The sequence below is a fragment of the Methylotenera sp. E1MeOHC1 genome (genome assembly GCF_058745595.1).
In genome coordinates this window covers 1,842,332-2,303,704 of the sequence record NZ_CP196025.1, presented here as the reverse complement: position 1 = coordinate 2,303,704, position 461,373 = coordinate 1,842,332, and the positions used below count along the sequence as shown (strand labels likewise).

436 protein-coding genes, 2 tRNA genes and 3 riboswitches (2 of these 441 only partly in view) are annotated in these 461,373 nt (G+C 46.0%); of the genes, 177 read left to right on the top strand and 261 right to left on the bottom strand.

Annotated elements, in window-relative coordinates:
• Both ACSSU7_RS10865 and rpsU read right to left on the bottom strand, forming a co-directional pair.
• A protein-coding gene (locus tag ACSSU7_RS10865; RefSeq protein WP_331018684.1) for a GatB/YqeY domain-containing protein crosses the window boundary here: on the bottom strand, positions 1-2 show a 2-nt sliver of it. The gene continues 442 nt to the left of window position 1, outside the view; a 2-nt sliver of its 444-nt coding sequence is all that appears in the window; only part of the start codon is in view: it crosses the left edge, with 2 bases visible at positions 1-2; the stop codon falls past the left edge of the window.
• A 9-nt stretch (positions 3-11) separates the two neighbouring features.
• Complete coding sequence (gene rpsU, locus ACSSU7_RS10860; RefSeq protein ID WP_015833002.1) at positions 12-224, bottom strand: 30S ribosomal protein S21; 213 nt, start codon at positions 222-224, stop codon at positions 12-14.
• 172 nt (positions 225-396) lie between these two features.
• Between rpsU and tsaD the strand changes: the two genes are divergently transcribed.
• Positions 397-1,419, top strand: a complete 1,023-nt coding sequence (tsaD, locus tag ACSSU7_RS10855) for a tRNA (adenosine(37)-N6)-threonylcarbamoyltransferase complex transferase subunit TsaD (RefSeq protein ID WP_492516492.1) — start codon at positions 397-399, stop codon at positions 1,417-1,419.
• A 43-nt stretch (positions 1,420-1,462) separates the two neighbouring features.
• On the opposite strand, the gene plsY is transcribed toward tsaD, so the two are convergent.
• Complete coding sequence (gene plsY / locus ACSSU7_RS10850) at positions 1,463-2,104, bottom strand: glycerol-3-phosphate 1-O-acyltransferase PlsY (RefSeq protein WP_492516491.1); 642 nt, start codon at positions 2,102-2,104, stop codon at positions 1,463-1,465.
• Positions 2,105-2,248: 144 nt separating this feature from the next.
• On the opposite strand from plsY, the gene folB reads away from it, so the two are divergent.
• Both folB and ACSSU7_RS10840 read left to right on the top strand, forming a co-directional pair.
• A complete protein-coding gene (gene folB, locus ACSSU7_RS10845; RefSeq protein ID WP_492516490.1) occupies positions 2,249-2,599 on the top strand; it encodes a dihydroneopterin aldolase in 351 nt (116 codons plus the stop codon).
• On the top strand, positions 2,599-3,339 hold the full coding sequence (locus ACSSU7_RS10840; RefSeq protein WP_492516489.1) for an endonuclease/exonuclease/phosphatase family protein: 741 nt from the start codon (positions 2,599-2,601) through the stop codon (positions 3,337-3,339). Before folB ends, ACSSU7_RS10840 begins: the two co-directional genes overlap by 1 nt.
• Positions 3,340-3,648: 309 nt before the next feature.
• Here ACSSU7_RS10840 and xerD read toward each other — a convergent pair whose 3' ends face one another.
• The 24 genes from xerD to ACSSU7_RS10720 all read right to left on the bottom strand — a co-directional run bounded on the left by xerD (position 3,649) and on the right by ACSSU7_RS10720 (position 21,678).
• Entirely contained in the window at positions 3,649-4,557 is a 909-nt protein-coding gene (gene xerD / locus ACSSU7_RS10835; RefSeq protein WP_492516488.1) for a site-specific tyrosine recombinase XerD, read from the bottom strand.
• The gene (locus ACSSU7_RS10830; RefSeq protein WP_492516487.1) at positions 4,550-5,086 is read right to left on the bottom strand and encodes a methylated-DNA--[protein]-cysteine S-methyltransferase; all 537 of its coding nucleotides are present in this window, start codon (positions 5,084-5,086) and stop codon (positions 4,550-4,552) included. Before ACSSU7_RS10830 ends, xerD begins: the two co-directional genes overlap by 8 nt.
• A 237-nt stretch (positions 5,087-5,323) precedes the next feature.
• Positions 5,324-5,719 (bottom strand): 50S ribosomal protein L19, encoded by a 396-nt coding sequence (rplS, locus tag ACSSU7_RS10825; protein WP_492516486.1) that lies wholly within the window; start codon positions 5,717-5,719, stop codon positions 5,324-5,326.
• Positions 5,720-5,784: 65 nt separating this feature from the next.
• Positions 5,785-6,522, bottom strand: a complete 738-nt coding sequence (gene trmD / locus ACSSU7_RS10820) for a tRNA (guanosine(37)-N1)-methyltransferase TrmD (RefSeq protein ID WP_492516485.1) — start codon at positions 6,520-6,522, stop codon at positions 5,785-5,787.
• Positions 6,523-6,555: 33 nt separating this feature from the next.
• The gene (gene rimM / locus ACSSU7_RS10815; RefSeq protein ID WP_492516484.1) at positions 6,556-7,092 is read right to left on the bottom strand and encodes a ribosome maturation factor RimM; all 537 of its coding nucleotides are present in this window, start codon (positions 7,090-7,092) and stop codon (positions 6,556-6,558) included.
• 36 nt (positions 7,093-7,128) lie between these two features.
• Positions 7,129-7,575: a 30S ribosomal protein S16 gene (rpsP, locus tag ACSSU7_RS10810; protein ID WP_135278710.1), complete on the bottom strand. Its 447-nt coding sequence runs from the start codon at positions 7,573-7,575 to the stop codon at positions 7,129-7,131.
• Between the two features lie 146 nt (positions 7,576-7,721).
• The gene (gene queC / locus ACSSU7_RS10805; protein ID WP_492516483.1) at positions 7,722-8,402 is read right to left on the bottom strand and encodes a 7-cyano-7-deazaguanine synthase QueC; all 681 of its coding nucleotides are present in this window, start codon (positions 8,400-8,402) and stop codon (positions 7,722-7,724) included.
• Positions 8,399-9,037 (bottom strand): 7-carboxy-7-deazaguanine synthase QueE, encoded by a 639-nt coding sequence (queE, locus tag ACSSU7_RS10800; RefSeq protein WP_492516482.1) that lies wholly within the window; start codon positions 9,035-9,037, stop codon positions 8,399-8,401. The genes queC and queE overlap by 4 nt, the downstream gene beginning before the upstream one ends.
• A 140-nt stretch (positions 9,038-9,177) precedes the next feature.
• The gene (locus ACSSU7_RS10795) at positions 9,178-9,978 is read right to left on the bottom strand and encodes a YbgF trimerization domain-containing protein (protein WP_492516481.1); all 801 of its coding nucleotides are present in this window, start codon (positions 9,976-9,978) and stop codon (positions 9,178-9,180) included.
• 24 nt (positions 9,979-10,002) lie between these two features.
• Positions 10,003-10,578 carry a peptidoglycan-associated lipoprotein Pal gene (gene pal / locus ACSSU7_RS10790; protein ID WP_135278714.1) on the bottom strand — a complete coding sequence of 192 codons (576 nt, stop codon included), beginning with the start codon at positions 10,576-10,578 and terminating at the stop codon, positions 10,003-10,005.
• A 43-nt stretch (positions 10,579-10,621) separates the two neighbouring features.
• Entirely contained in the window at positions 10,622-11,923 is a 1,302-nt protein-coding gene (gene tolB, locus ACSSU7_RS10785) for a Tol-Pal system beta propeller repeat protein TolB (RefSeq protein ID WP_492517794.1), read from the bottom strand.
• A 104-nt stretch (positions 11,924-12,027) separates the two neighbouring features.
• Positions 12,028-12,849: an energy transducer TonB gene (locus ACSSU7_RS10780; protein ID WP_492516480.1), complete on the bottom strand. Its 822-nt coding sequence runs from the start codon at positions 12,847-12,849 to the stop codon at positions 12,028-12,030.
• Between the two features lie 25 nt (positions 12,850-12,874).
• The gene (locus tag ACSSU7_RS10775) at positions 12,875-13,270 is read right to left on the bottom strand and encodes an ExbD/TolR family protein (RefSeq protein ID WP_492516479.1); all 396 of its coding nucleotides are present in this window, start codon (positions 13,268-13,270) and stop codon (positions 12,875-12,877) included.
• Positions 13,271-13,323: 53 nt separating this feature from the next.
• Positions 13,324-13,998 (bottom strand): protein TolQ, encoded by a 675-nt coding sequence (gene tolQ / locus ACSSU7_RS10770; RefSeq protein WP_492516478.1) that lies wholly within the window; start codon positions 13,996-13,998, stop codon positions 13,324-13,326.
• A gap of 130 nt (positions 13,999-14,128) precedes the next feature.
• On the bottom strand, positions 14,129-14,536 hold the full coding sequence (gene ybgC, locus ACSSU7_RS10765; protein ID WP_492516477.1) for a tol-pal system-associated acyl-CoA thioesterase: 408 nt from the start codon (positions 14,534-14,536) through the stop codon (positions 14,129-14,131).
• Positions 14,537-14,577: 41 nt separating this feature from the next.
• On the bottom strand, positions 14,578-15,261 hold the full coding sequence (locus tag ACSSU7_RS10760; protein ID WP_492516476.1) for a tetratricopeptide repeat protein: 684 nt from the start codon (positions 15,259-15,261) through the stop codon (positions 14,578-14,580).
• A 128-nt stretch (positions 15,262-15,389) separates the two neighbouring features.
• Complete coding sequence (ruvB, locus tag ACSSU7_RS10755; protein WP_492516475.1) at positions 15,390-16,430, bottom strand: Holliday junction branch migration DNA helicase RuvB; 1,041 nt, start codon at positions 16,428-16,430, stop codon at positions 15,390-15,392.
• Positions 16,427-17,482, bottom strand: coding sequence for an AI-2E family transporter (locus tag ACSSU7_RS10750; RefSeq protein WP_492516474.1), 1,056 nt, complete (start codon positions 17,480-17,482; stop codon positions 16,427-16,429). Before ACSSU7_RS10750 ends, ruvB begins: the two co-directional genes overlap by 4 nt.
• A 65-nt stretch (positions 17,483-17,547) precedes the next feature.
• A complete protein-coding gene (ruvA, locus tag ACSSU7_RS10745; protein ID WP_492516473.1) occupies positions 17,548-18,126 on the bottom strand; it encodes a Holliday junction branch migration protein RuvA in 579 nt (192 codons plus the stop codon).
• Positions 18,127-18,344: 218 nt separating this feature from the next.
• Positions 18,345-18,911, bottom strand: coding sequence for a crossover junction endodeoxyribonuclease RuvC (gene ruvC / locus ACSSU7_RS10740; protein WP_029143950.1), 567 nt, complete (start codon positions 18,909-18,911; stop codon positions 18,345-18,347).
• A gap of 32 nt (positions 18,912-18,943) precedes the next feature.
• Positions 18,944-19,669 (bottom strand): YebC/PmpR family DNA-binding transcriptional regulator, encoded by a 726-nt coding sequence (locus ACSSU7_RS10735; protein WP_492516472.1) that lies wholly within the window; start codon positions 19,667-19,669, stop codon positions 18,944-18,946.
• A 134-nt stretch (positions 19,670-19,803) separates the two neighbouring features.
• Positions 19,804-20,721 (bottom strand): DMT family transporter, encoded by a 918-nt coding sequence (locus ACSSU7_RS10730; protein WP_492516471.1) that lies wholly within the window; start codon positions 20,719-20,721, stop codon positions 19,804-19,806.
• 39 nt (positions 20,722-20,760) lie between these two features.
• Entirely contained in the window at positions 20,761-21,138 is a 378-nt protein-coding gene (locus ACSSU7_RS10725) for a YybH family protein (RefSeq protein WP_492516470.1), read from the bottom strand.
• 33 nt (positions 21,139-21,171) lie between these two features.
• Positions 21,172-21,678, bottom strand: coding sequence for a MarR family winged helix-turn-helix transcriptional regulator (locus ACSSU7_RS10720; RefSeq protein WP_492516469.1), 507 nt, complete (start codon positions 21,676-21,678; stop codon positions 21,172-21,174).
• 350 nt (positions 21,679-22,028) lie between these two features.
• Here ACSSU7_RS10720 and ACSSU7_RS10715 point away from each other — a divergent pair, with 350 nt between their 5' ends.
• The 3 genes from ACSSU7_RS10715 to ACSSU7_RS10705 all read left to right on the top strand — a co-directional run bounded on the left by ACSSU7_RS10715 (position 22,029) and on the right by ACSSU7_RS10705 (position 25,121).
• Complete coding sequence (locus tag ACSSU7_RS10715; RefSeq protein ID WP_492516468.1) at positions 22,029-22,844, top strand: Tim44 domain-containing protein; 816 nt, start codon at positions 22,029-22,031, stop codon at positions 22,842-22,844.
• A 225-nt stretch (positions 22,845-23,069) separates the two neighbouring features.
• Positions 23,070-24,422 carry a chromate efflux transporter gene (gene chrA, locus ACSSU7_RS10710; protein ID WP_492516467.1) on the top strand — a complete coding sequence of 451 codons (1,353 nt, stop codon included), beginning with the start codon at positions 23,070-23,072 and terminating at the stop codon, positions 24,420-24,422.
• A 267-nt stretch (positions 24,423-24,689) separates the two neighbouring features.
• The gene (locus tag ACSSU7_RS10705) at positions 24,690-25,121 is read left to right on the top strand and encodes a CBS domain-containing protein (RefSeq protein WP_492516466.1); all 432 of its coding nucleotides are present in this window, start codon (positions 24,690-24,692) and stop codon (positions 25,119-25,121) included.
• A gap of 53 nt (positions 25,122-25,174) precedes the next feature.
• Here ACSSU7_RS10705 and ACSSU7_RS10700 read toward each other — a convergent pair whose 3' ends face one another.
• The 5 genes from ACSSU7_RS10700 to ACSSU7_RS10680 form a co-directional block, all read right to left on the bottom strand.
• The gene (locus tag ACSSU7_RS10700; RefSeq protein WP_492516465.1) at positions 25,175-25,666 is read right to left on the bottom strand and encodes a cytochrome b/b6 domain-containing protein; all 492 of its coding nucleotides are present in this window, start codon (positions 25,664-25,666) and stop codon (positions 25,175-25,177) included.
• Positions 25,667-25,702: 36 nt separating this feature from the next.
• Positions 25,703-26,773 carry an alpha-hydroxy acid oxidase gene (locus tag ACSSU7_RS10695; protein ID WP_492516464.1) on the bottom strand — a complete coding sequence of 357 codons (1,071 nt, stop codon included), beginning with the start codon at positions 26,771-26,773 and terminating at the stop codon, positions 25,703-25,705.
• Entirely contained in the window at positions 26,773-27,453 is a 681-nt protein-coding gene (locus ACSSU7_RS10690) for a Fe2+-dependent dioxygenase (RefSeq protein WP_492516463.1), read from the bottom strand. Before ACSSU7_RS10690 ends, ACSSU7_RS10695 begins: the two co-directional genes overlap by 1 nt.
• 47 nt (positions 27,454-27,500) lie before the next feature.
• Positions 27,501-27,764, bottom strand: a complete 264-nt coding sequence (locus ACSSU7_RS10685) for a PepSY domain-containing protein (RefSeq protein WP_492516462.1) — start codon at positions 27,762-27,764, stop codon at positions 27,501-27,503.
• Positions 27,765-27,983: 219 nt separating this feature from the next.
• Positions 27,984-30,200 carry a TonB-dependent receptor gene (locus ACSSU7_RS10680; protein ID WP_492516461.1) on the bottom strand — a complete coding sequence of 739 codons (2,217 nt, stop codon included), beginning with the start codon at positions 30,198-30,200 and terminating at the stop codon, positions 27,984-27,986.
• A gap of 206 nt (positions 30,201-30,406) precedes the next feature.
• Between ACSSU7_RS10680 and ACSSU7_RS10675 the strand changes: the two genes are divergently transcribed.
• The 5 genes from ACSSU7_RS10675 to ACSSU7_RS10655 all read left to right on the top strand — a co-directional run bounded on the left by ACSSU7_RS10675 (position 30,407) and on the right by ACSSU7_RS10655 (position 35,943).
• A complete protein-coding gene (locus tag ACSSU7_RS10675; RefSeq protein WP_492516460.1) occupies positions 30,407-31,984 on the top strand; it encodes a TolC family protein in 1,578 nt (525 codons plus the stop codon).
• Between the two features lie 6 nt (positions 31,985-31,990).
• Positions 31,991-33,205, top strand: a complete 1,215-nt coding sequence (locus ACSSU7_RS10670) for an efflux RND transporter periplasmic adaptor subunit (RefSeq protein WP_492516459.1) — start codon at positions 31,991-31,993, stop codon at positions 33,203-33,205.
• Between the two features lie 14 nt (positions 33,206-33,219).
• Positions 33,220-33,951, top strand: coding sequence for an ABC transporter ATP-binding protein (locus ACSSU7_RS10665; RefSeq protein ID WP_492516458.1), 732 nt, complete (start codon positions 33,220-33,222; stop codon positions 33,949-33,951).
• On the top strand, positions 33,951-35,174 hold the full coding sequence (locus ACSSU7_RS10660; RefSeq protein ID WP_492516457.1) for an ABC transporter permease: 1,224 nt from the start codon (positions 33,951-33,953) through the stop codon (positions 35,172-35,174). The genes ACSSU7_RS10665 and ACSSU7_RS10660 overlap by 1 nt, the downstream gene beginning before the upstream one ends.
• A gap of 151 nt (positions 35,175-35,325) precedes the next feature.
• Positions 35,326-35,943: a cation efflux transmembrane domain-containing protein gene (locus ACSSU7_RS10655; RefSeq protein WP_492516456.1), complete on the top strand. Its 618-nt coding sequence runs from the start codon at positions 35,326-35,328 to the stop codon at positions 35,941-35,943.
• Between the two features lie 176 nt (positions 35,944-36,119).
• Here the strand turns inward: ACSSU7_RS10655 and ACSSU7_RS10650 are convergent, their stop codons facing one another.
• The 9 genes from ACSSU7_RS10650 to ACSSU7_RS10610 form a co-directional block, all read right to left on the bottom strand.
• Positions 36,120-36,539: an ExbD/TolR family protein gene (locus tag ACSSU7_RS10650; RefSeq protein WP_492516455.1), complete on the bottom strand. Its 420-nt coding sequence runs from the start codon at positions 36,537-36,539 to the stop codon at positions 36,120-36,122.
• A complete protein-coding gene (locus ACSSU7_RS10645) occupies positions 36,536-37,288 on the bottom strand; it encodes a MotA/TolQ/ExbB proton channel family protein (protein WP_492517793.1) in 753 nt (250 codons plus the stop codon). Before ACSSU7_RS10645 ends, ACSSU7_RS10650 begins: the two co-directional genes overlap by 4 nt.
• Positions 37,289-37,359: 71 nt before the next feature.
• Positions 37,360-38,193 (bottom strand): energy transducer TonB, encoded by an 834-nt coding sequence (locus ACSSU7_RS10640; RefSeq protein WP_492516454.1) that lies wholly within the window; start codon positions 38,191-38,193, stop codon positions 37,360-37,362.
• A 54-nt stretch (positions 38,194-38,247) separates the two neighbouring features.
• Positions 38,248-38,415, bottom strand: a complete 168-nt coding sequence (gene hemP, locus ACSSU7_RS10635; RefSeq protein WP_492516453.1) for a hemin uptake protein HemP — start codon at positions 38,413-38,415, stop codon at positions 38,248-38,250.
• Between the two features lie 150 nt (positions 38,416-38,565).
• Positions 38,566-38,838, bottom strand: a complete 273-nt coding sequence (locus ACSSU7_RS10630) for a hypothetical protein (protein WP_492516452.1) — start codon at positions 38,836-38,838, stop codon at positions 38,566-38,568.
• Between the two features lie 7 nt (positions 38,839-38,845).
• The gene (locus ACSSU7_RS10625; RefSeq protein WP_492516451.1) at positions 38,846-39,031 is read right to left on the bottom strand and encodes a hemin uptake protein HemP; all 186 of its coding nucleotides are present in this window, start codon (positions 39,029-39,031) and stop codon (positions 38,846-38,848) included.
• 203 nt (positions 39,032-39,234) lie between these two features.
• Positions 39,235-39,852, bottom strand: a complete 618-nt coding sequence (rpsD, locus tag ACSSU7_RS10620) for a 30S ribosomal protein S4 (protein WP_135278743.1) — start codon at positions 39,850-39,852, stop codon at positions 39,235-39,237.
• A 37-nt stretch (positions 39,853-39,889) separates the two neighbouring features.
• Entirely contained in the window at positions 39,890-40,189 is a 300-nt protein-coding gene (locus tag ACSSU7_RS10615) for a hypothetical protein (RefSeq protein ID WP_492516450.1), read from the bottom strand.
• A 31-nt stretch (positions 40,190-40,220) separates the two neighbouring features.
• On the bottom strand, positions 40,221-40,427 hold the full coding sequence (locus ACSSU7_RS10610; protein ID WP_135278745.1) for a hypothetical protein: 207 nt from the start codon (positions 40,425-40,427) through the stop codon (positions 40,221-40,223).
• Positions 40,428-40,620: 193 nt separating this feature from the next.
• On the opposite strand from ACSSU7_RS10610, the gene ACSSU7_RS10605 reads away from it, so the two are divergent.
• Positions 40,621-40,764 carry a hypothetical protein gene (locus ACSSU7_RS10605; protein WP_492516449.1) on the top strand — a complete coding sequence of 48 codons (144 nt, stop codon included), beginning with the start codon at positions 40,621-40,623 and terminating at the stop codon, positions 40,762-40,764.
• A complete protein-coding gene (gene pqqA / locus ACSSU7_RS10600) occupies positions 40,739-40,810 on the top strand; it encodes a pyrroloquinoline quinone precursor peptide PqqA (RefSeq protein ID WP_135278826.1) in 72 nt (23 codons plus the stop codon). Before ACSSU7_RS10605 ends, pqqA (ACSSU7_RS10600) begins: the two co-directional genes overlap by 26 nt.
• Positions 40,811-40,870: 60 nt before the next feature.
• Here pqqA (ACSSU7_RS10600) and trhP read toward each other — a convergent pair whose 3' ends face one another.
• The 11 genes from trhP to ACSSU7_RS10545 form a co-directional block, all read right to left on the bottom strand.
• A complete protein-coding gene (trhP, locus tag ACSSU7_RS10595; RefSeq protein WP_492516448.1) occupies positions 40,871-42,217 on the bottom strand; it encodes a prephenate-dependent tRNA uridine(34) hydroxylase TrhP in 1,347 nt (448 codons plus the stop codon).
• Between the two features lie 142 nt (positions 42,218-42,359).
• A complete protein-coding gene (locus tag ACSSU7_RS10590) occupies positions 42,360-42,779 on the bottom strand; it encodes a secondary thiamine-phosphate synthase enzyme YjbQ (RefSeq protein WP_015833053.1) in 420 nt (139 codons plus the stop codon).
• A gap of 149 nt (positions 42,780-42,928) precedes the next feature.
• Entirely contained in the window at positions 42,929-43,738 is an 810-nt protein-coding gene (locus ACSSU7_RS10585; protein ID WP_492516447.1) for a quinoprotein dehydrogenase-associated SoxYZ-like carrier, read from the bottom strand.
• Between the two features lie 101 nt (positions 43,739-43,839).
• The gene (locus tag ACSSU7_RS10580) at positions 43,840-44,238 is read right to left on the bottom strand and encodes a VOC family protein (RefSeq protein ID WP_492516446.1); all 399 of its coding nucleotides are present in this window, start codon (positions 44,236-44,238) and stop codon (positions 43,840-43,842) included.
• A gap of 104 nt (positions 44,239-44,342) precedes the next feature.
• Positions 44,343-44,870 (bottom strand): adenine phosphoribosyltransferase, encoded by a 528-nt coding sequence (locus ACSSU7_RS10575; RefSeq protein WP_492516445.1) that lies wholly within the window; start codon positions 44,868-44,870, stop codon positions 44,343-44,345.
• 200 nt (positions 44,871-45,070) lie between these two features.
• Positions 45,071-46,858 carry an aspartate--tRNA ligase gene (aspS, locus tag ACSSU7_RS10570; protein WP_492516444.1) on the bottom strand — a complete coding sequence of 596 codons (1,788 nt, stop codon included), beginning with the start codon at positions 46,856-46,858 and terminating at the stop codon, positions 45,071-45,073.
• Positions 46,859-46,861: 3 nt separating this feature from the next.
• On the bottom strand, positions 46,862-47,488 hold the full coding sequence (locus ACSSU7_RS10565) for a DUF502 domain-containing protein (RefSeq protein WP_492516443.1): 627 nt from the start codon (positions 47,486-47,488) through the stop codon (positions 46,862-46,864).
• A gap of 23 nt (positions 47,489-47,511) precedes the next feature.
• The gene (locus ACSSU7_RS10560) at positions 47,512-47,796 is read right to left on the bottom strand and encodes an FmdB family zinc ribbon protein (protein WP_492516442.1); all 285 of its coding nucleotides are present in this window, start codon (positions 47,794-47,796) and stop codon (positions 47,512-47,514) included.
• A gap of 111 nt (positions 47,797-47,907) precedes the next feature.
• Positions 47,908-49,002, bottom strand: coding sequence for a 3-deoxy-7-phosphoheptulonate synthase (locus ACSSU7_RS10555; protein ID WP_492516441.1), 1,095 nt, complete (start codon positions 49,000-49,002; stop codon positions 47,908-47,910).
• 309 nt (positions 49,003-49,311) lie between these two features.
• Positions 49,312-53,055, bottom strand: a complete 3,744-nt coding sequence (locus ACSSU7_RS10550; RefSeq protein ID WP_492516440.1) for an EAL domain-containing protein — start codon at positions 53,053-53,055, stop codon at positions 49,312-49,314.
• 541 nt (positions 53,056-53,596) lie between these two features.
• Positions 53,597-53,947, bottom strand: a complete 351-nt coding sequence (locus tag ACSSU7_RS10545; RefSeq protein WP_492516439.1) for a winged helix-turn-helix domain-containing protein — start codon at positions 53,945-53,947, stop codon at positions 53,597-53,599.
• A 269-nt stretch (positions 53,948-54,216) separates the two neighbouring features.
• Between ACSSU7_RS10545 and ACSSU7_RS10540 the strand changes: the two genes are divergently transcribed.
• The 4 genes from ACSSU7_RS10540 to modC are packed head-to-tail and all read left to right on the top strand — an operon-like array spanning position 54,217 to position 57,857.
• On the top strand, positions 54,217-55,692 hold the full coding sequence (locus ACSSU7_RS10540; RefSeq protein ID WP_492516438.1) for an alginate export family protein: 1,476 nt from the start codon (positions 54,217-54,219) through the stop codon (positions 55,690-55,692).
• A gap of 28 nt (positions 55,693-55,720) precedes the next feature.
• On the top strand, positions 55,721-56,503 hold the full coding sequence (gene modA / locus ACSSU7_RS10535; RefSeq protein WP_492516437.1) for a molybdate ABC transporter substrate-binding protein: 783 nt from the start codon (positions 55,721-55,723) through the stop codon (positions 56,501-56,503).
• Positions 56,504-56,515: 12 nt separating this feature from the next.
• Positions 56,516-57,226: a molybdate ABC transporter permease subunit gene (gene modB / locus ACSSU7_RS10530; protein ID WP_492516436.1), complete on the top strand. Its 711-nt coding sequence runs from the start codon at positions 56,516-56,518 to the stop codon at positions 57,224-57,226.
• Positions 57,219-57,857: a molybdenum ABC transporter ATP-binding protein gene (modC, locus tag ACSSU7_RS10525; protein WP_492516435.1), complete on the top strand. Its 639-nt coding sequence runs from the start codon at positions 57,219-57,221 to the stop codon at positions 57,855-57,857. Before modB ends, modC begins: the two co-directional genes overlap by 8 nt.
• A 58-nt stretch (positions 57,858-57,915) precedes the next feature.
• Here the strand turns inward: modC and ACSSU7_RS10520 are convergent, their stop codons facing one another.
• The 7 genes from ACSSU7_RS10520 to ACSSU7_RS10490 form a co-directional block, all read right to left on the bottom strand.
• Positions 57,916-58,794, bottom strand: a complete 879-nt coding sequence (locus ACSSU7_RS10520; protein WP_492516434.1) for a spore coat protein U domain-containing protein — start codon at positions 58,792-58,794, stop codon at positions 57,916-57,918.
• Entirely contained in the window at positions 58,791-61,193 is a 2,403-nt protein-coding gene (locus ACSSU7_RS10515; RefSeq protein ID WP_492516433.1) for a fimbria/pilus outer membrane usher protein, read from the bottom strand. Before ACSSU7_RS10515 ends, ACSSU7_RS10520 begins: the two co-directional genes overlap by 4 nt.
• Before the next feature lie 13 nt (positions 61,194-61,206).
• The gene (locus ACSSU7_RS10510; protein WP_492516432.1) at positions 61,207-61,986 is read right to left on the bottom strand and encodes a fimbrial biogenesis chaperone; all 780 of its coding nucleotides are present in this window, start codon (positions 61,984-61,986) and stop codon (positions 61,207-61,209) included.
• 30 nt (positions 61,987-62,016) lie between these two features.
• Entirely contained in the window at positions 62,017-62,427 is a 411-nt protein-coding gene (locus tag ACSSU7_RS10505) for a hypothetical protein (protein WP_492516431.1), read from the bottom strand.
• Between the two features lie 56 nt (positions 62,428-62,483).
• Positions 62,484-62,984 (bottom strand): spore coat protein U domain-containing protein, encoded by a 501-nt coding sequence (locus tag ACSSU7_RS10500; RefSeq protein WP_492516430.1) that lies wholly within the window; start codon positions 62,982-62,984, stop codon positions 62,484-62,486.
• A 317-nt stretch (positions 62,985-63,301) separates the two neighbouring features.
• Positions 63,302-63,796 carry a single-stranded DNA-binding protein gene (locus ACSSU7_RS10495; RefSeq protein ID WP_492516429.1) on the bottom strand — a complete coding sequence of 165 codons (495 nt, stop codon included), beginning with the start codon at positions 63,794-63,796 and terminating at the stop codon, positions 63,302-63,304.
• Positions 63,797-63,798: 2 nt separating this feature from the next.
• Positions 63,799-65,202, bottom strand: a complete 1,404-nt coding sequence (locus ACSSU7_RS10490) for an MFS transporter (protein WP_492516428.1) — start codon at positions 65,200-65,202, stop codon at positions 63,799-63,801.
• Positions 65,203-65,449: 247 nt separating this feature from the next.
• Between ACSSU7_RS10490 and uvrA the strand changes: the two genes are divergently transcribed.
• The gene (uvrA, locus tag ACSSU7_RS10485; RefSeq protein ID WP_492516427.1) at positions 65,450-68,263 is read left to right on the top strand and encodes an excinuclease ABC subunit UvrA; all 2,814 of its coding nucleotides are present in this window, start codon (positions 65,450-65,452) and stop codon (positions 68,261-68,263) included.
• A 115-nt stretch (positions 68,264-68,378) separates the two neighbouring features.
• Here uvrA and ACSSU7_RS10480 read toward each other — a convergent pair whose 3' ends face one another.
• From ACSSU7_RS10480 to ACSSU7_RS10465, 4 genes are all read right to left on the bottom strand, one after another.
• The gene (locus ACSSU7_RS10480) at positions 68,379-69,206 is read right to left on the bottom strand and encodes an HDOD domain-containing protein (protein WP_492516426.1); all 828 of its coding nucleotides are present in this window, start codon (positions 69,204-69,206) and stop codon (positions 68,379-68,381) included.
• Positions 69,207-69,286: 80 nt separating this feature from the next.
• The gene (gene mtgA / locus ACSSU7_RS10475; RefSeq protein ID WP_492516425.1) at positions 69,287-70,021 is read right to left on the bottom strand and encodes a monofunctional biosynthetic peptidoglycan transglycosylase; all 735 of its coding nucleotides are present in this window, start codon (positions 70,019-70,021) and stop codon (positions 69,287-69,289) included.
• A complete protein-coding gene (gene aroE / locus ACSSU7_RS10470; protein WP_492517792.1) occupies positions 70,018-70,866 on the bottom strand; it encodes a shikimate dehydrogenase in 849 nt (282 codons plus the stop codon). Before aroE ends, mtgA begins: the two co-directional genes overlap by 4 nt.
• A gap of 2 nt (positions 70,867-70,868) precedes the next feature.
• Positions 70,869-71,333, bottom strand: a complete 465-nt coding sequence (locus ACSSU7_RS10465) for a rhodanese-like domain-containing protein (protein WP_492516424.1) — start codon at positions 71,331-71,333, stop codon at positions 70,869-70,871.
• A gap of 331 nt (positions 71,334-71,664) precedes the next feature.
• Between ACSSU7_RS10465 and glnA the strand changes: the two genes are divergently transcribed.
• The 4 genes from glnA (at position 71,665) to ntrC (ending at position 76,657) form a co-directional block, all read left to right on the top strand.
• Positions 71,665-73,074, top strand: a complete 1,410-nt coding sequence (glnA, locus tag ACSSU7_RS10460; protein ID WP_331018625.1) for a type I glutamate--ammonia ligase — start codon at positions 71,665-71,667, stop codon at positions 73,072-73,074.
• 179 nt (positions 73,075-73,253) lie between these two features.
• Positions 73,254-73,754: a DUF4124 domain-containing protein gene (locus ACSSU7_RS10455; protein ID WP_492516423.1), complete on the top strand. Its 501-nt coding sequence runs from the start codon at positions 73,254-73,256 to the stop codon at positions 73,752-73,754.
• 302 nt (positions 73,755-74,056) lie between these two features.
• Positions 74,057-75,151: a nitrogen regulation protein NR(II) gene (glnL, locus tag ACSSU7_RS10450; RefSeq protein ID WP_492516422.1), complete on the top strand. Its 1,095-nt coding sequence runs from the start codon at positions 74,057-74,059 to the stop codon at positions 75,149-75,151.
• 108 nt (positions 75,152-75,259) lie between these two features.
• A complete protein-coding gene (gene ntrC / locus ACSSU7_RS10445; protein ID WP_492516421.1) occupies positions 75,260-76,657 on the top strand; it encodes a nitrogen regulation protein NR(I) in 1,398 nt (465 codons plus the stop codon).
• A gap of 71 nt (positions 76,658-76,728) precedes the next feature.
• Here the strand turns inward: ntrC and ACSSU7_RS10440 are convergent, their stop codons facing one another.
• The 10 genes from ACSSU7_RS10440 to ACSSU7_RS10395 form a co-directional block, all read right to left on the bottom strand.
• Entirely contained in the window at positions 76,729-77,400 is a 672-nt protein-coding gene (locus ACSSU7_RS10440; RefSeq protein ID WP_492516420.1) for a DUF6445 family protein, read from the bottom strand.
• A gap of 112 nt (positions 77,401-77,512) precedes the next feature.
• Positions 77,513-78,736, bottom strand: a complete 1,224-nt coding sequence (locus tag ACSSU7_RS10435; protein ID WP_492516419.1) for a porin — start codon at positions 78,734-78,736, stop codon at positions 77,513-77,515.
• Between the two features lie 406 nt (positions 78,737-79,142).
• Positions 79,143-80,267: a deoxyguanosinetriphosphate triphosphohydrolase gene (locus ACSSU7_RS10430; protein ID WP_492516418.1), complete on the bottom strand. Its 1,125-nt coding sequence runs from the start codon at positions 80,265-80,267 to the stop codon at positions 79,143-79,145.
• A 153-nt stretch (positions 80,268-80,420) separates the two neighbouring features.
• Positions 80,421-81,503 (bottom strand): 3-dehydroquinate synthase, encoded by a 1,083-nt coding sequence (gene aroB / locus ACSSU7_RS10425; RefSeq protein WP_492517791.1) that lies wholly within the window; start codon positions 81,501-81,503, stop codon positions 80,421-80,423.
• 8 nt (positions 81,504-81,511) lie between these two features.
• Entirely contained in the window at positions 81,512-82,054 is a 543-nt protein-coding gene (locus ACSSU7_RS10420; protein ID WP_492516417.1) for a shikimate kinase, read from the bottom strand.
• Between the two features lie 133 nt (positions 82,055-82,187).
• A complete protein-coding gene (locus tag ACSSU7_RS10415) occupies positions 82,188-84,347 on the bottom strand; it encodes a type IV pilus secretin PilQ (RefSeq protein ID WP_492516416.1) in 2,160 nt (719 codons plus the stop codon).
• Positions 84,348-84,517: 170 nt separating this feature from the next.
• Positions 84,518-85,060, bottom strand: coding sequence for a pilus assembly protein PilP (locus ACSSU7_RS10410; RefSeq protein WP_492516415.1), 543 nt, complete (start codon positions 85,058-85,060; stop codon positions 84,518-84,520).
• A gap of 5 nt (positions 85,061-85,065) precedes the next feature.
• The gene (locus tag ACSSU7_RS10405; protein ID WP_492516414.1) at positions 85,066-85,737 is read right to left on the bottom strand and encodes a type IV pilus inner membrane component PilO; all 672 of its coding nucleotides are present in this window, start codon (positions 85,735-85,737) and stop codon (positions 85,066-85,068) included.
• Positions 85,734-86,333, bottom strand: a complete 600-nt coding sequence (locus tag ACSSU7_RS10400) for a PilN domain-containing protein (protein WP_492516413.1) — start codon at positions 86,331-86,333, stop codon at positions 85,734-85,736. Before ACSSU7_RS10400 ends, ACSSU7_RS10405 begins: the two co-directional genes overlap by 4 nt.
• The gene (locus tag ACSSU7_RS10395; RefSeq protein ID WP_492516412.1) at positions 86,330-87,403 is read right to left on the bottom strand and encodes a pilus assembly protein PilM; all 1,074 of its coding nucleotides are present in this window, start codon (positions 87,401-87,403) and stop codon (positions 86,330-86,332) included. Before ACSSU7_RS10395 ends, ACSSU7_RS10400 begins: the two co-directional genes overlap by 4 nt.
• A 199-nt stretch (positions 87,404-87,602) precedes the next feature.
• Between ACSSU7_RS10395 and ACSSU7_RS10390 the strand changes: the two genes are divergently transcribed.
• Positions 87,603-90,134 carry a penicillin-binding protein 1A gene (locus ACSSU7_RS10390; protein WP_492516411.1) on the top strand — a complete coding sequence of 844 codons (2,532 nt, stop codon included), beginning with the start codon at positions 87,603-87,605 and terminating at the stop codon, positions 90,132-90,134.
• On the opposite strand, the gene xth is transcribed toward ACSSU7_RS10390, so the two are convergent.
• A complete protein-coding gene (xth, locus tag ACSSU7_RS10385) occupies positions 90,121-90,891 on the bottom strand; it encodes an exodeoxyribonuclease III (protein ID WP_492516410.1) in 771 nt (256 codons plus the stop codon). The genes ACSSU7_RS10390 and xth overlap by 14 nt on opposite strands.
• 227 nt (positions 90,892-91,118) lie before the next feature.
• Here xth and ACSSU7_RS10380 point away from each other — a divergent pair, with 227 nt between their 5' ends.
• Complete coding sequence (locus ACSSU7_RS10380) at positions 91,119-91,784, top strand: HAD family hydrolase (RefSeq protein WP_492516409.1); 666 nt, start codon at positions 91,119-91,121, stop codon at positions 91,782-91,784.
• Between the two features lie 256 nt (positions 91,785-92,040).
• Here the strand turns inward: ACSSU7_RS10380 and ACSSU7_RS10375 are convergent, their stop codons facing one another.
• From ACSSU7_RS10375 to ACSSU7_RS10305, 15 genes are all read right to left on the bottom strand, one after another.
• Positions 92,041-92,529, bottom strand: a complete 489-nt coding sequence (locus ACSSU7_RS10375; RefSeq protein WP_492516408.1) for a hypothetical protein — start codon at positions 92,527-92,529, stop codon at positions 92,041-92,043.
• A gap of 67 nt (positions 92,530-92,596) precedes the next feature.
• The gene (locus ACSSU7_RS10370; RefSeq protein WP_492516407.1) at positions 92,597-94,621 is read right to left on the bottom strand and encodes a M3 family metallopeptidase; all 2,025 of its coding nucleotides are present in this window, start codon (positions 94,619-94,621) and stop codon (positions 92,597-92,599) included.
• 35 nt (positions 94,622-94,656) lie between these two features.
• Positions 94,657-94,998, bottom strand: coding sequence for a DUF4870 domain-containing protein (locus ACSSU7_RS10365; RefSeq protein ID WP_492516406.1), 342 nt, complete (start codon positions 94,996-94,998; stop codon positions 94,657-94,659).
• Positions 94,999-95,012: 14 nt separating this feature from the next.
• A complete protein-coding gene (gene ptsP / locus ACSSU7_RS10360; RefSeq protein ID WP_492516405.1) occupies positions 95,013-96,779 on the bottom strand; it encodes a phosphoenolpyruvate--protein phosphotransferase in 1,767 nt (588 codons plus the stop codon).
• Positions 96,776-97,045 carry an HPr family phosphocarrier protein gene (locus tag ACSSU7_RS10355; RefSeq protein WP_492516404.1) on the bottom strand — a complete coding sequence of 90 codons (270 nt, stop codon included), beginning with the start codon at positions 97,043-97,045 and terminating at the stop codon, positions 96,776-96,778. Before ACSSU7_RS10355 ends, ptsP begins: the two co-directional genes overlap by 4 nt.
• Before the next feature lie 26 nt (positions 97,046-97,071).
• Positions 97,072-97,497 carry a PTS sugar transporter subunit IIA gene (locus ACSSU7_RS10350; RefSeq protein ID WP_492516403.1) on the bottom strand — a complete coding sequence of 142 codons (426 nt, stop codon included), beginning with the start codon at positions 97,495-97,497 and terminating at the stop codon, positions 97,072-97,074.
• Between the two features lie 55 nt (positions 97,498-97,552).
• Positions 97,553-98,386, bottom strand: a complete 834-nt coding sequence (rapZ, locus tag ACSSU7_RS10345) for an RNase adapter RapZ (RefSeq protein ID WP_492516402.1) — start codon at positions 98,384-98,386, stop codon at positions 97,553-97,555.
• Between the two features lie 27 nt (positions 98,387-98,413).
• Positions 98,414-99,355: an HPr(Ser) kinase/phosphatase gene (hprK, locus tag ACSSU7_RS10340; protein ID WP_492516401.1), complete on the bottom strand. Its 942-nt coding sequence runs from the start codon at positions 99,353-99,355 to the stop codon at positions 98,414-98,416.
• Positions 99,356-99,391: 36 nt separating this feature from the next.
• Complete coding sequence (hpf, locus tag ACSSU7_RS10335; protein WP_015833100.1) at positions 99,392-99,718, bottom strand: ribosome hibernation-promoting factor, HPF/YfiA family; 327 nt, start codon at positions 99,716-99,718, stop codon at positions 99,392-99,394.
• A gap of 145 nt (positions 99,719-99,863) precedes the next feature.
• Positions 99,864-101,441 carry an RNA polymerase factor sigma-54 gene (locus ACSSU7_RS10330; RefSeq protein WP_492516400.1) on the bottom strand — a complete coding sequence of 526 codons (1,578 nt, stop codon included), beginning with the start codon at positions 101,439-101,441 and terminating at the stop codon, positions 99,864-99,866.
• Positions 101,438-102,160: an LPS export ABC transporter ATP-binding protein gene (gene lptB / locus ACSSU7_RS10325; protein ID WP_492517790.1), complete on the bottom strand. Its 723-nt coding sequence runs from the start codon at positions 102,158-102,160 to the stop codon at positions 101,438-101,440. The genes ACSSU7_RS10330 and lptB overlap by 4 nt, the downstream gene beginning before the upstream one ends.
• Before the next feature lie 36 nt (positions 102,161-102,196).
• Entirely contained in the window at positions 102,197-102,883 is a 687-nt protein-coding gene (gene lptA, locus ACSSU7_RS10320) for a lipopolysaccharide transport periplasmic protein LptA (protein ID WP_492516399.1), read from the bottom strand.
• The gene (gene lptC / locus ACSSU7_RS10315; protein WP_492516398.1) at positions 102,876-103,583 is read right to left on the bottom strand and encodes an LPS export ABC transporter periplasmic protein LptC; all 708 of its coding nucleotides are present in this window, start codon (positions 103,581-103,583) and stop codon (positions 102,876-102,878) included. The genes lptA and lptC overlap by 8 nt, the downstream gene beginning before the upstream one ends.
• A 68-nt stretch (positions 103,584-103,651) precedes the next feature.
• The gene (locus ACSSU7_RS10310; protein ID WP_492516397.1) at positions 103,652-104,212 is read right to left on the bottom strand and encodes a KdsC family phosphatase; all 561 of its coding nucleotides are present in this window, start codon (positions 104,210-104,212) and stop codon (positions 103,652-103,654) included.
• A complete protein-coding gene (locus ACSSU7_RS10305; protein ID WP_492516396.1) occupies positions 104,213-105,175 on the bottom strand; it encodes a KpsF/GutQ family sugar-phosphate isomerase in 963 nt (320 codons plus the stop codon). It lies immediately after the preceding gene.
• 358 nt (positions 105,176-105,533) lie between these two features.
• Between ACSSU7_RS10305 and ACSSU7_RS10300 the strand changes: the two genes are divergently transcribed.
• The 7 genes from ACSSU7_RS10300 to hemB all read left to right on the top strand — a co-directional run bounded on the left by ACSSU7_RS10300 (position 105,534) and on the right by hemB (position 112,741).
• The gene (locus ACSSU7_RS10300) at positions 105,534-107,519 is read left to right on the top strand and encodes a cation:proton antiporter (protein ID WP_492516395.1); all 1,986 of its coding nucleotides are present in this window, start codon (positions 105,534-105,536) and stop codon (positions 107,517-107,519) included.
• Between the two features lie 24 nt (positions 107,520-107,543).
• The gene (locus ACSSU7_RS10295) at positions 107,544-108,629 is read left to right on the top strand and encodes an NAD(P)/FAD-dependent oxidoreductase (protein ID WP_492516394.1); all 1,086 of its coding nucleotides are present in this window, start codon (positions 107,544-107,546) and stop codon (positions 108,627-108,629) included.
• 169 nt (positions 108,630-108,798) lie between these two features.
• Complete coding sequence (gene pabA / locus ACSSU7_RS10290; protein ID WP_015833109.1) at positions 108,799-109,362, top strand: aminodeoxychorismate/anthranilate synthase component II; 564 nt, start codon at positions 108,799-108,801, stop codon at positions 109,360-109,362.
• Positions 109,363-109,366: 4 nt separating this feature from the next.
• The gene (gene trpD / locus ACSSU7_RS10285; protein ID WP_492516393.1) at positions 109,367-110,383 is read left to right on the top strand and encodes an anthranilate phosphoribosyltransferase; all 1,017 of its coding nucleotides are present in this window, start codon (positions 109,367-109,369) and stop codon (positions 110,381-110,383) included.
• Entirely contained in the window at positions 110,380-110,832 is a 453-nt protein-coding gene (locus tag ACSSU7_RS10280; protein WP_492516392.1) for a DUF3465 domain-containing protein, read from the top strand. The genes trpD and ACSSU7_RS10280 overlap by 4 nt, the downstream gene beginning before the upstream one ends.
• A 50-nt stretch (positions 110,833-110,882) precedes the next feature.
• The gene (gene trpC, locus ACSSU7_RS10275; protein ID WP_492516391.1) at positions 110,883-111,671 is read left to right on the top strand and encodes an indole-3-glycerol phosphate synthase TrpC; all 789 of its coding nucleotides are present in this window, start codon (positions 110,883-110,885) and stop codon (positions 111,669-111,671) included.
• A gap of 71 nt (positions 111,672-111,742) precedes the next feature.
• Positions 111,743-112,741 (top strand): porphobilinogen synthase, encoded by a 999-nt coding sequence (hemB, locus tag ACSSU7_RS10270; protein ID WP_492516390.1) that lies wholly within the window; start codon positions 111,743-111,745, stop codon positions 112,739-112,741.
• A 37-nt stretch (positions 112,742-112,778) separates the two neighbouring features.
• Here the strand turns inward: hemB and ACSSU7_RS10265 are convergent, their stop codons facing one another.
• From ACSSU7_RS10265 to rsmB, 5 genes are all read right to left on the bottom strand, one after another.
• The gene (locus ACSSU7_RS10265; RefSeq protein WP_492516389.1) at positions 112,779-113,405 is read right to left on the bottom strand and encodes a hypothetical protein; all 627 of its coding nucleotides are present in this window, start codon (positions 113,403-113,405) and stop codon (positions 112,779-112,781) included.
• Between the two features lie 114 nt (positions 113,406-113,519).
• Complete coding sequence (locus tag ACSSU7_RS10260) at positions 113,520-114,836, bottom strand: sigma-54-dependent transcriptional regulator (protein WP_492516388.1); 1,317 nt, start codon at positions 114,834-114,836, stop codon at positions 113,520-113,522.
• Between the two features lie 28 nt (positions 114,837-114,864).
• Complete coding sequence (locus tag ACSSU7_RS10255) at positions 114,865-116,994, bottom strand: sensor histidine kinase (RefSeq protein WP_492516387.1); 2,130 nt, start codon at positions 116,992-116,994, stop codon at positions 114,865-114,867.
• The gene (locus ACSSU7_RS10250; RefSeq protein ID WP_492516386.1) at positions 116,991-117,473 is read right to left on the bottom strand and encodes a DUF4390 domain-containing protein; all 483 of its coding nucleotides are present in this window, start codon (positions 117,471-117,473) and stop codon (positions 116,991-116,993) included. Before ACSSU7_RS10250 ends, ACSSU7_RS10255 begins: the two co-directional genes overlap by 4 nt.
• 64 nt (positions 117,474-117,537) lie before the next feature.
• Positions 117,538-118,836, bottom strand: a complete 1,299-nt coding sequence (gene rsmB / locus ACSSU7_RS10245) for a 16S rRNA (cytosine(967)-C(5))-methyltransferase RsmB (protein ID WP_492516385.1) — start codon at positions 118,834-118,836, stop codon at positions 117,538-117,540.
• A 137-nt stretch (positions 118,837-118,973) separates the two neighbouring features.
• Between rsmB and ACSSU7_RS10240 the strand changes: the two genes are divergently transcribed.
• Positions 118,974-119,507: a hypothetical protein gene (locus ACSSU7_RS10240; protein ID WP_492516384.1), complete on the top strand. Its 534-nt coding sequence runs from the start codon at positions 118,974-118,976 to the stop codon at positions 119,505-119,507.
• Positions 119,508-119,670: 163 nt separating this feature from the next.
• Here the strand turns inward: ACSSU7_RS10240 and htpX (ACSSU7_RS10235) are convergent, their stop codons facing one another.
• The 3 genes from htpX (ACSSU7_RS10235) to def are packed head-to-tail and all read right to left on the bottom strand — an operon-like array spanning position 119,671 to position 122,076.
• Positions 119,671-120,534, bottom strand: coding sequence for a zinc metalloprotease HtpX (htpX, locus tag ACSSU7_RS10235; RefSeq protein WP_492516383.1), 864 nt, complete (start codon positions 120,532-120,534; stop codon positions 119,671-119,673).
• A gap of 58 nt (positions 120,535-120,592) precedes the next feature.
• Positions 120,593-121,555 (bottom strand): methionyl-tRNA formyltransferase, encoded by a 963-nt coding sequence (gene fmt, locus ACSSU7_RS10230; RefSeq protein WP_492516382.1) that lies wholly within the window; start codon positions 121,553-121,555, stop codon positions 120,593-120,595.
• Positions 121,556-121,575: 20 nt separating this feature from the next.
• Positions 121,576-122,076 (bottom strand): peptide deformylase, encoded by a 501-nt coding sequence (def, locus tag ACSSU7_RS10225; RefSeq protein ID WP_492516381.1) that lies wholly within the window; start codon positions 122,074-122,076, stop codon positions 121,576-121,578.
• Between the two features lie 183 nt (positions 122,077-122,259).
• Here def and ACSSU7_RS10220 point away from each other — a divergent pair, with 183 nt between their 5' ends.
• The 3 genes from ACSSU7_RS10220 to ACSSU7_RS10210 all read left to right on the top strand — a co-directional run bounded on the left by ACSSU7_RS10220 (position 122,260) and on the right by ACSSU7_RS10210 (position 125,098).
• Positions 122,260-123,435: a LysM peptidoglycan-binding domain-containing protein gene (locus ACSSU7_RS10220; RefSeq protein ID WP_492516380.1), complete on the top strand. Its 1,176-nt coding sequence runs from the start codon at positions 122,260-122,262 to the stop codon at positions 123,433-123,435.
• 8 nt (positions 123,436-123,443) lie between these two features.
• Positions 123,444-124,559 (top strand): DNA-processing protein DprA, encoded by a 1,116-nt coding sequence (dprA, locus tag ACSSU7_RS10215; protein WP_492516379.1) that lies wholly within the window; start codon positions 123,444-123,446, stop codon positions 124,557-124,559.
• A gap of 65 nt (positions 124,560-124,624) precedes the next feature.
• Complete coding sequence (locus tag ACSSU7_RS10210; RefSeq protein WP_492516378.1) at positions 124,625-125,098, top strand: Smg family protein; 474 nt, start codon at positions 124,625-124,627, stop codon at positions 125,096-125,098.
• A gap of 152 nt (positions 125,099-125,250) precedes the next feature.
• Here ACSSU7_RS10210 and metF read toward each other — a convergent pair whose 3' ends face one another.
• From metF to metK, 5 genes are all read right to left on the bottom strand, one after another.
• On the bottom strand, positions 125,251-126,093 hold the full coding sequence (gene metF, locus ACSSU7_RS10205) for a methylenetetrahydrofolate reductase [NAD(P)H] (RefSeq protein ID WP_492516377.1): 843 nt from the start codon (positions 126,091-126,093) through the stop codon (positions 125,251-125,253).
• A gap of 31 nt (positions 126,094-126,124) precedes the next feature.
• Positions 126,125-126,469 (bottom strand): phage holin family protein, encoded by a 345-nt coding sequence (locus tag ACSSU7_RS10200; RefSeq protein ID WP_492516376.1) that lies wholly within the window; start codon positions 126,467-126,469, stop codon positions 126,125-126,127.
• Positions 126,470-126,512: 43 nt separating this feature from the next.
• Positions 126,513-127,922 carry an adenosylhomocysteinase gene (gene ahcY / locus ACSSU7_RS10195; protein WP_492516375.1) on the bottom strand — a complete coding sequence of 470 codons (1,410 nt, stop codon included), beginning with the start codon at positions 127,920-127,922 and terminating at the stop codon, positions 126,513-126,515.
• 87 nt (positions 127,923-128,009) lie between these two features.
• A riboswitch (S-adenosyl-L-homocysteine riboswitch) is annotated at positions 128,010-128,090 on the bottom strand.
• Positions 128,091-128,185: 95 nt separating this feature from the next.
• Positions 128,186-129,400 carry an HD-GYP domain-containing protein gene (locus tag ACSSU7_RS10190; protein ID WP_492516374.1) on the bottom strand — a complete coding sequence of 405 codons (1,215 nt, stop codon included), beginning with the start codon at positions 129,398-129,400 and terminating at the stop codon, positions 128,186-128,188.
• Positions 129,401-129,573: 173 nt separating this feature from the next.
• Entirely contained in the window at positions 129,574-130,737 is a 1,164-nt protein-coding gene (metK, locus tag ACSSU7_RS10185) for a methionine adenosyltransferase (RefSeq protein WP_492516373.1), read from the bottom strand.
• 337 nt (positions 130,738-131,074) lie between these two features.
• Between metK and dapF the strand changes: the two genes are divergently transcribed.
• The 6 genes from dapF to ACSSU7_RS10155 all read left to right on the top strand — a co-directional run bounded on the left by dapF (position 131,075) and on the right by ACSSU7_RS10155 (position 136,808).
• Positions 131,075-131,914, top strand: coding sequence for a diaminopimelate epimerase (dapF, locus tag ACSSU7_RS10180; RefSeq protein WP_492516372.1), 840 nt, complete (start codon positions 131,075-131,077; stop codon positions 131,912-131,914).
• 29 nt (positions 131,915-131,943) lie between these two features.
• Positions 131,944-132,636, top strand: coding sequence for a DUF484 family protein (locus ACSSU7_RS10175; RefSeq protein WP_492516371.1), 693 nt, complete (start codon positions 131,944-131,946; stop codon positions 132,634-132,636).
• A gap of 15 nt (positions 132,637-132,651) precedes the next feature.
• Positions 132,652-133,533 (top strand): tyrosine recombinase XerC, encoded by an 882-nt coding sequence (xerC, locus tag ACSSU7_RS10170; protein ID WP_492516370.1) that lies wholly within the window; start codon positions 132,652-132,654, stop codon positions 133,531-133,533.
• An 85-nt stretch (positions 133,534-133,618) separates the two neighbouring features.
• Positions 133,619-134,200, top strand: a complete 582-nt coding sequence (locus ACSSU7_RS10165) for a Fe-Mn family superoxide dismutase (protein ID WP_135278817.1) — start codon at positions 133,619-133,621, stop codon at positions 134,198-134,200.
• A 166-nt stretch (positions 134,201-134,366) separates the two neighbouring features.
• The gene (locus ACSSU7_RS10160; RefSeq protein WP_492516369.1) at positions 134,367-134,696 is read left to right on the top strand and encodes a hypothetical protein; all 330 of its coding nucleotides are present in this window, start codon (positions 134,367-134,369) and stop codon (positions 134,694-134,696) included.
• Positions 134,697-134,777: 81 nt separating this feature from the next.
• Positions 134,778-136,808, top strand: coding sequence for a TonB-dependent receptor (locus ACSSU7_RS10155; protein WP_492516368.1), 2,031 nt, complete (start codon positions 134,778-134,780; stop codon positions 136,806-136,808).
• A gap of 66 nt (positions 136,809-136,874) precedes the next feature.
• Here the strand turns inward: ACSSU7_RS10155 and ACSSU7_RS10150 are convergent, their stop codons facing one another.
• Complete coding sequence (locus tag ACSSU7_RS10150) at positions 136,875-137,309, bottom strand: diacylglycerol kinase (RefSeq protein ID WP_492516367.1); 435 nt, start codon at positions 137,307-137,309, stop codon at positions 136,875-136,877.
• A 119-nt stretch (positions 137,310-137,428) separates the two neighbouring features.
• Here ACSSU7_RS10150 and ACSSU7_RS10145 point away from each other — a divergent pair, with 119 nt between their 5' ends.
• Positions 137,429-137,701, top strand: a complete 273-nt coding sequence (locus ACSSU7_RS10145; protein WP_492516366.1) for an oxidative damage protection protein — start codon at positions 137,429-137,431, stop codon at positions 137,699-137,701.
• A 127-nt stretch (positions 137,702-137,828) separates the two neighbouring features.
• On the opposite strand, the gene pbpG is transcribed toward ACSSU7_RS10145, so the two are convergent.
• Positions 137,829-138,833, bottom strand: a complete 1,005-nt coding sequence (gene pbpG, locus ACSSU7_RS10140) for a D-alanyl-D-alanine endopeptidase (protein WP_492516365.1) — start codon at positions 138,831-138,833, stop codon at positions 137,829-137,831.
• A gap of 177 nt (positions 138,834-139,010) precedes the next feature.
• On the opposite strand from pbpG, the gene gcvH reads away from it, so the two are divergent.
• A complete protein-coding gene (gene gcvH, locus ACSSU7_RS10135; protein ID WP_492516364.1) occupies positions 139,011-139,391 on the top strand; it encodes a glycine cleavage system protein GcvH in 381 nt (126 codons plus the stop codon).
• A 66-nt stretch (positions 139,392-139,457) separates the two neighbouring features.
• On the opposite strand, the gene ACSSU7_RS10130 is transcribed toward gcvH, so the two are convergent.
• The 3 genes from ACSSU7_RS10130 to ACSSU7_RS10120 are packed head-to-tail and all read right to left on the bottom strand — an operon-like array spanning position 139,458 to position 142,529.
• Positions 139,458-140,528 carry a hypothetical protein gene (locus ACSSU7_RS10130; protein ID WP_492516363.1) on the bottom strand — a complete coding sequence of 357 codons (1,071 nt, stop codon included), beginning with the start codon at positions 140,526-140,528 and terminating at the stop codon, positions 139,458-139,460.
• 38 nt (positions 140,529-140,566) lie between these two features.
• Complete coding sequence (locus ACSSU7_RS10125; protein ID WP_492516362.1) at positions 140,567-140,989, bottom strand: DNA polymerase III subunit chi; 423 nt, start codon at positions 140,987-140,989, stop codon at positions 140,567-140,569.
• A gap of 28 nt (positions 140,990-141,017) precedes the next feature.
• Entirely contained in the window at positions 141,018-142,529 is a 1,512-nt protein-coding gene (locus tag ACSSU7_RS10120; RefSeq protein WP_492516361.1) for a leucyl aminopeptidase, read from the bottom strand.
• A gap of 218 nt (positions 142,530-142,747) precedes the next feature.
• Between ACSSU7_RS10120 and lptF the strand changes: the two genes are divergently transcribed.
• Positions 142,748-143,872: an LPS export ABC transporter permease LptF gene (gene lptF, locus ACSSU7_RS10115; protein ID WP_492516360.1), complete on the top strand. Its 1,125-nt coding sequence runs from the start codon at positions 142,748-142,750 to the stop codon at positions 143,870-143,872.
• 14 nt (positions 143,873-143,886) lie between these two features.
• Complete coding sequence (gene lptG, locus ACSSU7_RS10110; RefSeq protein ID WP_492516359.1) at positions 143,887-144,957, top strand: LPS export ABC transporter permease LptG; 1,071 nt, start codon at positions 143,887-143,889, stop codon at positions 144,955-144,957.
• A 41-nt stretch (positions 144,958-144,998) separates the two neighbouring features.
• Here the strand turns inward: lptG and ACSSU7_RS10105 are convergent, their stop codons facing one another.
• From ACSSU7_RS10105 to ACSSU7_RS10090, 4 genes are read right to left on the bottom strand one after another with little or no spacing between them, the layout of a single operon-like run.
• Positions 144,999-145,439: an RDD family protein gene (locus ACSSU7_RS10105; protein WP_492516358.1), complete on the bottom strand. Its 441-nt coding sequence runs from the start codon at positions 145,437-145,439 to the stop codon at positions 144,999-145,001.
• A 54-nt stretch (positions 145,440-145,493) separates the two neighbouring features.
• Positions 145,494-145,937, bottom strand: a complete 444-nt coding sequence (locus ACSSU7_RS10100) for a DUF3106 domain-containing protein (protein WP_492516357.1) — start codon at positions 145,935-145,937, stop codon at positions 145,494-145,496.
• The gene (locus ACSSU7_RS10095) at positions 145,919-146,362 is read right to left on the bottom strand and encodes a DUF3619 family protein (protein WP_492516356.1); all 444 of its coding nucleotides are present in this window, start codon (positions 146,360-146,362) and stop codon (positions 145,919-145,921) included. The genes ACSSU7_RS10100 and ACSSU7_RS10095 overlap by 19 nt, the downstream gene beginning before the upstream one ends.
• Positions 146,363-146,387: 25 nt before the next feature.
• Positions 146,388-146,984, bottom strand: a complete 597-nt coding sequence (locus ACSSU7_RS10090; RefSeq protein WP_492516355.1) for an RNA polymerase sigma factor — start codon at positions 146,982-146,984, stop codon at positions 146,388-146,390.
• A gap of 293 nt (positions 146,985-147,277) precedes the next feature.
• On the opposite strand from ACSSU7_RS10090, the gene ACSSU7_RS10085 reads away from it, so the two are divergent.
• From ACSSU7_RS10085 to ACSSU7_RS10075, 3 genes are all read left to right on the top strand, one after another.
• Positions 147,278-147,508 (top strand): PP0621 family protein, encoded by a 231-nt coding sequence (locus ACSSU7_RS10085; protein WP_492516354.1) that lies wholly within the window; start codon positions 147,278-147,280, stop codon positions 147,506-147,508.
• Positions 147,509-147,572: 64 nt separating this feature from the next.
• Positions 147,573-149,165 carry a sensor histidine kinase gene (locus ACSSU7_RS10080; RefSeq protein ID WP_492516353.1) on the top strand — a complete coding sequence of 531 codons (1,593 nt, stop codon included), beginning with the start codon at positions 147,573-147,575 and terminating at the stop codon, positions 149,163-149,165.
• A 15-nt stretch (positions 149,166-149,180) separates the two neighbouring features.
• Positions 149,181-150,578, top strand: a complete 1,398-nt coding sequence (locus ACSSU7_RS10075) for a sigma-54-dependent transcriptional regulator (RefSeq protein ID WP_492516352.1) — start codon at positions 149,181-149,183, stop codon at positions 150,576-150,578.
• 66 nt (positions 150,579-150,644) lie between these two features.
• On the opposite strand, the gene ACSSU7_RS10070 is transcribed toward ACSSU7_RS10075, so the two are convergent.
• Positions 150,645-151,646 carry a sodium:calcium antiporter gene (locus ACSSU7_RS10070; protein WP_492516351.1) on the bottom strand — a complete coding sequence of 334 codons (1,002 nt, stop codon included), beginning with the start codon at positions 151,644-151,646 and terminating at the stop codon, positions 150,645-150,647.
• A gap of 94 nt (positions 151,647-151,740) precedes the next feature.
• Here ACSSU7_RS10070 and ampD point away from each other — a divergent pair, with 94 nt between their 5' ends.
• Genes ampD through ACSSU7_RS10055 form a run of 3 tightly spaced genes read left to right on the top strand, consistent with a single transcriptional unit; the run spans position 151,741 to position 156,565 of the window.
• Positions 151,741-152,283 carry a 1,6-anhydro-N-acetylmuramyl-L-alanine amidase AmpD gene (gene ampD / locus ACSSU7_RS10065; RefSeq protein ID WP_492517789.1) on the top strand — a complete coding sequence of 181 codons (543 nt, stop codon included), beginning with the start codon at positions 151,741-151,743 and terminating at the stop codon, positions 152,281-152,283.
• 31 nt (positions 152,284-152,314) lie between these two features.
• Complete coding sequence (locus ACSSU7_RS10060) at positions 152,315-153,397, top strand: efflux RND transporter periplasmic adaptor subunit (RefSeq protein WP_492516350.1); 1,083 nt, start codon at positions 152,315-152,317, stop codon at positions 153,395-153,397.
• Positions 153,398-153,409: 12 nt separating this feature from the next.
• The gene (locus ACSSU7_RS10055) at positions 153,410-156,565 is read left to right on the top strand and encodes an efflux RND transporter permease subunit (protein ID WP_492516349.1); all 3,156 of its coding nucleotides are present in this window, start codon (positions 153,410-153,412) and stop codon (positions 156,563-156,565) included.
• 86 nt (positions 156,566-156,651) lie between these two features.
• Here the strand turns inward: ACSSU7_RS10055 and ACSSU7_RS10050 are convergent, their stop codons facing one another.
• The 4 genes from ACSSU7_RS10050 to purM form a co-directional block, all read right to left on the bottom strand.
• Entirely contained in the window at positions 156,652-157,890 is a 1,239-nt protein-coding gene (locus tag ACSSU7_RS10050; protein ID WP_492516348.1) for a dicarboxylate/amino acid:cation symporter, read from the bottom strand.
• A 97-nt stretch (positions 157,891-157,987) separates the two neighbouring features.
• Positions 157,988-159,523 (bottom strand): RsmB/NOP family class I SAM-dependent RNA methyltransferase, encoded by a 1,536-nt coding sequence (locus tag ACSSU7_RS10045; protein ID WP_492516347.1) that lies wholly within the window; start codon positions 159,521-159,523, stop codon positions 157,988-157,990.
• 59 nt (positions 159,524-159,582) lie between these two features.
• On the bottom strand, positions 159,583-160,338 hold the full coding sequence (locus ACSSU7_RS10040; RefSeq protein WP_492516346.1) for a DUF3108 domain-containing protein: 756 nt from the start codon (positions 160,336-160,338) through the stop codon (positions 159,583-159,585).
• 98 nt (positions 160,339-160,436) lie between these two features.
• On the bottom strand, positions 160,437-161,486 hold the full coding sequence (gene purM / locus ACSSU7_RS10035) for a phosphoribosylformylglycinamidine cyclo-ligase (protein WP_492516345.1): 1,050 nt from the start codon (positions 161,484-161,486) through the stop codon (positions 160,437-160,439).
• Positions 161,487-161,623: 137 nt separating this feature from the next.
• Between purM and ACSSU7_RS10030 the strand changes: the two genes are divergently transcribed.
• The 4 genes from ACSSU7_RS10030 to ACSSU7_RS10015 all read left to right on the top strand — a co-directional run bounded on the left by ACSSU7_RS10030 (position 161,624) and on the right by ACSSU7_RS10015 (position 165,445).
• Positions 161,624-162,706, top strand: a complete 1,083-nt coding sequence (locus ACSSU7_RS10030; protein WP_492516344.1) for an AI-2E family transporter — start codon at positions 161,624-161,626, stop codon at positions 162,704-162,706.
• Positions 162,707-162,710: 4 nt separating this feature from the next.
• Positions 162,711-163,367, top strand: coding sequence for an HdaA/DnaA family protein (locus tag ACSSU7_RS10025; protein ID WP_492516343.1), 657 nt, complete (start codon positions 162,711-162,713; stop codon positions 163,365-163,367).
• Positions 163,368-163,517: 150 nt separating this feature from the next.
• Positions 163,518-165,155 (top strand): NAD(P)/FAD-dependent oxidoreductase, encoded by a 1,638-nt coding sequence (locus ACSSU7_RS10020; RefSeq protein WP_492516342.1) that lies wholly within the window; start codon positions 163,518-163,520, stop codon positions 165,153-165,155.
• 92 nt (positions 165,156-165,247) lie between these two features.
• On the top strand, positions 165,248-165,445 hold the full coding sequence (locus ACSSU7_RS10015) for a YgaP family membrane protein (protein ID WP_492516341.1): 198 nt from the start codon (positions 165,248-165,250) through the stop codon (positions 165,443-165,445).
• Between the two features lie 34 nt (positions 165,446-165,479).
• Here ACSSU7_RS10015 and ahpF read toward each other — a convergent pair whose 3' ends face one another.
• From ahpF to ACSSU7_RS09990, 5 genes are all read right to left on the bottom strand, one after another.
• A complete protein-coding gene (ahpF, locus tag ACSSU7_RS10010; RefSeq protein WP_492516340.1) occupies positions 165,480-167,063 on the bottom strand; it encodes an alkyl hydroperoxide reductase subunit F in 1,584 nt (527 codons plus the stop codon).
• A 156-nt stretch (positions 167,064-167,219) separates the two neighbouring features.
• Positions 167,220-167,783 (bottom strand): alkyl hydroperoxide reductase subunit C, encoded by a 564-nt coding sequence (gene ahpC, locus ACSSU7_RS10005; protein ID WP_492516339.1) that lies wholly within the window; start codon positions 167,781-167,783, stop codon positions 167,220-167,222.
• Positions 167,784-167,979: 196 nt separating this feature from the next.
• Positions 167,980-168,297 carry a thiosulfate oxidation carrier complex protein SoxZ gene (soxZ, locus tag ACSSU7_RS10000; RefSeq protein ID WP_492516338.1) on the bottom strand — a complete coding sequence of 106 codons (318 nt, stop codon included), beginning with the start codon at positions 168,295-168,297 and terminating at the stop codon, positions 167,980-167,982.
• Between the two features lie 53 nt (positions 168,298-168,350).
• Complete coding sequence (locus ACSSU7_RS09995) at positions 168,351-168,785, bottom strand: thiosulfate oxidation carrier protein SoxY (protein ID WP_492516337.1); 435 nt, start codon at positions 168,783-168,785, stop codon at positions 168,351-168,353.
• A gap of 8 nt (positions 168,786-168,793) precedes the next feature.
• Entirely contained in the window at positions 168,794-170,236 is a 1,443-nt protein-coding gene (locus ACSSU7_RS09990; protein ID WP_492517788.1) for a M48 family metallopeptidase, read from the bottom strand.
• A gap of 110 nt (positions 170,237-170,346) precedes the next feature.
• Between ACSSU7_RS09990 and moaC the strand changes: the two genes are divergently transcribed.
• Complete coding sequence (moaC, locus tag ACSSU7_RS09985) at positions 170,347-170,829, top strand: cyclic pyranopterin monophosphate synthase MoaC (RefSeq protein ID WP_492516336.1); 483 nt, start codon at positions 170,347-170,349, stop codon at positions 170,827-170,829.
• 157 nt (positions 170,830-170,986) lie between these two features.
• On the opposite strand, the gene ACSSU7_RS09980 is transcribed toward moaC, so the two are convergent.
• The 7 genes from ACSSU7_RS09980 to rpe form a co-directional block, all read right to left on the bottom strand.
• Positions 170,987-174,091: an efflux RND transporter permease subunit gene (locus ACSSU7_RS09980; RefSeq protein WP_492516335.1), complete on the bottom strand. Its 3,105-nt coding sequence runs from the start codon at positions 174,089-174,091 to the stop codon at positions 170,987-170,989.
• On the bottom strand, positions 174,091-175,227 hold the full coding sequence (locus tag ACSSU7_RS09975) for an efflux RND transporter periplasmic adaptor subunit (protein ID WP_492516334.1): 1,137 nt from the start codon (positions 175,225-175,227) through the stop codon (positions 174,091-174,093). The genes ACSSU7_RS09980 and ACSSU7_RS09975 overlap by 1 nt, the downstream gene beginning before the upstream one ends.
• 19 nt (positions 175,228-175,246) lie before the next feature.
• A complete protein-coding gene (locus ACSSU7_RS09970) occupies positions 175,247-176,536 on the bottom strand; it encodes a TolC family protein (protein WP_492516333.1) in 1,290 nt (429 codons plus the stop codon).
• Between the two features lie 235 nt (positions 176,537-176,771).
• A complete protein-coding gene (locus ACSSU7_RS09965; RefSeq protein ID WP_492516332.1) occupies positions 176,772-179,369 on the bottom strand; it encodes a bifunctional diguanylate cyclase/phosphodiesterase in 2,598 nt (865 codons plus the stop codon).
• A gap of 9 nt (positions 179,370-179,378) precedes the next feature.
• A complete protein-coding gene (trpE, locus tag ACSSU7_RS09960; RefSeq protein WP_492516331.1) occupies positions 179,379-180,860 on the bottom strand; it encodes an anthranilate synthase component I in 1,482 nt (493 codons plus the stop codon).
• A gap of 182 nt (positions 180,861-181,042) precedes the next feature.
• Positions 181,043-181,708, bottom strand: a complete 666-nt coding sequence (locus ACSSU7_RS09955; RefSeq protein ID WP_492516330.1) for a phosphoglycolate phosphatase — start codon at positions 181,706-181,708, stop codon at positions 181,043-181,045.
• Positions 181,709-181,841: 133 nt separating this feature from the next.
• Positions 181,842-182,552 (bottom strand): ribulose-phosphate 3-epimerase, encoded by a 711-nt coding sequence (gene rpe, locus ACSSU7_RS09950; RefSeq protein WP_015833176.1) that lies wholly within the window; start codon positions 182,550-182,552, stop codon positions 181,842-181,844.
• 117 nt (positions 182,553-182,669) lie between these two features.
• Here rpe and hemA point away from each other — a divergent pair, with 117 nt between their 5' ends.
• From hemA to ACSSU7_RS09915, 7 genes are all read left to right on the top strand, one after another.
• Complete coding sequence (gene hemA, locus ACSSU7_RS09945) at positions 182,670-183,914, top strand: glutamyl-tRNA reductase (protein ID WP_492516329.1); 1,245 nt, start codon at positions 182,670-182,672, stop codon at positions 183,912-183,914.
• Positions 183,915-183,938: 24 nt separating this feature from the next.
• Positions 183,939-185,021, top strand: coding sequence for a peptide chain release factor 1 (gene prfA, locus ACSSU7_RS09940; RefSeq protein WP_492516328.1), 1,083 nt, complete (start codon positions 183,939-183,941; stop codon positions 185,019-185,021).
• Positions 185,022-185,900, top strand: coding sequence for a peptide chain release factor N(5)-glutamine methyltransferase (gene prmC / locus ACSSU7_RS09935; protein WP_492516327.1), 879 nt, complete (start codon positions 185,022-185,024; stop codon positions 185,898-185,900). It begins immediately after the preceding gene.
• A gap of 158 nt (positions 185,901-186,058) precedes the next feature.
• Positions 186,059-186,532, top strand: a complete 474-nt coding sequence (locus tag ACSSU7_RS09930; RefSeq protein ID WP_492516326.1) for a BLUF domain-containing protein — start codon at positions 186,059-186,061, stop codon at positions 186,530-186,532.
• Positions 186,533-186,580: 48 nt separating this feature from the next.
• Complete coding sequence (gene metX / locus ACSSU7_RS09925) at positions 186,581-187,723, top strand: homoserine O-succinyltransferase MetX (RefSeq protein WP_492516325.1); 1,143 nt, start codon at positions 186,581-186,583, stop codon at positions 187,721-187,723.
• Complete coding sequence (gene metW / locus ACSSU7_RS09920) at positions 187,713-188,330, top strand: methionine biosynthesis protein MetW (protein WP_492516324.1); 618 nt, start codon at positions 187,713-187,715, stop codon at positions 188,328-188,330. The genes metX and metW overlap by 11 nt, the downstream gene beginning before the upstream one ends.
• Positions 188,330-189,664, top strand: coding sequence for an AmpG family muropeptide MFS transporter (locus tag ACSSU7_RS09915; RefSeq protein WP_492516323.1), 1,335 nt, complete (start codon positions 188,330-188,332; stop codon positions 189,662-189,664). Before metW ends, ACSSU7_RS09915 begins: the two co-directional genes overlap by 1 nt.
• A gap of 143 nt (positions 189,665-189,807) precedes the next feature.
• Here the strand turns inward: ACSSU7_RS09915 and ACSSU7_RS09910 are convergent, their stop codons facing one another.
• Positions 189,808-190,578 carry an exodeoxyribonuclease III gene (locus ACSSU7_RS09910; RefSeq protein ID WP_492516322.1) on the bottom strand — a complete coding sequence of 257 codons (771 nt, stop codon included), beginning with the start codon at positions 190,576-190,578 and terminating at the stop codon, positions 189,808-189,810.
• 33 nt (positions 190,579-190,611) lie between these two features.
• Between ACSSU7_RS09910 and pyrE the strand changes: the two genes are divergently transcribed.
• Both pyrE and ACSSU7_RS09900 read left to right on the top strand, forming a co-directional pair.
• On the top strand, positions 190,612-191,265 hold the full coding sequence (gene pyrE, locus ACSSU7_RS09905) for an orotate phosphoribosyltransferase (protein WP_492516321.1): 654 nt from the start codon (positions 190,612-190,614) through the stop codon (positions 191,263-191,265).
• Between the two features lie 59 nt (positions 191,266-191,324).
• The gene (locus ACSSU7_RS09900) at positions 191,325-192,008 is read left to right on the top strand and encodes a DUF4124 domain-containing protein (RefSeq protein WP_492516320.1); all 684 of its coding nucleotides are present in this window, start codon (positions 191,325-191,327) and stop codon (positions 192,006-192,008) included.
• 135 nt (positions 192,009-192,143) lie between these two features.
• Here ACSSU7_RS09900 and gatB read toward each other — a convergent pair whose 3' ends face one another.
• Genes gatB through gatC form a run of 3 tightly spaced genes read right to left on the bottom strand, consistent with a single transcriptional unit; the run spans position 192,144 to position 195,413 of the window.
• Positions 192,144-193,592 (bottom strand): Asp-tRNA(Asn)/Glu-tRNA(Gln) amidotransferase subunit GatB, encoded by a 1,449-nt coding sequence (gatB, locus tag ACSSU7_RS09895; RefSeq protein WP_492516319.1) that lies wholly within the window; start codon positions 193,590-193,592, stop codon positions 192,144-192,146.
• Positions 193,592-195,091, bottom strand: a complete 1,500-nt coding sequence (gatA, locus tag ACSSU7_RS09890) for an Asp-tRNA(Asn)/Glu-tRNA(Gln) amidotransferase subunit GatA (RefSeq protein WP_492516318.1) — start codon at positions 195,089-195,091, stop codon at positions 193,592-193,594. The genes gatB and gatA overlap by 1 nt, the downstream gene beginning before the upstream one ends.
• Before the next feature lie 7 nt (positions 195,092-195,098).
• The gene (gene gatC, locus ACSSU7_RS09885) at positions 195,099-195,413 is read right to left on the bottom strand and encodes an Asp-tRNA(Asn)/Glu-tRNA(Gln) amidotransferase subunit GatC (RefSeq protein WP_492516317.1); all 315 of its coding nucleotides are present in this window, start codon (positions 195,411-195,413) and stop codon (positions 195,099-195,101) included.
• Positions 195,414-195,712: 299 nt separating this feature from the next.
• Here gatC and ACSSU7_RS09880 point away from each other — a divergent pair, with 299 nt between their 5' ends.
• The 16 genes from ACSSU7_RS09880 to ACSSU7_RS09805 all read left to right on the top strand — a co-directional run bounded on the left by ACSSU7_RS09880 (position 195,713) and on the right by ACSSU7_RS09805 (position 211,133).
• Positions 195,713-196,756: a rod shape-determining protein gene (locus ACSSU7_RS09880; protein WP_135276658.1), complete on the top strand. Its 1,044-nt coding sequence runs from the start codon at positions 195,713-195,715 to the stop codon at positions 196,754-196,756.
• 170 nt (positions 196,757-196,926) lie between these two features.
• On the top strand, positions 196,927-198,030 hold the full coding sequence (gene mreC, locus ACSSU7_RS09875) for a rod shape-determining protein MreC (RefSeq protein WP_492516316.1): 1,104 nt from the start codon (positions 196,927-196,929) through the stop codon (positions 198,028-198,030).
• The gene (gene mreD, locus ACSSU7_RS09870) at positions 198,017-198,496 is read left to right on the top strand and encodes a rod shape-determining protein MreD (protein WP_492516315.1); all 480 of its coding nucleotides are present in this window, start codon (positions 198,017-198,019) and stop codon (positions 198,494-198,496) included. Before mreC ends, mreD begins: the two co-directional genes overlap by 14 nt.
• Positions 198,497-198,503: 7 nt before the next feature.
• Positions 198,504-200,438 (top strand): penicillin-binding protein 2, encoded by a 1,935-nt coding sequence (gene mrdA, locus ACSSU7_RS09865; RefSeq protein ID WP_492516314.1) that lies wholly within the window; start codon positions 198,504-198,506, stop codon positions 200,436-200,438.
• The gene (gene rodA, locus ACSSU7_RS09860) at positions 200,431-201,525 is read left to right on the top strand and encodes a rod shape-determining protein RodA (protein ID WP_492516313.1); all 1,095 of its coding nucleotides are present in this window, start codon (positions 200,431-200,433) and stop codon (positions 201,523-201,525) included. Before mrdA ends, rodA begins: the two co-directional genes overlap by 8 nt.
• 27 nt (positions 201,526-201,552) lie before the next feature.
• Entirely contained in the window at positions 201,553-202,527 is a 975-nt protein-coding gene (locus ACSSU7_RS09855; protein ID WP_492516312.1) for a septal ring lytic transglycosylase RlpA family protein, read from the top strand.
• A gap of 18 nt (positions 202,528-202,545) precedes the next feature.
• Positions 202,546-203,724: a D-alanyl-D-alanine carboxypeptidase family protein gene (locus ACSSU7_RS09850; protein WP_492516311.1), complete on the top strand. Its 1,179-nt coding sequence runs from the start codon at positions 202,546-202,548 to the stop codon at positions 203,722-203,724.
• A gap of 9 nt (positions 203,725-203,733) precedes the next feature.
• Positions 203,734-204,015 carry an HP0495 family protein gene (locus tag ACSSU7_RS09845; protein ID WP_492516310.1) on the top strand — a complete coding sequence of 94 codons (282 nt, stop codon included), beginning with the start codon at positions 203,734-203,736 and terminating at the stop codon, positions 204,013-204,015.
• Between the two features lie 18 nt (positions 204,016-204,033).
• A complete protein-coding gene (gene lipB / locus ACSSU7_RS09840) occupies positions 204,034-204,684 on the top strand; it encodes a lipoyl(octanoyl) transferase LipB (protein ID WP_492516309.1) in 651 nt (216 codons plus the stop codon).
• The gene (gene lipA / locus ACSSU7_RS09835; protein ID WP_492516308.1) at positions 204,665-205,627 is read left to right on the top strand and encodes a lipoyl synthase; all 963 of its coding nucleotides are present in this window, start codon (positions 204,665-204,667) and stop codon (positions 205,625-205,627) included. The genes lipB and lipA overlap by 20 nt, the downstream gene beginning before the upstream one ends.
• Positions 205,628-205,693: 66 nt before the next feature.
• Positions 205,694-207,004, top strand: a complete 1,311-nt coding sequence (gshA, locus tag ACSSU7_RS09830; RefSeq protein ID WP_492516307.1) for a glutamate--cysteine ligase — start codon at positions 205,694-205,696, stop codon at positions 207,002-207,004.
• Between the two features lie 11 nt (positions 207,005-207,015).
• On the top strand, positions 207,016-207,951 hold the full coding sequence (gene gshB, locus ACSSU7_RS09825) for a glutathione synthase (RefSeq protein WP_492516306.1): 936 nt from the start codon (positions 207,016-207,018) through the stop codon (positions 207,949-207,951).
• Positions 207,952-209,055: an FAD:protein FMN transferase gene (locus ACSSU7_RS09820; RefSeq protein ID WP_492516305.1), complete on the top strand. Its 1,104-nt coding sequence runs from the start codon at positions 207,952-207,954 to the stop codon at positions 209,053-209,055.
• Positions 209,030-209,440: a NusG domain II-containing protein gene (locus ACSSU7_RS09815; protein WP_492516304.1), complete on the top strand. Its 411-nt coding sequence runs from the start codon at positions 209,030-209,032 to the stop codon at positions 209,438-209,440. Before ACSSU7_RS09820 ends, ACSSU7_RS09815 begins: the two co-directional genes overlap by 26 nt.
• A 58-nt stretch (positions 209,441-209,498) precedes the next feature.
• Positions 209,499-210,035 carry a Gx transporter family protein gene (locus ACSSU7_RS09810; RefSeq protein ID WP_492516303.1) on the top strand — a complete coding sequence of 179 codons (537 nt, stop codon included), beginning with the start codon at positions 209,499-209,501 and terminating at the stop codon, positions 210,033-210,035.
• Positions 210,036-210,047: 12 nt separating this feature from the next.
• Positions 210,048-211,133, top strand: a complete 1,086-nt coding sequence (locus tag ACSSU7_RS09805; protein ID WP_492516302.1) for a DUF3108 domain-containing protein — start codon at positions 210,048-210,050, stop codon at positions 211,131-211,133.
• A 54-nt stretch (positions 211,134-211,187) separates the two neighbouring features.
• Here the strand turns inward: ACSSU7_RS09805 and ACSSU7_RS09800 are convergent, their stop codons facing one another.
• From ACSSU7_RS09800 to ACSSU7_RS09775, 6 genes are read right to left on the bottom strand one after another with little or no spacing between them, the layout of a single operon-like run.
• Complete coding sequence (locus ACSSU7_RS09800) at positions 211,188-215,564, bottom strand: pilus assembly protein (protein ID WP_492516301.1); 4,377 nt, start codon at positions 215,562-215,564, stop codon at positions 211,188-211,190.
• A gap of 9 nt (positions 215,565-215,573) precedes the next feature.
• A complete protein-coding gene (locus tag ACSSU7_RS09795; RefSeq protein ID WP_492516300.1) occupies positions 215,574-216,236 on the bottom strand; it encodes a pilus assembly PilX family protein in 663 nt (220 codons plus the stop codon).
• Positions 216,233-217,312 carry a PilW family protein gene (locus tag ACSSU7_RS09790; RefSeq protein WP_492516299.1) on the bottom strand — a complete coding sequence of 360 codons (1,080 nt, stop codon included), beginning with the start codon at positions 217,310-217,312 and terminating at the stop codon, positions 216,233-216,235. The genes ACSSU7_RS09795 and ACSSU7_RS09790 overlap by 4 nt, the downstream gene beginning before the upstream one ends.
• A 37-nt stretch (positions 217,313-217,349) precedes the next feature.
• A complete protein-coding gene (locus tag ACSSU7_RS09785) occupies positions 217,350-217,772 on the bottom strand; it encodes a type IV pilus modification PilV family protein (protein WP_492516298.1) in 423 nt (140 codons plus the stop codon).
• A gap of 19 nt (positions 217,773-217,791) precedes the next feature.
• Positions 217,792-218,346: a GspH/FimT family pseudopilin gene (locus tag ACSSU7_RS09780; RefSeq protein WP_492516297.1), complete on the bottom strand. Its 555-nt coding sequence runs from the start codon at positions 218,344-218,346 to the stop codon at positions 217,792-217,794.
• Positions 218,340-218,792: a type IV pilin protein gene (locus ACSSU7_RS09775; protein ID WP_492516296.1), complete on the bottom strand. Its 453-nt coding sequence runs from the start codon at positions 218,790-218,792 to the stop codon at positions 218,340-218,342. Before ACSSU7_RS09775 ends, ACSSU7_RS09780 begins: the two co-directional genes overlap by 7 nt.
• 253 nt (positions 218,793-219,045) lie before the next feature.
• Here ACSSU7_RS09775 and lptM point away from each other — a divergent pair, with 253 nt between their 5' ends.
• Positions 219,046-219,168: an LPS translocon maturation chaperone LptM gene (gene lptM, locus ACSSU7_RS09770; RefSeq protein ID WP_492516295.1), complete on the top strand. Its 123-nt coding sequence runs from the start codon at positions 219,046-219,048 to the stop codon at positions 219,166-219,168.
• 37 nt (positions 219,169-219,205) lie between these two features.
• Positions 219,206-220,456 carry a diaminopimelate decarboxylase gene (gene lysA / locus ACSSU7_RS09765; protein ID WP_492516294.1) on the top strand — a complete coding sequence of 417 codons (1,251 nt, stop codon included), beginning with the start codon at positions 219,206-219,208 and terminating at the stop codon, positions 220,454-220,456.
• A gap of 90 nt (positions 220,457-220,546) precedes the next feature.
• On the opposite strand, the gene purU is transcribed toward lysA, so the two are convergent.
• Positions 220,547-221,401, bottom strand: coding sequence for a formyltetrahydrofolate deformylase (purU, locus tag ACSSU7_RS09760; RefSeq protein ID WP_492516293.1), 855 nt, complete (start codon positions 221,399-221,401; stop codon positions 220,547-220,549).
• A gap of 139 nt (positions 221,402-221,540) precedes the next feature.
• Here purU and ispH point away from each other — a divergent pair, with 139 nt between their 5' ends.
• From ispH to ACSSU7_RS09740, 4 genes are read left to right on the top strand one after another with little or no spacing between them, the layout of a single operon-like run.
• Complete coding sequence (gene ispH, locus ACSSU7_RS09755) at positions 221,541-222,587, top strand: 4-hydroxy-3-methylbut-2-enyl diphosphate reductase (RefSeq protein ID WP_492516292.1); 1,047 nt, start codon at positions 221,541-221,543, stop codon at positions 222,585-222,587.
• Positions 222,588-222,604: 17 nt separating this feature from the next.
• On the top strand, positions 222,605-223,057 hold the full coding sequence (nudB, locus tag ACSSU7_RS09750; protein WP_492516291.1) for a dihydroneopterin triphosphate diphosphatase: 453 nt from the start codon (positions 222,605-222,607) through the stop codon (positions 223,055-223,057).
• 37 nt (positions 223,058-223,094) lie between these two features.
• A complete protein-coding gene (gene nadA / locus ACSSU7_RS09745) occupies positions 223,095-224,207 on the top strand; it encodes a quinolinate synthase NadA (RefSeq protein WP_492516290.1) in 1,113 nt (370 codons plus the stop codon).
• Between the two features lie 46 nt (positions 224,208-224,253).
• Positions 224,254-224,682 (top strand): HIT family protein, encoded by a 429-nt coding sequence (locus tag ACSSU7_RS09740; RefSeq protein WP_492516289.1) that lies wholly within the window; start codon positions 224,254-224,256, stop codon positions 224,680-224,682.
• 47 nt (positions 224,683-224,729) lie between these two features.
• Here ACSSU7_RS09740 and ACSSU7_RS09735 read toward each other — a convergent pair whose 3' ends face one another.
• The 6 genes from ACSSU7_RS09735 to ACSSU7_RS09710 all read right to left on the bottom strand — a co-directional run bounded on the left by ACSSU7_RS09735 (position 224,730) and on the right by ACSSU7_RS09710 (position 233,191).
• On the bottom strand, positions 224,730-225,041 hold the full coding sequence (locus ACSSU7_RS09735) for a (2Fe-2S) ferredoxin domain-containing protein (RefSeq protein ID WP_492516288.1): 312 nt from the start codon (positions 225,039-225,041) through the stop codon (positions 224,730-224,732).
• Between the two features lie 155 nt (positions 225,042-225,196).
• A complete protein-coding gene (locus tag ACSSU7_RS09730; protein ID WP_492516287.1) occupies positions 225,197-226,186 on the bottom strand; it encodes an energy transducer TonB in 990 nt (329 codons plus the stop codon).
• 4 nt (positions 226,187-226,190) lie between these two features.
• Positions 226,191-227,567 (bottom strand): UDP-N-acetylmuramate:L-alanyl-gamma-D-glutamyl-meso-diaminopimelate ligase, encoded by a 1,377-nt coding sequence (gene mpl / locus ACSSU7_RS09725; protein ID WP_492516286.1) that lies wholly within the window; start codon positions 227,565-227,567, stop codon positions 226,191-226,193.
• Positions 227,568-227,609: 42 nt separating this feature from the next.
• Complete coding sequence (gene metH, locus ACSSU7_RS09720) at positions 227,610-231,401, bottom strand: methionine synthase (RefSeq protein WP_492516285.1); 3,792 nt, start codon at positions 231,399-231,401, stop codon at positions 227,610-227,612.
• A gap of 63 nt (positions 231,402-231,464) precedes the next feature.
• Positions 231,465-232,955: a YifB family Mg chelatase-like AAA ATPase gene (locus tag ACSSU7_RS09715; protein ID WP_492516284.1), complete on the bottom strand. Its 1,491-nt coding sequence runs from the start codon at positions 232,953-232,955 to the stop codon at positions 231,465-231,467.
• A gap of 5 nt (positions 232,956-232,960) precedes the next feature.
• The gene (locus tag ACSSU7_RS09710; protein WP_492516283.1) at positions 232,961-233,191 is read right to left on the bottom strand and encodes an accessory factor UbiK family protein; all 231 of its coding nucleotides are present in this window, start codon (positions 233,189-233,191) and stop codon (positions 232,961-232,963) included.
• Between the two features lie 178 nt (positions 233,192-233,369).
• Here ACSSU7_RS09710 and ACSSU7_RS09705 point away from each other — a divergent pair, with 178 nt between their 5' ends.
• The 3 genes from ACSSU7_RS09705 (at position 233,370) to ACSSU7_RS09695 (ending at position 236,215) form a co-directional block, all read left to right on the top strand.
• On the top strand, positions 233,370-234,305 hold the full coding sequence (locus tag ACSSU7_RS09705) for a TorF family putative porin (protein WP_492516282.1): 936 nt from the start codon (positions 233,370-233,372) through the stop codon (positions 234,303-234,305).
• 63 nt (positions 234,306-234,368) lie between these two features.
• Complete coding sequence (locus tag ACSSU7_RS09700; RefSeq protein WP_015833227.1) at positions 234,369-234,707, top strand: P-II family nitrogen regulator; 339 nt, start codon at positions 234,369-234,371, stop codon at positions 234,705-234,707.
• 11 nt (positions 234,708-234,718) lie between these two features.
• A complete protein-coding gene (locus tag ACSSU7_RS09695; protein WP_492517787.1) occupies positions 234,719-236,215 on the top strand; it encodes an ammonium transporter in 1,497 nt (498 codons plus the stop codon).
• 187 nt (positions 236,216-236,402) lie between these two features.
• Here the strand turns inward: ACSSU7_RS09695 and ACSSU7_RS09690 are convergent, their stop codons facing one another.
• The 4 genes from ACSSU7_RS09690 to ACSSU7_RS09675 all read right to left on the bottom strand — a co-directional run bounded on the left by ACSSU7_RS09690 (position 236,403) and on the right by ACSSU7_RS09675 (position 242,527).
• Complete coding sequence (locus tag ACSSU7_RS09690; RefSeq protein ID WP_492516281.1) at positions 236,403-236,639, bottom strand: hypothetical protein; 237 nt, start codon at positions 236,637-236,639, stop codon at positions 236,403-236,405.
• Between the two features lie 169 nt (positions 236,640-236,808).
• Complete coding sequence (locus ACSSU7_RS09685; RefSeq protein WP_492517786.1) at positions 236,809-238,248, bottom strand: TolC family protein; 1,440 nt, start codon at positions 238,246-238,248, stop codon at positions 236,809-236,811.
• The gene (locus tag ACSSU7_RS09680) at positions 238,238-241,426 is read right to left on the bottom strand and encodes an efflux RND transporter permease subunit (protein WP_492516280.1); all 3,189 of its coding nucleotides are present in this window, start codon (positions 241,424-241,426) and stop codon (positions 238,238-238,240) included. The genes ACSSU7_RS09685 and ACSSU7_RS09680 overlap by 11 nt, the downstream gene beginning before the upstream one ends.
• A gap of 18 nt (positions 241,427-241,444) precedes the next feature.
• Positions 241,445-242,527: an efflux RND transporter periplasmic adaptor subunit gene (locus ACSSU7_RS09675; protein ID WP_492516279.1), complete on the bottom strand. Its 1,083-nt coding sequence runs from the start codon at positions 242,525-242,527 to the stop codon at positions 241,445-241,447.
• A 1,047-nt stretch (positions 242,528-243,574) separates the two neighbouring features.
• Between ACSSU7_RS09675 and ACSSU7_RS09670 the strand changes: the two genes are divergently transcribed.
• From ACSSU7_RS09670 to pqqA (ACSSU7_RS09645), 6 genes are all read left to right on the top strand, one after another.
• Complete coding sequence (locus ACSSU7_RS09670) at positions 243,575-243,880, top strand: ArsR/SmtB family transcription factor (protein ID WP_492516278.1); 306 nt, start codon at positions 243,575-243,577, stop codon at positions 243,878-243,880.
• A gap of 18 nt (positions 243,881-243,898) precedes the next feature.
• On the top strand, positions 243,899-246,019 hold the full coding sequence (aas, locus tag ACSSU7_RS09665) for a bifunctional acyl-ACP--phospholipid O-acyltransferase/long-chain-fatty-acid--ACP ligase (RefSeq protein WP_492516277.1): 2,121 nt from the start codon (positions 243,899-243,901) through the stop codon (positions 246,017-246,019).
• Between the two features lie 109 nt (positions 246,020-246,128).
• Positions 246,129-247,487 (top strand): MFS transporter, encoded by a 1,359-nt coding sequence (locus ACSSU7_RS09660; RefSeq protein WP_492516276.1) that lies wholly within the window; start codon positions 246,129-246,131, stop codon positions 247,485-247,487.
• Positions 247,488-247,550: 63 nt separating this feature from the next.
• Positions 247,551-249,515: an LTA synthase family protein gene (locus ACSSU7_RS09655; protein WP_492516275.1), complete on the top strand. Its 1,965-nt coding sequence runs from the start codon at positions 247,551-247,553 to the stop codon at positions 249,513-249,515.
• Positions 249,516-249,521: 6 nt separating this feature from the next.
• Entirely contained in the window at positions 249,522-251,780 is a 2,259-nt protein-coding gene (locus tag ACSSU7_RS09650) for a lipopolysaccharide kinase InaA family protein (RefSeq protein ID WP_492516274.1), read from the top strand.
• Between the two features lie 159 nt (positions 251,781-251,939).
• Positions 251,940-252,011 (top strand): pyrroloquinoline quinone precursor peptide PqqA, encoded by a 72-nt coding sequence (gene pqqA / locus ACSSU7_RS09645; protein WP_012777389.1) that lies wholly within the window; start codon positions 251,940-251,942, stop codon positions 252,009-252,011.
• Positions 252,012-252,151: 140 nt separating this feature from the next.
• On the opposite strand, the gene mltA is transcribed toward pqqA (ACSSU7_RS09645), so the two are convergent.
• The 4 genes from mltA to thiS all read right to left on the bottom strand — a co-directional run bounded on the left by mltA (position 252,152) and on the right by thiS (position 255,095).
• On the bottom strand, positions 252,152-253,429 hold the full coding sequence (gene mltA / locus ACSSU7_RS09640; protein ID WP_492516273.1) for a murein transglycosylase A: 1,278 nt from the start codon (positions 253,427-253,429) through the stop codon (positions 252,152-252,154).
• A gap of 75 nt (positions 253,430-253,504) precedes the next feature.
• Positions 253,505-253,888, bottom strand: a complete 384-nt coding sequence (gene apaG / locus ACSSU7_RS09635; RefSeq protein WP_492516272.1) for a Co2+/Mg2+ efflux protein ApaG — start codon at positions 253,886-253,888, stop codon at positions 253,505-253,507.
• A gap of 154 nt (positions 253,889-254,042) precedes the next feature.
• Positions 254,043-254,846 carry a thiazole synthase gene (locus ACSSU7_RS09630; protein WP_036301263.1) on the bottom strand — a complete coding sequence of 268 codons (804 nt, stop codon included), beginning with the start codon at positions 254,844-254,846 and terminating at the stop codon, positions 254,043-254,045.
• A 45-nt stretch (positions 254,847-254,891) separates the two neighbouring features.
• Positions 254,892-255,095, bottom strand: coding sequence for a sulfur carrier protein ThiS (gene thiS, locus ACSSU7_RS09625; RefSeq protein WP_492516271.1), 204 nt, complete (start codon positions 255,093-255,095; stop codon positions 254,892-254,894).
• Between the two features lie 311 nt (positions 255,096-255,406).
• Here thiS and ACSSU7_RS09620 point away from each other — a divergent pair, with 311 nt between their 5' ends.
• On the top strand, positions 255,407-256,147 hold the full coding sequence (locus ACSSU7_RS09620) for a dienelactone hydrolase family protein (protein ID WP_331018473.1): 741 nt from the start codon (positions 255,407-255,409) through the stop codon (positions 256,145-256,147).
• Between the two features lie 107 nt (positions 256,148-256,254).
• Here the strand turns inward: ACSSU7_RS09620 and hemE are convergent, their stop codons facing one another.
• The 7 genes from hemE to ACSSU7_RS09585 all read right to left on the bottom strand — a co-directional run bounded on the left by hemE (position 256,255) and on the right by ACSSU7_RS09585 (position 266,605).
• On the bottom strand, positions 256,255-257,319 hold the full coding sequence (gene hemE, locus ACSSU7_RS09615; protein ID WP_492516270.1) for a uroporphyrinogen decarboxylase: 1,065 nt from the start codon (positions 257,317-257,319) through the stop codon (positions 256,255-256,257).
• Positions 257,320-257,400: 81 nt separating this feature from the next.
• Positions 257,401-258,828, bottom strand: a complete 1,428-nt coding sequence (locus ACSSU7_RS09610) for a glutamate synthase subunit beta (protein ID WP_492516269.1) — start codon at positions 258,826-258,828, stop codon at positions 257,401-257,403.
• Between the two features lie 56 nt (positions 258,829-258,884).
• Complete coding sequence (locus ACSSU7_RS09605) at positions 258,885-263,576, bottom strand: glutamate synthase-related protein (protein ID WP_492516268.1); 4,692 nt, start codon at positions 263,574-263,576, stop codon at positions 258,885-258,887.
• A gap of 149 nt (positions 263,577-263,725) precedes the next feature.
• Complete coding sequence (gene hemL, locus ACSSU7_RS09600) at positions 263,726-265,015, bottom strand: glutamate-1-semialdehyde 2,1-aminomutase (protein ID WP_492516267.1); 1,290 nt, start codon at positions 265,013-265,015, stop codon at positions 263,726-263,728.
• Positions 265,012-265,632 carry a thiamine phosphate synthase gene (thiE, locus tag ACSSU7_RS09595; protein ID WP_492516266.1) on the bottom strand — a complete coding sequence of 207 codons (621 nt, stop codon included), beginning with the start codon at positions 265,630-265,632 and terminating at the stop codon, positions 265,012-265,014. Before thiE ends, hemL begins: the two co-directional genes overlap by 4 nt.
• Positions 265,633-265,646: 14 nt before the next feature.
• Complete coding sequence (gene thiD / locus ACSSU7_RS09590; RefSeq protein ID WP_135276609.1) at positions 265,647-266,507, bottom strand: bifunctional hydroxymethylpyrimidine kinase/phosphomethylpyrimidine kinase; 861 nt, start codon at positions 266,505-266,507, stop codon at positions 265,647-265,649.
• Positions 266,508-266,531: 24 nt separating this feature from the next.
• Positions 266,532-266,605 (bottom strand) — tRNA-Gly (locus tag ACSSU7_RS09585).
• Positions 266,606-266,931: 326 nt separating this feature from the next.
• Here ACSSU7_RS09585 and ACSSU7_RS09580 point away from each other — a divergent pair.
• From ACSSU7_RS09580 to ACSSU7_RS09555, 6 genes are all read left to right on the top strand, one after another.
• Positions 266,932-268,359: an ArnT family glycosyltransferase gene (locus ACSSU7_RS09580; protein WP_492516265.1), complete on the top strand. Its 1,428-nt coding sequence runs from the start codon at positions 266,932-266,934 to the stop codon at positions 268,357-268,359.
• A gap of 552 nt (positions 268,360-268,911) precedes the next feature.
• Positions 268,912-269,208, top strand: coding sequence for a hypothetical protein (locus ACSSU7_RS09575; protein ID WP_492516264.1), 297 nt, complete (start codon positions 268,912-268,914; stop codon positions 269,206-269,208).
• Between the two features lie 142 nt (positions 269,209-269,350).
• Positions 269,351-270,631 (top strand): TolC family protein, encoded by a 1,281-nt coding sequence (locus ACSSU7_RS09570; RefSeq protein ID WP_492516263.1) that lies wholly within the window; start codon positions 269,351-269,353, stop codon positions 270,629-270,631.
• A complete protein-coding gene (locus ACSSU7_RS09565; RefSeq protein WP_492516262.1) occupies positions 270,631-271,806 on the top strand; it encodes an efflux RND transporter periplasmic adaptor subunit in 1,176 nt (391 codons plus the stop codon). The genes ACSSU7_RS09570 and ACSSU7_RS09565 overlap by 1 nt, the downstream gene beginning before the upstream one ends.
• 3 nt (positions 271,807-271,809) lie before the next feature.
• Entirely contained in the window at positions 271,810-274,911 is a 3,102-nt protein-coding gene (locus ACSSU7_RS09560) for an efflux RND transporter permease subunit (RefSeq protein WP_492516261.1), read from the top strand.
• Positions 274,912-274,935: 24 nt separating this feature from the next.
• Positions 274,936-275,271: a P-II family nitrogen regulator gene (locus tag ACSSU7_RS09555; protein WP_135276596.1), complete on the top strand. Its 336-nt coding sequence runs from the start codon at positions 274,936-274,938 to the stop codon at positions 275,269-275,271.
• A gap of 125 nt (positions 275,272-275,396) precedes the next feature.
• Here ACSSU7_RS09555 and ACSSU7_RS09550 read toward each other — a convergent pair whose 3' ends face one another.
• Positions 275,397-277,673, bottom strand: coding sequence for a primosomal protein N' (locus ACSSU7_RS09550; protein WP_492516260.1), 2,277 nt, complete (start codon positions 277,671-277,673; stop codon positions 275,397-275,399).
• Between the two features lie 284 nt (positions 277,674-277,957).
• On the opposite strand from ACSSU7_RS09550, the gene argS reads away from it, so the two are divergent.
• The 4 genes from argS (at position 277,958) to ACSSU7_RS09530 (ending at position 282,017) form a co-directional block, all read left to right on the top strand.
• The gene (argS, locus tag ACSSU7_RS09545; RefSeq protein WP_492516259.1) at positions 277,958-279,616 is read left to right on the top strand and encodes an arginine--tRNA ligase; all 1,659 of its coding nucleotides are present in this window, start codon (positions 277,958-277,960) and stop codon (positions 279,614-279,616) included.
• 9 nt (positions 279,617-279,625) lie between these two features.
• Positions 279,626-280,249, top strand: coding sequence for an SPOR domain-containing protein (locus tag ACSSU7_RS09540; protein WP_492516258.1), 624 nt, complete (start codon positions 279,626-279,628; stop codon positions 280,247-280,249).
• 162 nt (positions 280,250-280,411) lie between these two features.
• The gene (locus ACSSU7_RS09535; protein ID WP_492516257.1) at positions 280,412-281,059 is read left to right on the top strand and encodes a thiol:disulfide interchange protein DsbA/DsbL; all 648 of its coding nucleotides are present in this window, start codon (positions 280,412-280,414) and stop codon (positions 281,057-281,059) included.
• Positions 281,060-281,216: 157 nt separating this feature from the next.
• The gene (locus ACSSU7_RS09530) at positions 281,217-282,017 is read left to right on the top strand and encodes an SDR family oxidoreductase (RefSeq protein ID WP_492516256.1); all 801 of its coding nucleotides are present in this window, start codon (positions 281,217-281,219) and stop codon (positions 282,015-282,017) included.
• 12 nt (positions 282,018-282,029) lie between these two features.
• Here ACSSU7_RS09530 and ACSSU7_RS09525 read toward each other — a convergent pair whose 3' ends face one another.
• The 5 genes from ACSSU7_RS09525 to ettA all read right to left on the bottom strand — a co-directional run bounded on the left by ACSSU7_RS09525 (position 282,030) and on the right by ettA (position 286,113).
• Positions 282,030-282,785 (bottom strand): ubiquinone/menaquinone biosynthesis methyltransferase, encoded by a 756-nt coding sequence (locus ACSSU7_RS09525; RefSeq protein WP_492516255.1) that lies wholly within the window; start codon positions 282,783-282,785, stop codon positions 282,030-282,032.
• 72 nt (positions 282,786-282,857) lie between these two features.
• A complete protein-coding gene (locus ACSSU7_RS09520; protein ID WP_492517785.1) occupies positions 282,858-283,697 on the bottom strand; it encodes an IS3 family transposase in 840 nt (279 codons plus the stop codon).
• The gene (locus tag ACSSU7_RS09515; protein ID WP_492516254.1) at positions 283,661-284,029 is read right to left on the bottom strand and encodes a transposase; all 369 of its coding nucleotides are present in this window, start codon (positions 284,027-284,029) and stop codon (positions 283,661-283,663) included. Before ACSSU7_RS09515 ends, ACSSU7_RS09520 begins: the two co-directional genes overlap by 37 nt.
• A 74-nt stretch (positions 284,030-284,103) precedes the next feature.
• Positions 284,104-284,442, bottom strand: a complete 339-nt coding sequence (locus tag ACSSU7_RS09510; protein ID WP_492516253.1) for a hypothetical protein — start codon at positions 284,440-284,442, stop codon at positions 284,104-284,106.
• A gap of 6 nt (positions 284,443-284,448) precedes the next feature.
• Positions 284,449-286,113 carry an energy-dependent translational throttle protein EttA gene (gene ettA, locus ACSSU7_RS09505; protein ID WP_029143915.1) on the bottom strand — a complete coding sequence of 555 codons (1,665 nt, stop codon included), beginning with the start codon at positions 286,111-286,113 and terminating at the stop codon, positions 284,449-284,451.
• A gap of 145 nt (positions 286,114-286,258) precedes the next feature.
• Between ettA and ACSSU7_RS09500 the strand changes: the two genes are divergently transcribed.
• Positions 286,259-286,804 (top strand): YaeQ family protein, encoded by a 546-nt coding sequence (locus ACSSU7_RS09500; RefSeq protein ID WP_492516252.1) that lies wholly within the window; start codon positions 286,259-286,261, stop codon positions 286,802-286,804.
• Positions 286,805-286,829: 25 nt separating this feature from the next.
• Here ACSSU7_RS09500 and ACSSU7_RS09495 read toward each other — a convergent pair whose 3' ends face one another.
• The 16 genes from ACSSU7_RS09495 to mnmG all read right to left on the bottom strand — a co-directional run bounded on the left by ACSSU7_RS09495 (position 286,830) and on the right by mnmG (position 302,613).
• Positions 286,830-287,456 (bottom strand): adenylate/guanylate cyclase domain-containing protein, encoded by a 627-nt coding sequence (locus ACSSU7_RS09495; RefSeq protein ID WP_492516251.1) that lies wholly within the window; start codon positions 287,454-287,456, stop codon positions 286,830-286,832.
• 33 nt (positions 287,457-287,489) lie between these two features.
• A complete protein-coding gene (gene glmS / locus ACSSU7_RS09490) occupies positions 287,490-289,331 on the bottom strand; it encodes a glutamine--fructose-6-phosphate transaminase (isomerizing) (protein WP_492516250.1) in 1,842 nt (613 codons plus the stop codon).
• A gap of 106 nt (positions 289,332-289,437) precedes the next feature.
• The gene (gene glmU, locus ACSSU7_RS09485; RefSeq protein ID WP_492516249.1) at positions 289,438-290,814 is read right to left on the bottom strand and encodes a bifunctional UDP-N-acetylglucosamine diphosphorylase/glucosamine-1-phosphate N-acetyltransferase GlmU; all 1,377 of its coding nucleotides are present in this window, start codon (positions 290,812-290,814) and stop codon (positions 289,438-289,440) included.
• Between the two features lie 88 nt (positions 290,815-290,902).
• Entirely contained in the window at positions 290,903-291,328 is a 426-nt protein-coding gene (locus ACSSU7_RS09480) for a F0F1 ATP synthase subunit epsilon (RefSeq protein ID WP_492516248.1), read from the bottom strand.
• Positions 291,329-291,369: 41 nt separating this feature from the next.
• Positions 291,370-292,797 carry a F0F1 ATP synthase subunit beta gene (atpD, locus tag ACSSU7_RS09475; RefSeq protein WP_135276549.1) on the bottom strand — a complete coding sequence of 476 codons (1,428 nt, stop codon included), beginning with the start codon at positions 292,795-292,797 and terminating at the stop codon, positions 291,370-291,372.
• A 63-nt stretch (positions 292,798-292,860) separates the two neighbouring features.
• The gene (gene atpG / locus ACSSU7_RS09470) at positions 292,861-293,799 is read right to left on the bottom strand and encodes a F0F1 ATP synthase subunit gamma (RefSeq protein ID WP_492516247.1); all 939 of its coding nucleotides are present in this window, start codon (positions 293,797-293,799) and stop codon (positions 292,861-292,863) included.
• 23 nt (positions 293,800-293,822) lie between these two features.
• Positions 293,823-295,364 (bottom strand): F0F1 ATP synthase subunit alpha, encoded by a 1,542-nt coding sequence (atpA, locus tag ACSSU7_RS09465; protein ID WP_036301347.1) that lies wholly within the window; start codon positions 295,362-295,364, stop codon positions 293,823-293,825.
• Between the two features lie 49 nt (positions 295,365-295,413).
• On the bottom strand, positions 295,414-295,950 hold the full coding sequence (locus ACSSU7_RS09460; RefSeq protein WP_019896780.1) for a F0F1 ATP synthase subunit delta: 537 nt from the start codon (positions 295,948-295,950) through the stop codon (positions 295,414-295,416).
• A gap of 23 nt (positions 295,951-295,973) precedes the next feature.
• Positions 295,974-296,444, bottom strand: a complete 471-nt coding sequence (locus ACSSU7_RS09455) for a F0F1 ATP synthase subunit B (RefSeq protein ID WP_492516246.1) — start codon at positions 296,442-296,444, stop codon at positions 295,974-295,976.
• Between the two features lie 77 nt (positions 296,445-296,521).
• Positions 296,522-296,788: a F0F1 ATP synthase subunit C gene (gene atpE / locus ACSSU7_RS09450; RefSeq protein ID WP_015833271.1), complete on the bottom strand. Its 267-nt coding sequence runs from the start codon at positions 296,786-296,788 to the stop codon at positions 296,522-296,524.
• A 76-nt stretch (positions 296,789-296,864) separates the two neighbouring features.
• Positions 296,865-297,698 carry a F0F1 ATP synthase subunit A gene (gene atpB, locus ACSSU7_RS09445; protein WP_492516245.1) on the bottom strand — a complete coding sequence of 278 codons (834 nt, stop codon included), beginning with the start codon at positions 297,696-297,698 and terminating at the stop codon, positions 296,865-296,867.
• Positions 297,699-297,732: 34 nt separating this feature from the next.
• Entirely contained in the window at positions 297,733-298,071 is a 339-nt protein-coding gene (locus tag ACSSU7_RS09440; protein ID WP_492516244.1) for an ATP synthase subunit I, read from the bottom strand.
• Positions 298,072-298,267: 196 nt separating this feature from the next.
• Positions 298,268-299,131, bottom strand: a complete 864-nt coding sequence (locus ACSSU7_RS09435; RefSeq protein WP_492516243.1) for a ParB/RepB/Spo0J family partition protein — start codon at positions 299,129-299,131, stop codon at positions 298,268-298,270.
• A 51-nt stretch (positions 299,132-299,182) separates the two neighbouring features.
• The gene (locus ACSSU7_RS09430) at positions 299,183-299,947 is read right to left on the bottom strand and encodes a ParA family protein (RefSeq protein WP_492516242.1); all 765 of its coding nucleotides are present in this window, start codon (positions 299,945-299,947) and stop codon (positions 299,183-299,185) included.
• 72 nt (positions 299,948-300,019) lie between these two features.
• Entirely contained in the window at positions 300,020-300,697 is a 678-nt protein-coding gene (gene rsmG, locus ACSSU7_RS09425) for a 16S rRNA (guanine(527)-N(7))-methyltransferase RsmG (protein ID WP_492516241.1), read from the bottom strand.
• Positions 300,694-302,613, bottom strand: a complete 1,920-nt coding sequence (gene mnmG, locus ACSSU7_RS09420) for a tRNA uridine-5-carboxymethylaminomethyl(34) synthesis enzyme MnmG (protein WP_492516240.1) — start codon at positions 302,611-302,613, stop codon at positions 300,694-300,696. Before mnmG ends, rsmG begins: the two co-directional genes overlap by 4 nt.
• A gap of 279 nt (positions 302,614-302,892) precedes the next feature.
• Here mnmG and ACSSU7_RS09415 point away from each other — a divergent pair, with 279 nt between their 5' ends.
• Entirely contained in the window at positions 302,893-303,342 is a 450-nt protein-coding gene (locus ACSSU7_RS09415) for a DUF1924 domain-containing protein (RefSeq protein ID WP_492516239.1), read from the top strand.
• A 520-nt stretch (positions 303,343-303,862) separates the two neighbouring features.
• The gene (locus ACSSU7_RS09410) at positions 303,863-304,198 is read left to right on the top strand and encodes a YegP family protein (protein ID WP_492516238.1); all 336 of its coding nucleotides are present in this window, start codon (positions 303,863-303,865) and stop codon (positions 304,196-304,198) included.
• Between the two features lie 116 nt (positions 304,199-304,314).
• On the opposite strand, the gene mnmE is transcribed toward ACSSU7_RS09410, so the two are convergent.
• From mnmE to rpmH, 5 genes are all read right to left on the bottom strand, one after another.
• The gene (mnmE, locus tag ACSSU7_RS09405) at positions 304,315-305,664 is read right to left on the bottom strand and encodes a tRNA uridine-5-carboxymethylaminomethyl(34) synthesis GTPase MnmE (RefSeq protein WP_492516237.1); all 1,350 of its coding nucleotides are present in this window, start codon (positions 305,662-305,664) and stop codon (positions 304,315-304,317) included.
• Positions 305,651-307,297, bottom strand: a complete 1,647-nt coding sequence (gene yidC / locus ACSSU7_RS09400; RefSeq protein WP_492516236.1) for a membrane protein insertase YidC — start codon at positions 307,295-307,297, stop codon at positions 305,651-305,653. The genes mnmE and yidC overlap by 14 nt, the downstream gene beginning before the upstream one ends.
• Before the next feature lie 54 nt (positions 307,298-307,351).
• On the bottom strand, positions 307,352-307,561 hold the full coding sequence (gene yidD / locus ACSSU7_RS09395) for a membrane protein insertion efficiency factor YidD (protein WP_492516235.1): 210 nt from the start codon (positions 307,559-307,561) through the stop codon (positions 307,352-307,354).
• Between the two features lie 49 nt (positions 307,562-307,610).
• Positions 307,611-308,021 carry a ribonuclease P protein component gene (rnpA, locus tag ACSSU7_RS09390; protein WP_492516234.1) on the bottom strand — a complete coding sequence of 137 codons (411 nt, stop codon included), beginning with the start codon at positions 308,019-308,021 and terminating at the stop codon, positions 307,611-307,613.
• A gap of 67 nt (positions 308,022-308,088) precedes the next feature.
• Positions 308,089-308,223: a 50S ribosomal protein L34 gene (gene rpmH, locus ACSSU7_RS09385; protein WP_015833284.1), complete on the bottom strand. Its 135-nt coding sequence runs from the start codon at positions 308,221-308,223 to the stop codon at positions 308,089-308,091.
• 328 nt (positions 308,224-308,551) lie between these two features.
• Here rpmH and dnaA point away from each other — a divergent pair, with 328 nt between their 5' ends.
• From dnaA to gyrB, 3 genes are all read left to right on the top strand, one after another.
• Positions 308,552-309,961 (top strand): chromosomal replication initiator protein DnaA, encoded by a 1,410-nt coding sequence (dnaA, locus tag ACSSU7_RS09380; protein WP_492516233.1) that lies wholly within the window; start codon positions 308,552-308,554, stop codon positions 309,959-309,961.
• Between the two features lie 248 nt (positions 309,962-310,209).
• Complete coding sequence (dnaN, locus tag ACSSU7_RS09375) at positions 310,210-311,310, top strand: DNA polymerase III subunit beta (RefSeq protein ID WP_492516232.1); 1,101 nt, start codon at positions 310,210-310,212, stop codon at positions 311,308-311,310.
• Between the two features lie 89 nt (positions 311,311-311,399).
• Positions 311,400-313,817 carry a DNA topoisomerase (ATP-hydrolyzing) subunit B gene (gene gyrB, locus ACSSU7_RS09370; protein ID WP_492516231.1) on the top strand — a complete coding sequence of 806 codons (2,418 nt, stop codon included), beginning with the start codon at positions 311,400-311,402 and terminating at the stop codon, positions 313,815-313,817.
• Between the two features lie 118 nt (positions 313,818-313,935).
• Here gyrB and ACSSU7_RS09365 read toward each other — a convergent pair whose 3' ends face one another.
• The gene (locus ACSSU7_RS09365; RefSeq protein WP_492516230.1) at positions 313,936-314,784 is read right to left on the bottom strand and encodes an SDR family oxidoreductase; all 849 of its coding nucleotides are present in this window, start codon (positions 314,782-314,784) and stop codon (positions 313,936-313,938) included.
• A gap of 93 nt (positions 314,785-314,877) precedes the next feature.
• Between ACSSU7_RS09365 and ACSSU7_RS09360 the strand changes: the two genes are divergently transcribed.
• Entirely contained in the window at positions 314,878-315,282 is a 405-nt protein-coding gene (locus ACSSU7_RS09360) for a winged helix-turn-helix transcriptional regulator (protein WP_492516229.1), read from the top strand.
• Positions 315,283-315,312: 30 nt separating this feature from the next.
• The gene (locus ACSSU7_RS09355) at positions 315,313-315,744 is read left to right on the top strand and encodes a UPF0158 family protein (protein WP_492516228.1); all 432 of its coding nucleotides are present in this window, start codon (positions 315,313-315,315) and stop codon (positions 315,742-315,744) included.
• A gap of 39 nt (positions 315,745-315,783) precedes the next feature.
• Here ACSSU7_RS09355 and ACSSU7_RS09350 read toward each other — a convergent pair whose 3' ends face one another.
• Together ACSSU7_RS09350 and nhaR are read right to left on the bottom strand one after the other, a co-directional pair.
• Positions 315,784-316,548 (bottom strand): hypothetical protein, encoded by a 765-nt coding sequence (locus ACSSU7_RS09350; RefSeq protein WP_492516227.1) that lies wholly within the window; start codon positions 316,546-316,548, stop codon positions 315,784-315,786.
• A 79-nt stretch (positions 316,549-316,627) separates the two neighbouring features.
• Entirely contained in the window at positions 316,628-317,515 is an 888-nt protein-coding gene (gene nhaR / locus ACSSU7_RS09345; protein ID WP_492516226.1) for a transcriptional activator NhaR, read from the bottom strand.
• A gap of 139 nt (positions 317,516-317,654) precedes the next feature.
• Here nhaR and htpX (ACSSU7_RS09340) point away from each other — a divergent pair, with 139 nt between their 5' ends.
• Together htpX (ACSSU7_RS09340) and ACSSU7_RS09335 are read left to right on the top strand one after the other, a co-directional pair.
• Positions 317,655-318,527: a protease HtpX gene (gene htpX, locus ACSSU7_RS09340; protein WP_492516225.1), complete on the top strand. Its 873-nt coding sequence runs from the start codon at positions 317,655-317,657 to the stop codon at positions 318,525-318,527.
• Between the two features lie 149 nt (positions 318,528-318,676).
• On the top strand, positions 318,677-319,636 hold the full coding sequence (locus ACSSU7_RS09335; RefSeq protein ID WP_492516224.1) for a TerC family protein: 960 nt from the start codon (positions 318,677-318,679) through the stop codon (positions 319,634-319,636).
• A gap of 66 nt (positions 319,637-319,702) precedes the next feature.
• Here ACSSU7_RS09335 and ACSSU7_RS09330 read toward each other — a convergent pair whose 3' ends face one another.
• Positions 319,703-320,299, bottom strand: coding sequence for a cytochrome b (locus ACSSU7_RS09330; RefSeq protein ID WP_492516223.1), 597 nt, complete (start codon positions 320,297-320,299; stop codon positions 319,703-319,705).
• Between the two features lie 111 nt (positions 320,300-320,410).
• Here ACSSU7_RS09330 and ACSSU7_RS09325 point away from each other — a divergent pair, with 111 nt between their 5' ends.
• A complete protein-coding gene (locus tag ACSSU7_RS09325; RefSeq protein ID WP_492516222.1) occupies positions 320,411-321,349 on the top strand; it encodes a quinoprotein relay system zinc metallohydrolase 2 in 939 nt (312 codons plus the stop codon).
• A gap of 53 nt (positions 321,350-321,402) precedes the next feature.
• Here the strand turns inward: ACSSU7_RS09325 and ACSSU7_RS09320 are convergent, their stop codons facing one another.
• Positions 321,403-321,777 (bottom strand): DoxX family protein, encoded by a 375-nt coding sequence (locus ACSSU7_RS09320; protein ID WP_492516221.1) that lies wholly within the window; start codon positions 321,775-321,777, stop codon positions 321,403-321,405.
• A gap of 39 nt (positions 321,778-321,816) precedes the next feature.
• Here ACSSU7_RS09320 and ACSSU7_RS09315 point away from each other — a divergent pair, with 39 nt between their 5' ends.
• A complete protein-coding gene (locus ACSSU7_RS09315) occupies positions 321,817-322,293 on the top strand; it encodes a GNAT family N-acetyltransferase (protein WP_492516220.1) in 477 nt (158 codons plus the stop codon).
• 85 nt (positions 322,294-322,378) lie between these two features.
• Here the strand turns inward: ACSSU7_RS09315 and pqqA (ACSSU7_RS09310) are convergent, their stop codons facing one another.
• Positions 322,379-322,450 carry a pyrroloquinoline quinone precursor peptide PqqA gene (gene pqqA, locus ACSSU7_RS09310; RefSeq protein ID WP_012777389.1) on the bottom strand — a complete coding sequence of 24 codons (72 nt, stop codon included), beginning with the start codon at positions 322,448-322,450 and terminating at the stop codon, positions 322,379-322,381.
• A gap of 205 nt (positions 322,451-322,655) precedes the next feature.
• Between pqqA (ACSSU7_RS09310) and ACSSU7_RS09305 the strand changes: the two genes are divergently transcribed.
• Positions 322,656-323,843 carry a GGDEF domain-containing protein gene (locus ACSSU7_RS09305; protein WP_492516219.1) on the top strand — a complete coding sequence of 396 codons (1,188 nt, stop codon included), beginning with the start codon at positions 322,656-322,658 and terminating at the stop codon, positions 323,841-323,843.
• Between the two features lie 2 nt (positions 323,844-323,845).
• Here the strand turns inward: ACSSU7_RS09305 and ACSSU7_RS09300 are convergent, their stop codons facing one another.
• A complete protein-coding gene (locus ACSSU7_RS09300) occupies positions 323,846-325,030 on the bottom strand; it encodes an HPP family protein (RefSeq protein ID WP_492516218.1) in 1,185 nt (394 codons plus the stop codon).
• A gap of 227 nt (positions 325,031-325,257) precedes the next feature.
• Between ACSSU7_RS09300 and fae the strand changes: the two genes are divergently transcribed.
• Positions 325,258-325,809, top strand: a complete 552-nt coding sequence (gene fae / locus ACSSU7_RS09295) for a formaldehyde-activating enzyme (protein WP_019896743.1) — start codon at positions 325,258-325,260, stop codon at positions 325,807-325,809.
• A gap of 101 nt (positions 325,810-325,910) precedes the next feature.
• Here fae and ACSSU7_RS09290 read toward each other — a convergent pair whose 3' ends face one another.
• The 10 genes from ACSSU7_RS09290 to thiC all read right to left on the bottom strand — a co-directional run bounded on the left by ACSSU7_RS09290 (position 325,911) and on the right by thiC (position 337,540).
• A complete protein-coding gene (locus ACSSU7_RS09290) occupies positions 325,911-326,201 on the bottom strand; it encodes a YqjK-like family protein (protein ID WP_492516217.1) in 291 nt (96 codons plus the stop codon).
• A gap of 9 nt (positions 326,202-326,210) precedes the next feature.
• Positions 326,211-326,594, bottom strand: a complete 384-nt coding sequence (locus tag ACSSU7_RS09285; protein WP_492516216.1) for a phage holin family protein — start codon at positions 326,592-326,594, stop codon at positions 326,211-326,213.
• A 5-nt stretch (positions 326,595-326,599) separates the two neighbouring features.
• A complete protein-coding gene (locus ACSSU7_RS09280; protein ID WP_492516215.1) occupies positions 326,600-326,926 on the bottom strand; it encodes an ElaB/YgaM/YqjD family protein in 327 nt (108 codons plus the stop codon).
• A 130-nt stretch (positions 326,927-327,056) separates the two neighbouring features.
• Entirely contained in the window at positions 327,057-328,109 is a 1,053-nt protein-coding gene (gene mutY, locus ACSSU7_RS09275; protein WP_492516214.1) for an A/G-specific adenine glycosylase, read from the bottom strand.
• A gap of 65 nt (positions 328,110-328,174) precedes the next feature.
• On the bottom strand, positions 328,175-330,862 hold the full coding sequence (locus ACSSU7_RS09270; RefSeq protein ID WP_492516213.1) for an AsmA family protein: 2,688 nt from the start codon (positions 330,860-330,862) through the stop codon (positions 328,175-328,177).
• 65 nt (positions 330,863-330,927) lie between these two features.
• Positions 330,928-331,755 (bottom strand): undecaprenyl-diphosphate phosphatase, encoded by an 828-nt coding sequence (locus ACSSU7_RS09265; protein ID WP_492516212.1) that lies wholly within the window; start codon positions 331,753-331,755, stop codon positions 330,928-330,930.
• A 165-nt stretch (positions 331,756-331,920) separates the two neighbouring features.
• Positions 331,921-332,310 carry a YidB family protein gene (locus ACSSU7_RS09260; RefSeq protein WP_492516211.1) on the bottom strand — a complete coding sequence of 130 codons (390 nt, stop codon included), beginning with the start codon at positions 332,308-332,310 and terminating at the stop codon, positions 331,921-331,923.
• 46 nt (positions 332,311-332,356) lie between these two features.
• Positions 332,357-333,604, bottom strand: coding sequence for a pseudouridine synthase (locus tag ACSSU7_RS09255; protein WP_492516210.1), 1,248 nt, complete (start codon positions 333,602-333,604; stop codon positions 332,357-332,359).
• A gap of 213 nt (positions 333,605-333,817) precedes the next feature.
• Positions 333,818-335,461 (bottom strand): hypothetical protein, encoded by a 1,644-nt coding sequence (locus tag ACSSU7_RS09250; protein WP_492516209.1) that lies wholly within the window; start codon positions 335,459-335,461, stop codon positions 333,818-333,820.
• 195 nt (positions 335,462-335,656) lie between these two features.
• Positions 335,657-337,540, bottom strand: a complete 1,884-nt coding sequence (thiC, locus tag ACSSU7_RS09245; protein WP_492516208.1) for a phosphomethylpyrimidine synthase ThiC — start codon at positions 337,538-337,540, stop codon at positions 335,657-335,659.
• A 65-nt stretch (positions 337,541-337,605) separates the two neighbouring features.
• Positions 337,606-337,706, bottom strand: a riboswitch (TPP riboswitch).
• Positions 337,707-338,000: 294 nt separating this feature from the next.
• Here thiC and ACSSU7_RS09240 point away from each other — a divergent pair.
• The gene (locus ACSSU7_RS09240) at positions 338,001-338,147 is read left to right on the top strand and encodes a hypothetical protein (RefSeq protein ID WP_492516207.1); all 147 of its coding nucleotides are present in this window, start codon (positions 338,001-338,003) and stop codon (positions 338,145-338,147) included.
• A gap of 47 nt (positions 338,148-338,194) precedes the next feature.
• On the opposite strand, the gene ACSSU7_RS09235 is transcribed toward ACSSU7_RS09240, so the two are convergent.
• The 6 genes from ACSSU7_RS09235 to ACSSU7_RS09210 form a co-directional block, all read right to left on the bottom strand.
• Complete coding sequence (locus ACSSU7_RS09235; protein WP_492516206.1) at positions 338,195-338,995, bottom strand: SDR family oxidoreductase; 801 nt, start codon at positions 338,993-338,995, stop codon at positions 338,195-338,197.
• Positions 338,996-339,023: 28 nt separating this feature from the next.
• Positions 339,024-339,701, bottom strand: a complete 678-nt coding sequence (locus ACSSU7_RS09230; RefSeq protein ID WP_492516205.1) for an iron-containing redox enzyme family protein — start codon at positions 339,699-339,701, stop codon at positions 339,024-339,026.
• Positions 339,702-339,706: 5 nt separating this feature from the next.
• The gene (locus tag ACSSU7_RS09225; RefSeq protein ID WP_492516204.1) at positions 339,707-341,200 is read right to left on the bottom strand and encodes an AMP-binding protein; all 1,494 of its coding nucleotides are present in this window, start codon (positions 341,198-341,200) and stop codon (positions 339,707-339,709) included.
• Positions 341,201-341,205: 5 nt separating this feature from the next.
• The gene (locus ACSSU7_RS09220) at positions 341,206-341,850 is read right to left on the bottom strand and encodes a thermostable hemolysin (RefSeq protein ID WP_492516203.1); all 645 of its coding nucleotides are present in this window, start codon (positions 341,848-341,850) and stop codon (positions 341,206-341,208) included.
• A 559-nt stretch (positions 341,851-342,409) separates the two neighbouring features.
• Entirely contained in the window at positions 342,410-342,889 is a 480-nt protein-coding gene (locus ACSSU7_RS09215; RefSeq protein WP_492516202.1) for a hypothetical protein, read from the bottom strand.
• Positions 342,889-343,899 (bottom strand): hypothetical protein, encoded by a 1,011-nt coding sequence (locus ACSSU7_RS09210; protein WP_492516201.1) that lies wholly within the window; start codon positions 343,897-343,899, stop codon positions 342,889-342,891. The genes ACSSU7_RS09215 and ACSSU7_RS09210 overlap by 1 nt, the downstream gene beginning before the upstream one ends.
• 190 nt (positions 343,900-344,089) lie before the next feature.
• On the opposite strand from ACSSU7_RS09210, the gene ACSSU7_RS09205 reads away from it, so the two are divergent.
• The 5 genes from ACSSU7_RS09205 to ACSSU7_RS09185 all read left to right on the top strand — a co-directional run bounded on the left by ACSSU7_RS09205 (position 344,090) and on the right by ACSSU7_RS09185 (position 349,955).
• Positions 344,090-345,808 carry an ATP-binding protein gene (locus tag ACSSU7_RS09205; protein ID WP_492516200.1) on the top strand — a complete coding sequence of 573 codons (1,719 nt, stop codon included), beginning with the start codon at positions 344,090-344,092 and terminating at the stop codon, positions 345,806-345,808.
• 26 nt (positions 345,809-345,834) lie between these two features.
• On the top strand, positions 345,835-347,208 hold the full coding sequence (locus ACSSU7_RS09200; protein ID WP_492516199.1) for a sigma-54-dependent transcriptional regulator: 1,374 nt from the start codon (positions 345,835-345,837) through the stop codon (positions 347,206-347,208).
• A 110-nt stretch (positions 347,209-347,318) separates the two neighbouring features.
• Positions 347,319-348,008 (top strand): protein-L-isoaspartate O-methyltransferase family protein, encoded by a 690-nt coding sequence (locus tag ACSSU7_RS09195; RefSeq protein WP_492516198.1) that lies wholly within the window; start codon positions 347,319-347,321, stop codon positions 348,006-348,008.
• A gap of 32 nt (positions 348,009-348,040) precedes the next feature.
• Positions 348,041-349,396 carry a TolC family outer membrane protein gene (locus ACSSU7_RS09190; protein ID WP_492516197.1) on the top strand — a complete coding sequence of 452 codons (1,356 nt, stop codon included), beginning with the start codon at positions 348,041-348,043 and terminating at the stop codon, positions 349,394-349,396.
• A 1-nt stretch (position 349,397) separates the two neighbouring features.
• A complete protein-coding gene (locus ACSSU7_RS09185) occupies positions 349,398-349,955 on the top strand; it encodes an isochorismatase family protein (RefSeq protein ID WP_492516196.1) in 558 nt (185 codons plus the stop codon).
• Between the two features lie 46 nt (positions 349,956-350,001).
• On the opposite strand, the gene ACSSU7_RS09180 is transcribed toward ACSSU7_RS09185, so the two are convergent.
• Together ACSSU7_RS09180 and waaA are read right to left on the bottom strand one after the other, a co-directional pair.
• Positions 350,002-350,502: a hypothetical protein gene (locus ACSSU7_RS09180; protein WP_492516195.1), complete on the bottom strand. Its 501-nt coding sequence runs from the start codon at positions 350,500-350,502 to the stop codon at positions 350,002-350,004.
• Positions 350,503-350,547: 45 nt separating this feature from the next.
• A complete protein-coding gene (waaA, locus tag ACSSU7_RS09175) occupies positions 350,548-351,810 on the bottom strand; it encodes a lipid IV(A) 3-deoxy-D-manno-octulosonic acid transferase (protein WP_492516194.1) in 1,263 nt (420 codons plus the stop codon).
• Positions 351,811-352,187: 377 nt separating this feature from the next.
• On the opposite strand from waaA, the gene ACSSU7_RS09170 reads away from it, so the two are divergent.
• Both ACSSU7_RS09170 and ACSSU7_RS09165 read left to right on the top strand, forming a co-directional pair.
• Positions 352,188-354,353, top strand: a complete 2,166-nt coding sequence (locus ACSSU7_RS09170; RefSeq protein WP_492516193.1) for an adenosylcobalamin-dependent ribonucleoside-diphosphate reductase — start codon at positions 352,188-352,190, stop codon at positions 354,351-354,353.
• 230 nt (positions 354,354-354,583) lie between these two features.
• Positions 354,584-355,282, top strand: a complete 699-nt coding sequence (locus ACSSU7_RS09165) for a TSCPD domain-containing protein (protein ID WP_492516192.1) — start codon at positions 354,584-354,586, stop codon at positions 355,280-355,282.
• Positions 355,283-355,330: 48 nt separating this feature from the next.
• Here the strand turns inward: ACSSU7_RS09165 and ACSSU7_RS09160 are convergent, their stop codons facing one another.
• On the bottom strand, positions 355,331-356,131 hold the full coding sequence (locus ACSSU7_RS09160) for an SDR family oxidoreductase (protein WP_492516191.1): 801 nt from the start codon (positions 356,129-356,131) through the stop codon (positions 355,331-355,333).
• Between the two features lie 129 nt (positions 356,132-356,260).
• Between ACSSU7_RS09160 and ACSSU7_RS09155 the strand changes: the two genes are divergently transcribed.
• Both ACSSU7_RS09155 and ACSSU7_RS09150 read left to right on the top strand, forming a co-directional pair.
• The gene (locus tag ACSSU7_RS09155) at positions 356,261-357,196 is read left to right on the top strand and encodes a LysR family transcriptional regulator (protein ID WP_492516190.1); all 936 of its coding nucleotides are present in this window, start codon (positions 356,261-356,263) and stop codon (positions 357,194-357,196) included.
• A gap of 407 nt (positions 357,197-357,603) precedes the next feature.
• A complete protein-coding gene (locus ACSSU7_RS09150; RefSeq protein WP_492516189.1) occupies positions 357,604-357,930 on the top strand; it encodes a hypothetical protein in 327 nt (108 codons plus the stop codon).
• Between the two features lie 153 nt (positions 357,931-358,083).
• Here ACSSU7_RS09150 and ACSSU7_RS09145 read toward each other — a convergent pair whose 3' ends face one another.
• The 3 genes from ACSSU7_RS09145 to ycaC all read right to left on the bottom strand — a co-directional run bounded on the left by ACSSU7_RS09145 (position 358,084) and on the right by ycaC (position 361,390).
• Complete coding sequence (locus ACSSU7_RS09145; protein WP_492516188.1) at positions 358,084-358,947, bottom strand: bestrophin family protein; 864 nt, start codon at positions 358,945-358,947, stop codon at positions 358,084-358,086.
• A gap of 203 nt (positions 358,948-359,150) precedes the next feature.
• On the bottom strand, positions 359,151-360,665 hold the full coding sequence (locus tag ACSSU7_RS09140) for an alginate export family protein (protein WP_492516187.1): 1,515 nt from the start codon (positions 360,663-360,665) through the stop codon (positions 359,151-359,153).
• 98 nt (positions 360,666-360,763) lie between these two features.
• A complete protein-coding gene (gene ycaC, locus ACSSU7_RS09135; RefSeq protein ID WP_492516186.1) occupies positions 360,764-361,390 on the bottom strand; it encodes an isochorismate family cysteine hydrolase YcaC in 627 nt (208 codons plus the stop codon).
• Between the two features lie 369 nt (positions 361,391-361,759).
• Here ycaC and ACSSU7_RS09130 point away from each other — a divergent pair, with 369 nt between their 5' ends.
• On the top strand, positions 361,760-363,115 hold the full coding sequence (locus ACSSU7_RS09130) for a diguanylate cyclase domain-containing protein (protein ID WP_492516185.1): 1,356 nt from the start codon (positions 361,760-361,762) through the stop codon (positions 363,113-363,115).
• Positions 363,116-363,266: 151 nt separating this feature from the next.
• Here the strand turns inward: ACSSU7_RS09130 and ACSSU7_RS09125 are convergent, their stop codons facing one another.
• The 6 genes from ACSSU7_RS09125 to ACSSU7_RS09100 form a co-directional block, all read right to left on the bottom strand.
• Positions 363,267-364,457 (bottom strand): EAL domain-containing response regulator, encoded by a 1,191-nt coding sequence (locus ACSSU7_RS09125; RefSeq protein WP_492516184.1) that lies wholly within the window; start codon positions 364,455-364,457, stop codon positions 363,267-363,269.
• A gap of 13 nt (positions 364,458-364,470) precedes the next feature.
• On the bottom strand, positions 364,471-366,795 hold the full coding sequence (locus tag ACSSU7_RS09120; protein ID WP_492516183.1) for an ATP-binding protein: 2,325 nt from the start codon (positions 366,793-366,795) through the stop codon (positions 364,471-364,473).
• Positions 366,796-367,063: 268 nt separating this feature from the next.
• A complete protein-coding gene (locus ACSSU7_RS09115; protein ID WP_492516182.1) occupies positions 367,064-368,083 on the bottom strand; it encodes a catalase family peroxidase in 1,020 nt (339 codons plus the stop codon).
• 52 nt (positions 368,084-368,135) lie between these two features.
• Positions 368,136-368,615: a MarR family winged helix-turn-helix transcriptional regulator gene (locus ACSSU7_RS09110; protein WP_492516181.1), complete on the bottom strand. Its 480-nt coding sequence runs from the start codon at positions 368,613-368,615 to the stop codon at positions 368,136-368,138.
• A gap of 377 nt (positions 368,616-368,992) precedes the next feature.
• Positions 368,993-369,388 carry a surface-adhesin E family protein gene (locus tag ACSSU7_RS09105; protein WP_492516180.1) on the bottom strand — a complete coding sequence of 132 codons (396 nt, stop codon included), beginning with the start codon at positions 369,386-369,388 and terminating at the stop codon, positions 368,993-368,995.
• Between the two features lie 37 nt (positions 369,389-369,425).
• Positions 369,426-369,692, bottom strand: coding sequence for a hypothetical protein (locus ACSSU7_RS09100; RefSeq protein ID WP_492516179.1), 267 nt, complete (start codon positions 369,690-369,692; stop codon positions 369,426-369,428).
• A 231-nt stretch (positions 369,693-369,923) separates the two neighbouring features.
• On the opposite strand from ACSSU7_RS09100, the gene ACSSU7_RS09095 reads away from it, so the two are divergent.
• Both ACSSU7_RS09095 and ACSSU7_RS09090 read left to right on the top strand, forming a co-directional pair.
• Complete coding sequence (locus ACSSU7_RS09095) at positions 369,924-370,133, top strand: dodecin (protein WP_492516178.1); 210 nt, start codon at positions 369,924-369,926, stop codon at positions 370,131-370,133.
• A gap of 6 nt (positions 370,134-370,139) precedes the next feature.
• On the top strand, positions 370,140-372,143 hold the full coding sequence (locus ACSSU7_RS09090; RefSeq protein ID WP_492516177.1) for a RelA/SpoT family protein: 2,004 nt from the start codon (positions 370,140-370,142) through the stop codon (positions 372,141-372,143).
• Positions 372,144-372,171: 28 nt separating this feature from the next.
• Here ACSSU7_RS09090 and ACSSU7_RS09085 read toward each other — a convergent pair whose 3' ends face one another.
• Positions 372,172-373,143, bottom strand: a complete 972-nt coding sequence (locus ACSSU7_RS09085) for a quinone oxidoreductase family protein (protein WP_492516176.1) — start codon at positions 373,141-373,143, stop codon at positions 372,172-372,174.
• Positions 373,144-373,290: 147 nt separating this feature from the next.
• Here ACSSU7_RS09085 and ACSSU7_RS09080 point away from each other — a divergent pair.
• Both ACSSU7_RS09080 and ACSSU7_RS09075 read left to right on the top strand, forming a co-directional pair.
• Positions 373,291-373,367: transfer RNA gene (locus ACSSU7_RS09080), tRNA-Pro, on the top strand.
• Positions 373,368-373,884: 517 nt separating this feature from the next.
• Entirely contained in the window at positions 373,885-376,107 is a 2,223-nt protein-coding gene (locus tag ACSSU7_RS09075; protein ID WP_492516175.1) for a putative bifunctional diguanylate cyclase/phosphodiesterase, read from the top strand.
• Between the two features lie 44 nt (positions 376,108-376,151).
• On the opposite strand, the gene ubiM is transcribed toward ACSSU7_RS09075, so the two are convergent.
• Together ubiM and ACSSU7_RS09065 are read right to left on the bottom strand one after the other, a co-directional pair.
• On the bottom strand, positions 376,152-377,327 hold the full coding sequence (gene ubiM, locus ACSSU7_RS09070; protein ID WP_492516174.1) for a 5-demethoxyubiquinol-8 5-hydroxylase UbiM: 1,176 nt from the start codon (positions 377,325-377,327) through the stop codon (positions 376,152-376,154).
• A 121-nt stretch (positions 377,328-377,448) separates the two neighbouring features.
• On the bottom strand, positions 377,449-379,881 hold the full coding sequence (locus ACSSU7_RS09065) for an HDOD domain-containing protein (RefSeq protein ID WP_492516173.1): 2,433 nt from the start codon (positions 379,879-379,881) through the stop codon (positions 377,449-377,451).
• A gap of 191 nt (positions 379,882-380,072) precedes the next feature.
• A riboswitch (cyclic di-GMP riboswitch) is annotated at positions 380,073-380,160 on the top strand.
• Positions 380,161-380,257: 97 nt separating this feature from the next.
• Between ACSSU7_RS09065 and ACSSU7_RS09060 the strand changes: the two genes are divergently transcribed.
• The 7 genes from ACSSU7_RS09060 (at position 380,258) to ACSSU7_RS09030 (ending at position 390,028) form a co-directional block, all read left to right on the top strand.
• Positions 380,258-381,877, top strand: a complete 1,620-nt coding sequence (locus ACSSU7_RS09060) for a sensor histidine kinase (RefSeq protein WP_492516172.1) — start codon at positions 380,258-380,260, stop codon at positions 381,875-381,877.
• The gene (locus tag ACSSU7_RS09055; protein WP_492516171.1) at positions 381,867-382,319 is read left to right on the top strand and encodes a response regulator; all 453 of its coding nucleotides are present in this window, start codon (positions 381,867-381,869) and stop codon (positions 382,317-382,319) included. Before ACSSU7_RS09060 ends, ACSSU7_RS09055 begins: the two co-directional genes overlap by 11 nt.
• A gap of 18 nt (positions 382,320-382,337) precedes the next feature.
• Positions 382,338-384,062, top strand: coding sequence for a putative bifunctional diguanylate cyclase/phosphodiesterase (locus tag ACSSU7_RS09050; RefSeq protein ID WP_492516170.1), 1,725 nt, complete (start codon positions 382,338-382,340; stop codon positions 384,060-384,062).
• Position 384,063: 1 nt separating this feature from the next.
• A complete protein-coding gene (locus ACSSU7_RS09045; protein WP_492516169.1) occupies positions 384,064-386,112 on the top strand; it encodes a putative bifunctional diguanylate cyclase/phosphodiesterase in 2,049 nt (682 codons plus the stop codon).
• A 93-nt stretch (positions 386,113-386,205) separates the two neighbouring features.
• Positions 386,206-386,457, top strand: coding sequence for a DUF3820 family protein (locus ACSSU7_RS09040; protein ID WP_492516168.1), 252 nt, complete (start codon positions 386,206-386,208; stop codon positions 386,455-386,457).
• 46 nt (positions 386,458-386,503) lie between these two features.
• Positions 386,504-388,714 (top strand): EAL domain-containing protein, encoded by a 2,211-nt coding sequence (locus tag ACSSU7_RS09035; RefSeq protein ID WP_492516167.1) that lies wholly within the window; start codon positions 386,504-386,506, stop codon positions 388,712-388,714.
• A gap of 72 nt (positions 388,715-388,786) precedes the next feature.
• Positions 388,787-390,028: an NnrS family protein gene (locus tag ACSSU7_RS09030; protein WP_492516166.1), complete on the top strand. Its 1,242-nt coding sequence runs from the start codon at positions 388,787-388,789 to the stop codon at positions 390,026-390,028.
• Here the strand turns inward: ACSSU7_RS09030 and ACSSU7_RS09025 are convergent.
• The 4 genes from ACSSU7_RS09025 to ACSSU7_RS09010 all read right to left on the bottom strand — a co-directional run bounded on the left by ACSSU7_RS09025 (position 390,025) and on the right by ACSSU7_RS09010 (position 393,395).
• Entirely contained in the window at positions 390,025-390,375 is a 351-nt protein-coding gene (locus tag ACSSU7_RS09025; RefSeq protein ID WP_492516165.1) for a DUF4186 domain-containing protein, read from the bottom strand. The genes ACSSU7_RS09030 and ACSSU7_RS09025 overlap by 4 nt on opposite strands.
• A gap of 14 nt (positions 390,376-390,389) precedes the next feature.
• Positions 390,390-391,610 carry an MFS transporter gene (locus ACSSU7_RS09020; protein WP_492516164.1) on the bottom strand — a complete coding sequence of 407 codons (1,221 nt, stop codon included), beginning with the start codon at positions 391,608-391,610 and terminating at the stop codon, positions 390,390-390,392.
• 325 nt (positions 391,611-391,935) lie between these two features.
• A complete protein-coding gene (locus ACSSU7_RS09015; protein ID WP_492516163.1) occupies positions 391,936-392,628 on the bottom strand; it encodes a PA4824 family protein in 693 nt (230 codons plus the stop codon).
• A 158-nt stretch (positions 392,629-392,786) separates the two neighbouring features.
• Entirely contained in the window at positions 392,787-393,395 is a 609-nt protein-coding gene (locus ACSSU7_RS09010) for a DNA-3-methyladenine glycosylase family protein (protein ID WP_492516162.1), read from the bottom strand.
• An 84-nt stretch (positions 393,396-393,479) separates the two neighbouring features.
• Here ACSSU7_RS09010 and alkB point away from each other — a divergent pair, with 84 nt between their 5' ends.
• On the top strand, positions 393,480-394,115 hold the full coding sequence (gene alkB / locus ACSSU7_RS09005; protein WP_492516161.1) for a DNA oxidative demethylase AlkB: 636 nt from the start codon (positions 393,480-393,482) through the stop codon (positions 394,113-394,115).
• A gap of 9 nt (positions 394,116-394,124) precedes the next feature.
• Here the strand turns inward: alkB and ACSSU7_RS09000 are convergent, their stop codons facing one another.
• Positions 394,125-394,451 carry a cupin domain-containing protein gene (locus ACSSU7_RS09000; protein WP_135276787.1) on the bottom strand — a complete coding sequence of 109 codons (327 nt, stop codon included), beginning with the start codon at positions 394,449-394,451 and terminating at the stop codon, positions 394,125-394,127.
• A gap of 118 nt (positions 394,452-394,569) precedes the next feature.
• Here ACSSU7_RS09000 and ACSSU7_RS08995 point away from each other — a divergent pair, with 118 nt between their 5' ends.
• The 6 genes from ACSSU7_RS08995 (at position 394,570) to ACSSU7_RS08970 (ending at position 402,005) form a co-directional block, all read left to right on the top strand.
• Positions 394,570-395,544, top strand: a complete 975-nt coding sequence (locus tag ACSSU7_RS08995) for an L-threonylcarbamoyladenylate synthase (protein ID WP_492516160.1) — start codon at positions 394,570-394,572, stop codon at positions 395,542-395,544.
• Positions 395,545-395,611: 67 nt separating this feature from the next.
• Entirely contained in the window at positions 395,612-395,974 is a 363-nt protein-coding gene (locus tag ACSSU7_RS08990) for a hypothetical protein (RefSeq protein WP_492516159.1), read from the top strand.
• Between the two features lie 156 nt (positions 395,975-396,130).
• Positions 396,131-398,935: a bifunctional diguanylate cyclase/phosphodiesterase gene (locus ACSSU7_RS08985; protein ID WP_492516158.1), complete on the top strand. Its 2,805-nt coding sequence runs from the start codon at positions 396,131-396,133 to the stop codon at positions 398,933-398,935.
• A 169-nt stretch (positions 398,936-399,104) separates the two neighbouring features.
• Positions 399,105-399,323 carry a hypothetical protein gene (locus ACSSU7_RS08980; protein WP_492516157.1) on the top strand — a complete coding sequence of 73 codons (219 nt, stop codon included), beginning with the start codon at positions 399,105-399,107 and terminating at the stop codon, positions 399,321-399,323.
• 300 nt (positions 399,324-399,623) lie between these two features.
• The gene (gene gnd / locus ACSSU7_RS08975) at positions 399,624-401,135 is read left to right on the top strand and encodes an NADP-dependent phosphogluconate dehydrogenase (protein WP_492516156.1); all 1,512 of its coding nucleotides are present in this window, start codon (positions 399,624-399,626) and stop codon (positions 401,133-401,135) included.
• Positions 401,136-401,378: 243 nt separating this feature from the next.
• Positions 401,379-402,005 carry a VTT domain-containing protein gene (locus ACSSU7_RS08970; protein ID WP_492516155.1) on the top strand — a complete coding sequence of 209 codons (627 nt, stop codon included), beginning with the start codon at positions 401,379-401,381 and terminating at the stop codon, positions 402,003-402,005.
• Positions 402,006-402,033: 28 nt separating this feature from the next.
• Here the strand turns inward: ACSSU7_RS08970 and ACSSU7_RS08965 are convergent, their stop codons facing one another.
• From ACSSU7_RS08965 to ACSSU7_RS08955, 3 genes are read right to left on the bottom strand one after another with little or no spacing between them, the layout of a single operon-like run.
• Positions 402,034-402,810, bottom strand: coding sequence for a ferredoxin--NADP reductase (locus tag ACSSU7_RS08965; protein WP_492516154.1), 777 nt, complete (start codon positions 402,808-402,810; stop codon positions 402,034-402,036).
• A gap of 27 nt (positions 402,811-402,837) precedes the next feature.
• Positions 402,838-403,770 carry an electron transfer flavoprotein subunit alpha/FixB family protein gene (locus tag ACSSU7_RS08960; protein ID WP_492516153.1) on the bottom strand — a complete coding sequence of 311 codons (933 nt, stop codon included), beginning with the start codon at positions 403,768-403,770 and terminating at the stop codon, positions 402,838-402,840.
• Positions 403,767-404,519, bottom strand: a complete 753-nt coding sequence (locus ACSSU7_RS08955) for an electron transfer flavoprotein subunit beta/FixA family protein (RefSeq protein WP_492516152.1) — start codon at positions 404,517-404,519, stop codon at positions 403,767-403,769. Before ACSSU7_RS08955 ends, ACSSU7_RS08960 begins: the two co-directional genes overlap by 4 nt.
• Before the next feature lie 102 nt (positions 404,520-404,621).
• On the opposite strand from ACSSU7_RS08955, the gene ACSSU7_RS08950 reads away from it, so the two are divergent.
• Both ACSSU7_RS08950 and ACSSU7_RS08945 read left to right on the top strand, forming a co-directional pair.
• Positions 404,622-405,548, top strand: coding sequence for a LysR family transcriptional regulator (locus ACSSU7_RS08950; RefSeq protein WP_492516151.1), 927 nt, complete (start codon positions 404,622-404,624; stop codon positions 405,546-405,548).
• Positions 405,549-405,562: 14 nt separating this feature from the next.
• Positions 405,563-407,227, top strand: a complete 1,665-nt coding sequence (locus ACSSU7_RS08945; RefSeq protein ID WP_492516150.1) for an electron transfer flavoprotein-ubiquinone oxidoreductase — start codon at positions 405,563-405,565, stop codon at positions 407,225-407,227.
• A 150-nt stretch (positions 407,228-407,377) separates the two neighbouring features.
• On the opposite strand, the gene katG is transcribed toward ACSSU7_RS08945, so the two are convergent.
• The gene (katG, locus tag ACSSU7_RS08940) at positions 407,378-409,573 is read right to left on the bottom strand and encodes a catalase/peroxidase HPI (protein ID WP_492516149.1); all 2,196 of its coding nucleotides are present in this window, start codon (positions 409,571-409,573) and stop codon (positions 407,378-407,380) included.
• 365 nt (positions 409,574-409,938) lie between these two features.
• Here katG and ACSSU7_RS08935 point away from each other — a divergent pair, with 365 nt between their 5' ends.
• Positions 409,939-410,862 (top strand): hydrogen peroxide-inducible genes activator, encoded by a 924-nt coding sequence (locus tag ACSSU7_RS08935; RefSeq protein WP_492516148.1) that lies wholly within the window; start codon positions 409,939-409,941, stop codon positions 410,860-410,862.
• Here the strand turns inward: ACSSU7_RS08935 and ACSSU7_RS08930 are convergent.
• From ACSSU7_RS08930 to cutA, 9 genes are all read right to left on the bottom strand, one after another.
• Positions 410,810-412,381: a sensor domain-containing protein gene (locus ACSSU7_RS08930; RefSeq protein WP_492516147.1), complete on the bottom strand. Its 1,572-nt coding sequence runs from the start codon at positions 412,379-412,381 to the stop codon at positions 410,810-410,812. The two genes, ACSSU7_RS08935 and ACSSU7_RS08930, sit on opposite strands and share 53 nt — an antisense overlap.
• Before the next feature lie 86 nt (positions 412,382-412,467).
• Positions 412,468-413,499: a DUF3426 domain-containing protein gene (locus tag ACSSU7_RS08925; RefSeq protein ID WP_492516146.1), complete on the bottom strand. Its 1,032-nt coding sequence runs from the start codon at positions 413,497-413,499 to the stop codon at positions 412,468-412,470.
• Positions 413,487-414,383: a 50S ribosomal protein L11 methyltransferase gene (gene prmA / locus ACSSU7_RS08920; RefSeq protein ID WP_492516145.1), complete on the bottom strand. Its 897-nt coding sequence runs from the start codon at positions 414,381-414,383 to the stop codon at positions 413,487-413,489. The genes ACSSU7_RS08925 and prmA overlap by 13 nt, the downstream gene beginning before the upstream one ends.
• 107 nt (positions 414,384-414,490) lie before the next feature.
• Entirely contained in the window at positions 414,491-415,840 is a 1,350-nt protein-coding gene (accC, locus tag ACSSU7_RS08915; RefSeq protein ID WP_036303986.1) for an acetyl-CoA carboxylase biotin carboxylase subunit, read from the bottom strand.
• 88 nt (positions 415,841-415,928) lie between these two features.
• Positions 415,929-416,381, bottom strand: a complete 453-nt coding sequence (gene accB / locus ACSSU7_RS08910; protein ID WP_492516144.1) for an acetyl-CoA carboxylase biotin carboxyl carrier protein — start codon at positions 416,379-416,381, stop codon at positions 415,929-415,931.
• 35 nt (positions 416,382-416,416) lie between these two features.
• Entirely contained in the window at positions 416,417-416,866 is a 450-nt protein-coding gene (aroQ, locus tag ACSSU7_RS08905) for a type II 3-dehydroquinate dehydratase (protein ID WP_492516143.1), read from the bottom strand.
• 190 nt (positions 416,867-417,056) lie between these two features.
• Positions 417,057-417,599 carry a TlpA family protein disulfide reductase gene (locus ACSSU7_RS08900; RefSeq protein WP_492516142.1) on the bottom strand — a complete coding sequence of 181 codons (543 nt, stop codon included), beginning with the start codon at positions 417,597-417,599 and terminating at the stop codon, positions 417,057-417,059.
• Positions 417,593-419,449 (bottom strand): protein-disulfide reductase DsbD, encoded by a 1,857-nt coding sequence (dsbD, locus tag ACSSU7_RS08895; RefSeq protein ID WP_492516141.1) that lies wholly within the window; start codon positions 419,447-419,449, stop codon positions 417,593-417,595. Before dsbD ends, ACSSU7_RS08900 begins: the two co-directional genes overlap by 7 nt.
• Positions 419,450-419,457: 8 nt before the next feature.
• A complete protein-coding gene (cutA, locus tag ACSSU7_RS08890) occupies positions 419,458-419,787 on the bottom strand; it encodes a divalent-cation tolerance protein CutA (RefSeq protein WP_492516140.1) in 330 nt (109 codons plus the stop codon).
• A 17-nt stretch (positions 419,788-419,804) separates the two neighbouring features.
• Here cutA and ACSSU7_RS08885 point away from each other — a divergent pair, with 17 nt between their 5' ends.
• Positions 419,805-420,209, top strand: coding sequence for an FxsA family protein (locus ACSSU7_RS08885; protein WP_492516139.1), 405 nt, complete (start codon positions 419,805-419,807; stop codon positions 420,207-420,209).
• 38 nt (positions 420,210-420,247) lie between these two features.
• A complete protein-coding gene (locus ACSSU7_RS08880; RefSeq protein ID WP_492516138.1) occupies positions 420,248-421,282 on the top strand; it encodes a CDP-6-deoxy-delta-3,4-glucoseen reductase in 1,035 nt (344 codons plus the stop codon).
• 16 nt (positions 421,283-421,298) lie between these two features.
• On the opposite strand, the gene ACSSU7_RS08875 is transcribed toward ACSSU7_RS08880, so the two are convergent.
• The 4 genes from ACSSU7_RS08875 to hemC are packed head-to-tail and all read right to left on the bottom strand — an operon-like array spanning position 421,299 to position 424,524.
• On the bottom strand, positions 421,299-421,721 hold the full coding sequence (locus ACSSU7_RS08875) for a heme biosynthesis HemY N-terminal domain-containing protein (RefSeq protein ID WP_492516137.1): 423 nt from the start codon (positions 421,719-421,721) through the stop codon (positions 421,299-421,301).
• Positions 421,722-421,727: 6 nt separating this feature from the next.
• Positions 421,728-422,765, bottom strand: a complete 1,038-nt coding sequence (locus ACSSU7_RS08870; protein ID WP_492516136.1) for a uroporphyrinogen-III C-methyltransferase — start codon at positions 422,763-422,765, stop codon at positions 421,728-421,730.
• On the bottom strand, positions 422,758-423,534 hold the full coding sequence (locus ACSSU7_RS08865) for a uroporphyrinogen-III synthase (RefSeq protein ID WP_492516135.1): 777 nt from the start codon (positions 423,532-423,534) through the stop codon (positions 422,758-422,760). Before ACSSU7_RS08865 ends, ACSSU7_RS08870 begins: the two co-directional genes overlap by 8 nt.
• A gap of 48 nt (positions 423,535-423,582) precedes the next feature.
• The gene (gene hemC, locus ACSSU7_RS08860) at positions 423,583-424,524 is read right to left on the bottom strand and encodes a hydroxymethylbilane synthase (protein ID WP_492516134.1); all 942 of its coding nucleotides are present in this window, start codon (positions 424,522-424,524) and stop codon (positions 423,583-423,585) included.
• Positions 424,525-424,679: 155 nt separating this feature from the next.
• On the opposite strand from hemC, the gene ACSSU7_RS08855 reads away from it, so the two are divergent.
• Positions 424,680-425,360, top strand: a complete 681-nt coding sequence (locus ACSSU7_RS08855; protein WP_492516133.1) for a mechanosensitive ion channel family protein — start codon at positions 424,680-424,682, stop codon at positions 425,358-425,360.
• A gap of 109 nt (positions 425,361-425,469) precedes the next feature.
• On the opposite strand, the gene ACSSU7_RS08850 is transcribed toward ACSSU7_RS08855, so the two are convergent.
• Entirely contained in the window at positions 425,470-426,237 is a 768-nt protein-coding gene (locus ACSSU7_RS08850; protein WP_492516132.1) for a LytR/AlgR family response regulator transcription factor, read from the bottom strand.
• Positions 426,230-427,234 (bottom strand): sensor histidine kinase, encoded by a 1,005-nt coding sequence (locus ACSSU7_RS08845; protein WP_492516131.1) that lies wholly within the window; start codon positions 427,232-427,234, stop codon positions 426,230-426,232. The genes ACSSU7_RS08850 and ACSSU7_RS08845 overlap by 8 nt, the downstream gene beginning before the upstream one ends.
• Before the next feature lie 278 nt (positions 427,235-427,512).
• Here ACSSU7_RS08845 and argH point away from each other — a divergent pair, with 278 nt between their 5' ends.
• Positions 427,513-428,958: an argininosuccinate lyase gene (gene argH, locus ACSSU7_RS08840; RefSeq protein ID WP_492516130.1), complete on the top strand. Its 1,446-nt coding sequence runs from the start codon at positions 427,513-427,515 to the stop codon at positions 428,956-428,958.
• Positions 428,959-429,015: 57 nt separating this feature from the next.
• On the opposite strand, the gene ACSSU7_RS08835 is transcribed toward argH, so the two are convergent.
• The 8 genes from ACSSU7_RS08835 to ACSSU7_RS08800 all read right to left on the bottom strand — a co-directional run bounded on the left by ACSSU7_RS08835 (position 429,016) and on the right by ACSSU7_RS08800 (position 436,015).
• Positions 429,016-429,657: a hypothetical protein gene (locus tag ACSSU7_RS08835; protein WP_492516129.1), complete on the bottom strand. Its 642-nt coding sequence runs from the start codon at positions 429,655-429,657 to the stop codon at positions 429,016-429,018.
• Positions 429,658-429,678: 21 nt separating this feature from the next.
• Positions 429,679-431,016: an ammonium transporter gene (locus ACSSU7_RS08830; RefSeq protein WP_492516128.1), complete on the bottom strand. Its 1,338-nt coding sequence runs from the start codon at positions 431,014-431,016 to the stop codon at positions 429,679-429,681.
• A 247-nt stretch (positions 431,017-431,263) separates the two neighbouring features.
• A complete protein-coding gene (hemW, locus tag ACSSU7_RS08825) occupies positions 431,264-432,508 on the bottom strand; it encodes a radical SAM family heme chaperone HemW (protein ID WP_492517784.1) in 1,245 nt (414 codons plus the stop codon).
• Positions 432,509-432,514: 6 nt separating this feature from the next.
• The gene (locus ACSSU7_RS08820; protein WP_012777539.1) at positions 432,515-432,736 is read right to left on the bottom strand and encodes a hypothetical protein; all 222 of its coding nucleotides are present in this window, start codon (positions 432,734-432,736) and stop codon (positions 432,515-432,517) included.
• Positions 432,729-433,352 (bottom strand): RdgB/HAM1 family non-canonical purine NTP pyrophosphatase, encoded by a 624-nt coding sequence (gene rdgB, locus ACSSU7_RS08815; RefSeq protein WP_492516127.1) that lies wholly within the window; start codon positions 433,350-433,352, stop codon positions 432,729-432,731. Before rdgB ends, ACSSU7_RS08820 begins: the two co-directional genes overlap by 8 nt.
• Positions 433,353-433,356: 4 nt before the next feature.
• Positions 433,357-434,082: a ribonuclease PH gene (gene rph, locus ACSSU7_RS08810; protein ID WP_492516126.1), complete on the bottom strand. Its 726-nt coding sequence runs from the start codon at positions 434,080-434,082 to the stop codon at positions 433,357-433,359.
• Positions 434,083-434,132: 50 nt separating this feature from the next.
• On the bottom strand, positions 434,133-435,044 hold the full coding sequence (locus tag ACSSU7_RS08805; protein WP_492516125.1) for a PP2C family protein-serine/threonine phosphatase: 912 nt from the start codon (positions 435,042-435,044) through the stop codon (positions 434,133-434,135).
• Entirely contained in the window at positions 435,041-436,015 is a 975-nt protein-coding gene (locus ACSSU7_RS08800) for a serine/threonine protein kinase (protein ID WP_492516124.1), read from the bottom strand. Before ACSSU7_RS08800 ends, ACSSU7_RS08805 begins: the two co-directional genes overlap by 4 nt.
• A 269-nt stretch (positions 436,016-436,284) precedes the next feature.
• Between ACSSU7_RS08800 and ACSSU7_RS08795 the strand changes: the two genes are divergently transcribed.
• The 13 genes from ACSSU7_RS08795 to ubiA all read left to right on the top strand — a co-directional run bounded on the left by ACSSU7_RS08795 (position 436,285) and on the right by ubiA (position 450,293).
• Complete coding sequence (locus ACSSU7_RS08795; protein WP_492516123.1) at positions 436,285-437,151, top strand: YicC/YloC family endoribonuclease; 867 nt, start codon at positions 436,285-436,287, stop codon at positions 437,149-437,151.
• A 346-nt stretch (positions 437,152-437,497) separates the two neighbouring features.
• Positions 437,498-438,988, top strand: a complete 1,491-nt coding sequence (locus ACSSU7_RS08790) for a circularly permuted type 2 ATP-grasp protein (protein WP_492516122.1) — start codon at positions 437,498-437,500, stop codon at positions 438,986-438,988.
• The gene (locus ACSSU7_RS08785; RefSeq protein WP_492516121.1) at positions 438,982-439,938 is read left to right on the top strand and encodes an alpha-E domain-containing protein; all 957 of its coding nucleotides are present in this window, start codon (positions 438,982-438,984) and stop codon (positions 439,936-439,938) included. Before ACSSU7_RS08790 ends, ACSSU7_RS08785 begins: the two co-directional genes overlap by 7 nt.
• Positions 439,939-439,960: 22 nt before the next feature.
• Positions 439,961-440,866 carry a transglutaminase family protein gene (locus ACSSU7_RS08780; RefSeq protein WP_492516120.1) on the top strand — a complete coding sequence of 302 codons (906 nt, stop codon included), beginning with the start codon at positions 439,961-439,963 and terminating at the stop codon, positions 440,864-440,866.
• Positions 440,867-440,917: 51 nt separating this feature from the next.
• Positions 440,918-442,126 (top strand): hypothetical protein, encoded by a 1,209-nt coding sequence (locus tag ACSSU7_RS08775; RefSeq protein WP_492516119.1) that lies wholly within the window; start codon positions 440,918-440,920, stop codon positions 442,124-442,126.
• Positions 442,127-442,258: 132 nt separating this feature from the next.
• Positions 442,259-442,993: a proteasome-type protease gene (locus ACSSU7_RS08770; RefSeq protein WP_492516118.1), complete on the top strand. Its 735-nt coding sequence runs from the start codon at positions 442,259-442,261 to the stop codon at positions 442,991-442,993.
• 59 nt (positions 442,994-443,052) lie between these two features.
• Positions 443,053-443,664, top strand: a complete 612-nt coding sequence (gene gmk, locus ACSSU7_RS08765) for a guanylate kinase (RefSeq protein ID WP_492516117.1) — start codon at positions 443,053-443,055, stop codon at positions 443,662-443,664.
• A gap of 90 nt (positions 443,665-443,754) precedes the next feature.
• The gene (gene rpoZ / locus ACSSU7_RS08760) at positions 443,755-443,967 is read left to right on the top strand and encodes a DNA-directed RNA polymerase subunit omega (protein WP_492516116.1); all 213 of its coding nucleotides are present in this window, start codon (positions 443,755-443,757) and stop codon (positions 443,965-443,967) included.
• Between the two features lie 52 nt (positions 443,968-444,019).
• A complete protein-coding gene (locus ACSSU7_RS08755; RefSeq protein ID WP_492516115.1) occupies positions 444,020-446,266 on the top strand; it encodes a RelA/SpoT family protein in 2,247 nt (748 codons plus the stop codon).
• A gap of 40 nt (positions 446,267-446,306) precedes the next feature.
• Entirely contained in the window at positions 446,307-446,693 is a 387-nt protein-coding gene (locus ACSSU7_RS08750) for a RidA family protein (protein ID WP_492516114.1), read from the top strand.
• Positions 446,694-446,776: 83 nt separating this feature from the next.
• Complete coding sequence (gene recG / locus ACSSU7_RS08745; protein ID WP_492516113.1) at positions 446,777-448,819, top strand: ATP-dependent DNA helicase RecG; 2,043 nt, start codon at positions 446,777-446,779, stop codon at positions 448,817-448,819.
• A gap of 44 nt (positions 448,820-448,863) precedes the next feature.
• A complete protein-coding gene (locus ACSSU7_RS08740) occupies positions 448,864-449,412 on the top strand; it encodes a chorismate--pyruvate lyase family protein (RefSeq protein ID WP_492516112.1) in 549 nt (182 codons plus the stop codon).
• The gene (gene ubiA, locus ACSSU7_RS08735; RefSeq protein ID WP_492516111.1) at positions 449,409-450,293 is read left to right on the top strand and encodes a 4-hydroxybenzoate octaprenyltransferase; all 885 of its coding nucleotides are present in this window, start codon (positions 449,409-449,411) and stop codon (positions 450,291-450,293) included. The genes ACSSU7_RS08740 and ubiA overlap by 4 nt, the downstream gene beginning before the upstream one ends.
• A 58-nt stretch (positions 450,294-450,351) precedes the next feature.
• On the opposite strand, the gene ACSSU7_RS08730 is transcribed toward ubiA, so the two are convergent.
• On the bottom strand, positions 450,352-452,622 hold the full coding sequence (locus tag ACSSU7_RS08730; RefSeq protein WP_492516110.1) for a type IV pilus assembly protein FimV: 2,271 nt from the start codon (positions 452,620-452,622) through the stop codon (positions 450,352-450,354).
• A gap of 338 nt (positions 452,623-452,960) precedes the next feature.
• Between ACSSU7_RS08730 and rplM the strand changes: the two genes are divergently transcribed.
• The 6 genes from rplM (at position 452,961) to erpA (ending at position 456,207) form a co-directional block, all read left to right on the top strand.
• The gene (rplM, locus tag ACSSU7_RS08725) at positions 452,961-453,389 is read left to right on the top strand and encodes a 50S ribosomal protein L13 (RefSeq protein WP_492516109.1); all 429 of its coding nucleotides are present in this window, start codon (positions 452,961-452,963) and stop codon (positions 453,387-453,389) included.
• A gap of 9 nt (positions 453,390-453,398) precedes the next feature.
• On the top strand, positions 453,399-453,791 hold the full coding sequence (rpsI, locus tag ACSSU7_RS08720) for a 30S ribosomal protein S9 (RefSeq protein ID WP_019896537.1): 393 nt from the start codon (positions 453,399-453,401) through the stop codon (positions 453,789-453,791).
• 104 nt (positions 453,792-453,895) lie between these two features.
• Positions 453,896-454,948, top strand: a complete 1,053-nt coding sequence (gene argC, locus ACSSU7_RS08715; protein WP_492516108.1) for an N-acetyl-gamma-glutamyl-phosphate reductase — start codon at positions 453,896-453,898, stop codon at positions 454,946-454,948.
• Between the two features lie 4 nt (positions 454,949-454,952).
• Positions 454,953-455,303, top strand: coding sequence for a DUF6776 family protein (locus tag ACSSU7_RS08710; RefSeq protein ID WP_492516107.1), 351 nt, complete (start codon positions 454,953-454,955; stop codon positions 455,301-455,303).
• A gap of 77 nt (positions 455,304-455,380) precedes the next feature.
• Positions 455,381-455,752: a bactofilin family protein gene (locus tag ACSSU7_RS08705; RefSeq protein ID WP_492516106.1), complete on the top strand. Its 372-nt coding sequence runs from the start codon at positions 455,381-455,383 to the stop codon at positions 455,750-455,752.
• A gap of 89 nt (positions 455,753-455,841) precedes the next feature.
• Positions 455,842-456,207, top strand: coding sequence for an iron-sulfur cluster insertion protein ErpA (gene erpA, locus ACSSU7_RS08700; protein WP_135276732.1), 366 nt, complete (start codon positions 455,842-455,844; stop codon positions 456,205-456,207).
• Between the two features lie 290 nt (positions 456,208-456,497).
• Here the strand turns inward: erpA and gltA are convergent, their stop codons facing one another.
• From gltA to ACSSU7_RS08685, 3 genes are all read right to left on the bottom strand, one after another.
• Positions 456,498-457,796, bottom strand: coding sequence for a citrate synthase (gltA, locus tag ACSSU7_RS08695; protein WP_492516105.1), 1,299 nt, complete (start codon positions 457,794-457,796; stop codon positions 456,498-456,500).
• Between the two features lie 76 nt (positions 457,797-457,872).
• Entirely contained in the window at positions 457,873-458,973 is a 1,101-nt protein-coding gene (locus tag ACSSU7_RS08690; RefSeq protein WP_492516104.1) for an anhydro-N-acetylmuramic acid kinase, read from the bottom strand.
• A gap of 25 nt (positions 458,974-458,998) precedes the next feature.
• On the bottom strand, positions 458,999-460,381 hold the full coding sequence (locus tag ACSSU7_RS08685) for a M23 family metallopeptidase (protein WP_492516103.1): 1,383 nt from the start codon (positions 460,379-460,381) through the stop codon (positions 458,999-459,001).
• 106 nt (positions 460,382-460,487) lie between these two features.
• On the opposite strand from ACSSU7_RS08685, the gene tyrS reads away from it, so the two are divergent.
• Positions 460,488-461,373, top strand: the 5' portion of a protein-coding gene (gene tyrS, locus ACSSU7_RS08680) for a tyrosine--tRNA ligase (RefSeq protein WP_492516102.1). Its footprint extends 314 nt past the window's final position; 886 of the gene's 1,200 nt are visible here — the first part of the coding sequence; it begins with the start codon at positions 460,488-460,490; the stop codon falls past the right edge of the window.

Below are 461,373 nucleotides of genomic sequence, written 5' to 3'. Positions count from 1 at the left end.
ATGAAAGCTTCTTAGTACAATTTTGCTGGTAAAGTTTGCTTCATCAAGCGACGATATTGACGCTTAACAGCAGCAGCAGCTTTACGTTTACGTTCCCATGTTGGCTTCTCGTAAAATTCGCGAGCGCGAAGATCATTCAACAAACCAGTTTTTTCAATTAGGCGCTTAAAGCGACGTAGAGCAACGTCAAACGGCTCATTTTCTTTTACGCGTACACTAGACATTTATTCTCTCTTATCTGCAACAATTTAATTAGGTGATGCTCAAGCTCGCCAAACAAAGGCTCATAAACTTGAGAAAAGTCCACCATTTTAATCGTATAATTACTTTTATTCAATTACTTTTATAGCTTTGTGTTATAAAAATGCACTTTAAGATAAAAATGGAACAAAATAAATGTTAGTTTTAGGCGTTGAATCATCATGTGACGAAACCGGCATCGCCTTATATGACACCGACCACGGCTTATTATCACACGCCTTACACTCACAGGTGGAAATGCATGCAGAATACGGGGGCGTAGTGCCGGAACTTGCATCACGCGACCATATCCGCCGCGTATTGCCCCTTACCGAGCTTGCACTTAAAGATGCCAATAAATCATTACAAGACATTGACGCTATTGCCTATACACAAGGCCCAGGCCTTTCTGGCGCGCTACTTGTGGGCACCAGCTTTGCCGAGTCATTAGCATTTAGCCTGCAAATCCCCACCATTAATGTCCATCACCTTGAAGGTCATTTATTAGCCCCTTTATTAGAAGACAACCCACCCGCGTTTCCATTTGTTGCTTTGTTGGTTTCTGGCGGCCATAGCCAACTCATGCGCGTGGATGGCATAGGGAAATATGAACTACTGGGCGACACGCTAGACGATGCCGCTGGTGAAGCATTTGATAAAACCGCCAAATTATTAGGTTTAGGCTATCCTGGCGGCCCTGCGCTATCCAACTTGGCAAAAACAGGTAAGCCGCGCTTTAAATTACCGCGCCCGCTACTCAATAGTGGTGACTTGAACTTTAGCTTTAGCGGACTTAAAACCTCGGTATTAACATTGGTGAATCAGCATCAGCCACTGGATGCAGAGACGACAGCCGATATTGCCTATGAGTTTCAAGAAGCGGTGACCGAGGTTCTCACCATCAAGTGCATGAATGCTCTGCGCGAGACGGGACTAGATAACCTGATTGTGTCGGGTGGCGTTGGTGCAAACGCAAAACTACGTGAGAAGCTCAATGCTGCCACTAAACGCAAGCTATGCAAAGTTAGCTACCCTCGTTTGGAGTTTTGCACAGACAATGGCGCAATGATTGCATTTGCGGGCGCGATGCGCCTAAAAGCCATGCAAAATAATGTGGAAGCAAACTACAGTTTTAGCGTAAAACCACGCTGGAACTTAAGTGAATTACAGGCGCCTTAGCCATCACACCCTGCTTGCAAGGCATGATGACGGCAATCCAAGCCTATTTCTTTTTACCGAAACCTGACTCCGTACCAGCCAATAGTTTTTTGATATTACTTCTATGACGCCATATCAGAAATATGGACATCACCAGTACCATTTGCACATAATCTGAAACACCAAGCGCATTATCCGCATTAGCCAGTAAGAACCATGCGTATACCGGTGCCAATGCAGCGGCCACCAAAGCAGCAAGCGAAGAGTAACGTGATATGGCAAACACTACGAGCCAAGTCAACACCGCTGCCAAGGCTAGCATAGGGTCGATTGCTAGCATCACACCCAAGGCTGTTGCGACCCCTTTACCACCTTTAAAACCATAGTAGATTGGGTATAAGTGGCCAAAAAATACTGCCAAGCCGACCGCACTGACTACCCACATAGTCATGCCTGACTGCAAAGCCAGCCATACCGGGAACCAGCCTTTAAACACATCGCCCAACAAGGTGAGAATTGCAGCTGACTTTTTACCACTGCGCGCCACGTTGGTAGCACCGATATTGCCACTGCCCACGGTGCGCGGGTCAGGCAAACCAAACAACTTACTTACTAAAATTCCAAACGCAATAGAACCCAGCAGATAAGCTGCAACTATCCACACAGCAGGCACTAGGGTAACCGGAATAAAACCTAACTCATTCATTTAAACACTCTCTCTAATTGTCACCCCCGTATAGAGGGAAATCCACTTCTTATTAGCGCAACACCACAATAAATTGTGGTTTAATATTCAAGATATTACTGGATTACCGCCTTGGCGGGAACGACGACATACAAATAAGGCATTATGGACACCATTTTTTTAAGTGAAGTTAAAGTACAAACCAAACTCGGCGTACCCGAATGGGAGCGCATGACGCCGCAGACGATTATTCTAGATATAGAAATCGGCTATGACCTCAGCAAAGCATGTCAAAGCGACGATGTAAACGACACCATCGACTACGGCGCAGTGGTTAGCCGTGTACGTGACACGCTACAGGAAAACAGCTTTCAGCTCGTAGAAAAGCTTGCCGAACACCTATGCCAATTGATATTGAAAGAATTTAACGCGTTAAGCGTGAAGATTAAAGTGGCTAAACCGACGATATTACCGGGGTTGAAGGCGCTGGGGGTGATTGTGGAACGTAGCAAATAGTGAAAATAGTTTCATGGAATTGCAATGGTGCGTTTAGAAGGAAATTCGCGTACCTTGCTCAATTTGAAGCAGATGTGCTAATCATTCAAGAATGTGAAGACCCATCTCAGTCAAAAGATGTAAATTATAAGGATTGGGCTATAAATTACATTTGGCTAGGGAACACCAAAAACAGAGGGCTTGGTGTGTTTGCTAAAGATGGCGCAATCCTTGAACACCTAAAGTTCGATCAACCATTCGAAGAGACTCAACTGAAATGGTTTATTCCTTTTCGCTACAACGACAATTTAGAGTTTGTAGCAGTTTGGACCCAAAAAAGCGATAGTGGTTACTTCAGATATATTGGTCAATTCTACAAGTTCATCATGAACAACCTAGATAGAATCTCTAATCAAATTTTGATTGGGGATTTCAACAGCAATAAAATCTGGGATTACAAGCGCTCAGAAGGCGACCATTCATCATGCGTTAACTTTCTAAAAAATAAAGGTATTGTTAGCCTTTATCACGAGTTACTGAAAGAAAATCAAGGTGAAGAACAACAACCTACCTTTTATCTTTATCGCAATCTGTCCAAAGCTTACCACATTGATTATGCGTTCTTGCCAGAGCCATTGTTAGCGGGCGCATCAATATTTATAGGCGATCACAAAGAGTGGTTAGAAATAAGTGACCACATGCCAATAGTATTTGAAATCCCCCCACTCCCCCTTACACCACGCCGAGCAACGCAGACATAAAGGGAGTTTTCAGCAATCGGCTGTTTGAGCCGTTAGGCGAGTTTCCGATTGCTGCCCTTTTTGTCGAGTAGCGCAGAGAAGGCGCAGCCCGTGGTGTGGGGTGCCGTTTTCTTTGGTTACTTTTGGCGCCAAGGTCGCTGTGTAACAGCGGGAACTTGGCGGACATACCAATTACTGGTGCTTTTCAGGCAGTTAAAAGAAAGTAACTAGCTGTCGGGCTACCCCCGACCTATTACCAAAACCGCAAGGGTTGTCCCCGCAGAGCTGTGCATGAAAACCACTAGACTCCTTGTCCAGCACGAAGTTACACTAACCTCTCGGATGATGCACACTATGCAAACGCTTCAACCGCTCCCTAGCCACATAGGTATAGATTTGCGTAGTTGAAATATCTGAATGCCCCAGCAGCATCTGCACCACCCTTAAATCAGCACCATGGTTGAGCAAATGCGTAGCAAAGGCATGACGTAACACGTGTGGTGACATATGCTTGGTGATGCCAGCCAGCAAGGCATAACGCTTAATCATGTACCAAAACGTCTGGCGTGTCATGGCATCGCCACGGTTTGTTACAAATACGGCATCAGACAGACGGTTTTGTAAGATCTGTGGCCGCGCCTCCTTTAAATAGCGCGAAATCCACTCTACCGCATTTTCACCTATCGGCACTAAACGCGTTTTACTACCCTTACCAGTGACACGTACCACGCTATCACTCATACTAATTTCGCTTATTTTAATGGTCACCAACTCTGAAACACGTAGCCCACTGGCATATAGCAACTCAAGCATCGCTTTATCACGCAAGCCCAATGCATCATTCACATCTGGTGCATTAAGCAGCGCTTCCACCTCTTCCTCATTCAAGCTCTTAGGCAAACTACGCGGCAGCTTGGGTGACTCGATCTGCAAAGTAGGATCTATCGCGATTTGGTTCTCACGTAAACTATAGCGATAAAATCGCCTAAGGGTAGCGATTAGACGACCGATGCTACGCGGCTTGCTGAGGGGGAACTTAACCGCCAAGTATTGCTGAACATCGGCTTTATCAATGGTGAGCAACTGCTTACTTTGTGACAGCGCCCAAATAGCAAAGGCGGTTAAATCCAACCGGTAACTATCTAATGTATTTTTAGATAAGCCATCCTCCAGCCATATGGCATCGATGAATGCATCTATACCTGCCGCATCTTCAGGCGCAAGTGTACGCTCACTCATGCAAGCGCCCTTCTGGATCAGTTAGCTCATGCTGCAACAACCATTGCTTAATGAGCAATCCATTGTGGGTGCCTTGCATAAAGCCGCCTAAGCCATTTTTAGCCACCACGCGATGACACGGGATCAACAATGGTAAGCGATTAGCTCCGCAGGCATTGGCAACCGCGCGCGGCCCTGAGCCAATTTGCTGCGCTAGCTCACTATAGGTACGAGTTTGCCCACGTGGAATAGTAGCGATTGCCTGCCACACCTTCTGCTGAAAAGCGGTGCCATTTTGCTCTACGGGTAAGTCGAACGCCGAACTGGCTTGTTGTAAATATTGCAATACCTGTTCAGAGGCAAGGCTGACTAATGAATGGGTGGATGGGGTTTCTAGTGTTACCTCTCCATGTGGCGGTAACACTTGCACAACTACTGGCAGTGCCAACAGCTCAATCAGCAGCTGACTATCCTGAATAGCAATACGCACGCGACCAAAAGGCGCCCTAATTAAGGCATCATTACCTGCGGTTTGGAGGTTAATATTCATCTTGCCATAGTAAACCAAAGCAAGGCTAAACTAAAGCCAGCTAACTCAGAGCAAGCCAAACCAAAGCTGACTTACAGCTAAGCAAGAAAAACAAAAGTCAGTCCACCGCAAAACTCTTGCATTGATAGCGCCCCTTAGCTAACGATGATTGCTAGCTGACTAATGTACATAACAAAAAACCCCAATGATTTTCATCTATTGGGGTTTTGCTGTGTTTTACAACACTAAGACTGAGTCTTACGCTTTTTCTACTGGCGCTAAAACTTCTCTGTCACGTGCTACTAATTTCTCTTTAATACGTGCAGATTTACCTGAACGCTCACGTAGGTAGTACAGTTTCGCACGACGTACATCACCGCGGCGTTTCAATTCGATTGAAGCGATTAATGGTGAGTAAGTTTGGAATGTACGCTCAACGCCTTCACCTGAAGAGATTTTACGCACGATGAATGATGAGTTCAAACCACGGTTACGTTTAGCGATAACAACGCCTTCGTATGACTGCACACGTTTACGTGTACCTTCAACTACGTTTACGCCCACTACTACTGTGTCACCTGGTGCAAAGTCAGGGATTGTTTTGTTTAGGCGGGCAATTTCTTCCTGCTCTAACATTTTAATAATATCTGCCATCTTCTTTATCTCTTCCGGTTGCCCGTCGGAGTTCCTTTTAATTGTGAAGAAACTTGTTCCTGCTACTAATCTTCTTGTAGCAGCCGTGTTTCCTCTTTCGTCAACGGCCTTGCGGCCAATAAATCGGGACGTTGATCCCGAGTTCTGTGCAATGACATTTTCAAACGCCACTGCTTAATCTTGGCATGATTACCAGACATTAACACCGCTGGTACTCGTCTACCGTTATATTCTTCTGGTCTTGTGTAGTGCGGGCAATCTAACAGGCCATCTACGAATGAGTCTTCAATCGCAGAGTCACTATCGCCCAACGCACCCGGTAACTGGCGGATAATCGCATCCATCAGCGCCATTGCAGGCAACTCGCCACCACTTAACACATAATCACCAATTGATATTTCTTCATCCACCTCAGCATCAATTAAACGCTGATCGACACCTTCATATCGACTGGCAAGCAATACCAAACCTTGCTTTTTACTTAACTCCATCACTTTCTGATGGGTCAACGGCTTACCTGCTGGAGATAAATGCACTACCCAGCTATCAGCTTGTTCAGTAGATTGCGCCGCTTTTGCTGCGCCAATCGCCTGCTCTAACGGCTGTACTAGCATTACCATGCCAGGACCACCACCATACGGCCTATCATCTACGGTTTTATGATTATCGCTGGTGAAATCACGCGGATTCCAGAAGCCAACCTCATAAATACCCTGCTGCATCGCCCTGCTTGTAATGCCATGCTTAGTGATAGCATCAAACATCTCAGGAAACAGGGTCACAATGTCAAATTTAAACGCCATGATTCAATTTAAATGGTTTGATTTCAACCAAAACTAAAAGTCTTCGTCCCAATCAACCAACATTGTTTTAGCTTCTAAATCAACTGCCAATACAACGTCTGTAATAAACGGTATCAGGCGCTCTTGCGGTTTGTCTTTACCAGCGTCTGCAGAAACCACATCCGGTTTAACCACAAGCACATCATTTGCACCTGTTTCAAACACTTCAGTAATTAAGCCAAAATCAACACATTGACTATTGGTAACACGCAAACCGACTAAGTCTGACCAGTAATACTCATTCTCGTCAGGCTCAGGCAACTCTGCTCTAGGCACAGCAATCTGCTTGCCTTTGCAAGCGAATGCAGCATCACGGTCATCAATACCCTCTAACTTCACAACAATCACATCGTTATGAATTTTAGCGGTTTCTACGACCATTTCGCGCCAGTCATCACCTTTGCCTAGCCACCACGTGTCATAATCAAACAGACCGTCGATAGCTTCTGTATCCGGCACCACTTTGAGCCAACCATAAACGCCGTAGGGCGCAACAATGCGCCCCATTACCACCATGTTATTCACAGCCATTTTAATGGCTTAGGCATAACACCTAAGCCTTTTAAATTAAGCGTCAGCAGCTGGTGTTTCAGCAGCGGCAGCCTCAGCAGCTTTAGCTGCGGCAGCAGCCTCTGCAGCTTGAGCATCAGCTTCTGCTTTAGCAGCGTCAGCGGCTGCTTTTAATTTTGCAGCTTCTTCAGCAGCAGCTTTAGCTTTAGCAGCTTCAACTTTAGCAGCATCTTTTGCTTTAGCAGCGATAGCAGCTTCTGGACCTTTTGCATGGAATTTAACCAAACGTGCAACTGTCTCTGACAATTGCGCGCCGTTATTTTGCCAGTGAGTCACACGAGCTAAATCAATACGTAAACCTTCAGCATTTGCGCTAGCTGATGGGTTGTAAAAACCAACACGCTCAATAAAGCGACCATCACGACGATTGCGTGAATCAGCTACAACCACGTTGTAGAAAGGAGTTTTTTTCGCGCCACCACGAGCTAAACGAATAATAACCATAATCTTTGTTCTCTTTTGAAAAATTTAAAGCAGAAAGGCGCGGATTTTACGTTATTTATGCACCACTTGGCAAGCTATTTATCGATATTTCTTATCGGCTAATGTTTTATATAAAGATTTATATAAAAATCGCTTACCAGCTAGGTTTATAAATGCAATTTATAACGGGTAGGGTCCGCTAACCCTGCGGCTAAGAAGCCATCGCGCCGCAAGCGGCACGAGTCACACAGACCACACGCTTCACCTTCACTATCAGCCTGATAGCATGAAACCGTCATGGCATAATCTACACCTAACTCGGTGCCTAACGTTACGATTTGCGCCTTGGTCATATCGATCAATGGCGCGTGAATCGTAATGGTTTTTCCTTCCACTGCACTTTTAGTGGCTAGGTTGGCCATATCCTGAAAGGCTTTCACATACTCGCCTCGGCAATCTGGATAGCCAGAATAATCCAAGGCATTGACACCAATAAATATATCTTGTGCTTGCAACACCTCCGCCCAAGCCAGCGCTAGCGATAACATAATCGTATTACGGGCAGGTACATAGGTGATAGGGATACCTTCTGTTGCGCTTTCTGGCACAGCGATGGCATCATCGGTCAGTGCAGAGCCGCCAAACAGGGACAAATCCAGCTGTGCAGTTTTATGCGCAGCCGCACCCATGACTTTTGCCACGTTCTTAGCTGCATGCAACTCTGCAATATGGCGCTGATGATAATCCAAGCTCAGACAATAACACTCAAAACCTTGATTGCGCGCATAGGCAAGCACAGTTGCAGAATCTAGGCCGCCAGAGAGTAATACAACCGCTTTTTTTGTCATTTCCCAGGCACCTCGCCCCATAAAATCTTATGCAATTGCAATTGCATGCGTACAGGCAACTTATCCGCCAACACCCAATCCGCCAAATCAGCTGGCGCCAACTGACTATAAACCGGTGAGAATAGCACTGAGCACTTGGCTGTGAGTTGCTCTTTTACCAAAAGCTCCTTTGCCCACTCATAATCTGCGCGGCTACATAGTACAAACTTTATTTCATCTGATTTTTTAAGATGGGCTAAGTTACCCCATAGATTGTTCTTTAGTTCACCAGAGTCTGGTGTTTTGATATCTAAAATGACCGATACGCGTGTATCCACTGGGCTAATGTCAATAGCGCCACCAGTCTCCAACGAAACGCTATAACCCTGATCACACAAAGCTTTGAGCAAAACATGGCAATCCTTTTGCGCAAGCGGCTCGCCGCCAGTCACAGTGACGTACGGTGTACCGAACTCAGCCACTTTAGTGAGGATGTCATCAACCTCCATATTACTGCCACCGCTAAAAGCATAGGCTGTATCGCAATATACGCAGCGCATTGGGCAGCCAGTCAGGCGCACAAATACTGTAGGCAGCCCTACACGTGATGACTCGCCTTGTAGCGAATAAAAAATTTCATGGATTTTAAGTTTCATCTAAATACTTTGCACACCAACAATGAATAACGCAAAAAAATAGCGCCAATAAGTAATGGGCGCTATTTTAACTTAAAAGCTTTATTTGCCTAAATATAGGCAAATAAACAACTTTTAGGTTACTTACCTATTTTAAATACTTATCTAATCGCCTCTAGTGCTTTTAGGCGCTTCTGTGCAGCTGGCGTCAACTCACTGTTTGGAAACTTGGCGATTAAATCACGCAATGTTTTTTTAGCGCCTGGCACTAAACCTAGCTGAATCTGGCTATTGGCCATATTAAACATCGCATCTGGAACCTTAGGGCTATCCGCATAGGTATCAATCAGTTTTTGCTGCGTAGCAATCGACGACTTATAGTTCTTTAACGCAAATTGCGAGTAACCTAAGCCGTACATCGCCTCATGTGCCTGCGCACTATTTGGGTAGTCTTTTAAAAACTTGTCGTACTCTTTGAAAGCTTCTTTATGTTTAGACTCTTTTGACAGGCCGTTGGCTAACTCCAACAGCTGGTATTCTTGTGTATTTTTCTCAGCCACCGCTGGCACAGGTGCCGCAGTTTCAGCAACTGGTGCAGACTCCAACTTACGCAAGCGCTCATCGATATCTGTATATAAATCTTTTTGGCGTTGAAGTGCGGTTTCAACTTTATGATTAGCGACTTCCAGCTCGCCTTTCAATCTTGCATTCTCTTGCTTCAATGCATCTAGCTGCGATTGCATATCAGCCAAACCATTTCTTGTGACAGCATCTCGCTGCTCATTTGATTGCTTTAAATCACGAATCGCAGATTGCGTAGCCTGATTCTGAGTTTGCAAGCTCTTCTCAACTTCCAGTATTTTCTTTCGTGCCTCATCGTCATCGAACAATGCCGAGTGACCGCTAATAGAAAATAATTGCGTTGCTAAAAACACGCTAGACAGAATCAGGTTCTTCATCATTTTTTAAACGTAATACCTAAAAAATTAATCGTTTTCGTAAACTACATCTACGCGACGGTTTTGTTGGTTGCAAGCTTCATCTGCACAATTTGCTGTTGCTTTTTCTTCACCCAAGCTAACTGTTTCGATTTGTTTATCTTGCACGCCTAACAAGTTCAATGATTTTTTAACTGCTACTGCACGGCGTTGACCCAATGAAACGTTGTACTCACGTGTACCGCGCTCATCCGTATTACCTTGCAATACTACTTTAGCGTTGCTGTTAGCTAGCAAGTATTTAGCGTGCGCTTCCACTAGTGGACGGAACTCAGCTTTTACTGCGTCGCTATCAAAGTCAAAGTAGATGTTTCTTTTTGACAAGATATTGTTTGGATCTTTCAATGGGTTGTTGCCATTGTTAGCGTTGCTATCAATCACTACTTCTTTAACGCCTGAAGTGTCTGCTGAACCATTTGCAGATGATTGTGTTGATGCACCTGCTGGGCTTTTATCTTGCACGCCAGCTGGTTTGTCTGTCATTGGTGTGCTTTTACAAGCTGACAATAATGCTGCTAACACTAATGCACCCAATACTTTTTTATTAAACATTCCCTTATTCATTACACTCTCCTTTAGTAAAAACAAATCTATCTATTACATACTACTAATTCAGTAACGGGCCCCAAGCTGGCTCACGTATATCTCCGCCAGATTCGCTCAGACGCTGCTTGACGCGACCATCTGCAGACACGGCAGCAAGCGCACCACGACCCGCTGTTCTGGTCGCATAAAGCACCACACGGCCATTAGGCGCAAAGCTAGGTGACTCATCCTGATTACCTTCGCTTAGAATCTGCACTTGCCCAGTTGCTAAATTTTGTAATGCGACGCGATACCTTCCACCGTCATTGCGAATCATCGCCAACGACTTACCATCCGGTGAAAAACGCGGGCTTAAATTGTAAGGGCCATCAAACGTAACGCGCTGTGCGTCACCGCCGATAGATGACACTTTGTAAATTTGCGGACTACCGCCTCGGTCAGAACTAAAATAAACCCACTTAGCATCCGGCGACCAAACTGGCTCTGTATCAATGGCATTGCTTTTGGTCAGCTGCCTTAAGCCACTGCCATCAGCATTAATTAAATAAAGCTGTGAGTTTGCTGCATGCGTTAATACGATAGCAAGTTTACTACCATCTGGCGACCATGCAGGTGCACTATTATTGCCTTTAAAGCTAGCTAAGGTAATGCGTTGCCCTGTCATCAATGACTGCACAAAGATAATAGGCTTTTTCTTCTCAAATGAAACGTAAGCGATTTTAGTGCCATCTGGTGACCATGCCGGAGAAATAATCGGCTCATTAGATGACACCACCGTTTGCGGGTTAACGCCGTCCGCATCCGCCACTTGCAATGCATAACGCCCTTTAGATTTATTAATGTAGGCAATGCGGCTAGCAAATATCGCTGACTCACCGGTTAGCTTTTGGTAAATCACGTCTGCAATCTTATGCGCAGTCATGCGCAATTGACTAGGCGTGATGTTGTAGTCCATATCTGCCAACTGGGTTTGCTTAAGCACATCACCCAGCTGGAAACTTACTTTAAGGCGATTACCAGGCAACACTTCAATTTTACCTACGGCTATAGCTTGTGCTTGCAGGTTAGCCCAATCACTGTATTTTACTTGCGATATAGCGCTAGGCTTACTCGCCACGCCAGCCGTCTCCAGCACGCGAAACATGCCGCTACGGCGCAAGTCGGCACTGATGATATTGGCGATATTTTCTTGGTTTTTAACTGCATCTTGGTTAAAAGGCACAATGGCGATAGGCAATTGCTGCGCATTACCGCCGCTAATTTCAATTTCCAAGGCGGCATGGCTTACTGAAGTCATCATTGCAGATACGGCGATTGTGCAAACAAGCAGCACTCTCTGAAATAAACTAGGCATTTTTTTCATATAGCGTATGGTCAGTAAGGTGTTAAAAAGTTCATGAAATTTTACTGCAATCTGCAATAGATGCCAGCGCATTTACACTTGCTTACATTTCACCTACCCCGTATTTAGTCTTTACTGGGGTGGAAAGTCAGCTTTAATGTCCTGAACTGTGAGAATAAAGTTTTATCTTCAGGTAACGGCAAGGGTTCAGAGGCACGAATCGCACGCTCAACCGCATCATCGCAACTGGCGTTACCGCTAGACTTTATCAGTTTTGGTGATGCACTTATTTCGCCAGTAGGTAACAAGGCGATTTCAAACTTCAATTCAGGGTTGCCATCGCCGCATAGGGACTTATTCACATTATTGCGAATTTTCGCCTGTATCTTAGCTTTAAACTCATCTACCACGCCAGCCTTAGCCGCGCTGACTTTAGGCTCGGCCGATGTGCCGGAATCGCTTAGACTTTCTTGCTGCAGCTTTTTCAGCGCATCGTTGACCGGCAGCTTTTTAGGCTTTTCTGCCGGCTCTTGCAATAGCTGTTTCTGCAACTCAGCTAGCTGATCAACTTTCTTGACCGGCTTAACTTGCTCTTTTGGTGGCTCTTTAATTGGCTCTTTCTTCACCGGCTTTTTAGGCGCCTCATGTTTAATCACAATCTCAGGCGTGGGCTTAGGTTCAGGCTTTGGTTCGATTACTGGCTCAGGTTTTGGCTCAGGCTTAGGGACTTCTTTTACCACAGGCACTGGCGGCTCAATGACAGGCTCAGGCGGCTTAGCTACGCTAGCGGCAGGCAGGCTATCCCACAACTCAACCTCGGCAATACTGACAGGGTGCGTCGTTTTCCAGTTAAATGAAATCAACAAGGCACCCAACAGTATGGCGTGCACAGTGATAGAAAGCACACCGGCTTTGAATGAGTCTGGATTTTCGCGCTGACGTAACATGATGTAATTAGAAATAAACTGCACCTTAAACTGGTTTTAGCAGCAGACCAACTTTATCGACACGATTGGTCTTGAGCAGATCCATAATGCCAATCACATCTTCGTATTTAACGTTTTTATCCGCGGCAATAACCACAGAGCGCTCCGGAGATTTTGTGAGCGTAGCCTGTACCGCCACCAACAACTCATCACGCTGCATGGCTTTGCTATCTAGCTCTATGCTGCCATTTTTCTTCACCGTCACCACTACAGGCGGCAATTTAGGTTGATTCAGCGCTTGCCCAGCACCTGGCAACTCAACGATGCCAGGGTTAGTCATAGGTGCGGTCACCATAAAAATAACCAACAGAACCAAGGTCACGTCGATATACGGCACGACGTTGATTTGATTCATCATGCGGCGTTTACGTGTTCTGCTCATCACGCAACTCCTGTTGAAATCAATTTAAAAGTAAACATCAAGCACACCGCCATTTAAGATTTGCGCTGCAAAATATTAGTAAATTCTTCCATAAAGCTTTCGTAGCGTACAGAGAGCCTATCCACAGAACTGGCAAATCGGTTATAGGCAATCACCGCTGGAATCGCCGCAAATAGGCCAATTGCTGTTGCTACCAATGCCTCCGCAATGCCGGGCGCTACTTGGGCGAGGGTTGCTTGCCCAACGCTGGATAAGCCTCTAAACGCATTCATAATGCCCCACACCGTGCCAAACAAACCGATATACGGACTAACAGAACCTACTGATGCAAGGAAAGGCAGGTGTGCATCAAGCTCATCCATCTCACGGTTGTAAGCAGCGCGCATGGCACGGCGTGCACCTTCCATCACATCAGATACATCCATACGTGTCTGTTGCTTATGGCGTGCGTACTCTTTGAAACCCGCTTCAAAAATACTTGCCATGCCTTGTGGTTTACGACGATGACTAGTAATGCTGTCATACAGCTTATTGAGGTCGCCTCCGCTCCAGAACGTATCTTCAAAATCTTCTGCGTCACGCTCTGCACGCTTAACGGTGGCTACTTTAATGAAAATATACCACCAAGAAAATAAAGACGTGATGATCAAAATAAGCATCACCAGTTGCACCGGTAAACTTGCGCCTGCTACCAGGCTGAAAAAAGACATATCACTACTAGCGCTCATAACTTCTCCACTTTTTATCTACCGCTCTTTTGATCTAATACCTTGTTAAGCCGTGTGTTTGTAAACGCGCGACTGAGCCGCATCGGCCATGATTTAATGTATCAACCACACCAAACTGCACGCGGCTATGTTACTCAAGCGTTGCTTGTTTAATTTGTGCTGGAATCCCTACAGGCTTAAAGGTTGCGGCATTCACAAAAGCCGCTTTCACATGCGCGTTAATCAGTAACTCACCATTACGCGTAATGGTTTGTGCTAACTCGATACTACCGTGGCCGATTTTAACGATATCGCAATGAATTTCAAGCATGTCATTAAAATAGGCTGGCTTCTTAAAGGTAATAGACAGGCTATGCACCACGATTATGATACCTTGACTGTCCTTTAATTCAGTTTGCTCAAACCCTAATGCTCGTAGCCACTCGGTTCGGGCACGCTCCATAAAGTTCAAGTAATTGGAATGATAAACGACACCGCCAGCATCAGTGTCCTCATAATAAACGCGCACTGGCCAACTAAAGTTTTTCTGCATACTCATGGGAAAATTTTAACACAGCAGAAAAATTCTTCGGCTTTAATCTATTGCCATCCATCTCGAATTTTTCGGTATGAGTAATCATCCCCAGCCAACTTACCATTTTCGTACCATTGTCGCGCTAAACCGTCGTTTCTATCAACAAACAAACCTAGCTCGTACATATACCCAATATTACCCATTGCAAAACCATGTCCATCATTGGCTGCCAACATTAAATTATCAAAGGCTAATTTGTAATCTTTACTTACACCATAACCATTTAAATACATCCATCCGATACCACCAGTTGCCTCAGCCGAACCCAGGTTAGATGCGGCTTTATACCATTTAATCGCCTCACCATAGTTTTGATTAACACCATATCCATCAATAAAAAGGCGCGCTAAAGCCATTTGGCTTTTAATATGATTATGTTCAGCAGCTAGTAAATAATATTTTGCCGCCTCTTCATTACTTTTGTTTACACCAACACCCCAACGATACTTTTCTGCTTTTGCATAAATTTGGTCTAACTTTTCATTGTCATACGACTCAGAAACCGCTTCACGCTGATCGTCATTTTTTAAAGGCGCTTTTAACGCCTCATTACTCATGAAGGCTAATGGATGTTTAGTCTCGTAATGGGAATAGTAATATTGAGCGGCATAGCCCATGGTAAACATCGCAACAATAAAGCCAATGCCAATGGCAAAACCACTAACAACCCACCTTAAGAACCAAACCATATCAATACATCCTTAAATTAAGCGCTGAATTAAATCACACACCCAAACTGATGGCAGCACCAATGGATTAAGAGAACCAATGGATTAAGAGAACCAATGGATTAAGAGAAAAAGTGCGCTACACACCGCTACTCACTTACAAACTGCTCGCCAGAGTTCAAATGGCTAGGTACAGCCAAACCGAAATGTTGATAGGACTGACTGGTGGCCACCCTGCCGCGCGGTGTGCGCATCAAGAAGCCTTGCTGAATCAAATACGGCTCCAGCACATCTTCAATCGTGTCGCGCTCTTCGCCAATCGCGGCAGCCAAGTTATCCAAGCCTACCGGCCCGCCACCGAATTTCTCCAGTACCGCGAGCAGCAGCTTTCTATCCATTACATCAAAGCCGAGCTTATCCACATCGAGCATTCTCAGTGCGGCATCGGCAATGCTGGCGCTTACTTTGCCATCTGCTTTGACTTGGGCGTAGTCACGCACACGGCGTAATAAGCGGTTAGCAATACGCGGAGTGCCGCGGGAGCGCTTTGCAATCTCCAGTGCGCCGGTGTCCACCATTTCCACGTCCAGCAAACCGGCAGAGCGCTGTACGATACGACCCAACTCTTCAGAGGTATAAAACTCTAATCGGGACACGATGCCAAAACGATCGCGTAATGGATTAGTCAGCATGCCGGCACGGGTGGTGGCGCCCACCAAGGTAAATGGCGGCAAATCCAGGCGCACACTACGCGCAGCCGGCCCTTCACCAATCATAATATCCAGACGGTAATCTTCCATCGCTGGGTATAGAATCTCTTCCACCACCGGCGACAGCCTGTGTATTTCATCAATAAACAGTACATCATTTGGCTCTAAATTCGTCAGCAGCGCTGCCAAATCACCCGCACGCTCAAGTACTGGCCCTGAGGTTTGGCGCATATTGACGCCCATTTCCTTAGCGATAATATGCGCCAAGGTAGTTTTGCCCAAGCCAGGCGGGCCAAACAGCAGAACATGATCTAACGCCTCACTGCGGCCACGGGCAGCATTGATAAATATCTCCAGCTGCGCACGCGCTTTTTCCTGACCGATATACTCATCCAACACTTTGGGCCGGAGTGCACGCTCTAGCGCATCCTCCTGCGGGCTCACGACATCCGGGGCGATTAAACGGTCAGTTTCTATCATACAACTTCATCTGCTCTCTTATTTTGCAAAATTACCCAATGTGAAACGAGTGTTAAACCAACCGCTAACAGCGTTGGTCCTAAAAAAATACCGATAAAGCCAAACATCAGAATGCCACCTAACACGCCCAACACAACTAGCAACAAGGGCAAATGTGATGAGTGACTAATCAAAATGGGTTTAACAACATTATCTACCATGCTAATCACTAACAACCCATAAACCAGCAGAAAGATTGCCCAGCCTTGGTCGCCATGATTAAACAGCCACAATGAGGCTCCGCCCCATACCAATGGCGGGCCGACTGGAATCACCGATAAGAAAAATGTAGCCAGTGCTAATAATAACGGCGCAGGTGCACCCGCCAGCCAAAAACCAAACAGTCCGACACTAGCTTGCGCAAGCGCGGTACCGAACACGCCCAGCATCACGCCTTTCACCGTATTACATGACAACACTAGCATCTCCTGCCCCAGTTCACCACCCAAGCGCTGCACGATGGCCGTTATCGCGGCTGCCAGCTTTGTACCATCCCGATAAAAGAAAAATGCAACGAATACCACGAGCACTAACTGTACAAAGCCACCCATGACCACCTGCACGACCTTCAATAAAAACTCACGAATCGGATCTGCATACTGGTTAAGCAGATGCATTAATTCCTCATGGCTCACAACGACACGCTGCCAAGATTCAGCCAAGGGGGTACCAACAATCGGTAGGTTTTTTAGCCATGATGGTGCAACAGGCTGCATGCTTTGCAGCACAGCCTGTGCTTCATCTAACAATAACGTAGCAGAATCTGCAAGATTCATTGCCAAATAGGCCATGGGCAAAATCATCGCAAATAGTAAGAGCAGCGTCATGGTGGCAGCGGCGAGCATATCGCGCTTACCGAGCAGCTCCCATATGCGCTGGTATAGCGGCCAAGTAAACACACAAATGATGGCAGCAAATAGCATTGCCGCCATAAATGGATACAACACAAAAACACAGCCCACTATCAGTAGCGATATCGTGGTGATACGGGCGATTTGGTTGGTGTTAATCATGCGGAGCCCTCAAATTATCGGCTACCTATCTATTGCAGCCACGTGCCCTTACATCATACTGCATCCTACTTTGAAAGTAATTTTAATGCTTGCTTAATGCCGTCTGTCACACTGATTTCTTTATCTAGCAACTTAACAGCGGCCACCGCCTCGCGTTCGTTATAGCCCAACGCCAGCAAGGCATTAAGCACATCGCTGGTGGCTGACTTAGGCTGGTGCTCGTTCATGGCAGCTACACCATCAATCGTGAATTTGTCTTTTAACTCCAACAGCAAACGTTCTGCTGTTTTTTTACCAACCCCTGGCACGCGTGTCAGCATGCTTGCCTCTTGCAGCGCGACCGCTTGCACCAAATCATCAATGGATAGGCCGCTTAAAATAGATAACGCTGATTTAGCGCCAATGCCGTTCACTTTTAGTAGTTGCCGAAATGTGGCACGCTCTTGACTAGTGCCAAATCCATATAGCAGCTGCGCATCCTCCCGCACCACAAAGTGCGTGAGCATAACGACTTTATCACCGATAGCAGGCAGGTTATAAAACGTGCTCATTGGCACTTCACACTCGTAACCCACCCCATTACAATCAATTAACACCAATGGGGGTGTTTTTTCTAATAAGGTACCGCTTAATCGACCAATCATCGGGCATTCCATTACAAAATAATAACGAACAATAACGCATGGCTGCGCATCACAGCAAGTGTAGATTTAAGCATGCGATACCGCATCTTAAAACCAAGCACGCATATAGCTAGCATCTACTGACAACACAGGGCAAAACAGGGAGAAATAGAACGAAACAAACGAATTAGGTAGGCAAGAAAGCAACAACCTCAACAAATGATTACCCAACCAAATAATCAGCCAACTAGGCGACCGCCACGCACACGGAAACCGGCAGTCGCCATTAAACCCAAGCCCTGACCGCCATGCGCATGGCAAATTGCACAAGCAAGTGCATCAGCAGAGTCTGGCTTTGGTGCAGCAGGTAATTTAAGCAGACGCTTCACCATCTCTTGCACCTGCTCTTTTTGCGCATGCCCATTACCGACAACCGCCTGCTTTACCTGCAGCGCGGTATATTCAGCAACGCTTAAATTGCGGATAACGGCAGCACTGATTGCAGCGCCACGCGCCTGCCCAAGCAACAAAGTCGATTGTGGGTTAACGTTGACGAATACTTTCTCAATCGCCACCTGATTGGGCTGATAAGTATCGATTACTTCAAACAATCCATCTAGAATGATTTTGAGGCGAGCGGGCAACTCTTCACGCTCTGGGTCGCCCTCCACCTTACTTTTTTTGCCACTAGCGGTTTTGATGGTACCGCTGGCGATATAGGTGATTTTCTCACCTACTTTTTCAATCACGCCAAAGCCTGTTAACCGCAGACCCGGGTCTATTCCGAGAATTCTTGTAACACTCACAGCATGCCCTTAGTGGGTTTAATCATGCAGGTTTATTCTTCAATCACTGCAGATGTATAAACATCTTGCACGTCATCCAAGTCTTCCAGCGCATCTAGAATTTTTTGCATTTTTACCGCATCATCACCAGTGAAGATAACTTCAGCGTCAGGTTTCATGGTGACTTCGCCCATCACCGCTTTCAAACCCGCGGCTTCCATAGCTTCTTTAACCGCCACAAAGTCAGCTGGTGGTGTAATCACTTCAATACTGCCATCATCATTAGTCACCACATCTTCAGCGCCTGCTTCAAGTGCAACTTCCATCACTTTATCCTCTGAGGTACCTGGCTCATACACCAAGCTACCGCAGTGCTTAAACATAAAAGCAACGGAGCCATCGGTACCTAAATTACCGCCGTGTTTACTCAAGGCATGACGCACATCCATCACCGCGCGTTGTTTATTATCAGTTAAGCAATCAATAATGATGGCGGCACCATTGATGCCGTAGCCTTCGTAACGGATTTCTTCGTAGCTAACACCTTCTAACTCACCCGTCCCTTTTTTAATGGCACGTGTAATGTTATCTGATGGCATATTTTCTTCTTTTGCCAAAGCAACAGCCGCACGTAAACGTGGGTTCATATTAGCATCACCGCCACCGAGACGAGCTGACACTGTGATTTCTTTGATGATTTTAGTAAAAATCTTACCGCGTTTTGCGTCTTGGCGACCTTTGCGGTGTTGAATATTTGCCCACTTACTGTGACCTGCCATGTTTAGATCCTAATTTCCAACTAAATAAGGCAGATTTTATCACATGCGTTTACCCAAATTACAGGGTTTTAAATGAGGGGGCTTGAGGTTAATCGCTTATAAGCACTAAATGCCTATAAGCGATTCAATCATGTTTACTCTTGCCCAATGGCAGGGTCAACAGGGGCGTGCTTTTTAATGCTAACGAAAGAGATAATCACTAACGATAATGCAATTAGTACCATGCCTATCAATTCCACACGATTAGGCACTTCATTTAACTGTATCCACGCCGCCAACACACCAATCACTGGTGCTAGCATAGAAGCCATACTAGCTACGCCCGCCGGCAAAATCTGCAAGGCATATAGCCATAACAGCCAAGCCAGCGCACCGCTTAAAAACACATTAAACAATACAGAGCCAATAAAGTAACCAGTCCATTGTATCGACGGTGCCGGTACAATAAACGCAATTGCCAGCATAGGCACAGAGCCTAACATCATCGGCCACGCCGTTAGGTTTAATAAATCTAGATGCGGGCTACGTCGATGTAGTTTTTTAGAAATAATGGCTGAAAGCGCCCAAGATACGCCTGAGATAATGGCTAAAAACATGCTAAAGCCATCGGCTTTGATATGTAACGGGTCAAATATCAGCAGCATACCGAACACAGCAGAGATCACGGCCAACCACTGCCAGCCCTGCACTTTTTCACCTAGCATCGGCCAAGCAAGCAGCATTACCCAGAATGGCATGGTATAGGTGAGTACAGCTGTTTTACCTGCGCCACCTTCAACCAAGGCCCAAATTAATAAGCCGGTAAAACCTACCGTTTGCAACAAGCCCAATACCAGCATGGTAGGGAACTCTTTAAGACCCAAAGGCCGTTTGGTGGCATAAATAACGACAAATAGCACAACCGCACCAAAGAACACACGCAAGGCTGCAAACTGAAACGGGCCTGCATATTGCAGCGCGCTCTTCATCACCACCCAGTTGTAGCCCCAAATAATGGTGAGTACGATCAGCGCAGCAAATGCGCTAATGGTTTTTTTTGTACTATTTTCCATCTGTTTTCTATGCCTTAATCATTTGCTTGCGCAAACTGCTTAGTTCCAAATATGCGTGACTGCTTTCCAATTGCCATCCGCTTGTTTGCGGTATACCAAATGTACATTACCGCCAAAAGTCTGTTTTTCACCTTGTGCATTTAACATCGCACCCGCCCAGTTACCACGCTGAAAAGCCAGATTACCATCTTCCACCGCATCCACTAAAGTGAGTTGGTGCTCAATGACACCTGCATCAATCAAGCCAGCAAAAAACGTTTGAATCGCGGCAGCACCTACCACAGGCTCACCTGCTGGTGCAGGCATCACCACGGCATTGTCAGCGTAAAGCGCGCCAATCGCGGCAGAATTTTTAGTGTTGAAGGCATGGTCGAAACTTTGGTTGATTGCGCTAATTTGTTCTTGAATACTGCTCATGTGATCTCCTCATCTCTTGAAAATTATTTACTTCTACTTGGTTAACTCTGGAATGCCTAAGTTGATTAACTCCAACATCTGGTGCAACTGTGCACGCTGCACTTCATCCAGCGCTTTCATACACTGCCTCAATCTTTGGTAGTAATCGGGCATGACTACATCCAGCTTTGCCTGCCCCGCATCGGTAAGGTGTATCAACACACTGCGCCTATCACTTTTGGTGTATACACGCTCCACTAAACCGCCTTGCTCCAAGCCATCAATCAAGCCAGTCATGGTTGCACGTGTAACACCAGCTTTATCTGCTAACACCGAGGGCGTTGAAGAGTAAGACTCCTCACGCATCAGCAAAATAAGTACCCACCAGCGCCCTTGCAACAAACCATGCTTACTCAAGCAAGTATCCAACGCGATGGATAAATCAGTTGCAACCCGCAGCAAATGTAAAAAGCTCGATATTGCCGTGATATCCGCATCAGGATATCGTTCAGCAAATTTATGGAGCACCCCAGTGGTAGGTAAGTCTTTTAGCTCTAGCATAATTAGGCTCATTATAGTTAGCTGGCTAACTATGTCAAGATATCATTTACAGATTAGGCTGATATAAATTTGTAGCAGACCAAAATCAAGCACTAGATACCCAAGAAAAACACGGTGCCATTTGTAAAATCACAGACCTAAACTCACGCAGAAGCTCGCAAATACAAGCATCGACAAACTCACGCAAACCCAGTGCTTATGAATTAGTTACAGACAATTACATTGATAAATAAGTTTTTCATTTAAACTATCGAAATAAAATCTTACGAATTACCCTGCAATATGTAATGCGAGTAAGTTTAGTTTTTAGAAATGGTTTTTCTATTTTACCGGTTTAAATAAGGAACATAATGAAACGCTTTTTGATGTTATTAATGGTTGCAATTACTTGTGTCAGCTTTATGTCTTCATTGGCAGAAGCTAAACGTTTTGGCGGTGGCAGCAGTTTTGGCAAGAGCAGACCAGCACCGACAAAACAATCACAAAGAGCGCCAGAATCTACACCTAAACCTGCACAGTCAGGGGCCAGCAAGTGGTTGGGGCCATTAGCAGGTTTAGCCGTTGGTGCCGCACTCGCCAGCATGTTTGCAGGATCAGGTATCGGCGATGCAATGGGCTCTATATTAATGGTGCTAGCAATTGCAGTTGCAGCCATGTTTTTAATCTCTAGATTTAAAAAGTCACAGCAACCGAACATGCAATACGCAGGCACCGGTGGCGCATACCAAGCACCAAGCCTAAACACTGAGCCCGTATTAAGCAGTGGCAGCCAAACCAGAAGCAGCAATCAAATTCCGCATGACTTTCCAGTAGATAGCTTTTTGAGAAGCGCTAAAGGGTCTTTTATCCGCTTACAGGCAGCCAACGATAGAAAAGACATTAACGATGTACGCGAATATACAACCCCTGAAGTCTTTGCAGAAATATCCATGCAAATGCAAGAGCGAGGCAATGACGTGCAGACCACTGAAATTGTTGCTATTAACGCAGAGTTATTAGAAGTGGCGAATGAAGATACCTACACAATCGCCAGCGTGCGCTTTACTGGCCAGTTGCGTGAAAATAATGGCGCACTGGAAAGCATAGATGAAGTGTGGCATATACAAAAAGACGCGACCAATAGCCAAGAAAAATGGTTACTGGCAGGGATTCAGCAACTAAATTAAGCTTAACGCGAGCTTGATTGAAAATTGAGAAATCAGTCGGTAGTGGCTATGGCAACAAATATTTACATAGTCACTGCTTGCTGTCAGTTAGCTTAATCACCTTGCGACTGCGCTAGAAAGCTATTACCATCAAAACCATGGGGAATTAGCAGCCTCCCCGTTTCAAGACATTCACGTCCAAGGCCTGCTCTAAATCTTATGGCATAATGCCTTAGAGGAGAAGCTATGGACGCTCATAACAACAAAAACCTAAACTCAGCCCCCAACCCGGTACCGTTTGTAGAAGCTGTTTTCTACTGGCTCAAGCTTGGTTTTATCAGTTTCGGCGGCCCGGCTGGGCAAATCGCCATCATGCATCATGATCTAGTTGAAAATAAGCGCTGGATTTCAGAAAAGCGCTTTTTACATGCATTGAACTATTGCATGCTACTGCCTGGCCCTGAAGCACAACAATTGGCTACCTATATTGGTTGGCTCATGCACCGCACTTGGGGTGGCATCATTGCTGGCACCTTATTTTTTCTGCCTTCGTTCTTTATTTTGGTGGGGCTAGCTTATATCTACATGGCCTATGGCTCAGTACCGGCGGTTGCCGGCGCGCTATATGGCATTAAGCCCGCAGTAGTTGCAATTGTGATGTTCGCCGCCTATAGAATCGGCTTGCGCACGCTTAAAAACAACGTTATGTGGGGCATTGCCGCAGCAGCTTTCTTGGCAATTTTCGCCCTTAAATTACCGTTCCCGATCATTGTGCTAACGGCTGGATTAATAGGCTATATCGGTGGCAATCATTACCCCAAGTATTTTAAATTGGGTGGCGGTCACGGATCTGCACAGAAAAGCTATGGTGCAGCTATCATTGACGACGACACACTAACCCCATCACATGCACTCTTTAGCTGGCATAGGCTATGGCAAGTGGCCATCAGCGGTCTAGCGCTATGGCTAATTGCAATGGCAGTATTAATCGCCAATTATGGCTGGCAAGGTGCATTTACGCAGATGGGCTGGTTTTTTACCAAAGCGGCTTTGCTGACCTTTGGTGGCGCTTATGCAGTATTACCTTATGTGTACCAAGGGGCTGTTGAACATTACCACTGGCTTACCCCGACACAAATGATAGATGCACTGGCACTTGGTGAAACTACGCCCGGCCCACTGATTATGGTGGTGACATTTGTAGGGTTTGTTGGCGGCTGGGTGACGCAGACATTTGGCGCTGACGCCTTATTTGCTTCAGCATTTATCGCAGCAACCGTTGTCACCTTTTTCACGTTTTTGCCAAGCTTTGTGTTTATTTTGTTGGGTGGTCCATTCATCGAAACTACGCACGGCAACCTTAAATTCACCGCACCGTTAAGCGCGATTACCGCAGCAGTGGTCGGCGTTATCGTTAATTTAGCGCTGTTCTTTGCGTACCATGTATTTTCGCCGCAAGGGCTTACAGGTCAGATTGACTGGCTTTCAGTTGCATTGACCGCTTTGGCGACTATTGCAATCTTCAAGTACAAAGCCAATGTCATTTTGGTGATTGCTGCGGGCGCCATACTGGGCATGGCTTGGCAGTTGCTTGCATAATGCCTCACAGGAAAAATGCACTACCCCAAACTTAGTGGATAGTGCAAATATCTAATTAAAGCAGCATAAGGATTAGCCAAAGACTAAAACATTTAAACCAATACACACCAATCATAAAACTCATTATTTACCGATGAACGTACCAATCGACTTTAGCCTCTAATAGCATTGGTAAAAGTAATTATTGGTGTATATTTACTCTTTATACAGTATTTTTTGCACAACACTTTTTTGGACGTATTTTTACGCATCACAAGGGAGAGCAGCATGAAAACACTACAACAATTACTCGATGGTAAAAAGTATAAAGAAGTCATTTCAATCGCACCGCACCGCCCTGTATTTGATGCGCTAGTCATCTTGGCTGAATACAAAATTGGTGCTTTAATTGTGCTGGATGGGCAAAACTTAGTCGGTATTTTTTCTGAACGCGATTACGCGCGCGAGGTAATTCTTAAAGGCAGGTCATCCAAAACCACCTGTATCAACGAAGTGATGACCAGCAAGGTGTTAAGTGCCAGCCCCAGTGACTCTGTAGAGCATGCTTTGTCACTGATGACAGAGCACCGCATCCGGCATTTACCTGTAGTGGTAGACGAGAAAGTGGTAGGCGTACTCTCGATAGGTGACTTAGTTAAAGAAACCATTGCATACCAGCAAGAGCTGATTAAGCAGCTACAAAGCTACATTAAGAGCTAGCTTGCCAATAGTTGGACAAAGATAACCTCAGGACAACCTCGGCACCACCGTGATTATTTACCACGAATCATGGCACTAATCAGGTTTTTACCTAGCCATTTGGATAACGCCGTTACTGCCAGCAAATGCAGAACAACCATGCCCTGTAATAAGTAAGATAAAGCTTCGTGCAAATCAACAGGCCAATCTTCACCCCACAACTCATCCGTGCGGCTCAGCCAGCCTGTAAGCGCTAGCAATAAAATCAACGCCCACATCACGTAAACCGCATATTGCCCCAACGGGTTGTGCCCAACGTAATCATGTTTCTCACGTTTCAGGAGCGATTGCACATGTGACTTAATCGCGTTAACCCCAGGCAAGTGCAGCTTTGAGGCTTCTATACGCGCAAAACAAAAGCCATTGGCTAAACGTAACAGCACTAATCCAGCGCAGACATAGCCTATCAAGCGGTGCGCATAGCCAGATTCATTAAAGAAATTAACAATCACCCCTGCTGCCACTAGCCAATGGGTTAACCTTACAATCAATGTCCACTTCATCATTATTTTTCTATCGCATTAGTGCAAAAGTAACTTCACTCAAGATAGGTGACTTAACTTAATATCAGCCAAAGTAGCAACCCCAGAAAGCGCCATAGTCATCTCCAACTCATCGCGCATCAAACGTATCACATGAGCAACGCCTAGCGCACCCGCAACAGAGAGTCCCCAAATGTAAGGGCGGCCAATCATCACGGCATCGGCACCTAACGCTAGCGCTTTAAATGCATCTTGCCCACGGCGAATACCGCTATCAAAAAGCAGGCAAGCTTTGCCAGCAACCATGTTGGCAATTTCAGGCAACACGGTAAGACTGCTAGGCACACCGTCTAACACACGTCCGCCATGATTGGAAACCACTAAGCCATCGCAACCCAGACGCAAGACGTTTGCCACATCTTCAGCATGCAATATACCTTTCACAAGCATTGGCACTTTGATTTGATCTCGCAACCAAGCGACATCATCCCAGTTCGGCGCCTGCGTCATCCAGCCATCAAACACCAAGCTTTGATGGCCTTGCACAGGCGGCTGTGACAATGGAGACTCCAGGTTCACCGCGCGCACGCCGCCAGGTAGCTCCATAACGGCCTGTTTAACAGGCGCATCCACAGTAAACATCACTGCGTTGTAACCTGCGGATAATGCACGATTGAGCAAACGCAAAGTACGTGACCGATCACCCTGCCAGTACAACTGGAACCATAAAGGCTGAGCTGCCGCCTCGATAATTTCTTCTAGCGATTGGCTGGCAAGGCTACTGACGACCATTTGCCCAGCTTGCGCATTGGCGGCCATGGCACTCACTTTTTCACCATGATCATGAAACAAGCGCTGGTATGCGATTGGCGCTAGCAATAAGGGATGCTCAAAATCTTGCCCAAATAAATTGAGGCGTGTGTGACCACCCTTTACATCCACCAACGGCCTAGACATCAATTGCACATGATCAAATGCATCTAAATTGGCTTTTAGGCTGATACCTTTACCCGAGCCGCCTTCAAGGTAATGCAAAACCTCTGGGCTTAATCTTGGCTGGGCATGCGCAAGATAATCTTCTGCGGTTTGGATACCGGGCGGAATCGCTGTCAACTTGCTTAGCAAAGCCATTACTCAGCCCATAAGCGTAAAAGATTATGGTACACCCCCGTTAGATGCACGACAGCCTCAGACTCTCCCACCGTTTGACGCAGCTGCGCCAGCGAGATATCCATGTCGTACAACAGGCGACGTTTTTCAGCGTCACGCACCATGCTCTGAATAAACATAAAACAAGCCACCCGCGCGCCGTTGGTCACCGGCGTCACTTGATGGACAGAAGAGGATGGATACACCACCATGCTGCCTGCTTTTAACTTGAATGCATGGCGACCAAAGGTATCCTCTATCATGAGCTCACCGCCCTCATATTCATCAGGTTCTGATAAAAACAAAGTCGCAGAGACATCGGCACGCACATAGCCGCTTCCATCTGGCATCATGCGCATCGCATTATCGACATGAAAACCATAATGATTGGTTTGACCAATATAACGGTTGAAAAATGGCGGTAAAACTCTAGATGGAAGTGCCGTGGAGAAAAACAGTGGATTACGGCCAAGTGCCATATGCACTAATTGCCTGAGGGCGCGTATTTCTGGTGCACTCTCCGGCAACTGCTGGTTATTTTTCACAATTGCAGCCTGGGTACCCGCGGTGACTCGGCCATCGACCCAGCTTGCGTTGGCTAGTAAACGCCGCGCTTCTACTAGCTCTTCAGCCGTTAATACATCAGGCACATGCTGCAACATACGAATTCCTTAGATGGCGCTAATTGTTAGATTGTACTGACTTTGGGTTAGTCTTTAAGACCTTCGGCCTTGATAATTGCCAAGGTTTTGGTATCAAAGTAGATTTCTACCTTTTTACCATCTTTATTGCGGCCATACATCTCATAGCAATTACCATCTACTTTAAATTTTTTGATGGTATAACCTTCATCGGTTAACGCTTTTTTAAGTGTGTCTTCTGATGCCCACTCTTCTTTTGGGTGCACAGGGCAATCTGCCGATGCGTGTGCGTAAATAGGGAGTAAAGCCAATAGTGCGAACAATACGCGCATATTCATATCCTTATATCAATTAAGTTTCAGCCCACAGGTGAGCGAGGTTGTAATGGTGACAGTGATTTAATCACCGCTATGCTATCGACTACTTATCAACGAAATTAATTCAATTATTAGGCGCGCACAAGTAAGTTGCGCCCTTAACTAGCATTAAAAAATCAAATCATAAACAGAAAAAGCCATGAGGGCTACTCATGGCTTTTTTAGCATAACAACTTAGAACTTGATCTCAGTTGTTAAGATTGCGGTTCTACTGTTGCCTGGAGTCAGGAAGGCGCCGTTATCATAAACATCGCCATAATAGACTTTATCAAACAAGTTCTTCACGTTTAAACGTACCGCCCATTTTTTTGCCTCATAAGCAGCCATTACATCCCAGCGAGTATAGCCTGGCACCACATTAGGCTTGAATGCACCATTCACAAAGTTAGTACCTGCAGCACCACTTGGGTTATAACCAGTACGTTCGCCTTTAGCCTCAAAACCACCACCGATTTTCCAGTTGCCAGCGATGGTATAGGTTGTCCACAAATTGGCAGTCATAGCCGGTGTATTACGTGCGCGTTGGCCTTTGTATCCTGCGTAAGCGCTGTAAACAGTCCCTGCGGGCCCGTTAGCACCACCAGTACTAATATTTTGGGCCACCTCAAGGATTTTAGCATCCATAAATGCAACGCCACCAAACACTTCCCAGTTATCTGTCAGATGACCTGCCAGCTCAAACTCTAGGCCATCGGTACGACGCTTTTTAGTAAGGATACTTGCGGTAGCTTCTAAATCAGTACTACGTTCCCAGTCTTTAGTTGTACGGTATAGCGCTGTACGGAACGATAAATCTCCGTCCAAGAATAGCCATTTTGCACCCAACTCAACGGTTTTACTTCTTTCAGGTGGTAATGGTGCCACTGTCAGCTGATACAAGTCTGCAGTTGGGCTGAATGAGTCGCTAAAACTAACATAGTAATGGCTATCTGGTGTTTGGTGCCAAGACAAACCAGTACGGTAACTATTCTCGCCATAATTTAAATGTGTATTTCTTGTACTTGAATAATCAGCCTTCATTTCATCACGACGTAGACCCACTAACAAATCCCAGTTCTTTACAAACTCAATCGTATCTTGTGCATAAACTGCGTAGTTATCCGCATCAAATTTATTTGCTACCCCTGTTACTTGGCTTTCAGTGTAGCCAGGCACAGATGCAGTTCCTATATTTCTCAGGCTCTGACGATATGAGTCCTCTTTCAAATACTCAACACCTGCCAATACTTGATGTTTCATTCCCGCCAAATTTAATTTGGTGCTGAAGTCTGATTGCAAATTCAATGTATCGTAACTTGCTTTTCGTGCCTGGTTCTGACCCAGCACTAATGAATCATTAGTAGGCACTGCATTGGCAGCTGTTTGATGTGGCGTCTTTGCCCAATACGCACGGTCATAGCTTGCACTTCTCAGCTGGGTGCGGATTTGTGTATCTTCCGAGAACTTATGGGTAAAAATACCTGTAGTGACACGCGTATCGCTATTATCAAAGTTTTGATTGCCGCCATAGAAAGTCTTGTCATCAATTTTACCCGTTGCAACAGTTCGATTAGCTGGGCGCTTATTGAAGAATGAAATACCAAAATCTGGCACATCACGTGTTTGTGTGTACACGTGATTCAAATAAAACTCGTTATCCGTACCGATACCAGTACCAAAGCTAACTGCAATACCTTGACGATCAATCTCAGGCCTATCGCCAGTCGCTGGATTCTGACGATAGTTTTCCTCATGCCTATCCATCACATTGACACGAATCGCTGTGGTATCGCCTAGCTTCTTATTAAAGTCACCAGTAAGCTGGTGGTAAGAGTAACTGCCCAAACTGCCAGTAACCGTGTTTTTATCTTCAAGCTTGGCCATCTTAGTCACTTGGTTAATCACACCACCCGCTTGACCGCGACCGAACAGCATAGCTGCAGAACCACGTAGCACATCCACTTGATCCAAGTTGTATGTTTCACGATAGTATTGCGCGGTATCACGCATATTATCTAAGTAAATATCACCGAAGGTGTAGAAGCCGCGTAGATTGAAGTTGTCGCCGCCACGGCCGCCTTCAGCCGCGTTAAAAGTTAAACCAGAAACGTTGCGCAATGCATCGCGTAGTGAACTAATTTGCTGGTCATGCATTAAGTCATGCGTCACTGAAGTAATTGCCTGCGGAACATCTTGTGGATCTTGCAACACTTTGCCTACGCGGGTTTTTGTTGCTTGGTAGCCACCAATCTCTTTTACTGTGGCAGCTTGTACCTGAACTTCTTCTAGTGTTTGTTGCGGCGCTGCTTCTGGCGCTTTTTCTTCTGCAATTGCGTTTGCAGCTGGTAAAGCCAACATCACTGCTAAATACAGTGATTTTTGTGTCAGTGATTTATGTTGTGTCAACATCATGCTTTAGTATCCTAATGATAAATGTCAATCGCTGGCTAACTAAGTCTATTGCATGTGCAACACTTACTGGCTGGCTAAAAAAGATTAATTAAGCTTTACATATGCCTTACAAATGTAAAACTAAGTAAATTAAGCGCTAATGATAACTGTTCTCATTTAGAATTGCAACTATTATGTATGATTAGCTTCATAATCATTAATCAGTCATGTTCAGCGATGAAGATACTGACTGCTTAGGGATAAAGTTTGCATCATGTACCTCAACCTCAAAAGTGATTCAATATAACATTGTGCCAAAGACCAATATAAACATACGCTTATGTGTGGCTAGCTTAGTGCTAATCACTAATCAGGCTTTTGCTGAAGATAGCATCTGGTACCAAGATCAGCACGCCCAGCAAAACGACCCACTGCAAACCAAGCTATTTGCATTGCCAAAACTCACGGATGGCTATCAGTCAACTGATGCACCGTGCGCTGAGCAGCTATCTGCGTCAGACTTTGCCAAACCCCTCACTTTGGCAGAGGTTGCTAATGCCAGCTTGTGCAATAACCCACAAACCAGTGAAGTTTGGGCCAGCGCCCGCGTACAGGCAGCGCAGCTAGGCATTGCCAAATCAGCTTACCTGCCTACGTTAACCGACAACATTGGCACTAATCTGAGCGTACTGCACCCAGAATCAGCAGCACGCAGCAACCCAAACTTAAATTTAAGCAATAGTCTGGTGGCAAGCTACCTCTTATATGACTTTGGAAACCGCAATGCCAATTTAGAGAGCGCGCGCCAATTATTGCTTTCAGCCAGCGCTAGCCAAAGCAGCACAGTACAAAGTGTGCTGCTCGCAGCCACCGTTGCGTTCTATCAAGTACAAGCCAAGACCGCTGCGGTAGAGGCTGCATTACAAGCGGAACGTGCCGGTAACGAAAGCTTTAAAGCCGCAGAGGCCAGATACAACGCTGGCGTATCAACCCCCGCAGATAAATTGCAGGCGCAAACCGCTTACGCACAACTCACCTTGACACGCATTACCAACGAGGGAAGCCTGCAAACCGCTTATGGCACTTTGGCAAATGTCATGGGCTTACCTGCCAATCAGCAAATACGCTTAGTGAGTAACACCTCCACGCCATCCGCCAACATATTAAGCGATGTTAATTTACTGATAGAGCAAGCCAGTTTGCGCCGCCCCGACCTAATTGCCAGTGAAGCGCAACTTAAAGCAGCGCAAGCCAGCATTGATGCGAGCAAGGCCGCAGCAAAGCCTACCATTTCGGTTTCCATGTCCAACAACCTGCAAGATGGCTCTAGCTTGGCAACCAGCAACAACTCAACCTTGGGTTTGACGGTGGCAATCCCACTGTTTAATGGATACGCCCCAACCTACAGAATCCGTGCTGCCGAAGCGACTGCAGATTTACGTGCGGCACAGCGCGACCGTTTACGGCTGCAAATTTCATTAGATGTATGGACGGCTTACCAGAACCTACGTACCGCACTGGAGTCTGTGAGCGCTACCGAAGTGTTAGTAGCAAGCGCAGAACAGTCTTACCGCGTAGCACTTGGGCGCTATAAGGCAGGCGTAGGTAATATTATTGATACGCTTAATGCACAAAGTGCCTTAGCCAGTGCGCATCAACAGCAAATTCAGGCCGCGCTTAACGCCAATATTACACGCGCTACATTAGCCCAGGCGATGGGCTCATTGGATCATGCCATGATTCAGTCACTGCCAAGCGCATCCGTTAATGCCTTGCCTACCAATAATATTCCATCAATAGATTAGCCCGCTATGAAACTATTTAAAAACATCATCTTGATTATTGCGTTCATCGCATTAAGTTCTGCCGCCTATTTCTATTATGAGCGTACGCACCAAAGCAACCCGGCTGATACCTATCGCTTATCGGAAATTACACAGGGCGATATCGAGCAGACCGTATCGGCAAACGGCACACTCAACCCAGTAACACTGGTGAGTGTGGGTACACAGATTTCCGGTATCGTTAAAAAGTTGTATGTAGACTTTAATGATGCCGTTAAAAAAGATCAGGTACTCTTGGAGCTGGATAACTCGCTATTTATGGCGCAAATTAGCCAATCGCAAGCGAGTGTGCGCAACAATCAAGCATCTGTTGAATTAGCACAGGCCAATGAAAAACGCATACGCCAGCTATATGCCCAAGAGTATGTATCAAAACAGGAGTTAGATACCGCAGTGCAAGTATTGAAGTCGGCCAAAGCACAGTTGGACAGCGCACGCGGCTTGCTGGCACGTGACCAAACCAACCTGAATTTCACCATTATCCGCTCACCGGTTTCAGGGGTGGTGGTAGACCGTGTGGTAGACGTCGGGCAAACCGTTGCCGCCAGCTTCCAAACGCCAACGCTGATTAAAATTGCACAGGATTTATCAAAAATGCAGATTAACTCCAGCTTTGCTGAGGCCGATATTGGCAATATCAAAGTGGGACAAGTTACCAAGTTTAATGTGGACGCATACCCAAACCGTAATTTTGAGGGCGTAGTCAAACAAGTGCGGCTTAATCCAACCAACACCTCAAATGTAGTCACTTACGATGTAGTGATCTCGGTTGATAACAACGAACAACTATTACTGCCAGGTATGACCGCCTACGTGAACATTGGCGTTGCCAAGCGCGAGCAGGCATGGTTGGTACCCAACGCGGCATTACGCTACAAACCAAAATTAGACGACAGCACTGCAGACAGTGCGAAAAACGAACCACGCAAAAATGCGAGTGGTCGTAAAAAAAGGAACAAAGGCTCAGACCTTAACACTGGTAGCATTTATATCTTAAAAGATGGCAAGCCTTTAGCAATTAAAGTGCACACCGGCATTACCGATGGACGCAATACCGAAATTACCGGCCAAGATTTAAAAACACATGGCATCAATGTAGGTACGCAAGTGATTGTGGCTGAGTTGCAAAACAATGGACAAGCACAGTCTGGCGGCAATATGCGCGGGCCTAGAATGTTCTAGATTGGATATCAACCATGCAAAACAGCGTTATTGAAGTCCATCAGCTATACAAAGATTACCAGACGGCAGCAGGGCCGTTCCCCGTGCTAAAGGATGTGAACCTAAGCATTGAAAGTGGTGATTACGTAGCCATTATGGGGCACTCTGGCTCGGGAAAATCCACGTTTATGAACATTCTGGGTTGCCTGGATAAACCGAGCAAAGGTGAGTACATATTAGATGGTCACCCAGTTGCCAATATGGAGCAAAATGCGGTGGCGCAAGTGCGCAACAAAACCATAGGCTTTGTGTTCCAGGGCTTCAATTTATTGGCGCGCTCTAGCCTGCTGGATAACGTTGCGTTGCCGCTGGTATATGCTGGCGTTGATAAAGCTGAGCGTCATGCTCGTGCTAAGTTGTTGTTAGAAAAAGTAGGTCTGGCTAAATATCTGAATTCACGCCCCAACCAAATCTCTGGCGGTCAACAGCAGAGAGTAGCCATTGCACGCGCGCTAGTGAACAAGCCTAGGCTCATTTTAGCGGATGAACCCACAGGCAATCTGGACAGCACAACTAGCGAAGAAATCATGGCACTATTTTCTGAACTCAACCAAGAAGGCATCACCATCGTATTAGTCACCCATGAGGCAGACATTGCAGAACATGCCAGCCGCCAAGTGCGCTTTTTAGACGGCAGAATTGTGCAAGATACCCGCACCAAGGAAATTGGCATGACATCCACGCAAACCATTAGTGAGGCTATTTAATGTTTACTGCAATGCTAGGTGAAGCATGGCATGCCATGGGCGCAAACCGCTTACGCACGTTCTTAACCATGTTAGGCATGGTGATAGGTGTGAGTGCCGTGGTATTGATGATGGCGATTGGCCAAGGTGCAGAGGCTGCGGTTAAACGCTCTATCAGCGCGATGGGCAGCAATCTGTTTGTTGTACTGTCAGGCCCACCAACCGCCGGCGGCGCTAGGTCAGCCACAGGTAACGCACCTTCACTGAATGTAAAAGATGCAAATGCAGCCACTGAGTTGGACGGTGTTATTGGCGTTGCACCAGTGACCATGGGCAAGGCACAAATCGTGTTCGGCAGTAACAACTGGAATACCGACATTATCGGCACCACCCCCAGCTATTTAGAAATACGCGGCTGGAATTTAAGTGACGGCTATGCGTTTTCTGAATCAGACCTACGCTCAGCCACCCGTGTAGCACTGATAGGCAAAACCATAGCCCAAAATATATTTGGCGAAAATATTGACCCTATCGGTAAAACTATCCGCATCAAACAAAGCCCATTTGTGGTTTTAGGCGTTCTGGATAGCAAAGGCCAAACCTTAGACGGTCGCGACCAGGACGATACCATCATCGTGCCTCTCACCACCGCACAGCGTAAACTTTTTGGCAACCAACTGCCGGGAAGCGTCAGGCAAATCATGGTGCAGGCGGAGTCTGACAACACCATGACCATGGTGGAAGAAGGTTTGAATAGCTTGCTGAACCAGCGTCACAACATCCGCGAAGGTGCTGAAAGTGACTTTTCGGTGCGCAACCTAACGGCCATTGCCAACTCCGCCGCGGAAACAACTCGCACAATGTCACTACTGCTAGGAGCAATTGCTTCGGTTTCTTTACTGGTGGGTGGTATTGGTATCATGAACATCATGTTGGTATCAGTCACAGAACGCACCCGTGAAATAGGCATACGCATGGCAATTGGCGCACGTCAGCGCGATATCTTATTGCAGTTCCTGTTAGAAGCCATCGTTATCTCGATTGTCGGCTGCTTAATCGGCATTGCAATAGGGGTAGGCGGAGCCATCATGGTGAACACTATCACTAAAGCCGAGATTATTATTTCGGCAAACTCTGTCGCCATTGCCTTTGGGGTAGCCGCAAGCATTGGTGTGTTCTTTGGTTTCTACCCGGCACGCAAAGCGGCAATGCTTAACCCGATTGAGGCCTTACGTTATCAGTAAACCTATCTAACCACCTGCGCACATGCGGATAGTGCAAACCTTGTGCAACAACCTTAGTCTACTATTCAACAAGCTAACATCAGATTGCTTTAAGAGGCTGCTAACTAGCATGATGGGAACCCATGCTAGTTAGCTACTAAGAGAGACACTCATGGCTAAAGATTGTTTTAGCAGCGAATGCAGCAGTGGCGAACACTTAACACCTCAATATCGGAAGATACTGTGGATTGCGTTAGTCATCAATGCCTCAATGTTTATCGTAGAGGTTTTTAGTGGCATCAATGCTGAGTCGGTCTCTCTCATGGCGGACGCAATCGACTTCTTTGGCGATGCCATGAACTACGGGGTATCTTTAGCTGTGCTCTCCACTAGCCTTGCTTGGCGCGCGCGTACGGCACTGCTTAAAGGGTTAACGATGGGTAGCTTTGGATTATTAATACTAGGCATTAGCGTATGGTCGATGATGCACGGTACAACACCTAAGGCTGAGACAATGGGCTTGATCGCGTTTATCGCCCTACTGGCAAATGTAAGCGTTGCCATGATGCTCTATGCCTATCGCGATGGGGACGCCAATATGCAGTCGGTATGGTTGTGCAGCAGAAATGATGCAATCGGAAATATTGCCGTCATAATAGCCGCATTAGGCGTATGGGGGAGCAACAGTGCATGGCCTGATCTGGTTGTGGCGGCAATCATGGCAAGCCTAGGCGTATCAGCAGCGATGAAAGTGATCAAAAAGGCACGATCAGAATTAAATCATGGGTAACAAAACTGTGAACGTCAGCATTAATCTGACGCCAGATTACCTAATCAGTTGCGGGTAGTGAGTTGAGTGCTAATAGCATGCAGATTACAAATACATCCAGCCCAAGGCGTATATAAATATGCACAAAAAAATGGCGCAGTAACTACTGCGCCATTTCCAACTCATTAAGTAAGCAACTACTTACTCTCGCTCACAAAGCCTAATTTGCTGACGCCTGCATTTTGTGCATCTGCCATCACTTCAGCCAAAATCTGATAACGCGTTTCTTTATCTGCACGTATATTCAGCTCTGGTTGTGGCTTCTGCTGCGCCACTTGCTGTAATTTTGATTTCAACTCACCCTCTACCAACGCGGCATCATTCCAATACATTTTGCCTGCCGCATCAATCGCAATTGAAATCACTTCAGGCTTTTCAGGAATAGGCTGGCTGCTGGTTTGTGGTAAATCAATCTTTACCGCATGCGTGAGCAAGGGAGCAGTAATAATAAATATCACCAACAACACCAACATCACATCGACTAATGGCGTTGTATTAATCTCAGACATAGGTGCTGAATGAGATGAAACACCTGCGTTATTACCTGACCCTATCATGCTGATGCACCCACTACATGCATAGTTTGTTGCGCAGCATCATTATGCTTATGCGCATCACGTTTAGTGCTCATTACCGCACCAGTAATAATCAAAGTATGCAACTCATAACCAAACTTTTCCAACTCAGCAGATAACGCACGATTACTACGCACAATTGCGTTGTACGCCAATACGGCAGGAATCGCTACAGCCAAACCAAACGCCGTCATAATCAGCGCCTCACCTACCGGGCCTGCTACTTTATCCAAAGTTGCCTGACCGCTTAAGCTAATGCTTGCCAATGCGTGGTAAATACCCCAAACCGTACCAAACAAACCTACAAATGGAGACACACTGCCTACAGACGCCAACACGGTAAGGCCACTTTCCATGTGTGCAGCTTCTTCAGCAATACTGCGGTTCATTGCACGTGCGACAAATTCGTCTTGCACAACAATATCCACGGCTTTAGCTGCGTGCAATTTATGATGCTCAGCCGCTAGTACTGCTTTTTCTGCCAATCTTGCCATGCCGGTAGCAGAGGCTTGCTGACCTTGCTTTACCGCAGCCGCTAAACTTGGTGCTTGCCAAAATGCAGCTAGGTAAGCTTTATAGGCACTACGTGTGCGCCATACAGCGATGCTTTTTGTCACAATAAAGTACCAACTGGCAACAGACATTACCAACAGCACCAAAGCCACCAGCATAGAAACTGGTCCGCCAGCCGTGATAAATTCCCAACTATTAAATTCATACCCGTTTTGCATCATTTACCTCGCTTCATATGTAATCTGTTCATTAATCTTATAGTCTAAATCTTGCGGCTTAATCTTATGGCTTAACTATTCAGTGAAAAGTTGATTGGCACTAATACGTATGCACTCATTGGCTTGTTGCTACGTTTGGCCGGTACAAAACTCCATTTTTTAACCGCTTCAACTGCTGCTTCATCTAATTTGCTATGGCCACTACTTCTGTCCACTTGCACAGTAGAGGCTTTACCATCTTCAGACACTAACACTTTGAGCAATACTTTGCCTTGCTCGCCCATACGTCTTGCTGACATAGGGTAAGCCGGCGCAGGGTTATTTAAGTAAGCGGCACCAAAACTTGGTGGCTCTATCGCTGGCTCAGGTGCTGCTTTTGCCTTTGCCACTTCAGCCACAGCTTCGCTAGCTTTTGCCGCCGGCTGTACATCGGTAGGTGTCTTTTCAGCAACAACCGGTGTTTCCACCTTCTCTGTCGTTACTGGCTCTTTTTGTTCGATTTTTCTCGCCGCATCATCGTTGACCACGCGTGGTTGCTCTACCACTTTTTGCGGTTTAACCACTGCCTTCTTAACTACCGGCTTTTGCTCCACCACTGGCAATGGTTTTTCTTCTGGCATATTTTCTACATGACTCACCAGACTCACCATCATCGGCGTCTGTGGCTTTTCTAGCTCTACGGTTTCTGGCTTGGTATAAAGGATGCCAACTAAGCCTGTCATATGCAGCAACACCACCGTGACCAACATCTTGTAAGAAACTTTGTTTTCATCTGAAGATGCGGCATTGGCGAAGCTCTTAAGTGGCGCAGGTTTTACATTTAACTTAGCAGCACCTTCTACACTGCTCGCAGCCGGGTCCAAGAAGAAGTGAGGATTCACCACCAACTCTGAATTTGACACCATACCTTCCTCCTATCCTATTGCGAAAAAACCAATTTTCATCAGTTACCGTCAGCGCTACTTCGTTAAAATCAACTTACCTTGGTTAGTGAGTCTTAAACGGTAATCCTCACCAAAATGCTTAATGACCAACTCACGCGCACCGGCAAATAAAGCCTCACTCGTGGTTTCTCTCACTGGAGAAACCTGCGCAAGTTTAGGTGCATTTTTCTTATCGTTAAGCATCGTTCATCTAACTTTAATATTCGGTTAAGTTTTTAGATGCTTACACACCAACAAACTCGAAGCACAATGATAATTGTTATCATTTAGATTTGTCAATAAATTTATTGACCAACTCTTAGCTATGTTATTGATTTTATTTAGTTGAGCGCACTAGTGAACGTTATAATTAACGGCGGTTTGCTTGGTATATACGGCTTGTTCTTGCTGATATAGCGTCAACCTGGTTGCCGCATCTGCCAGCAGCATTTTTAACGAATTTAGTGCACCGCCTTCTATACGCAGACTGATGGCGCCAATTTCCAACTCAGCCACACTGCATCCTTCACAAAACACTACTCTTCCTATTTCATTTTTTGATAACAAAACACGCGAGCATGACGCCTCATCGTTCATGGCTAGCTCCTGCTTATTATTTTTTTCCATGCCGCACCTATTTAGTGAGTATTAGTTTATTTTGTTTGGTAACACGTAAAATATAAGTCTCGTTCTCGTGATCTATCATTACCTCTTTTACATTGGTAAATAACTTATCACTATGTAATCTCTTAATCCTTGTAATCTTAATGTCTTCATGCGTACGTGCCGTATCTGTCACGATTGCTATATCAAAACTCATGTGCTCTTTAGAGGTTAAATTAGTAATAATTTTCATGATGGCTGCCCAATTGATACGCTCAATTAAAAAAGATGGCCGACTTACATAAGCGATTAACTTAACGCAACCATTAAATGACCAATTAAGATCAAGGAGACGCATGTTGCCATGCATTTACTACATTCAAGCCACTGTTAGGGGTGACTTAAATTCTGCCGCCACCACTACACGCGGTTAGCGTAATATTCAACCACCAGTTGCACATCAACTGGGAAAGGCACATCCGTAATCGCTGGCAAGTGCGCCACTTTTACCAACTGTTTATCCGCCTCCCAAGCTAGCCACTCTGGGCGCTCAAGTGATGGCTGTTTAATCGTTTCAACCACCATAGGAATATTTTTACTTTTTGCTTTAATCGTGATTTCATCCCCCACGTTCAAACGAATCGAAGGGATGTTGGCAGGCTTACCATTCAACATGAGATGCCCGTGGCTTACCAACTGACGCGCAGCAATCACAGTAGGCGCAAACCCAGCACGAAACACCACGTTATCCATACGGCGCTCTAACAATTGCAGCAATCTTTCACCGGTTGGCTCTTTGCCTTTACGCGCATCTAAAATCAATCTGCGCATTTGTGTTTCAGTCAGCCCATAGTTAAAGCGGATTTTTTGCTTTTCATGCAACTTCACCCCAAAGTCAGAACGACGCTTGCGTGAAGCTTTATTACCATGCTGCCCTGGTGGTGTTGGGCGTGCCTCTATCGTTTTACGTGACAACCCCGGCAAATCAATACCTAGTGCGCGCATCACCTTTAATCTAGGGCCAATAAATCGTGACATCTTGTTTCCTTATCTGTTTATTTGATATTTATTAACATTATTGCAATGTGTTATGTGTTTCCAACATCCAGCTATCTTCAGCCCCGTATTCACTCACGATACGCGTCCATTGCTTAACCAAGCGCTCAGCGATATCTTCAATTAACTTGGTATCTGCATACTCTGGCGCCGTTAGCTTCTTTGCCAAATCACTGGCTAGTATGGCCAGCTCTTGCGTTGGCTTAAGTGCATACTGAGTAGCAACGCAGCAAATTGCTGCCATTAACTCTTTTGCAGTTGGCAACTCCGGGTCAAACAACTCGCTTGTCGCCTGTATTGATGAAACTTGTTTTTGCATGCTATTACTCACTTGTTCTTTGATTTAACACTTACGCCTGATGCAACTCAGTTTGCATCACCAATCTCGCCACAGCCTTACGCATCATTTCATTCATCATAAAAAAATTGCGCACTTCAAGCCGTAAAGAAGTATCGCCTATCTCCAACTCAACAATGTCTTTAGCTTTGTTGTACAGCACTTTGCAATCCTCATTACCGGTTAGCTTTGCTTGGCTAATAATTAATTGCTTACTCATGATTTACTCCAATCCAGAAGTTGATTAAATGATAATGATTCTCATTTAATAAGTCAACTGTTAATTTCGACTAAATTACTAGGGTATTATTGATGGCGATTATTCAACCCAACACGCCCTACAAAGTGAATACCATTAGCTATCTAAGTAAAGTGACTGACGGCCTTCTCATGATTAATATTAAGCACCAATCATGAATACCAATAGCGCGCCAATTGACGGTTGCGCGCATAATATTTTTCAAGAACTAGCCCTATGGCACAGCCCAAACGCTGGTTCTAAATTAAAACTAATTATTATGGAGAACGATTATGTGGACATCACCATCAGCAACTGAAATGCGTTTCGGCTTTGAAGTAACAATGTACGTAATGAATAAGTAATTTATTTCGGCAATAAAAAAAGGGAGCAATTGCTCCCCTTTTTTATATCACGCTATTGGTTTATAGGTACTTCACCACCATCGCATTACTTAAGTCGCCTGCAACGATTGGCAGCTTCACGTAGTAGCCACTACCCGATGCTTCTTGTATTGGCTCACCTTTTTTATTAAATAGGTTTTCCACAACAATATCCTGATTACCAGTTGGGTGAATCACCTGCAAGCGGTCACCCACTGCAAATTTATTGCGCGCCTCTACATCAGCCAAGCCTTTTGCTGCGTCATAAGCCACTACATCACCTACATATAAACTGCGGCTAGAGCTAGAGTAACCCTGTTTGTAATTTTGGTGCTCTGCGGTGTGGTGGCGTTGATAAAAACCATCGGTATAACCACGGTTAGCCAAGTTCTCTAAATCACCTAGCAGGCTCCAATCAAATGGACGGCCAGCCAGCGCATCATCAATAGCTTTGCGGTAATTTTGGCTAGTACGCGCCACGTAATAGCGCGATTTAGTGCGCCCTTCAATTTTGAGCGAATCTACACCCATTTTAATCAAACGCTCCACATGCTCAATAGCACGCAGGTCTTTACTGTTCATGATATAAGTGCCATGCTCATCCTCTTCAATCGGTAATAACTCACCAGGACGGCCTTTTTCTTCAATCAAGTAAACTTTATCTGCCAATGGATGGCGCGGCAGGCTGCCACAACCAGACAAGCTGGACTTTTCCATCTCAGCTTTAAAATCAAACTCATCCAAACGAATCACACCAGCGGCATCTTGTGCCGCATCATGCACTTTATAATCCCAGCGACAGCTATTGGTGCAAGTACCTTGATTCGGGTCACGTTGATTAAAATACCCCGAGAGCAAACAACGCCCAGAATATGCAATACATAAGGCGCCATGCACAAAAACTTCCAACTCCATTTCTGGGCAGCGCTGGCGAATATCCTCAATTTCATCCAAAGATAACTCGCGCGATAGAATCACTCGCGTTAAGCCTAGCGCCTGCCAAAATTTCACAGTCGCATAATTCACCGTATTGGCTTGCACAGAAAGATGCACCGGCACTTCTGGCCATTTTTCACGCACCATCATAATCAAACCGGGGTCAGACATAATCAGCGCATCAGGACGCATCGCAATTACCGGCGCCATATCTGCCATATAGGTTTTAATTTTTGCGTTATGCGGTGCGATATTGCTCGCAACAAAAAACTTCTTACCGCGCGCATGCGCCTCTTTAATGCCAATCTCAAGGTTGGCCATCGTAAAATCATTATTACGCGCACGTAAACTATAGCGCGGCTGCCCTGCGTAAACCGCATCTGCGCCATAATCAAACGCGGTACGCATACGGTCTAAATCTCCCGCTGGGGCTAAAAGTTCAGGTATTTTCATCACAATTACTTCACTTAAATTTCTATAAAATCAAAAGTACGATGCCAGACAAACGCCAATCAAGCACAGGCGCCGTGGCATATCATTAATAACTAAGGTGAAATTTATTAACATGCAGCACCCTAGGCAAGCTTGTATTGGATTACTCGCCGATAATTTTCACCAACACACGTTTCTTACGTCTGCCGTCAAATTCACCGTAAAAAATTTGTTCCCAAGGGCCAAAATCGAGGTCTCCATTGGTAACAGCCACCACTACTTCACGCCCCATGATTTGACGCTTCATGTGCGCATCTGCATTATCTTCACCAGTATCATTATGGCGATAGCTACTCACAGGCTCATGCGGCGCAAGTTTCTCTAACCATTGCGTATAGTCATGATGCAAGCCGCGCTCATCATCATTGATAAACACACTGGCTGTAATATGCATCGCATTGACCAACACCAAGCCTTCACGCACGCCACTTTCACGCAAACATTCACGGATTTGCTCAGTAATACGGATAAACGCAACGCGTGTAGGTGGGTTAAACCAAAGTTCTTTACGATAGCTTTTCATCAAATAGTCCTTAATTTTCAATAGCCTAATTTTAACATTGCATTATCCATTTCAGATGAATAATTTCCACATTTTAATCATGGTCAAAAAAATGGCCTCACATTGGAGGCCATTTCATTATTAATCATTAATTAAATTTGAGCTTAGCGCTATATTTTCACATCATATTGCTGGCTAAATGTTTTACCTTCATTATCCGTCGCAACTGCCTCTAACTTGCCGGCTGCAGCTGGAACAAAACTAAATTTGAAATACGGGTCTTCTGCGGTGCCTACACCCACATCCACAGTCATTAATGGCTTACCAGCATAAACAAAATCAACTTTATTGATATAAAAAGCTGGTACATAACCTTGAGATACCAAGTCACGTTGCAAGCCTGTACGCATAATATGCTTAATGTTAAAAGTTGCCGTGGTTGGTGTACCAACCTTGACTGGTGTTTCTACATTCATTTTAATGCGGCCAGCAGCAGCGCGAATCTCCGCTTCATTATTCTCTACCATACCACCACAGCCGCCTGCGGCACGAATCACACGCGACCCCAAATAGAGCTGGCCATCTTCAGTTTCACCCACTAAACGCACGTAAGCATCTGTTTCAAAACGAATACGTGTTGATAACTGAAAGTTACCTAATGCATCAGTTAGATGGTAGGTTGCGGTTAACGGGATAGGATTAGCATCAACAAAAGCATACAGTTTTTTAATCACCACGCCATTGGCAGCCGCATTATCAATACTGTAAGACACCGGCACTTGCGCGCCGCTTTCTGCACGTTTTGGTGCGTCAATCTTGATGAAATCCACTTCTTTCATTTCACGCTTTGCGAAAAAGGCTTCTTTCATTACCGCCCATAACTTAGGGTCAGCCTCTGCATAGGTATTAGCAACAAAAGCTAGCGACAACCCAACCGCAACGGCAAGTTTACCTACCCATCTTTGAATCTGCATAACCATACGATACGCTCCAAAATAATATTTGTTTTAGTATGTCTAGGACAAAGAATCTTAGCAAATAGTTCTATAGGCTAAGCTTAGCCATAATAGTAGCAAATCAATTACTGCACACGCTCGTTTTCCATGTAGAAAAACAACTCTATACCATTACCTACCGGATCTTTAAAGTTAATCTGCTTCACGTTCAACACAGGTAAATCACGCGTTGTGTAATGAATATTGTGGTGCTTCAAATGCGCCTCCATAGCTGGCAGGTCAGTGCAGGTAAATGAAATATGATCTATGGTGGTAAGCACATTGGTTAAGGGCTCGCCCTCACCGCGATACTCTGCCAAGTGCAACACATGCGTATCGCCAATATAAAGCCAAAAACCTCTACTGGTAAAACCCTCTCGTGGCCCAACCTTTAAGCCGAGCACGTCGCAGTAAAAGTCCTTGAGTTTTAGCATCGTCTCGTAAGGCGTGCGTAGATTGTAATGATTAAGTTGGGTGACTGGCATAGTATGATTTCTTGATAGGCCGATAAGCATTCGGCAACATTAATTGATACACTTTAACATCTTTGCTGCATCACGTAACTAGCGCAAACAGATGAAATGCAGGATTAATCGCCTTCAAACTCGCATAGCGAATAAGGCACTAGCCCGGCATCACTTAAGCGCTGTGACCCACCTAAATCAGGCAAGTTGATCACAAACGCACAGCCCACCATCACGCCACCAAGCTTTTGTAGCAAAGCCACTGAGGCTTCAGCGGTGCCACCTGTTGCAATCAGATCATCCACCAACAGCACGCGCTCACCTTGCGCAATTGCATCAGTATGAATCTCTACACGGTCAGCACCGTACTCTAAAGCATAATCATGGCCAATGGTCTCCGCTGGCAGCTTGCCAGATTTACGGATAGGTACAAAACCCACGCCTAGCTTGTATGCCAACGCTGCGCCAATAATAAAACCGCGCGCTTCTATGCCAGCAATTTTATCTATAGGCTGGGTAGCATAATGCTGTGCGAACGCATCAATCACCATCCGAAAGCCTATCGGATCTTTAAGTAACGTGGTGATATCACGGAACTGGATACCCTGTTTTGGGTAATGGGGGATAGTGCGGATAAGGGATTTTAAAGGCATAAACACTTACACCATGTTGGAACACATTGAGCAGCTAACCCTAAAGGGATTAGGGCCAACCCGCTCATGTGCGAATTTAGAAGCAATAGTTTAATCTTCCAGAATGCAATTCACGATACGAGAACTAGGCACATCCGCGTAGACAGTACGATGAGTACGGAAAGCGGATGTAACAACGTTATCGTGAAGTGAATTGCATTTTAAGCAGCTGGATTTTGTGAGCGAACGCGAATGTGCAACTCACGCAATTGCTTCTCATCCACTTCGTTCGGTGCATTGGTCATCAAGCACTGAGCACGTTGTGTTTTAGGGAACGCAATCACGTCACGGATAGACTCTGCACCTGCCATCAATGTCACCAAACGATCTAAACCGAATGCCAGACCACCGTGCGGAGGCGCACCGTATTGCAATGCGTCTAGCAAGAAGCCAAATTTCTCTTGCGCTTCTTCACGGCTGATTTTCAGTGCATCAAACACTTTAGACTGCACTTCTTGCTGATGGATACGCACAGAACCGCCGCCTACTTCCCAGCCATTTAATACCATGTCATAAGCTTTTGAAAGTGCAGCACCAGGATTAGTGGTTAGCAAATCTTCGTGACCATCTTTTGGTGCCGTGAACGGATGGTGCAATGCAACCCAACGGTCAGCATCTTCATCATGCTCAAACATTGGGAAGTCCACAACCCACAATGGCGCCCAAGCACGGCCATCCACATGGCCTTTATCGTGACCAACTTTAAGGCGCAATGCACCTAAAGCTTCGTTCACTACTTTAGTTTTATCTGCACCGAAGAACACGATGTCGCCGTTTTGTGCGCCAGTACGGTCAATAATCGCTTGCAACGCAGTCACATGAATATTTTTAACAATCGGGCTTTGCAAGCCTTCTTCATTCAATTTAGTGATATCGTTAATTTTGATATACGCCAAACCTTTAGCGCCGTAAATCTTAACAAACTCAGTGTAAGCATCAATTTCAGAACGGCTAATTGCCGCACCGTTAGGTACACGCAAAGCAGCCACACGACCACCCGCCATGTTGGCAGCACCGGCAAACACTTTAAAGTCTACATCTTTCATTACATCTGAAAGCTCGGTGATTTCTAACGTTACGCGCATATCTGGCTTATCTGAACCGTAACGGTTCATCGCTTCAGCAAATGGCATACGTGGGAATTTAGCGGGCAAGTCTACGTTTTGAACCGCTTTAAGCATTTGGCGAATCATTTCTTCCACCAAATCCATAATGTCGTTTTCTTCCATAAACGATGTTTCGATATCCACTTGTGTGAATTCTGGCTGACGGTCAGCGCGCAAGTCTTCATCGCGGAAACATTTAGTAATTTGGAAGTAACGGTCAAAACCTGACACCATCAACAATTGTTTAAACAATTGTGGTGATTGCGGCAACGCAAAGAACTGACCATGATGCACACGGCTAGGCACTAGGTAATCACGTGCGCCTTCTGGTGTACTGCGTGTCAGCATTGGTGTTTCAACTTCAATAAAGCCGTTCACATCCAAGTAATCACGCAGTGTTTTAGCCACGCGGTAACGCAACATCATATTTTTTTGCATCGCAGGGCGGCGCAGATCAATGTAACGGTGCTCCAAACGCACGGTTTCAGTTAGGTTTTCGTCATCCAACATAAACGGTGGCGTGAGTGATGGGTTTAATACCTCAATCTCAGTCGCCAGCATTTCCACTTCACCCGTAGGTAAGTTTGGGTTAACTGTGCCTTCTGGACGCGCACGCACTTTACATACAACTTTAAGCACAAACTCACTGCGTACAGTTTCTGCAATGCTAAATGCACCTTTAGTATCTGGGTCGATCACGATTTGCGCTAAACCTTCACGGTCACGCAAATCGATAAAAATAACACCACCGTGGTCACGGCGACGATGTGCCCAACCACATAATGTGACAGTTTGACCAATGTGTTCGCGGTTTAAATGGCCGCAGTAATGTGTACGCATCATAATTTAATTGTTTGAATATTGAGTTAAAAGTTTGGGAATCTTAGGTACGGGCGCAACCACGCCCATAGAAATAATATATTTGAGTGCTTCGTCTACGGTCATTTCCAGCTCTACCACATCAGCCTTCGGCATCATCAAGAAAAATCCGCTCGTCGGGTTTGGTGTGGTTGGCACAAACACACTGACATAATCACCTTGCAAATGATTTGCAACATCGCCGCCCGGCGTACCGGTTAAAAAGGCGATAGTCCACGCCCCCTCTCGCGGGAACTGCACCAGCACTGCTTGACGAAACGCATTGCCTGAATCTGAAAATAAAGTATCAGACACTTGCTTTACACTAGAGTAAATTGACTTCACTACCGGCAGATGATTAAGCAGTTTTTCCCATAAGATAATGAGCTGCATGCCAAAGAAATTGGTAGCAATTAACCCTGTGGTGAACACAATCAGCACCGTTAAAATCGCGCCGATACCCGGGATATCACGCCCCAACAAGGTATGCGGATGCCAAGCTTCTGGTAACAGTAACAGGCTTTGATCCATCACACCGATGAACGACTTTAGCACCCAGATGGTAATCACCAACGGCACTAGCACTAACAAGCCTGTAATAAAGTATTTTTTCATTCGCGTGATTTATTCAGCGGCCACTAGTGACACGCACAACCTGTGGCGCAAGCCGCTGGCGCTGCACTCGACTCACTAGCTGACTCAGATGTTGCGGAATCTGCTGGTTTAGCGGATTGACTGGCACCACCTTTAAAGTCAGTTGCGTACCAACCACTACCAGTTAACTGAAAGCTCGGCGCTGACAATTGCTTGGAAAAAGTCTCCTTAGCACATTGCGGGCAAGCCTCTACGTTGGCAGCACTTACTTTGCGCATGACTTCTGCTTTATGTCCGCAGCTACTACATTGATAATCGTAAATAGGCATAGAAAATCACCGTTCTTAATACGTTAAATAACCCGCGATTATACCTGAATCCACTGCAATTTTATTGCAGCTAAAACCGCCTGCGATTTAACCAGCAAAGACTATCGCGTCTTACTCGTCACTATCATCATCTTGCTGATTTTTAAGGCGGCGCGCCTTCACGCTTTCCGCCAGCATATCCAATATTGGCAATGTCTCTTCCCAGCCTAAACACGCATCGGTAATCGACTGACCATAAGTCAATTCGCACCCTGGCGCATGGTCCTGACGTCCGGCTTTCAGATGTGACTCAATCATCAAGCCCATGATACGGTCGTCACCCGCATGCAACTGCTCCGCCACATGGGCTGCCACTTGCGCTTGCAACTGATATTGGCGCTGACTATTAGCGTGGGAACAATCAATCATTACCTTAGCATTTAAGCCAGACTGTGCCAGCTCAACCGCTGCCGCCTCTACACTTGCTGCATCGTAATTAGGGGTTTTACCGCCGCGTAAAATCACGTGGCAATCTTCATTGCCTGTGGTAGAGATAATCGCTGAACGACCCTCTTTGGTCACAGATAAAAAGTGATGTGGGCTAGCGGCGGCCTTAATTGCATCTACTGCAATACGGATATTGCCATCGGTACCATTTTTAAAACCAACCGGACAAGACAAGCCTGAAGCCAATTCACGGTGGATTTGAGATTCTGTCGTACGTGCACCAATGGCGCCCCAGCTCACTAAGTCTGCCGTATATTGCGGTGTAATCGTATCTAGAAACTCAGTAGCGGCTGGCAAGCCAAGCTCGTTCACTTCCAGCAAGAAGCGTCGTGCCAACTCCAGACCGGCATTGATATTGAAGCTTCCATCCAAATGCGGGTCGTTAATCAAGCCTTTCCAACCCACAGTGGTACGCGGTTTCTCAAAGTAAACACGCATTACAATCAATAGCTCGTTACTGTACTTGTGGTATTGCTCTAGCAAACGTTTTGCATACTCAACACCTGCCGCATAGTCATGAATAGAACACGGACCAATCACGACCAACAGGCGGTCATTTGCGCTATGCAAAATACGGTGTATATCCGCACGGGTTTTAACGATCATATCCGTAGTGGCTGCGCTAGGCTCAAGTTTATCCAACAGCACAGACGGTAAGGTCAGTTCTTTGATTTCGATGATGCGCACATCATCAGTAATATTTTTTTGGGCAGGGCTCATTTAGATAACTCATCGGTTGCAACAACTAAAGCAGCAACAACAAAACTCACAAATAACAAAGCCCGTATAGCGCGGGCTTGTAAACAATAAAACGATGGGGACAATAATTTTCTACGGCTTTACTCAACTAGCATAGGCAAACTTAACCTAGCTAATTTTTCGCACTTTTCTGCTTTTTTGTCTTTAAAACCAATCGTCTTGTACGATTTTAACACTTTACAGCACACTTGATACAATTTAGTCGCGTTTACACTACCATACCTGGATATTGCACCGTCTAAACACCACTAGCACGTTCAAGACATACTTTTAGAGCAAGCCTTCAAACACATCAACGGGCACAGGCTTACTAAACAAGTATCCTTGATAATGCATGCAACCACTATCTAACAACACACCTTGCTGCACTTCCGTTTCAACCCCTTCGGCAATCACGTTCAGGTTTAAAGTATGCGCCATGGCAATAATAGTACGTACAATCGCCTGGTCACCGCTACTGCTTGCAATGTCGCGCACAAATGAGCGGTCTATCTTCAATTGATACAGTGGCAACAACCGTAGATACTGCAAGGAGGAGTAGCCTGTACCAAAGTCATCTAACGAGAATCTGATGCCAATATCCTTCAATGCATTCATGACTTCAATGGCAGACTCTATATGATCTAGCAGCGCACTTTCTGTCAACTCCAACTTCAGCAGCATAGGGTTAATCGCATGGCGCGCAACCGCCATAGTGACTTGCTCGACAAAGTCTGCCTGACGAAACTGCTTAGCGCTCACATTCACTGAGAGTGTCAGGTCGCGCGTGAGCTCTGATTGCTCCCAACGTTTTAATTGTGCGCAGGCAGAATCAATCACCCATGCACCTATCGGCAAAATCATGCCGGAATCTTCAGCAATCGGTATAAACATATTGGGTGGAATGAAGCCGCGCTCGGGATGTACCCAGCGGATTAAAGCCTCCGCCCCCACGGCACGATCAGCAAAATCTACCTGCATTTGATAAAACAGCTGGAACTCATTTTTATCAAGGGCTTTACGTAGCTCATGCTCCATATCCACACGCGCCTGTATCCCTTCCTGCATTTTAGGGTCAAAAAAGCTCAGCGCATTACGCCCTAACTTTTTCGCCTGATACATGGCAATATCAGCCTGCTTTAACAACTCATCAGACTTCAGGTTGTTTTTACCAAACAAGGTAATGCCGATACTAGAGGTAATATGATACTCATAGCCTTTAAGTTGATAAGGCTGAATGAACTTGATGAGGATTTTTTCGCCCACCGTTTCAGCCTGTGTGGCGGCGTCCACCTCGTGCTCGCCCAAACCTTCTAGAATCACCACAAACTCGTCACCGCCCAACCGAGCAACGGTGTCACCTTCTCTCACGCTGGCCGTTAAGCGCCCGGCAACTTGCTGCAGCAGCAAATCACCCACATCATGCCCTAGCGTATCGTTCAATGTTTTAAAGTGATCAAGGTCTAAAAACAACAAGGCACCGCTACGCCCAGTGCGCGTGGCAGAAGCCAGCGCATGGCTTAATCGATCTAACAATAAACGTCTATTGGGCAGATTGGTAAGTGGGTCATACAGTGCTAAATAGTTACTTTTATCCTCAGCGGCTTTACGTTGCGTAATATCGGTACGGATAGAAATGTAGCTTTGCGGCTTACCATCCTCCCCGAGAAAAGGCGCGATCGTGGTATCCACCCAATACAAGCGGCCATCTTTGGCACGATTACATATCTCATCATGCCAAACCTGACCATTGGCCACGGTACGATACATTTCTTTAAAGTAGCCCGTGGGGTGATAACCAGAATTTAAAATTGCATGGTCTTGCCCGATCAATTCTTCAGTCGAGTAGCCACTAATTTCACTGAACTTATCATTAGCGTAAGTAATACGCCCGGTTACATCGGTGACTGCAACAATGGCATGTTTATCCAGAGCATACTTCTGGCATTTCAACTCCTCTAGCGATTGCTTTAGCCGTGCCTCACTCAGTAACAACGCATCCTGCGCCTGCCTTAAATCAGTCACATCATAGAACCAGCCCAATATAGCAGGCGCCCCCTCGTAATGCACAGGGCGGTAAGACGCCATCACCCATACCGGGCCTTTATCTGCCACAACTAGCTGAATCAATCGATCATTGATAGCATGCCCACCATTCACCTGCGCTAAAATCGCCTCGTACTCATCTAGGCGTGCATAATTAAGCTTGGGGTTGCGCCCTATCACGGCGCTTGGCGGACAATTAATCAGTTCGGTGTAACGCTTATTTGCAAACAAAACTTTATCACCAGAGAGCGTAGCAATGCGCACTGCGATTGGGCTGGTTTCCAGCATTTGAATCACGCGCTCTTTACTCTCACGGTCGGCATCTGCCGCCAGCCGCTTATCTGTAACATCATGGATTACACAGACCAGCTCAGCAGATTCACCGTGCTCACCGTACACCACATGGCGGCTATCAGACACCCAGCGTACCGTGCCATCAGCCAATACGATGCGATACTCAAGTGCGACACTGGATTGCTCAAAAACAGCCTCCATCGCCAATTGCACTGGCGCACGTTCATTTGGGTGAATTATATTAATCCACGCATCGTTGTCATCAATAAGCGCTTGCTGCGATAAGCCGCAAAGCTTTTCTATCGCGGCATTGACATGATTCACTTTAAAATCTGGCGCACTCGCAGTCCAAATAACCTCTTCAACCGAGTTAAGAATATTAGTGAGGTAGCTCTCGGTTTTACGAATTAGCGCTTCACTATTTTGGCGCTCGGTAACATCCTGTACGGTGCCACGAGAATAAATCGGATTACCTGCCGCATCATAGCCTGAAGTACCGCGCTCATGTACCCACTTCACAGAACCATCAGCAAGCAGTAAACGGTGCGTAATTTCATAAGGCGTATGACTAGCAACCGATGCCATAAACGCAAGGTCCACGGCTTCACGATCACAAGGGTGTATAACGCTTAAAAACGCTTCATAATTTGCAGAAAATTGGTGCTTATCGACTTCAAATATATGAAAAATCTCATCACTCCAAACCAACTCGCCCGTCAGCCAATCTAACGACCAGCTACCTACCTGCGCTATATGCTGCGCTTCGACCAAGAGCGTCTTGTTTCTATGCAGGTCTTGCTCAGCCAAGGTACGCGCCACGTCATGCGCATATAACAAACCCTGCATTTTCGCCAACCCAGAAAGTACGCTACTGTCTTGCTCAGGAGCGATGCTAATTGGCATAGAAAAATCACCCGCACCAATTCTAGAGATATGCTGATAAACCTCATCAACACCCGCACCTAGGGTTGAGTGCAAAGTCCGATAGGCTCGCCAAATAAAGTAGACTGACCCAAATGCAACAAAGATGAAAATTAAGCGAAACACCGTTGCCACCATTTTGGCGTGCGCCACCGCATTTAATGTGCGGCGATCCATCATCAAAAAGGTTTCGTTAATGGGCCCCATAATTTTGGACTTGGCTTGATGATAATGGCTATCTAACAGCATCTGCGCAGCCTTTAACCGGTTGGCATCAGGGGCAGGCACATTCAACTCAGCCAAGCGCATGGCCTCAAACTCCAAGGCGGTTAAATCATCTGAATACTGCTTAGCTGAGGCTAACTTATCCAGCTCGGCCTGCGTAAACCCAGCGTTACGCATCATATCCAATAGTGCAACCCCTTTACCGTGCTGAGATGGCGGCGGCAACTTACCCACAAGCACCATATCCCAGTAAGAATGAAAGTAACCTTCAGGAAGCGGAATCTTGCCGTTACGAATATCGAGAATATTCTGGAAATAGCGCTTGTATCGGGCATCACCCGTCAACACGTAAGACCGCACCATACGCGTGAGGTCATCTGAAGTCTGCCTGAGTTGACTGGCTAACTGATGAGAAACATAGCGCGACTCACTGGCAGCATCTAGCTGTTTTTCAGTATAAACATAATAGCTGAATACAGCAGCCAAAATGGCTAATACCAATACCGCAAATACTGCCTTCTTGTGGAAATAATACGCAATTGTATTCATGTTAAGTCTCAAAGCATCACCTTAAACAACGCAACGCCACGACCAACCAAACATGTGCCAATACACACTTGGCAGCAAATATCGTACAGAATTTTAATACGTAGATTAACTACATCGTGAAGTGCGTCATACATAAATCTCAGCCCCTTGCTAAGGAATTCTTGTTTATTATCGCCATGCAATAATAAAACCCTTGGAGGCGGCTTCTAGACCCCACTCACATTACATACCAACGTTAGATTAGTTTTGAACGCCATTTTTAATGGCATAAGCAATTTAGCAAACTTAATTACGCTTATCAATCACAGATTGCTTACTCTTTGATCTATAACAATAACCTTGCGCACTGACACTTAAAAAACGATGCCATCAATGCGCGAAATTACCGCTAAAAACAACTGCTGCCAGACCAGATTAGATGGCCATGCGCTCACAAACCTATCACTGTTGAGATTACTGCGGCTTTTACCTGCTTTAACTGCAACGCTATAATTAACAATGCATGGCGTTAAACAATTTCAAGCAAGTAGTCGCTTTGTGTCTATTCCGGCTGCTTGAGATGGGCACTAATAAAGGCAAGCTCCTGTACTGAAGCCGCTTGGGATTTAGCAATTAAGGCATGATAGCTTTCCAGCACTTTAACACCAAACTCAGTTAGCTTAGCCCCACCACCGTGGCTACCACCCACACTGCTCGAAACCAACGGCTGATCAAAGCACTTGTTCACTTCATCCACCAGATCCCAAGCACGGCGGTAAGACATTTTCATTTGCTTAGCCGCGGCTGAGATAGAGCCGCATTCGTCGATTAGGGCTAAGAGCTCAGCTTTTCCTGGCCCCATCGCGGTTGCAGGCCCATTAGATATTCTAATTTTGATCTGATTATTTAGCATATGGATAATTATAGTGCCTAAAAAATTAAAATCATCAACCCATTACTTTAATTGTGGCCTTGTAGCCATATTGAATACGTAAATAATTATGACGAAGCTTTCGCTATATTCATTGAAACATAACGATGTTTGTGATTAAATTGCGTTTTCTTAAAAAATCACAACAATTCACCCAGATGAAAAACTTTTCTAACTTCGCCACACTCAGCCCATTTCGCACCCGGTCATATACTAGTGTTTTTTGCGCGCCCATTTTATTAGCTGCCAGCATGCAATACGCATCCGCAGCGGAGAACAGCAATGGCTCATATTATGTAGAGCGTAAAAGCTATGGCACTTCATTAGAAACAGAACCGCCAAAATACGTAAAACAGCTTAATAAAACATGGTTAAAAGATGTAAACGGCCTTGAGGATGTTAGCTGGCTGGACATAGGGTTAGACCACCGCATTCGATACGAGCACCGTGACAATGACTTTAGACGCGCTAAAGACGTGATTGATGACCCAATCTTACTCAGGACACGCGCCTATGTTGGCATCAAAGATATTTTAGACCCACTACGTTTTGCAGTGGAGCTTGGCGATGCCAGACGCAACCATAGCCAATTCAGCCGTGAGTACGACACGCGTGACGTTAACCAAGGTGAAGTAGTGCAGGCTTACCTTGAGCTATTTTTTAAAGAGACGCCATTAGGTAAAGATGAATTAGGCAACAATCGCCCGATTAGCATTAAAGTTGGTCGCCAAGCACTAGAGCAAGGCGATAAAAGGCTAGTAGCTCGCAATGGCTACCGTAATACCACCAATAACTTTGAAGGCGTGCGTGCCATCATCGGCCAGCAAAGCAACGACTGGCAATTAGAAACCTTTGCATTCAAACCTGTGCAACGCTTTACGGTGCAAGCAGACGAAGATAACGATGCGCAACATTTTTATGGCGCGTTAGGCAACTGGAGAAGATGGTCTCAAGTCATTAACTTGCAGCCTTATTACTATCTGTTAAAACAAGACGGTGACAAAGTTAAATATGACCTTAATGGCCGCGATGAAACAATTGCAACCCGCAGAATTGACCGCACAATTCATACCGCGGGCTTACGTGCATACGGCGTGTTAGGAAAAACCGGCTGGGATTACGATACCAATTACGTTAAACAATGGGGTGAGCAAGACACCAGCCTGACCAATAAAACAAAAATCGACCATGACGCCTATGCTTACAATGCAGAGCTGGGCTATACGTTTGACCAATCGTGGAAACCTAGGTTAAGTGGCTTCTATGGCGTAGCAACTGGCGATAAAAGCTCCACTGACAAAAAAAACCAGCGCTTTGAACGCCTGTTTGGCTTCGCACGTCCATGGTCTAACAGCGACACCATGGAAATGTCCAACATACGTGCAACCAAGCTAAGAGTAGAGTTTGACCCTAAAGTTAGCTTTATCAAAAACCTGAAAATTGACGCTGGCTACAACTGGTACCGCCTAGAAAGCGACACCGACAGCTGGGGCCCAGCAACACTGCGCGACACTAAAGGCCTGAGTGGTAGCGACATTGGCGAAGAGTTCGACATCACGGCGCGCTTCCCGATTAATAGTCAAATCTACACCTCGATTGGTTATGCGCACTTTATGGCAGGTAACTTCACGAAAAATGCCACCCAAATTGCCAGCAATAAAAACGACCCAACACGCAGAGATGATTCAGACTATCTGTACGTGCAATTTGAAATCAGCGCTTTTTAAAACACTCACATAAGACTTGGAGTTTATTATGATGCAATTTAATCGATACTTAAAACTAGCAATTGTCAGCATTTTCTTAGTGTTAGCCCCTAGCCTGAGCGCTGCAGAAAACAAAGATGCTATTGTGGTATTTGCAGCGGCCAGCCTGACCAACGCCATCAATGAAATCTCAGCAAATTACGAGCAAGAGAAAGGCGCGCAAATTAAAACATCGTTTGCAGCATCTTCTGCGCTTGCAAAGCAAATCGAAAATGGCGCACCCGCAGATATATTTATCTCTGCGGACACCAAATGGATGAATTATTTAAAAGATAAGCATGCGCTAAAAGACAGCACGGTATCCAACTTGCTGACTAACCACCTTGTGCTCATTGCCCCCTTGGGCAAGCGCTTTGATGTTACCATGCAAAAATCTTTCGACTTTTTTGGCGCGTTCAATGGCAAGCTTTGTACGGGAGAAATGGCATCAGTACCAGTCGGCATCTATGCGAAGCAAGCGCTAACTTCGCTCGCTTGGCTGGATGCAGGACAATCTAGGATTGTAGGCACGCAAGATGTACGCGCTGCACTGACCTTGGTGGAACGTGCCGAGTGTGCCGTTGGCATTGTGTATGAAACCGATGCAAAAATATCAGGCAAGGTTGAAGTTATCGCGACCTTTCCAGATAATACGCATGAGCCAATTTTGTACCCGCTATCACTCACTAAAGATGCAAGCGCAAAGTCTGCAGACTTTTATGAATATTTAAAATCAGATAAGGCAAAAGTTATTTTTACTAAGTACGGTTTTGCGTTCTTAGGAAAGAAATAGCACACAAATTAAATGTTGGAGTTTTTAAATTTCACGCCTGCCGAAATCACCATACTACTGCTATCGTTAAAGGTAGCAGTATGTTGCGTGATAGTCATCATTACCCCTGCAATTGCGGTGGCATGGCTACTTGCCAGAAAGTCGTTTCTAGGCAAGTCATTGTTAGACAGCCTGATTCATCTCCCGCTGGTATTACCGCCTGTGGTACCGGGCTATCTACTATTACTCCTATTCGGCAACAGCGGCCTAATTGGCAAGTTTCTAAATGAACACTTTGGCTTTAGCCTAGCTTTTACTTGGATGGGTGCTGTCGTTGCATCAGCAGTGATGGCATTCCCCCTCATGGTGCGTTCAATCAGGTTAGCAATTTCCCATGTAGACCGTCGTCTAGAGCTGGCAGCCCAATCACTGGGCGCACGCCCGCTTAGCGTGTTTTTCACGGTTACACTGCCCTTATCCATGCCAGGCATCATTACTGGCCTCATTTTGGCGTTTAGCCGTAGCATGGGCGAGTTCGGCGCAACGATAACCTTTGTGGGCAATATCGAAAATGAGACACGCACCCTACCGCTCGCCATTTACTCGCTCACACAAACACCAGACGGCGATTTCGCCGCATTACGTTTAGTCATCATCAGCATGACACTGGCACTAGGCGCGCTGATGATTAGCGATAGACTAGAGCGTAAAGCGAGTCAGCAGATTGGGCATGGCCATGATTGAAGTCGCCGCAAAGCTTAAACGCCAAGATTTCGAGCTAGATGTATCGCTGCAACTAAATCAACGCGTGACAGCGCTCTTTGGGCCATCAGGCTCTGGCAAGAGCACTTTGCTCAACGTGATTGCTGGTATTAGCAAACCGGATCAAGGCAAAGTAGTCGTGAACGGAGAAACGGTATTTGACCATGAAAGAAAAATCAACAAGCCGATTCATCAACGCAGGATAGGCTTAGTGTTTCAGGATGCACGCTTATTTCCGCATTTAAACGTAGAGCACAATTTGCGCTACCCACTGAAATTCATTCCTGCGCATGAACAGCAGTTTCATTTAAAGGATATCGTCAATTTACTGGAAATTGAAACCTTACTAAAACGCACTACGCACCAACTATCTGGCGGCGAGAAACAGCGCGTGGCACTTGGCCGTGCGCTCCTTAGCTCACCTAGGTTACTCATGCTAGATGAGCCCATGGCGTCTTTGGATGAGTCTTTAAAGAGCCAGATTCTGCCGTTTTTAAAAAAAGTGGCAGACGAAATTAACATCCCGATGATTTACATCAGCCACTCCAAGGATGAAATTATGCAGATCACCAATAACGTGGTTTACATCAACGCAGGAAAAATTGTCACTTAATTCATTACGCCAGCCCGTACAGCCACTTATACATTGTCTAGTAACATTTCTAGCGCCTCTAGTAAGTGATAGTCAATACTCTCGGATCTGAGGCGTTACAACTTGTAGCGCTGCAAGTCCCTGCTTGATTGGCTGGCATGTTGCCAGATATGGTCTGCGTCTGACCTGGGCCAGTGCCAGAACTACTGCTAGCACTCAGCGACAGCGAATAATTCAAACCTGCTACTACCCCTGTATTTGCATCTAGCGACAAGGTGTAACTCAGTTGCGGCGTGCAGTTCAGTACTACATTCGCCGGAGTTGCTGCCAGTGCAGTATTTCTAAATGCCACATAAGTACCAAAAGCAACATTACCGATGCTAGTGACTAGGCATACGGCAGGATTAGTAACGGTAACGAGAAAAGTGTTGCTGATGGTTTTGGTGGTATTCAGCACGACAATAGGATCGGTGTAAGTCACCGTCATGGTCACGGTATCATTGTAAGTACCAACCGGCACCTGCTGATTGATAGGAATACACGCCCAGTAATTGATGGTGACAGAGTAGTTAGTGTTGGAGTTAGTCATGGTTAACCGGCCGGTGATAGGACTAGATAAAGACCACGCGGTACTCGGGCAGGCGCTGCCCTGGTAGGTTTCATACTGAATAACATTGGCACCGGCCTGTGCCCGGTTCTGCGCCCCAGATGCATGGACACCATCGTCAGCGGCTATCGAATAATCTGTATAGTTAACTATCTCCAACGTACCACGGCTACAAGTCAGCGTAAGGCTAGATTGCGTGACATTAGGTGTGGCCGCGTTCGGTGTATGCGTAGTAGAAAGTCCGCTTGAAGTGATGCTGCAAGACACTGCGAATGCGGACGATGCATACAGGCAAAGTGCGCATATCAATAATAAACCTAACCAATAGTGCTTGAACTGTGATGTGATCATCTGGCAACTCCATTACACGTTAACGGACCTAAACGCGGAATTTCATCAGGCTTTTCAGGTGGCAAACTCACCTCAAATTTACATTGTTGTTCATTCCAATTAAGTATGACGCTATTGCTGCTTTGCAAGCCGGTTACAAAAGCCTCCCCACGGCGAGCAACATAGAACTCCTGCGCATCACCCTCAATCTTAACGATAGCGCCTGATGGCGCCACATCACTATCGTTCAGTACAATTTTCAGCATAGCCCCGCGACCGCTACGTACTGGGAACTTAGCTTTCACGCCACTACGCCATGCTGGTACTACCTCTTTTTCCAGATTATCTACTTCAGCACTAATCGGCAGGTTTTGTGGATTCACACGTATATAGTTATTTTGATAAGCGGCCAGATGCGGTAAGAACGCCACCCCACTTTTGTCGGTCTTACTCTGCGATGCATTACCTAAGCCTACACCTACATCGGCATAATCTTTCACTTCAACCAGCGCAAAGCTATCTGTTAAACGCTGTGCGGCAAAAGCGTGACCATCGGTAATAATCAGTGCGCCATTGGCACCCAGACGCGTTGCATTCTGATTAGGTGTGGCGCTAAAGTCTGCAGTTAATATGCCATGTTGACCATAGTAATAAGCGCCAACTTCATTACGTGCATGATTCTGCTGCTGCCCAGTCAATACACGCCAACCCAGATTTTGGTCGACGCTTGGGTTTTGCGAGTAAGTAGCGTAAAAATCGGTTTGCGAACTGTGTCTATTGGCATATAAGTTAGCCAGACGATGGTTATCCAATGGAACGATGAAGGTGGCCCCAACCGAATAGCTATTGAGGCTTGAGGTACGCGCTTCGCTGGCATTCAATACCAGCGTACTGGCTTTACCCACACGTATGGAGTAGTTGCCGGATAATGTCGTCACACTGGGGCGGTCATATTGCGCTATTTTGGCGTAACCGAAACCAAAACTGCCGAAACGATTGGTGGCATAGCTGACATTGCCAGCCAGTTGCAACTTGGTCGGTTTGAAGCGTTCATTCTGCCCTAGCTCCCTAAAGTCTTGTGTAGCGCCTTGGGCTTCAAATGATGCACCAAAGCGCAATGCCTGGCGTTGTATGCCAAGCAACCATTGAGCACCAGCGCCATGAAATTTATCATGGCTAGCAGTGAGTGCAGTCTTACCTAATAACTGGAACGGCAATGCTTCAACAGCACCTATTTGCAATAATGCAGAATCCTTGGTAATTGCGGTTCTGTTTTCCAAAGTAAGCTGATTGCTAATGCCACGACGCCACAAACCGCTTACAAAGCCAGGTCCATAATTGGCATTCTCGGCGCCCAGTTCACGCCGGACACTACCAATTGCAACACTCCAGTCATGTAGGCCAGGGGCTAATAACTGGCTATCTGTGAAGAATGATTGCTGGATTACCGTTTCACGTCCCAACAAATCACGCACCACCACGCGGGCATCGCCGCTACCGGTCAATATCGGAAAATTGTTGATACTGAATGGCCCAGTAGGCACATTTGAAACTTGGCGCAACACATCATTAACATACAATTCTACGGTAGAGGGTGCTGCAGACAAGCCGGACAGTGCCGGCAATGGCTGGCTCACATAGCCCGGTGTCAGGCTGAAATTGGTACCGTATTTAATACCACCGAAATAGACATTCCGCCCCAACAATCCCATACGGGTACTGGTGTCGCCTAGTTGTAATGTCTCGTTACGGTCAGGGAAGTCTTTGGTGAATGTGGTTTCCAGCCGTATTAATTGACTTTTGTGCCCCTGCCATTCGTCACGGGTTAGATTACGTGCGCTTAAACTATTAGTTAATACGCCCCAGTTATTGGAGAGGCCTATCTCTGCTAGTGCGCTCAAGTTTTCAGTGGAAGGAGCTGCGCGTAAATCAATCCGGTTGTAACTGACATCGTAATTAAGGAATGCACTAGGTAATACCGGGCTAACCACCGGGCTTTTAGGTACACCATTATCTAAACGGGTCGTAGCAAAAGACTGCGGTGCAAATAACAGCTCTATAGACTGGTTGGCAAAGTCAATTTTTGCTTTATAACCAGACACGGCATCCAACGGCCAAAATGACTGACCTTTGAACTCGATAGGTTGTGCGGTTTTATTGACGATGATCCTCCAGTCATCCAGCGCTTCACGCTGCACATACAAAACTCCGGCTTGCTCTACGAATAACCATGTGCCGACTTCGCTACCATTTACCATTACCTCCATAGACAAGAGGTTCTGGCTAAGTGTTTTGGCCAACATCAATGACGGATATTGTGTGCTCTCGGCTGCCATACTAACTGGAGTTGCACCAGCAGGCCTGCTTGCGCCAATTAGCAATGCAAAGAAACAGATAAAGCTATGTGCAGGATAGCTCAAACCGCGGCCTGATTTAGTTGGCTATGCTTACGTCATACTCATGCTTGCTGGCATCATCTAATACCACCGCGATTCTGGCTTTACCAGTAGGTAATTGGCCCGCGCTGGCCTTGGTCTTTTCGGAAGGCTTCAATTGGAAACTACGTTTGCTGCCAGGGAGCAGATAAGCACCAGAATCCTCTATTGCGATCAAGGTGCCATCTTTTGTCTCTAAGTTGATTTGCGTAGGATGAACATGAGCTTTGCCGGTGTTCTCACATACTACAATTAGGCTGCCGGCGCCCAGCTCGCAAACCAATTGGGGTTTGACGTTTGGCGGAGTGATAAATACAGGCATGGAAAAGGCTAAAGCAATCTGCAGTTGCAAATCTTGCTTGGCAGATTTTGCTTCTGGAATCTCCCGCACGATCATGCGGTAAGTTAATTGCTCACCCGATTTAGCTGGAGTAAGTCTAGCTAAACGTACAACTTGTCGGGAGTTTGGAGCCAGTTTGATGATAGGGGGCGACAGAAATATATCTTCCGTTAAGGTCAGCTCATCTTCGCCGTTCGGTTTCTGTTTCCATGTATACAGGTCGGCCTGCATCACTAGCGGCTCGTCGCCATCATTGGTAATGGTCACGGCAACCGCACGATCTTTAGGCTCCATGTAAATGCGTACCGGGGTGACAGAAAATACCCCAGCATATGCGTTTAGACTAATCAGAAATAAACCTAATATGGTGCCTAAAATAAACCTTGTGAGAATAAACCTATTAAAATGGTCGATAATTTCTGTAGAGGAGATTTTCATTATTGTTTCCCTCGATCAGTTAATAATTGATTACCAGTTGATAAGAATTTCCAGATAATCGCGGTCGGTTAAATTAATAAGACGCCAGCTAGTGGCAGTACCTGTGCCAGCATGGCTATTCATCACACCCAATTGATTGCTACCGCGGTTCGCTTGAAACACATAGCGATAAGCACCACCATGTATAGGGCTGAATGACTGCTCTGTGCCTCCTGATTCTATATTCACGACTGCGCCAGTTGCACATACCACAGTAAAGGTTGCGCCAAATGCTTCAGGACGATTGCTAGTCTGGCAAAAAGCTGAGTTAGACTGATTCGCGATCGCCGGTGGTGTATTACTACCCCCTTGCAAGTTAACCGTTACATTAACCCCTCTGCTGGCCTGCGCTGCACAGGCCAGAGTCGGCCATGTGCTACACGTAGCACATAAGGCTAGCATCGTTACTGAGCTACACAACTTGCAGCAAGCACAAAGCATGCTCTGACCTGAAAGCACTAGTAATTTACGGTTAAGGTTCTAACCTGCGTTTGCGTTCCAGAGGAAGTTATCCCGGCTTGGCTGGCTGGCATGCTACCCGTAATAGAATATGGGCGAGAGTCTGCGGTACCAATACTGGATGCAGTAGCTGCATTTCCTGAAGTGATTGAGCCTGGGGTGGCAGTAATATCATACTGCAGCCCGGAAATGATGCCCGCACCTACAGCATTAGTTGCTGCAGCTGCGGCAGTAGATCCAGGAGCGGCGGTATCAAAGTTTGCTGTCACACCTGTTAAGCCACGTGTGCAAGTCAATGTTGCTGTAGTAGAAGTAGCCGTTTGCGTACCAGCCTGAAAAGCAGTGTAGGTGCCAAATGCCAAGTCACCGACAACGCCCATGGTGCACACAGAGGTCAAGGTAACGGTGACATTAAAATTGCCGGCCACACTGGCGGAGAGAGCAGGTTTTGTTGCGAAGATTAACGAGGTAGAAGCTAACGCTATTAATATCTTTTTCATATGCACCTTTCCAGAATGCAGTATGCGCAATAGAGTTAAAACTACCTAAGAGCCATCTCCTGTTGCGTATACATATTAATAAAACTGTTGTAAAAATTAACAAAGTTAAAAAATGAAAACACAATAGTAATGACTTCTTTAATACACAAACCCTTGATAAGAACTTGATAAAAGCAGAAAAGGTTTGTAATTCCCTATTTTTGGATTGGGGAAATTGCCACCATACTAGCTCATTAAAAATAAGATGTAAACAAGAAAAAACCCCATTAAATTATTAGGTTAATGGGGTTTGTTTACACTTTCATCTCAGGTAGACCTCAGAACGGAATATCATCCTCAAAATCATCAAAACCAGAACCACTGGTTGCAGGTTTAGCTGCCGGCGCTTGCCTTGCCTGACCTTGGCTAGGCGCTTGGTTATAATCACTGTCGCTGCCTTGGTCCATGCCGCCATCATAACTAGCATTTGAACCACCGCCATCACGACCACCCAGCATTTGCATTTGGTCTGCAATAATTTCAGTCGTGTAACGGTCTTGGCCTTCTTTAGTTTGCCATTTACGTGTTTGCAAACGACCCTCTACATACACCGGACGACCTTTTTTCAGGTACTCGCCTGCGATTTCTGCCAGTTTGCGATACATCACAATATTGTGCCACTCAGTACGCTCTTGCTTGGCACCTGATTTATCTTTCCAGCTATCGGTTGTTGCAATACTGAAGTTACATACGGCCTCGCCATTTGGCATATAGCGCACTTCTGGGTCGCGACCAAGATTACCAACCAATATCACTTTATTTACTGATGCCATGTTTATCCTCTCAACAATTGATACACTTGGGCGTCATCCCAATCATACGATTTATCTATCTTCAATATCACAGTGCGCTCTTGCGGCAACACTGCGGCTTCTATTACGCCAGCCAGCTTAGTGAGACTGCTTCGCACGCTCGCCGCTACTTCTGCTGTCATTTGGTCAGCAGACGCTTCCATGGTGTACATTTTGGTTCTAACCGCTAACGGCGCTTGCATTGAAAACGCTAATAATAGCCATAAAAACATCATCATGCCACAAAATATAAATACACTTGCAAAGCCGTAAACATGCGAAAGGTAGCCTCCCAATGCACCGCCCACAAAAATCCCTAAAGACTGCGCAGTATTATAAACACCCATCGCGGTACCCTTGGCGGCAGCCGGTGCAATTTTGCTGATTAACGATGGCAGTGAAGCCTCTAACACGTTAAAAGCCACAAAATAAACGGTGAGTGAGGCAACAATTCCCCAGAAGTAATGTATCGACACTGAAAACATCAATTGCGCCACCAACATCATGGCAATCGCAATCACAAACACAAGCTTCATTTGGGATTGCTTTTCAGCATAAATAATCGCTGGCACCATGAGCACGAAGGATGCTAACACGATAGGTAAATAGATTTGCCAATGCTGGTTTTCATGCATCCCACTGGCGCTTACAATCGCAAACGGTACCACAACAAACATCGCCATTTGCGCTGCATGCAAGGCAAAAATGCCATAATTCAAACGCAACAGTTGTTTATTCTTGAGCACGTCTTTTAGTCTGGCCGGTGTGGCACTGGCATCAGAGTGGTAATGGCTATGCACTGGATCTGGCACCACAAAACGTACCACGGCAATGGCCGCCAAGGTCAACACGCCAGTCAGCGCAAAAATACCCGGCACGCCAATCCATTGATTCAAAATTGGGCCACCAACCAATGACACAGAGAACGCAACACCTATCGTTACACCTATCGTGGCCATAGCCTTGGTGCGATGTTCGTCGCGCGTTAAATCCGCGACCAAAGCCGTAACTACGGCAGAAACGGCACCAGCCCCCTGTAAAGCACGGCCAATAATAATGCCTTCAATACTGCCAGCTAAGGCCGCAACCAAACTGCCGATAGCAAAAATAGCCAGGCCCAGATAAATCATCGGCTTGCGGCCGTATTTATCAGAGGCCATGCCAAATGGTAATTGTAGTAAAGCTTGGGTTAGCCCATAGGCGCCTAACGCCAGCCCCACCATAAAGCTACTAGGCTTACCAGGCAAGGTTGATGCGTAAATAGCAAAAATCGGTAAAATCAAAAACATACCAAACATGCGCAAGCCATAGATAGAGGCTAAACTCAAAGTCGCACGGGTTTCTGCCGGGGTCATTTTTTCTGATGAGAGATGATGCGGTGATGACATGAAAAATAATTAAGCTAATTGCGTAAAAGTAGGTATATTAGCAGGTTGCCTTAATGTTAACCTGAATGTTTCATAAAATTGCATACGGTCAATTGCCCATTTTATAGCATGCAGCGTTTGCTGGCATGGCTCATGGGCCAAAACACCACCTCTTTCACAAACTTTACCTACATCATAAAATACTGCGTGAGCACACGGCTATTTTATCAGACACGCAGGTGAGTAAAAGTACAATGGATTTAGCTATATGGATTTAATTCGCATTCGCGGTGCGCGCACGCATAATTTAAAGAATATTTCTCTGGATATTCCACGTAATCAACTGGTTGTGATTACTGGCTTATCTGGTTCCGGTAAATCTTCACTTGCTTTTGACACCTTATATGCAGAAGGTCAGCGGCGTTATGTAGAATCGCTTTCCGCCTACGCACGCCAGTTTCTGGCACGTATGGACAAGCCCGATGTTGATTTGATTGAGGGCTTGTCGCCAGCGATTTCGATTGAGCAAAAATCCACCTCGCACAACCCACGCTCTACCGTAGGCACCGTGACCGAGATCCATGATTACCTGCGTTTGTTATATGCACGTGCTGGCGATCCAGAATGCCCTGAGCATGGCATCAAACTAGAGGCGCAAACGGTCAGCCAAATGGTTGATAGCGTATTGGCATTACCTGAAGATACAAAACTCATGATATTGGCGCCTGTGGTTTCCAACCGCAAAGGTGAGCAAATTGATCTGTTTGAAGAACTGAAGGCACAAGGCTTTGTCAGACTGCGTGTGGACGGCAAAATCTATGAAGTGGATGCCTTGCCGCAACTAGCCAAAACCACCAAGCATAATGTCGATGTTGTGATTGACCGCATCAAAGTCAAGCCAGACATGAAACAGCGTATCGCAGAGTCATTTGAAACTGCATTACGCTTAGCTGATGGCAAGGCGATTGCGGTAGAAATGGATACCGACAAAGAACTGCTGTTCTCAGCCAAGTTCTCATGCCCTGTATGTGACTACTCACTTGCAGAATTAGAGCCGCGCCTATTCTCTTTCAATAACCCAATGGGCGCATGCCCCACTTGTGATGGTTTAGGCAACATCAATTTCTTTGACCCGAAACGCGTGGTTGCCTTTCCGCATTTATCACTAGCTTCAGGCGCGATTAAAGGCTGGGACAAGCGTAACCAGTTTTATTTCCAGATGCTGGCTAGCCTAGCAGCGCATTACCAATTTGACTTAGACACAACCTTTGAACAACTGCCCGAGCCGATTCAAAAAATACTGCTCAACGGCAGCGGTAAAGAGGAAATCCCGTTTAAATACCTAAACGAACGTGGTGTGTTTTACCAAAAAATCCACACGTTTGAAGGTATTTTAAATAACCTGCAGCGCCGCTATCACGAAACAGACTCACAAACTGTACGTGAAGAATTGGCAAAATATCTTAACTCACAAAGCTGCCCGGACTGTGCAGGCACACGCTTACGCAAAGAAGCGCGCCACGTAAAAGTGGGTAACAAAAATATCCACGAAGTGTGCCAAGTGCCGCTAAAGTTAGCACTTACTTTCTTTGATTCGCTTGAATTGACAGGCGCAAAACTAGCAATTGCAGATAAGATCGTTAAAGAGATTAGCAATCGTCTAAAGTTTTTAACCAATGTTGGGCTAGAGTATTTATCACTGTCACGCTCGGCGGAAACGCTCTCTGGCGGTGAAGCACAACGCATCAGGCTCGCATCACAAATCGGCAGCGGCTTAACTGGCGTGATGTATGTATTAGATGAGCCATCAATTGGCTTACATCAACGCGACAACGACCGCTTACTCGACACACTCAAACGCTTACGCGATATTGGCAACAGCGTTATTGTGGTTGAGCACGACCAAGATGCGATTATGGCTGCAGATTATGTGGTCGACATTGGCCCTGGTGCAGGCGAGCATGGCGGACGCATTGTGGCAGAAGGTACCCCTGCCGAAATTAAAGAAAATATCAACTCTGTTACCGGTGAATATTTAAGCGGTAAACGCCAAATCACTTATAACAAAAAACGCACAGCACCAGACCCAGAGCGCTGGCTCACCATGAGCCATGCTACCGGCAACAATCTGAAGGACGTAACCTTAAAGCTACCGGTTGGCTTACTCAGTTGCATCACTGGGGTATCTGGCAGCGGCAAGTCTACCTTGATTAACGATACGTTATATCGCATCGTTGCACAGCATCTGTACGGCAGCAGCACCGAACCTGCACCTTACGGCGAAATCGACGGTTTAGCATTCTTTGATAAAGTGGTCGACGTGGACCAAAGCCCGATTGGCCGCACCCCACGCTCCAACCCGGCCACCTACACTGGCTTATTTACACCGATTCGCGATTTATTCGCTGGCGTACCGGAAAGCCGTGCGCGCGGTTACGGCCCAGGCCGCTACTCATTTAACGTAAAAGGCGGGCGTTGCGAAGCATGCCAAGGCGATGGCGTATTACGCGTAGAAATGCATTTCTTGCCCGATGTTTACGTGCCATGTGATGTTTGTAAAGGCCAACGTTACAACCGTGAAACGCTAGAAATTCAGTTCAAAGGTAAGAACATCCATGAAATTCTAGGGATGACCGTAGAGCAAGCCCACGCCTTTTTCAGTGCACAGCCTGTGATTTCCAGAAAACTGCAAACCTTGCTTGATGTAGGTTTAGGCTACATTACACTAGGACAAAGCGCGACTACGCTATCTGGCGGCGAGGCACAGCGCGTGAAGCTTGCGCTGGAGCTAAGCAAGCGCGATACGGGACGCACGCTTTATATTCTAGATGAGCCAACCACCGGCTTACACTTTGCCGACATTCAATTATTGCTAGATGTGATTCACCGCCTACGCGACGCAGGCAATACCATTGTGATTATTGAACATAACCTGGATGTGATTAAAACCGCGGACTGGATTGTAGACATGGGTCCAGAAGGCGGCGATGGCGGCGGCATGGTGATTGCTGAAGGCACCCCTGAAGAAGTCGCCAAAAGCGATGTTAGCTACACGGCTAAATATCTAAAACTGATGCTTTAAACAGGCTGCACACTAAAAAGCGCTGATTAAAATACGTCACTACATTTTAATCAGCGCTTCAAAATGAATACTAGCTTTAGCCCCTCAAACCGGCGGCAATGCCGAAACTGCAGAACTAAATCATCGCATTGGCTTCTTGCAACAACTCACGATAACGCTCAACCGACGCCAGCCAAGTCTCCTCGCTGAACTTCAAGCGCTGAGTCACTTCCGCATTTAAAGCAAATACTGTGGTATTGACATCATCGCCACGCACCAACCCTTGCGCAATCTGCACCGCGATATAAACCACAGGCGCAATTCCGCAAGCATTTTTATCCAGTGGCGTCGCGTAGTAATGCAATGCGCGTGAAATTTCGGACGGAAATCCCCAGCGTAGCGCAAGCTCCTCGCCAATCTGGCAATGATCAAAACCGATCACATCACGCTCCACCAAGCATCGCTTTTCTGTGCCGGCATCCACACATAAAGCACTCACCTCACTAGACATTGCGGGAGACACCAAATGCAGCAATAAATCACCAATGTTATGCAATAGCCCAGCGATATACGCCACCTCAGCATCTAGCCCCAACTGCTTGGCAATGTCACGGCTGATACTAGCGGCAACCAGACTATGGCGCCAGAATCTTTTTAAATCCAAACCTGGCACATTAACAATAGCGCCAGTCACACCACTGGCAATCACTAAAGAGCTAAGCTTAGCCAAGCCTAAAATGGCGACCGCATCGTCGATATTTTTAACAGCACGCGTCACACCATAAAATGATGAGTTGGCCATTTTCAGCACCTTGGCGGCAATAACTGCATCTTGCTTAATTACGCTCGCCAGCTGATTAATATCAACATCATCATTACTGAGTAGCTGCATCACCTCTTGCACCACCTTAGGCAGGCTAGGTAAGTTAACAATCGAATTAAAAAAATCCTCTAGTGACTGCATACGCCCTTCCTTTTATCACGGATGATAATGCCTCAGATGCACATCACAACCATTTAGCCCACCAACACACTCACCTACGCTTAGGGCACAGGCACCATATGCATTCTGGCCTGTATCGTGCCAGTGCGCCTATTGAGATAACGTGTGTACTGATGCTTATCGTAAAAGCGCGGGTTAGGGATCATCGCCGCCAACCTTGCCGCCTGCCCTTTGCTTAATCCCGCTGCACTCGTTTTATAGTAATGCCGTGCAGCAGCCTCAGCGCCAAACACTCCATTCCCCCACTCAATCACATTGAGGTAAATCTCTAGAATGCGCCGTTTAGACATGACGTTTTCCAGCATGATGGTAATGATGGCCTCTTGTCCTTTACGCCAAGGTGTTCTTTTGGTGGATAAAAACAGATTTTTTGCCAACTGCTGACTAATGGTCGAACCACCAGCCACGATCTTGCCTTTTCTCAGGTTTTTTTCATAAGCCTTCTGTATGCCATCCCAATCAAAGCCTTCATGATCAAGAAACTTTGCATCCTCTGAGGCAATCACCGCACGCTTTAAATGATTAGATATTTTTTCATAATCCACCCATTTATACTTGAGCTCTGCATCCGGGCGATCCTCTTGAATAACCTCCAAACGGTCTTCCATAAAAGCACTGGAAGAAGGGTTAAATTTAATCCACCAGCAAATATGCAAAAATATCCACACCTGATACAACAGCACAAAAGCCACAAAAAGCACCGCAGCACGCTCTAAATAAGCGCCAACACTGAGCGGCGCTGCATTAGGCTTACTATTCATCAACCAAGTAATCATATTGCTAACGCCCTTATCTTATCCATCACCGGTTTAGTATCAGGATGCACGCCGCGCCACAAATAAAACGCCTCAGCTGCCTGCTCTACCAACATACCCAGACCATCTGCCACTTGCGCACCATTACGGCGTGCTTGCGCCATAAACGGCGTTTCGCGACCGTACATCATGTCGTAAGCAAGGCAACCTTCAGCAAAAATCGTATCGGAAATAGGCAGAGCGGTATCGGTCAAACCGGCGGATGTGCTATTGATGATTAAGTCAAATTGCAAACCATCCAACTCCTCAAAACGCTTAGGAAAACTTAAGACGTCACTGTTGCTTACTTTAACAATCTCAGCAAGAAGATTGACTGCCTCTTCTGCTTTAGGAAATGTGCGATTAGCAATCACAATAGAGTCCGGAGCCGCCTCAACCAAAGGCTGAAGAATCCCAAAAGCAGCGCCGCCACTACCTAACACCAGCACCCTTTTATGACGGATATCAAACTTAATATTATGAGTGATATCGTTCACCAGCCCCACACCGTCTGTGTTGTCTGCAATAACACCTGTGCTCGTATTAAATATCAGGGTATTTGATGCACCGGCTCTATCCGCAAAAGAGTTAACCTTGCCGCGCGTAGACGCAAACTTTAATGCCTCAAACTTAAACGGCACAGTGACATTCAACCCCTTATAACCACTCGCCATCAGCGCTTCAACCGTAGCCTCAAACCCATCCAGCGGCGCTAGAATAGCCTCGTAACTCATGGCTTGCTCCGTTTGCTGGGCAAAAGCAGCATGAATCAAGGGCGACTTACTATGTGCGATTGGATTACCAATCACCGCATACTTATCCACCATCATCAATTCGTCCAAGGTAAGCCCGCATGCTTCCAACCATTAATCAGCGTGCGTTGCTTATATTCATTGGCATCGCCCTCAAATCCTTCAAGCACGTTATACGCATGCAAATAGCCTAAAGACTCAGCAACCACGGCTGCATTGTGTGAGCGTCCGCCAGTTCGGCAGAGAAACATTATCACCGTATTTTTATCCGCGCCTTTTTGATTAAGCTGTGCCTGTAAGTGCGCTGCAAAATCTGGGTTAGCCACCATTCCTGGGTAAAAAGCCCACTCTACATGCAACGCCGATGGCACACGCCCCACCAGCTCCAGCTCAGCCTTGGTGCGTACGTCCACCAACTGCGCACTCGCATCAGCACGCAAAATCGCATCAGCTTCTTGCGGCGTCAGCGCACCCGCGTATGGCAAACGCTTTTCAATCGCACGCTTCTCTGCAAATGCTAAAATTTCCTGTATATCACTCATGATGCATTTATCCTTAAATTACATGTCCAAAAACAACCTGTTAACACCTTTTTCTTAACACCATTACTGCCGTTCGAATTATAATAAACCATCTTTAAGATTATGCTTAAACCTGTTGAGACTAACCACGTCACCAACACTCATTTGCACCTATTTTGTGCGTAAAATCACAAAATGCATCATACTGGTGCACCAATGCAAGGCTATCTTAATTTACCCTCTAAAATTCAAGCGTTTACCGCTATCCAGATTGGCACGTTTCCTGCTAATCTTATGAGTTGAATTTTTACTTGTTTTATTTTAACCCACACCACACCAATAGGAGATTCTAATGTCAGTGGAAAATGTAATGAAATTGGTAATCGATAACGACATTAAATTTGTTGATTTTCGTTTTACCGATACACGCGGCAAAGAGCAACACGTAACAGTGCCAGTGTCACACTTTAATGAAGACAAATTTACAGAAGGTCACGCTTTTGACGGTTCTTCTATCGCTGGCTGGAAAGGTATTCAAGCATCTGACATGCAATTGATGCCAGACGCAAGCACTGCATTTATCGATCCATTCTTCGACGAGCCAACACTAGTATTAACTTGTGACGTTGTAGACCCTACTGATGGTAAAGGTTATGACCGCGACCCACGTAGCTTGGCAAAACGTGCTGAAGCATACTTAAAATCAAGCGGCTTAGGCGACACAGCTTACTTTGGTCCAGAGCCAGAGTTCTTCATTTTTGACAGCATCCAATGGGATGTTTCAATGAACGGCAGCTCAGTACGCATCAACTCTGAAGAAGGCGCATGGTCATCAAACGAGAAATTTGAAGGCGGCAACACAGGTCACCGCCCCGGCGTTAAAGGCGGCTACTTCCCAGTGCCACCAGTCGATTCACTACACGACATCCGTTCAGCAATGTGTACAACATTGGAACAACTAGGCGTGCCAGTTGAAGTACACCACCACGAAGTTGCAACTGCTGGCCAATGTGAAATTGGTACAAAATTCAGCACATTGACACAACGTGCTGACTGGACTCAAATCCAAAAATACGTGATTTTGAATACAGCACACGCTTACGGCAAAACTGCTACATTCATGCCAAAACCATTCGCTGGCGATAACGGTTCAGGTATGCACGTTCACCAATCAGTTTGGAAAGATGGCAAAAACCTGTTCGCTGGTAACGGCTACGCTGGTTTGAGCGAGTTCGCACTTTACTACATCGGCGGCATCATCAAACACGCTCGTGCATTAAACGCGATCACAAACCCAGGCACTAACTCATACAAACGTTTAGTACCACACTTCGAAGCACCAGTTAAATTAGCTTACTCAGCTAAAAACCGTTCAGCTTCTATCCGCATTCCATTTGTGCATTCTGACAAAGGTCGCCGTGTTGAAGCGCGCTTCCCAGATCCAATCGCTAACCCATACTTAGCATTCTCTGCATTGCTAATGGCTGGTTTAGATGGCGTGCAAAACAAGATTCACCCAGGTGAAGCGGCAACTAAAGACTTGTACCATCTTCCACCAGAAGAAGATGCAAAAATCCCAACAGTTTGCGCATCACTAGAGCAAGCTTTGGAAGCACTTGATGCTGACCGTGAGTTCTTAACTAAAGGTGGCGTATTTACTAATGACTGGATCGATGCTTACATTGCATTGAAAATGGAAGAAGTAAACAAAGTACGCATGACACCACACCCTGCTGAGTTTGGCTTGTACTACTCTTGCTAATGTGTTGTTAGTTTGATTCAATCAAAAAGGGCGATTTATCGCCCTTTTTGATTTTTAGCGTCTAAGAATCCATGCCAACAACAACGTCAACGCAATACAGTAAGCAATCGTTAAGCGGTGAACGGCCCCTCAACTTAATCCATGTTGCCTTATTTGATTAACTCTAATAAACTCACCTCATGAAAAAACACTTATTTTTATCACTGATTGCTATTACGCTCTCAAGCCATGCATTTGCTGAAATTTATAAGCGTGTAGATGCTGATGGCCGAGTAACTTACTCCAACATTAAAAGCAAAGGTGCAACTCGTCTTGAGCTAGACCCCGATGCTAACGCCATCACCAATGACAACAAACCCAAAGCAAGCCCTGCCACGTCTAAGCGAACAGCAACGCCGGATAGCTTTCCGCGCGTAGATGCCAACACGCAAAATCAACGCGATGGCAAACGTAGAGAAATCCTGCGCAACGAGCTTGAGGCTGAAAAACTCGCACTTGAAGAGGCGAACAAAGCTTATGCGGAAGGCGAATCAAACCCAGAGGTTTACAGAACAGCCACAGGGCAAACATTTAGAAACGTCCCAAAATTTGAAGAGAAAATGAAAAACTTGCAGGCTAATGTGGACAATCACAAGAAAAATATCGAGCTATTACAAAAAGAAATCGATTCACTACGCTAAATTACCCGGCCTGAACAACGAGCAAAGCCGCTACCGCACCATTTAGGTGCAGTAGCGGCTTTTTTGTTTTCTATTCCTGCTATACTTAATCATATAAATATCAGGGTCAAATAGATTCTATTGATTAAAAAAATCCAGACGGACAGTATCGCCAAGTTTTTTTAACATTGATATTCAATAGGTTAATCATCATCATGCACGACTACGGTGTATGTAAAAAACTTATTCATACAACACGTGAAAACTGGTCTAGCTTTTGCTTATGATAAGTCAATCAATGAAATGACGAGTGAAGCACTATTATGGTTCAACCAACGCCAGACCACTTTGCTGGCCTAGAGCACTTAGCAACCGCAATCATCCTTTTGGATGATCACTGCCGCGTTGCTTACGTTAACCCTGGTGCTGAAATTATATTTGCCTTTAGTGCCACCCAAATCATTGGCCAACATATCAATGAGGTATTTCCGGACTGCGAAATCTTAATGCTTGCAGTAAACAATGCCATTAAAGAACAGAGCCCATTCCGTGAGCATGAGTTCACTATCAGCACCCATCGGCATAACTCTTTTGCCGTCACCTGCACAGTGACTCCTATAGAGTCAGTGGTAGCGAGCTTGATTTTAGAATTCCAACCAATGGATGCGCAATTAAGAATCGCCCGTGAAGAACGCATGCTCATCCAACAACAAGCCAATGCAGAGCTATTACGTAATTTAGCACACGAAATCCGCAACCCGCTTGGCGGCCTGCGCGGCGCAGCGCAACTGCTAGAACACGAGTTACCATCTCCTAGCCTACGCGAATACACACAAGTGATTATTAAGGAAGCTGATAGACTGCAGGCCTTAATGGATAGACTTTTAATTCCACATCGCGTACCAAAGTATCAGCCAACTAACATTCATGAGGTATTGGAGCGTGTACGTAGCTTACTGCTGGCTGAATCTCCACGCAGTATTCTAATAAAACGTGATTATGATTTAAGCCTGCCAGAGATTATTGGCGACCGTGAGAAACTAATACAGGCGGTATTAAATATTGCACGCAACGCTGTACAAGCGATGCAAGCCAATAAAACACCTAACAGCCAAATTACTTTTAAAACACGTGCAGAAAGACAAGTGACCCTTGCTAGAAAACGTTACCGAGTCGCCATTAAACTGGAGATTATTGATAACGGACCTGGCATTCCCGCTGATATACGTGACCGTATTTTTTACCCACTAGTATCAGGTAGCGAAGGCGGAACCGGACTTGGCTTAACACTCGCTCAAACCTTTGTAACCCAGCATCACGGCATGATCGACTGCGAAAGCACACCGGGTAATACACGTTTCACGATACTGCTACCAATAGAAACTACAGCAATTAAACCGACTGCGAAAATGCAATAATCGTGCGCTGTACCCTACAGACCACGATATTAAATGAAGTAGATACAAAGAGAATAATAAGCAAAATTTTGTGCAACTTACATGGCACCGCTGATAAATGAGAAACCTATGAAACCAATTTGGATTATTGACGACGACAAATCTATACGCTGGGTCTTTGAAAAAGCACTCGCACGTACAGACCTTGAGTTCAAAACATTCCCCTCAGTGGTAGAGGCACTCAATGCGCTAGATCATGAACAACCGCAAGTTGTCGTCAGCGATATCCGCATGCCGAATGGTTCTGGGTTAGACCTCCTCAGCGAGATAAAACGCAGACACCCAGACATCCCGGTCATCATCATGACGGCTTACTCTGACCTTGAAAGCGCAGTAGCGGCATTTCAAGGTGGTGCGTTTGAATACCTAGCCAAACCCTTTGATGTTGATCAGGCAATAGACATCATTAAACGTGCTGTAGAAGAAAGCACTAGGCAAGCTTCTGAAAATGGCTTCAGCGCAGTAGCTGAAGACACGCCTGAAATCATTGGCCAAGCACCCTCCATGCAAGAGGTTTTTAGGGCGATTGGCCGCTTAAGCCGCTCACATGCCACGGTACTAATCAACGGTGAATCAGGCAGCGGTAAAGAGCTTGTTGCGCGCGCACTACACCGCCACAGCCCACGTGCAGATAAACCTTTTATCGCCATCAATACCGCAGCAATTCCGAAAGACTTATTAGAGTCAGAGCTATTTGGGCATGAACGTGGCGCATTTACTGGCGCGGCCGCAGGTAGACGCGGGCGCTTTGAGCAAGCCGACACTGGCACCCTGTTTTTAGATGAAATTGGTGACATGCCAGCTGACCTGCAAACGCGCCTATTACGCGTACTGAGTGACGGTCAATTCTATCGTGTTGGCGGCCACCAACCGATTAAAGTAAACGTGCGCATTATTGCAGCAACCCACCAAGACTTGGAAGAACGCGTTAAAAATGGCTTATTCCGTGAAGACCTATTTCACCGCCTTAACGTAATTCGCCTGCGCCTGCCAGCGCTACGTGAGCGCCGTGAAGATATCCCACTACTGATTAAGCATTTCCTACAACACAGTGCGACTGAACTTGGTGTTGAGGCTAAACAACCTTCTGTTGCAGCACTCAAGTTCTTAAGTGCCGTCAACTGGAGCGGCAACGTACGCCAACTGGAAAACGTATGCCACTGGCTTACCGTGATGGCACCTGGCCAAAATATTGATATTGCAGACCTGCCGCCAGAGTTAAAACAAGACGGCAACAAAGTAGACTCAAACGGCTCATGGCAAGAGGCACTGGCAGCAGAAGTGACCGACGCACTCAATCGTGGCGAACAAAATGTACTGGAATCACGTACGCAAATCTTTGAGCGCATTCTGATTGAAAAAGCACTAGAGCACACACATGGCCGCCGGATTGAAGCTGCTAACCAATTAGGTATGGGGCGCAACACGCTCACGAGGAAGATTCAGGAACTAGGGATAGAAGAGTAAGCTGGTAAATCTCATATAGTTAACGCCTATTAACTATATGAGCACTAATCGTTAGGTCAGCTAGCCAACCACTATATCGACTGATTTTTAACTCGCAACACTGGAAATGAACTTTGCTTATTAGCATCAATTTTAGTAATAAAAAATACCTGCGCTAGTCGCGCATTATTATTGGTATCGCCAAAGAACTGGTTAGCACAGTGGTGGATATCCCCCTCAAACAAAATTAAGGTGTTATATACGTTATTAACTCTGATTACCTCGTCAAACATGCTGTGGTAACTAAAGTCTATTGGTGACTTACTCTTAAAATTATCATCATTCCCTTTAATTGTCTTCCAGTACAACTCATCGTTATATGAGGAATTTTTTCTAAATAAGGATGTTCCTGCATCTAAAGGAGCATTGGGTGTTAAATACAACACGCCTGCAAACACGGTATTTTGATCTTGATGAATCAAACCTGCCCCATATTCAGCACCAACAATTTGAAAGCTAGTGCTAATCTGCCAGCGCATCACATCGTGCTCAGGAATATGAAATATACTGATTAACTTCTTACATACCTTATCATAAAGTGATGCACTGATATCGCGCAAATCTTTCGTGCGACACCCGGGGAAAACGTAGCTAGCATCTTTCATTTCATGACGATAGGTGTACTTCTGAGAAAGTGCATATTTCCTTATTTCATCGGGATTATCATAAAAATCGCTAATGACTGTCACTGGATATAAGTTCATTACAAGATCTCTTTAAATTTTATTACTAGACAACATCTATAAAAAAACGGCAACCTAAGTTGCCGTTTTCTAATCTATTACTTAAACACTGCAGGGTAACCCCTGCCTTATCCTAGAAGAATAAGATCGCGCCTAAAGAAACAGTTTTTGCTTTAGCTTTAACGTCAGCTGTTGCACGGTTGTCTAAATCACGCTCAGATTCTGAGTACTCAGCAACTAAGTTCAAGTGTTTTGTGATTGGGTGGTAAGCACCAACTGTCCACATTCTGTCTTGAACATCTTTGAATGTTTCACCTGAGTTACCGTCAAGTGTAGATTCACCGTATGAAACGCCCAATTTAGTAGCTACACCTGGAATTGTGTATGTACCTTGTACGTACCATTGGTCTGAATCACGTGAACGACCTTGAGCATCAAAGCCATCGCGCAATTGGAATGTTTGACCAATACCATCACCTTTACCGTAGTAACCAGTTAAACCGAAACCAGCTACGTTAACTGTAGTACCGATATCGAATGCTTGAGCACGGTCAGCACCACCTGCAGCACCAGCTAAACCAGATACTTTTTGGTAGATACCTGAAGCCCAAACTTTACCAGCTACGTCGCCAGCCCACTCGTAAGAAGCTTTACCTTCGTAAGCAGAACCTGCACCGCTACGACCTGTGCTTGTAGCACTGTTGAAAACAGTTACAGTATCTGTATCAGATTTAGTAGCATTCCAACCTTGTGTCAAACCAACTGTAAAGCTGAAGCCATTCCAGTTTGGTGATGAGTAAGCAACTTGTGATTTCCAGTCAGCATACATGAAACCAGTACCGATACGGCCCAATGTTGTTGTGTTGCCAGCTAGTGCACCAGCACCGCCACCAACGCCCAACAATGTCATGTCGTTCAAGATAGCGTCAGATGCGTAGATACCTAGATCTTTACCTAACTTGATAGAACCCCATGATTTGTCGCCAAATGTCAAGAATGCTTGACGGTTTTCTTGTTGTGCAGCTTGGTTACCTGCAGATGCTGTAGAAGCACCTGGGTTGAGGCTGATTGTGAAACCAACGTCTAAATCGTTTTGACGTGTTTTACCAGAAACTGATAGGTAGTTTGGTAACAAGCCAGTAGTGATGTTGTTTGATGAAGCTGCATCGCCATTGCCTAAACCTAAAGCAGTTGTACCACCGTTGTCACCGCTGTATTTAGTAGTTGTGTAGTAAGCGTTTACAACACCACCGATGTCCAATGTCCAATCGCCAGCTGGGATTGTGATACCAGCTTGTGCGCTTGAAGCTGCAGCTACTAAAGCTGAAGCAACTGCTAATTTAATTGTTGTTTTCATATAAATCTCCTAAAAAATATTACTATTTTTATTACTCGATTACCTCATCAGTTTGTTACCGTTACGGCAACCAAACCAAAGAGAAAGTTTGCAAACTCTCTCAACGTTTACTACTCAAGTAGCATTCACTAAGAAGGTAGAGCGTAGTATGCACAAAGATTTTTAGGCTTACAACTAAAAGTTGGGCTTTTTGTCACAATTACTTACAATTGTTGTAATTTTGCAACACGACAACTTTCTACAGATAGATTTATAACAGAAGGCTCGCTGATGGACTTGTCTCCGCTAGCCACCCTAGCGAGTCATGCGCAGACTCTTGTGGCCAACAAGTCGCCAACTCTACTTGCAGTGCACCAGTAATAGGTCAGTCTTAGCTGTGCTAGCGGCAGACCTTTATTAGCGTAATCTACAAATATTCTTCTACTGTAAATAACTTACGGTGCTCTCTTATTGCAAATCGGTCGGTCATGCCCGCAATATAATCCGCAACCGCACGCGCTTTATCTACTTCGGCATATAGTTGAAACTCGTTTGGTAATAGCCCTGTATTTTCATAAAAGCACGCGAATAGCTCTTGCACAATTCTGACCGCCTTAGCGCTCATGCGATTCACTTTATAGTGCTGGTATAAGTTTTTGCGTAAGAATTGCTTTAGCTTTAAGTTTTGTTTAGCTATGTCTTCACTAAAACTGATTAATTGCGGTAGCTTCCGAATATCATCAATGCTAGCAGGCTGATGCTGTGCAATATTTTTTGCGCTTTGTGTACACAAATCTACAACCAACGTGTTAATCATGCGGCGTATTGTTTCATGCACCAACCGTTTTTGTTCTAATACAGGGTATTTCGCCTTCACCTCAGCTAGATTTTGCGCAAACAGCCCTACTGTCGATAACTGCTCAATACTGATTAACCCTGAGCGCAGGCCATCATCAATATCATGGTTGTTATAAGCAATTTCATCTGCATAATTTGTCAATTGCGCCTCTAGGCTAGGGCTGGTTTTTTCGATAAACCGCACGCCTACATCACCAAGCTGCTTTGCATTTCTAATTGAGCAGTGCTTAAGTATGCCTTCTCTTACTTCAAACGTGAGGTTTAAGCCATCAAACTCTGCATAACGCTGCTCTAATTGATCGACTACGCGTAACGACTGCAAGTTGTGCTCAAACCCACCGTAATCACGCATACACTCATTAAGTGCATCTTGCCCGGCATGGCCAAATGGGGTGTGCCCAAGATCATGCGCCAGCGCAATGGCCTCGGTAAGGTCTTCATGCAGATTCAAAGTTCTTGCGATGCCACGCGCCATTTGGGCAACCTCTAGGCTATGCGTCAATCGCGTGCGGAACAGATCACCCTCATGGTTTACAAACACCTGTGTTTTATATTCTAGGCGCCTAAAGGCAGTGGAATGAATAATACGGTCACGGTCACGCTGAAATGCATTGCGCGTTGACGAAGCGGGTTCAGCATGATGCCGCCCTATAGATTGATCTGGATTAGCAGCATAAGGAGCAAGAGTATTCATGCTTCTATCTTATATAGGTAAACCAGTTCTAGCAAGCTAGCGCAATAGCCTAGCCGGCCACTGCCTGAAATAACTCAATAAGATTTTGCTTAGGTCAGCAACTCACCAGCCTAGCATTATCAGGATGCGCCAGGCTGGTGTTAAGAGAAACAATTACGTAGACGATAAAGATAGAGTTTCTTTTAGTTTTTCAGCGTCGTAATCACTGGTAATTACTGACTTACCTATTGCCTGCTGTAGTACCAGTCTAATTTTTCCATCAGCCACTTTTTTATCTAGCTGCATTAAATTCAGGTACTTATCCACACCTAGCTTTGGCGCATCTAACGGTAGTTTTGCAGCAGTTAATAGCTGATGAATTCGCGTCACCTCATCAGCGGTCAACCACCCCATGCGTCGAGACAAATCTGCAGCCATCATGGTGCCAGCACCCACAGCCTCACCGTGGAGCCAAACGCCATAGCCCATCGCATTTTCTATTGCGTGTCCAAATGTATGACCTAAATTCAACAAGGCTCTCTCACCTGTTTCGTGCTCATCACGCGCAACCACGTCTGCTTTATTTTTGCATGAGCGGTAAATGGCCTCTGTGATAGCCTGCTCATCTAATGCCATTAATTGCTCAATGTGCATTTCTAACCAATCAAAAAACTCTGCATCCCTGATTAAACCATACTTAATCACCTCAGCCATACCAGCAGAAAACTCGCGCGCAGGTAAGGTTTGCAGCGTATCGATATCAGCCAGCACCAGTTGCGGCTGGTAAAAAGCACCTATCATATTTTTACCAAGCGGATGATTGATACCAGTTTTACCGCCAACAGATGAGTCCACCTGCGATAGTAGCGTAGTAGGTATCTGTATAAACGGAACTCCGCGTAGATAAGTCGCAGCAGCGTAGCCTGTTAGGTCTCCAATTACGCCGCCACCAAGTGCGATTAATGTGGTGCTACGCTCACAGCGACTTTGTAGTAATGCGTCATAAATTAAATTAAGCGTCTCACTATTTTTATACGCCTCACCATCAGGCAATATAATTGGAATCACCGTCACGCCTGCAGCTTGTAGCGTATTGCTTAAAGTCTCAAGATACAGAGGTGCTACCGTTGTGTTGGTCACAATGGCCACATGTTTGCGCTTCAAATGCGGCAGTATCAAGTCTGCATTTGAAATAAGTGATCGCCCTATATATATCGGATAACTTCTATTCGCTAATTCTACTTTTAGTGTTTGCATAACCATGTTTACTTTTTTAATAAATCTTCAATATAACTAGTAATTTCAAGTGCAGATTGGGCTCCGGTATCCACAATGTAATCGGCCAAACTAGTGTAAATTGGATCGCGTTCTAAATACAAACGCTCCAGTTTTTGCTTCATGTTCCCGCCTTGCAGTAAGGGTCTGGTTTTATCATGTCGAGTACGCTGGTATAAATCATTAACTTTGCCTCGCAGGTAGATGATTTTTCCACTATTTTTCAATAAGACACGATTCTCAGGCATGAGCACCGCGCCACCGCCTGTTGCCATAATAATATCGTCAAGCTGACACAACTCTTCAAGCGCAAGTGTCTCGCGCTTACGGAATCCATCCTCACCTTCCAACTCAAAAATAAGTGGGATTTTTACGCCAGTTCTACGCTCAATTTCAATATCTGAATCATAAAATTCTTTATCTAGCTGTTTAGAGAGCATTCGCCCTATGGTGGTTTTACCTGCACCCATCAGACCTATAAAATAGATATTATTCAAATTAAAACCATCCTTATTGCCTGCAAACATTTTCATAGCTTTAGCGCATTAAACTAGCACCATTATGTAATGACACAAAGACCTGCAAAATAAAATGCCCATCATATTCTAGATGGGCATTTTATCAAAACTATGAACTGTAATGTCGCTACATAATCAACATCACCTGTTACTGTAACGTCAATCGTTCATCAACTATTCTCGGGGTGATAAATATCAACAGCTCTGTTTTATCATTTTGACGAGTTTTCTTCTTAAATAAGTTACCAAAAAGTGGCAGATCTCCAAAGAATGGTACTTTACTCACATCATCACGTTCAATCTGTTCAAAAATCCCCCCTAGCACTGCAGTTTCACCATTACCTACCAATACTTGGGTATTAATATTTTGCGTATCTATCGAGGGTACGCCATTGAATATTTGGCCGACTTTGTCTTTCTTAATATCAAGCTCCATGATGATTTTTTCGTCCGGTGTAATTTGCGGCGTCACTTCTAAACTCAATACAGCAGGCTTAAACGCAACGTTAGTAGCACCACTACTTGAAGCTTGCAGATAAGGTATCTCCGTACCTGCCGCTATTTTGGCTTTGTGCTGATTAGCGGTAATAACACGTGGACTGGACACAATCTTACCGCGTTGATCAGTCTCCATCGCGGTTAACTCTAAATTGAGTAACAAACCAGCTGCGACATTATAAATACTGTAGGCAATTGACCCAGTCGCGTTTGCAACAGCGAGATTCGATAGTAAATCCGGCTGCCCATCGGAGCTGGTAAATAGGTTGCCATTAGTTAATGTAGTTTGCACAGCACCATTGTGAGTGCCTTGAGTAATCACACCTGTGGTTGACACTGCTGTTGGGCGATTACCCAAACTACCGCTTAAGGTACCAACACTATTACCAGGAGTACCTGTTTGAGTAACACCTAGTCTAGCACCTAGCGCTTTGCTATATTTGTCATCAGCAATCACCAAGCGCGACTCAATCATCACCTGTTTGACAGGTATGTCTGTCTTATTAATGATAGCTTGCACTTGCTCTAAATACTTAGGCGTATCTTGCACAAATACGGTATTGGTACGTGGATCCAATACGGCATTGCCGCGTTTAGACAAGATCTTTTGCTTAGGGTCACTTAAAATATTTTTTAAAGCTTCAGCTTTCATATACTTCAAAGTGAATACCTCAGTACGAAGTGGCTCAACATCATCAATTTGCTGCTGGCTTTCAAAGGCTTGTTTTTCTTTAGCAGCAATTTCATCTGCAGGTGCTACTAAAATCACATTGCCATTTTTTCGCTTATCCAAGCCCTTGCTTTGCATAATAATCTCAAGCGCTTGATCCCAAGGCACATCTTTAAGGCGCAGTGTAAGATTACCAGTTACTGTGTCACTGGTAATGATGTTCAAGCCTGTGAAGTCTGCAATCACCTGCAGCACAGCACGTACTTCAATATTTTGGAAATTTAAAGACAGCTTCTCCCCAGCATAGCCAGGCTTTGAACCACGCACTAATTTATTCGGGTCTTCTACCACCTGACGCACGTCGATGATGAATTTTTTATCTGCCTGATATGCAGACTGCTCCCAGTTACCTTTAGGCTCAATAGTCATACGCCCGTTTTTGCCTTGTTTTATCGTATCAACATAAAGCACAGGTGTATTAAAATTGATCACATTCAAACGACGTTGCAAATTAGCGGGTACATCAGTATTGATAAAATCAACTTCGATAGTTTTACCTTTTTGCTTGATATTTATACCAGCTGATGCGTCAGACAAATCAACAATAATACGTCCCTCACCATTTTTGCCGCGCACGAAGTCTATGTTATTAATGGCAGCCGCTTTATTACCCAAAATTGGCTCTGAGAATTTAGTCTCTAGGCCAGTCCCTGCTGACGCCTCATTTGCCTGCAAAAGAATCGTTATTTCATTCCCTTTTGCTGTTGTGCTATAACCTACGTTTTTTGATAGATTAAGTACCATACGGGTACGATCTTTACCCTGTGCTAACGTAACACTCTTTAATGAACCCGCTTCTGCCGGAATATTGTTTTTAGCTAAACCATTACCAACCTTTGGAAAGTCTAATGCGATACGAGAGGGATTATTAAGTGTGAATCCAGCCGGCGGATTTGCCAGAGGCTCTGTTGTTTTCACACGAATACTGACACGACCACCAGGTAGCGTTGAATAGTCGACACTCTCAATTTTATTGGTTAGCCCAGCCTGATCTTCAGCAACAGCTAAAGCCGAACCTAAGGTTAAACCAAGCAACATGGTTGCCTGCAAAAGTTTTGATATCCAAATATTCGTTTTCATTATTTCACCTTAAATCCCACATCCTAAAAATATAAAAATTTCTAGGGCCTAATGCGCTATCACAATAATAACTACTTTTAAACGAACCACAGCTTCGCTAAAGCCACAACAGAAATCGATAAAACCACTACAAATTTGCTTCTAGCTGACAACATCCATGCGACTAATTACTATTCTTGTAAAACCAAACTTGTAGTACGCTCCACCCAGTCGCCGGTAAGGTCGTCTTGCACAAGTTCCACTAATACTATTTCACCATCTTTAATTTGTGTCACTCTACCGAAATTCTGTCCGACATAGTTACCCAATTTAACTTGCTGCACCGACTCATCCGGTGTTTTAAGCAATGCATAGGTCAGCTTACTTTTAGATAGCAACCCAACATACTTAAGACTCTCAAGTGGATATGCCTCCATCGGCTCTTTAGGACGACTCAAGTTAGGCTGTAACACGCTAGACTTATTCACAGCCTTACGAGCACGGAACGGATCGACCAGCGTGCCATCAGCGTTATACTGCAAAGCCATATACGGCTGCACCTCTGGCAACGGCTTAACCTTGGGCTGCACATTTTTAGTTGCATCGCGCATATATTGGTCAAGGTCATCACCGCCCTCAAAGCTACATCCAGCAAGCCCAACGCTAAACACTCCACAAACCAAAAGGCGCATGATGATTGGCAAGATAAATATTCGTTTGGTATTGTCAGCCACGGTTACTATTTACCTTTCTTAGCTGCTTTAGCTTTTTCGCTCTCAGCTTTACGTTTTTCTGCGAGTTCACTTGCATCCAAATATCGATAAGTCTTTGCAACAGCCTCCATTACTAAGCCGCCGTCATTAGGGCCCTTAGCATCGGGCTTAGCGTCTTTATTTTTACCCGCGATAAAAACGTCACCTAACGTCACTATGCGTGACAGTTTTGATATGTCAGTCGCAAACGCCCCCAAATCATGATAAGTACCGGTGACTTTAATGGATATTGGCATTTCCGCATAAAACTCTGCCTGAGTTTCCTGCCCTGGTTTAAATAGCTCAAACTCCAAACCACGACTTAACCCGGCTTGGTTAATATCCGTTAATAAACCGTCAATTTGAGAGCGATCAGGCAATTGCTTCAATAGCGCGCCAAAGGTCTTTTCAATTTCAACCATCTGCGCCTGATATGCAGCTAAATTAATCGCCTGACTTTTTTTGTCGAAGTAAACCTTACGAAGCTCCTCTTCTTTTGCTTTTTCTGTATCCAAAGATTCCATTGCAGGGCTTAACAACAAGTAATACCCTAACGCGAGCAATACTACAAAGACAACACCTAAAAGCACCGCTTTCATAGGTGCTGGCAAACTGCCAGCGTTGTTGATATCTATATTATTAAAGTCTTCTAACTTCATGATTTTCTCGCACTTCCAGCTTTCGCTTTAGCACCTGCATCATCTGTTTCTGTTATCGGCGTCTTTAAACTCACCTTAAGCGTAAATAGATTTTGTTTTTGAGCGCCTACAGTGATCGCCTTAATTTCTATCAATATAGGCGACTCCATCCAGTTCGACTGATTAAAGTTACGCACCAATGTTGCCACTCGGGCATTGGTGTCTGCGACACCCTCGATGGTGATGACTTTACCCTCTTGTTTAATACTTTTGAGATACATGCCTTCTGGCAATTGACGACTAAGCTCATCAAAAACAATCACAGCTTGGCTACGATTGGTCTGTAAATTCTCGACCACTTGCTTACGTTCGAGCATTGCGCTAATTTGCTCTCGCAGATCTTTAATGTCAGCAATTTCTTTATCTAACTTAGTAATGGCATTATTTAGCCGCTGATTGCGTTCTAATTGAGACTCCACTCTACTATTGATGACAGTGTAAGCCACAAACAAAATTGCACAAGCCGCAACGGCGCTAAACAACGCCATCAAACCAAATTCACGTTGTTTTGCTTCACGTCTTATTTGACGATGTGGCAGTAGATTGACGCGTATCATATTGCGAACCCCCGCATAGCAAGCCCGCAAGCAATTAATAATGCAGGGGCATCTGTCGCGGCCTGTTGTGCCCGCACTTTCGCACTCATTGCCATACTATGAAATGGATTAGCAACTATGGTATTGACTTGCGTACGGTCTTGCACCGTTAGTGTAATCTCCGCAATGGAGGCACAGCCGCCCGCCAGCACGATATGGTCAACACGGTTATATTGCGTAGAACTCGTAAAGAACTGCAGTGCTCTCGCGACTTCCATCGCCAACAGCTGGACAAAAGGCTGCAAAACTTCACTTTCATAACTGTCAGGCAACCCGCCTTTACGTTTAGCTATTTCAGCTTCTTCTTGTGACAAACCAAAGCGACGCTGTATTTCTTGTGTTAGTTGCGCACCGCCAAAGCTTTGCTCACGTGCATAGATAGGCACGTTATTATGCAGCACATTAATGTGCATCATCGTCGCCCCCACATCCACAATCATCACAGTTTGCTCTCGCCCTGCATTAGGCAGCTGACTAGATACTAGCGTATAAGCGGCCTCTGTTGCGTAAGACTCGACATCCATCACAATTACTTTCAAACCTGCGCCTTCTGCCGCAGCAACGCGATCTTCGATTTTCTCTTTACGCGCAGCAGCGATTAGCACTTCAACTTCATCTGGATTATTGGGGGCGGGACCAAGCACCTGAAAATCGAGATTCACCTCATCGAGTGAAAAGGGAATGTATTGATTGGCCTCAGCTTCTACTTGTACTTCCATGTCTTCTTCGCGCAGATCTGCGGACATAATGACTTTTTTGGCAATGACTGCTGAAGAAGGCAAGGCTAATGCGGCACGCTTCTCACGAGAGCCCAGTAGCTTCCATCCCAGCTTGATAGCATCGGCGACCTTTTCCAGATCCCCAACGTTACCATCGGCAATGGCGTCTTTGGCAAGAGGCGAGATTGAATAATTCTCAAGTTTGTAACCTCCACGCCCATCACTAATAAGCTCAACCATTTTTACCGAGGTTGAGCTTATATCTATGCCGACTAGCGGGGGTACCGATTCTGTAAAAAAGCTGAATTTCAAATTGAAATTCCTTTTCTGATTTCGTTAGTTACGAACATTTCTAATAATTTACATTAAATCCTAGCAACAACTTTAAACCCTGTAAAGCAATTTTTAATTTATTCATTTTTTTAAGCTTTATCACTCAGTTTATTCGCACCAGCATCCATAGCAATTTATAATAGCTTTATATTTTTAGTTCATAGAAATCAAATCGCCCATGACTCCAAACAAATGGTGGCACTATCTCTTGTTAACGATCATTGTTAGCGGCCTATCTGCCATTGCCTTTGTAGGGATTGCCGTTGCAATCATTTACCCCAGCTTACCATCGCTTGAAACGCTGACAGACTATCGCCCCAAACTGCCGTTAAGAGTTTACTCCGAAGATGGCTACTTAATTGAGGAGTTTGGTGAAGAACGGCGCGCTTACGTCAAAATCTCAGATGTGCCAAAAAACATGAAAGATGCGGTACTTGCCATTGAAGACCGTCGCTTCTATCAACACGGCGGCATTGATACTAAAGGCATCCTACGTGCGATTAAGAACAACATTACGGGCGTCAGCCATGAGGGCGCCAGCACCATTACTATGCAGGTTGCCAAGAATTTCTTTACTAAACCCAATGGCAAACGCACACTTGGCACCAAAATCAACGAAGCTTTACTCGCCATCAAAATCGAGAACAATTTAAGTAAAGATAAGATTCTTGAGCTATATATCAATCAAATCTACTTAGGCCAACGCTCCTACGGCTTTGCCGCGGCGGCACAGGTCTATTTTGGCAAGCCATTAGAGAAACTAAACCTCGCTGAAACTGCCATGCTTGCCGGCTTACCTAAGGCACCATCTGGCTATAATCCTTACCTGCACCCCAAGCGCGCAATTGCGCGCCAAATGGAAGTGTTACGCGACATGCAGCGCTATGGATTCATTGAGGAGTCCGTATACAAAAAAGCGCTTAATCAACCACTTAGATTTAAAGCATCCAGACAGTCTCGTGATTTATCTGCCGACTATGTCGCAGAAATGGTGAGAGAAAGTTTATATGCAACCTATCAAGATGAAATCTACAGTAGCGGGTTAAAGGTTTACACTACCGTGCGTAAAACCAACCAAGAAGCAGCAAACAGTGCGCTGAGGGATGGCATTTTGGATTACGATGCACGCCAAGGCTACCGCGGGCCGGAAAAGGTACTTAACTTCAACTCAGTAGTCACTGATGCCGACAAAGAGGAAATTACAGAAGCGCTTGGCGACATTGATGTCTCAAACGGGCTAATTCCTGCCGCTATTACCAAAATTTCAGAAAAATCCATTACTGTGCATACCAAATACGGGGATGACGTTGAAATCAATGGCAAAGGCCTAGCATTGATTCAAAACACGCTGAATGAAAAGAAACCTGAGAAACGCTTACTAAAAGTTGGTGCGGTAATTCGGATTCTAAATAGCTCGCCTTCTACCCAATCGGGTCAATGGCGCGTAACCCAACTACCGCAAGTTGAATCGGCACTGATTTCAATAGACCCTGAAACCGGGGCAATTCGTGCGCTGGTTGGCGGTTTTGATTTTAACCGCAACAAATTTAACCATGTCACTCAAGCGTGGCGCCAACCCGGCTCTAGCTTTAAACCTTTTATTTACTCTGCTGCTTTAGAAAAAGGCTACACACCGGCAACGATTGTTGAAGATGCACCGCTTAGCTTCTCTTCTGAAGAGACGGGCAACAAGGAATGGACACCTCAGAACTATGATGCCACATTTGATGGCCCTATTCGCCTCAGACAGGCGCTAGCAAAATCAAAAAACATGGTGGCAATACGCGTGTTAGATAGCATTGGGCCAGCTTATGCGCAAGATTACATTACGCGCTTTGGCTTTGCGGCAAAAAACCATCCAGCTTACATGACAATGGCACTGGGTGCCGGCTCGGCAACACCAATGCAAATGGCCAGTGCTTATGCAGTTTTTGCTAATGGCGGTTACCGTGTTAACCCTTACTTAATTTCTAAGATTGTTGACCAAAACGGCAAAATAATCAGCCAAAGCAAATTTGTGACCGCTAGAAACGATGCGCCGCGCGTGATTGACGCACGCAACGCATTTATCATGAACTCAATGATGCAAGACGTGGTGAGGTACGGCACGGCAGCCAAGGCGTCACAACTTGGCCGCGGTGACCTCGCCGGCAAAACCGGCACCACTAACGATCACTATGACGCATGGTTTACTGGCTACAGCCCTAAATTAGTCGCGGTAACATGGGTGGGCTTCGACAAGCCTAGGCGCTTAGGTCGCAACGAAACCGGCGGCTCAACCGCGCTACCCATTTGGATTAAATACATGGCAACTGCTTTAAGGAACGTACCTGAAACCGACATGCCGGTACCCGATGGAGTGATGGCACTGCGCATAGACCCAACCACGGGCATTAGAGCCGACAATGACGAGAATGGTATTTACGAGTACTTCTATCATGAAAACCCGCCCCCAGAGGTAGAGACCGAGTCACCTGGTATGCAAGAAGGTGGCGGTGAAGCCCTACCGTTAAGTCAGCCGCAGCAAATGCTGCAGCCTGACATTACTTTACTGCCTAGGAGTGGGGCAGCCAGGACGCCTGAACAAGCTTCAAAACTAAAAGAGCCTGGTATCAACAGAACCACCAAACCTGCTGATGCGGCTAACAACAAAGACTCGAGCACAAACAAAACTGCAGACCAAGTGCAGCAACTACTTAACCCGCATTAAGCTCCAACACAACTGGGGTATGGTCTGACGGGCGCTCTAGCTTGCGCGGAGCCTTGTCTATATACGCTGCGGCGCATAGCGCCTTTAGTGCGTCACTGACCAATATATGGTCGATGCGCATACCGAGATTTCGCCGGAAGCCCATCATGCGATAATCCCACCAACTAAAGCTTTTCTCCGGCTGCTCAAACAATCTAAAACTATCGCTAAGCCCCAAATTTACCAAGCGACTAAATGCCTCCCGCTCCAAAGGTGAAACTAATATCTGCCCCTCCCAAGCTGCAGGATCATGACAGTCACGGTCTTCAGGTGCAATATTGTAATCGCCTAATAAGGCCAATTTAGCATGTTGTGCCAACTCGTTCTTCAGCCATGCATTTAAGGCAGTCAGCCAGCGCAATTTATATTGATATTTGTCAGAATCTACCGCCTGACCGTTAGGGATGTAAGCACACACTACCCTCACTCCATTAATATCGGCTGCTATCACGCGCTGCTGATTATCATCAAAGTTGGGGATGTTGTGTTGCACATTCAAAATAGGGTGGCGACTTATAATAGCGACGCCATTGTAGGTTTTTTGGCCGATATGCACGGCATGATAGCCTAACTCAGAAAACGTAGCATAAGGAAACTTGCTGTCTTCTTGCTTGGTTTCTTGCAAACACAGCACATCCGGCTGGTTCGCAGTTAACCAATCAAGTACATGCGGCAATCTCACATTAAGCGAGTTAACGTTCCAGGTGGCAAGTTTCATAGGCTTAATTTAGAGTAGTAATGAATGAAGGGTCTCAAGTGCGCAACTCTAGCATGCGCCTATACGCGAGTCAAAAATCTGGAGCCACAAGTTTTGCACTTGGCAAAAAGCGATGAAGCACTTTTCAGCGTCATCATAGAGCCTCTACGCAAATACCTTGGCTAGCAATCGACAGCATATGATAAAGTCCACCTTTTTTAGAAAACCAACTTTAGAAAACTAAGCCCGTGATAAAAGCCGCAATATTTGACATGGACGGTTTGCTGATTGATTCAGAGCGCATCATCATGCAGGCCTGTATCAGCGCAGCCCAGCAAGTAGGCATTACCTACACCCAAGCGGAATACGTGGAGCTAATTGGGCGTGCGGGGCCAGATTCCACACGCATCATGACGGCACAACTAGGCGGCACGGAACGATTTAATTTAGTAATGCAGGGCTTAGATGCCCAATTAGCAAGCTTGAACAATTCGTTTCCACTAAAGCCTGGTGTACGCGCTCTGCTGCAACACTACCAAGCCTGCAATATTATTTGTAGTGTTGCATCTTCGTCCGCTACACATCACATCACTCAGCGCTTAAACCAAGTAGGTGTAAGTGATTACTTCTACCAGATCACTAGTGGACAAGAGGTGGAGCGAGGTAAACCTAATCCAGACATTTATTTACTTGCAGTTAAAAAATTAGGCATACCTGCTGATGCATGCATTGCCTTTGAAGATAGTGAAATGGGTGCGCGTGCGGCGATTGCCGCTGGGTTAAAAGTTGTGGTGGTGCCAGACTTAATACAGCCAAGTGACTTTGTCACGAAGCATAGTTATCAAGTAGTTGACAGTTTGGTAAGTTATTTAGATCTAGCTCAAGCGCAACTCAAAAGGCACAATAGGCTTTAAAGTTTTTTGCAATGAATTTAATGCCTCTTTAGATTGGATTCCGCCCTCACCAAAGTCATATCAAAAGGCAATATATTGGGATATGGCACTTCCTCATGCATACAAAAGGGTGGTCTAGATACTTACAAAGCATTTAAACAGTGGGCGCGATTAAGTAATTTATTTCCCGGTGCTTATTAGTGCAACATAATACAAAAAATAAAAGCTGTATAAGCTACTATGCAAAATTCATTACAATTAAGATGCCCTAGGCAGGCTAAATTTTAGTGAGGATTATTGGGAATATCTTCCACATAAAAAGTGCTATCCAGATAGCAACATAGGACAAAGGTACGCAAACATCAAATTTGAACCGTGTTGCGCGTAGCATCCTATTGCCTTTTCCATTGAAGAACTGCTCATTAGCAACTTTTCTCTTGGACTTATTATTAACATATTCACGTTCAGTGCAAACTTTAGCTAGAGCAACAATCTTGGCATCCCCGAACCCCAATTCACTTTGAAACTTATGATAATCAACTATATAGTTTCTTGCAAATACAACAGGAATCCAGATTACAAACACATGAAGAATTCCGATACCTACTATCATAAAGAGTAAATAAAGCGGAGTGTCATTTGCTGTGAACAGAACAGAACCGATTGTCAAAAAGAATGATTGAACAGTCGATGAGTATGCACGGTAATTTTGAACATTTGATTCATATATAGCCCAACTTTGTAATCGAATTTCAGATTGCTTCAAGCTACACCCTCCATTATTAGCTTAAGCTATATTTTTATATCTTTGAATAATAAAACAGTTTTTACTATCAGGCCATACCATTATGCCGCAACAGTGCATCCATACTCGGATCTCTGCCCCTAAACGCAACAAAGGACTCCATTGCTGGGCGACTACCACCTTTAGCAAGTACTTCATTTTTAAAACGGGCACCCGCTTCACCAGACAGCACACCCATCTCTTCAAACAGGCTGTAGGCATCAGCAGACAGCACTTCAGCCCATTTGTAGCTATAGTAGCCCGCAGCGTAACCACCGGCAAAGATATGTGAGAAACTATTAGGAAAACGGTTCCAATGCGGCGGACGCATCACAGCCACCTCGTCACGTACCTGTTCAATTAAATCTAAGGCGGTGAGTTTGCCATTAGGGTCAAAGTCACCATGTAAGCGCATATCGAACAGTGAAAATTCGATTTGGCGCACCATTTGCATACCGGCCTGGAAGTTTTTCGCTGCCACCATTTTGTCAAATAGCTCACGCGGCAATTGTGCATCCGTATCCACATGCGCCGTCATCTGGCGCAGAACTTCCCATTCCCAGCAGAAGTTCTCCATAAACTGGCTAGGTAACTCTACAGCATCCCACTCTACACCTTTAATGCCAGACACACCGTACTCATCCACTTGGGTGAGCATATGGTGCAAACCATGACCAAACTCGTGGAACATAGTAATGACTTCATCATGGGTAAACAGTGCAGGCTTACCGCCCACTGGCGCTGAGAAATTGCACGTCAGATAGGCCACTGGTAGCTCTATACCGTTAGCATGTTGACGGCGGCTAATGCACTCATCCATCCAAGCGCCACCACGTTTGTGGTTACGCGCATAAAGATCCAGATAAAAATAAGCAATCGGCTGGTTATCGCTGTTACTGATTTCATATAAACTGGCATCAGGATGCCATACCGGCGCATCCACTTTACGCACATGCACGCCAAAAATGGTTTCCGTTACCTTAAACAGGCCAGCCAGCACTTTGTGCTCAGGAAAATATTGTTTTACCTCTTGGTCAGAGAATGCATATTTCTCTTGGCGTAGCTTTTCACTGACATACGCAACATCCCAAGCTTGCATATCGGCAATACCTAGCTTATCGGCATAGGCAGTGAGCGCTTGCATGTCTTGCTGCGCATAAGGTTTGGCACGTTTGGCTAGGGTATCTAGAAAATCCGTTACTTGCTTGGGTGTATCCGCCATTTTTGTTGCGAGGGAAAGCTCTGCAAAATTATTAAACCCCAGCATTTGCGCTTCTTCTTGCTTAAGTTTAAGAATATCTCGAATCAAATCCGTGTTATCCCACTCCGGCTTACTTAACTCAGAAGCACGGGTAGCGTAGGCTCGGTATAACACTTCACGCAGTGCTCGATTATCCGCATATTGCAGCACCGGCATATAGGATGGAAAGTGCAGGCTAAACTGATAACCCTGCTTACCATCAGCTTTAGCTGCCTCTTGTGCTGCTTCAATCGCATCTTCCGGCAATCCAGCTAAGTCTGCTAGATGCTCAACCGTATGTTTAAAATCGTTAGTGTTATCGAGTATATTTTCTTCAAACTTAGCACCCAACTTAGAAAGCGCCTCACTCACGGCTTTGAATCTTACCTTTTGCTCAGCAGGCAACTCTGCACCGCCCAATTTAAAGTCGCGCACTTCTTTATTGATAATGGTTTGCTGTGTATCGCTCAACGTGGCAAAAGCCGCACTGGATTGAATTGCTTTGAATTTCGCGTACAAACGCTCATCCTGCGATACATCACTGTAGAAATCTGTCAGTTTAGCCAAGTTATCGTTATATGCTTCGCGCAACTCCGGGCTATTCACTACCGCATTCATATGCCCAACTTGGCTCCAGCTACGGCCTAGCTTTTCACTATGGTCTTCTAGCCTCACTGCAAAATTTTGCCATGTTGGCGCTTCAGTACTGGTTGCTAATTGCTCAACCAGAGCACGCCCTTCCGCAATTAAACTATCTACCGCTGGGCCAACATGCTCAGGTTTGATTTCGTTAAATTTTGGTAAGCCAGCAAAGTGTAATAATGGGTTTGACACGAGTAATCCTTAAAACTGCAAATTGATAAGACGCATTAGTTGATTAGACGTAAGCACAAGGGGTAGCGATAAGTTTCGCCATGACTGGTAGAGATAGCGGCAACTATGCATAAAACAACATTGAACAGCCAAATAATTCCTAGCAACAAAAAGCCTACCAAAATAGCTATCAGCACACCCGCAGCAAACTGTGCAATGAGGATGGTGATTTGAAAGTTCAACGCTTCTTTGGCCTGGGCTGATAGATATTCGTTATCGTCTTTCTTTAATAACCAAACAATTAAAGAGGGAATAAACGAAAACAACACGCCACTCAAATGGGTAATGGTGGCGATGTTTTTATCATCATTACTTGGTACCAATATCGCGTTGCTCATAACTAGCCCTCTTCTTATTGAATCTGATTAAACTTAGCAAGGTTGAGTTCAATTTTTTCTATATCAGTTAAGTTTAAAACTTTACGCGCATGCACCTTGAGCTCGGCCAATTGGCTATGCAGCACTTGCTGCTTAACACTCAGGATATGTGAAGGATGCATAGACAATTGCTGCAACCCCATGCCTAACAGTAGCTTGGTAAACCTTGCGTCACCCGCCATTTCCCCACATACAGAGACGGACTTGCCCAGTTTAAGGCCCGCTTTGATTGTCATCGAAATCAATTTGAGGATAGAGGGATGTAACGGGTTGTATAAATGTGCCACAGCATCATCGGTACGATCAATCGCTAAAGTATATTGAATTAAATCGTTAGTGCCGATTGATAGAAAATCCAGCTCATTGGCAAAGGCCTCTGCATTAATCGCAGCAGCAGGAATCTCAATCATGCCGCCCAGAGTAATGTTTTCATCAAACGGGATATCATCTTTGCGTAAACTTTGCTTGGCTCGTTCCAGTAGCAACTTGGTTTGCCTTAACTCAGAAAGCGTGCACAGCATAGGAATTAAAATTTTGATATGCCCATAGTGCGAAGCACGCAACAATGCACGCAACTGGGTATGAAAGAGCTGCGGCTCAGCCAAACATAAACGAATCGCACGCAAGCCCAATGCCGGATTAGCACAACTCACGACCGTATCAGAATTGACCTGCTTGTCAGCACCTATATCTAAAGTACGGATGGTGACTGGTGCACCCTTCATCGCTTCAGCTACTGTTTTATACGCCAAGAACTGTTCTTCTTCATCTGGCGTATCGTGGCGATTCATAAAAAGAAACTCGGTACGATACAAGCCAATGCCAGTGGCACCAGCAAGCTTTACTGCGGCCACATCTTCTGGCACTTCAATATTTGCCAGCAAATCGATACTAACACCGTCAATGGTCACCGCTTTGGTGCTCTTGATTCGCTTCAGCTTCTGCTGCTCTAGCTCCCACTGATCCTGACGCAGCTTGTACTCGGCCAAAATCTCTTTAGAAGGGCTAACAATCACGATGCCTAGGTTGCCATCGACAATAATCAATTCACCGTCATTGATTAAGTCGCGTGCACGTTGCAAAGCAACAATTGATGGAATATTAAGACTACGTGCCAAAATAGCGGTATGGGAAGTAACACCACCCACATCGGTAATAAATGCGGCAAACTGATGCTGTTTAAACTGGATTGCATCCGCAGGTGAAATATCATGCGCCACCAAAATCAGCTTGCGCTCCTGATGCATGGCGCTAATTTGCTGCTCGCTACTCAACTGGCTCGGATGCCCCAATAAGGCTTTGATGATACGCTCAACAACTTGTACCACATCCTGCTTGCGCTCACGGAAATAGACATCTTCAATCTGCTCAAACTGCTCGACGATATCATCCATTTGCAGTTTGATCGCCCACTCCGCATTACACTGCTCGCGTCTGATAATATCTTGAGGCACTTCGGTTAAAGACTTATCCTCCAACATCATCAAATGCGTACCCACAAATGCACTTAACTCTGCGGGCGCATTTTTACGCAAACTATGATTAATTTGTTCCAGCTCAAATTTAACACTGGCAATTGCCTCGTTAAAGCGATCAATTTCGGTTTCAATCAAATGTTTAGGTAATTGATAATGCACAACCTCCAGCAAAGCATTAGACACAAGATGTGCCTGCCCAATGGCAATGCCGCTAGAAACAGCTACGCCATGAATACTAAAACTTGGATTGGTTAAATTACTCATTCATCCTCACCGAAACGGCTATTAATCAAGTCAACCAATGTGTCGATGGCAGAAGCCTCGTCAGCACCATTAGCTTCTAAGGTCACCATAGAGCCCTTAGCTGCCGCCAGCATCATCACACCCATAATACTTTTAGCGTTCACGCGGCGACCATTGCGCGTAATCCACACCTCACTCGCAAACTTACCAGCGGCCTGCGTAAGCTTGGTGGATGCACGTGCATGCAACCCTAGTTTGTTAATAATTTCCAGTTCTTTACTAATCATGCTTTGGACCTAGTTATTTGTAAAATCTATTGATTGGAGGATTCCTGCTCATAACGTTCGCATTGCTGGCTGGTAAACTGCACCACCCCCTCACGACCGCCACTGATGGCTTTTTCTACAACTACAGCAAGCGGCTCATGCCGATAAGTCATGGCGCGCACGAGCATGGGCAAACTAATACCGGCCACCCCGGCCACCATGCCGGGCTGTATCAACTTGGTGACAATATTGCATGGCGTTGCGCCATACATGTCAGATAACACCAGCACACCATCCCCGCTATTTAACTGCGCAACCAAAGCCTGTGCCTTAGGCAGCATAATATTGGGGTCATCCTGACTATTCACTGCTAATGCCGCTGTTTGTGCTGGCGCACCGCCTAGCACATGGTGTGCACATGCAATCAGGCTTTCACCCAACGCACCATGCGTCACAATCAAAATACCTATCATTGTTTAATACCAATCCTATTTATTTTAATGCTCGGTTTTATTTTAACGCTTAGCTTTACTTTAATTCGCGGTGTCGTGTTAATACTTTTTGTTTATCTTTAAAGTATTGACTCAACATTTCCACCAAATACACAGAGCGATGCTGGCCGCCTGTGCAGCCAATCGCCACCGTGAGATAACTGCGGTTATCCAGTACAAAACATGGCAACCATTTCTCAACATAACTTCTAATATCATGCATCATATCGCTCACGGTTGCATGGTCTTTTAAAAAGTCCTGCACTTTTTCATCACGCCCAGTCAGGTCACGTAGCACAGGGTCGTAATGCGGGTTAGGCAAGCAGCGCACATCAAACACAAAATCCGCATCCAAGGGGATGCCATGTTTAAAGCCAAATGATGTAAACAACAAAGTTAAGCCGGTGTGCTCGATAGAAACCACCTCTTTCACCCAGCCGCGCAATGTATTGGCACTAAGGTAACTCGTGTCTATCACATGGCCTAAGCTGCCGAGCCCACCTAGTAAATCACGCTCCAGCGCTATGCTTTCAGCCAGCGTAGTAGATGCTTCACTCAACGGATGCTTACGCCTCGTTTCACTAAAGCGTTTGACCAAAGTTTCAACATTAGACTCTAAAAACAACACCTGTACATCAATGTTTTGCGCTTTGAGCTGGTCGATATGCACCGGCAAGGTTTCAATCGCAGCACTACGGCTATCAATACTAATCGCAATGCGCTCATGGTTCGCATCCAAATGCTCAGCAATCGTGTCCAGCATGGTGGCAGGCAAGTTATCAATGCAGTAATAGCCGCTATCTTCCAGCGCACGTAGCGCAATACTCTTACCAGAGCCAGAAAGGCCGGTGACAATAATCAGTTGTTTCATTGGTATGGATGAATCCTAGAACGGAATTTACTTATGTTGCTTCATTGCGCGCTGTTGGCGTTGCATGAGTTGCTTCGTTGCGTTTATCCCGCGTAGTAGCAGCATATGGTTACGCACTGCCACCTCAACTAGCACCGCAATATTACGCCCAGCGGCAATCGGGATATGTACCTTGGTCACTTTTAAGCCAAGCACTTCTTCATGCTGGGTTTTAATGCTTAGTCGGTCTAACATCTGCAAAGTTTGCAAATCAGCTTTTTCTAGCTGAATAATTAAATCCAAAGGCTTGGTAGGTTTAACCGCGTTGTCACCAAACAATGCGCGTATATTTAAAATACCCAGACCGCGGACTTCTAAAAAGTCCTCTAACAGGGGCGGACAACGCCCCTCAATGCGTTCAGGCGATATTCTGAAAAAATCCACAATATCATCGGCAATCAATCGGTGCCCGCGTGAAATGAGCTCTAATGCAAGCTCACTCTTACCGATAGCGGCTTCGCCTTTAAGTAGCACGCCAAAACCCTGCACCTCCATAAACACGCCATGCACGCTGATAGTCTCAGCCATTGCCTGCGCCAAGAAGTGGCTCAAAATATCCATGAGCTCAGGACTACGTAAGGTAGAGGTAAATAATGGAACGTTGTGCAGATTGGCCGCGGCCAACAATATATCAAGTACTTTTTCACCGTTAGCAACAATCACAGCTGCCAAATCGGTAGAAAATAAATTATTAATTGCACGCTCTGCATCGGCAGTGGGCAAATTGGTAAGGTAGTCCATCTCAGCACAGCCTAACACTTGCACTCGGTTAGGATGCACAAAGTTAAGATGGCCGATGAGCGCCAAGGATGGTTTGGTAACTGTTTCGCTGGTGAGAGTATTTGACCCGCCGTTGAGTCCTGCAACCCAACTTAACTTGAGTTTACGGCGGGTTTGTTTGAATAGCTCAGCGACGTTGAATTGAGCCATATTTAAGGTAACAAAAAGAATTAAATACTAAAAAACTCAGTCAATGTTTTGATGCTTAACTGCACCATTCGCTTTGTGATGATTCGTATTTTTCTCTTTATGTTTCACCACTTGACGATCCAGCTTGTCGGTCAACATATCGATTGCACTATACATATTTTCATCTTGGCATTCTGCGTGTAAATCATTACCAGGCACATGCAGTGTAGCTTCAACCTTTTGAGCCAGCTTTTCGACACTCATGGTCACCTTGACATCGATCACATGATCAAAGTGATTGCTGATTTTAGTTAATTTACTGGTGACATAGTCACGTAAAGCGGGCGTTATTTCTAAATGATGACCTGTTAATTGTAAATTCATGACTTGCTCCTTTTGAAAATATTCCGCAAATATTAATTGCCAGAGATTCGTGATTAAGACTTACAGAACAATTTCAGTTTACAACTTTTCATTGGGTCTGTGGCAAGGAAAACAACAATTTTTTACGTAGTCTTCAACAATCAACTTATAACGATTTTCTGAGGCTTGCCGGCGCAATGCTCATAGACTCACGATACTTTGCAATCGTGCGCCGCGCGACCACAATTCCCTGCTTTGCCAGTAAGTCTGTAATCTGATTATCTGAGTACGGCTTCCTTGGATTTTCTTGATCGACCAACTGTTTAATCAACGCGCGAATTGCGGTTGCAGAACAGGTACCACCAGCCTCTGTCGCCACCGAACTGCCAAAAAAGTATTTGAGCTCAAAAATACCGCGCGGCGTCAGCATGTATTTATTGGTAGTCACCCGCGAAATAGTCGATTCATGCAAATCAAGCTCATCCGCAATCTCCCGCAACACTAATGGACGCATAGCGACTTCACCATATTCCAAAAAGTTGCGCTGCCTATCTACAATCGCTTGCGATACGCGCAAAATAGTAGAAAAGCGTTGCTGGATATTTTTAATCATCCACTTGGCTTCCTGCATCTGGCTTTGCAAGTATTGACTGGAACTATCACGGTTGCGCTTCAAGATGCCGGCATACAGCTGGTTGATTTTCAGTTTAGGAATCACACTATCATTCAAGCTTGCGATCCAGATACCCTTTACTTTTTTAACGATCACTTCATGCTGTATGTAGTGTTCTGAGCCTATATGGCTAAAAGCACTGCCAGGACGTGGGTTTAAACTAGTAATCAACTGCTGCACCTGCTTTAAGGTTGCCTCGTCACAACCTAGCTCTTTACGCAGCTTCACAAAGTCACGCGAGGCCAATACAGGCAGGTAGTGCTTTGCAACCAAGCTGGCTAACGCCAAATGCGGTGTAAATTTAGGTAGCACTTCAAGTTGCAGCAGCAAACTTTCACTTAGGCTACGTGCACCGACCCCTGCAGGATCCAAATGCTGAACATGGCGCAATGCAGTTTGCAGTTCCATCGCATCAATTTCCAGCTCTTCAGGCATCAGCTCGGCGATTTCTTCTAATGACTGCTCCAGATATCCGTCATCATTAATACTATCGACCAACATTAGCACCAGCGACTGATCACGCTCAGACAGCGGCATCAGCTTTAACTGAGAGAGTAAGTGCTCACGCAAACTCGTCTGCAAGGTTTCTTGTGGCTTGAAGTCACTATCGTCATCCGCTGGCATAGTGTTTTCATCCCAGCGACTGCCGTTTGAAAACTCATCAAACTCATCATTAAACTCAGCCGAAAATGTGTCCGCATACTCTGCACTCGACACATCAAACTCCGCGGACTCAGCTGTATCAGCAGCACTAGACATCCCAGATTCCGAGCTGCTGAACTCACTCGTCGACTCTGCGTACTCGCTATCAAAACCGTCTAAACCTGGTTTAGCTTCAGCAGACTCAAGGCTGGCGGCAGATAAATCCGCACCATCTGCAACAGGCTCTACGGCATTGCCATACTCATCCTCTGTATCATCACCCCGCTCAAGCAAGGGATTAGTCTGCATCAGCACATCAATCTCTTGATTCAACTCCAGCGTTGAAAGCTGTAACAGGCGAATAGCCTGCTGCAACTGAGGAGTCAGTGATAGATTCTGTGAAAACTTTAGTTGTAACCCTTGCTTCATAGGCGGAAATCTTTACCTAAATACACTTCGCGCACACTTTCGTCTGCAACAATTTCACTGGGCACGCCCGAAGCAAATACATGCCCCTGATTCACGATATAGGCTCGATCACATATGCCTAAGGTTTCACGTACGTTATGGTCAGTAATCAGCACGCCGATATTGCGCGCACTTAGAAAGCGGATGATTTGCTGAATATCAATCACTGCAATCGGGTCAATCCCGGCAAATGGCTCATCTAACAGAATAAAACTAGGGTCTGAAGCCAAGCAACGCGCAATCTCCACACGGCGACGCTCACCGCCAGACAAACTCACCGCAGCACTGTCGCGGATATGTGTAATGTGCAGTTCTTCAAGCAGCGACTCCAAGCGCTCAGACATTTCCTCTTCCGAGATGTCCTGCAATTGCAAGATGGCTAAAATATTTTCAGATACCGTCAATTTACGAAAGATTGAAGCCTCCTGCGGCAAATAAGACAAGCCCATTCTGGCACGCATATGAATCGGCATATGGCTTAGCTCTGCACCGTCCAAGGCAATTTTACCGGCATCCAACGCGACCAAACCCACGATCATGTAAAAACTGGTCGTTTTACCTGCGCCATTGGGGCCCAACAAACCCACCACCTCACCACTCTTAATCGTTAAAGAGATATCCTGCACTACCGTACGGGCACCGTAGGATTTACGCAAACTTTCTACAGTTAATTCGCTCATCATTGTTCACTTATCATGCGGTTATCGTTTCAAAAACTACTGAGCGGCGCCAGCGCTTTTGCTGACTTCCAAAGTACGGCTGAATCTTGTGTCTTTAACCGTAGGGATTGGGCCACTGCCATTAGAAGCATCTGGCTTAGCTTTATTGGCAGGCTCCACCGGCTTAATTTCTACTGGTGCTTTTTTGTTTTTAGGCTGAATCACCGCACGCACGCGCCCTGAGCCTGGTGTCGCAGACTGCGAATTACCGCCAATCACCTCGGCATACTCAGCATTCGCGTCGTACATAATGTAATCGCCATGCACCACATCCTCACCACGCTTCACCCATGCTTTGGTATAGAGCTGCACTTTATCCATACGCCCGTCGTACTCAATGCGTTGTGCACTCCCTTGAATATACTCACTCTTGCCTTCAAGCTTTTGCTTAAAAGTTGTCGGGTTACCTAAAGAGGTACTGTGCTGAAAACCCTCTTTATCTTCACGCACAATCAACTTATCGGCGCGTATTTCCAACGTGCCTTGGGTAAGAATCACATTACCGCTATAGGTGCTGATTTGTTTCGCATCATCGACCTTCATCGTATCCGCTTCTAAATCAATTGGCTTATCGCGGTCCGCCGCTTCCGCCCATGCGCGACCGGCCACACCCAACAACAAACATCCACATAACAGGAGATTCGATAATGTATTGATTTTAATAATGAAAGGCTGCCTATTCATAGCGTCTCCGAATGCGCGCATTGTTATTTGGTTTATCTTGCTGAACCGCCACGGCAGGCTTGTTAGCCTTAGCCTGGGTACGGCTCTTGGTGTCTGGTGTCACTGTTTTTTTTGCTTTTGCTGCAGGCCGCTCATAATGTGCGCGCACTTTGTGCAACAAAGTCACTGTTTGCTGCTTTTGCTCATAAATCATACCCGTTGCATGCACTACCGTACCGGGTGCCTGCTTAATGACTACAGGCCTGTCTGTTGTTGCGTACTCTTGATTAGGTAAAATTTTAAGGACGTCGGTTTCTATCGTCATCACGCCCTTTTCACCGTACGCCTCCCGCAATACCAGCACATTACCTAACACTTCAACCTCTTCACCGTCACTAGAAACATTACCGGTATCACCTTCCAGCTTGGTGTAAGGTTTATCTTTCGCAAACCGGGTAAAACGGGGCTTAATCAAATCGGTCGTGTCTTTATCGGGGAAATGCTTCATCTCTTGTGCGGCTAATTTATAACGCAGTGCACCATTCACATCGGTTTGTGTGGTCACAAAATTATGCATCACGTAATCAGGATCATGGCGACTGCTGCCATCCAGCTTAGGCGCCGAAGGCTGCACAGCCTTATTAATCCAAAACGTAAGCAAAGCCAATAATAATAGCAACGCTAATGGGAAAATAATCGCTGATTTTGTACCAAGCTGCATACTTAAACACCCGCGCTTTTCAGGCCAGATTGCATTAACTGTTTATCCATGCTGGTAGCGTTGCCCACTTAGTTCGCAATACTGGCTTGCGTTAAAAACTGTGCCATTTGCCCATCAAATGTACCTTGTGCCTGCATAATTAACTCACACACCTCGCGCACAGCGCCGCGCCCACCTTTTTTATGGGTGATATAGTGCGCGTACTTGAGCAATAAATCTGGTGAATCAGGCACCGCAATCGCCAAACCACAACGTAGCATGGGCGGCAAATCAACCACATCATCCCCCATAAAAGCACATTGTTCCGGAGCCAAACCAATCCGCTTCATTAAATCCTGCAAGGCAGCCAGCTTATCTTCAGCACCCTGATAAAAATGTACAACACCCGTACTTTCGGCACGCTTCTTGACCACTTCAGAGGTGCGCCCGGTAATGATTGCTACGTTAACACCGGTTGCTTTCAGCAGCTTCATGCCTAAACCATCGTGTGCGTGAAACGTCTTATATTCCTGGCCATCATCACCTATCGTCAAACCGCCATCCGTCATCACACCATCAACATCCAGTACCAGCAAGCGAATATTCTTCAAGCGCTGCGTCAACGCTAAACTATTATCTGCACCACTCACCTAAACCACCTTCGCTAATAAAAGGTCATGCATATTTAATGCACCCACTAAATGCCCGGCCTCATCTACAACCAGCAAGCCGTTAATTTTACGTTGTTCCATAATTTCAACCGCAGCAATCGCCAACTGATCTTGATGAATGGTACTAGGGTTAACGTGCATAACATCCAGAATCTTAGCCGTCATCACATTCACATTCTGCTCAAAAGCACGCCGTAAATCACCGTCCGTAAATATGCCAACTGGCTGATGCTCCGCATTCACTACTGCGGTCAAACCCAGCCCTTTGCGTGACATTTCAAGCAAAGCCTCTGCTAGACTGGCGTGCTCAGGCACATGCGGTATACTGGTTCCGGTGCGCATCACATCACAGACATGCACCAGCAAACGGCGCCCTAAACTGCCGCCAGGATGCGACCTTGCGAAATCCTCAGCGGTAAAGTCGCGTAAATCCAGCACACACAGCGCCAAAGCATCACCCAGCGCCAGCGCTACCGTGGTGCTGGAAGTAGGCGCTAAACCTAAGGGGCAAGCCTCTCTACTTACATGCGCACTCAAATGAATGTCCGCAGCTTTTGCCAAGCTGGAAGCATCATTCCCGGTAATAGCAATAATGCTGGCACCCAAGCGCTTTAACGGTGGGACTATCGCCAACACCTCATCACTCTCACCGGAGTTAGAAAGTGCAATCACCACATCCCCTGCGGTGATCATGCCTAAATCACCATGACTGGCCTCGGCAGGATGCATAAAAAAAGCCGGCGTTCCGGTGCTTGCCAGTGTAGATGCAATTTTGCCGCCGATATGGCCAGACTTCCCCATACCGCTGACAACCACGCGACCTTTGCACTCTAAAATCAAGGAGACTGCCTCACTAAAACGATGGTCTAAACGCTGCGCCAACGCCTCTATCTCGCTTGATTCGAGCTGCAGAACCTCTTTTGCCAATGCAAGTGTTTGCATTTGATCGCCTAATTGCGACCCATGCGAGGCACTTGATTTTTTAATCTGCGATGACGACACCATAGCTTTTATCTACACTTAAATTTATCGATGCTTAAAAGTAATTGAAATTCTTAATTACAATTCTTAGGTAACTAGTATAAAAGGGAATGCTTTGAGGATAAAGCATAATGCATGATGAATATCAGAATATTGCCAAAAATAATCCATCACGGGCATAGTTTTTGCTATCCCCCTGCGCTTTTTACAAAAAATACGTAAAATCGACTAAGATATTCCAAGTTTTAGATGTGCTTTGTGAAACAATAGATAATCGTAAAAATTTAATAATAAAAAATAGCCGCTTATAAAGACAATTATGTCAGGTACTCTTCCGTTAATTCTAATTCTGCTCATCAGCTCAGTTCTGGCTGTCGCGCTTTTCCGTAAACTACAGCTACCAGCCATGCTGGCCTATTTTTTAGTCGGCCTGGCGCTTGGGCCGCATACATTTGGCGTGCTTCCAGACGATGAAGCCAGCCGCGAGTTTGCAGAGTTTGGCATCGTGTTCCTAATGTTTAGTATCGGTTTGGAGTTCAGCCTGCCGCAACTATATGCCATGCGCAGAAAAGTACTGGGCCTAGGCGGCGCACAGGTATTTATCACGCTGGCGCTTACCATGTGCCTTGCAAAACTGGCTGGCGTCAACTGGGCGGCGGCGTTCGTGATTGGCGCAGCGCTTACCATGTCATCCACAGCAATTGTTTCAAAAATATTAGCCGAGCGCATTGACTTAAACTCAAGACATGGGCGCCTGAGTATTGGCGTATTGCTGTTTCAAGACATTATCGTAGTGCCAGTTTTAGTCCTGATACCTGCACTTGGCGCGGCCAACGCCAATATTTTTGACGTACTAGGGCTAGCCACACTCAAGGCGATAGGCATGTTGCTGTTTTTATTTACAGTAGGCAAATGGCTGGTTAACCCGTTATTCAACCTAGTTGCTAGCCAGCGCTCGCGCGAACTGTTTGTCATGAATGTATTGATGGTGACGCTACTCGTTGCCTTTGCCACCAAGACTGCAGGCTTATCTTACGCTTTAGGTGCCTTTGTTGCCGGCATGCTGATTTCTGAAACCAAATATCGCTATCAAGTTGAGTCTGATATTGCCCCTTTCCGCGATATTCTGCTTGGGCTGTTTTTTATCAGTGTCGGCATGCTGCTCAATATCGCAGAGATCGTAAATAACATCGGCATCATTATGCTGACGCTATTTGGATTTATTCTACTAAAAGCCATCATCGTGACAGCGGTAGTGCGCTTCGTGAAATATGAAGTCGGCGTTGCCATACGTACCGGTATTATTCTGGCGCAAGCCGGCGAGTTCGGCTTTGTGATTTTAGCCCTTGGCGCCGAACAAAAGTTGATCGCAGGCCCAACCCTGCAAGTTGTACTGGCTGCAGCGTTGCTGTCTATGGTGATTGCACCGTTCCTGATTCAATATAACGGCCGTATCGCTAGACGCTTAGCACGCAGCTACACCCGCAACAGCAGCCAGATCATCGAAGAAATTGATGAGGGTAGCAAGCACTTGCATAATCACGTCGTCATTTGCGGTTATGGCCGTAGCGGACAGTACCTTGGCCGCTTTCTGAAAGAAGAAAACATCCCTTACGTTGCATTGGACATTGACCCATCCAGAGTACTGGAAGCCTCCGCCGCAGGCGAGAATGTCATGTTCGGCGACGCAGCCAGACGCGTAGTACTGGAAGCCGCAGGCGCAGGCAGAGCCAAAGCGCTGATTATCAGCTATGCCGATAATCGTGCCGCCATGAAAATTCTACACATCGCGCAGGAAAGCTACCCGCAATTGCCAGTCATCGTGCGTACTGTAGATGACTCCAATATGGAGGCATTGCGTGAAGCTGGCGCAACCGAGGTGGTGCCAGAGATTCTGGAAGGCAGCCTGATGCTGGCATCCCATGCATTAATGCTGCTTGGCGTGCCGCTTAACCGTGTAGTGAAACGCATCAGAATCTTTCGTGAAGAGCGCTACAGCATGTTTAAAGGCTATTTCCGCGGCATTTCAGACGCAGAGAATGAGGAAATCGCCAAACAAGAAGTACGCCTGCACTCGGTGATTATTACGACAGGTGCTTACGCCATCGGCCGTTGCCTCAACGATATGCAGCTCGATAGCTTTGATGTCACCATTAAAAACATTCGCCGCCCACATGCTAACAGTGCGCACATGTCTAACGAAAGCCTCCTTGCAGAAGGCGATGTAGTAGTATTGCTCGGCCAACCGTCTGGCTTGGCAAATGCAGAAAATGCGCTACTAATGGGGCGCGTGGCAAATAAATAAAAGTTTATATGACTAGAGTATCTAATGGCTAAACCACACACCATGATTATTGGCGGCGGCATTGTAGGATGCATGACCGCAATGGAGTTAATTAACAAAGGCCATCGTGTCACCATTGTTGAGCGTAATCAAATCGCTAGCCAAACTTCAGGCGAGTCATCCTGGGCCGGCGGCGGCATTATCTTTCCGCTACTGCCATGGCAATATTCTGAGCCAGTAAATGCACTGACCAAGCACAGCGCCAACTTCTACAGCACACTATCACAGCAGCTAGAGCACGAAACCGGCTTACCGACCGACTTTGCACAGTCCGGCTTTTTGCTGCTGCCCAAATTTGATCTCGACGCTGCCAAAACCTGGTGTATGCAGAATGAAGTTAGCGTGCAGCCAGTAAGGGCCAGCGCCTTTGGTGTACAGTCGCTTGAGGGCGAAAATGCACTATGGTTACCCACTGTGTGCCAGATACGGCCACCGTATTTAATGCAGGCTATGCGCAAATGGCTAGAGCAGCACCAAGTCACCATGCTGGAACACACGCAACTCATACCGCTAGAGGAAACCCAGCAACTTAATGAGTGGCAAACGACTACTGGAGAGAAGCTCAGCGCCGATCAGTTTGTGGTCACTTCTGGCGCATGGAGTTTTGACCTACTAAAAGCAACCAGCGCCAAACTGAATATCAAACCGATGCGCGGACAAATTCTGCTCTACCAGCCACAAAAAAATCTAGAACAAATGGTCTATAAAGAAGGTTTTTATATGATCCCGCGTTTGGATGGTTACCTGCTGGCTGGCAGCACCCTAGAAGACGTAGGGTTTGATAACGGTGTGACAGAAGCGGTACGTGAAGAGCTGCGCATCAAAGCCGAAGCGATTATGCCCGAGCTAAAAAGCCAAACCATCATTAAACACTGGAGCGGATTGCGCCCAGGCACCCCGGAAAACCTGCCAACCATAGGTGCGCACCCTACCATCAAAAATCTGTACTTAAATACAGGGCATTTCAGATACGGGCTCACCATGGCTCCAGCCAGTGCCAAACTAATCGCAGCCATTATGGCTGAAGAAAAACCGGCACTAGACGCAACACCCTACGCCTGTGCCAGCTAACATCCAGCACCTCAGCAGCCTTAATGCCAATACCTTATAAATAAGGCTGATTCTTTTCGCCATTTAGGCCGAATTTACCTATACGTAGATTTTAAGCATTGGTAAAATAACACTCAATCCCATATAGCTTTTCGCTGACGAAAAGCCAGCTAGTAAACTAGGACAGAACATGCTGCTAATGATCGACAACTATGACTCATTCACCTACAACTTGGTGCAATACCTTGGTGAGCTCGGCCAAGAGGTATTGGTGTACCGCAATGATGAAATTGATTTAGCCAAGGTTGCAGAACTTAAGCCAGACCACATTGTGGTTTCACCCGGCCCCTGCACCCCGAATGAGGCCGGCATCAGCGTACCTTTAATTAAAGAGTTTGCCGGTAAAATTCCTTTATTAGGCGTTTGCCTGGGGCATCAAAGTATTGGTCAGGCGTTTGGTGGCAACATTATTCATGCCAAGCAATTAATGCATGGCAAAACATCGCTGATACACCATAAAAATATCGGCGTATTTAAAGACCTGCCTAACCCTTACACCGCTACGCGCTATCACTCATTAGTGATTGAAAAAGAAACCTTACCGGATTGCCTGGAAATTACCGCATGGACCGACGATGGTGAAATCATGGGCGTGCGTCATAAAACACTTGCAGTTGAAGGGGTACAGTTCCACCCAGAATCCATCTTGACCGAACATGGGCATGCGCTTTTGAATAATTTTTTGAAAGCCTAAACCCATGAGTTATGCACAAACGCTGACCCGTTTAATCAACGGTGAGAATTTAAGCTTTGAGGTCATGCAAGGTTTAATGCAACAGGTGATGGCGGGCGAGCTCACCGCGGCACAGATTGCCGGCGTACTGGTCGCACTGCGCATCAAAGGTGAAACTGTAGATGAGATTGCCGCAGCCGCCAGCGTGATGCGCTCACTTTCAACTAAAGTAGAGATTCAGGATGCGCACCATTTAGTAGACACCTGCGGCACGGGCGGTGATGGCATACAGACTTTCAACATCTCTACGGTGAGCGCCTTTATTGCCGCCGCAGCTGGTGCAAAAGTAGCCAAACACGGCAGTCGTTCCGTTTCCTCAACCTGTGGCAGTGCTGACGTACTAGAAGCATTGGGCGTTAACGTTAACTTAAGCCCTGAGCAAGTAGCCAACTCGGTAAACCAAGCTGGCCTCGGCTTTATGTTTGCACCCAACCACCATAGTGCGATGAAGCATGCGGCACCGGTACGGCGCGAGCTTGGTATTCGCACGCTATTTAACTTACTCGGTCCGCTGACCAACCCAGCCAACGCCAAGCGTCAGGTCATGGGTGTATTTTCACCAGATCTTACTGGTAAATTAGCGCATGTATTAAAACAGCTGGGTAGCGAACATGTGATGGTGGTGTGTGGTGCCGATGGCATGGATGAGATTTCATTTACCGGCGACAGCTACATTGCAGAACTTAAGCACGGCAAAGTACATGAGTACACGGTAAACCCTGCTCAGTTTGGTCTAAAACTGCACGACTTAAACAGCATTAAAGTCAGCGATGCGCAAGAATCTAAAGACATGATTCTCGATTTACTCTCTGGAAAAACCGGCCCGGCACGCGACATCGTGTTGCTTAATGCCGGCGCGGCAATTTATGTTTCTGGTATCGCGCACACGCTCGCAGATGGCATCCACACTGCGGCAGACATGCTAGATAGCGGCAAAGCCATGCAAAAACTGCAAGCGCTTATCACAACCACCAACGCATGAAGCATGTTATCAAACACCTGTGCTATGCACTCGCTCTAACCTGTGCTTTATGTGCATGCAACCAACCCAGTGCTAATGGCAACCAAGCAGCGCATGTAGCAGAGCAGGCTACCGCCAGTAACCACAACAGTGTTGAGCAGGCATTTTCTGCCAAACAGAGCAATGTGCAGGTCTCAGGCGCTGGCGTTATCGTCAAACTACTGGCCGATGACAACAAAGGGGCTAGACACCAAAAATTTCTGGTGAAAATCAACCCGCAGCAAACATTGTTGTTTGCGCATAATATAGACCTTGCCCCTAGAGTTCCCGTGCAAGCAGGCGATACAATTTCGTTTAGCGGTGAGTATGTATATAATCCAAAAGGCGGGGTTATCCATTGGACGCACCATAGCCCTAAAGGCAACCATCCAGGCGGCTGGATAATGCACAAGAACGAGAAATACCAGTAATCGCACTACTTCTGTGCCAATTGATTGATTAATGTAATAGCGAAAACAATATGTCTGACATTCTGAATAAAATTATCGCCACAAAAACGCAAGAGGTTGCTGCGGCTAAAGCTGCCAAACCACTGGCAGTGGTGCAGCAAGAGGCTGCGTCAGCGGAGGCAACGAGAGACTTTGTAGGCAGCATCCGTGCCAAAATCGCCAACAACCAAGCTGCGGTCATTGCAGAAATCAAGAAGGCCAGCCCATCTAAAGGTGTGATTCGTGCAGACTTTCAGCCTGCAGCCATCGCTACCAGCTACGAACAAGGCGGCGCCGCTTGCTTATCTGTACTGACCGATGTCGAGTATTTTCAAGGGTCACCAGAGTATCTGATACAAGCCCGCACAGCATGTAACTTACCAGTATTACGCAAAGACTTTATGATAGACCCTTACCAAGTCTATGAAGCACGTGCCATGGGTGCGGATTGCATTCTACTGATTGCGGCAGCGATTGATTTAGCCAAAATGCGTGAACTTGAAACCATTGCCCACAGCTTAGGCATGGCGGTGTTAGTTGAGGTGCACAACGGCGAAGAGCTAGACTTAGCCTTACAACTCGATACCCCGCTACTCGGCATTAACAACCGTAACTTACGTACCTTTGAGGTAACGCTGGATACCACATTAGGCTTGCTGGCGCGCATCCCCGAACATAAAATCGTGGTCACAGAGTCTGGCATTTTTACCCAAGCCGACGTTGCACTGATGCGTCAAAACCATGTACATACATTCTTGGTTGGAGAAGCGTTTATGCGCCAGCCTGAGCCTGGTGTTGAATTAGCAAAAGTGTTCGCTTAACGCTTGCAGTCCACGCCACGCAACTATATGAGCGGGCGCTGCTGCGTCACTATTTTTATTGAGGTTTAATCATGAGCTATCCGTACTCTCGTCCGCGCCGCATGCGCAAAGATGCATTCTCCCGCCGCCTAATGCGGGAAAATGTGCTCACCAGCAATGACCTCATTTATCCAGTATTCGTGCTGGATGGCGAAAACCGTATTGAAGAAGTAGCATCCATGCCTGGTGTTAAGCGCCAAAGCATTGACGTATTACTTAAAACGGCTGGCGAATGTGTTGCATTAGGAATTCCAGCCATCGCTTTATTCCCAGTCGTTGATACTCAATTTAAAAGCTTAGACGCTGCCGAAGCCTATAACCCAGAAGGCCTAGTGCAACGTACGGTTGCGGCGCTAAAGGCCAACTATCCAGAACTGGGCGTAATTACGGATGTGGCTTTAGACCCATATACGACACACGGACAGGACGGCTTGATTGATGCATCAGGTTACGTACTCAATGACGAAACTATCGAAGTATTGGTCAAGCAGGCCATTTCCCATGCCAATGCCGGTGCTGACGTTGTTGCGCCGAGCGACATGATGGATGGACGTGTAGGGCAGATTCGCGAAGCACTGGAAAGCACGCAAAATATACACACCAAAATTCTGGCTTACTCGGCTAAGTATGCTTCTGCATTTTACGGACCGTTCCGCGATGCAGTAGGCTCTGCTGCCAACTTAGGCAAAGGCAACAAATATACATACCAAATGGACCCTGCCAATAGTGATGAAGCCATGCAAGAGGTCGCACTGGATATTTCCGAAGGTGCCGACATGGTGATGGTAAAACCTGGCATGCCTTATTTAGATATAGTACGCCGCGTTAAAGATGAGTTCGGCGTGCCGACTTTTGCATACCAAGTGAGTGGTGAATATGCCATGCTAAAAGCCGCGGCTCAAAACGGCTGGTTGGATGAGAAATCATGCGTGCTAGAAAGCCTGCTTGCATTTAAGCGTGCTGGCGCTGACGGCATTTTGACTTACTTTGCCATGGATGTGGCGCGCTGGCTGCAAGAACCTAACGCGTAAGCATTTGAATCAACACGACGCAAGTTTATAAAGTCGGTTAGCTTAAGGTCAGCAAAGACCTTAAGCCCTCAATATTGACTCGATCTGCGTTACTGCCATCAGTTGCACGCTTGGTAGGCACACGGATATCGTCCACTTCAAACACGCTCAACTTAATTAAGCCGGTCTCTGTTTCCAATGTAAATACGGGCACAGTTTTGCGACCATCACCCTTTTTATCGCGCTTGCCATCATTCATGATGCGATAAGACTTTTCATTCACATCAAACGGAATCTGGGCGTTGAGCAAAAACATCTCAACTTCTTTAATGCTATCTGCAAACAAATGTATGTGCGTTTCTGACAGCAAGCCGGCAGTGCCATCGAGCACCGCGCCTGTTAAATGTGGGTTAAATTTCTCTAACAGCTGCATGGTATACAGTGCATTTTTACGTAACTCACGTAAATTCTCAGGCTGTTCTTCACTTAAAAATAATGCATTGTAACGCTTGAGCTCCTCTTCAATCTCAGCGTTGGATGGCAAGCTGCTATTCTCCAATGCACCTAGTTGCCGCCCAGCTTTCTTTTTAGCGTAAGCGTAATCTGAAATACCATCCTCAGCCATCATACGGGCAGCTTGCTGCGCAACTAGCTGGCGGATATGCAGTAAGTTCTCTTTTGACATTCTTTGCTATCTCTATTGGGAGCATGGGCCGAGCACCATGCCGCTAATCTAATCACGAGCCAAGCTGGGAGCGCTGGCTCAGCATTACCAAAATTATCAAATGATAAAGTGGGATTAACCTTTAATCTTGACGTCTAACTGCTTAAGCTTGCGATATAAATGCGTACGCTCCAGGCCTGAAATCTCAGCCAGTTTATTCATATTGCCCGCCACTAACTTAATGTGGTGATTGAAGTAGCGCCGCTCAAACTCATCCCGTGCCTCGCGCAAAGGCTGGTTAAGATTAACTTCAGATTCTAGTCCTGATGGTATGGCTCGGATTACTGCCGCATCCACAATCACCTTCAATTCCGATTGTACCTGCCCCTCAAACTGATGCATCACCCGATTCACGTCGTCTAAAGTGATCTTATCACCCAAGCTGGTTTGAATCAGGTTACGCACCACGGCATCCAGTTGTGCAATATCGCCGGGCCAACTGGCATTGCGCAAGGCATTGAGCGCTGCGATGTCAATTTCACGATAAGGCAAATTGGCAATTTCAAACTGCAGGTTTGCAATCGTCAACACCAAATCGGGGATGTCTTCTTTATGTTCCTCTAACGCAGGAACCCTTAACGAAACCGCGGAAAGTATTTGCAGCAGATTATGGTCAAATAGTCCTTCAGCCTGCAGTTTTTGTAAATTATGGCTGGTGCCGCAAATCACACGTACGTTATATTTTTCGGCTTTGGTGATTAACAGCAACAGGCCTTTTTGCTCGGTTTTATTGAGCTCTGCAATTTCCGGCACGTACACCACGCCATCATTCGCTTGCTCCAAAATTTCTAATGGCGCATTCACCAGCTGACTGAATTCTGTTAATGCCAACCAAGGCGTGCCGGCGCTGTGCAGGAAACGCGCGCAGTGCTCTGCGCCGCAGCCCACAGGCCCAATCAACAACACCGGACTAGGTGCCACACTGGAGCTCATGGCGATTTTATCTAAGCGCTCTTTTAGAGCCACTACGATAGGGCTCTTGCCTAAGCTAATCAAATTCATTTCAGACTTTGGCAACTGCTCACTATGCTTTAATGCCGTAGCCACTGTTTTGAGTAACTTTTGCAGTGCAATCGGTTTTTCTAAAAAGTCAAAAGCGCCAATACGTGTTGCCTCTACCGCAGTGTCAATGGTGCCATGACCAGACATCATGACGACAGGCATGGTTAGCAAGCCACCATTAGCCCACTCTTTCAGCAGGGTAATGCCATCACAATCCGGCATCCAAATATCCAGCAAGACAACATCCGGACGCTCATGCAGGCGCATGGCACGTGCAGCTGCTGCATTTTCTGCCAACTGCACTTGATAACCCTCATCTTGCAAAATATCACGCAATAGTTCGCGTATGCCTATTTCATCGTCAATCACTAATATATTTTTTGATGCCATACGGTTTGATCAATCAATTGTCTGTTAATTAGCTGATGAATAGCGGGATGCTAATCGTAATAATAGCACCCGAGCCATTCGCCTTATTGGTTAATACATTTTCAACTTTAATATTGCCTTTATGTTCCTCAATAATCTTTTTAACAATAGCCAAGCCTAGGCCTGTACCATGCTGCTTGGTGGTCATATAAGGCTCAAACACATGCAGCATCATCTCCGCAGGAAAGCCACCACCATTATCCTGCACAGTTAGCACCAGCATATTGTCGTAAACAGCTGTTGTAATCTGAATCAACGGCGTCAAGGCAGACGCTAAAGCATCCTGCGCATTTTGCAGCAAATTATGCAGCACCTGACGCAACATCGTGCTATCCCCTTTAATCAAACAAGCTTGTTCGGTAAGAGCCAACTGGATACTGACTTTAGGTGCATCATAAAAAGAAACAATCTCGCGGATTAATGCATTCAGGTCTAAACTTTCTAAATGTGGCGTCGGTGAGCGCGCATACTCACTAAATTCATTCACCATTTTTTTCAATGCATCCACTTGGTTCACAATGGTTTCGGTAGAGCGCTGCAATATCTCAGCATCCGCTGCTACTAACTTACTATGTAGCTTGTGTGCCATACGCTCCGCAGACAATTGAATCGGTGTCAGCGGGTTTTTAATCTCATGTGCTAAACGCCTAGCTACTTCACCCCATGCTGCGTCACGTTGCGCCTGTACCATAGCGGTCGCGTCATCAAACACCGCCACATACCCGCCATCCGGCAGGCGTGTGCCACGCAAGGTGATAATTTTCTTGCCCTGCGCAGTCGCCAACTCCACCTGCGCCTGCACCTCTTCTTTTTGCACACTGTCTTGCTGAACACTCAGCGCGATGGTCTGAAAAAAGCTTGCCAGATTCGGCTGCTTTTCTATGATTTTCTCTGGAGTAAATCCAACATAGGACTCAAGGGAAATACCAAGAATATTCACCGTTGCCTCATTAAACGTGCGCAGCTCGCTACGCTCGTTGAGCGCCAACACGCCTGACGACAAATGCGCCAGTATCGTTTCCAAATAACCACGCGCCGCCTCAACACGCGCACGGTTTCTGTCAGCAGCTTTGGTCGCATCCCCTAATTGCTGCGTCATACTATTAAAAGACTGCACCAGCACGCCCAGCTCGTCTTTACCATGTGCTGGCAGCATCGTGCTGTAATCACCGCTAGCAATCGCCTTAGTGCCCTCTGCCAGCACGGTAAGTGGCGCAGATAAGCGGCGGCTCAACACAAACGCAATCGCCACCGCGGTAAACATCGCCAGCATCATGACTAACGTCAACGTCAGCGCAAACACCTCTCTTAATGCAGTGCGGCTATACGATAGCTGCTGATAATCTTGATACACATCCTGCACCGCCTCTGCTGTTGTGGCTAGCGACTTAGGGACAGGCTGCAATAACTGCAATATGCGCATCTCACCCGAGATATCCTGCACGCTCACAGGAACCAGCACGCGCAGATATAAACCTTTGTCGCCAATCGGCTCTATGTTGCCATAGATACGCTGCCGCGCTTGTCTGAGTTGCGCCACACTAGGCAAATCCGGCAAAAAGCTACTCGCATCTGCGCTGGACACAGCCAAAATGCCACCTTGTGGTGTAAACAGTGTGGCATCCTGAACCCCACTCTTCTCACGTAAATCATTCAGCGTAGAAAAGTGCGTATTAGCAGGCTGAAACGCCAAACTAGTCGCCATGCTTTCGCCTTTTTCTTTCACATCGGCTAGCATAATTTCAAGTGCGGTTTGCCCAAGGTTCAACCCGCCTTCCAATGCAGATTCTACTTTGACGTTAAACCATGACTCTATCGATCGTGTGAGAAAGTTCACTGATACCAGATACACAATCATGCCCGGAATAATTGCCATCAGCGCAAACGACCCCAGCAAACGCAGCGTAAAACGACTTCCCATCACACGCTGCCGGATATTACGGTAGAGGCTAAACAGCTGTACGGCAATCAACACCACCAGCAATACAGCCAACGCAATGTTTAACCCTACTAATAATGTATAGTACTCTCCAGACGCAGCAGTATTAGCACTTGCATTAGATAGCAAGTACAGTAGCAAGCCGCCTAGTAAAGCACTGGTAAAGACTATGTATTTCATTTGAATAAATTAGGGGTCCATTCAAAGCGTTGTGAGCTGATTTTCCATTCGTTCGAGGTCATACCCTCTATTCGTAACGCTTTAGGTAACTTTTTCTGATCTAACCGCATTAACAACACAGCTCGATATCGCTCGCTCTTATCAACATCAGCCTCTTGAAATACTTTCATGTCTTGGATAATGGATAAATCTTCAACCGCTTCATCCAAGCTGGCATAGGCGCGCTGCTGGTCATTACGCGTGACAATATATTGGCGTGTCAACGCGTGATAACTTAAATTAACTTGCTGCACTGTGGTGACAACTTCATCATCAAACCAGTATTTTTTAGGTGAAAGCAGTTGAAACTCTATCAAGAAGCTAAACGTAAAGCCTTTTAGAATGGCCTTTTCAATCTCAGTCCCAAAGTTGATTTCCGCATCAGCGTTAAGCAGATAGTCATCATCATAAGCCGTTAAGTTTGCGCTTCGCAGGCGCAAACTACTACCCTCTGCAAAGACAGAGCTTGAAAACAACACCAACGCAATGATGCAAAAAATGTACTTAATTTTTTTGCAGCAGTGCATAAAAGAAACCATCATGAGAGTTAGAGGGAATAAGCTGACCATGCATATGAGCAACATTGTATTGTGCGAGCGCCGACTCAACTGGCAGTTGCTGCGCATCTGCGTTTTTATGCAAAAACTGATCAATCTGCGCTTGATTTTCTTCTTTAAAAACAGAACAAGTCACGTAAAGCAATTTACCACCCTTCGCTAGCATCTGCCATAAACTTGGTAAAATTTTCGATTGCTGAGCCACAAATGATGCAATATCAGCCTCTCGCCGCAACCACTTAATATCCACATGACGCCGCACAATGCCAGAAGCAGTACACGGCACATCAGCAAGAATTCTATCAAATGGCTTAGCGTCATGCCAATCGGAGGCTGCGGCATCGCCTGCTATTAAATGTGCTTTTAAATTAAGGCGTGCCAAATTGCCCTGTACTCGCTCTAGGCGTATAGCATCACTATCTAAAGCAGTCATCTCTACATTAGCCAACTCTAAGATATGTCCGGTTTTACCGCCTGGTGCACAGCAAGCATCCAGCACACGCATGCCGGCCTGGGCATCAATCAAATGCGCAGCCAATTGTGCACCGTAGTCTTGCACAGACACCACACCGTCAGTAAAACCTGGAATTTTCTCAACTGCTATTGGTTTGGTCAAAATCACCGCCTGTGCCCCAACCTGCGTCGCATCAATTTCACTGCGAGCTAACAATTGCACATAGTCTGCGGTACTAATTTTTTGCGGATTCACACGCAGACACATAGGCGGATGCTGATTACCCACAGCTAGCATCTCTTGCCAGTTATTAGGGTATTGCAATCTCAATTTATTCACCCACCATTGCGGGTAGGAGTAAGTGGCAACCTCATTCGCTTTTAACTTTAGCGTCAATTGCTCTTGTTGGCGCAAAAAGTTACGCAAGATAGCATTCACCAGCCCCTTGGCCCAAGCCTTGACTGCAGGCCGCCTTAGTTGGCTAACCGCATGCACAGCCTGGTTCACCACGGTAAAGGCATCCGCTTTATCGTGCTTTAACTGATAAATTGCCACCAGCAATAAGGCATGAATCCGCTCGTCCGCTAACGGCTTTTCAAGTAGCGCTCTCAAATATGCATCGATTTCGCCATAAAAACGTAGGGTGCCGTAACTTAAATCAGCCGCAGCACCTTTTTGTTGCGGCGTTGCATTAGGAAAGATAGACAGGGCAGCAGGTAATGCAGTTGTCAGGTTACGGCCTGCAAATACTTGGTGCACCGCATCTGCCGCGATTTGTTGGGAAATATACAAAATTAGTTTCTATTCATAAATTGCTAAAACACTGATTTTACTTGATATCCGCCAGATTAGGGTTAAGCTATGAATTATGTTGTCATCGCATAGCGATGCTCATGCGTTATATGATTTCGATTCACAAGGAGACATCCATGAACAAAACAAATATATTAAAACGATTCCTGATTACTGGCTTTCTACTTGCATCCGCTAACACTGCATTTGCAGCGGACGTTGGCGTATCTATCAGCGTGGGGCAACCTGGGTTTTATGGTCAAATTGATATTGGCGACTACCCATATCCGCAGCCTCGGGTAATTTACAGAGAACCCATCATTGTGCATCGTCATGTGGACGTATATGAACCGATGTATCTACGCGTACCACCAGGTCATTATAAAAACTGGCGCCGTTATTGTGGCCGCTACAACGCCTGCGGTCGCCAAGTTTACTTTGTACAGGACCGCTGGTATCGCGACGACTTTGCCCCTCAGTACCGCGCACGCCATCGTGGCGACTACTACGAGCACAACGACTATGATGACAATCGCGGAAGAGGCGGCTGGGATGACCGTGGCAGAGATGATCGTGGTGGCAAGGGAGATCATGATCGTGGCAATCAAGGTCGCGGACACGGTGGTGACAAAGGCAACCATGGTAACGGCCATGGCAAAGGTCGGGACTAAGGTTTGTAGACGGGGAGAGTAGGTTTTACTCCCCGTTAACCGATGAACATCACCGTCATTCAGTGCTCGCTACATGGTAGCTGATACTGTAGCCAGCTTAGCGCACTTGACTGTGGCGATAAACCACATAGCAAGACAAGTCCAATTAAGCTAAGACTAGCTGCTAGTAACTGCCAACCATTGCCATTAAACGCGACACACGCTCTTCAGTACTGGGGTGAGTGCTAAACAAACGATCAAATGAAACACCTGACAGTGGATTGATAATCATCATCTGCGCGGTTTCTGGATGCGCCTCTGCAGTTTGATTAGTCACCTGATGTGCATAATGGTGAATTTTTTGCAGAGCACTAGCCAAGGCTCGTGGATCTCTACTAATTTCAGCGCCGGCCTTATCCGCCTCAAATTCGCGCGCACGTGAAATCGCCATCTGGATCAATGACGCCGCCAACGGTGCGAGCAGCATGACCAACAAGCCAACAATAGGGTTCATATTACGCTCACCCTGATCGTTACGACCACCGCCAAACATCATACCGAATTGAGCAATAGAGGCAATGGCACCCGCAACAGTTGCAGAAATCGTTGAAGTTAAGGTGTCTCTATTTTTCACATGCGCGAGTTCATGCGCCATTACTCCACGCAACTCCCTCTCGTCCAAAATCTGCATAATGCCCACTGTAGCGGCAACAGCGGCGTGCTCAGGGTTGCGGCCGGTCGCAAAAGCATTGGGTTGTGGTTCATCAATCACATACACTTTAGGCATAGGCAGTTGCGCACTTTCTGCCAACTGCCGCACCATTTGGTAATAACTACGGAACTGGAGGTTGTCCGCTGTCACTTCCTGCGCGCCATACATTTTAAGTACCGCCTTATCAGAAAACCAGTATGCGTAGATATTCATGGCGCCTGCAAGCAACAGCGCAACCATCATCCCGCCAGCACCGCCTAACGCCGCACCAACCATACCGAACAGGGCAACAATAGCTGCCATTAAAACCGCTGTTTTTAACCAATTTCCTAGCATGTTTTCATCCTCATTTTATGCGTTGATATTGCAAAAATGGTGACGCCCCTCCCAAAATTCAACCTTCTAAACTACTGGTAAATCGGTCTCCTGCTTTTAACGCATGCCCTTGTATAAACACTTGAGCACTCAAGCGCTTACCTCCCGGCGCCTGTAGCTCAGTAATGCGTAGCACACCTTCACCGCACGCCACTAGAATCCCATCATCAGTACTCAACACCTCTCCAGGCACAGCATTGCGTAAGGCGTCTACATCAGTCACTTCCACAACGGTTGTTGCCATCCAAATACGGCTAACCTCTCCACGCAAAAAACTTTGCGCAACTGGAAAAGGATTAAATGCACGCACTTGCCTTGATACTTCCACCGCACTTTTGCGCCAGTCAATCAAGGCCTCGGCTTTTTCTAACTTGTGAGCATAGGTAACAAACGACTCATCTTGCGGCGTGCTGGACAGTTGACCCGTTTGGGCTAACGTCTGCATCGCGTCTACCATTAAATCGGCTCCAATCGCGGCCAACGCATCATGCAAACCTTGCGTGGTGTCAGTTTCCGTAATGGGCACCACGCCTTTGCTCACCATGGCACCTGCATCTAATGCTGGCACCACCTCCATGATAGTGACACCGGTCTCTAAATCGCCGGCCAAGAGGGAGCGATGAATCGGCGCAGCACCGCGCCAGCGTGGCAATAATGAAGCATGGATGTTATAACAGCCGTGTTTCGGCATCTGCAAAACAACGGTGGGGATAATCAAGCCATAAGCAGCCACTATCATGACATCAGCATCAGCTTCTGCAATCCTAGCCTGCACAGCAACATCCTTTAAGGTTTCGGGCTGAAACACAAATAAATCATGCTGCTCTGCTAACACTTTCACTGGGCTAGCTTTTAGCTTCATGCCGCGCCCGGCTGGACGATCAGGCTGCGTCAGCACCATCACAACTTCATGGCCTGCATTAATCAAGGCCGCCAACGCCGGCACCGCAAAGTCGGGAGTCCCCGCAAATATAATTTTCAACGCATTAACCTCTAATCAGACTATTTGCCACGATGTTGCTTGAGCATTTTGTTTTTAATTCGATTACGCTTAAGTGGTGATAGATATTCAACAAACACCTTACCCAGCAAATGATCCATTTCATGCTGGATACACACGCTTAACAAGCCATGCGCTTCCAAAGTGAAGCGGCTACCGTCTTTATCCAAAGCCTCTACCAAAATCTTTTCTGCACGCGTCACACTCTCATAGACGCCAGGCACCGACAAACAGCCCTCTTCATAGACCTGCTCGCCATCACGCTCCAGTATTTTGGGATTAATAAAAACTTGCAGCTGATCTTTGGTCTCACTGGTATCAACAAGCAGCAACTGCACATGCTGATTAACTTGCGTTGCCGCCAAGCCTATACCTGGCGCTGCGTACATGGTCTCCGCCATATCATCAATCAAGCGGCGAATCGTTGCATTCACCTCTTTCACTGGCTTAGCCACCGTATGCAAGCGCGGATCAGGATAGTTAAGGATATCTAAAATCGCCATAAAAACTCTTTAATCTTCACATTCAAAAATTCAAAAAAAACTCAAAACCATAGCTTTTTGTATAAAAGCTTGATTCTTTAATGAATTACGTGATAAATTTAACGTAAATTCACGGTGTGTGTGGCTCATATTGCACGCCATTGTATGTCGTCTAAATGCATCTTTGACCGGGGTCATCAACATATGTTTCGCAATATTATAACGCTGCTCATGTTTTGTTGCTTAAGCTTCAATCTGAATGCACAAGTAATTGCACTAAAAGAAGACCATCCCGATCGTCACGTTGTTGTCAAAGGTGACACCTTATGGTGGATATCCGCCCGCTTTCTTAAAGATCCATGGCTATGGCCGCAAGTTTGGCAGTTAAACCGCGCCCAAATTAAAAATCCGCACTTAATTTACCCTGGCGACGTCATTGTACTTGATCAAAGTAGCGGCAAACCACAGTTAAAGTTATTACGCCAAACCATAACCCTAGAACCTGGTGTTGTCGTTGAGCCACTCGACCAAGCCGCCATTTCCACCATCCCGATTAATGCCATTGCACCATTCTTAAGCCAGCCGCTGGTAATAGAGAAAGACCAATTAGCAGAATCGCCAAGAATTATTGCTGGGCCAGATAACCGCGTAGTGCTCAGCACTGGCACGCGTGTCTACATCAACAAAATTGAAGAAAATAAAGACCTGAACTGGTTTATTTACCGTCCCGGTGACTCTTTTATTGACCCAGACACTAAAGAAGTGCTTGGCGTAGAAGCGACCTACCTAGGCGACTTAAGAGTTAAAAAATACGGCAAACCTGCAACGGCAGAAGTGGTAAAAGCGAAAGAAGAGATTTTTGTCAAAGACCGCCTAGTACCAAGCGGCGATGAAATTTCTGCCAACTTTACCCCGCATGCACCTGACACGCCGATCAAAGGTAGAGTACTGAAGATTTATGGCGGCTTAGCAGAGACGGGGCCTGGAAGCATCATTTCTATCAGCCGCGGTACAAAAGATGGCGTAGAAGTGGGTCAAGTACTGGCGGTTAGCCGTTATGGTCGCATTATTAAAGACCCTGAACCTACCAAAGAAGATAAAGCAGAGGCGATGAAAGCTGAAGCTAAGCCAAAATTAAAAGAGTTAAATTTTGACATTTCCACTGGTGAGGATGGCAAAGCTATTGTCAACTTTGGCAAAGACAAAGCTGAAAGTAAAACAGGAAATACTGAACCAGTACTGGAGCCAGGCTATATTAAACTACCGGATGAGCGCGTAGGTTTAATCATGGTGTTCCGCGTATTTGAGCGCATTGCTTATGGCTTGGTCATGCAAGCCAACGACCCAATTAACACGCTAGACTCTGTACACAACCCTTAACAAAACGCATGACGATTAATCGCGAAGAGATTGCGGAGAAGTCGCTATGGGTAAGCTTGGGCAGCATTTCTGGCATCGGGTCACAGACCTTTTGCCACTTACTCAAGACGTTTGGTAGTCCATACAATATCTATGCAGCGAGCCTCTCGCAATTAAAAGAAGTTGTTTCCGCGAGCATTGCTAATGCAATTAGCAATGAAGCAAACCAAGAGCCCTCAAGCGAGCTCGCACAATGGCTAGCAGCACCCAATAATCATCTGGTCACACTTGCCGACGCAGAATACCCAAAAGCACTATTAGAAATTAGTGACCCTCCGCCTTATCTGTATGCAAAAGGTAATTTAGCATTATTAAATCAGCCCAGCATCGCGATTGTAGGTAGCCGCAATGCATCGGTACAAGGCGAAAAGAACGCAGAGGCATTTGCTTATGACCTGTGTCAGCATGGGCTTTGTATAGTCAGCGGATTGGCACTAGGCATCGATGGCGCCGCCCATCGCGGGGCACTGAGGGCCGACGGTGCAACCATTGCCGTAGTCGGCACCGGGTTAGATATTGTATACCCGGCAAAGCATCGCGAACTTGCCCACCAAATCGCGGAACGCGGTCTGATTTTGTCTGAGTTCCCGCTAGGGACACCGTCCAAGCCGCAAAATTTCCCCAAACGAAATCGCATTATCAGCGGCCTCAGTCTGGGCTGCTTAGTGGTAGAAGCCAATGTACAGAGCGGCTCACAAATCACTGCCCGCATGGCAGCAGAGCAAGGTCGTGAGATTTTTGCGATTCCAGGCTCAATTCACTCACCAATGTCTAAAGGTTGCCACCAGTTAATTAAGCAAGGCGCCAAGCTGGTGGATTGCATACAAGATATTACCGAAGAGCTAAAGCTGCAACCAAGGCTTAACACCACATCGTCCAACACACAAATAGAGCAAGACAGCACCTCAGAAAATTTGTCAGAGCAATTGCTGCTTGATACCATGGGCTTTGAGCCTGCACCTTTAGAACGTCTCGTTACCTTAACAGGCTTGACGGTAGCCGAAGTTTCATCCATGCTAATGTTACTGGAGCTTGATGGAAAAGTAGCCAGCTTAACAGGAGGACAATATCAAAAAATTATGTAGTTTTTAATTCAAAAATTTTATTAAACCATTTCACTTAAGTTAATCATTTAAAAAGGATAATAATTATGTTTGAAGCCTTGGTTTATATGTTCGAAAACTACATTGATACACAATTCAGACCCGACAACAACACCCTCACCAGAGAGTTATTTGCCGCAGGGTTTGATGAAGAAGATATTAACGGCGCTTGCGATTGGTTCAATCAACTTGAGTCCATGACTGGCAAACCGGAGCTATTTCAAATGGCGGATGCTGCCAATAGCAGGATATTTACGGAAATAGAACTGAAAAAAATATCGGCCGAAAGCATAGGCTTTATTTTATTCTTAGTACAAGCCAACATACTCAATACCTCACAACGTGAACTAGTACTGGAACTTGCCATGAACGTGCCGCAAGCCATGATAGGCATTGAGGAAATGCGCTGGATAGTGCTGATGACAACATGGGGTGCAAGTAAATCTGGCCCAGACAAAACAAAAGAATATTTGTTTATTGAAGATGTATTGCTCAATGATAAAAAGCCCACATTGCATTAAACGGCAGGCTTTTATCTCTTACACCGCACCATCATTATGACTCAGAGTGCTACTCGCTGTGCTGATACGACAGCCCAGCATGGCGAGTAAACCCTTTCAGACTTAATCTAACACGCGAGCCCTGAACTAACTCGCAGTCTTAAACCAATACATTAGTCCTGAACGTTCTCAATAATATTGCTGATAATATTGGATTGATTCAGGGTATAGAAGTGCAAGCTCGGCACACCCCAAGCCAATAAGGTTTCACACAACTCACTCACCACATCTATACCAAACGCTCTGAGCGACGCCATATCATCACCGTACTCTTCTAAGCGCATTTTTAACCAACGCGGAATTTCAGCACCACACACATTGGAAAAACGTGCCAACTGGGTAATATTGTAAATAGGCATAATACCTGGCACAATCGGCACGGTAATGCCTAATGCATCACACTGGTCAACAAAGCGGAAATAAGCATCCGCATTATAAAAATACTGCGTGATGGCAGAATTTGCACCTGCATCTACTTTTCGCTTCAAGTTCAACAAATCTGCAGCCGGGGTACGCGCCTCAGGGTGAAACTCAGGGTAAGCGGCCACCTCAACACTAAAGTGGTTGCCCGTTTCTTCTCGAATAAATGCCACCAGCTCCGATGCATATCGAAAATCGCCAGCACTCACCTCACCTGATGGAATATCGCCTCTTAATGCCACCAAGCGTTTAATTCCTTGCACTTGATATGCCTGCAACAGATCGCGAATTTCTGACTTGCTAGATGAGATACAGGAGATATGTGGCGCAGCCTGAAAACCTTCACGCTGAATTTCCAACACCGTATCCATGGTTCTATCACGCGTAGAACCACCCGCACCAAAGGTGACTGAAAAAAACTCTGGGTTAAACTTTGCAAGCTGGTTACGTGCGTCACGTAACTTATCCATACCCTCTGTGGTTTTAGGCGGAAAAAACTCGAAACTAACATCAAACTTCTTAGTAGTCGTTTTCATTTGTATGTCTTTATATATATTTTTTTAGTGATTATTTATCATCAACCAGTAACGCGGTCAGTACCCATGAGAACACGCTATAAAGCACTGCGCCCAGGATACCTGCTGTTAAGGTATCCACATGGAAACCTTGTAACGACTGCCCGACAAAGTAGAACAAGATCCCATTAATAACTAAGATAAATAGCCCTAATGTGAGCACAGTAATAGGCAGCGTCAACAATATAAGTAATGGCCGAATCAGTATATTAACCAACCCTATAATGAAGGACGCAAGCAAAGCACTCAAGAAACTTGCCACATGAATATTGGGCAACAGGTAAGCGACCGCCAATAATGCCAGTGCATTTAATATCCAACCCAATAGCAACTTCATGAGGCAGTTCCTTGAATGTTTAAGCCGTTAAGCCCTAACTTACTTAATAACGATATGTATCAGGTTTGAATGGACCTTGTTTCTGCACACCGATATAAGCAGCTTGCTCGTCGGTGAGTACAGACAATTGCGCATTTAATTTCTTCAATTGCAACACAGCCACTTTTTCATCAAGATGTTTAGGTAAAGTATATACGCCAACTGGGTATTTACTTGTTTGGGTAAACAACTCAATTTGTGCAATGGTTTGATTAGCAAATGATGAGCTCATTACATAGCTTGGGTGACCAGTACCGCAACCTAGGTTAACCAAACGGCCTTTTGCCAGCAGAATGATTTTTTTACCATCTGGGAAAATCACATGGTCAACTTGCGGCTTGATTTCATCCCAAGTGTATTTTTCAAGTGAAGCAACATCAATTTCATTGTCAAAGTGACCAATGTTACAAACAATCGCTTGGTCTTTCATTTTTGCCATGTGGCCATGTGTAATCACGTGGTAGTTCCCAGTCGCTGTTACGAAAATATCGCCGTGCTCTGCCGCATAATCCATCGTTACCACACGGTAGCCTTCCATCGCTGCTTGCAATGCACAGATTGGGTCAATTTCCGTTACCCAAACTTGAGCAGATAGCGCACGCAATGCTTGTGCAGAACCTTTACCCACATCGCCATAACCGGCCACGATAGCAATCTTACCGGCAATCATTACATCGGTAGCGCGCTTGATTGCATCCACTAAAGATTCGCGGCAGCCATATAAGTTATCAAATTTAGATTTAGTTACAGAGTCGTTCACATTAATCGCAGGGAAAGCCAATTTGCCTTCTTTATGCATTTGATACAGACGGTGCACGCCTGTGGTGGTTTCTTCTGTCACACCTTTGATTTGTGCCAAACGTGTTGAGTACCATGTTGGATCAGTCGCCAACTTAGCTTTAATCGCCGCAAACAGACAGGTTTCTTCTTCTGACGTAGGGTTTGCAATCACTGACAAATCTTTTTCTGCACGCGTACCAAGATGTAGCAGTAAAGTTGCATCGCCGCCGTCATCCAGAATCATGTTGCTGTAGCCGCCATCAGTCCATTCGAAAATACGATGGGTGTAATCCCAGTACTCAGTTAGTGTTTCACCTTTCACAGCAAACACTGGTGTGCCGCCAGCAGCGATTGCTGCTGCTGCATGGTCTTGCGTAGAGTAAATATTACAAGATGCCCAGCGCACATCAGCGCCTAAGTCTTTTAAGGTTTCAATCAGCACCGCTGTTTGAATCGTCATGTGCAAACTACCGGTAATGCGTGCGCCTTTAAGTGGCTGTGCTTTCGCGAACTCTTCACGAATCGCCATTAAGCCCGGCATTTCTGTTTCAGCAATTGCAATTTCTTTACGGCCAAAAGCCGCTAAATTGATATCGGCAATTACGTAATCTTTAAAATCAGTCACAGTATTCATGTGTTTTCCTTGAATGTGTGACCGGGGGGAAGGGGTGTTTATTGGAAGATATCTATCTCACCCATATCCCGTGCCCGGCACGGTTAATATTGGTGAGCGTCGTTTACTGCAGCTTTCTGAGCCTGGGAGCCTGTATGGTTAACATGCCTCGCAACGCCCCTCAGAAGATAGGCTATTATACTTGATATTATTTTTAGCGCAAATATGGCCAGCCTGCTGCTCACTTTGCATCAACCATCTGTTTTATATCAAGATTCCGTTGACTATTCAGCCCATAACTTATCAACATCAAGCACACCCCAAAGCACAGGGTCTTCATGCCCAACAATCGCATCGTTTGCGCCACCTTTTGACAAATCCAGGATTTCTACTGGCAATCTGGTTTTAGACTTGGTTGAAAAGAAAACTTTAACGATAGGCGTTAATAACGATTTAGGACTTTGGTCAATCACCACGGCCAAACGCCCTGATTTCAACTTCACCATAGAGCCTATAGGATAAATACCTACGCTTTTCACGAACGCCTTGAACACCACATCATCAAAATGCCCTACCCACTGCGCCATGCGCTGCAAAGATACACCGGGCTCCCAACCATCTTTATAAGGTCTGTTTGAGGTCACCGCGTCATACACATCACAGACGGCACCCATTCTTGCGAACAAGCTAATCGCATCATCTTGCAAGCCATGTGGATAGCCTGTGCCATTCACCTTTTCATGGTGATGCAAACACACGTCCAGTGCAATAGCATCCGTAATATTGGCCTGAACCAACAGTTCGTGGCCACGCTCCGGATGCAGCTTAACCAAAGAAAACTCATCATCCGTTAATGCGCCCGGCTTATTGAGGACATCTGTAGGGACCGCGGCTTTACCAATGTCGTGCAATAACCCTGCGAGTCCGGCTTGCATTCTTTCTTCGTTGGACATCCCCAGTTCTTTTGCCAAAGCAACCATCAATGCACATACAGCAACCGAGTGCATATAGGTGTAATCATCTTTAGTTTTTAGCCTGACTAAGCTAATCAGCGCGCCTTCATTACGTGCGATTGAGGCGGCAATGTCATCAACAAACTGCATCGCAGCCTCGACCTTAATCACATTACCCATGCGCACATCATTAAACATAGAGGCAACCGCTTTTTTAGAGGCTGCAATCACCTGTTTAGCACGGGCACGCTCTTCGCCTGCTGCAACACGCTTAACTTGAGTGTCTGATTTACTGGGAGCTTGCTGTGCCAACACCGCTTCCGGCAAGGAGCCTGCCTCCTCGGCAACAGTTTCTGCTGCAACATCTAAACCTTTAGACGTATCAATTACTACTTCTTTAACGCTACTCGCCTGCAGCTTATTCAAGTCCGCCACATCGCTTAACTTAAACGCGCTTTTCCAAAAAGGATGATCCATCCATGCACCTTTCAGCTCATGAATAAACATACCCAAACGTACCTGTTTTGTAGAAACGACTTTTAACATGTGATAACGATTATTTAGTTAATACCATTATACCGAGAGTAGCTAAATTAGCTTTAGCCATCAGCCCTGTTGCCAAATGACTAGCTCAAAAACTGCAGCAGTTAATATACAAAAGCCCCACCTTGTTTACACATGGCAGGGCTTAAATGCAAAGGATAAATATCCGACGTCAGCTAAAAACCAGCTGATGCCCGCAACGCGGCAGCTTTATCAGTTGCCTCCCACGTAAACTCAGGCTCGTCACGGCCAAAATGCCCGTAAGCCGCTGTTTTTGTATAGATAGGACGTAGCAAATCAAGCATTTGCACAATGCCTTTTGGACGCAAATCAAAGTGCTCTAACACCAACTGCGTCAGCACTTCGTTGGAAACCTTACCCGTACCATAGGTTTCTACCATCACACTGGTTGGCTTAGCAACGCCAATCGCATAGCTTACCTGCACCAAGCAACGTGACGCTAAACCAGCAGCCACAATGTTTTTAGCAACATAGCGACCTGCATAAGCAGCGCTACGGTCAACTTTAGAAGGGTCTTTTCCTGAGAAAGCACCACCACCGTGAGGGGCTGCACCACCATAGGTATCCACAATAATCTTACGGCCAGTTAAGCCGCAATCACCCTGTGGGCCACCCACAACAAAGCGACCGGTAGGGTTCACCAAGAACTTGATATCGCCTTTGATAAGCTCTTTAGGCAACATAGGTTTGATGATCTCTTCAATCGTTGCTTCACGTACCGCTTCCAAGCTCATGTCAGGTGCATGTTGAGTTGACACTAAAACGGTGTCAATTTTGTATGGCTTACCATCTACATACTGCACAGTCACTTGTGACTTAGCATCTGGGCGCAACCATGGCAAACGACCATCTTTACGTAATTGTGCTTGGCGTTCCATCAAACGATGGCTCAACCAGATTGGGAGTGGCATCAATTGTGGCGTTTCATCCACTGCATAACCAAACATCAAGCCTTGGTCACCCGCACCTTGGTCTAACGGGTCATCATGTGCACCATCCACACCTTGTGCAATGTCTGGTGATTGCTTGTCATAAGCCACCAACACAGCACAACCTTTATAGTCAATGCCATACTCAGTATTGTCGTAGCCAATGCGCTTAATCGCATCACGTGCCACTTTAATATAATCAACATTCGCTGTTGTGGTAATTTCACCCGCTAACACAACCAAACCGGTATTGGCCAAAGTTTCAGCGGCTACGCGCGCGGTTGGGTCCTGTGTCAGAATAGCATCCAGAATACTGTCTGATACTTGGTCTGCTAACTTATCTGGGTGGCCTTCAGATACTGATTCTGAAGTAAAGAGGTATTCGTTCATTCATCTGCCTTGAAAAGAAAAAAGTTTATAAGATACTTACTAAAGGCTGAAGCAAGTATTAGGGGAGGTGAATTGTACCTGAATTAGTGATTACATCAAAAAAAATTACTAATTATCAACGCATTACCAACTGCATGTGATAGCTATAAGTACTATTGGTTCACCAATATAATCAGCACAGCTCAAATATAGTGCGTCGCAAACGCAAGCATGCTACCTACATTAAAAATCTGATAAATTAATAAATGCCTGATACCCCTACCTAAAAGCTGATGGTGGCTAGATATAAACTGCGATTTTTTCACCTCTGGATATACATTCTCATTACAATAAACACATGGCTAAAATGATTAAATTTACAAAAATGCAAGGCGCAGGCAATGACTTCATGGTCATTGATGGCGTTACGCAATCCATCTCGCTCTCAGCAGACACCATTAAAAGGTTCGCCAACCGCCAGTTTGGTATTGGTTTTGATCAGCTGTTACTAGTTGAGTCATCAGCAGTTGCGGATTTTAAATATCGTATTTTCAATGCAGATGGCAGTGAGGTTTCCCAGTGCGGCAACGGTGCGCGTTGCTTTGTGCGCTTTGTGGTTGACCAAGGCCTGACCCATGAGAATGAAATTAGCGTTGAAACCGCCAGCGGCATTATTACCCCTAAACTAGAAGCGCACGGCTTAGTCACCGTGAATATGGGCGCGCCAAGATTTAAACCTGAGTCAATTCCGTTTGTTGCAGAGTCTGCGGCAAATAACTACGTGCTGGAGGTGAACGATCAAGCACATCATATTGCGGCAGTGTCCATGGGCAACCCGCATGCGGTGTTGGTTGTTGATGATGTAGAAACAGCGCCGGTACAATCATTGGGAAGTGCGATTGAACTCCATCCGCGCTTTCCCGAGCGCGTAAACGTTGGTTTTATGCAAATCGTGAATGAACATCACATTAAACTCCGTGTTTTTGAACGCGGCTCCGGTGAAACGCTCGCCTGCGGTACAGGCGCTTGTGCTGCAGCAGTATCGGGCATCCAGTCCGGCCGCTTGAGCTCTCCGGTCAAAGTATCAGCGCGTGGCGGTGAGTTAAGCATTGCATGGCAAGGTGCAAATACGCCGGTGATGATGACAGGCCCTGCCGTCACCGTATTTACAGGCGAAATAGACTTAGACGCCATCTAAATTAATAAAACTTAAAAGAAAGTCCGACAATGACAAGCCATCAACATGAGACGATTTCTGCAGAGGATGTAAAAGACTACCTGCGTAATCACCCTAACTTCTTCGAGAAGAATGCCACATTGCTCACGGAGATTACACTGCCGAATCCTCACGGCAGCGGTGTGATCTCACTCACAGAGCGTCAGCAACTGGCACAGCGCGATAAAATTCGTGTCATTGAAGCCATGATGGCGCAAATGATTGTGCATGCGGAAGAAAATGACGCCACCAGTGCGAAAGTACACCAACTTAGTGTCAAGCTGCTTAATCAGCAAAGCTTCAGCGCATTGCAATCACTGATTGCAGACACATTAAAGCTCGACTTCGCCGTTACGGACTCACTAGTGCGCATTTGGGTAAAACCAAGCAATAGTGCCATTATCCAGGACGCGGCATTTACCCACGTCAGTGATGCCTTCAATGAATGGGTAATATCTTTAACGCAACCTTACTGTGGCGCCAAACCTGAAGTACTTGGCGACTTGGTTGATAGCAACCTGCAGTCATTTGTGATTATCCCGCTAGGCAAAAAAGCAGCCGATCAGCGCCCATTTGGCGTGCTTATTCTGGGCTCGGCAGACAAAGACCGCTTTAAAGCCGGTATGGGCACACTGTACCTAGAGCATATAGGCGAGCTCGTGGCTGCAGCTTTGCTTAATCACTTATTTGCCCTAAACCTATAAATAATTACAGCATAGATGCTTCATCTAGACGCATATATTCAGCACCTCACCTTTGAACGCGGCCTAAGTCAGCTCACTTGTAAAAACTATACGCGAGATATTCTACTGCTAGAATCTCTTGCGGAAGGTGCCGACCTGCAAACGCTAACGCATGCGCAAATCAGGCGCTTTATCGGCAAACTGCATGCGCGCGAGTTGAGCAGCAAAAGCATTGCAAGAGCCCTTTCTGCCTGGAGAGGGTTTTATGATTACATGATTCACCACCACGCGTTCACACAAAACCCGGTGCACGGCTTACGCGCTCCCAAAGCGGCAAAGACGCTACCACAAGCACTATCAGTGGACCAAGCCGTCAACTTCGTTGACATTCAAGGTGATGGTGTTTTAGACCTGAGAGACCATGCGATTTTGGAACTGTTTTACTCTTCTGGGCTACGCCTCGCTGAACTGGTTAATCTAGATATTGATCGCTTAGACTTTACTGATGGCACCATAGAAGTGACCGGCAAAGGCAACAAGACGCGTATTGTGCCACTAGGCAGCCACGCGGCAAATGCCATGCAAAAATGGCTGCAGGCTCGCGCCAACATCTCAACGGATGAAGCCAACAAACACGCGGTTTTTATCACCCAGCAGGGAAAAAGAATCACTCCGCGCGCAGTGCAATATAGAGTTAAAGCTTGGGCGATTAAACAAGGCGTGGGCTCAAACCTGCACCCACACGTACTCCGCCATAGTTTCGCCAGCCATGTGCTGCAATCGAGCCAAGACCTGCGCGCAGTGCAAGAGATGCTCGGACACGCCAACATCAGCACTACTCAGGTGTATACGCATTTAGACTTCCAGCACCTAGCCAAAGTCTACGACAACGCTCACCCCAGAGCCAAGAAAAAATAGGCTATTTCGATAATACCCTACTAATTTACACTGTTATTATGGCAAAATAACGGTTTAGACTTTAACTCACGAACAAAGGACTATCATGGAACATCAATTACCAGCTTTACCGTACGCAAAAGATGCGTTAGTACCACATATCTCAGTAGAAACTATCGAATACCACTACGGCAAACATCACCAAACTTACGTGACAAACTTAAACAACCTAATCAAAGGTACAGAGTTTGAAAACTTAAGCCTAGAAGAAATCATCAAAAAATCTTCAGGTGGCATTTACAACAACTCAGCACAAATCTGGAACCACACATTCTTCTGGAATGGCATGAAACCAAATGGCGGCGGCGCTCCTGCTGGCGCATTGGCTGATGCAATCAATGCAAAATGGGGCTCATTCGACGAGTTCAAAAAAGCATTCCAAGCTTCTGCAGTTGGCAACTTCGGCTCTGGCTGGACATGGTTAGTGAAAAAAGCTGACGGTTCAGTAGATATCGTTAATATGGGCGCAGCTGGCACACCACTAACAACTGGCGACAAAGCATTGCTGACCATCGACGTATGGGAACACGCTTACTACATCGACTACCGCAACGCACGCGCTAAATTTGTAGAAGTTTTCTTAGCTTCTCTAGCTAACTGGGACTTTGCTTCAGCAAACTTTGCTTAATCCAGTAGCTGTGTAATGCCGTAACAACAAAGCCTTAGCGGAAACGCTGAGGCTTTTTATTTACCCCGAAATCACAAACGATACAAACTCATGTGACAAAACCATCTCGCTTTCTCTTTACTTTTTTAGCAAAACAAAGACTAAAACTCTGTTAGAATACGCAACTATGTTGCAAAGATTCATCGTTCATATCACCCTTGCCCTGCTATTTGCATTCACGCAAATAGGCGTTGCTACGCATGAAATCAGCCACATTACCAATGGCACGCAACACTCACAACCCCACGAAAAATCGCAACAAAAGAATACTGTTGCCGAACAATGCGCACAATGTATTAGCTATGCAAAAATCGCCAGTGGCGTATTAGCAACCGCATTTACCGTTCCAACCAGTCAGCATGGCTTGATTGCAACACCTAGCGCACACATCTCCTTTCAGCATTACGCAAGCAGCCCATACTCCGCTAGGGCACCACCTCAAATAGCAAGCAGTTAATTTAAAAAAGACAGTAAACATCACTATGTTTAGTGATTACTTGGTTTGCTGATTACTCGCTTTTATTTTGAGGTTTTTGATATGCATTACGCTCCAAACCTGCAAGTGCTTAGCGCATTTGCATTTAGACCATTACTGATTGCTGTTGCTACAGCTTTTTCCATTCCAGCTATCGCCGCCGATGCCAATGTTGCTATAGACTTACCAACAGTACCTGTCACCAGCAACCCGTTAGGTGTAGCATCTGACGAGTTAGTGGTACCGATTGCGGTGATTAGCGGACGCGAGCTTTCGCTAAAACGTGAAAGTACGTTAGGCGACACACTCAACGGCATCCCAGGGGTAAGTGCCACACAGTTTGGCCCCAACGCCTCTCGACCAGTTATTCGCGGTTTAGATGGTGAACGTGTACGTATCATGCAAAATGGCACCAGCATTTTAGATGCCTCTAGCTTAAGCTTTGACCATGCAGTAGGGGTTGACCCACTGATCATTGAACAAATTGATGTGGTACGCGGGCCAGCTGCGTTGCTATACGGCGGCAGCGCCGTGGGCGGCGTGGTGAACGCTATTGACCACCGGATTCCTAAAGAGCAGCTAGAGGGCGCAACAGGACGCGCTGAAATGCGCTTTGGCGGCCCAAGCAACACCAGAAACGGCGCAGCAGTCATTGATGTTGGCAATGGAACAATTGCCATACATGCTGATGCCTATACACGCAAAACCAGCGATTTAGACATTCCAGGTTACGCCCTATCACGCCGCAAAAGCGAGCAAGACAATACACCCCGCGAGAACCGAGGAAAATTAGTGAACAGCAGTGCCGAGGGTGACGGCGGTGCATTGGGTGCAGCCTTAACTTTTGACAATGGCTACATCGGTACATCATTTTCCACCATGAACAATAACTACGGCGTAGTCGCAGAAGAAAACGTGCGTATCGATATGAAAAGTAATCGCTGGGATGTTGCCAGTGAATTTACCGATTTAGGCGGCGTGTTTAACCGTGTAAAACTACGCGCAGCACACACAGATTATGAACATCGCGAGTTAGAAAATGGCAGCGTGGGCACCACTTTTAAAAACCGCGGCTTGGAGAGTAGCATTGAACTAGGCCACCGCCCGCTAGGCGCGTTAAGCGGTGTAGTTGGCTATCAATTCAATAACACCAACTTCGAGGCGCTGGGCGAAGAGGCCTTTGTCCCTAGCGTCAACACGCAAAACCAAGCAGCGTATATCTATGAAGAACTTGCCATTGATAAACACAAAGTCACTTTTGGCGGGCGCTTAGGGCACACCACAGTAGACTCTAAAGATAATGCTAATTTTGGTACCGGCCAAAGCAACAGCTTTAACCCCAACAGCCTAGTGCTGGGTGGTCTATACAACATTGATAGCAACTGGTCAGTAACTGGCAACTTATCGCATAACGAGCGAGCACCTAGCTACTTTGAACTCTATGCCAACGGCGCACATATGGCGACCGGCCAATTTGAAGTAGGTAACACCGACTTCAAAAAAGAACGCTCCAAAGGTATTGATGCACAACTACGCTGGAAAGATGCAAAAAACTCCTTCAGCATCGGCACTTACTACACCAGATTTAGCAATTTTATTGGGCTATTTGGAACAGGCAATCAGATTGATGTTAACGGTGAACTCTTGCCGGAAGCAAAATTTATGACTGTGCCAGCCGTGTTTAAAGGTTTTGAAAGCGAAGCAAAATTTAATATTGCAGACAATCTAAACTTAAACCTGCTGGGCGACTACGTGCATGCCAAAGACCTGCGTAATGACAAGTACTTACCAAGAATTGCGCCTTTACGCTTAGGTGCAGGACTACAGTATCAGCGCAATAGTCTAGGGGCAAGATTAGATGTGCTTAGGGCCTTTGCGCAAAGCCATACCGCCGAGAATGAATTGAAAACGGATGGTTACACCAATGTCAGTGCGCTTGTATCCTACAAGCTGCCAACCAAGTTAAATTTAGAGCTGTTTGCCAAAGCCAACAACCTGCTTAACCAAGAGATACGTGATCATGCTTCGTTTTTAAAGGATATTTCGATGCAGGGTCAACGCTCAATACTATTCGGATTACGTGGCGATTTTTAGTGAGGTAAAGCACCACCCAAGCGCAACATAAGCTAAATATAGCCCGTGTTGCGCTAATTTCCCGCATTAAGCAAACAGAATTAAACCCCAAACCACTGCCACAATCAGCAAAGCAATAAATACAGCAGCACTACCAATGTCCTTTGCCTGCTTGGCAAGTGCATGATGCTCGGTAGAGGTGTGGTCCACTGCTGCTTCAATTGCTGAATTGAGCAACTCAACAATCAATACCAACAGCACACTAGCAATCAACAATGCTTGTTCAACCGGGCTATTACCCAAATAAATAGCCAGCGGGATTAACACGATCGCCAAAAAAACCTCTTGGCGGAAGGCATCCTCATGTACAAAAGCTGCCTTAAACCCTTCCAGTGAATAACCAAAGGCGTTAATCAAGCGGCGAAGCCCAGTTTTCCCTTTAAAGGGGCTGGTCGCTAAATGCTTAGATTTTGATGCGTCTTGTGTATGATCCACAGGCTTATTTGGAGGTGTTGACATCATAGACTTTCTAAAAAAATGATTACGTAACGTTAAATTGTGAATAGTTTAATGCATAGATTTTAACATGCGCTATCATAACGGTTTAAGCAAGAACGATTAGATTATATAAAAGGACTATCATGGCACGTACTGTTAATTGTATTAAATTGGGCAAAGAAGCCGATGGCATGGATTTCCCGCCATACCCAGGTGAGTTGGGCAAACGCATTTACATGAACGTATCGAAAGAGGCGTGGGCTGTATGGTTAAAACAACAAACCATGTTGGTTAATGAAAACCGCCTCAGCTTAGCCGACCCTTCAGCTCGCAAATATTTAACTGAACAAACTGAGAAATATTTCTTTGGTGATGGCGCAGATACTGCAAGTGGCTATGTTCCACCGAAAGAATAGCAATATTCAAACCGGCTATTAGCGCGCCAGTTTATCTCATAAAAAAACGCCAGCATATACTGGCGTTTTTTATATCCGCTTCAAACCAAGCCTAACTCATTGACTAAACTTGGCCCCCACCCTTAAACTAACCACTTACAAAAGTCCCCAAAGAACTTGCTTCATTGGTTTCTACCCACTTACGGATACGATTTGCATCGCCAATACGGGTTAATTTACCAGCTGAGTCTAACAACACAATAATCACTGGTTGGCCTGAAATATGCGCCTGCATCACTAAACAACGCCCAGCTTCATTAATAAAACCTGTTTTTGATAATCCAATATCCCACTTACCGCCACGCACTAACGCATTAGTGTTTACAAAACTTAGCGGACTACGGCGACCATACAAGGTAACTTCCTGTGAAGCCAACGTTGTCACCTGACGAATCTCCGGATAGTGATAAGCAGCATCTACCATTTTTGCCAAATCTTCTGCAGTGGATACGTTATTGCTATCCAAGCCTGTTGAATCCACAAATCGGCTCGTGTTCATGCCTAGCAATTTTGCTTTTTGATTCATCGCTTTAACGAAAGCATAACTACCACCTGGATAATTACGGCCTAAAGCGGAGGCTGCTCTATTTTCTGAAGCCATCAAAGCTAATTGCAACAATTCTCCGCGTGTCAGCGTAGTGCCAACACTTAACCTAGAGGTCGTATGCTTCAGATAATCCACATCCTCATCAGAAATGTTTAGCAGCTCATCCATTGGCAAGTGCGCATCCAACATTACCATGGCCGTCATCAACTTGGTGACGGATGCAATCGGTGTTGGCAAATTGGTATTTTTGGCAAACAGCACTTCACCCGTCTGCTGGTTGAGCACCAATGCTTTGGCTGAGGCTAATTTTAAGGGAGTGGTGCCATCGTAGCTATCTACAGCGGCAATCGCTTTGCGTGCAGGCAAACGAGTTTTAACGCGAAGAGCACTAGACTTATACTTTACTGCTTTATATTTGCTTGAGGCTTTAGACTGCGTTGAAACATGTCGATGTTTTTTATCAGTAGCCGCATCCGCAGCCACTGGTACCAAGCAAAGCGCCAAGCTAATGTAAAATAAAGTAAACTTTCGCAATGTGCTTTTCATAATGACTTATATCTCATGGGGTTACAGCACAATACTATATAAAAACTTTAGCTTTGTCATCAAGATTTTTAAGGATTTTAGGGTTAACCCGCACTCAGGTTAAAAATAAATTAACTTTGACGCAATTTACGTTAAAATTTAAGCCAATCTCAACTAAAAAATCACAGAGCAACCAGCATGCAAACGCCACAATCTTTGTTATTCAGCCCTCAACATTTATGGACAAAAGCTACGGCTGATGGCGTGTGGGAGGCAGGCATTACTGATTACGCACAAAACCTGCTTGGAGACATTGTATTTGTCGAGGCGCCAGCAGTGGGTACACGTTTAAGTGCGGCACAACCATGCGGCCTAGTAGAATCAGTCAAAACCGGCTCAGACCTACACGCACTGATGAACGGGGTAGTGCTTGAAATCAATCAGGCAGTGATTGATTCACCTGAGCAAATCAACGACCACCCGTATAAAGCATGGATATTTAGATTTCAAGCTGATAATAATGCTGATGCTGAACAACTGCTATCTGCTGCCGCATATGACGCATTGACTGATGCCTAACATACCAGTAGCAACCCAAGTAAAAACCTTGTACTTGGCCAAGTGCAAGGTCGCTATCGCAAAAAACTAAACGACTGGGAACACCAAGCGTACAGCCTCTACCACCTTGGCTACTTCAGCCCTCACATTAGCAATCATCTCACGCTCTATGCGCGGCGTTTCTACCGACAACACCTCATGCACTTTATTGGCTAAAGCTTGCTCAGTCGTAGGCAGCTCAGCATTCAGGCCCTGAATAAAGTCATTTTTAGCCCGCTCCGCCAACGCGATGAAGTCTGTTTTCAGCGTTGCGCTCAACTGCTGAGACAGCTCTTCATACAGTGCAGGAAAAGTAGCTCCCAGTTTCTGCTGTAGCGCCTGCTGAGATTGCAATTGAATCGCATCCAGATAAATGCTTAACTCTGATTGCGTATGCTGCGTCAGTTCTTTGTAAATACCGGCGAGGTCTTGCGCCAAACTGGCGCGATGCTCACTAAGGATATCTTCATGCAGCCTTGAGATTTTAGCCTGCAAATCATGCGAGGCATTCTCGACCGTCAATTTTTCCAGATTCAGCAGCGACGCCTGCAGTCCATCAGTGAGTGACTGCTCCAGCTTCGGCAATGCGGCACTTAAATTGCTTTGCACATCGAGCACCACTTGCGATTGCATTTGCGTCAAGCTCTGTGCCAAGTCAGCCTTAATGATATCCACATTGGCATGTACCATTTTCGGAATTTCGGTGGCAAAATCCGCACGTGTTCTATCAACAAATATCGAAGTTTGCTCCATAATGGCCTGCTTCGCACTCATCAGCTCGGTGCCAATTTGCTGTTTCAGCGTCTGCTCAGCATCCTGCTGCGCTGCCATCATGTGCTGAGTAAACTGCGCATGCTGCTGCGTTAAATCACTCAAGACATCCGTTTGGCCCACGCTGATCTCAGCAGTTGCATTTGACAAGTAATCCAACAGCTCTTGCCGCACTTCATCTTTAACTTTTTGCGTGACTGAACGTTCAATTTCTGCCGTAAGCTGTGGCCTGATTTCAGCGGCAATCTTGGCAATGAGCTCCGGTGTCACATTAAACGTATTTGCCAACACTGGCGTTGGCGCAGCATGCACCTCTGTTAACAGGGGGATATCGTCATCATCTTGCATGTAATTTAATGTCCTTCTAACACGCCATCAACGGCTAATTATGTGGCAGACTCATCTGTAGACTTGATTTGATAACCACGATCTCTATAAAACTTATAGCGCGCGCGGGCCAACGCTTTATCCGCATCATCAACACCAACCAACTCGACCAAATACTTAAATCGGCTAAAAAACGGTGGATGCTCTGTCTTTAAATTAATCAAAATATCGTCTTGCAACAGCTGCGCACCATCTTTATCCACAATAATCGCAACATCATCTTGCTCAGGACTGTCAGGGTGCGCACTCGGCATAAAACTTGTCGCCGAGTGTTGCCACAGCACCTCCTGCATGCGCGCAGACATCGCATCATCTTGTGTAAAAATAGTTAACTGCCGCCCCTTCACCACCGCTCTGCTGCAAAGGTCTGCAGCTTTTGCCAGCTTATCCGGGACGTTAAAAAAAAACTCTACGCGCGTCATAATTTAAAGAATCTGTATTGAGCAAGCATTAACGCTTCTGACTTGTACGGCCAACCAGAAACTCCGTTAACAATGGTACCGGGCGGCCAGTACCGCCTTTTTCTTTGCCAGATTTCCAAGCAGTGCCGGCGATATCCAAATGCGCCCAATCATATTTCTTAGTAAAGCGAGATAAGAAACATGCCGCGGTGATGCTGCCAGCTGCGCGTCCGCCAATATTGGCGATATCGGCAAAATTACTATCTAACAAAGGTTGATAATCATCCCACATCGGCATATGCCATGCACGATCCAACGCCTGCTCACCAGCTTGCAGCAGCTCTTTCGCCAGACTATCGTTGTTACTAAATAAACCGGTAGCATGATGGCCTAGCGCAATCACGCATGCGCCAGTCAAGGTTGCAATATCCACCACAGCACTTGGCTCAAATCGCTCAGCATAAGTCAATGCGTCACACAGGATCAAACGCCCCTCTGCATCGGTATTAAGCACTTCGATGGTTAGGCCAGACATGCTGGTTAAAACGTCACCAGGCCTTGTGGCACGGCCATCTGGCATGTTTTCACAGGTAGGAATCACACCCACTACATTCAGTGGCAAATCCATCTCTGCTATCGTTTTAAACAAACCCAATACAGTAGCGGCACCACACATGTCGTATTTCATCTCATCCATTTCCGCACCAGGCTTCAATGAAATACCACCAGTATCAAAAGTGATACCTTTGCCAACCAGCACCACAGGTTTTTGGTTTTTATCGCCTTTAAGATGCTGCAATACGATTAACTTAGGTGGCTGCTCACTGCCCTGCGCGACCGCTAAAAATGAGCCCATGCCTAATTTTTGCATAGCTTCACGCTCAAGCACTTCTACTGTAAATCCGTAATTGCTCGCCAAAGCCTGTGCCTGCTCCGCCAAGTAAGTAGGGGTACAAACGTTAGGTGGCAAGTTACCCAAGTCTTTGGTTAAACTTACACCGGCACCAATCGCCTTACCATCGCGCAGGCCAGACTCAGCAGCTGCGACATCTGCCGCAGCTGTAATCTGAATAGCCTGTTTTTTAATCCCTTTTTTCGCTGCTTTTTCTTCAGCCGCATCTGGTTTACGCTTAATCGCATCAAAGCGATAGCTCGCGTCCAACGCAGTTTCTACTAACTGTGCTACTTTCTTACGCGTCTCTACACCCGCTACCGGTAATTCAGCCAGTGTGGTCAACACCTCATCGGCACCAATCGCGCCCAGTGCTTTCACCGAAGCACGTACGGCCTTGCAATACTGCCTCTCACCGAACTCGGCCTTTTTCCCTAAGCCCACTAGCAAGACACGGTCAGCCTGCACACCAGGCACTTGATGCAGCATCAAGCTGGAATCTAGCTTGCCTTCTAAATCACCATGCGTAAGTACATTGCTGAGATACCCTGCAGATAATGTATCAAGGGCTTGTGCTGCATCCGATAATTCACGGCCCTCATACACCCCAACGATGACACAATTATGATGCTGCTTTTCCGCTGCACTCGTTTTTATGCTAAATTCCATAGTGTTAGATCCTAGTTATTATTGTTACATTAAATTTTTTGCCGAAATGTAGAATCATCACTACATGTAAAGTTAACTACTCTACAATAGAGCATTAAAAATCAGCATAAATTCAATCAACTGTTAAGTAAACCACTTATCATGTTAAGTTTGATGAAATTATCGCGTGTTTTACACGTAATTCATAGTCGTAAATAAATTGGTTTTCAGTCCAGCATATGCTTTTTAGGCACTCATTAATAAAAGAACTTATTTCAACCGCCGCCGGTGCGTTTTTAATCCTAATTGGGATTGTGCTCGCCCAGCGCGCAGGTAATTTAGTGCGCCTTGCTGCCAAAGGCATCTTGCCTAACGATGCTATTACCACCGTGCTAGGCTTTAACATGGTGAAGTTCTTGCCTATGGTGCTCTCGCTCTCATTATTTTTGGCGGTATTAATGACTTTATCGCGCTGGTATCGTGATTCGGAGATGGTCATTTGGTTTAGCGGTGGGCTCAGCATCAACCGCTGGATACGCCCTGTACTCACCTTTATTTTCCCCGTTATCCTGTTTATTCTGGCGCTCAGCCTATTTGTGATGCCTTGGGCCACCAGCAAAGGCGAGCTCTATCGTACCCAGCTAGAAGCGCGCGATGATTTAGCCACCATCAGCCCTGGCGTGTTTAAAGAGTCTGGCAATGGGGAACGGGTGTTTTTTATGGAAAGCTTTGACGAGCTAGGCAATGTCGTCAAAAACATTTTTGTGCAAACACTGCAACACCAAAAGCTCGGCGTGATTGTTGCAGCCGAAGGAAGCCGCTATACCGAGAAAAATGGCGATAATTTTGTGTTAATGGAAAACGGAAAACGCTATGAAGGCACCAGAGGTAGCGCAGAGTTCTCCACCACAGCTTTTGAGAAGTACGCCATCCGTATTGAGGCCAAAGAAGCAAAAGAAGAACCGCCCAGTACCCAATCCAAATCTACTAGCGAGCTAATGGGCTCAATCAGCAACACTAACAATGCAGAACTGCAATGGCGCCTCGCCATCCCCATCTCCGCATTGATACTATGCTTGCTCGCCGTACCCTTAAGCGCACTAGACCCACGTGCCGGACGCTCAGCCAACTTCATCCTTGCCTTAGCTATTTACATCATTTACAACAACCTGCTGAGCATCTTTCAGGCTTGGGTCGCACAAGGCAAGCTCAGTACTCTGATAGGTTTGTGGCCGGTACATATATTTTTCGCACTGCTGACATTTTACATGTTCTATCGACGCGGACGACAGTTGCCCATAGTACCCAGTATGTTTTCAATAAGCTGGCTAAAAAAACGCCGCCAAATTGCCTCGGCAAGCTAACTTATTAGCCTTCTATGAAAATCATTACCCGCTATTTATTCAAAGAAATCACCGTCAATGTACTGCTAATTACATTGGCACTGATTGCCATGTTCTCATTCTTTGATCTGATACAAGAGCTGGAAAGCCTAGGCCAAGGCAACTATGGCCTAAGCAAAATCATCTTGTTTGTGCTGCTAAGCGCACCTGGCCATGTGTACGAGGTGATACCTGTCGCGGTGCTTGTCGGCTGCATGTACAGCTTAGGGCAGCTTGCACGCTACTCGGAGTTAATCGTGCTAAGAGTGAGTGGCATCTCACTTTACAGCTTGGCTGCCGCGCTACTTAAAATAGGCATGGTATTTGCCATCCTCACCTTTTTTGTGGGCGAACTAATTACACCGCTTAGTGAAAAAATGGCGCAACGCATACGTATCAAAGCCACCGATTCTGTGATTGTGCAAGACTTCAAATCTGGCCTGTGGGTCAAAGATGGTCACAATTTTGTTAACGTGGAAGAAGTACTGGCAGACACCACACTACTCAATATTCATATTTACGAGTTTGATGACAAGTTCAACCTGCGCACCGTGAGCCATGCACATAAAGGACTGTTTGAAGATGAGCAGTGGCATTTGAAGTCAGTATCGCAAACCCACCTTGATAAAGACAGTAACTACGTAGAAAATTTAGACAAAGCTACTTGGCGTTCACTGATACGCCCAGAATTATTGAATGTGCTGCTGGTACTACCAGAAAAAATGTCAGCATGGAACTTATACGCTTACATTGAGCATTTGGCTGTTAACAAACAAAAAACAACCCGCTACAAAATGGCACTATGGGCAAAATTAGTTTACCCGCTAGCCAGCTTGGTGATGGTTATTCTCGCGCTGCCATTTGCCTTTATTCAACAGCGTTCAACTGGCGCCAGCACTAAAATCTTTATCGGGATTATGCTGGGTATTTTGTACCAAAGCCTTAACCAGACCTTTATGCATCTAGGCTTATTAAACGATTGGGCGCCTGCATTTAGCGCAATCACGCCAACAGCCTTATTCCTACTTGGTGGCTTGGCAATGCTGCATCATATCGACAAAAGGTAAGGTAGCAACGGCATTGCCCACATGCCGACGCTCGTGTGGTGTTAAACCACGATGATTTTGGATTTGAGCAATCGATCATGCAGAAACAATCGATCTTTATCTACCAGAGCCCATACAAAGCCTAGGCCTAATAACACTAAACTTACGCTGGCCAATAGGTAGCGTGCCAATGCAGTCGATTTAGGTAGGGCTGTATTATTCTGAGTAACGACTTTTAAATGCCAAGCCTGCATCGCAAGTGTCTGCCCACTTTTTATCCAGCACCTAAGATAATACGCTCCCAGCATCCCCCACAAAAATACCTGCTGTAACAAATGTTTAACACCCTTAGTGGCATCTCCAAATACCGCATAGTACAAGCCTGCAAACACGATACATAAGGCGATGATAGTAAGTAGCTCATAGAGTAAACAGGCACCCAACTTGAGTAAGTTAGGTGCCTGTGGTTTTGAGGCAATAACGGCAGATTCTTGAGGATGCATGTAAAGCTTATGTGTAATTTTGTTGTGCGTGGATACTTTGCTTTAATTAAAGCTTTAATTTAAATCTGCATCAGTGTAGGTATCTGGCGAATCTGCACGCAGCTTTACACGCTCAGATTCAGGAAGCTTTTGATACTCCAGCCATTTTTTGCGCAGTTCACTTTTCTTATCTGCAGGCAGCGCATTAAACTGCTGGTGTCTCTTTCTTGCATTCTCACGCTCGTAAGGCGTCATGCGGCTCCAATTAGTCAGGCGCTCCTTCACCAATGCCTGCTTCTCAGCGTTCATCTTGGGGTAGTCCTTGGCAATATCCAGCATTTTCTCACGCTGCCAAGGACGCAATGTATCCCATTCAGACGCCAACGGATTTAACACTTTACGTTGCGTATCATTCAACTCAGACCAAGAAACATCAGCTGCATTGGCAACCGAAGCTCCATAGACAAGCAATGCAAATACAAAAACTAGGCTCTTCAGCTTCAATTGGTATCCAACCATGCAGTAAATCCCTTGTCTGCGTATGCTTCAGGTGGCAAATCAGACGCCAGCAAGAATGCATCGCTATTTTCTATTTGATAACTAACACTAAACTGCTGCATTGCAAAAAGCGCAAACAACATCACACATACAATCAACAACGTTGAAAGAATGCGGTGTTGTTCAAAATAATGCCCCCAGCGCCCTCCGCGCCACTGCAAAGCATGTCCGCTTCTATGCAGGCTATGACCAGCCAATTGTGCTTCCCGGCTCACCAATCTGCCTATGGCTAGGCTACGTGCATCAGCCAAACGTGCCACTTGAGCTTCTGGCAACTTCTGGGCATGACTATTTAGCAACTCAACCATATTGCGTGCTATTTGATCTTCAACGCTGGCATCCAAAGCCGTTGCCTGATCCATATATTTATTTTCACTCGCGCTCATTGCTCGCTCCTATTCTTTCGAGCCATCATTTTGGTTTACTCAGCATGACATTGGTTAAACCTAACTTATCTAGCCCTTGTTTGCGCAGCTCTATCGCTAATGCATGTACCGCTCGCGAGCAATGTGTTTTAACACTGCCATCGGAGCACCCCATGATTTCTGCTGTTTCTGCGACATCCATCTCCTCCCAGTAACGCAACACGAATGCTTCACGTTGACGTGTCGGCAACTTTTCTAAAGCGCGCTCGATTAGCTGTATGGTTTGACTACGTGCAACTTGTGTCGATGGCTCTTCACTATCATCGCCCACATCAATGGTGTCAAGTGGGTCGCGGTCTTCGCTATCATCGGCACTACCACCAAACGAAGATAATAGCGTGGTCCATAAATTGCGTACTTTTTGTCTACGCCAATAATCACGCATCGTATTTTGCAAAATGCGCTGAAACAGCATAGGAAACTCTGCCACCGGCTGTGCTCCGTATTTATCAGCAAGTTTCATCATGGCATCTTGCACGATATCTAGTGCAGCATGATCGTCACGGACAGCATAAGCCGTCTGCTTAAATGCACGCCGCTCGGTTGCTGCGAGAAAGTCAGAGAGTTCCTTGGGTGTTGCCATGTTTAGATATTTAACGCCATATTCAGGTTGGTATTTTATACTGTTAACCAAATCATGTGCGTAAGTGCACCTCGTATTCAGGCACACAGTATATCAGGTTTGCATTTTCTGCTAGACCTGCCAACTGTGAACTGAGTAGCACCTCAAGTGGCAACTTAACAGCATCACAGAAAACGATCATGCAGAGAATGAGTAACGTTGCTACAGAAATAGCCGTTATTAAAAACCCGACATAAGCAGCGCTTTTAGATACAATCTAAACTTAACCAATTAAGATTTGAGTAACGTTCATTATGTGGAAACTAATTTTTTGGGCTATCGTGATTGGACTCATTATCCAAGTGATTAAACGCAACCTAATCGCCAAGGCAAATCAAGCATCAGAGAGCAACAAACCGGCAGATGCGAATATAGAAAACATGGTGGAATGCGACCAATGCCATGTGCACTTACCTAGATCTGAGGCATTTTTAGTAGAAGGTAAGTTTTACTGCTCTAAGGCGCATATTAAATCCGATGTATAAGCATGCAATTTAACAATTAACGAAGATACATCCACAACATATATATACGCCAATGATTGACCTCATGCTTCATCAACACCTGAGCTCGCAGAGTGAACTGTCACTGCAAGCGCGGACCATTCGTATTATTAATGTGTTCCGGCTAATTTTAAGCCTAATTTTTGTATTATTCTCGCTATATATTGGGCAAAAGAACTGGGGAGAAATGCAAGATGCCTCATTGTTCTTCAGCTTATCCTTAGCGTATTCCCTGTTCAGTTTCACGATGTTGATTGTGGCACCAATCAGGTCTTCCGCACTGGTGTTTTTTAATCCAGTGCAAATTATCATTGATATACTTTTCATCATCGCCATTATGCATGCCGCTGGCGGCATGCAAAGCGGCTTAGGGCTGCTGCTGATTATCACCATCGTCACCGCCAGCCTCATCAGTAACGGCCGTCTAGCCTTATTCTATGCCGCAATTGCCACCATAGGCCTGCTACTGGAACAAAGCTACCAAATCGCCAAATGGGATCTGCCAGTCTCGGTCTACAGTCAACCGGTGATGCTGAGCCTGAGCTGCTTTGCTACGGCCTGGCTAGGCTACAGTTTTGCCAAGCGCATATTGCAAAGTGAGGCACTGGCTTCTGCCCGTGGCGTTGACCTAGAAAACTTAGCGCAAGTAAATGCACTGATTACCGAAGAAATGCAAGATAGCGTTATCGTCATGGATCAGCACCTGAATATCCGCCACCACAACTCGGCCGCGATGTCGCTCTTGAGCGTAACGCAAACCGATGATGGCGAAACGGTTAAATTAAATGATAGTGCCATCGAAATCGCCCATGCATTTACCCGCTGGATGCATGCAGATACGGCGAGCGAGTACCTGATCATTGCCATTAACAACAAAGAACTCAAGCTTAGATTCGAGCCTATCAGCCGCGACAGTCGCCTGCACGGCGCAGTCGTATTTATTCAGGACTGGAGCCAAATCCAGTCCACCGCCCAACAATCAAAACTGGCAGCACTAGGCCGCCTGACTGCCAATATTGCGCATGAAATTCGCAACCCGCTCAGCGCAATCAGCCATGCCACGCAATTACTACAAGAAGAAAATTTTGGCCCTCAAAATAATCGTATGCTGCAAATCATTGCAGATAATATCCAACGCATTGATAAAATCATTAAAGATGTACTGGAGCTTAATCGGCGTGACCGCACCAATCAAGAGAGGCTAGCACTTAATCAATTCCTCCTCGATTTTTACACGCAATTTTGTGCCGTAGAAAAAATACCTGAATCACATTTTCAGATCAACCTGCCCAAAGATTCATTATTTGTGACTTATGACCAACGCCATCTGATGCAGATTTTATGGAATTTGTGTAAAAATGGCTGGGAGCATAGCCATAAACAGGTGGGCAGTTTACAGTTAAACTGTACAAAAAATGGGCGTGCTGGTTTAAACTTAGAGGTTATCGATGATGGTGAAGGCGTGGCAGAAGAAAATCGCAGCAAACTATTCGAGCCTTTCTACACCACCAAAACAACAGGAAACGGCCTAGGCCTTTATATTTCACGCGAGCTCGCTGAGGCCAACAGTTCGCGCTTGAAGTACCAAAAACTAGACAGCGGTAGCGCGTTTATACTGCAGTTACAAACGATTAACTAAGGGCCATATTTTAGTATGCAACAAAGACCTAGCTGCTTAATTGTTGATGACGAAACAGATATCCGCGAACTGTTAGCGATGACGCTGGAGCGTATGGATGTTGAAACCTTTAGCGCGAGTAGCGTTGAAGAGGCCAAGGCCATGCTGAAATTACGCACTTATGCGCTATGCCTCACCGACATGCAAATGCCCAACGGCACCGGCTTAGACTTAGTTAACTATATCAATGAATTTCATTTCGGCCTGCCGGTTGCCGTCATCACCGCCCATGCCAGCGCGGACAACGCAGTATGTGCGCTCAAAGCTGGTGCGTTTGACTATCTGGCCAAGCCCATCTCACTCAAGCAGTTACGCCCCGTGATTGAGTCTGCACTTAAGCTCAGCGCTAGGCCCAGCCAAAGTAAACCCGACACCCTAGATATGATTGGCAATTCTGAGCCGATTCAGTATGTACGCACCATGATTGCAAAAGTCTCGCGCAGTCAGGCACCGGTTTATATCAGCGGCGAATCTGGCAGTGGCAAAGAGTTAGCCGCAAAACTGATACACCAGAACAGCTCGCGTGCCGATGGCGCCTTTATCGCAGTGAATTGCGGCGCGATTCCAGAAAACTTAATGGAGAGTGAGTTTTTTGGTTACAAAAAAGGCGCGTTTACCGGTGCTAACCAAGATAAAGAGGGTTTATTTCAAGCAGCTAACGGCGGCACATTATTTTTAGATGAGGTGGCAGACCTGCCGCTAGCCATGCAGGTAAAGCTACTGCGGGCAATTCAAGAGAAGAAAGTGCGCATGGTCGGCGGTACGAACGAAGATGCAGTGGATGTACGCATCATTAGTGCCACGCACAAAAACCTCACCGAAATGATGGATGCGGGTCAATTTAGAAAAGACCTGTACTACCGCCTCAATGTGATTCAACTTAAGATGCCAGCACTACGCAACCGGCCTGCAGACATTCCGTTGCTTACCGAGATGCTGCTGAATAAGCTGTGTCAGGCTCAGCATATTGCAACGCCTAAAATTGATGCTCAAGCACAAGCATATATTGCCAGCTTGGCATTTCCGGGCAATGTGCGTGAGTTGGAAAACATGTTAGAGCGTGCTTTAGCGCTGTGTGACGGCCAAACCATAGTTGTAGAGGACGTATTAACGGAAGGCAACCCCGACACACAGTCGATGAGTGCAAACCCAATGTTTGGCAGTAGCAATACCAGTGAAATCAATCTGACGGATTATCTGGAAGAGATAGAGAAGAAGGCGATTATTCAGGCCTTGGATAAAACCAACCACAACAAAACTGCCGCGGCAAAACTGCTTGGCGTGACTTTCCGCACCTTACGCTACCGACTTGCCAAGTTAGGCCTGTCAAAAGAAACTGATACGGATTTAGAAGCAGATACAGAAGAAGGTTGAGCGCAGACGCAATAGCGTCATTGATTGCTGCTGCGCCGTAATCAGCACAGCAGCAACATACTCAGTTTAAGCAAGCACCAAGCATAGGTAAGTTACATAAATCGCGCCATTCACCAACAGATGCCAAACGCGCAAGCCACCTTTTTGCACCAAATAGCGCAACCAGACAGCGGCGACTAGCGTTAATACTATCCCCAACAATACTTCACGGCGCGGCTCCCAAGGCGTCAGCATTATACCGATTGCCGGCAATAAAGTGCCTTGGAACACCATAGCGCCGGTGATATTGCCAAAAGCCAGCGTGTCTTTACCTTTACGTATCCACAAAATACTATTCACTTTTTCTGGCAGCTCTGTGGCAATAGGAATAATTAACAGTGATAGCAGCAAAGCGGAAATGCCCAGCAGGTGTGAAGCCTCTTCTACGCCGCCGATAAAGCCTTTAGCCCCGCCAACCAGTAATGCCAAGCCCAAGAACAACTGCACAAAAATAATGGCCATGTTATTAGGCAAACCAAGTTTGCACAAAAACATATCGCCGCCCGCTTCCGTCGCGTGGCCATCTTCTACCAGCGCTTTTGATGCACGCAGTGTCAACATTACATAAACGAAATAAATCATTACCATAGAAAAACCTAAGCCATAACGCACTGCGCTTAGGCTATGCGGTACAAACATCGCAATGGCAGCAAAACTAAACGCGGCAATAAAGAAACTAAGATCACGTGCCAGACCTGTACGCTCAGGGCGGAGATGTCCGTTCGTGCCCCTGCTGCGCCAAACTGATACTGCCATCAAACAGATAGAAAGCGTAGCCAACATCAGTGGTGCGCCCAAAATAGCACCTACACCGATTTCTTCATTGGTCGCGGCATTTTGCGTGCCAGCTAACAATGCCAGCAAAGGCACAGAGGTTTCTGGCAATGCAGTACCCACCGCTGCAAATAAAGAGCCGGTTACCCCTTCGGAGATGCCGAGCTTTTCGCCTAAATGCTCAAGTGCATTAGTAAACACCTCTGCCGCGATTAGAATCACGACGAGCATTGCTAACAGTTCTAAAAATACCATTTAACTTTCCTTTTTATTTCAAGCGCCTTTTATTTCAAGCGTCACATCATTAATGTTGGCATTTTAAACTGAACTCAGCATAAAATTAGCAATGATGGAAAATTACGCGATAAATAATGATGGTTTCGTGGCGCAGGCGCAGCAAATTGCATCGCCCAACTTTGATGCACGCCCTGAAAACGAAATCAGTTTAATCGTGATCCATAACATTAGCTTGCCACCCAGCCAATATGGCGGCAATGGGATTATTGAGCTATTCACCAACCAACTCGACCCCAGTGAACACCCGTATTATGCAACAATCCATACCTACAAAGTTTCTGCACATTTTTTAATCAGGCGCGATGGCACACTGCTACAGTTTGTGTCTTGTTTAGACCGGGCTTGGCATGCAGGTAAATCTAACTGGCAAACACGTGAACGTTGTAATGATTTTTCAGTCGGAATAGAGCTTGAAGGTTCTGACTTCGAGGCTTTTGAAGAGGCGCAGTACTATACACTCAATAAATTAGTGGCATGCCTCAACAACAGCTACCCGATTCAAGCTATAGTAGGGCATTCAGACATTGCACCAGACAGAAAAACCGACCCAGGTCCTTATTTTGACTGGCAAAAATTAACTCACCATCATCATTAATCACTACCAATTTATGCAAAGATTTCTTAGCTTGACCATATTGACGCTGCTCACCGGCATACTATTTGCCTGCGGTGCAAAGGATGAAAACACCGATAAACAGCAGGCTAATAAAAATGGCCCTAAGCCCATCTTGGTAACTGTGACAACAGTGCAGAATGCGCCGGTAGAAATGACTGAGGATGGTATCGGCTCACTGGAAGGTTTGGTTGATCCGACACTGACGGCAGAAGTCGCTGCGCGTATTATTAAAGTATATGTCAGCCCGGGCGATACGGTGAAACAAGGTCAACTGATTGCAACACTAGACCCTACCGAATTCAACCTGCAAGAGCGTGAAGCACAAGCTGAAGTGGCTAGAATTGAAGCGCTGCTCACTAACCAAACCAAAACCGTTGCTAGAAATCAGGCCTTGGTCGATAAAAAATTCATCTCGCAAAATGCGGTGGACACTAGCTTAGCGGATCAAAAAGTATTAAAAGAACAACTAGTCGCAGCTAAAGCACGCATCAACACTATCCGCAACAGCACCGGCAAAACCAGAATCTTTGCGCCTACTGACGGTGTGGTGGAAAAGAAGATTGTAGATACTGGCGAGTACGTAAAAGTTGGCGATCCTATCGTGCAGATTATTTCCAATAAACTACTGCGCGCTTACATCCCCTTCCCTGAGCGTGTGGGTGCACAGCTGAAAGCCGGTTTAAAGCTACGACTGACCACCCCAACCAGCAGCAACAGCGTTGAAACTGTGATTCGAGAGCTAAAGCCATTGATTACAGCCAGTAATCGCAGCATTATTGTCATTGCCGACGTTAAAAACGTGGCGGGCTGGCAGGCCGGTGCCAGCGTGAACGCCAGTGTCATTTTAGCTGAACGTGCCGCATCCATGATGGTGCCCGAACAAAGCGTAGTGCTACGCCCGGCAGGGCAAGTGGTCTATGTGGTGAAAGATAAGTTAGCCCAGCAAAACATTGTAACAACCGGTTCACGCCAAAACGGACTGATTGAAATCACCAGTGGCCTGCAAGTGAATGACGTTATTGTTGTAGATGGAGCAGGCTTCTTAACTGACAAAGCGCCAATCAAAATTGCTGACAAATCCGCCACACCATAAACCCAATATCCCATGACGCTACCTGAACTATCAATTAAACGCCATGTGCTGGCCTGGATGCTATCTGGCGTCATCGTACTTTTTGGCATTATCGCGTATAACCGTATCGGGGTAGACCGCCTACCGGCGATCGACTTCCCTGTAATTATGGTCAACACCACCTTACGCGGAGCTAACCCCGATGTAGTGGACACCAGCATCACCAGCGTGATTGAGTCCGCCATCAACACCACGCCAGGGATTGAGCATATTCAGTCATCGTCATCTCCTGGCGTTTCCAGCATTAGCATTACCTTTGCTTTAGATAAAAATATTGATGTGGCCTATAACGAGGTGCAGGCCAAGGTAAATCAGGTATTACGCCGCTTGCCCGTGGACACTGACCCACCCTCTATCCAAAAGGTTGATACTAATGCGTCAGCCGTGATCTGGCTGGCCTTGAGCGGTGACCGCACCATCCAGCAACTCAATCTTTATGCCAATAATGTATTAAAAAAGAAATTTGAAACGATTAACGGTGTAGGTGAGGTGTCCATTGGTGGACGCCGTGACCGTGTGATTCGTGTGAATGTGAGCCCGGAGCGCATGGCAGCTTACAAACTGAGTGCCAATGATTTAGTGGATGCATTCAACCGCGAGCATATCCAGCTGCCGGGTGGGTTTCTGGTCAGCGCACAAGCGGAACAGCTATTAAAGCTCGACCTTGAGTTTCATGACATTAAAGAACTATCTGCATTAATTGTTAGCACCAAAGAGGGCGTACCAATTCGCCTTAGCGATGTAGCAAACATAGAGGACGGGCTGACCGATAATCGTCAAATCGCGCGCTATAACGGCAAGCCCACTGTGGGTTTGGGCATGGTAAAAATCGCCAATGCCAACACCGTAGAAATTATTAAAGAGGTGGAGCGCAGGCTGGAACAAGACATACGCCCCAATCTGCCGCCGGGACTGAGCCTGGAGATTTCAACCAATGATTCTATTTTCATTAATCAATTAGTGGCCTCACTGAAAGAGCACTTAGTAGAAGGCACCTTGTTTGCCGCCTTAATTGTGTTGATTTTTATGCGCTCGTTCAGCTCCACCGTGATGATTTGCCTGGAGATTCCCGTATCGCTGCTAGGTGCAATCGCAGTCATGTATTTTGCTGGCTACACGTTCAACAGCATGACCTTACTCGCATTGCTATTACTGATTGGCGTGGTGGTAGATGATGCAATTGTGGTACGAGAAAGTATTTTGCGCCACATGTCGGGAGAGGTGGGTGAAGTGCTAAGCCCAACGGACCTCAAGAACCCGGCTAAAGTAGCTTTATTCCGCTCACAAGCGACCAAACATGGTAGTAATGAAGTGGTTTTTGCCGTATTAGCTTCATCTTTATCGCTGGTATGTATCTTTGCGCCGGTGATTTTCATGAGCGGTGTCATCGGCATGTTCTTCAAGTCCTTTGCTGTGGTTGTCACCTTTGGCGTACTGGTTTCACTCTTCGTGTCACTCACGCTCACCCCTATGCTCTGCTCGCGTTACTTAAGCGTCACGCATCAAGAAAACGCCGTATACCGCCTCACAGGGCGCGGTTTGGATTACTTGGATACGCAGTATAAAAAATTATTGCACGTCACCTTAAAGCACCGCGGTTTTGTACTGATCTTCACCGCCATATTCGTGGCGGCATCTGGCTACCTGACACTCAAGTATGTAGAAAAAGACTTTGTGCCGGAGGCAGACGAAAGTAGCTTTAGTATCAGCCTGAAAACGCCATTAGGCTCTAGCCTAGACTACACCGACTCTAGATTACAAATGGTTGAGACTATTCTAAAGAACCATGCTAACGAAGTAGATAGCTACTTTTCTACTATAGGCACAGGCTCGCGTGGGCAAGTGAATGAAGGCCGCGTGAACGTACGGCTTAAGCCCAAAGAGCAACGCGCCAAGAGCCAGCAAACCTTAATCAAAGAGCTAAAAACAGAGCTGGATCAGATTCCCGGCGCACGTGCCATGCCTGCGCCTGCCTCTATCGTGCGCGGGCAGCGCTCAGAAAAACTCCAGTTCAATTTAATTGGTAATAATCTACAAGAACTAGGACGCATCTCTAAGCTACTGCAACAATCACTCGGCAATAATTCAAAAATGGGTAAAGTAGATGTAGACGTTCAGCTCGATTTACCGCAACTCAACGTAGAGATTGATCGCGCACGCGCTGCTACACTGGGGCTGAATGCACAAGAGATTGCCACGGCAATCAGCCTATATGCCGGTGGCATTAATGTGGCAAAGTACAATGAAGCCACAGGTGATGGGCAACGTTATGACATACGCATCAAAGCCGCTGAAGGTGATTTAAATAACGTACAGGATTTAAGTAAAATTTATCTGCGTAGCGAAAGCGGCGAACTAGTGCGTCTTGATGCGGTGGCTACATTTACCCGGGAGCTAGGACCTGCAGTGATTGGTCGCTACGACCTACAGTACGCCGTTAACTTTTATGCCAACCCCAATATGCCATTAGGAGAGGCGGTAGACTTAGTCAAAGCGACCGCAGCCACTATTGTGCCGCCTGAATTCACGCTGAGGCTCACAGGCCAAGCCGAAGAGTTTGGTAAAACCTTTAAAAATATACAGTTTGTATTTCTACTCGCGTTTATTTTGCTATACATGGTATTGGCCAGCCAATTCAACTCTTTCCTTCAACCCCTACTCGTGATGTTGGCACAGCCACTGGCCATTATCGGCGGCCTGATTGCGTTACTGATTTCCGGTGACAGTCTCAACATGTACTCCATGATTGGCTTGGTGCTGCTGATAGGTTTAGTGGCTAAAAACTCGATTCTGTTGGTAGATTTAACCAATCAGCTATTAGATAAAGTGAGAGAAAGCGGCGAAATAATTAACAAAGCGCATATTAATGCAGCGTTGAGTGAGGCTTGTCCAGTACGTCTACGCCCAGTATTAATGACTTCGCTCACCATCATATTAGCGCTACTACCCGCAGCAATGGGCTTAGGCGCAGGCTCAGAAACCAACAAGCCATTATCTGTTGCTATTATCGGCGGCATGATTTCTTCCACCTTACTAACGTTGGTGGTGGTGCCCTCTGCCTACTCCTTGCTTATCGGCTGGGTCAGTGAACAACATGCACGCCGCCAGCATAGTGAGCCTGCGCTTTAACAGTAAATTGCGCTAGGCATACAGCGTGACTAGCAAGTTGGGCACACCAACTTAAATCCTACTGGATGTAGTGTTCAAATAGGCGCTTAATGTGGTGCGTCCATTGTCAGCTTCTGTACAATTAAACTGCCGATAATATCACCTTGCACATTCACGCTGGTGCGCACAGTATCCAGCAAGCGGTCTATCGGCAGTAAAATAGCAATCGCTTCAGCTGGCAGGCCTACAGACTGCAACACCATCACCATGGTTACCATGCCGGCACTAGGAATGCCCGGCGCGCCCAGCGCGGCAATCATCGCAGTGAAAAACACGATCATCTGCTGCACCAGGCTCAGCTCTACGCCCATCAAGTTAGCGATAAAGATAGCGGCTATTGCTTCATACAGCGCCGTACCGTCCATATTGATGGTGGCGCCCAATGGCACAACAAAACCCGCTATTTCTGGCTTTACCTGCATCTGTAAGGTGGAGCGCATGGTCACGGGCAGGGTGGCAGCGCTTGAGCTAGTGGCAAATGCAGTTAACAGCGCTTCACGGCTACCGCGAAAGAACCACAATGGAGATTTGCCCGTCACTAAATACAACAGCAATGGCAGCACCACCACGCCATGCAACAACGTGATACCGACCACTACGGCGGCAAACTTGGCTAAAGTATGCAGTATCGCAATATCTTGCACTGCGACCAACTTAATCAGTAACGCCATAATCCCTAGCGGTGCCAAGTACATCACCCAGCCCACTATCAGCATCGTCACGTCCAGTGCCTCTTGTAACAACTTACGCAGGTGATCAAAACGCTCACCGCCCACTACCAGAGCAACCCCTAAAATCAGTGCAAACATTACCAGCGCCAGTACATCACCTTTGGCCAGAGCTGCGAATGGGTTAACAAACAAACCATGTAAAAATTGTGCGAAATACTCAGGAAGAGGCAGTTGCTTAGCCTCAAAGCCATGCATAGCATCTTGAAACATGGCCACATGCATGCCGCTACCCGGTTCGAAATAGTTGGCCGCGAGCAAACCTAAGGTGATGGCTAACGTCGTGGTTGTCACAAAATAAAGCATGGTACTCACCCATACTTTGTGCATTTGCTGATGCTGGCGCAAATTAGCAACGCCAACGGAGATAGAGCAAAACACCAAAGGCACAAGTATCATTTTAAGTAGGTCAATAAATAGTGTGCCTACTAGTCCAGCGCCATACAAACTCCCTTGCACCAGTGCATGCTGCGTCCCTAACGCCTGGAAGTACAACCCTAATGCAACACCAATGATGGATGCCAATAATATTTGCAAATTGAGGCTAGGCCACTTCATCCTGCAACGCCTTTACATAAGAAAAAAGCGCCTAGGCGCTTACTGAATAAAAAAAGGGTAAGATTTTTAATCTTACCCTATCTGACTTAATCTGGCTTTAGGCTTTGGCTGCTTTTGTTTTAGCCGTGCTCGCTTTTACTTTACTCACTTTAGGCTCAGCAGCGCTGTCATCTTTTGGCGCTTTAGCTACTTTAGGCTTAGGCTCCTTTTTGACTGCGGTCTTTTTAGTTGCCTTTGCTTTCGCTGGCACTTCCTCTACCGTTGCTTCTGCAACCACTGGAGCAGCCTCTAACATAGGCGCAGCGTCTGGTGTAGGCTCAACCTCTTTGGTATCAGTTGGCACTGGCTTAGCTGTAGCATCCAACTTTTCAAACACCGCAGCAAAGAAACCATCGGTATTATGCAAGTGCGGCAGCAATTTCAGGTAGTCGCCGGTATCCAGCTCAATTTGGTGCTGCGCCAAAATCTGTGCGGCATTCAGCAATTTAAAATCTGGGTGCGTGGCTAAGAACTGCTCTGCAATTTTCTCGTTTTCATCGCTGAGCAAGCTACAAGTGGCATAAATTAAGCGGCCGCCTACTTTAGTCAGCTTGGCTGCACGTGCCAGAATATTGGTCTGTTTCACATTAAGTTCCGCAACATCCTGCGGGGTTTGGCGCCATTTAAGGTCTGGGTTGCGGCGCAGTGTACCTAAACCGCTACATGGTGCATCTACCAGCACGCGGTCAAACTTGCCATTTAAGCGTTTTAATTTGGGATCAGTTTCACTGCTAATCACTTGCGCATTCAGGTTGCTCAGGCCAGAACGCTTTAAACGCTGCCCTAAGTTATGCAAACGCTTTTCAGACACATCAAATGCATACAAGCGGCCAGTATTGCGCATCAGTGCGCCCATCGCCAACGTTTTACCGCCAGCGCCTGCGCAGAAGTCTGCCACCATCATACCGCGTTTGACTGCAACCAAGTGCGCCAATAGCTGGCTACCTTCATCCTGTACTTCAATCTTGCCTTCAGTAAACAATACGTGGCGGCCAATATTCATACGATTAGGCATACGGATACCAATCGGCGAATAAGGCGTTTTGGTCACATTAGTTTCACCAGAAGTATTTTCGGCAATAAACTTTGCCATCACGTCATCGCGCGTGCCTTTGATTGTATTCACGCGTAAATCTAAAGTGGCTTGTTCATGCATGCTGCGCGCAATGGTTAAGGCTTCAGCCTCGCCGTATTGCGCTACCAGCTTATCCCACAACCAGTCGCGCACATCAGCCTGCACCGCTAACGGCAAGTTATCGGTAGATTTGGCTTTAATCAGATGCGCCCACTCTTTTTGCTGCTCATTCAACATAGGCTCTAGCTCACGGATGCTCATGCCCTGTACACGCAACAGCCAAGCTAAAATCAGCTTACGCGCATCATCTGGGTCGTTTTCATCGTTAGCAGTGACTGTGCTTAAGAAGCGTAAACGACGCAATACGCCATATACACTCTCGGCCACAAACGCACGCTCTTTGGTGCCTAGGTCGCGGTTATTACGGAAAAATTCACTTAACTTCGCATCAGCAGGGCTACTAAACGTCAGTAGATTAGATAAAACGATTGCAGCTTGCCGAATTAAATTAGGCGTCATATTGATTCTCTTTGTATATTTTTAATTACTTGGTAAATAGCATGGCAGCATTGCCAGCGTTATTGGATACGCAACTCAGTTAAGGTTTGCTCTAGTTTGTGTCCGTCTTCGTCAATCACCAGAATGCGCGCTGGTACGTAATTTTGCTCTGTCGCCAGCCATATGTCTTTGGTCTCAGCCCCATCATGCTCAGTTGGCGTCAAATACAGGGTTTTATACTGTACGCCAGCACAATCAATGGTTTTGAGGTCAGGGCTGACTTTATAGGCGTACTGCTTCAGTTTCTTGCCCGTTGTCAGTGGCACGGTAATCGTATTTTTTAACGATGCACGCATAAACATAAACTGATAAGGGTAGCTCGCTAAATCCTGTGTGCCAGGCTTAAGTTCCGCCGTTTCTTTCTCCCCTTTAATCGTCATCACCAGGCTTTGTTTCGCCCAATCAAAATCGGTGAATAATGATTTCTTCTTTTGGTTGCCTTGATGCAATTCAAAATGATTAGGCTTTAAACCCTGTGCCGTTATCTCACCCGTACTGGTTAATTTACGCTCGCCTAGTAAAGCATATACACCAACACCCTTGGTCACGCTTTCAACCGTATAGGTATTCTTTGTTGACGTAAACTGCTCATATACGTTAGCAAACGGGTCACCATTTTTAGTCACCACGTAAGTTGCACTGATACGTTTTGGTACCGTAAATTTTACCGCGGCCTCTTTAGCTGGTTTTGTTTTAGAAAAAGCTGCTTGCGGCATGAGCGCTAACACGCCAATGCTCACAAAAAATACCACACACCATGCTTTGATTCGATTCATCACTAAAATTCCTTAATTTTAAGACACATCATGCTCAACGCATCAGCGCTGCTTTTGTTACACGACAAGCAGTTTTTCTAACTGATTTAACAACAAGACTAAACAACAATAGTAGGCGCTTCGCCTGCGTTTTGTGCGCGGATATGACCGATTTCAAACACGGTCTCACCTGAAGCCTCTAGTAGCGCTTTAGCAGCTACAGCGTTTTCTTTGGCCATGACAATCGCCATGCCGATACCGCAGTTAAATGTTTTATACATTTCGCTCGGCACGATATTGCCCTGTGCTTGCAACCATTGGAATAATGGCGGCAGCTCCCAGCCTGAGGCTTGAATTTCAGCCGTTAAGCCTTCTGGCAATACACGTGGAATGTTCTCGGTAATACCACCACCTGTAATGTGTGCCATCCCTTTAACCGGCATTGCCTCAATCAGTTTTAATAGAGATTTCACATAGATACGTGTAGGCGCCATCACCACATCTTTGAATTTTTTACCGTGGAAATCAGACTCAAAATCAATGCCTGATTTCTCGATCAATTTACGAATAAGCGAATAGCCATTTGAATGTGCACCGCTTGAAGCTAAGCCTAATACCACGTCACCTGCAGCAATGGTTGTACCATTAATCAAGTTAGCTTTATCGACACAACCTACTGCAAAGCCTGCCAAGTCATACTCACCGGCTGGGTACATGCCTGGCATTTCTGCAGTTTCACCGCCAACCAATGCACAGCCAGATTGCTCACAACCTTCGGCAATGCCCTTAATCACCTGTGCCGCAACACCAACTTCCAGCTTGCCGCAGGCAAAATAATCTAAGAAAAACAATGGCTCTGCGCCTTGCACTAAAATGTCGTTCACACTCATGGCAACCAAATCAATACCCACGGTATCGTGCTTATTGAGTTCAAACGCTAATTTAAGCTTAGTACCCACGCCGTCGGTACCAGATACCAAGATTGGCTCTTTAAATTTTTGCGGCACCGCAAATAGAGAGCCAAAACCACCAATACCGCCTAATACTTCTGGGCGCATGGTACGTTTGGCAAACGGCTTAATTTGTTCAACTAATGCATCACCCGCTTCAATATCAACTCCGGCATCGCGGTAGCTAATTGAAGTTTTATCTGAATTATTGGCGCTCAAGGGGGTTCTCGCTTTCTACAAAAAGTGTGTTCTATCGTTATAATGTTATTTTAACCGAAATGCTTAGTTATCTGAAATGTTGAAAGCCTGAAAACGCAGGCTTTTCCAAAACAGCCACACTTTACTGAAAGCGCAGAATGAACAAACACACAAATACCGTTTGGCTGGTCGCTGTTTTATCAGTGTTTGGCATCATTTACCTGCTTGGCCCAATCCTGACTCCATTTTTAATTGCCGCAATCCTGGCGTACATTGCCAACCCCTTAGTCAATAAAATTGAAGCAATTCAATTCCATAGCACGCGAGCCAAATTTTCATTCAAACTCAGCCGCACCATCGCCACCTTGCTTGTACTGTTATTTTTGTTCGCGGTACTCATCATCATTCTGCTGATTATGATTCCACTGCTGCAGCATGAAATTGTGCAGCTATCGCAAAAAATCCCTGTGTATTTAAATGCAGCCAAAACCAATCTAGAGCCTTGGCTACAAAAAAACTTTGGGGTCAGCGCAGACATCGACCCGGCCCAGATTCAAGCTATTCTCACTGAAAACTGGAAAACAACAGGCAATTTTGCCAAAAACATTGCGCTCAGCTTGAGCAGTCATGGCATGACCGTGATTGGCTGGCTAGGCAACTTGGTGCTTATCCCACTGGTGCTATTTTATTTGTTAGTGGACTGGAATATTCTCCTGCAAAAAATCAGCGCGTTATTACCACGCTCACTTTTAGGCAAAACTCAGGAGGTTGGCGCCGATATTGACGCGGTACTTGCTGAGTTTTTACGCGGACAACTGACTGTCATGTTGTTAATGAGCGTTTTCTACGCCACAGGCTTATGGCTAGTCGGCTTGGAGTTTGCACTGCCCATCGGTATATTATCTGGCCTGCTAGGATTTATTCCATACCTAGGCTTTGGCTTAGGCTTAACATTGGCAGTCATTTCCGGCGTATTGCAATTTGGCAACCTCCATGACTTAATCCCGCTGCTTGTTGTGTTTGGCATAGGCCAATTGGTGGAAAGCATGGCGCTCACGCCGTGGCTAGTGGGGGACCGCATTGGCCTGCACCCGCTTGTAGTGATTTTTGCACTGATGGCTGGCGGCCAACTATTTGGCTTTACTGGCGTACTGCTGGCACTACCGGTATCAGCCGCGATTGCCGTAGGCTTCAGGCATGCCAAACAAAAATATCTTAGCAGTCACTTTTACTTAGGTTAGCAGTATGAACAGCACGGATCTTCATTACAAATCCCCGACCAAGCAATTATTGCTGGACATTCAGCCACTGCCACCACCTAGCCTAGAAAACTTTATCGAGGGGCAAAATGCAGAAGCGCTATACAGCCTAAAGCAAGCACTCACTCACGCCGAAGAAGCACGTTTTATTTACCTATGGGGTGCGCAGGGTAGCGGTAAATCACACTTGCTACATGCATGTGAGCGCATGGCCAAGCAATCGAATCTGCCCCTATTTATTGCAGATGACACGCACACTTTAGATGAAGAAGCGCAAATCGCACTGTTTGACCAATTCAACCAATTACGTGCCTCTGGCGGCATTTTAATTTCTAGCGGCATTGCAGCCCCTACGCAAATGCAGCTGCGTGACGACTTAGCCACTAGGCTGGCATGGGGCTTGGTTTATCAACTACACCCGCTCACCGATGAAGAAAAAGCCCAAGCCCTGAGAACGCACGCCACAGAACGCGGCATGAAGTTGCCGGATGAAGTGGTTGAATACTGCCTGCGCTACCTGCGCCGAGATTTGCCCACCTTGATGGCAGTATTGGATGCGCTGGATGTGTGGTCACTCACCGAGAAAAAACCAGTGACCGTGCCTATGCTGAAGAAGCTATTACAACACAACCTCGAAGCCTAGCTTGCTACCAAGCCTAATACTTGGTTAGGCTCCAGTGTTTTTCCTAAGCAATACGCGGCAATCGCGACTATGCCATTTTTCGCTAAGCCCAACATACTGTAAAATCACACCATTGGCAGATAAACACTCCCCTTATTAAAGTGACCACACATGTTACGTATTACTGAAATTAAACTCCCGATTGAAAACGCACAATCGCTAATACACCAGACCGATGAAATAAAAGCAGCATTGCTTAAACGCTTGGAAATTGCAGAAAGTGATTTAATTCATTTTGATATTTTCAAACGCGGTGTAGATGCGCGTAAATCGCATGCAATTTTGTATGTGTACAGCCTGGATGTAGAAGTAAAAAACGAAGAAAAAATCCTAGCTAAATTCCGCAAAGATGCCCACATTAAGCCAGCACCAGATACCAGCTATAAATATGTGGCAACCACCGAAGTCGCGCCTCAGGCAAGACCAGTCATCGTAGGCTTTGGCCCTGCAGGCATTTTTGCCGCGCTGATTCTGGCGCAGTCAGGCTTTAAACCGATAGTATTGGAGCGTGGCAAAGAGGTGCGTAAACGTACGCAGGACACATGGGGCTTATGGCGCAAAAGTACGCTGAACCCTGAATCCAACGTGCAATTTGGCGAAGGCGGCGCCGGCACGTTCTCAGACGGCAAGCTTTATAGCCAGATTAAAGACCCCAAACACTATGGTCGCAAGGTGATTCAAGAGTTTGTAAAAGCTGGCGCGCCAGAAGAAATCATGTACGTAAGCCACCCACACATCGGCACATTCCGTTTAGTGGGGATGGTAGAGGAAATGCGTAAAACCATCACCGAGCTAGGCGGTGAGATCCGCTTCGAGAGCCGTGTCGATGACATAGAAATTGAAAATAATCAGGTGCAAGCCGTGGTACTACAAACAGGTGAGCGCCTTGTTACCAACCATTTGGTATTGGCAGTAGGCCATAGCGCACGTGATACCTTTGAAATGGTGCATAAGCGTGGCATTTTTATAGAAGCCAAACCATTCTCGATTGGCTTCCGTATTGAACATCCACAATCCGTCATTGATAAAGCTAGATACGGCAGGAGCTACAGTGAGGACTTACTGACAAAGCTTGGCGCAGCTGATTACAAACTCGTGCACCATGCAAAAAATGGCCGTTCGGTTTACAGCTTCTGTATGTGCCCCGGCGGTACGGTAGTAGCCGCAGCGTCAGAGCCTAACCGCGTGGTCACTAACGGTATGAGCCAGTACAGCCGCAATGAGCGCAATGCCAATGCTGGGATTGTGGTGGGCATCACGCCTGAGCAAGATTACCCGGACCATCCGCTGGCAGGCATGGAATTACAACGCAAATTAGAAAGTCAGGCGTTTATCGCTGGCGGCAGTAATTACCATGCGCCAGGGCAGTTAATTGGTGACTTTTTGCTTAACCAGCCTTCTACCCAGTTTGGTGAAGTAACGCCTTCTTACAAACCCGGCGTGCACCTCACTAACCTAGCATCCGTATTACCAGAGTACGCTATTACTGCTATTCGTGAGGCTATTCCTGAATTTGCTAAACAAGTAAAAGGCTTTGATCTAGCTGATGGCGTGCTAACAGGCGTAGAAACACGTACCTCCAGCCCTATCCGCATCAAGCGTGATGATGACTCCTTAGAGAGCATTAACACTAAAGGTTTATACCCTTGCGGTGAAGGTGCAGGCTATGCCGGCGGCATTTTATCGGCAGGCGTTGATGGTATCAAAGTGGCGGAGGCCGTAGCGCTTAGTATTATTAGCGCTCGCTAGTGGCTATATAAATTTAGCTACTTTCATACATAGCAAGTTGGGCGTACACTAAACACTCTGACTTTTTAGTCAGTGTTCACACAAGGAGCTGTATGATGAAAGCTAACATTTGTGGAATCGAACGCGCCGTGCGCATTATTGCAGGGCTAGCGTTAATCGCATGGGTGTTATTTGCAAATGGCCCAGTTTGGGCTTGGATTGGTGTGGTACCGCTAGCGACTGGGCTTATTAACTACTGCCCGGCTTACGGTTTACTAGGCATTAGTACCTGCAAAACCAAACATGAATAAAAAGGCGGCTTTAAGCCGCCTTTTTACTACGGCTTTACTGCCTAATCAAATAATCAAATGCGCCTAGTGAGGCTTTGGCACCTTCGCCCATTGCAATAACGATTTGCTTGTAAGGCGTAATGGTCACATCGCCAGCGGCAAACACGCCCGGTAGCGATGTTGCATTGTGATGATTCACCTCAATTTCGCCATACTTACTCAGGTTTAGGCTGCCTTTTAACCAATCACTATTCGGCACTAATCCAATCTGTACAAACACGCCATCTAACGCTAAATGCTTAGACTCACCAGTAACACGATCCGTGTAGGTTAGCCCATTCATTTTAACGCCATCACCAGTAACCTCTGTGGTTTGCGCACTGGTAATGATGGTGACGTTACTTAATGTACGTAGCTTTCTCTGTAACACGGCATCTGCTTTTAATTCAGTATCAAACTGCAATAAAGTCACATGGCCGACAAAATTAGCTAAATCAATAGCAGCTTCCACCCCCGAGTTACCGCCGCCTACTACCGCAACAGGTTTACCTTTAAATAACGGACCATCGCAATGTGGGCAGTAAGCAACCCCTTTGCCTCGGTATTCTTTTTCACCTGGCACGCTTAGCTCACGCCAGCGCGCACCGGTAGCTAGAATCACCGATTTACTTCTCAAGGTTGCGCCGCTTTCCAACTTTAATTCGATTAAATCATCGTTTTTGTTGCCGTGTTTACCAGGCTCAGTTAAAGCAACTGCGCGCTGTAAATTCATGATTTCCACATCATAGCTTTTTACATGCTCTTCCAACGCCATCACTAATTTTGGCCCTTCGGTTTCCTTTACGGAAATAAAGTTTTCAATGCCTAATGTATCCATCACTTGCCCGCCAAAGCGCTCCGCTACAATACCAGTACGTATGCCTTTACGTGCTGCATAGATTGCGGCTGACGCACCCGCCGGACCACCGCCCACCACCAATACATCGAAAGGTGCTTGCGCATCTAATTTTTTCGCTTCACGCGCTACGGCACCAAGGTCAATCTTTGGCAGGATTTCGTCCAACTCCATACGGCCGGCACCAAACACATCACCATTTAAGTAAGTGGTCGGCACAGACATAATGTCTCTGGCTTTCACTTCATCCTGATATAGCGCACCATCAATCATCACATGGGTAATGTTTGGGTTAATGACGGCCATCATGTTCATTGCCTGCACAACATCTGGGCAGTTATGGCAACTGAGCGAGATATAAGTCTCAAAGTGGAAAGTACCTTCAATCGCCGCAATTTGTGCAATTTTTTCAGCCTCTAGCTTCATCGGATGACCACCCGTGTGAAGTAGTGCCAACACTAAAGAGGTAAACTCATGGCCCATTGGAATACCAGCAAAACGCACGCCTACCGCTTTATGCGCTTCGGTATGGGTTGCACCACGTTTTACAGCAAATGAAGGTTTACGCGCATCATCTTCCATGGTCAGCGTAATCTTGTCTGACATGCTCGCGATTTCTTCCAGCAGTTCACGCATCTCTTGTGCTGCCGGCGTTTCATCTAATGATGCAGCCAATACGATAGGCTCACGCAACATCTGTAAATAGGTTTGCAATTGGGTTTTGATACCAGTTTCTAATGCCATGATTGCTCTCTTCTTTAAATTCTCATCTGGCTGTGCTTTAGTACAACCAACTTTACTTAAAATAAAGGCATTATCTTTTGAATAATGCCCTTGTTATTTCACTGCACTAAGAGATGTTTGCTCGTTAGCGCAGTATTACTTTGTCTAAAACAATAATTAGATCTTACCTACTAGGTCTAATGATGGCGTGATTGTTTTAGCGCCTTCTTGCCATTTAGCTGGGCAAACTTGGCCTGGGTTAGCCGCTGTGAATTGAGCAGCTTTCAATTTACGTAGTGTTTCTTTTACGTCACGTGCGATTTCGTTGCTGTGTACTTCAACAGTTTTAATCACGCCTTCTGGGTTGATCACGAAAGTACCACGTAATGCTAGGCCTTCTGCATCGATATGCACATCAAATGCACGTGTTAATTGGTGTGTTGGGTCACCCACTAATGGGAATTTTGCTTTACCAACTGCTGGTGATGTTTCGTGCCACACTTTGTGTGAGAAATGTGTGTCGGTTGTTACGATGTACACTTCAGCACCAGCTTTTTGGAATTCTGCATAGTTGTCAGCAGCATCTTCAACTTCAGTTGGGCAGTTAAAAGTAAATGCTGCTGGCATAAAAATCACCACAGACCATTTACCCTTCATGCTTACATCGCTCACTTCAACAAATTTACCATTGTGGAAAGCTTCTGTTTTGAATGGTTGTACTTGTGTATTGATTAATGACATCGTTTTTCCTATCTATTGATTAAAAAAATGGTTAATAAAACTATAAATTCATGGTTTGAATTATAGAGATTATTTTTAATAAATCCAATATATCATTCTAATGATATTGATAAATTAAATTTATCATAATGCAACTAGCGTAAAGATAGCGATTTACAACAAACTGTCTAAAACTGAATGAATACGTGCTGCCATCTCAAGCGGGAGTAACTGCAATACTTTGTGTGGCGGTTTCACCTAGGTTGTCATGCCACGTCACTTCAACCACATCACCCACCTTAGCGCCTTTTAGTCTAAAGGTTAAATATGGGTTTTTAGCAATGCCAGTGCCCCACTGTGCCTCTATTACTGGCTTGCCATTTAAGGTAGCACTTAGCAGCTGCACAAAATGCGCGGGTACCAATTGGTCATGGTCATCTTTCCTGCGCCCTGTTTCCATCGGGTGACTCATCAACACTTTAACTTCAGTGTAGTCACCCTTAAGCTGCGCTCGCATTTTCATGTTGTTATCCATGTGAACTCCTTAGTACTCGAGGGAAAGCCCGTGCCGAATCATACCCATCACCACTAACCGCAACCGTTTTCTAACACGGTAATATTTTTACTACGTGTGAAATACTGCGTGCCTGCCTTCACAATAATTTTCAGATCCGAGGTCTCCGCCATTTTAATACGCGTGATCACAAACGGCTCAGCGCCATTACTGAACATAAAGTTAGCAATCAGCGGTGTTGGATTGTGCTCCACCAAAATCGCAATCGCCTCTGTATTCTCGATATTGCTCTGCACCTCTACCTGCACGATAGCGCCATTCTCGGCACGGTCTGGCGCAACAATCACGATATCTTGCGTTGGAATCTCGACACTGATATTTAACGAGCGTGTTGCATCATTGATTTTCACCGCCTCAAATGCGGGTTTATTCCATAAAGCAGCCCACAGCTTAAGCGGTGCTAACGCAATCAAAGTGAGCATTCCCAACAAGAAACTTCTGCGCTGCATATTACCTCCTACAGTTTTGCCTTTTTGTCATCGCCCATCATTTGCCTAAGCTGCCTTAAACGCGCCTCTACAATTGATTGCTGATAAAAATCACCGTCGTTCGCTTTTGCCGCCAAATCCATCTGCTCGATGGCGCGTGCTAGGTCATATTTTCTATAATAGGCCTCACTCAGCGCCTGATGGCTGAGTAGCACCTTATTCTGCATAGTGTACGCCTTGGCCAGCAAGTCATACAGATAGGCATCATTCGGGTATAAGCCCTGCTTTGCTTTCACCAACTGGACAGCCTGCTCTGCTTGTCTGGTAGCGAGGTAATGCTCTGCATAGCCATAAATCAAGGCGCGACTGTCCGGAAAGGTCCTTAATGCGGACGCATACTTCTCGGCCGCGGCGGCAGGTTTATCTCTAGCTACCTCTAAACGTGCGGCCAAGCTCTCTAGCATGGGGTGTGGCGTAGCGTTCTTCTTAAGCCAAGCCAGCTCTTTATCTGCTTGTGTCCAAGCACTTTTACGCAACAAGGCCACGGCTAAGCCATAATGCTCCGCTGCCGCATTGGCATAACGCTGCTCGCGAATATTCTGCTCGAATAAATCAATTGTAGCTTGACCGGCCCCAAGCATGGCACGCAATTTGGCTTTTACATACAGAAACTCCACGCTATCTGCCACTTGCTTGTAGTGCATTTGTTCTACGCGGTTAGCCACATCTGCAATACGCTCAGAAGTTAATGGGTGAGTACGCAAAAAGCTAGGTGCATTACCCTCGGCAAAACGTGAGCCACGCTGCAAAGTTTTAAAAAACTCTGGCATTGCACGTACATCAAAACCGCCTGAATCTAAAATCTGCAATCCAATACGGTCAGCCTCACGCTCATGCTCACGTGTGTAATCAAGCTGATTCTGCACGCCTATCGCAGAAGATGCCGTAAGTGCCCCGGTCGCTAACTGTGGATTAGATCTTGCCACTAGTAGCGCCAGCGCAATACCCGCCAAGTTCTTAAACGTATCATACTTTTGCGAAGCCAGCATACGCGCCAAGTGCCGCTGCGTTACGTGGCCAATTTCATGCCCAAGCACGCTGGCAAGTTCAGACTCACTATTTGCGGCTAGAATCAAACCGGTATGCACACCAATCACACCACCCGGCATAGCAAATGCGTTGATAGAAGGGTCTTGCACCACAAAGAAGTTAAAGGTCTGCCGCTTGTCTGGGCCATTCGCTACCAATTTCCCGCCCAAGGCCTGCAAATAGTCGCTCACTTCTACGTCATTCAACACCTCATCGCTCACCGCTACTTGGCGCAAAATCTGCTCAGCGATTTCTTGCTCCTGTAAAGGTGACAACACAGTGGCAGAAACATCGCCTAAATCTGGCAACTCATTCGCTATTGCTGGATATGCATGCGCAACAGATACAACTAATAATATAATGGTAGATAAAGTTAATTTCATCATTACTATGATAACGTTTGTAGTTGAATGTTTCATAATTCTGCGCAAATTATCTGCCATCGACTTATGCAAATCAACACAGCAACATCCTAGATACCGAGAGTTTCAAGATGACAAACCCACTTACCCACTTTGATCAACATGGCCAAGCACATATGGTCGATATTGGCGAAAAAGCTGAAACGCACCGCATTGCCGTTGCCACAGGCCTCATCAGCATGCTGCCTGCAACCCTCGCTTTGATTCAAAGCGGCACCAGCAATAAAGGGGATGTACTCGGTATTGCCAGAATCGCGGCGATTCAGGCCGCGAAGAAAACCTCAGACCTCATTCCACTATGCCACCCCATTTTCCTCACGCGCATTGCGGTAAGCTTTGATGTTAACGAAGCACAATCTAGCATTAGCTGCACCGTCACCAGCGAAACCTATGGAAAAACAGGCGTAGAAATGGAGGCCCTCACCGCAGTGAGCGCTTGCTTACTTACCATTTACGATATGTGCAAAGCGGCAGATCGTGGGATGACAATTTCTGAGATTAAGCTACTAGAAAAACAAGGCGGCAAATCTGGGCATTGGCTGGCAGAAAAATAAGCGCCAACCTAAGTAATCCAAATAAAAACAGAGCTAAGCGTGGCCGCCCGCATTAATTTTTCTATGTAACGAAAATGGCTAAACTGCATCACGCTGGAACAGGCGGCACTTACTCAGCCTAGCGTGTTCCGGTAATTAATGACGCCGCTATTGCCCATCACTCGTTATTAGTTTCTTTACTTTTTCTATCACTAAAGAACAGTGGGAACAACAACGGCAGCAACAGCAAGGTGAAAATCGTGGCAGTGACTAATCCGCCAACAATCACCACAGCGAACGGGCGCTGTGTTTCAGAACCAATCCCATGCGAAAGTGCTGCTGGCAATAAGCCCAACCCAGCCATTAAAGCGGTCATTAGAATCGGGCGCAAACGCACAACAGCGCCTTCTAGCACAGCTTCTGTGATACTGCGCCCCTCTAACAGCAGGTGATTAAATTGTTCCACCATAATCACGCCGTTTTGTACCGATATCCCAGCTAACGCAATAAAACCCACAGCTGCCGAGATAGAAAGATGCAGCCCAGCCAAAGCTAAGCCAGCAAAGCCACCAATTAAGCTGAAAGGTATCATCAGCAACACCAGCAGTGCGTTGCGTACGGAACGGAATGCACCAAATAACACCACAAAAATTAGCATTAATGACAGCGGCACAATCACTTTGAGACGTTTGATTGAGCGCTGTTGATTTTCAAACTGACCACCCCATGTCATGGTATAGCCAGGCGGCAGTTTGACTTGCTCCTTCACCTTAGCCATGGCCTCTTTCACGAAGCTACCTTGGTCACGATCAATCAAATTGGCTTTGATTGCCACAATGCGGGAAACGCCCTCACGCGCGACTCTAGATGCACCTTGTTTAATGGTGACATCGGCAACTTCACCCAAGGGGATAGTGCCTGCGTTATTGGGTAAAGCAACGGGCAACTCATTAATATCATCTAAAGAGTCGCGGTAGTCTCTTGCCAGCCTCAGCGTGACATCAAAGCGACGGTCACCATCATAGAAGGTGTTTGTTGCCGTGCCACCCAATGCTGTTTGTACAGAAGCATTTACGTCATTCACATTCATGCCGTAGCGCGCTAGTTTTTGGCGATCTAACGTGATATCAAGTTCCGAGTTACCTGAAATGCGGATGGCTGCGACATCGGTAGCGCCCTTAATTGAGTTAAGCACAGTGGCGACCTGATCCGATTTTTCTTCCAGCACAGCCAAATCTGGGCCGAAAATTTTGACCGAAATCTCACCTTTCACACCGGATAAGGCCTCTTCCACGCTATCTTGAATCACTTGCGAGAAGTTGGTTGGAATGCCTGGAATTTGATGTATTTTCCCGGATATATCAGCAATCAGTGCCTCTTTGTTGCTAAATTTCCAAGTATCTTTTGGCTTTAAATCAGCCAGAATCTCAATATTGTTGGGGCCTTTAGGGTCGGTGCCATCGTCCGGTCGACCAACATGGCTTACCACCAGATTAATCTCTTTATAACTCGTTAAGACATTGCGAATGTTGCGTTCAATTTCTTTGGTTTTTTCTAGGCCGGTGGATGGTGGCATGCTGATGGTTAGCCAAATATTGCCCTCATCCAACTTGGGCAAGAACTCTGAACCCAGTAGTGGCGATAAAACCAGAGAAAGCACTAATAAAGACACGGATGCCAAGATGACAGGCAGCCGAATTTTAACCACTCTTAGCAAAATGCCGCGATACCACTCTTGGGTGTTGTGCATCCATGTGCTGTGCGTCTCTGCCATGTCTGTGCGTTTCATTAAGTAAGACATGAGAGCTGGCACCAGCGTGAGCGTGAGCAAAATTGAGCCTAGCAAAGCAAAGCTCAATGTAAACGCCATAGGTGAGAAGATTTTGCCTTCTACGCGCTGGAAAGTGAAAATCGGCAGGAAGGCCAAAATAATAATCACTTTTGAAAACAGGATAGGGCGCCCCATTTCAATCGCAGTGTTTTTAAGCGTGGTAACACGCCAAGAATGCGTGCCATGATGTGGAAACTCATCTACTTTTGCGAGTGAGAGCTTCACCATGAGTGCCTCTACCAACACCACGGCACTATCGATAATAATACCGAAGTCCACCGCACCCAGTGAAATCAAGTTCGCCGAAACGCCGCGTATATCCATGACGATAAAAGCAAACAGCAGTGATAGCGGAATAATCGCTGCAACAATGAGCGCTGCACGCCAGTTACGTAAAAAGATAATGAGAATAGCCACCACCAGAATCGCACCAACAATCATGTTCTCAGTCACCGTATGAACGGTGTGATGAATCAGGCTAGTACGGTCATAAAAAGGTTTGATCTTTACACCCTCGGGCAGCTTGGCATTGACCTCTTCCACTTTGGCTTTTAAGGCCTCAATCACTTTTGCCGGATTTTGGCCTTTGTTCATCAGCACAATGCCTTCAATCACATCATCTTGATTGTTAAAAGCCACAATGCCTGAGCGGAATCGATCGCCAACGAGCACTTGGCCTACATCTTTAACTAGGATAGGTTTGCCCGCATTGGATAAAATAACCGTCTCGGCAATGTCATCCAGCGAGCGATATAAACCTAAGGAGCGCACAACGAGCGACTCATCCCCCCGATGCATGAGGCCACCGCCTACGTTGCTACTGTTATTGCTGAGCGCTTGATTAACTTGGTCGATACTGATGTTGTATTTTTTAAGCAAGTAAGGGTCTAGCTTGACTTGGTATTCTTTTACAGCACCGCCAAAACTAGTGATGTCAGCTACCCCCGGCACCGTTCTCAGTACGGGAATAATTTGCCAATCTTGAATTGCGCGCACCTCACGTTGCGGCATATCTTTCGGGGCCTCTACCAGAAATCGATAAATTTCACCCACGGCGGTAGTAAGTGGCGCTAGTGTGGGTTGGTATTCTGGCGGTAGGTTGACTGCCTGTAGTTTTTCTAACACCTGCTGACGAGCGAAATAGTCATCGGTCTTTTCAGAAAAAGTCAGCGTCACTACCGATAAACCAGTAATTGAAACTGAGCGCATCTGCGCTAAATTCGGCACGCCGCTCATGCCGTGCTCAATCGGCAGCGTCACAACGCGCTCAACCTCTTCAGGTGCTAGGCCCGATACTTGCGTCACAATACCTACGTGCACGTCCTCAACATCAGGGAAAGCTTCAATCGGCAAATTCTGGACAGATACAATGCCAGCGATCACGAGTATAAAGGTTGCAATCAGTACAAAGGTACGTTGTTGCAGCGAGAAGGTAATGAGTTTTTCTAGCATTATTGACCCGCAGCCAACTCTGAGTTAATCAAAATAGCGCCTTTGGTCACCACGCGTTCACCAGCTTTTAAGCCGTCTTTAATGGTAGCGTAATCACGCCCCTGTAAATCTAGCGTGACGCGGCGTTTTTGAATATGTCCATGACTGGTTTCAACGAACACGTAGCTGTATAAGCCTTCCGTAATCAGCGCGCTGTTAGGGATACGAATAACTTTTTGTTGTGCCAAGTTAAGTGGCGTCACTCGTGCAAACATTTCTGGGCGCAATTTTCCTTTGCTCTCTACGGAGCAACGCACTTGAACGCGGCGGCTGACTGGGTCTAGCATAGTACCGATCGATTGGACTTTTCCCTGAAACTCCTCATCAGGAAACGCATCCACTTTGATACTTAATGCTTGACCAAGGCTCACTTTGTTGAGATCGCGCTCTGGGAGATCAATCATGGCCCAAAGATGATCTGGGTTGGTAATAATAAATAGCGGGTTTGGCGCATCAGGGCGCACTTCGTTGCCAACGTTGATCTGGCGGTCAACAATCATACCGGCCATCGGCGCCTTCAACGTGAAGCTTTCGTTGCTAGAAGCTGCGCGATCAACCCCCAAGTTATGTAAGCGTGACTTTGTGCGCGTAGCCTCAGCTTGAGATTGCGCCATATCTGATTGCGCGGATTCAAACTCTTTATGCGCAATCACGCCGCCATCTAACAGCAGCTTGCTGCGTTCCAAAGCTTTTCTTTTTAAATCTAAATCAGCACTTGCTTTACGATAGTCAGCAACTGCTGAGCCTAGGTCCGGAGAGTCGATAGTCAGTAGGGCTTGACCAGCCTTTACGTGGTCACCCAACTGCGCATGTATTTTGATAGCGCGGCCCAATACAGGAGAACTGATCCGCGAGGTGTAGTTTTCATCAAAACTAATTTTCCCATTAAGAGGCTCTGTCGTTGAGGCAACCACCTCAGTAACAGGCTCAATTTTCAAATTAGCCTCCTGAGCGGAGTTCTCTTTCAAGATTACTTCGTTTTCTGACTTGGCGTGCGGAACTGGGGAAGGTTTAGGACCAGCCACAGCAGATATCGGTAGCGTGAAGGAGGCACCAACCAGTAGAATCGTGAGTAAAGAGCTGAATCCGTGCTTCATGTGCTTCCCTTATTAATACTTAATTTTGATTATTTTCTATTCTGGTAGCCGCTTGCCATGCCGCCAGGGCTTTTGCATAATCCGCGTGGGCGGTGGCAGCATCTAATTGTAATGAGCGCAGTACACGGCGCGCATCGAGTAAGTCGGTAATGCCGGTAGCACCATGGCTATAAGCAAACTCAGCGGCATTTGCTGCTTTTTGTGCCTCCGTCAAGATTTGCGTGTCGAAGCGATTTACTTTCTCGGAGGCTGCATTTAAATCTGCTCGTGCACGGGCGATTTCACTTACCGCAGATGCACGTGCCTGCTGTTTCGCCTCTAGCGCCGAGGTCAGGTCAACTTCAGCCCTGCTGATTTCACCTTGATATTCGTAATTAGTAAATAATGGAATGGTAATCGCCGCCCCAATGGTGTTGGTGTCAGCACCGGGCATTTGCCCAGGAAAGCGTTGGTATTGCAGTGCAATATTCACGTCGCGCGTTTTTAATGCATTGGCAAGGCGTTGGTTTTCTTCTGCTTGCTTGGTGCGTGCCTCAGCTGCCAATACATCAGGCCTCGCATCCACATCTTGCAGCGTACTTATAGTCTGGCTAATTGCAGGCCAGCCATCTTGTGCATACAAACGGGCGGCCTCATTCTCTTGCCCCATCATATAGGCAAGATTAGTTTGCGCCTTTTCACGGTTTGCTTTGGCCTGACGCATATCATTTTGTATTTTTAACAAATCCACGCGCATTCTGGCAACGTCGCTAGCGGCAATGTCACCGACTTTTAATCTCAGTTCGGCAGCCTGAATAGTTTTTTCGTAGGCGGCACTATTGCTCGCCAGAATCTTTTCGGCTTCTTGCGCCAACAGCAAGTCGTAATAAGCATCATTAAAACTCAACAGCAATTGCCGCTCTGCGTCTTTCAAGTCGTAATTGGAGGCTTTGATTGCGCTTTTGGCTGAGGCCATGCGCAGTTCACGCTTGTCACCGCGCTCAATCAATTGGCTAATCTGCACGGTTGAGTTAAGGGTTTGATCCGACAGGCTGTTGCTGCCGTTGGGATTTTTATTGGCAGCGGAGCGATTAAGGTTAAAGCTTGCAACGCCGAGTGATAAGTTAGGATTTGGCTTTTGTGAGGCAGTGATTGCATCGGCCTCAGCCCCTTGCACGATGCGTTTGGCAGAAATTAGCTCTTTATTATTTTCATGAAATAAATGTTGAGCATCTTCCAAAGTTAGGTGAGCCAAATCAGCCGCAGCATAAGCAACAGGTAGATTGGTCAAAATACCGAGCGCTAGGATATAAGCAATTTTTTTAAACATCGTTATTCGCTATAGTTATTTTTAGTCAGAACGTCAGGGGCATCTCGGGCTGTTTTGTAATAAGTAGGACGTTCAATTGACCACACTACGTAAGAAAAATTCCGCAGACGCATTAAGTTTAGATTTTAGATCAAACGCCACAGAACAAAGCCCCAACAAAGATAGTAGTTCAAAAACAATCCCGCAGTATATCCTATCTCCATCGCCGCAATTATTAAGAAATTATTAACCCACTTTAGCTATTGATGACGAATTCTTCAAAACTCGCTACAACTACAGGTCGGCTAAAGTAATATCCCTGAAAATAATCACAGCCAAAATCCTTAAGCAGCTCGAACTGCTCAAGCTGCTCCACACCTTCCGCCACAATGTCACAATGGATGGTCTTGCCAACAGCAAGCACCATCTGAATAATCGCAGCATCGTTAGAGTCGGTGAGTACATCATGCACAAATGACTGGTCAATTTTAATTTGTGTCACTGGCAGCTTCTTCAGATAGACCAATGATGAATGCCCAATGCCAAAATCATCCAATGCAATGCGCACGCCCATCTGCCTCAGAATGTTGATTTTATTGATGACATCATCCATGTTATCGATGACCGCTGTTTCCGTCAGCTCCAGCTTCAGTAAGCCAGGGTTAATTGCGGTTTTTGCCAGCATCTCACGCAGCTCTTGTACAAAATTGATGTATAAAAACTGCTTGGCACTAATATTCACTGAGAGCTTAATTTGGTTAAGGGCAGGGTTCGTCTCCCACGCCTTTAGTTGCTGACAGGCCTGCTCCAGCACCCAATGTCCAATTTTAATAATGAGGTTTGTTTTTTCCGCAATCGGTATAAACTCAGCCGGGCTAATCTGACCTAATGTCGGGTGATTCCATCTTAGCAACACCTCGGCGGCCACTACTTGTTTAGCGACATTAACGATAGGCTGATAATTGAGATATAACTCCTGATTCACCAGCGCTAAGCTAAGGGCGGCCTCTAACGCAAAGCTTTTCTCTATACTCTCTTGCGTCAATTGATCATAAAAACGATAGGTATTGCCGCCGCTGTCTTTTGATAAGTACATTGCAGTATCTGCATGCCTTAGATGGTCTTCAAAAGTAAGTGCATTATCATTAAATAAAGTGATTCCGATGCTGGCAGAGGTAGAAAATTCAAATAAACTTAGGTAGTAATTTTTATTCAGTTCGGCCAACAGCTTTTGTGCAATCTCGCTTACCTGCTGATAGGCAATACTGGCATTCTGGTCCAGGCTTTCTAATATCACCACAAACTCATCACCACTAAGCCTGGCAACAGTGTCTCCAGCGCGCACCGTATGTTGAATGCGATGCGCCACCTCAATCAACAGTTGATCGCCTACATCATGGCCCTTGGTATCATTGAGTACTTTAAATTTATCTAAATCAATAAATAATAACGCGCAGTAAGTATTAGCGCGTTGGGCGATCGACATGGCATGCTGATAGCGATCTGCGAGCAAACGCCGATTGGGTAAACTGGTTAACGCGTCGTAATAGGCAAAATTCTCGATTTCCTGCCTGGCTTTTTTCTGCTCGGATATGTCACGTACAAAACCGGTGACTAAAGACAAATTGGCATCTTTTAATGCAGTTAGTGTTAACTCAATAGGAAATTCACTACCATCTGCACGCATCCCCACCAACTCGATACGTTGGTTAAAAATATGTGTCACCCCTGATAGTTTATATTGCTGATGCCCTGTATGGTGTGCAGCGCGATAGCGTGCCGGAATAATCAATTCGGACATCGACTTGCCAAGCACATCTTCTTTTTTGTATCCAAAAATACGCTCGGCTGCCGGATTAAACTCAACTAATAATCCAGCAGAGTCAATGGTGACAATAGCATCCAATGCGCCATCTATCACTGCGCGCAGCTTTTTATCATTTTTTTGTATGGTCAAATGCGCTAGATTACGCTCAGCCTGCAAGGCAGAAATTAATAGCATGGTCACTACTAGCGCCACCATAAACGTCCAAAGCGAGAACACTCCCTCACTTAAGTCATGGCTGTAAAAATTGCCGCTACCCTGTGAAGTCACCCAGACCGCTATGCTGGATAAAATAATCACAAAGAACGAGCCACCAACTAAACCAAAGCTCATTGAGGCCCATATCAGCATGGGTAAAATCACGAACATGGATAAAATAAACTGCTTGTTTAGATCTGGCACTGCACTCACGATGATGAGCTCAACACAAACAAATAAAATAATCCATGCCAGCAACTGGTAGCACTTGTTGTTACAAGTAAAAGTGCCTTTTCTGCCAAGATTGAGCACTAGGGGCAATGCGAGCAGCACACCGAGGCTATCACCAAGCCACCAGATAAACCATATGCTGGATAACTTATCGGTGTGAGCAAGCCCAGTAATATACAAACTGAACATTCCGCCTGTCGCACATACAGCCATGCCGATCAGGGCGACAACAATCATCAGAAAAATATCTTTTTGCTTGTATAAATGATGATTAAAACGAAATTTTGGTAGTAGGTATGCGGCGAGGGCGGGGCCCAGCGTATTGGTAATTGCAATTAAAATGCTGGCGGAGAAGGGTAAAACAGTTAATTCAACAAGCAAAGATGCGATAAAGACAGCAGGGATGCTGACACGCCCCCAGCGCATGATAGAACCGACAGCAATACCGGTAGGCAGCCAAATCAGAGTCGCTACAGACTCTTTGTAAGGCACCATCAGCCCAAGTTTAGCGGTGACAAAATAAGCAAACGCTACTGCTATAAAAGTAATTAACTTTCCTTTGAAAGTCAAAAACCTATATTGAGCAATAGCGTTTTGCATCACATGCACTTAGCTGATATCAAGTCCATCTTGCACCAGCTCGGCAGCACGGAGGACTGCCCGTGCCTTGTTCTGGGTTTCCATCCATTCGCTTTCAGGGACAGAGTCTGCCACGATGCCGGCACCAGCCTGCACATAAAGCATATTGTTTTTAATCACGCCGGTTCTAATCGCGATTGCTACGTCCATATCGCCATTAAATCCTAAATAACCGACAGCACCCGCATAAATGCCGCGCTTGCTAGGCTCTAATTCATCGATGATTTCCATGGCGCGCACTTTAGGAGCACCGCTCACCGTACCGGCAGGGAACGTGGCTTTAATCACATCAATCGCATCCATTCCCGGCTTGAGCTTACCTTCCACATTGCTCACAATGTGCATAACGTGGGAGTAGCGCTCTATCATCATGTTATCGGTCACCTTAACAGAACCAGTCACCGCAACACGGCCTACATCATTGCGCCCTAAGTCCATTAACTGTACGTGCTCTGCACGCTCTTTCGGGTCTGCCAGCAACTCTTCTGCCAGTGCAATATCCTGCTCGCGCGTCTTGCCGCGCGGCCTTGTTCCGGCAATTGGCCGCGCAGTCACGGTACCGTTCTCAAGGCGCACCAGAATCTCAGGGGAGGCACCCACTACGTGGTGGTCACCCATGTCGTAATAGAACATATATGGTGATGGATTCAAGCTACGCAACGCGCGATACAGCGATAGCGGCGGCGCAGAAAATTTCTGTGACATGCGCTGCGATAACACCACCTGCATAATGTCACCATCCAAAATATACTGCTGCGCACGCTTAACAGCCGCTTTAAAGTTATCTTCACCAAACTCTGAGCTTGCCGTGGTTTTATCCATAGCAACAGATTTTGGAATGGTGACCGTGTTTCTTAGTTTTTGCACTAATTCATTTAAGCGCTGTTTAGCCTGCTCGTAGGCGCCAGATGCCGCGGCATCAGCGTACACAATAAAATAAAGCTTACCGCTTAAATTATCCACCACCGCTAGTTGCTCAGACACCATTAACAAAACGTCCGGGGTTTCAATCGCATCTGGCTTTACATTGTTTGCCAGGCGCTTTTCAATATAACGCACAGTTTCGTAGCCAAAATAACCGGCCAAACCGCCGGTAAATCTAGGCAAGCCCTCATATGGCGGCGTTTTAAAGCGCGCTTGAAAGCTTTTCACAAAATCCAGCGGGTTGGTATTTTCAACACTTTCAACAACGGTATCACCCTCTAATACCTGAATATTTTTGCCGTGCGCCACAATGCGTATTTTTGCAGGTAAACCAATAATGGAATAACGGCCAAAACGTTCGCCGCCCTGCACCGACTCCAGCAGGTATGAAAAAGGCTGATTGGCGAGTTTTAAGTAAAGTGAAAGCGGGGTGTCGAGGTCAGCAAAAGTTTCGAGTACGAGGGGAATGCGATTGTAGCCCTGTGCTGCCAAGGCATTGAATTCATCTTGATTAATGGTATTTAACATAAACTTCCTAAGACTATATTATCGTGTTCTTAAAAATCGCACGCTACACTTGGGGTATGCGCTGCGCTCCGTGCATTAGCATTGCCAAGAGCCTCGCCAACTGGAAGAATAATTAAGAAACTTATCGTACAAATAATCGTCTGCGATGTGCTTCATATTCGAAGTTATGTTTAAAAATATTACTAAGTTAATAAATTAAGTAAGTCCGGCAAGTCGTCGATGGTGGCGTCCACCATGCTTTCGTCAATTGCCTTACCTTGATTATACCCATAAGGCACAGTAACAATATAGCATCCTGCGGCGTGCGCGGCTACTACATCTGTATCAGAATCACCCACCAGCATAGATTCGGTTTCCAACACATCTAATTTTTTACAGATATGATGCAACTGCATTGGGTCAGGTTTCTTTTTAGGTAACGTATCTCCAGATACAACCACCTCAAAAAAATCGAGCATGCCGGTCGCGCTCAATAGCGGCAGTGTGAATTTTTCAGGTTTATTCGTGACACACGCCAGCTTAAAGCCTGTGCGCTTGAGCTGGTCTAAAGTCTCTAATGCGCCGTGATATGGCTGACTGCTAGTCACGTTTTGGGCATAATGTTCAAAAAACAAGGCCTGTGCATCATTGAGCAGAGCCTCGTCTGGCTCAGTTAGCGCGCCATTCGCCACGCAACGTTTAACCAGCATTTGCGCGCCCTCACCGATATAACGTGCAATCTGTAGCGGTGATTTATTAGGTAAATTTAATGCGCCCAGCATCTGATTTGCCGCATAGGCAATTTCAGGCGCAGTGTTCACCAATGTACCGTCAAGGTCAAACATGACGGCTTTAACATTAAATCCCATGACGATTTACTTTAGTTGCAATAACGCTGATTTTAAAGCCGAATTTGATTTAAAAATATCTAATTGCAACGCACCTATTTAAAAACACCTAGCCGCTAATATTTAGCAGCTAGGTATCTCAAATATACTGCGCTTATTTTACAGTAGCCAAAGATGCACGCATTTCAGCCACTACTGTGTTGTAGCGGTTTGCATCGGTATCTTTAGGTGAACCAAAAATTGCTGAGCCAGCAACAAAAGTATCAGCACCAGCACGTGCAATTTCTGCAATGTTTTGTGCGTTCACGCCACCATCTACTTCAAGCCAGATTTGACGACCTGTTTTTTCGTAGTACGCATCGATTCTAGCGCGTGCTAATTTCAGTTTTTCCAATGTTTCTGGAATGAATTTTTGACCGCCAAAACCTGGGTTCACTGACATCAATAAAATCATATCCACTTTGTCCATCACGTGATCCAAGTAGCTTAATGAAGTAGCAGGGTTGAACACCAAGCCTGATTTACAGCCTAAGTCACGTACCATCGCCAAGCTACGGTCAATATGCTCAGAAGCTTCTGGATGGAAAGTAATGATGTTTGCACCAGCTTTTGCAAAGTCAGGAATAATACGGTCAACTGGCTTAACCATTAAATGCACATCAATCAACGCGCCTACTTTTTTTGCAGTTTCGCGAATTGCATCACACACCAATGGGCCAATGGTTAAATTAGGTACGTAGTGGTTGTCCATTACATCAAAATGCACGATGTCTGTGCCTGAGGTAATTACGTCTTCAATCTCTTGACCAAGTTTGGCAAAGTTCGCAGAAAGAATACTTGGGGCAATTCTAAAAGTTTTATCCATGGCAATATCCGTCAAATTAAATTTATTAATCAGTTTAAAGCGTTATTTTAACCTTATTTCACACTAATAAGATGATGCTTCTTGCTTAACATAGGCCAATCCCTCAAAATTACACTTATGCAGTTATATGTTATAGGCGTGAACCACACAACCGCCCCCATCCAAATCCGTGAGCATGTCGCTTTTAACAGCGAACATCTTGGCAGCGCCCTGCGCGAACTGACCATGCACGACGCTTCGGAGGCGGCTATTTTGTCCACCTGTAACCGCACCGAACTGTATTGCAGTACGGACAACCCGCAAAAAGCGCTGGCTTGGCTATCGCAATATCATAAAATCGAACCAACAGCGATCGCCCCCTATATATACACACTACCTGACGACGAAGCTGTAAAACATGCGTTCCGCGTAGCGTCAGGCTTGGACAGCATGGTATTGGGCGAGCCACAGATTTTAGGCCAATTTAAGCAATCGGTAAAAATCGCACAAGATGCAGGCACATTAGGCACCTTGTTACACAAACTGTTCCAACGCACCTTTGAAGTGGCGAAAGAGGTCCGCACCAACACCGACATCGGCGCCAACTCAATTTCAATGGCGGCCGCTGCAGTAAAACTGTCGCAGCGTATTTTTGGTGATATCAGCGAACAAAAAGTGTTGTTTATTGGCGCCGGGGAAATGATAGAACTCTGCGCCGACCACTTTGCCGCACAAAAACCAAAAAGCATGACCATTGCCAACCGCACCATTGAGCGCGGCTCTAATTTGGCGCAAAAAATCAATGGTGAAGCCATGCTGCTCAATGATTTACCTGCACATTTTGCCAATTTTGATATCGTTATCACCTCTACCGGCAGCACCTTGCCCATCATTGGCCTCGGCATGGTGGAAAGTGCAATCAAGACGCGCCGCCACCGCCCGATTTTCATGGTCGACTTAGCAGTGCCACGCGACATTGAACCCGAAGTGGCTGAATTAGATGACGTTTTCTTATATACGGTGGATGATTTAGAGCAGGTGGTATCTGACGGTATAGAAAACAGACAGACTGCCGCTGTTGAAGCCGAAATGATTGTAGAAACGCGCGTTGAAAACTTTATGCAGTGGTTTAAAAAGCGCGATGCCGTCCCCACCATTAAAGCACTGCGCGACCAAGCCGAACATATGCGCAAGGCCGAGCTAGACAAAGCCTACAAACTGCTGCAAAAAGGCGAAGCGCCGGAAAAGGCGCTAGAAGCATTAAGCCTAGCGCTCACCAACAAGTTTCTGCATGCGCCTAGCCATGCCCTAAACAAAACGCATGGTGACGAACACACCAAACTAGAAGAGATTCTAAAAGACATATATCAAATTAAAAGTTAAGCCGTATTACTTGAGAAATAAACAATGAAACCAAGCATGATTACCAAGCTCGCCAACTTAAGCGAGCGCCTAGATGAAATTGACCGTTTAATGAGCAGTGAGGGCATCACTGACAACATGGACAACTATCGCAAATTAACGCGCGAACATGCAGAAATCACCCCTATCGTAGAACAGTACCGTGCATTTGAGCAGGCAGAGGCCGACATCAACGAAGCACAAACCATGTTGAACGACCCTGAGATGAAAGCATTTGCGCAGGAAGAAATTGAAACCGGCAAAGCAAAGTTAGAAGCGATTGAAACTGCGCTACAAACCTTGCTACTGCCTAAAGACCCGAACGATGACAAAAACATCTTTCTGGAGATTCGCGCTGGCACCGGCGGTGATGAGTCTGGCTTGTTTGCCGGCGATTTATATCGCATGTACTCTCGCTACGCAGAGCGCCAAGGCTGGAAAGTAGAAGTGATGTCAGCCAACGAGGGCGAGATGGGCGGCTACAAAGAAATCATCGCCAAAATTGAAGGCTATGGCGCATATTCAAAATTAAAATTTGAAAGTGGCGGTCACCGTGTGCAACGCGTGCCGGACACTGAAACACAGGGCCGCATTCATACCAGCGCTTGTACAGTGGCGATATTGCCGGAAGCGGATGAAGTTTCTGATGTGGTTATCAACCCGGCAGATGTGCGTATCGACACCTTCCGCGCTAGCGGTGCGGGCGGTCAGCACATTAACAAAACCGATTCTGCCGTGCGCTTAACCCACGCGCCTACCGGCATTGTGGTGGAGTGCCAGGAAGGCCGTAGCCAGCACGCTAACAAGGCACAAGCCTTTGCCGTACTTGCCGCGCGCATTAAAGCCAAGCAAGTGGATGAGCAGCAAAGCAAAATCGCCAGCGAGCGTAAAAGTTTGATTGGCAGCGGCGACCGCTCAGAACGCATTCGCACTTACAACTACCCGCAAGGCCGTATTACCGATCACCGCATCAATCTTACTTTGTACAAAATTGATGCCATCACCGAAGGCGACATGGACGAACTGATTGGTGCACTAGCGGCTGAGCATCAAGCAGACTTGCTCGCCAGCCTAGGTGACGATAGTTAATTGACGCAAACTGTTCGTAGCACATGGGTAGCAGCTCAACAGCGCCTGATTCAGCAATTAGTGCTAGTAGCTAGTGATGCAAAGTTTGAGGCGCAACTCCTGCTGCAAAATACACTCAACGTAAACCGTGCGTGGCTACTCGCGCACGAGCTCGATATGCTGCCCAGCAAGGCAATCGCAGACTTTGAAGCGCTGCTGACGCGCCGCCTGCTAGGCGAGCCGGTAGCGTATATCTTAGGCTACCGTGAGTTTTACGGGTTAAATCTCACGGTTACGCCGGACACACTGATTCCAAGGCCTGATACGGAGACTCTGGTAGAGGCCGCGTTAGAAAAAACGCCTGCAGATACGAGCTGTTCGATTCTGGATTTAGGCACTGGCACTGGCGCCGTAGCGCTGGCAATTGCCAAACATCGCCCACAGGCACAGGTAATGGCAATTGATGCATCAAAGGCCGCGCTGCGCATTGCTGAACACAACGCTAAGCAATTAGGCTTAGCGCACGTACGCTTCACTTTAAGCCACTGGTTTTCAGCGGTAGAGGGCGATCGATTTAACCTGGTTGTTAGCAATCCACCTTATATTGAACAACATGACCCGCACCTATCTCAGGGAGATTTGAGATTTGAGCCAATCTCTGCGCTCGCCTCCGGCGCGGACGGCCTAGATGATATCCGTGAAATTATCGCGCACAGCTTAATACACTTACTACCACAAGGCTGGCTGATGCTAGAACACGGCTACAACCAAGCAGAGTTAGTAGCAGACTTAATGACAGAAAACGGCTTGATCGAAATTAAAACCATCCAAGATCTAGGCGGCAACGACCGCGTCACCATAGGTAAAAACCCACTAATAGTAAGCACTCACTGGGACTAAAAGCCTTACAGATAAAAAACTGTAGAAAACCAATAACAGCACACTCAAGCAACCCACCGTCAACCAAACGCCCACTTAAGCACATCGGCGCTGAACAAATACGCTAAGTGAATGTCTGAAACGGTAAGCAACACACATCATCAAGGCGCACTAACTCTATGTCTGATCGGCTTATCTTGCTAGCCTATACCAGCGTTGCAACACACCCAATGACGCACGACGAGCTGCTGTCGTTGCTGGATTCAGCGCGAAGTTGCAACCAGCGCCACGGCATCACCGGCATGCTGCTGTATATGGATGACTGCTTTTTTCAAGTGCTGGAAGGTGAGGAGCACACTGTAGATGCCTTATACGAGAAAATCTGCCTAGACAAACGCAACCACCACGTGGTGAAACTGATTAGAGAGCCCATCACCCAGCGTAGCTTTACTGAATGGACCATGAGCTACGAACATGTGACACGTGAAGAAATGGCATCCTTCACCGGCTTGACCGATTATCTTGACCAAGACCACCCTGGGTTTAACGGCATGGTAGCAGGGCGTGCGCGCCAGCTGATTGAATCGTTTAAGAATGGGCTATGGCATCGCCATGACCTGACGCAACAAAAATTTATACACATCGGCACATAGCGCATTAGCAACATAAACTTTTGCAGTCCGGCATAGTATAATCAAACTATGTCTGAAAATAACTCTATCGGCATTGTTGCCCCACAAACCGCACACTTTAGCGAGCCGCTCACCCTTAAAAGCGGCGCAGTGCTCGCGCAATTTAATCTTATTTACGAAACCTACGGCACCTTAAATGCCGATAAGTCCAACGCGGTGCTGATTTGCCATGCGCTATCAGGTACGCACCATGTGGCAGGCAAGTATTCGGAACAAGACAAATACCCCGGCTGGTGGGATAACTTAGTAGGCCCCGGAAAACCGCTAGATACCAATAAGTTTTTTGTGATTGGCGTTAACAATTTAGGCGGCTGCCATGGCAGCTCTGGCCCTGTGAGCATCAACCCTGCAACTGGCAAACCATGGGGCTCAGCTTTCCCCATCGTTACCGTTGAAGACTGGGTAAACTCACAAGCGCGTTTGTTGAACCAACTTGGCATTACGCAGCTAGCAGCAGTCATAGGCGGCAGCCTTGGCGGCATGCAAGCACTGCAATGGACCATTGCGTACCCGGACCGCGTACGTCACGCCTTAGTGATTGCCTCTGCACCTAACCTTACCGCGCAAAACATCGCGTTTAACGAAGTCGCACGTCAGGCCATTATTACTGACCCTGAGTTTCATGGCGGTGACTACTACGAGCATGGCGTGGTACCACGCCGTGGCTTGCGCATTGCACGCATGTTAGGCCACATCACCTATTTAAGCGATGACGCGATGGGTGAAAAATTTGGCCGCAAACTGAAAGACGACATTAAATACGGTTTTAATGTTGAGTTTGAAATGGAGTCCTACTTACGTTATCAAGGCGATAAGTTTGCAGGCGAGTTTGATGCGAATACTTACTTACGCATGACAAGGGCGTTAGACTACTACGACCCAGCGCTGGCCAACGATGGCGACCTAAGCAAAGCGCTCAGCCAGACCCAAGCCAAGTTCTTGGTGTTGTCATTCACCAGCGACTGGCGCTTCTCACCTGCGCGCTCACGCGAAATTGTAAAAGCGCTGCTCGATAACGAAAGTACAGTCAGCTATGCAGAAGTCACTGCCGCCCACGGCCATGATGCATTCTTAATGCCGGATAAACATTACCACGCTATTTTGCGTACTTATTTAAGCAACATTGAAGTTGGTGGCAACCATGCAAAATAATGTAAATATTACAAAAAATGTCACTGAATACCGTCAAGATTTTGCGATTATCGCAAATTGGGTAAAGTTTGGTAGTAAAGTACTTGATTTAGGTTGCGGCGACGGTGAATTATTACAATTTTTACGTGGCGCATTAGAAATCAAAGGTTACGGCGTAGAAAAAGATGACACCAACCTCATCGCCTGCGTTAAAAATGGCACCAATGTGATCCAGATGGACTTGGAAGACGGCTTATCCGGCTTTGAAGACCAGTCATTTAACACCGTGATACTCTCGCAAACCCTGCAAGCCATGCACAATACAGAAGAAATTGTGCTGGAAATGCTGCGCGTAGGTAAAGAAATCATCGTGACATTCCCTAACTTTGGCTATTGGCGTAACCGCATGCAAATAACAGCAGGGCGCATGCCTGTCTCCAAAGCACTGCCGTACCAATGGTACGACACGCCTAACGTGCACTTATGTACGATTAACGACTTTGATTACTTCTGCCATCATCACAATATTGAGATCCTAGAGCGCCGCGTCATTACCGATGGCAAAGAAGTGAACTTCATGCCCAACTTGCTGGGTAGCCTTGCCATGTACCGCCTTAAGTCCAAGTAATGTCGGTGCAAACCATCGCGCAGCCAACCATTCGCCAATCGCTTATGAGCAAAAAAATGCTCATCTGCGTATTCACCGGTTTTAGCTCGGGGCTACCGCTATTTATTTTAATTAGCCTACTGCCCGCATGGCTGCGCTCTGAAGGTGTAGACCTCAAATCGATAGGCTTGTTTGCATTAATCAGCCTGCCCTTTACCTGGAAATTTTTATGGGCACCGCTGTTCGATCGCTTCACGCCGCCGCTAGGGCGCCGCCGTGGCTGGCTGGTAGTCTGGCAGGTATTATTGCTGCTATCGATTCCCGCATTTGGTGCCTTTAACCCCAAGTTTGATATATGGAGCATTGCTTACCTAGCCACCGTTGTCGCCTTTTTTAGCGCATGTCAGGACATCGTGCTAGATGCCTACCGCCGCGAGCTATTAATAGATGCAGAGCTAGGCTTAGGCAACGCCGTGCACGTAAATGCTTACAAAATTGCAGGCTTAGTACCAGGCTCATTGTCACTGATCCTTGCAGACCATCTGCCATGGAGCAGCGTATTCACCATTACCGCACTATTTATGCTGCCAGGACTAGCCATGACACTACTGGTGACTGAACCAGCGCTAAAGTATGGCGCACCCAAAACCTTGCGCGCCGCGATTGTGGAACCATTTAAAGAGTTTATTGAGCGCAACGGCTTAAAGTCAGCATTGTTTATCCTGGCATTTATCTTCCTGTATAAACTTGGCGACAGCATGACCACTGCACTTGCCACGCCGTTTTATCTAGACATGGGTTACAGCAAAACCGAAATTGGCTTAATCGCCAAAAATGCAGGGCTATGGCCCAGCGTACTAGGTGGCTTAATCGGCGGGTTATGGATGATCAGACTAGGCATCAATAAATCATTATGGATTTTTGGTGCAGTACAAATGCTGGCTATCTTAGGCTTTGCATGGCTGGCAGACGTAGCGAGCAATCCCACCGCATTCAATGCCATTTTTGAATTGGATGTATTTGGCGCTAGCTTCAGCCTGCAAGAGCGCTTGCTATGGTTAGGCATGGTGATCGGAGTAGAGGCGCTGGGGGTAGGGCTGGGCACCGCGGCATTTGTTGCCTATATCGCCAAAACCACACACCCGCTTTACACCGCCACCCAATTTGCACTGTTCACCAGCTTGGCTGCCGTGCCGCGCACATTTGCCAATGCCGCAACCGGCTATATGGTAGAGAGCATGGGCTGGCGCGACTTCTTCATGCTCTGCTTTATTATTGCCATCCCTGGCATGCTATTACTGCTGAAAATTGCGCCTTGGCATGAGACCGCGAAAGAGCTTCAAGCCAACACCTGAGTAAGCACGCATTAACTGGCTACGCCTGCGAATTACTTCATTGCGCGGTGCTCATAACCCCACTGTATAACGCATACTATCTCGGTTTCTCCGCTCCGTGCGCCTCGCACTTCATCCCGCTCGCTCAGTTAATCCGTGCGACCTTAAGCATAGTCTATGATTAAAGGCGCATGGTCACTAAAGCGCTCATCTTTATACACGCTGGTTGATAAAGCTTTGGCAGCTAAAGCTGGCGTCGCAATTTGGTAATCAATACGCCAACCTACATTATTCGCCCATGCCTGACCACGGTTACTCCACCATGTGTAACAAGCATCCGTGGTGTCTGGATGTAATGTGCGGTAAACGTCTACCCAGCCCATTTCATCAAACAACTGAGTCAGCCATGCGCGCTCTTCAGGCAGGAAGCCTGAGTTCTTACGGTTACCTTTCCAGTTTTTCAGGTCAGCCTCTTTGTGTGCAATATTCCAGTCGCCGCAAATTACTACGTCGCGTCCACTTTGCACTAGCGCCTGCAATTGCGGCATAAAGCGCTCCATCACGCTAAACTTAAAGGCTTGACGCTCTTCTCCACTCGAGCCTGAAGGCAAGTACAGCGACACCACACTCAGATTGCCAAATCTGGCCTCAAGATAACGCCCCTCACTATCAATATCGGCAATGCCCAAACCCTCAATCACGCTATCCGCTTTAGTTTTCGAATAAATGCCAACGCCGCTATAGCCTTTTTTTTCCGCATAATGGAAATAGCCATAATAGCCTTCTGGATTCAGCATTTGATCAGTCATATCGCCAGCTTGCGCCTTGACCTCCTGCATGCAGATGACATCCGCATCTTGTATTTTTAACCACGCATACAAACCTTTGTTGGTTGCAGAACGAATGCCATTTAAATTTAACGATATAATCTTCAAAACTTCATTCCAAAATAATTAACAGAAACTATCATGACCCAACCACTCGATCAATTCAGGCAAGATTTTATCGCATTTGCGATTCAAAAAGAGGTTTTAAAATTTGGTGAATTTAAAACCAAAGCCGGCCGATTAAGCCCATACTTCTTTAATGCTGGTTTATTTAACGATGGCGAAAGCCTGATGAAGCTTGGTGAGTTTTATGCACAAGCCATTAAAAACTCAGGTATTGAGTTCGACATGCTGTTTGGACCAGCTTACAAAGGTATTACATTAGCGGCAAGTATTGCCATTGCACTTGCCAAAGATGGTCACAATGTACCTTACGCCTACAACCGCAAAGAGGCCAAAGACCATGGCGAAGGCGGCGTGATTGTGGGTAGCCCACTCAAGGGTCGGGTTCTCATCATCGACGATGTGATTTCGGCAGGCACCTCAGTGCGTGAATCTGTTGAGCTTATCAATGCCAGCGGCGCCACTGCTTGCGGCGTAGCCATTGCCATTGACAGGCAAGAGAAAGGCCTAAGCGAGCTTTCAGCAGTGCAGGAAGTCATCAACAGCAACAAAATACCAGTGTGTGCAATTGCCAACTTAAACGATCTTTTAGCCTATTTAAATGACAAAACCGAGATGGCGCAGAATTTGCATGCGGTTGAGGCATATCGACAAAAATATGGCGTCATTTAGTATCGTGGTTAATTAAACCTGCGTTAAATGTGGCCACTGGAAAGGTTATTGAAGACAAAATGCAAAAATTGTTAAGACCGCTACCTAGCCAACCAGCGCATGTGGCCACACAATCTATCCGTCAATTTGTGATGTACAGCATGTTTACACTAGGCTTAGGCTTACTGTTATGTACAGCACAATATGCGAAAGCAGAAGGTGGCGGAAAGATTTTGAAGTGGAAAGATGAGAACGGCACCACGCACTACGGCGACAACATGCCTAGCCAGTACACCAACCGTGAAAACTCACTCATCAACCGCCAAGGCATTACGGTGAAGCACAACATGCCAACCAAAGACAATGCCGACGAACTGAATAAAATAGAGCAAGCGAAATCTGAACAATCCAAAAAAGATAAAGCGCTATTGGGCGCATTTACCAATGTAAATGAAATTGATTTAGCGTTAGAGCGTAATATTCAATTGGATAAAATTGCCCTAGATAACTTAAAACAAGACCAGGCAACTCATCAAAAAAGCCTTGATACCAAAAAATCTATGGCAGCCAGCTTTGAGCAAAAAAAGAAAGCCGTCCCCAAAGACCTCAAAGCTGACATTGCAGATGAACAAGCTCAAATCAGCCGTTTAGATAAAAATATCGCCGACAAAAATACAGCGATTAGCGACACTCGCAAGCGTTTTGAAGAGGATAAAAAACGCTATACCCAGCTCAAAAGTGAGTCAGGCAAGCAAGCGCAATAAATCGGCAATACGATAGATAGTAAACACCCACTCACACAGCTGCGCTCACGCATTAATCTATAAATAAAAAATCCTACGGCAGTTAACCGCAGGATTTTTTATTATTGGCACGACAAAGCAATCACCTAAGCAATATTAAGCGCCTAGTTTGCTTTTCAGTACTTCATTCACTTGTGCAGGGTTAGCCTTACCTTTTGAAGCTTTCATTGCTTGGCCCACCAAAGCATTAAATGCCTTTTCTTTGCCTGCTTTAAACTCTTCTACCATTGCGGCGTTGGCCGCCAACACTTCATCAATAATCGCTTCAATCGCCCCAGTGTCAGAAACTTGTTTCAGACCCTTGGCTTCAATAATAGCGTCAACATCACCCTCGCCATTCCACATCGCTTCAAACACCTGTTTAGCCGCGTTATTGGAAATAGTGTTATCTGTGATGCGCTTAATCAAAGCAGCCAAGCTCTCTGCAGTCACTGGTGATGCAGCCAAGGTTTTTTCTTCTGCATTCAGTTTGGCAGAAATCGCACCCATGACCCAGTTAGCAGCAGGTTTAGCTTCCGCACCGGCATTCACTACCGCAACAAAATAATCTGCAAGTGCGCGGTTTGCCGTTAAGCTAGCGGCATCATAGCTAGTTAAAGCAAATTGGCTTTCAAACCTGGCTTTCATCGCTTCTGGTAACTCTGGCATTTCAGCTTGTACGCGCGCTTTATCAGCTTCGGTAATTTCTAACGGCAATAAGTCAGGATCCGGGAAGTAACGATAGTCGTTCGCTTCTTCTTTGCTGCGCATCGCGCGCGTTTCACCCGTATCTGGGTTAAACAACACGGTCGCTTGCTGAATCGTGCCGCCATCTTCCAGCGTTTCAATCTGCCAGCGTGTTTCGTACTCAATCGCTTGCTGCATGAACTTGAATGAATTCAAGTTCTTAATTTCACGACGTGTGCCTAATTTCTCAGTGCCTTTTGGTCGAACCGATACGTTAACGTCACATCTGAAACTACCTTCTTGCATATTGCCATCGCAGATGCCAATCCACTGCACTAGTTCATGTAGCTTTTTCGCATATGCCACGGCCTCTGCCGCTGAGCGCATATCTGGCTCAGTCACAATCTCTAGCAACGGCGTACCCGCACGGTTAAGGTCAATTCCACTCATGCCTTCTACTGCACCATGCACAGACTTACCGGCATCTTCTTCCAAATGCGCACGCGTGATGTTAATCACTTTTTCATACGCGGCATTTTTACCAACCGCTGGCACTTGTATCGCCACCGCACCTTTACCCACAACCGGTAGCTCGTACTGGCTGATTTGGTAGCCTTTAGGTAAATCTGGGTAGAAATAGTTTTTACGCGCAAATACTGAGCGTGGTGCAATTTCAGCGTGCACGGCTAAGCCAAACTTAATCGCGCAATTCACTGCTTCTTTATTCAGCACCGGTAACACGCCAGGCAAGGCAATACTCACCTCGCAAGCCTGTGTGTTTGGCTCTGCACCATAAGTGGTTGAAGCACCTGAGAAAATTTTAGTATTTGTTCTTAGCTGGGTATGCGTTTCCAACCCAATCACGACTTCCCATTCCATTATGCGTTTCCTTCTGGCTTATCCAAGTTTGGTGCTTGAGCATGCCAATCTGTCACTTGTTGATACTGATGTGCAACGTTCAACATACGTGCCTCATCAAAATAATTACCAATAATCTGCAAGCCTACTGGCAACGCCTTACCATCGGCACTGGTACTAAAACCAGCGGGCACGCTCATGCCAGGCAAGCCAGCCAAGTTGGTTGAGATAGTGTAGATGTCTTGTAAATACATCGCTACCGGATCATCTACCTTCTCACCCGCTTTAAATGCTGTAGATGGCGCCGCTGGCCCCATAATCACATCACATTTTTTGAAAGCTTCTTCAAAGTCTTGCGCGATTAAACGGCGAATCTGCTGTGCTTTCAGGTAATACGCATCGTAGTAACCTGCGCTTAGCACATAGGTACCGATTAAAATACGACGCTTAACCTCTGCACCAAAACCCTCAGCACGGCTCTTACAGTACATATCCATCAAATCAGTATATTCTGACGCACGGTGACCATAACGCACACCGTCATAACGTGACAAGTTGCTAGATGCCTCAGCTGGCGCTAATACGTAGTAAACTGGGATAGACAAACCGGTATTTGGCAGTGAAATGTCTACAATCTCAGCGCCTAGTTTCTTGTACTCAGCAATCGCGTCTTCAATGACTTTTGCAACGCCCGCATCCAAGCCGTCTGCAAAAAACTCTTTTGGTAGGCCGATTTTTAAACCTTGCAGCGGCTTATTTGGATTTGAATTGTAAAGCTCGCGGGTGTAATCTTCTTTGTCACGATTCAAACTGGTTGAATCACGTTCGTCAAAGCCAGCCATCACATTCATCATCAACGCACAGTCTTCAGCAGACTTAGCCATTGGCCCGGCTTGATCCAAGCTAGAGGCAAAGGCAATCATGCCGTAACGTGAAACCACACCGTAAGTCGGTTTTAATCCAGTAAACCCACACAGTGAAGCTGGCTGGCGAATTGAGCCGCCAGTATCTGTACCCGTTGCCGCAGCACATAAGCGCGCAGCCACTGCCGCCGCACTACCGCCACTACTGCCGCCCGGTACGCGACTAAAATCCCAAGGGTTTTTCACGCCACCAAAGTAGCTGGTTTCGTTAGATGAACCCATGGCAAATTCATCCATATTGGTTTTACCCAAGTTCACCGCACCCGCCTGATCAAACTGTGTAATCACATGCGCATCGTATGGTGCGATAAAATTTTCCAACATTTTCGAACCACAAGTGGTTTTCCAGCCTTGGGCACAGAAAATATCTTTTTGCGCGATCGGGATACCAGTCAACGGTGTGACATTACCAGCCGCAATGCGCACATCTGCCGCCTTAGCCTGCGCTAGGGTTTTATCTTGGTCTAATGCGATGTAAGCATTGATGGTTGGGTTAAGCGTATCAATTCGGTTCAGAAAAGTTTGCGTCAGCTCTACGCTAGAAATTTCTTTTTTAGCCAACATTTGGGCTAATGTTTTTAAGCTACTGTTGATCATATTGCGATTACTCGATTACTTTAGGGACAAGATACAGACCGCTATCCACAGCAGGCTCTGTTGAGCCATTGCCAAGCGCTGGCGAAATTTTTTGGAATGCCTCACGCTGATTGGTTTTAGTGACCACGTCATCACGTAAGCGCTGCACCACATCTTGCGAATGTGACATTGGCACAATGCCGTCGGTATTTACCGCCTGCATTTGCTCAATCAGACCCAAAATACCGGTCAATTTTGACAGGGTTGCCGCAGCATCGCTATCACTCACTTCGACACGGGCAAGATGCGCTATTTTTTTAATATCTTCAGTACTCAGTGCCATACTTCTAACAATCCGAAATGATTAGTTGAAATTTGATAAGTTTGCAGCAAACCTACCTTTTTAATCTATTGTTTGTAAATTCAAGGAACACGCAAGCAACTCGACAGCCATTACTCTGGCTCGACTTGCGCAAAATTATCCCAAGTGCATCTTAATTTTTATAATGCATCTTAATTTTCAACAAGATATACGGTATTATAACCTGATTTTACGTGCACCTTAATCGCGTCATCTACGATTAACTAGGGATTAACCACGCAAGCAGTATTAAACAAGCACCACACCACAGGAAAAACACAATGTTCGGCACTATAAGCAGTTACTTTTCAAACGACCTTGCCATCGACTTAGGCACAGCAAACACCCTTATTTACTCTCGCGGCAAAGGCATCGTGCTAGATGAGCCATCCGTGGTAGCGATTCGCTTAGAGGGCGGCCCTAATGGCAAAAAAATCCTTCTCGCCGTTGGTGCTGAGGCAAAAGGCATGCTCGGTCGAGCGCCTGCCAATATTCAAGCCATTCGCCCAATGAAAGACGGCGTGATTGCAGACTTCACCATCACCGAGCAAATGCTCAAATACTTTATTCGCCGCGTACATGACTCACGCTGGTTTGCACCAAGCCCGCGCATTATTATCTGCGTGCCGGTTGGCTCTACCCAAGTTGAACGCCGTGCGATTAAAGAATCTGCAGAGCGCGCTGGTGCCAAACAAGTATTCTTAATTGAAGAGCCAATGGCTGCTGCCATCGGTGCAGACATGCCAGTATCAGAAGCCACCGGCTCTATGGTGGTGGATATCGGCGGCGGCACCACAGAAGTAGGCGTTATCTCACTTGGCGGCATCGTATATGCCAAATCAGAACGCGTAGGCGGTGATAAATTTGACCAAGCGATTATTGATTACATTCGCCGCAACTACGGTATGCAAATCTCAGAACCGACTGCTGAAGCGATTAAGAAAAAAATCGGCTCTGCATTCCCAGGCTCAACCGTGCTAGAAATGGAAGTAACTGGCCGCAACCTTGCAGAAGGCTTGCCACGCAAATTCACCATTTCAAGTAATGAGATTCTTGAAGCATTGACCGAACCACTCAATGCAATCGTAGGTGCCGTAAAATCAGCACTGGAGCAAACACCACCAGAACTAGGCGCAGACATTGCAGAAAAAGGCATGGTACTCACTGGCGGTGGCGCGTTATTACGCGATCTAGACCGTCTATTGATTGAGGAAACCGGTTTGCCAGTGATTGTGGCAGAAGACCCACTCACCTGCGTGGCACGCGGCTGTGGTCGCGCACTAGAGGAAATGGATAGACTAGGTAGCATATTTGCTTACGAGTAACCAATAGCCCCTAAAACACTCAACTTGGTGAAAGCAGCTAAGGCAATGACCGCCCGCTTACTTTCACTTAAGTTTAGTCTTTGATTTACTTGCAGCACAAAATAGGCCGTATGATTACGGCCTATGTCTTAATTAACAGCATTAAAGTTTGGAACTAGAACGTACCCACAATGGCCGGTTATCATCAAAATCTGGATCAACAGCAAGCCCCAGCTTTTTTTGCGCGCGGCCCTAGCCCACTGGCACGTCTAGCCTTTTTCTCCGCGCTTTCACTTGCGCTCATGGCAACAGATTCACGCCTGCAATATTTAGGCAGCGTACGTGAACACTTAATGGTGGTATTACAGCCTTTGCAACTAATTGCAAATGCACCCTCCATGCTCTATGACTCAACAAATGAGTATTTTTCTACGCATCACCGCTTACTCAATGAAAATCAGTTTCTGAGAAAGCAAGCGCTGATACAGGCAATTTCTCTGCAAAAGATGAAAGCACTAACACTGGAAAACACTAATCTGCGCGAGCTATTGGCAGCCAATCAATCACTGGAAGAATTTAGCCAGTTAGGCGAAATTCTGCACGTAGGGCGTGACCCCTTTACCAAGAAAATCATCGTTAATCGTGGCAGTAACCAGCAAGTGGTTGATGGTGCAGCAGTGGTCGATGCCAAAGGGGTAATTGGCCAAGTGACTCGGACCTACCCAGCCAGTAGTGAAGTGACGCTGATTACGGACAAATCACTCACTATTCCTATCCAGATTGAGCGGAATGGCTTGCGTGCCATTGCCTTTGGGCATGGCCGTGATAACACCTTGGACTTACCGTTTCTACCCGCAAACGTAGATATCAAACCCGGCGACAAACTGATTACCTCTGGCATTGACGGCGTTTACCCTAAGGGGCTGGCTGTCGCAACCGTGACAGATATTCAAACCAGCGCAGACTCTCCATTTGCAAGAATCGTATGTGTGCCTACTGGTGGCATTGAAAATCATAAGCAGGTGCTGATTGTCAGTATCTCGCAGCCTGACAACCCTGCCAACGGTAGCGAAGCTAGCTATCAAACAGGCAATGCTGACACCACAGCCAAAACAACTGCACCTACCAAGCCCGATGCGGCTCAGGTATCGGCAAGTAAAGTACCAGTCAACAAAACACCCGCGGCGCCAGTGCCAGCCACTGCAGATATAAATCAAAATAAAAAACCAGCCAACCCGACACCGGCTGTAGTCACAGAACCTAGCACCGCCAACAAACCCCATGCACAAGACTAAGTTACAAACCATCTACTTTTCGCTGTTAGTTGCATTTATATGCGTACTATTGCCTTGGTCTGGCACTGCACTTAAGTTACGCCCAGATTTTGTGCTCTTGGTCATCATTTTTTGGATTCTGCGCGCCCCCAATAAATGCAACATCGGCACCGCGTGGTTTATTGGCTTATGGGTAGATCTGGCAACTGGCGGTGTCTTTGGCCAATATGCACTGGCTTACACCGTTACCACGTTTGTAGCCGTTATCTACCAGCGCCGCCTCGTGTTATTTAGCAACACGCAACAGTTAGTTTATGTATTGTTACTACTGATCATTTCACAACTCACCTTACTCACCGTTAAAATATTTTCCGGTAACGATGTATTGGGCTGGACGTACTTTCTGCCCAGCGTTACTGGCGTCATCTTGTGGCAGGCAGCCGTTGCGCTTGGCTTAAACACCAGCAGACCTTCCCGTAGCAAGTGATGTAAGTATGGTTGCTGAACTCAAAAACTACATTCATGAGCAGTATTATTTCAGGTTACGCCTAGGTGTAGCCGGCTTAATTGTACTCAGCTTATTTACGCTACTCGCGTTCCGCTTTTACTATCTGCAGATTCTGCATTACGACCACTATCAAACACTGGCAGAAAATAACCGCATTTCACTAGTGCCTACTATCCCTAATCGGGGTTTGATTTTAGATAAAAATGGCGTTGTGCTTGCACATAACTTTTTTGTCTACACCTTAGAAATCACGCCGTCTAAAGTAAAAAATCTCGACAACACGATTGCCGAACTAGGGCAGTTGATTGAAGTAAGCACACAGGATAAAAAGCGCTTTAAAAAATTTAGAGAGCAAAGTCATAGCTTTGAGAGTGCGCCAATCCGCACCCATCTCAATGAAATTGAAGCCGCCAAATTTGCGGTGAATCACTTCCGCTTTCCTGGCGTTGAAATTAAATCACGCCTGTTCAGACATTACCCCTTGGGTAAGCTGGGCTCACACATGGTGGGCTATATTGGGCGCATTAACGATAAAGACATTGAAAACCTGAAAAACGATGGGGTCTACTCCAACTACAAAGGCTCAGATCATATCGGCAAAAGTGGGCTAGAGCAGTTTTATGAACAACAACTGCATGGCGTGACCGGATTTCAGCAAGTTGAGATTGACGCTGACGGCCACGCCGTGCGGGTGCTATCTAGCAACGCACCTATCCCTGGTGACAATCTGATTTTATCAGCAGACAGCAAGCTACAGGAAATTGCAGAAACTGCATTCGGCGAGAGGCGCGGTGCACTGGTTGCCATCAATCCTAAAACAGGCGAGGTGTTGACTTATGTCAGCCAGCCTACGTTCAACCCCAATCTATTTGTGGATGGTATTGATAGCGAGAACTGGAAATTACTCAACGAGTCTTTAGATAAACCTTTAATTAACCGACCTCTGCGCGGCATTTATCCACCGGGCTCTACCTTCAAGCCATTTGTGGCATTGGCTGGTCTCGAGGCCGGGAAGCGTAACCCGCCATTTGCCATTCAGGATGGCGGCTTTTTCACGCTAGCTGGCAGCAGCCACCGCTACCGAGATTGGAAGCCAAGCGGGCATGGCATGGTGGATATGCAAAAAGCGATTACCGTATCTTGTGATACGTTCTTCTATGGCCTAGCCATGGAGCTGGGTATTGAGAGGCTCACATCGTTTGTCAGCCACTTTGGATTTGGCAGAAAGTCCGACTTAGATATCAAGGGCGAAATTGGCGGACTACTGCCTACACCTGAGTGGAAAAAACGTCGCTACAAACAGCCCTGGTACCCTGGTGAAACCGTGATTGTCGGCATTGGCCAAGGCTACACTTTGGTCACACCGCTGCAACTGGCACAGGCGACTGCAATTCTGGCTAACAACGGTGTAGCCATGAAGCCGCATTTAGTCACTAAGATCCAGAATGGCTTAACCGGCAAGCAAATGGATATCCCCACCATAGTGCAAGACCGTATTGAGCTGAACCCTGAAAATATGGCGATTGTGAAACGCGGCATGGTAGACGTCACGTTGCCAGGCGGCACTGCGGCAAGCGTGGGCGCAAATGCACCTTATTCCATCGCGGCAAAAACGGGTACCGCACAAGTGATTGGCATTAAGCAAAACGAAAAATACAACGAGCATGGCATGAACGAGCGCCACCTTGATCATGCCTTGTTTATTGCATTTGCGCCCGCCGAAGACCCCACCATTGCCGTAGCCGTCATTGTAGAAAATGGCCGCCATGGCGGCTCCACCGCAGGGCCAATCGCAAGAAAAGTCATGGATTATTATTTACTAGGAAAAATGCCAGCCATTGAGCCATCGGCAGTAGCTGCCCCTGTGCCAGCAAGTGCTACTGGCACCGCAACCATTCCAGAAGAAGAGCCTCATGATTAGTAAATTATTTCACTTTCTATTCAAGCACTTCGATTCATTCCTGATGGCTTGTCTATTTTTCGCACTGTTATTAAGTCTTTTCGTCTTATACAGCGCATCAGGCCAAGACATTTCGCGTATTTATGCGCAAGGTTTCAACGTGTTAGCCGCTCTTGGCGCCATGTGGCTAGCGGCCAATATTTCACCACTGAATCTAGAGCGTGCTGCACGGCCGCTATATATCCTAGGCATGTTGTTGCTAATTGCCGTTGCGCTATTTGGCACCATTAGCCACGGTGCGCGTAGATGGTTAAATTTAGGCTTTATGCAAATACAGCCATCGGAGCTGATGCGTATTGCGGTACCGATGATGCTCGCCTGGTATTTTGCCAGCAGGGAGGGTAAATCCAGTGCCAGTAATTTTGTGATTGGTAGCCTGCTGCTAGCCTTTCCTGTAGCACTGATTATGAAGCAGCCGGACTTAGGCACGTCTTTATTAATCGCGTCCTCCGGTTTCTATGTGTTATTTCTTGCTGGCTTAAGCTGGCGCTTTTTATTAGTGGCATCAGCCTCGTTGCTAGCTTTAATGCCTGTGTTTTGGTCGTTATTACATGATTACCAAAGAAAGCGGATTGAGATATTGTTTGACCCCACCCAAGATCCATTAGGTGCGGGCTACCATACCATTCAGGCCATTATTGCGATTGGCTCTGGCGGCAGCGCAGGCAAGGGCTGGCTTAATGGCACACAAACACAGTTAGACTTTTTACCCGAACGCACCACCGATTTTATCTTTGCAGTATTCAGCGAGGAGTTTGGCTTTTTAGGCAATATGCTATTGCTTACTTTATTTAGCTTAATTATCGCGCGCGGCTTGGTGATTGCCTCGCAGGCGCAAAACACTTTTTCCAGGTTATTAGCAGGCAGTATCACGCTTAACTTTTTCTCGTATGCGTTCGTCAACATGGGCATGGTAAGCGGCATTTTACCGGTAGTTGGTGTACCATTACCCCTCATTAGCTACGGCGGCACCTCATTGGTGACCCTGTATCTGGGGTTTGGTATTTTGATGAGTATACACACCCATAAAAAACTCGTTGCAACCTAGCTGTTTGCATGACAGAGGAGAAATTTAATGGCTATTTTCCAAAAGAGCTTCATCATTTTATGCATGGCGTTATTAACTGCCTGTGCCGGTACATCTAACACCAAACCAGAATCAAGCAACGCAAAGAACACTGCGGCCAAACAGTCCAATGGCTCGAGCAAGGGTGGCGGCTATTACCTTGATGATGGTCCCGGTGACAACACCTCTATTGATTTTGACAGCATCCCGGATGCGCAGCTTAAAACCGAAAAGCCACTGGTCAGCAGCAACAAGCCTTATCAAGCTTTAGGTCAAAAATACGTGCCAATGACCAGCTATGCACCTTATAGCAAACAAGGTGTCGCCTCATGGTACGGCAAACGCTATCACGGCAGAAAAACCTCCAGCGGTGAAGTTTACGATATGTATGGCATGTCTGCCGCTCACACAACTTTACCGATTCCTAGCTTTGTTAAAGTCGTCAACCCAGCCAATGGCAAGGCTGTGATTGTGCGAGTCAATGACCGCGGTCCATTCAAACATGACCGATTAATTGACCTATCCTACGCGGCAGCCTATAAATTAGGTCTAGTTGCTAACGGTAGCGGCAAGGTTGAGGTCACCGCAATTGACACCAGCCCAGAAGCTTTAAGGAATACTGCAAACATTACCGTTGCAAAGGCGGAACTAACCAATATAAACACCACTCCAACCCCGGAGCAAAATAGCCCAAGTATTACAGCTAGTCCGTTGGTTTCAGAATCAGCCGTCAGCAACAACGAAATACGCACTTCTAGTTACTACGTGCAAGCTGGTGCCTTCAAACATGAGGCAAACGGTGAACTGTTACAAAAGAAAATTCTTGACCTTGACCTTGCAGGCGATGCCGCTGTGACTAACGTGTATAATAATGGTTTACACCGCGTTAGATTAGGCCCTTTTGCTAACAAAAAAGAGGCTGACATCCATGCAAACAAAGTACGTAATCAACTCAACATTTCCGCAATTGTTACCAATCAGTAAAGCTACACATTGAATCTCATGCATACCATCAAAAAACACGTTCTCACCCGCATTATTAGCGTATCTACACTAGCAATTACCCTAGTTGCCGCATCGTTTACCAGCTTGGCTCATGCCGGTGCAGCCCAAATTGCACCGCCGCCAAGCTTAGCGGTTAAAGCATATTTGCTTAAAGACTTTAACAACGGCTACGTTATCGCACAAAACAATGCCAGCATGCGCGTGGAGCCAGCTTCTCTCACCAAAATCATGACCGCGTATTTGGCATTTAAAGCAGTTAAAAATGGCCACCTGCAACTCAGCCAAACGCTACCAGTTAGTGAGCATGCTTGGAAAACAGAAGGTTCAAAAATGTTTATTGAGCCAAACAAACCAGCGACGGTTGATGAGCTATTACACGGCATGATTATTGTGTCAGGTAATGATGCGTCGATTACCCTCGCAGAAGGCATTGCAAGCTCTGAGCCATTATTTGCACAAATGATGAACAAAGAGGCAGAGCGCCTAGGCATGAAGAACACCCACTACATGAACGCTACCGGCCTGCCAGACCCTCAGCACTATACTACCGCAGAAGACCTAGCAACCCTGGCAATCGCGCTGATTCGTGACTTTCCAGAAGAATACAAACGCTTATACTCTGTGAAGGAGTATGCGTACAACAATATCAAGCAGCCTAACCGCAACCGCCTATTATGGCTAGACCCTAATGTGGACGGCATGAAAACCGGCCATACTGAATCTGCAGGTTATTGCTTAATTTCAACCGCAAAACGCGACAATACGCGTTATATCTCAGTCATACTAGGTGCGCCGACCGACACAGCGCGCGCAACAGAAAGCCAAAAATTACTAAACTACGGTTTTCAGTTCTTTGACTCAACCTTGGTATACAAACAAAATAAACCTGTGAGCAAGCTTAAAGTTTGGAAAGGTGAAGTGAATGAGATTAACTCCACCACTGCCAATGACCTGTACCTCACATTGCCTAAAGGTGAGTATGCCAACGTAAAAGCCATTGCTTCAAGCACTCAGCCACTGATCGCCCCTATCAAAAAAGGTCAGGTGATTGGGCAAGTTAAATTTGTATTAAATGGCAGAACCATTAGCGAGCGCCCATTAGTAGCGGACAGATCAGTCGCGACTGCAGGCTTGTTCGGCCGTGCCTGGGACTCTATTAAACTACTGATGCAGTAAGTGATCACGATGACCGATATTGACCCGCAAACCACACCGCCACTTATCGAGTTCCCATGCAGCTTTCCCATCAAAGTGATGGGCGAAACGCAAGACATATTCGCGACGACGATAATTGGCCTGATTCAAACCATCGTGCCTAGCTTTAGTGCTGAGCATGTGGAAATGCGCGCTAGCACTAACGGCAAATACATTAGCCTGACCTGCTCGGTTGATGTGGTTTCACAAGCCCAGCTTGATGATGTTTATCGCTTATTAACTGCGCACCCTTTAGTGAAATACACGCTTTAAGATGCACATCATCTTGCGATGTTAAGCAATATTATCGTTAGAAATTTAGGCATCACCTCATTTGAAGCGACATGTGAGGCGATGCAGCAGTTCACTGCAGCACGCACGGCTGAGTCAGCTGATGAAATATGGCTCACCGAGCACTCGCCAGTTTACTCTCTAGGACTTAACCGTAAGCAGGTCGCACCACCATCGCGGCATGACATTGCCGTTGTAAATACGGATCGCGGCGGCAAAATTACCTATCACGGGCCAGGACAAGTCATCCTTTACGTATTGTTAGACTTATCAAGGCGCCATCTCAATATACGCAGTTTGGTCAGCCTGCTAGAACATACAGTGATAGAATTACTGGCGCAATACAAGGTACATGCAGTAGCAAAAGCTGATGCGCCCGGCGTTTATGTCAGCTTGGCAAACGCACACGAGGCAAAAATAGCATCACTAGGCTTACGGGTTAAGAACAACTACTGCTATCACGGCCTCAGCCTGAATATAGATATGGATTTAAGCCCATTTAGTGCCATTGACCCTTGCGGCTATAAAGGGCTAGCAGTGACACAAACTAAAGATCTCGGCATTAATGCCAATATACAAACCATTGGTGAGCAGCTTGTAACAATGCTTGCCAGCAAACTAGAGCATTTGTATGACGAACGTAACCCCTAACAAAACACCTAAAGTTGCTGGTGTAAAAGAAATTGACGCAGCAAAAACGTCGCGCATACCGATTAAAATCATTCCGCAGCCTGTCCAGCGCAAGCCTGACTGGATACGCATGAAAGTACCTGATGGCGAGCGCTATCAGGAGATTAAGCGTGTGCTACGCGAGAATAATCTACATACGGTATGTGAAGAAGCAAGCTGCCCCAATATTGGTGAATGCTTTAGTAGCGGCACCGCCACCTTCATGATTTTGGGCGACATTTGCACACGCCGTTGCCCATTTTGCGATGTAGCACACGGCAAACCGTTGCCGCCAGACCCTAATGAACCTGAAAATCTGGCAAAAACCATTGCACAGATGCGCTTAAACTACGTAGTGATTACCAGTGTAGATCGTGACGACCTGCTAGATGGTGGCGCTCAGCATTTTGTTGACTGTATTCATGCAGTACGTGCCCACTCACCCAATATCAGAATTGAAATCTTGGTGCCAGATTTCCGTGGCCGCTTAAATGTTGCACTGGAGATTCTGCGTAAAGCGCCGCCTGATGTAATGAACCATAATCTGGAAACCATTCCTAGGCTATATAAACAGGCAAGACCAGGCTCTGACTACCAAAACTCATTAAACTTATTAAAGGTATTTGGTGAGATGTACCCGCACGTACCGACTAAATCAGGCTTGATGTTAGGCTTGGGCGAAACAGATGAAGAAATTTTAGCAGTGATGCAAGATTTACGCGCACACAATGTGAGCATGCTCACATTGGGGCAATATCTACAGCCTAGCGTGCACCACTTACCGGTGATGCGCTATGTAGAACCACACATTTTTGAAACTTTAAAACAAAAAGCTGACATGATGGGCTTTAATAATACAGCCAGTGGCCCCATGGTAAGAAGTAGCTATCATGCTGACGCTCAGGCACATCAAGTCATCACTTAACGACAGGGCTCAAGTATCAGCGATAACCTCTAAAATAACCGCGTTAAAGTTTAAAAAAAGGAAAATATGGTTCCGCATTTAACAACAGCACTTAATGGCCCACTGTTATCTCTAGAAAAAAGCATGCTAAATGCCATGCCAAAAATTGAGCATTGGTTTCGTACACAATGGTTAGATCATGCAGCACCATTTTACGCGTCGGTTGATTTGCGCAACGCTGGTTTTAAATTAGCACCGGTTGATACCAATTTGTTTCCCGGTGGCTTTAATAACCTTAATCCTGATTTTTTACATTTAAGCGTGCAGGCAGCGATGGTCGCAGTTGAAAAAATCTGTCCGGAAGCCAGCCGTTTACTTATCATTCCTGAGAATCACACCCGCAACACTTATTATCTACGCAATGTTGTGGAGCTCGCCAATATACTAAAACAAGCGGGGATGGATGTAAGAATCGGCTCTATCTCCCCAGAAATTACCGAACCCACAGTGCTAGAAACGCATGACGGCCAGCCGTTATTGTTAGAGCCAGTGGTGCGTGAAGGCAATCGCCTCAAACTGGCGGCGGCTAAACTCGGCGACACCAATCTTAGTGAATTTGATAGCTGTGCCATTCTGCTAAACAATGACCTATCTGGCGGCATTCCTGACATCCTGCAGAATTTAGAACAAAATCTAATCCCGCCGCTATATGCGGGTTGGAGCACACGCAGAAAATCACAACATTTTGCTGCCTACAATCGGGTAGCACGTGAGTTTTCTGACCTGTTAGGCATCGATGAGTGGTTATTGAACCCATATTTTGAAACCTGCGGTGAAATTGACTTTAATGCTAGAACCGGTGAAGACTGCCTCGCAGCCAAAGTAGAATCATTACTTGAAAAAATTAAAATCAAATACGCAGAATACGGCGTGACACAAGAGCCATTTGTGATTGTAAAAGCCAATGCCGGCACCTATGGCATGGGCATTATGACCGTAAAATCGCCAGAAGATGTGCGTGGCCTCAATCGTAAAGCACGCAACAAAATGTCCGTGATTAAAGAGGGCTTAGAAGTCACTGAGGTGATTATCCAAGAGGGTGTTTACACGTTCGAAAGTATCAATGATGCGGTTGCAGAACCAGTCGTCTATATGATGGATCACTTTGTGATTGGCGGCTTCTACCGTGTACACACAGGCAGAGGTGTGGATGAAAACTTAAATGCGCCCGGCTCACATTTTGTACCGTTAGCGTTTGAGAAGCCCTGTACCTTACCCGACTGTGCGGGCTCACCCGATGCCACCCCTAACCGTTTTTATGCGTATGGCGTTGTTGCGCGCTTAGCATTACTAGCTGCCGCCATCGAACTACAAGAACAAGACCCTCTTAACCAATAAAACCGGCACCTATGAAACTAGTCTTTATTCTGGACCCGCTCGCAAGCTTAAAAAGCTATAAAGATACTAGCCTTGCTATTATGCGCGAGGCCAGTCAGCGCGGACATGAGCTATTCGTGAGTTTGCAGCACGATCTTTTCCTGCGCGGCGCGCAGGCCAGAATTAACGTGCAGCAGTTTAACTTTACCGACCAAAGTTATGTGACCTCAGAAAAAGCGGAGTTCGCGCCCAGTGAGTTTAACGCCATCATCATGCGTAAAGATCCGCCATTTGATAACGAGTATCTTTACAGTACCTACCTACTTGAAATAGCAGCCCAACAAGGGGCACATGTATTTAACAACCCTAGTACGATTCGTGGTTGGAATGAAAAACTCTCAGTCACGCGCTTTCCGCAGTTTGCGCCAGAGTTCTTAGTCACTGCCAACCAAGTATTAATCCGTGAGTTTCTCAACACGCATGCCGATATTGTGGTTAAACCTCTAGATGGCATGGGTGGCAGCAGTATTTTCCGCCTGACATTACAAGACCCCAATATCAGCGTGATCCTGGAAACCATTACCCAGTTTGGCACGCAAACGGTGATGGCACAGCGCTACTTGCCAGCGATTGTGCAAGGTGATAAACGCATCATTGTGATTGATGGTGAGCCATTACCTTATGCACTGGCACGGATTCCAATGGCGGGAGAGACACGCGGCAACTTAGCTGCAGGCGGCACTGGCGTTGCACAGCCGCTCACGGAGCGTGACCGTGAAATTGCATCCACTGTTGGTAAAGTGTTAAAACAAGCAGGCTTGTTCTTGGTTGGCCTAGACGTGATTGGTGAGCATCTCACCGAAATCAATGTCACCAGCCCTACTGGCATGGTGGAAATTTCCAAACAAACCGACTGCAACCCTGCCAGCATCTTTATGGATGCGTTAGAGCAGCGACAGCATCCATAAATGCGTAAAGGATTAAGGCCCTTATTGATTGTAGCGGCATGCTGCACAGCAATATGGGGGCTCATTGCTTACAACCAACCTCAGCTCTACCACAGCCAAAGCTACGTATTCGGTACGCTGGTTGATATCAGCATTTATGGCGAGCCTGAAGAACGCGCCAAAACGCTGACCAATCATATTCTGCAAGACTTTCAGCACTTGCATCAGCAGTTACACGCGTGGAAGCCGTCAACAGATAAGCAAGCCCATGAACTGGGCGCCCTTAACGCTGCCTTCGCCACGGGCCCGAAGCCCATCAACATCAGTCCTCGCATGGCTGAAATCTTGCTCGACGCAACCAAGCTATCACAGCAGTCTAATGGCTTATTCAACCCGGGCATCGGCCATTTGATTGGCGCCTGGGGCTTTCAGCGTGATGAATTTAGTGCTGTGAATATAGATAAAGCGCATATCAACAACCTAGTTAAGACTAATCCGCGCATGCCAGATATCGTCATTGACAACAATACGGCTTACAGTAAAAATCCAAATGTAAAACTTGATTTGGGTGGTTATGCCAAAGGTTATGCGTTAGATCAGGCGGCAGATTATTTACGCCAGCAACAGGTGAACAATGCACTCATCAACATCGGTGGCAATATCATTGCACTTGGTCAACATGGCAATACACCCTGGCGCGTAGGCATACAGCACCCGCGTAAACCCACGGCCATTGCCACACTGGAGTTAGCCGACGGCTGGGCAATTGGCACCTCTGGCGATTATCAACGTTACTTCATGCTGAACGGCAAGCGTTACTGTCATATTATCGACCCGCGCACAGGCTACCCAGTACAGCATACACAGGCCGTTACCGTATTAATTCCACCGCAAGCAGCGCATAGCTCACAAGCCGGCGTGTTATCTGACGTTGCATCCAAGCCGATTTTTATTGAACCAATGGCACGAAAATCTACCATCGCAGCCACTCTGGGCGTTCAACATTACATGGTGATTGATCAAGCCTCACAAGCATTTGTCACCCCAGAAATGCAAACCAAGCTCACTTGGCTAGATGTAGACTTTAAGAAGCACTTGCATGTTCAAGCTACCACACTACATTAAAACCAGAATTAAAACCAAAACCCGCGTCATGCGGATTGGTGATTGGTGCGTCGTCAGCGCTGGCATTGTTCTGGTGGTGGTATTGTTTCAACAATTATGGTCGCACGAGGAAGCAACCCGTGTACAAATTCGGCTTGGTGACACCATATACGGCACATATAGCCTCAACCAGCAGCGAGACATTCAGGTGCAGGGTGCCATTGGCGCTGCCACCGTGAGCATCATGAATGGCAAAGCGAGATTTTCCCAATCACCATGCCATAATCAATACTGCGTACACCAAGGCTGGTTATCACGCTCCGGTCAGGCCGCATTGTGCTTACCCAATCAACTCAGTTTAGAACTGATTGGTGAAACAAAGCATTATGACTCGCTCAACTATTAAGCACTAGTATTACGCGGTAAATCTCATACACGACAAATCTATAGATGCGCGATTAACGATGCAGATCAAAACCACCATAGAAGACCACCGCATTGCTAAACTAGCTACCGTAGCCATTGCGTTGCATATGCTAGAGGCTGTGGTTCCTTCGCCGTTACCCGGCGTAAAACCAGGCATCGCAAACATTGTGACCTTATATGTATTATTTAAATATGGCTTTGCCAGCGCAGCTTGGGTGAGCATACTCCGGGTATTTGCCAGCAGCCTGCTACTAGGGCAGTTTCTATCACCAACTTTTATACTTAGCCTAGCCGGCGCCTTGCTGAGTCTAGGTGTATTATGGTTAAGTACGCACTTACCAAAAAAGCACTTCGGCACGGTATCGTTAAGCATATTTGCGGCCTTTGCACACATTGCAGGGCAATTGATTATAGTTAGGCTATGGTTGATTCCACATGCCAGTTTGGCTTACTTAGTCCCCATTTTTGCCATCGCTGCGCTGTTTTTCGGGCTAATCAATGGCATCATTGCCCATAAGTTACTCTATAATGAAACATCTATCACAGACACCTCACCTAGAGGCTGCCATCACTAGCTAAGCAACCAAATGTTTCATACCCTTAAATCACATGCTAAAGCTCATAAAGCCCTTATAGCTGCTGTGATGGTGTCTTTGCTATTGCATACGCTATTCTTATCCGAGCTATCTTTCACACTGCCAGACATAGGTGATGACCATCAGCCTCTCAATGTACAACTAGTGCAAGCACGATCACCCGCCGTGGTAAACAAAACCATAGAAAAAATTACACCCAAATCCAAACCAGCAAAAACTGAAACTTCCAGTACCGAAAGTGCCAAACCTGTTGATAGCACTGACACATCAAGAGAAGACGAAATTGACTTTCCTATAATCGACGACATAGATACACCACTACCACCATTAGAGCCTGAGCCTGTTAAGCAGAATGATGTGCCTGCATCTATAGAGCCATCAATATCCGAGCAAGCGTCGCTGGTATTAACACCCCAGTATATAGAAACAGAATTTGATGTGTTTCAAGGCGAAAGTAAAAGTATAGTAGGTAATGCGCGCATCACCTTCAATATAGACAAGTCCGGTAGTTATTCAATCAAAAGTACTATTGAAGCCCAGGGCATAACCGCGCTATTTTTTCAGAACCTAGTGCAGGAAAGCCAAGGCTCTGTGACTGAGACTGGTTTAAAACCAAACTATTACTCTTATCGATACGGCAACAAAAAATCGCAAACTGCTAACTTCCACTGGGATGACGATACATTGACGTTGCGCACAGAAAAGAGCGAGAAAACCGAAAAATTAGAAACTGGCACACAAGACTTATTAAGCTTTATGTACCAGTTCATGTTCACGCCGCCTTTGGCGTCCAACGCGATTAACATTACCAATGGTAAAACATTGCGTAACTACAATTACCGCTTTGAGGGTGAGGAAATCATCTACTCAAAAATTGGTGCACTAAATGCAATCCATTTAATCAAAGCTAGCGCGAATAATGAAGAAAAAACAGAACTATGGCTAGCCTCAGACTATAAGAACTTACCGATAAAAATCCGTAAGACTGAAAAAAATGGCAGTGTGATTGAACAGGTAATCACCAGCATTAACAGTGCTCCAGCCTTAAAACTACCAGAACCTAATGTCACTTGGTAGCATTAAAAAAATAAAGAGCGGCTTCGCCGCTCTTTATTTTTTAACAATTACTAGTTAATCTAGGAGCTCCCGCCAAATTGCCCGTTTACTTTGGAACTTGGCATTTCCACTACCAAATTCCGTGGCTACAGGTTCAAATTTTGCGTCTGCGGTTACCGCAGAAACCACTGGCTTACCCGCAATATACATCACATTGAAGCCAACAATTGGCGCATTTGTTTTCGTTGAAACCAGTCCTGTAGAGAGGTTTGGCGGCTTGCCACTATCATAACTAAAGAAATTAAAATAACTATAACCACCAGGGCTACAAACAGCATTAGATGGTATCGTCGTCGGCACCAACAGCGTACCAGCAACCAGTTGTCCTGCAACATTTTGTCGCTCAGCGGCAGTAGTAGTGTCAGAGGCAGCAGGCACGTAGAAATTTACAAACCAGCCATCTCCATTGGCCATATCCACATTATTTGCCGAGCCTATACGTGTGTTACTTGGTGCACTTAGCGTTTGCTCCACCAAAGTATTACGTGGGTTATCGATGGTTGGGCCATTGCTATCTTTAATTGCATAAAGTGTCTGTTGTTGCTTATCGGTAAGATCATTTATTTCAAGATACTTACCCGTCCCGACAAAAATAACGCGATTCTCGCCAACTTTACCTAGCTCTGGCCTCGTAGTAATAGGCTGCCGATTGCTTTGAGGGTCTCTCAATATAGCTACCAGTTTAGGGTTAGGGCTAGATGGTGTAGCACCAATATCAAAACGCCATAAATTCCCCAATAAATCCCCACCATAAATCCAATGGGCGACATTTTCTTTCTCTGCATCGGCCACATCGGACCAAGCAGAAATCTCAGCAAGCCCACTTGGCGTTACATTATCACCCACGCCAGTACTTATATTTGAAATTAGCGAAGTACCACTGAGCGCATTCAAAACGTATAACACCCCTTTACCACTTTCACTACCCCCACCATTGTTATAGCCAGAGGTTAATACCACCACCCATTTATTTTCAGGGGTTTTGGTAATCACAGGGTTACCGAAGCTATAACCCATATTGTTATCAGTGCGAGTGCAACCTGCGCAATCGCTATTACCAAACTCCCATAAAAGAATCGGTGAATCTGGGTTTGTGATATCTAAAGCATAGTAACCCTTGCCACCGCCATTCAGTCCACCAACTAGAATAGTTTTCCAGCTACCGCCATCATATACATCAGAAACGGTAGGGTCGCCATTTACATAATTCGCATGCATAGTTGAGTAATTTTTATCAGCCAACTTCCACATATTAGGGATCACCATGCTTGGCACATAAGCCCAACGCTCTTCACCTGTGTCTGCATTAAAAGCGTGCAACATGCCATCATTGGTACCTATGTATACAGTCCTCCCCCTGTTCTCATCTATACCATTTGGGTAATTGTTTTCAGTATATTTAAATACTGGCTTGCCTACAAACACCGGTGATGACTCAAGTGCATCACCCAAAAATGCCTCGCGATAACGGAACAACCGATTCACAACTGTATTGGTACCTCGGTCTTCATACGTAGTGTCTCCGCGCAAGAAGTTCACTAAGTTGGCTTCTTTAGCATTTGGCTGTTGTGTACTAGCATCCAAAGATGTCCATTGACTCAATTTAGGTGCAAGATAAGCCTGCTGGAAGTAAGATTGTTGAACAGGCGTCATATTAGTATAAGTAAAATTCGCAAGCGCACCGCCACTATTCATAAGAACACGTCTAGTCCCAGAGGCAACCTTAGCCGCCATGGTGCCATGGCAAGCGGCGGACACCTCGACCTTGCAATTTGTCCCATCCATAATGCCTGCAGGACAACTGCTAGCATTTGGTGTAACACAGTAATAAACACTACTACTGCCACTTGGCTGCGCCACAATAGAGCTAGGTGCTGAGCATGATGCAGTCACGATATCTTCAGCACACCATACCGCAGACTCACTGACCTCCCCTGTTGTTGTATTAATAGTGCGTTGTTCTAAGTTGCCGGTCCATTTAACCGTGGTGTAACTTGCAAGATAAGCATAGTTATCACCTTGCACAGGGTTAAGCGTACTAGTCGCAGCGGCGGCACCCGCCCCAATTTTTGCATTAATTTGGGAAAGTGCTTCGGTTAAGCCCTTAGTAAGCTGGGCAGGGTCTTTGGCGCTAAAATAAGTGCCTTGTCCATTAACAGCCGCATGCCAAAGATCATCTACTGCGGTTTCAGTGTCCGCAACAGGGACCGGCCAATTCACTGTAGGACTACCTAAACTATTTTTAAGATTATAAAAATCCCCTGATGTTGCAGTTTTATAGTCACTGCTATACATTAAAGCGCCATCAACGCCCAAACCTAAGGTAAACGTAGTCATGTGCTGTTGAGGGTTATTATCACTACCACTCACAAATACGTTATTCACACACACATCCAACCCCAGTGCGCCAGTGCAATTGCTTAGTGCAGTGGTACGCAGATCAGTGTCGTAATAATATTTAGCCACGTCTGCCAAACTATTGGAGCTGGCGGTCGGACCTTCATTCATTGGGCGCGCTACAGACGTCCCACCATCCTTATTTCCTACCTGGCCGGTACCTGCAACATCTTTCACATCAGCATCAGCATCTGTATTCCAATAACCATCCGTTGTTAACAATGCAAAATTCTGCTGGCAAGAATATTGCACTGGGTCTGAAGAGCCTACAGGATTTTTCCCCGCGTAAATTCTGCCAACCAGTGAAAGCGCAGAGCGCAAAGGTGTACTGCTGCTAGGTGTGATGCCAAATAGCTTAGTGTACCACTGCTCTTTTTGGCTACCTGTACCAGCATCAAACTTGTCGATTGGTAAATAATTACTGCTTTGGTTGGCGATTGTAATAAACCCAACTCTATATCGATTATCAATCGGTTTGAAAGCCAAGCTTGCGGCAGTTTTCATCGCTTGCATACGCGTACGGTAGTAAGTATACCAATTAGAAAAATTGGTCATTTCCTGCGCATAGCTACAAGTAGCGTCACAATCTGTACGAGCTGCTGACTTAGGGTAACTGTTGGTCAGAGAGGTAATATCGGTACGGGTAAAGGTATAAGGTGGAGTAGATGAACTACTAACGCCGCCTGTAGCATTCACTATGCTGCCGACTGTTGCGCTATTAGTTAAACTGCTAACTTGAACCGTTCCGTTACCATTTGCGCCCGCAGCAACTGTAGATGTAATAGTGATTTTAGGGCTACTGGCACCATCAGAAACTGCAGTGTACTCAGGGTTAGAACTACAGGCATTAATCTTGGCAACAATTGCGTCGGCAAGCGCATTACGTCGCGCAGACCCACTGCCTGATGAGGTAGATGATGCAGTTCCGCAGCCAGTGCCAGTACCGCCCATAATCTCAACATTGTTCACTTTAACACTGCCAACTGTAGTAGTACCATTGCTTACACTCGAAACCGAAAACGAACCAACCGCAGCAGCACCTGTAATGGTCGAGCCGACATAACGTGGATAGACATAAGCACCAGAGCGTGTTGATTTGCAGGTGGTCAGCGCGGTGTTGCTACACCAACGGGACTTAGCCGGGAAGCTATAACTGACACCAGCTACGGTTGTTGGTGTGGAAGATAATACGCAATTGACTAACTCAGACTCACTGCAATACTCAGTTGGCACGACTGAATAGTAATAAGGTGCACCAGCCACTTTAATTACATTGGCTAACATGCTTGCTGTCATCTGCTGATCTGGCACTCCAGAAGTACGCCCATATTTAAAGGTTGCGTTGGGGTATAAGTAGTCACTATTTTTGCGGCATACACTGGTGTTGGTCAGCTCACTGGCAGTAGGGTTTTGCTTAGTACACCAAACACGATCAGGATAGTTAGTCGTCAGGTCAACATAATTGGTGGTTGCCAATAGCTGTGTAGTATTTTGCTTATTATAAGAATCTGTTCTTACATTGGTAGGTGTAGTTTGGTCACCTCTGCTGGTACCATCTGCATTCACTCCGGGTGTATAACGAATTGCCGGATTGTAATACTGACTATTCATATCACTATTCATAAAAGGTACATCACCCACCACGCACATATCCAGCACACGAGTCGTACCACTCACCACACCAGCAAACACATCACCTAGTGTACCGGATGAGCCCGATGTACCATCATCGCCACTATCTCGGCAATTTTTATCATTAGTGGCTGGGTTATTAAAAACGTCACTAATGTAATCAGGCGTGTAGTCCTGCTTCATACTGCCAGAGTTATCCAAAATAAACATTAAGTTAGGCAGCACATTCGTGGTTGTGGCGTTTGCCAAAGGCACAGTGGCTAAATCAACCGTGGCAGCATGTACCACCGGTAGCATACCAGCTAAAAATAACACGCTAGCTATTGATAAAGGCGTTAAGAAGGACCGTAAGTAGTTTTTCATGATTTAATCCTAATAAACAAAGGCTTGCGTAAAACTAAGCGTATTTCTGGGACCTGTTACCCGCACGGTAACCCTGTACATTGGCTGATCACCCGCACTAGACAGCGTACCGGTACCAGGATACTCCAATGTCGCTTGAGATCCAGGGCTTGTTGATGCAGCACCAAGCAAACATTTTTCTTTTGCCTTATACAACCCTGTAGTAGGCAACACTGTACCAGGCACGCACATTCTTTCTACGACATAACTAATGGTATTACCGCTACTATCTTTACCAGCAGCAATACCAGCTCCTGCAGCCAAACTATACCCAGTAGTGAAACGTACCTTCGCATCGTCTTGAGGCGATGCATAATAACCAGTATTCACGTTATCACTATTGAGTGCTGTTGTTTGATTCGCCTCCAGCCACTTAATGGCGGTTTCAACCCCCGTATCTGCTGATGCAGTTGCCGATTGTTTAAATGCCAAGTTCCCCGCTATTAATGTATTGGTATCTACAGACCGAATCAATGCCACTGCGGCAAGCGACATAACGACGAGTGCCATAAGGGCAAAAAACAGCACCACACCATTTTGTTTGCGCATCTTGTTTTGTGTACCGCTCACTTGCCGCAACGCTACAGAAAGAGAGCTAATTTTATTAAGTGAGTTCATGGTGAATTTACTCATAATACGTTTTTTGACCAAATAATATTACGCAGCGGAATAATGGTTTCATAAACGCGATAACGGTAATGTTGCCAATCTTCAATCGTCGTCAAGTTAATCACTGGCGCCGGTGAGCCCGCTTCATCAGGCCAGGCAACAGGGGCATTTGAGGTCACTGTTTCTTTTTCCAACTGTCCATTTCTAGCCACTACCGCCACGCGCACTGCCTTAATGCGATTTCTATTTGCAACAGTTAATCCTGCCGCAGACCAGATGCCGCTCGCATCAACCCAAGATGTCACCTTGTTATTATTTGCTGTGTCCGAAATACCGTACTGAGCCTGCATGCTCACAATTTCTGCCACACTCGGCTGACCATTACGCTCTAGCATGCTATTATTGACGCCATAGCCGACCGCACTCCAATTGCCCAAACAGAACAGGCTAGCGCCAGATTTTGCAGCATTCGCCACCTTCCCACCGCCATCAACGGCAACTGTGACTTTAGTGGTGGCAGTAACCGTTCTGATTTTTGTCATTGCACAAACACCCTGATTCACAATCATAGCGACGTGGTTAACCTTGCAGCCCATGTTGTTATCAACAACAATTTCCGGCAATGCGGCAGGGTTACTTGAGATCAGTGAAGAAAATCCACCCATAGGCGCATCACCATAACGTACAGTAATCTGATCACTACCAGTACCGCCATCTACTATGGTAATCGGGAACATATCAAAGTCTTCAACAAAAGGCGTGTCTGGGTCATCGTACGAAGGCGATGGACTGCATTGCATGGGTGAACCTTTGGGGTCAATTTCTGGTAAGCCAAATCCAGCTATTTGCACGTCTCGCTGGATATTATAAAGCGCAATATTACCGTTAGTTTGCGCATCTGCCGTACCGGTAGTACTACGTTTTTGGCCTTCAAAGACTGAAAAAACCTGCATAATTACCAGAGTAACCAACATACCAATTGCTAGACCAACCATAATCTCAATCAGGCTGAATCCAAGCTGATAGGTGCTTACGTTTTTGGGTTTGTAGCCATCAGGATGCAGGATATTTGCATCATTTTTTCTAGTATTGGTTAGCATCTAAAAGGCCTCGGACTCAATATTTATCAATTACCGATTAATTTGGTAAAACTTTAACAATCGAAGCATTCATCACCACATTATGCTCTTCAGTATCCCCTGGAGCCTGCCAAGTCACTGTTACCACAAATTGATTTAAATTAGGTTGTGTTACGCTACGCTTACCATTAGGTAATAATTGAGGGATTGCCGTTTGATTTTCCAAGTAACTAATCGCATTATCAGAGTCTGCCCACATTTGACCTATTCTTTGTTGCGCCACATAACTGGCATCCGCACGATACTTAGTATTACTAGTATTACTTAGCATTGTCCCCTGCAAGCCCACTAATGCAAGAATACCCATAGAAAAAATTACTATGGCAATTAACGCCTCAAGCAACATTGCCCCTTGTTGTGCTCTAGCACTGCGCATATTGGCAGGTAAGCGCTTGTTCAGAAAGTTTGCAGTATTATTCACCTTATACCTCATTACACATTTAGCATTTGCGCGAATCGTTTGAAGATTGCGCAACAGCAGGATCACACATTCTGACATTCCCACCTACGCCAACCGTAATACGCAAGGCACGGCTACCAGATACAAGCGTAGAGTTAATGTCAACCGATGTAAATGACGCTGGGGTAGTGGAGCCTAAGTTAGTAAAAACAACGGAAGTTTGTGCCGCTGGCGTTGTTAAAACAGTGATATTGGCGGTAGAGCCTTCGTTTTGACTACGGCTTCGAATGGTTGCAGGACACTCAGCAACACCATCACCATCAGAGTCTCCTACTGCGACAACACAACCCACAGTCCATCCAGAATTACCAGAAAAGGCAAACTGAACTTGCGCATTGCGTTTTACTGACTCTGCACGCGCTATTTGCAAGCCGTTTTGAATAGACTCCGCTGCGCTGCGAATGCGCGTATTCTCTATCCAATCGCGATAGCTGGAAGCACCCAACCCTGCTAACACTGCAATTATAGCAATCCCAACCACCAGCTCTATCAAGCTATAGCCTAGCATGGTGCGCATTGGGGCTTGCACTAGCATGTGCCTTCCTTACTTGTTAACCAGCAACTACCAGTAACACCATCGTATTTTGAAGATTTAACATCGTTTTGGTCTACCGTATATTGAAAATTGGACATCTCATTTTTACCATCCGCCTCCAGAACAAAAGTAGTGGCGGTTGTGGCGCTACATTTGTAATCGAAATACTTTGCACCACTTGCAGGTGCGCAGGTTCCTCCTACATAAGTACGGTTATCCTGATAATACTGCTCCATCCTTACTTTCAAGTTTGCCAGAGTAGAAGTCGCTTCAGCAGCCTTGCCTTTTTTGACATAGTCCCCATATTTTGGCAGTGCAATAGAGCCCAAGATACCGATAATTGCAACCGCAATCATCATTTCAACTAGTGAGTAGCCCTTCTGAACAGCCTGCGACTGGCGACAATGTTGTGACTTTGTATTTAACAAGATATTCATAATATTCATAGCGATTTTCCTTTTTCCCTTAGCTTGAATCCTCTGCTTAATTACTGGCCATGTCTATTAGCATCCGACAAATGGTAAATTTAGCCTAATAAACGGTTATTACCATCATTTTCTCAACCACTTCAAACTGTTGCATAAAGCTAACGGTAGGTAAAAAATGGTAGAATAACGCTTTAATTTTTTGCTTAACTCTCTGGATAAGATGCGTTATCACGCTACAAGCACATAGATAACCAACAAAAGGCTGATTTCAATGCGCGAAAAACTGATTATATTTCTGTTAATTTCAAGCAGCGCATTAAGCGCGTGCGGCACCAAAGGCCCGCTATATATTCCTGAGCAAGCATACCCTCAGCCGACCACGCCTAGCAAATAAGACCGGCATCATTAACCCCTATCGTTAAGACATTACTGTGAATACTTTTACACTTAAAAACAATGTGCTACATGCTGAAGATGTAGCGCTTACACAAATTGCAGAAAATTTTGGCTCACCTTGCTATGTATACTCAAAAAGTGCACTTAGCCAAGCTTTTGAGCGATTTAGCGCTGGCTTCAAAGATGCGAATCATCTGGTTTGTTTTGCTGTGAAATCCAACCCTAGCCTTGCGATTCTGAATTTATTTGCTAAGCTTGGCGCTGGTTTTGACATCGTATCCGGCGGTGAGCTAGCGCGGGTGATTGCCGCTGGCGGTGACCCGAAAAAGGTTGTGTTTTCTGGCGTAGGTAAAACAGCAGAAGAAATGCGCGCGGCATTAGAAGCTGGCATTTTTTGCTTTAACGTAGAGTCTGCCAGTGAATTACTACGACTGAACGACGTAGCAGCCTCTATGGGGAAAATCGCTCCGGTTTCACTGCGAGTGAACCCTAACGTTGACGCTAAAACCCATCCTTATATTTCTACCGGCTTAAAAAATAATAAATTTGGCGTGGCCTATGAAGATGCGCTGAACATTTATTTACAGGCGGCAGCCATGTCCAATATCGCCATTCATGGTGTGGATTGCCATATCGGCTCGCAAATCACTGAACTATCTCCGTTCTTAGATGCGTTTGACCGCGTACTGGCATTGGTAGATGCATTAGCAGAAAATAATATACAGATTCAGCATATCGACCTGGGTGGCGGCATCGGCATTTGCTACAGCGATGAAACACCGCCAGAATTCACAGCGTATGCAAAAGCAATGCGTGAAAAACTAGGTAACCGTGATGTGAAGCTGGTATTTGAACCAGGCCGCGCTTTAGTTGGCAATGCGGGTGTGCTGGTGACCAAAGTTGAATATTTAAAACAAACTGAAACCAAAAACTTTGCAATCGTCGATGCGGCCATGAATGATTTGATGCGCCCAGCACTCTATGACGCTTACCACGATATTCAAGCAGTAAAACCACGTAATGAAGCCGCTATGAACTATGAAATCGTAGGGCCAGTATGCGAGAGCGGTGACTTTTTAGGTCACGACAGAGCGTTAGCCTTACAAGAGGGGGATTTGTTGGCGATTATGTCTGCAGGCGCATATGGCATGAGCATGTCTAGCAACTACAACACTAGACCTCGCGTTGCGGAAGTCATGGTAGATGGCAGCCAATGCCACTTGATTAGAAAGCGTGAAAAAATTGCAGACTTGTTTGCAAATGAAAGTATTTTACCGAACGGCTAAATACGCTGCGCGCAACTACCGTTAGTTTATTAATCACTAACGGTAGTTATAAAAAAAGCGAAGATAAATCTTCGCTTTTTTTATAACTTTTTAGTCAAAAATCACCGTCTTGTTTGCGTATAGCAGAATACGATTTTCAATATGCCAGCTCACCGCCTTGGATAATACTACGCGCTCCAAGTCTCGCCCTTTCTGAATCAGATCTTCGACCTGGTCTCGATGCGAAATACGGTCTATGCCTTGCTCAATAATTGGGCCTTCATCCAACACTTCGGTCACATAATGGCTAGTTGCGCCAATCAATTTAACGCCACGCTCAAAGGCACGGTGATAAGGACGCGCACCAATAAAGGCTGGCAAGAAAGAATGGTGAATATTAATAATACGTTGCGGGTAACGTGACACAAAATCTGGCGATAGAATCTGCATATAGCGCGCCAGCACGATTAAATCAATGCCGTAATCGGCAAACAGCTTAAACTGTGCCGCCTCAGCCTCCGCCTTATTGTCTTTATTCACTTCAATATGGTGAAAATCAATGCCATAAAACTTAACTAGCGCTTCGGTATCGCGGTGATTACTAATCACTAGTGGAATTTCACAGGCCAGCTCGCCGCTTTTGTGTCTATGCAACAAATCAGCTAAGCAATGGTCATACTGCGATACCATAATGGCAACACGCGTTTTATGCTGGGACAACTTGAGCTGCCACTGCATACTGAATTTGTTGGCAACCACAGAGAATGCCTGACTAAAGCTAGCTTCATCTAGATTAAAACCAGTGAGATCCCATTCCACGCGCATTAAAAATAGATTATTTTCCGCATCTTGATGCTGGTCTGCGTGTAAAATATTGGCATTGTGCTGAAGTAAGAAATCAGCAATGGCTGCGACAATGCCTTTAGTGTCTGGGCAAGTAATCAGTAGGGTTGCAGTATTTTTCATAGTAAAAATTTATAATCTAGCTAATTCCGACATTAAATGACGCCAATTAACCGACAATATTTTTAAAGTTAATTATTTTAAAAGAAGCAATTATACCTGATGCGCTTAGCGCCTGATGCAATTTGAATGTGGATGACATATGAACACAGAACAATCTACGCCTAATCACCAAATCCTGACTGATATTACACCGAATGATGCAGCGATCGTACTCGCTAATCCGCGTGGTTTTTGTGCAGGCGTTGATCGTGCCATTATTATTGTAGAACAAGCATTAGAGAAGTTTGGGGCGCCGATTTATGTGCGTCACGAAGTAGTGCATAACAAGTTTGTGGTAGACGAACTACGGGCCAAAGGCGCTGTGTTTGTTGAAGAGCTGGATGAAATTCCTACTGGTAGCATCGTGATTTTTAGCGCGCACGGCGTATCTAAAGCGGTAAGGGCAGAAGCAGAGTCGCGCGGCCTCACGGCCTATGATGCCACCTGCCCGCTAGTGACTAAAGTGCATATCGAAGTGGAAAAGATGCGTAAAGCCGGCATGGAAATCGTGATGATTGGGCACAAAGGCCACCCAGAAGTTGAGGGTACCATGGGGCAGGTTGAGCAAGCGGGTAACAGCGCCAGCAATACTGGCATGTATTTAGTAGAAACTCCGGAAGACGTTGCTGCGTTAAGCGTGAAGGACCCAAGCAAGCTGGCTTACGTTACGCAAACTACACTCTCCATGGATGATGCAGCCTTAGTTATCAATGCACTCAAGACAAAATTCCCACAGATTAATGCGCCTAAGAGTGATGACATTTGCTACGCCACGCAAAACCGGCAAGACGCAGTGAAAATCATGGCGCAAGATTGTGATTTAGTGATTATCGTGGGCTCGCCCAATAGCTCAAACTCCAATCGTTTGCGCGAGGTAGCAAAAAACCAAGGCATTGAAGCTTACATGGTGGATAACGCCAGCTACTTAAAACCTGAGTGGTTAGTGAATAAGAAAAAGGTTGGGGTGTCTGCGGGCGCATCTGCGCCTGAGGTGCTGGTGCAAGAAGTTATCGCGCAATTACAAAGCTTTGGTGCCGGCCAAGTGCAGGAATTGCAAGGCGTGGTAGAGAGCGTGGTGTTTCAACTGCCTAAAAACCTAACGAGCGCAGCTAAAACTAATTCAGCTAAGTCACCCTCTAACCACTAATACAGTTCGCATCAACCTTGAAAACCTATAAAACCCCAGTTTCTGCACTTGTACTTATTTATACACCAGATTTAAAAGTGTTAATTATGGAACGTGCAGACAAAGCTGGATTCTGGCAATCGGTAACCGGCAGCATCGAAGGTGATGAAACACCGCAACAGGCTGCAGCCAGAGAGCTAGCCGAAGAAACAGGCTTAGATGCAACACAATATACTTTGGAAGATTGGAACGTATCTAACGTATATGAGATTTACCCTCACTGGCGCCATCGCTACGCCCCTGGCGTCACTGAAAACCGCGAACACTTATTTGGCTTGATGCTACCGAGCGCCTTGCCCGTTACACTAGCACCAAACGAACATTTGCAATACGAATGGGTCGATTGGCGTGTGGCTGCAAAACGGGTGTTTTCATGGACAAACGTAGATGCATTAAAAAGATTAGGTGAACGTCATCAATTAACGTTATAAAATATACGCTTTAGCGTGCGCACTTTTAGAAAATACTATGTCTATTTCAACCATACCAGCCGCCCCGATTAAATTCGAGAAATTTCAAGCTACAGATGACGCTGACTGCCAGCGCCGCATCATTGCCGCCAAAGAGAAATTAGGCAAACGCCTTGTTATTTTAGGTCATCATTACCAGCACGAGAGCGTGTATCGCCATGCCGATTACACGGGTGATTCACTTAAACTCTCACGTTACACTGAAAACCTGGACGCTGAGTACATAGTATTTTTAGGCGTGCACTTCATGGCAGAAGTAGCGGATATTTTAAGTCGCCCGGAGCAAATTGCGATTTTGCCTGACCTTGCCGCTGGCTGCTCGATGGCGGATATGGCCAACCTTGCTAAAGTTGAGCGCAGTTACCGTGAGCTTAACAAAGTACTTAACTTTGATGAGCAAATCACGCCCATTACCTACATCAACTCTGCTGCTGACCTTAAAGCGTTTTGCGGTGAGCATGGCGGCATTGTGTGTACTAGCACCAACGCACCAAAAATTCTAGAATGGGGATTCGCACAGCGTGAAAAAGTGCTGTTCTTCCCTGACCAAAACCTAGGCCGCTGGAGTGGTTACAAAATGGGCATTCCACTTGAGCAAATGCCAGTGTGGGACCCTGACCAACCGCTAGGTGGCTTAACCGTAGAGCAAATCAAGAATGCGAAAATTTTGCTGTGGAAAGGGCATTGTGCTGTACACCAGATGTTCCGCCTGCAGAACATAGAGAAATTCCGTGCCGAGCACCCAGATGGACTTGTGATTTCACACCCAGAAGCACCGTTTGAGGTGTGCCAGCACTCTGACTACGTAGGTTCTACCGAATATATTTTAAAAACCATTAGCGACGCACCTGCCAACACTAAATGGCTGGTGGGCACTGAATTAAACCTAGTGAACCGCCTTGCCGAACAAATGAAGGCAGAAGGCAAGCTAGTACAGTTTATGAGTCATGTAGTGTGCGAATGCTCTACGATGGCGCGTATTGACCCACAACACTTGGCTTGGGTGCTGGAGAATTTGGTAGAGGGTAAAGTTGTGAACCAAATTAAAGTACCTGCACACGAAGCTAAACTGGCGAAATTAACGTTAGATCGCATGTTAGCGGCCTCTTAAGCCGGTATCCTAGCTTATGCGATTTATGTTGAAGGATATTTTTTAATTGACTTGTCCATTATGCGGCCCCACACCCCATGAAATCTTATGGCTAGATGACTTCTGCCGTGTGGTGTTGCTTAATGATGAAGATTACCCTGCTTATTGCCGTGTAGAGCTATTAGCCCACGTTAAAGAAATGTCTGATTTACCGCCACCAGACCGCGCGCGTATGATGAAAGTGGTGTTTGCAGTGGAAACTGCGTTAAGAGAAGCGCTTAACCCGGACAAAGTCAATTTAGCCAGCCTAGGTAATAAAACCCCGCATATCCACTGGCACGTGATTCCGCGCTTTGAGCATGATAAACACTTCCCCAACTCGCATTGGGGGCAAGCGGTGCGCGAAAGCAACACCTCACTGCTTAATGCGCAAACTAAACAGGCGCTGGCTGACAATATGGGCACACTGATTGAGTGCGCACTTGGTTCTAGTTAAATTTCCAAAAAATTAACGCGTTTCAGTAACCAGCCAACTTCCTTAGGTTAGACCAACAAGCGCTCAACTACTTTGCCATTGATTAAATGGCTTTCTATAATTTCATCAATATCATCGTTATCGACAAAGGTGTACCACACCGCCTGCGGATACAACACCATCACCGGCCCATCATTACAACGATCCAAACAGCCAGCACGGTTGATACGTACTTTACCTTTACCATTCAAGTTTAGCTTTTTCACCCGCGATTTCATGTGGTCAAAAGCCTGCTCGGCGCCATGATCCATACAACAGGCGGCACCGCCCTCACGCTGGTTAAGGCAGAAAAATACATGGTGTTCGAAATGGCTGGTCATAATTTTCTCATATCAATTCTTAAAGCAACAACGGGTTATGTATTTTCAGACCCAATCAAGCCATTAAGATTTTTAATTGTTTAGGTATTGAGTGCGGTCATTAAACTTAAGTAAGGAAAGAGGGAGTAACAGCAGCACTGAAAAAAGATAATGCCTTACTCGGTAGCCAAGCTTTCTTCTTTGGTAAAGGTCCAGGTTCTGGTGATGCTCAGCACATCGATCTCTTTACGTACATCATCAGGAAACCTGGCGTAGGGGGCACCTAGCTCAACAATATGCCTTGCCGCAGCATCCAGAACCTTATGCCCGGAACTGCGATTGATTTCTACAGACTCAATGTTGCCATCGGCTTTTATAGAAACCGTCATCTGTAATTGACCATATAGCTTTAGGTTTTTTGCCGCTTCGGGGTAGTTAAGATTGCCAATCTTCTCTACCTTTTGCCGCCAAGCTTCTACATATAGCGCATAGCGATACTCCTGCGCCCGGCCACCGACAAATTTGCGCTTGGGTCGTTTTTGATACTCATCCTGCTGCTTGGCAATCAAGGCTTCCAAGCGATCCATCTCCAGCGCGGCGGCAGTAATATCCTGGATATTGACCTTCTTACTCAAATTCTCTTGAGGCGCTGTCTCAGCCTCGGTAGCACTCACCTTTTGTACCGGTTGAGACTCGACACGATGCGTGGCTTCTAGCTGCGTCATCAACGCCTGCGCTTGCCGTTCTAGCGCGGCAACATTTTTCTTTGATTGCTTCTCTTCTGATGGCTGCTCTGCCGATTTGGCTGCTTGTTTCGCGTTCACCACTGGCTTAAGCGTCACGTCGGCTTGCTGCTGTTTGAATGCAGGCAATGCAGTTTTCATCTGGCGGTCTAAATCCGTATTGCCGCCACGATCCAAATTGGCCTGTGCATAAACCTCGGTATTTTGTGGTTTTGACTTGGTTTTAGTATTAACCAACATCACCTCAAGCACCGGCAACTTATCACGAAACTTTTTAAGCTCAGGCTCAAAATGGATACTGAGAATCACCAAATGCACCAGCAAAGAGATGCTAAGCGCAATGGTCATCACACGCATTGTTTTAATTTTTACAATGAGTGATGCCAATGGATTTAGCGCTGTTTTTGCGGGCTGCTTGCTCAAATGTTTACACTTCGTTTAACGCGTCGAGCAATTTTTGGTGGATGCCACCAAAACCACCATTACTCATCACCAACACATGGTCACCGGCGGTTGCCACTTGCTTAATGGCAAGGATCAACTGCGTCAGGTCGTCGTGCACTTGGGTTTTATTGGCGATGGGCGCAAGTGCGGCACCTGCATCCCAGCCTAAATTGGCTTGATAACAAAATACCAAATCAGCTTGCGCTAGACTGGCAGGTAAGGCGTTCTTCATCACGCCCAGCTTCATGGTATTAGAACGTGGCTCTAATACTGCCAAGATACGAGCTTTGCCTACTTTAGCGCGCAACCCAGCTATCGTAGTTTCAATGGCCGTTGGGTGATGGGCAAAATCATCATACACCACCACGCCGCGACTCTCACCGCGCACTTCCATGCGACGTTTTACGTTTTTAAATGCTGTTAAGGCAGCAATACTCACGGCAACGGCAACGCCTGCATGGCGAGCAGCAGCAATACTTGCCAGTGCATTCATGCGATTGTGCTCGCCTAACAACCCCCATGCCACATGCCCCTGCATTTGACCTTTGTAAATGACATCAAAGCTACCGTCACCTTGTGCGTTAATAGCTTGCCAATCGTCGTCCGTGCCAAACTTCTCTACTGGCGTCCAGCAGCCTTTATCCAGCACACGTTGCAAACTAGCTTCTTTACCATTGGCAACCACCAAGCCTTGCTGCGGTACAGTTCTTACTAGGTGATGGAACTGCTTTTCAATCGCATTCAAGTCTTCAAAAATATCGGCATGGTCAAACTCCAGATTGTTCAATACCGCAGTACGGGGGCGGTAATGCACAAACTTAGAACGCTTATCAAAGAAAGCAGTATCGTACTCGTCTGCTTCAATCACAAAAAATGGCGATACGCTGTTTTTATCTTGTACTGGCACTTGTGGCAGACGTGCTGACACTGAGAAATTCTCAGGCACGCCGCCAATCAGGAATCCAGGCGCCAAACCTGCATACTCCAATATCCACGCTAACATCGAGCTAGTAGTAGTTTTACCGTGCGTACCAGCCACCGCCAGCACCCACTTACCTTGCAGCACATTCTCAGCCAGCCACTGCGGGCCTGAAATATACGGCAAGCCTTGATTTAAAATCGCTTCCATTAAAGGATTTCCGCGCGACACCACATTACCAATCACGTAAATATCTGGATTAAGTGCAGTTTGCGATGGGTCAAAGCCTTCAATCAGCTCCACCCCTTGCGCCTCCAACTGCGTGCTCATTGGCGGATAAACATTGGCATCACAACCTGTGACTTTATGGCCTGCGGCTTTAGCCAACACCGCAATACCGCCCATGAATGTACCGCAGATACCTAATATATGAATGTGCATAAGTTCTTTTTTACTTGGTTGTAAACGATTAGATTTTCGGAATTAAGAGAGATTAGGCGCTAACCAACGCTCTAAATACTCTTTAGTTAAGCCTCTACGCTCTGCCATATCCTGTAACTGATCTACGCCAATTTTATCTACACTGAAATACTTACTTTCTGGATGCGCAAAATAGAAACCTGACACCGCAGCACCTGGTGACATCGCAAATGATTCCGTCAACGCCATACCAATGGCCTCAGCTTGCAGCAACTTAAACATATCTGGTTTAACCGTGTGATCCGGGCAAGCAGGGTAGCCTGGTGCTGGGCGAATGCCTTGGTATTGCTCTTTAATCAAGGCCTCTTTACTTACGTTTTCATTCGGCGCATAGCCCCAAAAATCAACACGCACGCGCTCATGCATGTATTCAGCAAACGCTTCAGCCAGCCTATCGGCCAAGGCTTTGAGCATAATGCTACTATAGTCATCATGCGCATCTTCAAACTTTTTCTCGTGCTTTTCAATACCTAAACCAGCCGTCACCGCGAACAAACCGATGTAGTCTGGCGTGCCTTTAGGCGCAATGAAGTCTGCCAGACATTGGTTAGGGCGCGCAATACCATCAATCACTGGTTTTACGGTTTGCTGACGCATACCGTAATAGGTAAACGCAACGTGTTCACGTGTTTCGTCGGTATAGATTTCAATATCGTCATCATGCACTCTGTTAGCAGGGTGCAAAGCCACGACACCATTGGCAGTGAGCCAGCGGCCATCGATGATTTTCTTCAGCATGGCTTGTGCTTCACTGAACAACTTAGTTGCCGCATCACCGACCACTTCGTCTTTTAAAATCGCTGGGTAAAAGCCTGCCAAGTCCCAAGTCTGGAAAAACGGCGTCCAGTCTATGTATTGAGCAATGATGCTCAAGTCTGCATTTTTAATCTCGCGGCGACCAATGAATTTAGGTTTCACTGGCGCATCCTCGCCTGCAAATGAGAGGTCTGCCTTATTGGCGCGTGCCTCAGCAATGGTCAGCATCGGCGTGCCTTTTTTATTGGCATGCTGAGTGCGTGCTTTTTCGTAATCGGCCTGAATCTCAGCTAAATAGGCACCGCGCGTTTCTGGCGTAAGTAAGTTTTGCATCACCGTCACGGAGCGTGACGCATCCGCGACGTAAACAATCGGGCCATCATAGTGCGGCGCGATTTTTACCGCAGTATGCGCACGCGAAGTAGTCGCACCACCGATTAACAATGGCATTTTTTGTTCTTTGAAATATGGGTCGCGCTGCATTTCACGCGCCACGTGCGCCATCTCTTCCAGTGACGGGGTAATCAAGCCCGATAAACCGATAATGTCTGCATTTTCGGCTTTGGCCATGGCTAAAATCTCAGAGGCAGGCACCATCACACCCATGTTCACCACCTCAAAGTTATTACATTGCAGCACTACGGAAACGATGTTTTTGCCGATGTCATGCACGTCACCCTTCACGGTCGCGATGACCATTTTGCCTTTAGGCTTAGCGACAATACCAGTGCGTGCTTCATCTGCCGCTTTTTCCGCTTCAATAAACGGTATCAAGTGCGCTACAGCTTGTTTCATCACGCGCGCGGACTTCACCACTTGCGGCAAGAACATCTTGCCCTGACCAAACAAATCACCCACCACGTTCATACCATCCATCAGCGGGCCTTCAATCACATGAATCGGTCTGCCACCAGCCGCCGCGACTTTTTGTCGTGCCTCTTCGGTATCTTCTACAATAAATTCTGTGATGCCATGCACCATGGCGTGACTCAGGCGTTTCTCAACTGGCACCGGGTTTTCTGGCGTACCGCGCCACTCCAACGTCGCCGCTTCTTTCTTACCACCAGCAACCAACGTACTGGCAATCTCGATCATGCGCTCGGTGGCAGCTAATGGATTATTGGGGTCAACCACACGGTTAAGTACCACGTCTTCCACGCGTTCTTTAAGTTCCGCAGGTAAATCGTCATACACGCCCATCATGCCGGCATTGACGATACCCATGGTCATACCAGCCTTAATAGCGTGGTATAAAAATACGGTGTGAATCGCTTCACGCGCAGGGTCATTACCCCTAAAGCTGAAGCTTACATTAGATACACCACCCGAAATCTTGGCATACGGCAGATGCTGCTTAATCCAGTGCGTGGCGTTGATAAAATCAACCGCGTAGTTGTTATGCTCTTCAATACCTGTGGCAATGGCGAAAATATTCGGGTCAAAAATGATGTCTTCTGGTGGGAAGTCTAGCTCTTTCACCAGCAAATCATAAGCACGCTTACAAATCTCAATCTTACGTTCAAAGGTATCAGCCTGACCTTTTTCGTCAAACGCCATCACAATCGCTGCCGCACCATAGCGTTTGCATAGCATGGCCTGACGTATGAACTCCTCCTCGCCTTCCTTCATGGAAATCGAGTTGACGATTGCTTTACCTTGCACGCACTTTAAACCCGCTTCAATCACTGACCATTTACTGGAGTCGATCATAATCGGCACGCGCGCGATATCAGGCTCTGACGCCACCAGATTCAGGAAGTGTGTCATGGCTTTGATGGCGTCCAACATGCCTTCATCCATGTTGATATCAATCACCTGCGCACCGTTCTCAACCTGCTGGCGGGCTACGGTCAGCGCTTCATCGTACTGCTCGTTAATAATTAAACGTGCAAAGGCTTTGGAGCCCGTCACATTGGTACGCTCACCCACGTTCACAAATAACGAATCATCATCTACAACGAACGGCTCTAAGCCAGATAACTTCAACGTACGCGGCAACACTGGAAGCTGGCGTGGTGGTAAATCTTTAATTTCGTTGTAAATGGCATTGATATGGTCAGGCGTGGTGCCGCAACAGCCGCCAGCAATGTTCAAGAAGTTACTGAGTGCAAACTCTTTTACCAAGCTTGAGGTGACGTCTGGCGTTTCATCAAAGCCCGTGTCAGACATAGGATTTGGCAAACCAGCATTGGGGTAGATACACACAAAAGTATCTGCAATCGAAGACAGCTCTTCTACATAAGGGCGCATTAAAGTGGCACCCAATGCACAATTTAAGCCGATGGTGAGCGGCTTGGCATGACGCACGGAGTGCCAGAAGGCGGTTACCGTTTGGCCAGATAAAATACGGCCAGAAGCATCGGTCACCGTACCAGAAATCATAATCGGCAGGGTATGACCCACCTCTTCAAAATAGGCATCAATCGCGAACAACGCTGCTTTACAGTTAAGCGTATCAAAAATAGTTTCTACCATTAAGATGTCTGCACCGCCTTCAACCAGCGCACGCGTTTGCTCTAAGTAAGCATTTACTAACTGATCAAAGCTCACATTACGTGCCGCAGGGTCGTTCACGTCTGGCGAGATAGAGGCCGTTTTAGGAGTAGGCCCCAACGCGCCAGCCACAAAACGCGGTTTGTCTGGCGTGCTGTATTTGGCACAAGCAGCCTTTGCTAGCTTAGCCGACTCTACGTTCATTTCATACACCAGATGCGCCATATGGTAGTCATCTTGCGCAACAGCGGTGGCACCAAACGTATTGGTTTCTATGATATCAGCGCCAGCAGCCAGGTACTTCTCGTGAATCTCTTGAATAATGTCAGGCTGAGTTAAGGTCAATAGTTCGTTATTGCCTTTTACAAACAGCTCACGCTCGCCCGCTGGTGCTTTGAAATCAACAAAGCGCTCGCCACGATAGTCCGCTTCTGTCAGCTTATATTGCTGAATCATGGTCCCCATCGCACCATCTAAAATCAGGATGCGCTGCGCCAGCAAAGTGCGTAATTGGGTTTCTATCGGGGAAATCGTTAATTGAGCCATGAAAATCAGTCGTTAAAATTTTCTCAATTTTATCATGCAAGTATCAGGTTGCTGTAGCTAGTTCTATACTTCGCCACGCCTATATTGCACAGCCTCGGCAAGGTGCACAGGTTTAATATCAACCTCCCCTGCTAAATCGGCAATACTGCGCGCTACTTTTAAAATGCGGTGATAAGCGCGTGCTGACAAATTAAGGCGTGATATCGCAGTTTTTAACAAAGCTAAACCTGCCGCATCAAGCGAACAGTGCGTATCTATTTCTCCACTGCCAAGCGCAAAGTTTGCTTTACCTTGACGCGCTAACTGCAAGTCACGTGCCTTTTCAACACGGGTACGAATAACATCACTAGCTTCTGCATCAGCAGCCTTGGTCAGTTCATCCTCTTTTAAGGCTGCTACTTCTATATGTAAATCTATACGGTCTAATAGTGGACCTGAAATTTTGCCTTTATATCGAGAAATTTGATCTGGCGTGCAGCGACACTTATTATTGAAATGCCCCAAGTACCCACAAGGACAAGGATTCATGGCAGCAATTAACTGAAATTGTGCTGGGAAATCAGCCTGACGCGCCGCGCGCGAAATAGTAATATGACCACTTTCCAAAGGCTCTCGCAACACCTCCAGCACTTTACGATCAAACTCAGGAAGTTCGTCCAGAAACAGAACACCACGATGCGCCAATGAAATTTCACCTGGGCGCGGAACACCGCCGCCACCCACCAACGCGACACCTGAAGCCGTATGATGGGGAGACCTAAATGGGCGCCGCTTCCAGTGCTCTACTTTATATTGACCATTGAGCGACTGTAGCGCAGCGGATTCGAGCGCCTCGTCTTCTGCCATGCTAGGCAATATGCCTACAAACCGGCTTGCCAGCATACTTTTACCGGTGCCGGGCGGCCCGCTCATAATCACACTATGGCCGCCAGCCGCGGCAATCTCCAACGCGCGCTTGGGGCCAGACTGGCCTTTTACCTCACTAAAGTCAGGATAAATAATGGGTTGCGCTTGGCGCTGCGCATCTAGTTGCACCAATAGTGTGCGTCCGCTTAAATGTGCGCACACTTCTAGCAAATTTTTTGCAGGGTAAATGACCGCACCGTTCACCAATGCCGCCTCGACCGCACTTTCGGTAGGCAAAATAAAGGCGCGCCCACTTTGATATGACTTATAAGTCATGGCTAATGCACCGCGCACTGGGCGCAACTCACCGGTTAACGCTAGCTCACCCGCAAACTCGTATTGAGATAAAGCCGCTGCAGGAATCTGGCCGCTAGCTGCAAGAATCCCTAACGCGATAGGTAAATCATAACGCCCACTCTCTTTGGGCAAGTCGGCAGGCGCCAAATTCACCGTGATGCGCCGCGCTGGGAACTCAAACTGTGCCGTCTGCAAGGCCGCACGCACACGGTCTTTACTCTCCTTCACCTCGGCTTCAGGCAGGCCCACTATTGTAAAGCTAGGCAAGCCATTGGCAAGATGCACTTCCACCACTACCTGCGGCGCATCCATGCCGGTAAGCGCACGACTATACAATACGGCTAAGCTCATATGACTTACTTTCCTTCCAACTCAGCCAGCCTAGCCTCTAGTGCCTCTAGCTTTTCGCGCGTATGACGTAGCACCTCCGCCTGCACCTCAAACTCTTCTCGCGTCACAAGCTCCATTTTGGTGAATGCGCCCTTTAATAGTGCATTTATATTTTTTTCAACATCTGCCAAAGGTGACGTTGCCATTACCTCTTTGATTTTATTAGATATTTCGTTAATTTTATGTGTGTCTAACATATTAAATTCCTTAGTAATAAAGTCTAGTTTAGCAGATTATTTACCAGCATTATATAAACGCAGCAATCATACAATTCAATATCACATTGATTTTAAACACTTTTATTATTGGCACGGCAATTGCTTAATCAAAATCGTAGAATTTTTAGATAACCTTTTTTAACTTGGAGTTAATAGCATGCGTAAATCAATACTAACACTAGCTGTTTTAAGTACTCTCGCTTTACCTTCGTTTGCTTCTGCAACAGAAGAGCCTGCTGCAGACACAGCAGTTAAAGCACCAGAATCTGCTTGGTCATTAACATCAAACGTTGGCTTTGTTTCAGATTACTATGCACGCGGTGTTTCACAATCATGGCATAAACCAGCTGTTCAAGGCGGTATAGACGTTGCTCACTCAAGCGGTTTTTATGCTGGTGCATGGGGCTCAAGCGTTACACCAAACACATTCCCAGATGCTACTGTAGAACTAGACGCTTACGCTGGCTACAACGGCTCTATCCCAGCAGTAGATGGCTTAGGCTACTCTGTAGGTGCAATTGGTTACTTTTATCCAGGTGGTAGCTGGAGCAAATACACATACAACACAGCACCTGGTGTTAAACAAACACCACAAGGTGGTCGCTGGGATACATATGAAGCTAACTTTGGCTTGTCATACAAATGGCTAAGTGCAAAAGCTTCTGTGACATTAGGTGACTGGTATGGCGCTGAGAAGAAAACTGGTTGGGATGGTGGCACTAGCGGCACAACCTACCTTGAATTAAATGCAGCATACCCATTACCATGGTACGAATTAACTTTAGTTGCTCACGTTGGCCACTTAAACGTTGCCGGTAAACTGAATAAAGATTACATCTCAAGTTCAGGTCAACAACCTTCAGCAACAAATGAAAGTGGCAATCCTGATTACACAGATTACAAACTTGGCTTAAGCAAAGCATTCAAGATTGCTAATTCTGAAGGCTGGAATGCAGGCGTTTACTATGTTGGCAACACCAATGGCAGTTACTGGGGCAATAAAGGCTACGGTGGCTCAAGCTTTAATGGCAGCAAACAAGCTAAAGATTTAAGCGCTGATCGTGTAGTTGTGACTATCGGTCGCACGTTCTAAATTTTTCAGTAGAATAACGGGCGTAGCGCCCGTTATTGTTCTTAACAACTAAAGGAGACATACATGAAATTTGTATCCGCAATTATCAAGCCGTTTAAGCTTGACGAAGTGCGCGAGGCACTTTCAATTATCGGTGTACAGGGCATCACTGTAACCGAAGTGAAGGGTTTTGGACGCCAAAAAGGCCACACTGAGCTGTATCGTGGTGCTGAGTACGTAGTAGACTTTTTACCAAAAGTTAAACTAGAAGTAGCGATTAAAGATGAATTACTAGACCAAGTAGTAGATGCGATTGAGAAATCTGCAGCTACAGGTAAAATTGGCGACGGTAAGATTTTTATCTTTAATCTAGAAGAAGTCTACCGCATTCGTACCGGTGAAACCGGTGTAGAAGCTCTATAAGGGGATCAATGATGAAGAAACTACTCTCGATGTTTGCGTTAGTTACCATGCTAGGCTTAGGCTTCACGGGTAACACATACGCAGAAGACGCCGCACCAGTGGCTGAAGCCGCTACTGCTGTTGCGCCAGCTGCCGAAGCAGCTGCTGCAGCAATTGCACCTGCTGCGACAGAGGTTGCTCCGGCAGCTGCGCCTGCACCAGTACCAAATAAAGGTGATACAGCATGGATGTTAATTGCAACCGTACTGGTAAGCTTAATGGTAATTCCTGGCTTGGCATTATTTTACGGCGGTTTAGTTCGTCAAAAAAATATGCTGTCTGTATTAATGCAAGTATTCATGATTTTCTCGCTCATGGGCGTGTTATGGGCAATTTATGGTTACAGCGTTGCGTTTACAGGTGGTAGCCCATACTTTGGCGGCTTTAGTAAAGCATTCTTGGCTGGCGTTACCCCTGAGTCATTAGGTGCAACATTCAGCAAAGGTGCTTACATTCCTGAACTAGTATTCGTTGCATTCCAATTAACTTTTGCGGCCATCACGCCAGCATTGATCGTTGGTGCATTTGCTGAGCGCATGAAGTTCTCTGCAATCCTAGCATTCATGGTGTTATGGTTCACATTCTCTTACTTGCCACTAGCACATATGGTTTGGTACTGGGATGGTCCTGATGCGATTACTACTGCGGCTTCACTTGAAACAGTAGTTGCTAACGCAGGCTGGTTATGGGCTAAAGGTGCACTAGACTTTGCAGGCGGTACAGTAGTGCATATCAACGCTGGTGTTGCTGGTTTAGTTGGTGCCATCATGGTTGGTAAACGTATTGGTTACGGTAAAGAAGCAATGACTCCTCATAGCCTAACTTTAACCATGGTTGGTGCAGCGTTACTATGGGTGGGCTGGTTTGGTTTCAATGCTGGCTCTAACCTTGAAGCTAACGGTTATGCAGCACTTGCTTTAGTAAACACATTTATTGCAACTGGTGCAGCAACATTGTCTTGGACATTCTCCGAGTGGTTGCTAAAAGGCAAACCATCAATGTTAGGTGCAGTATCTGGTGCGGTAGCAGGTTTAGTAGCAATTACTCCAGCTTGTGGCTTCGTAGGCCCAATGGGTGCAATCGTGATTGGCTTGTTAGTATCACCAATCTGCTACTTCATGGTGGCTAAAGTGAAATACGTATTTGGTTACGATGACGCGTTAGATGTATTCGGTATCCACGCAATTGGTGGTGTATTCGGTGCATTAGCTACTGGTGTGTTTGTTAACCCAGCACTAGGTGGCGTAGGTGTAGTTGATTATGTAGCAAATGGCGTAGCAGCTTACGACTTTGGTGCACAAATGACTGCTCAAGTTTATGCGGTAGTAACTGCAATCGTGTTATCAGCAGTGGTTTCATTCATTGCTTTCAAAATTGTAGACGTGCTAATTGGCTTACGTGTAAGCGAAGAAGCTGAACGTGAAGGTTTAGATACAAGCCAACACGGTGAGCGTGCTTATCACAGCTAGTAGTACATAGCAGTAAAGCAAAGGGGCGCAAATGCGCCCCTTTTTTTATACCTAACTAGATAACAATATGAATCAGTATTTAAGTCTAATCACCTTTATCAACTGCTATACAGCAAACTGCTACAGAGTCGTCTGTATTCCGATTACACCCAAACTATTCGTCATATCACTACGCGTTGCCAATGGCTTATTTCGCCTTAGTATCCATGTACGGTCTTTTACCTAGAAACTGGGTTTTTAACGCATCGTGCGGATGCGCTGCCTCGTCCACAGTTTGATTGGTACTTACCTTGCTTGCATCAGTAGCTTGCACCACTGCCGGCTGTACTTGTGCTGTGTTGCTCTGATCTTTGCTTTCATCTGCACTTGCATTAGCGGTAGCAACCATACCCAAGGCATAAATAAATAATACGCATAACTTCATTAGTGCTCCTCATACTTCTTTAAAATTGATAATAGACCCAAGAAAGTGAACCGCACATTTAAAGCCTAAAAGCCGCTTCAAATGGGGAATAGGGTAGGCATTAAGATAGTTAGCATGCTGTATGTGTGTTGAATGCGCGCATACAGCATGCCTAACTGTTTGTCGCTTGCTACTTCCAGCCACCACCTAATGCTCGGTATAAATTCACCATCGCACTAATCTGCTTCTGTTTGGTTTCAATCAGCTCGCTTTTTGCTTCCAGTGCTTCACGCTGGGTTAACAAAATCTCTAAATATTCTGCGCGCGCAGATTTAAAGAGCTGATTCGCCACATCCACAGACTCGGTTAAAGCCTCAACCTGTGTGGTTTTAAGTTGATAATTTTTCTCTAGATTATCAATATTTGACAGCTGATTCGCGACCTCACCATACGCATTAATAATGGTCTTCTCGTAATCATAGGCAGCCTGTATTTGTGTTGCATTTGCATTTTTATACACGGCTGTAATGGCATTACGATTCACCAGTGGCGCCATCATGTCGCCTGCCAGTGTGTACATTAAAGACTCTGGCGTATTGAGCAGATACCTAGGGTTAAATGCTTGGAAGCCAACGCCGGCACGTATCGCGAATGAAGGGTAGAAATTAGCCTTGGCCACTTGAATATTCAAATCTGCTGCGGCTAATTCCAGCTCCGCCTTTCTGATATCAGGACGATTTTCCAGCAACTGCGCAGGTACGCCCGCTTGAATCATCTTAGGCTTAATATCCATAAAGCCGGCACTCGCTCTTTGAATCGGTTGTGGCGTTCTACCAAGTAAGAAGTTAATGCGGTTCTCCAGCTCAACTTGCTGCTGTTTAATCACATACTGCCTACTTTGGTTTTTCTTCACTTCCGCTTCAAATCGCTTCACCGCCAGAGATGTAGCTCTCGCGTACTTTTTAAGCTCTTTGGTCACCTCTAGCGCGTTCTGCTGAATCTTAATATTCTGCTCTAAGTTATCCAGCTGATTATCTAGCGCAATCAGCTCATAATAAGCATTGGCAATTTCCGCAACCAAATTGGTCACTAAGAAATTTTTGCCCTCTATCGAAGCCATGTATTCCATGCCGGCAACTTTTGTGGCGTTTCTCAGCTTCTTCCAAACGTCCAATTCCCAGGAAGAATACAAACCAAATTGATAGTTAGGCAAAGGGTCTGGAAAAGCCTTACCTTCTTTAATTTCCAGACTTTCCTCTACTGCGCCATTACGTGTAAAGCGGCCCACTTTCTCCACCTCAGCACCCGCGCCGAAACTCACAAACGGCAGATACTCACCGCGTCGTGCCTGAATCTCATTTTTGGCCATGCTGATACGCTGCGCCATGATATTCACTTCTTTGTTGTTAGCAATTGCAGTGTCTATCAACGCCGGCAAATAAGCGTCATCAAAAAAATCCTTCCAGTTAACATTGGCAGTATTTTCGGTGCTTTGCCCCTGGTTATTAAATTGCTCAGGGAGCTTAGTGTCGGCCTTTTTAGTGGTTAATAAAGGAATGGAACACGCCTGCATCGAGAGGGCTAACGCCCCCGCGACCACCAATCGAATATAAATAGGTTTACTTGTCATCATCTTTATCTTCATCTTTATTGTAGTGATATAGCTCTGTAAGAGGTTTGAACTCTTCATTTTTAATCAATGATTTGCCTTCTTCCATTTTTGCAAATAGATAGTAGAGACCAGGGATCAAGATTACGCCAAAGACAGTACCAAACAGCATGCCACCCAACGCCGAGCTACCAATCGTACGGTTACCTACAGCGCCAGCACCTGTGGCTACCACCAATGGAATCAAGCCGGCAATAAATGCAAACGAGGTCATTAGAATTGGGCGGAAACGTGCTCTAGCGCCTTCAATTGCGGCCTCGGCAATAGTCATCCCTTGCTCGTGCTTCTGTACTGCAAACTCCACAATCAACACCGCATTCTTACCTAGTAAGCCAACCAGCATCACCAGCCCTAGCTGTGCGTAAACATCATTGGCAAGGCCTAGTGTTTTAAGCAGGAAGAACGTACCAAACACACCCGCCGGTAATGACAGAATCACCGCTAACGGTAGCAAGAAGCTTTCATATTGCGCTGCCAGCACCATGTAGACGAAAACCAAGACCACCGCGAAAATGATCATCGCCTCGTTACCACGTTTAGCCTCATCAAAAGACAGACCTTCCCAGCCAATGTCATAGCCATGTGGCAAGGTAGTCGCAGCCACTTCTTGCACTGCCTTAATCGCATCATCGGTGGTGTAGCCTTTAGCTGGTGTTGCACGAATCGTGGCTGAGTTATACAAGTTGTAACGGGTAATCTCGTTTGGCCCTTGTATTTTCTTCATTTTCATAAAGGATGAGTAAGGCACCATTTCACCTTCTTCATTTTTCACGTAATAGTTCAAAATATCACTCGGATATCTGCGGAACTCAGGGCCAGACTGTGTATACACCCGGAAGAAGTTATTGAAGCGGATAAAGCCTTGCTCAAAAGTACTACCAATCAAGATATTGAGGTTATCCATCGCCTTACCAATAGACACGCCTTTTTGCATGGCAGCCTTATTGTCAATGTCTAACTCATATTGCGGATAATTGGCGGCGTAAAACGTGAACAAACCGGTCAGCTCTTTACGCTTACCTAATTCCGCCATAAAGTCCTGATTAATCTTGTCAAACTCGTGATAATCCGTGCCATTGGTTTTATCCAACAAACGCAACGCCAAACCAGAAGCTGCACCATAACCAGGCACCGCTGGTGGCTCAAAGAACTCGACGATGGCACCAAAGTTTTTGGTTTTCTCTTCTAACTCTTCGATAATTTGCTGCACAGATTTATCGCGTTTTGACCAGTCTTTCAAGTTAATCAAACAAGTACCAGCGTTAGAGCCACGGCCTTCGGTCAGAATCTCGTAACCTGCCAAGGCAGATACAGACTCAATACCTTCGATTTTCTTGGCTTCTACCTGCAACGCACGCGCTACCTTATTGGTGGCTTCTAGCGTAGTGCCCGGTGGCGTTTGAATAATTGCGTAAATTTGCCCCTGATCTTCACCTGGAATGAAACCGGCTGGTAAAGTTTTATTGATGGTAAATGTAGCAAAAGAAAAGCCTACCAACGCTAAAATAGTCACCACTCTTAGCGTAACGATTTTGCTTAAGAAGTTAGTGTAACGACCTGTCAGCTTTTCAAACAAACGGTTAAACACATCGATGAAATAACCAATCGGTGTTTTTCTTTTAACGTGCCCATGATGATTCTTCAGCAACATCGCACACAACACTGGGGTAAGTGATAGCGCAACCACGCCAGAAATCACGATAGACGCAGCCATAGTAATAGAGAACTGACGGTAGAACACGCCCACAGGCCCAGTCATAAATGCAACTGGCACAAACACCGCAGTCATCACCAAGGTAATCGCAACAATCGCGCCGCCAATTTCACCCAATACTTGCTGAGTCGCCTTATATGGGCTTAATTCAGCATTTTCTTCCATTTTGGCATGCACCGCCTCTACCACCACGATAGCATTATCGACCACAATACCAATTGCCAGCACCAGCGCAAACAAGGTAATCAGGTTAATGGTAATGCCAAATATTTGCATACAGAAGAAAGTACCAATTAAAGATACCGGTACCGCCAAGATAGGAATTAAGGTAGAGCGCCAATCCCCAAGGAAAATAAACACGACCAAGGCCACTAAGATAAATGCCTCTACCAAGGTGTGTAGTACTTTTTCAATCGAAGCATCTAGGAATTTAGAAACGTCATAGTCAATTTCATATTCCATGCCGGCAGGGAAAGTGCCTTTTAACTCTTCCATTTTCTCCTTAACTTGCTCGATTACCTCACTCGCGTTACTGCCATAGTTCTGCTTCAAAATGATTGCAGACGATGGATAACCATCTTTATTTGAGTAAATATCAAAGAACTCACTGCCTAACTCCACCTTGGCAATATCTTTTAATTTTAAGATTTCACCATCGGAGCTTGCACGAATAATGATGTCTTCATATTGCTCAGGCTTGTTATAGCGCCCTTGGTAAACCAACACGTACTCTTTTGACTGCGCAGCAATGCCCGAGCTCTGACCTAAGCGACCAGGGCGGCCAATAATGCTCTGCTCGTTCATGGCCTTCATGACTTCTTCAACCGAGACTTTATACGCACGCATTCTGTCTGGGTTTAGCCAGATACGCATTGCGTATTGGCGGCTACCAAGAATCTTCGCACTGGCAATCCCGTTTACGCGCTGTATCTCTGGAATCAGATTGACGTTGGCATAGTTGTATAAAAACTTCTCGTCAGCATCTTTATCTTTACTGAACAAGTTGATGTACATCAGCATACTAGGCTGCACGCGCTCTACTACCACACCCTCTAACTGCACCAACTCAGGCAAGCGGCTCATCACCTGATCCAAACGCGTTTTCACGTTAATCATCGCTTGGTTCGGGTCAGTGCCTAAGCCAAAAATCACCTGGATGGTGGCTTCACCCGCACTGGTCGCATCTGACACGATGTACTTCATACCAGGCACGCCGTTAATAGCACGCTCAATGGTAATTAAAGACGATTGCACCAACACATCGGCACTAGCGCCTGGGTAGGCTAAAGACACAATGACCCGTGGTGGGGCAATGTCAGGAAACTGCGAAGTCGGGAGCGTCCTAATCGACAAAAATCCAAGAAAGACAATAATCAGCGACAGCACGATGGCCATCACCGGTCTTTTGATAAATATATTAAACATATAGGGTCTCTTCTTTCACTATTCAGCGTGAAGTTCTAATTGTGAAAGTACTTTGTCAGGCGCCACAAAGTTAACGCCGATTTTCTGGCCGTTATGTACCTTGCGTAAACCCTCTACTAAGACCTTGTCATCATCTTTTAAGCCGCTTTTCACTACAAACACATGTGGCAATTCAGCAGCGATGGTAATCAGCCTTTGCTCCAGCTTGTTCTCTTTGTTCACTACATAAACATAAGTTTTATCCAGTATTTCAAAGGTCGCTTTTTGTGGAATAAGCATGGCATTTTTATAAGGAATGTCGATTAAGATATTGCCTGTCTCACCATGGCGGAGAATTTGATTAGGATTAGCAAATACCGCTCTAAATTCGATGTTGCCGGTTTTGTTGTCAAAATCTGCTTCTATGGTTTCAATCACACCTGGCTGGTCAAATATCTCACCATTCGCCATTTTTAACTTAACGTTAACGGGTGCTTTTGTCGTTTTGGCAATCTTATAATCCAGATACTCTGACTCAGGCACATTGAAGTAAACCCACATTTTGCTAATGTCAGACAACGTGGTTAATAAGTCACCTTCATCCACCAAGCTACCGTTTCGCGCACTAAAGTGATCCATCACACCGCTAAATGGCGCGTTAATATCGGTAAAGTTTAAATGGGTTTGTGCAAGCTTAACCTCAGCCTCGGCTTTATCCAGCCTTGCCCTAGCTAGCGCCAGCTCATTGGGTGAAACGATGTTTTTTTCTGATAGGGCTTTAGTATTTTGGTACTCAATCCGCACCACCTCAGCCTCAGCTTTAGCTTTTAGCAAATCCACTTGGTACAAATTAGGCATGATTTTAAACATGCGCTGACCTTGCTTCACTGCTTGACCCTCATCTACAAAGATATCTTGTAGATAGCCACGCTCTAACGCTCTTAATTCAATATGCCTGAATGCATGAATCTGGCTCACATACTCTTTAACAATGGCAGTGTCTTTGCGCAGAGGCTGCGTGACCTCAAGTTTTGCCTCCTCTTCTTTCGCTTCTTCTGAATGGTGGCATCCAGTGATAAGCAATACGGTAAGGCCTAATGCTACAAACAATTTATTAATCATATTAATTTCTAATTTCTAAAATTTAAAAAATTTTGAAGCTCAACTATGCTACTTCAGTAGCCGCTAGATCACCGTGATGACACCAAGGCTAACTAATGCCAGGTGATACATGCACAGAAAAACTGGAGCGACTTTGCTAAATGCAGTCAGTAAAACAAATGATTTGTAGACTATGGCTAACGTACGCCTGTGCTTGAAACATACACAAGCATCATCACTGCGTGTGCAGTGTGTATCAGCTATTGCAAGTAAGGGATGTATACATGACTAGTCTGTTAAATCTGAGCGGCATCGTGATGCCAACCCATGTTAAACCGACTAGTTGAATGGGGGAGAGCGGGGTCGTACGTGGGAAAGAAAAGTCAAACGAGGGAAGACCTCGTTCAAAAATACAAATGAAATGAAAAATACACTGGCAAAAATAAAGACAATGCTAGCCAGCATGATGTCGCGCGGAGGCCTGTCCTGTGGCGGAGGCTCGGAGTCACCCGTGGGGCTTTGTATTTCGGCTACACGTAAGCGTGGCGCATCGTCGTTATATGAAGAACTATCTGAGAACTGGGCCAGAAAAACAAATCCGAGCACGGCAATCAGCACTGTTAGTGATAACAGTCTGATTCTAAACGCCACTGAATTTAAGCTTTGGTCCATAAGGTTGTTTGTACAATCCTGATTTTGTATAAATATTAAGCAAATTTCAGCTTAACTATTTGAGTACATACTATATGAAAAGCACCACTTTAACAATGATTCAATCGCTTACGACTAAAATGTTGCCTACAATCAAAGAGGTGGTCAGCTCGTGCTGACCAGTCAATAAATAAAAACCAGCGACCAAAAAACGTATTTGTTGGACATACTAAAGCTAAATAGTTCCAAATTAGCCTCGCTAATTCCTGTCGCGTTAGAGAGTTTCCCTAAAATCTCAAGCTCAATCTCTCAAAATATATAAAATATTGCAGCAGATTCTCACATACTTACTCACCAATAGATTTCGCATTAAAAAATCTGCTTGACTTTCATAACTAAATAACTAATTATTTAGTTATGAAACAGGTGACAGAAATTCCAAGCAGCTTCAAAGATACCGCAGATATTTTCATCGCGCTAGGTGACGAGCATCGGCAGCTGATTCTACTTGCCTTTGAAAAGGGTGAAAAATTAAACATTCTACAAATTGTTTCCACCACTACACTGAGTCGGACCGCCGTCACGCATCATCTAAAAGTATTACATCGCGCTGGCGTATTGAAATCAGAAAAAGTAGGTAAAGAAGTGTTTTTCTGGATTAATAGCCCAATGGTCGCCAATGCTTTGCAACAAGTACTTAATTACATCCAAAACGAAACCTAATTAACGCATGGAGAAAAAATGATTGCAACGCTGTTACAACTGATTTGCCGCGTAATTTTCAGAGTAGATGTCTCTGGAGTTGCCAACTTACCCAAACAAGGTAAGTTACTGATTATTGCAAACCACGAATCATTTTTAGATGGCTTGCTACTAGGCTTATTTTTGCCGATTCGCGCTACGTTTGTTGTGCATACCACCGTACTGAACCATTGGCTATTTAGGCAAGTGCTACGCCTGACCCCATACTTGGCGGTAGACCCCAGCTCACCACTCGCTATGAAGAAAGTCATTAAACTGCTGGAGTCAGGCAAACCTGTGGTGATCTTTCCCGAGGGACGCATCACGCTCACCGGCTCGCTAATGAAGGTATACGACGGACCCGGTTTTGTCGCTGCAAAAACAGATGCGATGATTTTACCAGTACGCATTGATGGTGCCGCGCGCTCTTACTTTAGCCGCCTCCGTGGCAGCCATCCAAAAAGGCTATTTCCCAAAGTCACCATCTCCATTTTACCTGTGCGTCACATCAGCATGCCACAAGCGCCTACTGCTAAAGCCAGACGTAGACTGGCCGGTGATGCCATGCGCCGTGAAATGCAAAACATGCTGTTTAGTTCGGCGCCTATCAGTACCTTGTTTAGTGCGTTTTTAGATGCTGTTTCAACCTATGGGCGTAGCACCATGCTGGTGGAAGACATGCGCCAGGTTGAAGAAAGCTATGGCGACTTATTGAAAAAGAGCCTTGCCTTAGGACGGCTTACCAACAAAATAAGCAGCAAACATGAAAACGTTGGCGTACTCATGCCCAACGTCACTAATACGATTTGCTTGATATTTGGCATGAGTGCCTTTGGCCGCGTGCCAGCGATGCTGAACTACACCGCAGGTAGTGCTGGCATTCAAAACGCCTGTACCGCAGCCACCGTTAAAACCATTATTAGCTCACGTGAGTTCATTAAAAACGCCAAGTTGGAAGAAGTCATCGCTGGCTTAAAAAACATCAAAATCGTCTATCTCGAAGACCTATTCAAACAATTTAGCTGGCTCGATAAACTATGGCTCATGGGCTTTGCACTATGGCTACCTAGACTAGCCGCCAACAAATGCAAATCAAATGACCCTGCTGTTGTGCTGTTTACATCAGGCTCTGAAGGTAAGCCCAAAGGCGTAGTGCATACGCACACTAGCATCTTGGCGAATATTGCACAGATTAAATCCGTGATTGATTTCTCCATGCAGGACAAATTCATGATGGTGCTGCCGCTATTTCATGCGTTTGGCTTCACGTGCGGCGCCATCATGCCTTTAGTGGCTGGCAGCAAACTATTTGTATACCCGTCACCATTACATTACCGTGTGATTCCAGAGGTGATTTATGACCGCGGTTGTACTGTGTTGTTCGGCACCAGCACATTCTTAGCTAACTACGCCAAATTCGCCAACCCTTATGACTTTTATAAACTACGTTATGTAATCGCTGGCGCAGAAAAGCTTAACGAAGAAGTGCGCAAAACATGGGTAGATAAATTTGGTATACGCATACTAGAGGGCTACGGCGCCACCGAGTGTGCGCCGGTACTTGCTGTAAACACGCCGATGGCCAATAAACTAGGCTCAGTAGGCACGCTGATGCCCAGCTTGGAATCCAAACTAGAAAGCATCCCCGGTATTGAACAAGGTGGGTTGCTCTCGGTGCGCGGGCCAAATGTCATGCGCGGCTACTATCTATTTGATCAGCCAGGCGTCATACAAGCACCAAAAGACCAATGGTATAACACTGGCGATATTGTAGAGATTGATGATGATGGTTTTGTGTTTATCAAAGGCCGTGTCAAACGTTTTGCCAAAGTAGCGGGTGAAATGGTTTCTCTGGAAACGGTAGAAGCTATTGCAAATCATGCCTCAGCACAGCATCAACATGCTGCCACCACCAGCCCTGATGTACAACGTGGTGAAAACATCATACTCTACACTACCGATAGTTCACTCAATCGAGAACAGCTAAGCAATAGCGCAAGAACTCTTGGTAGCCCTGAACTTGCGATTGCGCGAAAAATAATATGGGTAAATGCACTACCATTATTAGGCACCGGTAAAACCGACTATGTCACGCTTAAAAAAATGGCGGAAGACTTATAAGGATGAATCATCAATCTGCAATCACACGCACCAAACAATTAACTAGATGGCATATGCTTTAATAAAAACTAAAGATGCAAAATAACTAAAACAACAGAAGGCCAAGCCCATGAGCAATCAGTTTCAATTGATGCGAGAAAAGCGTTTTCGTGCATTTTTCTTTACCCAGTTCTTAGGCGCGTTTAACGACAACGCCTTTAAAACTGCACTGATCACACTGGTGGCATTTCACACCGCTAAACTCACCACTATAGATGGCAGCACACTTGCGACCTTGCTGCCGGGTTTGTTTATTCTGCCATTTTTCTTATTCTCAGCCACAGCGGGGCAATTGGCCGATAAATATGAAAAATCACAAATCATCCGTTTAGTTAAAGTGTTTGAGATTGGCATCATGCTATTTGCCAGCGCTGGGTTTTTTCTGCATAACATCTGGCTGTTAGCAACGGCATTATTGATGATGGGCATGCATTCCACACTGTTTGGCCCAGTTAAATATGCTTACTTGCCGCAACACTTGAACGAGCATGAAATCGTGGGTGGTAACGGCATGGTAGAAATGGGCAGTTTTGTGGCAATTTTACTTGGGCAAGTACTGGGTGCCTGGCTCGCTATGCAGAACCAACATGCTGCATTAACCAGCATCACCGTTTTGGGTATCGCTACACTAGGCTACTGGACTAGCCGCGGCGTACCAAATTCACCTGCGGCCGCACCTAAGCTCAACATCAACTGGAACCCAGTCACCGAGACTTATAGAAGTATCAAATTTATCTGGCAGCACCAAGCCATCTGGCTCACGATTATTGCCATTTCTTGGTTCTGGTTTTATGGCGCAACACTGCTGGCGCAATTCCCTAATTTTGCAAAAAACATATTGCATGGCGATGAAAGCGTATTCATTTTATTGCTGTCTATTTTCTCATTGGGCATAGGCATAGGCTCGCTCATGTGTGAAAAGCTCTCAAAGGGTAAGGTGGAACTTGGTCTGGTGTTGTTTGGCGCGTCTGGTTTAACCACATTCGGCATCGATTTATATTTCGCCAGTGCCAGCATCTATGAAAGCTTGAACAATAAAGTCTTGTTTGATTATGCAACGTTTATTGCAAAGCACTACGATGCAGAAGGGGGCTTAATTTTCACTTATTGGCGCTTACTTGCAGATATCGCACTGATTGGTGTTTTTGGTGGTTTATATATCGTGCCGTTATACGCATTTATCCAAACTCGTGCGGAAAAAAGCCATCAGTCAAGGGTGATTGCAGCCAACAACATTCTAAATGCGCTGTTTATGGTGACTTCGGCATTATTTTCAGTGCAGGTTTTCAATATGGGATTGAACATTCCACAGTTGTTTTTAGTCACAGCGCTGCTCAATATCATCATCATGATATATTTATGCGTTCGACAGCCTGTTTACTTGCAGTCCTTTATCCGCTGGCTAAAACCCAGCCATAAACGCCTCTAAACATCAGGCATAAAAATATCTTTAACCTTATAATAGCAAAACTATTTTATTGTCTGCACGCTCATGCCTTTAATCAAAAAACTACATTTATCCATCTGGAAACTTTCTTCTAAATTAGGCCCGTTTGCACCATTGATTGCCATGCTCATCTTAGGCTTGGTAATTTTGTCGGCAACACGCTTAGGTCTGGTTTTATGGAAATTTGAACGTGTCACCAACACTGGAAAACTAGCCGAGATTTTGCTGCAGGGTATACGTGTAGACGTGATTCAGCTATGCTTAATTGCCTTTATACCATTGCTACTCGCGCCAATATTGGCAACACAGCGCCTGTTTAAGGTTTGGCAAAAATTTAGCTATGTTTGGGTAAGCATTGCACTGGTACTGCTCGTGTTTTTAGAAGCAGCCACCCCCGGCTTTATTAGTGAGTATGACGTACGCCCTAATCGAATTTTTGTGGAATACCTTAAATATCCACATGAAGTATTTAGCATGTTATGGGGTGGCTTTAAACTAGAAATCTTTAGCGCACTAGGTGCAGTGGCATTGGCTGTATGGTTGGTGCATAAATTTATGCGCCCTTGGCTCACCATGCCATCTGGCTGGTCAAATACTAAAACTTGGCTGGTATGGCCACTGATTGTGATTTTAGCGGCTCTGGGCATACGCTCCACTTTAGGTCACCGTCCTGCCAACCCGGCTTTGTTTGCTATCACGGCAGATAATATGGTCAACAGCCTGGTCCTTAACTCTGGCTACTCCGTGATTTATGCCACTTACAATTTAATGAAAGAAACTAAGTCTAGCGACATCTACGGCAAAATGCCGCGTGAAGAAATATTCAGCATCACCGGCGCTAAAGATACAGATATTCCGACACTGACCACGCTACACCCTAGCCACAAGCGAGACAAGCCGCTGAACCTAGTAATTATTCTGCAGGAAAGCTTGGGCGCTACTTTTGTAGAGTCTTTAGGCGGTGTTCCGGTCACACCCAACTTAGAAAAACTAAAAGAACAAGGCATCTGGTTTGAACAGCTCTACGCAACCGGGACCCGTTCCGTGCGTGGCATTGAGGCCGTGGTTACAGGCTTCCAGCCAACCCCAGCTGATAGCACGGTCAAACTGTCAAAATCACAAAAGAACTTTTTCAGCATTGCCGCATTGTTAGAAAAACAAGGCTATAACACCGAGTTTATCTATGGCGGTGAGTCACATTTTGACAATATGCGCAGCTTTTTCTTAGGCAATGGCTTTAACCATATTGTGGACCAAAAAGATTATAAAAACCCTGTGTTTTCCGGTAGCTGGGGCGTTTCTGACGAAGACTTGCTGAATAAAACGCACGAGCAGCTGATGGCGCACCACCAAGCTGGCAAGCCATTTTTCACGCTGGCGTTCTCATCTTCTAACCATGCGCCTTTCGAGTTTCCTGATGGGCGCATTGAGCTGTATGAGCAACCTAAAAGCACAGATAACAATGCTGTGAAATACGCAGACTACGCTATTGGCGAATTTTTCAAAAAGGCGCAACAAAGCCCTTACTGGAAAGATACGGTATTTCTGGTGGTGGCGGACCATGACATCCGCGTGCGTGGTGAAGCCTTGGTGCCTATTACGCACTTCCATATCCCAGCACTTATTTTAGGCGCTGACATCAAGCCACAGCGCTACACCGGGCTGGCCAGCCAGCTAGACTTACCTGTTACTATGCTATCACTGATGGGTATACAAGGTGCGCACCCGATGACTGGGCGCGACTTATCTAGCCTGGCTGCCGATACGCCAGGGCGTGCCATGATGCAATACAACGACAATTATGGCTGGATGGAAGAGAGCCCGCTAGGTAAGCAGGTAGTGGTATTGCGCTCCGGCAAGCTGCCAGCGCACGGCACATATGACACTAAGACTAAGCGCATGACTGAAGTAGCGCCACCGGCAAATGCCAAAGCGCTTGAGCAGCGCGCTTTGGCCAACGTACTGCTGCCAGACTTACTATACAACGAACAGCGTTACCATTTACCGTAAACATTAATGAACAATTCAACTAAACAACGTAGCATGCTGACCTGGTCTATTATCAGAAAAGGTCTAGCCTACATTTTAAGCGGCAGAATGCGTGAGAAATGCGCACACCTGCCTGTTAACCAGCATCAAGTACCAGCTAACTTTATCGGGGTTTGTGTTGCGTCTGCAGCCGACCCTGCTATGGATGACTATGTAGTCACCGAACTACTGGCATTAGGCATTAAACAAGTACGCCTAGATTTCACTTATGGTGATTTAGAGAGTTTTAACGCACGCTTTCTGCAACGCTTAATTAATGATGGGTTTCACGTCACTTTGCACTTGATACAGCCATTCCGCAATGCGAAAAACATGGAAAGTAAAGCGGAGCAGGCAACATGGCAAACCTTCCTTGATAACGTTATCAGCCGCTTTGGTAGCCAGATTGCGCGCATAGAAATCGGCAACACCATCAACAGAAAACGCTGGACCGGCTATACACCTGATGGCTTTATCGCGGCCTGGAACATTGCTTATACCAGCATCAAACAGCACCATATTGAACTAGCTGGCCCTAACGTCACCGATTTTGAGCCTATTTATAACATCGGCATATTAAGCCAGCTCAAAGCCAAGCAGCAATTACCAGATGTGCACAGCAACAATCTATTTTCAGAACGTGTTTCAGAGCCTGAGCGCTTTGACCACCGTATCTTGAAATACCGCTGGGCCACTATCTTTAAATACAATCTGGTTAAAAAAGCACGCCTGCTCAAAAAAATTGGCACTGACTTTGGCATTAAACGCTTTATTTCACCTGTGGCATTTTGGGCAATTTATCGCATCCAACGCTTACTGCCAGATGGAGAGCAAAAGCAAGCAGACTATGCGGCACGTTATATGATCCTGAATGCAGCCTCAGGTGCGCTAGACCAAGCGTTCTGGGGTGCATTTATTTGCCACCGCGAAGGTTTGATTGATGATGGCCTGCTGGATGCAGAATATCCTGCGCTGGAGCGGGTTACCCACTATGCCAGCGTAGATGGCAACCTAAACAATTTCTGGCGCCATGCCAGTTTTCACGCCATCAAGACCGTGGCGGCGATGATTCAAGGTGCGGAATATATCAAGGCAATCTCCAGTGCCAATGGACTGGAGATTCACCACTTTAAAACCAGTGAATACGACATCCATGCACTGTGGACCATCAATGGTAAAGTGGCCTTGCTGCAAGACATTTATGAAAGCGCTGATATCAGCACTGGTGAGATCATCCATCGTGATGGTCATCCATTCACTGCAGCAACCCACATTGTTTGCGAGTCTCCGATCTATATCCGCTGGCCCAAAAATCACACGGTTAACATTAAAGACAGCAGTGGCCTGGCGCAAGACTTAGCCATACATGCGCATATTGCGGCACTGCAATACTTTCCATTCCGCCAAGGGCATTGGTTTGGCATGATATTGGCACGTAGCGCCGAGGAAGCCTTGCTAATTAGCGAGCACCTGCACCCAGACACACTGATGAGCCCACAGAAAACAAGCGCACTGCGCCATGCACGTAATGCCATCTGGGCATTAACCGACCCACGCGATCCCGATGCACAAGTCACCGTGAAACAACCGATTAAGATGTACCCGCACAAGGCATTTTTGGATAGATTCAAACCGAGCAAAGCCAAGCGCAGTTGGAATGGCGCGGTTGAACTGTTAAGGCGTGGCATCAGCACAGCACACCCGGTTGCCTTCTTTGAGCAGACCGGTGATAAAACCCTCAAGCAGAATTTTTATATCTGCAACTACGTTAAAGCCGATTGCTCGGTAGGGGAGATGTTCGTACATTTTGCCAAAGGCAATAAAGAGTTTCATTTTGCCGGCAAAGACTATGCAATCCGTGCAGAAGACGCTTATACGCAATTAGCGCAATATCTGCACCGCATGCATCAAAGCGGCACCTTCTTCAGGGATTTATCCGGTGGCAATGTATTGGTACAGCTACAAAGCAACCGCCAACTGGCATTCTCGCTAATTGATACCGCACGCGCGCATTTTTATACGCACCCAACTGCAATGAAGTATCGTATCTCAGATTTAGCCAGAGTCTGTAACAAACTGCATTGGGCCGGGCGCGAACGCTTTATGGGCTTGTACCTCGCCAATATCGGCAGAAAACTTACCCTGCAGATTAAACTCTCGTTCTATTTGTATGACTTTAAAGTGGCATTCAAGAGAAAGTTTGGGCGCAAAGGCATTAAAAAATTAAAACAGAAATTTAAAAAGTAAAGCCGGCCTGACAAACAAAACTGCTTCTAATGATTTTCACTAGCCTGCTTTAATGAACAAGGTCATGCTACAAAGTCAGGCTAGTCGTAATATCTCTATCACGTAATGCAATTGTAATTAAGCAAATGCGGGACGAATTTATATAAAAGGAGAATTACTATGTGGACAACACCAGCTGCTACTGAAATGCGTTTCGGTTTTGAAGTTACAATGTACGTAATGAACAAGTAATATCTTACGTATAAATAAAAAGGGTGCTGATGGCACCCTTTTTATTTGCCTGCATCATTTAGAACAAGAGGCTTTTTACCCTAGGCCATTTAACCCAAGTGCTTATGTGTCTAAGCCTGCCAGAGCTATCCTGCCCAATGCTATTGGGTTTTAATCACAAATCCCTTTGGTAAAAACACCCAAATTTTACCGGTTTGCTTCATTGCGCCAGCCCTAGCGCCTGCGGTGGCGCCAGCCCCCCAGAAAAAGTCTGCGCGTACGCCACCTTTAATTGCCCCACCAGTATCCTGAGCCATCATTAAGCGTTTTAATGGTTTACTGCTATTAGGCTCTGTCGTTGATAAAAACACCGGCGCACCCAATGGTACAAATTTAGGATCTACAGCCACACTGCGTTCTGCCAAAATGGGTACGCCCAACGCGCCTAGAGGCCCAGGCAAGCCTGCTGGCAGCTCTCTAAAGAACACATAACTAGGGTTCTGGTTCAGTAACTCGCGGAGCTTATCTAAATTATTGCGCGCCCAGTTCTTGATACCCTGCATAGAGGCTTGTGCTAAGGTCAACTCGCCACGCTCTATCAACAAACGGCCAATCGAGTTATAGGTATGGCCATTCTGGTCTGCATAGCCTACGTGTACCTGCTCGCCAGTATCTAGCTGCACCAAGCCTGAACCCTGAATCTGCAAAAAGAAGACGTCAATAATGTCATCGATATACACAAACTCACGCCCTTTCACTGGCGAAGTGTCCGTTTCAATCTCAGCACGATTGTAGTAAGGCACCAGTTTATTGCCGACTAAGCGGCCACGCACGCGCTTATATTTCAACTCTGGGAACAAACTATCCAGCTCCACCGTAATCAGGTCGTCTGGGGTTGCATATAAGGGGTTAGGGTACTTGGCAGACTTAGTGCGGCTACCCTTTAACACAGGCTCATAATAACCAGTAATTAAGCCTTGCTCCGTACCATCAAGATTGCTCGCTTTATACACTGAGAAATATTCTTGAAAATAGCTCAACACTTCCTGCGTTTGCGGCTTGTTTGCGGTATCCGTGTTTAGTTTTTGTGCAGCGCTGCAGGCGTTTTTCCACATCGGTTTATTCACCAGTGTTGAGCAGCTTTGCATCCATGCCGGCCAAGCCAGACTTAGGTTATCCACTTGCAAGCCATCGATGTCGTTCCAGTCTGCGGTTTGCAGCAAACTGTAATCTGGCAATTTCGCCATTTGCTTTTGCTGTTCAGCCGTCGCCTCAGCAGGTTTGCTGCCTGCTGGCACTTGTACCGGCGCACCGGTAGCGCAATCGCACTTTGCCTGCGGTGGAGCAGGGGCAGTCACCGGTTTGATATTATTGTTTGCACATGCGGTTGCAAACAAAGTGAGCACTACAAGCAAAGTATTCTGTGCGATTTTTTTCATTGTTATCACAAGTCTAGTGTGGAGTATTTAATACTGAAATGAGCGCGGCTCAGCCGTTGTTTAGTGCAGGATTACTTAATGCAAAATCCTTGGCATAGCCAGTGCAAAAGGCGCAATGACTGCATCAAACTGTGTGCCATCTTCCGCTACCATTTGGTAAGCACCATGCATCTCGCCCATGGGCGTGTTAATCAAGGTGCCGCTTGTATATTCATAGTGCTCAGCAGGCTTGAGCAAAGGTTGTGCGCCTACTACGCCCAAGCCTCTAATCTCTTTGCGTTCACCGTTGGCCTCAGTCACCACCCAATGACGGCTAATCAGCTGTGCAGCAACATTGCCGGTATTAATAATGGTCACATGGTATGCAAACGCATATTGATTATGCTCAATATCCGACTGCTCAGCGATAAAAGTAACCTCTACTTTTACCGTGCATTCATAATGTTTATCGCTGCTCATCTCGTGCTCAATACCTAACCGACAGTGCAAAAGTAATAAAATTCATAAGCTAAGCTACATGCTTTAATCAACGCGCAGGTGCTGTAACTGCATGCATCTGCGCACATCTATTGCACTAAATACGCCGGCGCACCAGATTGTAAGTGTATATAGCTTATTTCGAGATTAAGCCCGTAGTTGGTGAGCTAGGGCTGGCTGAGTATAACTTCTTAGGCATACGACCAGCCAAGTAGGCTTCACGGCCAGCTTCAACTGCTTTTTTCATGGCACTAGCCATTAATACTGGGTTGTTAGCAGCGGCAATCGCGGTATTCATCAGCACACCCTGACAGCCTAGCTCCATCGCGATGGCTGCATCAGACGCAGTGCCCACACCAGCGTCTACCAATACTGGAATTTTTGCATTTTCAATGATGATTTGCAGATTCCACGGATTTAATATGCCCATGCCAGAACCAATCAAGGAAGCTAATGGCATCACTGCACAACAGCCAATTTCCTCTAACTGTTTCGCGATAATCGGATCATCAGAGCAATACACCATCACCTCAAAGCCGTCTTTAACCAGCGTTTTAGCAGCAGCTAACGTCTCTGTCATATTCGGGTATAAAGTGTTCGGGTCACCTAGCACTTCTAACTTCACTAATTGATGACCATCTAATAACTCGCGTGCCAAACGCAATGTACGCACAGCTTCATCTGCAGAATAACAGCCGGCTGTGTTCGGCAAATAAGTAAACTCTTCAGGCGGCAAAAAGTCCAGAAGTGAGGGCTCACCTGCGGTTTGACCAATGTTGGTACGGCGAATCGCTACCGTAATAATTTCTGCGCCACTCGCATCAATCGCCGCACGGGTTTCTGCAAAGTCTTTATATTTACCAGTGCCCACCAACAAGCGTGATTGATAGGTCTTATTTGCTATTTTCAATAAATCTGACAACTTATTATCCTTCATCATTCATTAATCGCGATTTTACAATCGTGAGTCTACTCAACGTGCTGACTAGCCGCCGCCTACTGCGCCGACTATCTCTAATTTGTCGCCATCTGACAGCTTGGTATGTGCAAATTGGCTACGCGGTACGATTTCACCATTAAGTTCTATTGCCAAGCGTTTCCCCACTAATTCAAGCTGCTCTACTAGCTGTGCGGTGTTCATCTGCGCAAGTTCAAAACTGCGCGCTTTCCCATTTATTGTAAGTTGCATAGAAATTGCCATGTGATTAAATCAGGAAACCATATACGTCTGACCAAACTCACCAGATAAGAATTAACCTGACATTGTATGAACAAGCATAATTGTTTATACAAATAGATTCAAAACAACATTTTACGGAAATTGTAGTGCTCTTAGCAAACCTTAATTTAGCTAAATCTAATTTTTAACTATTCTGTTAATTTCTCTTAAAGAATGCCTAATTTGCATACGTATAAAGCGCACATATCCCACAAAAAACACGTGTGGCGTTGTACAATATCTCGAGTTTTTTATTTGAAAAGTCTATTCAGAGAGCTATCATGAACATTCAAAGTAACATTGCTGACCTTAACACACCAACTGGGGTTATGCGCACTTATATTCACCGCCCAACAGGCGATGGAAAGTATCCTACTGTTTTATTCTATTCAGAGATTTTTCAGCAAACCGGCCCAATTGAGCGTGCCGCTAAAATCATTGCCAGCCATGGCTACGCGGTATTAGTACCGGAAGTATTTCACGAACTGAACCCAATTGGCACTGTATTGGGCTATGACGATGCAGGCCGTGATAAAGGTAATGCCGACAAATCTGCAAAAGATGTTGAGGGCTACGACACAGACAACGCAGCGATGATTGCGTTTGTAAAACAACAAGCTTGGTATAACGGCAACATTGGCGCCATGGGCTTCTGCATCGGCGGTCATTTAGCTTTCCGTGCCGCATTACAGCCAGAAATCAAAGGTACTGCGTGCTTCTATGCAACAGACCTGCACACACAAGTGATTCCTAACAAACCTGGTCAGCACAGCATGGAGCGCCTCAGCGACATTACAGGCGAGCTATTGATGATTTGGGGTAAACAAGACCCGCACATCCCTGCAGCTGGCCGTGCAGATGTATATAAAAAGCTAGGGGATACAAACATCACATTCACATGGCATGAATTTAATGCCCAACATGCATTTATGCGTGATGAAGGTGAGCGTTATGACCCGCAAACGGCAATGATTGGTTACCAACTGGCATTGAACTTGTTTAGCCGTACTTTGCATCAATAACTCATACACCATCGCTATTCATTAGCGAGTACGTATAAAAAAGCCTGATCAATATGATCAGGCTTTTTTAATGTCGTTTATCCAGCTAATCTGGATAAAACGGCGAATTACACATGGTATTGCTGACTATGCTTGCGTACTGCCTCTAACATCGCTGCCGCATTTTCAGGCGGTGTCCATTGTGTAATGCCATGACCTAAGTTAAATACGTGGCCATTGCCTTTACCATAGCTGGCTAAAACCCTAGCCACATCTTTCTCAATCGCTTCTGGTGTTGATAGTAAAATAGCTGGGTCTAAATTGCCTTGTAGCGCCACTTTATCACCCACACGCTGGCGTGCGCTGCCGATATCAACAGTCCAATCCAAGCCCAACGCATCTGCGCCAATCTCGGCTTGTGCTTCTAGCCATAAACCACCGCCTTTAGTGAATACGATACTTGGCACTTTACGACCATCATTGGTTTTAATTAAACCATTCACAATTTTTTGCATGTAATTGAGTGAAAACTCAGTATAGGCATTGTGTGACAAGGCACCGCCCCATGAGTCAAAAATCATCACCGCTTGTGCACCAGCCATAATCTGTGCGTTCAGATATTGAATCACGGTCTGTGCAGTGGTTTCTAAAATATGATGCAATAAATCCGGGCGTGCATACGCCATTTTCTTAGTGGTTAAAAAGTCCGTGCCGCCTTTGCCTTCCACCATGTAAGTGGCAAGGGTCCACGGGCTACCGGAGAAGCCAATTAAAGGTACGCGACCATCCAATGCGTTGCGGATACTGCTCACAGCATCAAATACATACTGCAGCTTTGCCATGTCTGGCACAACCAGCTTCTGAATATCGGCTTCTTGCTGTAAGGTGCGCTCAAACTTAGGGCCTTCGCCTTCTTCAAAGTACAGACCCAAGCCCATGGCGTCTGGCACCGTGAGTATATCTGAGAACAGAATCGCCGCGTCTAACAATGGGTAGCGATCTAAAGGTTGTAGTGTTACATCTGTCGCAAATTGTGCATTTTTGCAAAGCTGTAAAAAGCTGCCCGCGGTTTTACGGCTCTCACGATATTCAGGTAAATAGCGCCCAGCCTGACGCATCATCCACACTGGTGTGTAATCCGTTGGTTGGCGCATTAGCGCTTTTAAGAATGTGTCGTTTTTTAATTGATTCATTTGATTACCTAAATAAAAAAGGACACAAAGTGGTTTTACTTTGCATCCTTTAGTTTTACATTGTCATACTGTGGCGTTAACTTAACGTGGCAATACTGATGAGCCCATTAAAAATTCATCTACTGCACGCGCTGCCTGACGGCCTTCACGAATTGCCCAAACCACCAAAGACTGGCCACGGCGTACATCGCCAGCAGCAAATACTTTATCTTTGTTAGTTTTGTAACTTGCGTCGCCTTCAGTAGCAGCTTTAGCATTACCGCGGTTGTCTTTCTCTACGCCAAACGCTTCTAGCAACTTCTGGATTGGTGACACAAAACCCATGGCCAAGAACACTAAATCTGCCGGAATGGTAAATTCAGAACCAGCGATTTCAGACATTTTGCCGTCTTTCCACTCCACGCGTGCACCTTTCAGTGCCACCACTTTACCGTTTTCGCCAATCAACTCTTTAGTGGTGATTGACCAATCACGGTTAGCGCCTTCTTCATGTGAGCTTGAAGTGCGTAGTTTCAGTGGCCAGTTAGGCCATACCAATTCTTTATTTTCCGTCTCTGGCGGTTGTGGCATTAACTCAAACTGAGTAATGCTTGCAGCACCATGACGGTTTGAGGTACCCACACAGTCAGAACCTGTATCACCGCCACCAATCACAATCACGTGCTTACCTGTGGCTTTAATTTGGTCAGGGATAGTATCGCCAGCCACCACTTTGTTTTGCGGTGTTAAAAAGTCCATCGCAAAATGTACGCCATCCAACTCACGACCAGTAACTGGCAAATCACGTGGCTGTTCTGCACCTGCGGCTAATACCACAGCATCAAACTCAGCCACTAAGTCGTCAGCATTCACGTTTTCGCCTACGTGCTGATTCACGCGGAACTCAACGCCTTCTACTTCCATTTGCGCCATACGGCGGTCAATGTGTGATTTTTCCATTTTGAAATCAGGAATACCGTAACGTAACAAACCACCGATACGGCTATTTTTTTCCAATACGACAACACTGTGGCCAGCGCGCGCTAATTGTTGCGCAGCGGCTAAACCAGCAGGGCCAGAACCAACCACCGCCACTTTTTTACCGGTTTTATTCGGGTTTACTTGTGGTTGTACCCAGTCATTTTCCCAAGCTTTATCAATAATCGCATGCTCAATTGATTTAATACCAACCGCATCCGCATTGATGTTAAGCGTACATGCTGCCTCACATGGTGCAGGGCAGATACGGCCTGTGAACTCTGGGAAGTTATTGGTTGAATGCAATACATCAATCGCACTACGCCAGTCTTGGTGATACACCAAATCATTCCAGTCAGGAATGATATTGTTGATTGGACAACCCGTTGTACAAAATGGAATACCGCAGTCCATACAGCGCGCACCTTGCTGTTTAGCTTGGTCATCTGTTAAATGCAATACAAATTCTTTGTAATTCTTAACGCGATCCTGTACTGGCAAATATGCCTCAGACAGACGTTCAAATTCCATAAATCCCGTTACTTTACCCATACTATAAAGCCTTTTCCCAAAAGAGTCTCTTTACTTGTTTCATATTAAAAGCGACTCTAGGCCGCTACTAGCGCTTTATCTTCAGCCAATTCAATCAAGGCGCGTTTATATTCATTTGGCATCACTTTAACAAACTTGCCACGCATGTTATCCCAATCAGCAAGTATCGCTTTCGCGCGCTCACTGCCTGTGTATTCAGCATGCTTGTTGATTAAAGCCAGCAATGTCACTTCATCAGGCTGGTTAAGATGATGAACGGCATCCGCAGCTACATTGTCGATATGCTCAACTTTTTCTAAAGACACCATGCCCATGTTGCAGCGTTTTGCAAACAAGCCATCTTCATCATACACATAAGCTACGCCGCCACTCATACCAGCAGCAAAGTTTTGACCAGTCACACCTAACACCACCACGGTACCGCCGGTCATGTATTCGCAACCGTGGTTACCAACACCTTCGACCACTGCAGTAGCGCCTGAGTTACGCACACAGAAACGCTCACCTGCTACGCCGCTAAAATAGCTTTCACCCGTAGTTGCACCAAACATTACAGTGTTACCCACAATAATATTCTCGTGTGAAATGCCACGGAATGTTTTTGGCGGTTTAATCACAATACGGCCACCGCATAAACCTTTACCTACATAGTCATTGCCTTCGCCAGTGAGGTCAAAAGTAATGCCTTTAGCCAAGAATGCCGCAAAGCTTTGGCCAGACGTACCAGTGAAGTTCACATGGATAGTGTCGTGTGGCAAACCAGCATTACCGTAGCGCGTAGCCACCTGATTTGACAGCATAGTACCTACTGTACGATTAGTGTTGGTGATTGGAATATCCAATACAACCTTCTCGCCTTTTTCCAGCGCTGGTGTTGCCAGTGCTACTAGCTTGTTATCAAGCGCATTCACCAAGCCATGGTCTTGCACGTCATTGTTTTTACGTGACACACTAGCTGGCATATCTGGTTGATGGAACACTTTGCTGAAATCTAAACCGCTGATTTTCCAGTGGTCGATACCTGCTTGCATATCTAACAAATCTGGGCGACCAATTAGATCGTCAAACTTAGCAATACCCATAGAAGCCATTAATTCACGCACTTCTTCAGCGACAAAGAAGAAGTAGTTCACCACATGCTCAGGTTGACCTGTGAAACGTTTACGCAATTCTGGATCTTGTGTAGCAACACCAACTGGGCAAGTATTCAAATGACACTTACGCATCATGATACAGCCCTCAACAACTAGCGGTGCTGTTGCGAAACCAAATTCATCAGCACCTAATAAGGCACCGATCACTACGTCACGGCCAGTTTTCATTTGGCCGTCAACTTGCACCACCACACGGCCGCGCAATTGGTTTAATACCAAAGTTTGCTGTGTTTCAGACAGGCCTAGCTCCCACGGCGCACCTGCGTGCTTGATAGAAGAAATCGGCGATGCGCCAGTACCACCATCATGACCTGCAATCACGATATGGTCTGATTTCGCTTTTGCCACACCAGCAGCTACCGTACCCACGCCAGTTTCAGATACTAACTTCACTGAAATTGATGCTTTTGGATTAGCATTTTTCAAATCATGAATCAGCTGTGCTAAGTCTTCAATTGAATAAATATCATGGTGCGGAGGAGGTGAGATTAAGCCCACGCCTGGTACAGAGAAACGCAATTTAGCGATGTACTCTGATACTTTATGCCCAGGCAATTGACCACCTTCACCAGGTTTTGCACCTTGTGCCATTTTAATTTGGATTTGGTCTGCATTAGCCAAGTACTCAGCAGTCACACCGAAACGGCCTGATGCCACTTGCTTAATGCTAGAGCGCATTGAATCGCCAGCTTTGAGGTGAATGTTTGACTCAATCAGGCTTGCGCCTAACACGTCAGCCATAGTTGAAGCATTGGCCACAGGGATAAAGCGTTTAGCGTCTTCACCACCTTCACCAGTGTTAGATTTACCACCGATACGGTTCATGGCGATTGCTAAAGTTGCATGTGCTTCTGTTGAAATAGAACCCAATGACATCGCACCCGTAGCAAAGCGCTTAACAATTTCTTTAGCAGACTCTACAGACTCTAGAGGAATTGCTGCAGCCGCTGGTTTGATCTCAAACAAACCGCGTAGCGTCATGTGACGACGTGATTGGTCGTTGATTAACTTAGCGTATTCTTTGTAGGTGTCATATTGACCAGTACGCGTTGCATTTTGCAATTTCGCCACTGATTCTGGCGTCCAAGTGTGCTCTTCACCACGCACACGGTATGCATACTCGCCGCCTGCTTCTAGGTGATTTGCTAACACTGGGTCTGTACCGAAAGCTGCAGTATGTAAACGCACCGCTTCTTCAGACACTTGCTCTAAGCCGATACCTTCGATATTAGTCACCGTGCCAGTAAAGTACTGTTCAACAAACTCACTGTTTAAACCAATCGCTTCAAAAATCTGTGCGCCACAGTAAGACTGGTAAGTAGAAATGCCCATTTTAGACATGACTTTGTACAAGCCTTTGCTTACTGCTTTCACAAAGTTCTTATTGGCAGTGTAGCTATCAGTCGCCAAATCTTTAATCGTCTCAAAGGTGAGCCATGGACAGACAGCCTCTGCACCATAACCTGCCAACAATGCAAAGTGATGCACTTCACGTGCAGAGCCGGTGTCAACCACCAAGCCAGTACTGGTTCTTAAGCCTACTTTTACAAGATGCTCATGTGTTGCAGAACAAGCCAATAACGCAGGAATCGCCACACGGTCTGCGCTTACATTACGGTCAGATAAAATGAGGATATTAAAACCATTTTGAACAGCATCAGATGCCGCTTTAGTAATGCTAGCAACCGCAGCTGCCATGCCAGCTTTACCTTGTACTGCTGGGTAGGTAATGTCTAACACCAATGATTTATATTGGTTTTGCGTCAATGTCGCAATGGCTTTCAATTGCTCTAATTCGTCCAACATCAGCACAGGCTGGCTGGCCTCTAAACGCATTGGCGGTGTAGTTTCATCTATACCTAACAAGTTTGGCTTAGGGCCAATAAATGTAATCAACGACATCACCAACTCTTCGCGAATCGGGTCGATTGGCGGGTTGGTTACTTGTGCGAATAATTGTTTGAAGTAGTTGTACAAGACTTTTGGTTTAGCTGACAACACTGGCAATGCAGCGTCGTTACCCATAGAGCCTGAACCCTCTTCACCGCTTTGTATCATCGGCTGCAAGATAAACTTGATGTCTTCTTGCGTGTAGCCAAATGCTTGTTGCGTATCTAATAAATCAGCAGCCAGCTCTAGCTCGCCTTGTACTTTTGGCATATCGCTCAAGAAGTAACGTGATTTTTCAATCCATTGTTTATATGGTTTGGCTGTTGCCAGCTGATGCTTCACTTCAGAATCATCAATAATACGGCCTTGCTCCATATCGATTAGCAACATTTTGCCTGGCTGCAAGCGCCATTTTTTAACGATTTTTTCTTGTGGGAATGTCAACACACCCATTTCAGACGCCATCATTACGATGTCATCATCTGTCACTAAATAACGCGCAGGGCGTAAACCATTACGGTCTAGTGTTGCACCAACCATACGGCCATCAGTAAATGCAACCGCAGCTGGGCCATCCCATGGCTCCATCAACGCAGCATGGTATTCGTAGAATGCACGGCGCTCTTCATCCATCAATGGATTGCCTGACCAAGCTTCTGGGATCAACATCATCATGGCATGCGGCAAGCTGTAACCACCCGCAACCAACAACTCTAGACAGTTATCGAAACATGCAGAGTCTGACTGTCCTTCAGCGATTAATGGCCATAGTTTTTCTAAATCTTCACCAATCACGGTTGAGCGCATCGCCTCATGACGTGCAGCCATCCAGTTGACGTTACCTTGTACGGTATTGATTTCGCCATTGTGCGCAATCATGCGGAATGGGTGGGCTAAATCCCATGCTGGGAATGTATTGGTTGAGAAACGTTGATGCACTAAAGCCAGCGCTGAAACAACGCTTTCGTCGTTTAGATCTTGGTAGTAAATGCCCACCTCATTGGCAAGCAACATGCCTTTGTAAACGATAGTGCGTGATGACAATGAAGGCATATAGAACGCTGCATTATCTGTTAAGCCAAGTGCGCGCACTTCATGCTCAAGACGTTTACGAATCACGAACAATTTACGCTCAAACACGTTTTGGTCGGTACTCGTTGTGGCGATGAATACCTGACGCATGGTCGGCTCTACATCGCGTGCAGCTTGTGCGATATTGCTGTTATCGACCGGCACATCACGCCAGCCTAGCAAGGTTTGATTTTCTTCTGCAATGATTTTTGTGAATAGCGCTTCACAGGCGGCACGATTATTTGCAGCTTGCGGTAAAAACACATTACCTACCGCATATTGACCCGCCGCAGGCAGCTCAATACCAAGCTTTGCAGCTTCTTTACGCATGAATGCGTCTGGCATTTGCATGAGCAAACCAGCGCCATCACCTAATTTAGGGTCATAGCCGGTAGCGCCACGGTGCGTAAGGTTGGTTAAAAGCTCCAAACCCTTTTGCACGATATCGTGACTTTTTTTGCCTTTAATATGCGCTACGAAACCAACACCACAAGCATCGCGCTCGTTAGAAGGTCTGTATAGACCTTGTTTTGCTGGTCGTCCTGAATACAAATCAGGAGTAACTGAAGCTACATCATCGTGTGCAGCCAGTGCGTTTTCAGAACCAATTTGCTTACTTAAATCTGTTGCCATATTATCTAATCACAAAACATTTAGCGGAACCTTCAAGTTTACCGCTAAATGCCTATGAGTTCAATAAGATAGGACTGAAAGATAAATATTTTTTTATCAGACAGGCTTTAAAGCAAGCGAATTAAGCAAAGCAAGCTTTGCTCCAAATGCTATCGAGCGGCAACTGCCGCAAATGCTTTTTTAGCGGCGACCAAGGTAAAGGCAATATCGTCATCTGTATGTGCAGCAGACACAAAGCCCGCTTCAAATGCAGATGGCCCTAAATAAATGCCAGCATCCAACATACTGTGGAAGAACAGATTGAAGTTTTCTTTATTGGCCTGCATCACCTCGGCAAAGCTAGTAGGGCAGCGCTCACTAAAGTACAAACCAAACATACCGCCAACACTTTGCGCACTAAATACAACACCAACCTCTTTTGCTACAGCAACCAAGCCGTCCACCAGTTTTTTAGTCTTGGCTGTGAGCTTGGCATGAAAATCTGGCGCTTGAATCAGCTTCAATGTTTCTAAGCCAGCCGTTACTGCAACTGGGTTACCTGACAAGGTGCCAGCCTGATACACCGCACCCAATGGCGCTAGGCATTGCATAATATCTTTACGTCCGCCAAATGCACCTACCGGCAAGCCACCGCCAATTACTTTACCCAAAGTCGTCATGTCTGGCTTGATGCCATATAAGGCCTGAGCACCGCCTAAATGCACACGGAAGCCCGTCATTACTTCATCAAAAATCAACACTGCGCCATGCTGCGTACACAGTTCGCGCAGGGTTTGCAGGAACTCCATATGCGGCACCACGAGATTCATATTGCCCACCACCGGCTCAATGATGACACAGGCAATTTCATCACCCGCTGTTGCAAACAGCTCTTTTAATTGTTGCGTATTATTGTATTCAAGCGTTAAGGTATGTGCCGCCACCTCAGCTGGCACACCAGCTGAGCTAGGCTCGCCAAATGTGAGCAAACCAGAGCCGGCCTTTACCAATAAAGCATCTGAATGACCGTGGTAGCAGCCTTCAAACTTCACTAATTTATTACGGCCGGTAAAGCCGCGCGCCACACGAATCGCGCTCATGGTCGCCTCTGTACCACTGCTCACCAAACGCACCTGCTCCATGCTAGGCACCAGCTTGTTAATCAGCGATGCCATTTCCAACTCCAAACCGGTCGGCGCGCCAAATGACAAACTATTAGCGGCTACTGCCTGCACGGCACCAATCACATCTGGGTGCGCATGACCCACAATCATTGGCCCCCAAGAGTTAATGTAATCAATGTACTCTTTGCCATCGACATCCCACAACTTAGAGCCTAAACCTTTTTTAAAGAAAATTGGCGTACCGCCCACACTACGGAACGCACGCACCGGCGAATTTACACCGCCCGGAATAAGTTGTTGTGATTTTTCAAAAAGGGCTTGATTGGCTGAGGTCATGATTGAAATAGCTTTGTAAATTGTTGAGAAGTTAATTTTACGTCATCTGCATTAAAAATTGCATTGATGACTGCTAAGGAGTCTGCACCAGCGGCAATTGCTGACGGCGCATTGTCTAAAGTGATACCGCCAATAGCGACGGTGGGAATATTAAGCTCCGCTTTTGCCTGCGTGAATAAATGCAAGCCTGCCACTGGCGCATTGGGCTTGGTGCTCGAAGCAAAGCATGCACCAAAAGCTACATAGTCCGCCCCTAGTTGCTGCGCAGAAACGGCCAAATCAAAACGGTTATAACAAGATGCTCCCAGAAGCTTATTACTTCCTAATCTAGCCCTAGCCTCTGCTAAATTGCCGTCATCCGCGCCCAAATGCACACCGTCCGCATCCAAAGTCAGGCACAGCTTGATGGAGTCATTAATAATGAAGGGTACTTGGTATTGGCGACATAAAGGCAGCAGCGCGCGCGCCTGTTGCGTTTGCAGTTTATGATTAGCCAGCTTGTTGCGATACTGCAAAACACCAATCCCACCCTGCAAAGCAGCCGCAACCTTGGCAAGCAAGATATCGGTATCTTGCTCATCTGGCGTAATTGCGTAAAGCCCTTTAATTACCGACATATGAAAGTGTGGGTCTAGTGCGTTTTCACACTGCCATCACCACTATTGATGGCAGGGTCTTCTTCATCGCGCGCCCAGAACATGCGGTCTGGAATATATTGCCCCATGCCTGGCCTGAAGCCGTTTTTAAGGGTTTGCCATGTGTACTCTTGCGCCTCCAGCACGGCATCTTCAATGCTGAGGCCATGCGCCATGCAGGCAGCAATCGCACTGGTCAGCGTGCAGCCAGAGCCATGGTAACTGCCGGGTAAACGCTCCCATTTATAGGCCTTAATCAGCTTATCTTCACCATATAGGGTATTCGTGACTTCGGTAGTACGCTCATGGGTACCTGTAATCAGCACATACTCACTACCCATTGCCAGCAAGCGCGCCGCACTTTCATCTAAAGAGGTCAATCCTACTTCTTCCGCTTCGTCCGCAAACGCAAAGCGACGTGCCTCTAAACTATTAGGCGTAATCAATGTAGCCTGTGGGAACAACAGCTCTACCATGGCTTCCATCATTTCATCATTGCTTAAATCATCGCCACGACCTGAAGTTAAAATAGGGTCTATCAGCAAAGGGATGTCCGGGTAATCTGCCATGATTTCGGCAATCACTGCGATGTTCTCCACGGAACCCAGCAAACCCAATTTAAAGGCTGACACCTGTACATCTTCTAAAATCGCACGCGCCTGATCGTTGACCCAGTCTGGATCCATCGCCAACACGCCATCAACACCTACCGTATCCTGCGCAGTGATGGCTGTCACTACAGACAAAGGATGGCAACCAATACTGGCAAACGTAAGGATATCTGCCTGCAGCCCAGCACCACTACTTGGGTCTGTACCTGCGAATGTCAAAACTGATGGGGGTGCTTGGTTTGCCATAATATTGTCGCTAATTGCTAAAGGTGGAGCGGGTGACGGGAATCGAACCCGCGTATCGAGCTTGGGAAGCTAGCGTTCTACCATTGAACTACACCCGCCAAAAGGTCAATTATACTCCAATCGATTCAAGTTAATGTCTAAGCCATGAAAACGACAGTCCGAAGATTTTATCTGTCAGATTTGAATAAAGCTGCCAGACTTAAATGCAATATGCATGTAACCATTGCAGGGTGCACCCAAACCAAGCTTGTATAAATCCTGCAAAATCTGTATTCTTTTTATGTACCCATTCTATTAAATACCTGATCAATTCGTTATTAACCAATTGATTAATATAAAAAATATCACCATCAGGCCGATAATGGCACAGCTCTTGCTGCTTCATCCTGATCAAGCCAATAAAGGCGTAGGTTAAAAAAACAGCATGTCGCGCACTCAAACTAAAGCTTTTCTCTATTTCACTGCATTAATTTTATTTGTCATCACACTACGCATCATTTTGATGAGCAGCATACCTCTGCTGGACACGACGGAGGCGCGCTATGGCGAACTGGCGCGCGTGACTGCAACCGGCCACTACTGGCTAATGCCCCATATGTCGGCAAGCCAGCCCTTTTTCGCTAAACCACCTTTAGCTACATGGTTTGCTGCTTCTAGCTGGCTGGCATTTGGTCACAACGAATTTGCGCTTAGATTACCTTCCTTATTACTGGTACTGCTATCCTGCCTAGCGCTTTTATATGGCGCGCAAAGCCTCAAGCTGACACGCCAGCAATGGTTATTGGCTTCTTTTGTGATGCTGACCGCACCGATTGGCTTTATCAGCGCCGGCGCAGTGATGACCGATGCAACCCAGCTCGCTGTCGTTACCTGGGCCATGGTACTTTTATGGCGCTTGCAGACAAGTGCCGAACCATTAAAACTGGATCAATATGGCTTATGGGTAGTACTGGGCATAGGGGCCATTGCTAAGGGGTTGGCGACTTGGGCGCTGATTGGGTTACCCGTTTTGTTATTTTGGGCCTGCTCATCGCGTGAAGTTATCTATCACCACATCAAGAAAATATGGTTTTGGCCAGGCATTGTGCTGTTTATTGGCATAGTACTGGCCTGGTATATTCCTGCAGAGATTTATTATCCGGGCTTCCTCAAGTATTTTATCGTTGGTGAGCATTTCCAGCGCTTTTTAGAACCGGGCTGGAAAGGGGACATGTACGGCATGGCGCACCGCCAAGCGATAGGCATGATCTGGCTGTATTGGACAGTATCTATTGCCGTTTGGCTGCCGATATTTATTTACGGCATCGTTAAAGATAAACCACTTATCAACTCAAAACTAGACTCACAGACTAAATGGTTATGGGCATGGATACTGGCGCCATTACTGTTCTTCACCCTCTCACGCAATATTATCTGGACATACACCTTAACGGCTTTGCCTGCTTTTGCGTTATTAACAGCCAATTTTTGGCCTACATTAGGTCGCCGCTTTAAGAGGCTAATGCAGGTTTTAATCGCAGCTTGGCTTATTCTGGCAACGATTGCTAGCCTAGTTTGGATTCCGCAACAAACTGAAACCAGATCAGCCCGCAAGCTTGTTCAGGATGCACAAAGCAAATACCCAACCCTGCCACTGTATGCTTATAGCTCTGATGAGTTTTCCTTGAGTTACTACACCAACGGACACGTTCAGATCATAGATGATTACGCCGCTGTAAAAACATTACTGCAACAGCCCGATAAACTGCTGATTACCAGCGCTAAGCTCGCTCCGCAGCTAGTAGCAAACGGACAGGCCACCATTATTGGTCACAATAATTACCATGTGCTATTGATGACAAAACACGAGTAGACCAAGGCATGCTCGCAATTAAGCAGGCCGATTTGAAGCAGGCGTAAGCAGACTTAGCCGTCATCTATAAATCACGGAACCATCGCAACAATCGCATTGTCTCACCATAGCATCTGGATAAAAACAACCGCGGAGAATGGTGAAACAGATGAGTTTGTGGCGAGACTCCGGCTAAGCAGCATTTGGGAGTCGCGCGATTTTGAGCACAAGCTGGCAGAGCAATGCGAGTGATACGCTTATGGTAAAGTCTAATGTCAAGGACACGACGTGCAGGACACGTTCCATGGGCATGAAACAATGGTTATCCATCATCATTGGCGCTTCACTTGCATTGCTCTGTTAGTTTGTCAGGGTACGCAAACAAGCTGCAGCACACATCAATACATTAGGAAGCATGCTTATAGATAGGACTCGAGTAACTTGTATCATTATTTCAAATTTGACTAAATCTCATCCGCAATGGACAATAGGCGGACTTGCCTTAATGCATACAAATACTTAAAGTACGCCTCCAAATCAACGCTATATTCAATGCTCTATAAATTGCTATCAATGAAAACCATCGCACGGCTAATTTCGATTATCGGAATTTTGACGGCGCTTGCTGCTATTACGCAGTTGAATATTGATTTATACGAAAATAAAATCATTGAAAATGCGCAGCTTTCAGCGACACAACCCGATAAAGATAGCAACCGCGACCTAAGCGACACCATTGTCGATATTATTCCTCGCTCCACCCACTGGTATAGCACGTACATTATGTTGCACCATGATTATGCAAGTTATCAGGAGCCTACACCGCTCCTGTATTTAAGACCCCCCCTCCAAAGCCACCCTCTGGCTTAACTCTTGCTTACCAATCACTAGAGATTGGTATTTGCACAGAAACCCTACGCTCGACTAGCTCACTCAGCTACAGGCCACGTATAGCCTGTGGCTGACCTGTACTGATCGTTGCGCTTACTTCCATCACAAAGGAAAAGTATTCATGCCTGCATTTGGTGCAAATTCAGGGGTAACGTACCCCCGAACGATAGCTTTAACATTTATTTTGTTGGGAGGTATCGTTGCTAGCTTCACGGCAACAGCCGCCCCCAATTACTCAATTAATCAAATCATTAGTATTGCTGCGGAGCAAAACCCGCTGCTTAATATTTACAAAGCGCGCGAAGATGCAGCTTCGGCTTCGGTCATCACCGCTAAAACCTATGCAAACCCAGAAATAGAACTGATGGGCGGCCCAACACGTTACAGAACTCCGGGCGGGCTAGGCTCCAGCGGCAACTGGGTGGTAGGCATCTCCCAGCCCTTGGACTACCCTAGTGTGCGCAATGCCAAAATCAATGTGGCTGAACACAACATCGCGGTTGCGACACTTAGCACTGAAGTGACCAAACGAGAATTAATCACGCGCGTCAAAAGTGCTTTTTATGATGTGTTGCAGCGCGAGGCGTTTCTTAGCCTGACCGAGGCTGACTATAAGTTATTAAAAGACATTCGTGACCGTGTGAAATTAAGGGTTGAGGTGGGAGAGTCCCCCAAATACGAACTCATTAAAGCCAACACAGAGGCGCTGGCTGCCGAGCGTGATTACCAATCGGCCAAAACACGCGTCGTGGAAGGCAAGGCTTATCTAAGAGGTTTAGTGAGCGCTGCGATTCCTGAAGACTTTACCTTAGTTGGTGAGCTGCCGATTACCAGCAGCCTGCCGCAAATTGACACCTTGCGTGAGCAGATGAGCGACTCACCGCAGCTCAAGCAGATCCGTGCTGCCATCAAAACTTCTGAAGCCAATTTACGTTTACAGGATGCACTGCGGAACCCCGGGCTAAGCCTGAAAGCAGGGGTGGAGCAAGACCCTGACTTACGCCAGTTTCGCATCGGAGTTGCCATTCCTATCCCGGTTTGGGACAAACGTAGCGGCCCAATCGCACATGCAGCGGCAGAGCTCAGGGAAGTGCAAGCCGTGCTGAGTGACCGCGAACTCACGATTCAACGCGACATTGAGTCAGCGTATCAACGCTACCTGATTGCGCAGCAGCAAGTTTCAGCGTTTGAAGATGGCCTGCTTGAGCAGGCTGAATCTGTGCTCAAAGTAGCGGAAGCCGCCTATCGCTTTGGCGAGCGCGGCATTCTGGATTATTTAGATGCGCAACGCACAAAACGCGCAGTCAAAAAAGACTACTTATCTGCACGCTACGAATATATAAACGCCATGCTCACAATAGAACGTTTGCTTGGCTATGAACTTTTGGAGGTTAAACCATAATGACTGCTCAACCCATTACTACCCATCACTTATTTAGCAAAAACCTGCTGCTGGCTTTTTGCATGGTTGGCATCATGTTAACCGGATGTTCCTCGAAAGAAGAGGTAGCGCCAGCTAAAGCAAAAGCCAAGGATGTGGATATCGTTGAAATTACCAACCAACTTGCCAAGCAAGTCACGCTGCACACCACCGGCAAAATTGAGATGCGCGACACCATGCGCCTGCCCGGCACCATACAGGTTGACGAGCAACGCATGGCAAGAATTGGCGCCTCAGTGACCGGCCGAGTGAAAGATATTGAAGCCACCCTAGGGCAAAAAGTAAATAACGGACAAGTGCTCGCTACTTTAAACAGTACAGAGTTAGCACAGAGCCAGCTGGTTTATATTAAAGCTGCGCAACAGATTGGCCTGCAAACCAAAGCCGTAAACCGCGCCAAGCTACTGCAAGAAGCGGATGTGATCGGCTCTGCCGAACTGCAACGCAGGGAGGCAGAATTAAGCGCGGCGCAGGCAGATTTAAACGCGGCACGGGACCAGTTAATCGTACTGGGCATGAGTGAGGCGGCGATAGATAAACTATCTAAATCTGGCCAGATTCATTCTTACAGCAATGTGGTGTCACGCATTACCGGTAATGTAATTAGCCGCAAAGTTAACCTGGGGCAAGTGGTACAACCGGCTGAAGAACTATTTATCATTGCCGATCTATCTCATGTGTGGGTGGTGGCTGAAGTGCCTGAGCAGCAGATTGATCTGATTAAAATTGGTGAAGAGGTGTTGGTGGAAATTCCCGCCCTGCATAACAAGCAATACACCGCCAAGCTGATCTACGAAGGTGACGTGGTCAACCCAGAAACCAGAACTGTCACTGTACGCTGTGATATTGAAAACGCTGACCGCGAAATCAAGCCGGATATGCTGGTCTCTATGCTGATTAAATCTAGCCCAACATCCAAATTGGCCCTGCCGCTACAAAGCATCGTGCGTGAGAACGACAAAACCTATGTTTACGTACAGCTTGCGCCAAATAAATTCCGCCTGCGCGAAGTGGAACTCGGGCCAGAATACATGGACATGGTGACTATCACCAATGGTATTTCTGATGGCGAAGTGGTCGTCAACGACGGCGCGTTCCATGTGAATAACGAACGTAAAATTAAAGAATTGGAGTAAAGCATGATTGAATCTCTGATTCGCTCGGCGCTCAAGCAGCGCCTTATCGTGCTGGTCATCGCTGTGGCGCTGATGATGGCCGGTATCTTTGCATTACAAAAACTATCCGTGGATGCATTTCCGGATGTAACCAACGTGCAAGTGCAAATTGCAACCCAAGCCACCGGTAAGTCACCGGAAGAAGTAGAACGGTTTATCACCGTACCATTAGAAATTGGCATGACAGGCTTACCTGGCCTCACCGAGATGCGCTCACTCAATCGCAACGGGCTATCGCTGATTACCCTGGTATTTACTGACAATACCGATGTTTATTTCGCACGCCAGTTGGTGATGGAGCGACTAATGGAGGTGATGGATAAAATGCCGCAAGGCGTCACCCCCATCCTAGGGCCTGTGGCCACGGGCTTGGGCGAAATTTACCAGTACACGCTGGACAACCCTGCGGATGGCAAAACCGAGCTTAGTACAGAAGAGCTTACGGAAAGGCGCTCGATTCAAGACTGGATAGTGCGCCCATTGCTACGTGGCATTCCTGGGGTGGCAGAAATCAACTCCCAGGGCGGCTATGTCAAGCAATATCAGGCATTGGTTAATCCGGATAGGATGAATCACTACGGCCTAAAATTACAGGACATCTACTCCGCCTTAGCTAAAAACAACGCAAACAGCGGCGGCGGTGTGTTACCTCAATTTGCAGAGCAGTACCTGATTCGCGGTGTGGGTTTAATCGAAAGCCTGGACGACATTCGCAATATCGTACTGAAAGAACAGAGCGGGGTACCGGTATTTATGCGCGATGTGGCCGAAGTGAAATTAGGCCATGAAGTGCGCGTAGGTGCCGTGATGAAAAATGGCTACACCGAATCTGTAGGCGGCATTGTAATTATGATGCGCGGCGGTAACGCCAAGGAAGTGGTCAGCCGCGTCAAAGAACGTGTAGAAGAAATTAACGCCAAAGGCATGCTGCCAGATGGCCTACAAATCGTACCTTACTATGACCGTAGTGAACTGGTGGATGCAGCACTCTTTACCGTGAGTAAAGTATTAGTAGAAGGCATTATTTTAGTGGTGCTAATACTGTTCCTGTTCTTAGGGGATGTGCGCTCTAGCGTGATTGTGGTGGCGACTTTGATTTTGACGCCACTCATCACTTTTATGGCCATGAATCATTATGATATTTCTGCCAACTTGATGTCGCTGGGCGGGCTCGCCATTGCGATTGGCTTGATGGTGGATGGCTCGGTGGTGGTGGTGGAAAATGCGTTTCACCATCTGGGGCATCGCCAAGGCGAAAGTAAAATCCGGGTAGTGCTGGAAGCCGCATCAGAAGTGGCAACGCCGGTACTGTTTGGCGTGGGCATTATCATCTTGGTGTTTTTACCGCTGATGACCCTACAAGGCATGGAAGGCAAAATGTTTGCGCCATTAGCACTCACCATTGCCATCGCGCTTTTTGTGTCTTTGATTATTTCGTTAACGCTATCGCCGGTACTGTGCTCGTATATCCTAAAAGGCGGCTCTGGTGAAGATACAAAATTTATCCAATTTATCAAAAAACCCTACCTCAAGATGCTGAACTGGGTACTGGTGAACGATAAAAAAACCATTGCTGGCGCAACCGGTGTATTTATTGCGGCGCTGTTGGTGGTGCCATTGCTGGGCACCTCATTTATCCCAGAAATGAAAGAGGGCTCTATCGTGCCGGGCATTAATCGCGTGCCCAATATTTCACTTGAAGAGTCAATCAAGATGGAAAATGAAGCGATGCGCTTAATCATGGAAAAAGTGCCAGGGGTAAAATCTGCCATGTCTGGTATCGGCCGCGGTGAAAGCCCGGCAGACCCGCAAGCGCAAAATGAATCTACCCCTATCATCAGTCTCAAACCACGTAACGAGTGGCCTAAAGGTTGGACCCAAGATGACATTGCGGACAAAATGACCGAGGTGCTGACAGAAGGCCTGCCCGGTGTGCAGATTGTGATGGCGCAGCCTATTTCAGACCGGGTGGATGAGTTGCTCACTGGCGTGCGTTCTGATGTTGCGGTGAAAATATTTGGCGATGACATGGGCAAACTCAAAAGCAAAGCTGAGGAGATTGTTAAAATCGCCGGCGCCATCCCTGGTGCGGTGGATTTACGTGTAGAGAAAATATCCGGGCAGCAATATCTGAATATCACGGTGAACCGCCAAGCCATTGCACGCCAAGGCATTAACGCCTCGGATATCCACGATATTATTGAAACCGCGATTGGCGGAAAAATTGCCACTGATATCTACGAAGGACAACGTCGCTTCTCAGCAGCGGTGCGCTTTCCTGATAGCTTTAGAAATAATGTTGAGTCTATAGGCAATATTCTCGTCACCTCACCCAATGGCGCTCGCGTGGCACTCCGCGATTTAGCTGAAATCGAAATCAAAGATGGCCCTGCACAGATTAGCCGTGAGCTAGGTAAGCGCCGCATCGTGGTGGCAATTAACGTGAAAGACCGTGACTTAGGCGGCTTTGTGGCTGAACTGCAATCAGTACTGACAGACAAAGTTAAATTACCGGACGGTTATTATCTGGAGTATGGTGGTCAATTCCAAAACATGGAACGTGCGTTAAATCATTTGATGATTATCGTGCCTGTGACGGTGGCCGCCATATTCTTCCTACTGTTCCTGTTATTTAACTCAATTCGATTTGCCACCATGATCATTATGATCTTGCCATTTGCCTCAATTGGCGGCATTTTCGCACTACTGGTGACTGGCGAATACCTGTCTGTGCCGGCGTCTGTTGGGTTTATTGCGCTGTGGGGTATTGCGGTGCTCAATGGCGTAGTGCTGGTGTCTTACATCCGCTCATTGCGTGAGGAGGGTAAAGGCCAGATGGAAGCGATTATTGAAGGTTGTAAACAAAGGTTTAGACCGGTGATGATGACCGCCACCGTGGCGATGCTGGCATTGGTACCATTTTTATTTGCCACTGGCCCGGGCTCAGAAATACAGCGCCCATTGGCAATTGTAGTGATTGGCGGGCTAATCAGCTCAACGCTACTGACCTTAGTGGTATTGCCTACGCTATATCGCATTTTTGAAGAATCTAAAATTGAAGCTTAACCAGTCGTTGAAAGGGATTGTTTAATGAAAGAAATTAGAGCAGTGATACAACCGCATCGTTTAGCAAAAATTCGCTCGTCCCTACGCAATATCAAGGGCTTCCCGGGCATGACGGTGAGCAAAGTAGATGGCTGCGGCCATCATTTGGCCAAACCTGCCCAAGGCATACGAGAAGAACTGACGGACTACAGCCCCAAAGTGATGATCATCATGGTGGTGAGCGACGACTTGCTAGAAGGTATATTGCAAACCATTGTAGAAATCGGCCATACCGGCCAAGTAGGTGACGGCATTGTTTGGGTAACGCCAGTAGAGCGCTTTATCCGGCTCTCCGAGCAAATCAATGTCGTTGATTGTTAGATTAAAAACGTAATAATACGTAGCAACTTGCAGAATCATCTATGTCTATTTGTCACTTTATCTCGCGCAATTAAGTGCATAAGTACAAGTGGCATAGATGCTGCATCAAACTAGTGCGATACCCATTAAAACTCTAATGGGTTCACATCCACCGCCCATCTCACCTTAGCCGCTATCGGCTCAGCCCTTAATTGATATACCAATTGCGTCAACAGCTTCTGCAATGCAGGCCGCTGGTGCGCATGCATCAAAATATAACCACGCTCCATGCCTTTTAAGCGCTCCATCTGCGGCCGCACTGGGTCATAAGTCACCACATGCTGACTCAACGCGCGCGCGCCTGTAAATGCCAACTGCAAAAACTGCTGCACCAAAGCAAAATCATGCGCTTCAGCACGCAGCAATGCGGTAAACACATAAGGCGGAAACTGTACCTGCTCACGTTCCAGTAGCAAATCACTGGCATAAGTTGCGTAATCTTGGCTGCGTAGCGCATTAAACAGTGCGTGGTCTGGAAAAGCAGTTTGAATAATCACTTGCCCAGCTTTATCGGCACGCCCGGCACGGCCGGCTACTTGCATCAGTTGTGCAAACAAACGCTCACTCGCCCTAAAGTCCGGGCTATGCAGCGCGCTATCTGTATCTATCACACCTACTAGCGTTAGATTAGGAAAATCATGTCCTTTCGCCAGCATTTGCGTGCCCACTAAAATATCAATTTCCTGATTGTGCACACGGTCTAATATCTCAACCAAGGCGTGCTTACGGCTAATGCTGTCACGGTCTACCCTTGCGATACGCGCCGTTGGGAGCAGGCTAGCTAGGGTTTGCTCCAAACGTTGCGTACCATGGCCAGTCGGGTGTAAATCGGCATCACCGCAGCTTGGGCACTGGTGAGGGATCCGCTGTTCGTGCCCACAGTGATGGCAGCGCAATTTTTTTTGCCTCAGATGCACCACTAAACGACTGCTGCAGCGCGTGCACGGCGCAATCCAATGGCAGGCCGTACACAACAATACCGGCGAATAACCACGGCGATTGATAAATAATAGCGACTGCTCCTTACGCTCCAACCGCAAACGTAATGCGGAAACCAGCTGCGGCGTCAGGCCGTGCTGTAAGTTCACCTTGGTGGTATCAATACAGTCAATTTTAGGGAGCTGGGCAGCAGTTACTGCGCGCTGCTTTAAGGTTAACAGTCCATATTTATTAGGCTGATTATTGCTAGACGCTGCGCTTGAAGCCTGCACATGGCTACCCATCGCGTTGTACCAGCTTTCCAACGCCGGGGTGGCGGAGCCCATCACCACCGGAATATTCAGGCGTTTGGCTCGCACCAAGGCAACATCGCGCGCATGGTAGCGCATGCTATCTTGCTGCTTGTAAGAGCTGTCATGCTCTTCGTCGATGATAATCAGCTTAAGATTAGGAATAGGCGTAAAAATTGAAAGGCGCGTGCCGATAATGATTTGTGCAGCACCAGATTGCGCCAACTGCCAGTTATGTAAGCGTTCACTCTCACTCAGGCTACTATGTAAACTCACCAGGTTATATTGCGGTAAGCGTGCCCTGAACCTAGCTTCCAGTTGCGGCGTCAGGTTAATCTCAGGCACTAGCACCAGCACTTGGGCACTAGGTTGTGCCTGCGTAGCGCTATCAGTGTTCGATTGCTGCTGCAGAACGTGCTGCATTAAACGAATATACACCTCGGTTTTGCCACTGCCGGTAATCCCGTGTAGTAGCCAAGCCTTAAACGCCTGTATCTCCTGCGTAATGCTTGCCACCGCCGCTGCCTGCTCTGTATTTAGTGCGGGTTGCGGTGTCTCCAAAATCGCCGGCACACGCTTTACCGCCAGCACTTGCTCAGTTTCAGCATAGCCCAAACTAACCAACTCTTTTGCCGCCTTACGCGCACTGCCAGACAGCGCATCCAGTGCCGCTTCCGTTTGTGCACCCTCGGTTTGCAAGGCTTGCAACACTAGGCGCAGCACACGCTGCCGCCTGGGCAAGGATTCCAAACCCACTTGCTTGCCGGCGTCAGTGATTTGATATAAATATTGTTTACGTGCAACGGCTGGCGCCACTTGGCGTAAACGCGCGGGCAATGCTGCTAGCAAAGCCTGCCCAAATGGATAGTGATAATAATCCGCGCTAAATTTAATTAAACTTAATACTTCTGCATCCAGCGGCGCTTCATCGCCAAATACCTGCGTGATGGGTTTGAGCTTCTCAATGGCAAATTCACTACTATCAGCCAATGCCATCACAATACCAATTTGATTGCGGCGCCCGAACGGCACCAACACCCGTTGGCCGACCTCCACGTGCTGACCTGCGCTTAAATAGTCAAATAAGCGCGCCAGCGGTACATCAAGTGCAATTTTTAGAATGGGTTTTGGCAATGGTGATAACACTACGGATTAAAAATTTATAAGGATTAAAGTGGGTAAAACTAAAGCCGCTTTAAGTTAAAAAAATTGGTGAAAATTTGCCGTCTATTATGCGTCTTTTAGCGCCAATTAAAGCATTTAACGCCATCTATATCTGCGCCTTTTTCGTCTAAGTGCTGATTATCGCAAGCCCTTAGACGGATACCGCCACCGGAACTTGATCACTTAGCGTTCTAAGCACTAATATATGCACCAATATGGGTTAAAATACCGTTTTTAGATTTTATGTAATTATTGTGAAAACACATCTTACCCAATTACTAACGACTGCCGCAAAAACAATTGCGCCAGAAATTACTGACCTAACGATTATATTAGAGCGCCCAAAATCTGCCGACCATGGCGATTTTGCCACAAACTTGGCCTTAGTTTTGGCTAAACCGCTAAAACAAAACCCACGCGCTATCGCCACCCAGATTATTGAAGCATTGCCTGCCAGCGAATATATCGCCAAAACTGAAATTGCAGGCGCCGGCTTTATTAACTTCTTTTTAAGCCCGCAATCCAAGCAGGTTGTGATTAAAGATATTCTCAACGCGGGTGCGCAATATGGCGGCAACAGCAACGGCCAACAGCAAAAAGTACAGGTAGAGTTTGTATCAGCCAATCCAACCGGCCCTTTACATGTGGGCCATGGTCGCGGCGCGGCAGTGGGCGACTGTTTGGCACGTCTATTAGACGCTAACGGCTGGGATGTGACCCGTGAATTTTACTACAACGATGCCGGCGCACAAATCGACAACCTGACCATCTCAGTATTAGCAAGATGCAAAGGCATCTCCACTGAGCACGAAAGCTTCCCTGAAAATGGCTACCGCGGCGAATATATCAACGATATTGCAGCGGCTTTCCTTGCAAAACATACTGTGGTTGCCGATGACATTGAAGTGACCGCCAGTGGCGATATCAATGATTTAAATTCAATTCGCGCATTTAGCGTAGCGTATTTACGTCACGAGCAAGATTTAGACTTAAAAGCGTTCCAAATCAAGTTTGACGTCTTTTCACTAGAAAGTGCGCTATATACGACAGGCAAAGTTGAACAAACGGTTCAAGCCTTAATTAAAAGCGGCCACACTTATGAACAAGACGATGCACTGTGGCTAAAAACTACAGATTTTGGTGATGACAAAGACCGCGTGATGCGCAAGACTGATGGCGGCTACACCTATTTTGTACCGGATGTGGCTTACCACACCGACAAATGGAACCGCGGCTTTGTACGTGTAATTAACGAGCAGGGCGCAGACCACCACAGTACCATCACCCGTGTACGTGCCGGTTTGCAGGCTTTAGATATTGGCATCCCTAAAGGCTGGCCAGATTACGTATTGCATCAAATGGTGACCGTGATGCGTGGCGGCGAAGAGGTTAAACTCTCAAAACGTGCGGGTAGCTATGTCACACTGCGTGACCTGATTGAAGAGGTTGGTTGCGATGCAACGCGTTACTTCTTAGCCGCACGCCGTGCAGATTCACAATTGGTATTTGATATCGATTTAGCACGTAGCCAAAGCAACGATAACCCGGTGTACTACATTCAATATGCACATGCGCGTATTTGTAGCGTGCTAAGCCAATGGAACGGTGACACCAACAGCTTGGTCAACGTTAACCTCAACCCATTAACCACAGCGCACGAAACTGCATTGATGCAGCGCTTAAGCGAGTACCCGGAAGTGGTCGCCAATGCGGCAACTGAGCTAGCACCGCATGTAGTGGCTAACTACCTAAAAGAATTAGCCAGTGATCTGCACAGCTACTATAACGAATATAAATTCTTAATCGAAGATGAACAGTTAAAACTCGCACGCTTAAGTTTAATTAGTGCTACCCAACAAGTGCTTAAAAACGGCCTGGATTTACTGGGTGTCGCTGCTAAAGAAAGAATGTAAGGAGTCATTATGAGTAGGGATTACAAACCTAGACCAGAGCGCACGTCCAAGCAAAGCCAAGGCAATCCATTTATCACGGGGTTATTAATCGGCTTTTTATTAGGCGTGGCCGCATCTTTAGCGGTAGTGATGATGATTAAGGGTGAAGAAAGCCCATTTGCCGATTTAACCTCACCTAATAAGCCGGTCTCTGAAAAAATCGCAGAAACAGCTAAAGAAAAAGCCGCTCAAGATAAAGAAGTAGCCGCAGAGGAAAAAACCAAACCGGCTGAAACTGCTGAAGACAAAACGCGTTTTGATTTTTACACCATACTGCCGGGCAGCGAGCGCCAAGTCACTACCGAAGAGGTGAAAATCAAAGAACAGAGTACTGAACCATCAGTAAAAAATACATACTTTCTACAGGTAGGTGCTTTTCAGACCGAAGACGAAGCAGACAACATGAAAGCCACGCTGGCCTTACAAGGCTTTGAGGCCGTGGTACAAACCGCTACCATCCCGAACAAGGGCGTTTGGCACCGCGTACGCGTGGGCCCGCTCAAAAATCTGGAACTGATTAACAAAACTAAGGCAGATTTAGCCAGCAATGGTTTTAAATCTGATTTAATTACCATCAATAATGAAACCCAATAGACGCTGCGCAGGTCAATGCAAAGTGATCGTAATCAACAAACAATATTGATAAGAAATAATTGTCAGCCAAACTCTAAGATAATACGTTTTAGGGTGACACGTTTGTTGAATAGCTGAATTTTTAATTACAAATTTAAAGAATCGTTAACAAGGACAATATCAATGAAAAAATTATTAACCGCTTTAATGTTGCTAGCCTCATTTAGCGCCATGGCTGAGCCGCAAATGGGTAAAGACTTTGATCGTACCGCACAAACCATCAATACCGACACCCCAAACAAGATTGAGGTCATTGAGTTGTTTTGGTACGGCTGTGGGCACTGCCATAGCATGGAAGCACCCATCAACGCATGGGTAAAAAAATTACCTGCAGATGTAGCCTTTAAACGCGTACCAGGGTTACCGCACCAAGCATGGGCGCCAATGGCAAAAGCTTACTATGCCATGGAAACACTCGGCGTGTTAGAGAAACTACACACACCATTATTTGAAGCGATTCACACTAAAAAATCACTCAACCCTACAGATGAAAAAGCAGCGATTAACTGGGTTACCCAACAAAGCGGCTTAGATAAAAGAAAAGTGGAAGAAGCTTTTGGCTCATTTGCCACTAACACCAGCTTAAATCGTGCGGCTAATATCTTCCGCTCTTCAGGTGCAACTGGCGTACCTAGCTTAATTATCAATGGTCAATTCATTACTTCAAGCACCATGGCAGGTAACAATGATGCAGCGCTAAAAACGGCTGACTACATCATCGCTAACATCCGTGCCGATAAAGCTAAGGCAGCTACCCCAGCAAAAAAGTAACGGCCTCGCCGCACTGGTTTAAAGCTTTTTATGAAAAGCTTTTTAATTGGTAAATTACTCCGGCTGTACTAAACTTAAAACCCCGTTTCTGCTACATCGCAAAACGGGGTTTTTATATTTGCATGTCCTATCATTCCACAACCAACAATAACGAAAGATGGCGATGAAAGTCTTTATCACAGGTGCATCTAGCGGTATAGGTGAAGCGCTTGCATATGAATATGCAAAACGCTATCCACATCAAGATACAATCATTGGGTTGGCAGCAAGGCGTAGTGAGCACTTACAAGCGCTACAACAGACCTTAGAAACCAGCTATAACATCAAATGTGCGGTTTATGCTTTAGACGTGCGCGATGGCGATGCGCTGAGTTCTGCCGCACAGCATTTTATACAGCACTATGGCGCACCTAACGTTGTGATTGGCAGCGCAGGGGTCAGTAGCGGCACACTCACCGAAAATGCGGCAGACACCAATGCATTTCAGGCAGTGATGGATATTAATGTGATTGGCCTCGTGAATACATTTCAACCATTTATTCATGCCATGCATTTGGCCGCCGCCAGCGGCAACTCTGCTCAATTGGTGGGCATCGCCAGCGTAGCAGGCATCCGCGGCTTACCAGGAGCAGGGGCTTATAGTGCTTCTAAAGCAGCATCCATTGCTTACCTAGAAAGCCTGCGCGTGGAAATGCTGCATCACAATATCGCCGTCACCACTATAGCTCCGGGATATATCCGCACCCCAATGACCGATATCAACACCTATAAAATGCCATTTTTGATGGATGTAGATATTGCTGCACACAAGTTTGTGAATGCCATTGTGCGCAAGCGACGTTTTGTGGTCATCCCATGGCAAATGGGATGGGTGGCAAGGCTGATGCGACTGATTCCACCGATTATTTGGGATCGGCTTGCAAAAAATGCCCCGCATAAACCCCGCATTAAAGTCTGATCTGAATGTGGGCTAGCTATTCGGTTTGCCAAGTGGCTTGCGGGCAGTATGAATAGCGACAATGCCTAGTGATAGGCGCTCAAATTTAACTTCCTCGAACCCATGATTCACCAACTCTTGAGCAAACGCCTCTGCCGTAGGGAAGTCACGAACGCCCTGCAACAAGTATTTGTATGCGGATGCATCACCACCTGTTGCTATCCAACCAAGTAGAGGCATGCAAAAAGACATGTACGCCAGATAGACGCGATGCAGCAATCTCCAACGGATGTTCGATGCTTCTAATACTATTAGCTTACCTCCAGGCTTGAGAACACGTAGCGCTTCCTGAACTGCAAGATGCCGGTTGCAGATTTTTAGTCCAAGTGAAATAGAGTAGGCATCCACAGTGTCCGTTTGAATGGAAGGCATGTTCTCGGCATCCAGTAGTCTGAGACTCACACTTCCATTAAATGAGTGTAAGCGTTGCTCGGCGATAGCGAGCATCTTCACGCTCACGTCAGATGCAATTACCGTGCGCCCTTGAATTGAGGCGCTATCCATTACTCGAAGAATAATGTCTCCAGTTCCACTGGCTCCATCAAGTAATGTATTCCACTTTTCGCTCGTTATTCTCTTTGCAACACGCCTTTTCCATAACCTATGAATACCAAAACTAAAGATATCGCTGAGCTTATCGTAACGTGATGCAATCCGGCCAAAAACATCATCACTTTGCCACGCAAATTCAGCGGCGTTTTGATGTGAAGGTGTTTTGCCATCAATCATTGACGATGCCTAACGTTTGAATAAAGGAATTGGCTTTAGCCGGTGATCTTGCCTGTAAAAAGTGGACACCATCTAACCGTTAATTTCCATCGCAACAGGTGATTGATACCCAATACCCGAATGCAAACGTACAGGGTTATAAAAGTCCTCAATATAATGCTTAATTGCTACTTTCAAATCTTCACCCCCTTTAAATTTATTACCATGTATCCACTCACTTTTAAACGAATGGAAGAATGACTCCATATGCGCATTATCGGTACATTGTCTTGGCCGATTCATACTTGGTTTAATACCATATTGCCTTAACAAGGCTTGATATTCAAGCGCAGCATATTCAATTCCTCGGTCAGAGTGAAACCACAGGCCAGTCTTAGGCTTTCGCTGCTTAATAGCCATCTGTAGCGCTTCACAAGTTAAGCTCGCCTTTCGATGGTTAGCCAATGCCCAGCCAATAATGCGACGCGAGAACATATCCATTACCACCGCTAAAAACTGCCAACCATTACCCGTCTTGATAAAGGTCACATCACCTACCCACAATTGATTGATGCTACTAGGCTCATCCATGCTGAGTTTCTCGTTCCCATGACGCTGAAAGAATGCGTGATTGCCTGCATTTCTCCAATACAGGCGACTGGCTCGACCTGAGATGCTCATCTGGCGCATGAGTAGTGCGATTTTGTTACGTCCACAGCTTAGGCCTTGTTGCTTGAGCGCAGCATAGATGCGTGGGCTGCCATAAGCCTCATGGCTGGTTTTGTGTAGTGCTTTAATGTGTTCACATAAGCTGGTGTTGTCCAATGACCTAGCTGATGCAGGCCGCCGCTGCCATGCATAAAATCCACTTCGCGATACCTTGTATTTCTCGCACATCATTTGGATCGGGAAATCTTGGCAATTTTGGGCAATGAAACGGAAGATGTCCGTTTTACATCGGAAGTGAATTTGATGGCTTTTTTTAAAAGGTCATGCTCCAGCTTAAGCTGGGCATAGGCTTTCTCTACCTCGCGCAGGCGGAGAAGCTCAGCTTCATTCACCAGGTCAGGTTCACTTGCTGATTGATTTGCTATGATAAGCCCCTCACGCGATTGTTTCTTCCATCGTGACAGCATAAAGGGGTGGATGTCTAGTGATGCTGCAACATCTTGGACCAATATGCCAGGTTGAGAGGCTAATCGAACTGCCTCAGCTTTGAATGATTCTGCATAACGAGCGTATGCTCGTTTGATTGTTCTTGCCATGTCACATCTCCTAAAAGTTAGGTCGATGTGTCTACTTTTTTAAGGCAAGTCCACAGTCCCGCTTGAATGATGGGTTAGGCATTACGGTCACTTGAAGCATGAAAGAAAATGCCAAACTTGGCGAGTAGCAAAAATACGGTTGGCCAGAAAAGGGTATTGAGTATGTCGTGCAAACTTGCACCCCAGCGCAAATACCCAAGACTAGCAACGTCATCACGCATATCAAGCACTTCTCCTGTGACGGCTATACCAACCACCACAAGCCATGGGACATTAGAACGAAGTGGCTTCCGTAACACAGCTGCAGCCGCAAGGAATACGGCCAGGCCAACATAGATGTGAAGGGCATCCTTAGATAGTCCCGTAGCAGCAACTATAGCCAGTTTGATGGATTGAATAGCCGAAGTTTCCATAAATGCCTAACGTGCAATAGGTTTATACCTGATACGTTTAGGTTTAGCACCTTCCTCACCCAAACGTTTACGTTTATCAGCCTCATACTCCTGATAGTTACCGTTAAAGAACGTCCATTGTGATTCGCCCTCAGCCGCCAAGATGTGCGTTGCGATACGGTCTAAGAACCAGCGATCATGCGAGATCACCAGCACGCTGCCTGCAAACTCCAGCAATGCATCTTCCAGCGCACGTAATGTTTCCACATCTAAGTCGTTTGATGGTTCATCCAGCAACAATACATTGCCGCCAGAAATCAGTGTTTTAGCTAAGTGTAGGCGCCCACGCTCACCGCCTGACAGTTGGCCAACGATTTTCTGCTGGTCACCGCCTTTAAAGTTAAAGCGGCCAATGTAGGCGCGAGATGGCGTTTCGTAACGGCCTACGGTTAAGATGTCTGAGCCACCTGAAATTTCATCAAACACGGTTTTATCATTACTTAGCACATCGCGGCTTTGGTCAACGTAAGCCAATTTAACTGTTTGACCGATGTTCACTTCACCGCTATCTGGCTGCTCCATGCCTGTAATCATCTTAAACAGGGTAGATTTACCTGCACCGTTCGGGCCGATAATCCCCACAATCGCACCGGCTGGGATACTAAAGCTCAAATTATCAATCAGCAAGCGGTCTTTAAATGCCTTGCTCACGCCGTTAAACTCAATCACTTGGTCACCTAAACGCTCACCAGCTGGGATAAAAATCTCCTGTGTTTCATTGCGTTTTTGGTACTCGGCACTCGCTAACTCTTCATAGCGTGCAATACGCGCCTTGCTCTTGGCCTGACGTGCTTTCGGATTCTGACGTACCCACTCCAGCTCAGTATTCAGCGCTTTACGGCGTGATGACTCTTGAGACTCTTCCAACGCTAAGCGCGCTTGCTTTTGGTCCAACCAGCTAGAGTAATTACCTTTCCATGGAATACCGTGACCACGGTCTAGCTCTAAAATCCACTCTGCCGCATTATCAAGGAAGTAGCGGTCATGGGTAACTGCCACCACCGTGCCTGGGAAGCGTACTAAAAACTGCTCTAGCCACTCTACAGACTCTGCATCCAAGTGGTTGGTTGGCTCATCTAGTAACAGCATATCTGGCTTAGATAACAGCAATTTACACAAAGCAACGCGGCGCTTCTCACCACCAGATAATGGGCCAATCTTTGCATCCCAAGCTGGTAGGCGTAGGGCATCTGCCGCGATTTCTAATTGGTGCTCAACATCAGAGCCACTCGCAGCTATGATATTTTCATAGCGCGCTTGGTCTTCAGCCAGCTTATCAAAGTCTGCATCAGGCTCGGCATAGGCCGCATACACTTCCTCTAGCTTTTGCTTAGCCTCCATCACCTCGCCCATGCCGCTTTCAACTTCTTCACGCACGGTTTTATTTGCGTCTAACTGCGGCTCTTGCGGCAAATAGCCAATCGAAATATTAGGCTGCCATTGCACCTCACCCTCAAACTCTTTATCTGCGCCAGCCATAATGCGTAGCACGGTAGATTTACCCGAACCGTTTAAACCCAGCAAACCAATTTTTGCACCGGGGAAAAAAGACAAAGAGATATCTTTAATAATTTGTTTTTTAGGGGGAACAATCTTGCTCACGCGGAGCATCGACATTACATATTGAGCCATGATGTTATCTTGCAAATTTAAAAATGAAAGCTTAACAGAAAGCCCGTATGCTTGCTCGCTATCCCTCACGCTAATCCATGATTGCCAATGAATAAGGCTAGGGTAATGTAGGTATAATGTGCCAACAATAAAAGGCACCGCTTAAATGGCTATCAAATCTACAATTTATAAAATCGATCTGCAAGTTTCTGATATGGATCGTCATTATTACCAGCAACACAATTTGACGATTGCTAAGCATCCGTCAGAAACGGATGAGCGCGTCATGGTGCGGTTGATTGGCTTTGCGATGTATGCCAATGAGTCACTGATATTCGGTAAAGGCTTGAGCGACGATGAAGAGCCAGACTTGTGGCAAAAAGACCTCACTGGCGCTATCGAATTATGGATGGATGTTGGCTTGCCAACAGAAAAAGATATCCGCAAAGCAGCAGGGCGTGCCAAGCAAGTGGTGGTGGTGCTTTATGGTGGGCGAGTGGCTGATATGTGGTGGACGGCCAACAGCAAAGCCTTACTTAAAATCAACAACCTCACTGTGATTAATTTACCAGACACGAAAGAATTGGCGAATATTGCAGAGCGTGGCTTTAATATCAGCTGCACCATTCAAGATGGACAAATCATGGTGGGGCATGACAGCGGTACTTTAGACATTACCCCTGTGATGTTGAAAGAACCAAGCACTTACTAACTTGGTATTTTCAGTAGCGGTTTTTCTAAGTAAGAATGACCTTGTAGGCAGAGTTTGCACCAGCTGGCGCGTGTTCTAACTTTTGATAAATCGCGCCTGCAAAATCTGCACAAGCTTGTTGAAATGCGCCTGTCACCAGAATTTCACCTTGCTTAGCAACATCCTCCCCCAGCTTACAGGCTGCATTCACCTCTGCACCAAACACTTCGGTATTACCTACACGTAAAATCTGTCCGAAGCCCAAACCCACACACAAGTGAACTCGTTCCTGCTCAAGTTTGGCTTCGTTGTAGGGAATTAAAAGCTGCTGCATCACCATGGCGCATTGCAAAGCTTTTTGTGGCTTACGAAAAATAACTAAAAAAGAGTCACCATCAGTTTTAAGTAAAAAACCTTCATGCTGCTCAATCACTGGCAACAGCAAACGCTCAGATTCATAAATCGTCTGCAAGAAATGAATGATGCCATACTCTGCAACTTGGCGAGAAAAGCCCGCCAAGTCGGTCATCATCACGCACCACTCTTCGCCAAATAAATCCCAAATACGCTGATCTATTTCCGCCTTATTTACATCTGGCAACAACCTTTGTGCAATCAAATCATATAAACGATCTTCAGAATTTTGCATTACGGTTTTAGTGTTGCGACTCATCACTGTTCAACTCTTAATTATGCTAAGTGTGACTTATTCTACGGTAACTGACTTCGCCAAATTCCTAGGCTTATCCACATCAGTCCCTTTCAACAACGCCGCATGATACGACAACATCTGCACTGGTATCGTATGCAAAATAGGGGAGAGCACGCCCACATGGCGCGGCGTACGTATCACATGTACCCCTTCTGATTCTGTAAAGTGGCTATCTGCATCAGCAAACACAAACAACTCACCGCCACGCGCTCTTACTTCCTGCATATTAGATTTCACTTTTTCCAGCAAAGCATCATTCGGTGCAATCACCACCACAGGCATATCGCTATCTACCAGCGCTAAGGGGCCGTGTTTAAGCTCGCCCGCAGGGTAGGCCTCGGCATGGATGTAAGAAATCTCCTTAAGCTTCAATGCGCCTTCTAAAGCGATTGGGTAATGTATGCCGCGCCCTAAAAATAAAGCATGCTGTTTGTTAGCAAATGATTTTGCCCACTCGCGAATTTGCGGCTCTAAGTTCAGTGCATGTTGCACGCTACCGGCTAATTGGCGCAATGCGCCTAAATACGATTGCTCAGCCTCTTTATCTAATAATCCACGCTGTTTTGCCAACGTTGCGGCCAAAGTGAATAAAGCCACTAATTGCGTGGTGAATGCCTTGGTAGAAGCCACGCCAATTTCTGCACCTGCGCGCGTGTAGAACACTAATTCCGAAGCGCGTGGAATTGCGCTCTCTTGCACGTTGCAAATTGCTAGGGTGAGATGCTGACCTAATGCCTTGGCATGCTTTAGCGCTTCCATCGTGTCTAAGGTTTCACCAGACTGCGAAATCGTCACGATTAACTGACGCGGGTTAGGGACAGACTCACGATAACGGTATTCACTGGCAATTTCTACATTGGTAGGCAGTTTGGCAATGCTCTCTAACCAGTACTTAGCAGTTAGCGCCGCATAATAACTGGTGCCGGCAGCCAAGATTAAAATGCTATCGACTTGCTCAAACACGCCTGCTGCACCTTTGCCAAATAGGGCGGGTGAAAAGTGGTTATCATCAATCAATGCCTCTATGGTGTCGGTTAAGGCACGTGGCTGCTCATGAATCTCTTTTTGCATAAAATGCGAATATGGGCCTAATTCCAAGCTAGCGAGTGACACATCACTCATATGAATTTTACGTGTAACCTCAACGCCATCGCGGCCAAAAATGGTCACGCCTTCACGGCGAATATCCGCCACATCGCCATCTTCTAAATAAATCACTTTGCGTGTAACAGAAAGCACGGCAGAAACATCTGAGGCAATAAAGTTTTCGCCTTCACCTAGGCCAATCAATAATGGGCAACCTAAGCGCGCGGTCACCATATGCTCTGGTTCTTTTTTAGAGATCACACTAATCGCAAATGCGCCAGTAAGCTCGCTTACAGCTTTTTGGGTGGCTGCAAGTAAAGGTAGGGTTTGATGGTAGTAATGAATTAAATGCGCAATTACTTCAGTATCGGTTTGTGATTCAAACACATAACCCAAGGTCTTTAAGTGCGCGCGCTGTTCATCATGGTTTTCAATAATACCGTTATGCACAACCGCCACTTCACCATTCAATTGGCTAGGTGACATATGTGGGTGTGCATTACTTTCAGTCACGCCGCCATGTGTAGCCCAGCGTGTGTGACCAATCCCAACCAAACCACTTAGTTTTGACTCATTCGCCTTTTCTGTCATGGCTGAAACACGGCCCACCGCACGCACGCGCGCAATGCCTGTATCGTTTAATACAGCAACACCAGCTGAGTCATACCCTCTATACTCTAGACGGCTTAAGCCTTCAATCAAGGTTGAAACAACATTTCTATTTGCTACTGCACCTACAATGCCACACATAGTTTTACTCTCTTAAAATTTTTATCTTGATTGGTTCACATCAGTAGCAACATATTCGCGCGTATGCGCCACGTAGCTACCTATGCTCAAATCACTAAATAAGGAATTACTTTTTAATTTTTTGCGGTCGTTTCCAACCCATGATTGTTTTCTGTTCTTTAGCACGGCAAAAGGTGAGTGCATCTGCCGGTGCATCTCTGGTAATGGTGGAACCTGCCGCAATCGTTGCGTTTTTGCCGATGGTGATAGGGGCAACCAATTGTGAATCAGAGCCAATGAACGCGCCGTCTTCAATCACCGTTCTAAATTTATTCGCACCGTCGTAATTACAAGTAATAGTACCTGCGCCAATATTCACATTCTTACCAACCGTACTATCGCCCACATAACTTAAATGGTTGATCTTACTTCCCACATCAACCTGTGCATTTTTCAGCTCAACAAAGTTACCAACGTGCGTATCGGCGGCGAGGGTGGTACCAGGACGTAAGCGCGCAAACGGCCCAATACGGCTATTTTCACCTACTGCAGTGTCATCGATATGCGTAAACGCGGCAATCTGCGTGCCTGCTGCAATCACTGCATTTTTAATGACGCAGTTAGCGGCAATCTTAACGCGGTCACCCAAGGTCACATTGCCTTCAAATACGCAGTTCACGTCTATCTCTACATCTCGGCCACAATTTAAATCGCCACGTACATCAATACGTGCAGGGTCTTTTAAAGTAACGCCTTGCTGTAACAAAGCCTGTGCGATTCTGGTTTGATGGACGCGTTCTATTTGTGCCAAATCTGTTTTAGCATTGATACCGGTAACAGACCATTCATCATCCGTTATTTCCGCCACCACACTGATGTTATCTTGCACCGCTAGCGCCACAATATCCGTTAAGTAATATTCGCCCTGTGCATTATTGTTGGTAACTCTTGATAACCAGCTTTTAAGATGCGCATTAGGCATCGCCATGATGCCGGTATTAACCTCAATTATGGCACGCTGCGCTGTTGTGGCGTCCTTATGCTCAACAATAGCATGCACCTGACCATGTGCATCACGCACAATACGGCCATAGCCCGTTGGGTCATCCTTATTAAACGACAATATCGCCAGCTTGTTATCAGCCTGGGCAATTAGCTTCTCGCAGGCATTTACATCAACCAACGGCACATCGCCCAATAATATAAGGGTATCTGCATCTGCATCTGCATCTAAATGCGGTAAAGCTTGCTGTACTGCATGGCCAGTACCATTTTGTTCAGCTTGGTTTACCCAGATTATATTTTCGCTACTAAAGGCTTCCTTTACACGCTCTCCACCAAAGCCATAAACCACGATAATCTTATTGGGCTTTAATGCCTTCGCACAATTAATCACATGAGCCAAAATTGGCTTTGCGCCAACTACATGCAGGACTTTAGGTAAATCAGAATGCATACGGGTGCCTTTACCCGCTGCCAATATCACGATATTTAATTTGTTCATGTGTTATTTAGGTCTGTTTCTATTCGCAAAGTATAACAAAAAAGGCAACCGAGGTTGCCTTTTTGCTTTTACACCATCTTCAACGCAATTAATGCGTTTTCTTGCGTAAGCGTTCGATAGTTTGAATCTGTGCCACGGCTTCAGACAATTCTGCCTGTGCTGTTGCATAGTCAATATCTGAAGTTCTGTTTCTAAGCGCTTCTTCAGCAGCTTCTTTCGCAGCAATCGCTTTTGCTTCATCAAGGTCGTGACCACGTACTGCTGTATCAGCCAATACAGTCACCACACCAGGTTGCACTTCTAACAGGCCACCTGAGATAAAGATTAACGTTTCTTCAGCTTCGTTCGTTTGCTTAATACGCAAAGCGCCAGGCTTGATGGTAGTGATCATTGGTGCATGGTTAGGGTAGATACCTACTTCACCAGCACTTGCAGGAGCAACTACAAACTCAGCTTCACCTGAGAATATACTTGCCTCTGCACTAACTACATCAATATGAACAGTATTTGCCATTATTTTTCCTTAAAGCGTTTAACTAATTAACCAAGCAAAACTTAGTTAAGTGTTTTAGCTTTCTCAACAGCCTCTTCAATACCGCCAACCATGTAGAAAGCTTGCTCTGGCAAGTGATCGTATTCACCAGCAACAATCGCTTTAAAGCCTTTGATTGTTTCTTTTAGTGGTACGTATTTACCTGGCGCGCCTGTAAACACTTCAGCAACGTGGAAAGGTTGTGACAAGAAACGTTGGATTTTACGTGCACGGCCAACAGCCAATTTATCTTCTGGTGACAACTCGTCCATACCCAAAATCGCAATAATGTCACGTAACTCTTTGTAACGTTGCAATGTTTGTTGTACTGAACGTGCTACGTTGTAGTGCTCTTCACCAACCACTAATGGGTCTAATTGACGTGATGTTGAATCCAATGGGTCTACCGCTGGGTAAATACCTAAAGAAGCAATGTCACGTGACAACACAACGGTTGAGTCCAAATGTTGGAACGTTGTTGCTGGTGATGGGTCAGTCAAGTCATCCGCTGGTACGTAAACCGCTTGGATAGAAGTAATAGAACCTGTTTTAGTTGAAGTAATACGCTCTTGTAAACGGCCCATTTCATCAGCTAGGGTAGGTTGGTAACCTACAGCTGAAGGCATACGACCTAACAATGCAGATACTTCAGTACCAGCCAATGTGTAACGGTAGATGTTGTCCACGAAGAACAATACGTCACGGCCTTCGTCACGGAATTTCTCAGCCATGGTCAAACCTGACAAAGCCACACGTAAACGGTTGCCTGGTGGCTCGTTCATTTGACCGAACACCATCGCTACTTTTGATTCTTTCATGTCGTCTAGTTTAATAACGCCAGCTTCAGCCATTTCATGGTAGAAGTCGTTACCTTCACGAGTACGCTCACCCACGCCTGCAAACACTGATAAACCTGAGTGTTGCTTAGCGATGTTGTTGATTAGCTCCAACATGTTAACGGTTTTACCTACACCAGCACCACCGAACAGGCCAACTTTACCACCCTTAGCGAATGGACAAACCAAGTCAATCACCTTGATACCTGTTTCTAACAGGTCAACTGATGGAGATAACTCTTCAAAGCTTGGTGCTTTTTGGTGAATAGAACGGCGCTCGTCTGAATCGATAGGACCAGCCTCATCGATTGGGCGACCCAACACGTCCATAATACGACCTAAAGTACCTGTACCTACTGGCACTTGAATTTGTGCACCAGTTGATTTAAACGCAGTACCACGTGCAAGACCATCAGATGAGCCCATGGCAATAGTACGCACAATGCCGTCACCTAGTTGTTGTTGCACTTCCAATGTCAAACCAGCTTCCGCTTGGCTTGATGCGTCATCAATAATCAACGCTTCAAATACTTTTGGCATTTGATCACGTGGAAACTCAACGTCAACCACCGCGCCAATACATTGCACTACTTTACCAATATTTGCTGTACTCATCTTTTTTCCTCGACTCAAACGTACTGTTAGTCAGATATTACTTTAATTAAATTCTTTGCTTGCTTATGCAACCGCTGCCGCGCCACCAACGATCTCTGAGATCTCTTTGGTAATCGCCGCTTGACGTGCTTTGTTATAAACCAGTTTCAATTCACCGATTACGTTTTTCGCATTATCAGACGCTGACTTCATCGCTACCATACGTGATGATTGCTCAGATGCCATGTTTTCAGACACTGCGTTGTAAACTAATGACTCAATGTAACGAACCATCAATTGGTCAATTACAGGCTTAGCTTCAGGCTCATAGATGTAATCCCAATGACCTTTAGCAGCACCGATTTGAAGCGCACTCTTAACAAGAGCACTAGCACTCAACGCTTCAGATTTCTCTTCCGTTGGATGTGTGCCCAAACGCTCAGCAGTCAAAGGAAGCAATTGCTCAATCACTGGCTCTTGCTTCATTGTGTTGATAAAGCGTGTGTAGCAGATATGCAACTGGTCGATTTCACCAGCTGTATAAGCGTCTAGCATTACCTTAATCGTACCTATGAGTTTGTCCAAATGTGGCACATCACCTAAACCGGTAATGTGTGATTTCACATTGGCACCAACGCGGTTCATAAAGGTGTAACCTTTATTACCAATCGCGCTTACAGACAATTTCTTGCCTTCTGCTTCCCAAGTTTTCATTTGGTTAACAGTTAAACGCAATACGTTAGTGTTTAAACCACCGCACAAACCTTTGTCTGAGCTCACTACAATAATGCCAACATTCTTAACATTTTCACGCTTTAACAGGAAAGGGTGCTTATATTCAGAATGAGCTAGCGAAAGGTGAGCTGCAACATTACGAATTTTCTCAGCGTATGGACGTGATGCACGCATTCTGTCTTGCGCTTTACGCATTTTAGAAGCGGCAACCATCTCCATCGCCTTAGTGATCTTGCGTGTATTTTCTACACTCTTGATCTTGGTTCTAATTTCTTTACTACCAGCCATTTTAGTGTCCTAATAGTTAGATATTAGTAAGCAGTCGTCGCTTTAAAGTCTTGAATTGCTGCATCAAGTGCTTTTTCGTTATCGCCGCTTAAGTCTTTGCTTGTTTCAATCGCATCAGCTAATGCTTTGTATTTAGAAGCGATGAAGCCGTGCAATTTGCCTTCGAATGCTAATACTTTGTTAGTAGCAACATCATCAAAGTAACCTTTGTTAGCAGCAAACAAGGTAATTGCCATGTTTGATACGCTTAAAGGAGCGTATTGCGCTTGTTTCATCAACTCAGTAAACATACGACCGCGGTCCAATTGTTTACGTGTTGCTTCATCCAAATCAGAAGCGAACTGCGCGAACGCAGCCAATTCACGGTATTGCGCTAATGCCAAACGTACACCGCCACCCAATTTCTTAATTACTTTAGTTTGTGCAGCACCACCTACGCGAGACACTGAAATACCAGCGTTGATCGCAGGACGAATACCAGCGTTGAACAAGTCAGTTTCCAAGAAGATCTGACCATCGGTAATAGAAATAACGTTAGTTGGAACGAATGCAGAAACGTCACCAGCAGCTGTTTCAATCACTGGCAATGCAGTCAATGAACCAGTTTTGCCTTTAACGGCACCGTTAGTGAATTTTTCTACATACTCTTCATTTACACGAGCAGCACGCTCTAACAAACGTGAGTGGATGTAGAACACGTCACCTGGGTAAGCTTCACGGCCTGGTGGACGACGTAATAGCAATGAGATTTGACGGTAAGCAATCGCTTGTTTAGTCAAGTCATCATAAACGATCAATGCATCTTCACCGCGGTCACGGAAGTATTCGCCCATGGTACAACCAGCGTATGGTGCCAAGAATTGCAATGCTGCAGAATCAGAAGCTGAAGCAGCAACTACGATGGTGTATGCCATCGCGCCGTTTTCTTCAAGCTTACGTACCACGTTAGCGATAGTAGAAGCCTTTTGGCCAATCGCAACGTAGATACAGGTCATGTTTTGACCTTTTTGGTTGATGATTGCATCTACTGCAACTGCTGTTTTACCTGTTTGACGGTCACCAATGATCAACTCACGTTGGCCACGGCCTACTGGGACCATAGAGTCAACTGATTTCAAACCAGTTTGTACTGGTTGTGACACAGATTTACGTGCAATCACGCCTGGCGCAACTTTTTCAATCTTGTCTGTCAATTTTGCGTTAACTGGGCCTTTACCATCAATAGGCTGACCTAATGCGTTCACTACGCGGCCAACTAATTCTGGACCTACTGGCACTTCTAAAATGCGACCAGTACATTTACATGTGTCGCCTTCAGTAATGTGTTCGTAATCACCCAATACCACAGCACCCACAGAGTCACGCTCTAGGTTAAGTGCCAAACCAAATGTATTGCCAGGGAACTCGATCATCTCGCCAGCCATCACATTTGATAGGCCGTGAATACGAACAATACCGTCAGTTACTGAAATAACAGTACCTTGAGTACGCGCTTCAGCACTGGTAGAAAAATTTTCTAATCTGCTTTTAATCAGTTCACTGATTTCTGATGTAGATAACTGCATGTAAACTCCTAATAGTTTCTTTGCCTAAAGTTAGGCTATTGCCTGCGTCTTATGCCGTAAGCGTATAGGCTAAATTTTGTAACTGACCTTTGACGGATGCGTCGATCACGGTATCGCCAACAATAATTTTGATGCCACCAATGAGTTCTGGGTCAACAGAAACACTAGCCTCAATCTTTTTACCAAATTTTGCTTCTAAGCGTTTTACTAGGTCTTTAACCTCTGCCGCACTAGGTTTAGCTGCTGCGATAATCTCAGCATCTAACGTACCTTCATCTTGTGCTTTTAACGCTTCAAATGCGCTTGAAATTTCTGGCAAAATAGATAAACGACCATACTCAACCAAAACTTTGACAAGATTTTGTCCATTTTCATTAAGTTGATCGCCACACACCTTCAAGAAAGTTGTTTGCAAATCACTGCTCACAACTTTAGGGTCTTGAATATAGGCTTTAATTTGCGCGTCATTTGCAACGGCAGCGGCAAAACCCAACATCTCAGACCATTTGCCAAGTGCCTTTTGCTCACGACCTAATTTATAAGCCGCTACTGCATAAGGTCTTGCGATGGTTGATATTTCAGCCATGTGATTTCCTTTATCCCTTAGCCTTAAAGTTCTGCAGCTAGTTTAGACAACATTTCGCTATGTGCTTTTGCGTCGATTTCTTTACGCAAAATCTTTTCAGCGCCGGCAATTGCCAATGCTGACACTTGCGCACGTAAACCTTCTTTTGCACGGTTTACTTCTTGATCGATTTCAGATTTAGCACCAGCTAAAATACGGTCGCCTTCAACCTTAGCATTGCCTTTAGCTTCTTCAACGATTTGTGAGCCGCGTTTTTCAGCTTGCGCAATAATCTCGCTTGCCTTTTGTTTTGCTTCAGCCAATGTCACTTCTGATTTTTTAGCTGCAACTTCTAAAGCACTGCGGCCTTCTTGCGCTGCTGCCAAACCATCAGCAATTTCTTTTTGGCGCGTTTCAATCGCTTTTAAAAGCGGCGGCCAAACGAATTTCACTGTGAACCAAATCAACACAGCAAATGCGATAGCTTGTGCGATAAGTGTAAAGTTAATGTTCATTTTTGATCCATTTTGTTAATCATAAAAGCACTAGTCATTAAACTGAGGTTAATGACTAGTTAGCTTAATTTTGCTAATTACTGAGCAACTACGCTTAATAATGGGTTAGCAAATGCAAACATCATTGCAAGACCAACACCGATAATGAATGAAGCGTCAATCAAACCTAGTAACAAGAACACTTTACCTTGTAAAGCTGGGATCATTTCTGGTTGACGAGCAGCGCCTTCCAAGAAACTTGCACACATAATACCAATACCGATACAAGCACCAGCAGCGCCCAAACCAATAATTAAACCAATACCAACGCCTGTGTAGGCTTGAATCAATGCTAATGCATCCATGTTATTACCCTCTCTAAAATTAAACTTACAACCAACTACAAAAAATAAAACTACTTAAATATGAAACAAAACCTTACTAGTGACCTTCATGCGCCATGGCTAAATAAACAACCGTTAACATCATGAAAATAAACGCTTGTAACGCAACAATTAGAATGTGGAAAATAGACCAGCCAGCACCTAAAATTGCACCTGCGATAGTGCCGGTTAAGCCAGTCGCGGCCCACATACCTAGCAACAAGAAGATAACTTCACCTGCATACATATTGCCGAACAAACGCAATGAGTGTGAAAGTGGTTTTGATACGTATTCAATCAAATTAAACATGAAGTTAGCTGGCCATACCCAGATTTTGGTACCGAATGGCGCACAGAACAGCTCATGAATCCAACCGCCAAAGCCTTTAACTTTGATTGCGAAGAAAATCATTAAAATCCATACAGTTAAAGCCAAAGCAAATGTGGTATTGATGTCTGATGTTGGTACGGCACGCCATTTAGCATGCTCGCCACCAAAGAATGAAACGATGCCAGCAACCCAGTCAACCGGTAAAAAGTCCATGGAGTTCATGGCGAACACCCATAAAAATACAGTTAACGCTGTTGGTGCGATAAAGCTATGACGGTTACCGTGAAAAATATTTTTAACTTGATCATCAATAAAGCCAAACACTAACTCAACAAAAGCCTGTGTTCTTGTTGGCACACCAGCAGTTGCTTTACGTGCCACCAGCCAGATTAAGCCCATCACAATCAAACCCAGCGCTACCGACATCACAAACGTATCTACGTGTAGTGTCCAGAAACCAGCGCCTTCGTTTAGCGGATGTGCATTAAAACTTAAGTGATGCTCGATATAAGCTGAAGGGGTGAGTGCGTGTTGTGCGTTATCTGCGTGTTCTGTAGCCATAATCTAATATTTTTCTAACTGACGTTTGTTTAAATTACACGTTTAACTTACTGAGGGCCGCGCCAGAAAACAATGCCGCAGCCGCCAAACCAGCAATTAGTGCAAACGGCACCAATTGTTTATAAAAACTGAATACGATAACCAAAATTACAATTATCATTAAAATCTTAACGGCTTCTGCCTTGAGCAGATTGATCAATATTGCTGATGCATCCGTTTTATTTGCACCGCGCTTGGCAACTAAACTTGCCACATATCCGCCAACGACCACACTTAAACCACCAAAGATGGCTGACACCGCTGCTGGAACACCAGAAGCAAAATACATCACCAACGCGACAGCAAGTGTAGCAACTAGCTGAATTTTAAGCATTTTACTAAAAACATCTGATGTATTTAATGCTGACAATGACTTAAATCCAGTTAATTTAAAAGCTTATATGCCGCCCGATAATGCTCGGCTTTATGTATCTATTTTTGCCGCGCCATGACCATGAAGTAGCAAAGACCGCGATTTTGAATTATTAGTGGTTTTTAGTCAATAGCTAAGTTGTAAGTAAATGAAACACTTAGCGTGCAATTCTGCTAATAATATCGTCCAGCTGATCTAAATTTGTGTAGTTAATTTTTAATACACCAGCACCATTTGCACTTGCCTTAATGCTCACGCTTGCACCAAGCTTATCACTTAAGGTTTCCTGCAGCCGGATTACATCCTGATCCTCTTTCACTGCTGGCGTTGGTTTTGCAGCAGTTTGTGCGGGTTGCTCGCCAATCTTCTTGACCAGCGCCTCTGCTTCGCGCACAGACAAACGCTGATGCACAATCTGCTCAGCTAACATCACTTGCTGCGCACCCTCCAGCCCAACCAGCGCACGAGCATGCCCCATATCCAACTTACCGTGCAACAGCATTTCTTGCACAGCATCGGTTAAGGTGAGTAAGCGCAACAGATTGGACACCGCTACGCGCGAGCGCCCAACTGCATCTGCGGCTTTTTCATGCGTCATGGCAAACTCGTCGATTAAGCGCTTGATACCTTGCGCTTCTTCTAATGGGTTCAGATTTTCGCGCTGGATATTTTCGATCAACGCCATCGCCAATGCTGATTCGTCCGCTATTTCACGCACCAGCACCGGTACCTCAACCAAGCCGGCACGCTGACTCGCACGCCAGCGGCGTTCACCAGCAATAATCTCATACTGCTCGTCCGCCAATTGGCGCACAAGAATCGGCTGCATAATGCCTTGCGCTTTAATTGAATCAGCCAATGTCTTAAGGGCGGCTTCATCCATATAACTTCTTGGCTGATATTTACCAGGACGCAACTGCTCAACTTTGAGCATCATGAGCGAATCTGCCTCGCCAACACTCCCCATATCCCCAGCGAGTAGGGCATCAAGGCCACGCCCTAAACCTTTTAACTTAACCATATCTGCTTCTCTTTTAACTTATATTTTTTTGGATAAACTCTAAAACTGGCTTCAGACTCTATCTCTATTGGTAATTTCTTGTGCCAACTCCATGTATGCCACTGCACCTTTAGAGCTTTTATCGTAACTCAACACCGGCACTCCGTAGCTTGGCGCCTCGGCTAAACGAATATTGCGCGGGATCACGGTCTTGTAGACCTTATCGCCAAAGTGACTAATTAATTGTGCAGAAACCTGCTGGGCTAACATATTGCGGTTATCAAACAGCGTGCGCAACAAACCCTCTATTTCCAAGGTTGGGTTTAAATGTGCACGCACTTTTTTAATGGTATTCACCAAATCAGACAAACCCTCCAGCGCATAGTATTCACACTGCATCGGAATCATCACAGCATTAGCAGCGGTGAGTGCATTTACTGTGACTAAATTGAGGGCAGGGGGGCAATCCAGCAATACGATGTCGTAGCTGTCGCCCAATTTTGTAATGGCCGCTTTCAGGCGATTCTCACGCGCCAACTCATTGACCAACTCTACTTCCGCACCAGCCAACTCTCGATTGGATGGTGCAATATCAAAACCGCCTTTTTCACTGTGCACCACGACTTCTTTTAATGTTTTCTCACCAATCAGCACGTGGTAGATACTTAATTTAAGATGCGCTTTATCTATGCCACTGCCAGTGCTTGCATTGCCTTGCGGATCCAAATCTATCAACAATACACGCTTACCCAGGCTAGCCAGACTTGCCGCCAAATTGACGCAAGTTGTAGTTTTACCTACACCACCTTTTTGATTTGTGATTGCCAATATTTTCATTATATTTTTCTTTGCATTTTTAATGATTACGCTCATGCCCGATTTGGCACTCAAAACTGCTCAGTTAACTAACTACGTATCTTGCTTTAACACTACCAAATGTCGCTCAGCATCCAAGCCAGCCACTTTCAGCGTACGAATTTCTGTAGGCTTAATGCTGCTCTTTTTAAACTCATGCTCAGGCACTACACCTTTCATCGCCAGCCATGAACCACCATCCACCAGCAAATGTTTGGTAAGTTTGATAAACAGGGCGATTTCTGAAAATGCACGCGAGATGATGACATCAAACTTTTCCGGCATCTCTTTACTTGGCACAGCTTGCTCTTCAATACGTCCGTGAATGACGGTAAAGTTTGTCAGACCTAGCTCAGCTTTTACTTGGCGCATGAAGCTCACTTTTTTTTGCACCGCATCTATCGCAGTCACCTGTAGCGCTGGTAAGCAAATCGCCAGCGGGATACTTGGTAAGCCAGCACCTGCACCAACATCAAGTAAGTGTTTACTTTCAATGTGCGTCAACACAGACAAACTATCCAATATATGTAACGTTACCATTTCCATAGGTTCGCGCACCGCGGTCAGGTTGTGCACCTGATTCCATTTATAGATTAAAGCAACGTAATCAAGTAGTTTTTTCTTTTGCTCGGGGAGTAGGGTGATTCCCATCTCATCTAAGCCGCTCCCCAGCTTCGCCTGCAGCTGCGCACGATCGTCCTGCTTGAGATTTTTTGGCATAGCGGCCGTCATGCTACATTTCCCATATCTGTATTTGTGTTATCCAAACTCTTTACGCGTGATTTACGTTTTAAGTAAACCAGCAAAAGTGAAATCGCCGCCGGCGTAATACCAGAAATACGGCTAGCCTGACCTATCGTCTCAGGCTTATGTGCATTTAATTTTTGCTGTGCTTCTATCGGCAAACCATGAATCTCCCGATAATCTAAATCCTTGGGCAATAGGGTATTTTCTTGGCCACGACTACGCGCTACTTCTTCTACTTGGCGGTCAATATAACCCTGATACTTAGCGGCAATTTCTACTTGCTCACGTACAGCAGGCTCTACTTCCCCTAAACCTAAACCATCCAAGCTAAGCACAGCATCGTAACTCACCTCTGGGCGACGCAATAACTCAAACAAACTATACTCATGCTCCAGCGGCTTACCAAACACGGTTTGCATCACTTCAGCACTCAAGTTGGCAGGCTGCACAAAGGTTTTTTTCAGACGTTCCTGCTCACGCTCAATTGCCTCTTTTTTGCGGCTAAATGCTTCCCAGCGCACATCATCCACCAAACCAAGTTTTCTACCGATTTCAGTTAAACGCATATCTGCATTATCTTCGCGCAGCTGCAAACGATACTCTGCACGGCTGGTAAACATACGGTACGGCTCACTCACACCACGCGTGATTAAATCATCCACCAGCACACCTAAGTATGCCTCATCACGTGCTGGACACCACGCCTCTTTACCTTGTGCATACAATGCCGCATTAGCGCCAGCCAGTAAACCTTGCGCTGCCGCTTCTTCGTAACCAGTTGTACCGTTAATTTGGCCCGCAAAAAACAAACCCTGCACCGCTTTTGTTTCTAAACTTGATTTCAAGCCGCGCGGGTCGTAATAGTCATATTCAATCGCATAACCTGGGCGCAGAATATGCGCATTCTCCAAACCGCGTACCGAACGCACCAAAGCTAGTTGGATATCAAAAGGCAAACTGGTTGAAATACCATTCGGATAAATTTCATTAGTAGCCAAACCCTCTGGCTCTAGGAAAATCTGATGCGACTCTTTATCAGCAAAGCGGTGGATTTTATCTTCCACGCTAGGGCAGTAACGTGGGCCCACGCCTTCAATCACGCCTGTATACATGGGTGAGCGATCTAAGCCACTGCGTATAATGTCATGTGTACGTTCGTTGGTATGTGTAATCCAGCACGGCAATTGCGCCGGATGTTGTGACGCATTACCCAAAAACGAAAACACAGGCACTGGATCATCACCAGGCTGTATCGTCATTACAGAGTAATCAATAGTGCGCCCGTCAATACGCGGCGGCGTGCCGGTTTTCAAACGCCCAGCTGGCAAACCGATTTCACGTAAACGTGCAGCCAAGGAAATGGAAGGGGGGTCACCAGCACGGCCGGCTTGATAGTTTTGCAAACCCACATGCACTAGACCACCCAAAAACGTACCCGCAGTTAGTACTACAGATTTTGCTGCAAAACGTAGACCAATCTGCGTCACTACACCAGTAGCACGCTCACCCTCTAAAATAATGTCATCTACCGCCTGCTGAAATAACCAAAGGTTTTCTTGATTTTCTAGGCGATGCCGAATCGCTGCTTTATAGAGTACACGGTCTGCTTGCGCCCGCGTTGCACGTACAGCAGGGCCCTTACTTGAGTTTAATATACGAAACTGAATACCACCTTCATCTGTAGCGGCCGCCATCGCACCACCCAATGCATCAATCTCTTTAACTAAATGCCCCTTACCAATGCCGCCTATACTCGGATTGCAAGACATTTGGCCCAGGGTTTCAATATTATGTGTGAGCAATAAGGTTTTTTGACCCATTCTTGCACTCGCAAGCGCCGCCTCAGTACCGGCATGACCGCCGCCGACCACAATCACATCAAAAATATCAGGAAAATTCATATTTTAATCACAAAAAAACGTTATTACTCAAGAGGTAGCAGTTTAACTTAAACTCAAGTCTAGGTCATGCATAACGCTACTTATAATCAATGTTTCACGTGAAACAATCGAAAATTAGCACGCAGTCATATTTTCTTCACAAAATAGCAATAAAATTCATGTTAATCGATATCATGCAAGCTATAATTGGTTTAGAATTGAGTCATATTATAACAATCACAATCAATATACTTTTTTAACAAGATTTGGTTTTATTGGTTTATTACTAAGGAGTCGCACGTGAAACACACCCATATCATTTTGGCCGCGTTACTAGGTTTTGCTTCACTTACAGCCCATGCTGCGCAAGCAAATGTTACCAACGCCGAAGCGTTAACAAAAAAATACATCGGCATCGCACAAACGGTTAATCCAGAATTCGTATCTTCTGTAACAGAAGGTAAGATGTTCTTTAACCGCAAGATTAAAATGCCTAACGGCAAAGAAATGGCCTGTGCTTCATGCCATACAACCAACCCAGCTAACCCAGGTAAACACGCATTAACTGGCAAATCAATTGAGCCACTTTCACCTGCAGTTAACAACAAACGCTTTAAAGACTTAGATAAAGTTGAAGAGAAATTCACTGAACATTGCAACGAAATTATCGGTGCAGATTGTACAGCAGCTGAAAAAGCTAACTACATCATTTATCTATTAACCGAAAGAACACCTTCAGCTAAAAAATAATTAGCGATTATTAGTTAAAAAGCAGAGCCTCTAAAGAGGCTCTGCTTTTTTTATGTCCATTTCCAGCGAATACCTTCAACTGTGCCCAAAGCATCTCTATAGGACGATTTGATGCAATGCAATTACCAGGTTTGCCAGCAATACTCATCGCCAATCCCTGCTATTTAACCAGATCAAACAAGGCAGGGCAGCCCGCCAAATCACAACTCAAGCCTTACACAACTGAAGTCACACACAGAACTACAACCATGCCATCTAGAAGCAACAGCGTTAATCTCAGTTTAATTCATACCAAATATTTACTTTCCAACAACATATAAACACAAGTTCATCCAAATACTATTTGCGCAACTCAAGTACATTAATATGTTTCACGTGAAACAATCCTCTGCTTTTGCTAGCAACGCTTACAGACATTACGTATTGGTATTGACTTGCACACTCATGCGCGCCTATAGTACATATAGCAATTGGTGTAGAAACGAACATTAGACCGACAAATAATACTAAGGAGAATTTTATGGCTGGGAAATTTGAATTAAAAACGGCAAAAAGTGGTCAATTTCACTTTAACTTATTGGCAGGTAATGGCCAAATTATCTTGCAGTCTGAAATGTATGAGACTAAAGCCAGCGCATTAAATGGTATCGCCTCTATTCAAAAAAATGCAGCTGATGATGCACGCTATGAGCGCCTAGTATCAAAAACTGAGAAGCCATACTTTGTACTTAAAGCAGCTAATCATCAAATTATTGGCCAAAGCCAATTATATGAAAGCGAAGCTTCACGTGACAACGGCATTGAATCTGTGAAGAAAAATGGCCCAGAAGCAACCATTACAGACCTAACAGCTTAAGAATTACAAAAAAATAGCGCCTATATTGGGCGCTATTTTTTATTAAACAACCGCAATCTCAAGCCCCAGTAAGCGCGTAAATAACAATCCAACGCTAAGTTGAGTAGAAATCTGACTTATTTTCCGATACAGAATTTAGAGAAAATTTCACCCAATAAATCATCAGGTGTAAACTCTCCGGTAATAGTGCTTAACGCTTCTTGTGCCAGACGTAACTCTTCAGCCACCAACTCCGCTGAGTTAATTTGACTCGCCGCCAAATCCAAATGCTCAGCAACTTGTGTCAATGCAGATAAATGCCTAGCACGTGCCATAAAAACACCCTCAGCATTATTCTGGTAGCCTGCTAATTTCAGCAAATGACTTTTTAGCAGATCAACCCCAACACCTGTTTTTGCAGAAATATAAATATGCGTAGCAAGCTCTTTTTGTTCAATCAAAGCCGGTTCTTGCGTCACATCAATTTTATTGTGCACCCAAATTTTGGGAATTTCTTGCGGCAACCTAGCTAAAATCGATTTTTCTGTTTCAGTAATACCATGAGCTGCATCTACCAATAATAATGCGATATTAGCTGTTTCTGTAGCTCGCCAAGTTCGCGCAATGCCAAATTTTTCTACTTCATCGTCTGTTTCACGCAGACCTGCAGTATCAATCACATGTAAAGGCACACCATTAATTTGTATTGCATTCTTAATGGTATCGCGTGTTGTCCCTGCAATAGATGTCACGATGGCAACTTCTTCACCAGCTAACTGATTCATCAAGCTGGATTTACCCACATTAGGCTGACCAACTAAAACAACATTAATACCTTCACGCAACAAACTACCTTGTTTAGCTTTTGCAAATACGGAACGTAGTTCGGCAATAATCGTGTCCAATTTTTCCGCGACTCGCCCTTGCGTGATAAAGTCAATTTCCTCTTCAGGAAAATCCAAGCACGCTTCTACATACATGCGTAAATCAATTAACTTGGAAAGTAGGGTGTTAATCCGCTGTGAAAACTCGCCAGACAATGAACGTACTGCACTTTTTGCAGCTTCAATCGTGGCAGCATTAATAACATCAGCAACTGCCTCCGCCTGCGCTAAATCCATCTTATCATTAAGGTAAGCGCGTCGAGTAAACTCACCCGGCTCTGCCTGACGCGCACCAAGTGCAATACACCTAGCTAGCAATATTTGCATTAGCGCTGTACCGCCATGGCCTTGCAACTCAAGCACATCTTCACCGGTATAGGAGTGTGGATTAGGGTAAAAAATGGCAATGCCACGATCGATTAAATCGCCATCGGCCTGCAGGAAGTCGAGGTAAGCAGCGTGGCGTGACTTGGGGCAATGTCCAAGCACACTGACTGCAATGCTTTGAGATAAAGGCCCTGAGACCCTTACAACGCCAATACCGCCAGCACCACTAGCAGTGGCGATGGCAGCAATGGTGTCGGAGGAATTAGTGATGTTCACCTGATTTTTTTACGTGGCTTTGCTTTTTGGCAACAGATTCTGCGTGAATCATTTTATTAACATACCATTGCTGTGCAATAGAAAGTACGTTATTCACCAACCAATACAACACCAAGCCTGCTGGGAAGAAGAAGAAGAAAACACTAAATACTACAGGCATCCAAGTCATTACTTTAGCCTGCATAGGGTCTGTAGGTTTAGGGTTTAATTTAGTTTGCACGATCATGGTAGCACCCATCAGTATCGGCAGAATGTAGAACGGATCAATTGCTGACAAGTCCTGAATCCAGCCAAAGAACGGCGCATGACGCAACTCGATAGAGCCTAACAACACCCAATAAAGTGCAATAAATACAGGCACTTGAATCAAAATAGGGAAGCAGCCACCCATCGGGTTGATCTTCTCTTTTTTGTAGAGATCCATCATTGCCATCTGCATTTTTTGGCGGTCATCACCAAATTTCTCTTTCATTGATTGTAAACGAGGCGCCAACTCACGCATTTGCGCCATGCTACGATAACCAGAAGCAGAAAGTTTAAAGAATGCTGCTTTAATCAAAATGGTAAGCAAGATAATCGCCACACCCCAGTTTTGCACCAAAGAATGAATTTTTGATAGTAACCAGAACAATGGCGAGGCAATCACTGTTAGCCAGCCATAGTCAACGCTATACTCCAAACCTGGTGCAGCAGCAATTAAATCAGCCTTGGTTTGTGGGCCAGAGTAGAGGCGGGCAGGCACAGCAAGGCTAGCACCTGGTTGAATTGTGCTTAATGTGCTTTTGGTACCAATTCTAAAAATATTGCTGCTTAGTTTTTCAGTATAAAACTTACGAGCTAAACCATCTTTAGGGATCCAAGCACTTACAAAATAATGTTGCAATATACCAACCCAACCATCGTTTGAGCTGATATTTAATGGCTCTTTTGCCATGTCTTTAAATGCAAGTTTTTTGAATTTACTTGCTTCTGTATAATAAGTGCCGCCTGTAAACGTTGGCATTAATGCTGAGCCTTGGTTAGACTCACTGTCATGCACGATTTGATAATAAACAACTGGGGTAATAGCAGCGCTAGTATCGTTTTTGATTTCGTAATTCACGTCAATTTCGTAGCGATTACGATGGAAGGTGTATACCTTATTAACAGTCACACCATTGCTTACGGCACTTAAGCGCACTTCAAGCTTATCTTGACCTTCTTGCATCTGGTAGCTTGGCGCCGTGCTGGTGAAAAGTGTGTTGTGAGTAGGTAAATCCTGACCAATCAAGCCTGTTTGCGCAACATAAAGCATAGGTTTTGCTGCGTCATCCAACAACAAGTAATTAGATTGGCTGTTATTTGCGCGATGCTTACGTAGCTCTAATTTACGTAAATCACCACCCATGGTATTGATGTTGATTTTATATAAATCAGTAGTGACTGCGATATTTTGGCCAGACTTCAATGCATAAGCAGTATCAACAGGGGTATCGATGGCGCCTGCAGCAGCGCCGACATCTGTATTGGGAACTGAGCTTACAGTAGCAACTGGCGCTACCGCTGCAGGCGCATGTTTAGTTTGCCATGCATCCCATAACATCAAAATAGACATTGAAAAAATTACGAATAATACTAAACGTCTTGTATCCATATTGTTTTATAAGCAATCTATATAAAATATTAGTAATGCAACTGAAAAGAGAGTTTAAGGTACTGGATCATGCCCACCCTCACACCAGGGGTGACAGCGGCATAACCGATGAACCATGTAGTAACTACCGCGCACAGCGCCATGCTTATGAATCGCCTCTACTGCATATTGTGAGCAAGTAGGGTAAAAGCGGCATTGTTGCCCAAAAAAAGGACTCAAAATTAATTGATATCCTTTAATTAACCAAATCAATAAACGCGACATTTCCGTTATCACAAAAAAATCATGCGCACAGCGTAGTAAGTATCATGCATTATAAAGGCTGATTACCTTTTAATGGTGAAGCATTGCTGTTGTTTTGCTGAGTATTTAATGAGGTGCGCAGGTTAATTTTTTTGAGCAAAGAATCAAACTCTTGCACTACAGATAAAAAATCTTTTTTATTAAACTTTTTCTGCACGCGCACCACTAGATCTACGGGGTTAATGCTATGTTGATGTAGCCGAAAAAACTCCCGCAACACACGCCGCATGTAGTTTCTATGTACTGACGATTTCGCTGTTTTCTTACCAACAACCAAACCTAGGCGAGCATGACCTAAAGTATTAGGCTGATAATGAACAGCTAGGAATTGTGCAAAAATACGTTTGCGGAAATTAAAAACGGATGAAAATTCATCCGTTTTAATAAGCTTAGCTTTTTTCGTAAACCTAAGCGTGCGCACTATATTAAGTTTCTACTGTAATTAAACTGACACATACAGCGAAAGTAACGCCAATGGCGCTACTAACTTATAGACCTAAGCGTGAACGACCTTTAGCGCGACGAGCAGCGATAACAGCGCGACCACCTTTAGTTTTCATGCGAACTAAAAAGCCATGTGTACGTGCGCGACGTGTTTTAGAAGGTTGATATGTACGTTTCATGTGTATCTCCGACGAGCAAAATGCTACAAAGGGCGCTATTAGACCCGATAACACAGTGTTTTGTCAACGTTTATTTGGTTTTATTAATCAAGCTAACTTTTTAATTATTATCAGTTTTAATTTATAAAAATTTTATTCGCTAATTTTGAAAATGGCTGTGGATAAGTTGTGATAAACCAGCTAAAATGCAGTGGATAGATTAGCGTTTACTTGTACGCTATTTTACCAAAAAATAAAATAAAAACAATAAGTTACTAACTCATACAATCGTTGTTATTTCAATACGTTAGTTAAAAATAACTGTACAAACTAAGGTATATCACTACAGATGGAAAATTTTTGGCCTGCTTGTCTTTCTAAATTTCAGAAAGAACTTTCAGCACAACAATTCAATACTTGGATCAAACCGCTGCAAACTGAAGTTGACGGTGATGCTGTACGCATCTTAGCGCCTAATCGCTTTGTAATGCAGTGGGTTAAAGATCGATTTTTGAAAAAAATTGAACAATTTGCGCAAGAGCATAAGCCTAATATCCAAATTGAATTAGTGCTAGGCGATACTACAGCCAAAGCTACTCCAGAAGTACCAGTTAAAAAAGTTGCTGCTGAAAACAAACTAGCAATCAATGACATAAAATCTGAGAGCATTAAACACAATTTAAGCGAAGTATTGGCTAAAACCAAAAAAGCAGCAGTAGTCGCTAATAAAAATATAGACACTTCAAATTTAAACCCTACGTTTAATTTCAATAACTACGTAACTGGCCGTGCTAACCAGTTAGCGCGCGCAGCTGCGATACAAGTGGCTGAAAATCCTGGCAGCGCCTATAACCCTTTATTTATCTACGGTGGTGTAGGTTTAGGTAAAACCCACTTATTACAAGCTATAGGCAACGAACTAAGGTTACATAACCCCGATGCAAAGATTCGCTATTTGCATGCAGAGCGCTATGTGTCGGATGTGGTTAAAGCGTATGAACATAAAGCCTTTGATGAATTTAAACGCCAGTACCATTCATTGGATTTGTTACTGATTGATGATATTCAGTTTTTTGCTAAAAAAACGCGTACACAAGAAGAGTTCTTCTATGCGTTTAACTCATTAATTGAAGCAAAAAAACAAATTGTCATCACTTGTGACACTTACCCTAAAGAAATTGCCGACGTAGATGAGCGCTTAAGAACCCGCTTTAGTTGGGGTCTAACTGTTGCCGTTGAGCCGCCAGAACTAGAAATGCGCGTAGCGATTCTGCTTAAAAAAGCAGAGGCAGTAAATCTTAATCTGCCTGAAGATGTTGCATTTTTTATCGCTAAACAGATTAGATCTAGCGTACGTGAGCTAGAAGGGGCCTTAAACCGCATTATTGCCATGTCTAAGTTTACAGGTCATGCCATTGATGTACATCTCGCTAAAGACGCATTACGTGACTTAATCGCGGTACGTGGCCGTCAAGTCACGATGGAAAACATACAGAAAACTGTTGCTGATTATTACAAAATAAAAGTAGCAGAGATGTATAGCAAAAAAAGAACACGTAATTTTGCACGCCCTAGACAAATTGCCATGGCGTTATCACGTGAATTAACCAATCATAGCTTTCCTGAAATTGGTGAGGCATTTGGTGGAAGACATCATACAACTGTAATGCATGCATGTGATGAGATTGATTTATTAAGACAAAATGACGCAACGATTGCTAGAGATATAGGGTTTTTAATACAGGTAATTAGGGATTAAACAGTAAAAATTTGCGTAATTTTCTACAATGGGGTTAAGGATAAGTTGTGGATAAAATTAGCATAAGGTTGTGATTAAGAAATTTTGGAAATTTAATCAACAATTGACCCACAGTAGATTATGTTTTTACCAAGATAAAAAAACTTGTTGCAAACTATTGAAAATATTAAACAAAAAGTAGTTATGCACAAAAAAATGCAACATTATTATTGTTATTATTTTATATATATATTATTTAGGTTATAGAAATGAATATACAAATCAACCGTGAAACGTTATTAAAACCGTTAACTTCAGTTACAAGTATTGTTGAAAAGAGACATACCCTACCTATTTTGTCTAACTTATTACTTGAAGCTAAACAAAACAAAATTCATCTAACGGCAACTGATTTAGAAATGCAAATTTCGCTATCTGTAGACAGTGCTACCAGTAATGATTTTTCAACGACGATATCGGCGAAAAAATTATTAGATATTTGCAGATCACTACCTGATAACTCTGATATTAATATGGCGACTAATGACAGCCGTATTACGGTTAAAGCGGGTAAGAGCCGTTTTAATTTACAAACATTGCCTGCGGCTGATTATCCAGTCATGACTAAAACTCAGTCTCAAGGTACTGTGATTACTATTCCACAAAGACAATTAAAAGAATTATTGAAGCAAGTTGAGTTTGCGATGGCACAACAAGACATTCGTTATTATTTAAATGGCTTATTGGTAGAGGTCGTTGCTAATCGTTTAAATATAGTGGGTACCGATGGTCATCGCTTAAGTTTTACTTCGACTGAATTAAAAGAAATCTATGAAAAACAAGATGTTATCTTGCCTCGTAAAACAGTAATTGAGTTAATTAAGCTATTGGATGATAGTGAAGAGGACGTTAGCGTAGAAATTGCTAAGAACCAAGTTAACTTTAGTTTTGGTAATATTAGGCTGATTTCTAAAGTGATTGATGGTAAGTTTCCTGATTACAACCGTGTAATTCCAACTGGGCATCAAAATACATTTACCACAGAGCGTTTGGGTGTATTGTTAGCAATGCAACGCGCTTCTATTTTATCGAATGAAAAATATCGTGGTATTCGCATGGTGTTAAGTAATAATAATTTAAAATTAATTAGTACTAATAGCGACCAGGAAGAAGCTGAGGAAGAATTAGAAATCGCTTATGGCAGTGATACGCTGGATATAGGCTTTAATGTTACCTATCTAATTGATGTGCTTAACAATACCAATAGTGAGCAAGTGACTTTCTCATTTGCAGATGCAAATAGCAGCTGCTTAATTACTCTGCCGAATAACCCAGATTACAAATATGTTGTGATGCCAATGCGCATCTAACTAGTGTTTCACGTGAAACAAAGCTTTAGTATTTTTACTTAGTTAAAAATACTAAATTTAAAGATAACTTTAAAGTAAAGAAAATAAGTATGAGTGAAAACAACGCAATATCACCAGATTACGATTCATCCAGTATTAAAATATTGGAGGGCTTAGATGCTGTACGTAAGCGCCCAGGTATGTATATTGGCGATACATCAGATGGTTCTGGTTTGCACCATATGGTGTTTGAAGTGCTGGATAATGCCATTGATGAAGCATTAGCTGGCCATTGCGATGATATTAAAGTGATTATTCATCACGATAACTCGGTAAGTGTGGCTGATAATGGCCGTGGTATTCCAACAGATATTAAATATGACGATATCAAGGCAGTAAAACGCTCAGCTGCTGAAATTGTGATGACAGAACTACATGCAGGCGGTAAGTTTGACCAAAACTCTTACAAAGTATCTGGTGGTTTGCATGGTGTAGGTGTTTCTGTTGTAAATGCGCTATCTGATTGGCTTAAGTTAAAAATTTACCGTAATGGTAAGGTGCATCAAATGGAGTTTCGCCGCGGCGAAGCAGTTGCACCTTTGGCTGAAACTGGTGTAACTGATAAAAAGGGTACAGAAGTCCACTTTTTAGCCTCAGTAGAAACCTTTGTCCTGGTTGAATACCATTTTGAAATTTTAGCTAAGCGTATTCGCGAGCTGTCATTCTTGAATAACGGTGTGAAAATTGAGTTGATAGACCAGCGTACAGGGAAAAGTGAAAATTTTGCCTATTCCGGCGGCATCAAAGGCTTTGTAGAGTATATGAACCGCAGTAAAACGGTGCTGCATCCTAAAACCTTTTATGCGTCTGGTGAAAAAGACGGCATGACCATTGAAGTAGCTATGCAATGGAATGACTCCTACAGTGAAACTGTGCAATGTTTCACCAATAATATCCCGCAGCGTGATGGTGGTACGCATTTAACTGGCCTACGCACAGCAATGACACGTACTTTAAACCAGTATATTGAACAAAGTGAACTGGCTAAAAAAGCAAAAGTTGAAACAACTGGTGATGATATGCGTGAAGGGATTACCTGCGTACTATCAGTTAAAGTGCCAGATCCTAAATTCTCATCTCAAACTAAAGATAAATTGGTTTCAAGTGAAGTACAGCCGGTAGTGTCTGAAGTTGTATCAGCAAAATTGGCTGAGTTTTTACAAGAAAACCCTGCAGATGCCAAAATTATCTGCGGTAAAGTAGTGGAAGCAGCACGTGCCAGGGAAGCGGCACGTAAAGCACGTGAGATTACACGCCGCAAAGGGGTGATGGATACCATGGGTCTGCCTGGTAAATTGGCAGATTGCCAAGAAAAAGACCCAGCGCTTTGTGAAATTTATCTAGTCGAGGGTGACTCTGCGGGCGGCTCAGCCAAACAAGGCCGAGATCGTAAAAATCAGGCGATTTTGCCGCTAAAAGGTAAAATTTTGAACGTAGAAAAGGCGCGTTTTGATAAGCTACTAGGCTCACAAGAGATTGCAACGTTGATTACTGCGTTAGGCACCAGCATTGGTAAAGCAGACTTTAGTGCTGAAAAATTGCGTTACCACCGTATCATCATCATGACCGATGCGGACGTTGATGGTGCACACATTCGTACCTTGTTACTCACTTTCTTCTATCGCCAAATGACAGAGTTGGTGGAACGTGGCCATATTTATATTGCGCAACCACCGTTATACAAAGTCAAACAGGGTAGGGACGAGCGTTACCTTAAAGATGAGCAAGAGTTAGATATTTATTTACTGCAATCTGCGCTTAAAAATGCAGAGCTAGACACTAAAACCAATGCTGGCATCTTAAAAGACGAAGCTCTATCTGAAATAGCCAAACAAGTTGTGCTGACAGAAGCTGTAATTCGCCGTATTGCCGCACTGTATGACGAGAGCGTATTACGAGCGATTCAGGATGCTGGTGCTATCGATTTAAGCACAGAAGCAAGTGCGAATGCGATTGCAGAGAAGTTGCGCCCGATTCTAGGTGCGGTAGGTAGTGAAGTGATTGTTGCTTTTGATGCGGAAACTAATGCTTACCGCTTAGAAGTTAACAAATACGTACACGGCAACTTGCAATGCTGTGTGATTAATGCTGAATTTTTAAGCAGTGGTGATTACAGACAATTGCTAAAAACCTCAAATATGCTCAATGGTTTAGTGGGTGTAGGTGCGATTGTTAAACGTAACGAAAAAGAGCAGACTGTATCTACGTTTAAACAAGCACTGGACTGGCTGCAAGGTGAAGCGAAAAATACACTGAATATTCAACGCTATAAAGGTCTTGGTGAAATGAACCCAGAGCAGTTATGGGAAACTACCATGGATCCAAAAGTGCGTCGCTTACTCAAAGTACAAATTGATGACGCGATTGCCGCAGACGAGATATTCACTACCCTGATGGGCGATAACGTTGAGCCTAGGCGTGCATTTATTGAAAATAACGCGCTGGGTGTGGGTAATTTGGATGTTTAGTTTGTAGTAAATTTACATTTACGTGAAACCTAAATTTCAGTTTTAACTAAAACGGCAACCAAATAGGTTGCCGTTTTTAAATGTAATCTAGATTAATGCTTACTTCAACTACATTGGCTTAGATAGCTGCCGTAACGCTTGCTTTCAATTGGGTTGTTGCTCTGCCTATTAATTGGCTAAGTTGTCTGCTGTCGTCATACAGTGCACCTTGGGATGCGCCTGTATCTGAATCTGCTATCAGTTGCGCAAAGGCATCTGGTAAGCCAACTTTTATCAGTAAGGCTTGATACTCTTGCTCAGGTAAGTTGATGTAGTTGATGGTTTTTCCGCTTTGTTGGGATACTTCTGCAGCTAACTCTGTCAGTGTGTAAGCGCTATCGCCGGCTAATTCATAAATTTTTCCTGCCTGATTTTCTGTAGTGAGTACCGTAACGTCTGCTTGTGCATAGTCTGCTCGGCTCGCTGAGGCAATTTTGCCGTCTGCCGCACATCCGTACAAGGCGCCGTGGGCAATACTTTGAGCTAAGGAGCTGGTGTAGTTCTCGGTGTACCAGCCATGACGTAATAGTACAAATGGTACATTAGCGCTTGCAAGATATTGTTCGGTAGCCTGATGCTCTGCTGCCAAGCCTAGTGGGGAGGTATCTGCATGTAATAGGCTGGTGTAGGCTAATAACTTAACATTTGCTCTTTTTGCAGCATCAATCACAGTGCGGTGCTGCGCGAAGCGCTGGCCGATTTCATTAGATGAAATCAGTAATACTTTGCTGGCACCAGCTAATGCTGCATCCCATGATTGGGGTTGGCTGTAGTCAGCATAACGTACTTGAATGCCTAGATCGGCCAGATCTTTGGCTTTATCAGGGTTTCGAACTGCGGCTACTATATTGGATGCAGGGATTGTTTTTAAAAGTGAGGCAATCACTAAACGGCCTAATTGGCCAGTTGCGCCGGTAATAACTATCATAAAAAAACCTTTCTAGTACGATGAATGAATTGGTGTAATGCATAATAATCTATATACTTACTATTAGTAAGTACGTACAAAAAGGTAAGTATCATGACTACACAACAAGCAATTACACTATCTGAGCGCATGCTGCGTGGAGAGGTGTTTTCAGATAAATGCCCATCACGTGAAATACTGAAACATGTGACTAATCGTTGGGGTGGGTTGGTGCTGGTGGCGTTATTGCAAGGTATGCACCGCTTTAGTGATTTACGCAGAAAATTAAGCGGTGTGAGTGAGAAAATGTTGGCACAAACACTGCAAACATTAGAGCAGGATGGTTTTATTTTGCGTGTATCTTATCCGGTAGTGCCGCCGCATGTAGAGTATTCATTAACGCCAGTGGGTGAGGAGTTGGCAAAACAGGTAGAACTGCTAGTCGATTGGATAGAAATAAATTTACCTAGAATACTAGAAGCCAAAAAATCCGATATTACTAGTGAAAACGATGCGTAAATTTAGATGAATCAATAGATTGAATAATTAATGCTTAGTGTTAGCTTTACAGAAATTAGAAATGCGTTTGAATTTGTGAGCTCTGGCTCAACATCGCAGCATCATGCCTATATCGATAAAGATACGGGCGCAATTTACTGGACATCCAGCGTGCTGACGCTGGAGGAAGAGGTACCTGACGACCTTGAAACCTCATCAAATTACATACAAGTGCCGCATAAAAACGCATTAAAACTTGGTCAGAGCTTTGCTTTGTCTTTTATTGATCAAGAATTACCACACGAGTACAACTTTGTAGCTAGTTTATTTCGTAAGAGAGGTGCCTACAGGCGCTTTAAAGATATGTTGCAATACTCTGGCTTGCTAGAAAAGTGGTACGCGTTTGAGGCGCAAGCTTCTGATGATGCTTTGATAGCCTGGTGTCAGGAAAATGGAATGAATCTGACAGATATAGAACAGTAGAAGATTTAAATCACCATCTACTGTCAATATTGAAAATATCTAACGTTTTTTTAATTTACACTCGAAACTCAGTTGGTCTGACAATTCTTTATAGCTGGAAAGTGCTCCCGTGGCAGAGGAGTAAGGGTCACTAGCTAGATATTTGATGTACTTTAATTGGCGCGGGCTCACTTTTTTACTAATCAAATCAGTTTTACACGTGCAGGCATTTGCGTTACTTTCGCTGATATATTCGCTTTCGCATAAACTTATTTCTCGATCTATCAAGCTTGCTGGCCAAGATTCAGTATTTTTACTGTTAGGGCTCAGCGTTGCTCTGCTTTGTGCGAGCGTTGCATATAACAACTCCACTGAAGCGCGATTTTTTCCTAGTGCGGAGCTTTGTAGTATATCTTTGTGCTGGATTGATAAAGTATTAGCCTCAACTCTTGCGTTAGCGATCAGTGTAGTTTGGCTTGGCAGTTCATAACCTTGACCAGCCAGCATAATGCGTTTAGCTGGGTTGGCATTCAATAATTGGTTAGCCTCATCAATATCTGCACTGGGTAATGTATAAGTAATAGTTACATTACATGTATTCTCTGGTTGTTTTACGTCCGCTTTGGTTTGCGCTGCGACACTCACTGCTAACAATTTGTCTTCAATTGCATCTGTCATCGTGGCTACGTTACGTGAGACTAGGTACATTTCCTCATTTACTTTTAATTGCTCAATCGATTTATAGTCTAGGCACGCGTAGGCATTATTTAAGGAAAGCCAGCACATTGAGGCAAAGGCTAAGAGACTAACTATTAGATTGCGCATGTTTAACCCTTATTACTTAACAAATATTGCTAGATATGAGCTACGCAAAAATAATAAGTTCTTCTATAGATGTGGTTTATTAGCTTACCTTTGATGATGCCATATTAACAGCGACGACTGCTGGATGGTTGGCGCGACGTTCTACAGAAATGGCGTAGAATCGCTCGGCAACGTGATCGGTCTCACCAATTTTAATCACATTGTGTTGTGTAATCACTTCGTCCTCGATAATGGACGGCGCGCAGAATATACCAACACCAGCTTGACCAAAGGCACGCATCAGTGCGCTATCATCAAACTCGCCCACAATTTGTGGCTGAATACGCAGTGTGTTAAGCCATGACATCAGGCGTTTACGTACTGCACTATCTTCACCTGGCACTAGTAACGGCGAGTTACTCAATTGGTGTGGAAATTCAAGCTCAGTGGATGGTACAAGGGCAGGAGCAGCAAAGAAACTTAAGCCGCACTCTAAGAGTTGATGGCTGCGGCCTTTAATATCAATCTCGCTCGGCATGGGCCGATCAGATAGCACTAAATCTAGTCTATGAATGGCAAGCTCACCGAGTAAAGACTCTAGTTTGCCTTCACGGCAAATAATTTTAATTGGCTCTGCTAATGACATTGCCGGCGCCAGTAATCGATAGGCGATGGATTTGGGAACGGCATCTGAAATACCCACTCTAAATAGTCGTGAGCGTTCTTTGGAGCCTGCGCGCAATGTTTCTTCTAGTGCATTGCCTGTTTGGAATATATCATCAGCATAAGTGAGTGCTAACTCCCCAGTTTCAGTCAGTTCAATGCCGCGCCCGACTTTTCTGAATAATGAAACCCCCAGTGAGGCTTCAAGAATTGCAATTTGCCCGCTGATGGTTTGTGGCGTTAAATGTAGTTGTTTGCTGGCTTTCACAATGCTGCCAGCTTTGGCCACCGCCCAAAAGTAATGGAATTGTTTGTAATTAATCATATAGATGAACAATAGCTCGTAAAAACCGAATAATCAATCAGAAATATTCTGCTTTTATTGAATATAGAAACATACTAAAGTAGCAACATGATAATCATGCTTGATTTAATTAAGCGTTGATTCAACCGAAGGAGACCATATGAAACGTATTTTATATTTTCTAGCAACCAACTTGGCCATAGTGTTTGTGCTTTCTATCACCATGCGTATTTTGGGTGTAGAGCCATATTTAAACGCTAACGGCTTGGATTTAAGTAATTTATTAGCTTTTTCAGCCATCATGGGTTTTGGTGGTGCGTTTATATCGCTAGCTATTTCAAAATGGACAGCAAAACGCATGTCTGGCGCGGTAGTGATTGAAGAGCCGCGTACACCGACTGAGATCTGGCTAGTAAAAACAGTGCGCCAACAGGCGGATGCCGTGGGGATTAAAATGCCGGAAGTGGCTATTTTTGATACGCCTGAAGTCAACGCATTTGCAACCGGGATGACTAAAAATAGCTCTCTAGTAGCGGTATCGAGTGGTTTGTTAAATACCATGACGCGCGATGAAGCGGAGGCGGTGCTGGCACATGAGGTATCGCACATTGCCAATGGAGATATGGTCACGCTGACCTTAATTCAAGGGGTGGTGAATACGTTTGTGATGTTCTTATCACGCGTGATTGGCTACGTTGTGGATAAGGTGGTATTTAAAACCGAGCGCGGCACTGGCCCTGCATTTTTTATCACCATGATGATTGCGCAATTTGTATTAGGTATCTTGGCATCGATGATTGTGATGTGGTTTTCACGTCAACGTGAGTTTAGAGCAGATGCGGGCGCAGCTAAATTATCAAGTAAAAACAAAATGATTGCAGCACTGCAACGTTTGCAGGCGCAGCACGAGCCTTCAGCACTGCCTGAGCAAATGGCTGCTTTTGGTATATCAGGCAAAGGTGGCTTATCAAAACTGTTTGCTAGCCACCCAGGCTTGGATGAGCGTATTGCCGCATTGCGTGAGGCACAATAAGTAAAAGCGGCTACTGTTAACAAGGTAGCCAATGAAGTAAACCAAGGCTGAGAGATATGAGCGGTATTTCTCGGCCTTATTTATGTTCGGTAGCGTTATGGCGTGTAATGCCGATAGATTAATAATGATACAGAAAATGAGAGGCGCGCATGAGTGGGTTAGAGTCGGTAGGCGCTTGGTGGATGTGGGGCGGGTTTGGTGTATTTGTGATCGTGATGCTAGCGATTGATATGTTTGCATTAGGGCGTAAAGGCGCGCATAGGGTAGGGGCGCGTGAGGCGCTTATTTGGTCGTTGGTATGGTTTAGCTTGGCCATGCTATTTGGCGCGGCGCTATGGGCCTGGCTTGATCATACCAGTGGTAGAGCGATTGCCGATGCCAGAGCCATGGAATACCTGACGGGTTACTTGCTTGAAAAAACCTTGGCGATGGATAACATCTTTGTATTTGTGATGATCTTCAGTTATTTTGCCGTACCGTTAGAATATCAAAAGCGCATATTGGTGTATGGGGTGCTAGGAGCGATTATCTTACGCGCACTAATGATACTGGTCGGGGCATGGCTAATTGCTGAGTTCCATTGGGTACTGTATGTGTTTGGTGCGTTTTTATTGATCACTGGTATCAAGATGTTTGTGTTTGCTGACCATGAGCCTAATTTAGCGACGAATCCATTATTAAAATGGTTGCGCCAGCATATGCGTATTACCGATAAGTTTCATGCGGATAAGTTTTGGATTACACAGAACGGTGTGCGTTGGTTTACGCCCATGTTTTTGGTATTGGTGCTGATAGAATTTTCAGATGTGATTTTTGCGATGGATAGTATCCCGGCGATTTTTGCGATTACCGATGACCCGTTTATCGTGTTTACCTCCAATATTTTTGCGATATTAGGTTTGCGTGCCTTGTACTTCTTGCTGGCAGATATGGCAGAGCGCTTTCACTTACTCAAATTTGGTTTGGCGTTGGTATTAATCTTTATTGGCACGAAAATGCTGATTGTCGAGTGGTTTAAGGTTCCGGTCGCTGTGTCATTGGGTGTAGTGGTCGCTGTGCTGGGGACTAGTATGCTACTGAGCTTAATTGCTACCAGAAAGCCTGATTAGCATTAACGTGTCTGCAATAAAAAAGCCCGCATTGTGCGGGCTTTTTTATTGCTTAATACATCTTAATTAAAAAGATATACGCTTCATGGTGCCGTCTTTATCAATCCACTTATGTTTTAACGCACCTAAAATATGCAGGATGATGGTAATTAGAAAGATAGCGCCGATAATCTCATGCGCTTCTTTGAATACGTCACGCAGCGTACTGTTATCTAAACCAGCAATGATATCGATACCAAACCACTTTACGCCGTACTTGCCGCTCATGGCCATGATTAAGCCGCTCACTGGCATTAACACCATTAATAAATACAGTAGATGGTGTGTGCCAGTTGCTAGTTTCTTTTCCCATGCCTTGTATGAAGCAAGCATCGCCGGTGGGCGGTGTGTAATGCGCCATAGCACACGCAGAGCAATCAGTGCTAATAAGGTAACGCCGATAGATTTATGCAGGTTAAAGTAAAAGTTTCTTGGGCTGGCTTCTTCCGCAAGATGCCAGGTGTAAACACCTAGATCGAACAAATCAAAAGCAGTTTGTTTGGCAGCTTCTTTGGGCAACTCAGTCATATACCAACCCAGTGCAAACATGGCGATCACCACAAGTGCGATCAACCAGTGAAGAATAACCGCGGTTTTTGTATAGCGTGAAGAATCTTGATTCATAGTAATATCCTAATAGCACTTCAGTTGAAGTCCAATTGTGACCAGAGTCATCACAAATGATTGCATAAACGCAGTTATTTTAATCGCTAACTTTAACGCAAGGAATCATTTATGAGAATTTTAATGATAACCATGAGCCTATTTTCAATAATGGGCTGTACACATGCGCAAATACAGCATGAAAACTTTGCGCTAGAGACGGTGGCTGAGGGTGTTTATGTGCATCATGGGCAACATTTAGATATTGATACAGGCTATCAGGGGGATATCTGTAATATTAGTTTTATTGTCGGTAGCAAGGGTGTAGCCGTGATTGATAGCGGCGGCAGCCTGAAAGTAGGGGAGCAGTTGCATGCGGCGATTCGTAAAGTAACAGCGCTACCAGTGTTGTATGTGATTAACACGCATGTGCACCCAGACCATATTTACGGCAATGCAGCGTTTTTACCTAAAACCATTAATGAACCTAAGCCCGAGTTTGTCGGCCATGAGAAGTTAGGCCATGCCATGGATTTGCGAAGTGAACAGTACAGCAAACTGAATGAGCGCTTTTTGCATGAGGATGCTAAGGGCAGTGATTTGATTAAGCCTACACTGGCAGTCACCAGCACGATGGAGCTAGATTTAGGTGATCGGGTGCTAGTAGTAACCGCGCATCCACCAGCCCATACCAATACCGATATCACCCTGCTGGATAGAAAAACCGGTACTTTGTTTGCAGGTGATTTGTTATTTATCACGCGCACACCAGTGGTGGAGGCTGATATTAAAGGCTTAATCGCGGAAATTATAAAGTTGAAGGATAGCCCGGCAAAGCAAGTAGTGCCAGGGCATGGCCCAGTGACTAAAGATTGGTTAACAGCCTTAAACAATGCTGAGCGTTATTTAACCGTGTTATTGGCCGATGTACGTAGCAACATTAAGCGCAATATCAGCATGGAAAAAACCATGGATACTGCGGCTGAGAGTGAGCGTAATAAATGGCAGCTGTTTGAGATTGCTAACCGACGCAATGTGAATACGATATACCCGGTGCTGGAGTGGGAATAAAAAAAGCGGCTGATTAAGCCGCTTCGGTGTTGCCGATTTAAGCTAAATGCTGGTTAAGCCTTTTTCTTACAGCTGTCTATGCTGCAACCTGTGTCTGGGTTTGCGTGCAATAGCAACAAACCGCCTGCAATGGCTAAGTATTGCAATAGTGGTAATTTGAGTAATAGGGTTAAACCCACGATATAAAATGCCATGACTAATGCAAAGGCTTTAGTTTTGTAACCTAGTAATAAAGCTAAGCCACCAATACAGTTCACTAAAATAATGAGCGGGGCAAAAATGCCAGGTAAGCCCATGCTACCTAAAGTAGCTTGATATTGCTGATATCCATCAGGATTGTTAGTAAAACCAATAATCAGCACCACAACTTGAACCAAGAACAATTGTGATAATAAAACGCGTGCTGCAGTTGCTAAGTATTTTTGCATATAAAACCTTAATCATTAATTAAAGACCAAGGTTGCATAATGCCTGTTACTGCCAACGCTCGCAAGGGGTTAACATTGCAAGATAGTTTCAATATACAGCAAGTAAGCTGGCAAACGCACGCGCCACAACTAATGGCGGTGCGGGAAACGGTATTTATCGCCGAACAGAACGTACCAGTGGCGCTGGAGTGGGATGGCTTAGATGAAGCGGCGCAACATTTACTGGCACTTAGCGCGGCTGGCGGGGCTATTGGCTGTGCCAGATTGTTAAGCAATGGCAATATTGGCCGCATGGCGGTATTAAAGCCTTGGCGTGGATTAGGTGTGGGTGCAGCCTTACTCAATGCGGCGATAGATTATTACCAGCAGCAAGCACAGCCTGTTATCACGCTATCAGCGCAACTGCATGCGATTGCGTTTTATGAGAGATTTGGGTTTAAGGTGTGTAGCGAGGCTTATGAGGATGCGGGAATTTTGCACAGGGATATGCAGCGCATAGAGGCATCATTGGTTTAAGGGATAGGTGTTATCTAGCTATTAAAAAAGCCTGCTCAGTGCTGAGCAGGCTTTTTATTTGCCAACCATCGTTGGCTAAGGCGCATTACTTGTTCATTACGTACATAGTAACTTCAAAGCCAAAACGCATTTCAGTAGCTGCTGGTGTTGTCCACATAATGATTCTCCTGTTGGTTTATCTACATCAATATTGATGGCTTACTTGTATGATTTGCATCATACCGAACAGTTGCAACCTAGACATATGTACTTTAATGAATGCAGCATCATGATTTTACGTAATTATTGGCGGATTAAGCTTGCGATAAATTTCTTAAATATCAGTAATTAATAGATAATACCGATAGTTATTAGGAGTTTACATGGGTTTAGATGCACGTACTGTCATGGTGATGTTTTCCATGTTGGCGTTTATGTTTTTCTGCTTGTTTGAATTAGCAGGCTTGCGCGTGGGCAGTATACGTGGCGTGAGGCAATGGGCGATTGCTAACCTATGTATCAGTTTAGGTTTTAGCCTTGCCTATTTTTATGGGCAAACTACGCCTGGGCGTGAGTGGGCAACCGTGGTCGGCGTGACCTTGATTGCAACGGGGGCTAGCTTACAATTAACCGGGATACAAACCTTTAAAGAGCAGCCAGTTTGTTGGCGTATATTGGTGCTGCTTATCGCCTTGATTATGTGCCTCAACACTTGGTTTAGTGTGGTACACCCAGATTTTCATGCACGGGCGATTATTAATTCTTTTTTATTCTGCGCTATTTATGTTGCATGTGCCCGCGTACTGTTGGTCAAGGTTGAAGCCTCGCTCAGGGTGGCCTATTGGTTTACCGGCATATCATTTTCTATACTGGCATTGGCAATGCTCGCGCGAGGCTTGGCGATTCTTCTGTCTCCGGATGCGGTGATAGGCTTGCATGTAAACACGCCTATCAACACCTTGCCATTCGTAATCAGTTGCCTGCTGCAGTTTTGTGCCGCGTTTGGCCTGTTATTGATGCTGAATCACCGCCTGATTGCCGACGTTTACCAAATGGCGTCGCGCGATGCCCTGACCGGCGTGCTCAATCGCCGACGGATTGAAGAAGAGGCGGTGCGCCTGAGGGCGCGTTGCATACGCACTGGCGAGACCTTGGCGATTATGATGATTGATCTTGATTTCTTTAAATCTATCAATGATCGCTATGGTCATCCAGTTGGAGATAAGGTGTTACGCGCCATTGCTGATATTGCGCAAAAATCTATCCGCGCTGAAGATTACTTTGCCCGCTATGGCGGTGAGGAGTTCTGCATGCTGCTCACTTCTACCAACGAAAGCGAGGCATTAGATTTGGCCGAGCGCCTGCGCTTGGCTTTTGCTGAGTTTACGTTAACCGTAGGTAAAGAGCGGCTTAACATTACCGTGAGTATCGGCGTAGCAGACTCTAGCGTGATTGGTTTAGAGTTTGCCGATTTAGTGGTTGCCGCGGATAAAGCGCTCTATTGTGCTAAAGAGGGTGGGCGTAACCGAGTAGCAACCTACTCCGAGATGGATATGTGCGGTACATCTTGAGGTTAAGAGGATAAGCCCAGCGTCTTTAAGTTAGCCACGCGCCCATGGTAGAGGGCAGATACTAAATCAGACTGCGTCACCATACCCACCAAGCGGCGTTCATCATCAACCACAGGGATGTGATGGTGAACCTTGGTTTGCGACATGAGTGGAATCAGTTCAATAATATGCATATTAGCTGATGCAGTGACGGCTGGCGATGTCATGATTTGACCTACCACTTCAGGCTTGTGCGAAGACAGGGTATGGGTTCTGCGGATAAAGCTTTTGAGCTTGGTTTCAAAGCCCTCATATACCTCTAAATTAGCATGTTGCATAAAGTTAGCCTGCGTGATGATGCCAACGACACGCCGCGCTCGATCAATCACCGGCAGCGCTTTGATTTCATGCTGGCGCATCAGCAACCAAGCGTCTTCCAGTAAGGTGCCGAACACTACGCTGACCACATTTTTAGACATAATGTCTGCACAAACAATCTCACCAAAGCGGCGCCGATAAGCGTGCATTTCGGTTTGTTGTAACAAGCTTTGCAAGTCATCGCGGCTTACGTCGAGCACTTGGTTGTATTCTTTAAGCACTGCATTTAAATCTTCAGTATTAAAGCCAAAGCGCATTTCAGCGGGAATATCCTTAGCTAATTGCTGAGATGCTTTTACTGTAAGGTGCGGATAAGGGCGACGTGTTGCATTGTTGAAGAGGATGGCGACCAGCAACAGGATGAACGAGTTAAGTGCGACCGGTGCCAACACAAACCAATAGCCCTGTGCATGGATAGTAGCGCCGCCTAGCACTGCTGTGAGTGCCACCGCGCCGCTGGGTGGATGTATGCACCTTAACGCAAACATGGCCACAATGGAGAGGCTGACTGCTACCGCAGCGGCAGCGGCCGGGTGTGCGATCCATATGGCGCAAGTCACGCCAATGAGAGCTGCTGTGGTATTGCCACCAATAATAGACCATGGCTGTGCTAAAGGGCTGGAGGGTACTGCGAATAACAATACGGCAGATGCGCCCATCGGGGCAATCAGATAGGGGATAGCACTAGTATCGCCCTCTATTAAAACGGTCACCAGGCCAGTTAACAAAATGCCGACAAAAGCGCCAATACCAGCACGTAGGCGCTCGGTATGATTAACGGCAATACGTTCTGGGACAAAGCCTTTCAGCCAGTTTTTAAGTTTATCCAAGCTTGTGAACCTAAGTAGATTTTTAAGGATATTACACTATGCACCAATTAAGCGCACCAGATTAGTGCGCGGATGCTGTGCACGGCTGGCTCGGGCTACATGCCAGAGGTGCTTTATTTGCATCTAAATTGCTTAAAGCAGGGCTATTCTATAAAATCCTACTTTATAGAATAGCATCATTGATTTTATTCGTATTTTTCATCGTTTTATTTTCTCAAGGATTTCTCATGTCAAAAATCATTTTCAAAGCAGGCGAAGCTACTGTTTACTCAGAAGGTAAAGACGTTACCGCAGCAATGCCAGAAATCTTAATCGGCGCGGTTGACGGCCCAGTAGGCCAAGCGTTTGCAAACTTAATGGCACAAAGCAAAGGCCACACTGCAATGTTTGCGGTACGTGATATCAACCAATTGGTACGCCCAGTATGTATGACAGTACCAAAAGTAACATTAAAAGGCAGCACAGATGTAGCTTTGTTCGGTGGTGTGGTGCAAGCAGCTACTGCTGATGCGATTTTGGACTGTGTAATCGAAGGCATCATTCCTAAAGAGCAAGCAAATGATCTATGTATCATCAGCTTAGTGTGGATTGACCCAGGTTGTATCGAGCTAGAAAAGGCTGGCACTTTAGACAAAGCCGACATGTACAAAAACAACTACGATGCGACTAAATTGGCGATCAAACGTGCATTGAACGACGAGCCTAGCATTGATGAATTAATTGCTAACCGTCACAAAATCAAACACTGCATGTGGGAAGATTCTTGGGATCAAAAATAAGATAATTTACTAAGTTATCTGAATCTATATAGATGCTTAAGCTTTATAGGCTTCAGCATCCAAATTTAGGTGAACAAAAAAGCGGCTTATAGCCGCTTTTTTTATTTCTTAATTAAGATATCACTGACAGTACGTGCCAGATTAAGCGCAGAAAAACCAGTTTTTAACCATTTGAGCACCCGGCTAGGGCGAATAACGCTAATAGCGGTGGTGACTCCTAGCATTAAAATAGGGTGTTGCCGTACGTAGCGCACAAGCTGAAAGCCTCGGTAGGCAATGGTTAGTGGTTTGCCTAAGGGGGCGATATCTTGTGCGAGTAAAGCACGTTGCGACGCCGCTTTAAGGATTAGTTTTTCGCGGCGCTCTGCGATGGTTGCGCGTTTAGGACTCACAAATCGCTCCTAATCTCTGCTGGTTTCTTGATGATCTTTCACCAGCTCGGCTAAGCTTGCTTCGAACATCCTAGGCATGGATTTTAGCGCGCGAATCGCTAGCGCACCAATGATGCCGCCAGTGAAAATAAATAAACCCGTGAGCAGGCTTAACACCAGCAAGCGATGCGTATCCCAAAATAACACCACGATCAGGATTGCTAGCAGCACCATGCCAAAGCATAGGCAAAACAGGGCAACAAAGGTCATCGCCAGTAAAGAGATTAAACGCTCGCGTCCCTCTTCTAAGTCTGTGCTTAGGAGTTCAAGACGCGTGTGTACAACCCCAATACAGGTGTTGGTGAGCCTTTTCAGTGAGCCTAATAGCCCATCATTGTTATTGCTATCACTCATTGCAATTAACGGCGGCCAATAAGTAAGCCAACCACTAAGCCAACGCCAGCTGCGATGCCTACCGCATGCCAAGGTTTGTCATGCACATAGTCATCTGTTGCACGCGCAGCTGCTTTGGTTTTTGCAACCAATACCTCTTGCGCATCAGCTAGTTTTTCTTTGGCAACAGCGAGTGACTCTTCAGTTTTTGCACGTAAATTTGCCATTGCTTCGCCGCCTTGGCTAGCCGTCGCTTTTAATAAAGCCTCTGCATCTGCGATGACTACTTTGAAGTCGGAAATCAATTGCTCTTTAGAAACATCTACTGGTGAAGGTAAATTGTTGTTGTTCATTTATGTTTCTCCTTGTGTATTGTTGTTTGAGAGAGGTCTGACCGCCATCAAAACGTTAGATTCAATTTAATTGATGGTGATGATAGTTTTATCGTACGCCTTGCTTGGCAATAGGGCAAGAAGCGTGTTGCTAAGATGGGGCGTGTGTTAGTTTTAAAAGGATATTTCGCACCGGAGTTGGAATGGCGGCACCCAATGCGTCTTCGATATTGAGCCAGATTGCGTTTGCTTCGCGCGCCTGTAGCGCATGCTGGCTAACGGTGAGTGGCTGCGGCTTGATGTGCAGCTTAAAATGGGTAAAAACGTGGCTGATGGTTGCTAATGGCGCATCTATCGTTGTACTGACCCCAAATTGACTGAGCGCAATCGCTGCGTAATCCTTATGCTGTGTATCGTCCCATTCCGGAAAGCTCCATAAACCGCCCCATATGCCGGTTGCTGGTCGCTTAACTAGCATCACTTCATTGCCTTGCCGCAAGATAAGCATGGTAGTGCTTTTTTCGGGGATGCTTTTTTTAGGTTTGGGCGTGGGTAGAATGGCGGTGAGCTGTTGTTGATGGGCTAGGCAAGAGCTAGTCAATGGACAGGCGCTGCATTTGGGCTTGCTTCTAGTGCATACAGTGGCGCCTAAGTCCATCAAGCCTTGGGTGTAGGCCACCATGTCGGATTGCGGCAATAGGCTTTCAGCCAGCTGCCATAGTGCCTTTTCAATTTTGGGTGAGCTAGTCCAGCCAGCGATAGCAAAGTGCCTTGCCAGTACCCGTTTTACATTGCCATCCAAAATGGTTTGTACCTGATGAAAGGCAAAAGAAGCGATTGCGGCAGCAGTGGAACGGCCAATGCCGGACAGTGTCTGTATGGTGTCGAAATCTTGCGGGAACTGCCCGGCATGTTCATCCATAATGGTTTGTGCAGCATGGTGCAGGTTACGCGCTCTGGAGTAGTAGCCTAGGCCGCTCCAGTGTTGCAGTACTTCATCTTGGCTGGCGTTAGCCAGTGCTGCAATAGTGGGGAAGCTGGCCATGAATTTGCTGTAGTAACCAATTACAGCCGTCACCTGAGTTTGTTGCAGCATGATTTCTGACACCCAGATTGCGTAGGGGTCTGTAGTATTTTGCCAAGGCAGGTCGTGCCGTCCGTGTTTTTTTTGCCATGTAATCAGGCGGCTGGCAAAGTCAGTCATGAATCAAGCTACTTAAATAGAAGTGAAAGTGGAGATAGGGTTAACAGTAGGCAACACTGCACGGCTTAAAATTTAAACAGTTTTTTAAGTTTCTGCTCGGCTTTTTCTTTCGCTAGCTCTTCAGTAGATTTTGGCTGTTCTGCAGTGCCGTCTGCCGGTGCAGTAGCGCTATCTGCCGGTTTATTTTTATCGAGCAAGCCTTTTAGTGCGTCCACTTTGTTACCATCGCCCACCAGCGCTTTCACGGCGCCAGCTTTGTCACCACCTACTTTGTCGATTAAATTGGATTTTGCAATCGCAGCGCCCAGTGCGGCAAAATCAATGCCGTATTTAGGCGCTGAGAAGGTACCGGTCACCTTGACGGGGATGGATACGCCGGCGAGGGAGTCTAGCTCTGCACCGCCCTGGCCTTTAAGGGATTTAACAATAGTAGGTTTAGCCAAGTAGTTAATGGTTTCGTTCGCGATATCTACATCGCCACGGCTGTCGCCTTTGGCTAAGCGTAAAATAGGGGCCTTCATGGCGAGGTCTTCATTGTGAGCGACCCCATTTTTAATGTTAAATGATGCCGTGAGTTCACTGAAGTCAGTTTTTTGCGTTTGGTCAGCGCCAATGCTGTTTTTGTCTTTGAAAATATTGATTTTAGATTTGGCATTGCGAATGGTGCCTGCAATGTCGATACCTTTGATTGCACCATCAGCCAGTTGCAGTGAAGATGTACCATTGAGCGCTTTTTTCATGGCGCCTACGGTATTGCCCGCTGCGGTTACGTCAACGCTCAGTGTGCCTTTGCCGTCCAACATATCATTATTAATGGCATCTACCAGCAAAGGGCCAATGGCGATGCCTTTCATGTCTTGCTTAAAGGCGATGCTGGGTGTGCTGCGTGCGTCTACCCTAAGTGAGCCATTCATACTGCCTTGATACAAATTTGCAGAGAGTGGGGCAATGGTAGCAACGCCATCAGCGGCTTTTAAGTCTACACGTACGTTTGAAGCCTTGGTTTTACCGTATCTTAAGTTGCCAATACGGATAGAGCCATTGGCATTCAGTGCTTTCAGCGCGCTCAAATCCAGCGGTGCATCGCCAGTGTTGGCTTTGGTTTCGGTGGCTGGTTTGTCGCTGGCAATGATGTATTTATCCAGATTAAGCTGGTCAATATCAAGATCAAAGCTGTAAAGCGGCTTGTGGAATTGGCTAATGCCCAAGCCGCCTTTGATTTGGCTATCGTCAAACTTCACATTTAAACCGGATAGCGCCAGTTTTTGCCCATCAGCTTTCACGTTAACATTGAGGCCAGATAAACGATATTTATCATAACTGATTTGCCCAATATTGATTTTGCCGTCTAACAGTAAATTAGCCAATGCTGACATATCGGCTGGCTTTTGGCTGGCTGCTGTCGCCTGCTTAGCTTCGGCTTTCTGTGCATGGTTTGTGCCTAACAGCTTGTTTAAGTCCAAGGCATCCGCAGTTAAATTAAACTGGATATTGGGTTTTTTAAAGTTAGTGAGCGCCACGTTACCATTGAGCTTGGTGTTATCCACATTCATCAAGAATTTGCTATGCACTTGTTCTTGTTTAGCATCTGCATGCAAACTTAAATCAAAGCTCACTTTGGCGCTGCCATTCGGGATGGCAGGGTCTTTAATGTCGATATTGCCAGCGAATTTTGGTAAGTCAAAAATCAGGCTTTCCAGATTACCTTGGAATGGAGATGAAAACTTACCGTTAATGCTGCGCTTACCTTGTGTGCCACTAATGTCACCACTGATGCCGCTGCTTTGTAATGCTTTAGGCGAACCTTTAATGTCAGCCAGTACTAAGTTGGCTTTAAAGTTATCGCTCGCTTTTTCTTGGCTTAAGCTCACGGTGATTTTTTTGCTGGTGACTTCATCCTTTTGTGCAACTAGTGCCGGTGCGTTTAAATCCAAGGTGACTTTGGCGCCGTCAAATTGGCCGGCTAAGGCTAATTTCAAGCTATCGATTAAGAGCTCACGTGTTTCAGGTTTGGCATCCACATCACCACTCAGGGTGATTGCTACATCTTTACCCCCTAGCAAGTCGCCTTTAATGCTAGCGTCTAGGTTTTTTGCGGCAAAGTGTTTAGCCTCTGGGTCTGCCAAGAACGTACCCTTGAGTTTTACATCAGCCGCCAGCGCTGGTTGATTTGCCGTTGCACTAAAGTCAGTGGCTAAATCAATTGGCTCAGCTAATGCGATATGGCCAGAGGTTAAATTGAATTTAGAAAGTGCATATTTTGCACCTGTGCCTTCATCGGTATAGTTGACTGCAGAGTTGGTAACTTTAACGCCATCTACATCAAACTTAATTTGCTCGGATTCTTCTTCATCCTTGCTGAGCAAATCATCAAAGTTAGTGGTGCCATCTTTATATTTAATGATATTAGCTTGTGCGCCATTAATGTAGACGGTATCTACCACTAGCTCTTTTTTAAGCAAGGGCAACAGTGCCAGTGCCACTTTCGCGCCTTGAATCGAGGCAAAGGTTTGATCGGAGTTGTGTTCAGAAATGGAAAGCTTGCCTAAATCTGCGCCAATTTTTGGCCAGAAAGCGAGCTTGATATCCCCCTCAATATTCAGGGTGCGCTGTTTTTTCTCTTGCACTAGCTTAATAATCAGCGGCTTGTAGTCATTGGGGTTGAATGTGGCAGAGATAACGGCAACAGCCAGAACTAGCAAAGCAACTATGCCAGCTACGCCATAGAGACCGTATTTCAATAATTTTTTCATGATGTCACCTTATTAAGTCTTATTGATGATTCGATGATTGTCACCATCTGTATCCCGTGTTTTTCTTAGTGTACAGTCCAGTCCACCAAGCCTGTGTACGCCGTTAGCAGTACGATTCCGCCAAACGCAAGGCGATACCATGCAAAAATCGTAAAGTCATGGTTGCTGACATAGCGAATAAGCGCTCTAACTGCAATCATGGCACTAATGAAGGAAAATATAAACCCCATTGCCCATGCACCCATGTCATCCATGCTGAGCAGAGCTCGATCTTTGTACATAGAGTAAATAGAAGCAATGCCTAGGGTTGGGACAGCGAGAAAAAATGAAAATTCCGCAGCTGCTTTACGTGATAAGCCAAAAAATAGCCCGCCGATGATGGTAGATCCAGAGCGCGACATACCAGGAATCAGCGCAACCGCTTGCGCAAGCCCTAGTTTTAAAGCGTCCAAGGGGCGAATGTCATCCACCGTTTCTATGGTGACGGTGTGCGTACGCTTCTCTGCCCATAAAATAATAAATGCGCCAATAATAAATGCCAAAGCAACTGGCACCGGTTTAAACAGGTGGGTTTTGATGGTGCTGCCAAAAGCCAAACCCAAGATGGCTAGCGGTAAGAACGCTATGCTTAAGTTAATGAATAAGCGATTGGCAATAGGGTCGCGCCCGATACCTGCAAATGTACTCACAAAGCGTGTACGGTACTCCCATACTACCGCTAAGATGGCGCCCAGTTGAATGGCAATATCAAATACGTTGCGCTTTTCATGGTTCATGAAATTGAGCAGGTCACCGGCCAAAATTAAATGTCCGGTGCTGGATATAGGTAAAAACTCGGTTGCGCCTTCAACAATGCCCAGTAAGGCGGCTTTAAGTAGTAACAAGATATCCATAGGCTGATTTTAATAAATAAAGTGACTGGTAAGCGAGTAACAGTGCTTACAGGCAAAGGTTAACGTAAAGTAATTTTAGTATGTGCATAGCTTGGCATCCTGATGCCAAGCATGTGAGTATAGAATAGCAACGGCGCCTAAGCGCCGTTGCTATTGCGGTGTATATTATTTAAGCATACCCATGACTGCGGTGAGCAGGCTGCCTGAATTACCGTCTACTTCACCATTTGGCGTCATTTTGTCGACTGCTTGCGGTAAGTATTCTGCAATTTTTTCGCTGATGTCACTAGGTGACATGTTCAGTTTCTCAGCAATGCCGGCAACGCTGTCACGGCCTAACACTTCGATCACTTGATCGGCAGAAATTGGCAAGTTATCACCTTTGCTAATCCAAGACGCGGCTTGTTCAGCTAAGCCAGCTTCATTAAATTTGGCAAGTACGCCTTCCAAGCCACCATTTTGCTTAAATAGATCCATGGCGATTTGCAGCATAGTGCCTTTGTCGCCGCCCATATTGCTTAACACTGCGCCAGCTAAACTATCAAATAATCCCATGATGAAACCTCGCTATCAATAATTAATCATTAAGGCAGATGCTACATTAAAAGCGCTCATCGTTGCGTAAATATCGCCATTCGCCTACCGGTAATTTACCCAAAGTCACACTGCCGATACGAATACGTTTTAAGCCTACTACGTGTAAGCCTACCATTTCGCACATACGGCGAATTTGGCGTTTTTTGCCTTCACGTAACACAAAGCGTAATTGGTCTTCATTTTGCCAGCTGACTTTGGCTGGTTTCAATTTCACGCCATCTAAACTTAAGCCGTAATTCAAGCGTTTCAGGTCGGCATCGCTTAACTCACCGGTCACACGCACTAGGTATTCTTTTTCTACGGTAGAATCCTCACCAATCAAATGGCGTGCAACGCGGCCATCCTGAGTGAGTACTAACATCCCTGTGGAGTCAATATCTAAGCGACCAGCTGGCGCTAAGCCATGCAGCATGCCGCGGTGGAACTGCTTAGGGTGATGGTGGTGTAGCTCTGGATCGTCTTCCCACTGGTTGTCTGGGTGTATCAACACAATGGCTGGCTGATAACCATCTTCAGCTTGGCCACTTACATAGCCCACTGGCTTATGCAAAATAATCGTGACATTTTCAGCCTGGTATTCTTGCGCATAGCTGCTGATCACAATTTCAGCATCTGGTGCAATGCGCGAACCTAAGGTATCGACGATTTCATCGTTGACCTTGACCCAGCCGTTCACAATCCACTCATCCGCTTCGCGGCGTGAACACAAACCACGCTCTGCCATCACTTTGGATAAACGAGGCAAATCTGGCTGGCTAGCGTTTGCTTTAGCTGCAAATGCTTCTTTATTGGAGCGGTTTTTATCAAACTCGCTGGCGACAAAACCATCGCGTACTTTGCCGCCACGGCGTGGTGGGTTACGGTAAGCACCTTCACGGTCTGCTCTATCGCGCGTGGTTTGTGAGCTATCTATTCTGTGAGCATCTGGCCTACGCGCATCTGGGTCAATCGGGCGTGGTGACGGTGCACGGCTATCGGGTGTTTGTGCTCTAGGTGTAGCTGATGTGTGTAAGGAGCCATCATGACGGTGGTTACGCTGACGTGGCGCATCTTGATACGCTGGTCTTGCTTGATCTCTAGATTCACTTCTGGCACGCACAGGCGCGCTCATTTCTGGTTCGCTAGGGCGTTGTGGCCTAACTGGCGCTGTTGTTCTATCACGCGTAGGCGTGTTTGTGCGGCGTACAGGTGCTTTACTTGCCACATTGCTTGGGGCATCACCAGATTTTTTTGAGAGTTTTAGAGTAGTCAAAAGTTTTTTCCTTGAATGTTGCTATTTTACGCCTTTTTTATAGGCTAGGCGTGAATACAATTGATTGAATTAAAAACAAAACAGCCAGCAAGAAGCTGGCTGTTTTAATCACATCAAGATTGAAACTTAGTTAAAAGTGACTAATCGCAATTAAGTGTTTTAATCAAAATTTCGGCTAGTTACAGCAATTTACATCAACGTAAAGCTTACGTTTTAGTGATCTACTTTACCAAACCACACGCTTTTTAGTTTGGCGATTTTATACAATAAGCCGGTATTTTCATTAGAGAGTGCATCTAAGAATAGGGATAACCTGCGTGATTTAATCACCGTGTAAAACGTGAGTATGCTTACCGGTATAAAGATGCCTACAAAGTAGGCGAATTTTTCTATGATAGTTGTTTGAGAGAAGTCAAAAATATTCATACCTAGCAAGCCGCTAGTCATGGTGCCAATTAAACCTAAAATGGTGACTACTGTTAGCCTTACTACCGTATCTGCTTGGCGTTTGATTTCTTCGCCTTCTAAATATTCAGCCATATCCATAATGCGGCTACGTGTTTTTTTAAACAAATCTAGTGTGTTTAATTGCTTATGCATCATGGCAAATATATCTTTTGCGACAGCTTGATCTGACACGCTCTCAAACCAATAGCGATGGGTAAATCGCAAGAACACGCCCATGACATTACGTATGCTTTGTCTAAATGTTTTGATTGAAGTTTCATCTTCAATATTTAAGCGGCTAATGGCTTGTACCATGCGGTCTGACAGCATTAAGAGGGCTGCTTTTTGGAAGTGGGCGATTAAAAACAATAAGAAATATTGGCTTTGATAATTGCGTTTAATCCCTGTTTTTTCATTGGTGTACACGCGATGTTGCTGGCTGCCAACCACAATAAAATTCTGCCCTGTGCACATAATGCGGGTGGTGCTCCACGGGTCATTCTTGTTGTTATCCCAGTAGCGGTCATAACAGTGTTTTTGTTCAAAATTGACTAAAAAATCTTCAGTAAACGGCAGCGTTTCAGAATCCCACGGCTGTGTGACTAAACCTAAACGTATTAAATCACCACGAGTGAGTTTCGTGACGTCTTCAAACGCGAGGTAGGCCATTAAAGGCATGCGCTGATATTCAATTTCACGATAACGAATGCTGCCTTCTTGGCTGGAGTAATGCTGCACCAACGGGTGCATTAGGAACTCCCAATGCAATGAAACGCAGGGTACGTGGTTATCTTTTACAAAGGCTAAATAGCGGGCTTTGTCTTGATAATCAGAACATGCAAGCACATGACCTTGTTTATCTAACCACTCAATGCTCTTTGCGCAGTGGCCAGCATCACCATTTTCTTCCCAATAATTGGGGTAGGTGCGCCCCAAACGGTACAGTACTTCCATGGCATGGTTGAGCTGGATGTTTTCTCCAGTGACTTCAAGTGCTAAGAAAGCGACATCAATATCATAGAAAAAATACAGCTCAATATGGGCTACTTTTAATACGATAGGCGCTTCTTCATTATCGAGCGTAATGCGAACTTGATTAACGTCGGAACGTGAAAAGATATGAATCGGTGATTCACCATAGCCGCCAGATTCTCGCCCATGCTTGCCTTCGCCATATAAAAAGCGCTGCGCAAACGGCATGAACGTAACAAACTCTTGGTAACGTACTTCACTTAAAGATTGTTTGGCTAATGAGAATTCGTCTTGGATTTCTTGCCAAGGACAGTTTTCAGCTTTAAGAATATCCCACGGGCGCTGGATCTTCTGGCTATTCGACTCTGAAATCAGTTGGACAGGCCAAAGCAGGGTTTGCCTAAAATCAGCAACGACACTGGATTCAATATTGTTCACAACGTAGCCAGATTAAGATTGATAGTCATTAAAGTTTAGCATAATGCCGGTTGTGTGAAATACACGCAGAGATAAAGCTGGTAAATAAGATTAAAGATTTAACCCTATGCTAAAAGTAAAAAAGCCAGCACTTTCGCTGGCTTTTTTATTGGCTAAGGAGTTTGTTTAAACTTAAAAACCTCCAGCAAAAAGTGTTTAGACCTTCTGATAGACTTCAGAGCCTTTTTTCACAAACTCAATGGCTTTTTCCTGCATGCCTTTTGTCAGCGCTTCTTGTTCAGAAACACCTTGCTCAGCTGCATAATCACGTACGTCTTGTGAGATTTTCATTGAGCAGAAGTGTGGGCCGCACATTGAGCAGAAGTGTGCTTGTTTTGCGCCTTCTTGTGGCAATGTTTCATCGTGGAATTCTTTAGCTTTTTCTGGGTCTAGGCCTAGATTGAACTGGTCTTCCCAACGGAATTCGAAACGTGCTTTTGATAAAGCATTGTCACGGATTTGTGCGCCAGGGTGTCCTTTGGCTAAGTCTGCCGCGTGTGCTGCGATTTTGTAGGTGATGATACCAACACGTACGTCTTCTTTGTCTGGCAAGCCTAAGTGTTCTTTTGGCGTTACGTAGCACAACATAGCACAGCCGTACCAGCCAATCATGGCAGCGCCGATACCTGAAGTGATATGGTCGTAACCAGGTGCGATGTCTGTGGTTAATGGGCCTAATGTATAGAATGGAGCTTCACCGCAATGCTCTAATTGCAGTTCCATATTTTCTTTAATCAGGTGCATCGGTACGTGGCCTGGGCCTTCGATCATACATTGTACGTCGTGCTTCCAAGCGATTTGGGTTAATTCACCCAATGTTTTCAATTCAGCAAATTGTGCTTCATCGTTTGCATCGTAGATTGAGCCAGGGCGTAAACCATCACCTAAGCTGAATGAAACGTCGTACTGTTTCATGATTTGGCAGATGTCTTCAAAATGCTCGTACAAGAAAGACTCTTTATGATGCGCTAAACACCATTTAGCCATGATAGAACCACCGCGTGACACGATACCTGTCATACGTTTTGCTGTCATAGGGATGTAAGCCAAGCGCACGCCAGCATGGATAGTGAAGTAATCCACACCTTGCTCTGCTTGCTCAATCAATGTGTCGCGGAAGATTTCCCAAGTTAAGTCTTCAGCTTTACCGTTTACTTTTTCAAGTGCTTGGTAGATAGGCACGGTACCGATAGGCACTGGTGAGTTACGGATAATCCACTCGCGTGTTTCGTGGATGTTTTTACCGGTTGATAAATCCATCACGGTATCGCCACCCCAACGTGTACTCCACACCATTTTCTCAACTTCTTCAGAGATAGAAGAACCTAATGCTGAGTTACCGATGTTAGCGTTGATTTTTACCAAGAAGTTACGGCCAATAATCATCGGCTCGATTTCTGGGTGGTTGATGTTCAAAGGAATAATCGCGCGGCCACGAGCAACTTCTTCGCGCACGAATTCTGGCGTAATCATTTTAGGAATGTTTGCACCAAAATCTTGGCCAGCATGTTGTGTTTGCAACAGCGCGCTCATGTTTTCGCGGCGTTGATTTTCACGAATGGCAATGAACTCCATCTCTGGGGTGATAATGCCTTTACGTGCGTAGTGCATTTGCGATACGTTTGCGCCTGCTTTTGCGCGCAATGGTTTGCGGTGCAAGTTAAAACGCATTTCTGAAAGCTCTGGGTCAACTAGGCGTTGGTGACCAAACTCTGAAGTTGGGCCATCTAATTGCTCTACATCGCCACGTTCCATAATCCAGCCGGTACGCAATGCAGGTAAGCCGTTACGGATGTCGATGCTGATGGTTGGGTCTGTGTATGGGCCTGAGGTGTCATAGACAACTACAGGTGGGTTTTTTTCTGCACCAAAAGCAGATGGGGTGTCGCTTAATGAAATTTCGCGAAACGGTACGCGGATGTCTGGGCGTGAGCCTTCAACATAAACTTTGCGTGATTTGGCAAAAGGGGTGGTTGCGCTCTCATCAACAGAGGCAGTTTCATTAAGAAACTTGGTAAGATTTTTATCGGTGGCGTTCAAGTGTGGCTCCTAGCAAAAACGTAAGGAGCAGAAAAACTGCGTGCCCTTACTTAATTTATTTGTAGGAAAGCAGATTGATGCTTTCCTACGGCGGCATGACCCGCATCAGGTTCGAAGGGTATATCTCACTGGATTTTGTTAAAAATACAGACCCCTAGCAATTAGCGAAATATACGCTAAATTTGCTATAAAACCAAGTGTTTAAGTCAAGTGTTTAATTGGTGTAACTTGTGGATTAAAGTACGGTGCGAGATTGCCGTAACTATTATGTGCGTTGGGCAGAGGAACTGCTGCGCATATATAGGCTCTATTGAATGGTGGTCTGGCAGGTTGCTTGGCGTGGTTGAGTGCCGGTTTTTGCTGTGGAACGCTTAAAAAGCAGTGATTAAGCGTGTTTTTTGGTACACTTGTGCTGTACGTATCGTATTTAACTCGAACTTAAAATGGTATTGGTGAAATTATGGCATTAGCTATCTATATCGGTTATTACCTTGTGGCGATTACAGCGCTCTTTTTTCATTTCACTGGTCATTTAGAGCGCTGGGGTATGGAGTGGGTGATTTTGCTGTTGGCGGCAACCGTATTTCCTGTGGTGCTTTACGTTTAAGCCTTTAGCTTTAATCTGCCGTCGCGCATTACATATCTAACCATTCATTATTTTTTTGTCACAAACTCACGCGCCAGTCTTGTTTGTTTTTTCAGGCCTAGGTTAACAGCGCTTGGCAGCACGCCATTGAGCCAGGCGAAGAATGTTTCTGGCTGCCCAATAAATAATTCCTGTTTTTGATGTTCAATTGCTTTCACAATCATTTGTGCCACTTTTTCTGGGTCATCAATATTGCCGCCAGTTTTAGCCAGCATCGCTAGTGTTGCTGCGTCGTTCATCGGTGTGTTGACGCCACGCGGGGCAATGTAGGTAACGCCAATATTGGTATCGCACAACTCGCGGCGTAAGGCCTGTGAAAAGCCGTGTATTGCAAATTTGGTGGCACAGTAAGTGGCATAGTGCGGAAAGCCTAATGAGCCCAAAATAGAGCCTATCATCACCAGCTGACCTTGGTTGTTCGATTTAAAGTGCGGTAACAGCGCATTGGTCAGTTGAATCGGCACGGTGACGTTAGTGTGTACCATTTGCGCTATGCGCTCAGGGCTTTGGTCTTCAAATTGAATAAAATCCAGAATCCCTGCATTGTTGATCAGCACGTCTATACCATCAAATAGGTGCAGTGCTTGCTGGGCGATTTGTTGTACGCTGCCTGCGGCTTCAAGGTCAGCCACGATGGTTTTGGCCTTGCCGCCTTTGTCTTGTATTTGCTGGCTTAATGCAGCTAGCTTGTTGCTATCGCGCCCGACTAAAATCATGTTGGCGCCTTTGCGTGCCAGCATCAGCGCCAAATGTTTGCCTATGCCGCCGGTAGCGCCAGTGAGTAGAATGCATTTGTTTTTTAGTTGCATATAGTGGCCCTATTTAATGTAACCCTATTCAATCTTGCATGTATTCGGCTTCTATTGTACGGAATATATTGCCATACAATCTATAAAATGTTTTAGCACTGTGAATCAGTATGGCTTGGTCTTCAGCATTGGTGATTTGGTTCATTAAGCTCTCGTAAAAAGAGACGTGGCTAATATCAAGCGAGCCATGTGAGAGCAGGTAGCTAAAGGCTTTTTTCGGTAGCTTTAATGATTGCATGAGCGCTTCACCTGCATGGGTGGCGACCGCGGTGCTGGTTCCCTCTAGCACCAGCACCATGCCAAAAAACCCAACCGGGTTAACGCGGTTAATCATATCGTAAGCATACGCCACCATGACTTCCGTGGCGAAGCTAGGGCTGTGGCTTGCTGTTGTGCTATGACGCACTGCCTCTTTGTCGCCGCCGCATGCTTCAATATCATTAAGCACCCATTCCTGATGCCCCATTTCCTCTTCAATGTATTCACCGATGGCCGTGCGCAGCCATTCATAATGCGCGGGCAGGCGGCCGCCACACGCCATGAGCAGGGGTGTGGTGTGCTTCACATGGTGGTAAGCCTGGGTTAAAAACCCGACATAGGTTGTGCGTGAAATCTTGCCGGTAGCGCCTCTGGCAATGAGCGGCAGGCTGAGTAGTTCATTGCGTTCTTTTTCAGTGGCCTGTAGTAATCTTTGGTAAAAGTTCATATGCATTATCTTTCGTAAAGCGCATTAATTTTTTGCTGGTAATGCTGCCAGATCACGTCTCTGCGGTTTCTGCCGTTAGCCGTTAGCTGTTGATTGTTTAGCGTGAAGGGTTCATCGGCCGGTAGCCATTGCGTGATTCTGGCGTAATCTGGCAAGCCATGATTAATGCCTTGTATCGTGGCTTTAATCTGCGCTGTGGTGCTATTTTTGCCTGGTACGATAATCGCGGTGTTCCATGGTTTAGCTTCGCCAAATAGGGCGGCTTGTGCGATGCAGGGCGAAATGGTCAGCTCACGCTCCACCCACTCTGGCGACACATTGCGCCCGAATGAAGTAATAAAAATATTCTTCTTACGGCCAGAAATTACCAAATAGCCATCTGCATCAAGGTAGCCAATATCTCCGGTGTAAATCTGCCGCGCATGGCTGGCGGTTTGCCCTACGTAGCCTAAGTAAGCATTGCCGCTCACCACAACTTCATGCTCGTCTGTAAAGCTTACGCTTAGATGTGGCAACACCTTACCCACCGTGCCAATTTTATTAAACGCAGGGGTATTGAGCGCTACCACTGATGCGCACTCAGAAAGGCCGTAGCCTTCGTAAACCGGTATCGATGCTTGCTGTGCGCGATTAAGTAGAGCTGGCGACACGGATGCGCCACCTACGGCTAAAAAGCGTAAGGTATCTGGAAGCTTAGCGCCTGTCTCTATTTGATGCACCATGGCATTGAGTAGCTCTGGGGTGAAAATCGCCGTGGATGCTTGCGTTTGTACAAAGGCATTGAGCAGTTTTTGAATATCCAGCCCAGTGGCGCGCGTTAAGCCGATGTCATCGCCAGGCAGTAATACACAGCAGGCACCTGCAAGCAGTGGTGCATAAACCCCCGCTACATTTTCTAATAAGGTGGCGAGTGGCAGCACGTTTAAATGAATATCGTTTGGGGTTAACCTTGTAGCGTCGGCAATAGAGGTTGCCACACTCATCATATTGCCTGCGCTGAGGCACACGCCTTTAGGTGTGCCGGTGGAGCCAGAGGTGTAGGTGATTTTGGCAGTGTGAGCAGGTAACACCGCCTTTGCTGGCGATTTTAATGCAAATTGCGTGAGCGTCTTTCCAGCCACGGTCCACTGTGTGTGGCTGGCAATGTTGTTTGCTAATAAGGGCTCAAACAGTTCTGGATGGTCGGTGATCACGATATCCACACCGGCATCTGCAATAGCATGCAACCATTGTGTGTTTGAAAAAAACAACGGTAGTGGAATAAGGGGGATGTGGCTCGCTAGCGCGGCTAAATCTAACACCACCCAAGCTGGATGGTTGTCTATTGCTAAGGCAATGGTGGGCTGCTCACTTAGGCCTTGCCACATGTGTTGCTGTGCTGGAATCGCTGCCTGCAGTTCAGCATAGGTGAGCTGGCTATCAATGCCACGCAACGCAATTTTATTGCCATGCTGGACTGCATGTTTTGCGATAGCACTGATAACGATATTTTGCTGCATAGCGTTTATAGCTGAGCTATACCTCTTACCGCCACGACTTGTGGTGAGTTGTCGTAATAGCGCCCCCATGCACTTTGTTCTGTAGTTGTGAGGCGTGATTTGTCCGCACTTTGTAGCGCATAAACATCGCGTCCACCTTTAATCAGGCCATTTTGCAGGCTGTGATGGGCAGTGGCTACGCACCACTCCACGTTATTATCCAAGCTGTATTGAATAACATGTGCGATGAGAACACCGGCATTACGTGGGTTAGATACCGCTAAATTACCAATTTCAGTGATTTGCTGGCGTGTAATTGCACGGTTAAAGTGGTTAGACATTACGGTTTCAATCGGTGCATCCAAATAGCGCTCTAGGAACAAGGGCTCTACATCTGCCTTGCGCATGCCAAATGCCGCGACTAGCTGGTCATTCTCGCCGCGCAGGCTGATGAGCTGTGGCATAAAGTGCTGTATGTCGGCGCCATAGGTGTGTGCGAATACATCATGAATAAATTGTTCAACCTCTCGGCGATCAGGTGCACCTAGCTCAACGCTGGCAGCCTGGATATCGCTAGCAAGATGGCGTTTGGCTGCGGCAAAGGGGCGGGTTTTATACGCAGCTTCTGCATTAAAAAATAATGGACTTGCATTAAAACTTAGGCTCAGCATGTTGTCGTTCACCTTCAATTAATCATATATAACCTAAGGCAAGTAACGTGCCCATACCTCATTTTTAGGTGCATGTTTGCATCAGTCACTTTTGTTAAATAATTAGATATATATTTAACAATCAATAGGTTATGTTTGTTAATAAATTGGTGCTTAGCCCTTTCAGTCACATATTCATAGCATCTGTAGTTGTGCCCACCAAGCAAAGTGCATGCAAAAATGGTATGTAAGGTTGAGACTTATAAATTTACACCATGCAAATATTGCACTTAATTAAGGGGGCAATTAAGCATGGTGCAGTAAATTAATAATCTCTTCAATAACAACTAGTTATTGCCCAGTCACTACCCGCGCCAAGCTGGCGCCTTACAGCATTTTTGACATTGGGTTTATTGGTTGGTGCCGATGATGGGTTTATTTTTTGGCAGAAATTCAACCTACGTCTTAATTTTAACGGCCGTGGATTGCCTGATTTGCGCCAATGTGCGGCGCTGAGATAGGTTTTATAAAACTGCGTTGTAGCTATTAAAGTCTATTGAAGCTGAGAGAAAAACGTCACTTAATTGCATTTAGGTACAGTGGGGTCGGTGCTGGTTTCACCATTAGGCAAAATCCATAACAGTGGTTTAACGCGATTATCCAGTTTGCAGGCATCTATATAGGCAATGCTGCCAGCTGTTTCCTGCACGTAGCGGATGGCGGCTTCGTCCGAGTACAGTACATGCGGCGGCGATACGCCGTGGAAGTATAAGCCGTTCCAGTAATCACTTTGTGTGGTTGGCAAGCTGCCTAAGATGCTATTGGAGAAGTGCAGCCTAAGCGGGTTGTCTGGTGGCAGGTTAATAGGGTGAATGCGCTGGCCATGTGACCAGTAAGTTTTTTTGCGCCAATAAATGAGTTTGAGCTCGCCCACAGCAATGCTTTTGATAGGGCTGTCATTAGCGACAATCACTGCAATCACGGTTTTATCTGCGGCATAGCTAGGCGTAGGCAGGCATAGGCTGCTGGCTACTAGCAAGATTGCAATCAGTAAGCGCATTAGAACAGCACCGCAAATGAAGCTAAAAAGCCACGAGGTGACTCAGGCTGGTCGCCACTGCCGCCGGTAAATTCCAGTTTAAGTAACTGAGTAGGCTTAACGCGCCAAGTGGCGCCTAACAGCCAGCGTTGCTGATGACCTTCGTCAGGGCGCTGATAGGTTTCAACACGTGTAATGCCATACCAGTTGGTGCCGATGGGCAGGGGGATTGCCGTTTGCAGGTAGGCGCCATAGCCGCTGCTGTTGTTATGTGCATCCCAGCGTTGGAACGCCTCACCTAATATTTCAATGTCGTGGTAGTGCGTAAGAAAGTCTAGCCCAAGCATATGGTAACGAGTGCTAGTGGTGTTTTTTTCTTCAAACGACATTAAGTTAACACCGATATTGGCCTGCTGACCAAACGCAATACGTGCACCCTTGGTGTTTTTGAAGTTTAGCTCGTCACTGTTTAGATCTTGGTCTTTCAGTGTTTCTATAAATACGGAGTACTCTAGCGCGCTTGTATTCAGCGGTATTGCGCCAAAGGTCATGATGCCGTTAATTGCTGTTGGAAACAGCCTGCTGGTTGCAATGGGGCGGGAGCTTGTCCATACCAGCGGTGAGGCGTGTAGCTGGTTCCAGCGGCCAGTAGGTGTCAGGAAGCGCCCACCACGCAGGTTAATGTTGTCTGATAGGTTGTAATCTAAATAAAAACGCTCTAAATCAATATTGCTTTGTTTGCTGTGAAACTTGTTGTCATCATCCCAAGTAAGCGGCTTTTCTAACTCTAGTTCACCAAAAAACTTAAAGCGGCTTTCGTTTTCCCAAGTCAAAATCAGGCTGATTTCGTTAATGGCGGCACTGGCTTCTGATTCACGCGGCACCGTAATGCCAGCACTGGTGTAGCCGCCCAGTCTAAAGCCATCCATCACACCTTTTTGTGGTGTGGGAGGCTCCTCTGCATAGGCAACCTTGCACAGCAGCAGTAGCACGGCTACACTGCTGATACGGAATTTATTGATTAGAGGCATGGATGCTCCAGGCTTTAAAATCAGCGATAATTTTTGAAATTAAATGCATAACGCGGATTATATTCGATATCCATTGCAAAGCGTTGCGGCAGGTCAACAGGGACGCAATACTGTCATTAATCCAATACTGCATGAATCATAGGTGCTTAAGCACAGGCTAAATACTTTGAATCTATCCACCGTAAAATCAATGTCAGTTAAGAAATTGCTCTTGTTGGGTTTCTTGATGACGGCACTGCTGCCGATGCTGATAGTGACAGTGCTTACCTTTTACGAGGCGCGCACAGTATTGAGAGAAGAAATAGCGCGCGACATGCAAACACGCGCTAATGCAGCCTCGCGCCAGGTGGATAACATGATGTTTGAGCGGTTGCAGAATCTTGCCTCCTGGAGCCGCCTGGAAATCATGGATGAAGTAGTGATTGGTGACTTTGACAAGCGTTTATCTAACTTTCTCAATGAGCTTAAAGTAAGCTATCACGGGGTTTATCAGTCTATTTATGTTGTGAATAATCACAATGTGATCGTGGCTTCCAGCCAGCCCGCCGATATTGGCAAACCAGATGCCAGTGTGCCGTTATGGCTGCAAATTTCGTTTGCAAATCGTATTGTGCGTTTGTATCAGCTGCAGCAGCACAAATTGCGCATGGCCAGCGACATCCTAGATGCCAATCAACATAAAGTGGGTACTTTATGGGTGATTTTTGATTGGAGTGCGGTCACCAGCATCTTAGAAAGCACTTCCAATCAAGGCAGTGCGGCTGCGCTGATTAATCTGGATGATGCTCACCCCGGAACGCGCATTCTGGCAGAAACGCAGCACTGGAAAAAAATCCTGGCAGCCCATGATATTTCTGTCGATTCTATCTTACAGCCTACTGCTGAGCCGCCGATATTTAACTGGGTTGTGTCAATTGCACAATATCGCTCCGTGGTGATGGCACCCGTGCATCGTATGGGCTATATGTTTATTCTGCTCCTGATTATTACCGGCTTACTGGCCGCTACCTTTGCAGCGCCATTGTCGGCGCGCATTACTCGGCCGTTGGCTAGGTTGACGGATTACGCTAATCACTTTATGCGCTCTACCAATGGGGCACCGCCCAAAGTGAATGGGCCGGCAGAGGTGCGGGCATTATCCAGCGCGTTTAGCAAAATGATGGATGATTTAACCTTGTCTAAAGAAAATCTGACCCGCGCCGCCAAGCTGGCGGTGGCAGGTGAAATGGCGGCGGCGATGAGCCACGAGATTAGAACGCCGCTGGGGATATTACGCTCATCTGCCCAAGTGCTGGCGCGTGAAAAGAAACTGAGCCCAGAAGGGCAAGAGGTGGTGGCGTTTATCAATATGGAAACTGAACGTTTAAATAAATTGGTGTCTACGCTAGTGGATTCTGCGCGGCCACGTCCGCCTGAGTTTGCGGTGCACGATTTAGTGCCGATGGTAGAGCACGCGGTGGCAATGCTGCGTATGCAGGCCAATAAGAAGGATGTTAATCTAGCCGTGGTGCTGCCCAACCCTACTGCAACCGAGGCTGTGAGCAGGGTGCTGGTAGAGTGCGATGCCGAGCAGATGACACAGGTGCTGCTGAACTTGCTATTGAATGCGATTCAGGTACTGCCTGCCGGCGGTAAAGTGGTGGCGTCTATTATTGATGCAGCAGACCATGTCATCATTAGTGTGGCGGATAATGGCGCGGGTGTGACTGAGGCACAAAAGGAACAGATATTTGACCCGTTCTTTACGCAGCGGCCAGGTGGTATCGGTTTAGGTCTGGCAGTGTCTAAGCAGATAGTAACTGCTCACTTTGGAACGCTGGCCGTTGAGAAAAGCACATTAGGCAGCAGTGGTGCAGATTTTAGAATTGAACTACCAAAACGACAACTGCTGCAAGATGCGGCGCCATAAGAAAAGTGAAATGGTAAAGTGAGATTATGTCAGACAGTACCAAATATATATTAGCCGTAGATGATGAGCCCAGCATGCTGCGCCTGCTAGAGATTAGTCTGCGTCAGGCTGGCTATCAGCCACTTACTGCCAAAGATGGGCGCGAAGCGCTGGATGTGATTAATACGCAAAAGGTGGATTGCGTGGTTACAGATTTACACATGCCGCGCATGGATGGCTTGCAGCTCCTGAAAGAGGTGCGTAAAACCGACGCCGAGTTGCCTGTGATTATAGTGACAGCTCAAGGTGAGATCAGCTCGGCGATAGGCGCCATGAAAAATGGCGCTTCGGATTACATTCTGCGCCCGTTTGATTTAACCGAGCTGGAGTTGGCAATTCAGCGCGCATTGTCTTTTTCACGTTTGGTGGTTGAGAATAGATTCCTGCGTGAAGATAAAGCAGTCGGCACCGGTTTGATTGGTAATAGCCCTGCGATGCAGCACTTGGCTGAATCTATCCGTCAGGTAGCACCCGAAAAAGCAACGGTGCTGGTAGCGGGTGAAACCGGCACTGGCAAGGAGTTGGTAGCGCGTGCCATTCATGCCGCCTCTCCACGTAATAATGCATTATTTGTTGCAGTGAACTGTGCGGCGATACCGCATGAAATGCTGGAGTCCGAGCTGTTTGGACACGAAAAGGGCGCGTTTACCGGCGCAGTGAAAGAGCGTATCGGTAAGTTTGAGTTGGCCGATGGCGGTACGTTGTTTCTGGACGAAGTGACGGAAATGCCCATGCAGCTGCAGGCCAAGCTGCTACGTGCGCTGCAAGAGAATGTGATTGAGCGCTTGGGCGGCAATCGCCCAATTGCCGTGGATATTCGCGTAGTGGCGGCAACCAATCGTAACCCGCGCGATGCGATAAAAGACGGCAAGCTGCGCGAAGACTTATATTACCGCTTAAATGTGTTCCGTATTGATCTGCCCGCACTAAAAGCACGCAAGTCGGATATTGAGCTGCTGGCAACGCACTTTTTGGCTAAGCGCCGTGTAGAGATTTCAGCGCAAGCCGTGCAGGTGCTCATGCAGTATGACTGGCCAGGCAACGTGCGTGAGCTGGAAAATGTATTGGAGCGCGCGGCAATCATCAGTGGCAATCAACAAATACAGCCACAACATTTGCCGGCTGAAATGCTCAATAGCACCAGTGAGTTCATGGACACCACTGCGTCAGGCCATGATGCAGAGACCGCTGAAGCGCCACACAACCCGCTGTGTTTACCCAACGCAGTGGAACAGCTCGAGCGGCAACTGATTGCTAAAGCGCTGGCGCAGACCAATGGCAACAAAAGCAAGGCGGCAAAAGTGCTGGAAATTAGCGAGCGCTCCTTATGGTATAAGTTGAGCCAGTACGGCATCAGCTAGTGCGCTGGTTGCCAGCCTTGTACACAGTATGGATTAGCGTAAAAGTACCTTAGCCAATAAGCACTTGCGTTATAATTAACATTAAATAAAACCCATTTAGAGTAATCAACATGACACAAACAGCAAAAACAGTAGAAAGCGCTCAATTTAATATCGGTGAAGCCAGATTTAACATGATTGAGCAGCAAATTCGTACTTGGGAGGTATTAGATCCTGTCGTGTTGGCAGTGCTAGATGCAGTGCCGCGTGAAAAGTTTGTTGCAGAGTCTCAGGTGGGCTTGGCATTTGCGGATGTGGAACTGCCTATCGGTGAAGGCCAAACCATGCTGTCACCCAAGCTGGAAGGCCGCATTCTGCAAGCGCTTAATATTAAAAAGACCGATAAAGTATTGCTAATCGGTACTGGCAGCGGCTATTTAACTGCGCTGCTGGCTAAGTTGGCACAGCACGTACACGCGGTTGAAATTTACCCAGAGTTATCTAATGCTGCGCAATATCGTTTACAGGCGCAAGGTATCCATAACGCTACCCTGTACGTAGGCGATGCGGTGAGTGGCTTTGCCGCCGCCGCGCCGTATGATGTGATCGTATTTACTGGCTCATTACCACTACGCCCGATTGCTGCAGAAAGCATGTTAAATGTTGGTGGTCGTCTATTTGCAGTGGTGGGCGAATCTCCAATTATGGAAGCCACGGTGACTGAGCGTGTGAGCGAAGCTTCATTCCGCCGTGAAACGATTTTCGAAACCTGCTTGCCAGTGTTGGAAAACGTGCCACAGGCCACCAAGTTTGCTTTTTAATCGCAAGTATTGATTAAGCGCCTACATTGAATATGCTTAAAGTCTTTATCAAATGCATGGTGTTGTGGTCAGCGTTGGTGTGCTACGCCCATGCTGATGACAAAGCCTATTCATTGATAGAGGTTTATCAGCAAGCGCTGGCCAATGATCCGACGCTAGCTTCAGCCTTGAGCGCCAATCAGGCTGCGCAAGAAACCATAGAGCAAGCCAAGGCATTGTATCGCCCCACGGTTAATTTAAATGCGGGCGCTACCGCCACGCAGTCTGATCTTAAGTATTTATCCGGCGCCAGCCCATTCAGGGTGCAAGGGCGTACCAACTATGAAGGCTATAGCTATGGCGTAGAGGCGCGCCAGCCGATTTACCGTAAAGACAGCCTGGTGCAAATTGACCAAAGCAAGGTGAAAGTGAGCCAGGCAGATAAGCAGCTGAACTTAAGTAAACAAGACTTGATTCTGCGCGTGACGCAGGCCTACTTTGATGTATTGCTGGCGCAAGACAAAATAGACCTAATCATTGCGCAGAAAGCCGCCATACTCAGCCAGCTGGAGCAAGCCAAGGCTAATTTTGAGGTGGGCACTGCCACCATTACCGATGTGAACGAGGCGCAGGCGCGTTATGACTTAGTGTTTGCGCAAGAGATTGCGGCGGTGAATGAACACCAGATAGCCCAGCGCGCGGTGCAAGCCATTACTGGGCAAATGCCGCAGAGGTTGGCTAGCGTTAAGCCAGAGATGGCGGCCACCAGTTTGACGCAGGGTGTGGATAAGTGGCTAGAGGTTGCCAACCAAAATAACTTAAAACTGCAGATTCAGCAGGATGCATTGGCGCTTTCTGCGCAAGAGGTCGAGCGTTTAAACGCAGGGCATCTGCCTACATTGGATGCGGTGGCGAATTATAACGACAATTACTCCAATGGCAGCGCAAACGGTATCGGCAGTGAGCTTAAAACCGCGGTCATCGGTCTGCAGTTACAAATTCCGCTGTATCAGGGCGGGGCTGTTAGTTCTCGTGTGCGTCAGGCCGTGCTCAATCAGCAAAAAGCGCAAGACGATGTGCAAATTGCACGCCGCAGCGCAGAGCTTGAAACACAGCGCGCTTACCTTAATTTAAGCTCCAGTATTGCGCAGGTAAAAGCATACGAGCAGGCGTTGGTGTCTAGCCAAAGCCAAGTAGACTCTACCAAGCTAGGCTACGAGGTAGGTGTCCGTACTAGCGTTGATGTACTGAACGCGCAGCAGCAGCTGTTTAGTGCTAAACGTGATTTATTGCAGGCGCGTTATAGCTATTTGGTGAATATCATCCGCTTGAAAGCAACTTCAGGCGTAGTGGCTGAGGTGGATTTAGCGGATATTAACCAGCAGCTGGTGGTTGCAGGAGCGCATTGATATGAATATGCAGTATAAGGCAGACGTTGCGTTAAGCCAGCTGGTGGTGGTGGACGTGCAAACCAAGTTAGCCGCAGTCATGACAGCTGACGATATGCAGGCCGTACTTAAAAATTGCGGCATATTGCTGCAAGCTGCCAATATGCTCAATGTGGCCGCGATTATCACTGAGCAATACCCTCAAGGCTTGGGCCATACTGTGCCTGAACTATCTGCGGTCAGCCCACATATCCATGCGGTAGAGAAAGTAAGCTTCTCTTGTTTGGCCGAGCCTAAATTTAGCCGCCAATTAACGCGTGATCATGCGCAAGTGGCGCTGGCAGGGATGGAGGCGCATATTTGCGTACTACAAACCGCGCTGGATTTAATCGCCATTGGTAAACAGGTGTTTGTGGTGGAGGATGCCATCATTTCACGCAACCCGGCCAATAAAGCAAATGCCATTGCGCGTATGCGCAGCGCCGGCTGCATCATCACCAATACCGAGTCGCTAGTGTTCGAGTGGCTAGGGGTGGCGCAGGGCGATGCATTTAAGGCGATTAGTAAGCTGATTCGCTAATGCTTGAATTAAGAGCGGTGTCAGCTAGTCCCGCCTAAACGATGGGTTAGTCTGCATGCCTAGCTTTAAGTAGCCGACGAATGCCGAGTATAACCAAACCCAACACAGCAGCAAACACACAAAAAAGATGAAGCTCACCAAGTGAAACTAACTGATAAAGCACGTTAACCTCACTGAATGGTGAGAGTGGAACAATATCAGCGTGCATCACACTATCGAGCACAATGTGAGAATAGCTACCAGCCGCCGCACCCAACCAAATGGGGAATGGATTTAAGCTTTGCCATTGAAATAAGTTAGGTAGCCTTACGCGTGAAGCCAACTTTAGGGCGAAAAAGAAAATAAGCGCGGTAGCAACCATAATAACGGTAGCGCCAATGTAAGTATGAAGAAACCTATGTAGAGGGTACTGACCCTTGGCCATGTAATAAAGCGGCTCAATATCAATAAGCACATTGGCAGAGCAAAAGGCTAAAAAACTTACATGCTTAGGTGCAATAGCATGAATCGCTGCGCCAGGGCCAAAATGAAAAGGAGTGATGGGCATCTTTGTTTTATAGGGCTAACTTATTTTGCTCTGTAATATTAGCTTTTACGCTTTAATATAAGCTTGCAGTACATCTAAGGTTTTTTGTGTGGCGCCACGGTTCTGTGCGCTAAATTGAAGGCTGGCATCGCACATAGCCTGTCTTTGCTGCTCATGCGCAAATAATTGCTGTAGTTTTTGGCTAAGTTCTTCTACATTCTGCACCCGGTTGGCTGCGCCAGCCGCGATTGCCATTTTGGTAGCTTCTTCAAAGTTAAAGGTATGTGGGCCTACCAGCACGGGTTTACCCATGCTGCAGGCTTCAATCAGGTTTTGCCCGCCCAGCGGCAGCAAACTGCCGCCGATAAAGGCAACATCGCAACTAGCATAATAAGTGAACATTTCTCCCATCGAGTCGCCCAATAGGTAATGCGTGCTACTTGGTATCGCCGCATCATTAAGCGTGGAGCGGCGCTTGCAGGTATCGTTGGATTTTTTTAGTAGCTCGGCTACTGCCTCAAAGCGTTGCGGGTGCCTAGGCACAATGATCGTGAGTAAGTCAGGGATGTTGGCTTTGCTCACTGCTTCAATAATCAAGCTTTCTTCACCATCACGCGTGCTGGCAGCTAAAAATACCGGGCGCGTTGTGCCTAATTGCTGGCGTAATTGCGCCCCTAAGCTGTGTGCAGTGGCGTGCGGTGCAACGTCAAATTTGATATTGCCGGTAATGCTTACCTCGGCTGCGCCTAAATCTTGCAGGCGGTTGGCATCTGCCTTGGTTTGTGCAGCAATGGCACTTAAGTTTTGTAAACCCTCGGTGAGTACTTTGCCTAGCTTACGGTAGCCTGTGGCAGATTTCTCTGAGAGCCTAGCGTTGACCAGTAGCACAGGGATATTACGTTGTTTACAGCCTGCAATCAGGTTAAACCATAGCTCGGTTTCCATCAGTGCGCCAACTGCTGGTTTAAAGTGCTGTAAAAAGCGGGCAACGGCAAACGGTACATCGTAGGGTAAATAAACTCGCGTAACGCTATCTCCAAACAACTGCTCGCTGGTAGCGCGGCCAGTGGGTGTAGTATGTGTCAGTAAGAGTTGGTGCTGTGGATATTGATTGAGTAGCGCTTTCACTAAAGGCTCCGCAGCACGCGTTTCACCGACAGAAACGCAATGCAGCCAAATCACTGGCTTTTGCACCGATGCTTGATAAAAGCCATAACGCTCACGCCAGTGTGCTAAGTACTCGGGCTGCTTTCCGCCGCGCCAAAGCAGCTTAAGCGGCGTAAACGGCAGCAATAGATAAAGTAAGCAGGTGTATAAGTTACGCGTCATTTTGTTATTCGGTACTGGGCAGGTGCAATATAGAGTTGTTGTATTTTCGCATAAATTTTTTCATATAGTTTTTTAAGCTGCATCGCAGTAGATTTAATTTGCCGATTTGCCCTAAGCCAGCGCCAGTGCGGCCTTGAAATTTGGCAAGAGAAATTTACACTTTTGGATAAAAATATTTATCGAAAAACAGCTTGACCTACCACTACAGAATGATTAAATTACTAAAAAAACACAATATATAGTGGTTAATGCGTGGTTGTGGTGGTGTTGAAAAGTTAGTGTGTGCTTACCATCTTCAACTGCGTTGCCGTTAAATAATACAGACTTATCTCATTGTTTTATCGTTGATTTAAGTCTACCAATAAGAGGGTAAAATAATGCTAAAAGCCGTAGATGCTGCTAAGAATTCAAGTACAGATGTTGAAAAAGAAATTCCGGTTCAACCTGTTTCACTGGATATTTGGGATAAAAAATACCGTTTGAAATCTAAGCAGGGCGAAAATGTTGATCAAGACATGGATGCCTCATATCTACGCGTAGCACGTGCCTTAGCCGATGTAGAAACTACAGAAGAAAAACGTGCTGAATGGCATGAGAAATTCCTATGGGCATTGCGCCGCGGTGCTATCCCTGCTGGCCGTATTACTTCAAACGCAGGTGCGCTGGAACATAAACCAGCGACCTCTACCATTAACTGCACGGTTTCTGGCGTGATCTCAGACAGCATGGATGATATTTTAGGCAAAGTGCACGAAGCCGGCTTAACCCTAAAAGCAGGTTGTGGTATTGGTTACGAGTTCTCTACATTGCGTCCAAAAGGTGCGTTTGTAGCGGGCGCCGGTGCTTACACCAGCGGCCCATTATCTTTCATGGATATCTACGACAAAATGTGCTTCACCGTGTCTTCTGCGGGTGGCCGTCGTGGTGCGCAAATGGCAACCTTTGATATCTCACACCCAGATGTGACAGACTTCATCAAAGCAAAACGTGAAAACGGCCGTTTACGCCAATTCAACTTGTCATGCCTCATCACTAAAGAGTTCATGGAAGCGGTAAAAGCGGACGCTGAATGGAAACTGGCTTTCCCTGTGACAGAAAAAGAATCCATTATTGATGGCTTGAATGTAAACGACGAAAGCCAAGTAGTATGGCGCGAGTGGCCAATCAAGGGTAAATACCTCACTAAAACCGATGGCGTAGATGCAGGCAAAGTAGCATGCCGCGTTTACAAAACCATCAAAGCGCGCCGTTTGTGGGATGTGATTATGTCCTCAACTTACGACTTTGCTGAGCCAGGTTTCATTTTGATCGACCGCGTAAACGAAATGAACAACAACTGGTTCTGCGAAAACATCCGCGCAACCAACCCATGCGGCGAGCAACCATTGCCACCATATGGCGCTTGCTTGTTAGGTTCAGTCAACCTCACACGCTTTGTGAAAAAACCATTTACCGATGAAGCCTACTTCGACTGGAAAGAATACCGCGAAGTAGTCGCGATTTTCACACGTATGCTAGATAACGTGGTGGAAATCAACGGCTTGCCATTACAACAACAGCGCGATGAAATCATGCGTAAACGCCGTCATGGTATGGGTTACCTAGGCTTAGGCTCTAGCCTTACCATGATGAAAATGAAGTATGGTGAAGACGAGTCAATCAAGTTCACAGAAGAAGTAACACGTGTAATGGCGGAAGAGGGCTGGAGCGTAGGTGTGCAATTGGCCGAAGAAAAAGGCGCAGCACCTATCATGGATGAGAAATTTGAAGTAACAGCAGACATGCTGGCAAAACGCCCAGAAATGGCAGCAGACGGCATTAAAGTCGGCCAAAAAATCGCAGGTAAAGTATTGCTAGGTAAATACAGCCGCTACATGCAGCAGTTCCCAGAAGGCTTGCGTAACCAAATTGCAAGCAAAGGCGCACGCTTTACGCACCATAGCTCTATCGCGCCTACAGGCACTATTTCACTGTCACTAGCTAATAACGCAAGTAACGGTATTGAGCCATCATTCGCGCACCACTATGCACGTAACGTGATTCGTGAAGGTAAAAAATCAAAAGAGAAAGTCGATGTGTTCTCTTATGAGTTACTCGCTTACCGTGAATTGATTAACCCAAATGCCATGCCATTTAGCGACAAGCCAGAAGAGCAATTACCGGATTACTTCCTAGACTCTTCAACCATCATGGCAAAAGCACACGTGGATATTCAAGCCGCATCACAAAAATGGATTGATAGCTCAATTTCAAAAACCATTAACGTGCCAACAGATTATGACTTTGAAGACTTCAAAAACATCTATCTATACGCATACGACAAAGGCTTAAAAGGTTGCACAACCTTCAGATTTAACCCTGAAGCGTTCCAAGGTGTATTGGTGACAGAAAAAGACTTAGAAAGCACCACCTACAAATTTACCTTAGAAGATGGCACTGAAATTGAAGCCAAAGGTAATGATGAGATTGAGTATGATGGTGAGATTCATAGTGCAGCGAACTTATACGATGCATTAAAAGAAGGCTACTACGGAAAATTCTAATCATTAAAACGGCTGCGCTCGCGATTGTGTTGTTAAAAATCAGTTTTAAATCCTCATGTACTATTTGTACACTCCGGTTCAAAACTGATTTTCGCCTAGCGCTCGCATCGCTCGCTACGTTTTACTGATTGAATTTTAGTTTAAATAGCAATAAGCCGTCATTGACTTAAAGCTAGACAACAAGCAGTTAAGGAACGGGAAAGCCAAAAAGACCCCACAGGAGAACATACATGGCCATTAAAATTGATAAAAAAATCGTTAGCTACAACCTAGTGTCAGAAGAAGACAAAGCAAAAGCTGCCGAAGCCAAAGTAGTAGAAGCTAGCACTAACGTTGTACAACTAGGTGAGCCACTAGGCCGCCCAGAAAAGTTAGTAGGCAACACCTACAAAATCAAAACACCGGTAACCGAGCACGCGCTGTACATTACTATTAACGATATCGTGATGAACGAAGGCACAGCACAAGAACACCGCCGCCCGTTTGAAGTGTTCATCAACTCCAAAAACATGGAGCACTTTCAATGGATTGTTGCCCTAACACGCGTGATGTCAGCCGTGTTCCGTAAAGGTGGCGATGTCACCTTCTTGGTAGAGGAGCTTAAAAGCGTATTTGAACCAAGTGGCGGTTACTTCAAAAAAGGCGGTAAGTTTGTACCTAGTCTAGTGGCAGAAATCGGTGAAGTGGTAGAGCAGCACTTGCAAGAAATCGGCATGCTTAAAAAGCCAGGCCTAGATGAACACCAACAAAAATTGGTAGAAGAGAAAAAAGCGGAATATTTGGAAAAACACGCTAAATCAGGTGAGGAAGTAAACGAAGAGGGCTTCCCAAAAGGTGCGCAGCTTTGTAAAAAATGTAACACCAAAGCTAGCATTATTATGGACGGATGCTTAACTTGCTTGAATTGTGGTGAAAGTAAGTGCGGTTAAATTAAAAAAGGAGCTTAGGCTCCTTTTTTTGCGGAATTTTAGCTTTATCTACGTTCTATTAATAGACAAACCACCATCTACTAAAGAAGCTGTTCCGCTGACAAATGATGAGTCGTCAGATGCGAGGTATAGCACAGAGTTTGCAATCTCCTCAGGTTTCCCAACACGTTTTAGGGCATGCATGCCGGTTAAAAATGCTTGTGATTCAGCGGTGTTATTTTTCTCGCGATACATATCAGTATCTACAGCCCCTGGTAACACAGCATTGACTCGCACACCCTTAGCGCCATACTCAACGGCCAGTGCCTGTGTAAGCCCAATCAAGCCAGATTTACTTGCTGCATAAGCTGCAAACTCAGGAAATGCTGCGCTATATCCCACAAAAGTTGAGGTGAAGATAATTGAACCACCGCCTTGTTTCAACATTTCTGGGATTTGATATTTGGCACCTAAGAATGCACTAGTTAAATTAATGGCTAATGTGTCATTCCAGCCTTTTTCAGATACGTCAGTTGTTGGACCAATCTCTCCCAAAGTACCTGCATTATTAAAAGCAACATCTAAACGACCAAAACTTTTAACGGTAAGGGCTACTAATGACTTTGCAAACTCCTCTGACTGCACATCACCTGCAAAAGCAATCGCCTCACCTCCGTCAGCTACAATTTCAGCAACCAGTGTCGCTAACTCAGCTTCACGGCGTGCGGCAACCACTACCTTAGCGCCATGTTGTGCAAATAGTTTTGCAGTGGTACGGCCGATTCCTGAACTAGCGCCAGTCACGATGGCGACTTTTCCAGCTAGACGTTGATAAGATTTATTTGTTAATTTTGTATTTAAGTTACTCATGATAAAACTCCTTATTGAATGATTAATTTGTTTTAGCCCTAAAGCATGAATGCAGTATGAGCCTTTCATTGCCCAACAATAAGTCGTATATTGTGACAATTACTTTATACCAATAGTAGAAGATAACTTATGGAAACCTTGAGCAGTATCGAGTCATTTGTGCGTAGCGCCGAGCTTGGCAGCTTCTCAGCCGCAGCCAGAAGATTAAGCCTTACCCCAGGTGGCGTAAGTAAAAACGTTGCTAAGTTAGAGGCGGATTTAAATGTGCGCTTATTCCATCGCAGCACGCGCAGCCTCACGCTCACAGAAGCCGGTGAACAATTTTTAGCGCAAGTGAGTGGTGGTTTAGATTCTATTCAATCAGCCATTGCCAATACAAGCAATGCTGGTGGCCAACCTGCGGGCACATTAAAAGTAGGCATGGCAATGGCTTTTGGTCGTGACCATATTCTGCCTTTACTGGGCGAATTTTTAAGTTTGTACCCAGCAATCAAACCCGACTGGCGCTTTGATAATCGCCAAGTAGATTTAATTGGTGAAGGTTTTGATGTGGCCATTGGCGGCGGTATAGAGCTAGCACCAGGCGTGGTAGTACGTGAATTAGCAAAAGTACATTTAGTTTTGGTGGCTTCTCCGGCTTATTTAGCTAATAAATTCGTTCCTAAAACACCTGCCGACTTAGATAAATTTGATGCTCTTATTCGTTATTCACAAACCACTAATCGCACTACACCTTGGCATCTCAAGAGTTTAGCAGGGGAACAGGTGACTATTGAACTGCCTCCGCGAGCAACTCTCAATGACCCGGAGGCTTTGTGTAACGCTGCAATTGCAGGCTTGGGCATTGCACACGTGCCTATGCCGCATGTGTTGAAACACTTAGAAAGCGGGGCATTAGTAAGAGTGCTCCCAGATTGGTACACGGAGATTGGCGTAATTTCACTTTATTTTGCTGCAAAAAAACTGATGCCAGCAAAAACAAGAGTCTTCGTAGACTTCATAGTTGATAAGTTTCGTAGCCAACAACTTTCAGAGAAATGGTCTGCAATAACGAAAGCTGATTGATGATTTGAAAGGCTAGTCTATATTTTCAAGCTCCCAGCTTGTTCGTTCAGTATCTTTGTTAGTTAATGTTGATGAATCAAAAATTGTGGCCAACTTAAAAAATAGCATTCTTGAAATACACTGCCAAAATCAGAAGCATCTAAAGTCGCTAAAAGTTGAAGTTCAATAATTATGTTTTCTCTTCCATTACTGGCCTGGCTAGCTTTATGCGGTTTATCGAACATCCCCATCTACACCTCATTCTTTGTTGTGAGAAACTATCTCTCGTTTGGACATTCAAATAGATTGTTAAGTAAAAAAATCTAAAGGCGGCTTAAAAGTGTTTTGAGTGCTTTAATATCGCTGGCTTGTTAGGGGCGGATAGTTAGTGATGGGATTTTGATGCTTCGCCCTAAAAGAGAAGTCAAATGTCTAAAATGCATATTGCTTTACCACTTGCGATTTTACTATTTGCTGGCTGCGTGGTTACTCCCGCAGATAGAGTGGTAGTAGCACCAGCTTTGCCAGTTGTAGTGGAGTTTGGTGCTGAGCCATATTATTATCAACAAGGGTATTACTATTATTACGATAATCACTACTGGCGTTATTCACGTTCACGAGTTGGCTCTTGGGTAGAGCTACCTCGCAGCCATTACCCTAAAGAAATTAGATATAGAGGCTACCGTGATGGGCGAGATTCGGACAGAGATGGACACAGAGATCATGACCGTGACGACCACGACCGAGGACGTTAATGTTGTTGCTTTTTCTATACCGCGTCTGAGTAAGAGGGACTACGTTAAATGAGATCTTATAGGCCGAAGCTATGAAGCTTCGGCCTTCTTGTTATTAAATGATTCAAGAAGCTTGCCCACCCTACTTAATCTACTGGCACAAGGTGTACGTTATTAAAGCAATTCTTCCACGTGTTTTTTGATATTGGCAGCCATTTTTTTGGTGGGCAAGTCGTTATCATCGCCACCAAATGGGTCTTCAATTTCTTCGGCAATCAGTTCTAAACTGGCTAGCACGTAGAAAATAAACACCACGACTGGAATCACGTAGTAACCCAAGTTAAAGACATAGCCAAACGGTAGTGTCATTACATAAAAGAAAATGAATTTCTTAATAAACGCGCTGTAAGAGTAGGGGATGGGTGTGTTTTTAATGCGTTCGCAAGCGCCGCAAATCTCGGTAAATGATTGTAGCTCGGTGTTAATAATATAAAACTGATCACCTGTCATTTTGCCTGTTGTATATAACTCATTGGCTTTTTGAAACAGAATTTTAGCCACTTGGTTTGGGGTGTGTTTGTGGTGGTCTATAGCTAAATTTAAGCCTTCAAACAACATTTGGCTGACTTCTTCATTGGATAAGTGTTTAGAAAGCACCGAAGCATAAGTCGGGATGGCTTTTCTAAAGAAATTGCGGTCGCTCTCGTCGGATAAATAAGCGGAAAGTTTAAGCGCTAGGTTGCGGCTGTTGTTGACCAAAGCGCCCCATAGTTTTCTACCTTCCCACCAGCGCTCATAGGCGGTGTTGGTTCTGTACGCCAATAATAATGACAATACAAAACCGACTGTGGTGTGCATTAACGGGATATTCTTCACATGACTTTTTTCGGAAAGTTGCCAAAACTCTAACTCCAAGTAAGCAATGCCACCAGCGTATAACCCAATGAAGATCATCATGGGAATGAGCTGCCGAAAGGTATCCGATTCATGGAAGCGGAAGATAAAGGTAATCCAGTCTTTTGGGTTATATTGAATCATTGTGTTTGCTAAAGGCTACCTGTTAAAAGCTTGAAGCGAGTATAGCATGACAGCAATATTGGGCTGGAAAGGTGGGGCCGCAGTGGTATTCACTGCGGATGATAGGTGCTAAGCCCTAAGTAGGATGAGTAAATCCTTAGCCACGCGTAACAATCTAAATCTTCACCATTCCTTAGCGCGAAATAGTGTGATTTTGTACGCTACTACCAAATAAAACTAACCCAAGTGGCGAGGTAGTCAATATCACCGCCACCGGCTTTGTCCACCTGCGTACCTGTGTACATATGCACATAGGATGCGGTAGCGACCATATGCCGGTTAACTTTCCACTGTGCTGCGGCTTCTAACGCTGTGCCTACATATTTAGATGCATCGGTAGCAGGTAACAGCACACGCCCTGTCGTTGCGTAAATTGCATCTTGCTTGTTATGTTTCCAGATAAAGTCACTGCCAAATGTGATGGTAAGGTCTTCTCTGGGCTGCATCTGTAGTGAGGCATGAATGTCGGCCAGATTGGCTGGGCGAAAAAACGCGGCATCATTGAAATAATTAGCTTTAAAAAATAAAGGGTTAAAGGTTTCTAATTTGCCGTCTTTTTTATTGCTGTCGCCGCTTGCGATATCCGCTTTGATGCCCAAGCGTGGATGCCAGGCAAGGTCTTTAAAGGTGTAACCGGTATCGCTGGCAAAGGTCCAGGCGCTAATCTCTTCGTCACCAACTTCGCCCAGTTGTGCCACGGCTTCCCAGTCGTAATCCCATTGGTCATTCTTGCCAAACCAGCGTAGGCCTAAGGTATGCCGATTCTCAACACCCTTGGCACCCACGTAAGCCGCTTCTTCATTGCGGTAGTTCAAGTAATAAGCATCTACACTGGCGCCAGATGATGCACCTAACGGAGTGCTGCCATAAATGCCACTAAAGGACTGTGCCTGATTTGGCCTATCGGCCTCGTATCTGTCTTCTTTTACCGGGCGCGATACAAACGCATACAGCTTCTTATTGCCTTCGTTAGAATGAACAAACTGTAAGCCATCAAATTTCAGTTGGGTATTCGGCCCTGCGCGCGTGGCAATCAATCTTCCAGACCCGTAACTCATGGAGAATCTACCTGCGCGGATGGTTTGCCTATTACCATTTGGGCTTGGGTCGCCAAAGGTATAGTCCACAAAGGCTTGCTGTAGATCGAGCGGGTTTTGATTCACGTCTAACTTATTCTCTCCGCCAAACTGTATGCTGGATATTCCTTGTACAAAGAACCGCAGGCGTTCATTTGCATGCACGTCCGCATGCAGCATGATTCTTTGCAGGCCATAATGGTCACTATCTGCACCCTTTATGCCAAAGGCTTGATTGTGAGACTGCTCATAACGCTCCCTGATTTCGCCGCCGAAAGAGAGGTAGCTTTCAGTATTTTCAGGGTCTAGTGGAATGTATTTGTACGCATCAAATGGATCAGTACGTTTTGCAGGGTCAGCCAAATAGGAATAGCGCTCCGTGTAGCGCAGGATTGTATAAGGTGGTGGCTTAGCATTTGGCGCCCCAAATGGCACATCTTCTGCAAGGATAGATTCATGAGGATGAACGAATTGTGTTTCAGATTTTTGGCTATCAGGAAGTATGTAATCTGCGGCCAAGGCTGGGAAAGTGATAGCACCGGCCATCATTGCTGCCGTTAAGCTAATGGGTACCACGCCAGACGTTTTGATTTGTTTTTTCATGATTTATAAACTCTAAGATGCTGGTTTAATGGCGAGTTAATTTTGTGTAATATCAAGCGGGTCAGAAGGGGAATTCCCCTTCTGACTAATGACGAATTCTATTTATTACCGCTTTGCGCATTAAATGAAGTGATGAGGTTACGATAATCAGGGATATGGTTAGATAACAAAGTCGCCAAACCCTCCACATCATTACGCCAGTCACGATGTAACTCACAAGCCACCCCAAACCAAGTCATGAACTGCGCACCAGCCGCTGCCATCCGCTGCCATGCCGCATCACGCGTCATTTCATTAAACGTACCTGAAGCATCCGCCACCACAAACACCTCAAAACCTTCTTCAATTGCAGCTAATGCCGGGAATGCTACGCATACCTCAGTCACCACACCAGCAATAATCAATTGCTTCTTACCGGTCGCCTTAATTGCTTTCACAAAGTCTTCGTTATCCCACGCATTGATTTGGCCTGGACGTGGAATGAATGGTGCATCTGGGAACATCTCTTTCAACTCTGGCATCAATGGACCGTTCGGGCCATTCTCAAAGCTGGTAGTTAAGATCGTTGGCAACTTAAAGTATTTGGCTGCATCTGCTAGTGCCAACACATTATTCTTGAAACGATCTGGCTCGATATCACGCACTAAAGATAACAGGCCTGCTTGGTGATCTACTAATAAAACTACTGCGTTATCGCGGTCTAGACGTACATATGGTTTGTTCATTTTATTTCCCTTTTTTAATAATGTTTTAGTGTTGTAATTTGTTTGTTGCTGGAACGGTTCCCACTATACGGAGATGATTAATTGCACACTAGATGGTTAAATGATAAATTACTTTTCATTTAAATGAACAATTGCCAAGGGTAACTAGGTTGGTATCAATTGTGATTTGAATTTGTGTCGGTTAGCTTGGAGCTAGAAGCAGGCAACAATTTGTTAAACAATTCTTTAGTAATGCTAATATGTTAGTAACATCTCAAATAAAATTTGAGTCTAGCCTCAGGTGGAAGATTGTCAGCACCAAAGGGCTTCTTACACGCCGTTGCTGCTAATACCATTGCATATATAAGCCATTGATAACAGATGAAATTTATGAGTACTAATCAGAGATGGAATCTTAAGTGCCTCGTAGCCGCTGTGATCACTGCGCTAGTTGTATTCCTTTTTCTAAATCATTTTCTTAATCTGCAAAAGCAAAAGCTGAAAGCAGATGAAACGCTGAAGTCGTCTATTTATGGAAACCTGCTTTGGACCGAAGTAGACCGTGAATTAAATTCAATTTTGTTCATTTCCAACGGTATGGCTAGTTTTATCTCAGCATATAGGGATGACCTGCGCCCGGAGAAAATTAAATTCATACTTAAAGATTTATGGCAGCGCTCCAAGCACGTCCGTAATTTAGGTGTGGCCGTGGGTTATAAATTAACTTACGTTTATCCGGAGGCTAATAATTCAAAAATCATTGGTAAGGATTTTAGAGATATTCCCCAGCAATGGCCCAAGGTAAAGCAAGCGGTTGAAACACGCCAAGGTGTGTTTGATGGGCCTGTCGACTTGATACAAGGCGGCAAGGGCTTTGTTTATCGCTACCCGATATACTTAGATGATGAGTATTGGGGAATCATGTCTACGGTAATTAATACCGATGAATTTTTGGATGCAGCATTTAAAAATACCCCTAAAAACCATCAATTCGCTATCAGGACAAGCGATAGTAAAAAAGTCTTTTATGGCGATCCAGCATTGTTTGCAGATAAAAACACTTATAAGCAGACTAGTATCGTGCCCAATGGTAAATGGGAGTGGGCGATTAAAAACCATACCAACACATTTACCAATCAATTGTTTGTTTACCAGATTATTGGGTTTTTATTCAGCTTGTTATGTGGTGCAATGGTTTATCGCATGATCCACGCAATGCGCAGGCTCTCCGAGCAGGCAATGCTGGATAGCCTGACTCATCTGCCGAACCGCAGGCTGCTCCAAGATCGTATGGATGTTGCCTATCAGTCCTGTAACCGCTTACACAAGATGATGGCGATACTCATTATCGATATCGATTATTTCAAAAAAATTAACGATACTTATGGCCATGATTTTGGCGATGAGGTCATTAAAACCGTGGCGAATGGCATCAAAGCCACACTGCGCGACACCGATACCGTGAGCCGCGTTGGCGGCGATGAATTTATTGTGCTGCTGAAGGAATTTAAAGTGTTAGAGAATGTGCATGCTATCGCACATAAGCTAACAGAGGTGTTTGCCAGCCCTTGGTTAGTGTTGGATAAAGAGATTACGATACATTTAAGTATTGGAATCTCGGTTTTCAACCCAGACGACCCCGTTAGCATTAAAGCGCTGTTGAAAGAAGCGGATATCGCTTTATATGATTCAAAAGCCCAAGGTCGGAACAGATTTAATTTTTATAAAAAAGAAACCATCATTTAAGCGCAGTAAGTGCGCAATTCTGGTGGTGCCTGAAATTTAACAGTTTAAATCTACAAGTTCAAAAGAGAACTCGCGCTGTCCAATAAACCCTTAGTAACTACAATCATTGGGGCAGGTCCCAAGGTGAGGGCGTTATCAGTATTGATCTCACTTAATTGTTAGATAAATACTGTGCAAATGACGCTAAGTTCATAGGTCTAGCGATAAAGTAACCCTGCGCAGTATCGCACCCTAGGCTCTTTAGTGTATTCCAGTCTTTTTGCGACTCAACGCCTTCGGCTACGCTTTTCACTTGTAGTTTATGCGCCATTTCGATGCTGGACTCCACCACAATGCGCATTGCCTCGCTGTCAGCCAGATCAGTGACGAAGGACTGATCAATTTTCAGCTCACTAAATGCAATGCGTGTCAGTTGTTGCATTGTGGAGTAGCCGGTGCCGTAATCGTCGATAGATAGTGTGAATCCCTTCATGCATAAGCGCGTTAGATTCTCCAGTGCATGTGCAGCGTAAGACATCGCAGCAGTCTCGGTGATTTCTAAAATAATGTGGTCGGGTTCAAGCCCGATTTCTCGCACGATACGCGTAATTTTGTCGGCAAATGCAGTGTCGTCCAGTGAGGCTAAAGAGATATTGACGGATAGGTTAAAGGTATGACCTTTATTGTGAAAATCTCGCAGTGCGATGGATGCTTTTTCTAGCATCATAAAAGTTAAGCCTTCAATATTATTAGTTTGCTCAAGCTGTGGAATAAACCCATGCGGGCCAACCAAGCCTAGTTTGGGGTGATTCCAGCGCGCTAATACCTCAGCGCCCACTAATTGATCAGTGGCTAAATCTATTTTAGGTTGGAAGAATGGCTCAAACTCATCGGCGGCGACTCCTTGCAGAATATCTTTAAGCATAAAACCATCTGCAATGTTTGCTGCTTCCAGCCATTTATTTTCTGAGCGCTCATATTTAAGTAGCATATTTCTAAGCTGTACTAATGCAACGGGTTTTTCAATGGCACCAAGTAATTTTATGCCATACATTTTTGCCATCCGCGCCGCTGACCCCAGCAACCTGCCGCCGAGTGCGCTCATGAGGATAATAGAAACATTATGGCGCTCTTGGCTTAAATGACGCAAAAATTCTAAGCCGTCCATCTCTGGCATGTTTAAGTCGCAGATAATAATATCGACGAGCTTTTCACTATTACTACGAATCATTTCAATTGCTAGCTGGCCATTGCATGCGTCGTGAATCGAATCCACCCCCAGTGAGCGCAACACATTAATGAGCATTTGACGCTGAAAATCATCGTCTTCCACAACTAAAATATTCAGTTCTTTGGTTTGCATGATTTTTCCACTTTTATTGTGTTGTTGGATTTTTTGCTGCAAGTAGGCATGTTTCAAACTGCTGTATGGCTTCATTTAATGCAACGATTGATGCTTTTATATTAGGTGGCTCTTTACCTTTTGATGTCAGCTCAATAAAGGTATATATTTTGGTGAGTTGCGTTGCGCCAACCATGCGGCTAGAGCCTTTCAAACGGTGCGCTATGCGCTCTGCATTTGTTTGCTCACCTTGCTCTAGCGCTTGAATCAGCTTGGGGTTGTCACCACGAATATAGGTCAAAAACTCTTCTAGTACTTGAGTTTGCTCAATACTATCGGGGACGACTTCTTTCAATATTGCAAAGTCGATAGGGCTGTTGTTGGGGCTAGCCATTTCAGATACGGCAGTTTCGCCCTGGGTATCAGCGTGTGCTGAAATGTGTAGCCATTTAATGAGGACTTCTTTCAATTGCGTCAAATTAGCGGGTTTTACTAATAAATCATCCATGCCAGCGAGTTTGCAGCGTTCATTTTCTTCGGCTAGTGCATTGGCTGTCCAAGCAACGATTTGTGTGTGAGGCCGGGCATCTTCAGCCTCAATTTTGCGTATGGCTTGAGCAAGCTCATAACCATCCATTTCCGGCATGTGGCAGTCGGTGATGACCATGTTAAAACCACCGTTGCGCCACATAGCGAGTGCTGATTGTCCATTTTCAGCCGTTTTAGAGCGTAAACCCAGTAATTTGAGCTGGCGTGCCAGCAAGTTACGGTTGATGGGGTGGTCATCTACCGCTAGGATAAGCGGTGCACTATTGTTATAGTCAAATAAGGGTAGCACGGCTTTTCTTGCTACCTCTGGATGCGGGCTATGCACGGCCTCTGCAGAAGCGCTAGAAACAGGCAGCGTTAAAGTAAGGCTAAAAGTAGAGCCGTGACCTAGTACACTTTCTAATTCAATTTTACCGTCCATAAACTCGGCTAAGCGGCGGCAGATTGCCAGCCCCAAACCAGTGCCGCCATACATGCGTGCAGTATCTGCACTCTCCTGACGATAGCGCTGGAATAGGTGTTGCTGCACCTCTTTACTCATGCCTATGCCGGTATCTTTCACAGAGAAACGTATGGTTTCGCTATTTTCTAGCTGATTGACTAATTCGGCTCGGATCTCAATGCCACCATGTTCGGTAAATTTAATCGCATTACTCACAAAGTTATTTAATACTTGCGAGAGGCGTAGTGGGTCAACCATATGTGCTGCGCTGAGCCGCGGGTCAGCGTGCTGTGCAATCATGAGGCTTTTTGCACTGGCGACGCGTGAGTAGGTGTTATCTACTTCTTGTAATAACTGGTGAATATGCGTGGCGCGCGGTGATAGTTCTAGTTTGCCTGCCTCAATTTTTGACCAGTCCAGAATATCACTCACGATACGTAACAGGCTTCTGCCGGAATCCCAGGCGGCTTGTAGCGTTTCGCTCTGTTCATGGTCTAAAGGTGTTAATGACAGTACTTCCAGCATGCCCAGCATACCGGTTAGCGGTGTGCGTATTTCATGGCTCATGGTGGCGAGAAAGGAGTCTTTAGCACGATTCGCAAGTTCTGCTTGTTCCTTAGCTGAAACGAGTGCTTGCTCGTTTTTCTTGCGCTCAGTGACGTCTTTAAAGAGAATGCCTACTTGCGTGCTTCCATCTCCCCCGATGCGCGATGCAAACACATCGTAATGCCGGTTCATCGCATTGGCCCGATTTTCAAAGCGAATGGCCTCGCCCGTTTGCGCTACTTTCCCGTAAATTTCATACCAATAAGTATCATGATCAGGCACCATCTCACGAATGGTTTTTCCTACAGCCTGCTTTAGTCCCGTTTGGTTTTCGAAAGCGTGATTGATTTCTAAAAAGCGGTAATCAATTGCCTTGCCATCGGCGTCATACAGCATCTCTATCACGCAGAAGCCTTCATCCATCGAGTTAAATAACATGCGATAGCGCTCTTCGCTATACATTAAAGACGCGTTAGCTTGTGCAACTTCTTGGATAAATTTGCGCTGACGCCCCAGCACTATGCTGAAAACAACCCCCATCAGGGTAAATACACTGATAGAAATCAGCGAAACAGGGCTTTGCAGGCTGAATGAAAATACGGGTGGGATGAAAAACCACCAGACGATGGCGACAGAAGTGAAGGTAGCGAGTAATCCACCACGCAAGCCACCTAGCCATGCGCTCAGAAAAACTGCAGGATAAAACAGAAACCATGCAAATGGCTGCACGTCATTTCCATATTCCCATTGTACGAAGAAGGCAAGGCAAGGCGGTAGCATTGCCAAGATCAGAGGCAGGCTATTTAGACTGCGCTGGCTCATTGCAGTTGATAAATCACTGTATTAATAACAACGGCCGCCCAATTTAACATAGGGTTCCTTATTATTTTTTTTAGATGTCAGGTTGATTATGAGTGTTTATAACAAGAAATGCAAATGGCAATTAATGCAATAGCAGATGTAACAATTAATTGTTACAAATCAATGGGTAGCAGGAAGTTTGGTGCAGTTATGCATTGTGCATAAATAAGATTAAAAAACTGAGGATTTAGCTTAGTAGATAAATTAAACCCTCAGTTTTAGCGCAATATTACTGACCTAATCGTCTGCCAAAACTTACTGCATAAGCCGCTGGGCGTGCTAATAATATCGGGTCATCTGACGCTGCGATACCGTCCACCAAGTTAAGCGGATTGAACATGGTTGCTTTCTCAAACGCCACGCCATTAGCATCTACATTTTTAAGGGCAAGTGTGCCTAGCTCGACTTGTTTTCTGGTCTCTGGCCACACCACCGTAGGGTCATTCACTGCATCATCTTTATCAGCCAATTGCACTGAAACTTTGAACTTAGCGGGTGCTTTGCTTAAGCGTGCTGGTAGCTCATCGATTAAATAATTAGGCGCAGCATTGGCGGTTTGTTCTTTGGTTAAGAACTCGGTGCCGTTGATTGGAGTAATGCGGTAGCGGCCATACTGGGTTTGCCCTTGTGCGTTGGTGAATTTAAATGCGTTTACACCGTAAAAGGCTTCTGTCGCAAAGCTCACGGGTGCCGGTTTTGGCATTTGTACAAAGCTGAGTGCTGCAGGGTGCGAGCCTAAAAATTGCTCAATTGGCGTTGGTTTGGCAGCGTTAGCGCCACTCGCTGCAATTGCGTTGAGCAGGCCTAAAAAGTCTTCAGGTGTCGCTGCTGGAAATCCATTGGTAGAAATACTTACAATGTCTGTATAAGTTGCATCTGGGAGCTGGAAGCGAATGGCGATGCCCTTAGGAAACGAATTGCCATCCGCATCCGGAATGGTTGGCAAACCGGTCGCATCAGAAAAGCGCACAGTGACAGGGCTGGTTTTTGCTTGCAAGTGCGAGGCACTACTGAGGCTAGCCGCAGATTTTGCAGGTACAAACTCACCTTGCACCACAATGCCTTTAGCGTGGTTTGCGCGATAGCCTTTGTGTGGGCCACCCGATAGTTTGGTGAGGGTATTCACAATTTGCTCAACGACTGGCTTATCGCTTTCTGGTACAGGTGCATCTTCTGCATACACGTTAGCAATGCTTAAAACTAGGGCTGTGAGGGCAAAACTTTTAATTAATGTATGTTTTCTTTTCATGATGTTGTCCTAAGTTTAAAAAGTGACGGGCGTATTAATAAAAGTACTTCAATTAAAGGGTATTTAAATTCTTAATCAAATTGGTTCTAAGCAAAATAAGCTGATTATTTAACGCTTGCAGTTCGGTGATGGTGCAGCCAGTACTGCATGCAATTTGAGTATGTACATCAGTCGCCTGCGTTTGCAGCAGCTTTCCTGCTTCTGTGAGCGTGATAATTACTTTGCGCTCATCCTCTTGGGCGCGCTGGCGTTGAATCATGCCTAGCTTTTCTAAGCGCTTAAGTAATGGTGTTAACGTGCCAGAGTCGGAAAATAGTCGCTCACCGATACTATTGACAGTCATACCATCTTTTTCCCACAACACCAATAACACTAAATATTGTGGATAGGTCAGCTTTAGCTTTGATAGCAAAGGTTTGTATGTCTTGGTCATACTCAATGAGGCTGAGTAGAGCGCAAAGCAAAGTTGTAAATCTACATTCAACATTTTGGTTGTGGAAAGACTTTCATTGGGTGTTGTTGTATTGTTCATGGATTTATATTACTTCACAATTAAATTGTGTGCAATATAGTTGTTGTAAATTAAAACTCAGCCTTGAGTTTTTTAAAGGCCAATTGTTGGAAATGAATTAGCTTAGAGTATGAAAAAAACGAAAATCCACAATCTAGCCATTATTGAAGTCAATGACAGCAGTACCATATGAGGTAAAGTTGATGTGCGGGTGCCTTAAGACAAAACTGGGCCATGACGTGTTTGTTTGATGAAGCTAAAGCCTTAGGCTTGTTGCCTATTACCGGTATGCATCCAATTTTAAGTTTTTTCATTCGGGTTTTTCTCAACCCCTGTTTTTACAATACTGGTTTTTCAAGGCAGGTCGATGAGGTATGGCCAGCTAGGCTCAGTTCGGCTTACTCACGGCCGCAATAAAACTTACGCATCGCTCCGCCCGTTACATCAGGGGCAATATATTCCCACTGTGCAGGGCTGCTAGTTTTAAGCATGGCTTCACCACGCCCCATATTCAGTTTGTAGCTGCTAGAAGCCATGGTTCTGCGCATTTGGGTTTTACAGTTGACCTCAAGCAAAGACTTTACGGAGAGGTAAGTTTGGTTCTGCGCAGCTTGCGGTGTGTTGTAGTCCTGTATTTGCCAAACTTTTAACACATGGTCTTGATTGCGTAGCGTGGCCAGATTGTAATAAACCTTTACGCCGCCTTGGTTGCTTGAGCCGCTAAACTCAGTCCAGTCAGCCCATGTGCTGGTGCTGATCAGCGCCAGCGTTAGTGCGATTAGCAGTTTTTTCATGTTGTGTTCCATCGTGGCTTGCGAGTAGCGTAACGCGTTATTGTGGAATCGCATTCATTTTGTGATCAAGGTCAGCAATGTCATTGGTGAGTTTGGCGCGCTCTTCTTCACTTAGCTGCGGATTGTTTAAGCGTTGTTGTATTTGATTACGCACTGCCGCTAGCATTTTTGAATGCGGTGCTTGCGTTTCCACCTGTGGTGCTCGCATTTTAGCCAGAGCTGCGCTCAGTGCTTCGTATTCTTGGTCAGTGAGGCCGGTAATACTTTTTAGCTCGGCTGATGGTTGTGTTGGTGTGTTTGTCATGGGGAGGTCAAATGCATAATCAATTAAAGGATGGTGGAATCTTATCACAGGCGGCCTTGCATAGAGCGCTCGGAATCGATGTGCAAAGATTAGGTGACATGATGTATTTGTTTTAAAAATGCTTGAAAGTTCAAGCTTAAGCACCAAATAAAAATTGGTAATCTATGGCTAAAAGGTAGATGATTATAGTTATCTGGAATTATTCCAAGATTTTTAGTCAAGGAGAATACTATGTCTGCACATACTTATAAACTCATCGAACTTGTAGGCAGTTCTAGCGTTGGCACTGATGATGCAATCCGTAATGCGATTGCGAAGGCTGCGCTTACCGTAAAACATATGGACTGGTTTGAAGTGGTTGAAACTAGGGGGCATATTTTAAATGGTGCGGTTGCGCATTTTCAAGTGACCATCAAGGTTGGTTTTAGAATTGAAGATTAAATAATAATGATCCATGGTTCCAGTTCATTACAAATACCTGCTTTATCCGATAATGATACGCAAGCATGGATAGTTTCGTTAGCTAAGCATTACTCGCCTGCAGACGTGGAGCTTATTCGTCAGGCTTGCCAGTTGGCAACCTTGGCTTATGATGCCCATACCGAGCTGACAGGTGAGCCGCTGTTGCAGCATGCAACATGCACCGCCGCCATATTGGTCAGCCTGAATATGGATGCTGAGTCCATTATTGCCACCATTTTGTATGCGGCGCCTCAGCATATCGATAATTGGCAAGAAACCATCAAGCTGCGGTTCGGCAATAATATTGTGAGCCTAGTCGAAGGTTTGTTACGTATCGCACAAGTGCAGGAGTTCAGCGAGCTTGAGCGCCTGCATCTGCAAGGGCAGGAAGATGCGGATAACAGCAAGCAGGTGGAAAGCCTGCGCAAGATGCTGTTGGCGATGGTGCAGGATATTCGTGTGGTGCTGATTAAATTAGCTGAGCGCACGCAAATACTACGTAGCCTAGCTGGCGCTAGCCGTGAGCAGCAAATACTGATTGCGCGCGAGGTGCAGGGCATCTTTTCTCCGCTCGCTAATCGTCTTGGGGTATGGCAGCTAAAATGGGAGATGGAAGACCTCTCATTACGCTACTTAGAGCCGCAGCTCTATAAAGAAGTCGCAAAGTTACTGGATTCACGCCGGGTAGACCGCGAGCAGTACATCGCCGATGTTGAGAATATCCTCAAGCAGAAGTTAGCACAGGCCGGTATACAGGCCGAGGTTTCCGGTCGGCCTAAGCATATCTACAGCATTATCAATAAAATGCGGCGCAAGAATCTGGATTTTGAGCAGCTGTTTGACGTACGTGCCGTACGGATTCTGGTTGAGGATGTGAAGGATTGCTATAGCGCACTCAGCTTGGTGCAAACTTTATGGCAGGCGATTCCAGGCGAGTTTGACGATTATATTGCGCGCCCTAAAAGTAATAATTACCGCTCATTACACACCGCAGTCAGTGGCCCAGAAGGCTTGGCGCTGGAGGTGCAGATACGCACGTTTGAAATGCACCAATACTCAGAGTTGGGGGTAGCCGCACACTGGCGCTACAAAGAGGGCGGTAAGTCTGACCTCATCTTGGACGAGAAAATCGCTTGGCTGCGTCAAATTCTGGCTTGGAAAGAGGGCGCTACCGATAGTAGTGACTTACTGGAGCAATTTAAAACTGAATTGTTTCAGGAGAATGTGTATGTGTTTACGCCGCAGGGCAAGGTGATTGATTTACCCAAGGACGCGACGCCTATTGATTTTGCCTATGCACTGCATACGGATTTAGGACACAGAACCCGTGGCGCTAAGGTGGATGGCAACATCGTACCGCTCAATTACAAGTTACAAAATGCACAGCGCATTGAAATCCTCACCACTAAGCATGGTGCGCCCAGCCGTGATTGGTTAAGCCCAACTTTGGGTTACTTAAAAAGTGCCAGTGCGCGCGCCAAGGTGCGGCATTGGTTCAGGCATCAGCACGCAGAAGAAAACGTGACGCAAGGCCGCGCAAAACTAGATAAAGAGCTACACCGCGCAGGGGTAGGGGCGATTAATCAGGAGAAAATCGCACAGAAGCTGCACTTTAATAAATTGGAAGACTTTTTAAGTGCCATAGGCCGTGGCGACGTGAGCGAGTATCAAATTGCTGGCGCTATTCATGAAATCGCACACCTGAAACCGATGGAGAAAGTCAATCAGGTGATCGCGCGCAAGACGACGGCGCAGCCCGTGGCAACCGAGGTCACGGTAGAAGGCGTAGGCAATCTACAGACCTATATGGCGCAGTGCTGCAAGCCGGCTTTTCCGGATGCTATCGTCGGTTATGTGACCTGCGACCGTGGCGTGACCATACACAGCCAAGCCTGCACGTTTATTCGGCGCCTGCCTGATGAGCGTCATGATCGCCTGCTACACGCACAGTGGCATACCACCAGTAAAGACAAAAAGCACACCAGCTAAGCACGCATCGGCATTGCCTTGCCGTAAGCTAAACTGTCAGCACCGTTGCGCCAGTTGTTTTACGGGCCTCAAGGTCGCGGTGGGCGGTGGCGGCATCTTTGAGCGCATAGGTCTGGTTGACATGAATCTTCACTTTGCCAGTCGCTACTGCCTCAAACAAATCAGACGTGTTTTCCTCAAGCTGTGCACGGCTGGCAATAAAGGTGGCAAGCGTAGGCCTTGTCACAATTAACGAGCCTTTTTGTGCCAGCACGGATAAATCGAGCGGTGGCACCGGGCCTGATGATGCGCCGAACAGCACCATGAGCCCTCTGGGCTGCAAACAGTCTAGCGATTGCATAAAGGTGTCTTTACCGACTGAATCGTAAATCACCGGCAGTTTCTTGCCATTGGTAATTTCTAATACGCGGGCTGCAAAGTTCTCGCGGGTGTAGATAATGGGGTAATGGCAGCCATTGGCTTTTGCCAATGCCGCTTTTTCTTCGCTAGAGACCGTGCCAATCACGGTGGCGCCCAGTGCCGCCGCCCACTGGCATACAATCAGCCCCACGCCGCCAGCCGCTGCATGCACCAGTATGGTATCGCCGGCACTTACTTTGTAGATATCTCGGATCAGGTAGCGCGCAGTCATGCCCTGCAGCATCATGGCGGCTGCACTGATGTCGTCGATGCTATCCGGTAGCTTAATTAAGCGTTCTGCTGCAATCAGTCTGGATTCAGCATAGGCGCCAATCACTGAGGCATATGCCACGCGATCACCTGGCTTTAAATGCGTCACACCGGCGCCCACTGCATCCACGATGCCAGCGGCCTCCATGCCCGGAATGAATGGTAGTGGCAGCGGGTACAGTCCGGTACGATGATACACATCAATGAAGTTCAGCCCCACCGCGGTTTGTTGTAACCGCACTTGGCCGGCATCTGCCGTGCCTACTGTAGTTGGCTCCCAACGCAATACCTCGGGGCCACCTACTTGGTGAACTTTAATCGCATGTGACATAGGGTAACTTCTCTAACACGATGAAAATAATGCTAAAAATAATAGCACTAAATATTGGCTGCAATGAACTGCTGGCGTTAATAATTATCAGAATTAAATCAACCTGATATTGACTATCAGGTGGGTTGTCAGTATAGTGCCGGCCTTCGGCGTGTAGCGTAGCCTGGTAGCGCGCCTGCTTTGGGAGCAGGATGTCGGGAGTTCGAATCTCTCCACGCCGACCATATATCCCCCAGTTTTTACCTCTAGGTTTGCATCTTTGCAAACCGCATTGCCATAGCCTGCATTCAGGCTATGCACGTCATCACTATCTTTGATTTGAACATCATCTGTCTGTATTCGCTCACGATGAAACCATTGCTGCAACTGTTAGTCCAACCCAGTGATTAATGCGGCACACCATGCTTGCACAATCAGTTTGATGTTAAATATTTTAGGAGAAACATCATGGCAAAAGGACAGCTACACAAAAACAAAGAGGCGAAAAAACCAAAGCAAAGCAAGAAACCCGTAGTGATGCCGGGTCCTACCATCATGCCAAGCAAACCTAGCATGCCCAAAAAATAGTATTGGATGGATGCGCACCTTGCTTCGCATGGCAGGTGAGCGCCGTGCGTTTAACCCTTAAAGGAGCCTAGGCTCCTTTTTTGTTGCTGCATCTTGAAGTAGTCAGTCATTCGCCAAGGGTTACGTTGTGACTAATCGCTTTTTAACTTTAATAAGTTATGGCACTATTCGACTATGGCACTTCCGCATAACCCAACACCAGCCGCTGGCTCAACAAGTGCCCCCATCGGGGATGCTGAGGACATGGTGTTGCCGGAAGCACTCTCCACGCTTTCCTCAGCCTTTAATCAAGAGCTTGATTCATTATTATCGTCCAGTGCGCTTATTCAAAAGGTACTCGATTGTTTGCCTTCAGTGGTTGGGTATTGGGACAAAGAGCTAAAAAATCGTCTTGCCAATAAGGCTTATGAGCAGTGGTTTGGTATTGAGGCCAGCCAGCTCAGAGGTAAATACATTTGGGAGTTGCTGGGAGATAGCATATACCGTTTGAATCTACCCTATATTGAAGGTGCGCTCAGAGGCGAGCCGCAGGAGTTTGAGCGGATTTTCCCTAATGCGGATGGCAGTGGTTCCCGTCATTCTTTAGCGAATTACATCCCGGATGTGAGAGATGGCGAGGTAAAAGGTTTCTTTGTGCTGCTTACCGATGTAAGCGCGATTAAAGAGGCAGAAGCGGCATTGCGCGGGAGTGAAGAGCGCTATCGCTCAGTAGTGCAAGACCAAACCGAGGTGATTGCAAGGCTACGCGCTGATGGTACCTATATTTTTGTGAATGATGTGTATTGCCGTTTTTTTGGTAAAACTACAGCCGAGCTGATTGGCTCTACATGGCAGCCGGTTGTGTATCCAGACGATTTGCAGCGCGTAACTGAAGAGTTAGCGATGATGTCGTTTGTTAACCCTGTGGTCACGATTGAAAACCGCGTATTCTCTGCAAATGGTGAGGTGCGCTGGATGCAGTTTAGCAATCGAGGGGTGTTTGATGAACAGCAGCAGCTTATCGAGATTCAGTCGGTTGGGCGCGATATTAGTGACCGTAAGCATGCAGAAGAAGAGGTACAGAAGCTAGCATACAAGGACCCGTTAACCGGTTTATCTAATCGGCGCTTAATGCTGGATAGGTTGCGGATTGCCTTGGCGACCTCTGCACGTACCATGCAGTATGGCGCCTTATTATTCCTGGATTTAGATAAATTTAAGGTCATTAACGATACGCAAGGCCATGGTGATGGTGATTTGCTATTGATTGAGGTGGCAAAAAGAATCTCGACATGTGTGCGTGAGGTGGATACGGTTGCGCGTCAAGGCGGTGACGAGTTTGTCGTGCTGGTAGAGCGCTTAGGCGATAGCTTAGAAGAAGCCTCGCGCACGGTGGCAAAGATTGCAGAAACCATACGTTTGGCGCTGGCCGAGCCATACCAAATTAATAATGTGCATATCCATAGCTCATCCAGTATTGGAATCTCGCTATTTTGTGGTCATGATAAAGATATCGATGAGCTGATCAAGCGTGCCGATATGGCGATGTATCAGGCAAAAGATGGCGGCCGTAACCGAACGCGCTTTTTTGACCCGCAAATGCAGGAGCTGGTAGAGGTGCGCGCTACCTTGGAGTCTGATTTACACAATGCACTGGAGACTGAGCAATTTGAGCTGCATTATCAGCTACAGGTGGATCATGAAAATAAACCCATCGGTGCAGAAGCCCTGATTCGCTGGGTACACCCGCAACGTGGCATGATTTCCCCCGCGCATTTTATTCCGGTGGCTGAAGAAAGTGCATTGATTCTCAATATAGGCGATTGGGTGCTGGATGAAGCTTGTCGCCAGATTGCGGTGTGGAGCACCAATGCGAAAATGTGTGATTTGGTGTTGGCAGTGAATATCAGCGCACAGCAATTTAAGCAAGCGCATTTTGTAGATCAGGTGATTGCGGCGATTCATAAGCATGGGATAGATCCCACCCGGCTAAAATTGGAGTTAACCGAAAGCGTAGCGCTGGATGACATTACGGATGTGATTGCCAAAAAGAACCTGCTAAGACAAAAGGTAGGAGTGACGCTGTCTTTGGATGATTTTGGTACTGGGTTCTCTTCACTCTCTTATTTAAAACGCTTACCGCTAGACCAGATTAAGATTGATCAAAGTTTTGTGCGCGATATCACTACCGATAAAAGTGATGCGGTGATGGTGAAAACCATTATTGATATGGCGCAGAACTTTAGCTTAAATGTGATTGCTGAAGGTGTAGAGACCGAGGCGCAGCTGTCATTTCTAAAAGAACACCAATGTATGGCGTATCAAGGCTATTTATTTAGCAAGCCGCTACCTATTGAGCAGTTTGATGCCTTAATGCAGGACTATGCGCATCATGGCAATATCACCAAGCTAGTTTAGCCTACGCCTGCCTTGCAGCTTACCAGTGCTGCGTTTCTTCCCTATTAATTGGCTTCTGTCAGCATGTGTGCCACGGCACGTTTAAACGGTGAGATGCGGTTACCTATACGCAAAGATGCCGCCCTGATGAGGCGTGCCGGTATGGTGTCATTCCCATACAACTTAGCAATGGCATGTGTGGCAAGAAACAGCGGGCGTGTTTTCAGGCGGTGTTTTCTTGCATAACGTTCGAGCAGGGCGCTGGCGGCGATATTGCTGCTCCGTGATTTAGCCGCTTTGATTTCATTAGCAAGCACATCCACGCCAGATAATCCAAAATTAAAGCCATGTGCAGTCACTGGGTGCATACCTACGGCGGCATCGCCGATTAACGCGCAGCGTTTTGCCACCAGCTGGCTGGCGTAGGCGGTGACTAAGGGGTAAGCATGGCGTGTTGATGCCAATTGCATCGTGCCTAATCTATGCTTAAAGCGTGTTGCCATTTCCTCATTAAAATCGGCTTCGCTTAATGACATCAGCTGTTGGATATCTGTAGCGGGCAAGGTAATGACCACGGAGGAGCGCATGCCATTCATTGGTAATAGCGCTAGGGTTTGGCCGTAGTCAAACCACTCCCATGCTACGTGATGATGCGGGATACTATGTTCCATCACGCATACCATCATGCTTTTGCCAAAGTCATGCATGGTGGCAGGGATGCCCATTGCGCGTCTGGTTTCAGAAAAACGGCTATCTGCCGCCACCAGTAGCTGCGCTTTTATTTTGTCACCATTGGCAAGGCTGATATATGCCCCGTCATTATCGGTGCTGATTGCGGTAATGACGGACTCGGTGAGCAGCGTGATATCAGGCGATGATTTTACAGTGTCATATGCCGCTTTGCGGATAAGGTGATTGGCAACTAAATAGCCTAAAGACGTGGTTTTATTGGCATCGTGTTCGATGTGCATTGCATACAGCGATGGGCCGTTGAGCACCCGCGCATCGCGCAATAATGAAATGGCGTTGTTATCAATACGCTCCCACAAACCAAGTGTTTGGATGACTTGCGCAGAGTGGTGTGTCAGTGCAATTTCACGGCCATCAAAAGCTGGGTCTGCCAACGTGGACTCTGGCTGGCGTTCAAGTACAGCAATGCTTAGGCCGCATCCGGCAACCGCCTGTGCAAAACATAATCCAGATGGGCCTGCGCCCACAATCACAATATCAAAATGCAACATGATTCAACCAAGAGGTATTGGGGTTGGAAAGATTGCTTATGATTGCGCTAAATACCCAAGCCGGTATTGATTCAGGTCAACCCGCGATGGTTTTAGATGGCGTTATGTTGGTTGTGATGGCCTAGCCTTTTTGCTTGATAGCGAGCACGGCCTGATTGCGTAGCGTGCGCAGTAAAGACAGCTGTCTGGTTGAAACTTGCATGCTATTGGCTTGCTCCATATCTGCGTAAAACATGCCCAGTGCTTTATTGTTAACCATAATGGGCAGCAGTAAAAAGCTTTGTGATGATACCGCTTGCCTGTACCACTGCGGAATCTTAGCCGCTACATTTGCTGCCGCAATATCCTCGAGCATTAAGTCTGCTCCCTTGCTAATCGCAAGATGGAATACATCCGGGGTGAAGTCCAAACCAAACCTGAACTTCTTCAGCGCGAGATCAATATCATGACCAAAGCCAAAGCGTGCCGCCATTTGGTTGTTTTTGACATCTCGAATAAACAGGAGGGTGCGGTTAAAGCCCATGCCACGGTGCATGGTTTCCAGCACCATCTGCATAATGTCATTGAGCTGGTGCTCTTCAATCAGGGTGTTGGTAACTTCTTGGATGCCTTCGGTGAGTATAGACTCTGCATCCGGTTTTGCGGCTTCGCTATTTTTTCCATCCGGTGCCTCTGGGGTAATGCCTAGCGATGCGAGTTCCGCGTCTTCAGGCTCGCTGTGCTGGATCGCCTCAGCCCTAGCGCCAACCCAGGTGTTAACCCGCGTCATTAGCTGGCTTTGCGTCACATTGATGCCGACGATCCGAGCGCGCGCCGCTAGCTCATCTAAAGCGCTTTCCATGGATTTACGTAATTGCTGTTCTGAAACGCTAAGTGCACCTTCGTAGCGTGCTGTGAGCTGTTTGAGCGCCTTGGCTTTGTCGGTGACATTGCCATTGCTGGCAACCATGCATAATTCATTGGCAAGGTTAACCGTCAGCGACAAGTTTTCCAGCTCACCACTCGGTTTGATGGCCTTATCACCGGTTATTTTACGCATGCCGGCAATTAGTCTAGGTGGGAAGTTCCAGCTCTTGGCAACGCCTATGCCTAGCTCGTTGTAGGTCATGCCCAGTACTTTCACTGAGGCTTTGTCTTCGCTATCGCCTTGCTCCATCAGGCGTGCAACTTGTTGGCTTTCTTCAAAAAAGTAAAAGCTGGCGAGTAGTTTGCCTAAGTTGCGAAACATAGAACAAATAATCGCTTCTTCTGTATTCCTGACATGGCTAGTCGGGGCTAGTTGTGCTGCGACGATACCCGCAAAGAAGGATGACAATACGTCGTCTTTGAGCTGGGATGCCTGTGCCTTGTTTTGCAGAAAATCAAGCAATATCAATGACATTGCCACATTGCGGATGGTTTCAAAGCCTAAAATGACCACGGCCTTGGAAATGGTGTTGATATGGCCGCCAAATTGTCCATAAGTGACGGTGTTGACCAGTTTTAATAATTTATTGGTGAGCGCAAAATCATTTAAGATACTCTGCGCTAGCGCGTTGTTGCTGGCGGAGTCGTCATCAGCCAGCCGATTGATTTCGCTAATGGTGTGTGACAGTGCCGGAAAATCACTTTTGCTGCGCATGCGTCGCAGTAAGAAATCCATCGTACTATGTGCATCTACAGGCTTATGCTCGCCTTGTACTGGCTTTAGGTAGTCCTGCAAGGCTTGCCGCATGCTATCGGCACCCGCGTACCTGTCTTCTGGCGCTTTGCTCGTAGCCTTAAGGATAATGCTTTCTAGCGCTTCATCAAGATGGATCTGCATGGCTTGCTGGGGTGTGATGCCAGCCTTGGCTAGAGCCGTAGGCTTTTTTGCTTTTTCGATAAATGGCAGCCCTGTTACCAGCTCATGTAACAATACTCCCAATGCAAAGATATCTGTGGCAACTGTAGCCTTGTCGCCAGAGATGAGCTCGGGTGCAGTATAGGGTGTGACCGGCTGCGCCTGTTGGCTGTTTGTGGCAAGGTTAGCCATGCCGATGCCTATTAGCCTAGGGGTCTGATCGTCGGCAATCATGATGTGTTCTGCTTGTAGCGCTAAAGGCAGTAGGCCTTGCGCGTGCGCGTAGCTCACTGCTTCAAGCAGGTCTGCAATCATTTGCACGGCTTGCGTGGCCGTCCATGATTGAGATGATTTTAATTGCTGCGATAGCGTGCTGCCATTAACCAATGCATAGACCAAATAAGGCGCGCCATTATATTCACCGGCATCTAGTAAGGTGACTATGCTCTTGTGCTGTAATTTGCTGACAATGCGTACCTGCGGTAATAAAGCATCTAGCGGTAAATCACCGTTGGGCAGCAGTTTAATCAGCACCTCGCGTTCCATGTGGGGGTCACGGGCTAAATAGACGGTATTTTGCTTGCTTTCATCAAGCTTACGTAGCAATTCAAAGCGGCCTATTTTGCTGAGCATGGGGTTTTCCTGACGGGGTGTGATTTTGCTGGTGATTAACACTGGGTCTGCTGATGTGAGTGCCACATCATTCTGTGCCCGTTCTTTTGCAAAATTCACACCTAATCTTGTTATGTCATCTTAAAGTGTTTATACGGTTACATCATATCACTAGGCTTGGTGGCTAGCATCAAATACGGTGGGGTTGTAGTCGATGGTTGTGATGCATGGCTAAACTTAGCATAGAGGCTATTCACTAGAATGGGTGGTTGACGGATTTTTAAAATCTACTGATACTCACGCAGCACTACATTTGAAAAAGGCAAACTCTGCTGAAAAGCGAGGGCGCAAAATCACCGGTCTAAGGGGCGTCAGTTCTAAGATAGCGGGAGTACCAGATGTGCGGGGTTCCCCGTATCTCTATGCATAACTCCCATATTATCTACAGTTCTCCTTGGTTATTAGGAACGAGGTTAGTACTTTTGTGGGAGACAACATGTTATTGCACCAGCCTACTGTTGATGCTTTGATCGACAGCATGACCCCAAGCGCCGATGAGGTTCAGTCGCGTAAGGATGTGCTTGAGTTCAGCGAGCGAGATTCTCAGTTGCTCAAGGAGCTGGGGCCTTTACTTGCGCCACTTGAAAACACCTTTGCCGATTTGTTCTCCCGGTATCTGGATGCCCACCCGGAGATGGGTGCTAGCCTGAGTAATCCTGAGCAGCTGTCAAAGCTTAAACAAATACAACAAGAATATTTTAAGCAAGTCTTTGCGGGTGATTACGGCGCTGACTATATCAAAAGCCGTTTGCGTGTAGGTATTACTTATCAGCAAATAGGCTTGGAGCCGCGCTGGTATCTAGGCGCATACCGTAAGTATTTATCTTGGGTACTCCCAGAAGTGATGCGTTTGGTGGGTAACGATGCTGAACGCTTTCTCGCCTATTCCAGTGCGATTAATAAAATCGCGATGTTCGACTCTGAGCTTTCTCTCTCTGCATATTTCCATGCCGACCATGAAATGTTGCGCTTACTCGCACAAGTGTTTGAAAGTAATCTAGAGGCCGTGATTATTACAGACGTGAAGGGGCATATGCTTCATGTTAATAAATCAGTGGCTAAGATTACGGGATACGCTTCCGACGCGCTCATCGGCAAGCCCTTACAAAACCTGTTGGCAGAGCTGGAGCCCACCCTATATCAGGATGTTTGGACGACGGTGATTGCTGGCGGCCAGTGGCAAGGGGAAATCTGGCTCAGAAATCAGCAGGGTGATGATTATCTGGCGTGGATGAATATGAACGCCGTTAAAGATGCGGCAGGGAAAGTGACGCAAGTGATTGCGGAGTTCTCAGATATCACTGCCTTCAAACAGACACAGGAAGCCTTGGCCGAACGTACAGAAGAACTTGCTAACTCTAATCGTGAGCTTGAGCAGTTTGCCTATGTGGCCTCACACGATTTGCAAGAACCTTTGCGCATGGTGGCTAGCTATACGCAGCTATTGGCACGACGCTATAAAGACAAGCTGGATCAGGATGCAAATGAGTTTATCGGCTACGCGGTAGATGGTGCTACGCGCATGCAAGCACTGATTATTGACTTACTGACTATGTCGCGTATTGGCACCCATGGTAAGCAAATGGAGACATGCGAAACCTCAGTGGCATTAGAGCGCGCGGTATCAAACTTACGCTTGGCGATTGAGGAATCCGGCGCGGTAGTGAATCGTGACCCCATGCCTAGACTGGATGCGGATGTTTCCCAGCTTACACAGTTGTTCCAGAACCTGATTGGCAACGGTATCAAGTTTCGTGGAGACACCTCTCCGATTATTCATATAGGCGCAGAGAAAAAAGAGGGAGAGTGGTTATTCTCCGTACGCGATAACGGCATCGGTATCGCTCCAGATTTCTTTGAGCGTATTTTTATTATCTTTCAGCGCTTGCATGGTAAGCATGAGTATCCTGGCACTGGCATTGGCCTCTCTGTGTGCAAGAAAATCGTTGAAAGACACGGCGGAAAGATTTGGATAGAATCCGAAGTCGGTAAGGGTGCAGTTTTTTATTTTACTTTGCCTATACATCATGGGGAAAGGAAACATCATGGAGAGTGAAGTGAGTAGGCAGGTTGAGTTTTTATTAGCTGAGGACAACCCCGGCGACGTTAGATTAACGCAGGAAGCATTGCGTGAAAGTAAGATAAGTAACAACCTAAATGTGGTTAAAGATGGTGTAGAGGCGCTAGCCTTTTTACGTAGAGAGGGCCAATACGCAAATGCACCAACCCCTGATGTGGTGCTGCTAGACCTTAATTTACCTAAAAAAGATGGGCGTGAGGTGTTGGCTGAGATTAAATCAGACCCGCTGCTTAAGCGTATTCCTGTGGTGATTGTGACTTCTTCTGAAGCTGAAAAAGACATCCTGCGTACTTACGATTTACATGCAAATTGCTACGTGAGCAAACCTGTGGATTTAGACCAGTTTATCAAGGTGATTCAGGCCATAGAAAGCTTCTGGCTCACGATCGTTAAATTACCATCGGACGTTAAAGATTAACTGCGTTATGGGGGCTCTATGAGTAGCACGGCACTGACCATTTTATTGGTTGAAGATAATCCAGGTGATATTCGCTTGGTGCAGGAGCTATTGGCGGCAGACCAGAGTGAGAGTTTCACTTTAGTCACGGCTGATCGCCAAGAGGCTGCGCTAGCCATATTGGATAGCCAGGATGTTACCGCCATTTTGCTGGATATAGAGCTGCCGGATAGCAGTGGGCTTGATACGCTACTGAAAATACATGCAAACGCGCCAGGTATACCAATTGTTGTACTCAGCAGTATTGCCGATGAAGGCTTGGCCGTCAGGTCTGTGCAGCAGGGTGCGCAGGATTTTCTGGTTAAAGGCTATGTAGATGCACACCAGCTGACACGTTCTTTACGCTATGCAATCGAGCGCAAGCGTACGGAAGAGCGCTTACACCATTTGGCCCATCATGATAGTTTAACGGGCTTATCAAACCGCAAACATTTTTACGATACGCTTAAAAACTCCATCGCTCTGGCTCGCAGGCATGAAACCAAGCTGGCTCTGCTGCTACTGGACTTGAATGGATTTAAGGCGATTAATGATACTTTAGGTCACTATGTGGGTGATCTGTTATTGCAGGGTGTCGCCCAGCGTTTGCGTGAATGCATGCGCGAAACGGATTGTGTTGCCAGAATCGGTGGTGATGAATTTACCATGATTTTGAGCGACATTTATGACGAAGAAGATGTCGTTGCCGCTACTAGCAAGATTATTGAATCTATCGGGCGTCCTTTCGTGGTGGATGGCCGCGCATTGGATGTGGGCGTTAGTATCGGTATTGGTATCTACCCTACAGATGCCGATAATCTTGAGTCATTGGTACGCAATGCTGATGTTGCCATGTATCAGGCCAAAGCTGAGATTGGTATGCAGAATACCTACCGTTTCTTTTCAGCGAATATGAATGATAGAGCCACTGAAGACCGCGTGTTGCTCAGTGAGTTAGCAACTGCGGTCACGCAGGGCGAGTTTGTGATTAACTATCAGCCGCAGGTAGATGTGAAAACTGGTCACATCAATGGCATGGAGTCATTGCTGCGTTGGCAGCATCCGACACGTGGCCTGCTGTTGCCGGCAGCGTTCATGAATGTGCTGGAGAGTTCGCCTCTAGTTCTGGACGTTGGTTTGTGGGTATTGCGTAGCGTATGCACACAGGGCAAAGCGTGGCGTGAGACTTCTGATGCTCCTTTGGTGTTATCCGTTAATTTATCCTCACGTCAGTTGCTGCAAGATGATTTTGCCGAGCAGGTTTCTGCGGTGCTGGCTGAGACGGGCTTACCGCCACATTGCTTGGAGCTTGATATTTCTGAGCATGCACTATGGGAAGACGAAGAGTGCGCGCTCAAACAAGTCACTAAACTTAACCAGCTGGGTGTGCGATTGGCGCTGGATAATTTTGGTAATGGCCGCGCTTCGTTTTATTACCTGCGCAAGTTTCCTTTCCACGCAATTAAGCTGGATCGTCGGCTTACCCAAGCTGCATCTGCCAGCACAGATGGCGCCGATATGGCACGTGCCGTGATACAAGTCGCTCATGTGTTCCGCATGAAAGGTTTGGCTGGTGGTGTAGAAACAACCGCGCAGCTCGATACCTTGCGCAATCTTGCTTACGATGATGCACAGGGTTACTTATATTGCCATCCTTTGCCTTCTGATGCGGCAACCGCGTTGTTAGAGCGCGGGCAGCACCTTGGCCCAGTGGCGGCGGCATAGTATGAAAATACTGCTGGTAGAAGATAATCAAGGAGATGCGCGGCTATTGGATATTATGCTGCGCGAAGTGCTCACGGCATGCACACTCACGCATGCCGATACTTTAGGCAAAGCGATATCGCATGCATGCTTAATGCAGTTTGATATCATTCTGCTCGATTTGTCACTACCGGACTCGCAAGGTAGCAGTACTTTCTGGAGTATGCATGACGCGGTATCCGATGTGCCGATTGTGGTCATGACTGGGCACGACGATGAAGTGTTAGCAACAGAGTTGGCACAGGCTGGCGCACAAGATTACTTGGTGAAAGGTAGCGTAGATGGGCGCTGGTTATTGCGCGTGATGCGTTATGCCATCGAGCGCAAGCGCGCCGAGCTGGAACTCCGCCAAAGCGAGGCCAAAGTCCGCGCTTTATACGAAGCCGTGCCAGATCTGCTACTGTTTTTGGATTTAGAGGGCCGCTTTTTAGAGTGCAAACCGGCTAAAGATTTTAAAACGCATATTGAGCCTGAGCATTTTCTGGGCAAAACCATACACGAAGCCTTGCCCGAGACTATTGCCGATCAGGCCATGGTTTGCTTGGAAAAAGCCGTGGTTGGCAGAGGCATTGCTTCTTTTGAATATCAAATGACGCTGCCACAAGGCGTCTCCAATTACGAATCCCGTTTTATTCGTGCCAGTGAAGAGCAGGTGCTGTGCATCGTGCGTGACATCAGCGAGAGTAAACGCACACAGCAACAGTTACATTTCCTTGCACACTATGACACGTTAACCGGCTTGCCTAATCGTCTGCTGTTTAACGAAAGCCTGCAGCACGCACAAACACACGCTAATCGTACTAGCGACACCATCGCTGTGATGTTTATCGACTTGGATCGTTTTAAAAATATTAATGACACCTTAGGGCACGGTATAGGCGATAAGCTGTTGCAGCAAGTGGGTAATCGCATTAGCCTTTGTATCCGCGAGTCTGACACTGTGGCTAGAATGGGCGGTGACGAGTTTGCTGTCGTTTTGGTGAATGTGCGAGAAGAGCGTGATGCAGCGGTCGTAGCAGAAAAAATCATAGATTCGTTACGTTTACCGTTTATGGTAGGTGAGCATGAGGTGTTTGTTGGGGCAAGTATAGGTATTACGCTTTACCGCCCCGGACATGATAATCGCGACGTGCTATTAGAAAAAGCAGATGTGGCGATGTATCACGCCAAAGAGCGTGGGCGTAATAACTATCAGTTCTACTCTTCAGAGATGGATGAGGTGGCTTACGAGCGCTTGGTGATGGAAAATCATTTACGCCACGCACTGGATCGCAATGAGTTCATTTTGTATTACCAGCCACAAATCGCGGTAGAAGGTGGCCGTGTTACTGCGGTAGAAACCCTGTTGCGCTGGCAACATCCTGAGCGAGGTTTGGTGGCACCGGGCGAGTTTATATCACTGCTTGAAGAAAGCGGTTTAATCGTTCCTGTAGGTAAGTGGGTATTAAAAACTTCATGCCAGCAGGGGCGCATTTGGTATGACGCCGGCACGCCAGTACGTGTAGCGGTTAATCTTTCTGTGCGTCAATTCAAGCATCCAGGCCTGGTGGCAGATGTTGCAGAGATTCTGGCAGAAAGCGGTTTGCCGCCAGAGCTGCTAGAGTTGGAGTTGACTGAAAGCATGTTTATGGACAGCGCGGCGGGCGATGTTAATAAACTAACGCAGCTTAAAGCTTTAGGCGTATCACTTGCGATTGATGACTTTGGCAGTGGCGCATCATCACTGGCATACCTGAAAGACTTTCCTGTAGATACACTTAAAATATGTCAGTCGTTTGTACTTAATCTGCCACATAATAATGACGATAGCGCGATTGCCAGCGCAGTACTTGGTTTGGCGCAGGCAATGAATTTTACCAGTGTCGCAGAGGGCGTCGAGAATGATCAGCAAGCCGACTTCTTGCGTGAGCGACGTTGTGATTACTTCCAGGGTTTTCTGTTCAGCAAACCCTTGCCGGTAAATGAGTTAAACTTGCTGTTAAATGGTGGCAAGCTGCCGGGCACGAATTAAGCATTTGATTTATTAAGCTGTTTAACTTATTAAATTAGTGTACCGTACTCAATATATGCAGCCTGGTGGTTGCGATAGAATTTCTTCACCTATATGAATCCAGATGATTTACAAAAGCTAGTGACCTTCGCCATGCCTTACGGTAAACATAAGGGGCGGCTGATTGCTGATTTGCCAGGTGATTATTTAAACTGGTTTGCCCGCACTGGCTTTCCCGCTGGGGAGGTTGGGCGTTTGTTGCAGTTAATGCAGGAAATAGACCATAATGGTTTGTCGCCCCTGTTAGATCCGCTTAGAAAAGCAGCACCTGAGTATGATAAAAAAGTCACTAATCTATCTAGGTAATATTAAACGGTATGGCTGCAGCGCTAAGCAACTGAGGGTGTTGTTATTGCTAATACTGTTCAGCGTGCTTGCTATTCCTGTTGTCATCAAAAGCGAAGATAGCCTGCTACTGAATTCCAAGTATGGTGAAGTGCAGTTAACACCAAATGAAGTTGCCTGGCTTAAAAAACACCCAGAAGTGCGTGTTGCAGTTAAACATGGGTGGATGCCAATAGAGTTTACCTTAGAAAATAATCAGCATAATGGGATTAGTGTTGATTACCTACAAGCACTCAGTAGCATTTTTAATATTCACTTTATTCCCTCAAATTACTCAGAGAGTACTAGCCCATCTGACGTAGATGTTATCTCAGGGGTTGTTGGAGCTAATGTTAAACATCCAGAATTTAAGAAGCTACCTTATCCGTTTTTAAGTTTCCCGTTTGCGATATATGTCAATAAGAAAGTAAATGGTCGCTTCGGGATTAACTCGATGGATGATCTTAACTATAAGCGCGTTGCCGTATTTAAAAATGGGCCGGTTGCAAAAGAGGTCGCCGAAAACTATCCGAAAATTCAGCTGTTATATGTAGACATTGCCGATGAGGCAATTGAGGAGCTTAGGTTAGGGCGTGTCGATGCTTATATCGGTAATCAAATCATTGTTGATTATCATATCGTGGTACATCGTTTAGATTTTGTTGAAAAAGTAGCGATGACGCCTTTTAGCACCGATGTATCAATGGCAGTCCGGGGCGATCTTCCTGAGTTGGCGTCGATATTGCATAAAGGTCTGCATGCTATCGGCAAGAATAATCAAGAAATACTCGAGAAATGGGAAATTTCAGACAGCCGATATGATCGCTGGTTTGTGCCGCTAGGCATTATTGCGATTCTATTCCTAATATTTGGTCTGATTAGAATTTTCAAATTAAAGCAAACAATCCGGCAGCAAAATGTTGAGGCGCAAAATACGATCTGGCATCAGGCAAATTATGACTATTTAACTGATTTGCCAAATCGCCACTTGTTACATAGTCGGTTAAGGCAGGCAATGGATAGCGCGGATGAGTCCTTGTCACCGGTCGGCATTTTGTTTATTGATTTAGATAACTTTAAGCATGTGAACGATACCGCTGGTCACTCCATTGGGGATAAGCTGATTAAGGAAGCCGCCAATAGAATCACACGCTGCGTGCGGGCCTATGACACAACAGCGCGATTTGGCGGTGATGAGTTTATGGTTGTCATGTCCGATTTTGATAACGATCAGGCGCTGGAGAAAACTTCAAAAAAAATATTGGCAGTGCTGCAACAGCCGTTCCAGATTGATAACGAGCTTTTTTACATCTCTGCGAGTATCGGGCTTACCATCTATCCGCACGATACCTCTGACCCTGAGGCTTTGTTTAGTTATGCAGATCAGGCCATGTATGAAGCCAAAAAACTAGGCCGTAACCGCTTTCAGTTCTTTAAAGCCTCCATGCAGCTTGATTCGACCAAAAGATTGGCGCTAATGAATGACTTGCGAGAGGCGCTTGCGCAGCAGCAGTTTGAGCTTTATTACCAGCCAATCATAAGCTTAGATACGCAGGAGATTTTAAAAGCAGAGGCATTGATTCGATGGAATCACCCTGTCAATGGGCTGATTAACCCCTCAGAGTTCATTGCACTAGCGGAAGAAACTGGCCTCATAGAAGAAATTGGCACATGGGTATTTCATCAGGTGCTGCGAGATATCAAGCAGATTCATGCGCAATACTCAGCGGATTTTCAAGTGAGTGTGAACGTATCTCCCAAACAGTTTATCAGGCCAGAGCGTTTGCTCGCCTGGAAAACGGCCATAGTCAATGCAGGGCTGGCTGGGCGTCATATTTGTATTGAGATCACTGAGGGTCTATTACTGCAGCCTAGTCTGTCAGTCGTCAATACTATTTCCGCATTACGAGATTTTGGTATTCAGTTTTCTATCGATGATTTTGGCACAGGTTATTCTGCGTTGGCTTATTTAAACAAGTTTGATATTGAGTATGTAAAAATCGATCGCTCCTTTACGCACAATCTGCAGGCAAATAATCAGGATGCAATTTTGTGTGAGGCCATTACCAGCATGGCGCATAAGCTAGGGATGACGGTGGTGGCTGAGGGTATAGAGACTGAAGCACAAGCGCGGATGTTAAGTAGCTTTGAGTGTGACTATGGTCAGGGCTATCTCATTTCTAAGCCTAAGTCATTTGCTGATTTCATGCAGTTTTTGTCTGAAAATCAAGAAAAGTAATCATAAAAATTATTTAGGTTGCATTCAAAAACCTGTCCTAAATCAATTTAATCTGATTTAGGTTGCGCTAAGATGAATGCCACTTTTTCAATTAAAGGCATGATTACTATGGCCGTTGTGCAAATTCAGATGCGTAAGGCTAGCCCGGCTAAGGGGTGTGCATTATTCAACCTTGGGTTCCGCCCATTTTTTCTAGGTGCTGGTATTTTTGCCATCGTATCCATTGTTTGGTGGGTGCTGCTGTACAGCGGGCATGATATTGTGCAGATTCAATCGATTACCAATGCGCAGTGGCATGCGCACGAAATGCTGTATGGCTATGGCCTAGCCGTGGTTGCTGGCTTTTTGCTTACCGCAGTGCGCAATTGGACCGGTGTGCCAACACCACATGGTAAGCCGTTGATGGGGCTGTTTGCATTGTGGGTTAGTGCGCGTGTGCTGTTTTTATTTGGTACCAGTTTAATGCTGTGGGCAACCATTGCCGATTTGCTATTCGGGCTTATGTTGATTATCGCCATTAGCATCCCCATCTTTCGCGCCAAGCAGTGGCCGCAACTTGCGGTGATTGTGAAGATTGCCATGCTATGGGTAGGTAATATCGTTTTTTATCTCGGCTATTACCAAATCCTGCAAGATGGCATGTTGTACGCAATCAACGGGGCGGTGTTATTGCTCATCGGTTTGATTTTAATGATAGGGCGCCGTGTTATTCCATTTTTCATAGAGCGTGGCGTACCACAGCCATTTAAAATCAAGCATCACAAATGGCTAGATAGCAGTATTTTAGTTGCGTTCCTCGCACTATTTATCAATGAGATCTTTTATCAGTATGCTGAATTAACGCCTTATTTGGCGGTTAGTTTGTTCCTTATGAATGGCTATCGATTATTGGGTTGGCATGTGTGTGGTATCTGGCGTGTGCCATTGCTCTGGAGCCTGTATTTGTCGGCATGGATGATTAATTTAGGTTTTTTTCTGTATGGCGTGCATGTCTTGTGCGCGATACCATTGGTTTTGGTGTTGCATCTGTTCACGATTGGCGGCATTGGTTTAATGAGTTTGGCGATGATGGCGCGTGTAGCGCTGGGGCATACCGGCCGTGATATTCGTGCTTCATCAGTGTGGCTAGTGCCCATCTTTATTGCGGTGATGTTAAGTTTGCTATTGCGTGTATTTGCACCGATGTTTGCGATGCAGTTTTATACGAGTTGGATTGTTGCCGCTGCAGTATGCTGGATATTGGGGTTTGCAGTTTTTGTATGGATTTATGCCCCCATCTTATTTAACCCCAGAGTCGATGGTAACCCAGGTTAAAGCCTGTTTTGTAACCAGCGCTCCAGTACCACAACAATATACGCCTGCTCTGCTAACGTGAGTGCGCGTCCCAATGGGATTTGGTGCCACTTTTGCAAGCAGCCACGGCAGCAACAGGCGGTGGCGTGTTGCGCCACAAACACGGGGTGACCGCGCATGGGTGTTTGTTTGCCATCGTTGTCGATAATAGCGGGTGCTAGGCGTTTACCTATAAAATCCTCAGCATGGTCCAGCACGGTTGATAAGCCTTTTTGCTGCAAATAGGCTAAGTCTTTAGCGCGTAATTCAAAGTTGGCTCTGAACGTGGATTGCGCTAGTGCTGTAAATAACTGGTCTAGGTCTCTCACGTTGCTGGCTAGGCTCAGTGTAGTTGGTGTAACTCTAATTTACGTAGCTTCGGCGCCAGTTTGGCGGTGATTCCCACCACGCTCAATGTCATGAAGCCACCAAGTACGACGGATGGCACCAAGCCCAGCACACGCGCTGCTACCCCTGACTCAAAGGCGCCTAATTCATTGGACGAGCCGATAAAAATACCATTGATGGCCGAAACTCGTCCGCGCATGACGTCAGGTGTCGCCAACTGCATAATGGTTTGACGCATGATGACGGAAACCCCGTCAAACAGGCCAGAGAGTAGCAATAATATGGCGGCCATCCAGAAGCTGGTGCTGAGACCAAAGCCAATAATACATAAACCAAACCCCGCAACGGTGCCTAGTAGCCAGCGTCCTGCATTTAGGTTAATTGGGTGGCGAGTGAGCCAAAGCCCAGTGGCAATGGCACCTAGTGCGGGTGCCGCACGTAAAACGCCTAAGCTTTCCGGCCCCATTTGATAAATGTCATGAATAAATGCAGGCAGCATAGCAACCGCACCGCCAAATAATACGGCAAACATGTCTAGCGATAATGCCCCTAATACGATTTGGTTGCTAAATACAAAACGCAGGCCTTGTGCAATGCTAGTAAACACAGGGATGCTTTCTGCTTTTTCCGGTTCTTTTAACTTAAGTAAAGCAATCGAGGTGGCAGCACCCAAGCATAGCGCAGTGGCAACGCTGTAAGCGAGCGCTTTACTGCCAAACCCTACCAGCATACCGCCAATGGCTGGACCTAATACCAAGCCTATCTGAAACGTAGATGTGCCGATACCGGCAGCGCGTGCATACTGCTCACGCGGCAAGATGACTGCGAATAAAGTGTTGTAGCTAGGTGCAATAAAGGCACGAGCCACCCCAGTAAAAGCAATAGAGCCATAAATCCAATAGGTGATATTTCCATCTAGCCAACCTAGCGCTACTAAGGTAAGCGTGAAGGCATTAATGGTGAGCAACACTGCCGCTAAGCCTGCAAACAGCCGGCGTGAATAATAATGATCCACCGCATGGCCAGCAAATAATGCAGAAGCGAAGTAAGGAATCACTTCGGCTAAACCGATTAACCCTAAAGACAATGGGTTATGTGTTATCTGATAAATATGCCAGCCTACTACCACTGCTAATATTTGGTAAGCCAGTACGAGTTGAATACGAAAAGCTAAAAGTTTGGCAAAAGCAAATTGATGATATTTAAATAATTCCATGGGCCGTATTATAAATGCAAATCGCAAATTGCCTTCACGCTTGTGGCTCAGAATCGACGCTCAGGCGCGTATAAAAACATTTAATACTTGAATGTAAACGGATAGAATGCACAGGTTAGTGCAGTGAATAAGGTAGTAAGCAAGCTGAAAGATTTATCTGATCTTGCCGATGAGTCATCATTGACCTAGTGTGATTCTACCGATATAGATTAGGCGCACTAACCACCTTGGTATTTGTTGATTGTGCCTGTTGTCTGCAATGGTATGTAGCAACTTTCTAGGTGGTATCAATACGCTAAGGAAGGCAAGCTTCCTCTTCTGGGTGTCAGAAGAGTTTGTCGGGCGTAATGCGGACCCCAAAAGAAATCCATTGGTTATCATTTACACCATTGAGTTGCTTCCCCAATGTGGCGTCCACTTGAAACAGATCTGGAATGACAGACATCCTCACCCCAGCTTGAGCGAATGGGTTTGATTGATGGTCTCCGTATACTTCTAAAATCCCCATTAATCTGGATGAGGCTTTGAACTCGCCACCGATACCCCAAGTCATGTTGTCTTTGTTTGATGCGTGGTCATGCAGTACGCCCATATTCAGGTGCATAACTACTTGGTCATCGTTAAATGAAGCTGAAAATGGGATGTATGCATAGGTGTTTCCGAGTTGGTTTGCGCTAGGCGTTACTGCTGGATGATAAACCTTGCCGATTGATAAGCCGATTCCCCAACCGTTAGTATCAAGAGCTTTGAATAAAGTCTTCGCTTGTATCACATAGTCAGATGTATCTTTAACATCGTTGGCTATAGACAAGCCAGCGCCTACGGTCACCTCAAAGTTACCTGTAGGATTGCAAGCGGGTAAAGCCCAAAACTCGGTGCTGTTTGGGTAGATGCGAGTCCAGCTTTCAAGTTGGCAACTACCAGCATTGGTCAGCCTTGCATCATCGGTTATAAAGGGGCGGGCTGACCAAGCTGGTTGAGCGTAAAGTAAGATGGATAGGAGTGTTAAATTTCTCATGCCCTGATTTTATTATCTTTTTATTTCTTTTGGATTACACAACACTAATTTAGGCGCCAATTATAATTTAGGCGCACCAATTCCCCTACGAACTGGTTTTCCGAGTTTGCCGTTTGTATAAACCCTCAGTTCGTCAATCTATGCTTCAATTTAGATAGCTACTTCGGTACTTGCCACAAATACCAGCTGGCAACGGTGCGGTAAGGGCTCCATGCTTGGCCAATTTCTAGCATTTGTTTGCGTTTAGGCGCAGTTTCCAGCTTTTTCAGCCGTTTGTAGCCTTCTACAATGCCAAAATCATCCGCGGGCAAAATATCCATGCGTGCTAAGGTAAACATCAGCATCATTTCTACCGTCCATTGGCCGATACCTTTAATGGTAGTGATTTGTTGAATTAAGGTTTCATTGCTCATGCTGTCGGCAAGTGCTTGTGTGGGCACTAATCCGGTTAGCGCTGCGTTTGCGATGCCTTGGAGTGTCTCTATCTTTCTGCCAGAAAAACCTACAGCACGCAGCGCATCAAATGTTGTGGATATCAAATCTTGAGGTACAGGGAATTGTCCATAATGATTAATCAGTTTTTTTAAAATAGCGTCACCAGCCTTTGTGCTGAGCTGTTGATACGCTACTGCGCGCACTAATGCCTCGTAAGGGTCGCGTTCACTTTTTGTTGTAAACTTGCATGCGCCAACGTGGTCAATCAATTGAGACCAGTCGTTATCTATTGCGCGTAAAAAGTCTTCAGCCTGCTGGTATGGGGAGTTCATGCTGTGATTATAAGCATCTATACTTAATGTTCATCAAAATTATGAACAGGCGAAAAAAGTAACATGTGATGGAGTGATATTAGCTTGGACTTATTCGGCAACATGGCATCAACAGAAACCGCAATCGAAGGCGTGCGCTTACTTAAAGGGTTCGCGCTTAGCGATGAGGCGACTTTACTCGAAGATTTAGAAAGCATCATCACACAGGCGCCGTTGCGCCATATGGTTACCACTAGTGGCTTTGCGATGTCGGTTGCCATGACCAATTGTGGTGAGCTGGGCTGGGTGACAGATCGTGAAGGTTACCGCTATGATGTTTTAGACCCACTTACCCAAAAACCGTGGCCTGCTATGCCAAGTAGTTTCTTAACCTTGTCACGAGTGGCTGCTTTAGCGGCTGGATACGCCGACTTTACCCCAGATGCCTGTTTAATTAATCGCTATCAAATCGGTGCGCGTATGGGTTTGCATCAAGACAAAAACGAACGAGACTTTAATCAGCCCATTGTTTCTGTGTCGTTAGGGGTGACGGCAACGTTTCAGTTTGGTGGTTTCAAACGTAGTGATAAGGCCTTGAGCTTTCCGCTTTATCATGGAGATGTGGTGGTTTGGGGCGGAGAGGCGCGTCTGCGCTATCACGGGGTGCTGCCACTTAAGGCAAATGTGCACCCAGCTTTAGGTGAAAGTCGTATCAATCTTACTTTCCGTAAAGCTGGGTAATGAAAAGCCTTACAGTTTTAATGCAAGCTTAATGCGGCGGTAGATTTGGCAGAGCTTAGAGCCATCTAATTGGTAGTGTTTATGTAGCGGTTTTTTTACTTCCCAGCTTGCAGTCATGCCTGCTGGAAAAGTGACTAAATCGCCTTTGCCAAAGGTCACAGGTGTGCCGCCAGTTGGCGTAATCACACATTCACCTTCTAAAATGTATGCAATTTCTTGCTCAGGAAACGTCCATGGAAAAACAGAAACTTCTTTCTCCCATGTCGGCCATTTACTGACATTTAGCGCTTCTAAACGCTGTTGGCTTGGGTTCTTTTCAACGGTGATTTGGGTCATGAGTCTTCCTTTTAAAAAATCCATTCTATCCCATCAGGTCATAAAGCTGAAATGTTCTAATTTAGGTACTGATGCACGTAAAGTAGTAAAATGCACATTTTAGTTATCGTTAAATATTATGCGTGTTAGTTTAGAACAGGCAATCGCCGAGCTCAAACAAGGCGGGGTCGTTGCGATTCCCACTGAAACAGTCTATGGTCTGGCTGCAGACGCGACTAATGATAGCGCGCTGAAGAAAATCTTCGCGATTAAACAACGCCCGGCAGACCACCCTTTGATTGTGCATATCGGTGACATGAACCAAGTGCACGATTGGGTGACGTCTTTTCCTGAGGTTGCAATTGCGCTTGCAAGCGCATTCTGGCCTGGCCCACTTACTTTGGTGTTGCCCGCACAGCCTCATGTGTCGCGCGTGGTGCGTGGCGATGAACCTACCGTAGCGCTGCGCGTACCTAATCATCCTGTTGCCTTGGCGTTGCTGACTAAAGGTGGTTTAAGTGTCGCCGCACCTTCTGCCAATTTATTTACGCAGCTTAGCCCGACAACCGCCGCTCATGTAGAGGCCGGCTTGGGTGAGTCGATTCCGGTGTTGGATGGCGGCGCCTGCCAAGTGGGGATAGAGTCCACCATCGTGAGCGTTGCTGCCGATGGACAGTGGCAATTGCTACGCCCGGGCATGATCAGTGAACAGGCGATTGCTGCCGTGGCAACGCGTGTAGCCCATCAGCAGGCGTCCGCTGCGGTGAACGCTGATGCCGCTTCACTGCCTAAAGCCCCAGGCCAGCACGCTTTGCATTACTCGCCGCGCACGCCCTTGCTGTTATTTAAAGATAGGTCAGCGCTGGTGCAAGAGTGCGAGCTGCTCAAGCAGGCGGGCCTATCTAGTGCCGCTATGCTCATAGGTGACGGGGATGTACCAAACTGCCCAAATGTGAAGTTACCGAACGTACCTGAGAAGGTCGCAGAGTTGTTGTACAGCACTTTGCATAGCTTAGATGCGATGAAAGTTGACCGCTTGTTGGTAGAGTTACCACCCCATCTACCCATATGGCTGGCGGTGTTGGATAGATTAAGTCGCGCGGGATATCGATAATTTGTTGTATATTACGGATTACTTAATTTTGTTTAAGTGATTCGTCTGCATAATTTAGGTTTTAAAAATGATGATTAAATTACAACAGTTCGTTCTAGCATCTTTGTTGGTGGTGTTGATTCCGGCCTGTAGCTCTATCGGCTTGAGCAACCCTTTTGGCGCTAAAAGCAGCGAGCTATCTGGTAATCCGAAAGATGCAACTGAATACGTATGCGACGGCAATAAACACTTTTATGTCCGTATGTTGAACAATGGTAGTGATGCTTGGCTTATCTACCCTGATCATGAAGTCAATTTACCAAAATCAAGTGATGACAGTCGCCGTTACGCGAGTGGCTTGATTACATTGATGATTAATGGTGACGAGACAACGCTCAATGACGGTGAAAAAATCGCTTACGTTAGTTGCAAGCCGCAGTTGAAAAAATAGTACTTTCAAAAGATATCGTCAGCATCAAGCGGGATGGTGTTTTTTTGATTGTTTTGTAACTGGCAATCTTAATTTTATTGGTGATTCAGTCTGTTCGCGGCCTGCAACCCCATAAAATTATGATAGGATAATTTCAACCTAGGCTTCTAGTCCTTTATGCAAAAAAAGATTTCCACAATTTGGCGTTTCCTACTGCCTGTGCTAGTACTGCTGGCGGTAGCGCCTTTTGTATTGACAGGGCAGCAAGCTTCGCAACAGCTTGGGCATATTCACGCCGGCGCCACTGAGCAAGCGCATACCCTAGTCCGGTTGTTGGATGTGACCGAGGAGCTGGTCAGCGAGCAAGCAAATGCCGCCATGCGCTTATTGAAGCAGCGTAGTATGGAACTGGGTACCGTTAACGTTGATGGTATGGTTCAACTACAGGCTCGGTCCTTGCCTAATCTCAAAATGGGTAGTACCGAAATCACCGGGCATTTTGATCTGGTTGATGGCGTTAGCGATCTATTTGGTGGCACTGCCACCATGTTTGTACGCTCTGGCGACAGCTTCGTGCGCATTGCCACCAACGTTAAGCACGATAACGGCAACCGTGCTGTAGGGACGCTGCTTAACCCGAAAGGCAAAGTGATTCGCGCCTTGCTGGCGGGCAAAGAGTATAGCGGTGTGGTGGATATTTTGGGTCAGCCTTATATTACGCGATACGACCCATTGATTGATGTGAACGGCAATGTGATCGGTGCTTACTATATCGGCTATAAAGTTGACATTAAAGTGCTGCGCGATACCGTACAGAACATGCGCCAGCTCACCACTGGCTTTGCCGTGATATTGGATGAAACCAATAATATTCGCTTCCTTTCATCTCATGTTACGGCAGCTAAAGCAATCAATTTGCTACAGTCTAGGCCTGACAACTGGGAGTTCGTCACTGAGAGTGTGCCCAAATGGGGCTTTAACGTAATCGTGGCATACCCGCTCAGCGAAGCGCGGGCAGTGAGCTTGGCCAACGCATGGTTTGTCGTATTTGCGGGCATCTTGCTTGGCACGTTATTGATTGTCATTATTTTATGGCAATTAAGACGCTTGATTCTGAACCCAATCGGCGGCGACCCTGCGTTAGCGATTGATGTGGTAAAGCGTATTGCCGCGGGTGATTTGGCGCAGGATGGTTTGTATGCCAAGCCCGATACCTTAATGGCGAGCGTGCTGGAAATGCGCCAGAAGTTGCGTGAGTCTATTGATACCTTGAGCCAGAATGCAGAACGCATGCGATTGTCTGCCAGTGTGTTTGACCATGCGCATGACGGCATTTTTATTACAGATGCCCATGCCAATATTGTTGAAGTCAATTATGCATTTACCCAAATTACCGGCTACTCACGCGATGATGCCTTAGGCCGTGTGCCACAGGCGTTGGGTTTTGTCACTTATGATGACAGCCTGCTGGATATGCTATGGCTGCAGGCTGAAAGTAACAGTGAGTGGCGCGGCGAGACTTGGAGCCGCCGTAAGGACGGTGATGTTTATGCCGCTTGGCTCGACATCTTTTGCGTACGCGACGAAGCTAATCAGATCAAGAACTTTGTTGGTTTGTTTTCAGATATTACCCAAGCCAAAGAGCAGCAGCAAAATCTGGAGCGTATGGCCTACCATGATCCGCTCACACAACTCCCTAATCGCGCTTTACTGTCTGACCGTTTGCAGCAGGCGCTGGCAAGGGCGGAGCGCTCCGGAGAACTGTTGGCAGTTTGCTGCCTAGATCTGGATGGATTTAAACCGGTCAATGATACCTTGGGGCATGAAGCTGGCGATTATCTGCTGGTGCAGCTTGCTGTGCGCATGAGCGCCTGTTTGCGCGATAGTGATACGGTTGCGCGTTTAGGTGGCGATGAATTTGCGGTGTTGTTATGCGGCTTGCAAAATGCGGATGAATGCGTACAGACGCTGGAGCGCTTGCTGAGTGTGATTAAAACGCCCTATAGCATAGGCGATAAATCTGTGACGGTGTCTTCTAGCATAGGCTACACTATTTTCCCTGACGATGGTTGTGAGCCGGATACCTTGCTCAGGCATGCCGACCATGCCATGTATCAGGCAAAACTTAATGGCGGTAGCCGTGTACAACAGTTTGACTCGCACCATGACCGCCAATTTAGAGGTTTGCGTCAGGATCGTGAGCGCGTAGAAGCCGCATTGCCTAATCAAGAGTTCCGCCTGTATTACCAGCCTAAGGTAGATTTGCGCCAAGGTAAGGTGGTTGGCATGGAGGCGCTGATTCGTTGGGAGCACCCTGAGTTAGGTATGCGCGCACCGGCTACTTTCCTCCCTATCATTGAGGATACGGATTTTTCTATTCAAATGGGTGAGTGGGTGATTCGCGAGGCCTTGGGACAAATCCGCGTTTGGCAGGCTGCTGGTCTGGACTTCCAAGTCAGCGTGAATATTGCAGCAAGGCATATTGTGCAACCCAACTTTACCGAGCGTCTAATCTTGTTGCTGGCTGATTTCCCTGAGATAGCTCCGCATAAAATTGAGCTGGAAATCACAGAAACTGCTGCGATCGAGGATGTTTCAGGCGTGGCCAATACCATTAACAGTTGTAAGCAATTGGGCATCAGCTTTGCGCTGGATGACTTTGGCGTAGGCTACTCTTCACTCACCTATTTGCGCCGCTTGCCGGTAGAAACCATTAAAATTGACCAGTCATTTGTGCGCGATATGCTGCAAGACGTGGATGATTTGGCGGTGGTGGCAGGTGTCATCAGCTTAAGTAGAGACTTTAAGCGTAAGGTAGTGGCAGAAGGTGTGGAGAATTCCGAGCAGGGGCTTTGGTTGTTGCGTATGGGATGTTCTGTGGTGCAGGGTTATGGGGTTGCCCGGCCTATGCCAGCAGATGAAGTGCAGCTCTGGGTGGAGTCTTACCGACAAGCCCCAGACTGGACTCAGGGGCTGGTTTAATCAAGTCTTGGTATAGGGTAGCTTCAATTTAAGTTTGAGCAAACCTATACGCTTAAAGCATGATTTAATGTGGGATGGCCAACGATAGGCATATGTTAAATGACTTGCTGTCACGACGAAAAAAGCGTAACTTTATTACCGTAAGCTTAAAGCTAACATGGAGTTTGCCATGGATAATAAATACGGATTAGGTGGCAGCAAGGTTGCGACTCAGCATCATCGTTTGCATCATAAGGTTGCCGCAGAAGATGTTCCCCATTGCAAGGCCTGCAACAGTGTGCATCTGGTGTTAAGCCCAACAATGCATGATCATTGCTGTGCTGATTGCGGTGCGTGGCAAAATGACGTGCCAGCAGGCTATTCAACTGGCAGAAGCAGTGATTACTAAGTGTACGTGCTTTTAGCGTATACGGTTAAAAATGGCGTATCGTCCTATCAGTCCCAATTCATTTGCCAGCAGCACTTGCAGCTCAATCACAGTCGGCTATTGCTCGCGTGGCGACGATTGTCACTTGGACGCAACTACCAACTTTAATACGCAGTTTTAGCACTTTATGCCGAATCTTGTCATCAATTGAAAATAATTCTCTGATCTACGTCAATTTTCAGTAATTAATTCATAAAAAAGTTCTATAATCTTGCCTACCAAAAAAACCTTTCCATTAAACAACTCCAAAAGAGAAGATAAATGACTACGAAGAATGCTGATATTGGCCTAGTTGGCCTAGCTGTTATGGGCCAGAACCTGGCTCTGAATATTGCCGATCATGGCTACACCATTGCGGTTTACAACCGTGACCCAAAAAAAATGGTGAATTTCATTGAAGATTGCAAAAAGAATGAACCTTCACATGCCAACGTTGTTGGTCATGCTGACTTGGCTTCATTTGTTTTAAGTATCAAACGCCCACGTAAAATCATCTTGCTAGTTAAAGCGGGTAGCGCAACAGATGTTACCATCAACGCGTTATTACCATTCCTAGAGCAAGGCGACATCATCATTGATGGTGGTAACGCATTGTGGACAGATACTATCCGTCGCGAAAAAGAATTAGCGGCTAAAGGTATTGATTTCATCGGTTCTGGCGTTTCAGGCGGTGAGACAGGCGCACGTTTCGGCCCATCATTGATGCCATCAGGTACACGTAAAGCTTGGGCTAGCCTAGAGCCAATCTGGCGTGATATCGCAGCTAAAGTTGACCCTGTAACAGGCGAGCCTTTAGAAGGCGGCAAACCAGGTAAACCAGTAGAAGGCGGCTTCTCATGTGCTGAATACATCGGTCCTGACGGTGCTGGTCACTACGTAAAAATGGTGCACAACGGTATCGAGTACATCGATATGCAATTGATCTGTGAAGCTTACTGGTTGATGAAAAATCTGCTTGGCATGCAAGCGGATGAAATCGGTAAAGTATTTGCTGAGTGGAACAAAGGCGAACTATCAAGCTTCTTGATTGAAATTACTGCTGATATCCTGCAACAAAAAGACCCAATGGGTAAAGGTTTCTTGGTTGACCAAATCTTGGATACAGCTGGTCAAAAAGGTACAGGCCAATGGACAGCAGCGAATGCACTTGAATTAGGTGCACCAGCTAACGCGATTGCAGCTGCGGTTTACGCACGTGCATTGTCTAGCTTAAAAGAAGAGCGTGTTGAAGCAAGCAAAATCCTTAAAGGCCCAGCGATTAAAGTTGAGTCTGATAAGAAAGCAATTATCGAAGCGATTAAAAACGCTTTATATTGCTCAAAAATCTGCGCTTACGCACAAGGTTTCCAATTGATCGACAAAGCACAAGTGGCTTACAACTGGAAATTGAACTTCGGTGAAATTGCTCAAATCTGGCGTGGTGGTTGTATCATCCGTGCACGTTTCTTGCAAAAAATCACTGATGCTTATGCATTGAACTCACGTTTGAAAAACTTGATGCTAGACCCATACTTCACGCACGCGATGAACGAAGGTCAAGCAGGCTGGCGTAAAGTGATTGCTTTGGCAGTTACTAACGGTATTCCGGCACAAGGTTTTGCTTCTGCAATGGCTTATTATGATGGCTACCGCAGTGCAGACCTGCCTGCAAACTTGTTGCAAGGTCAACGTGACTACTTTGGCGCACATACTTATGAGCGTAAAGATCAGCCACGTGATCAGTTCTACCACTTGGATTGGCCTGAAGCTGGTCGTCCACAGTTAGAAGTATAATTAGTTTTAAATAATAAAAAACCCGCTTAACGGCGGGTTTTTTATTGCTCGAACGCTATAATGTGACGGCTTCGCTGTTTGTGATGTCTGGATGACGCCTGCTAAGTTTTACTGTCGCCCGCAAAAATCACAGGGTAATAGATTTTTTAACCGCCAGAGATTATTAATAATTGGTTGCATAAGCACATGGCTTTGTTAACCAGTAGAGTAATTAGGCTAGCTTTAAATATGGATATACAGAACATGATGGATTTATTTTTGCATTTGGATAAACATTTGGCGGTTGTGGCCAGCACTTGGGGTGTGTGGATTTACGTGCTTTTGTTTCTTATCATATTTATAGAAACCGGCTTAGTTGCCATGCCTTTTTTACCGGGAGATTCTCTATTGTTTGTTGCAGGTGCTATTGCGGCGCTTGGTGGCATGAGTTTGCCGCTGTTGATGGCATTGCTGTCTGTTGCGGCAATTGCCGGAGATGCAGTTAATTATTCGGTCGGTAAGTGGGTAGGGCATAAGGTGTTTGCTTGGGAAAATTCGCGCTGGTTTAATAAAGATGCCTTTAACAAGACACATGCATTTTATGAAGAGCATGGCGCTATCACTATCGTGGTGGGCAGGTTTCTACCATTTATCCGCACGTTTACCCCATTTGTTGCGGGCGTGGCGCAAATGACCTATCCGAAATTTGCTTTTTATAATGTGATTGGCGGCTTGATTTGGGTGTGTGGCTTAACCGGTATCGGCTTTTTGGTAGGGAATCACCCGTGGGTACAGGCTAACTTCTCTTTGGTGGCGCTGGCACTGATTGTTATTCCTAGCTTGCCTGCGGTATGGGTGTTTCTCAAGCACATGATGCAATCACGCGCTTGAGATTAGTGCTACTTTATTTTTTAAAGCCTTATTTCTCTACGAAAGCACGCTCAATTACGTAGTCACCTGGCTGGCCTACGCGTGGTGAAACAATAAAGCCGCGTGAGTCCAATAGTTCTTCGGTGTCTTTCAGCATTTGTGGGCTACCGCAAATCATGGCTTTGTCATTTGCTGGATCTAATGGTGGTAGACCGATATCTTCAAATAGTTTGCCTGAGTTAATCAGGTCAGTTAAGCGGCCTTGATTACGGAACGGGTCTCTGGTCACAGTTGGGTAGTAAATGAGTTTGTTACGCACTTCTTCACCAAAAAACTCGTTGTTCGGTAGTTCTTTTTCAATAAAATCTGCATAGGCAAGTTCGTTTACGTGACGAACGCCATGAATTAATACTACTTTTTCAAAACGGTCATACACCTCGATATCTTGAATCAAGCTCATGAAAGGCGCTAGCCCTGTACCCGTAGATAGAAAGTACAGATTTCTACCTGGTTTTAAATCGTGAGTCACCAAGGTGCCGGTTGGCTTTTTGCTGACCAAAAGATCATCGCCTACTTTTAGATGCTGCAATCTTGATGTGAGTGGGCCATTTGGCACTTTAATACTAAAGAACTCCAGGTGCTCTTCATAGTTTGGGCTGGCGATACTGTAAGCACGTGTCAGTGGGCGGCCATCAACCTCAAGCCCAATCATTACAAACTGTCCGTTTTCAAAGCGTAAGCCTGGGTCACGTGTGGTTTTAAAGCTGAACAGGGTGTCGTTCCAGTGGTGTACACTTAAAATACGTTCGGTAGAATATTTACTCATAGTTGGTTTTTCTTTAGTTTAAATTTTTTAAATGGCTGCAGTGAGTTCTGGAATCACTTCAAACAGGTCGGCAACTAGGCCGTAATCTGCAACTTGGAAGATAGGCGCGTCCGGGTCTTGATTAATCGCAACCACGACTTTGCTGTCTTTCATGCCGTAGGTATGTTGTACCGCACCTGAAACGCCCACCGCGATATATAAATCAGGTGCAACGGTTACACCGGTTTGGCCTACCTGAATATCGTTAGGTGCGTAGCCTGCATCCACAGCGGCTCTAGTGGCGCCGAGCGCTGCGCCAAGCCTAGCGGCTAGCGGTGCTAGCATTTGTTCAAAGGTTTCTGCGCTACCTAAAGATCTGCCGCCAGAAATAACAATTTTCGCTGTGCTTAGTGCCGGACGGTCTGACGATGTGCGTGTTTCAGATAACCAGCGTGTTTGGTGCTGTGGTGCTGGCGCTGCAACCGTACTGATTTCAGCACTTTGCGTGTGTGCATTGGCCGCACCAAAGTTGCTACTATGCACAGTCAGTAGTTGGATGCGGTCTGAGCTCTGTACGGTGGTGTGTATATTGCCCGCATACACTGCACGCACGTAGGTGTTGCTGTCTTTGATCTCAAGTACATCAGAAATCATAGCAACATCAAGCAACGCAGCTGCGCGTGCCAAGATGTTGCGGCTAAATGATGAGTGCGCAGCTAACACCACGCTATATTCAGTTGCAATGTTGGCAATAAGCTGTGACACATCTTCAGCCAATTGATGCGCTAAATGCTCAGCATCGATTTGAATCACACGCGTTACGCCGTCAATTAAAGCCGCTTGCTGTGCAATATTGCTGACGTTATTGCCAGTCACTAAAATTTCAATCGGGTTGCTCCAAGACTGAGCAGCTGTTACCGCCTGATAAGCTGATGCGCTCAGTGTGGTGCCGTTATGTTCGGCTAGAATTAGGGTTTTCATAGTTGTATTCCTTCATGCTCGCGCAACTTAGTGAGCAACTCTTGTACACTGTTCACTTTAATGCCAGCTTTTCTTGCTGGCGGCTCTGATACTTTTAATAGCTGCAACCGTGGTTTAGTGTCTACACCAAATTCAGCCGCCTTGATTGTCTCAATCGGTTTTTTTCTTGCCATCATTAAGTTTGGCAGTTTTACGAAGCGCGGGTGGTTTAAACGCAAGTCTGCGGTAATCACTGCAGGCAGGTTTAAGCCTATGGTTTCTGTACCGCCATCCACTTCACGGGTGGCTACTACTTCGTTACCGTTAATGGTAATCGCTGATACGTAAGTCGCTTGCGGATAATTGAGCAACGCGGCTAACATTTGCCCAGTTTGTCCTGCGTCATCATCTACTGCTTGTTTGCCCAGCATAACCAACCCCGGTTGTTCACGGTCTACCAAAGCTTTCAGTAGTTTGGCAACGGCCAATGGCTGTAGTTCTTCATCGCTTTCAATCAGTACCGCGCGGTCGGCACCCATGGCCAGGCCGTGCCTTAATACATCTTGATTTGCTGCACTACCCAAAGACACGACTACCACTTCAGATGCAATGCCTTTTTCTTTTAGTTTTAAGGCTTCTTCAATTGCATTTTCATCAAATGGGTTTACACTCATCTTTACGCCATCAATCTCTACATTTGAGCCGTCAGGCTTGATATGCACTTTGATGTTGTAATCGACTACACGTTTTATTGCGACCAATATTTTCATGGCAATTTCCTCAGTAATTGCTGCGTATTTTACATCAGCGTATAATATATATAAATTAGATTGTAAAGATATTATATATCTGTGAAATAGATATAGGAGTGTATGAAATATACCCTAAGGCAACTAGAGATTTTTGTTGTCATCAGTCGTACCGAGAGTGTCTCGCGCGCAGCCGATGTTTTAGCATTATCACAATCGGCCACCAGCACTGCACTGAGCGAGTTGGAGCGACAATTCGACCTACAGCTTTTTGATCGTGTGGGTAAAACGCTACGCATCAATGAAACCGGGTTACAGCTACTTCCCAAGGCTGTTGAGCTATTAGACCGGGCAAGTGAAATAGAAAATCTGTTGCGTGGTCATGTGGGGTTTGGCTATATGAAAATTGGCGCAACCTTAACGGTTGGCAATTATTTGGCCACGATACTGGTTGCAAAATTCTTGCAGGACCATCCTGAAAGCCGGATTCAATTACAAGTACACAATACCAGCACCATCGTGCAGCAGGTCGCCAATCATGAGCTGGATCTGGGCTTGATTGAGGGGGATTGTAACCATCCAGATATAGAAGTACAGCGCTGGGTGGCTGATGAGCTGGTGGTGTTTGCTGCACCTAATCACCCGCTTGCGCAGTTAAAAGCAATTTCGATAGAGCAGTTATTGCAGGAGCAATGGATTTTAAGAGAGCAGGGCTCAGGCACCCGCGCAACTTTTGATCGTGCTTTTCATAATAATAATGCAAGGCTGCATATCCGCTTGGAGTTGGAACACACCGAGGCGATTAAGCGGGCAGTAGAGTCAGGGTTGGGCATCGGCTGTATCTCGCGTTTGGCGTTGAAAGACGCTTTTCGTCGCGGTAGCTTAGTGCCGTTAATGACACCCGAACTAAATTTAGGACGATATTTTTACTTTCTTTGGCATAAGCAGAAATATCAGACAACAGGTATGCGTGAATTTATCATGCTATGCAAAAAAATGGTGATTGGCGCGGAGCGCAGCGATCAAGTAAATTTGCCAGAAATAGCTTAAAGGACGGTCTTTAAATGACAGATGTGCAACGCGATGTAATGAATTACGATGTGTTAATTGTAGGGGCTGGACCATCGGGCTTGGCCGCAGCGATTCGGCTTAAACAGCTGGCGAATGCAGCTGGGCAGGAGCTCAGTGTATGTGTGCTGGAAAAAGCAGCAGAGGTGGGCGCTCATATTTTATCTGGTGCGGTAATCGACCCTATTGCATTAAATGAATTGATTCCAGATTGGCGTGAGAAAGGTGCGCCAGTGCATACCAGTGTCAAAGAAGACGAGTTTTTGCTGTTGGGGCAAACTAAATCCTGGTCGATTCCACATTGGTTGATGCCGCCTTTAATGAGCAATCAAGGCAATTATATTGTGAGCCTAGGTGATGTGAGCCGTTGGTTGGGTGAGCAGGCAGATGCCTTGGGTGTAGAAATCTACGCAGGCTTTGCGGCGCAGGCCATGCTCTATGACGAAAACCAGCAAGTGGTGGGCGTGATTACCGGCGATATGGGGCGTGATGCGCATGGCGCGGAAACCGCACAGTTCACGCTGGGTATTGAAATTAGGGCGCAATATACCTTGGTGGCAGAAGGTACGCGTGGCTCATTAACGCGCGAGCTGGAAAGTAAATACGCGCTACGTCAACAATCTTCACCGCAGAAATATGGTTTAGGTTTTAAAGAGGTATGGCGCGTGCCTGCAGCACAACATCGTGCAGGCTTAGTGCAGCATAGTATCGGCTGGCCGCTAAGTGCTGATACTGGTGGCGGCTCTTTTATCTATCATTATGGCGAGCAGTTGGTGTCTATCGGCTTTGTGGTGCATCTGGACTACGCCAACCCGCATCTTTCTCCATTTGAGGAGTTCCAGCGCTTTAAAACGCACCCTACGATTAAAGCTTTGCTGAAAGGTGGCGAGCGCTTCAGTTATGGCGCACGCGCGATTAGTGAAGGCGGCGTACAAGCCTGGCCTGAGTTGATTTTCCCAGGTGGTGCATTGATTGGTTGCAGTGCCGGCATGGTGAATGTGCCGCGGATCAAAGGCAGCCATAATGCAATGAAATCTGGCATGTTGGCGGCAGAGGCGGTATTTAATGCCGTAACCCAGGCTGACAAACAAGATAGCCGCTTGCTGGAAGCCTATCCGCAAGCACTCAAAGACTCATGGGTGTGGAAAGACTTAGATGCGGTGCGTAATGTAAAACCGCTGTTATCGAGGTTTGGTAGCTGGGGCGGTACTTTGCTAGGCGGTATTGAGATGTGGCTGCATGCGCTACATATCCGTTTGCCGTGGACGCTAGCGCACCAGAAAGCAGACCATGAATGCACCAAGCCTGCCTCTGAAATGCCAGTTATCCATTATCCAAAGCACGATGGTGTGTATAGCTTTGATCGCTTAAACTCAATTGGCTTAAGCAATCTTGCACATGATGCAAATCAGCCTTGCCATTTGACGCTGTTAGATAAGAATGTACCTATCAGTGTTAATTTAGCCAACTATGACGCGCCCGAGCAGCGTTATTGCCCAGCAGGCGTGTATGAAATAGTGAAGACGCCAGACGCTAGTTATTTGCACATTAATGCGCAAAATTGCATACATTGCAAAACATGCGATATTAAAGACCCAACGCAAAATATCGTTTGGGTACCACCTGAAGGTGGTAGTGGCCCAACTTATATGGGTATGTGACTTATAGGCGCAACCTGTAAAAGCTGCTTGTTTTATGTAAGTGCCCATGTACCTCTAGTTTGGGCGACGATGATTAGAACGAAAAAAACCTCAACCATAATCAAGGTTGAGGTTTTTTTATAGCGTGATACCAACGCTAGACTAGCGCAATCAAACTAAATCAAAACGATCAAGATTCATTACTTTAGTCCATGCCCGCACAAAGTCACGTATAAATGTGGCTTGGGCATCGCTGGCTGCATAAACTTCAGCAATGGCACGTAGCTGCGAGTTAGAGCCAAACACTAAATCTACCACTGTGCCTGTCCACTTAAGTTTGCCTGTGGCACGGTCATGCCCCTCAAGCACTTGTTTGGAGTCTGCGGACGTTTGCCATTTTGTGTTCATGTCCAACAGGTTCACAAAGAAGTCATTGGTTAACGCTTCTGAGCGCTGTGTGAACACGCCATGCTTGGATTTACCATGGCTCACATTTAACGCACGTAACCCACCAATCAGTACCGTCATTTCCGGCGCGGTTAAGGTGAGCAATTGTGCTTTATCTAGCAATAACTCAGCCGCGTTGCCTACAACACTGTGTTTTGTATAGTTGCGGAAGCCATCGGCAATCGGCTCTAGCACGGCAAATGATTCAATATCTGTTTGCGCTTGGCTTGCATCGGCGCGTCCTGGCGTGAACGGTACTTGCAGCGTATGCCCTGCATTTTTGGCGGCAACTTCAATCGCTGCATTGCCAGCCAGCACAATGAGGTCTGCAATTGAAACCTGCTTGCCGTTGCGCTGAGCGGTATTAAACTCTTTTTGTATTGTCTCTAGTTTTTGCAACACGGCGGATAACTCTGCCGGCTGATTTACTTCCCAGTCTTTTTGCGGGGCGAGGCGAATACGTGCGCCATTGGCGCCACCACGCTTATCAGAGCCACGGAATGTAGAAGCCGATGCCCACGCTGTGCTCACCAGTTGTGAGATCGATAAGCCAGACGCCAATACTTTTGTTTTCAAGATGGCAATATCTTGCGCATCCACCAATGCGTGGTTAACCTCAGGGATAGGGTCCTGCCAAATCAGCGTTTCTTTTGGTACTAAAGGGCCAAGATAACGCGACACTGGTCCCATATCACGATGTGTTAATTTGAACCAAGCTCTGGCAAATGCATCTGCAAACGCTTCTGGGTTTGCAAAGAAGTGGCGTGATATCTTTTCATACGCCGGGTCCATTCTCATGGCTAGGTCCGCCGTGGTCATAATAGGCGCATGGCGCTTAGATGCATCATGCGCATCTGGCACTGTATTTAACGCAGCAGCTTCTTTAGGGGTCCATTGGTGTGCACCAGCAGGGCTCTTGGTGAGCTGCCACTCGTAACCGAATAGGTTTTCAAAATAGTTGTTATCCCACTGAATTGGATTGTTGGTCCACGCACCCTCAATGCCGCTGGTGATGGCGTGTACGCCTTTACCACTGCCAAAACTGTTGAGCCAGCCCAAGCCTTGTGCTTCAATCTCTGCGGCTTCTGGCTCAGCGCCAACATGGCTAGCGTCGCCCGCACCATGGCATTTACCAAAGGTATGGCCGCCAGCGACCAGTGCTACGGTTTCTTCGTCGTTCATTGCCATGCGTGCAAATGTTTCGCGAATATCGCGGGCTGATGCAAGCGGGTCTGGGTTGCCGTTCGGGCCTTCTGGGTTTACGTAAATCAAGCCCATCTGTACTGCGCCTAGCGGATTGTCTAGCTCACGGTCACCGTGATAGCGCTGGTCTCCAAGCCATGTGGTCTCTGGGCCCCAGTAGATATCCTGTTCTGGCTCCCAGATGTCCTTACGCCCACCAGCAAAGCCAAAAGTCTTAAGTCCCATTGAGTCTAGCGCAACATTACCCGCCAGTATCATTAAATCTGCCCAAGACAATTTATGCCCATACTTTTGCTTAATTGGCCACAGTAAACGACGTGCCTTATCAAGGTTGCCATTGTCTGGCCAGCTATTTAGCGGTGCAAATCGTTGCGAGCCGGAGCCTGCGCCGCCGCGGCCATCATAAATGCGGTAAGTGCCAGCACCATGCCAGGCCATGCGCACAAAAAATGGACCATAATGACCATAATCGGCAGGCCACCATTCTTGCGAATCTGTCATTAATGCATGCAAATCTTTGGTGACGGCATCAAGATCCAAGCTGTTGAACGCTGCGGCATAGTCGTAATCTTGACCCATGGGATCTGATTTTGACGAGTGCTGATGCAATATGCTGAGGTTTAGTTGTTCTGGCCACCAAGTCGGGTTGGCAAGTCCTGCAGACGCTGTTGGTTTAGGCGCGCCTCCAGAGAATGGGCATTTTGATTCGGCTGTCATTGTGTTCTCCTGTCGTTATTTGGAACGTGATGGACCTGTTTCAATATTTCTGCTGAGCTTCAAGCAAAAGTATTTTAATCTTAAAATTACACGCAGTAGTGTAAAACTCAGGTGTCGGTTGCACGTATTGTTTGTTATTGGCTTAATGCATATTGCGCAAACATGTCAGTAAAAATTTCTTGTAACTCGTATAAATAGTTATTCATTTTTCTCTCCATTTATATTGCCATCTCAGTGGTTGGGGAAAGCAATGTTGAGTAGCAAGTGGGATCAGTGTATAGGCCAAACATTGATTTGTATAATTGAATGTTTTAATTTTATTGATATGTTATGCTTATCGATAATGCATAATCAGGATGTTGTAAATGACGCTTAGTGAATTACGTTTTGTGGTGGCGGTAGCAAAAGAACGCAACTTTAGGCGAGCTGCTGAGAAGTGTTATGTCAGCCAGCCCGCGCTTAGCTTGGCAATTAAGAAGCTGGAAGAAGATTTAGGTGTACAGATCTTTGAGCGTAGCCGTACGGATATTAACCCGACACCTATCGGTGAAAAGATTATTGAGCAGGCAATTAAGGCGATAGAGGAAGTTAACTATATTCGTGAGATTGCCAAGCAAGGTAATAACCAGCTTGGCGGCGTGTTTCGGCTGGGCTTAATTTACTCGGTGGGTCCTTATCTGCTGCCTGAGCTTATCCCCATTTTGCGGCAGAGTGCACCTGATATGCCCTTAGATATTGAAGAGAATCTCACTGTGCAATTGGAAGCCCAGCTTAAAAATGGGGTGATTGATGCAGCGGTAGTTGCGCTACCGTTTGAAGTGGCGGGCATCAATACATTACCGTTATACGATGAACAATACCTAGTGATGGTGCCGGTTAATCACCCTTGGGCCGGTCGCGCATCAGTGAGCGCAGATGAACTGGCTGATGAAAATGTCTTACTGCTAAACAGTGGCCATTGTTACAGTCACCAAGTATTGCAGGCATGTCCAGATTTGTCTCGAAAGGGTCAGGTGTTGCAAGGCAACTCTTTAGAAACCATACGCAATATGGTGGCTTCCAATCTAGGCATTACGGTATTGCCATGCAGTGCAGCAACCGATCGATATTTAAATCCATTGGTGAGAGTGATTCCATTTTCAGACCCCGTGCCTGTGCGCAGAGTGGCGCTAGCCTGGCGTAAAAGTTATGCCAGAGACTTAGCGGTAAAATGTGTAGCTGATGCAATTAGGGCGATTAGCTCGGATTGTCTTGAGATGGTTGACTGGAAAGGTCATTATGGAATCTGAAGCAACCTCTGCCCGCATGTTTTGATTCATACATCGCATTGTCAGCACTACGTAACAATGATGCTACATCATCACCATTTTTAGGATGCAAGCTAATACCAATACTGCAAGAAATATTAATGACATGCCCTTCAATGTAAAAAGTTTCTGTCAGCGACTGTATAACCTCTTGAGCAACAATTGCAACATCTTGCTCTGTTTCTATCTTGGCAAGTAAAATGACAAATTCATCGCCACCAATACGTGAGACGGTGTCGGTTTGTCTTTTAAAGCAGTTGGTTAAGCGTATGGCTACGTCTTTGAGTAGCAAATCCCCTACATCGTGGCCCAGCGAGTCGTTGACTATTTTAAACTTATCCAGATCCAAAAACATAACAGCTAGCAAAGTGTTTTCTCTACGCGCTTGTGCCAGTGCTTGATGTAAGCGATCAGTTAGCAGGCTACGGTTAGGCAGATCGGTGAGAGGGTCATAATGCGCCATATGATGAACGCGCTCTTCAATTGATTTTCGAGCGGTAATGTCAATCATCGTTCCAACGTAGTTTGTCACCAAACCCTCGGAGTTTTTTACGGCAGAAATAGTTAGCCATTCTGGATAAATTTCACCAGATTTGCGTTTATTCCAAATCTCACCTTGCCATGAGCCTTGGGTGGAAATTGATTGCCACATTTCTTTATAAAAGGCTGCATCATGAACGCCAGATTTTAATAGCGTCATTCTATTACCAACGGCCTCTTCACTAGTAAAGCCTGTTATTTTAGTAAACGCATCGTTAATTTTTAGAATTTTAGAATTGGCATCCGTAATAATAATTCCCTCTTGCGACTCCATGGCTATTGCCGAAACTTTAAGTTCATTTTCAATTATTTTTCGCTCAGAAATGTCACGTGCAAAACCGACTGTACCTAATAAGTTCCCATCATTATCTATGGCTGGTGCTTTGAAAGTTTCAATCCAATGAGTCTTACCCTGTGCGTCAACAAATGTTTCATCGACGAACTTTGGTTGTTTTGACTGTAGAACGCTTAAATCTTCTTGACGATAATATTCAGCGAGTTCTTTAGATGAGTAATCAAAGTCTGTTTTGCCAATCAAATTTTCAGGCTTGTCCTCCCCAAAACTTTTAGCAAGAACTGTATTAACCGATATAAATCGACTTTCTTCGTCTTTTATCCAGACCATGAAAGGTAGGCTGTCAATAAAGGCTCGTTGGTATTTTTCTATCTTTCTTAATCTTGATTCACTTTGTTTTAAAGCGCTAATGTCAACATTCGTCTCTATTGTTCTGGTAGCTAGTATACGTTTGTTATATCTTGCAAATAGATAGATAGCCAACCCATTAAAGATAAGGAAGGATAAGTCGATAACTATAAATTCAGACATCGTTACTTTTCTTTCAAGTAGAAGTTGTACCCAGATTAAAAGACCAGATGTAATCAATATGGCCAAGACTGAACAAATTAACCACATCATAGATAGGGGGTAATTGGAAGCTATATTCGATGAAGATTGTTTCATTTAAAAATCCAATTTAGTCATATACGCTTATTATCGTATACCTAAAGCCCTTGCATTTATTGATGCAAGTCAAGTGGCAATTGTTTTTAAATGTTTGGGGAAATGTGTTGGTAAGTAACGTACAGGCGGTAGCCTGCAACGCTGATGTCCTGCGTGGTGATGGCAAGCTTCACCTTGATTTCATTACCAGCACTAAAGCCAGCAGCAATGTCTGTATTGGGAGGTAGATATTCTGTTGGTTTAAATACACGCCTTAATACCGCGCTGTCGTCAGTATTGGTCAGCGTTAACTCTAGGTTGGGGTACGCCTGCACAAAGCCCGCTTTGTTAAATAAGCTGCTACTAAGGCGCATTACCCCGGTATGCTCTAGGTCTTCCTGCATGTCAGAGTCATCAATCACAATCCACTCAATCTGTTTGGGTAGCTCTATACTGCATTTTAGATGCTGGCATGCTTGCATTAGCTGCGGTTTGAGGTTGGGGTAATAGATAGCGATAGTATTGCGTAAGAAATAGGTGCTTTGTGCTACAGCGCTTAGCAATAATACAAACGTACCTAGCGCCCAAAGCCAGCGATGGCTAGTATTCTTCTTGCCATCCCGTTTGGCGTGTTTGGCTAGCTCATTAAAATCGTTAGCGTGATGATGGGAAAAGTTTAGTACAGCAGTGTCGTTAGGTGGATGTTCCGCAATGCTAGTTGGGTCATGCGGTAATTCAGCAAGTGCGCCGGTATGCACTGTGGCGTGTTCGTCAGTTGGTGCAGTGTGTGTCTCAGCAGATGCTGCTACGCTTGATTGTACGGCCACTGGCACCATAGGCTCGGGCTCAGTTTCTGCGCCATGCGTACTTGGTGCTGCTTCTTCAAAACTTAGATCAATTGTAGGCCAGTTAGATGGTGCAGTGCCATTGGTTGGGGTGTCAGTAGCTACTGGCGTAGCATTGGGTGCTATGGGTGCAGAGCTTTCTGGGGTAGGAGTGCTGGTGGGGACAAATTGCTCTTTGGCATTGAACACGTGCAGGCATTGCCCGCAGCGCACTAAGCCACCATGCTGCTTGAGCTGGTCTTCACTAACAAAGAATTGAGTTTGGCAGTTTGGGCAATGGGTTATGTCGCGCATTTTTTCGTGCCTGTGAGCAACACCCATGCATCCATGTGCTGTGGTGCGCCCATATCAAACCATTCAGCATAAATGGCAGAAACAGCGGCTTCTTGTTCACGTAAAATTCCAGAAAGCGCAATCTTGCCGCCGGCCTTGCATGATTTTGCCAACGCCGGTGCCAGTACGCTTAAGGCGCTGGATAAAATATTGGCAACTACAATATCAAACTCTTTAGACTGATATTGATTCGCATCGTAGAATTGAGCTTCTACTTGGTTCTGCTCAGCGTTATATAAGCTAGATTGTATGGCTTGAGTATCAATATCGGTACCCACTACCTCATCTGCGCCTAGTTTCTTTGCGGCAATCGCTAAAATGCCTGAGCCGCAGCCGTAGTCCAACACTGAGCTGCCGGGCGTGACTGTTTGAGTTAGCCATGCCAAGCATAAGTGGGTGGTAGGGTGGCTACCAGTCCCAAAGGCTAGGCCAGGGTCTAATACTATATTGATCGCATCTGGATTAGGTGATTCATGCCAAGTTGGCACAATCCACAGCGTGTCGGTGATTCTAATCGGATCAAATTGCGACTGTGTTGCACGTACCCAATCTTGCTCTTCTATGGTTTCGGTCGTATAGTTCAGGTTACTGAGCTTGGCCTGATGCGTTAATGCATCAATTACGGCGGGGATGTCCACGCCTTCATCAAACAAAGCACTGACTAAATTTTGCTGCCAGATGCCTGGAGGCGGGTCACCCGGCTCGCCAAAAATTGGTTGCTCATCAATGGTTTCAGCATTGGCGTCTTCAATAATAGCTGACAGCGCGCCTAGCTCCATGAGTGTATCGCTAATTAAATCAGCATTATTATCTTGTGCTTCAATTTTTAATGATACCCACGCCATACTCAACCTATCTGATACTTAACCTATTTTAAACAATATTAATGCAAATACGCGTATACCGCATGCGCGGTAACGCGTATTTATATTGGCTACTTTAGAAATGCTAATTATTTGTTATAAATACCAAGCTTTTGCTCTAGGTAGTGGATACTTGTACCACCTAAATGAAACGCTGCATCTGCCATTAAATCAGCATGTAATGCAATGTTGGTACTAATGCCTTCAATCATCATTTCAGACAATGCAATGCGCATACGGGCAATGGCTTGGTCGCGTGTATCACCGTAAGTGATTAGCTTACCAATCATTGAGTCATAGTGCGGAGGTACGGTGTAGCCAGCATACGCGTGCGTATCGATACGTACACCAGGGCCGCCAGGCATATGGAACTTAGTGATTTTGCCTGGAGAAGGTACAAAGTTGTAAGGATCTTCTGCATTCAGGCGGCACTCAATCGCATGTCCGTGTAATTGAATATCTTTTTGGCGGAATTTTAGTTTTTCGCCAGCCGCTACAAAAATCTGTTGCTGCACTAAGTCGATACCGGTAATCATTTCTGTCACAGTATGTTCTACTTGCAAACGTGTGTTCATTTCAATGAAATAGAACTCGCCGTTTTCATACAGGAACTCAAAAGTACCGGCGCCACGGTATTTAATCTTGCGGCAGGCTTCCGCACAGCGTTCGCCAATTTTGTCGCGTAAGCGCGCATTGAGTAGCGGTGCTGGTGCTTCTTCTAGGATTTTTTGGTGGCGGCGTTGCATAGAGCAGTCGCGCTCACCTAGGAATACTGCATTACCATGCTGGTCAGCCAATACCTGAATCTCGATATGGCGTGGTTTCTCAAGGTATTTTTCCATGTAAACCATTGGGTTGCTAAACGCAGCTTGTGCTTCAGCCTTGGTCATGTTTACAGAAGTGAGTAACGCAGCTTCGGTATGCACTACGCGCATACCGCGACCACCGCCACCGCCAGCCGCTTTAATAATGACTGGATAGCCAATTTGCTTAGCGATTTTGATGATTTCGCTAGGGTCGTCCGGCAGTGCGCCTTCTGAGCCTGGCACGCAAGGCACGCCAGCTTTACGCATCGCGTCTTTAGCCGATACTTTGTCGCCCATCAAGCGGATGGTTTCAGCGCGTGGGCCAATAAACACAAAGCCGCTTTGTTCTACGCGCTCTGCAAAGTCCGCATTCTCTGATAAAAAGCCATAACCAGGGTGGATAGCCTGTGCGTCAGTGACTTCAGCTGCACTGATGACCGCAGGGACGTTTAGGTAGCTTTGGCCAGAAGGTGCTGGGCCGATACAAACTGACTCATCCGCCAGTTTTACATATTTAGCTTCACGGTCAGCTTCGGAGTGCACAGCCACCGTTCTGATGCCGAGTTCGCGACATGCGCGCTGTACGCGCAATGCGATTTCGCCGCGATTGGCGATTAAAATTTTGTCAAACATTGCCATGAAAGTGAAATCCTAGTATTTAGATCCTAGTGTTGATGTAAGACCTAATTAATTAAGCAGTAATTGAATAAGCTAACCGCAATTAGCCAATGATAAACAGTGGCTCACCGTACTCAATGGCTTGGCCGTTATCAACCAAGATTTTTTTGATGACGCCAGCTTTATCTGCTTCAATCTCGTTTAATAGCTTCATCGCTTCGATAATACATAGTGTGTCACCCACTGCCACTGTATCGCCTACCTCAACAAACGATTTAGCGTCTGGAGATGGTGAACGGTAGAACGTGCCTACCATTGGTGATTTAACTGCATGACCTTCTTCTACTGCAGGTGCGGCTTCAGCAGCTACAGCTGCCACTGCTTGAGGTGCAGGTGCCTGCTGCTGAGGAATGTAGTGAGCGTAATTTTGTGCCGGCATGTTGGCTGTGAAGTTACGGCTAATGCGTACTTTTTCGCCATCTTCTGTAAGTTCTAGTTCAGAAATGCCTGACTCTTCTACCAAATCAATAAGCTTTTTAAGTTTACGTAAATCCATGATGACCCCTAACTAATTCAATATAAATTATTATTTTAAGAATGATTGATTTTTTCAATAGCGAAATCCAGTGCAAGTTCGTAGCCTTTTGCACCTAGCCCGCTAATAATGCCTACAGCGATGTCTGTAAAATATGAATGATGACGAAATGCTTCTCGTGCAAACACATTTGACAAGTGTACTTCTATAAATGGAACCTTAACCGCACTCAATGCATCACGTATTGCAACGGATGTATGTGTGAATGCTGCAGGGTTGATGATGACAAAATCTACGCTTTTAGTTGCAATAGACTGAATTTTATCGACAAGGTCTGCTTCGGAATTGCTTTGGAAGCTCTCTAGTGTGATGTTAGCTAACTTTGCTTTGTTTGTTAGGGCCTGGTTGATGCTATCAAGTGTAGCGTTACCGTAATGCTGTGGTTCACGCAGGCCCAATAGGTTCAGGTTAGGGCCATGTAATACCAGAATGCTCTTAGCTGCCATGACAATTCACCTGTTTTAAACAATTTGTGCATAAATTACTATAATTCATAAACGCGAGTTTGCCGAAGTTAAAGGGTTTTGTCCAGCAACTTTAGAGAATTTAAGCGAATTTGCCCAAGTTGATTTCGTCTATTCTCTATGCTAAGTGAGTAGCTTAATTTCTACGAAAATGCATAGATTGCACTTGCAGCTAGTGTGCTGGCGCCGAGACTAAAGGCTGGATGGTGGCTTCGATAATCGCTTTAGTAATGCGTCCAAAGTGGGTGCTGATAATTTTACCATCAGCATCAATAACCACCGTGTAGGGAAGAACGCCTTTGTCATTGCCTAATTGCTCACCTAGCAAACTGCCTGCCGTCTCAGAGGCAAAAATAGGGTAGTTCACAGGAGTAGCCTTTAGATATTCTGCAACCAGTGCTGGATCATCCAGTGCAATGCCCAGTACAACAACGTTTTTATCTTGGTAGGATTGCTGCAATGCAATCAGTTCAGGCATTTCATCACGACATGGTGGGCACCACGTTGCCCAAAAGTTAACGATGATGATTTTGTGCTGATATTGTCCAAGGTTCTGCAATTTTCCGGATGTATCCGGCAGATTGGCAGCGTATAAGGTTGAGCTGTTAGGTTTGTTGCTGTGCTCTGCAAAGTAGCGTAAAGCGATTGCGATGCTTAACGCTAGGCAGAATGCTAGAGCGGTGAAGAAAAATGCAATCAGTATTCTTTTTAGCATTCGGTGGTTTCTGGCAGGCAACTGCCGCGCTGATTCAGAATTTGTAGAAATGTATCCGCATTTTTATAACCAACCACTTTTAGATGACTTTCTTCTTCAGCCTTAGCATTAAATAACACGATGCCAGGCGGGCCAAAGATGTTGAATTTCTGCATTAAGGCCTTGTCGTCTTCAGTGTTATTGGTGACATCCGCCTGCAATAATAAGGTGTCTTTTAAGGCAGATTGGACGCGAGCATCACTAAAAGTAAATTGCTCTAGCTCTTTACATGCCACACACCAGTCAGCATAAAAGTCGAGCATCACAGGTTTGCCAGATGCATTTTTGAGCGCGTTTTCCAGTTCGGCTATGCTTTTAATCGGCTGAAAGTTAAGGTTGTGATGTGGCTGTACGTTAGCGCTTGTGGCAACGAGCCCACTTAGTGGCTGTAACGGTGATTTTGCATTGGAAAGGGCGCCGACTAACAGGGCTAAGCCAGTGACTACCATCATCACCCCAATGCCTTTCCAGAATTTAAGTGCGGCTTTGGCGCCGGTGGGCAAGCTATCCAGCGCATGCATAAAAATGGCTGGCACAATTAACAGCGCTGCCCATAGTGTCAGCTGTACTTGCATGGGGATAACTGGTGCGATGAGCCATATTGCAACGCCCAGCATCAGCACGCCAAATAAATTGCGCACAGCGTTCATCCAGCTGCCAACTTTGGGTAACAGGGTGCCAGCTGATGCGCCTATCAGTAGCAGCGGCGTGCCCATGCCAACGGAGAGCGAGAACAATGCTACGCCACCCAATACTACGTCATTGGTTTTGCTGATATAAAGCAATGCGCCGGCTAATGGTGCTGCTACACATGGGCTGATAATTAGCGCTGAGAGTACGCCCATGAGGAAGTCGCTAAAAAAGCGCCCACCTTTGATGCGGCGGCTTAAGTTCATGAGGCCGTTTTCCATGCGGCTGGGGAGCTTGAGTTCGTAAAAGCCGAACATAGAAAGTGCAAGCAGTGCAAAGATAAATGCGCCAAACCCTAATGCCCACGGCGTCTGTAGTGCGCTGCTGAGCATCTGTCCGGAGAGGCCAGCGGCAATGCCGGCAAGGGTGTAAGTGAGGCACATGCCTAAGGTGTAAGCCAGCGATAAATTAAACGCATGCAGGCGTGAAACATGTGCATTTTTACCGATGATGATAGAAGATAGGATGGGAATCATCGGAAATACGCACGGTGTGAACGCCAGTAGCAGGCCTGCGGTAAAGAAGCCGAGAATAATCAGCCACCATTTTCCACTTTTTAGCAGATTGGCTGCCTGACTGTCGCTGTCTGAGGCGTTGTCGTTACTGGCGGTGGCTTGATTGTCTACTGCCAGGGCTGTGCTAGGAGCTGTGCCAGCGCCAGGTGTGATGGTGAAATTTTTGTGTTGCGGGGTATAGCACAGGCCTTTTTCACTACAGCCTTGATAGGTGATTTTGAGGTTAAGCGGTGCGTTGATTTGGTCTTTTAGCAGTAAATTAGCGGTAAAGTCCTGATGATAGACCTCCATCTTTCCAAAGTTGGGGTCATTCTTGATATCTGCTTTAGGTAATGTAGTGTCGAACGTTTGTGCGGGCGTGAACTCAAATTTAGTGCGCGTTTTATAAAGGTAATAATTGGGTGCAACTGTAAAGTTTGCGCGGATATTTTTCCCGTTTTGTTTAATGGTCACACCAAAGGCAGCATCTGGAGATAAAAATTCATCTTCTGCAGAGTCTCCCGTAAATAAGCTTTTCAGGCCGCTGCTGGCGTTGCCTGCATGGCTAATAGACGCTGAAAGTATAAAAAAGCTAAGTAGCAAAAAATACGAGAATCTTTTAAACATTTTATTCCTTACGCAGATAATTGCGTGGTTACCCATTGTAAATATTCAGGTAAGCCACCATCTACGTTGATAGAGATTATTTCAGGAAGTTCATAAGGGTGTGCTTTTATAATAGCGTCTTGCAGTGCATGATACTGTAATTGGGTGGTTTTAATAAGCAAGGGTATTTCACTTTCGCGTGTTAACTTGCCTTCCCACATGTAGGTAGATTGGCATGGGCTTAATATATTGACGCACGCGGCTAGCTTTTGCGTTACCAGTGTTTCCGCGATTAGATTAGCAGTGGCTGCATCCGGCACGTTTGTGAGCACGAGTAAAATATTTTCTGGGTTCGACATTATTTAGGATAGCAAATATGCGTTTATTGATAGGTTTGATTTTACTCGCTTTTCCAGTCGCTGAGATATGGCTGTTGATCGAGTTAGGGCAGCAATATGGATGGTGGCTGCTGGTTTATCTGGTGGGAATTGCCTTATTAGGTTTGCGCTTAATTCAAGATGAAAAAGCACTATTTACTGGACGCGTGTTGCAAACCTTAAGTGCCGGCAATCACCCAGTAAAGGCAATTTTTGGCAGTGCGCGCAATATTATTGCCGGTGTGTTGTTAATATTGCCAGGTGTGATTACTGATATGATTGCAGTAATTTTACTGCTGGTGCCGATTAAGAGTAACCAAGCGCCTAATGCGCAGTCACCCTATCAAGCGGGTCAGGCTGCGAATGATGACGTCATTGAGGGCGAGTTTCGCCGTGAAGACTAATTAGACCTACTTAAAATAGATAAACAGAAACATACGACATGACATATCAAATTACTATTCAGCCAAGCGGGCATAGCTATCAGGCAAAAGCTTATGAAACGGTTCTTGAATCAGCGATAGAAGCTGGTTTTAATATTCCTTATGGTTGCCGCAATGGCGCCTGTGGCAGCTGTAAAGGCACCGTGTTAAGCGGTGAGGTGGATTATGGCGATTATGCCAGTAGTGCATTGACCGAGGCGGATAGAGTGGCAGGTAAAGCATTGTTCTGCTGCGCGCGTCCGCTCACGGATTTGACAATAGAGTGTCGAGAGATTAACTCAGGGGTGATTCCGCCGCGTATTCTGCCCACGCGAGTGGAGCGCAAGGAGCAGCTGTCACATGATGTCATGGCTTTATTTTTAAAGCTGCCAAGCAGCGAGCGCCTGCAGTTTATGGCGGGGCAGTATGTCGAATTTCTACTTAAAGACGGTAAGCGCCGCGCTTTTTCGTTGGCGAATGCGCCGCATGCCGATAACTTATTAGAGATACATTTGCGTTTGATTCCAGGCGGGCAATTTACGGAATATGTGTTTAATGAGATGCCGGATAAGGCGATTTTACGCATTGAGGCGCCGTTTGGCAGTTTTTACTATAGAAGCGATTCAGAAAAGCCGATAGTAATGGTGGCCGGCGGTACCGGTTTTGCACCAATCAAGGCGATTATCGAGCACATGATACACAATGATATTAAGCGCAAAGTGACTTTGTATTGGGGCGCGCGCGCGTTGGAAGATTTGTATATGCCAGCGTTGCCTCAGGCATGGGCTGAGGCTTACGCCAATATTGAATTTATCCCGGTGTTATCGGATGCGCTAGCGGAAGATAATTGGCAAGGCCGTACAGGATTGGTGCATCAGGCGGTGCTGGACGACTTTAGTGATTTAAGCGGTGTTGAGGTTTATTGCTGCGGCGCACCGGCCATGGTTGAAGTGGCACACGCTAGCTTCGCACAAGCTGGTTTGCCTGAAGGCGCCTTCTACTCAGATGCTTTTAATTACGCGAAACCTGTGCCCAGCGCTACGCCTAGTGTTTAGTTTAAACGCTTGCTGTCTATTGAGAAGGTAGCGAGCGTTTATTTTTTTCTGCAGCAAGTTTTTGGATCAGTGTTTCCAGATCCGAGTTTTGAATCAATTCTTGTGCTAGTTTTGCCGAGGCCTCTGCGGTTTCAAAATCACCTGCGGCTAGCGCATGCATCCCTTCTAACAGCGCGGTATTGCCTGCCTTCAAGCGCAGGGCTTCTTTTTTGCTTTTCCGTATTGCGGGTAAGTGTCTGAGAAACCTTAGGAATCTTAAACAGTGATGCAAGCCAAAAACACTGAGTACAAATACTAATAAAAAGAAGTTAAACGAGATTTGGATGCGATACGGTGAGCGTATGATCAGCACATAACCTTGATTATTGCTGGCTAGCCATACAATCAGCATGATGGCGAATAATGTTACAGCCCACCAAAAAAATCTGTTTTTAAGCATGGCAGATTACTCGTTTTTCTCAAGCATGAGTTTGTAACTGTTAACCGCGGCTAAGCTGTCGCTCAATTGCGGAAGCTCCAGACTAATATTGTTGCTGGAAAGTTTATTCAACAGTACCAGTGCCTTGATTGTATCTGGGTGTTTGGTATCAAAATATTGATTAAGCCAGGTTTTTACCATGCCAAGGTCAGCTTTATATGTGCTTTCATCATGCTGTAGCAAGGCAATACGTGCAGTAAGTAGGCGCAGTTTTACATTTTCGCGCAGGTATAACGCGTGCTCTGGCGACAAGAGTGGTGGTTCAGGCTTGTCAATGCGCTCTACGGTAACCAGGTTTTTAATATCGTCCCAGATGTCCCACCAGAATTGTTGCACACCATGCAGTGGTTGAGCCTGCGCCAGATTCTTGCCCGCATTCATGTTAAGGGTAGGCTGGCGTTCGCTAATCAGCGGGATGGTGTTGCATAGCTCTGTAAGATAGGTGAGCTGCGCGCTGAGGGCAATCATGTCGATTTGCGGCAGATCGCGTAGGGTTTCGATTTCAAGCTGTAGTGTTTCGCGTAGCTGTACGGCTCTGGGTAGGTCTAGCGGTTCTAGCCTGTGGTCTGCTGCCTCCAGTGCCAGTAATGCTGATTTCACATTGCTGGCGAGCTGCAACTGCTGTTTGGCAATAGTTAACAGTTGCTCTACCTCAGCAACGGCGGTTGCCTCACGGTTTTCTGCAAGCTGAGTGTATAGTGTTTGTAGCGCTTCCTGCTGGTCGCGCGATTCTGCTAATTTTTGCTCTAAAATCACGGTGCGCGCATTGGCTTGTGTGCTGCGCTCCTCTGCCTGTTTGGCCAGTGCCAGGCTTTGCTGATTCAGTGCCTGATATGTTTCTAGTTTGATGCTGAGTGATTTTTCAATTTCGTTGAAGCGGTGGCGCGTATTAAGCCATTGCCAGGCTAATGTCAGAATGGCAATAATGACCAGCACCATGGTGCCAACGGCGAGCATGGAAGGCCTTGGTCTATCTACAAATGGTGTGTCAGTTGCATTAGTCATGATGTTTTACAAGTTGTGATAAGCACTGCAGCATGGCTTCATCTCCGGGTGCGTTTGCGACCAGTACTTTTAAGCCTAGCTGTCTAGGCTGTTCTGCGATTCTCTCATGATTTACACATAATGTGACATGCGTTAACCATTCTGCATGCTGCGACATCTGTAGCAGATAGCGCATAGCCTCGCTGCTAGTGACAATTACTGCATCCAGTTTGTTTTGTCGCCATTGTGCTGCTAGTAGCTCTGCATTCTGCTGCGGGTTTACACGCCGATAACTTTCTGCGAAATAGACATTTGCGCCTCTGGCTTTCAGGGTTTCCGCCATCAGTTCACGTCCGCCCACGCCACGAAATATTGCAATGGTCTTGGTTGAAACGTCTTGCAACTCAGGCAATGCAAGCAAGGTTTCACTATCAAAGCGGGTGTGTGGCACCAGTACTTCGTGTGCGCCATACTGCGCCAGCGCTTTTGCCGTCTGGTGGCCAATTGCTGCAAATTTTAAATGTTCGGGAATCTTGCCAAATTTTTTGATTAAACGCGGCATGGCGTAATCCACTGCGTTAGAGCTGATGAAAATCGCCCAGTCCGTGGTGTTGATGCGGCTCAGCTGCTGCTCAAACGCTTGATAATCATCCAGTTCAGCAATAGCAAGCAACGGGAAGGGAATCGTGCTACCGCCATGCTGGGTAATAGCAAGGTTCAGGCTCGCTGCTTGATCTAGTGGCCGGGTGACCGCAATATGCAAGTTGCTCAGTAGATGGTCGGTACGCATGGGTAAGCCGGTCTAATGTGGTTGCCTGAGGTGATTATCTTAGTGTGATTACAGGGCTGCAAGAATCTTGTCTGCGCCTTTGGCGACTAATTGATTGGCTAGCGTTTTGCCTAATGCTTCAGCATTCACTCTGCTGCCAATAGCCGTTTCTACCAGCATTTGCTTACCATCTACACTCGCCACAAAGCCTGTAATGCGGATGCTATCTGCCTCGCATACTGCGTAAGCGCCAAGTGGCACGGTGCAACTGCCAGCGAGCGAGCGGCTCATACCGCGCTCAGCCTCTACACATACTTGTGTATCTGGGTGGTTAAGTGGGGCTAGCGTCGCAATCAGGTCTGGACGGTTAGCGCTGATTTCTATGCCTAACGCGCCTTGGCCTACTGCTGGAATGCTATGTTCAGGGGCGATAAATTGGCGAATTCTGTTGCCTAGCTCTAAGCGAATTAAGCCAGCGGCTGCCAGTATAATTGCTGCATACTGGCCTTCATCCAGTTTACGTAAACGGGTTTGTAGATTGCCGCGTAGTGACTCAATTTTAAGGTGCGGAAAGCGCGCTTGTAGCTGGCTTTGGCGGCGCAGGCTAGAGGTGCCAACGATGCTATTAGCTGGCAGGTCTTCCAGTGAGGCGTAGTCGTTCGACACAAATGCGTCGCGTGGGTCTTCACGCTCGCCGGTTGCCGCGAGAATAAAGCCTTCTGGCAGATTCATTGGCACATCTTTCATGCTGTGGACTGCCAAATCCGCGCGGCCATCTGCCAGTGCGGTTTCTAATTCTTTTACAAATAGGCCCTTACCACCTACTTTTGCTAATGGCGTATCCAGAATTTGGTCGCCAGTCGTGGTCATTCCCAAAATAGTGACTTCAGTTTCAGGATAGAGTGCTTGCAGTCGGCTTTGAATATGGCGCGCTTGCCACATGGCGAGTGCACTTTCGCGTGAAGCAATCACTAATTTTTTAGGAGGTGTGTGTAGGTTTGAATTTTGCATTTGGTGATTTTAACACAGCAGTTGCAGGCAAGCATTAGGCGGCGAAAGTTTCCGTTTCGTGTTTAAATGATGCTAGGTTATGAGGTAAGCTTATGACTTAGTTAAAGTTAAATAGAAATGGAAAGTACACTTTTAACAGCGTTAAGGAGGTAAAAATGCAATATCAATTTGAAGTTTTCATTGAATCTCTCAACCAGTTCTGGTTACAGCTCGTGCAATTTGTACCTAAGTTATTAGCCGTAGTGGTGATTCTATTTTTTGGCTGGATCGTTGCAAAGCTGGTGAGAATGGCGGTTAAACGTTTGTTAGAACTTACGCAGTTTGATAAATTTGCGCAGAGGTCTGGTCTTGAGGCTTTTATGAACAGCGGTAGCTTGCATGTCACGCTGAGTGGCATTATTAGCCAGGTGGTGTACTGGCTGGTGATTATTTTGTTTATTACCACAGGCGCCAGTATGCTGGGGCTTACCGAAGTGGCGAGCTTATTGCAGCAGCTGGCCGGCTACTTACCGCGCATTATCTTAGCGATTCTGGTGATTATCTTTGGTACGCTCTTGGCGCGCTTTGTGAATAAATTGATGTTTGCATGGCTGCATAGCATTAAATTTTCGGCGGCTCTTACTGTGAGTACTTCGTCTGAATATGGTATCCAAATCTTGGCCATATTTGTGGCATTAGAGCAGTTGGGGATAGGCATGCAGCTGATACATTCACTCTTTGTGATTGTTTTTGGGGCAATTTTCTTGGCCTTGGCTTTGGCGTTTGGTTTAGGCGGTAAAGATTGGGCAGCTAAAACCATTGCTGAGCTGGATGCCAATCGGCTTAAGAATAAGTAGGTTTTGGCGCATGTAGCACAGCACGCATGCGCAGTTTTTGCTCTATCTCACTCTGTGGTTGTGGGTTCGCTGGTACCCAAACCGCATGGGCTTAGAGAGTGATATGTTCTTAGAGTATAGTCTGGCGAATCAAATGCTGCTGTCTGCGGCTAACGCTAATGGTTTCAGGTACATGCTTGAGTAGTGCTACCCATTGCTTCTCTGCATGCTCGTCGTGCTGACGTTTCTCATAGCCCAGAATATAGGCATTGGCGGCTAGGCAGTTACGATGTAGCCGCGTGAAAATGTGACTGAACTCTTGTTCTAGGTGCGAGAGTGACTCTTCTATTAAGTATTCGCGCTCGGCGGTGCGTACCGTAATGTATTTCAGCTCGGCACGTAGGTAAATCACATCGCTAATCGGTACTAATAAAATGCGGCCACGCTCGTTAATGCTAAGGTGGCTACGTTTAGGGCTGAGTGGCGTTAGTGCTTCGAGTTGGCTCGGTATTAGCGCACGCGCTTTTTGTAACGCCGTTTGCAGGCGCTCCAGGCGTATAGGTTTTAATAGGTAATCCACGGCGCTGATATCAAATGCCTGTATGGCGTAGTTGTCATACGCGGTGGTAAAGATGACGGCAGGTGGTTTGGGCAGCTTTTGTAAGTGTTGTGCGGCTTCTATGCCGTCCATTTCTGGCATGCGGATATCCAGCAATACGATGTTGGCAGCGGCTTGTGTATCTTGTGTGTGATTAATAATCTCTAGCAGCTCTTTGCCATTTTTAGCTTCAGCCAGCACCTGCGTATTTTCTATATCTCCTAGCAGGCTGCGCAGGCGATTGCGCGCAGGGGCTTCATCATCCGCAATGATAATATTAAGATGAGTGTGACTAAGCATAGGTCTTTTGTTGTTGATTCGGTAAAGTAATGTGTACTTCGTAGGTATCACCTGCCTGTTTGCTTTTCAATGAGGCTTCTAGGTCAAAATGCAGCGTCAGCCGCTCTTTAATGTTCTTCAGTGCCATGTTGTTGCCACTGTGGTGCCTACTCTGTGCGGTATATGGGTTTTTTAGGATTAGATGCACTTCATTTTGCTTGGTGTAGACCTGAATGGTGATGGTGCCACCGCCAACTAATGGCTCTATGCCATGATATACCGCATTTTCAATGAGTGGTTGTAACAGCAAGGGTGGGATGAGGATGTCTGGCGGTACATCATCAATCAGCCATTCCACATTTAGTCTTTCGTCTAGGCGTAGTTTCTCAAGTGCCAAGTATTGACGGCAGAGTGCAATCTCCTGCGCGATCGGCACTAATTCTCGATTTTCAGCCATTAATACCCGAAATAAATCTGCCATGTCTTCCAATGCGGTTTCAGCCTGTTTGGGCTGGTCGCGAATCAGTGACAACACTGCATTTAGGCTGTTGAACAGAAAGTGTGGGCGTATGCGTGCTTGTAAGGCTTGTAGTCTAGCTTCGGTGACGGCGGGGGAGTAGGCGCGATGATGTAAATTAAAGTAGTAGAGAATAATCGCAGTCATTATCCATGCGTAAAAAACAATACGTGTTAGTGAAGGTAAGTCACTGAATATCCAGAACTGTGAAAAAAACGCGTAGACCATCGCAGCACTGAGTGTAATCATGATAAAAATGGCGATAATGGCTAGTCTATAAGACATTTTGCTGAGTAAGGAATAGCCGCTGTAAAGTAAGAACAAGCTAACTAGCAAAATGGGTTGCGCGAAGGTAGAAATGCCAGTCAGTTGATACATCAATGTGGCGATGCCATCACTTAAAATAAAAGCACCTAATATCAGCGCTAAATTAGCGATGATGAGTATGCGTAGGGCAACCCCTAAATTACGTAAATTAGGCAGGCGGCTCGTTTTTCTCATCGGATTTTTATCTGCATTTATGTAATCTGGTGCAATCGCTTTATCTTAAATGACTTTATTTTGCATTATACTAATGCATATAAGTAGTTTGTTATTAAGCATTTTTTAATGTTGAATAAAATTTGTACAACAATCGCAATTTAATTTCCTCAGATGTAAAAATGAAGATATAAAAATAAAAGGCGCGCTTATGTGAAGCTAAGGCGGCGGAGCGTGCTTTTTAAGCATTTTTATCATTGGGTGGAACAAGACAAGTTAATACTAGATAGGCAAATAAAGTGGCAGAGAAAATAAGCGCGCTCAATAAAAAAGACACCAGTTGGTCTGGGCGTTTTAACGAACCAGTAGCGGAGCTGGTTAAAAAATATACAGCATCTATTGGTTTTGATTACCGTTTAGCACCTTACGATATCGAGGGCTCTATTGCCCATGCGCGCATGTTGAGCACGCAAGGCATTATCTCAGCGGCAGATTTCAACGCGATTGAAACTGGCTTGCTGGAGATTCTGGCAGAAATCAATGCAGGCCAGTTTGAATGGTCACTGGATTTAGAAGATGTACATCTTAATATTGAAAAGCGATTAACCGACAAGATTGGCGACGCTGGTAAGCGCTTACATACGGGCCGGAGCCGTAACGACCAGGTGACCACTGATGTGAGGTTGTGGTTGCGTGCGACTTGCGAGCAGGTGATTACCGGTTTGTTTAATTTGCAGGCGAGTTTACTGGATTTGGCTGAAGCTAACTTTGATACGGTGATGCCAGGCTTTACACATTTGCAAGTGGCACAACCTGTGACTTTTGGCCACCACTTAATGGCGTATTACGAGATGCTGAAACGTGATATCTCACGTTTTGAGGACTGTAAAAAGCGCATGAATATGCTGCCATTAGGGGCTGCGGCATTGGCTGGTACTAGTTATCCGATCGACCGTGAAAACGTAGCGGCGAGTTTGAGCTTTGCCGGTGTCTGTGAGAACTCACTCGATGCGGTGTCAGACCGTGATTTTGCCATTGAATTTACCTTTGCGGCCTCTACCGTGATGATGCATTTATCTAGGCTGTCTGAGGAGCTAATTTTATGGAGCTCACCAAGATTCGCGTTTATTGATATTGCAGACCGTTTCTGCACCGGCTCATCCATTATGCCGCAGAAAAAGAACCCAGATGTGCCGGAGTTGGTGCGCGGTAAAACAGGCCGTGTCTATGGGCATCTGACATCGTTGCTGACGTTGATGAAGGGCCAGCCGCTGGCTTACAATAAAGACAATCAAGAAGATAAAGAACCTTTGTTTGATACTGCTGATACCTTATTGGTGACGCTGGAAATTTATGCAGACATGCTACGTTTACCTGTTGTGGAAAACGGTGTGGTGGTTAAAGCTGGCTTTACGGTGAATAAAGAAAATATGCGTCAGGCCGCGAGCGAAGGGTTTGCGACGGCGACTGATTTAGCCGATTACTTAGTGAAAAAAGGCATGCCGTTTAGAGATGCGCATGAGGCAGTGGCACTGGCTGTGCGTTATGCTGTAGACCAAAAAGTAGATTTAAGTGACTTGCCGTTAGCTAAGCTACAAGAGTTTGCTCAGGAAATTACTGATGACGTATACGCAGTACTTACCTTGGATGGCTCGTTAAATAGCCGTAACCACATTGGCGGCACTGCGCCAGCACAGGTAAAAGCCGCGATTGCACGGGCGAGACAGCTGCTGGAAAACAAATAGTTATTGGCTTCACCAACCGGTTAATTGCCTAGATTGGTGCTGCTGTCTTATTGTTATCTAAAGTAAATCATGCAGGTTAAATTGCAACTGAATTGCTTCAGCTTCAACTGCATGTGTAGCTTGCGATAACAGTCTATCGGCTTTTACTGGGCCGTAATATTCGCATAGTGCAATGTAGTTGAGGTTGATGAGCTTTTGCAGGGTAGCCAATTCAAAATTACATGGAAACATTGCGTTGCGGTTAATAAACCAGTCTTTGAGAGTGCTGGCGTGCTCGTTACTCAGTTTAAGATGGGCCAGATTTCTTAATATAAAGTCGATGATGCTTTTTTCGGTCATTTCATCAACGGCGGTCCATAGCCGGGTAGAGAGTGCGATAAATATCGAATTTTTTGCATCAAGCACCACCTCGCAGGCACTTTCATCCGACATAGTCAGCTTGCCAATTTGCGAGCCGGGGTCGCTTAATAGCAGTGACTCGGGTGACTCCAGCGCGGCAATGAGCGCACTTAAAATTTGCGTACGTATTCTTCTTAAGTCATCTGTGGTGCAGCAGCGTGTCACAAAACTTGCCAGGGCATAGGTAGGTTTGGACGAAAACTCGCTTTCCCACATGCTTAATGCTGGCGCCAACTCAGCAGCGTTTAGAAATGGTTTGAGGCCGGTATAAATGGCACGACGTCTTAATACTAAGTCCATGATGGTTCTTGTAATTTCTGCTTATAGCTTCTGTAAGTGAGGTAAGTGCTCGGTCTTGTAAGCTGCGTTGTGCGTGAATTCCGGGTATGCAATCTCGCCGTGTTCGGTAATGTCTAAGCCGCGCTGTTCATGCATGGTGCTCACACGCAAACCAAATGTGATTTTGATTAAGCCGTACATAATCAGTGCCGCGAAGAACACCCAAATAAAGGTTGCGCTAATGCCGATCAGCTGCACAATGATTTGATCGCCATTAAACATATTGCCTTTTAAGAATATGCCTGCGGCTAATGTGCCCCACACGCCGGCAAAGCCATGAACCGAAATCGCGCCTACTACATCATCGATCCGTACTTTTTCCAGTAGCTGCACGCCTAGCACAGAGATAATGCCGCCGATAAAGCCTGTCAATACTGCGTAAGGCACATCCATGGTGGCACAGCCGGCGGTAATGGCCACCAAGCCTGCAATACTGCCATTCACCGTGCTGCTAATTAAAATAGGTTTACGTAAAATAACGCTAATGAATAATGCGCTAATGGCCCCCGTCGCCCCAGATAGTTGCGTATTGAGTACAATCAGCCCAATATTGGTGCTTGCTTCCAAGGTGCTGCCAGCATTAAAACCAAACCAGCCAAACCATAAGATAAAACCACCCAGACCCAGCATGCCGACATTGTGGCCAGGAATGCTATGAATCGTGCCGGTTGCGCTAAAGCGCCCTAAGCGCGGCCCCAGCAAGATGACACCTGCCAGCGCACACCAGCCGCCAAGCGAGTGCACGACGGTAGAGCCGGCAAAATCAATAAAGCCCATTTGTTTTAGCCAGCCGTTGCTATTCCAGATCCAGCTGCCTAGTACTGGGTAAATAATGGCTGTAATGCCGATAGCGCCAAATAAATAGGATAAGTAGTTAGTGCGCTCTGCCATAGCGCCACTCACAATGGTGGCGGCTGTGGAGGCAAACATAATGTGAAAGAACAGCAGGGTAAACTCCCAATCGCCACCATAACTAGGCGCGAAGTGGTCGGTACCTAGCCACCCGGTTGGATTGAGGCCAAACATAAAACCGTAGCCAAGCAGCCAGAACAGTACAGAGCCTACGCATAAGTCCATGTAATTCTTCATCATAATGTTCACGGCATTTTTAGAGCGTGACATGCCAGTTTCGAGCATGGCGAACCCTGCTTGCATTAAAAATACTAATGCGCCTGCCAGTACTACCCATACACTATTGATGGCAATGGTGGACTCGGTTGGGTGGGCAACCGCACCGCCCACAGCGCCAGCAAAAGCCGCAGATGGCATGAGTAATGCTAGGGTGAGGCCGGGTAGCAGTAAACGAGTGTTTCTTTGCATAAAAGACCTGTTCAATATAGAGGCGTTATTATTGTGTCGTTACACAAAAGCAATATATGTGCCACAGGTGGGGTGATGTAGGGATGGGGTTGGTCGGAAAATAGTGGTCGCTAAATATGCATGTTTAGCTGTTGGATTGACCGGTTGATGGCAGCGCTGGTGCAGTATATGTGTAAATGCACTGCTACTACATGCTTTTAATATCAGGCAGCCGTACTCTGGTAGCTGCGCTGATCTAGGATGGCGGCTAGTTTAAAAAGAATTGGAGCAACTCGTTAAGATAGCGTTGGCCGAGCAGTGTTGGTTTGATATAGCCATTTTCAATAATGAGTAGCTTCTTTTGCTGCGCTTCTCTGATGGCTGGCTCCAAGCTAATGAGACTAAGCCCAGTGTGCTGCTGGAATAAGCTTAGCGGTACGCCGTCAATCAGCCTGAGTGCATTCATCATGAACTCAAAGCCTAGCGCATCCTGGCTAACGATGGATTCACGCTCCACCGCATTGCCCTGCATGGCTTGCTCCATATAGGCTTTGGGGTGTTTAGGGCGGGTTTCTCGGGTGATTTTATCGTGATAGCTTAATTTGCTGTGAGCGCCTGCGCCTATGCCTAGGTAGTCACCAAACTGCCAGTAATTCAGATTATGCCGCGCCTGGCTGTCTTTTTTGGCAAAGGCAGAGGTTTCATAATGCTCATAGCCGTGTTGCGCTAGTAAGTTTTCAATTTCCACCTGCATTTCCGCACTGGTGTCATCATCAGGCAGGCTCGGTGGCGTATGGTAAAAAGGCGTGTTGGGCTCTAGTGTTAAATGATAAAACGAGAGATGGTCTGGGTTCAGGGCAACGGCCTGTTTTGCATCTGCTAATGCATCCGCTAATGATTGGTTGGGCAAGCCGTACATCACGTCCAGATTCACGCGGTCAAACGTGGATAGCGCTAACTCTGCAGCGTTAATCGCCTGCTTGTCGTCATGAATGCGGCCTAACGCTTTTAAATAGCCAGCATTAAAGCTTTGTATGCCGAGTGAGAGCCGGTTCACACCCGCTTGTTTATAACCGGCAAAGTTGGCAATGTCCACGGTGCCTGGGTTGGCTTCTAGCGTGATTTCAGCATCGTATTCCAAGGGTGTAAGTGCGCGAACCTGGCTTAAAATGGTGTCAATCGCCTCGGGTGAAAATAGGCTGGGTGTGCCGCCACCAAAGAAGATGCTTTTAATTTTTCTGCCCCACACTTTGGGGGTGGCAAGCTCTAAGTCTTTGATGAGTGCTTCAACATAGGCCGCCTCTGGCAGTTCGCCGTTTTTATGGCGACTTTCGTGTGAGTTAAAGTCACAATACGGACACTTTTGCACACACCATGGGATATGAATGTATAAACTGAGGGGAGGCGGATTGCTCAGGCCCGACAGCGTAGCTGCGCCTGCCAGCGGCGCCACGGTGTTAATCGACTGCGGCACAAACTCGGCCGCAGCTTTGATTTCAATAATCTTTTTAATGGTCAATTACCTTTGGTAGGGATTAATCAGCGCATCTACCAGTTGGTGTAATGCTTCGCGCATTTGCTGCTCGGATACTTCCATCAATAAACCGTCTTCCAGCGCATCTTGTGCAATCTGTTTCAGTTCATCAAAGTTTTCTGTCATTACTTTAACTTTTTCGGTGCATGAGACTACGCTGCCATCATCACGTAACCATTTAGGCCATGCTTGCTCTGGCTTAGTCATGGCTGAGCCTTTCTAGCTTTTGCAGTAGTTTGACCATGGCATGGCCACGGTGACTAATGCGGCTTTTAATATCTAAGGGTAGTTCTGCTACCGTTTTATCGGTTTTTGCATCCAAAAACAACGGGTCATAGCCAAAGCCATCCGTACCGCGCAACTCATTGAGTATCTCGCCTATCCATTGCCCTTCTGCAATGATAGGCTCGGGGTCATGCTCGTGGCGCACCAGCACCATCACGCAGTAAAAATGTGCATGGCGGTTTTCTTCACCTTGCAGGGAGTTAAGCAGCTTTTGGTTGTTACGTGCATCTTGGCTGAGGCTGGAGGCAGGGTCTGCTTCCGCATATCTGGCTGAGCGCACACCGGGTGCGCCTAATAATGCATCCACACACAGGCCAGAATCATCCGCCAGCGCAGGCAAGCCAGTATGCTTGCTGGCATGGCGTGCTTTGGCTAAGGCATTTTCAATAAACGTGCAGTATGGTTCTTCGCACTCTGGCACATTTAGCTCTGACTGCGGAGTGATTGCAATCGCCAATGGGCTGAGCAAGTGCTGAATTTCGCGTAACTTGCCTTTGTTGCCTGTGGCAATCACAAGTTGATTAAATGGAAGTGCCATGTGTTTAACCGAGTGCTTTGTTTTGTTCAATAATCAATTGTTGAATACCATGTGCTGCTAAATCTAGCATCGCATTCATTGCGTCACGCTCAAAAGGTTCGCCTTCCGCGGTGCCCTGAATCTCCACAAAACCGCCTTTGCCGGTCATGACTACGTTCATATCAGTATCGCAGTCAGAGTCTTCAATATAGTCTAGGTCTAGCACTGGGGTGCCTTTATAAACACCCACAGAAATGGCAGCGACAGCGTCTTTTAATGGTGATTCGCTGATTTTACCGCTTTTTAACAAAAATGAAATCGCATCCTGTAGTGCTACATAAGCGCCTGTGATGCTGGCAGTGCGGGTGCCGCCATCAGCCTGAATCACGTCGCAGTCAATTTGAATGCTGCGTTCGCCCAGTTTTTCTAAATCGATAATGGCGCGTAAAGAACGGCCGATTAGTCGTTGAATTTCTTGGGTACGGCCAGATTGCTTGCCACGTGCTGCTTCACGATCCATGCGGCTGCCTGTAGAGCGTGGCAACATGCCATATTCTGCGGTGACCCAACCTTGGCCTTTGCCTTTTAAAAAGCCTGGCACTTTTTCATCCACACTTGCGGTACATAGTACGTGCGTGTCGCCAAACTTAACCAATACAGAGCCTTCTGCGTGCTTGGTGTAATGGCGGATGATCTCAACCGGTCTGAGTTGATTGCATGCGCGTTGGCTGGGTCTAATATTTTGTTGCATGATTTTAATCCTGAAGTTAAATCCTGAAATTTCTAGTAATGTATAAATGTTTAAACGCGTTTGGTTTTGCGCAGGGCTTGCTGAATCTCGGCGATGGTTCTTTCGATATCATCATCGGAAAGATCCAGATTGGCATGATTGTCCGGGCGTGTGATGGGATTCATGATGGTGGTGGTTGCACCCATCGGCATGGTAACGGTGGAAACTGCTAATTGGCTATGGAGTTTATCGCCCCATTGTAGCCCAATCGCACTCATGTTATCACCACGTTCTTGGCTGATGGCTTCTGCTTCGTCGAGCAGCATAGTCACGTTATCTGAAATGGAGGGGCCATTCAACATATGTTTGATTTGGTCATCGGTAAGCGCACCCCACACACCGTCGGTACATAGTAGAACGGTGTCGCCCTCTAATAGTTCTTGTTTATCTGAAAGCGTGATTTTAGGGGGTACGTCGCCACCTAGGCAGCTATAGACTTTATGGCGGTACGGGTGCGTAGACATATCGCTTTTGTCTATCATACCGCGATTGTATAGCGACTGTACTACCGAGTGGTCTTCAGTGCGGTAGAGTAAATGCCCATCACGAAAATGATAGAGCCGAGAGTCGCCGACATGCGCGCAATACAACATACCACGCTGCACGATTGCCGCTACGATAGTAGTGCGCGGCGCTTCTAGCATCTCTCGCTCTTGCGTGAGCTGGTCTATCATGTCGTGCACTTGCTGGATATGGTCAGTTAAGAACTTCGCTGGGCTTGAGAGTGCAGGCAGTGCTAGGCGTTGAAACGCATCGGTCATGGTGGTGACGGCTAGCTGTGCGGCGACTTCACCGTGGCGATAACCGCCCATGCCGTCTGCCACCACGAGTAGTAGTGCATCTTTGCTATAGGAGTAAGCGAGCCGGTCTTGGTTATAGGGGCGTGGGCCCTGACGGCTATTTTGGAAAATGGTAAATTTCATTGTGATTTATTGCTGTTAAGCGATATCGATTTATTTAGAACATTCATCACTCTATGTACTAGGCCAGCCTTTTTATCGGTCTTGGGCATGTTTTCCAGCAATGATTTTTGTAGTGAAAATACGCTTTGCGGACGCTTAAGGTAATCTAAGCTTAGGCACTTGTCGATGGTTTGCAGCAAGTCTTGCGAGTAGCGATCTTTGCCAATTTTAACCGCTGGTACCAGTAAGTCATTTTTAATGCGTTGATTAGCCGCTAGCGGTGACGTGCGTGTTAGGCAGGAGTACATGGTGGCGCCTATGCTGTAAATGTCGCTCCACGGTCCGAGTAGCTTTCTATCGTAATACTGCTCTGGTGGTGCAAACCCAGGCGTGTAGCTAGGTGAGACTTTAGCTTGATTCTCCGTGAGCGCTTGGCGTGATGAGCCAAAATCCAGCAGCACTGGCGAGCCATCTAGGCGAATATAAATATTGGCTGGCTTGATATCCAAATGCAGCAGCTTTTGCGTGTGTACCTCGCGCAGGCCGTTAGACAACTCGCTGAACACGCGCCGTATAAATTTTTCAGATACCGGCTCTGATTGGCTCAAGATATATTCTTGTAGCGATTTTCCGCGTTCGTACTGCATCACCATATATACAGTTTCATTGGCGCGGAAGAAGTTAACCACCCGCACAATGTTTTTATGCTCAATTTTTGCGAGTGCTAAGCCTTCATCAAAAAAGCATTTTAAGCCGTGCCTGAACAAAGCCACGTCGTCTGCGTTGGGCAGTACGGTTGCGCTGTCTGCGCGGGTGGCGATGGAGGTTGGCAAGTATTCTTTGATTGCGACTATGTTTTTGTCTTTATCACGCGCTAAATAGACAAAGCTGAAGCCACCAGAGCTTAATACTTTGGTGATTTCATAGTCATGTAATTTGTAGCCAGCGGTTAATGCTAAATTTGCTGTTGTTAAATTCTTGGTAGAGGTCACTTTAAATTGATTTCTTTGATGATATTTACCATTAAGCCTGTGTATACGGTACGCACAGGCTTGCATTTTCAGGGTGGGCTACTTTTGTCTATATTTACTACAGCAATATAGCGCGTAATGGACTGAAATTAAAGTTTTTTGATGCAATGTTTGGATTTAGGTGATGGCTTGGGTCGGTTTGTAAAACTGTGGTGTGCTATTTTTAGTGCTTAATGCCCAGTATTTGATAACATGGTGCCAATTTATTTTATTCATTGGAAAATCTTAAGATGATTTTTAGTATGACGGGTTTTGCGGCATTAGAGCAGCCGATAGAAAATGCCACGCTGTTATTAGAGTTGCGCGCAGTCAACAGCCGCTATCTAGATGTGCACTTTAAATTAGATGAGAGCATCCGCAGTTTAGAGCCTACGATTCGCGAACTGATTGCGGCGCATCTGAGCCGTGGCAAATTAGAATGTAAGGTTAATCTTATCCAGCGCTCACAGTCTAATCAGGCACCCAAGCTGGATGAGCAGTTAATGCAGCAGCTAGCGACATTGCAAGCAAAGACGTTAGCGCTGTTTCCTGCAAGCCGTGAGCTCAGCGTGGCAGATATACTGCGCTGGCCGGGCGTGGTGATGCAAGATGGATTAAGCCAAGCGTCTTTGATCGAAGATGTAAAACAACTGGTAGAACGCGGCCTGCAAGACCTGAATGCTTCACGTCAGCGTGAGGGTGAAAAGCTAAAAGCTATTATTTTAGATCGTGTCGAGCAAATTGAGGCATTGGTGGCCAAGGTGAAGCCGTTACTGCCAGCTCTGAATAAAGAGTATCAGTTAAAACTTGAGCATAAGTTACACGAAACCCTTAAAACCATCGACCAAGACCGCATCGCGCAAGAGTTAGTGCTGTTTGCACAGCGTATTGATGTGGATGAAGAGCTTGGCCGCTTAACTGCGCATGTTTCCGAAGTGAAGCGTATTTTAAGCAGCGATGTGCCGGCCGGTAAGCGCTTGGACTTTTTAATGCAGGAGCTGAATCGTGAGGCAAATACCTTAGGTTCCAAGTCGGTATCAGTGCACACCACGCAAGTGTCCATGGAGCTGAAAGTGCTGATCGAGCAAATGCGTGAGCAGATTCAGAATATTGAGTAAATCTAGATAGTCCCTTGAGGCATGCGGGTGCCGTTTAGCTGCACCCGCATGTTCCGCGCCATCTCTGGCATTGCGTAGCAAATGCAGTCTTTCCTCATAAAATTTTCTCCCTAATTTGTACTTAGCCGCTTGCTCTAATCGCTAAGTATGACGTCGTCACTCAATCTGGTGCATCAAACCTGCACATTAATCTTGCGTAATTGCTGGACGCCATTCATTTATGCACCCATTGTGGGCGTTATGCTGTGTTAATCATCAGCTCTATTGTTAACCTAATGATTTTAATGGGTTAATTATCTGGTATGCCCCTTGCTTATGCTTTATGTATCAAGGGAAGGCTTACATCATGAAAAAATCACAACCGCAATTTTTTAATGAAATGCAACTGGATTTAGCCGCAAGCAGCCCTGACGGGGTGCGTGAGATTTATAAAGCCTATCACCAGTGGCTCAAGAATGTGCCGCATCACCAGCTGAACAGCAAGCGCATGGAAGCTGAGTTGCTGTTTCGTCGCGTAGGCATTACGTTTAATGTGTACGGCGAGAATGATGGCGCCGAGCGTTTGATTCCATTTGATGTGCTGCCGCGCATTTTGTCGGCAAGCGAGTGGCGCCATTTGTCCGCTGGTTCAATTCAGCGGGTGAAAGCGTTGAATATGTTTTTGCATGATATCTATCATGACCAGGACATCATCAAGGCCGGCATCATGCCAGCGACTATTTTAGCCAATAGCCAATACCGCCCTGAGATGTTTGGGGTGGATGTGCCTAACCAGATTTATGCGCATATTGCGGGTGTGGATTTAGTGCGCACGAGCGAATCGCAGTTTTACGTGCTGGAAGACAATTTGCGTACGCCATCTGGTGTGTCTTATATGTTGGAAGACCGCAAAATGATGATGCGTCTATTTCCTGAACTGTTCCGTCAGTATCCGATAGCCCCGGTTGAGCATTACCCGCAAGTGTTACTTAACAATCTGCGTGCTGTGGCGCAAACCAACGTACAAGAACCTACGGTAGTGGTGTTGTCACCTGGTGCGTATAACAGCGCCTATTTTGAACATGCGTTTTTGGCGCAGCAAATGGGTATCGAATTGGTGGAAGGGCAGGATTTATTCGTACGTAATAATGCGGTGTACATGCGCACTACAGAAGGGCCGCAGCGCGTGGATGTGATTTACCGCCGCATTGATGATGACTATATAGACCCGCTAGTGTTTAACGCGAACTCAATGCTGGGTTTGCCAGGCTTGCTGTCTGTGTATCGTAATGGTGGTGTGACTTTGGCCAATGCCGTGGGTACGGGCGTGGCTGACGACAAAGCGACCTATATCCATGTGCCGGCCATGATTCGCTTTTACTTGGGTGAAGAGCCACTGTTAGAAAATGTGCCCACCTATGAACTAAGTAAAGAAGAAGATTTAGCCTATACCTTGGCGCATCTGGATGAATTAGTGGTGAAAGAAGTACAAGGCTCCGGCGGGTATGGCATGTTGGTGGGCCCGGCCGCTAGTAAGCAGGAGCTGGATGAGTTCCGCTTACGTATCATCTCCAGCCCAGCCAGCTACATTGCGCAGCCTACGCTGGCGCTCTCCACCTGCCCAACTTTGGTGGCAGAAGGCATTGCACCGCGGCATGTGGATTTGCGGCCGTTTGTACTTTCTGGCAAGACCTGCACATTGGTACCGGGTGCCTTGTGTCGAGTTGCCATGAAAGAAGGTTCGCTGGTGGTGAATTCATCACAGGGCGGCGGTACCAAAGATACTTGGGTGCTGGAAGAGGACGTGGCAACGCCAAGCAAGGCTAACGTTAATCAGGTAGAGGAAATGCTATGTTAAGTAGAACCGCAGATCATCTATATTGGATGGCACGCTATATTGAGCGTGCAGAGAACATGGCACGTGTGCTGGACGTGACCTACAACATGTCGTTAGTGCCGAATGCGGCAGAAAGTGAAGCCGCGCTGTGGCTGCCCGCATTGGAGATTTCTGGCAATGTGGAAGACTACGAGCGTGATTACTTTAATGAAACCCAGCAGGAATATACCGCAGCAGGGGTGATTCATTACCTCGCGATGGATATGAATAACCCATCCAGTATTTATAGCTCACTGCGCAGTGCTAGGGAAAACGCACGTGCAGTGCGCGTTGCCATGACATCGGAAACATGGGAGAACATCAATTCACTGTGGCTGGAGTTTGGGCAGTTTTTTGGACAGGATTTATCGCAAAGTGGTTTGAGTGAGTTTTGTGATTGGGTAAAAGCACGCTCACATTTATTCAGGGGTGTGTGTTTTGGCACCATGCTGCGCGATGATGCTTTTAGCTTTGTGCGTTTAGGTACGTTTATCGAGCGTGCAGACAATACCGCACGCTTGCTGGATGTGAAGTACCACTTATTGCTGCCAGAGCAGGAGGAGGTGGGTGGTGCGGTAGATTATTACGAGTGGAGTGCGGTGCTGCGTTCGGTTTCTGCGTTTCAGGCCTACCAAAAAATATTTAGCGACACCATAGAGCCGTGGCGGGTGGCCGAGCTGCTGGTACTGAGGCGTGATATGCCTAGGTCGCTACATGCCTGTTTTGATGAAATTACTTCCATTCTGGAGCAACTGTCCAGCTCGCGTGCCGGTGAGTGCAGGCGCATGGCGGGTGAGCTGCATTCAAAATTACGCTTTGGCAAAATGCGTGATATTTTTCAGCGTGGCTTGCATGAGTTTTTAAGTGATTTTATTTCCGCTAATAACAAATTGGGTGTGGAAGTGCATAAAACCTTTTTAAGCATTTCTTAACCCAATCTCAGGCAAGGCTATCATGTTACTGAATATAGAGCACCACACGCGCTACGCTTATAGCGAAGATGTGAACTACACCATACAGGAGCTGCGCCTCACCCCGCAGCATGGCTTTGGACAGCATGTGCGGCACTGGGACATTAAAGTGAACGGTGAGCTGCAGCCTTCACAAGATGCTTATGGCAACATAACACATACTTTGGTGGTTGACGCGCCGCATAGCGAGCTGCTGATTGTTGCCGCTGGGCAAATTGAAACTGGGCTGGATGCAGTGTCACAGCATATGGCTTTGCCTTTGCCTATTTATTTGCGCGACACGGCGCTTACGCAGTACAGTGCAGAGATAGTTGCGTTTGCTCAACACTACCTGCAGCCGCAGCGCCAGAATGCAGCGTTAGAAGAGATGATGCACGCATTGCTGTCACGCGTGCAATATATAAAAGGCGTAACTCAGGTTACCACATCGGCGGTTGAGGCATTTGCGTTAGGGCAAGGCGTATGTCAGGATCATGCGCATGTGTTCATTGCCTGTTGTCGCGCTATAGCACTGCCGGCACGCTATGTCAGTGGATATTTGTTTACAGCAGATGGCAGTTTAATGCAGACTCATGCATGGGCAGATGTGTTTGTGTCTGGCGAAGGCTGGCAGAGTTTTGACGTATCTAACGGCTGCCGTGCGGGTGAAAGCCATGTACGCCTTGCCACTGGCTTGGATTACCGCAGCGCCAGTCCTATTAGCGGTATGCGTTCGGGCGGCGGCATTGAAGGCATGGCATCTAGCGTGATTGTGAATCAGGCAGGCTTGGTTGTAGAGCAACCGAAAAAAATTAATACAGTGCAGTTGCTGGAGCAGGCCCAATTAAACCGGGTGGCACGTGCTGAAGCTGTGTTGGAAAAGCAATCGCAGTATGCGCAGCAGCAGTAGTTCTTGAGTATAAGGCTTGCATGCAAGCCACCAATGAAAGTGGATCCTCTGATGAATAAACCTGTTAGCTCGCTTATGTACGAGCGTCACGGCGACAAAGTAAATTCTACATTCTTTGAAGAAAATCTGATTCGCTTGCTAGAGGAGCGTGATGCCTTAGGCTTAACCGCCATGATTCATGAAATCGATGCACTCATGATTTCAGTCGACCCCGGCCACGCTATTCAATATATTGCAGAACTGGCGTTAATGACGCCTTACCATTACCTAGTCACGCTAGAGAGCGAGCAGCATCTCACGCACGTGTTGCGTATTGATTTAAATTCACCAGATATTCTATTGCGTGAGGTAAAAGACCCTAGTGTTCGCGATATTTTTAGAAGCTTGAATGAGGTTTACCCTGTAGGCGCTAAAAGGCCGAATAGCCGTTATATGGGTGAAATTCTGCGGGTGACTGATTTACACAGCGTGGTGGATTTACAGCAAGCCCGTGATTTCAGGTTTTTCAGTCAAGATGATGTTCGCAAGTTAGAGTTGCCGGGCAACCTTGCGGTGAGCAAACCTTCCCCCTATACCCATAATATTGTGGCTTATTTGGAAAGAGCGCCTGATGAAATGCGCGTGTACTCGTTAGGTTTAAGCACTATTTCATGCGAGGCGCAGGCGGCTTACGAAAATGCAAAAACTTTGCAAAATAAACTGGGTATTAGCGACTTATTATTACCGCTGGACCATCTGGCAACCCGTGTTTATAGCCAAAACCGCGAAGTTGCTATTTTGGAATATCTATCATGGTCTAGCTATTACTTCTGGGGTGCATATAACATCAAAGACCAGAACTCATCGACCAATGTGACCAAAAGTACCCATGCCATACCAGAGTCTAAAAGCCCAGCCAAAGTGTTTACTGCCAACAACACGCCTTATTTCATCAGCCATTTAGAGCACTTGCCATCGCCCACCGAAATCTTTGTGCGCAACTACGGGCCGCGCCTGCACCACATGGCAATCGCTGTGAAGGATGGTGAGCGTCATGGCAAAGAGCATATCGATATCGTTGTTGATGCGATTTCACAAAACGGTAAAGGCTTTTTATTAGATGTGATTGGCTCCAAAGAGCAAGGGCTAAAGCAGATATTCTCCAATGCCTCCGAGCATTCTTCACTGATTATCGAATACGTGCAGCGTTATGACAGTTTTGATGGGTTCTTTACTAAAGAGAACGTGGCCAAGCTCACTGAAGCTGCTGGCTTTATGTAGAAACTAAGTAATGGTTGCCGCACGCGGCTTGATAATCTTTGCCATGATGATGCGCATTGATTCGCCGTAGTTTTTTGGCTAGCGATTACGCAAAATGGTATGATGGCAATTCTTCCAAATTAAACAAAAATTATGACTTATTGTGTCGGTTTATTACTGAAACAAGGATTGGTGTTGGCATCAGATACGCGCACGAATGCAGGCGTGGATCAGGTAGCTTCTACACCTAAAATGCATATTTTTGAGCTTAGAAACGAGCGCGTGATTGTGTTGTTAACGGCGGGTAATCTTGCGATTACTCAGTCTGTGGTGAACGCACTGAGAGCGCGTGTGGGAAAAAATGCACCAGATAGTATGCACTTGCATAATGTGGATAGTTTGTTTGATGCGGCAGGATTGGTGGGCGCAGAGTTAAGGGCAACGTTTGAGCGTGATGGTGAGCATTTTAAAAATCATCAGATTGATTTCAACGCTAGTATCCTTGTCGGTGGCCAAATTAAAGGTGAAAGGCCGCGTTTGTTCAATGTGTACGCGGCAGGTAACTTTATTGAATCCACACAAGAAACGCCATATTTCCAGATTGGTGAAACCAAGTACGGCAAGCCGATTATCGACCGCGTGGTAGAGCAGGGCAGCGACATCATGGATACGGTGAAATGTGTGCTGATTTCGTTTGATTCCACGATACGCAGCAATGTTTCTGTGGCCGCGCCGATAGATTTGCTGATTTATCGGGTAGATAGCCTGCATGCGGACTGCCAGCAGCGCATTACAGAAACTGACCCATATTACGTACAAATCCGCCAAGGCTGGGCTGACGGTTTGCGTTCAGTATTTAGCGCATTGCCAAGCCCGGATTGGTGTTAATCTAGCTTGCTAGGTTATTTTAATAATCAGAACATATCGCTATAGAGAGTTGTCATTGAATGGTTCCAGGTAATCTTTTTATCATCACCGCAGCATCCGGCGCAGGTAAAACCAGCCTCATTAAGGCATTGCTGGCTGAAGATGCGCATTTGAAATTATCTATCTCGCACACCACGCGCAAGCCGCGCCCTGGTGAGCAAGATGGCGTTGACTACCACTTTGTGGATGACGCCATGTTTTTACAGATGTTAGGCGAAGCGCGCTTTTTAGAAAGTGCAGAGGTGCATGGTGCACGTTACGGTACTTCGCAGTCTGCCGTGGATGCGCCACTGCAAGCTGGCCATGATGTGATTTTGGAAATTGATTGGCAGGGCGCTGCACAGGTGCGCCGCCTGTTTCCTAATGCTATCAGCATATTTGTGTTGCCGCCTTCTATCGAGACGCTGGAACAGCGCTTGAATAGCCGCGGGCAGGATAGTCAAGAGACTATTTCTAAACGCGTTGCCGCTGCACGTGCTGAAATGCGCCATGTGAGCGAGTTCGATTATGTTACAATTAACAACTATTTTGACGTAGCGTTGCAGGACATTCGCGCTATCATCCGCGCGCAGCGTCTAGTTGGCGCCGCTCAGTTGCAACGTTATGCCAGTTTAATTCAAGCGCTTACTTAATTGCTAAGTTGTATATTGCTTAGCTGTCATTATCTAGGCGCTTGCTGGTCTTTTAGTTATTAATTTTGTTTATCCTTAGGAAATATCATCATGGCACGTATCACGGTAGATGACTGTTTAGAAAAAATCCCAAACCGCTTCCAATTAACTTTAGTGGCTGCTTATCGTGCTCGTCAATTGCACAATGGCGCAGAGCCGCAAGTTAACGTGCAAAACTCACGCGATAAATCAACGGTGATTGCATTGCGTGAAATTGCAGCAGGCAAAATTGGTGTGGAAATTTTAGCGCGCGGGCATTCGTAGTTTGCCGCGTCTTGGCATTTATTAACTTTTTCGTACAATTAGTGACACTGGTATGCCAAAAACCGCAAACAATCTTAAAGCGGAATTATCAAAGTTAACATCGGCCCCCTTGCTGCCTGCGGACAGTGAGGGCTCAGCCTTAAGCATACGGCTACACTCGTATTTAAAACCTCAAGATATAGAACAAGTATGGGAAGGCTATCGTTACGCGTTTGCCGCCCATGATGGCGTCGTGCGTAAAACGGGCGAGCCATATATCACGCATCCCGTTTCTGTTGCCTGCATTCTGGCCGACTTGCATATGGATGTACCCACTATCCTCGCGGCGTTGCTGCATGATGTGGTCGAAGATACCGACATTACCACTTTAGATATCAAGCAAAAATTTGGTCCGCAAGTCGCTGAATTAGTAGATGGTGTGACCAAGCTAGATAAAATCGAATTCCAAAGTGCGAGTCAGGCCCAAGCAGAGAACTTCCGTAAAATGCTGTTGGCGATGTCGCAAGATGTACGTGTGATTTTGGTGAAGCTGGCAGATCGTTTACATAATATGCAAACGCTGGAAGCCATGCGCCCAGAGAAACAAAGGATCATTGCCAAAGAAACGCTGGATATTTATGCGCCGATTGCTAATCGCTTAGGCTTAAATGATGTCTATCAGGCCTTAGAAGACCTTAGCTTTAAATATCTTTACCCTATGCGCTATAACGCGATTTCTAAAGCGATTATGGCCGCACGTGGCAACCGTAAAGAAGTCATTAGCAAAATATTAGAGTCAATTAAGAAGCAGCTGGCAGATTTTGGCATTGAGGCTGAAGTGTCAGGCCGTGAAAAGCATCTTTATAGCGTGTATAAAAAGATGACAAGTAAGGCAACGCCGTTTTCGCAAGTGTATGATATTTATGGTTTTAGAATCGTAGTTAAAGACTTACCCAGTTGCTATTTAGCTTTAGGTGCGTTGCATGGGCTGTATAAGCCGATTCCTAGCAAATTTAAAGACTATATCGCCATCCCTAAAGCGAACGGTTACCAATCGCTGCACACTACATTGTTCGGCCCATTTGGTACGCCAATAGAGGTGCAGATTCGTAGTGATGATATGCATAATATTGCAGATGCGGGTGTTGCCGCACATTGGCTATACAAAGCCAGTGATGCGCAACTTACCGCGTTGCAGCAGCAAACCCACCAGTGGTTACAGCGTTTGCTGGATATTCAAAACGAGAGCGTAGATTCGCTCGACTTCCTTGAGCATCTTAAAATTGATTTGTTCCCAGATGAGGTGTATGTGTTTACGCCTAAGGGTTCTATCATGGCGTTGCCTAAGGGCGCTACTGCGGTTGATTTTGCCTATGCCGTGCACTCTGACATTGGCAATAGTTGCGTGGCGGTGCGGATTAATCATGATTTAGCGCCACTGCGTACCGAGATGCATAATGGCGATCACGTTGAGATTATTACTGGCTCCTTAGCCAAACCCAACCCTGCTTGGCTTAATTACGTAGTGACCGGACGCGCTCGTGCGCATATTCGACACTTCTTAAAATCGCAGCAATCTACAGAGTCCGCGCACTTGGGCGAGCGTTTGTTGAATAAAGCCTTGCGTGCATTGCATGTAGACCCTAGCCATATCTCAGAAGAGCATTGGCAAAAGCTGATGCGTGACTACGGCGTGAAGAAAAAAGTTGAAATTCTTTCTGACATAGGCTTAGGTAAACGCCAGAACGTGATGGTGGCGCACCAATTGGTAGCAATGACCGATGGCCATGCCGAGCGGCATACCAAACTGCCAGCGGCTTCACTGGATACCATCACGATTCGTGGTACTGAAGGCATGGCGGTACAGTTTGCACCTTGCTGCAGGCCGATTCCGGGTGACCCTATTTTAGGCTTTATCAATAAAGATAAGGGCTTGGTGATTCATACCCATGATTGCCCGAGTGTGCGTAAATTTAAATTAGACCCGGATAAATGGCTGGATGTAGAGTGGGAGCCAGAAAGCTCGCGTTTATTCAAAACTAATTTAAATCTAACCGTGGCAAACCAGCCTGGTATGTTGGCACAAATCGCATCAGGCATTGCAGATGCCGGTTCTAACATTGATAACGTCAGCGTAGAAGAGGCTGATGGCAGTGCCTATGCTAATTTGTACTTTACCGTACAGGTGAAAAATCGCGTGCATTTAGCGGAGTTGATGCGCGGTCTGCGCAAGATTCCCGATGTGGTGCGTATTAACCGCACCAAAGGCAGTGCCACTGCCAATGGTAAAAATTCGAGTGTAAAACTATATTCACAGTAGTAGTCCTGCATGATTTCTTTAACAAACGTGGTTTAATTAAATGACAACTAATACAAAACAAATTATTCAAACAGAAGGCGCACCAGCAGCCATTGGCACTTACTCACAAGCGGTCAAAGTAGGCAATACGGTGTATCTATCTGGTCAAATCGGACTAGATTCAGTAACGATGCAATTGGTCGATGGCATTGAAGCACAAGTGCACCGTGTATTCCAAAACCTAAAAGCGGTGGCCGATGCCGCTGGCGGTAGTTTAGCGGATGTAGTTAAACTTAATATTTTCCTGACTGACTTATCTCACTTTGCTTTGGTGAACTCTATTATGGCTGAGTACTTCAGTCAGCCATATCCAGCACGTGCTGCGGTAGGCGTTGCTTCATTACCACGCGCTGCGTTGGTTGAAGCTGATGCCGTGATGGTGCTTTAAGCAGCTAAATGCTGGCTTAGGGTGCGTGCTTTTACGTTATTTAAGTAAATGCTTTTCTGTGCCTTAGGTCGGCCACATTCAATGTGACGCAACTCACTCAAATTAAAGCCTTCAGCAAACCGATGATTGCCAACTTGGCTAAGTTGGGCATTAGTAATCTGCAAGGCTTATTACTACATTTACCTTTACGTTATATTGATGAGACCCATGTGACTGCAGTGCGTGATTTGCATATGGGTGAATCTGCACAGGTTGAAGGTGAAATCGTGCATGCAGAAGTTACCTATAAGCCACGCAAGGCGCTGATTGCCAGATTAGAGGACGCCAGTGGTCAACTCACGCTGCGTTTTCTACATTTCTACCCTAGCCAGATTAATGCACTGAAAGTTGGGAGTAAGCTACGTGTTTACGGTGAGGTGCGCAGCGGCTTTTTTGGCTATGAAATGGTGCATCCAACCTGTAAAGCGGTGGGTGAAAAAACCATTGTAGCCGAAACCTTAACGCCGGTTTACCCTACGGTTGCCGGCTTGGGGCAGGCTAGTTTACGTAAGGCCATCGGCATTGCCTTGCAGCAGCAAGGCGAGATGCATGAAACCTTACCTGCACAGGTATATGCAGGTTTAAATCTCCCTAGTTTTGCTTTAAGTTTGGCGGCACTGCATCATCCTAGCCCCGATGTGAGCCTGCGCGCGTTGGATAATAAAACCACGACACACTGGCTGCGTTTGGCATTTGATGAGCTGCTGGCACAGCAGCTATCTATGCGTAAGCATTATGCGCGGCGCCGTAGTGTGAGTGCTCCGCAATTTAAACGCTCTAAACAGCTGATTTCTGCTTTACTGAAAAGTTTGCCGTTTGCGTTAACCGGCGCACAGCAGAAAGTGGCATTGGAAATTGAGCATGATTTAACGCAGGCGCACCCCATGCAGCGTCTATTGCAAGGTGATGTGGGCAGCGGTAAAACCATTGTGGCCTGCATGGCGGCACTGCAGTGTGTGGAAAATGGCTGGCAGGTTGCATTAATGGCACCCACGGAAATATTGGCAGAACAGCATTACCGTAAAATGTTGAGTTGGCTACAGCCGTTAGATATCAAGATTGCATGGCTCACCGGCAGCCAAAACAAGAAAGACCGTGATGCTGCGCTGGCGTCTATTGCCAATGGTGAAGCAAAACTAGTGGTAGGTACGCATGCCTTATTTCAAGAAGCGGTGCGCTTTAAAAGTCTGGGTTTAGCCATTATTGATGAGCAGCATCGCTTTGGTGTGCATCAGCGCTTAGCGCTACGCCAGAAAGGCCAGCCTGAGCCACATCAGCTGATGATGTCTGCAACACCCATTCCACGCACGCTATCCATGAGTTATTACGCTGACCTTGATGTGTCGGTGATAGACGAATTACCTCCTGGGCGTTCGCCTATCGTCACCAAAATTGTCTCTGATGCCAGGCGTGACGAAATCTTACAGCGCGTGCGCGAGGCGTGTTTGCAGGGCAATCAGGCCTATTGGGTGTGCCCGCTGATTGAGGAGTCTGAAGCGCTGCAATTGGCAACAGCTAATGACACCTACGCACTGATGCAGCAGGAGTTTCCCGAGTTAAAGGTTGGCCTGGTGCATGGCCGCATGAAGCCAGCCGAAAAACAAGCGGTCATGGCTGAGTTCAGCGCCGGCCATTCCCAACTTTTGGTTGCCACCACTGTGATTGAGGTGGGAGTGGATGTGCCGAATGCCAGTTTGATGGTGATTGAGCATGCGGAGCGTATGGGCCTGTCACAGCTGCACCAACTACGCGGACGTGTGGGCAGGGGCGCGGCAAAAAGCACTTGTATTTTGCTCTATCAGAATAAACTGTCTGAAACTGCGCGCGCCAGATTAAAAGTGATTTATGAAAGTAATGATGGCTTTGCTATTGCGCAGGCAGATTTGCAAATTCGCGGCCCAGGTGAATTGTTAGGGGTGCGTCAAAGCGGCGTACCTATGCTGAAAATTGCAGATTTAGAGCGCGATGTTGATTTGCTCGAGGCAGCAAAAGCCATGGCAGATATGTTGCTACAAAACTATCCGGCTGAAGTGGAGCGGCATCTAGATCGCTGGATGAGCACGGCAGGCGAATTGGTGAAGGTATAGCGGCATGTATCTAGATTTTATTCACTACATGCGATAATTCTGCCGTGAAGATACGTAAAAGCACCCCACAAGCGCGTTATCGCTGGTTAGTAAAGCCGTTGCATAGCCGTGCCTATCGTTCATGGCTGATGCATGGTCAATCCTTAACTGCCAAGTTGCAGCAATGCTACCCGGATTTTTACGTGGTGCCGCTTACCGTGGCTTTACGTAAGCCGATCCGTGATGAGGCCGCGCTGTTAAATTTATCTGCAGATAAATTTGTGCTGGTGCGTGATGTGCTGTTGTGCGGCGGAGCAGAGCCTGTGGTGTTTGCGCATAGTGTATTGCCTACTAAGCGCTTGCGTGGTGTCTGGCACGGCTTAGGTAAGCTTGGTAATAAGCCATTAGGAGCGACTTTATTTGCAAACCCTAAAGTCAAACGTACAGCATTAAGTTATAAAAAACTATCACCGAATCACGTGCTGTATCAACTGGCGAACAAGCATTTGATGGTCAACCCCAGTTATCTTTGGGCGCGTCGCTCAGTGTTCAGTCTGAACTGCGCTAGTATTATGGTTACTGAAGTATTCTTGCCGAGTATCGTTGCCCCATGAAAATACAAGACCCAAAAATAAAAGACTTGGTCAAAAAGATAAATAGTTATGAACGCCTGATGCGTTTAGATAAGCCGATAGGCATCTTGCTGTTGCTCTGGCCCACATTATGGGCGCTTTTAATTGCCTCCACCGGTAAGCCGGACTGGATTATTGTGCTGATATTTATCACAGGCACAGTGTTAATGCGCAGTGCTGGCTGTGTGATGAACGACATTGCCGATAGTCAGTACGATGGTTTGGTTGAGCGCACACAGTATCGCCCTTTACCCAATAAAGAGGTGACTAAAAAAGAAGCGTATTGGTTGGCATTGGCGTTAAGTGTCTTGGCATTTGGGCTGGTCTGCTTGCTGAACGTGTTAACCATTAAGCTCTCAGTGCTTGCTTTGTTTTTAGCCATGACCTACCCTTTAACCAAACGCTTTTTTGTGATGCCGCAGGCATATTTAGGCGTAGCTTTTGGTTTTGGTATTCCCATGGCGTTTGCCGCAGTGACTGATGCGGTTCCTGCCGTTTCCTGGCTGCTACTGTGCGCCAATGTGTTCTGGGCGATTGCATACGATACCGAATACGCAATGGTGGATAGGGATGATGACTTGAAAATAGGCATTAAATCATCCGCTATTACCTTTGGCCGCTTTGATGTTGTCGCCATTATGCTGTGTTACGGCTTGACCTTGACCTTGCTGGGTGTCGCAGGGTATCAGCTCGGGCTGTCGTATGCGTATTATGTTGGCCTATTCTTGGCAGCTGGTGTTGCGCTGTATCACTACTGCCTGATCAGGGCGCGCTTAAGAGAAAAATGCTTTCAGGCATTTTTAGGCAATAACTGGTTTGGCTTTTTTGTGTTTGCTGGCTTGCTTGCACATTATTTGATTTAAGCACGTTAGGTTAAGCGCAAAGGCAGTGTCGCTATGCGCTTTTAAGTGTTTGGCTTAATTAAGTGCTTGATTTGGGCAAATCCCATTCAATAACGTTGGAGTCTTTAGCTTTGTTGTTCTCTAGCTCGTCATCAGGTTTGCTTGCCGCAGTATCAGCCGAGCTTGACTCTTCTAGGTAGATATCTGAAGGGAAAAGAAACTCTTCTGCCATTTCAGTCGGTGCGGTGTTTGTCTGCGCAGGGGCGGCTGAGTCCTCAGCTACAGGTGTAGCTTTGCCAAAGGTCGGGGCAGTTACCTCAATGTGGTCATCAAAGTCCGTGAGCATGTCTACTTCGTAAGAGGGTATTTTTTGAAAGGGCGAGTTCGCGAACTGTGTGTTCATTTCCTCCTGCGTAGGTCTGCTCCATGGGGCTTGTTCCGGCATCTCTGGGAATGGTGCAACCGTGAAGTCTGCATCGCTGATTGTGCTGGTTTTGGGTTTTGCCGTGCTTGCGCTGAGAGCATCCGCATCAAAAGAAATATCATCGCCAAAAGCAACGCTATTAAAAGCCGCAGTATTAAGCGCTGTGTTATCTAAATTGCTAGGTGCAGGAGTGGTGCGTTCGCTCTCAGCTTTAGGGGGGGCACTTCGATACATTGTGTGCTGGCTGGCTGCAATGCCTGTGTTGAGCAGTTCTGCGATTCTTTTCAGGAAGAATAGTTCTTCAAAGTTGTTGGGAGAGAAGCCCTCAGCTGGCTGTGCGTATTGATCGTAAATCAAATCATTTAAAAACTTAACGGCAAATGGTGAGCCCCATGCCCCTTCAAGTCTGGCAACGATATTTGCGTACTCTTCAATTGAAGAGCTGTCTTCATGGTCCGCGTCAGCAAAGTTTGGTGCTTTGATATTAAAGTATTTGTTGGCTTCTATTACCATTGCATCGTATTCAGCTTCAGACCCCTCTTTGGCGATTAACGATAGCAATTTAAGCCAAACTTTGGGTGACTCTGTTGGGAAGTCATTTAAATGATTCTGCAGCAACTGTATCGCTAATAGTGGGCGCTCATGCTCAATAAACACATCTGCATTATCGATGATACTATCGTGCTCATCACTTACATGTTCAGCCGGTGTCAAGATGCCAGTTTTGACTGGCGCCGCAATTACGTCGTCATCAGCTTCGTCGTCAAGAAAGCTCTCCGAGAAACTATTCTGCTTGCTCGTCCTATAATCATTGGCTGGCTGAGTTGCAGTAGCAAGAGATGTTTGCTGATTATCTGTATCCTCGTCCGCGTCAAACCAATGTTGTTCTTGCTTAATCAAGCGCTTGGTCGTAATGGTGCGGCGTAGCCATTCAATTGCAGCGAATGCGAGCAGGGCTCCTACCGCAATCAATAGGTAATTGAGCCAGCCAGATTGCTGCTCGGCTAATTCATTTTTTGCTTGTGCTGCTTCATCTCTTAGCTGCGTGTTTTGTGTTTGCAGGCTGATAATCTGCTTTTCCAGATGCGCTAGTCGATTAGACATTACGGTCGCCTCATCCTGTAGCTCTGTGCTGCTAGGTGGGGTGGTCGGGGGTGCGCGATTAAGGTCAATTTGCGTTTCAAACTGCAGGCTGATCTTATGTTGTCCGCCAGAAGCATCCGATGTCAAACTGCCGCCAGAAATGCTTAAATATGGCTTACTGGACGTGTCAGGTTTGGTCGGTGCCGGCTGCTCGCTAGTGCTTACGCTGGTTGGCGGCGTTGGTTTTGCGGCGCTTTGTTGCTTGCCTACGTAGGCTTCCATCATTTTGTCATCAGCACTGGATGCAGCGTTGGCGTGACGTTTTTTTAGCTTACGTTTAGCCTTGGGTGGTGTATAGCTCTCCGTGTCGCCAGCAGCTATGCTCGCTGTGCTGTTATCTGCGTTGCTTGAAGTTTTGGTTTTGCGGCTGACTTGTTTGTCAGCAGTGCTGCTCGAGATGGCTGCGACATTGCTGTTGGCAGTTTCGCTATGGATAGATGCAGGGTCTAATAATAAAACGTAGTCACGGTGTAGTTGTGGTTCGCAGTGATAAGAAACGCGCAAGCTAAGAATCGGCTCTGTAATCACAGATTGCGTAGTGATGGTAAGTAAAAAGCCATCTTTTTGTGTGCTTAATGTAGAAAATGCTCTTTTAAAAGCAGGTGTGTCGTTGGTGTCAGATACTGTAAAGCAGCTTGCATCTGGCGACTTTTCAACGTCACTGACATTTAATTTAACAATGAGCGATTCACCCAGGTACGATTTAAGCGTAGCTTCGCCAAGGCCCAATGCGAAGCTCGCGTTGGCGTAGAGGGCGAAAATAAGAGGGATGAATAATCTCAAAATATGTTTGTTTTCAAATTGTTATGCTAATTTTTATTGCATTGTTAAGCTGGTCTGTTAGAATCTCGTTTGTGCAGACATACTTATGGTAAAGTGCTTATAAAGCAATGTAACACTACCATAACAAAAAGCACAACTCATGCCAACATTAAGTGTTGGTGTGAATATCAAACAATATATGGATGCGAGTTGTTTGATATGGCGCTAAACATATTGTTGTAAGCCAGCAATAAACTTAAAAAATATTGAGTGAACAGTGTAATACTGTTTGACAAGACATATTTATTTAGCATAAAATCCGCCTCTTAATTTTTTTAGCTCACAGTATTGGTAACACGATGAAAACCTTTTCAGCAAAATCACACGAAGTGAAGCGCGATTGGTTTGTGGTTGATGCCACAGACCTAGTGCTAGGCCGTCTAGCTAGCGCAGTTGCACACCGTTTACGCGGCAAACATAAAACAATTTATACGCCTCACGTTGATACAGGTGATTATATAGTTGTTATTAATGCCGACAAATTAAAAGTAACTGGTAATAAAGCAGATGGTAAGCTTTACCACCGTCACTCTGGTTATCCAGGCGGTATCACAACAACAACATTCTCTAAAATGCAAGATCGTTTCCCAGGTCGCGCTTTAGAAAAAGCGGTTAAAGGCATGTTGCCTAAAGGTCCTTTAGGCTATGCAATGATCAAAAAAATGAAGGTTTATGCTGGTAGTGAGCATGACCACGCGGCACAACAACCGCAACCATTGACCATCTAAGGATAAAAAATGATCGGTAAATACAATTATGGTACGGGTCGCCGCAAAAGCTCTGTAGCGCGCGTATTCTTAAAATCAGGTAAAGGCAACATCATTGTTAATGACAAGCCAGTTGATGAGTATTTCTCACGCGTGACATCACGCATGATTTTGCGTCAACCTCTAGAATTAACAAACAACACAGCTAGCTTCGACATCATGGTTAACGTAATCGGTGGCGGTGAGTCTGGTCAAGCTGGTGCTGTTCGTCACGGTATTACACGTGCTTTGATCGATTTTGACGCTACATTGAAAAGTGCATTGTCACATGCTGGTTTCGTGACACGTGATGCACGTGAAGTTGAGCGTAAAAAAGTTGGTCTACGCAAAGCGCGTCGTCGTAAACAATTCTCTAAACGCTAATCAGGCGGTTGGATTTGAAAAAGGTCGCTTTGGCGGCCTTTTTTATTGGATGAAAAAGATAGAGCGCTTATAATCAGAACACTTGGTAAATGAATATAAACAACATGGCATCGAAAAAGATAAAAGTAGGGATTGTTGGCGGCACTGGATATACCGGTGTTGAGTTGTTGCGCCTATTGGCGCTACATCCACATGTGGAGTTAACGGCTATTACCTCACGTGGTGATGCTGGCCTGCGCGTTGCTGATATGTTCCCTAATTTACGTGGCTATATTGATTTAGCGTTTTCTGATCCGGCTACTGCAAATTTAAGTGCATGTGATGTGGTGTTTTTTGCGACACCTCATGGTGTGGCTATGAGTCAGGCGCAAGCGCTGTTAGATGCCAATGTTAAAGTGATTGATCTTGCGGCAGACTTTCGTTTACAAGACACTGCGGTGTTTGAACAGTGGTACAAAATGCCGCATAGCTGCCCTGATGTGTTGCGTGAGGCAGTGTATGGGATCCCTGAGCTTAATCGTGAAAACATTAAGTCGGCGAAAGTGATTGGTAACCCTGGATGTTATCCAACCACGGTGCTATTAGGTTTGGCGCCGTTGCTCGAAAAGGGCTATGTTGATTTTTCTGCACCGATTGTGGCTGATGCTAAATCTGGTGTGTCTGGTGCGGGCAGGAAAGCGGAAGTTGCAACTTTGTTTGCAGAGTCAAGTGATAGCATGAAAGCATATGGCGTGGCTGGGCATCGTCACCATCCTGAGATTCATGCGCAGCTTACGCAATTGGCAAATGCAAATATTCAGTTTATTTTTGTGCCGCATTTAATCCCGATGATACGTGGCATGCTGTCAACAATTTACGTTAAACTGACTGATGCAGCTAAAGCTGCAGATTTGCAGGCTTTGTATGAGCAGCGTTACCAACATGAGCGTTTTGTGGATGTGATGCCAGCGGGCGCATTGCCAGAAACGCGGTCAGTGCGAGGCTCTAATCAGTTACGCATTGCTTTGCATAGGCAAGAAGCAGCGGGATATTTGACCTTGGTGGTAGTGCAGGATAACTTGGTAAAAGGGGCTGCTGGGCAGGCTGTGCAAAATATGAACATCATGTTTGGGTTTGATGAACGCAGTGGTTTAGAAGTTTTACCGTTACTGCCTTAACTAAATGAAACCAGTTCGCCGTAGAATTCGCCGTCATTTCGGGTTAACTGCCAAGCAGGTGGCGGTGAGATCCAAGCGTCCGTGGTATTTTCAGACCGGCACAGCTTTTGTGTTTATTGCTTTGGGCTATGCGGCCGCTTACTGGCAATATGCAACGGGTAGTGAGAGCTTACGTCAGACCATGCTTGATAATCAGGCGTTGAATACCAAGGTAATACAGGTAGAGCGGCAGTTACAGATTGAGCAAGCCGCACAGAGCGTTTTAACTAAAGAACTGCGCGATGTCCAAGATGAAAATATTCATATTAAAGAGGATTTAGCTTTTTATAAGAATATGACGAATAGTAAAAGGTAATCGTACTTACTTTTTATGGCAGTACCATGCGTAGTAGTCTATGAATGAGTTAGCTATCAAAGTTTAGAGGATTTACGATGTTTTTTAAAAAAAGTAACCGTGTGCAAAATACCATTGACACCTTGATTGGTGTGGGCACACGGGTTGAAGGCAATATTCATTTTGCAGGCGGTTTGCGTGTTGATGGCACAGTAATTGGTACCGTGGCTGAACCTAATGACCAGCCAAGCACACTAATACTTAGTGAGTTGGGTCGTATTGAGGGTGCAATTACTGCATCTAAGGTCGTGGTGAACGGTACTGTGATTGGTCCAGTAAAAGCTGCGCAGTTTATAGAGCTACAAACCAAGGCACGTGTGACTGGGGATGTTTATTACAACACTCTGGAGATGCATACCGGTGCGGTGATAGAAGGAAAGTTAGTTTATTTGGATGAAAATGCAGATTAAGCTAGCACTTGCAGGCTTTTGCTATTGAAATTCAGTGCGTTAGGTCGCATATTAGTGAAGATATTTATTTGAAATTTTAGGGGTACACCATGAGTACAGTTGCAGAAGTTCAGGAATTAGACATTCCTTCACCTTTAGTTTTTACCGATAATGCAGCAAAAAAGGTAAAAGAGTTAATTGAAGAAGAAGGTTCACCAGATCTTAAGTTGCGTGTTTTTGTTAGCGGCGGCGGATGTTCAGGCTTTCAATACGGTTTTACGTTTGAAGAAGAAGTGAACGACGATGACACGCAAGTGCAAAAAGACAGCGTGACATTGTTAATCGATCCAATGAGTCTGCAGTACTTGATGGGCGCTGAGATTGACTACCAAGACAGCTTACAGGGTTCACAGTTTGTGATTCGTAACCCAAATGCACAAACTACTTGCGGTTGTGGTTCATCTTTCTCGGTTTAAAATTTAGCGCAGTTTAGCTTTGCTAAATTTACAATGACACGCTTGTGTTAATTTGGGTGCTTGGCGGTATAAGCACTCGATTAACTGAGCGTGTTTTGTTATGCGCAGCTCCGTCAGCCTTGTACCGTTAAATCTCGCAGATAAAACAGTCCAAGAGTGCTAGCTTTGACAGGGTTGAATTGGGTTACGCTTTAAATAGGTACCAATTCAAATAGGCTTCATTGAAATAGACACTAAATTAGGCGCAAGTCAGCTGTAACTTCACGGCCGTGCTGCACCTGCCTTAATTACTACCTTTTATTTAATTCCACAAATGAGCGCTTTGCTGAGCCCGTGTAAAGCTGACGTGGCCTGCCAATTTTAGCTTCAGGGTCAGAGTGCATTTCAGACCACTGTGCAATCCAGCCGGCAGTTCTGGCAAGGGCAAAGATGGCGGTAAACATGCTGTTGGGGATGCCCATCGCACGCATCACAATGCCGCTGTAGAAATCTACGTTAGGGTAGAGTTTGCGCGACACAAAGTATTCGTCTTCCAGTGCAATCTTTTCTAGAGCCAATGCCAATTTGAACATAGGGTCATTGTTAAGTCCTAATACATCTAGCACCTCATGACATGTTTTTCTCATGATGGCGGCTCTTGGGTCCATGTTGCGGTAAACGCGGTGACCAAAGCCCATTAGTCTGAAACTGTCTGATTTGTCTTTAGCGCGGTTAATAAACTCACCAATGCGTGAAACGTCGCCAATTTCTTCCAACATATTCAGCGTAGCCTCGTTAGCGCCACCGTGTGCCGGCCCCCAAAGTGATGCAATGCCTGCTGAGATACATGCAAACGGGTTGGCGCCGCTAGAGCCTACAAGGCGCACTGTCGATGTCGATGCGTTCTGTTCGTGGTCTGCGTGCAAGATTAAAATGCGTTCAAATGCTTTTGCTAGTACTGGGTTAGGTACATATTGCTCACATGGGGTAGCAAACATCATGTACATAAAGTTTTCCGCATAGTTCAGATGATTCTGCGGGTACATAAATGGTTGGCCTATGTTGTACTTATAGCTCCACGCCGCAATGGTTGGTACTTTTGCTAATAAACGATGCGCAGATATTTCACGATGCTTCGGGTTAAGAATGTCCATCGAGTCAAAGTAAAACGCAGAGAGTGAGCCAACCACGCCAACCATAACCGCCATTGGGTGTGCATCACGCCTGAACCCGCGGAAAATATTGCTAAGTTGATCATGCAGCATAGTGCTGCCTGTAATGGTGTCCGTAAACTGCTTTTTCTCTGTCACGTTTGGCAGTTCACCATGCATTAACAGGTAGGCAACCTCTAAATAGTCACAGTGTTCAGCTAGCTCTTCAATTGGGTAGCCACGGTGATACAGCAGGCCCTGCTCGCCATCAATAAAGGTAATGTTGGAGTTACATGCTGCAGTCGACATAAAGCCCGGGTCGTACGTGTATACGCCGTGTTTGCCTAAGCTGCGGATGTCAATCACATCATTGCCCAATGATCCGGAAAGTATCGGTAATTCAATCGGTGACTTACCATTTTCAAAGCTGAGTGTTGCGGTACTTGTATTGTTTTTCATGGTGTTTTTGCAGTTCTAATCATCATTGACTGTGATTATACTTTATCAAAGCGAGCAGATGAATGTTAAAAGCTTACTAAGCTTGGTAAATCGCACCTAAAATGCGTAGGCCTTTAGCCCCGGTGACTTGTGGCAGGTTTGCAGTTTGTTTGGCCATGCATTTTTTTGCTAGCCATGCAAAGGCAATTGCCTCAACCCAATCCACGCCCATGCCTAGCTGGTCTGTAGTAGCGATAGTGGTTGTACCCATGAGTGATTGCAATTCACTCTGCAAGAGTTTGTTCTTTGCGCCGCCGCCGCATAGATATATTTCATCGACTTGACCGCAATGTTGGTAAACAGCATTTGCAATAGAGTGCGCGCTTAATGCTACTAAGGTACGCGCAACATCTTGGGCTGCATAGTTTTGCTGGGTTAAGTAGTGATTTAGCCACGCAGTATTAAATAAATCGCGGCCAGTACTCTTAGGCGGTGCTGCAGCAAAGTAAGGTTCGCTCAGCATCGCCGTGAGCAATGGCTCAATAGTCTTGCCTGTACTAGCCCATTGACCATCCGCATCGTAGTCTAAACCCAAGTGTTGTTTAATCCAGGTATCCAGCAACATGTTGCCGGGGCCAGAGTCAAAGCCGAATACATCACCAGCTGTACTTAGGTAGGTAATATTGGCGATGCCGCCGATATTGATAATTGCTCGATTATGAATGTTGCTGCTAAAAACATCTTGATGGAATGCAGGCACCAGCGGTGCTCCTTGGCCACCTGCTGCAATGTCTCTGCTTCTAAAGTCGTTCACTACGGTGATGCCGGTCAGTTCGCTTAGCAATGCCGCATTGCCAATTTGCATGGTAAAGCCTAATTCTGGGCGGTGTCTGATGGTTTGGCCGTGGCAGCCAATCGCAGTGACTGCACCTGCGTCCACTTGTGCGGCAGCAAGCAGGGCATTGACTGCGTCTGCATATAAATAGGCAAGGGTGTTACCCATGCGAGCGGTTGTTTCTAGTTCGTTTGTGGTGGGGTGTTGTAAAGCGAGAATCTGCGTGCGTAAATCTGCAGGATAAGCCAAAAAATGCGTTTTAAGCAGCTGAGGCTGCTGTGTATGGTCGAACGTAACTAGGGCAGCGTCCACCCCATCTAGGCTAGTACCCGACATTAAGCCGATAAAAAGCTCGCTAGCCATGATGGTGATATTTAGTGCTGCTAAATTATTCTAAGGCTGCAATATTGCTGGTGCCTAGCAATCTAAGCTGCGCTGTCATTTGGCTGCTGATAGACTCAAATTTAGCTTTATTGCTGCCTTGAATGATATTGGTTTTAGGCAGCGCAACTTTCATGGGATCTTGGTGCTGGCCATTGATTAAAAATTCATAATGCAAATGTGGGCCGGTAGCCACGCCTGACATCCCTACAAAGCCTATCATCTGGCCTTGCGTGATTTTTGAGCCGCGACGTAGCTCTGGCGCAAAGCGTGAAAGATGTCCGTACAAAGTGCTCACGCCATTCGCATGTTTCAGGACAATCACGTTGCCGTAACCGCCTTTTTGTCCGACAAAATCAACCACAGCGTCGGCAGACGCTTTAATCCGAGTGCCGGTAGGTGCGGCAAAGTCTACGCCTTTATGTGCGCGCATTCTTTGTAGTACTGGGTGAAATCTTGCAACGCTAAAGCCTGAGCTTACGCGGCTAAATTCTAAAGGTGAACGTAAAAACGACTTATGCGTGCTTTTACCTTCAGGTGTGTAGTATTGCATCTGATTGTTGCCATCACGGAAGCCGACCGCACGGTAGACCTTGCCGTCATTCACAAATTCAGCCGCCAGCACTTCGCCTACTTTAATCAGTTCACCCTGATCATAGCTGCCTTCATAAATTACATTGAAGTGATCGCCACGGCGTAAGTCTGTATGAAAGTTGATTTCACTTTCAAAAATGTCTGCGAGTTGGATTGCAATATTGTCTGGAATATTTGCCGCATCTGTTGCGCCAAATAGTGAGCTGGTAATTTTCGCTGATTTTAATATGGGGCGAACTTCTAAAACACGATTATCTTGCTTGGCGGTATATCCATCATCTGTTTTCGTTACTGTCAAAAACGCGTCTGCGTTAACTTGGTATTCAAAATGAAACAAATTTCCATCCGCATCGGTCTCGGCTTTTACTTGGCGGCCAGGGATGATGGAGCGTGCAATTTCGCTGGCAACGCTGTCGGTGCGAATAAATTCCAAGGCATCACGATTGCGGATGTTGAGCCTGGCTAATACGCTTTGTAGCGTATCGTCCCTGCGTACGTAATCTTTATACCAAAACTTTTCGGTTAACTCAGAATCGTCATTTAATGCCTGCTCAAGTGTCGGCAGGCTTACTTCTTCAACCACCATAGAGGTCGCAATGTTGGTTGTTAATGTTTGCGGTGCAATACCAAATGCGGTGTAAATGCCAAATAATGGTAAGCAAGAAATTGCCAATACCCAGCGCAGCTTAAATTTACGCTCTGATAAGCGTTGTTGCTTGCGTTCAGCTTTATTGGCGTTTTGCGTTAAAATAGAGTTTTGGGGTGATTGGTGATGATTGGGCTCGTTAATATCCACGGGCTAACCTTTACTTAATTATTTCAGCTCTTGATACTAACAGAAAATTAAGTTTATACAAATAAACTAGCGGTAAAAAAACAATAGAGTTTAAGGACGTTAAAACGTGAATATTGAAATCAGCCAACAGCTTGCAGTGATTAAACGCGGCGCAGATGAACTATTAATTGAAGCCGAGTTAATTGAAAAGCTAAAAAAAGGTCAGCCACTAAAAATTAAAGCAGGTTTTGACCCAACGGCGCCAGATTTGCATCTTGGGCATACTGTACTTATTAATAAGTTGCGCCAATTTCAAGAGCTTGGACATACCGTGCTGTTCCTGATTGGTGATTTCACAGGCATGATTGGTGACCCGACCGGTAAAAGTGCGACACGTCCGCCATTGACGGCAGAGCAGGTGCAGGAGAATGCTAAGTCCTATACCGCGCAAGTTTTTAAGATACTTAAACCAGAGCAAACCGAGGTAGTGTTTAACTCTAAGTGGCTCACCGAACTTGGGGCTGCGGGCATGCTTAAATTGGCGGCTAGCCATACTGTGGCGCGCATGCTGGAGCGCGATGACTTCTCTAAGCGCTTCAAAGGTAATCAGCCGATTGCGATTCATGAGTTTCTCTATCCTTTATTGCAAGGTTACGATTCTGTTGCGCTAAATGCAGATGTGGAGTTAGGCGGTACTGACCAGAAGTTCAACTTGCTCATGGGGCGCGAGTTACAGAAGCAAGCAGGACAGAGTGCGCAATGCGTGCTTACTATGCCGTTGCTAGAAGGTTTAGATGGCGTGAATAAAATGTCTAAATCTTTAGGTAACTATATAGGTATCGCTGAGGCGCCAGAAATCATCTTCGCTAAAATCATGTCGATATCAGATGAATTGATGTGGCGTTATATAGAGCTGCTTTCATTTGAGTCGCTAGAAACTATTGCACAATGGAAAGCTGGCGTAATTGCAGGCGGCAATCCGCGTGATGTTAAAGTGCGCTTCGCGCAGGAGA

Coding starts and splice junctions, on each gene's coding strand:
- rpsU (WP_015833002.1), bottom strand. CDS start 224: ATGTCTAGTGTACGCGTAAAAGAAAATGAGCCGTTTGACGTTGCTCTA.
- tsaD (WP_492516492.1), top strand. CDS start 397: ATGTTAGTTTTAGGCGTTGAATCATCATGTGACGAAACCGGCATCGCC.
- plsY (WP_492516491.1), bottom strand. CDS start 2,104: ATGAATGAGTTAGGTTTTATTCCGGTTACCCTAGTGCCTGCTGTGTGG.
- folB (WP_492516490.1), top strand. CDS start 2,249: ATGGACACCATTTTTTTAAGTGAAGTTAAAGTACAAACCAAACTCGGC.
- xerD (WP_492516488.1), bottom strand. CDS start 4,557: ATGAGTGAGCGTACACTTGCGCCTGAAGATGCGGCAGGTATAGATGCA.
- ACSSU7_RS10830 (WP_492516487.1), bottom strand. CDS start 5,086: ATGAATATTAACCTCCAAACCGCAGGTAATGATGCCTTAATTAGGGCG.
- rplS (WP_492516486.1), bottom strand. CDS start 5,719: ATGGCAGATATTATTAAAATGTTAGAGCAGGAAGAAATTGCCCGCCTA.
- trmD (WP_492516485.1), bottom strand. CDS start 6,522: ATGGCGTTTAAATTTGACATTGTGACCCTGTTTCCTGAGATGTTTGAT.
- rimM (WP_492516484.1), bottom strand. CDS start 7,092: ATGGCTGTGAATAACATGGTGGTAATGGGGCGCATTGTTGCGCCCTAC.
- rpsP (WP_135278710.1), bottom strand. CDS start 7,575: ATGGTTATTATTCGTTTAGCTCGTGGTGGCGCGAAAAAAACTCCTTTC.
- queC (WP_492516483.1), bottom strand. CDS start 8,402: ATGACAAAAAAAGCGGTTGTATTACTCTCTGGCGGCCTAGATTCTGCA.
- queE (WP_492516482.1), bottom strand. CDS start 9,037: ATGAAACTTAAAATCCATGAAATTTTTTATTCGCTACAAGGCGAGTCA.
- ACSSU7_RS10795 (WP_492516481.1), bottom strand. CDS start 9,978: ATGATGAAGAACCTGATTCTGTCTAGCGTGTTTTTAGCAACGCAATTA.
- pal (WP_135278714.1), bottom strand. CDS start 10,578: ATGAATAAGGGAATGTTTAATAAAAAAGTATTGGGTGCATTAGTGTTA.
- tolB (WP_492517794.1), bottom strand. CDS start 11,923: ATGAAAAAAATGCCTAGTTTATTTCAGAGAGTGCTGCTTGTTTGCACA.
- ACSSU7_RS10780 (WP_492516480.1), bottom strand. CDS start 12,849: ATGTTACGTCAGCGCGAAAATCCAGACTCATTCAAAGCCGGTGTGCTT.
- ACSSU7_RS10775 (WP_492516479.1), bottom strand. CDS start 13,270: ATGAGCAGAACACGTAAACGCCGCATGATGAATCAAATCAACGTCGTG.
- tolQ (WP_492516478.1), bottom strand. CDS start 13,998: ATGAGCGCTAGTAGTGATATGTCTTTTTTCAGCCTGGTAGCAGGCGCA.
- ybgC (WP_492516477.1), bottom strand. CDS start 14,536: ATGAGTATGCAGAAAAACTTTAGTTGGCCAGTGCGCGTTTATTATGAG.
- ACSSU7_RS10760 (WP_492516476.1), bottom strand. CDS start 15,261: ATGGTTTGGTTCTTAAGGTGGGTTGTTAGTGGTTTTGCCATTGGCATT.
- ruvB (WP_492516475.1), bottom strand. CDS start 16,430: ATGATAGAAACTGACCGTTTAATCGCCCCGGATGTCGTGAGCCCGCAG.
- ACSSU7_RS10750 (WP_492516474.1), bottom strand. CDS start 17,482: ATGATTAACACCAACCAAATCGCCCGTATCACCACGATATCGCTACTG.
- ruvA (WP_492516473.1), bottom strand. CDS start 18,126: ATGATTGGTCGATTAAGCGGTACCTTATTAGAAAAAACACCCCCATTG.
- ACSSU7_RS10735 (WP_492516472.1), bottom strand. CDS start 19,669: ATGGCAGGTCACAGTAAGTGGGCAAATATTCAACACCGCAAAGGTCGC.
- ACSSU7_RS10730 (WP_492516471.1), bottom strand. CDS start 20,721: ATGGAAAATAGTACAAAAAAAACCATTAGCGCATTTGCTGCGCTGATC.
- ACSSU7_RS10725 (WP_492516470.1), bottom strand. CDS start 21,138: ATGAGCAGTATTCAAGAACAAATTAGCGCAATCAACCAAAGTTTCGAC.
- ACSSU7_RS10720 (WP_492516469.1), bottom strand. CDS start 21,678: ATGCTAGAGCTAAAAGACTTACCTACCACTGGGGTGCTCCATAAATTT.
- ACSSU7_RS10715 (WP_492516468.1), top strand. CDS start 22,029: ATGAAACGCTTTTTGATGTTATTAATGGTTGCAATTACTTGTGTCAGC.
- chrA (WP_492516467.1), top strand. CDS start 23,070: ATGGACGCTCATAACAACAAAAACCTAAACTCAGCCCCCAACCCGGTA.
- ACSSU7_RS10705 (WP_492516466.1), top strand. CDS start 24,690: ATGAAAACACTACAACAATTACTCGATGGTAAAAAGTATAAAGAAGTC.
- ACSSU7_RS10700 (WP_492516465.1), bottom strand. CDS start 25,666: ATGATGAAGTGGACATTGATTGTAAGGTTAACCCATTGGCTAGTGGCA.
- ACSSU7_RS10695 (WP_492516464.1), bottom strand. CDS start 26,773: ATGGCTTTGCTAAGCAAGTTGACAGCGATTCCGCCCGGTATCCAAACC.
- ACSSU7_RS10690 (WP_492516463.1), bottom strand. CDS start 27,453: ATGTTGCAGCATGTGCCTGATGTATTAACGGCTGAAGAGCTAGTAGAA.
- ACSSU7_RS10685 (WP_492516462.1), bottom strand. CDS start 27,764: ATGCGCGTATTGTTCGCACTATTGGCTTTACTCCCTATTTACGCACAC.
- ACSSU7_RS10680 (WP_492516461.1), bottom strand. CDS start 30,200: ATGATGTTGACACAACATAAATCACTGACACAAAAATCACTGTATTTA.
- ACSSU7_RS10675 (WP_492516460.1), top strand. CDS start 30,407: ATGTTCAGCGATGAAGATACTGACTGCTTAGGGATAAAGTTTGCATCA.
- ACSSU7_RS10670 (WP_492516459.1), top strand. CDS start 31,991: ATGAAACTATTTAAAAACATCATCTTGATTATTGCGTTCATCGCATTA.
- ACSSU7_RS10665 (WP_492516458.1), top strand. CDS start 33,220: ATGCAAAACAGCGTTATTGAAGTCCATCAGCTATACAAAGATTACCAG.
- ACSSU7_RS10660 (WP_492516457.1), top strand. CDS start 33,951: ATGTTTACTGCAATGCTAGGTGAAGCATGGCATGCCATGGGCGCAAAC.
- ACSSU7_RS10655 (WP_492516456.1), top strand. CDS start 35,326: ATGGCTAAAGATTGTTTTAGCAGCGAATGCAGCAGTGGCGAACACTTA.
- ACSSU7_RS10650 (WP_492516455.1), bottom strand. CDS start 36,539: ATGATAGGGTCAGGTAATAACGCAGGTGTTTCATCTCATTCAGCACCT.
- ACSSU7_RS10645 (WP_492517793.1), bottom strand. CDS start 37,288: ATGCAAAACGGGTATGAATTTAATAGTTGGGAATTTATCACGGCTGGC.
- ACSSU7_RS10640 (WP_492516454.1), bottom strand. CDS start 38,193: ATGGTGTCAAATTCAGAGTTGGTGGTGAATCCTCACTTCTTCTTGGAC.
- hemP (WP_492516453.1), bottom strand. CDS start 38,415: ATGCTTAACGATAAGAAAAATGCACCTAAACTTGCGCAGGTTTCTCCA.
- ACSSU7_RS10630 (WP_492516452.1), bottom strand. CDS start 38,838: ATGGAAAAAAATAATAAGCAGGAGCTAGCCATGAACGATGAGGCGTCA.
- ACSSU7_RS10625 (WP_492516451.1), bottom strand. CDS start 39,031: ATGAGTTTTGATATAGCAATCGTGACAGATACGGCACGTACGCATGAA.
- rpsD (WP_135278743.1), bottom strand. CDS start 39,852: ATGTCACGATTTATTGGCCCTAGATTAAAGGTGATGCGCGCACTAGGT.
- ACSSU7_RS10615 (WP_492516450.1), bottom strand. CDS start 40,189: ATGCAAAAACAAGTTTCATCAATACAGGCGACAAGCGAGTTGTTTGAC.
- ACSSU7_RS10610 (WP_135278745.1), bottom strand. CDS start 40,427: ATGAGTAAGCAATTAATTATTAGCCAAGCAAAGCTAACCGGTAATGAG.
- ACSSU7_RS10605 (WP_492516449.1), top strand. CDS start 40,621: ATGAATACCAATAGCGCGCCAATTGACGGTTGCGCGCATAATATTTTT.
- trhP (WP_492516448.1), bottom strand. CDS start 42,217: ATGAAAATACCTGAACTTTTAGCCCCAGCGGGAGATTTAGACCGTATG.
- ACSSU7_RS10590 (WP_015833053.1), bottom strand. CDS start 42,779: ATGAAAAGCTATCGTAAAGAACTTTGGTTTAACCCACCTACACGCGTT.
- ACSSU7_RS10585 (WP_492516447.1), bottom strand. CDS start 43,738: ATGGTTATGCAGATTCAAAGATGGGTAGGTAAACTTGCCGTTGCGGTT.
- ACSSU7_RS10580 (WP_492516446.1), bottom strand. CDS start 44,238: ATGCCAGTCACCCAACTTAATCATTACAATCTACGCACGCCTTACGAG.
- ACSSU7_RS10575 (WP_492516445.1), bottom strand. CDS start 44,870: ATGCCTTTAAAATCCCTTATCCGCACTATCCCCCATTACCCAAAACAG.
- aspS (WP_492516444.1), bottom strand. CDS start 46,858: ATGATGCGTACACATTACTGCGGCCATTTAAACCGCGAACACATTGGT.
- ACSSU7_RS10565 (WP_492516443.1), bottom strand. CDS start 47,488: ATGAAAAAATACTTTATTACAGGCTTGTTAGTGCTAGTGCCGTTGGTG.
- ACSSU7_RS10560 (WP_492516442.1), bottom strand. CDS start 47,796: ATGCCTATTTACGATTATCAATGTAGTAGCTGCGGACATAAAGCAGAA.
- ACSSU7_RS10555 (WP_492516441.1), bottom strand. CDS start 49,002: ATGAGCCCTGCCCAAAAAAATATTACTGATGATGTGCGCATCATCGAA.
- ACSSU7_RS10550 (WP_492516440.1), bottom strand. CDS start 53,055: ATGAATACAATTGCGTATTATTTCCACAAGAAGGCAGTATTTGCGGTA.
- ACSSU7_RS10545 (WP_492516439.1), bottom strand. CDS start 53,947: ATGCTAAATAATCAGATCAAAATTAGAATATCTAATGGGCCTGCAACC.
- ACSSU7_RS10540 (WP_492516438.1), top strand. CDS start 54,217: ATGCAATACGCATCCGCAGCGGAGAACAGCAATGGCTCATATTATGTA.
- modA (WP_492516437.1), top strand. CDS start 55,721: ATGATGCAATTTAATCGATACTTAAAACTAGCAATTGTCAGCATTTTC.
- modB (WP_492516436.1), top strand. CDS start 56,516: ATGTTGGAGTTTTTAAATTTCACGCCTGCCGAAATCACCATACTACTG.
- modC (WP_492516435.1), top strand. CDS start 57,219: ATGATTGAAGTCGCCGCAAAGCTTAAACGCCAAGATTTCGAGCTAGAT.
- ACSSU7_RS10520 (WP_492516434.1), bottom strand. CDS start 58,794: ATGATCACATCACAGTTCAAGCACTATTGGTTAGGTTTATTATTGATA.
- ACSSU7_RS10510 (WP_492516432.1), bottom strand. CDS start 61,986: ATGAAAATCTCCTCTACAGAAATTATCGACCATTTTAATAGGTTTATT.
- ACSSU7_RS10505 (WP_492516431.1), bottom strand. CDS start 62,427: ATGCTAGCCTTATGTGCTACGTGTAGCACATGGCCGACTCTGGCCTGT.
- ACSSU7_RS10500 (WP_492516430.1), bottom strand. CDS start 62,984: ATGAAAAAGATATTAATAGCGTTAGCTTCTACCTCGTTAATCTTCGCA.
- ACSSU7_RS10495 (WP_492516429.1), bottom strand. CDS start 63,796: ATGGCATCAGTAAATAAAGTGATATTGGTTGGTAATCTTGGTCGCGAC.
- ACSSU7_RS10490 (WP_492516428.1), bottom strand. CDS start 65,202: ATGTCATCACCGCATCATCTCTCATCAGAAAAAATGACCCCGGCAGAA.
- uvrA (WP_492516427.1), top strand. CDS start 65,450: ATGGATTTAATTCGCATTCGCGGTGCGCGCACGCATAATTTAAAGAAT.
- ACSSU7_RS10480 (WP_492516426.1), bottom strand. CDS start 69,206: ATGCAGTCACTAGAGGATTTTTTTAATTCGATTGTTAACTTACCTAGC.
- mtgA (WP_492516425.1), bottom strand. CDS start 70,021: ATGATTACTTGGTTGATGAATAGTAAGCCTAATGCAGCGCCGCTCAGT.
- aroE (WP_492517792.1), bottom strand. CDS start 70,866: ATGGTGGATAAGTATGCGGTGATTGGTAATCCAATCGCACATAGTAAG.
- ACSSU7_RS10465 (WP_492516424.1), bottom strand. CDS start 71,333: ATGAGTGATATACAGGAAATTTTAGCATTTGCAGAGAAGCGTGCGATT.
- glnA (WP_331018625.1), top strand. CDS start 71,665: ATGTCAGTGGAAAATGTAATGAAATTGGTAATCGATAACGACATTAAA.
- ACSSU7_RS10455 (WP_492516423.1), top strand. CDS start 73,254: ATGAAAAAACACTTATTTTTATCACTGATTGCTATTACGCTCTCAAGC.
- glnL (WP_492516422.1), top strand. CDS start 74,057: ATGGTTCAACCAACGCCAGACCACTTTGCTGGCCTAGAGCACTTAGCA.
- ntrC (WP_492516421.1), top strand. CDS start 75,260: ATGAAACCAATTTGGATTATTGACGACGACAAATCTATACGCTGGGTC.
- ACSSU7_RS10440 (WP_492516420.1), bottom strand. CDS start 77,400: ATGAACTTATATCCAGTGACAGTCATTAGCGATTTTTATGATAATCCC.
- ACSSU7_RS10435 (WP_492516419.1), bottom strand. CDS start 78,736: ATGAAAACAACAATTAAATTAGCAGTTGCTTCAGCTTTAGTAGCTGCA.
- ACSSU7_RS10430 (WP_492516418.1), bottom strand. CDS start 80,267: ATGAATACTCTTGCTCCTTATGCTGCTAATCCAGATCAATCTATAGGG.
- aroB (WP_492517791.1), bottom strand. CDS start 81,503: ATGCAAACACTAAAAGTAGAATTAGCGAATAGAAGTTATCCGATATAT.
- ACSSU7_RS10420 (WP_492516417.1), bottom strand. CDS start 82,054: ATGAAAATGTTTGCAGGCAATAAGGATGGTTTTAATTTGAATAATATC.
- ACSSU7_RS10415 (WP_492516416.1), bottom strand. CDS start 84,347: ATGAAAACGAATATTTGGATATCAAAACTTTTGCAGGCAACCATGTTG.
- ACSSU7_RS10405 (WP_492516414.1), bottom strand. CDS start 85,737: ATGAAGTTAGAAGACTTTAATAATATAGATATCAACAACGCTGGCAGT.
- ACSSU7_RS10400 (WP_492516413.1), bottom strand. CDS start 86,333: ATGATACGCGTCAATCTACTGCCACATCGTCAAATAAGACGTGAAGCA.
- ACSSU7_RS10390 (WP_492516411.1), top strand. CDS start 87,603: ATGACTCCAAACAAATGGTGGCACTATCTCTTGTTAACGATCATTGTT.
- xth (WP_492516410.1), bottom strand. CDS start 90,891: ATGAAACTTGCCACCTGGAACGTTAACTCGCTTAATGTGAGATTGCCG.
- ACSSU7_RS10365 (WP_492516406.1), bottom strand. CDS start 94,998: ATGAGCAACGCGATATTGGTACCAAGTAATGATGATAAAAACATCGCC.
- ptsP (WP_492516405.1), bottom strand. CDS start 96,779: ATGAGTAATTTAACCAATCCAAGTTTTAGTATTCATGGCGTAGCTGTT.
- ACSSU7_RS10355 (WP_492516404.1), bottom strand. CDS start 97,045: ATGATTAGTAAAGAACTGGAAATTATTAACAAACTAGGGTTGCATGCA.
- ACSSU7_RS10350 (WP_492516403.1), bottom strand. CDS start 97,497: ATGATAGGTATTTTGATTGTGACGCATGGTGCGTTGGGTGAAAGCCTG.
- rapZ (WP_492516402.1), bottom strand. CDS start 98,386: ATGAAACAACTGATTATTGTCACCGGCCTTTCTGGCTCTGGTAAGAGT.
- hprK (WP_492516401.1), bottom strand. CDS start 99,355: ATGGCTCAATTCAACGTCGCTGAGCTATTCAAACAAACCCGCCGTAAA.
- hpf (WP_015833100.1), bottom strand. CDS start 99,718: ATGAATTTACAATTAACAGGTCATCATTTAGAAATAACGCCCGCTTTA.
- ACSSU7_RS10330 (WP_492516400.1), bottom strand. CDS start 101,441: ATGAAGCAAGGGTTACAACTAAAGTTTTCACAGAATCTATCACTGACT.
- lptB (WP_492517790.1), bottom strand. CDS start 102,160: ATGAGCGAATTAACTGTAGAAAGTTTGCGTAAATCCTACGGTGCCCGT.
- lptA (WP_492516399.1), bottom strand. CDS start 102,883: ATGAATAGGCAGCCTTTCATTATTAAAATCAATACATTATCGAATCTC.
- lptC (WP_492516398.1), bottom strand. CDS start 103,583: ATGCAGCTTGGTACAAAATCAGCGATTATTTTCCCATTAGCGTTGCTA.
- ACSSU7_RS10305 (WP_492516396.1), bottom strand. CDS start 105,175: ATGCAAACACTTGCATTGGCAAAAGAGGTTCTGCAGCTCGAATCAAGC.
- ACSSU7_RS10300 (WP_492516395.1), top strand. CDS start 105,534: ATGTCAGGTACTCTTCCGTTAATTCTAATTCTGCTCATCAGCTCAGTT.
- ACSSU7_RS10295 (WP_492516394.1), top strand. CDS start 107,544: ATGGCTAAACCACACACCATGATTATTGGCGGCGGCATTGTAGGATGC.
- pabA (WP_015833109.1), top strand. CDS start 108,799: ATGCTGCTAATGATCGACAACTATGACTCATTCACCTACAACTTGGTG.
- trpD (WP_492516393.1), top strand. CDS start 109,367: ATGAGTTATGCACAAACGCTGACCCGTTTAATCAACGGTGAGAATTTA.
- ACSSU7_RS10280 (WP_492516392.1), top strand. CDS start 110,380: ATGAAGCATGTTATCAAACACCTGTGCTATGCACTCGCTCTAACCTGT.
- trpC (WP_492516391.1), top strand. CDS start 110,883: ATGTCTGACATTCTGAATAAAATTATCGCCACAAAAACGCAAGAGGTT.
- hemB (WP_492516390.1), top strand. CDS start 111,743: ATGAGCTATCCGTACTCTCGTCCGCGCCGCATGCGCAAAGATGCATTC.
- ACSSU7_RS10265 (WP_492516389.1), bottom strand. CDS start 113,405: ATGTCAAAAGAGAACTTACTGCATATCCGCCAGCTAGTTGCGCAGCAA.
- ACSSU7_RS10260 (WP_492516388.1), bottom strand. CDS start 114,836: ATGGCATCAAAAAATATATTAGTGATTGACGATGAAATAGGCATACGC.
- ACSSU7_RS10255 (WP_492516387.1), bottom strand. CDS start 116,994: ATGAAATACATAGTCTTTACCAGTGCTTTACTAGGCGGCTTGCTACTG.
- ACSSU7_RS10240 (WP_492516384.1), top strand. CDS start 118,974: ATGAACAAAACAAATATATTAAAACGATTCCTGATTACTGGCTTTCTA.
- htpX (WP_492516383.1), bottom strand. CDS start 120,534: ATGCTAGGAAATTGGTTAAAAACAGCGGTTTTAATGGCAGCTATTGTT.
- def (WP_492516381.1), bottom strand. CDS start 122,076: ATGGCGATTTTAGATATCCTTAACTATCCTGATCCGCGCTTGCATACG.
- ACSSU7_RS10220 (WP_492516380.1), top strand. CDS start 122,260: ATGTTTCGCAATATTATAACGCTGCTCATGTTTTGTTGCTTAAGCTTC.
- dprA (WP_492516379.1), top strand. CDS start 123,444: ATGACGATTAATCGCGAAGAGATTGCGGAGAAGTCGCTATGGGTAAGC.
- ACSSU7_RS10210 (WP_492516378.1), top strand. CDS start 124,625: ATGTTTGAAGCCTTGGTTTATATGTTCGAAAACTACATTGATACACAA.
- metF (WP_492516377.1), bottom strand. CDS start 126,093: ATGAAAACGACTACTAAGAAGTTTGATGTTAGTTTCGAGTTTTTTCCG.
- ACSSU7_RS10200 (WP_492516376.1), bottom strand. CDS start 126,469: ATGAAGTTGCTATTGGGTTGGATATTAAATGCACTGGCATTATTGGCG.
- ahcY (WP_492516375.1), bottom strand. CDS start 127,922: ATGAATACTGTGACTGATTTTAAAGATTACGTAATTGCCGATATCAAT.
- ACSSU7_RS10190 (WP_492516374.1), bottom strand. CDS start 129,400: ATGTTAAAAGTCGTTTCTACAAAACAGGTACGTTTGGGTATGTTTATT.
- metK (WP_492516373.1), bottom strand. CDS start 130,737: ATGAACGAATACCTCTTTACTTCAGAATCAGTATCTGAAGGCCACCCA.
- dapF (WP_492516372.1), top strand. CDS start 131,075: ATGGCTAAAATGATTAAATTTACAAAAATGCAAGGCGCAGGCAATGAC.
- ACSSU7_RS10175 (WP_492516371.1), top strand. CDS start 131,944: ATGACAAGCCATCAACATGAGACGATTTCTGCAGAGGATGTAAAAGAC.
- xerC (WP_492516370.1), top strand. CDS start 132,652: ATGCTTCATCTAGACGCATATATTCAGCACCTCACCTTTGAACGCGGC.
- ACSSU7_RS10165 (WP_135278817.1), top strand. CDS start 133,619: ATGGAACATCAATTACCAGCTTTACCGTACGCAAAAGATGCGTTAGTA.
- ACSSU7_RS10160 (WP_492516369.1), top strand. CDS start 134,367: ATGTTGCAAAGATTCATCGTTCATATCACCCTTGCCCTGCTATTTGCA.
- ACSSU7_RS10155 (WP_492516368.1), top strand. CDS start 134,778: ATGCATTACGCTCCAAACCTGCAAGTGCTTAGCGCATTTGCATTTAGA.
- ACSSU7_RS10150 (WP_492516367.1), bottom strand. CDS start 137,309: ATGATGTCAACACCTCCAAATAAGCCTGTGGATCATACACAAGACGCA.
- ACSSU7_RS10145 (WP_492516366.1), top strand. CDS start 137,429: ATGGCACGTACTGTTAATTGTATTAAATTGGGCAAAGAAGCCGATGGC.
- pbpG (WP_492516365.1), bottom strand. CDS start 138,833: ATGAAAAGCACATTGCGAAAGTTTACTTTATTTTACATTAGCTTGGCG.
- gcvH (WP_492516364.1), top strand. CDS start 139,011: ATGCAAACGCCACAATCTTTGTTATTCAGCCCTCAACATTTATGGACA.
- ACSSU7_RS10130 (WP_492516363.1), bottom strand. CDS start 140,528: ATGCAAGATGATGACGATATCCCCCTGTTAACAGAGGTGCATGCTGCG.
- ACSSU7_RS10125 (WP_492516362.1), bottom strand. CDS start 140,989: ATGACGCGCGTAGAGTTTTTTTTTAACGTCCCGGATAAGCTGGCAAAA.
- ACSSU7_RS10120 (WP_492516361.1), bottom strand. CDS start 142,529: ATGGAATTTAGCATAAAAACGAGTGCAGCGGAAAAGCAGCATCATAAT.
- lptF (WP_492516360.1), top strand. CDS start 142,748: ATGCTTTTTAGGCACTCATTAATAAAAGAACTTATTTCAACCGCCGCC.
- lptG (WP_492516359.1), top strand. CDS start 143,887: ATGAAAATCATTACCCGCTATTTATTCAAAGAAATCACCGTCAATGTA.
- ACSSU7_RS10105 (WP_492516358.1), bottom strand. CDS start 145,439: ATGCATCCTCAAGAATCTGCCGTTATTGCCTCAAAACCACAGGCACCT.
- ACSSU7_RS10100 (WP_492516357.1), bottom strand. CDS start 145,937: ATGGTTGGATACCAATTGAAGCTGAAGAGCCTAGTTTTTGTATTTGCA.
- ACSSU7_RS10095 (WP_492516356.1), bottom strand. CDS start 146,362: ATGAGCGCGAGTGAAAATAAATATATGGATCAGGCAACGGCTTTGGAT.
- ACSSU7_RS10090 (WP_492516355.1), bottom strand. CDS start 146,984: ATGGCAACACCCAAGGAACTCTCTGACTTTCTCGCAGCAACCGAGCGG.
- ACSSU7_RS10085 (WP_492516354.1), top strand. CDS start 147,278: ATGTGGAAACTAATTTTTTGGGCTATCGTGATTGGACTCATTATCCAA.
- ACSSU7_RS10080 (WP_492516353.1), top strand. CDS start 147,573: ATGCTTCATCAACACCTGAGCTCGCAGAGTGAACTGTCACTGCAAGCG.
- ACSSU7_RS10075 (WP_492516352.1), top strand. CDS start 149,181: ATGCAACAAAGACCTAGCTGCTTAATTGTTGATGACGAAACAGATATC.
- ACSSU7_RS10070 (WP_492516351.1), bottom strand. CDS start 151,646: ATGGTATTTTTAGAACTGTTAGCAATGCTCGTCGTGATTCTAATCGCG.
- ampD (WP_492517789.1), top strand. CDS start 151,741: ATGGAAAATTACGCGATAAATAATGATGGTTTCGTGGCGCAGGCGCAG.
- ACSSU7_RS10055 (WP_492516349.1), top strand. CDS start 153,410: ATGACGCTACCTGAACTATCAATTAAACGCCATGTGCTGGCCTGGATG.
- ACSSU7_RS10050 (WP_492516348.1), bottom strand. CDS start 157,890: ATGAAGTGGCCTAGCCTCAATTTGCAAATATTATTGGCATCCATCATT.
- ACSSU7_RS10045 (WP_492516347.1), bottom strand. CDS start 159,523: ATGACGCCTAATTTAATTCGGCAAGCTGCAATCGTTTTATCTAATCTA.
- ACSSU7_RS10040 (WP_492516346.1), bottom strand. CDS start 160,338: ATGAATCGAATCAAAGCATGGTGTGTGGTATTTTTTGTGAGCATTGGC.
- ACSSU7_RS10030 (WP_492516344.1), top strand. CDS start 161,624: ATGAACAAACACACAAATACCGTTTGGCTGGTCGCTGTTTTATCAGTG.
- ACSSU7_RS10025 (WP_492516343.1), top strand. CDS start 162,711: ATGAACAGCACGGATCTTCATTACAAATCCCCGACCAAGCAATTATTG.
- ACSSU7_RS10020 (WP_492516342.1), top strand. CDS start 163,518: ATGTTACGTATTACTGAAATTAAACTCCCGATTGAAAACGCACAATCG.
- ACSSU7_RS10015 (WP_492516341.1), top strand. CDS start 165,248: ATGATGAAAGCTAACATTTGTGGAATCGAACGCGCCGTGCGCATTATT.
- ahpF (WP_492516340.1), bottom strand. CDS start 167,063: ATGGCATTAGAAACTGGTATCAAAACCCAATTGCAAACCTATTTACAG.
- ahpC (WP_492516339.1), bottom strand. CDS start 167,783: ATGTCATTAATCAATACACAAGTACAACCATTCAAAACAGAAGCTTTC.
- soxZ (WP_492516338.1), bottom strand. CDS start 168,297: ATGGATAACAACATGAAAATGCGAGCGCAGCTTAAGGGTGACTACACT.
- ACSSU7_RS09995 (WP_492516337.1), bottom strand. CDS start 168,785: ATGCAGCGCAGAAGTTTCTTGTTGGGAATGCTCACTTTGATTGCGTTA.
- ACSSU7_RS09990 (WP_492517788.1), bottom strand. CDS start 170,236: ATGAAATTAACTTTATCTACCATTATATTATTAGTTGTATCTGTTGCG.
- moaC (WP_492516336.1), top strand. CDS start 170,347: ATGACAAACCCACTTACCCACTTTGATCAACATGGCCAAGCACATATG.
- ACSSU7_RS09980 (WP_492516335.1), bottom strand. CDS start 174,091: ATGCTAGAAAAACTCATTACCTTCTCGCTGCAACAACGTACCTTTGTA.
- ACSSU7_RS09975 (WP_492516334.1), bottom strand. CDS start 175,227: ATGAAGCACGGATTCAGCTCTTTACTCACGATTCTACTGGTTGGTGCC.
- ACSSU7_RS09970 (WP_492516333.1), bottom strand. CDS start 176,536: ATGTTTAAAAAAATTGCTTATATCCTAGCGCTCGGTATTTTGACCAAT.
- ACSSU7_RS09965 (WP_492516332.1), bottom strand. CDS start 179,369: ATGCAAAACGCTATTGCTCAATATAGGTTTTTGACTTTCAAAGGAAAG.
- trpE (WP_492516331.1), bottom strand. CDS start 180,860: ATGTTAAATACCATTAATCAAGATGAATTCAATGCCTTGGCAGCACAG.
- ACSSU7_RS09955 (WP_492516330.1), bottom strand. CDS start 181,708: ATGGGATTTAATGTTAAAGCCGTCATGTTTGACCTTGACGGTACATTG.
- rpe (WP_015833176.1), bottom strand. CDS start 182,552: ATGGATAAAACTTTTAGAATTGCCCCAAGTATTCTTTCTGCGAACTTT.
- hemA (WP_492516329.1), top strand. CDS start 182,670: ATGCAGTTATATGTTATAGGCGTGAACCACACAACCGCCCCCATCCAA.
- prfA (WP_492516328.1), top strand. CDS start 183,939: ATGAAACCAAGCATGATTACCAAGCTCGCCAACTTAAGCGAGCGCCTA.
- ACSSU7_RS09930 (WP_492516326.1), top strand. CDS start 186,059: ATGTCTGATCGGCTTATCTTGCTAGCCTATACCAGCGTTGCAACACAC.
- metX (WP_492516325.1), top strand. CDS start 186,581: ATGTCTGAAAATAACTCTATCGGCATTGTTGCCCCACAAACCGCACAC.
- metW (WP_492516324.1), top strand. CDS start 187,713: ATGCAAAATAATGTAAATATTACAAAAAATGTCACTGAATACCGTCAA.
- ACSSU7_RS09915 (WP_492516323.1), top strand. CDS start 188,330: ATGTCGGTGCAAACCATCGCGCAGCCAACCATTCGCCAATCGCTTATG.
- pyrE (WP_492516321.1), top strand. CDS start 190,612: ATGACCCAACCACTCGATCAATTCAGGCAAGATTTTATCGCATTTGCG.
- ACSSU7_RS09900 (WP_492516320.1), top strand. CDS start 191,325: ATGCAAAAATTGTTAAGACCGCTACCTAGCCAACCAGCGCATGTGGCC.
- gatB (WP_492516319.1), bottom strand. CDS start 193,592: ATGGAATGGGAAGTCGTGATTGGGTTGGAAACGCATACCCAGCTAAGA.
- gatA (WP_492516318.1), bottom strand. CDS start 195,091: ATGATCAACAGTAGCTTAAAAACATTAGCCCAAATGTTGGCTAAAAAA.
- gatC (WP_492516317.1), bottom strand. CDS start 195,413: ATGGCACTGAGTACTGAAGATATTAAAAAAATAGCGCATCTTGCCCGT.
- ACSSU7_RS09880 (WP_135276658.1), top strand. CDS start 195,713: ATGTTCGGCACTATAAGCAGTTACTTTTCAAACGACCTTGCCATCGAC.
- mreC (WP_492516316.1), top strand. CDS start 196,927: ATGGCCGGTTATCATCAAAATCTGGATCAACAGCAAGCCCCAGCTTTT.
- mreD (WP_492516315.1), top strand. CDS start 198,017: ATGCACAAGACTAAGTTACAAACCATCTACTTTTCGCTGTTAGTTGCA.
- mrdA (WP_492516314.1), top strand. CDS start 198,504: ATGGTTGCTGAACTCAAAAACTACATTCATGAGCAGTATTATTTCAGG.
- rodA (WP_492516313.1), top strand. CDS start 200,431: ATGATTAGTAAATTATTTCACTTTCTATTCAAGCACTTCGATTCATTC.
- ACSSU7_RS09855 (WP_492516312.1), top strand. CDS start 201,553: ATGGCTATTTTCCAAAAGAGCTTCATCATTTTATGCATGGCGTTATTA.
- ACSSU7_RS09850 (WP_492516311.1), top strand. CDS start 202,546: ATGCATACCATCAAAAAACACGTTCTCACCCGCATTATTAGCGTATCT.
- ACSSU7_RS09845 (WP_492516310.1), top strand. CDS start 203,734: ATGACCGATATTGACCCGCAAACCACACCGCCACTTATCGAGTTCCCA.
- lipB (WP_492516309.1), top strand. CDS start 204,034: ATGTTAAGCAATATTATCGTTAGAAATTTAGGCATCACCTCATTTGAA.
- lipA (WP_492516308.1), top strand. CDS start 204,665: ATGACGAACGTAACCCCTAACAAAACACCTAAAGTTGCTGGTGTAAAA.
- gshA (WP_492516307.1), top strand. CDS start 205,694: ATGGTTCCGCATTTAACAACAGCACTTAATGGCCCACTGTTATCTCTA.
- gshB (WP_492516306.1), top strand. CDS start 207,016: ATGAAACTAGTCTTTATTCTGGACCCGCTCGCAAGCTTAAAAAGCTAT.
- ACSSU7_RS09820 (WP_492516305.1), top strand. CDS start 207,952: ATGCGTAAAGGATTAAGGCCCTTATTGATTGTAGCGGCATGCTGCACA.
- ACSSU7_RS09815 (WP_492516304.1), top strand. CDS start 209,030: ATGTTCAAGCTACCACACTACATTAAAACCAGAATTAAAACCAAAACC.
- ACSSU7_RS09810 (WP_492516303.1), top strand. CDS start 209,499: ATGCAGATCAAAACCACCATAGAAGACCACCGCATTGCTAAACTAGCT.
- ACSSU7_RS09805 (WP_492516302.1), top strand. CDS start 210,048: ATGTTTCATACCCTTAAATCACATGCTAAAGCTCATAAAGCCCTTATA.
- ACSSU7_RS09800 (WP_492516301.1), bottom strand. CDS start 215,564: ATGAAAAACTACTTACGGTCCTTCTTAACGCCTTTATCAATAGCTAGC.
- ACSSU7_RS09795 (WP_492516300.1), bottom strand. CDS start 216,236: ATGAGTAAATTCACCATGAACTCACTTAATAAAATTAGCTCTCTTTCT.
- ACSSU7_RS09790 (WP_492516299.1), bottom strand. CDS start 217,312: ATGCTAACCAATACTAGAAAAAATGATGCAAATATCCTGCATCCTGAT.
- ACSSU7_RS09780 (WP_492516297.1), bottom strand. CDS start 218,346: ATGCTAGTGCAAGCCCCAATGCGCACCATGCTAGGCTATAGCTTGATA.
- ACSSU7_RS09775 (WP_492516296.1), bottom strand. CDS start 218,792: ATGAATATTATGAATATCTTGTTAAATACAAAGTCACAACATTGTCGC.
- lptM (WP_492516295.1), top strand. CDS start 219,046: ATGCGCGAAAAACTGATTATATTTCTGTTAATTTCAAGCAGCGCATTA.
- purU (WP_492516293.1), bottom strand. CDS start 221,401: ATGAAAAATACTGCAACCCTACTGATTACTTGCCCAGACACTAAAGGC.
- ispH (WP_492516292.1), top strand. CDS start 221,541: ATGAACACAGAACAATCTACGCCTAATCACCAAATCCTGACTGATATT.
- nadA (WP_492516290.1), top strand. CDS start 223,095: ATGTCTATTTCAACCATACCAGCCGCCCCGATTAAATTCGAGAAATTT.
- ACSSU7_RS09735 (WP_492516288.1), bottom strand. CDS start 225,041: ATGACCAGCCATTTCGAACACCATGTATTTTTCTGCCTTAACCAGCGT.
- mpl (WP_492516286.1), bottom strand. CDS start 227,567: ATGCACATTCATATATTAGGTATCTGCGGTACATTCATGGGCGGTATT.
- metH (WP_492516285.1), bottom strand. CDS start 231,401: ATGGCTCAATTAACGATTTCCCCGATAGAAACCCAATTACGCACTTTG.
- ACSSU7_RS09715 (WP_492516284.1), bottom strand. CDS start 232,955: ATGAGCTTAGCCGTATTGTATAGTCGTGCGCTTACCGGCATGGATGCG.
- ACSSU7_RS09710 (WP_492516283.1), bottom strand. CDS start 233,191: ATGTTAGACACACATAAAATTAACGAAATATCTAATAAAATCAAAGAG.
- ACSSU7_RS09705 (WP_492516282.1), top strand. CDS start 233,370: ATGCGTAAATCAATACTAACACTAGCTGTTTTAAGTACTCTCGCTTTA.
- ACSSU7_RS09700 (WP_015833227.1), top strand. CDS start 234,369: ATGAAATTTGTATCCGCAATTATCAAGCCGTTTAAGCTTGACGAAGTG.
- ACSSU7_RS09695 (WP_492517787.1), top strand. CDS start 234,719: ATGAAGAAACTACTCTCGATGTTTGCGTTAGTTACCATGCTAGGCTTA.
- ACSSU7_RS09690 (WP_492516281.1), bottom strand. CDS start 236,639: ATGAAGTTATGCGTATTATTTATTTATGCCTTGGGTATGGTTGCTACC.
- ACSSU7_RS09685 (WP_492517786.1), bottom strand. CDS start 238,248: ATGACAAGTAAACCTATTTATATTCGATTGGTGGTCGCGGGGGCGTTA.
- ACSSU7_RS09680 (WP_492516280.1), bottom strand. CDS start 241,426: ATGTTTAATATATTTATCAAAAGACCGGTGATGGCCATCGTGCTGTCG.
- ACSSU7_RS09675 (WP_492516279.1), bottom strand. CDS start 242,527: ATGATTAATAAATTGTTTGTAGCATTAGGCCTTACCGTATTGCTTATC.
- ACSSU7_RS09670 (WP_492516278.1), top strand. CDS start 243,575: ATGAAACAGGTGACAGAAATTCCAAGCAGCTTCAAAGATACCGCAGAT.
- aas (WP_492516277.1), top strand. CDS start 243,899: ATGATTGCAACGCTGTTACAACTGATTTGCCGCGTAATTTTCAGAGTA.
- ACSSU7_RS09660 (WP_492516276.1), top strand. CDS start 246,129: ATGAGCAATCAGTTTCAATTGATGCGAGAAAAGCGTTTTCGTGCATTT.
- ACSSU7_RS09655 (WP_492516275.1), top strand. CDS start 247,551: ATGCCTTTAATCAAAAAACTACATTTATCCATCTGGAAACTTTCTTCT.
- ACSSU7_RS09650 (WP_492516274.1), top strand. CDS start 249,522: ATGAACAATTCAACTAAACAACGTAGCATGCTGACCTGGTCTATTATC.
- mltA (WP_492516273.1), bottom strand. CDS start 253,429: ATGAAAAAAATCGCACAGAATACTTTGCTTGTAGTGCTCACTTTGTTT.
- apaG (WP_492516272.1), bottom strand. CDS start 253,888: ATGAGCAGCGATAAACATTATGAATGCACGGTAAAAGTAGAGGTTACT.
- ACSSU7_RS09630 (WP_036301263.1), bottom strand. CDS start 254,846: ATGATGAAGGATAATAAGTTGTCAGATTTATTGAAAATAGCAAATAAG.
- thiS (WP_492516271.1), bottom strand. CDS start 255,095: ATGCAACTTACAATAAATGGGAAAGCGCGCAGTTTTGAACTTGCGCAG.
- ACSSU7_RS09620 (WP_331018473.1), top strand. CDS start 255,407: ATGAACATTCAAAGTAACATTGCTGACCTTAACACACCAACTGGGGTT.
- hemE (WP_492516270.1), bottom strand. CDS start 257,319: ATGAATCAATTAAAAAACGACACATTCTTAAAAGCGCTAATGCGCCAA.
- ACSSU7_RS09610 (WP_492516269.1), bottom strand. CDS start 258,828: ATGGGTAAAGTAACGGGATTTATGGAATTTGAACGTCTGTCTGAGGCA.
- ACSSU7_RS09605 (WP_492516268.1), bottom strand. CDS start 263,576: ATGGCAACAGATTTAAGTAAGCAAATTGGTTCTGAAAACGCACTGGCT.
- hemL (WP_492516267.1), bottom strand. CDS start 265,015: ATGACCTCAGCCAATCAAGCCCTTTTTGAAAAATCACAACAACTTATT.
- thiE (WP_492516266.1), bottom strand. CDS start 265,632: ATGTCGGTAATTAAAGGGCTTTACGCAATTACGCCAGATGAGCAAGAT.
- thiD (WP_135276609.1), bottom strand. CDS start 266,507: ATGGCAAACCAAGCACCCCCATCAGTTTTGACATTCGCAGGTACAGAC.
- ACSSU7_RS09580 (WP_492516265.1), top strand. CDS start 266,932: ATGTCGCGCACTCAAACTAAAGCTTTTCTCTATTTCACTGCATTAATT.
- ACSSU7_RS09575 (WP_492516264.1), top strand. CDS start 268,912: ATGAAAACCATCGCACGGCTAATTTCGATTATCGGAATTTTGACGGCG.
- ACSSU7_RS09570 (WP_492516263.1), top strand. CDS start 269,351: ATGCCTGCATTTGGTGCAAATTCAGGGGTAACGTACCCCCGAACGATA.
- ACSSU7_RS09565 (WP_492516262.1), top strand. CDS start 270,631: ATGACTGCTCAACCCATTACTACCCATCACTTATTTAGCAAAAACCTG.
- ACSSU7_RS09560 (WP_492516261.1), top strand. CDS start 271,810: ATGATTGAATCTCTGATTCGCTCGGCGCTCAAGCAGCGCCTTATCGTG.
- ACSSU7_RS09555 (WP_135276596.1), top strand. CDS start 274,936: ATGAAAGAAATTAGAGCAGTGATACAACCGCATCGTTTAGCAAAAATT.
- ACSSU7_RS09540 (WP_492516258.1), top strand. CDS start 279,626: ATGAGTAGGGATTACAAACCTAGACCAGAGCGCACGTCCAAGCAAAGC.
- ACSSU7_RS09535 (WP_492516257.1), top strand. CDS start 280,412: ATGAAAAAATTATTAACCGCTTTAATGTTGCTAGCCTCATTTAGCGCC.
- ACSSU7_RS09530 (WP_492516256.1), top strand. CDS start 281,217: ATGGCGATGAAAGTCTTTATCACAGGTGCATCTAGCGGTATAGGTGAA.
- ACSSU7_RS09525 (WP_492516255.1), bottom strand. CDS start 282,785: ATGATTGATGGCAAAACACCTTCACATCAAAACGCCGCTGAATTTGCG.
- ACSSU7_RS09515 (WP_492516254.1), bottom strand. CDS start 284,029: ATGGCAAGAACAATCAAACGAGCATACGCTCGTTATGCAGAATCATTC.
- ACSSU7_RS09510 (WP_492516253.1), bottom strand. CDS start 284,442: ATGGAAACTTCGGCTATTCAATCCATCAAACTGGCTATAGTTGCTGCT.
- ettA (WP_029143915.1), bottom strand. CDS start 286,113: ATGGCTCAATATGTAATGTCGATGCTCCGCGTGAGCAAGATTGTTCCC.
- ACSSU7_RS09500 (WP_492516252.1), top strand. CDS start 286,259: ATGGCTATCAAATCTACAATTTATAAAATCGATCTGCAAGTTTCTGAT.
- ACSSU7_RS09495 (WP_492516251.1), bottom strand. CDS start 287,456: ATGAGTCGCAACACTAAAACCGTAATGCAAAATTCTGAAGATCGTTTA.
- glmS (WP_492516250.1), bottom strand. CDS start 289,331: ATGTGTGGCATTGTAGGTGCAGTAGCAAATAGAAATGTTGTTTCAACC.
- glmU (WP_492516249.1), bottom strand. CDS start 290,814: ATGAACAAATTAAATATCGTGATATTGGCAGCGGGTAAAGGCACCCGT.
- ACSSU7_RS09480 (WP_492516248.1), bottom strand. CDS start 291,328: ATGGCAAATACTGTTCATATTGATGTAGTTAGTGCAGAGGCAAGTATA.
- atpD (WP_135276549.1), bottom strand. CDS start 292,797: ATGAGTACAGCAAATATTGGTAAAGTAGTGCAATGTATTGGCGCGGTG.
- atpG (WP_492516247.1), bottom strand. CDS start 293,799: ATGGCTGGTAGTAAAGAAATTAGAACCAAGATCAAGAGTGTAGAAAAT.
- atpA (WP_036301347.1), bottom strand. CDS start 295,364: ATGCAGTTATCTACATCAGAAATCAGTGAACTGATTAAAAGCAGATTA.
- ACSSU7_RS09460 (WP_019896780.1), bottom strand. CDS start 295,950: ATGGCTGAAATATCAACCATCGCAAGACCTTATGCAGTAGCGGCTTAT.
- ACSSU7_RS09455 (WP_492516246.1), bottom strand. CDS start 296,444: ATGAACATTAACTTTACACTTATCGCACAAGCTATCGCATTTGCTGTG.
- atpE (WP_015833271.1), bottom strand. CDS start 296,788: ATGGATGCATTAGCATTGATTCAAGCCTACACAGGCGTTGGTATTGGT.
- atpB (WP_492516245.1), bottom strand. CDS start 297,698: ATGGCTACAGAACACGCAGATAACGCACAACACGCACTCACCCCTTCA.
- ACSSU7_RS09440 (WP_492516244.1), bottom strand. CDS start 298,071: ATGCTTAAAATTCAGCTAGTTGCTACACTTGCTGTCGCGTTGGTGATG.
- ACSSU7_RS09435 (WP_492516243.1), bottom strand. CDS start 299,131: ATGGTTAAGTTAAAAGGTTTAGGGCGTGGCCTTGATGCCCTACTCGCT.
- ACSSU7_RS09430 (WP_492516242.1), bottom strand. CDS start 299,947: ATGAAAATATTGGCAATCACAAATCAAAAAGGTGGTGTAGGTAAAACT.
- rsmG (WP_492516241.1), bottom strand. CDS start 300,697: ATGACGGCCGCTATGCCAAAAAATCTCAAGCAGGACGATCGTGCGCAG.
- mnmG (WP_492516240.1), bottom strand. CDS start 302,613: ATGAATTTTCCTGATATTTTTGATGTGATTGTGGTCGGCGGCGGTCAT.
- ACSSU7_RS09410 (WP_492516238.1), top strand. CDS start 303,863: ATGGCTGGGAAATTTGAATTAAAAACGGCAAAAAGTGGTCAATTTCAC.
- yidC (WP_492516236.1), bottom strand. CDS start 307,297: ATGGATACAAGACGTTTAGTATTATTCGTAATTTTTTCAATGTCTATT.
- yidD (WP_492516235.1), bottom strand. CDS start 307,561: ATGTCGCGTTTATTGATTTGGTTAATTAAAGGATATCAATTAATTTTG.
- rpmH (WP_015833284.1), bottom strand. CDS start 308,223: ATGAAACGTACATATCAACCTTCTAAAACACGTCGCGCACGTACACAT.
- dnaA (WP_492516233.1), top strand. CDS start 308,552: ATGGAAAATTTTTGGCCTGCTTGTCTTTCTAAATTTCAGAAAGAACTT.
- dnaN (WP_492516232.1), top strand. CDS start 310,210: ATGAATATACAAATCAACCGTGAAACGTTATTAAAACCGTTAACTTCA.
- gyrB (WP_492516231.1), top strand. CDS start 311,400: ATGAGTGAAAACAACGCAATATCACCAGATTACGATTCATCCAGTATT.
- ACSSU7_RS09365 (WP_492516230.1), bottom strand. CDS start 314,784: ATGATAGTTATTACCGGCGCAACTGGCCAATTAGGCCGTTTAGTGATT.
- ACSSU7_RS09360 (WP_492516229.1), top strand. CDS start 314,878: ATGACTACACAACAAGCAATTACACTATCTGAGCGCATGCTGCGTGGA.
- ACSSU7_RS09355 (WP_492516228.1), top strand. CDS start 315,313: ATGCTTAGTGTTAGCTTTACAGAAATTAGAAATGCGTTTGAATTTGTG.
- ACSSU7_RS09350 (WP_492516227.1), bottom strand. CDS start 316,548: ATGCGCAATCTAATAGTTAGTCTCTTAGCCTTTGCCTCAATGTGCTGG.
- nhaR (WP_492516226.1), bottom strand. CDS start 317,515: ATGATTAATTACAAACAATTCCATTACTTTTGGGCGGTGGCCAAAGCT.
- htpX (WP_492516225.1), top strand. CDS start 317,655: ATGAAACGTATTTTATATTTTCTAGCAACCAACTTGGCCATAGTGTTT.
- ACSSU7_RS09335 (WP_492516224.1), top strand. CDS start 318,677: ATGAGTGGGTTAGAGTCGGTAGGCGCTTGGTGGATGTGGGGCGGGTTT.
- ACSSU7_RS09330 (WP_492516223.1), bottom strand. CDS start 320,299: ATGAATCAAGATTCTTCACGCTATACAAAAACCGCGGTTATTCTTCAC.
- ACSSU7_RS09325 (WP_492516222.1), top strand. CDS start 320,411: ATGAGAATTTTAATGATAACCATGAGCCTATTTTCAATAATGGGCTGT.
- ACSSU7_RS09320 (WP_492516221.1), bottom strand. CDS start 321,777: ATGCAAAAATACTTAGCAACTGCAGCACGCGTTTTATTATCACAATTG.
- ACSSU7_RS09315 (WP_492516220.1), top strand. CDS start 321,817: ATGCCTGTTACTGCCAACGCTCGCAAGGGGTTAACATTGCAAGATAGT.
- ACSSU7_RS09305 (WP_492516219.1), top strand. CDS start 322,656: ATGGGTTTAGATGCACGTACTGTCATGGTGATGTTTTCCATGTTGGCG.
- fae (WP_019896743.1), top strand. CDS start 325,258: ATGTCAAAAATCATTTTCAAAGCAGGCGAAGCTACTGTTTACTCAGAA.
- ACSSU7_RS09285 (WP_492516216.1), bottom strand. CDS start 326,594: ATGAGTGATAGCAATAACAATGATGGGCTATTAGGCTCACTGAAAAGG.
- ACSSU7_RS09280 (WP_492516215.1), bottom strand. CDS start 326,926: ATGAACAACAACAATTTACCTTCACCAGTAGATGTTTCTAAAGAGCAA.
- mutY (WP_492516214.1), bottom strand. CDS start 328,109: ATGACTGACTTTGCCAGCCGCCTGATTACATGGCAAAAAAAACACGGA.
- ACSSU7_RS09270 (WP_492516213.1), bottom strand. CDS start 330,862: ATGAAAAAATTATTGAAATACGGTCTCTATGGCGTAGCTGGCATAGTT.
- ACSSU7_RS09265 (WP_492516212.1), bottom strand. CDS start 331,755: ATGGATATCTTGTTACTACTTAAAGCCGCCTTACTGGGCATTGTTGAA.
- ACSSU7_RS09260 (WP_492516211.1), bottom strand. CDS start 332,310: ATGGGATTATTTGATAGTTTAGCTGGCGCAGTGTTAAGCAATATGGGC.
- ACSSU7_RS09240 (WP_492516207.1), top strand. CDS start 338,001: ATGGCATTAGCTATCTATATCGGTTATTACCTTGTGGCGATTACAGCG.
- ACSSU7_RS09235 (WP_492516206.1), bottom strand. CDS start 338,995: ATGCAACTAAAAAACAAATGCATTCTACTCACTGGCGCTACCGGCGGC.
- ACSSU7_RS09230 (WP_492516205.1), bottom strand. CDS start 339,701: ATGAACTTTTACCAAAGATTACTACAGGCCACTGAAAAAGAACGCAAT.
- ACSSU7_RS09225 (WP_492516204.1), bottom strand. CDS start 341,200: ATGCAGCAAAATATCGTTATCAGTGCTATCGCAAAACATGCAGTCCAG.
- ACSSU7_RS09220 (WP_492516203.1), bottom strand. CDS start 341,850: ATGCTGAGCCTAAGTTTTAATGCAAGTCCATTATTTTTTAATGCAGAA.
- ACSSU7_RS09215 (WP_492516202.1), bottom strand. CDS start 342,889: ATGCGCTTACTGATTGCAATCTTGCTAGTAGCCAGCAGCCTATGCCTG.
- ACSSU7_RS09210 (WP_492516201.1), bottom strand. CDS start 343,899: ATGCCTCTAATCAATAAATTCCGTATCAGCAGTGTAGCCGTGCTACTG.
- ACSSU7_RS09205 (WP_492516200.1), top strand. CDS start 344,090: ATGTCAGTTAAGAAATTGCTCTTGTTGGGTTTCTTGATGACGGCACTG.
- ACSSU7_RS09200 (WP_492516199.1), top strand. CDS start 345,835: ATGTCAGACAGTACCAAATATATATTAGCCGTAGATGATGAGCCCAGC.
- ACSSU7_RS09195 (WP_492516198.1), top strand. CDS start 347,319: ATGACACAAACAGCAAAAACAGTAGAAAGCGCTCAATTTAATATCGGT.
- ACSSU7_RS09190 (WP_492516197.1), top strand. CDS start 348,041: ATGCTTAAAGTCTTTATCAAATGCATGGTGTTGTGGTCAGCGTTGGTG.
- ACSSU7_RS09185 (WP_492516196.1), top strand. CDS start 349,398: ATGAATATGCAGTATAAGGCAGACGTTGCGTTAAGCCAGCTGGTGGTG.
- ACSSU7_RS09180 (WP_492516195.1), bottom strand. CDS start 350,502: ATGCCCATCACTCCTTTTCATTTTGGCCCTGGCGCAGCGATTCATGCT.
- waaA (WP_492516194.1), bottom strand. CDS start 351,810: ATGACGCGTAACTTATACACCTGCTTACTTTATCTATTGCTGCCGTTT.
- ACSSU7_RS09170 (WP_492516193.1), top strand. CDS start 352,188: ATGCTAAAAGCCGTAGATGCTGCTAAGAATTCAAGTACAGATGTTGAA.
- ACSSU7_RS09165 (WP_492516192.1), top strand. CDS start 354,584: ATGGCCATTAAAATTGATAAAAAAATCGTTAGCTACAACCTAGTGTCA.
- ACSSU7_RS09160 (WP_492516191.1), bottom strand. CDS start 356,131: ATGAGTAACTTAAATACAAAATTAACAAATAAATCTTATCAACGTCTA.
- ACSSU7_RS09155 (WP_492516190.1), top strand. CDS start 356,261: ATGGAAACCTTGAGCAGTATCGAGTCATTTGTGCGTAGCGCCGAGCTT.
- ACSSU7_RS09150 (WP_492516189.1), top strand. CDS start 357,604: ATGTCTAAAATGCATATTGCTTTACCACTTGCGATTTTACTATTTGCT.
- ACSSU7_RS09145 (WP_492516188.1), bottom strand. CDS start 358,947: ATGATTCAATATAACCCAAAAGACTGGATTACCTTTATCTTCCGCTTC.
- ACSSU7_RS09140 (WP_492516187.1), bottom strand. CDS start 360,665: ATGAAAAAACAAATCAAAACGTCTGGCGTGGTACCCATTAGCTTAACG.
- ycaC (WP_492516186.1), bottom strand. CDS start 361,390: ATGAACAAACCATATGTACGTCTAGACCGCGATAACGCAGTAGTTTTA.
- ACSSU7_RS09130 (WP_492516185.1), top strand. CDS start 361,760: ATGAGTACTAATCAGAGATGGAATCTTAAGTGCCTCGTAGCCGCTGTG.
- ACSSU7_RS09125 (WP_492516184.1), bottom strand. CDS start 364,457: ATGCAAACCAAAGAACTGAATATTTTAGTTGTGGAAGACGATGATTTT.
- ACSSU7_RS09120 (WP_492516183.1), bottom strand. CDS start 366,795: ATGAGCCAGCGCAGTCTAAATAGCCTGCCTCTGATCTTGGCAATGCTA.
- ACSSU7_RS09115 (WP_492516182.1), bottom strand. CDS start 368,083: ATGAAAAGAAAACATACATTAATTAAAAGTTTTGCCCTCACAGCCCTA.
- ACSSU7_RS09110 (WP_492516181.1), bottom strand. CDS start 368,615: ATGAACAATACAACAACACCCAATGAAAGTCTTTCCACAACCAAAATG.
- ACSSU7_RS09105 (WP_492516180.1), bottom strand. CDS start 369,388: ATGAAAAAACTGCTAATCGCACTAACGCTGGCGCTGATCAGCACCAGC.
- ACSSU7_RS09100 (WP_492516179.1), bottom strand. CDS start 369,692: ATGACAAACACACCAACACAACCATCAGCCGAGCTAAAAAGTATTACC.
- ACSSU7_RS09095 (WP_492516178.1), top strand. CDS start 369,924: ATGTCTGCACATACTTATAAACTCATCGAACTTGTAGGCAGTTCTAGC.
- ACSSU7_RS09090 (WP_492516177.1), top strand. CDS start 370,140: ATGATCCATGGTTCCAGTTCATTACAAATACCTGCTTTATCCGATAAT.
- ACSSU7_RS09085 (WP_492516176.1), bottom strand. CDS start 373,143: ATGTCACATGCGATTAAAGTTCACCAAGTAGGTGGCCCCGAGGTATTG.
- ACSSU7_RS09075 (WP_492516175.1), top strand. CDS start 373,885: ATGGCACTTCCGCATAACCCAACACCAGCCGCTGGCTCAACAAGTGCC.
- ubiM (WP_492516174.1), bottom strand. CDS start 377,327: ATGTTGCATTTTGATATTGTGATTGTGGGCGCAGGCCCATCTGGATTA.
- ACSSU7_RS09060 (WP_492516172.1), top strand. CDS start 380,258: ATGTTATTGCACCAGCCTACTGTTGATGCTTTGATCGACAGCATGACC.
- ACSSU7_RS09055 (WP_492516171.1), top strand. CDS start 381,867: ATGGAGAGTGAAGTGAGTAGGCAGGTTGAGTTTTTATTAGCTGAGGAC.
- ACSSU7_RS09050 (WP_492516170.1), top strand. CDS start 382,338: ATGAGTAGCACGGCACTGACCATTTTATTGGTTGAAGATAATCCAGGT.
- ACSSU7_RS09045 (WP_492516169.1), top strand. CDS start 384,064: ATGAAAATACTGCTGGTAGAAGATAATCAAGGAGATGCGCGGCTATTG.
- ACSSU7_RS09040 (WP_492516168.1), top strand. CDS start 386,206: ATGAATCCAGATGATTTACAAAAGCTAGTGACCTTCGCCATGCCTTAC.
- ACSSU7_RS09030 (WP_492516166.1), top strand. CDS start 388,787: ATGAATGCCACTTTTTCAATTAAAGGCATGATTACTATGGCCGTTGTG.
- ACSSU7_RS09020 (WP_492516164.1), bottom strand. CDS start 391,610: ATGGAATTATTTAAATATCATCAATTTGCTTTTGCCAAACTTTTAGCT.
- ACSSU7_RS09015 (WP_492516163.1), bottom strand. CDS start 392,628: ATGAGAAATTTAACACTCCTATCCATCTTACTTTACGCTCAACCAGCT.
- ACSSU7_RS09010 (WP_492516162.1), bottom strand. CDS start 393,395: ATGAACTCCCCATACCAGCAGGCTGAAGACTTTTTACGCGCAATAGAT.
- ACSSU7_RS09000 (WP_135276787.1), bottom strand. CDS start 394,451: ATGACCCAAATCACCGTTGAAAAGAACCCAAGCCAACAGCGTTTAGAA.
- ACSSU7_RS08995 (WP_492516160.1), top strand. CDS start 394,570: ATGCGTGTTAGTTTAGAACAGGCAATCGCCGAGCTCAAACAAGGCGGG.
- ACSSU7_RS08990 (WP_492516159.1), top strand. CDS start 395,612: ATGATGATTAAATTACAACAGTTCGTTCTAGCATCTTTGTTGGTGGTG.
- ACSSU7_RS08985 (WP_492516158.1), top strand. CDS start 396,131: ATGCAAAAAAAGATTTCCACAATTTGGCGTTTCCTACTGCCTGTGCTA.
- ACSSU7_RS08980 (WP_492516157.1), top strand. CDS start 399,105: ATGGATAATAAATACGGATTAGGTGGCAGCAAGGTTGCGACTCAGCAT.
- gnd (WP_492516156.1), top strand. CDS start 399,624: ATGACTACGAAGAATGCTGATATTGGCCTAGTTGGCCTAGCTGTTATG.
- ACSSU7_RS08970 (WP_492516155.1), top strand. CDS start 401,379: ATGATGGATTTATTTTTGCATTTGGATAAACATTTGGCGGTTGTGGCC.
- ACSSU7_RS08965 (WP_492516154.1), bottom strand. CDS start 402,810: ATGAGTAAATATTCTACCGAACGTATTTTAAGTGTACACCACTGGAAC.
- ACSSU7_RS08960 (WP_492516153.1), bottom strand. CDS start 403,770: ATGAAAACCCTAATTCTAGCCGAACATAACGGCACCACACTGAGCGCA.
- ACSSU7_RS08955 (WP_492516152.1), bottom strand. CDS start 404,519: ATGAAAATATTGGTCGCAATAAAACGTGTAGTCGATTACAACATCAAA.
- ACSSU7_RS08950 (WP_492516151.1), top strand. CDS start 404,622: ATGAAATATACCCTAAGGCAACTAGAGATTTTTGTTGTCATCAGTCGT.
- ACSSU7_RS08945 (WP_492516150.1), top strand. CDS start 405,563: ATGACAGATGTGCAACGCGATGTAATGAATTACGATGTGTTAATTGTA.
- katG (WP_492516149.1), bottom strand. CDS start 409,573: ATGACAGCCGAATCAAAATGCCCATTCTCTGGAGGCGCGCCTAAACCA.
- ACSSU7_RS08935 (WP_492516148.1), top strand. CDS start 409,939: ATGACGCTTAGTGAATTACGTTTTGTGGTGGCGGTAGCAAAAGAACGC.
- ACSSU7_RS08930 (WP_492516147.1), bottom strand. CDS start 412,381: ATGAAACAATCTTCATCGAATATAGCTTCCAATTACCCCCTATCTATG.
- ACSSU7_RS08925 (WP_492516146.1), bottom strand. CDS start 413,499: ATGCGCGACATAACCCATTGCCCAAACTGCCAAACTCAATTCTTTGTT.
- prmA (WP_492516145.1), bottom strand. CDS start 414,383: ATGGCGTGGGTATCATTAAAAATTGAAGCACAAGATAATAATGCTGAT.
- accC (WP_036303986.1), bottom strand. CDS start 415,840: ATGTTTGACAAAATTTTAATCGCCAATCGCGGCGAAATCGCATTGCGC.
- accB (WP_492516144.1), bottom strand. CDS start 416,381: ATGGATTTACGTAAACTTAAAAAGCTTATTGATTTGGTAGAAGAGTCA.
- aroQ (WP_492516143.1), bottom strand. CDS start 416,866: ATGGCAGCTAAGAGCATTCTGGTATTACATGGCCCTAACCTGAACCTA.
- ACSSU7_RS08900 (WP_492516142.1), bottom strand. CDS start 417,599: ATGCTAAAAAGAATACTGATTGCATTTTTCTTCACCGCTCTAGCATTC.
- dsbD (WP_492516141.1), bottom strand. CDS start 419,449: ATGTTTAAAAGATTCTCGTATTTTTTGCTACTTAGCTTTTTTATACTT.
- cutA (WP_492516140.1), bottom strand. CDS start 419,787: ATGTCGAACCCAGAAAATATTTTACTCGTGCTCACAAACGTGCCGGAT.
- ACSSU7_RS08885 (WP_492516139.1), top strand. CDS start 419,805: ATGCGTTTATTGATAGGTTTGATTTTACTCGCTTTTCCAGTCGCTGAG.
- ACSSU7_RS08880 (WP_492516138.1), top strand. CDS start 420,248: ATGACATATCAAATTACTATTCAGCCAAGCGGGCATAGCTATCAGGCA.
- ACSSU7_RS08875 (WP_492516137.1), bottom strand. CDS start 421,721: ATGCTTAAAAACAGATTTTTTTGGTGGGCTGTAACATTATTCGCCATC.
- ACSSU7_RS08870 (WP_492516136.1), bottom strand. CDS start 422,765: ATGACTAATGCAACTGACACACCATTTGTAGATAGACCAAGGCCTTCC.
- ACSSU7_RS08865 (WP_492516135.1), bottom strand. CDS start 423,534: ATGCGTACCGACCATCTACTGAGCAACTTGCATATTGCGGTCACCCGG.
- hemC (WP_492516134.1), bottom strand. CDS start 424,524: ATGCAAAATTCAAACCTACACACACCTCCTAAAAAATTAGTGATTGCT.
- ACSSU7_RS08855 (WP_492516133.1), top strand. CDS start 424,680: ATGCAATATCAATTTGAAGTTTTCATTGAATCTCTCAACCAGTTCTGG.
- ACSSU7_RS08850 (WP_492516132.1), bottom strand. CDS start 426,237: ATGCTTAGTCACACTCATCTTAATATTATCATTGCGGATGATGAAGCC.
- ACSSU7_RS08845 (WP_492516131.1), bottom strand. CDS start 427,234: ATGAGAAAAACGAGCCGCCTGCCTAATTTACGTAATTTAGGGGTTGCC.
- ACSSU7_RS08835 (WP_492516129.1), bottom strand. CDS start 429,657: ATGGACTTAGTATTAAGACGTCGTGCCATTTATACCGGCCTCAAACCA.
- ACSSU7_RS08830 (WP_492516128.1), bottom strand. CDS start 431,016: ATGCAAAGAAACACTCGTTTACTGCTACCCGGCCTCACCCTAGCATTA.
- ACSSU7_RS08820 (WP_012777539.1), bottom strand. CDS start 432,736: ATGACTAAGCCAGAGCAAGCATGGCCTAAATGGTTACGTGATGATGGC.
- rdgB (WP_492516127.1), bottom strand. CDS start 433,352: ATGGCACTTCCATTTAATCAACTTGTGATTGCCACAGGCAACAAAGGC.
- rph (WP_492516126.1), bottom strand. CDS start 434,082: ATGCAACAAAATATTAGACCCAGCCAACGCGCATGCAATCAACTCAGA.
- ACSSU7_RS08805 (WP_492516125.1), bottom strand. CDS start 435,044: ATGAAATTTACCATTTTCCAAAATAGCCGTCAGGGCCCACGCCCCTAT.
- ACSSU7_RS08795 (WP_492516123.1), top strand. CDS start 436,285: ATGATTTTTAGTATGACGGGTTTTGCGGCATTAGAGCAGCCGATAGAA.
- ACSSU7_RS08790 (WP_492516122.1), top strand. CDS start 437,498: ATGAAAAAATCACAACCGCAATTTTTTAATGAAATGCAACTGGATTTA.
- ACSSU7_RS08785 (WP_492516121.1), top strand. CDS start 438,982: ATGTTAAGTAGAACCGCAGATCATCTATATTGGATGGCACGCTATATT.
- ACSSU7_RS08780 (WP_492516120.1), top strand. CDS start 439,961: ATGTTACTGAATATAGAGCACCACACGCGCTACGCTTATAGCGAAGAT.
- ACSSU7_RS08775 (WP_492516119.1), top strand. CDS start 440,918: ATGAATAAACCTGTTAGCTCGCTTATGTACGAGCGTCACGGCGACAAA.
- ACSSU7_RS08770 (WP_492516118.1), top strand. CDS start 442,259: ATGACTTATTGTGTCGGTTTATTACTGAAACAAGGATTGGTGTTGGCA.
- gmk (WP_492516117.1), top strand. CDS start 443,053: ATGGTTCCAGGTAATCTTTTTATCATCACCGCAGCATCCGGCGCAGGT.
- rpoZ (WP_492516116.1), top strand. CDS start 443,755: ATGGCACGTATCACGGTAGATGACTGTTTAGAAAAAATCCCAAACCGC.
- ACSSU7_RS08755 (WP_492516115.1), top strand. CDS start 444,020: ATGCCAAAAACCGCAAACAATCTTAAAGCGGAATTATCAAAGTTAACA.
- ACSSU7_RS08750 (WP_492516114.1), top strand. CDS start 446,307: ATGACAACTAATACAAAACAAATTATTCAAACAGAAGGCGCACCAGCA.
- ubiA (WP_492516111.1), top strand. CDS start 449,409: ATGAAAATACAAGACCCAAAAATAAAAGACTTGGTCAAAAAGATAAAT.
- rplM (WP_492516109.1), top strand. CDS start 452,961: ATGAAAACCTTTTCAGCAAAATCACACGAAGTGAAGCGCGATTGGTTT.
- rpsI (WP_019896537.1), top strand. CDS start 453,399: ATGATCGGTAAATACAATTATGGTACGGGTCGCCGCAAAAGCTCTGTA.
- argC (WP_492516108.1), top strand. CDS start 453,896: ATGGCATCGAAAAAGATAAAAGTAGGGATTGTTGGCGGCACTGGATAT.
- ACSSU7_RS08710 (WP_492516107.1), top strand. CDS start 454,953: ATGAAACCAGTTCGCCGTAGAATTCGCCGTCATTTCGGGTTAACTGCC.
- ACSSU7_RS08705 (WP_492516106.1), top strand. CDS start 455,381: ATGTTTTTTAAAAAAAGTAACCGTGTGCAAAATACCATTGACACCTTG.
- erpA (WP_135276732.1), top strand. CDS start 455,842: ATGAGTACAGTTGCAGAAGTTCAGGAATTAGACATTCCTTCACCTTTA.
- gltA (WP_492516105.1), bottom strand. CDS start 457,796: ATGAAAAACAATACAAGTACCGCAACACTCAGCTTTGAAAATGGTAAG.
- ACSSU7_RS08690 (WP_492516104.1), bottom strand. CDS start 458,973: ATGGCTAGCGAGCTTTTTATCGGCTTAATGTCGGGTACTAGCCTAGAT.